Below are 396,174 nucleotides of genomic sequence, written 5' to 3' on the forward strand. Positions count from 1 at the left end.
AGCACAGGCATTGGTGGATGTGATGAAACAATTTTGATACTGCAATAATATGATGGTATAATATTATGATAGGCAGGTAAGCAGTACTCTTTCTTATTATTAAGGTGTGGGAAGGTCTGTGAACCAGTAGCGAGCAACAAAATTTTTAACCATGTCATTTGAAACAGGACTTTCTTTTGCCAAAGCAATGGACGACCGGGATGAATTAAAATCATTCCGGGATCGTTTTCATATTCCGCAACACAGCGGGAAGGATGTTATATATATGTGTGGGAATTCACTCGGGCTGCAGCCTAAAAGTGTGAAAGCTGCCCTGGAGTACGAGTTGGAGCATTGGGCAAAAGAAGGCGTGGAAGGACATTTTCGCGGGGAACTGCCGTGGATGTATTACCATAAGTTTTTGCAAAAGCAATCGGCTCATATCGTCGGGGCGCTGGAAGATGAGGTGGTGGTGATGAATACACTGACGACCAACCTGCATTTGATGATGGTCAGTTTTTACCGTCCGACAAGTGATCGGTTTAAGATCATTATGGCGGCGGGGGAGTTTCCTTCCGATCAGTATGCCATTGAGTCGCAGGTGCGTTTTCACGGATTGGTTCCTGATAAGGCTATTGTTGAGGTTGGGCCACGGCATGGGGAAGATACGGTGCGTACAGAAGATATTGTTGCGGCCATTGAAAAGGAGGGCGATAAAACGGCTCTCGTACTTTTCGGGGGAGTCAATTATTTTACCGGACAGTTTTTTGATATTGAGGCCATCACCCGGGCGGCACACAAAGCCGGGGCTTATGCCGGATTTGATATGGCTCATGCAGCGGGCAATGTGATCCTGAAGCTACATGACTGGGGCGTGGATTTTGCCGTGTGGTGTAGTTATAAATATTTAAATTCCGGTCCGGGAGGCCCTGGCGGGGTTTTCATTCATGAACGTCATGGAAAAAATGCTGACCTTCCGCGTTTTGCAGGATGGTGGGGACATGATGAATCCCAGCGGTTTTTGATGAGGAAAGGTTTCATTCCAATGCAGGGAGCGGCAGGCTGGCAGTTGAGCAATGCACAGATATTTAGTTTTGCGGCTCACAAAGCGAGCCTGGATATTTTTGAGGAAGCGGGGATGCCGGCTTTGCGCCAAAAAGGGGAGCAACTGAGCAGTTATCTTCAATTCCTGATAAGGGATCTCAATAAACAGGGGTATGATTATCATCTGCTCACGCCGGAAGACCCGGAAGCTCGTGGCTGTCAGGCCTCTATTTTTATGCATGAGAACGGTAAAGCCCTTTTTGACTACCTTTCGGAAAATGGTGTGGTAAGCGACTGGCGGGAGGATAATCTTTCCGGTAGTGGCGGCGGGGTGATTCGTGTGGCACCGGTACCTTTATATAATAGCTTCGGGGATGTTTATCGGTTTGTGGAGTTGCTTAAAAAATAGAAGTGTTCCAGTTGAGCGCAGCGAAATCCCGTACCGTTAGGTCGGGGGGGGCCAAAAGTTCAAAGAGTTCAAATTGAGGGTAGCGGAATCCTGTACCGTTAGGTCGGGAGGGTTTGACTGAAGTAATTTCCAAGTCATAATTTTCTTATGGGGCTTAAAGCATATCTCAATGAAGGAGTGATCGAAGCCGGTTGTGATGAGGCAGGGCGGGGGTGCCTGGCCGGACCGGTATTTGCGGCGGCGGTGATCCTGCCACCGGATTTTGAGCATCCTTTGATCATGGATTCCAAGAAACTTTCTGAAAAGCGACGAGAAGAGGCCCGGGAGATTATTAAAAAGGAAGCCATCAGTTGGGCCGTTGGAATAGTGGAGCCCAAAGAAATTGATAAAATAAATATCCTCAATGCCTCCTTCCTGGCTATGCATCGGGCCGTGGAGTCTTTGAGTATAAGGCCGGAAGCCCTATTGATTGACGGCAACCGGTTTAAACCTTTCGAAAATATTCCTTTTGATTGTATTGTAAAAGGCGACGGAAAATTCCTTTCCATTGCGGCCGCTTCTATCCTCGCCAAAACCTACCGGGATGATTTTATGAAAACGGCTGCGGAAACCTATCCTCAATACGGCTGGAAAAAAAATAAAGGATACCCGACAGTCGAGCACCGAAAGGCTATTTTGCAATTCGGTGCCTGCATACACCACCGGAGATCTTTCAGGCTCCTGCCCGAGACGGTACAGGGTAAATTATTCTCATAAAAAAACGAAGGGCATCACTCCTGCCAGACAAATGGCAAAAACATCCTATACGGTTTCATTAAAAGGAAGGGTTGATTTGTCGAGATCAACAACCAAAGTGTGCGACAACCTGTCGTGCCAGCCGTTATTCCTTTCCCCCAGGAATGAAAGCGCATCAAATGGAATGATTCGTGCAAACGTACGTCCGATGAGTGCTTCAACGGCAGGGGTTTCACCTGTTTCAGTTACTACCTTGGTGCGGGTAACCATTTTGCCTATGGTACGCCCGTCATTAAGGTGTTCAAACATGATATAATAAAGAAGATAAAAACCAATGCCGGACAAATTGGCGATCAAATTAAACCCTGAGTCAGCCTGCATTCCCATAACCAGACTCAATGCCGACCCGATGAACTGGGCGATGATTCCATCGATCAGGTAATTGGCAAACCTTTTTCCTTTGCTCGCTTCGACAAGTTTAAAATTGGAATCTTCTATAAATCCTTCATCTAAAATCATGGTAAATTTCTTTTGATAATGATTAGTCCACTAAGATTCTGAACAGACCATTGTGTGCTTCCTGCTGTATTTTTAAAAGGTAAATACCTCGTGGTAAAGTGCTTACTTCTACCCTGAATTCCTGGCGCGCAGTTTCTTTCTCCACGGAAAAGGAAAGTTGTGTTGTTTTCGACAGGATATCCAGTACTTCTATATTAAGCCTTCCCGAAAGATTATTGTCGATAACTAGGGATAACGTTTCCTGTACCGGGTTAGGGAAAAAGGTAATGGTTTGTCCATTGATGAATGGATCATAAGTACTGACATTGTCCGAAACCACTACTTCATTGCTGTAAGCGGAAGTATCAGTTTCAGTAAAGGCACGCAGGCGATAGGTGTAAACCGTACTTGTTTCAACGGTATTGTCAATAAATTCGGTAACATCAGGATCAGTAGTGGCGTATAGTTCGAAATCGGGGACATCGCCTCCTTTTCTTTCCAGCAGGTAACCCAGTTCTCCGATCGTATTGTCTGTCCAGGTAAGGGTGGCTTCGGTGGCTCCGGTGAGCGTTCCTTCGAGGCTTGTGGGTCCTGCAAGGCCTGAGCAGCCGGCAACGATGCGGTCAAACATTTGCTGACGAATTTCCGGTAGCAACGGATAGAAGCTATCGCCAGGACAGGCTGTCGAACAAACCCCGTCCCGGTGTCCGGAGACCCTGTTTAAAGTTAGACCGGAAGAAGCATGGTAGGCCGTTCCTACTGGAGAGAATCCCTTGTCGCAGGCTTTCCAGGTGTAGAGTTCTACCAAAGCGTTTATAGCGTCGGATGTTGGTTGTATATCTGTAAAATTCCCCATCACACAGGTGCCTGCAGTTCCTCCATTGGTACCGCAAAAGTGTGCGCCGAGGATATCGTTGCCACGACCTTCATAAATTACCCCGTTAGGATCGATGAGCCAGTTGTAACCAATGTCGGACCAGCCGTTGCCGTTTACATGAAAATCCCAGATGGAACGCACCACTGCTGCCCAGTCGGAAGCCGAATTCGTCCCTGCGGAATGATGTACGATCAGATGGGTTACATTGGTATAAGAAGGGTCGGGGTGTGGATAACACGTGCCGCTGGGACACCATTGTTCCCGGGTTTGGGCGGTGGGCATGGGACATGGACAGGAACGATCCGTGATATCCAGTTGAGGAGGATCAGTACGGGGCACTTCACCGGTGTGTCCCGGGTTAAAAAAATGACAGTCCACGGCAGGGTAATTCACGGGAGCGGCCACCTGGAACCATCGTGCACCGGTTTCTTCAAAGCCCAGTTCGCTGATCCAGCTGTCGTCTTCAAATTTCATGTGGGATTCCGGATTTAACGGTAGCCATGCTCCCCATTCAGACCCATTCACAGAAAACCGAATGCCAAGCCCGGACAATTGCTGAACTGATTTTACATAATAAGATAAAAAAGGACCGTCCTGCTCCAGCGGAATGGTCAAAATGCCGGTTTCGAAATGGTTGCCGGCAGGACTAAATTGCAGTGATATTTCTTCCCTGACAGAGTGGATTTGTGCAAAAATGGACGTGATCAGGAAGGTAGAGATGAGAACGAGAGCGACTTTTTTCATGATTTTTTTTTGTTCAGTGTATTCAAATTGTTTCAAGGGTTCCAGTTGAGCGCAGCGAAATACCGACATTTCATGTGCGGCACAGGTTCCCGTACCGTTATGTCGGGAGGGTTCCGGGAAGGTGTTTTATAATAACAGGGAGCAAAGATAAAAATTGTTTCATTAAATAGAAAGGAGGATAATTTTGATCACCTGCTTACTCGCTACTGAGTCGGTTATTCTACTGTGGGAAAGAAAAAAAAATCCCGGATTCTGCCAACAGGCAAAATCCGGGATGGTTATATTTGATCTTAATCGAAAATTATTTCAAAAGCGTGATGCTTCCTTTTTGAATGAGTTCTTCTCCTCCAGGACAATTTACTTTCAGATAGAATCCGTAAACGTCAGGAGGAAGTTCTTCCCCTTTCCAGGTACCATCCCACGTAAAGAAAGGATCGGTGCTTCGGAGTATTTCTTCTCCCCAGCGGTTGTAGATCATGATTTCAACCTGGAGTTCATCTTTGTAAAAACATCTCAGTTCCAGCACGTCATTTACCCCGTCATTATTAGGAGTGAATGCCGTTGGCAGGAATACATAACTGTCATCACAAATCTTGTCGATCACGTAAACCGAAGTGGAAAGGTTTTCCTCACAACCCAGCAAACTGGCATATACATTGTAAAGGTTATCTCCCGGCTCGTCCGGGGTGGCGGTAATGATGGCTGCATCATCAGGATTGATGGTTCCTGATTGCCAATCCCAGGTGTATTCACAGAAGGCACATCCTGTTACGGTAATAACGGATGAATCATCCAGGAGTATAGTGTCCGGAACGGCCACAATGCTGAGCGAATCAAGCAGGTTGATCATGGTAATGGTCGTACATTCCGTTTCCACACAGCCGTATTCATTGGTGATCTCTACGCAGAATTGGTTCAAGGTTCCGGTCAATAAACCGGTAACTTCCGGCCCCGTACCGTTAATGTTTCCGGAAGGAGACCAAACGTAGTTCACAAATGCTTCGGGTCCGTTATTGACCACGGTGAGCGTTTCTGATTCCAGGGTTTCACAAATGATCAATTCCTGTGGTAATAAGGTCGCTTGAATTGGATAAGCATTAATGGTCACCTCATCTTTTTCGGAACAACCAAATTCATCGGTGGCCATGACGTAATACATTTCCGTACCAGACGGGTTGACCACAACGGATTCTCCCTGGCCGATGATCTGCGTCATTTCAATATCATTGAACCATATATAGGTTGTGCCCGGAACATCACTCGACACCGTGAGGGTCAGTGGTTCAAAGGAACATACGGTTGTATCCTGGGAGATGACCGGGTTGATCTCAGGATAAGCAATGATGGTTACCGGAACCTCAATGTAACACATGCCTACCGGATCCTGAATCGTCACCATGCAGGTGATGGTTCCATTGGTATTGACGACCGGATTCCACGGTTCCGTCAAATCCAGTTCACCATCGCAGGACCAGGTATAAAGCAGGTTCGGATCACCTTCTGGATTGATCGGAGTATCGACATTCGGACAAACGTAAATGACGGCATCAGGTATGCCGACCTCCAACAGATTCACTTGTATAATGACCTGGCTGGTATCACGACATCCGGTAATGCTATCCAATGCTATGGCAGTGTAAATGTTGGTTCCTTCCACCGGAACCACCTCAATGGGGGAACCGAAAGCAAATGGATCAACCGGAATTGGCGTCCCCTCAAACCATTCTATCGAGGTAGACTCAAGGTCAGTCATTGCTGTCAACGTAATCGTAGCGATTTCACAAAGTGTAGTATCCCCTGTGGTCACAAGATTGAGCGACGGGTTACGAATGACCAGAACGGAATCTTTTTCAAAACATCCGTTCTCATCTGTGACCATCACATAATAATATTGTGTTTCATCGGGGCTCACCGTTACCGTTGCCACGGTACTGATGGTATTTGTCATACCACTATCACTGAACCATTCAAAACTGGCATTAGCCACATCACTGCTTGCAGTCAATTCCACATTATCCAGTTCACAAAGCGCCACCTCAGGAGGCGTAATGACCGGATTGAGCTCAGGGTAGGCAATGATCATGACGCTGGCTTCCAGGTAACACATCCCTATCGGGTCTTCGATCGTTACGATGCAAGTGATGGTGTCATTGGTCGTAACGACAGGATTCCAGGCTTCCGTGAGGTCAAGGGCTTCACTGCACGACCAGGTATAAATAAGGTTTTGATTGCCTCCCGGATTGATCTGTGATGGAATATTAGGACATACATACACCACGGGATCAGGAATTCCTATTTCGAGCGGATTCACCTGTACGGTTACCTGGCTGGTATCCATACATCCAGTAAGGGTGTCGGTGGCAACCGCCGTATAAATATTGGTTCCTTCCACCGGCGTGGCCATAACCGGCGTACCGATAGCGAAAGGTGTATTACTGCCTTGTTCGTACCATTCGATCAGGCTGGCCACATCTGTGGTTGCCCAAATCGGGATGGTTGCCACCTCACAAAGGGTGGTATCTCCATCAGCAACCAGGTTGATTGACGGGTATCGAAGCACGTAAGCTGAGTCTATTTCCACGCAGCCAAATTCGTCGGTGGCTGTTACATAGTAATATTGAGAAACATCAGGATCGACCGTGATGGCATCGCCCATTCCAATGGAATCCAGTAAGGTGGCATCGCTGTACCAGACGTAATCGGCCGGAATCTCACTGGTGACGGTTAACTGTGCCATGTCCAGTTCACAGACAAACGCTGTGTCGGGAGAGGCTACAGGTAATACAAGGGGGTACGGAATGACCGTCACAGTCGTTTCCAGGTAACACATGCCCACCGGATCCTCAATGGTTACAAAGTAAGTGATCGTATCGGTAGTGGTTACCGTTGGGTTCCATGGCGGATCGACAACGATGTTCGCATTCGGAATCCATTCGTAAATGACCCCAATGTAACCGGCGGGGTTGATCTGCGTCGGCACCCCTGAACATACGTAAACAATGGAATCGGGAATACCCTGCTCCAGTACATTTACCTGAACGGTAACAGAACTGGTGTCTGTACAACCCGTAACCAGATCAGTGGCGACAGCTGTGTAAATATTGGTGCCTTCGGATGGGGTAACCAAAATTGGTGAACCTGTATTAAAAGGTGTCGCCGAACCTCCGGTGTACCAGTTGATGGTCGTAGCCTCCGAAGTTACCGCAGTGATCGGGATGGTGGAAATTTGACACATGGTAGTGTCTCCTGCCGTTTCCAGGTTGATCAATGGGAAAACGACCACCACTACATCTTCCGTTGTTTCACAGGTGATGCCACCGCTATTGTCGAAAATGGTTACCGAATAATTATAGATGCCGGGCACCGAGCTGTCAAACAAAGGATTGGCCACATTGGTGGCGCTGAGGTGGTCAGCAGGCGTCCAGTGATAACTGTAACTTTCATCTCCACCCGGGTTCAGTCCTTCCGGAACACCGGGGCAAACAAAAGTGGTGTCCTGTACCGGGTAATCAAATGGGACCACGCATACGGTGACCGTTACGGTTTCCTCGCAATCGTTTTGGTTGGTAATGAGGCAACTAAAGGTCACACAACCTTCCAAAACGTTTACCGTTACCGTTTCTTCATCTGCCGGGCCAACGATATTGCTCAAAGGCGTCCACTGATAAGTCAGTACATCATCCGGATCGAGGTTCGTAATAGTGATCGTTGTGTCAATCCCTGAACAGGCGGTTATCTGAGTGGCAATATTCGCAATATCTACTCCATTATCTGTTATAACAATGGTATCTGAATCCATACAACCGTATTGGTCGGTGGCTATGGCAATAATAGTATCCGTTGCAAAAGGATTAACCGTTACCGATGGGTTCTCGCTGATAGGCCCGTCAATGACGCTGAACCAATGAATATCAACATCCACGTCAGTTTGTGCGGACAGGGTCACGTTTTCTCCACAGGTAATAATGTCATCTCCCAGGTCGATATTGATGTCTCCGGGAACAAAAACGGTAATTTGATCGGTATAAAAACAAGTGTCTGAACCTTCTGCATAAACGTCAACGGTGTAAATCGTCGTTTCGGTGGGGAAGGCCATTGGGTTGGCTGAAGTCGGGTCATCAAGTGTTCCCGCCGGGGTCCAGCTGTAGGTCTGGTTTGGATTGCCTCCCGGGTTGAGTTGAGTGGTATCGCCATTACACATGATAATGGTGTCAGCGAGGGACAGTTCGACCAGCTGAATATCAAAGGAATGGGTTACTGAACTCATGCAGCCGTTGGAAGTAGTGATGGTTAAGGTGACGGTCACCTCACCATTATCATAAAAGACTACGACCGGATTTTGCTCCGTTGAGCCAAAAGACTCCCATTGCCAGTGCTCAATATCAAAATCACTGTATGACAGGTCGTAAAAAGCAATCACGGCACTATCCGGACTACACTCCACAATATCGTAATCAAATTCTGCTGTGACTGTCGGATCCAGGGTGGTTATCGTGTCCAGTGCAGGCACTTCGCAATCAACGTCATACACCAGGGAAAGGGAAACGAAAAAGGTTCCGGAAGCCCCGTAGTTGTGTGTTGGGCTCACTTCGTAATTCGGACCACTGCCGTCGCCAAAATCCCAGACGTAGCCAAAGGCATCAGTACTTGTGTTGGTAAATATGACGGTTGAACCATCGCATTGCACTTCACTGGAGAAACTGAGGACGATGTCTGGGTCAATAACGGCCACGATGACGGAATCAGAATAAATACATCCGAATTGATTTTGGATGGTCACGTAAAGTGTTTGTTCCCCAATTTCTTCAATGACATCAGGACTTGCGCTGTTCGCTGTGCCGGGAACAAAGGCATCGACAGGAGTCCAGGAATAAGTCAGGATATTGCCGGGATCAAGATTGGTAATCGATACATCAAGTTCGTCTCCAAGACAAACGGCAGAGGTGTCGGGAATCGCCACATCAACCGGATCGAACCGAACGACAATGTCGGTGGTTTCAATACAATTGTATGGATCTTCCGCCTGTACGGTGATGTTGTGAACGCCGGTAATGGTGAAATCGTAGTTGTTGCCGGTAGCGAGAATATTGTTCATATCATCCAGCCAGGTAATGTCGGCCGGGGCATCCGTTGTGGCCGTAAGCATGGCCTGGTCGGTACAAAGAACGCCATCTCCGCTAACCTGCAGATTGAGCGCAGGCGTGACAAATGCCACCACTTCCTCCACCACATCACAGGTATCTATTCCAATATGACTGACAAGTACCGTATAGGTAGTGGTGACGTCAGGAGAGAAAACAGGGGAGGGCGAAGTCGGATCATCAATACCGGTGGTTGGAGACCATTGATAGAGATAGTTGGGATCACCTCCCGGTAAAATCTGGGTGCTGCCACCATTACAAACGATCACAGTATCCTGAAACTGGTCTGCATTTTCGACCAGGGTTATTGCTATGTCTTGTTGGGTACTTGAACTTGAACATCCGTCAGCCGTTGTTACTGTAAGGGTAACGGTTACGGTCTGGCTGCCAAAAAAAGTATAAGTCGGTTGAGGGCCTGTCATGAGAATTCCTCCCGGAGGGGAAATTTCCCACTCCCAGGTGTCTATTGGACTGGCCGTTGTGTTGACGGATAAATCCGAAAATGAAACAACCACACTGTCTTCCGAACAGGTTTCACTTAAATATTTTATGGCAAAATCGGCAGAAAGTTCCGTTTCCTGAATAACGACTTCCATCGTGATCATATCCGTGCACAATTCAGAATCCGGTACGCTCAGGGTAACCGTATAGGAACCCACACCCGGATAAGTGTGAGTTGGGTTTATTTGGCTTGAGGTATTATCGGCACCGGAGCCGGGGTCACCGAAATTCCAGGAATAAGCTGTCGCGTTGGCACTCAGGTTGGTAAAGGTGATCGTTCTGCCATCGCATTCCAGGAAAGTGCTGAAGTTGAGGACTGGCAGATCCACAGCCGTAAGTTGTACTTCCCGGATGATCTCACAGGCATTGCTGGTAGGCGTGATGGTTACCGAGAATGTCTGGTCAGCGGTTACGTTGAGCACTCTGGGGTTGGGAGACGTGGCATCATCGAGTAATCCTGCGGGAGCCCAGATATACTGGTAGCCTGGGTATGCAGGAGAATTGGGGTTCAGGAAGGGGGAATCTCCCATACAGGCGTCTAAATTGCCCAATATGGCATCCCCTGGGTTCGTGGTATCCGTTTGGAAATTTTGGGTGAGCGATTGCACGCAACCATTCTGGGAAGTAACCGTAAAATTGATCACCCCTGTCACGCCCAATGGCACCAGGAAGGAAGGGTTTTGCTCCGTGGAAGTTACGATCTGTACAGGATTGCCATAGGTGACTTCCCAGAACCATGCTACGGGAGGTGATATGGTATCCGTGGAGAGGTCTTGTAACTCCAGGCTGGCAATATTGTCACATTCAAATACATCGATTTGGTATTCGGCATCCAAAGAATTGTACTGCAGGTAAATTTCGTGGTAGAAAGTATCCGCGCAAATACTATTGGGTTCTGCGATAAGTTGAATAATATAGGTTCCTGTATCAGGATATACCCAGTCGAAAACCAAATCCGTCGTGTCAGAGGTCATGGTACAATTCGGCCAGTCGAAGCACCATTCATAAGCCGTTGAAAAGGTACTCTGGTTTTCAATGGTTACGGTCAGATTATCACACTGCGCTTCGGGAGCAGCGAGTGCTGCTGCCTTATCCCCGCAAATAACAACATTGTACTGGAAATCCCTTCGGGTGACGGAGAGCAGCTCACCGGTGACAGCATCGTATTCTTCCACGCAAACCCCGACGACAAACTGGCCAGTGATACCCGGAGTAGCCGTCAGCAATCCGGTCTGGGAGTCAATTTTCAGCGAGTCCCCCAGGCCGAGCATATTGTCGACAGAAAAACCCGGGCCCCAAAGTACTTCATCGTAAGGAGGAGGCGTTTCCGGTGGGATAGGTTGCGGATTGGAAAGCGATCCACCTGCCTTAGGTGCACATAATTTATAAACAAGGATATCGCCGTCGGCATCAGTTGCCGAATGGTCAAATTCCAGCGGTTTATCAGCACAGATATAGATGGCAGGATAATTATTAAAAGTGGGGCTGCTGTTGCATTTGAGCATAGCCGCTTCCGTTAACTGAATATCGAAGGTAGCGCCGGTCTCCACCGGGTTAATGATGTTTTCAATGGTAATATTCCTGCAACACCTTTGGTAAGAAAGAGTGTATCCTCCCGGGATAAACGGCAATGTTACCACCTTGCGATAGGTTGTCGTATGCACACAAACCCCCGCTACGATCACGAGGCAGGGATCTGTAATGATGGTCGTGAGGGTATCGTCATCCATCAATGCAATGGGAATGCTTTGCACCATAACATTGAATTGATTGTAAATACCGACATAGGCCGGGTTGTCAAAGGGGGCTTGCTGATCCCCGTTATAACAATCCCGGAAAACGCTTACTTCGATCTCGTATTGATCTCCACCAAGACAGTTGTATCCTATTCTCCCCCCGACAATGTGGGTGGCCTTCAGGTTTGTTGCTGGTATGATGAAAACAGCGAACAATAATAGCTGTAGAGTATACCTTGACATGTTTTTATTTTTGAATTTTTTCACCTTGTTCTAATTTTAAGTTTTGTTTCTGGGGCAGCATTTTGCACCAAAAACAATCAATAAACCTGATTCCATTACCTGTTTTCAACTTCAACGATCTCCACACGTCTTTCGATAGAAGCCACGACACTGTAAACGGATTCTTTCTTTTCATTTGCCTTGTCACTGATTATCTTTTTGTTGGCTGTTCTTTCGCCAAAAGCACTTTCACGGATGATCAGGCGGCCATTATTCAGATATTCGATCAGTTTCCCGTTATCGTACCCTTCGAAATAGTTTCGCACACAGTCGATCCTTCTTTTGCTGAGGATGTCGTTGTATTGCTCGCTGGCCAGCGGGCTGGCGTATCCTTTTAGGTTGATGGTATATGACCCGCCATTTTCCAATAATACCGTTAATTCCCGGGTAAAATCTTCCAGGTCGTAACGGGCATTCTTGACTTCCACGTCAAAGAATTGACGATATTGCCGGCCGATGACGAATCTTTCGTTCTGAGAAAGTCCTTCGGTGAATTTGGTGACAAATTCATCTTTTTTGGCATAATAAGCATCGTTGGTCTCAAGGTAGTCGCGGTTTGTTTTAGTCCTTCCTGACCTTGGGTCCGGGTAGTCGTTATCGAAGTACAGGGTAAGCGGAAGGAAATCTTCCAGAGAGTTTCTTTTCAGGTATAGTTCAATGGTGATCTTACCTTTAGCTTTTTTGACAATCTCCGGGTCAAATTCAATGGCCTGGGTGATGGACTCGTAACCAAGACGCTCCACATTGATCTGGTATTTCTTACTGAGATCCAGCGGCATCAGGAAGTCATTGCCATTAGGATTGGTCTTTTTGGTGACCCGTTTCATGCTGCCATTTGGACTGATTTCCAGCAATTCGATGGTGACACCATTGAGTTTTTCCTTGGTTCGGTCATCAAAAGTCAGAATCTCGAGCACCTGGCCGAGGAAGAGTTTTTTGTCAATTTTTGAAGCCGAAGCCAATTCAGGATCGCTTAAGTCCAGGGGTTCCACGATAGTAGGGAACCCGTCTTTAATACCTTTGATGACATATTTTTTGCCTCTTTTTAAAGCAAAATTAAAATCGTTGCCATCGGCATTGGTTTTGGTGTCCACCAGCACTTCTTCTCCCGCAGCATTGACTTCATAAAGCTCAATTCTAACCCCGTTGAGGGCAGTTGAGTCAATATTTTCAAAAGTCAGTACATTGAGCTCAATGCCCGGAGACATGTTCAGACGTTTTTCGATTTTTGTTTCATTTTGCAATGCAGGGTCAGTCAGGTCAATGGTTTCCATTGCCGTTGAAAATCCTTTTTTTGTGGATTTTACCTTGTATTTCAATCCGGGAAGCAAGGAAAAATTAAAATCGTTACCCCCCGTATTGGTAAGGGAGTCGATCAGGATTTCCTCTCCGGTTGAGGTTATTTCATAGAGTTCTACCCGGGTGCCTGTAAGTTCAGAGCCATCCAGTTCATTAAAGGTAAGCGCGAGCAGATCTATGGTCAGCTTTTGTTTGAAAGTATAAATGTCGTAACAGCAGGCTTCTTTGTTTTCGTCCCAAAAAATAGCTGCAGTATCCGGTCTGTTTGATGCCAGGTAGGCATTGCCTTCTTCATCGTTAATGACGTAATAAAGGTCGTCAAACCCTCCATTTGTAGGGGAGCCCAGATGATCGGGATCTCTCCATTCCCCGGCAGTCTTTTGAGCCCGGTAAATGTCGAGCCCTCCGAGACTTTGGTAACCTTTTGAACTGAAATACAAGGTTTGGGTGGCCGTGTGGAAAAAAGGAGTCACCTCATCTTCCTCTGTGTTGATATCCTGCAAATTCCGGGGTGCCCCAAGGTTGCCGTCTTCCATGATTCTGCTGCTCCAGATATCCAGTTTCCCTTTTCCTCCGGGTCTGTCTGTCACAAAATACAGCGTTTCGTTTTCACCGTTGCGGTCATAACCTATACTGGGTTGTGTGGTGGTAAAACCAGGAGCGTTGATCGGTAATTTCACCGCCGGACTCCAGTTGCCCGAGGCACTGATCGCACTGGTATAAATATCGCAATGGATTTCCGAGGTGTTAAAATAATCGCAAATGGTATAATACACCCGGTTTTGATCGTCCGTAAAGGCCGTATTGGCCACTATCTTATTTTTAAGATTTATACTTTCAGGCAAAGGAACACCTTCCATTTTGTTGACGGATTGGAGTATTTTGCCGTATGACCTGGGAGGGTTGATCGTATCTTTATAGTTAACAAACTTTAAGGAAGAATAGTACATGGTGTCTCCTTTAAAGGCCACCCCAAAGTCGGAATACTCTGAATTGATCAGGCCCTGCATATTGCGCACTTCAATATTGGCTGGATTTCCCACGATACTTTTGGCCCAGTTGCTGTCTTCCATGCTTTTTAATGCATCGTCCAGGTATTTTTGTTCAGAACTGGGTTGTTCCTGTAAGAATTTCTGGAACATCGCAATGGCTTCGTCATAACTTCCAAGTCTTTGTTTGACTTTCCCCAGCCAATAGGCCGTTAGCGGATACCCGATACTTATTTCACAACCCAATACTTTGGTATAGGCCATTTCAGCCTTGGTATATATATTGAATTGCCGGGCAGATTCTGCGTATTTGTACCAGATGTCGTATTGTTCGGCATCATATTCCAAAGCGATGCCGAAATATTTATAAGCAGAATAAAAATCCTGGCGATCATAGGCTTCATCCCCGGCTTCAACCCATGCATCAAGGGTTTGAGCCTGTGCCAGGGGAAGGATAGAAGCGATAAAAATTATAAAAAGTAGTATTTTCTTCATTGTATAAATCTTGGAAAATGATAAATTTAAAATGATAAATTTCAAAGTGTTGGTTTTTAAGATTTTGAAAAAGCAACAAGGTGAATTTATTTTATATCATCTCTTATCAGTGTTTTTTTATATCAGTCTGATGGATCGTTTCTCTCCGGACTGTTCCGGAAAGTGAGGAGATTGCATCAGATCAGCGGGCAAATTTTAAATATTGGCAATGGGCGTACCTTGCGGAAAATATAACTCACTGAAATCTCCGGCCCTCCGCGCTTGGAAGTAGCCACGTTGAAATCAGAAATATTAATATCATAGGTAAACCCGGCCTGCCAGCCGTTGTAGAAAAATTCAATGCCGGGAACCATGGCGTCGCCGAATTCATTGGCATACCGGTAACCGAAATCGACCTGAAGGGCGAATTGTTTGCCCAGATTCCTGTTCAGGTGAATTTTTAATCCGGCCAGTCCTACTAATTCCCGGTAGCTGCTCTGGAACTGAGCCGTGCCGTTGAGGATGAAATCGAAATTTTTGCCGAGCATTAAAGTCCCCATCAGGTATGGGCTTAAGCGCATGGGCAATGGAGATTTGGCCGTGCCGATAAAGCTCTGATCCGGGCGAAGGAGGTGGAACACACCCACCCCGAAGTCGAGTTTGGAACGTTTGTCCAGCCTGTTGACCAGGGCCGTGGATTCAATATCCTGAAGTCTGAAGTTGATGCCCGTAGCCAGGTCGGGAAAGAAAAGACTTCCATTGCCGAAGTCTTCCCCGTTATCCGCATAGGGATCATACTGCCCGGCAATCGGGTTGTACTGATGATCAAAACTCAGGTCCGTGTCATCAAAGGATCGCTGTCCGACTCTTCCCGTGGCGCCAAGCGTCATCAGGAAATGCTCGCTGAAGGTGGCCGTATAGGAGCCACTCAGGTTGACATCGATGAGCCTCATACGGGACAAACCTGCCTGGTCGTAGTTGAGTTCCAGCCCACCGGAGAAAAATCCTTTTCGGAAGGTTTTTTTGATAAATTTGGCGTCAACCGCTACCGTGAAGGTCTGGTAATTGACGGGGACACTGGCCCATTGGCTTCTGTAATTACCCATGTACCGTATATCCCCGTTATAAATACCGGTCAAACCGGGATTCAGGTGCAGGGGCGCGTTGAAGAACTGGGAGTAATGAAAATCCTGAGCGTAAATACTTTTTCCGGAGAAAAAGAGCATAGAGCATAAAAGAAGCACCTTCCCTATTTTTAAAAAATGGTGTCGGTGCAAATTACATTTGGGTCGAAGCCAAGCTTTCATAATTTAATCAATTAATGGTAAAATAGCTCGACAGAGACCGTTTGTTTTTCCTACAAATTGCATACATCTCCCCAATCTGGTTAAGAACCGGGGGGCTGGGGGAATTCGCTGATTTGCCAAACCTTTCAGCAAAAAATCAATTCCTCCTTTTTGCACTTCTTTTGTTAAAACAACCCCTCCCGGTAAATGAGCTGGGTGGGTTTCTGTTTTTACTATTTTTGTTTGCGAATTATTATTTTTACCGTTTCCTGTTTTCCTCTATACCCTTTTTAATATGGGAGCGGGTCGAAGCCAGTCATCCACCAAATTGAATTGGGCGAAAAATAAAACAATATAAAAAATTGTCTAAACTTCTACTATAGTAGTATATGGGAATAACAGGTATTTTGTTTCAAAAGAAACTAAGTGTTTTTAATGCTTTTTTATTTTATACTCAAGAATCACTGCACAAAAACATCCTTATAGCCAAACAAAGCGGATTAAAGCAAAAAATAAAACTTGGAGATAATGATCGTACCCACGCCATGTAAAGGGGATACAAGCGTATGGTGGGGGAAAGTTACTGCAAATCGGTAAAAAAAACAATCTTTCCGGTAAAAAGCCTCTTAATTTTAAATTGTACCGTTTCATAACCTAAAGATACCACATAAAAAAACACTCTTGGAGGGAACCTGTAAAAGGCCTATTCTTGCAGGGTGTTGTAAGGACAGTAAAAAAAAATAAAAAAAAAGATAAAAATTTGTAACCTTTTGTAACGATCCTCGTTTAATGCCTTATATCCCCGATTTATACTTCGGTTGAAAAGCATTAATCCCTAATTCCGATGCTTTCAAAAAGCAGTATAAATCCTTCCGTTCCGGACTAAAATCAGGAATGGCTGGTATTTTTTTGCATGAAATATTTGCATTAAAATAAAAATTAGTATAAATTGCCGGAGATTTGGCAAAATATGTAATATCCCTATACAATTTTAAGTAGATTTGACACCTACTGAATAGTACCTATCAAATTTTTGTTCCTTTTGATTTAGACACACTTGTTGGAGTGCAAAATGGTTTGCGGTATACTCTGCAAAATTATATTGCAAACAAAAATTCTTTGTGCTGTACAACAAGTTGGCGATTTAAATTTTTCCAACTTCAAAAGGTTTAACGACGTGAAAAGATTATTACTAACATTAACGGTTTTACTTTCGGTGCTGTCCTTCGGGTTACAGGCTAAAGTAATTTTCGTGCAGGCTGGCAGCGAAGGCCAGGGCTCTTCCTGGGAAGATGCACTGGGTAACCTTCAGGATGCTCTCCTGCTCGCACAGGCCGGCGACCAGGTTTGGGTAGCTTCCGGTGTTTACACACCTACCATGGAAGCTGATCGCACGGTCGCCTTTATCGTTCCTGACGGCATCGAACTCTACGGTGGCTTCGCAGGCAACGAAGGGGTCATTGAAGAACGCAATTTCATTGAAAATCCTACTATCCTCAGCGGTGAGATCGGTGATGCGACGACCAACGAAGACAATTCTTATACAGTTGTCCTCACGATTGGTGTTTCTGCAGCCACCCTCATCGACGGTTTTACCATCAGCGATGGAACAGCCAACGGGTTCAGTGAAGGAGGTGACCTCACTTCCAGTGGTGCCGGCTGGTTCAATGATGCTACGGCACAGCCTTCTTCCCCGGTGATCAAAAACTGCATCTTTACCAACAATTTTGCCCGCGAAGGCGCTGCCATTTACAATTATGCCCAGGGAGGTGAAAGTCGTGCAATGATCGCATCCTGCACTTTCACCACCAACCACGCCGACTTTGACGGAGGCGCCATTTACAATAATGGAAATTATGGAGTGTGCAGCCCGCGTATTACCAACTGCGTTTTCCTCGAAAACGATTCTTATTACGGTGCAGGCATTCTTTGTAAAGCCACCCGTGGCGAATCAAAACCAGTCATCGAAGATTGTGTTTTTGCCGCCAATGTTTCAGTGGTGAGAGGAAGCGCCATCTACTGCTACAGAGAGCCTAAAAGCATTTGTGAAGCCATCTTAAAATCATGCCGCTTCGAAGAAAATGCTTCAACGGTTGACGAAACATTGGGTGGAAACGCCAAAGAAGAAGTTTCCGATGCTTCAGCATCTCCGGCCATCATCATCCGACCCACTTCTTACGAAGATTAATTTAAATATCCCGAGTCTTAAACCTAAATTGAAAAAAGCCGGATGCTGCTGCAGCATCCGGCTTTTTTTTATTGATTTAAATACAAAGTAAGTATCGTGTAACAAAAATAATCGCTTTAAATAAAATTTCGATTGCCCAGTGCTTATTGAAATTAAATAATGAACCGCTGAATTAAAATTAGGTGCAGCGCACCGCAACCTAAACCTTCGAACATCGAAAGAATGTTGCGGTGCGCTGCACCTTAGATAGATTTTTTAATCTTTTTACAACAAATTTTTCGGTCTTGCCTGGCTGCCAGACAGGCGCGCTGCACCTATTATAATTTTCTGCGGCGTCAGGCAGGCTAAAGTCGAGCTGAGATCACTGGAGAAATAAATCCTACAGTTTGGTAGGGGAATGCAAATAGTGGTGATTATTCTAATATAGATAAACTAAGGAATTATCAATATACCCAAACGATAGCCCATGAAATCGCTCATTTATATTATAAAATTCAGAACAAGGAATCTGCACTAAGATGGAAACTACTTAGAGCAGCATATAAAGATACTAGAGAATTTAATGGATGCATTCCTGGAGGAAATAATTTAACAGATTATTGCAGCCATGGCCCTGGGCATGAACATGGTAATCAGGATGGTTTGGACGCTTGCGCTGAAGAAAGTAATTATGATGAACCTGTAATTTGGGTAGAATAAATTTTAATTGTTAGAATGGCTAACCCACTTTCTCCATTGAGTACTATAATGCCGAAATTGGTTAGGACTTTTACCTTCACAAAAACGAAGAATGAAAAATAAAAGAAAATTGAAATGGAACTTTCACTCGATCAAATTTATCATCACCATCGTTATGATAGCTATTTATTCAGGCACTTCTTTTGGACAAAGAGAAATTAATTTTGATTTAAATTCTCATATTAAAAAAAGTGTAATTAAAAATATTGCGCTTGGTCAAATCCTTGAAGCGAAAAGATCTTTCACCTCAGAAGCAAATCAGATTGATGGATATGTTATTTCTTCATTTGTTGACTGGAAGTATATTCAATTTCCTGGTTTCGGGTATTTACCAGATGAACTAGAATGTTTAATAAAGCCAGTAGAAATTCCTTATCCGGATACCTCCTGGAATTTATATCAGATTTCTTTTGTCGATAACCTTAAAAACGACAGCCTAGTAAGTTGGAGTAATTATAGTCAAAGGATTCCGGCTTTAGGAAAAAATATGTTGGTAGGAGTAAATAAGAGTATGGAGATAAAGTTTATTTCGGGAATTTTCCCTTTTAAAAATCGAATTGCCAAAGATTTTGATTTAAATAAAAATAATCCCACGTCTTTTCTTCCATTCCTACAGTTGAAACTATACTCAAATCAGTATAACCGTATTGAATTTACCAGACAGGAGAATGATACTTTGGTTTTTTCAGTTGGGTATAATGAAAAAGAAGAGTTTAAATATGTATTCGAAATTTATATTGATCCACAAAATCCTGATGGTTTTGGCGGGAAGCATATAAGAGGAATTACTTATGAAAGACTTACTAGACCAAAGCCAAAGGTCAAGTTTAAAGATTTTGAAGATAAAGAAAGGTATCTTCTAAATGCCTTAATGAAAAACGCTTACATGCATAGAGTGTTAAATCTACCCAATTTGGAAAATAGATTAAACTTAGATTCTTCAGTTTGGGTAGTTAAGGAAGGGGTTTCGGATTTTGATAAACTGCTACCAGATTTTGATGAATATTGGAATAGGATTGAACCAGTTACCTTTAATCTGAAATTTGCCAATGGAAATTGCTCCGAGGCTTGGGCAGGCTTTAGAAACGGTCTAATAACTGAAGGGAATCACACTATAGTTGGAAACACCATGTATGATGGTGTTGAGTTTTACAGGTTTTATAAAGATACATTAGAAACTTTATCAAGTTGTCAGAATAATGACGAATACTCTAAGTTAGGTTGTTGTTGTAGGATTCATTACTATTACTACCCGGAAGAAAAGAAAAAACATGATGAATGGATAGACCAAAAAGGGTATCCACCACCGCCACCGCCGCCTATGCCAGAAATTCTTAGATTTGGAGGTGATCCTAAATGTCTCCCTTATAATCTTCCTTTTTCTGAAAAGTGGAAACAACGGATGGATTATTATTTGTTGGCCCTGGATACAGAAACAAGGGAAGTGTATTTTATCAGCGGCAAAAATATCTACTTGACAAAGGCTGCTCACCTTTATCCTCCGGTAAACAAGGAATTGCCCGCCAGTATAAAAGACTGGGCTAAACCCTATAAACTTGAGTATATAAAGGACCGACTTTATGCTTATCAGGTGCCGATAGTGACTGAGGAAAATATTGTGACTCAAGACGAAGAAAAAATGGTCTTGGAGGTAACAGGAATGGAATATGGAAAAGAGATAAAACTAAGAGTAACTTTTAATAACGCGGCCCCTGAAGAACTGGAAATCGAAAACATTACAAAATAATATTAAGCTTGATCATCGGATGTATTTATCAATTGGATACTTTTTTAATTAACCAATCGAAAACATTGATATTAAAACCTTTTGATATGAAAACTGTAAAAATATTCCTCGCCATCCTACTATCTTGTATAATAACGCCCCTCTCCGCCACCATCCAAATCACCACCACCCCAATTTCGGAATTTTCTTTATCCAACATGGGCCTTATGTCTGGTAATGCAAGTAGTATGGGGGCCTCATTTATGTTAATTCCTCGACATGTTAATTTAATTCGATCAAGAGTGAATAGTCCAGGGCATTAATAACTTTATTCGGTTCACGGCATTACGGTAGAGAGCTTACGGCTTTATGTGCAAAAAAAATAGAATAAAGTTTAATGAAAAAAAGAATAAAATGAAAAAATTAGTAAATGTAATAATTCTGCTCGTTGTCTTTGCGCAAGCATCAAAATGTCAAAAATTAAGCAATTATCTTGAATTAACTTTCTCTGTTGATACAACCACTGTTGGTTTTTTAGATCCGATAGGATACAATTTTACGGTTAAAAACAAATCAAAAAAGGAGCTTAATATAGTTAAGCCTACGCCTTCTTTTTATAATCCAATCATAGAATTTAGGGAAATAAATGAGGAGAAATGGGAAAAAATATATAACAGAAGCTCTGATGCAAGTGGAATGATTACTATACCTCAGGTTGTATTGGCAGCAAAAGGTGAAACTGAAATAAGTTGGAGGTTCATTGGGTTTATTGAAGAAAAAGAGACTTTAGGAAAAAATAAAGGGTATTGTTTTGAAGAAGGGAAGACTTACGTTTTAAGAGGGATTTATTGCCCAGGTTTAACACTAAAAGAAGGGAAAGTTTACTCTAATGAAGTTATAATAAAAATTAGGGAATATACAGACACAGATAAAATGGCAGTTGATTGGTTAAAGGAACTACCAATTCCGCATTTTTTATTTAAATCAGGTTGGGTAAATGAAGAAAGAAGAAAGGAAGCAGAGCATATAATTGAAAATTTTCCAGATTCAAAATTCAAAGAATGGGCAGAATTGCTGTTGGCAATCCAAAGTTATTTTGATGAGATTCAAAGGAACCTTAATGTTCCAGAACTAAATGAAAACGATCTTCAAAAATACTTTGAAAAAATTATTTCAGAAAAGAAAGAAATCATTAAACAGTTTGAAGGTTTGTTTGATCAGTCAAATCAGATTCAAATTCAAAAATCATGTGAATATTATGTTACGATGTTAAAAAAAGATATTGAAATGATAGAAATCTATCTTTCTGCAGAGGAATAATTTGATATAATTATTGGGTGATTGATTTTGCCTGAAAATGAAAACAATAAAAAATACCAAAATGAAATCTAAACGACACAAACTGGATTTATCAATACAAAGTAATAAGTGTTTTTTTATCACTATTATAATGATGTTGTTTTATTCTCTTCCCCTCTCCGCCACCATCCAAATCACCTCCACCCCAATGCATATGCGGTGAAGGAGGAGAAGGAAGCATAGAAATAGAAGCCACCGGAGATGCAGGCCCATTTACTTTTGAATGGGTGGGGCCAAATGGCGTTATCCCGGAGGAAACCGAGCAAAATTTAACAGGATAACTGAAGCCGGTTTTTATTCCGTCATTGTCACCAATGCTTATGGCTGCCAAACGTCTCTTGGGCCGGTGGAGATTGTTATGTGTCCGGGCATAGATGAACTCAATATCGAAAGCACTCCAACCTGCGAAAATGAAATGGACGGAAGTATTCATCTTGCTGTAACAGGAGGCATTGCCCCATTCACTTACCAATGGAGCAACGGAGCGACCTCCGCAAACCTTTCTGGCATTCCCGGCGGTACTTATAGTGTCACCGTCACAGATGCGAATGGATGTACCGCCACGGGAGAAGAAACTGTTACAGAGTACCCCGTTCCACAAATAGATGCAGATATAATGCTGTCTTCCTGTGCAAATATTGCGAATGGAGAAATATCATTGAATATTAACAGTGCAATTCCCTATCAAATCGAATGGAGTAATGGTGCTACAACAGCTACATTGTCCAACCTGACGGGAGGAGATTACACTGTTACCGTCACGGACGATAATGGCTGCTTGGTTTCTGAAATTTTCTCCACCCTCCCTACCGAACCACAAGCCGAAATGCCCTATATCAAAAAAGTCCAGGTCTTCTCCGAAGCCGTCTCCAACGGCACCCAAACCCTCATCTATGATGGTGAATGGGTCCCCGCTTCCTCCGGTTGTATTGTTTTTACCGGCGGTATGGAGAGTATTAGTGATGAGTTGTTTGCGAGTATGGATAATGGAGATCAGATGTTTTATATTGAAGCAACAACAAGTAAAATCTTAGACGATTTGAATCTTGTTGTGGGAGGGATCCCAGCTTATGATCCTGGGGGGGGGGAGGAGAATTTTGGACTTTCACGATTATAGAAGGTTATGTTGATTTATTTGTTTCGGATGGAACCTTACAAGCGGGTTTACTATTCTTAGGGCAAGATGAAACAGGTAACGATCTAGTTGAATTACCCCCGATATCTGAAGCACCCCACAAAAAAAAATTCGAAGGACAAGGCCTGCCTGCTCCGCCGGAAGGCCTGGGCGATCTGAATTACTTTTATACTGAAACAAAAACATAAGGCCGACCACCTTGGGCGTTGGATTTTTGTGCTTTGGTAGAATGTGGAAATTTTGGATTTTGGGAATAATATTGGATATATTGATTTGTGAAAAGGAATGGGTTATTTTTGGTCGGGTGATATGATGAGCGTCATTGGGGGGTGTGCTTTGGACAATCGGAGGTAGCCGATTTAGAATTCGGGTGCTCCAGAACCATTGTCGTTTACTTACTATCGGGTGAGACCTCTTACTCGGGTGAAAAGGGTGCCGTGCCGCTGGCATTTGGTTTGTTTTTTGCTTTTTGGGAACGGCGGTGCCTCTCGTAAAGGGATATCGTGCCTCTGGCACTCCGTTTATTTGGTGGTAATAGTACTCAGGGCCGCAGCGTTCAGCGGAGGCTGGCGAGGGACGAGCAGTACCAGGGATGGGAGCGATAGCGGACAGCCCGGCGCCGAACACAGTGAAGGCGGGGACCCAAGAGGAACTGAAATTTTACCTGAGCCTCAAACTTGACTTTTATTTTAATTACCCTTACTTTTACCCCTTCAATACGAATAAAATTATGTGTTCTTCATTTTACATTATTAACAGCATTATTATTATCGGATTGCCCGACAATCTGTGAGTTGCTGTATGATGTAAAAACAAAAAAGCGCTGGCAGATTGAAATTTGCCGGCGCTTTTTTATTTGGGGCGAGAAGTTCCAGGAGTTCATTCCGTACCACCAGTAGGGAGAAGGCGTAGGGTGCGCAAAGGTTTCTCCGCGTCCTCTGCGCCTTCTCTGCGAACTCCGCGGTTAAATTCTGCCGTTTAAAATTTTATGAACACCCCTAATTCGTAATTAATACACTACTTAATTATCTTTGCGCAGTTTTTAAAAAAATGAGACAAAATGTACCAGGAGTTTAAGAATCTTGATCTGCCGAAAATCGATGCCGAAATGTTACGCTTTTGGGAGGAGAACGACATCTTCCATAAAAGTGTCAATCAACGCGACCCGGAAAACAGCTGGGTCTTTTATGAAGGCCCGCCATCCGCTAACGGAAAGCCGGGGATTCACCACGTTATGGCGCGAACCATCAAGGATCTTTTCTGCCGCTACCGCAGCATGAAAGGACAGCGTGTGCAACGTAAGGGCGGCTGGGATACCCACGGACTTCCGGTGGAACTGGGGGTAGAGAAAGACCTGGGCATTACCAAGGAAGATATTGGGAAAACCATCACCATTGCCGAATACAACCGACACTGCCGCGAGTCGGTGATGCGCTACAAGGATATGTGGGATGACATCACCCGCAAGATGGGGTATTGGGTGGACCTGGACGATCCCTATATCACCTATAAAAACGAATATATCGAATCGGTCTGGTGGCTGCTGAGACAACTTTACGACAAAGGACTCCTGTACAAAGGGTTCACCATTCAGCCGTATTCTCCTGCTGCAGGAACCGGATTGAGCTCTCACGAGCTTAATATGCCGGGAGCCTACCAGATGATCAAAGATACTTCGGCTATTGCTCAATTTAAGGTGAAAGGCTCGGAAAATGAATACTTCCTCGCCTGGACAACCACGCCATGGACGCTGCCTTCCAATACGGCCCTGGCTGTTGGAAAAAATATCACTTATGTAAAAGTAAGGACTTACAACCGGTACACCCAGGTACCGACGACCGTCATCCTGGCCAAAGATCGTTTGTCTTTTTATTTTTCCGAAGCCAATCCTGACCTCCAGCCTGAAGAGGTTAAGGCCAATAATAAACCTATTCCTTATATCGAAATAATCGGCGAGGTCAAAGGCGCCGAACTTGAAGGCATGGAATTTGAACAACTCATGCCTTACGTTCAACCCGACAAGCCGGCTTTTAGAGTTTTGATCGGCGATTTCGTTTCTACCACCGACGGTACGGGTATCGTACACATTGCCCCTACCTTTGGTGCCGATGACTTTATGGTGGCCAAGAAAAACGACATTCCGCCATTGATGGTCAAGGATGCCAATGGTAAGGCCATTCCTTTGGTGGACGACCAGGGAAGATTTGTGCCCGAGGTGACTGATTTCGCCGGTCGTTATGTCAAAGATTACGGACAGGTGGAAGAACGCCCGGTGGATGTGGATATCGTGATCAAATTGAAGGAGGAAAATAAACTCTTCCTTTCAGAAAAATACGAACACTCCTATCCGCACTGCTGGCGGACCGACAGACCCGTTTTATACTACCCGCTCGACAGCTGGTTTATCCGTGCTTCGGCGGCCAAGGAAAGGATGTTTGAACTCAATGATTCCATCAACTGGAAGCCCAAGTCAACCGGGGACGGTCGTTTCGGGAAATGGCTCGAAAACCTCCAGGACTGGAACCTTTCCCGTTCCCGCTACTGGGGCATCCCATTGCCTATCTGGAGAACGGAAGATGGCAAATATGAAAAATGTATCGGTTCGGTAGAAGAATTGAAGGAAGAAATCAAGCGGGCCAATGAAAAGCTGGGTAAAAACCAGGTATCCCCTGAAGATCTGCACCGTCCTTTCATTGACGATGTGGTCCTGGTGGCCGATAATGGTGAGCCGATGACCCGTGAGACAGACCTCATCGATGTATGGTTTGACAGTGGTGCCATGCCTTATGCCCAGTGGCATTATCCTTTTGAAAATAAAGAAGTTTTCGAACGCAGCTTTCCCGCTGATTTTATCGCTGAGGGAGTGGATCAGACAAGAGGATGGTTTTATACCTTACATGCCATCGCTACCATGGTTTTTGATAAAGTAGCATTCAAAACCGTAGTATCCAACGGATTGGTACAGGATAAAGAAGGCAAAAAAATGTCGAAACGACTCGGCAATGCGGTGGAGCCTTTTGAAACCATCGAAACTTACGGAGCCGATGCTACCCGCTGGTATATGCTCTCGAATGCACAAGCCTGGGACAACCTCAAATTTGACCTGGCCGGACTGGATGAGGTGCGCCGTAAATTTTTCGGAACGCTCTACAATACCTATGCTTTCTTTGTGCTTTACGCCAATGTGGATCAATTTAAATATACAGAAGCCGATATCCCGCTGGAAAAAAGGCCTGAAATCGACAGATGGATCATTTCGTTGCTGAATACCCTGGTGCAGGAAGTGGATGCAGAATACGGGAATTACGAAGCCACGAATGCTGCCCGAAAGATCATGACCTTTGTCGATGATCACCTCAGCAACTGGTACGTGCGCCTTTGTCGCCGCCGGTTCTGGAAAGGCGATTATTCCGAAGATAAGATCGCTGCCTACCAGACCCTTTATGAATGCCTGGTAACCATCATGAAACTGATGGCTCCGCTGGCTCCTTTTTTCAGCGACTGGATGTTCCGTAATCTGAATAGCGTCACGGGAAAAGAGAATCTTGAATCGATCCACCTGGCTGACTTTCCAAAGGCTGATGAATCCGTGATCGATAAAGCGCTGGAAGAGCGTATGGATTATGCCCAGCGTATTGCTTCCCTGGTCTTGTCCTTGCGCAAGAAAGATAAAATGCGGGTGCGTCAGCCATTGAAGCGGATTTTGCTGCCTGTTCTGAATGACAATTTCCGAGAACAGGTGGATGGGGTGAAAGACCTGATCCTCGCAGAGGTCAATGTCAAGGAACTCGAATACATTGTCGATACAAGCGGGGTGATCAGTAAAAAAGTGAAGCCCAATTTCAAAACCCTCGGCAAACGCCTGGGCAAGGATATGAAAGAGGCCATGGACGTGATCTCTGCCTTGGGGCAGGAGGAGATTGGGCTCATTGAAAAAACGGGAACTTTCGCTTTATCGGTCAATGGCGCCACTTACGATCTTACCCTGGAAGATTTTGAAATCCTCACTGAAGACATTCCCGGATGGCAGGTGGCTTCTGACGGCCCGCTGACGGTAGCTCTGGATGTCACCATCACCCCGGAACTCGAAGCGGAAGGCATGGCAAGGGATCTCGTCAACAGGATCCAGAACATCCGTAAGGAAAAAGATTTTGAGGTGACAGACAGGATAAAAGTGAAGGTCGAAAAACATATTGCCCTGGATAATGCGCTGGAACTTTTTGGGGATTATATCAATAATGAAACCCTGGCGAATGAGCTCACCCTCGTCGGGGAGGTACCTGGCGGACAGGAAGTTGAACTTCCCGGGGAAGTAAAGGTCATGATTTCGGTGGAGAAGGTTTAGTGGGTTACTGGTTTCTCGTTGCTGGTTTCTCGTTTCTCGTTGCTGGTTACTTGTTGCTGGTTCCCTCATTGCGTGCCGCGGATGTCGCATTGCTCCATTACTGGTTGACTTGTCACAATATTGCTTGAGCTGACTGTTTACTTGTTGCTGGCCGGGCTATTGGAATAATACCGGGGAAGGAAAACAATGGGCATTAACGTTGCGTTCTATGGTAAAGAAGTATTGATTGGCGTGACAGATAATTTTTCCTTTTGAGAAAAATGCTATAAGGAACATCAAAAAATAACTTTCTCATTTGCATCCCGCGCCCCCGGCCCGCTAAAGGGGAGTACCCGTCCCAAATGAGTAAGTTGTTTTTTGAACATTAACTGAGGGACAAAAATAAATTGAACTATTTTGCGGCAGACTCCTCTTTAGGGTTGGGGCGAGTGAGAGCAATTGTTCAATTTAATTTTGTCCACCTGCTTACTAATTCAGAAAAATGAATGTTACAAAATATTTTCCGGCCGTATTGTTGCTTTTCCTGCTCCCGTTTGGTTTTTCAGGGTGCAAATCCTCTGATCCTCTGGCGGGTACCGGCGACCATTATGCCTGCAACGGTACCAATCCTTTTTGGAAATTGGACATTTCTACTGAGAAAATCTCTTTTGAGTTACTGAGCGGGGAAAAAGAGATCTACCCTTACAAGGCTCCCGTAACATCTGACAATCGCAAGTTATTTGTCACCTCCAGGGAAGTTGACGACGGAAAAAGCTGGCTGAAAATATCGATTGAGGAATCTTCCTGTTTTAATTCAGTAGCCGGAAAGAAATTCCCGTTCAAAGTTGAAGTTGACAAGGATGGTGAACTCTTTTATGGCTGCGGGGAATAAATCTCCCTTTCCCAAAAAGGGGCTAAAAGTTAAGTATTTCCTATCTTAGAGGTTTAGTAATTCTCGATCATTGATGCACACAGCCAAATTTTGAAAAATCTATACCTTACCAACCGGTTTTTTATGATACTGGGGGCACTCGTTGCCTTTTTTGCAGTGGCTTTTTTTGTGCCTGCATTTTTCCTGCTGGCGCAATTGTGCCTTGCAGCCCTGGTCTCAGTGGTGGTTTATGATATTTTCAGGTTATTCAAAAGATCGGTTCGGGTGCGGGTGCGCCGGCGGGTGCCCAAAATATTGTCCTTAAGTGATGAAAACAAAATTCATCTCGATTTACACAATCAGTCTGGGATACCGTTGAATATTTCCATCATTGATGAATTGCCCTTCCAGTTGCAGAAAAGGGATTTTCTGGAAAAAATGTCGCTTGACCCGGATGAAAAAGGCAGACTCACCTACGAAATTCGTCCGGTGGAGCGGGGAGAGCATCATTTCGGGGCCATCAACCTTTTTCTTTCAACCTCCGTTGGGCTGGTGGAAAAAAGATACCGACATGATTATTCCATGATGGTTCCTGTTTACCCCTCCATTATCCAGATGAAAGAGCTCGAACTTCGGGCTTTCAGCAAGATCAGCTTTTTCGAAGGCATAAAAAAAATTCGGAGGATCGGTCACAGTTATGAATTTGAGCAAATAAAAAATTACGTACAAGGAGATGATTACCGGGCGATCAACTGGAAGGCCAGCAGTCGGAAAGCTACTTTGATGGTCAACCAGTATGAGGATGAACGCTCGCAGCAAGTGTACAGCATCATCGATAAGAGTCGTTCCATGCGAATGCCCTTTGAGGGCTTGAGTTTGATGGATTATGCCATCAATTCCACCCTTGCCCTGTCAAATATCATTCTGAAAAAACACGACATGACCGGCCTGATCACTTTTTCCGACAAGATAGGGGCTACCATTAAGGCGGATGGACGACCTTACCAGTTACAAAAAATTTTGCAGGCTCTCTATAATGAAAAGGAAAGGCATACCGAGGCCAATTATGAAATCCTTTACCAAATTGCCAGGAAGTTGATCACGGGCAGAAGCCTCATCATGCTTTACACCAATTTCGAGAGTATGCATGCCCTGGACCGGATGTTGCCTATCCTGAGAAAGATCGGAAAAATTCACCTGCTTGTGGTGGTCTTTTTTGAAAATACCGAAATACGCGATTTTGCTTCCAAGGAGGTAGATACCCTGGAAGACATTTATCACCAGACTGTTGCCCAAAAATTTATTGCCGAAAAGATTCAGATGGTGCAAAAGCTTCGCAATTACGGCATCCAGGCCGTGCTCACCAAACCGGAAGATCTTTCCCTGAATACGGTAAATAAATACCTCGAATTGAAGGCCCGCGGCTTGATTTGACCTTTATTAGCCATTTTTTTGAGTTTAGTTGCCCGTTTTCGGAACTTTTCCATGTAACTGATGTATTATTGCATATAAATGGATTTTTTCTTAGTTCCAGCCCAAATAATCGCATAAAACAGGTATAAATACCTGTTTCATTGTTTCCAATCCTGCTGTATTATTGCGATACCATCTTTGCTGGGAATAAAATTTAAAACTTTCTCCAAATTTTTCGTTGGAGAGGTTTATCATTTTCTCTGAAATACTAACATCAATTGATTCTGAACAAAACCTATATTATTATGAAGGAAAAATTACTAATGTTTGTGATGCTGTGCCTAAGCAGTTACACAATGTTTTCCCAGTCTTTCGATCGGTCAGTGCTTGCCAGCGATGGCGCTACCAGCTCTATCGGAAGTGTTACCCTGGACTGGACCCTTGGAGAACTGGCCACCACAACGCTGGTTACCGAAAACGGTATGCTGACTCAAGGGTTTCACCAACCGCAACTTTCTGTTTCCACCTTACTATCTTATGAAAATCTGGAAGCTTTTTACCACGTGCAGGTTATGCCTAACCCGGTGTCTTCCTTATTGTACGTAAACGTTACTTCTGATCGGGAAGAAGCCTTAAGCGTTTACCTGCTCGACCTCAACGGGAAGGTACTGAAAAAGGAAAAAATCGATTTTCCTTTTGATCCGCTGCAGTTTGATATGACCAGGTATCCTTCGGGTTTATATGTCATTCGTGTAATCACGGAAGACCAGCATCCGATCGGATTATTCAAAGTAAACAAATTAGATTAACACTTAATTCCATAACGATTTTTTGAAAACGGTGGATCACCCTTTGGGGTTGGCTTGTCCTGTTTTTGGGAAATTATTTAAACTTCTGAAAAATGAAAAAAGTTTTTATACTTTTCGCTCTTACCCTTTTTACTGTGGTATCGCTCATGGCGCAGACGGTACCGGCAGGAATGAAATACCAGGCCGTAGCCAGAGATGCTAACGGCGAAGTGCTGGCCCTCAAGAGTGTGGGGCTGGAGATAAAACTGTTGGCCGCGGGCCCGACCGGAAAAACAGCTTATTGGGAAGTCCATCAGGTGACGACCAATATTTTAGGGTTGTTTACCATTACCATAGGGGAAGGCAAAAATAAAGCCGGAATCCTCCAGGAAGTTCCCTGGAGTAGTTATGAAATATGGATGAACGTTGGGCTTGACCCTGAAGGTGGCGAAAATTTCACGACCATCAGCACCACAAAACTCCTGACGGTTCCTTATGCTTTTCACGCCGGTACTGCGGATAACCTGGTTACAGAAACCGGAAGCGGAACAGAAAAAACAGCCGCTTTCTGGAAGGTGGACGGCAACGTCCTGACCAATCCGCTTTACCATTATGTTGGAACAAGAGATCACCTTGATTTTATTTTCAGAACCAACAATATAGAGCGTATGCGTATCACCAAAGACGGTGATGTGTATATGAAAAACAGCCTTTTTATTGGAGCCAATCTTGATGTAGGTAATGATGCACACATAGGAAGAGACCTGGATGTGGATCGTAACGCCAATGTGGATTTTGATGTGCATATCGGACAGGATCTCGATGTGGATCGTAATGCCAATATTGATTTTGATGTACATATCGGACAGGATCTCGTAGTAGATCGTGATGCCGAAATCGGGGATGACCTGACGGTTAAGAAAAATGTTTACCTGAACACCGTAGGAGGCGAAACCTTAAATAATGGAAATTTCACGGTAACGAACCAGAAGAGCACCTTGCTTTCAGGGCTGCTTACCGTTGATCTGGCCACTGATTTGAATGCTTCCCTGAATGTGGACGGGCCGACGAATTTGCAAAGCAGCCTTAGTGTGAATAATATGTCTCCTTCCACCCTTTCCGGAACGCTGTTGGTGCAGCAGGATGCGACCTTTAATCAACATTTATTAGTGGACAATCCGGCGCTGAGTTCTACTTCAGTAACCACAGGAGGTTTGGTGGTTAACGGTGGAGTGGGTATTGGAGAAAATCTGAATGTGGGTGGGGCATCTGCTTTTGGCGGTCCTGTGAATTTTGCAGGAGCTGTATCAATTACCGATGCAACGGAATCCACCAATTCCACAACCGGAGCCTTGGTAGTGACCGGTGGGGTAGGCATTGGCAAGCGACTCAATGTTGCGGGAGCTACAGCTGTTGAAAATACGACAGAATCTGCCAATTCAACTTCAGGAGCCTTCAAAGTGGCCGGTGGAGCAGGGATTGTCAAGAACCTTAATGTAGGCGGAATTGCTAAGGTAGAAAATACAACAGAATCAACGAGTGCCTCCACAGGAGCTTTGAATGTAGTAGGTGGAGCAGGTATTGGCAAACGACTGAATGTAGGGGGAACGGATGAATCTACCAGTTCCACTACCGGTGCATTGGTCGTAGCAGGTGGCGTTGGTATCGGGAAAAAACTTAACGTGAATGGGGTTACCAAAATTGATGCAACAGCCTCTACGGCTACCAGCCTTATTGTGAAAGGAAATGTGGCTACTTCAGCGGGAGTTAACCCAACAACTACTGCCGCCCAGCACGTGGCCAACTTTGAAAATACTTCTAACGGCAACGGGATCTCCATTAAACTGGGAGCACCAATCCCGCATAATAAGAATAACTTCATCACTTTCTATAATTCCAATAATGGAACGGTAGGTAGAATTGAGGGAGAGGATTCTGACGAAAATTCAGGCGATTTTGGCAGAAACCAGGAATATACAGATTCTGAAGCTTTTCTGATTACAGATATCGCTTTTGCTACTTTGGATATTGTCATTGCCGGGCTTGAATCCGTTCAGGCAAGTGTTGACCTGGCGGCAGCGTCTTCATCCTCCACCGCTTGTGCAGGACTTGGCGCTTGTATTACCACCCCTATCCCATCATTGATTGTTGCCGCCATTGCGGAGGTCGCCTTGAAAATTGCGAATGTTGCATCACTGGGAGGGAACCTGGTAAAGGCAAGTGCAGCTTTGGTCGTATTTAGAAATACACATAAAGCACTGGAAGGCATCACTTTTGCTTCAGGTTCTGAAGACTACGCGGAGTATTTACCTAAATTGAACCCGGACGAACAGTTTGTGCCCGGAGATATTGTTGGTGTAAAAAATGGATTTATTACAAAAAACACCAATGATGCGGACATGATCATGGTTGTTTCCCTCAAGCCTGTTGTGCTGGGAGGATTGCCACCTGATGGAAATGTAACAGGTTTGGAGAAGGTAGCTTTTATGGGACAGGTGCCGACCAGAATTATGGGAAAAGTAAGTCCTGGAGATTATATCCTGGCCAGCGGATTCAACAATGGTGTTGGAATGGCAAAGAGTCCGGATAGAATGAAATCTTATGATTACAAGAAAATCTTAGGAGTAGCATGGGAAGGAAAAGAAGATTCAGGTTTAGATTATGTCAACACGGCTATCGGACTGAATTCAAATGATATGGTTGATCTTTATGAAGTACAAAATCAAGAAATTAAAGCCTTAAAGGATCAACTTAATAATACCAATGCCATCCTGGCGAAATTGGTTCCGGGATTTGCAGAAGCTGCGAATATTGAAACCAATGACGAAGTTGTTGGTCATGATCATGCTGACCATGAAACAGTTTCAGCACCAGCTGTTACAGGAGCAGATCAATTTGTCTCTCACTCTTCTTCCAGCGAAATTGTTTATTTCAATATTGACAGACAGCAGTTGGAGGAAGGTTTGAAATTAGCCGAGGACAATGCCAGAAGAGTATATGAAAAAAATGGCTTGGACATTATGGATCATCCTTTCTGGAATAGATTAAATACGGATCCAAACTATAAGGAAGAATTGTTTGAGGAGATCCAGGAGGAATTAAAGTATTCCTTCCATACGCATAAAGCAATTAATGAAAGAATTATTGAAAAGAAATAAGGAGAACATTTGTACTACATCGCATTTTTTCACTGCTCAGTGTAAATTCTGATTGATAAATTATCAGGAAGGATTTATAAAATTGGATTAAGGCGGTATTCAATTAATTAACGTGTAATTAATTCTATACCGCCTGCTCCTTTTCTGCAGGCACTGAGTGTTTCAATTTCAATAAATGAAAAATCATAAATTTATGAATTCGCTGATGAAGCGATTCATGCTCATGGCCATTTCCATTCTCTTTTTGAATTGGCCTTCCGAAATGATGGCACAGTTGTCACAACAAATCGTCCTTCCGACAGATGGTTCTTTTTCTTCTGAAAACAGTCCACAGGGAGGCCTTCGGTATCAAAGACAACTCTTCTTAATCACCCCTGATGAAATGGCGGCATCCGGTATCCCGGCTGCAACCGATCTCAATTCAATTGGATTTACCATCGCTGCCGCTCAGGATATTCCGACAGAAGCAGACTTCAAACTCTATCTTCAAAATACAACGGATACGGAAAGCCGCTGGGATATGGACTGGACAGAAGTAACTACTGCAACCAATTCATTGGAAATCATGGGGTTATTTCCGGGAGATTACCAATGGCAGGTTCAGGCGGTTTGTCCCGAGGAGCCTTCGTCCTTTACAGATGTGTTGGAATTTTCAACGGCTGATCTTTCCGGCTGTAATCAACCGATGAATTTATCTGTAACGGCCATTACGGCATCGAGTGCCACTTTGCAGTGGTATGCACCGAATTCTCCTGGTTTTAGCAATTATAAAGTAGAGTATAAGCCAATAGATGACAACACCTGGTTAGAAGCTGTTCCCGCACCGGCGACGGCGATGTCTGTTGACATCGCCGGGTTAATCTCTTCAAAGACATACCAATGGCGGATCAGAACATTTTGCGGGGCAGATTCATCTCAATTAAACCAGAACTCCTTTACGACGCTTAATGTGGATAATTGTAATGAGGCTGATCCATTAAGCCTGATGGTCAGCAGTCTTCCGGATACCACCGCTTCCTTTTCCTGGGATGCCGTAACGGGAGCTAACAGTTATAGCCTGAGGTTTCGTCGTGTAGGTTCTTCTGTTTGGTTTTCCACCTTTGCTTTTACAAATAGTTTATTGCTGAATTTCGGGCTTGAGCCCGGAACCAGGTATGAGTGGCAGGTCAGGGCAGACTGTGATGCAGGCCAGGGTGCCTATGTAGCCGGAATCAATTTTCTAACCGTAGGTGATGTTCAGTGTTATTCGCCAACTAATTTATTTGTTGACAATTTATCTGACAATACTGCAACCCTTCACTGGACTTCCACCGAAGGTGCTACATCCTACAACATCAGGTACCGCCTGAAAAATTCTATTTCCTGGACAAATGCGATCGCGCCGATGGCCGAAATAGGGATTGAAAATGGCAAGATCACTATTCCTGATACCATAGGTAATTTCGTTATTCCATTTTTCGCTCCGACGGCGACATTCACCTATTCTGGAAATGGATTGTACGTCGCCTTTGAATATTCCAATCCGACTGACCCGCTTTCGTCATTGAACAAGGCGCTGACTACCAAGGAACATTCGGTAATGACCGATCAGTATGGTATGGAAACACGGACGATCCTTTGCCTTGACGGAAAAAACGATACCACGGATGTCGAATTGCCTGAGATATTGACTGTTTCTGATTTTCGACCTCAGACAACATTTGGGTCTGCCGATTTTATTGATAGCGTAGCCGTTGAAGCGGTCTATGCCCTTGGACACCTCTCTACCCGGTTTTCCGGAGACAATACGGTTTCGGCCCTGGTGAGTAATTTTGATATAGAGGATCATACTTTTATGGTTCATTTTGAAGTTAGCGGCCCTGAGACATATACTGAAACCAAACCACTGATGGTTCCTGCAACCGATTCTTTAATCGTTAGTTTTACGGACTGGCATCCGACCATCGAAGGGGATTATACATTTTCTGTCAGCATTGACGCGCAACCCAACGAGAATGTATTGAGTAACAACCAGGCTTTTTACGCCCAAAAGGTGGGGCCTTCAACGATTGGATTCGATGATGGTTCGGCCAAAGTGACTCACGCAGGGTTTGGAAACGGAGAAGGTTTGATTTTGGTGAAACAAAGTATTACCGGTTGTGGGAAAGTTAATTCAGTAGAGGTCTTTTTGGATAAAACAGCTGCCGATGGTGATCGTGATTTATACGCTGTGGTGATGGATGATATGGGTACGATCCTGGCTACCTCATTCACCCTAAACCCAACCGACAAAGAAACCGGAAATTATCATAGTTTTTATTTTGCGGATCCTCCAACTGTGACCAACAGCACTTTTTATGTAGGATTGGCACAAATAGAAAATACAGACGAAGCTTACTATCCGGTAGGGGTGCAATATGAAACAACATTCATTCGGGAAGGCGCTTACTTTAGAGCTGAATTAGATGGTACGGTTTTGACGGACGTTCCTTATCCAGGCAGACTGATGATCAAAGCGGAGATCGTTCCTGAGGCACTGATTCCGGTGATTGATGGAGACCTGGTGTTGTGTAATGGCAGCAGTAACCTCTTATCCGTCAATTCATTCCGGACGGTCCGATATGCCAATGAAGTTGTGGATGTGAGTCCTGTTGCGGATGAACTACCCTTTAGCGGCCAGCAGGCACTTGGCTCACCCGAGGTGTTCCCCGGGGGAGGTATCAATGGTGAAGCCTGGATGACAGCCGCTTCCGTGGCTCCGGCCGGGTATATTGAGTTAGGTTTTGCAAATTCCGGACCTATTAACTATATCGACATCTACGAATCGTATAACCCTGGCGGTATTGAAGCGGTTTATGTTAAGGATCCCATAAATGGTTTTGTGCCGGTATCCTTAGCTACGACAGTTCAATTGGGAGATACTTCAAGGATCAACAGAATATTATTACCCCTAACGGCATTTGATGTGTCAGAAGTTCGAATAGAAATGGCTGTGGATACTATATTCCACGGTATTGATGCCGTTTCCATCGGAGAAATCAGTGCGGCTGATCCGATGACCACCTATTTGTGGTCAACAGGAGATATGACTTCATCCACCTCTGCGAATGCTGCGGGAACTTATACGGTAACAGCAACAGATGCAGGGGGGTGTGTGAGTACTACAAGCGTTGATGTCTTTGATGCAGAAGCGGTGATGATGCCTGCCATAACAGTGGACGGTGGTGCACCTACCACTTTTTGTACAGGAGGCAGTGTTACTTTGACAGCAGGTGAAGACTCAAATATTCTCTGGAGTACCGGAGCGACGACACAAAGCATTGTCGTTTCCACTTCAGATTCCTATACTTATGACCTGACAACGGGTTGTGGTACACTTACTTCTGATCCGGTAGTGGTGACGGTAAACCCTTTACCAAGTGTTAGTATCACAGGAGATCTCGGCATTTGCATAGCCGGTACGACTACGCTGGATGCCGGAGCGGGATTTGCCAGTTATACCTGGACGAACGGAGCGACAACGCAAACCACCACGGTGGGTTCGCCCGATGAATATTCTGTAATGGTCACAGACAATAATGGTTGTCAAAATTCAGCCACAGTCGTTACGAATATCGTTGCACCACCAACACCTGCCATCAGCGGAAATTTAGGTTTCTGTCCTGGAGAGACTACCGTCTTAACAGCAGAGGCTGGATTTGCCAGTTACAATTGGTCAAGCGGCGGCACCGGCGGTGATCCATCGACTCAGTCGATCACCGTAAATACGGCAGATGTTTTTACCGTGACGGTGACCAATGCGAATGGATGTGAAGGTTCAGGCAGTACGGCTACGTTTATCCATACCCCTCCAACACCATCCATATCGGGAGCCTCGGGCTTTTGTCCGGGTAATTCCATCGTCCTCGATGCTGGTGCAGGATATAATGCCTATAATTGGTCTGACGGCGGCACAGGTGGAGATCCATCAGGTCAAACCATTACCGTAGATGCCGGAAATACTTATTCTGTTGTCGTTACAGACGGCAACGGATGTACCGGAACGGACAGTCAGTCAGTGACGGAGTTTGTCCCGCCGACCCCTCCTATTATTTCGGGAGGATTGACCTTTTGTGGAGGCAATACTACCATTTTAGATGCCGGGGAGGGGTTGTCTTCCTACCTCTGGTCTACGGGAGAGACCACGAGTTCAATTGTGGTGAGTACGGTAGGAACCTTTTCCGTAATGGTTACTGATGCCAATGGTTGCACGGGTGCTGATGCGGTAACGACCAATATGGATGGAGCCTTACCGGAAACACCGGGCCCAATATCCGGTCCTTCTATGGGATTGTGTGGCGGATCAGGGTTGGTTTATTCCATTGACCCAGTACCGAATACGACCCACTACGAGTGGACCGTACCGAATGGTATGACGATTGTAAGCGGACAGGGAACTACAAGTATTGTGGTGGATGCCATACCTAATTTCACCTCAGGAATTATTGTAGCCAAAGCGAATAATGCCTGTGGTCAAAGTCCTACTTTTGGCCAGCAATATATATTGGCACAAGGATATCCTGACCTGCCGGGTACGCCTCAGGGGCTCTCCGTTATTTCATGTGAATCTGCGGGTTATTATACGATTGATCCGGTAGCCGGAGCGGACTCCTACAACTGGACCGTACCTGCGGGATCGGCTATTATCGGCGGGCAGGGGACCAATACTGTATTGGTCAAGTTTTACAACTTCTCTGGTGCCGGCGACATTTGTGTAGATGCAGTGAATAGTTGCGGAGTTAGCCTTTGTTGTATAGGAAACTGCCTGAGCATTACCTGTACCAATGAGGTGATCGATCTTGCAGGACCGGGAAGCGGAGATGAAGCTTCGGTAGATGGAGCAGAGATCGTCAAAGGAACGACCAAAGTGTTCGAAGCGTTAGGTGTATATCCTAACCCAAATAACGGTCAATTCCGTCTTGAAGGAATGATTCATGCTGAGGGGGCAATGGAAATCATGATCTATTCCCTTTTGGGCGATCTGGTACATTACGAGCAAAAAGGAATCGTTTCCAAAGGTATGTTGAAAGAAACCGTAGTTGCGCCGCATCTCGCTGCCGGGACTTACCTGCTGAGGGTAAAAATCGGATCGGACACCTGGAATTCGAGAGTTATCATAATGAATTAATATCATGAGACGGTAAAATTTGCCGTCTTTAGACAAGTTGAAAAAAGGAGCTGTTTGACCTTGGGGTTAAGCAGCTCTTTTTTTTATTTGATCCTCGTCAATAATTGGCTTCTCTGACTAAAAATTATCACTGGTAATTTTTTCATGAAAACATATAGCATTTTGTTCTTACTGTAAATGAAGAAACAAAATACTTTTCTTTTTTTCGTCTGAAGTAAAAAACAGGTATAAATACCCGTTTAATAGTTAAAAATACTATTCATTTTTGTTGTAATAGCTCTCTCCGTTGGTGAAAGGAATAATTATTGCAAAATCTCCTTGATTTTTACAGTTCAACGTATTCAATATTTTCTCTTATTATATAGCATTCGATTTTGAACAAAACTCCTTTTTGATTATGAAAAAAAAATTACTAATGTTTGTGATGCTGTGCCTCAGCAATTACACAATGTTTTCCCAGTCTTTCGATCGGTCAGTGCTTGCCAGCGATGGCGCCACCAGCTCTATCGGAAGTGTTACCCTGGACTGGACCCTCGGAGAATTGGCCACCACAATGCTGATTACCGAAAACGGGATGCTCACCCAGGGGTTTCACCAACCGGAGCTTTCAGTTTCCACCTTACTGTCTTACGAAAACCTGGAAGCCTTTTACCAGGTTCAGGTTATGCCTAATCCGGTATCTTCCTTATTGTACGTAAACGTTACTTCTGATCGGGAAGAAGCCTTAAGCGTTTACCTGCTCGACCTCAACGGGAAGGTACTGAAAAAGGAAAAAATCGATTTTCCTTTTGCTCCGCTGCAGTTTGATATGACCCGGTATCCTTCGGGTTTATATGTCATTCGTGTACTCACGGAAGATCAGCAGCCGATAGGTTTATTCAAGGTTAATAAGCCAGACTAAAAAAACACCTATATATTATGAATAAAATAATACCTAAATACCTTTTTCCCTTTTTTGAACTAAAAGGCCTGACGCTTTATTTTCTGTTGTTTTTGGCTGTAACGGCCAGCGCCCAGGAAACGACTGTATTGCCATGGAACGGTTCATTTTCCCCGGAAAGCGCTCCCCAGGGAGGCCTTCGTTTTCAAAGAAGCCTTTATTTGATCAGCCCGGCCGAAATGAGTGCAGCCGAGCTTTCTACAGGTTCGGTCATTCAGTCCATTGGTTTTACCATTGCTGCGGCACAAAACGATTCCACGAGAGGAGCCTTTAAGGTTTATCTTGAAAATACGGCTGACATGGAAAGCAGACTGGATCTGGGGTGGACGACCGCTACGACTTCTGCCAATGAGTTATTGCTCGATCAGCTTCTTGAAGGAGATTATGAATACCAAGTGAAGGCCATTTGTGGAACAGATTCCGGCTTTTCGGGTCTTTTGGATTTTCAAACCAGTGATACGCTTAATTGTAACCGCCCCGGAAATCTCAGGGCTTTAGATATTACTTCCACCGGGGCCACCTTGAGTTGGAGCGCACAATATTCCACCAATTTTATGGAATATAAAGTCGAATATGGGCTGGCCAATTCCAACTCCTATGTTTCCATGACAACCATGGATACTTTTCTGATGATTTCCGGATTAACAGAAAATACCTCCTATCAATGGAGGGTGACGACGAGTTGCGCCGGAGATGAGTCAGCGGGCATATCCAATGCTTTTAAAACAGAGGTTCCTGATAATTGTGAGGAACCTTCAGGGCTGTCTGTCAGCACAGTTACCGATACTTCTGCAGTGGTCAACTGGATCGCCGCGACCGGGGCTATTTATTATGAAATAGAATTTCGTAGGCTGGGCAGTGCTGCCTGGAGCAACGGTATCGCAGTGGCCACCCAAACCCAGCTCAATGGGCTAATTCCCGGAGCAGCCTACGAATGGCGCGTCAGAACAGTCTGCGGCGCAGGGAAAGGAGCTTTTGTCAATAGTATGGATAATGTTATTACAACGGGGACTACACCCTGCTTCACTCCCCAGGGATTAGCCGCTTATGTCCTGAATGACACCAGCGCTGTATTGAAATGGATCGCTGTACCCGGGGCCACGGCTTATGAAGTCCGTTACAGGCTCAAAAATTCCATTTCCTGGGCGAATGCCATTGCCCCAATGGTTCTTGTACATACCGATAGTATCAACCTCCCGGATAGCATTGGCGCTTTTTCTGTGCCATTTTCCGGAGCGGGCATAAGTCCTTTTACTTATACCGGGGGAGGCATTTATGTTGCCTTTGAATGGTCCCGGTCAGTCGGGGAGCTGCGCACCAATAGTTTCGTGCTGGCGACTACAGAAAATACGATCCTTCAAAATGCAGCGGGCATTGATTCCGCCCAGGTGGTATTGGCGTTGGTTACCAGGGCGGATACGAGTGATATCGCCCAGAGAGATATTCTGTTTTCCACCAACCTTCGACCGGAAACGCGTTTTGGTTCGTCAAGTGTAAAGGATAGTGTTGAAGTGGTAGCGGTTTATGCCAATGGATTTTCAGCGGACCCCTACGGGAGCCCAGTACCCATTTCTGCATTGATTAAAAATCACTCTGCCGGCGTTCAGGAGTATACGGCCACCCTGGAAGTCAGGGATCAGGCTACCGGTGCCCTGAGGCATACGGATAATCAAACGGTTTCTTTTGCAGGAGATACCGCTATGGTGGTAACCTTTGCGCCTTATTCCCTATCGGTCAATGAAACGGATTCGGTGATCGTTTCCGTTCCTGCATTGGGGGATGAAAATGTTGTGGCCAACAATTCAAACCACTATCTGACAAAGATCAATAGCTCCATTGTTGCTTATGCGGATCAATCTGATCAGGTGACTTCAACCGGTTTCGGCACCGGAACAGGGCTGATCCTCGCACGGTATAAAATGAATGGTTGCGGAGCCGTCAATGCTGCCCAGATTTATCTCGACTATTCAGCCATAGGAGATACCATGTATGCTGTAGTCATGAATGAAGCAGGAGCGATTATCGATTCTTCAGCAGTTTTCATTGCAGGGGAGGAGGATGTTAATACCTATCATTCTTTTTACTTCCCCGATGTGCCTTTATTGGTAAACGAAACGTATTATATAGGATTGGCCCAGGTAGCCCATCCCGGGGAAACCTATGATCCGGTTGGCGTCCAATGGGAAACCGCCTTTGTCAGGGATAGCGCCTATTACCGTGCCGATATTGACGGAACGAATCTGACCCACATGCCTGACCCCGGCCGATTGATGATTCGTTCGGAAGTTGTACCAGGAGGGGAAACGCCCGTGATCAATGGTGACCTGACGTTATGTTCTGGAGACTTGAATACCCTTTCTGTGGCCAGTGCCAATACCCGTTATGCAACGAGTATAAAAGCCGTGAGCACTCAATTTGCAGATGCCGATTATGCTTCGCTTCAGGTATTGGGAGCCCCGGATATTTACCCGGCTTATGGCTCTAATACGGGCCAATGGCTGAGCAGTTCACCGGATGAACCAAGAGAATATATTGAATTAGGGTTTTCAAATCCTTCACCGATCAATTTTATTGATATTTACGAAACACTGAATCCGGGGTCCGTGGATACCGTTTACGTTAAAAACCCGGGAACGGGCATTTTTGAAATGGTTTACACCGCTACGGCAACAGAGGGCCCGGAAGTGGCTGCCCGAAATCACATCACCTTCCCGCTGACCACCTTCGATGTTTCCGTCGTGAGAATTGCGATGGCATCTGATTCTGTATCCGGGTATAATGGCATTGATGCGGTGGGGATCGGGGAGGAAATTCCGGCAACTTTTGCTTCTTACTCCTGGTCGACAGGAAGTTCGGCCGCTACCATTGACATAAGTGTGGCGGGTACCTATGCCGTAACGGTGACGGATGGCAGCGGATGCATAAGCTCTTCAAGTGTAGTAGCGACGAGTGCCGATCAGGTGACTCCTGTGATTACAGTGCTTGAGGGTGCTTCGACGACTTTCTGTGCAGGAGAGAGCATCGTCCTCATGGCCAGTGAGGCCAGCGATATTGTCTGGAGTACGGGAGCGACTACCCCAAATATTGTAGTTACTGGCTCAGGTTCCTACACCGTTGATTTTGATGACGGTACAGGCTGTGGCATAAACACTTCAGCACCTTTGGTGGTAACGGTGAATCCCCTACCTGTGGTTGATATAACGGGTTCCCTGGGAATATGTCCTTCAGGCTCTACCAACTTAAACGCCGGAAGTGGATTTGCAGCTTACAGTTGGTCAACAGGAGCTATGACACAATCCATCCCCGTAATCAGCCCGGGGGGATATTCCGTGACAGTGGTCGGAGTGAATGGTTGTGAGGGATCGGGCAGTGTGACCACTTACCAGGCGACACCGCCCAATCCGAACATTTCAGGCGACACCGGATTCTGTCCGGGAGGCAGTGCGACCTTAAATGCCGGCGCCGGATATGCTTCCTACAGCTGGTCAGCCGGCGGAACAACGGGACAAACGCTAACGGTAAATACCGCAAATACGTATTCCGTAACAGTTTCTGACAACAATGGATGTACGGGATCGGACAGCCAGGTGATAACCGCTTTCGTCCCGCCCACGCCACCGATCATTTCAGGAGGATTGACCTTTTGTGACGGCAATACTACGGTATTGGATGCAGGGGCAAATCTTGCTTCTTATTTGTGGTCAACCGGAGCCACCACCAATGCTATTGTGGTGAATTCAGAAGGTACTTTTTCGGTCACCGTAACTGATGTCAACGGTTGTACAGGATCTGATCAGGTGATGACTTCATTGGAAGGAGCATTACCCGAAACCCCGGGACCTATTACTGGCCCCAGCATGGGATTGTGTGGCGCAACCGGGTTGGTTTATTCCATCGATATCGTACCCAATACCACGCACTACGTATGGACCGTACCGAATGGCATGACTATCGTAAGCGGACAAGGCAGTACAAGTATTACCGTTGACGCCATCCCGAACTTTACTTCCGGGATTATCGTAGCCAAAGCATCGAATACCTGCGGACAAAGTCCTACCTATAACCAGCAATATTTATTGGTGCAGGGTTATCCTGATGTGCCGGGCACGCCTCAAGGGCCGGCATCTATATCCTGCCTTTCAGTCAATTTTTACTCGGTAGCTCCTGTGTCGGGAGCCGATTCGTATAACTGGTCCGTTCCTGCGGGAGCAACTATTCTTTCCGGACAGGGAACCAATACCATTTTAGTCAAGTTCTTCAATTTTTCCGGTTCCGGAGAGGTTTGTGTGGATGCGCTCAATGGTTGTGGCGTCAGTATTTGCTGTATGGACAATTGCCTGACAGTCACCTGTACCAATGAAGTCATCGACTTTGCAGAAACGGGAGGGCTCAGTGATGAAGCCACGGTAGATGCATCGAAGATCATAAAGGGAACGCCGAACCTTTTTGAAACATTAGGCGTATATCCGAATCCGAATAACGGCCAGTTCCGACTGGAAGGTATGGTCGATGCCGAAGGAGACATGGAAGTCATGGTGTATTCCCTGTTGGGAGAATTGGTGCATTGGGAACGAAAAGGTTTTGTTTCAAAAGGAATGATCAAAGAAACCGTAATGTCTCCGAATCTTCCTGCCGGCACCTATTTGCTGAAAGTAAAGATCGGATCCGAAACGTGGAATTCGAAAATTATCATCATGGATTAATCATTTAATAATCTAATCACCTAATACTATATTTTATTATGAAAAAATCATTATTAATACTATCATTTTTAATAACTACAGTGATTTCATTGATCGCTCAGGGAGTGCCCGCGGGCATGAAATATCAGGCAGTAGCGAGAGATGCCGATGGAGAAATACTCGCCCTCAAAAAGGTTGGCCTGGAAATTCGGTTGCTTGCCGAAGGCCCGAAAGGGAGAACCGTTTTTGCTGAAGTCCATCAGGTTACCACCAATGTTTTAGGGATGGTAAATATTACCATTGGAGAAGGAAAGCGTAAAATCGGTTCGCTCGAAGAGGTGGAATGGAGTAATGATGAAATATGGATGGAGGTAGGCTTTGACCAGGAAGGCGGGGAGCATTTTACGACAATTAGCACGACAAAACTGCTGACGGTGCCTTATGCCTTTCATGCCGCCACTGCGGATAATATCTTAACCAGCCCTGAAAAGCAGCTCGTTTTTCCTGATCCGATTTGTGCGACGGATGTATGCGATTGTAATGGTAGTTATACAGAAGTTAAGGTTTATTACTTTGGCCCTAATGGCGTTGATATTGAAGTTTACGGGAACAGTTCGCTGACGACCCTGATTACCTCCTTTACCGGGGTAAATAAAGGCGACCTGTTGGTGATTGATGGTACTTCCACGGCCATTGGTTCCCTTTATAGTAAAACTTTCTTCAAGATCACCAACCTTGCAGGCGAAACCTGTGTGAATTATTTCAATACCCGTTGTCCCACAAATTCCTATCCCGGTGCATTGGAAGACTATAAAATCGTGGGCAAATCCTTTGGTAGTTTTACCGTTTTTTCACGTACCGATCAGGAATCTGGTACAGAGTGCACCGTTTCCGATACCGGACAGGACTGGCACGTGGGCGGTAATATTATCGAAGCTTCCAACAACACCATGGGTACCCGTAATAATGAAGATTTTAATTTCATCTCAAACGATATTCCGAGAGGTATCTTCACCAAAGACGGCGACTTAAGTATCTTTAATTCGGTGAATCTCAATACCCTTGGAGGGCAAACTTTCAACAACGGTGATTTTACCGTGGCTAATTTAAAATCAACCCTTTTGTCGGGAGAACTTACGGTGGATCTGGCCACAGATTTGAATGCTTCGCTGAATGTGGACGGGCCCAGTAATCTGCAAAGTAGCCTCAACGTAAATAATAACAGTGCCACCCAGTTATCCGGTACTCTTTTGACCCAGGGCAACGCCACTTTTAACCAGCATGTTTTATTGGATAATGCGGCCCTGAGTTCAACGACGGTAACCAGTGGTGCTTTGGTGGTCAACGGAGGGGTTGGCATCGGAGAAAACCTGAATGTTGGCGGTACCGCTAAGTTTGGCGGGCCTGTTGAATTCGGTGGCGCTGTGGCCATTACGGATATTACAGAATCTACCAGTGCCACCACGGGAGCGTTGGTCGTGTCAGGAGGAGTAGGGATAGGCAAAAGACTCAATGTGGACGGAGCCGCCCAGGTAAATAATACCTTTAAAGTAGAAACAAGTAGTGTAATTGCTATCCCGGGCGGGTACGATCCGGATTTGACGGATGTCGCTAAAGTGGGAACAGGACACATTGCTGAGTTTCGGAATACGGGAGATGGCAGCGGGGTTTTGGTACAGTTGGGGGCAGGTACCCCGCACAATAAGAACAATTTTATGACCTTTATCAACAGTACGGGCCAGATCGTTGGACGTATTGAAGGGGAGAATGGGGCGGCTGATCTCAGCAATAACAGGGGATACCAGGACGATATCGATTTTGCCAATGACGATATCACCCTGGAGAGCGTGGCTCTGGCGATTGTCGTGGCAGAAGGAGTAATGCAAACCATTGAACTCGCCGGAGCCATTGGTTCCTCAACAGCCTGTGTAGGGTTTGGAGCTTGTGTTACCACGCCATCGCCGGGAGAAATTGCTGCCGCTGTGGCTATGGAGGTCATTGCCGTGGCGAATATCGCCCTGCAGACTGCCAACCTTGCCGTAGTGGTGGATAATAAAAACCAATTCATCAATACTTACATGGCTGAAATAGGGGTGACGTTTGCCTCAGGAGCGGAAGATTACGCAGAGTATTTACCCAAACTCAACGAGGAGGATAAATTTTCTCCCGGACAGGTGGTGGGAATGAAAAACGGGTACATCTCAAAAAATACCTGGGATGCCGATAGAATTATGGTTATTTCTCACAACCCTGCGGTACTGGGTGGTTTGCCTGGCGGCGGCGAGGAACATAAATATGAAATGGTAGCCTTCCTCGGCCAGATTCCAACCATGGTCATAGGCAAAGTGACCCCCGGTGATTATATTCTGCCAACGGGAAATGGCGATGGTTTTGGTATAGCCAAACATCCTGATCTTATGAGAATGGATGATTACAACCAAATCCTCGGCGTCGCATGGGAGGCGTCAAAAAATGCAGGATTCAATATGATCAATGTTGCGATCGGGTTGAATACCAATGACCTGACCGATGTGGTGGACCGCCAGAATGAGCAGATTAAAGCTCAAAAAGCAGAAATCGAATCGCTGAAAGATAAGATGGATATTTTAGCGGACCTCGTTCCCGGGTTCAGGGAAGCTGCCGGTATGGAAGCGGCTCATGAAACGCACGACCCTGTAGGAGAGATTATGACTTCTTTCCCCGCAGGAAGTATCGAACAACAGGCCATCGATGCCGCAGACAGAGGGGAAATGATCATGATAGAAATTACGCGTGAGTATTTTGAGGAAGGCCTTGAACTTGCCAGGAAAAAAATGATGAGCGCCGGAGTGAAAATCGAAGATCATCCATTCTGGAATAAAATCGATTCCGATCCTTCTTACAAAGAGTCCGTATTCAGGAGAACAAAAGCGAAAATGGACGAAACGCTTCATTATCACAATGATATCAATAAGCGTTTGGGACAGCATTAATAAGAAATAAAAAAAATCCGTCCGATCCGTCCGATCCGTGTTCCATTTTACCTAAAACAATGGAACACGGATTGAACGGGTTAAACGGATAAAAACGGATTTTTTTATTTCAGCCTTTATTTCAGTTAACTTTTCTATCAACCTGTTTCAAGTCGAATCTTCAGGCTCCCGGCTTCTATTTAACCACCGTAAATAACGATGTCTTCGTCCCGTTTTTTGTCACGAGGCGAATGATGTATTGCCCGGCCGGGTAACGGCTTACGTCCAGTTGAACTTGTTTTTGGCCAACCTCCTCCATCGACCGGTACGTCATGACCCTTCCGCTGGTATCGGCCAGGATCAGTAAGGCTTTTTCCGGTGTTTCAAACGATAAGTCGATATTCAGTTGATCCCTTACAGGGTTGGGGAAAAGTCTCATCGCGTCATCCGCAAGCTGCGGCTCATCCGTTTTGAGTACGATGTCAACGTTCATTCGCAATACGGCGGCATTATTGGCCCCGAAGCCTTCCAGCGACCATTGATTCACATACACCAGACTGGAACCCTGTGGATAGGTAATATCCGGATCAATGCCATGGAGAATGGTGTTGGCGGTACCTTCATAGGCGATGGCCAGCAGGTAGCGTGTTCCGGCTTCCAGTATAGGCTGATCTTCTCCGCTCAGGTTGTGCAGTTCCACCTCGGCCAGGGCGTAATTCTGATAATCGGAAGGAAACACAAAGGTATCCCTAGCGATAAGCTCGAGGTCGTCCCCTTGTCCGATGGAAGTCAGGTTGAAGTTGGACCAGTCAGCCAGGACTTCCTCACTGACTTTGTATAACAATAATTTGACCTGTTCCCCGGCGATCGGCCCGTCCAATAAAGTTTTTGCTGCGGAAAAAGAAGCCGTTGCGGCCTTGAACTGCCCGTCGATAAGTTCGTTGGTGCTCATTTCGTAAACATTGCCAAACATCCAGTCTACATCAGTCCTCACGCCTTCAATCCCCAGGCCGTCATCTTTGGCAAATTCGGATTCGGTCACGACAAAGGGAGCAGAATAGGTATTGTTTGCCGGAGCGAAATCTCCCTCCGGGTCATCGAGGCTGTACACCAGATAACGGATGAAATAGGTATTTTCGGGGTTCAGGTCTTCCGGTACAAAAAACTTGTTGATGGAAACGGGAAGGTCTGTCTCCCCTGCGATGAGGGTTTCCACGAGGGTGCTGTCTTGATATAAAACGGTGCCTTCCAGGTCTTCCACCCAGGCTTTTAGGACCACATTGGTCTGATCGACACTGCCGAGGTTGGAAATGTCGGCCCCGAAATGCATGGTATCCGTGGTGATCTGGCTTTCCGGCTGGGCATAACTCGATGGGGGGTATAAAACCAGGCTTCCCAGTGCAAGGTTGTTGCCCGGTGTTTCGATGAATTGCACATCATCGATGAGCCAGAAATAAAAACGGCCGTTCCAGGTAAATCGCACCTGTACGCTATCCTGTCCACCGGCTATACCGGAAACGTCGATAAGTTGCACATCGCCGGGATCGGTAGCGTGGTTGAGCACGACCTCCGGATTGATGGGGATATTCGTCCAGGTGAGGCCTCCGTCGTGGCTGATATCCAGTAGCGTAGAGACAGCGGCCCCGTTGGCATGGGCGTATTGGTTGAACTTCAGGTTGACTACCGGGTGTTCACTCAGATCCACCATGGGAGAGGTCAGGCTGCCGGATTGCTGTCCCGGGTAAGGTCCCGCGCCCAAAGCGATGCCTCCCGTGTCGTACACATCGGAATTGTACATGGCGGCGCCATTGTCCACAGAAGGAGAGGCTATTGGGTCTTTATCGCCCCAGAGCAAAGCCTGGGTGGGGTTAGCCAACGTAGCGCTGTCAGCTTTGCCGGAAGCACTCCATTGCCAGACCGCTCCGGCCGGGTTGCCGGGCCCAATGGTCCAGGTGCCGGGAATCCCGCCGTCAAATTGTTCTTCCCAGATAATGGTTTCCTGGGCATAGGTTGAAAAAAGGAAAAGAGCAAAAAAAGAAAAGAGCAGCAACTTTTTCATAAACAAGGCATGGTTAAATTTAAAGGTGATGGTTGATCTGATAAAGGTACTGTTTTTCAGGGAATAGGGAGGAACGGCTTAAATTTGAAAAATCAATAAATCTCTTTTTCTATTTAGAAACGCTTTGAAAATAAATTGACCTGTTTTTGGGAAGAGTTTTTATTAGGGGGGGCGGAGGTGTGGCAAAAGTGTCAATTTATTTTTACTGCCTTACGAAGGTATTGATATGAACTAATTAAATGTTTATTAACCATTAATTTAACTCTGATTTTATTATGAAGAAAAATTATTTACGAATTCGATTTTTGGCTATGAAGCATTTGGCCTTTATTACCTGAACCTCATGGCAGATGGAGTAAGTGTGAGCAAGCAAATCGTATTGAGTAAATAAGTAATTAGAGTTAATCTTTGAGGCCTTTGGTTAGGGCCGACATGCCCCCCGGTTCACTTTTGTGGATCGGGGGTTTTTTTTTGCGAAAACCTGCCGCCGCCGAATGAATTCGGCGGTACAGCTTCAACTCCAGGGGTTGGTTTGCCGAATGAATTCGGCGCTACAGCTTCAATGGCCTCAGGATTTACGTTTTACATTTTACATTTCACATTTATCCTCCTACCTTCGCATAATCAAATAAAAATACCATCATGAGTAAACAAATAATTGAATGCGTGCCTAATTTCAGTGAAGGGCGCGATATGAATGTGATCCAACAGATTACGGATGTGATCGAAAGCGTGGAAGGCGTTAAACTTTTGGATGTCGATCCGGGAGCGGCTACGAACCGGACCGTTGTTACTTTTGTCGGGGCACCAGAACCGGTGGTAGAGGCGGCCTTCCTGGCGATAAAAAAAGCGGCTGAAGTTATTGACATGAGCAAGCATAAGGGCGAGCATCCCCGGATGGGCGCCACCGATGTTTGTCCTTTGATTCCGATATCCAATATTTCCATGGAAGAAGTGGCGGAATGGGCGCACAGGTTGGGTGAAAAAGCAGGCAAGGAGCTTGACATTCCTTTTTACATGTATGAATCTGCCGCGACTAAACCGGCCTGGAAAAACCTCGCCACGGTACGTTCCGGAGAATACGAGGCTCTGCCCAAAAAAATGGCAGACCCGGCCTGGAAACCGGATTACGGTCCTGCTGTGTTTAATGCAAAAGCCGGGGCGACGGCCATCGGAGCCCGTGATTTTCTGGTAGCCTACAACGTCAACCTCAATACCACTTCGGTACGACGTGCGAATAGCGTCGCTTTTGATGTGAGGGAAAAAGGGCGGGTAAAAACTGAAGGGGATTCCGTGACCGGAAAGGTGCTTCGTGATGAAAATGGAGAACCTTTGCGGGTGCCTGGCGCCTGTAAAGCGGTAAAAGGCATCGGCTGGTACATCGAGGAATACGGGGTGGCCCAGATTTCGATGAACCTCACCAACATAAACGTCACACCCTTGCATATAGCTTTTGAGGAATGTTGTAAAAGTGCCGAAAGAAGAGGGATGAGAGTGACCGGGTCTGAGTTGGTAGGCCTTGTGCCCTTAAAAGTGCTGCTCGATGCCGGGAAATATTTCCTAAAGAAACAGGAACGCTCCACCGGAGTTTCAGAAGCTGAACTGATCAAAATTGCGGTAAAAACCCTGGGACTTGATGAATTGGGCCCGTTTGATCCGCAGCAAAAAATAGTCGAATACCAGTTGCGCGAAAAAGGAAGTGCCCCCCTGATTGAAATGGACCTACGGGGATTTGCTGATGAAACGGCTTCCGAAAGTATGGCACCGGGAGGAGGATCCATTGCGGCTTATGTCGGGGCTTTGGGAGCCTCTTTGGGGACGATGGTCGCCAACCTTTCTTCACACAAACGTGGATGGGATGATCGTTGGGAGGAATTTTCAAACTGGGCAGAAAAAGGGCAAAAAATCAAAGATACCCTCCTGCAGATGGTCGATGAGGATACAGCTTCTTTCAATGGGATCATCAACGCGATGCGGATGCCTAAAAGTAATGAAGAGGAAAAAGCGGCACGCCAGGAAGCCATACAGGCGGCTACAAAATATGCAATTGAGGTGCCTTTTAAAGTGATGGAGCTGGCATTTGGTTCTTTTGAGTTGATCAAGGCCATGGCTTCTATTGGCAATCCCAACTCTGTCACGGATGCAGCAGTAGGGGGATTATGCGCACGGGCAGCCATCCGGGGAGCTTACCTCAATGTTCGGATCAATTCCGGCGATTTGAAAGACAAAGTTTTTGTAAAAGAAATCCTGGAAAAAGGGCAAAAAATAATGGAGTCAGCAGAGATATCCGAAAAAGAATTGATGGAAATGGTAGAACAGAAAATGCCATAATTGAGGTTTTAGGCGTATTTTCTATTGAATGCTTAAAGGAAAATAGTTAAAAAATCCTGATTAAAATTATATTTGCATCTTATTGAATTCATCATATAAACTACGAAAAGATGTCTGACGAAATAAAGAATCTTGGAAAGAAAGGCAATTGTATGCTTTATTTCTTTGTTGGTCTTATCCTATTTGTTGCCCTGGTTGTATGGATTTACAACTACAACTTTAAATTTTTAGGGTAAAATAACAGGACAATAACAAAACGAAAAACCGACAAAAGGGGGCCGGTCGAAATTCCGTCCCTTCGTGTGCGGCACCACTTTTGCTGAAAGGGTGCTCAATGGCTCGGAACAAAAAAAAACCGGCACTGTTTCGGTCTCTTTATTTTGGAGATCACCAGTGCCGGTTCATTTCTTTTTACAGCAGTATTTATTACTTAATTCGCCTTGGCGACAAGTGTTATATCAATCGCTACCAAATCATTGATGATCAAGTCCTGGGCGGTGCCGATCGTTCCTGATCGGTGCTTAATATCCCATTTTGTACGGTCAATAACAAAACTTCCGGTGCTTGCAAAAACAGCGTTTTCGGAAGAAGATACTTTTGCAAAAAAAGTGACGCTTTGGGTAATACCTTTGATCGTTAAATTTCCAGTAATGGATTGGCGCCCGTTTTTATTTTCTGAAGCAGGAACAGTCTCCGTAATTTCAAATGTTGCCGTCGGGAAAGCCCCAACATTGAAAAAATCGGCCCCTTTGAGGTATTCTTCAAGCTCTGCCTTATCCGCAAGATCAACGAGATCAAGGTCGAGGATGGAGTTCATATCTATGGAGAACTTACCTCCTACAATTACGCCCTCCCTGGCATAAATAGTACCTGAAGACAAATCTATGGAGCCATTGTGCCCTCCTCCTATGAGTTTGGTGCCGTTCCAGCCTATTTTACTTGCTTCAGTATCTAATTGAAAGGCTTTGGCCCCTTCGATATTTGCAGTTTTCGCCCCAGTCTGTGCTTCACCGGTTTGTGCATCTTCACCTTGAGGAGCATTGTTACAGGAGAAAATCAAAAAAAGAACGCTCAAAAAAGATAAATTGATAAGTGATTTCATGGAATAATTATTGATTTTTTTAAAAATAATGCAAATATAATCTGATTGGATGAATAAAAGTCTCATTGTTTAAAAATTTGGAGTGCTTCCTCTTTTTTCCTTGTTTTTTATGTATCGCTCTTGACAATAGGGGATAAATCAGGGATTTTGGTTCAAATTTTATTTCAGGAAAGGGGGGAAATGCGTCTGGTATCAAATTTTTATTTAATTTTAGCATTTAATCTAATTTTTCGACAAAGTTTATTTAATAAGCAACTAACTATGAAGTGGACTAATACAATTTTTTCTGTATTGCTCTTTTTATCAGGATTGAGCGTCTCAAATGCCCAGGTAACCTGTGAGTTTACGCTTGAAATGAGTGATTCTTTTGGGGATGGATGGAATGGAGCTAGCCTTGATATTGAGTTGGATGGAGTGACGACCAATTACACTTTTGATTTCACTGCACCGAATCCCAGTTTTATAACTTTCCCGATTATTGTTAATGGAACTCAAAGTATAAATATTACCTATAATTCAGGATCTTGGGATTCAGAGGCCTCTTACCGGTTACTGGATCCGGTAGGTCAGGTAATTTTTGAAGATGGCAATCCGCCTTTGGTAGGATTGGCTTTTTCGGGTGAAGTATCCTGCCCGACATGCCCGCCGCCGCCGCCGTCATCGGTTGTTATTTCCGATGTCCGTGCATTTTCAGCAGATGTTTCCTGGTCGGGTTCTGTGCCCGGGGCAACCTACCTGCTCGAATACGGTGATCCTGGATTTGCCCCCGGGTCAGGAGAAGTCATCTCCACCACCGCAACGGATATTACGTTGACCAACCTCGAACAATCCACTGAATATGAACTTTACCTCTCTGTGGTATGTGAAGGAAATGATACCACTACACTGATACAATCTTATTTCTTTGAAACGCTCGTCGCCATTGATCTTGGTATCTCAGGATTGATCAGTCCTGTTTCGGGCTGCGCCCTGGGATCGGCTGAAATGATGACCATTCAGTTGCATAATTTCGGGGGAGCTCCCCAAACGCTGGTGCCTTTTAATTACAGTATCAACGGAATCATAAGCGCGATCAACCATCCTATTGACGGGGTGTACACCGGAGTCCTTGGCATCGATAGTTCCGATGTGATGGACTTTGATATGAATTTTAATTTTTCGACTCCCGGAGAATATGAAATCCTGGTTTGGACGGAAATGGTCGGCGATACGGTGTTTACCAATGATACTTTCCATATTACCATCGTCAACACCCCTGTAATTTCTGAATTGCCGGTTTATGAAACTTTCGAAACGGAAGTTTACAGCGGGTGGTCAGTGGGCAAGGAAGGCATGAACCAAAGCTGGCAACTTGGGCAACCGGCTAATGCCATCATCTCAAGTGCGGCAGGAGGACAGAATGCCTGGGTGACCAACCTGACCGGTTTTTACAATAATGACGAGACTTCCTACCTGGAGTCTCCCTGTTTTGATTTTTCGGCCATGACAGAAGACCCGATCCTGGATTTTGCGCTCTTTGTGGAGTCGGAATCCAATTTTGACGGATTGTGGGTAGAGACTACCGTTGACGGAGGCCAAAACTGGACCAAATTAGGTTTGATGGGAGATGCAGGCAGTGTTTCCTGGTACAACCAGATAGATAATGTTTATCTGGATTGGTGGAGCGGACAGGGAACATTCCCGGGATGGGTCATTGCCTCTCACGTACTGGATGGTACCGCCGGTTATGAAGACGTGCGCATCCGCTTTGCTTTTGATTCAGATACTTCTGTGCCCAGGGAAGGTTTTGGTATCGATAATATCTACATCCACGAACCTTTGACCAATGACATTTCCCTGTTTGCGGGCAGTAATGAAAGCACTGAGGAATGTGGTTCAGCTGTTGATCATGTGACCATTGCATTATTCAACCACGGTTCTGATACACTGTCCAACATTCCACTGTATTTTCAGGTAAATGATGGAAATGTGGTTTCAGAACCAGCCATAGGAGTAACCTTATTGCCGGGCGAGCAGACTACTTATACCTTCAATACGCCATTTAATTCCCTCGACCTTATTGATTATACCATCACCATCTGGACGGACCTGGTCGATCAGAATCCGGACAACAACCAGACGGTGTTTGTCTCAACCGCTTTGATCGGCGAATTGCCTTTGGCGGAAGATTTTGAATCCGGCGTAGAACCGAATGGCTGGGTCTTTGACCAGACTTTCAGTATCATTCAATTCCCGAATGCGCACAATAATCCTTCCTACAATGTAGGAGATAATTTGTATAGTGGCGACCAGATTTTCCAGGTTACCACTCCATGGCTTGGTGTGGTGGAGGAAGGACAATCCCTTTCTTTTGATTACCGGTATGCAGATTATTTTGCAGGAACGGTAGGCACAATTTTAGGTTCTAACGACCGGCTGGAGGTTCAGATAGCGACTTTCTGCTCTGATATTTATACGACTATTTATTCCATTGATTACGAAAACCATACTCCTACGGCCGATTTTACCACGGTGAATGTTGACTTGAGTGAGTATGCCGGGGAGAGCATCAAAGTTAGGCTTCAGGCTACCTGGGGACAGGGAGATTACTGGATAGATATTGATAACATCAATATTTTCAGTTGTCCTCAAACACTGGACCTGGCTTATGAGGTCGTTAACGAGTCTGATGCGGGGATGGAAGACGGAAGCGTGGTGATCACGCCCCAGGGGGGTGTAGGACCTTACACTTATCTTTGGAATAATGGAGAAACCACCGAAAGTCTTGACAGCCTGGCTGCGGGTAATTATGCCGTTACGGTTACCGATCATTTCGGCTGCAGTGATGCCATTGGCGTTTTGGTCGAAGTGGGAGTGATCGGTTTAAATGATCCTGAATTGATCGAGGAAGTGCTGTTGATGCCAAATCCGACAACAGGATTGGCTGCGCTTAAAGTCCGATTTGCCGAATCAAGTGATGCCAGCATCAGCGTGATGAATTTATTAGGCCAACAGGTGTTTTCCATCCAGGATAAAAACGTGGTTAATGGCGAGTACTTGCTCGATATTGCCGGACAGCCGGATGGCGTTTATCTCGTTAGCATACGTAGCGGACAAGAGTTTAAAACCATGAAATTGATCAAATCATAAGATTTTTTTTGAAGGATAAAAAAACATGAAAGATCCCGAATTTCGACGCTTTGCCGGAATTCGGGATTTTTTCTTTTTCCGTTGGAGGAAATAGGCTCAAAAAACATGAGTCATCCCTAATTTTGCCTGGCGGCAAAATTCAAAATATTTTTTGAGGCCTGGCAGTATCAATCCTTCTGGCACAATAGCGGAACAATTGATTTTCTGATTTTTTCGCGCATTGTTTAGCATTTGTGAGTAATTCGACAGAAAAAAAGCGCACTTCCGGCTTTTCACCTCAGGCTCCATCTACAATTTTACCTCATTTGATAGACTCAAGCCACACAAAAATCCCAAATTTTGGTGTTAACCAAAAATTGGGATGTCTCATGTTTTTTAAGACAATACCGTTACACAAACCAGATTTATGACACTTATCTGAACAATTTTTCCTTTTTTGCATTTTATGTAAGTCGGGTTTGGATTTTGGTCATGAAATTCATTTTTTCAATGGCCGTTCGATAGTACTGAACCCCTCCTATAAGCAGCAGAAAAAATTGATAAATGAAAATTGGAATCGTTTGTTATCCGACTTTTGGAGGAAGTGGTGTTGTCGCTACTGAATTGGGGCTTGGCCTGGCACAGAAAGGGCACGAAATTCATTTCATTACTTATAAGCGTCCGGTGCGTTTATCTGCTTTTCATGAAAATATCTTTTTTCATGATGTGGTGACCCGTGAATACCCGTTGTTTGAATATACGCCTTACGAAACCTCCCTGGCCAGTAAGTTGGTGGATGTAGTCAATTTTGAAGGACTCGATCTTTTGCATGTTCATTATGCTATTCCACATGCTGCCGTAGCTTATATGGCCAAAAAAATACTTATCTCCCAGGGGAAATACATTCCCGTGGTAACGACCCTTCACGGTACCGACATCTCCCTTGTAGGGACCGATCGTTCCTTTGCTTCAGTGGTCAAATTTTCCATCGAAAAATCAGACGGGGTCACGGCGGTTTCTGAAAGTCTCAAGCAACAAACTTATGACCACTTTGGTATCACAAACGATATTCGTGTCATTTACAATTTTATTGATTTTGAACGATTCAGCAAAACCAATAAAGATCACTTCAAAAAGGCGATCGCCCCGAACGGAGAACGTATTCTTTCCCATACCTCTAATTTTAGAAAACTTAAAAGGGTGGATGATGTGATCCATGTTTTCCATAAGGTCAATAAGGTCATTCCAAGTAAACTGTTGCTGATCGGTGATGGACCGGAACGACAGAATATGGAGGACCTCTGCCGGAAATTAGATCTTTGTGATGATATCCGATTCCTGGGAAGACAAGATGCCGTGGAGGAATTACTGGCGGTATCGGACCTTTTTATTATGCCTTCAGAGTCTGAAAGTTTTGGCCTGGCAGCCCTGGAGGCCATGGCCTGTGAAGTGCCGGTGATCTCTTCAAATGCCGGAGGTTTGCCGGAAGTAAACATCCATGGAAAAACAGGTTATTTGAGTGAAATAGGAGATGTTTCAAGTATGGCCAACAATGCCATTTCCATCCTGAGCAATGAAGAGGTGCTGGCTGAATTCAGGGCCAATGCCCTGGCGCAGGCACAAAGGTTTGATATCAAAAATATTCTGCCTCAGTATGAAGCCTATTATGAAGAGGTGCTGGCGGCTTCGAAAATTTCAGTTTGAGGAGTGGCGTTTTTTGAAGGTTGAAATCGTTAAGTAGGCGTATTTAATCAAAGAATGGATAAATATTTGTAAATTTATCAACTAATTCCAATCCTGATTACGAAGAAATTGCCTGCCTTGAAATTGAATCATAGGGTTTCTTTCTGAAGTTCAAACAAACGCCTCATATCTTCACCAATAATGCTGCCGCCCTTTCCAGCGTCTCTTTTTCTTTTGCAAAACAAAAACGAAGGACACTGCTTCTGGGACTCCGCGCGTAAAACGGGGAAACCGGAATCGTCGCTACGCCGTGTTCTTTGGTGATTCTCGTCGCAAAATCAGTATCCTGCTCATCGCTGATGGCGCTGAAATCGTAAAGATGGAAATAAGTTCCTTCACACTTTAAGGGCTTGAACCGACTGCCCGTCATCAACTCAAGAAAATAGTCGCGTTTTTCCTGGAAAAAATTTCCCAGCCCAAGATAGGTCTGGGGATCTGCCATGTAGTATGCTAACGCGTACTGGATAGGCGTGTTGACCGAAAATACGTTAAACTGGTGTACCTTCCGGAATTCCTCCATCAAAGGCTCAGGCGCTACGGCATACCCCAATTTCCATCCGGTATTGTGAAAGGTTTTTCCAAAAGAAAAAACAGCAAAACTCCGCTCGCGTAATCCCGGGTACTGGAGGACGCTCAGCGGTTTTTTTTCATCATAAACCAGGTGTTCGTACACTTCATCGCTCAGGACGATAATGTTGGTATTTTTGACCAGGGCTTCCAGTTGGGCATAATCTTCCGCTTTAAGGGTTAGGCCTGTCGGATTGTGTGGACTATTGATGAAAATCATCCGGGTACGGGGGGTAATTAAGTTGCCGAAAGCCAGCCAGTCGATTTGGTAATCCGGACTTTGCATAGGGTAGGGAATGGGAATCCCTCCATTGATCTCTATACTCGGCTGGTAGGAATCATAGGCAGGTTCCAGCAGGATAACTTCATCACCCGGATGCACGAAAGCAGCGATAATGGTAAAAATGGCCTGGGTGGCCCCTGCAGTAAGGGTTATTTCCCGGTCCATATCGACCTTTGCATTATGGGTGATGGCAATTTTTTCGGCAATACGTTCCCTCAAGGCAGGTACGCCTGCCATAGGAGCATATTGGTTAAAGCCTTTAAGCATGTATTGATGCACCCGCTCGATCAGTTCAGGAGAGGATTTGAAATCGGGAAAACCTTGTGCCAGGTTGATGGCATTTTCCTGTTTGGCCAGGGCCGTCATGACCGTAAAAATGGAGGTTTCCGTATGAGGAAGTTTTGATTTTATATGCATACTTGTTGCTGGTTACAGGTTACTGGTTGCTGATTATTTTTAACAAGAAACGAGTAACCAGTAACTCGTAACCCGTTAAAATTCCCGGTTAAATTCCCCCAAATCAGAAACGGCAGCTTTTAAGAGTTCAACACAATTGGTGATATCTTCCTTGTGGACCATTTCAATGGTTTGGTGCATGTTGCGCAAAGGGATGGAAATAGCCCCCGCAATAGCTCCTTTTTTACCGTAGCGTTGAACACCGGCGGTATCCGTTCCTCCTGCGGGCAATATCTCAGGCTGCCATTTGATGGAATGTTTGGCCGCCGTTTGTTTGAGATACTCCACCATACGGTAGTCGCTGATACTGGTGCCGTCCATGATTTTGATGGCAGCGCCCTTTCCCAGGCAGGTTATTTTGTCATGTCCGTTAGAACCGGGCACATCAAAAGCGATGGTCACATCGAGTCCGAAACCAAAATCAGGATCAATGTGGTGAGCGGCGGAGATGGCTCCGCGCAGGCCTACTTCTTCCTGGACGGTGAATACGCCGTAAATATCGTAAGGTACTTCTTTTCCGTGGAGGGCCCGAAGGACTTCAATCAGAATATAAACGGAAACGCGGTTGTCGAGCGATTTGCCGTTGACGCAATTACCCATCTCTATTAACTCACGTTCCCGGGTGATCGGTGCTCCGATAAAGACGATTTCCTCTACTTCTTCCTTTGACATGCCGAGGTCGATGTAATATTCGCTGATCGGCATTTGTTTCATTCGTTCTTCCGGTTTCATCAGGTGAACGGGTTTTGAGCCCATAACACCGACGAGGTCCTTTTTTCCGTGAACAATGACTCTTTGCGAAGTGAGGGTTTTAGGATCAAATCCTCCCAGGGTATGAAATCTGACAAAACCTTCATCATCAATGTAAGTGACGATGAAGCCAATCTCATCCATGTGTGCCGCGATCATTACTCTTTTGGGATTCAATCCTTTTTTGATCGCAATAACACTACCCAGATTATCGACGTAAAGTTCATCGACAAAAGGGCGAACCTCTTCCATAATGGTTTCCCTTATCTTATTTTCAAAACCGGATGCTCCCGGTACTTTGCATACCTTTTTTAACAGTTCGATGTCTACCATTTAATTCTATTTGCCAATAAAATTTGACCTTCAATTTGCGTTTATCAAGCGAAATTATCATTAATTTGCTTTGCAAAGAAATTTTTCCCAGCTTTGTTCCCTCATTATGTCAAAACAAGTCAAGCGCTTAGCTAAAGAAACGGTTATTTACGGGTTGAGCAATATCCTCAGCAGGGTACTCAATTTCATCATCGTAACCCCCTATCTCACCTGGAAATTCAATAATGAAATGGGAGAGTACGGGAAGCATGGCATCATGTATGCTTATGCCGCTTTGCTTATGGTGGTGATGACTTACGGGCTGGAAACAGCTTTTTTTCGTTTCGGAAATAAACCTGAGGAAAGAGATAAGGCTTTTTCCACGGCAGCCATAAGTTTGCTGGTGAGCACCGTACTTTTTGTAGGCATTTTAATGTTATGCTCTCGTCCGATCGCAGGAATACTGCTGCAGCCCCAGGATTATAATTTCGTTTTGTTGTTTGCGCTTATCATAGGGTTTGATGTGTTGACCGCCATTCCTTTTGCACGACTGCGCCTGGAGAATCGCCCCATTCGTTTTGCATTTTATAAATTGATGAATGTGTTGGTCAACGTAGTGTTTCTCATGTTTTTCCTAGAGTTGCTGCCCTACCTTGCCTCGCGGGGCCATGAATGGGCAGGGGGGATTTATAGCGAAGATAAAAAGCTGACCTTTGTTTTTATCTCCAATGTGATTGCGAGCATTGTTACCTTTTTGTTGTTGACTCCCATGTACTTTAGAAGAACCGCTCCTTTAAGAAAAGGCGGCGAGACGGAACCTGGGTTTACGTTCCAGTTTGATAAGGAACTTTGGAAAAAGATGATGTGGTATTCCATGCCCCTGGTGATCGTTGGGATAGCGGGGATGGCCAATCAAATGGCAGACCGCTACCTTCCAAAGCTTCTGCTGCCGGGTTCCTATGAAGAAAATATGATCCAGGTAGGGATTTATAATGCCTGCGTAAAAATAGCTATCCTGATGAGCCTGTTCACCCAGGCGTTCAAATTTGCGGCAGAGCCTTTCTTTTTCCGCCATGCGGGAGAAGGCGGTTCGAGAGAAGTCTATGCCCAGGTAGCCCAGGCGTTTACTTTTGTGGCGAGTATTTTTTTTCTCGGGGTTATGCTCTATCTGGACCTGGTGCAATTCCTCATCGCCAGCAATTTCCGTGAAGGGTTGAATATTGTGCCGGTATTGCTGTTGGCCTACCTTGTTTTGGGCGTGTACTACAACTTTTCTATCTGGTATAAACTGACGGACCAGACTAAAATCGGTGCCTACATTGCGCTGGCCGGCCTGGTCATTACGATATCGCTGAATTTTTTCCTCGTTCCAAAAATCGGTATCATCGGTGCCGCCTGGGCTGCTTTTGCCTGTTTCACTTTTATGGCGGTAGTCGGTTTTCTTACCGGGCAGCATTTCTTCCCTGTTCCGTACCGCATTGGAAAAATGCTGTTTTATGTTTTTTTCGCGGTGGGCATTTATTATCTAAGTACCCTGGTCAGGCCCCTTATAGGGGAAAACCTGATCAATATTCTGTTGATCAATACACTTTTGTTTGGAGCGTATTTGATTGGCGTGGCGATGGTGGAAAGGAAGATTGTGGTTGATGCATGGAAGGGTTTTTGGAAATGATGCTTTTATTGCGATAATTCGGGAGTGTTCAATGTTTAAAGTTCAAATGGAGTTCGGATTTGAGTTTTTTCTTAAGTCAATGCTTGCCAGGAAAAGTAAATTAAAATATTTTTTTTGCAAATTAGATATTAAATGTCTAATTTGCAAAAATGATTGATCGAGTAATTGAAAATAAAATAAAAGAGGCGGCAGTAAAAATGCCAGTTATTGCGGTTACAGGGCCGCGTCAAAGTGGAAAATCAACTTTGGTCCAAAAGGTATTTCCAAATTACAGTTATGTTAATTTAGAGGATATTGAGCAGCGGGATTTCGCAAAGGAAGACCCGAAAGGTTTTTTGCTAAACCTTGGGGAATATGCCATTATTGATGAAGTGCAAAATGTTCCAGATTTACTTTCCTATATTCAAGTTGCTGTTGATAAGGAAAAACGAGCAGGTCAATTCGTAATTTCTGGTTCTCAAAACCTGCAATTAATGGAAAGTGTTTCCCAGAGTTTAGCAGGTAGAGTTGCTATTTTTAACCTTTTACCATTTTCTTTAGAGGAGTTAAGTCAAACCAAATTTTCGCTGGATGAGTATGAAAAGTATATATTCAAAGGATTTTATCCACCGATATATGATCGTGATCTTAATCCATCAATTTGGTTGTTGGATTACATTCAGACTTACGTTGAGCGAGATCTCCGCCAGGTAATCACCATTGCTGATTTGTGGACATTCCGTCAATTTCTTGAAATATGTGCCGGGAGAACGGGGCAATTAATCAATTTATCTGAAGTGGGCAATGTGATAGGAGTTTCTTATAAAACTGTGCAAAGGTGGCTTAGTGTATTGCAAACAAGTTTCATTGTTTACACTTTGCGTCCATACCACAAGAATTATAACAAACGAATAATTAAAGCACCTAAATTGTATTTTTACGATACCGGTTTGGCTTGTGCCCTATTAAATGTCCGAAATATAGACGATCTCAACAGGCATTTCGCCAAAGGTGCGTTGTTTGAAAACTTTGTTATCAATGAAATATTAAAAAATCAACTCAATCGCAACTTGCAACCAAGACCATATTTCTGGAATGCAGCGGGCAATCACGAAGTTGATCTAATGTTTGATAAAGCAGGAGAATTGATTCCAATTGAAATAAAATCAGGAAGGACCATTAACTCTAATTTTTTTAAAAGTTTGAAATATTTTCAATCCCTTTCAGGAGCTCTGCCGGAGAATAGTTTTCTTGTGTATGGTGGTGATGAGGTACAACAACGCAGTATTGCCACGGTATTAAGCTGGCAACAATTGGGGAAAATTCCTTTTTGAAATTGGATGTTTGGATACTATGATGTTGAGGTGGTTTGATGAGAAACAGGAGTCCACAGCTTTTACTGTTGACGACTATTTTAGCACCACAACCTTCTTTGTAAATGACCGATCATCCATTTCTACCTTTAAAAAATAAAGACCCATCGGCAAATTTTTTATATCCAAAATATCTCTATTCGAAAAACCAGTCTGACTAAGCCATTGAACACCTGAAACATCAGTAATAGTAATCAGGTGTTCGCAAGGTGCTGTATCCAGCATTTGTAATGTCAGCCTGTTTGTCGAAACCGGGTTGGGAAATAATTGAATATTGGAGGGGTTCACAGGCATTTCAAATTCCGCTGCCCTGATTATTGAATATTGAAATTTTCCGTTGTTGTCCACCTGTCGAAGACGGTAGTAATTGAAGCCGTTGTCGGGGTTTTTATCCAAAAATTCATAATAATGTTCTTGTACTGAAGTATTCTGACCGTTTACAAAGCCTAAAATTTTCCAATGAGAACCATCTCCGGAGCGTTGAATTTCAAACCCCTTATTGTTGGATTCAGCAGCGGTTTCCCATTCCAGCATTACGGAACGGTCGCTTTTTTTCACCTCGAAAGATAACAGGTCGATCGGTAAGAATAATCCATAAAGCCCCAGGCCCTCGTTGATGCTTTGATCCCAATTAGCGATGAACTCCCACCAGTTGGTTATTCTATAAGAGCCGTAAGGAATCTCATTGTTCAGCCCCGGGATACTCTGCATCCAGTACAAATACCATTGCGACTCTGTTTTTTGGGAGAAGGTGGCGGCTCCCGGCCAGGAATAATTGAGGTTTTCCCAGGTGCTTACGCTGACGGGCGTGGTTTGCCCTCCGCCATCCGGTTGCCAGTCTTCAATATCACTATTGACCACAGCAGGGTTCAGGTAGTCGTAATCCGCGGTAGTATTGGGCGGCATATGCGTCCAGCCGCACCGACCGGTGATGAATTGTCCGACTGCATTTTGGCCCACGAATTTTTTCCAGAACAAATCAGTATTCCCATCCTGCAATTGATTGACATGGCTCAACATGGATTCAAACTGGTGGCCCCGGTTGTGAACTGCTTCGGCCTGAGACCGTCGAAAATTCTGACCGTAAACAATGTAAGTGTGGTTATACACCGGCAAGTCACTATTGTCCCGGTTGCTGTTTGAAATATCTCCTGTGACAGGGCTGGACATGTTGGATTCCCAACCTGTTCTAAAATCTTCCGGATTATGAATCATAGGATCGTAGGAAGGCCAGTCAGAGGTCATGCCACCATTATCCCAAATCCATACCTCCCTTACGCCCAAATCGTTAATGAAATGTTCTAAATTAAACCGCTCGAAGATGGATTGATGGTCAATGTGATAAAGCGGAAAACCGTTGCCGTCATAATTGCCAATTTCCCACGGGGGAGTAGTCTCATAAACGGTAATGTATTCCACCACCCGGTAACCGATATAAGGAATAGCCGTGTTGTTATTGTATCCACGGAATTTTGAACCCTCTTCCAGTCCGAATTTTACCCGTTTATCAAAGGCATCAATTGTGGCTTTTAAATCAGCCAGGGGTATAGGATTGAGATTCCAGTAATCGGGTGCTTTACTGGCATCCAGCATAACACCATCCACCGTTGGCAGGTATCTCAGGATCACCACCGGAATTTCCACTACCGCTCCACTTGCCGGCGTGGACAAATAGGGATCAATGGTCTCATATACAGGCGGTGCGAAAGGTGCGGTAACCGTCACCATCACATCGTCACTGAACCCTCCAATGGAACCTGTAATGGTGGCCGTTCCGGCCGAAAGGGCGATGATAAAGCCTTCGTTATTTACGCTTGCCACTAAAGGGTTCGAGGATGTCCAGCTCAAGGTTTCTGATGGGATAGTATTTGCTCCCTGGGGAGTGGTAACATTTACAACAGGCTTTTTTCGCCAGGTAGGGTACAGGTTTGTTGACGAAGGTTCTATACTCAGGCCGGTAATGGTTAAGCCCGAAGTGTAGGATGTTGCAATTTCGGAGGCACTTCTCACCACATTGCTGATCCTCAATTCATCCACAACAGCTTCTGCAAAATGGGTATTGCCATTGCCTCCGATTTGAAAAATAGTTTCGCTGATGGCAGGAAGCGGATAAGCAGGAGAGGTATGAGCGAGAAGCTCGCCATCCAGGTAAAACTTCAAATCATCCATATCCCAGGAGACCGCAATGTGATGCCATTCACCGGCAGTCCAAAAGTTCCCGGCATAAGCATTTGCACTCATCTCCGGATCGCCACTGCCGCCATATAAATTGAAAATGTTTGTCCACCAATTACCCGCATCCTTGCCAAACAACATGCCACCCGAGTTTCCGTATTTTAAAAACCGGTGGTCCTGGCTGTCATTGGCATTCCAATTGGGTTTCATCCAAAATTCGAGGGTTCCTGTTTGTTCATCTATGTTCGCTGCACTTGAATATTCCAATAAGTTGTTTAGTCCAAGGTAAGCTCCCTGACCGAAAATGCCGGGTTGGTAGGTGATATTATTGGAGGTGAAAGGCGTTTCTCCCTGCGCGCCTGTCAGGTTACCGTTGAAGTGGAGGAGGAGTAGGGTGTTGGCGTCGGGGGTTAATTCCTGGGCTGCTGAAAAAAACAATCCTGAGAACAAAAATAGAATGGCGAGAGTAGCTCTTTTTAAGCATTTCATACGGCATTGATTTTAAGACCTGTTCAAGCGTTTTTGAAAGGCCAATCATATTAAGGGATTTGGAGGATTTGGGCAATGATTTTTGTCAATTCTTCCCTTCCCTTCTGAACTTTAAGGAAATTAGATTTAAAGAAAAGTAAAACATCACCACGAAAAGAGTTATTATTTTAACCTTTAACCTTTTCCCTTTCTCACAGCCCTTCTTCCCAAAATTCCAAAATCTCATCCACATACTTCCGGTCATTGGCCAGGCGGGGCACTTTGTTCTGGCCGCCGAATTTACCACGGGCGCGCATCCAGTTGACGAAGGTACCCTGCGGCAGGACCCTCATGCGCAGGGATTCGAGGGCCATGTCTTTGTAACGTTTGGCTTCGTAGTCGGAGTTGACCTTTTGCAGGTTGGCGTCCAGGAGTTGGTTAAACCGTTCCAGGTCTTCCGGTTTTTTTTCAAATTCAATCAACCATTCGTGCCCTCCTTTTCCGGAATCATCGAGGTAGATCGGGGCGACCGTATATTCAGCCACTATAGCGTCGGTGGCTTTGCAGGTCATGGCGATGGCTTTGTCTGTATTGGAGACCATGACTTCTTCGCCGAAGGCATTGACGAATTGTTTGGTCCGGCCGGTGACCCTTATCTTTGGAGGGTTGACAGAGGTGAAGGTAATGGTATCTCCCACCTGGTAACGCCACAGGCCGGCATTGGTGCTGATGACCATGGCGTAATTCTTGCCCACTTCCACTTTCGACAGGGGGATGGCTTTCTGGTCCGTTTTGCCCCACTCTTCCAACGGGATGAATTCGTAATAAATGCCGTTGTTGAGCAGGAGCAACATGCCGGGATCTTCCAGATCATTTTGAATGGCAAAATACCCTTCCGAAGCGTTATATATTTCCAGGTAACTAACTTTTTCAGAGGGAAAAAATGCTTCAAATTGCTTCCGGTAAGGTTCGAAATTTACCCCGCCATGGATATATACCTGGAAATTGGGCCAGACCTCAAGCATATTGTTTTTGCCTGTAATTTCAAGTATCCTTCGCAGGAGCAAAATCGTCCAGGTCGGGACCCCTCCAATGGAAACCATACGATGATCCAGGCCACAGATCCGAGCCATTTTTTCGAGTTTCTCCTCCCAGTCGGGCAGGATAGCCGTTCTCAGATCCGGGCTGTAAAACATCCTGCCAATGGTGGGCATATTATGAATCATAATGGCTGAAACATCGCCGACCAGCGTCTTGGGATAGGGTTTGAAGGGCTCAAGGCTGCCGCCCATAATGAGGGTCTTCATCTCAAATTGACGGGCATCCGGACGATTGTGGTAAAACCACATCATGGTGTGCCAGCTTCCTTTGATATGGCATTTGTTCAGGTTCGTCCTGCTGACCGGGATAAATTTACTTTTGTCATTAGTCGTGCCGGATGATTTTGAATACCACTGCACCTGCCCGTTCCACAAAACATCTTTTTCCCCGTGCATCATACGTTGAATGAAGGGTTTCAGACTTTCATAATCCTGGATGGGAACCTGAGCTGCAAAATCGGCCGAATTCCTGATGTGTTTGTAACCATGCCTTTTTCCCCAGTCAGTATCCCTGGAGGCCTGGATCAACTGATGTAAAACATCTTCCTGTGTTTTGACGGGATCACGGAGGTATAACATTTCCCGATGATGAAGGAAAGATGCATAATACTTGAATCCTCTATTGATCCATTTCCTCATGTAAGTTGGCGTTAAATGGTTCGCTGCAAAATTGTTTTATGTTTTCCTCTTTATACAAGGGGAGCATCAATTAAAACAACTTCTATTACCAAATATAAGGATTTTCCGGGAGGTGGGCTCAAAATTTTTATGCTCACATCCGAAGAAAGGATTGAAGTCTATTGTTTCTCAGCCAGTTTCAAACCATTTAAGCGGTAACCAATGAGCCTTTTTGGTTAAAAAAATGGAATGAAGAGCAAGAAAGGAATATGAAAATTTCCATAGCAGACAAAAAAAAGCCCGAAACCGAAGCTTCAGGCTTTTTATTATTGTAAATCCATTCGGTCAAAGTAATGACCCTCATGTGAATTGTATATGATAAGTATCTTTAACCGTCACTGAATCATTGCTTCAGCAAATCATTTTCGCATTGCCTCAGGTTTTACTCTTCAGTCGCTGAAACTAAAAGCTCATTGTCGATAACCTGCTTCAGCTGAGGCTTCATGAGGGCACCCACCTGCATCATCGGCTGTTTGTTTTGATCCATGGTAGGCACAAACAACATGGTCGGAATACTTCTGATTCCAAAAATGCCGGCCAGTTCCTGTTCCACTTCCGTATCACATTTGTAAATGTCGATTTTATCACCGTACTCTTCAGATAATTCTTCCAGTACAGGAGCTACCATTTTGCACGGTCCACACCAGTCAGCGTAGAAGTCTATGATAGCAGGAACTTCAGATTTGTAGTTCCAGTCTTTTTCTGTTGTATAATCAAAGAAGACTTCCTTGAAGACCTCTTTAGTCATTTTTTTTGTAGGCATAAACTATATTTTTTTTCAATTCGAGTACAAAATTAAATGAGTTATGGTACCAATGATGTGATAAGGGTCACAATTTTATTTTTTTTCTAAATGTCTTTTTCAAATATATTTACAAAAGCAGTTTAAAATAGTTTTGTAAAACGAATATTAACAATACGATCTCTTTTTTGCCTGTGTCGTATAAATTCGTTTGAAAATTTGTATTTTTATACCTTATGCCTGTTATCAGTATTGGAGTAGCTTATGCACTTAAAGCTGATTGCCAAACAAATTGCTAAATTACAATACCAAAAATTATGACAGAACAACGTCCCTGGCTTAAAAATTACCCCGGAGGTGTTCCGGCTAATATCGATTCGGATGCTTATTGTTCCGTGGTGGAAATGATGGAAGCCACCTTTAATAAGTACAGAAAAAAAGTGGCTTTTATCTGTATGGACAAAGGGATCACTTTTGATCAGGTTGATAAGATGTCCCGCGATTTTGGGGCCTATCTTTTATCCAGAGGCCTTGAGCCCGGCGATAAAATAGCCCTCATGATGCCAAATTTACTCCAGTATCCCATCGCCTTATTCGGGGCTTTGCGGGCAGGGTTGGTCATCGTGAATACCAATCCGCTCTATACACCCCGCGAAATGAAACACCAGTTTACGGATTCAGGGGCCAAAGCCATCGTTATAGCTGAAAATTTCGCTTTTAATCTGGAGCAGATATTGGCAGATACCAACATCAAAACGGTGATCGTGACCAGCATTGGAGAGATGTTGGGAACCATTAAGGGGGCACTGGTGAATTTTGCGGTGCGCTCGATCAAAAAAATGGTGCCTTCTTATAATATAGCAAATACGGTCAGTTTTATGGAGGCCATAAAACAGGGTAAAAAATTTACTTTGCCGGCTTATGATGGAGGGCAGGACGATGTCATCCTTTTGCAGTATACAGGAGGAACGACAGGCGTTTCAAAAGGCGCCATGCTCACTAATCGGAATATGGTGGCCAATATGTTGCAGGTGCGTGCGTGGATGATGCCCTACCTGGTGGATGGCGAGGAGATCGCTTTATGCCCGCTCCCCTTGTATCATATTTTTGCTTTTACCGTCAATTGCCTTGCGCTGTTGAGCATTGGCACAAAAACTATTCTGGTGACCAATGCACGGGATTTGCCTTCAGTGATCAAAACATGGAAATCCCATCCGGTTACCTTACTTACCGGAGTGAATACGCTTTTTAATGCCCTGGTCCATCATAAAAATTTCACAGAAATAGATTTTAGCACCCTAAAAGTCACGGTAGGTGGCGGGATGGCTGTTCAGCGTCCTGTGGCCGAGAAATGGCAGCAAGTGACCGGTTGTACGCTTTCTGAAGGGTATGGAATGACAGAAAGTGCCCCCGTGGCGACCATCAACCCGCTGGACAAAACGGCTCATGTGGGCACGATCGGGTTGCCAATATCTTCTACACAATTGCGTATTGTGGATGATGAGCGTAATCCGCTCGAGACAGGTAAAGTAGGGGAACTCCAGATCAAGGGGCCCCAGGTGATGAAAGGTTATTACAATCGTCCTGAAGATACGGCAAGCACGATCATCGACGGGTGGTTATGTACCGGAGATATTGGACTGATGACGGAAGAAGGTTATTTTAAGATCGTGGACCGCAAAAAGGATATGATCCTCGTTTCCGGATTTAATGTGTTCCCCAATGAAATTGAGGAAGTGGTGGCCGCTCACCCCAAAGTACTCGAAGTAGCTGCGATCGGAGTGCCGGATGATAAGTCCGGAGAGGTTGTGAAAATATTTGTGGTCAAAAAAGAAAAATCTTTGACCGAAAAGGAACTCATCGATTACTGCCGCCAAAATCTGACGGCCTATAAAGTGCCGAAAAAAGTAGAATTCAGAAAAGATCTGCCCAAGACCAATGTCGGGAAAATCCTGCGCCGGGAGTTGAGGGAGGAATGAGCTAAAAAAACCTTATAAATCAGCGAACCACCTACCCCGCTTGCGGGGTCAAATTTGACGAGTAATCAAAGCGCCTAATATGTGGGGCACACCTGTCAAATTTGGGGGTGACAACGCCGTGACCAGGTTCTGGTTTCTTGATTTTAAAAAATAAGGCCAATCGATTAGGATGGCAAAGAAACCGGACGTAGTTGAATAGATGAAAACTAATACACTTCAAAATATTAAAACAAAATGAAACGATTATTCACGCTTGTACTCATGTTTGGTATCGGGTTGGCTTGCCATGCCCAGGAGCTACAGATCACGAATGGAAAAAAGGTTAAGGAATTTGACTTCAATGATAAATTCAGGTTTAAGCTGGAAGACAGCCTTCGCACCGATGAAGGCACAGGGTATTATGAATTTTTCGGTTCAGTTGCCGAAGCGTCTGATGACAGTATCCGGGTAAACCTGGTCGAATATCATAGCCACTTTGATAAAGATTTAAAATTGCAGTGGAATAATTTCCGCACCCTTCCGTATCCTACACAATTTAAATTTGCAGTCAAGGATATATCTGCCATGCAACATTATAAATCCACTAAATCCTCAAAAGGGAAAATAATGATTTGGGGTTTTGGAACTGCGCTGATTTTTACTGGATTGATGACTTCCGCGAATACCCTGATTGTTTCGGACAAACAGAGTAAAAAGACCTTGTTGTGGTCCGGCGTCGTACAACTTGGCGCGGGTATTACCTTGACTTCTTTTGGGAAACCCCGCTGGTACCGGTTTTCGAAAGGCTCCGGCCCGGATCCATGGCGGTTTAAATGATGCTGGACCTGGTTTTTGCCAAAAAACCAAAGTATCTGGGCGAGCAGGTTGTAATTGAATGAAGTATCCTACAACTTTTCGAGTCAAAAACAGACGACAAGCCCGTCCACCATCCACCGTCTTTTCGTATCACCTTCCCGACCGCTTCACCAGCCTTTTCAGCAAGGCATTAAAAGCCTTTGCTTCTTTGAGCTCCTCGACGGGTTGAAACATTCTGAACCGCCATTTATGCCTGACATTACTGGGGTCGTTGATTTGCTCCAGGTGTGTTTCGTTCCACCGGAAATCTCCGTCCATGGCCAAAAGATCCTGGATGGGGAAGGTGGTCCACATGGCAGGAGAGTATAAATGCTGAACGATGATCTGCTCACAAATCCACGGCTCAGCAAAGAAAGGAGCGGTGCCGAAATTGCCCAGTTCGTCATTGAAAAATTCCTGTATGGAGGCGCGATTTTCCTCCCACCACCCTCTGATGGTAGGCATGTCATGCGTGGAGGTTGTGCAGACCGACAAGTAGGGGGCATCAGCCGGATGGGCAAATTTAACTTTAGGATTTTTGGACATACGCTGGATCTCCAGACTCAAAATGCCCAGTTGATCCATTACCGGCGGCACAGAATCCGGCACCATACCCAGGTCTTCTCCGCAAACGAGCATATTGCTGGCAGAAATGATGGCAGGTAATTTTTCCAACCCTTTTTGCTTCCAGAATTCATCGTGGCGTTTGTAGAAATAATGCAGGTATAACCGGTCGAGTTGTTGTCGGGTATGGTCGTCCAGTGCTGCAAAAGAAGTCGTGTTTTGCAGGCTGATCCTTGGATGCCATTCGTCCTCTCCCGTTTGGATAAACAGCACATTACCGATGAGCTCGAACAAACCATCCCTGATCCTGCGGTTTTTTTCGCTCAGGGCTTCCTCTTCAATATCTTTGAGGAAATGCTGGTTCACTTTCATCTGGGTATCATACTTTTCTTTCATCCTGTACATACCGTACCCGGAGTTATCAAGGAATGTTGCAATGACGGTTTCCGTTTCCGCTCCGAAAATACCATGCAGGAGATGGTGGCGGATGTAGGGTTTTACCATGCGTTCATAGTCGAAGCGCACGCCTCGTTCTTCGATTTCCTTTGCTTTCATAGGCAGGGCCGGATTGAAATACCCCAGGGTGCCCTCTACGGCGTGAAGGGGTATTTCCCAGATTCTGAAAAAACCGAGAATATGATCAATGCGGTAGGCATCAAAATAATCCGCCATTTTTTGCAGCCGGTTTTTCCACCAGGTATAATCTTCTTTGGCCATTTCCTGCCAGTTGTAGGTGGGGAATCCCCAGTTTTGGCCCTTTACGGCAAAATCATCCGGCGGGGCGCCTGCCTGGGCATTGAGATTGAAGAGATGCGGTTCCGTCCAGGCTTCCACGCTGTTGGGACTGATACCAATAGGAATGTCTCCCTTCAATACGACCCCGATCTCCCGGGCATAGGCAGCCACTTCATGCATTTGCTTATCAAGATGATATTGAATGAAATAGTGAATGGCAATATCGTCCCATGTTTTGGAGGAAGGGCTGCATAATTTTGCGACAGCACTCTTGTCGTAGGTGCTGTATTTCCCCCATTGCCTGAAATCGGGACTTTTCATTTTATCCCTCAGGTAAACAAAGGCTGCATAAGGGACAAGCCATTCCTTATTGGTGTCAAAGAATTTTTTGTAATCCTCCTGTTCAAAAAAAGTATCTTTTTCCTGGTCAAACAGCAGTTTGTAGTATTTGGACTTCCAAGCCATGACCTCAGGATAATTGACATAAGGTTCGCCATTGAGTGTTTCCCGAAGCTTTCTAAAGGTTTCTCGCTGTTTTTTATCTTTCAGGATGCCCATGCCCTCAAGATTGAGGTACATTGGGTGTAGCGCCATCACCGAAATCGATTTGTATGGATAAGAATCGAGCCAGTTGTGGGAAGCGATGGTTTCATTTATGGGTAGTATTTGAACCATTTTCATACCTGCCTGCCTGGCCCAGTCGATGAAATCTTTCAGGTCGCGGAACTCACCAACACCAAAGCTTTGATTGGTTTTTAGCGAAAATACAGGCACGGCGACACCGGCTCCTCTCCAATGATTGCTCATATGCCTGAAGCCTTCATCGGATCGGATGTATAAATAATCGTTTTCCTGCAATGGAGGAGCCGCAAGGAACCGGTTGGGGCCACCTTCGATTTTTACGACTTCCTTTTTTGCCAGGTCATAAAGGCCGTATTTGTATTCAAGAGGGAATTTCAGTGCCGAGGCATTGATGCTGCCTTTCCACAAAGGAAAGTGATCCCCACAATCCAGCAACAGGGGGGCTGTCTTGTCCCAGTTGCCCAGCTTGGCATGGTTACCCAATACACAAACCTGGAATCCTGTTTCTATGCGTGGGACATGGATGCGGAACTCCAGGCTTTTTTTAGCATTGGCCGGGAGAGGTTTGATGATGCCTTCCGGGCGCATGATGACGCGGGTGAACGCTGAAGTATAAAGGGCTTTTTCTTCTTTGGAAGGACTCCTCCATGTTTCAACAGCATAGACTACTGCCGGATTTTTACCCGAAAACTGGATGATCCTGTTATCACCCCATTCCCAAACGGCATGGCCATAATCGTCCATCATCACATATTTGTATTCCAGCCGGTCGGTTTTTTCAGTGATGTCCATGGATACCGACCATTGTCCGCCGAACCCATAATCCATTTTGACGGCTTTGGAAAGATCCCATTTTCCCAGGGATTTGGATGACCCCGATAGGTAAAGCTGTTGTCCGGGGATGGTATTGTAGTGAATGCTCAGGCTTACTTTCATGAAAATATCTTTATTTCAAAGGTCCATTCAGACCAGTTTTGTCCTACTTATTGTATAAAGTACAAATATCTAAATAATGAAGTATTCACGGATCATTTTTTTAGAAAAAATGGCTTTTAGGTTTTTTTAAATGATGAAGGGCACAAACCATTACTTGTCCGCGTTAAAAAAATCCAATGAAATTAACCTGGTAGAGATTAGTGCAGGGTAAGGAAAAAAAATGGTGCCGAAAGTTAACCTTTCGACACCACCGGATGCAAAACAAAAACTATTGATTTTATTTGTTTGTCAATAAAAAGCGACACTTCTGGATTGCTTGTCAATCATGCCGGTCTTCTTTACAAAGCATGCTCCAGTTTCTGCTCCGGCTTTTTGTTCCCGATTATTGGAGCTGCTTTTGGAGCTGCCTGGATGATGTTGGTTTCGGACACCTTTACTTTGGTTTTCGGTGCTTTGGTGAAAGCCATGATGATAGCGGCTACCACGCAGGAAACACCGGCAATGATAAAGGGCGTCATCCACACTGAAGGCTGAAAGGCATCCTGTGCAGCATCTTTAAAAAAGCCTGCCAGTTGAGGTCCCAGGATACCGGCCACCCCATAGGCCATGAATACGAATCCGTAATTATTGCCCACACTTTTATTGCCGAAAAAGTCGGCGGTGACAGCAGGAAAGAGGGCAAAGTTTCCTCCAAAGTTAAACCCTACGAGGGAAGAGGCCAGAATGAACCCTGTAGCCAGTCCGAAGTGAATAAATCCATGGTAAATAGCCAGCATTACCAACCCCTGCAAAAGGGTCATGGTGATGATGGCCGCTTTTCTTCCGATTTTATCTGAAAAAGCGCCCCAGGCAATGCGGCCCAGGCCATTAAATATGGCATACCAGGCCATGGCGGTACCGGTGATGACGCCAGCCCCCTGGATGCCGTTGAACTCTAGGGCGTCGATGCCGAATAATTTGATGCTGTAAATGACCATGAGTCCGGCCAGAGCTGAAAACATGAATACACTCCAAAGCATGTAAAACTGTGGCGTTCTCAGCATGGCCCGGGACTGAAACTCGGTACCTCCGGTAGCTTTGGTGGTTTCTACTGCCGGCGGAGTCCATCCCTCAGGCACGTAACCTTCCGGGGGATTGACCATTACCAGGCTTCCCAGGACGACGAGAGCGGCAAAGACGATGCCGTAGATAAAAAAGACACTTTGAACATTAGGCAAACCCAAAACATGGGAAGTATTGAGTAAGCCACCAAACCATGAGCCTGCGAGTTTTACCCAAATGGTGGCGCCGAAACCGAATCCGGCCACAGCAAGTCCGGTGATCATGCCCTTCCTGTCGGGAAACCATTTTACGCCCACCGCTATGGGCACCACATACGCCAGCCCGATACCGGCTCCACCCACAATTCCGATGAAAATTAATTGTCCTGCAAAGCTTCCGCCAAATAAACCGCCCAGCACATATCCCAATCCCAGCGTGATTCCACCTAAAAAGGCGACCAGGGTGGGGCCCACTTTTGCCTGCCATTTGCCTGCCATGACCATTACCACCGCAAAGGTGGCCAGACCTGCCGAGAATACCCATGCGGTCTGGGTGGCTGAAAATTGATAAATACCTTCGGGATCAGTAAGAATTTTTGTAAATACAGACCAGGCGTAAATTGCTCCCAATGCGAGTTGGATCATTACGGCTCCAACCACGACCATCCATCTGTTTTTTACTTTTAAACCTTTCATGTCTTGTTATGATACTTTGTGGCAAAGACAAAGCAACCCGCCTGCCTTTGCAGCGCGTTAAAAAATTGTTTTATCAGAAAATTTAACCGTACAGAAATGCCGGTCCTGGATTCCGGAAAGAAAACCGGAATGAGCGGTAAAAAGACAGAATTGGTTAGGATCGGAAATTTCCATAAATAAAAATTCCGGTGAATTAAAAACAGGCAACATCCTGCTTTGATTTCGGCATCTAATTTAACCTGATTTTTAAGCTAAAACGATGATTTATATCATAACAATCAGATGATTATAATCTTATTTTTTATTTCGAAAGGCAGGGGTGTTTTTTATCTGTTTGAAATTATATTCTTAAATTATTTTGCGATTTGTTTGTTTGTTGTTTAAATTTAATTTTTTCGAATACGGTAAATTGCTTTTTAAAATTCTTAATTAGAATGTTTGTTTTACCTGTTTTTTCGCTAGGGGCCGGTATTTAATTTTATCCAATTAGCTTTATTTTTTTTCATCGGTTTTTGTTTCAGCAATCCTTTTTCAACCGAATGAAAATTCCATTGCCTTTCATTTTTTATTTTTTGGGCGATCCATAAAACATAAAAAGACCGGCGACTTGTCAAACTTTAGCCTTTAGTCTTTAAACTTTATCCTTTTTAGGATTACTTTTGCAAAAATTTTTTCTGATGCAACACGATAAAGTAATTTTTGATCTCATCCAGAAGGAGTTGGATCGTCAAAGGGAAGGCATTGAGTTGATCGCCTCCGAGAATTTTACCAGTAAGGCCGTGCTGGAAGCGATGGGTAGTTGCCTGACCAATAAATATGCGGAAGGGTATCCTCGTCGTCGTTATTACGGAGGGTGTGAGGTAGTGGACCAGATCGAGCAATTGGCCATCGATCGTTTAATGGAACTCTTTGGCGCAGAATATGCAAATGTTCAGCCTCATTCCGGTGCTCAGGCCAATGCTGCGGTATTTATGGCGGTATTGACTCCTGGAGATTCCATTTTGGGATTCGACCTTTCTCATGGGGGGCATTTGTCTCATGGTTCTCATGTGAATTTTTCCGGCAAGGTGTACAAACCCCATTTTTATGGTGTGGAGAAAGAAACCGGGGTGATCGATATGGATAAGGTAGAAGCCAAGGCTAAGGAAGTGATGCCTAAATTGATCATTTGCGGAGCCTCGGCGTATTCCCGGGACTGGGATTATGTTCGTTTCAGAGCCATTGCTGATGAGGTAGGGGCTTTGTTGTTGGCCGATATTGCCCATCCGGCGGGATTGATCGCCGCAGGTTTGTTGAATGATCCTATGGAACATTGTCATATTGTGACATCAACCACGCACAAGACACTTCGTGGCCCAAGGGGCGGGATCATTATGATGGGAAAGAATTTTGATAATCCATGGGGACGCATGACCCAAAAAGGCAGCCCCATCAAAATGTCAGCCGTGTTAAATAGCGGGGTATTCCCCGGTATGCAGGGCGGACCTCTTGAGCATGTGATCGCCGCAAAAGCCGTTGCTTTTCATGAGGCCTTACAGCCCGAATTCAAGTCCTATGCCCGGCAGGTGATAAAAAATGCCAGGGTGATGGCTGAAGCCTTTATGGATAAAGGATATAAGATTATCTCAGGAGGAACCGATAATCACATGATGCTGATCGACCTGCGTTCCAAAGGCGTTACCGGCAAAGAAGCCGAAAATGCGCTGGTCAGGGCGGGGATAACGGTCAATAAGAATATGGTTCCATTTGATACCGAGGCTCCTATGGTTACTTCCGGCATCAGGGTTGGCGTGGCTGCCGCCACTACAAGAGGCTTCATGGAAGCCGATTGCGTGAAAACGGTTGAATGGATCGATGCTTTGATGAAAAACATAAAAGACGAATCTCTGATCCTTCGTACGGAAAAGGAAGTGTGTGCTTATATGGAAAAGTTTCCTTTATATAATGGTGTGAAGATTGGGTAGAAAGGAGCAAAGGATTCCGGGGAAATAGTTGGTTTAGGGATGGTTCAAAAATAAACAAATCGAGCAGAACCGCAGAACCTGCCTTACTGCGACAGCAGCCAAGGTATAGAATATCCAATCCGGCTGCTGACCGCAGGAAGGCAGGTGTAAAAGTCAGAAGTGTTCTTAATAATTCTAATTTTTATTGGTTCTTTAATACTGTAAGGCACTTACTTAGAAAGTTAGGAGGAGCGAGGTAATATTTATTGGCAAAAAAATAATCAAATGCGTCAATACAGGAATACGGACATTGAAGAGTTGGCCCCGCAGCTGCGTATGGATTACGCGGCAAAAGATGATTGGGGGCTGATCCATTTGTTGACGGATTTTCGTCTTTTTCGCAGAGGTTACGGCAAACGGATTACCAATGTGTTGTCGATGAAGGATTCAATGCTCGATTTTCATCTCCGTATCTTTGATTATAAATTTGTGGTAGGAGCAGGCAATTCGACACGGCGGATCAGCCAGACTGTTTTTTTTGTGGATTCCAAAAAACTGGGATTGCCTCATTTTTCCATGCAGCCAGAAATTTTTTTCCATAAGATAGGCCAGCATTTTGGTTTGCAGGATCTTGATTTTGAAGCATACCCGGCATTTTCCGATCAATATTTATTGAGAGGAGAGGATGAAAGTCTTATACGCAGTACCATGAGTAAGGATATGCTTCAATTTTTTACTTTGGAGAAATATTGGAGCCTGGAAGGGATGAATTACTATTTTATTTTTTATAAATGGAACAAAATTTTGCCCGTAGATCAGGTGTACCAACTGCATAAAAAGGGGCTTCAGCTATTCGAAATGCTGAAAGACGCCTCTTTTTTTCCATAAAATCCTGATTGATAGAAAAATAAAAGCCTATTTGTTTCTAATTAATAAAAAAATTGCGAAATTTGCACCCGCCTTAGCAGAAATGGGGTATAATTTCATAACTATCTAAAAACCAACCAATAAGAATGAGAAAAGCAGATTTGGTTGCTATTATTGCAGATAAGACAGGAGTACCGAAGGTAGACGTACTAGTGACTTTAGAGTCCTTTTTCAGAGAAGTGAAAGGCACCCTATCGAGTGGCGAGAACGTTTATGTGAGGGGATTCGGCTCTTTTGTGATTAAAAAAAGAGCTGAAAAAGTCGGCCGTAATATTAAAAGGAACGAGGCTATCGTTATTCCTGAACATTATATACCTTCGTTTAAACCTGCAAAGGTTTTTGTGGATCAGGTAAAGGGAAATGTTAATTCATTGCCCAAAGAAGAAGAAAATAATTAAATTAACATAAAAAAATAATATTCTATGCCTTGTGGAAAGAAGCGTAAGAGACATAAGATATCGACGCACAAAAGAAAGAAAAGACTACGTAAGAACCGTCATAAGAAGAAGAAATAATTCATAACGGGTTATCATGGATTTATCGCACATGAATTCACATTAGAGTACTGTGTGATAAATCCTCTCAGAATTCCTATAGGTCATTGCATTACAGCATTAGAGTTAAGGAAGTTCATTTTTGTTACAACGTTGAAAACGGATTGGAATAAGTATTATTGATGACACTTTATTACTCCAATCCGTTTTGCCGTTTATAAAGCAGGTTGCTGAAAGGCTTAAAACAGCCTAAAACCTGCTCATATCACGTGATTTGATTTGTGGCCCAACCCTCATAAAACCCGCTGTGTTTAGCAAAAATCCAAAAAACCGGAATGTTCAGCGCCATTCCAAACAATCAATGAGCCATAACATCGAAGAATACAGGATCAACGTCTGGAAATAGTTTCCCCAATTGGCCTGGCGATTCTGTGTTTGTAATAAGGAGCTTGTTATAAATTGGAATTTGTTATTCCATTTAGCTCTTGTCACGTTTAATTGTCGAATCATTTCAGTTCAACAGGTACGAGAGGGTACTTATTCTTTTCTTAAAATGATCCGACCGAAAATGTATTTCCACTAATTTAAACGATTCAGCGTCAATGCTGTTGTTTTGGTATTAGGCGAGTTGCCGTTTTATCGGGGTATGAAATGCCGGTATAACGGTTGTTCCGTTTTGACGAGTTTGTGCTCGTACCCGTAAAAATATAATACATGTGGAAAAGGAACTGATTATCAATGCGACCCAATCAGAGGTTGAAATTGCCTTAATGGAAAATTCAAAACTGGTTGAGGTCCATTACCAAAAAACAAACAATAATTTTTCCGTAGGGGATATTTTCCTGGGAAAGATAAAAAGATTAATGCCAGGCCTCAATGCCGCTTTTGTGGATATAGGCCATAAGAAAGATGCTTTTTTGCATTACACAGATCTCGGCCCTCAACTGAAATCTTTGCTTTCTTACACTGATAAAGTCGTCAGCGGGAAAATCTCCAATTACAAACTGGATAATTTTAAATTTGAACCTGAAATTGTCAAAACAGGGAAAATTGACCAGGTGCTGAGTAAAAAACAGGATGTTTTCGTCCAGATACTTAAAGAACCTATCTCTACCAAAGGTCCCCGTCTGAGTTGTGAAATTACGATCCCCGGAAGATACCTGGTACTGACTCCTTTCTCGAATGTTATTGCCGTTTCTAAAAAAATAGCCAGCGCTGCCGAAAGAAAACGTTTGCAGCTACTCATCGAAAGTATCAAACCTAAAAATTTCGGGGTCATTATTCGTACTGCAGCCGAGGGTAAAAAAGTGGGAGACCTGCTGGAGGAGCTAAATATGATGATGTCCAAATGGGAGCATATTTTTAAACAGTTGCACAAAGCCAATGCGCCTGCCAAATTGTTGAATGAGCTGGATAAGACGTCAAGTATTCTCAGAGATATCCTGACGGATTCCTTCAACAGGATCACCGTCAACGACAAAGAACTTTACGACAATATTAAAACTTACCTGGGAGCCATTGCCCCGGACCAGGTTAAAATCGTTAAGCATTATAAAGGCCCTAAACCCATTTTTGATGCTTTTAGCGTCAATAAACAAATAAAAATGTCCTTTGGCAAAACGGCGACCATGCCAAGCGGGGCATATCTGGTGATCGAGCATACGGAAGCGATGCACGTGATTGACGTCAACAGTGGGCACAAATTGTCGAGCAACAACCAGGAACAGGCGGTATTGAATGTCAACCTGGAATCGGCGGAAGAGATTGCCCGCCAGTTGAGACTCCGTGATATCGGGGGGATCATCATCATCGATTTTATCGACATGCGTAATCCGGAGCATAAACGCGAGTTGGTAAAGGCTTTACGCCAGTTCATGAAAAAAGACAGGGCACAGCACACGATTTTGCCACTCAGCAAGTTTGGACTGATGCAGATCACCCGGCAACGGGTTCGCCCTGAAGTAAACATCAATACGGCCGAAAACTGCCCGACTTGTGGCGGCACGGGCAAAATAAACGCCTCTATCCTGCTGGAAGACGATATAGAGCGCGACATGACCATTATTCTCCAATCAAGGCCTGATGCCAAAAAAATCCAGTTACACGTTCATCCATTTGTGGCGGCCTATCTGAAAAAAGGTTTCCCAAGTATCCGGATGAAATGGTGGGCTAAATACCGCAACTTGATCAAAATCGTACCCCAGGATAATTACACCATGGTGGAATACCGGTTTTTTGATTCCAACGACGATGAAATCCGTTTGAATTATCCGGTGAGTAATGTGCTTGAAAATGACTAAAACGTTGTTCTGAACAGGAGAACGTTAATAATAGGAAAAGACAATTTATCCCGGTATTTCATGCAGGGACGGTTCCCGAATGTTATCAGAAATGACAACATTCGGGATTTTTATTTTTAGGCCACTATGATCAAAATCACCGGCTCATGATAATATAGGTCAGTATGAAAGATATTATTAGGATGTATTTTCGCTTTTGAATGTACAGATTTCAGGTGAATTTTTAAACAAACAAAAACGGGCTTGTCATTCTAAAACAATAGCCAAAAACTACTTTAAACTTTACGCAGAAGCGGCTCTCAAAAGGAGTCGCTTTTGCCGTTTTAGAATCAAAATTCAATTTAAAATCAAGATTTAACAATTTAAAATCATTTTAAATAGTCAACCAATTCATCCTTTTTATGTTTTGTTTGACTGTTTAATTTTTGGCCTTTATGGAATTAAATTCTGAAAGTAGCAATCATAAAACATCATTATTCTTTGAAATTTCATTTTTATATTTTCTTGTTTTAGTTAAAATGGCTGGGTGGAAATTAATTTTTCATGAAAAAAACGGGAATATTCTTCTTTTTTATTCCTCATTGCCTGCTTTTTTAACCGATTGACAAAAATCACCTTCCTGGTGACTTTTGTCATATTTTTCGAGAAGATTAATGCCCAATTTTGTGACGTTAAGGGGGAGGATTCTTCTTGACGTGGTTATAAAAGGATATTTTTTTTGTCATAATATATGAATAAAGTATCATAAATTAATTTATTCAATTTAAAAAATTAAGGCATGGGTAGCAGACGGGATTTTATTAAAATTTCAGGCCTTGGGCTCGGTGCAATCAGTCTGGCGGGTTGTTCAATGGATTTTGGATCCAGGAACGATTTGTTCGGTGCCCTCTCGGAGGATACTTTGACCAGGGTGCCTACTTATTGTGAGGTATGTTTTTGGATGTGTGCCGGTTGGGGGTATAAAGACAATAACGGGAAGCTGATCAAAGTCATAGGCAATCAGGACGATCCGCATTGTAACGGGCGGCTTTGTCCACGGGGTACAGGAGGTATCGGGATGTATTATGACAAAGACAGGTTGACCAAACCGCTTATCCGTACCAAAGAAGGAGGTAAGGCCACGTTCCGGGAAGCTTCCTGGGATGAAGCACTGGATCTCGTGGCAGAAAAACTGGGAAAGATCGCTGAAAAATACGGACCGGAAACGGTCGCTTTATTCAAACACGGATCATCAGGTCACCAATTCGACCATCTGTTTAGTGCCTACGGAACCAAAAACCAAACCGCTCCTTCTTATGCTCAATGCCGCGGTCCCCGTGAAGTTGGATTCGGGGCTACTTTTGGTGCGCCCATGGGTTCTCCTGAACCTACGGACATTCGCGACACCAAATGCCTCGTACTCATAGGTTCTCATATAGGGGAAAACATGCACAACGGGCAGGTACAGGAGATGTCGGAAGCCATAGACAAGGATGCGACCATCATTACGGTTGACCCACGGTATTCTACGGCCGCCAGCAAATCCAAATACTGGTTACCGATAAAACCGGCAACAGATATGGCCTTATTGCTGGCATGGATCAACGTCATCATTTACGAAGAATTATACGATAAGGATTTTGTAGAGAACCATACTATAGGTTTCCAGGAGTTGAAAGCCCATGTGCGCAAGATGACTCCCGAATGGGCTTATGGCATTACCACGCTAAAGCCAGAGCTCATCCGCAAAACGGCCAAGGAAATGGCCAATGCTGCTCCAGCGGTGATCATCCACCCGGGCCGTCACGTGACCTGGTATGGGGATGATTCTCAGCGAGCCCGGGCGATGGCCATCTTAAATGCCCTGCTTGGTTCATACGGCAGAAGAGGGGGATTTTATTTCCCGGAAAGCATCAAGGTGCCCGAGCATCCTTCTCCTGAATATCCAAAACCAAGATGGGCCTGGAAAGATCTCCTCAATGGAAAATATCCTTTTGCGGGTCTTTCTGTTTCCAACGCTTTGGTCGATGCTTCTATTGAAGGGAATGTGGACGAGGAACACCGGATCAGGGCCTGGTTCATTACCGGTACTAATCTGCCGTTGACCCTGCCACAGAAAGAAACTTTCCAGAAGGCTATTGATTCCCTCGAATTTGTGGTCGTTTGTGACACCATGCCGATGGAGGTGACAGGGTATGCAGATGTTGTTTTGCCGGAATGTACTTACCTGGAAAGGTATGACGAGTTACGTACCTCTCCTCACCGTGAACCTTACCTGGCACTCAGAAGTCCGGTGATGGAGCCTGTCGGAGATTCCAAACCTTCATGGTGGATTGCCAAAGAATTAGGTAAGAAAATGGGCCTGGGGGCTTATTATGATTTTGAAGACTACAAAGAGGTGTTGGACTGGCAGCTGAAGCAGGTCGGGTCTTCTTTGGAGGAAATGGAAAAGATCGGGGTCAAAAAATTCCCCCGTAAGACGAATTTGTACCATGTGGAAGGACAACCATGGGATTTTAGAACCCCTTCCGGAAAGGTCGAATTGTATTCCCAGAAATTTGAGGATAAAGGTTTTGACCCTTTACCAAAATATACGGCACATCCGGAGCCTGAAAACGGATTTTACCGGCTGATCTATGGCCGTGCCCCAATGCACACTTTCAGCCGGACGGCGAACAATCCTAATCTTCATGATCTCATGGAAGAGAACAACGTTTGGATCAATCCGAAGGTAGCGAAGATGTGGGGCTTAAAAACCGGAATGGAAATATGGCTGGAAAATCAGGATGGGGTCAGATCTGCTTTTCCTGTTAAAATCAGGGTGACCGAGAGAATACGATGGGACAGCGTTTATATGGTCCACGGTTTCGGCCATGATAATAAGAAACTGACCAACGCTTACGCGAAAGGGGCCAGTGACAGTGAGTTGATCACCAATGTAATGATCGATCCGCTCATGGGAGGTACCGGGATGCGCGGGAATTTCGTCACCTTTCATATTAAGAACCCAAACAAAACAGCTGACATATGAGATACGCGATGGCAATAGACACTAAAAAATGTGTCGGGTGTAGTGACTGCGTTGTCGCTTGCCAAACTGAAAATAATGTGCCGATAGGATATTGCAGAGATTGGATCAGTGAGACGGTCGACGGAACCTATCCGCTGCTGGAGCTTGAACTTCGCTCAGAACGATGCAACCATTGTGCCGATGCTCCTTGTGTGCGTTGTTGCCCTACCGGGGCCAGCCACATCGTGGAAGGGGGAGTCGTACTGGTGACCCACGACGAATGTATCGGTTGTGGAGCATGCATCGAGTCTTGTCCTTATGATGCCCGTTATTCTCACCCGGACGGATATGTGGATAAATGTACTTTCTGTATCCACAGGGTACGAGACGGGCTGAAGCCCGCTTGTGTTTCGGTATGTCCTACCAACTGTATGTATTTTGGTGATTTGGACGATCCCAACAGTGAGATTTCTCATATGTTGAAGAAAAGAAAACACAAAGTTCTGGCTCCCGAAGCAGGTACGGATCCTAAAGTATTTTATTTGATCTAAAAGGTAAACAACATGAATGAAGAACTTATCATCAGTGGTAGAAATATTCCAGGGGTAGATCCGAGTTTACACATTTGGCACTGGCCGATTTCGTTATACTTGTTCCTGGGAGGGCTTTCGGCCGGAATTTTGTTTTTCGCGGCTTATTATGCCATTCGCGGAAAACAGGATGAGATGCCGACGGCGGTTAAGTGGGCAACATTTATCGTTCCCTTTGCCTTAGTGGTTGGACTGGCGGCCCTGATCTACGATTTGAAACATCCTTTGTACTCCTGGCGCCTGTACACGACCATACGGTTCGAATCCCCGATGTCATGGGGGGCATGGACATTGATGGCCATCACACCGTTGTCCATTTTGTGGTCAGCCAGTTTTTTAAGTGAATTATTTCCAAAATGGGACTGGAAGTTTGATATTTTAAAAAAAGCAGAAGCGCTTGTCATAAAGTACAGAGTCACCCTGGCCTGGGTCATGATCGTCTTTTCGGTCATCCTGGGTATTTATACGGGGATATTGCTCTCTGCCTTCAACGCCAGGCCGTTGTGGAATAACGCTATCCTGGGGCCTTTGTTCCTGACTTCGGGGTTGTCGACCGGTGCGGCTACCATCATGTGGATGGCCAAAACGCACCTGGAGCGCGATGCATTCCGTAAAATAGACTTACTACTTATTACGATAGAATTATTTTTCATCGTTCACCTGTTCATGGGATTCCTTGCCGGCCCCGAGGTGCAGCAGGAGGCTGCTCAGCTGTTCCTGGGCGGAGAGTACACGGTTCCCTTCTGGATCTTCGTTGTTTTCCTCGGACTGGTATTCCCGGGAGTGTTGGAAATTATGGAGATAAGAGGGTATAAAATTCCTGTTGCGCTGCCAGCGATCCTGATCCTCATCGGCGGATTGGTCTTTAGGTTTATTATGGTGGATGCGGGACAATTGACTAGATATTTATATTAACCTAGTTTCTTTTTTCTGGTTACCAGCTAAAAAAACGAGTAACCAGAAACGAGTAACCAGTAACCAGTAAAATTATGAGTACAAAAGATAAAACTCCGGCTCCTTTTTTGAATCCCTATTTTGGGGGTATTCTCCTGGGAGTAATATTATTGATGACCTTTTACATCACCGGTCGCGGACTGGGCGCAACGGGAGCCATTAAGAGTTCCGTTATAGCCACGGTACAGGAGATATCTCCTCAACACGCGAATGAATCGGATTATTATAATTTGTTTATCCGGGAAGACCGTAATACGTTGAACACCTGGCTCGTTTTCGAAGCCATCGGGTTAATCGCGGGAGCCTTTTTATCAGGCGCCTTGTCGAGGAGACTGACCTGGAAGGTGGAGCATTCTCCAAAGATTACTTCCCGTACCCGGTTGATATTTGCCTTTCTGGGGGGCGCGCTTTTTGGCATAGGCTCCCAGTTTGCGAGGGGTTGTACGAGCGGGGCGGCCCTGAGTGGTTCTGCGGTGCTGGCCACTTCCGGTTTTCTGGCGATGATCTCCATATTTGGGTCGGCATACCTTTTTGCCTATTTTGCCCGAAAACTATGGATTTGACCGGTTATAACCCGAAGGCGAACAAACAAATTTGAACAATCAAAAAAAACAATCAATTATGGGACCTTTAATTCCTAATGGGTTTATAGACGAAGGATGGGCATACGCCATTGCGGTGGTGTTGGGATTTTTCTTTGGAATGGTACTGGAAGCTTCGGGGTTTTCGACTTCCAGGAAGCTGGTGGGCTCCTTTTACGGGTATGACTTTACAGTGGTACGGGTATTTTTTACCGCTACAGTTACTGCACTGGTAGGGCTTTTATATTTTAACTATATGGGATGGCTGGACATGAGCAAATTGTATGTCATGCCTACCTTTTTATACCCGATCCTGGTAGGGGGTGTCATCATGGGACTGGGCTTTGTCCTCGGAGGTTTTTGTCCGGGAACGAGTATTTGCGCGGCCGCCATTGGTAAAATCGATGCCATGCTTTTTGTGGTGGGTGCTTTTTTTGGGATTATGGTTTTTTCAGAAGCCTTCCCGCTCATCGAAGACTTTTACTATAGTTCCAATCTCGGCAGGCTAAGAATAAATGAAACACTGGGCATTTCCAGCGGATTATTTGCCTTTTTGTTTACCATGGTGGCGCTGATTGCCTTTGGGGTAGGTACTTTGGTTAAGCGCAGGGTGAAAAAAGTAGAATATTAAATTTAAAAAGTAGAATCGATGAAAAATCCATTTCTTATCAGAAAAAGGTATTTGTTCCTAATGGCAGTGGCTATTGTCCTTTCCGGAGGGTTGATTTTTTTGCCGGAGCAATCCAATACCAAAGAATTGCCCGCAGATAAATTGATGATGGAGCTGGAAGATAATACAAGGTTTCTCACTACAGATGAAGTGGCCGAACTGATCATCAACCAGGATCCTACTTTATTGATCATTGATCTGAGAAGCCCTGAAGCTTATGAAAAGTTTTCCCTCGAAGGAGCCCTTAATATTCCTTTTGAAAAGTTGTTCGAGAAGGAAAATAAGGATTATTACAACAAAGGAGAGATGAAAAAAGTCTTTTACGGGGATACGGATGAGATCAGTGAGCAGGCGTGGGTCATGCTGCGTCGAGCTGAATATAGGAATATTTTTGTCATGAAGGGGGGATTGACAGCCTGGGTCGAGACGATCATGAAACCGGTCAAACCAGACGATCAGGTATCTGATACTGAACTCGATCTTTACAACACTAGAATGGCAGCACGCAGGTATTTTGCCGGGGGAAGCGTTGAAATCGTTCCTGATATTCTTTCAGACAACCAGGCGCCGGCGGAAAATCCTGAAGTGAAGAAAAAAGTAAAGGTTCTTCCCAAAAAAGTGGTAAAAGAAGCCGTCCAGGAAGAGGGCTGCTGACCAGTATCCCCGTAAACATTAACCTGTATCAAAAACAAAAAGTTATGCCAGACAGATCGCTTTCCAACATACGCAGACTGACAATAGCCTTAACCCTTTTTACTCTCGTTATTGTCGTCGGTTTACTGACCATCGGTAAACAGAAATTCAGATATAAAATCAGCAATGAAGAAATGCTCACGCAAATCCTCAAGGCTGACTATATGGTGAGCCCCGAAGCCGCTAAACAAATTCTCAGCCAAAATGACGGCAAGGTCAAGTTTGTGGACCTCCGCAATAAATACGATTTTAATATCGGCCACCTCGAAAATGCATTAAACATTCCGACCCACAAATTGCTGGAGGATGAAAACCTCGACCTTTTTAAGGATCCATCGATCACCTATGTTCTCTATGGGGCAGACCACCTGGCGGCTAATGGCCCCTGGATGGTTATGCGTAAATTAGGGTTCAACAATTTTAAAGTACTCGAGGGCGGTTATAAAGGACAAATGGCCGATGCGGTCATGGCCACCGGCGATAAAGCCATTTACGATTATAACAATATCTTAGTTGAAGCTCAAAAGGAAATATCGGAACTTCAGAAAGCCGGAGAAGCAGCACCTGATGCCCCTAAACCGGTGAAGAAAAAAGTGACGATTCTTCCGAAGAAGGTGGCAAAGCCGGTAGAGGAAGAAGGGTGCTAGGCCATGTGCTTGCTGCCATAAAAGTTGTTCCATGGGGTTAGCTCATCTATAGCTTTGTGCTCAATGATCCTTTTGGATTTGCTCGTTGGTCTTTCCTCAAATTGAAGAAAATTGTTTGAATCATAACGTTAACATGAGTCATCCCGAATTTCATCTAATCAGATAAAATTCGGGATTTTTCTTTTACAAAAGAAATAAACCGCAAAACCTGCCTTCCGTCACGGCAGCAGGCAAGGTTTAAAACAAGTAACCGCAAAATTTAGAAGTGTTTGGGTCGTGGGTTAGGTGTTTTGCGACAAAAAATGACTTTTTCCAAAACCCAAACCTTTTGCCCACTCACTTTTACACCTGCCTTCCTGCGTCAGCAGGCAGGTTTTAAATTCCTTGTTTTACACCTGCCTTCCTGCGTCAGCAGGCAGGTTTTACATTTAAAAAATATTTCAAATAATCAAAAAATTTCCAGTTCAGACAGTTTTTGAAAATTTGGGATGAACTCATGTTTTTTTTTGTCAGGATCAGGGTTTGTGGATTGGCGGATTTGGGGATGGTTTGGTAAGCAAGGAACTAAAAATACCAGGGAAGAGTTCTTTTAGCGAATGACTTTTTGTTTCCTACAAAATTAATTATGAAATACAGTAACGAATGGCTGGATCACCAGATTCAAAATGGTCTCAGGCCGGAGTATATTTTCTTCTGGGGAGATAAGCCACAAAAAGATGGCAGTATTGGCAAATCGTGCTTCAGCCAGTGGTTTGACCGGGGTTTCACCTGGGAAGACATTACTTACCCTACCGCTGAACACTGGATGATGGCAGAAAAAGCCAGGCTCTTTGAGGATGAGGAAACCCTGGATAAAATACTCAGGTGCAAGTCTCCGGGGGAAGCCAAAAAACTGGGACGGGAGGTGCTGGGTTTTGAGGTGGAAAGCTGGAAAGGCAAGTGCGGCGATATCGTAATCAACGGGAATTACCTGAAATTCAAACAAAATAAGGATTTGAAGGCTTTTCTGATGGCAACCAAAGGAAAAATCCTCGTGGAGGCCAGTCCTTACGACAACATCTGGGGGATTGGCATGAAAAGCGGGGATGAGGGGATTGAGGATCCTAAAAACTGGAAGGGACTCAACCTGTTGGGATATGCGCTGATGGAGGTGCGGGATCAGTTACTTACTTAACCGGATGTCCAGCAGCATTCATTAGAAAAAAATACCCCGAAAGTTACCGCCATTGTGGGTTGCTAAAAAATTGTAGCGCAACATGGAGGTAACTTTCAGGGCAATCCTGAATTATCTAAAAGTAGTGATTGAGATTATTGGAAAAGGTTAGAAACCTTTCTTATTTTATTTGTTTAGATGAAAACGATCTGAGAACCTTCTTCCTGGGCTCTGGTATAAAAATCTCCGATTGTCAACACATCATCAATTTCATCCACCAGGTCAGATTTTTCCAAATGGAACATATCCATAGCCAGTTTACATGCCCAAAGTTTAGTACCTGAATCAGAAAGAATTTCAATAAACTCAGCTACGTCAGGCAGGTCAAGCTTTTCCATTTCTTTTTTCATCATTGAAGTGGCGAAGGCTTCCATGCCGGGCAGTCCACCGAGCATTGTAGGGATATGCATGGCCGGATTCCCGACGGTAGCCACGTGTAGTTTATTCATTCTTTCCTTGTTTACGGCTTCCAGTCCGAAGAAAGTGAAAAATATTTCCGCTTCAATACCTTCCATGCGGGCACCATTGGCCATAACGAAACAAGCATAAGCAGAGTCGATGGTGGCTTTTGAGAGAATGAAACACATTCTTTTGATGTTCGGTTTCTTTTCTACTTTTTCAGTGACGGATTTTGAAATTGTTCCTGCTTCCATGATATTACTTTTGAATATTTTTTTTAATTAATTAGAAAACACCTGATCATAATAATGTTGCTAACATTTTATCGTGGGTTCAAAACTGAACTTAGACACAACTGGCAGGCTTAGGGATTCCGGCTATTTTGGTGGATAGTTTCAGAGGGCCCTTTGGAAATAATTCGTAAAGCTCCTTGATATCTACCACACCGCTTTGTTTGATCCTGCGGATAGACAGGGCCACCTCATTTTTGTACTGGTCCTGGAGGTAATTGATGACCGCCCAGTGCCTGTCTGTCATTTCTATGCCTTCTTCTGCAGCGATACTTTCTGCAACTGTTTTATCCCATTGACTCAGATCAGTGAGGTATCCTTCTTCGTTAACATCGACGGATTTTCCATTATAAGTTTTAACTGCCATGATGATAATTATTTAATTGAATAATAGAGGCTTGATATTGCCCGATTTTTAATTGTTTACTTCTTGTTTTGATAAACTCTTGAGGAAGGTGATCATAAAACCAATTCCTTTTTTCAATTCCGGGGATCTCATTTCTTTCATCGCTTTCCACAAAGAGTATTCCGGAATATTTTCCATATCCATATGCTGGTAGATGGTGATCGCATTATTCATGGCCTTGAGCATGTTGGGTTGGGTTAAATTTTTAACCGTATCCAGAATGGTAATCACATTATCCGCCAGTAAATTAATGTCTTCTTTAGAGTAGGTTGTAACAACTTTGTCCACGATCTTTCCGCTTTCTCTCATGAATTCGAAATATCCTTTTCGTTCTAATTCATGGAGATAACCAATGCTTGTCAGGCCCACGTCCTGAATGATAGGGCCTACGTCTTTTATGAAATCATTCGCACTTTCAATAGCTTCAAAAAGCTCATAAAAAGTTTTGATGTTTCTCAGCACTTTAAACCCTAACCCGGCAAGAGCTTCAGTATCCAGTTCGACGCCTGCTTTGTCCAGTTCCACTACGGCAGTCTTAAACATATCATTGCCGATGATGGATAAGTCTTTGACCAAATCCTCCGTCTCTTCCCTTTTTTGCTGCTGGAGTTTCATGCCCTCCAGCAACAGGTCGAGCTTTTGATTGATCGCGTCTATCTGCCCCTGAATTTGCTGATCGTCTTTTTTATTGATAATTTCCATTTACCGTCGATTTAGATTAAAATAAAAGTGACTTTACATGGTTTTGCCGGCCATGGTCATCTTGGAATCAATAGGCATTTCTTTACCTTTCAGCAGAATGTGCCAGTAAATCCAGCGGAACATCAACTTTCCATAGTGATTCATCCTGGATTCTTTCAACAAGGCGAAAGGCCCGATACCGGGAAATGGAAAATGGCCAGGGAGAGGTTCTGTATCGTAGTTGAAATCGATCAATGCCCCTTTACCATGACCTGTCTCTATATAACAATTGGAGTGTCCGTCAAAAGAAGCCGTATAAGGTCTGCCCTCGATGGCGCACAAAAGATTTTCATAAAGCACTTCTGCTGCGAAGTGGACTACTGACCCTGCCTTGGAGGTTGGAATGTTTGCCGCATCACCCAATACGAAAATATTTTCGTATTCCTTGGACTGGAGGGAGTTTTTGTCGGTAGGCACGAAACGCATTTCATCTCCTAAACCGCTTCGCTCAATCATATCGTCCCCCATATTCGTAGGCACCGATACCAAACAGTCAAAAGGCACTTCCTGGTCAGCGTAATCGCGGATGAGCATGTTTTCGTTATCTACTTCTGCGATATTAAAATCGGCAACGATATTGATGTTTTTCTCCGTCATCAGACTTCCCAGCATCTTTGAAGCTTTGGGTTTGGTGAATGCACCGCCCAAAGGCGTGACATAGGTGATATCCACCTTGTCTCTCATGCCCCTTTCGGTAAAAAATGCATCGGCGAAGAATAAAAATTCAAGGGGAGCGACAGGACATTTGATGGGCATTTCTACCACATTGACCACCAGTTTACCGCCTTGCCATGTTTTGAAAAAATTGGCCAAAGCAAGAGCGCCTTCGATGGTGTAGAAGTCAAATACTTTTTTATACCAAAGTTCTCCTTTCAGGCCAGGTGTTTCTTCCGGATTAGTTTTGGTTCCTGTGGCAATAATCAAATAGTCATAGTTGATCACCTTTCCGTCTTCAAGCGCCACTTTGCTTTCTTTAGGTAAGATTTTATCAATGCCGGAAAAAATGATATCCACCCCTGGAGGGATGAAATTGCTTTTTGGTTTGATCACATCTTCTTTGGTGTACATACCGAAGGGGATAAAAAGAAATCCCGGCTGGTAGTAATGTGTTCTGTATTGATCGACAATAGTGATTTTCCAATCGGCCCTGTCGAGTGCTTTTCTCATTTTATTGGCCATGATCGTGCCGCCGGTTCCCGCTCCTAATATCAGTAGATGCTTCATAATCTGTTTAGCTGTCTTGTTAATGAATGGTTGGAAATCACTACAAATGTACACATGATAAAATTTTCATCTATTGACATATATCAGAGGTGTTAAGTGATATTGATCACTAAAGACATTGATTTAGGCAGTAAAAAGAGCCGATTAGGCTTTTTGGATCGGTTTTGACCGATCCGGAAAGGCAATACAACATTAATGAACAAAAGAAGCTTTTGTCTGGTATCTGAAAAACAGCATGAAAAGGGTAGGTCAGGAGTGTCCCTTCACTACAATCTTGAGTATTTTTAAGTTCAACACAAAAAAACGCCAAATTTGAAAGGGCACGAAATTCCTCCAGAACAAAGTTCTTTTGGTAGGCATCGGAGGATAGTATTGATCGGTATATCTTTTTTTCTTTGTTTTGCTCATGATGCTTTGATGCTGTACTATTTTGATACTAAGATGTTATGAAAAATCACTACCAATTTTACACTCTCCCCTATGTCCCTGTTCCCCTTACTTATTCCGGCAATAACCACCAAAACGGTCTTCCTTTTGCCTTGTACAAAAACATATAATGCATAAACCATTTCATCCAGTGCCCGGCAAGTCCCGGTTCTCCAACCGTATTCTTTATGTCTCTTCCCCATTCAGGGTATTTGTCCCAATCCGGCACCACCGGGTTGACGGTCATGGTGGCCGCAGTACCTTTGGTCATGCCGAATCCGGCAGAGACGATACAGGCGGCGCCCATTCGGCCCATTGACGCTTTGTGTTTGATCAGCGGTTTGTCCGATTTGATCCATTCGGCAATGTTATCGGCAATCACTTTTCCAATCACCCCGGAAGGCATTCCTGTTCGTGGAGGTGCCGGGAAAATGGGATTGCCGTTCTCACTTTTCATCGGTTTTGAAATGGAGTGTGGGGGTGCGAATGCGATACCTGCAGCAAAAATATTCGGGTAGTCCTGGTTCTGATAGGTTTCCGGCCAGTCCTGTATGGTCCATTCGTCATACGGTTTTCCGGAATAATCAGCATCCACTTTCATGAAACCGTTTGCTGCGAAGAGTTTGTCAGTGATGTCAGCTCCGGCATTATCGTAAGCTTTAAAACCGTGGCCACTAAAGGCAGGGATGAGCATGGCAAAATCAAAATGCTGGGTGTGGAATTTTCCGTCGAGCGTTTCATAATGGATTTTCCCTTCCTCCACTTTGGTGACCGCTGCCCTTTTGATCCAGCTTATGTTACGCTCATTAAAATAGGATTCTGTAAATATTTTGGTTGAGGTGACGTACCCTCCTTTTTTAATAAAAGCGCCGCCCATTCCAAAATCGCCGAGTTCGTATTCGTTGGAAATCCAGATGACTTCCGCCAAATCCTCGAGGCCACGACGCTTAATCTCAAAATCAACATTCAGGATGTATTCAAAAGCTGCTCCCTGACAGGTGGAAGTCCCGTGTCCCGTCCCGATCAGGAAGGTCTGTTTTTCGCCCTTTTCCATTTTGGCCAGCACCTGCTGCAACCGTTGCCAGGCTTCGGCCGCATGGGTATAGGAACAAACAGAAACGCAGTGTTTACCAGGTTCCAGCCCTTCCGTAGCTTCGAAATTTAATTTGGGGCCGGTAGCGTTGATGAGAAAATCATATTCAACCTTCTCTACCTCTCCTTTTCTATCCCCGGCAACGTATTCTACCGTAACGAATCCGGTCTTTTGGTCCCCTTTCCCTTCCGGGTAAAAGTCCATGACCTTGGCCTGTTTATAACTCACGCCCCACTTTTTATATAACGGCGCGAGTTCAAACCTAACCTGATCAATGTTCATCCGGCCTACCCCCACCCAAATATTGGAAGGAATCCAGTGGTAATAAGAATTTGGGGAGACCATCACCAATTCATGTTCCTTTCCTAACTGCCGCCGGAGATAAGCGATGGCAGTATGACCTGAAATTCCCGCTCCGAGGACAACCACTTTTGACATATTCCTGTTGTTTTTGTTGCCTGTCAAAGATATGGAAAATAATTAAATAAACATATATATGAACATATTTTCATGTTATTTAAAAACCTTCTTCTCTTATGATGGTGATTATGGGTAAATCGCCTTATTTTTACAAAAAAAAGCACCATGCCGATTTTTGTTTATTCCTTTCTGAAAAAAAAATCTGCCCCCATCTTCCTGCTGACCATCGTTACTCTTTTAGCATGGCAATGCACGAGGAAAGACCAACAGCCGAAAGTGGTGAAAGATTATGTCATCATAAAAAATGAAGGAAAGGAAACCTGTCTGAATTGCCATGCCGAAATGACCGGTTTTTCTCCTGCTCACGATCCCCAAAAAATAGGCTGTGCCTCCTGTCATCTGGGCAATCCCAATGCGGAAGAGGAGGAGGCCTCCCATGAAGGGATGATCCTTATCCCCGGAAACGTGGCTACTGCGAATTTATCCTGTGGCACCACAGATTGCCACCCGGGCATTCCTCAGCGTATCGAACTGTCGCTCATGAATACGATGAGCGGGATCATCACCATTGATAAATATGCCTTTGGAGAATCTGAAACTTTTGATGCCCATCATCATGTTAAAGACCTGGGCAATTCCGCAGCGGATACGCATTTGCGAAGTTTATGCGTATCCTGTCATTTAGGTCGCGAAAAATTAGCTTCCGAACCGGTAAGCGAAAGTTCCCGCGGCGGAGGGTGTAATGCCTGCCACCTTAATTACAGTAAACAGGCGGAAGCATCCCTTGCCGAATATCGTGACGGAAAAGGGTTGAAGGTGCATGCGGCGCTGAATATGCAGATATCCAACGATCATTGCTTTGGGTGCCACAGCCGGTCGGGCCGGATTTCTACCAGTTACGAGGGCTGGCATGAAACCCGTTATACAGATGCCGAAGTGAAGGGCAAGCCAGGTTTTCGCAAACTGGAAGACGGGCGTAATTTTCAATACATAACCGAAGATGTACATCATACCTTCGGCCTGGAGTGTATTGATTGTCATAATGCAGGAGAAGTGATGGGGGATGGCATCGAATATATGCACAGCGAGGAAGCGGTGCGGGTGCGTTGTCAGGATTGTCATTTCAACCAGGCGCCCGAAGTGATCCCTTTTAAATCTCTTGATGCGGAATCCAAAAAGATCATCGCCCTGCGATCCACCTTGTCCGAATTGGAAAGGTTTGTCAAAGGCGAAAAGGCAGAGGAAGCCATGATCAATGTATCGGTTGATGGTGCGGGCAAGGCCTTTTTTATCAGTAAGAATTCCGGAAAGCGGCTGCAATTAACCCCTCCCGCTGAAATATGCACCCGGGGCACGGCTCATGACGCACTCACGTGCAGCGCCTGTCATACTTCCTGGACGCCCCAATGCATCGGTTGCCATAATAGCTACGAACCCCAAACCCAAAGTTATGATCTACTGGATCGGAAAATGGTGGACGGCAAATGGATCGAACACCTTGGCGAATTTTTTGCAGAATCTCCTACGCTCGGCATTGTGGAAAATGAAGAAGGTCGCCGCGTAAAAACATTCGTCCCCGGTATGATCATGACCATTGATGAGGCTGAATTTCCGCAAGAGAAAGAGGATGGAGGATTTTCCTTCTATCGGCTTTTTGCTCCCCTGGAAGCCCACACTACAGTGAAAGCAGGTCGGGATTGCAAAAGTTGCCACAACAATCCGCTGGCCATAGGGTACGGGCGGGGAGCCTTAAATTATTTGGTCAATGGACAAAAAGGAACCTGGCAGTTCGTAGCCGATTATGCGGATGAGGATCACGACAACCTGCCCCAGGATGCGTGGGTGGGATTTCTTGAATTGCCCAAAAGCACCCCGGCTACAAGGGGTAATGCCCGGCCATTTACCCCGGAAGAGCAAAAACGCATCCTGACTGTCGGAGCCTGCCTGACCTGTCACAAAGATAATGCTCCGGTCATGCAGCAGGGACTTGATGATTTTGATGCGCTGCTGAAGCGGGTGAGTAAACAGTGTGTATTGCCGGAATTTTGAGGGTTGATTTTTTGTGCCTCCATTCTCTATCATATCCCGAGGAAGTATTCCAACTCGGCGCTGACCCGGGTGATGCTCAGTTTTACTGTCTGGAATGAACTCGGGAACATTTTATCCAGGATATTGGCGATCCTTTCATTGTCGGGTACCAGTTTCGGATCCTCCTGGGTTTGCAGTTGTCCCGTGTAGATGATCTCCACCAGGGCATTGGCAATGCTGCATTTGGTGAAATTGCCCAATACTGGTTCAGCCACGGATTCAAAAAAATCGATGCCGCTGATTTCAGGCAATCTTTTATACCGGTTGGCAATGCCGGCAATAATGCCTTCCGACCTTGTACCGGCATAGGATTTGATCAGATCCGGATAATTGATGAATATTTCCCCCAACTCACGGGCGATATCATTTTTTTCCCTCAGGCGGGTTTGATTGGACAGGATGGTATTGGCATTTTTTCGGGCCTGGTTAAAACGCTTTTCCAGTTCCAGTATGGAAGAAAAGACCTCATTACTGTCCTTTTTTATTTTGAAATTCTCTTCATTGAGGCTGTCGATAGATTCGATGATTTCCAGCAGGCTGTAGGTGATGGAATTCATTTCGATCTGGTAATCGCTGTGTTCCAGCAATCCCTTGTTCTTTTCACTGGTGACTCTGCTGTACCTGTTGGCGATGAGGTACACCTCCGTCGCAAACCGGGTGTAATGCTTGCTTACAAAGTCCACGAGCAGGTTGATGGTTTCTTCTAACTCCCCTTTTTTGATGAATCCCAGCAATTGTTCATGTATCATGGTAAAGGTGTATTGGTGAATGCGTTTTAAACCGGTACCGGACGGTTTGTTTTTATAAAAATAACGGCCTACCCCCAGATTTGCAAACGCAAATGGCTGATTTCCTCAAAAAAAAAAGCCTGTCAAAAATTTGACAGGCTTTTATGGGTAAAAAAATTAAAGCGATTTGGTTATGCCGCTTTAACGTTTACAGCGTTTAATCCTTTTGGACTTTCCTCAACATCATAGCTCACTTTATCGCCTTCGGCGATTTCATCGATTAATCCATTGACATGTACAAAAACATCTTTACCTCCTTCATCAGGAGTGATAAATCCAAATCCTTTCGAATTGTTGAAAAATTTTACAGTTCCGTTACTCATTATTATATATTATAAAGTGAGCCGCAAAGGTAGTACAATATCATTGTAATAACTAAAATTTTGCTAACTATTTGATTTTCAATAAAAAATGATTGGTTTTAATGGATGTTTGCCGCGCTGTGATTAAGGCCTTTATTTAGTCCCAAACCGTTACATGATCAGACGCATTGGTCATATCTGTTGCCGAACCCCCAAAAGGGGCGTCCGGTCCATAACCCTCACAATCTGGAGCACCTGGAGATATGGTATGAGCAGAATTGCTGGAAGTAAACCTAGAGGAAAGTATTGAAGGCGACAACTAATTTCTATCCTGCGGTACTTTGACTTCTCCAACGGTAGTTTTAAAAGACAATTACCATTGGATAAACCGTTGGGGCAACCGTTGGATCTTTCTTTTCCGGTATTATTTTTTATCCCTTGACGAAAATCATTGTTTATTTCATGTATTATCCAATAAATTAAAGGTGAACCATTCATCTAAGTGTTATTATGGATACCGTTAAATTCATCAGGAGAAATAGTTATGAACAAGAGTTTGCGCATGAAGTAAGAAAAAGGGTACGCGCTTATTTCAAAGATAACCACATTCCCATCTATGGCAACTTCAGCCTGTACCTTAAGACGATTGTTATGTTGGGCATCTACCTGGTGCCTTTTATCATGGTGCTCATTATTCCAATGTCACCATGGGGAGCATTAGTGCTCGCCGTTATCATGGGCATCGGAGAAGCTGGCGTGGGCATGTCGGTAATGCATGATGGTGTTCATGGGGCGTATGCTTCAAAAACCTGGGCCAACAAATTTGCTTCGGCCACTATGCTGCTTCTGGGGAGCAGTGTTTTCAACTGGAAAATCCAGCACAACGTCAATCATCACACTTATACCAATATATTCGAGTATGATCCGGATATTTCCAACGTTAAGATCATTCGTTTATGCGAACACAGTCCCCTGAAAAAGTATCATCGTTATCAGCAATTTTACGCCTTTCCGCTTTACGGACTCATGACCTTTGCCAAATTGTTCGGAGAAATTGGTCAATTGCTGGAATACAACAGGCAGGGCATTACGCGTAAACACCATTTGAATCCGACCTGGCAACTGATCAAACTTATTTTGATTAAAATCATTTACGCAGGGATCATCATTGGGCTGCCTTTAATCTTTACCCCCTTCTCTTTTTGGCAAATACTGATTGGCTTCGTCGCCCTCCATTTTACGGCGGGTATGATCATGAGTACGGTATTTCAAATGGCCCATGTCGTGGAAGGTACCGATCAGCCCCTTCCTAATGAAGATCATAAGATCAAAAATGATTGGGTGGTCCACCAGCTGCATACCACCTCGGATTTTGGTAGAAAAAACGGACTCCTCAGTTGGTATATCGGTGGGCTGGATTTCCAGATTGAGCATCATTTATTTCAAAATATTTCTCATGTCCATTATCCTGAAATCGCCCCTATCATCAAAAATACAGCTGAAGAATATGGATTCCCTTACAACCTGAAGCCTACTGTTTTTCACGCCCTGGCCTCTCACTTTCGGAGACTCAAGGAGCTGGGAAGAGCCAGGGTAATACAATAGCACATTTGACCTTATTCGTGATAAGAGGATGAGATTGCCCGACAAATTTCAAGCCCATTCAAAAAAAGGATCAGGCACCCCGGGATCACCTGGTGGTAATGGATTCGGTTTGTATAGGCAGCAACCTGGAATCTTCCAGCGCCGCTGTCCGGTGTCCGGCCCCCTTTAAATATGCCTCATGGGTAGCAAAGGTCAGGAAATCGGAAGCACTTTTATGCCGGACCAATAATACCATGTCCCATTTTTCATGTTCCGGGCCTATCAGAAACCCCTCGGATTTCCCCTGAAAAATAATTTCGCTCCCGGCCTCTTCTAAAAACGGCAAGGTGTGATCCATATACAATCGATAGGCCTCCTTTCCGGAAATTTCTCCCGCAGGAGCCAATGTTTCGACGGTCGAATAGTCCGCCGTTTTCCGAAACTTCAAAAGATTCAACATCACAATGGGGCCTTTGATATTGCTCGTAAAAAACGCTTTACCCGCTTCCTGGGTGACTTCGAGGTAAGTCTTTTCTGTCATGGTCTGTTTTGGATCAAAGTTAAAGCAACACAGGCATCCGTCCAAAATAAAACTGACATAGGAACTAAAAAAATGGCCATCATTTGAAAATCTTCTCAAAGCCTGGACCGCGCTATTTTAACCTTTAACCGGAGCCACCTTTTTCTAAAGAGTGCATTTAAGGATTTATCAACGGTTATTTGCCCGATCCGTAGGATGGCTGTGGAAATGGATTTTACCGGGTTGAGGTTCCATTTTCGGAAAGCCACCGACATACTGGCATCCGTGTATTTTAGCTGATGCCAGTACCCCGAGGGGATATACAAGGTGTCGCCGTGTTCCAGGGTTACCCTGTATCCTTTCACTTTTTTTAGCTGTGGGTTTTCCTCATAATTCACCTCGAATAAATTGATCAGGGATATGCTGTTCAACGGCAGACGGCACAAGAGTTTCGACTGGCTATTTTCAATCAAAATAACCTCCTTTCTTCCGAAAAACTGCGTCAAAAGCCCATCGTCAAAAAGGAAATCAAAATGCAAAGGAACAATGGTGCCCTTCCCCCCAAGGAATAACAATTTTGGCAGCTGGAGTTTGCAGGTAAAAAAAGCAGGTGTCGAAAAATGAGTCTGGAGATCCTTATCCTTGTTCAACACTTTGCTGACAAACATCCTGAGGTTTGAGGATTCATTGCCATGAATCAGGTTAAGCATTTCCTTCATCAAAACCGTCCTGTTTCCACGAAGAAAAGAGGTTCCGTTTTCTTTTGTTTTGTCAAATACCCGAACGGGATATCGGCCTAATTTTTCCGTTAAATATTCAAGGCTCCATAATTTTTCGGCTTCCGTACAGTGTAAAAGCCCTTTAATGATCACTGGTTTATTTTGCCTGATATAATTTTCTTCAAAATAGACTTTATTCAGGCTTTCGGCTTCAATAGTCTGGATTGGAGTGGTCAGGTCCATTTTTTTGTGTTTTTAGGCTACATATCATTCCAAAACTGAAATTGCAGGCGAAGGATTTAACCCTGTCGGCTGGTTTTAAAGAAACGAAAAAATGGGTCTGGTCAATATATTGAGCCTGAAAATCCCTCCAAAAAAAAAACTTCATACGCATAAAAAAGGTTGAATGTCTTTGTTTTTTTTGCTGTGAACCACCGACAAGCATCATGTATTCATCGAAGTCTCAGGTGAATGATTCTTCACAAAACCTAAACTGCCTTTCAATAATTATTCATTTTGATTGATGATTTTTTCGATCCTTTTATCGGGAATGAGCCACATCAATGCCACCAAAATATATATGGCCCCGGAAATCCAGGCATTGACCCAACAGGAGGCAATGGCCAAAAGGTACAAAATGGGAGACGCCTTGCCTTTGAGGTCTTTCCCGACGGCTTTCGCCAAAATGCCGTTCTCTCCCTCGTTCTTAATGATCCGAAGTTGTAAAATGAAATAGGCAAAGGCCGCCATCAGAAGGATGATCCCGTAAAAAGCCATGGGCATGGGACTGAAATTGTTTTCTCCTATCCAGCCTGTAGCAAAAGGAACCAGGGAAAGCCAGAAAAGTAGATGCAGGTTCGCCCATAGAATATCACCGGTCACCCGCTTCACCGTATGCATCATGTGGTGATGGTTGTTCCAGTAAATCCCCAGGTAAACGAAACTTAACACATAACTTAAAAAAATGGGGATTAATTTTTTCAGGTCTGAAAATTCATGTCCATGGGGCACTTTTATTTCCAGTACCATAATGGTGATCACAATGGCGAGTACGCCGTCGCTGAATGCTTCAAGTCGTCCTTTGTTCATATTTTAAAATTTGGAACATAAGTACCGTGTAATGAAAGTTTATTTATATCGTTTGAATGTTCTATTTCGATACTTTTTTGTCACGCTGATTATCGCTGAAATATGTGGGAAAAATCCTTTTATTCTGCGCTTTGCCCCGACCATTGGTACGGGGTGTTCCATCTACGGAATACCGACCATAGGTACGGTATGTCACTTTGTTCCATCTGCGCGATAAAATTTATTTTTTCAGGCGTAATGCTCATTCCCGGTAATAAGCGAATATACCGCTAAATCCGAAAATTTTTCGTCAAAATAGATTCGTTCCACAAAATGCGCTTCCTTTTTGAAACCAATTTTTTCCATCAAAAAAATGGCTCCCCTGTTGTCCGGAGAAACTTTGGCCTCAATGGAATGGAGGTTCATTTATGCCAAAAGGTAAAAATGAGAAAAACAATAACACCAAATATTCCGACCAGCGAAATAAGAAACAAATAATCGGCAATTTGCTCAAGCCGGTCTTCTTTATTTTTATCCTCTGTACGAATAGAGGAAAATGATAAAAAAGAAGAAACCGTTAAGAGTAATGCCACTATTGAAGTGAATTCATCCATTAACGTATTCTCTGTCTTGTCTGCCAAATGAAGCGAAGTAATGATAAAGAGGCAAAAACCTAGCAGGTTCGCAGAAGTGCTTAAAATGTGCTGGGATGTTTTATTGGCCATTGGATTTTTCCAAAATTAGTGATTTATATGCCTGCAATACTTGATTCTTTTGTGTTTGTTTCCTGGAGATTTAATAAAAATAAATTGACCTGTTTGCCTCCGCTCCACCCCCTTTCTCTAAAGAGGAGTCATCCCCCCCAGTAGGCCAATTTATTTTTAAAGTGTTTCTCCAATGGAAAATCCGGTAGATTCATCTATCCTAAAGCCCTAATCAATCCTTGGAGCTTCAAAATCTCCTCCCTGGTGCAGGGTAAGACTGACCACTTTGCCGCTTTCGTCTTTATTGAAAGTGATCTGGGCGTCGACGATCTTGCTGTAAAACCTTACGGTTGATGCCGGGAAAAGCTCACTTTTTGACTGTCCTGTAGGTAAAATAAACAATCGCTCTCCCTCCCTGGAAATGTCCAGGATGAAACCCGGTTGCAATTCATATTTCCCGACATAACTTTCCAAAAGGTCAGCAGGCAGTTTGATCTGAGGCCTGAGTTCATTTTCGTCCAGACCCAGTTTTACCAGCATTTCAATGGCGTTGTTATTGTTGGGATTCAATTCAATGGATTTCTTATAATTTTGGATGGCCTTATCGTTTTCGTCATTATTCATATAACCTTCCGCCAGGCTGTCATAAACATTGGCAGAGGAAGGAAACAATTCTGTGTTTAGCTTAAAAACAGCCATGGCGGTTTCAGTATCTTTTGCATTAAGAAATTGATACCCAAGACTGTTGATCCCCGATTCGTCGGCTTCGTATTCATCTTGATTTTCTTTCAAAAACTGTTTTGACAGCGCAATAGCCGTTTCCGTATCATTTTCCTTCAGCCATGTGGCCAGTTTTCGGGAAAAAGGGATTTTGGGCAACTCATAAGATTTGCCGGCAAGGATATTCACGATAGCATTATTGATATCCTGACTCGCCACGGCATCGCCGTTATTAGTCAGCCAGATGTAACCATTATTGCGTGCAAGGTCTCTTCTGATATAAGTCCTGTATCCGTTCATCCCTCCGGAATGGGAAACCACTTTACCGGTTTCATGTTCACTGATGCCCCACCCGAATCCATAATCGGATTTCTCTCCGCTGTTCAAAACGGTCGGAGTGAACGCCTCTTCCAACGTGGCTTTGGAGACCAGTTTTTTGGTATAAAGGGCCTGGTCCCAAAGGTGCAGATCATCCAGGGTGGAATACATTCCCCCCGCCCCTGTGGTCAGTATTTCATAATCATCGAGGCCCCCGTTACTGCTATACCCTTTGGCCCTGTTTTTGACCGCTGGCTTTGATTCATCAAAAACGAGGGTGTTTTTCATGCCCAGCGGGTCGAATATATTTTTTTTCATAAAAAGGTGGAAAGGTTGTCCTGAGGCCTTCTCTACAATCATGGACAATAACACATACCCTCCGTTGCTGTAGGAATACTTTTCTCCCGGGGTAAAATCCAGGGCTTCCTGTTTGACGAGCAGTTCCAGTACATCAGAGTTCTTCAGATCTTTTTTATAGGCATTTAATCTATAATGATCCGGCACTCCGGAAGTGTGGGTCAGCAAATGCCGTATAGTCACCTCATCGGCATAGTCCGGGAATTCCGGAAAAAATTTAGACAATTTATCGTCATAGGAAAGTTTGTTCCTTTCCTTAAGGATCATCACGGCCATGGCCGTAAATTGCTTGGAAACTGAAGCCAGGTAAAAGGACGATTCCGGGATAAGCGGTTCCTTCGTTTCAAGATCTGCATAACCCAATGCCTTTCTGTAGATGACTTTTCCGTTTTCGGTAACGAGGATGGTGCCATTGAACATGCCATTATCGTTGCAATAGGTCATCAGTCGGTCCAACTGGTCCGGCTTTGAAATTTTTTCGGAGCTTGTCTTAGTCTGTGAAAAAACAGGAGCAATGAACAGTACCATTGCCATAGTCAAGGTGAGTAAGGACTTCATTTTATTGAATTTTATTGGATGTTGGTTAGATTATTTTTTTTTTGGAGGTAAACAATTGCAAGCCAAAATACGATAAAAAGGTAAAAAGTCATAATATCGCCCGATTGCGAATCGGAGATCAGGGGATTCACGAAAATATTATTATTTCATTTTGCGAATGTGTCTTTGAACTTCTCTTTCTACTTGATCAAAACCGGGCATCAGTACTGTATCCTTTCAAAACGCGATGGCTAGTTCAGTTTAGTGGTTGGCTTTGGAATGGTCAGGAAGTAAACCAATACCAATAAGGTGGCACTTGCCGTAGTGATAAAGGCAATTTTTGCCCCCAGCCAAAACCAAATAAATCCTGTTAGCGAACTGGCGATCATAGCACAAATGCTTTGCAATCCGGAAAATGTACCTATACCCGTGGCAATGTCTTTAGGGTCAGTGATATTTGAAATCCACGCTTTTGAAATTCCTTCTGTCGCCGAAGCATAAACCCCATAAACAAAAAACAACCCCAAAAATACATAAAGGTGGGTGTTAAACGACATACCAAAATATACCGTAGCAAATAAAGCGAGCCCGAAGATAAAAATGGCCTTCAGCCCGACTTTATCGGCCAGAATACCGATAGGAAAGGCAAACAAAGCATAAATAAGATTATAGAAAATATAAAGGCCTACCACCATAGTGTCGTCGAGTCCGGACTGCTTCGCCTGAAGTAAAAGAAAAACATCCGAACTATTGAACAGCGTAAAAATCAAAAGTCCGAATACCAGTTTCCTGTATGCTGGCGGGCTTTTTTTCCAATATTTTAAGAAGGAAAAAAAAGGCGTTTTTACTTTTGGTTTATGGCTGTTTATCTTTTTATCCTTGAGGAAAAAAGTGGATAACACGGCCAGTAATCCAGGGATAAATGCTATAAAAAAAAGCGACTTATAGTCTTCCGGAAAATAATATAAATAAATTAATGCCAGGGAGGGTCCGATAACGGCTCCTAAAGTGTCCATGGATCGGTGAAATCCAAAAACTTTTCCCTTGGTCTTTGGGGTGGCTTCGTCTGAAAGGATGGCATCTCTCGCGCCGGTCCGGATCCCTTTGCCGAACCGGTCAATGGTTCGTGCGAAAAATATCCAAAGCGGATAGATAAACAGGGCCATCATTGGTTTGGAAATAGCGCTGAAAGCATAACCAATGCGGACAAAAGGAACCCGTTTGCCGGAAACATCAGAAAGTTTGCCAAAATACCCTTTGCTTAGTCCTGCTGTGGCTTCGGCGAGCCCTTCAAGAATGCCAATCAGCAGAACGGAAAAACCTATTTGCTTTAAATAAATGGGCATTATTGGATACAGCATTTCGCTCGCTGTATCGGTAAACAAACTTACGAATGACAAAACCCAAACGGCTCTGGTAATATGTTTCATATTTCTCTTTGTTTTTAGGTTATCATAGAGTATCGTTCAGTTTGCCGCCCAAAAAGACACGAGGCTTATTTGAATCCAATATTATACTCATAATAACTACCCACCCGTCAAAACCCTCTCGGCTTCCTTGTATTTTTGATAGTCTTCGGTCATTTCGAGATAAATGGTAACTTGTTTGAGTGCCCTGATAATGGTCAGATCACTGGGACTGATCCGGTAGGCCTTTTCAAGGTAGGGAAGAGCATTCTTAAAATGTTGATTTACTTCTGCTTCGTATTTTTTCGCTTTTTCAAAATCATCCGTTTCCATCGCCTTTTTGGAAACCTCTGCTGCCCGGTTCACATATAATGCTCCCAGGTTAAAAAACGCAACGACATTCCTGTCATCAATGGTTATGGCCTTTTTATAAACGGAGATTGCTTTTTCCTGGTCCACCTTTTCCAGCAACCGGGCATAAGCCACCTGTTTGATATAGTTCTGCGGATCCTCTTTCACCGCCTTGTCGAATTTTTCCAGTGCCTGCTTCAGTTTATCCGGAGAGTTTAACAATATATCCAGTTCAAATGCCGAGAGGTCGGCTTTGGCGGTTTCGTATTGCTCGCTCAGTGCCGCCCAGTATTCCGCAGTATAATCCGCCTGCCTTAATCTGCTGTGCTCTTTTTCCAGCACCTCCATCCCCTCGCGAAGGATCTCCAGTACCTGGTCAGCAGCATTATCCTGGTAACTCGCCAGTAATGCCAGCCGGTAATAAACATACGCGATCAACTGATCCGGTTGATCGGGAGGAAAATTAGAAAAGATCTCCTTTGCTTTGATAAAATCGGCCCTGGCACCCAATGTATCGGATTGAGCAAGGCGGGCTTGTGCACGAAGATCATAAACAAGATAATTCTCCTCATCAAGCATATTTTGGCTGATGGTTGCAGCAGCATCAAAATAGGGCATTGCATCATTATACAGACCTGAATTCATGTACTGTAATCCCAATTGTAATAAGGAATTGAAAAGTGATTTTAACTGGTCAACCGCCTGTGGCCCATACGTCCCGCTCCCCATATCTTTCTCTATGGCCAAAACAAAACAGTTGTAGGCCTCCAGAAATGCACCTGCGTACTTTTGTAAGGTTTGGGTATCCTTTTCCCGATTAGCTGTCTGGACTATCCCCATTAAGGAAAGGCCAAGGTGATACCAGCCTTTTGCAATATTCTTCTCCTTCAGCATGCTTTCGTACTCCAGGCCGGCACGAAGAGATTGTTCGGCCTGGAAAAAATCACCTTGCTGGTAGGCCACTACCCCGGTAGTAATTTTGGAATCATTCTGGGCAATAGCGGTTCCCGACAGGAAAAACAGGGCCAATGTCATGGTTAAAGCTCTCATAGTCATTTAATTTTGTGCAAATTAAATATTTTTCCCGGAGAACATAACTTTAATTTAATGAGGAAAACGAACTGATGGAGTGTAGTATCTAATGCCGGGTTTATTTTTTAGGAAAATCAAAGAAACTGTCTTCCATATTTACGTTGACTTCTATTTTTTTAATGGTGATCTTCTGCACGGATTGCCCCCCGACCTTAGTTTCCAGGAAAAAAGGCATCATCAATCCTTCCACTTCCTGGTAGTCACTGAAGTAGATCTCCGTCATCTGACCCTGTGCTTGTCCGGAGGTGATCAGCGACTGAATCATGACCGGAATGAAATACTCCTTGTCGAAGAAATAGGTTTCCTCACTGCCGTCCTTTTTAGTCAACCTGACCTTGAAGGTCTCTGTACCCTCCACCAATTCTTCACCGAGCAACTCCACCTTGCTTTCCTTTTCTCTGTAATTGATAAACGGGTTCTCAAACTCCTGCTTTTTCATATCCTCTGCCATCTCATCCGGCATGGGTTGGGCCTCCGGGCCGGAGGCAAAAGGGTTGATCCACCAGGCGGTTTCCCCATCATAGGACTGTATGATCTTCTGTCCCTGCACATCTACCTCCACGCGCTGTTTGTTCGGGAATTTCGCAAAGATGATCCCTTGAAATTCCATGCCGCCCATAGACATTGTTGCCTCCGTACGGGTCGATTTCAGGTTGTGCCAGTTTTCGAGTCCGCCTGTATTTTCAAAATAGTTGTTCAGGATGTCATCTACACTCTGGGCCGAAAGGGAAAAGGCAGCCACCAAGGCTACCATAACGATATAAAGTTTATTGAGCATTATCAAATTTTTGTTTGTTTGTTTTTGAAAAAATATAATTAACGAAAGTTTATTTATATAGTTAGAATGGTGCTATTCCGATACTTTTTTGTCACGCTGATTTCGCAGATTATCGCTGAAATATTTAGGAAAAATCCTTTTATTCTGCGTTTTGCCCCGACCATTGGTACGGGGTGTTCCATCTACGGAATACCGACCAGAGGTACGGTATATCAAGTTGTTCCATCTGAGTGAAAAATTTGTGTTTGGGGACTTATTGAAAAATAAAAAAACATTTGTTACACGGTAGTAAAACCTGCCTCTTTTCAGTGAGTCCCTTTTGATTTTTTTCTCATATTCTATTTGTCATTTAAAGAATTAATCCCTTGAGCATTAAGTTTTGCTAACCCGTCTTTCATTGCCTTAACTTGCTCCAGCGGATGCCCTTGCCAAATGGTAACTTCTCCGACTACTTTAAATGGATGTGTTGAACGATAAGATTTTGTTGGATTACCCGGGAATTTTCTATCTGTTAAATCAGGGTCGTCTTCAATGGCACCTGTTGGTTCAACTAAATAGATTCTTTCTCGTTCTGCTCCAAAGGCAAGTTCAGCACCCCAGATTGCAGCATCTAATGTTGCTGTCAGGAAAATGTATTTGGCATTTTTTCTTTGTCCAAAGTTTGAGTTAAAACCCACTTCGATTAAGTCTCCAACCTTTAAGTCTGCCTTTGTTCCGTGGAAGTAGGTTTGAGCAAAAGGGCTTTGACCAGATTTATTCGATTTGTCTCCGATTTTGTTTTTCTCCATGGCGATTATTTTGATGTAAATCTCTTTTCCTGCTGATTTGGGGCTTGCCTGACCCCCAAACTACCCTACGAACTGCGTAATATCTTTTCCAATTTCCTGCCCCTGGCTAACTCATCCACCAACTTATCCAAATACCGAACCTGCCGTGTCAAAGGATTCTCAATTTCCTCTATACGATACCCACAGATCACTCCGGTGATAAGTGGCGCATTGGGATTAAGAGAAGCCTGTTCGAAGAATGTTTCAAAAGTCACTTTTTCATTTATGAGTTCCTGCATTTTTTTATGGTTAAAACCTGTTAACCACTCTATGACCTGATGTAATTCTTCTTTTGTTCTGCCCTTCTTTTCCACTTTTGCGAGATACAGTGGATAGACTGAAGCAAATGTCATTTTTGCAATACGCTGATGGTGTGTATCAGAATTATTCATTGTGTATGATGTTTTTTGTCTTACAATAAGGGAACCATTATCATTAGGGGAAGGAAAATAAAAAATCCACTTTATACATACTACACGGGTACGCCGGCCCCAAATACAAAACGGCTATTAGGGTCAGGACCGCTTTTTTTTAAATTCAGATTTCAACCTTTAGTCCAAACGCAATTTTGATCATGCTGATTGTGTTGTTCGTTTAGCAGTGTGCCTGGTCATAAAATAACTCACAATAATAACTGACTTCCATTAATACTTTCATTTTTTATGTTTTACAAATGAGTTTTTATAATGGCTCTGTAAGCTTCCCAAAAATGCAAAAAATTGACTTAAGGCAAAATTCGGGAACCTGTACCGCACACGAAGTGGCATTATGTCTCCTATTTTCTTGCTGACCGCTATATTGGTTAGAACCTAATCTCGTGAACTACTTAAATAGCTTTGCACTTTTTCTCGAGCCATGCTCTTTCCTGGTCATCAAGCTCGGGACTTATGCTTTTAAAAACCTTTTGGTGGTAGTGGTTGAGCCACTTTTTTTCCTGCTGATCTAACAGCTCTATTTTTATCAATGTTGTATCGATAGGAAACAAAGTCACTGTTTCAAAGCCGAGGAATTTGCCGTATTCGTTTTCTTCGGCCTCAATACATACCACGAGGTTCTCAATACGGATTCCATATTCCCCTGTTTTATAAAAACCCGGTTCGTTGGAAGTCAGCATGCCCGGTTGTATCGGGTTTTGGCCCCTGCTCGTTTTCGGATTAGGGGTAATGCCCTGGGGAGGTTCATGCACATTCAAAAAGAATCCTACACCATGTCCGGTTCCGTGACCATAATTCAGCCCGGCTTGCCACAGGAACATCCTGGCCAGCGTATCGAGTTGCACGCCGGTGGTGCCCGCCGGGAATTTGGTATTGGCCAGGGCGATATGTCCTTTTAATACAAGGGTGTAATTGATCTTTTGTTCTTCACTGGCCTCGCCCATAACCGTGGTTCTGGTGATATCCGTAGTCCCATCCAAGTACTGCCCACCTGAATCCAGCAATAACATGCCCTGCTGTCCTATCTGTGCACATTTATCCTCTTCCGGGCTGTAATGTATGATGGCTCCATTAGCCTTGTAGCCTACAATGGCGCCGAAGCTTTCGCCAAAATAACCCTCTTGCAGGGACCTGAAACCAGCGAGTTTTTTTGCTGCGGCCGCTTCTCCTACGGTATCGCCTGCTGCCAGGGTCGCTTCCAGCCACCGGTAAAAACGGAGGAGTGCGACGCCATCCTTTTTCATTGCATTGCGAATGTGGCCAATTTCCGTTTCATTTTTTATGGCTTTAAGATTACAAACAATGTTCGAGCCTTGAACGGGCACTCCAGCAGGAATTGCCTCAAACAAACGGGCATTAAGCGTAGAGGAATCCACGAGCAGTTTTGTCCCGGAAGGGAGTGCTTTTAAATAATCTTCGACCGCATCGTATGCTTTCAAATAAATGCCTTGCTTTTCCATTTTCTGTTCGAGGGCGGACGGAATTTTTGAGGCATCCACAAACCAGCAGGTCCGGTCTTTTTCAATCACCAGGTAGGAGATGCATACGGGATTATAAGCTATATCTGAAGAACGGATATTCAGTATCCATGCTATGTCGTCCAGGGTGCTCACCAGGTAGGAATTGGCCCCTGTTGGGTTCATTTTTTTTCTGACGACCGACAGTTTTTCCTCCCGGCTTTTACCGGCAAAACGGGTGTCGTGCTCAAAAACTTCTTTTTGGGGCAAGGGAGGCCGGTTTGCCCAGATCTGTGCAACGATATCTACCCTGTAGTGGAGTCCTATATTCTTTTGGCCCAGTTCTTTTTCAATACCTCTCAATTCATCATGGGAAAAGAGATAGCCATCGCAACCCACCGTGCTTCCTTCAGGGAGCTGGTCTATCAACCATGGGATGTGTTCCGGGGCATAAGGAACCGTTTGTTTATGCAGCACCACCTCACTTGGGCGAAGCTCTTCTTCTGCCTGTAAAAAGTAGCGGGAATCGGTCCAAAGTCCCGCATGGTCCCGAGTGACGACCAAGATACCGGAAGAGCCGGTAAAGCCGGAAAGCCAGACCCTTGCTTTCCAGTGGTCTGCCACGTATTCACTTTGATGAGGATCGCTGGTGGGAATCAGGTAGGCATCAAGATTCAGGTCGCGCATGTTTGTGCGCAGTAGAGCAATGCGGTCATTAACGGTTTGCATATTATTCCTTTTTTGCATTTTATTACTGAAAGTCTTTGGTTTACCAAGGTACAAAAAGCTGCAGAAGAGGAATGGACTTATGCCAATATTTTTACAGGGAGCACACCTGGGCCTACGGTTAGTATAAGCGCAGTATCGAATTAAATGCACTTACTTTTCGGATAACAAGATACTTAATTAAATACAAAAACGATTTGAGTACGTACCCAAACCGCTATTGCTTTTATACCTTCTTAGCTGCTGACTTACTTTCACAAAGTTTCGCAAATCATTAAATCTACTTCTTGTTTGTAGGCTTTTATACGTAATTCGTTCAGGGAATTAAATTCTTCGCTTGCCATCATTTCTTTTATGGATTGTGCTGAAGGAAATTCAAACACAGCAATTGCTTTTATACCACCTTTTCCCATCACTTGCTCGCTTGTTTTCCAACGTTGCATTCCAGTTCCACCAAACTGTGTAAAGATACCAATGATTTGAGAAATATAGGATTGAAAACTTACCATATCCTCTGTATTAGGTATAGCGTTAACGATTAGAAAAGTTTTATTTTTTTCCATCTTTATTTATTTAAGTTTTTCTTCACTTCCAATAATTTAACTTCTTCTATTGGCAAAACTGTATTTTCTGTAACTCTGATCCCTGTTTCTGAATGATATTTATACCCTCCAAGAATTGAAGCCCAAGTTTTTGTGAATTTCTTACGACCCATCATTCCGTTCATCATTCCAAACATCCTACTTTTCATAGAGTAGTCTAACGTAGAGGTGAGAATAGTTTTATTGCCTTTCGCAGTTAGTCTAAAATCACCACCCATTGTCTGAATACCTTGTACTTTATAAATTGAATTTACTGTGTAAAATCCAATTAAAACCATCACTATTTTATTCATTTTTCTAGTTTATTATTTTTACAATTGATGTGTCTAATTTTGTTTTTTCATTCACAATAGTTCCAGTTTCGATATACAGTTTGTGTCCGGCCATAATTCCGTCTAATAATTTGGCATTCATATTTTTCATCATTAGACTGTTCATGACATCGAAAAAGCCGTTTTTCATTGAATAAGCCATAGTGCTGGATAATGTGGTTTTATCTCCATTTTGTCTGATAGCCAAGTCTAAAGCCATTGTGTCAATTCCCGGCATTTTTTTAAGTTCAGCGACTTCAATTTTGATGTTTTTACCTTCATTCCATTCGGTTACTTTTTCTTCGGCAGTTGCTCCCATCATTGTAAAATCACAATGTCGCGTTGCACCAACTCCTTCTTTTTGCGTAGAAGTAATGAATGATTTACTTACCGCGGGATGTCCGTGACAAATATTGCCAAAGTCTGCTAATGCTTTCCAAACTTTGTCCTTTGATTGATTGATTTCAATCTCTCGTTTGATTGTTGTTAATTTTCCCATTTTTATTTAGTTGTTTTTAAATTGTTGAATAATAGTTTCATTGTGTTGATGCCTTGTTCATTGTCTTTTGAACTTTTAGCTCTTGTAAGAGAACCGTAAAACGTAGAATGTAAGAGCTCTGTAATTTGTCTAGCGTTCCATTCTGAATTCAATTCATTATTTTGTTGCGCTTCCATTACAGTAGGTTCTATTGCATCTATAAATTCATCAAATGCTTGAGTAGAAGCTAATCCAACCTTTTCATTGGCAGCCCCTAATTCAGACATAATGTTGTTAATGAAACAACCCATAAAATTCACTTTTGGCTGTACATCAAGCATATTGACATAAAATTGAAGAAGGCGTTCGTAAGCAGTTTGTGTATTATTTGATTGAAGTTGTGCCTTAATTCGGTTCACATTGTTTTTTGCATATAACAAAATGGCTTCAATTAAAAACTGTTCTTTGCTTTTAAATGCATTATAAAATGCTCCTTTAGTCATTCCTGTAACTTTGCATATTTCGTCAACACCAAGACTGTTATATCCTTTGTTACAAAACATTCCAAGTCCTGTTTTCAATACCTTTTCTTTGTCGTGCTTTACATTCATTTAGTCACTTTGATTATTTGATGTCGTAAAGGTAATCAAACAGAACGGTCTGTACAAATAAAATTGCAATTATTTCATTTTGGTTGGTTTTGCTTTAAATTTCTGAAGGTTTAGGGGCTATTGAGGTCTGCTATGCTTGCAGCTAACGGTTCGATCGGATGCGGCGTATTCTGTGTTGCGCCTGCGGCAGAGTATTATCGTTATCCACGTTAACCTTTCTGAATGAATGGATTGAATTGGGAGTAATTTCTACGTTACGGATAGTTTTCCAGTAGAATTATAGCCCTTTATTAAAGAAAGAGATAGCTTCAACTGGTGTAAAGAGCGGTTGTTGAGATGGTTAACGAACCGCCACGTACGAGACCCGTACGTACGGTGGTGTGAGACCTGTCTGCCGAAAGGTAGAGGCGCACCGTGGGCTTTATGGCTCACGGCCGTCTACTCGATTAGCGTTTCGTTATTTTTCGTTTCTCAAGAGTCAAATTTTGAACCGTCCCATTCAATACCTTCGGGAAATAGTTCAGATTGTCTTATTCGCATTTCTGAGGCAATCAATGCACTTTGTCCACCTTGTTCTTCAAGTTTGGAAATAATATTCAGATAACTTTTTTCATCTCTGTTTTGGCTGAGCTTGAAAACATTTTCAATATTGTCTGCCTTAATTTCGAAACCTACAATGGCGGGCATCATTTTATTCAAGAAATTATCGGGAAGGTTATCATAGAATGTCAATGATTTTGTATTGCCTTTTTCAAACTTTAAAGTTAGTTTTCTCATAAAGTCTACGAGTTCTTCATCAGACATAAATTTGACTTCCCCTGCTACGTGAACACTCATATAATTCCATGTAGAACCAATTTGGGGATTACTATACCAAGAGGCACTTACATAACAACTTGGACCAGTAAATAAGAGCAGTCCATTTGGATTTTCAACAAAAGCCTTATGATGCTCGGTTTTCCTCATAATGTGTCCTTGCAAAAATACTTCTCCATTCCTCTCTTCGAGTAAAACGGGTATCTGGGTTGCCACCTGTTTACCTGACAAAAAACTACCAGTCATAAAAGCAAATGGATTTTGCTCTATGAATTCCAAAATTATTTGTTTGTTCTTTTCTTTGAAATATGAAAAATTATACATAATTCTATTGGTCTATCCTTTGGTTTTGGTCTTCATTACTAATGACCGATAACGTATTGAGGCTAAAAGCTGTCGGGCATTTCGAAGCACCTCACTGTCAACCTGCGACAAAGTTTATTTGGTGCAATACCCTTCAAATTAGTATTTGCCGCCCGCTTGATTTTTGCCTGTGTTAGCGGTTTTTTTCTTTCACGATTTCAATGATGGTTTGATTAAATCTTTCAGCCTCTTCATCCGGTACTTCATGTCCTGATTTTTCAAACCAAATGAATTTCTTTTCAGGAGCTGTCATTTTGTTCATATGGTTTTCTGCCACTACACTGGGTAAGTTCCAGTCATGACGCCCACCAATGAAATAAACAGGTAACTTTAATTCTGTGATATGTGAAATATCCGTTGTGAAAGCAACGCCATCCATTCGAGCCGAGGTGTAGTTAAAAGCTTCAAACCAGTCATAGTCTTTGTAGTCCTCATACATAGTTTCCGCTTTCTCAATCTCTTTCGCAATAGCTGAATCGTAAACGGTTCCTCCATATTTTACAACAAGTTCGTACTTGCTCATAAAACAATCCAAAATGGTAGCACAAACAGTGCTGTCCTTTTTTTCAATTAAATCCAACTGCCTTAATGCTGTTGTATCATTCTTTTGTTGGGCTTGCTCTTTCAACCATTGCATGGAAACGTCCCAGCTTTCTGGTACACTTATCACCTGAGAGACACCAATATAGGCGTAATAATCATCAGGGTATTTTTCGGCTAATTTCATTCCAATAACACTACCATAAGAAAAACCCACAAGAAATATTTTTTCTTTATTGAATTTCTTTTTTAGATACTGCGTCAACTCATGTGCATCATTGACCAAACTTTCAGGACTTAGGTTTTTCGGATTGGGATTATGCATATAAGATTGACCACATCCTGCCTGATCCCAGGAAACTAAAATCATTTCGTCAGTCAAATCAGCGTTAAAATACCTCAGATGCGGTGTCTGAGGCCAGCCTGGTCCGCCATGCAGAAATAGCAGAACAGGTAAATCGTCAGACGCACCCGTCATTTCCACAAATTGTTTTTCGCCACCTAATTCAATGAATACTTTTTCTTGGACACTTTCTTTCACCTGGTTTTGGCAACCAATTATTAGAATACCTAAAATTATGATTATTGCTTTATTCATATGTTAATCTTCTTTTTTTAAATTGCCGCTAACTCAGCTATCCCCACCTACTCTCCAAATATACAGGAAAAAACCATAAATCAAAAATCATCAAAATCAATCCCAGACTGATTTCTTCAAACGACTGTAAAACAGCTTGTTAAAGTAGTTTCACCCACTCATGGAATCTCCCCTCGGAAAGGCCCCAAAAGCGAACCACTTACAACCGCCTCATCGTTTCATTTTCTATTTTCTTGCGGCTAATTTTTTTTGAATAGCAATCTAACAGATTAACAACAACCTTTTCTGCCCGTTTTTTTCCTTTGGTGCACGATGAATACAAGGAGGGACTTTACTTTCAGGATGCTCAATAGCCAATCTCCATAATTGGCCCAGCCCTAAGCTTATCGGCTGTGCCTTGGGTTTGGCAAGATAGTGTAGGTCAAAAAACTGTTCACTTAAAAATGACTCAAAATCTTCGGCTGCTCCACGATATATTTTTTTAAGTTCATCACGTATTTCGGGAACAAGCACTTTTTGTATGGCTTGTGAATTGGGCAATATTTCACTTGACTCGCCATAATAAGTGCATAAAAAGGTATCGACGGGTATAGTAGAGCGATCTGCATGAAAAGAATAAACATCGGTTGGGAAAAACGGGTAGCTATCATCTCTTTCATAGGACTCAATCAGATTAAGTATTGGAGAGGCGCCAAGAGCTTTCAGGATCTTTAAATCCTTTAAAAGAATTTCACGGGCAAGCTGCCCCTGTTCACTCAAATGAAGTTCAAGAAGTTCTTCTGGATGAAGTTCGGCTATATTTTCGTTTAGCTCTATCTGATTAACCATCTCGGAAAAATCACCTGTGAGCTTGCGAGTCCAGCAAATCGCATTCATTTTTCCATGAAAAGGCGTGGAAACAAGGTCCTGAAAATTAGTGACGTATTTAATTTGATGCTCAGCATGGGATAAATTTATCATAAGGGGCAGTATAAGGCTTAATCTAAATTATTTGAAAAAGTAGTAAGAGAAATTGACTTCCAAGTGCTCAAAAAAAGCGTGTATGAACTTATAAATCGTATATTTTATCGGCTTGTTAATCCTATTATCAAGGTTGATATAATTTTATTTATTATTCTTTGCCATCTGTATTGCCTGATAACTTTGTCAGCCCAACGCCCAACAGCATTGAGGCTATAATGAATATGTATGCATAATCTTTAATAAAAGTCATTTCAGTAAATTCATTTATTGCTACTAAGATGATTGAGACAATAATGATGCCAATGGCAGGTATAAAATAATTTTTCATGATTGTACTATTTATTCTTTTGTGAAATTACTGCCAACAGCGGTCTGGGCAAAAAACCACCTCCTTCTTTAAATGCCCTTAAAAATACCCTACAAAGTCCACACATACAACCTCCTGGAATTTATTCTAAAAATATAATTACTCCACTTTACGGATTTGTCGTTAGTATTTTTGATTGATATAAATACCAATTCCAGCACCAACAGCGATTCCCAGACTAATTACCGTGTAACAAAAGTTTAATTATATTTTTTGAATAAAGAAATTTTACAGATTTCTCCTGGAAATTTAATTTTTGTAAAGCTATCCATCGCCCTGTGCTTTATCCTGCCTGACGCCGCAGAAAATTATAATAGGTGCAGCGCACCGAAAAAATTGTTGTAAAAAGATTCTAAAATCTATCTAAGGTGCAGCGCACCGCAACATTCTTTCGATGTTCGAAGATTTAGGTTGCGGTGCGCTGCACCTAATTTTAATTCGGCGGTTCATTATTTAATTTCAGTAAGCACTGGGCAATCGAAATTTTATTTAAAGCGATTATTTTTGTTACACGATATTCAGCCTTACTTTTAATCAAATTGGCCTTCACGGCTTCGATGATATTGGTGCGATCGTAATAGCTAAAGACATAGGTGATAGGCCTGCCGTAAAACCTTAGACAACTGCATTATTAATTTCCAGACTTTTGCTGCCTATTGGATTTTTGAAATACCGTATATCCGGAATGGTTCGTTATTAAAGTCACCATATAACACGGATTTAGTTACTAAATCCAGGTTGATTTTCACACCTAGCCGGTTATTGTCAGACAAGTAAATCATCCCGGCATCTCTGGCTGTTTCCGTGTATCTAAATTTGACATCGCCATTGGGTTCTGTTTCTACCCAGCCGTTGCCATCCATTTTCCTGAAATAGCCTGCCACATTGCCGGAGTTATCACTAAACGTTACCGCTGAAACAGATGATCCTTTCGGGGTAGTAACGGGAGAGGTATTATTCGTATTTGAATTATCTACCTCGCCAGGTAATTCGTTTTTGGTAGTGGAAGGTCTTTTGTAATTGTTTACAAATTCCTGGGCTTGTTCATTAGTCAATTTACCATCTGCAAGGTCCTTTAATTCTTGAGGGACTTCCTCCAAACTGGAAAAACTATATGAATAGTAACTAGGTTCCACAAAATCTTTGGCTTTTTGATAATCAAATTGTTGATTTAGCATTTCCACTTTTCCGGTCTCGTAGAGGACAACATATCTTAAAACAACATAAGTGATTTTTCCTGGAGTAAAGTCCTTCGTTTTTGAGAAGGTCCTACTAATTGTATTGTCCCCGCTGGTATTATTTGATATGGATTGAGATTGAGTACTTGAGTTACTTTTGTTAAACGAAAGGGTGGTTGTAGAACTTATTCCAGCCAACGGATTATCGTAGCCAATTGATTGCGATATCCCAAAATCCCAGGCGGAGGTGGAAGAACGATCCGTCGTATTTGTCAGAGAATATCCCTTTGTTTCGGATACGGTAAAATCATCTGTTTCTGAGGTAGCAGCACTATCATTTATCAAGTCAAATGCTGTCGCTGTAAATTTATACTTTCTTTCGGTAGTTGATTTGACCTCAGCTATCCGAGGCGCAACTTCTCTAATATTATCTGCTGTTCTCGAGACCCATTTGCCTGCGATTGGTTCTTGACTAATGGTGTTAAATGTAGATACAAAAGGAACATTATCCATTTGGACCCCTGGTGCAATAGTGCGCTCTACACTTAACTTTTCAAGCCCCAAAGAGCGACCCGATTCACCTTGTAATTGAACCTCTGTAACTATTCCGATATCTTCACTTCCACTAAAGAAGAGCTCATATGTATCCTCCTGCCCATATTCAAAATCATTATACCCGTCGGTATCTAATAATCTCTTCTTTGTCCACTTATCCTCCTGCGTGCGGGTACCTTTGAATTGAATGTATATCGAAGCATCAGAACCGTTATCGCCCGTTAGGGTAGTGACTTTGTAGATAATCTGACCATTTAAACTACAGGGCGTAAAACATAGTGCTACTATTCCCAGGATCAAAAGTTTTGACAATGTAGGTGCCAAACCGGATTGGTTAATCATCGAATTAATTTGGTGATAAAACACCTTTACAGTCGTTTTCATAATAATTGAGTTTTATTGAAATGAATTATATTGAATGCTAAATAGATTTGAATACTCGAAGGATACCTCATTATTCAGCAGCAGCCTTACTTTTAATCAAATTGGCTTTCACTGTTTCAATGATACCCGTTCGGTCGTAATAGCTAAAGACCCGGGTGATTTTCTTATCATCGTCAAAGGTGAAGACCCAATGCATCCTGACGCTGGTCGGCTGACCTTTATATACCATGAGGTTGTCAAAATAAGCCAGTACCGCGGTGCCCACGACATTGTAATATTTCAGCGGTTTATTGACCTGGAGTGGGATAAGGTTGATATTGGTTATTTCCATTTTTTCAACGCCTGAGGTTGATTGCCATTTTTTCCACCATGCTACAGTTTCCGCTTTGCCGGTGATCTTGGTACGGCTTTCTATTGTACCGTCTGGCCAGTATTGCACAGCGTCATCTGTAAAATTTTCATACATGACGTCAAAATCGAATCTGCAGGCCGCTTCGAAGAATTTGTTAACGATGTCTGCATATTCAGGGGAGGCGGAGACCACATCAGGTATTTCGGCAGGAGCTGTCGGATTGGTTGATGTATTCGTTTCTCCGCAGCTTTGAAGTAAAAAGAGAACTCCCAGGAAAAAGGGCGTAAGGATAAGTTTGTTGATTAGAATTTTCATAATTAATTGTTTTTTTGAATTAATAAATACTTTTCTGTTTTTATTTGAAAAGCTGTAATTTTCTGATAACACAAAGGTGAGGGAATGGAGAACAAGTAGATAAGACAGATTCATCAAAGGCTTGTACATACTGCCCAAGCTATAGGACATTTTGCCCAAGGATAGGACAAACTATGCAATTGCGCCTTTTAAACCTTAAATCAGGCGGGAGATGTGGAGTTATATTAGCCTATTTTTTTATCTTTAAAAAAATAAAACAATCAAATAATGTGGAAAAACATACTTAAGCCTGTTATTTGCGCATTTGTTTTTTTTATTGCACTTATCGGGAAATATGCGGATGCCCAGGCCATAAAATATCTTGATGCCGACCACTTCACCCGGTATGAACAACTCGAAGGCATTGGTATTACTAACGTGTATGGAGACAAAACAGGGAGTGTATGGTTATCTTCCTTTGATGGCTTGATTAAGTTTGATGGCTATGATTTTGAGTTTTTATATCATAATCCAAATGACTCCACGAGTGTTGGCTCGAATAATCTGACCGCTACTTTTCTTGAAGATCAGGCTGGAGATTTATGGATAGGTGCCACCAATATGCTTTTCAAATACATGCCAAGCACAAATGCCTTCATTACCTACGACCTGAAGGAGGTTTACCAGCATGAAAACATTGGTTCTATACTGCCTTTTGGTATTGTGCAAGATACCTTTGGAAATATTTTTTTCGCCTCGTATGATATTTCCGGGTCCTCAGCAGTAGCAGTGGCTATAGTTTATTTTGATGCCAAAGTGAATCAATTAAAAAAAATCGAACCCCAGAATGGTTACGAACTCCAAAATGTTTTTCAACTGACGGTGGGGCCTGACAATAACCTTTGGGCATTAAATCATGATGGACTTTTCAGGATTGATGAAAACAAGGTATTCCATAAAATAACCAGCTTACCCAATTATTTTATCAATAATCATGAAAATGGTGGAAAGGGGGTATTAGCCAATCGTCTATATACCGGTATGCAAAGCGGCCCCAATGGCCATATCTGGCTTACCACCAACCAAGCGGAGCTTTATTCCTTTGACCCAAAAACACAAGAACTAAACTTACACCCATTGCCGCCGGCTTTTGCATATGACCTTCCTCGAGCGATCAGGAATGCCTATGCTCTCTATTGGCCTATGTATTTTGACAAAAAGGGGAATCTATATATCGGTTCTCATAAAGGCATATTACGCTACAATCCTACCACCGACACCTCCTGGATTTTAGCCGAAGATGAGGCACCAAATCAAAGAATATATTCCGTAAATGAGGATATTTTTGGCAATATATGGATGCGCGGCAGAGATGGTATATTCTTTAAATATAATCCCAGAAGTCTGTTTAAAACATTCTCCTTAGGCCGGACATCCATTGATGGTCCGACCGACTGGGATAAGTATGATTTCTTTGCGCATAAAGACAGTACCCTTTTGATGTACAGTATGCACTCCTCCTATCACGTCATCAATCAGTTGGATTTTAACAATGAAGAAATGCAGGAATATTCTCTGGATAGCCTTTTTTCTGGATTATCCAATGTACACATCCTGGGCGCTTTAGGAAAAGAGAAATATCTTATTCATTCCGATCAAGGTCTTCGTGTTTTTGAAAATGGCATGATCCGTCCCAGTCCGAGCTTATTTGATTCGCTACCTCCCGTAAACCGAAGGTGGAAAATGGCAAAAGATAGCCGGCGAAACCTGTGGTGGTGCACGGACCAGGGGCTTTATTTACAATTGAAGGACGAGACTAGGATGAGGCATTTCGAGCTGACCGCTTTTCCCAAAACTACTGCTGGCAGTAATTCTGTCAAGTCGATATATGAGGGTAAAAATGGCCGCATCTGGATCATCACCTCGAATGGATTATTCGCTTACGATTATGAAAAAGATAAGTTGGCAAGGTACTTATACGATAAGGAAAATGGGGAAGTGTTGTTATCTCAGAGCATCAATACGCTCTACGAAGATGATGAGCATATTTTATGGGTCGGTACCAGGCAAGGGGGGCTATCCAAATACAATTTGACAACCAAGGAGTTGAAAACCTACACACAGGATGATGGCTTGCCTTCCATGCAGATTCAGGGCATTCTACCCGATGAAGACCGGGGCGATTTATGGCTCAGTACCCAGAAAGGAATTGCCAGGTTCAATATTAAAACGGAAGCGTTTGTCAATTTTTCAAAAAAGGATGGTCTTAAAGATATGTCCTTTGGGCAAGGCTCTTCTTTTAAAACGGCTGACGGATATTTTGTATTCGGGGCTTTTGCTAATATCACTTATTTCCGCCCGGAAGAGATTTCAGCACAATCCGTTGCCCCCAAAGTGTATCTGACGGATTTAAAGATCAGTGATCGATCCATTCGCGACATTCCCGCATTGGCGCCTGGTTTCGTTGCGTCTACGGTACAGAACCTTGAATTAAATTACCGGCAAAATTCCCTTTCATTCGAATACAAAGCCATTCATTTCAACAATCCACAGGCGAATCAATATGCCTACCAGCTCGAAAACTATGACCAGGAATGGCGTATAGTAGGTAATACCCGAAAAGCATTTTATAATAATCTACCAGCTGGTGAATATGCGTTTTTCCTGAAAGCGGCGAATAATCACGGTGTGTGGAGTGAGCCGCAGGTCTTTGCCAATTTCGTTATCCATCCTCCATGGTGGGCGACCTGGTGGGCTTATGGCCTGTATTTTCTAGCTGGAATGGCTTTGATCTATAGCGTCTACCGTTTTCAGTTGAAGCGCAACTTAGACCAGGCAGAGGCCAGCCGCCTGAAAGAAATGGATGCGGTTAAAAATCGCCTGTTCACCAATATCACCCACGAGTTCCGGACACCACTCACCGTCATTTCTGGTATGACCGACCAGATTGAAGAAAACCCAAAGGAATGGTTCAAAGAAGGATTATCGATGATCAGACGCAATACCAACAGACTATTAGAATTAGTCAACCAAATGTTGGATCTTACAAAACTGGAAAGCGGAAAAACAACGCTCCACAACCAACAGGGAGACATCATTAATTACCTGAAATACATTGTAGAAAGCATCCACTCCTTTGCAGAAAGTAAAAAAATACAAGTGCATTTCCATGAAGAAGGAGAGGAATTGATGATGGATTTTGATCCGGAAAAAATACACCAGATCCTGATCAACCTCTTGTCCAATGCCTTAAAGTTTACGCCAACAGGAGGACATGTTTATGTCCTCGTCAGAGCTGTTTCAGAAAAAGATAGCCCTCAAAAAGGATCAAAGCTTCAAGTCAAAGTAAAGAATACCGGAGCGGGCATTCCGGAAGATCTATTGCCCTATATCTTCGATCGTTTTTATCAGGCGGATGATTCGACTACCCGGGGGGGAGAAGGTTCCGGTATTGGATTGGCGCTGGTAAAAGAATTGGTCAAATTAATGAAAGGAGACATTTCTGTAAAAAGCAAAGTGGGTAAAGACACGGAATTTACGCTTTTACTCCCGATCAGTAATGTGGCACCGGTAGATCAGACACCCGCACCTATAGTCAAATACAAAACAACTAGCTTAGCCGGAGCAAACGATGGTAACATTTCTGCAACTTCTATAAAGGAAGAACCCGAAACTATGCTTGCGGCCACGAAACCCTGCGTCCTGCTGGTAGAAGACAACCCCGACGTAGTCGCTTATATTGCGTCTTGCCTACAAGACCAATATGAAATCCAGGTTGGTAAAGATGGGCAGGAGGGCATAGACATCGCCATTGAAAACATTCCAGATTTAATTATCACGGATGTCATGATGCCCGTCAAAGATGGTTTCGAAGTTTGTCAAAGCTTAAAAACAGATGCACGGACCAGTCACATCCCTATTATCATGCTTACTGCCAGGGCGGATATGGAAAGTAAAATGGAAGGATTGGAAAAAGGTGCGGATGCTTATTTGGCGAAACCTTTTCATAAGCAAGAACTACGGATTCGTATTAAAAAGCTACTTGAATTGCGAGCCAATCTGCAAAAGCATTATCTGGCTATTGCTGGTTCTGGAATACAGGATACTTTTGTTGAAAACACGCCCGAGGCTCCTGCCATAGAAGATCAATTTGTACAGAAGATGAGAGAAGCCGTGGAAGCACATTTGGAGGATTTTGATTTTACAGTAGAGCAGTTTTGCAAGGAAATGGCAATGAGTCATTCTCAATTGCATCGGAAGATAACAGCTTTGACCGGACTTTCGCCTAATAAATTTATTCGTCATGTGAGATTGGGTAAAGCAAAATTATTGTTACAAAATGCGGAATTGACCATCAATGCGGTGGCTTATGAAACGGGGTTTAATGATCCCGGCTATTTTGGGCGGGTGTTTAAGAAGGCATTTGGGATGACACCTATGGAATGGAAGGAAAGCACGAAAATCTGATATGGATTTATATAGTTTTGAATAAAATTTTATTTTGGGCTATTTGTTTCTTCGTTGTCCTGTTTTCATTTTGACGGTCCAGGCTATGCGTAGTGCGACCGTTTAGGGAGCATTATCGCCTATACATTGTGTGTGCCTCGAATGATTACATAAATATTCCTACCGTAATTATTCGCCTTACCGAGGGAGATCTCCGTGAAGTTTCAGACTTGTAACGGAGAAATCAGCAGAAGCCATAGCAGGCAGCACAAGCCTCGACGAGTTTCGAGAAACTTACGCTTGCTGAAGGGCTGAACGTTAACCTTTCTGAAATTGAATTGGGAGTAATTTCTACGACGGGTAGTTTTCCAGTAGAATTATAGCCCTTTATTAAAGTAAGAGATAGCTTCAACTGGGGTAAAGAGCGGTTGTTGAGATGATTAACGAACCGCCACGTACGAGCCCCGTACGTACACCTGTCTGCCGAAAGGTAGAGGCGCACCGTGGGCTTTATGGCTCACGGCCGTCTACTCGATTCGCTTTCGTGTTCTTTTCTATTTCAAATTATTTCTTTATAATTCATTATTAAGCGGTACTTCAATTTTGATTTGGCAAAATCTCGAAATTCTAAAAAATTCTCTTTGCCAATTTCATCTTTCCTTATTTCAAAAATACCAGCCTTCTTTTTTTTCGGAGGAATCAGAAACAGATATTTCCCCCATTCCACAATAAATTCAAACCTGTTCCATACAAATGTATCTTTCCATGAACCAAGTTTGCCTTCTTCATGAAATTCGATTCCAAAATCTCCGTATTTTAAGATTCGTTTTGTGACAAATGCTCGTCTTGGTATTTGTTCTTTTTCCCACTTTTTTCGAACTCTCCAAATGTCAAAATATCCAAATGTTGCAATCAATAACAATACAGCAAAAGGAATCATAATTATAAAAACAACAATTTTCTTCGTTGCCAACCAAACCAAAATCGTAACAATTACAATCAGTATCAGCCCCTTAAACCCTCGAATTGATTTTTTATTTTCGATTATGAATATTTTAAAAAGGTCAGCTTTGGATCTTTTTTGGTAGCCAAAAGGGAATCGTATTTCTTTTCTTTTGGATAATTGACTTTCATTTTCTGATTCGTTCATTTTGGCTTTTTTTCTTCATTCTGACTAACGTTCGCTAATTCATTGATTATCAATAGTCATTTTTCTTTTAGATTTCACCATTTTCTCCAGATTGATACCTGATCCAAACGAACGTTAGCTCAGAAAATCAATTAGTATGGTAAATTTACTATATTTTTTCATTGTGATTTTGGAGTTGCTAATCTGGGGAATGACCGCTAACGGTTGGTGCATGCGGCGGGCGGGCGCTTAGCCCGACTGATCGTTATGCACGGTGCCGAACGAAAAGTACTGGCTAAACTTCGACTCTTTAGTCAAAAAGTGGATCGTTGTCCTTGTTGTCAAAAAGGAAAAATGATCCTTGTTAATGCTCTTATTGCATACAAAGATCCGCCGGTTTACCATACAGCCATTACTCATTCAAAGTAACAACCCTCTTTCACTTTGGCAGCTTAACCTGTCCTGGCATCTTTATGTTTACCTGGCAGAAATCACAGGCAAAAGGCTTAAAAAAGTGCTGTATTTTGTAAATAACTTTCTCTAATATTTAATGATAAACCACTCTTTTTAACCCCAACAGGGCAAGTAGTCACAATAAATCTCTATAAACCTTCCTCTATAAAATTCCTGCCTTGAATCGAAAACCCAAAAAGAATTTTCCTTTCACTTCCGGCTACGCTTCGTTCAACAAAGTCCGAATAGTCGGTTGCACCAGACTATTCAGCCTTTAATATTATAGCACGTTTTCTCTTTCTTTTTTAATTTGTTTTAATGCCTCAATTGCTTCAGAAACAAGGTTTTGATTTAATTTTGATTCTATTTCATTATCCGACAATTTTTCGAATCTTCGTTTAAAACCATTTATTTTTGAATTGCTTTCGAGTTTAATTTGTTCATTGCTATTACCTAATAAGTTTTGAATCTTTGGTTTGATTTCTTCTTTATTTACCCAAGTGTAAACCGCAATTAAGGGTATCATTAAAATTTGAATTGGCAACCCGAAAAAGTTCATAGTAAGGATTGAAGTAGTAAAGCCAATTAAATTTACTAACCCAAGAAGAAGAGTTATTCCGAAAATGTATTTATAGATTCTTTTATTTGCAAAAAATAGAATTATTGAAATTCCCAATAAGGTCAATCCGACATGTTGTTGAATTCCGAAAATGTATTCACTCGTTATTACTTCAATTATTGAATAAATTCCAATTATTGTTAGAATTATCAAGGGAATTGCTTCGATAAATTCTTCTTTCTTCATTTTTTATTTTGTCTTAATGTGCTATAACGGCGAGTACACCTGCCGTAGGACCGATAGGGAGTATGGACATGGTGTACATTGTTATCACATGTTTTAATTGAAATGCCACCATATTTTTGTATCCCTTTTCACTATCTTGTATGGAACATAGTACCCTTTATAGTTTGGGGATGACCAATTAAGGTCTTCAGCCAGTCTGATTAATTTGGGTTCGTATATATTGTTATCTAAGAATTTGGCAATTTCAAGTGGTTCGGTATTGTTTGGAACCAAAACTTGCAGTTCTTTGATACTTAAGTCTGTTAAGAATTTACCCCGTTCGTTTATATGATCTTTTATTGTTCCATTCATCATTCCATAACTTTCACTATTAGTAAGTGAGTATTCAACCTCCACCTCAATAGTTAAATTTACAATACTTCCAAATTTCAATTTTGGAACCGTGAAGTGAAGAGAATTTGAAAAGGCACCAATCCTATCTTCCTTCCCACCTTCAATCACAAGATTTTCAAGTTCAAAAACCGAATTAATCTCTAGTTGTGCCATATAATCCCATAATTCAATCGTCATCTTAAAAGGAGAAGTAGATTTCTGTTCACCGTAAAATGGATCTAAATACGAGAAATCATTCATATTAAATTCAAGCCAAAAATTCTCAATAGATCTCCTAGACTTAAAAGATTGATCAATTTGACTATTTAGGGTACCTCCAATTGGTTTTATTTTGGAGTAAAGATCTGATGTTATGTCTTTCCAACTATGTTCCATTTTCTTCTAATATGTGAGAACTCGGTTATATCACCCTACTCTCCAAAAATACAGGAAAAAACCATAAATCAAAAATCATCAAAATTCATTCCACTTTTATTTATTCAAACGACTGTAAAACAGCCTGTTAAAGTAGTTTCACCCACTCATGGAATCTCCCCTCGGAAAGGCCCAAAAAGCGAACCACTTACAACCGCCTCATCGTTTCATTTTCTATTTTCTTGCGGCTAATTTTTTTTGAATAGCAATCTAACAGATTAACAACAACCTTTTCTGCCCGTTTTTTTCCTTTGGTGCACGATGAATACAAGGAGGGACTTTACTTTCAGGATGCTCAATAGCCAATCTCCATAATTGGCCCAGCCCTAAGCTTATTGGCTGTGCCTTGGATTTGGCAAGATAGTGTAGGTCAAAAAACTGTTCACTTAAAAATGACTCAAAATCTTCGGCTGCTCCACGATATATTTTTTTAAGTTCATCACGTATTTCGGGAACAAGCACTTTTTGTATGGCTTGTGAATTGGGCAATATTTCACTTGACTCGCCATAATAAGTGCATAAAAAGGTATCGACGGGTATAGTAGATCGATCTACATGAAAAGAATAAACATCGGTTGGGAAAAACGGTTAACTATCATCTCTTTCATAGTACTCAATCAGATTAAGTATTGGAGAGGCGCCAAGAGCTTTCAGGATCTTTAATTATGTCCATTTTATTTATTTCTTACCCAATCTAAATAATTTTCATGGCTAATTACTTCAAATTCCGATTCAGGATAGGCTTCAGTCCAAACTTTAGGAGCGGAAGGTCTTTTCTTTGGACTCCATTTGAATTCATAACCAAATAATTTCCCTTCTCTCTCTTCGAGCCAATCAATTTCTTGCATATCATAAGTTCTCCAAAAATAATTATTGACGATCATTTTAGAATACTTCTGATATTTTAATCTTTCACTGATTATATAATTCTCCCAAAGCATGCCAATATCATTTCTTAATTCTAAAGGATTCATATTGGCAATTAATATGTTGCGAAGACCATTGTCATAGAAATACCACTTATTTCTTTTGGCAACTTCTTTTCTGAGGTTTCTGCTGAATCCTCCAACCTTATGAAGGACAAAAACTTTTGAAAGCAAGTCGAGATATTTCTCAACAGTATTTTTACTCATTGATAAAGAACTGGCTAATTCTGATAAAGAGATTTCTCCTCCAATTTGAAAGGCAACAAGTCTTAAGAGGTTCAAGATCTTATCTGAATTTCTAATATTCTCAAAAGCCAAAATATCTTTTAAAAGGTAAGAATTTACGATCTCATTTAAATATTCCGCTTTATCTTCTAAATTATTTATTTGAACCAATTCGGGATAATTCCCATAAATCAACCTTTGCCTTAAATTATCTCTTTTCTCTATTTGGTTTTCGATTTGATCTAATTCCTGTTCTGAGAGAGAAAACAAGTTAAAGGTTTTCTTTCTTCCTGTAAGAGGTTCTCCAGTATATTTGCCAATATCAAAAGCAGATAAAATTCTAATACCTTCGATTTCATCGACCATTAGCTTCAAAATCTTACCGATGTCAGGTATTTTTTGAGCTTCATCAATCAATAAAACTCTTTTATCACCCAGAAGATTTTTGTAATTCTGTACGCTTCTCCTTGATAGGATTTCAAGTACTGAAAAGTCTTTACCGTTTAGGAGTAAATAAGGTTCATTGAGCTTTTGTATAACTTGTTTGATAAGGACAGTTTTTCCAACTCTTCTTGGCCCTAGTAAGATTAAAACCTTATTTGGAACAAGGCTTTTAATCACTTGATCTTCGATTATTCGACGTATTAACTTCATTTAAGTGTTTTTATTGACTAAATTTACGTTAAAAGAGTCAATTCGTCAAACATTCTACCATTTTTGTTTAACGGTTAGGCTAAATGGCGTAGCGGCGCATAGCCGCTATGAACATTTTAGCCTTTAATATTGGCAGCAGTCTTGTTTTATTCAAATTCTGTTATTTTCTTTTCAATTAATTGGATTACATCAGCCTCTTTTAGTTGCAAAATACTTCCAGTAAGGCTAATTATTTCACTATAAGTTTTGGTATTACCTCTAACTAATTGGTTAATCCCTTTATCCCCACCCGTTTCATGGATAACTTCACAAATCAACGCCCCTCCTGGATAAGCACTTGGATACCCATTCCATTGAGTCATATTATTGAGAATATTTTCTAATGAATAGGATTCTCCACTTTTATAATCGTTCGCTAATTTTCGCATCATAGTCAAATATTCATTTGAATCTTCTTTTGTTCCCAGAAAAGTTGCTAATCCTTCTTCTATTACGTGCCCTCTATTTTCATTGACTGGTAGTAATTTGTGAATAAATTCATGCGGGTAAAATTCATCGCCTTTACTTGACAAAATCATACCCTCCCTTGCCTTTCCTGTTGTTACACCTGAAAAAATGTAGTCGAAATTTTCGAGTTCGCCCATATCATCAATACCATTAGCCAAATAGAACCTGAATGATTCATTAAATTCGGGATTAAACCGTCTAACCATCTCGTTGCAAAATACTAATGCTTTATTTGCTCTTTCAGTATTGAATTGATATTCACGGGGAAATATATATTCAACAAAGCCTACTTGCTTTTTCATCCAGTTCCTTGTTTTATCAGCTAAAAGATTTTCAAGTCTCCAAGTCCCTTTCTCTCTTATGGCATTAAGTTTATGAATACACCATACTTTTGAACCCACATAAGGTGGTTCTGTGGCTGAATTTGAGTACAGTACCCTTATTTGATATTTTTCATTTATTGGTTCAATTGAAAGAACAAACGGTGTATAAATTCTAAAAAGTTGACTGCTATTTATTCCGTTGTAGATACTAATTCGGGAAAAGTCAAAATCTTTAAAACGTGCTTTTTCTTCGCTGTTCCAATATGGATTATCATAAATTGAATCTGGTTGGGAATTGATATAATTTTCATATAAACCCAGCACTTCTTTTACATTGCTATTTGTCGTGTCAACCCTTGAACTTATTTGAAAGTTGACATTATGTTTTATTCCATGGAATATTTCATTATCCACATTTCCTTCCTTGTAGCTCTCTCTTTTGCAACTGAATAGGACAAGGAATAACAGTAGTCTTATCATTTTATCTTTTTTGATTACTGCCAACGGTTAGTGGATGAAGCGTAGCATCCCGCAGGGTGCTATGATTTCATATACAGTGTTAGCACCTTTTTTTTATTCATAATCAGGTATTATCCCTGCTTCAAATTCTTCAATGTAATCTTTAGAAAAACCTCTTTTCAGAGGCATTAACCATATTGACTCAAGCCTATCTTTATTCATATACATGAATCCATATCCATTGACTTTTTTTCCGTTCAGCTCAAATGAGAACATAGATGAAACTTCTTCTTCATCTGCACCAAAAACCTCTAATTCAACATTGTCCATATTCACATCCAATTTACTCAGCATTCCCTCTAATGCACCTGAATAGGCATTTTCAATTGTTAGAGTGTCAATAAGAATTTTGCTTTCCATGAATGAGGTTATTCTATCAGCCCCTTCATCAGAATACAGGTTCATTTCGCTATAAAACCATTTTACTGATTCAGGAATTTCACTTGTCTGTAATTCAAGTTTGGTCGGTGAATCAAATTCAATCATCCCTATCTTTTGAGTTGTCCATTCTTTATCTAAAATCTCAGCATCAGTTGGTTTGGACGAGAGAAAAAACAAGGTTAAACCGCAGCTTAAGACGATTAAGATAGAGGTCAGTATTTTTACAAATCTATTTTTGTCTTTTGTCAGGTAATTTGCTACAAAACCTATTAACCCGCCAATGCCTCCAAAAGCACCTGCATATAAAACACGCATTCCATTATCATCAGTCAATTCATTACCTGCATTCATCAAAATCACAACAGGCAATACTGTCATTACCGTTGTCCAAATTTGATTCTCGTCTAATTTTTTCTTCTCGGTCATTTGTTAATTGGTGCTAACTAAGTTATATCGGAACATCCCCAAATTTAAAGAAACTCAAAATGTGATGTTCAAAAACTTTGATTTCCAACCTTTAATGGTTGATTATCAAATAATTAAAATCGATAACAAACATGAGTCATCTTACCTTAGGGGCAGGAAATTAAATTTGGTAAATTTGAAATGAAAAAATAAGGAAGCGGCATAAGACTATAATGAGTCATTTGTCATTAAGACAGTTCGGGATAGCCAGTCCCGCTTCCTTTTCTCTGTTTCACCTCGGACAGTTTGTTAGGCAAAAAGCCTGAGTAAGATAGATGAGGCATAACAGAAGTTATTTTATCAACACAAATTTACCGATTTAGTATGAAACAATCTGATCGTTTTGTAGGAATTGACATATCAAAAGATAGTTTTGATGTCTGCGTTTTATCACAAGGGGCTCTATTAGAAGAAAGCCGTTTTAATAATGATGCTCAAGGTTGGCAAAAGTTTGCTAAAAACCTTAGTGATCAGGACTTATGCATAATAGAAGCAACGGGATCTTATCATGTAGGGTTGGCATTATATTTAGTTGAGCATGATAAACGTGTTAGTGTAGTCAACCCTTTGCGTGTAAAGTATTTTTCTCGATTGAATCTCAAGAGGGCAAAAACAGATAGGGTAGATGCTTATGTTATTGCCCAGTATGGCCAAGTATTTAAGCCTGAAAGTTGGACAGCTCCACCGACACATTTAAGACAACTTCAACAGTTAATGACAGTTTCTGCACAATTAACAAAACAAAAGACGGCATTAATCAATCAACAAAAAAACTTTGAACTTGTACCAGACCCCAGTAAAGAAGCCCTTGAAATAATAAAGTGCCAAATAGTAAAATTAGAGAAACATTTACAAGAAATACAATGCCTTATCAATAATAGCATTAAAGAACATTACAAAGAATTAGAGGCTTCTTTACGATCAATTCCCGGTTTAGGTCCCAAAACGGTAGCCACCTTAATCCTAATAACTGGAGGCTTTACCAAGTTTGGATCATATAAAGCTTTGATAGCCTATGTGGGGTTAGCTCCTCGGACATACGAGTCAGGAGTAAGTGTTAAGGGAGCTTCACACATCTGCAAGTTAGGGTCATCCTATCTTCGAAAGTTACTTTATGAATGTGCTTTAAGTGCCAAAAGGTTTAACCCTGTATGTAAGGAACTATTTGAAAGACTCTATATTGCAAAGAAAAAACCATTTAAAGTAGCCATGATTGCGGTGGCCAATAAGTTGCTGAAAATCGCTTTCACTATAGCTATAACTGGACAAAAATTTGATCCGGAATACAGACTAAAACATTATTTTGCCAAATAAAATTTTCTGATTTTCCGAAAAAAATTTGGAGATGAACACAGTTCATCCCGAATTTCATCTAATCAGATTAAATTCGGGATTTTTCTTTTACAAAAGAAATAAACCGCAAAACCTGCCTTCCGTCGCGGCAGCAGGCAAAGTTTAAAACAAGTAACCGCAAAATTTAGAAGTGTTTGGGTCGTGGGTTAGGTGTTTTGCGACAAAAAATGACTTTTTTCCAAAACCCAAACCTTTTGCCCACTCACTTTTACACCTGCCTTCCTGCGTCTGCAGGCAGGTTTTACATTTAAAAAATACTTCAAATAATCAAAGAATTTCTATTTCAGACAGTTTTTGAAAATTCGGGATGAACTCATGTTTAATAAACGGCTTCTATCGCTTCATCCGCATATAATCCAGCGTCAGGTTACAAAGGGTCTCCACCCCGAGTTTCATACCGCTTTCATCGATGTAGAAGTCGGGCGTATGGTGCGGACCGGCCTCGGAAGGGTTCTTTCCTATGGGCATACCGCCGAGGAAAAGGAACAGGCCGGGTACTTCATTGGCAAAAAAGGAAAAGTCTTCGGCCCCGGTTTTGGCGTGCTCCAAAATGACGTTTTCCGCTCCGGCGGTACGCTGGATGGTGGGCAGCATTTTTTCGGTGAGGGCAGGGTCGTTGTAGGTCACGGGGTAGCCTTTTTCTATGGTCACCTCGGCTTCGGCGCCCCAGCTTTCGGCGATCTTGGTGGCCGTGAGGCGGATCTTGTCGTGGATGATCTTTTGCATGTCTGTGTCGAGGGTGCGAATGGTGCCGATCATCTCCACTTCTTCGGGAATGATGTTGCTTCTTACGCCGCCCTCGATCTTGCCGATGCTGATGACGGCCGCTTCTTTGGTCAGTTCCGTCTGGCGGCTGACGATAAGCTGCAAGCCCAGGATGATCTCTGCGGAAATGGTGACGGGATCGACCCCGGTCCAGGGAGTGGAACCGTGGGTTTGTTTGCCTTTTACTTTTATGGTGAGCCGGTTGACGGCCGCCATGGCTCCGCCGGGTTTGTATTTTATTTTGCCCACTTCCGTCAGGCTGTTGATGTGCAGCCCGAAGATCACATCCACCTTATTGTCTTTCAAGACGCCTTCCTTCACCATGAGTTCGGCGCCACCTTCTTCTCCCGGAGGCGCCCCTTCTTCGGCAGGCTGAAAAATGAAAACCACCGTACCCTGGAGGTCTTTTTGCATGGAGGTCAGGATCTCTGCCGCGCCCATCAGCATGGCCACATGGGTGTCGTGTCCGCAGGCATGCATCACCCCGACTTCCTTACCCAGGAAGGTGGATTTCTCCTTTGAGGCAAAGGCGATCGGCGCCCGTTCCGTCACCGGCAAGGCATCCATATCCGCTCTCAAAGCCACCACAGGACCGGGCAGCGCGCCCCTCAAAATGCCCACGACGCCTGTATGCGCCACGCCTGTTTTTACCTCCAGACCCAACGACCGTAAATGGGTCGCGATCTTTTCTGCCGTTTTGAATTCCCGGTTACTCAGTTCAGGATTTTGATGAAAATCACGCCGCCACTCGATCACCCTGGATTCGATGGCAGAAGCTTTGGCCGATATGGTGTTGTAGGATTCCTGGGCCATGGCAAGCGTACCCAGCAGGAGGCACAGACAAATGGGTGCTAATTTTTTCATACTATATTTTAGTTGATGGTTGACGGGTTGCGGGGGCCTGACACGGACTACGCTAAAAAGACAGGCCCGGTCGCCTCAAAATCCATTGCTCATTTGTAACCTAACCGTTCTTCTCCTTTTTGTCCTCTTCTTTCAATCGGGTCATTTTTACCACTTCAATTTTTGTATTGGATACCGATTCAAAGGTATAAAGGAAGTCTCCCAACTCTTTTGACTTGCCTTCGTCAGGGATATTGCCCGTTGTCATTACGATATAGCCGGACAAGGTATGGTAGTCGCCTTCCGGCAAATTGAGATCATACTTCTCATTGAGGTAGTCGATTTCCAGGCGTCCGGAAAACCGGAATTCATCCTCGGAAATGGCTACTTCCACATATTCCTCAATGTCGTGCTCGTCTTCGATCTCACCGAAGATCTCTTCCTGGATATCCTCCAGGGTGATGAGGCCTGAAATGCCCCCGAACTCATCCACAACACAAGCGATGCTGACGTGTTTTTTGATAAAAATGTTCATCAGTTCAATGACTGGGGTAACTTCGGGCGTAAAGGGTATTTCAAGCACGATCTCCCTGATGGACTTTGGATTTATAAACAACTGCTGGTGGTGAACATACCCAAGTACTTCATCAATATCCTCTTCAATCACCAACAGGCGTGAATGTTTGGTTTCGGCAAATCGTTTCTCCAGGGCCGTCACCGATTCCTCCACATCAATGGTGTTGATTTCCGTACGCGGGATCATACAGGAACGTACTTTTTTGTCTTTTAAATGGAGCGCTTTATTAAAAAGGCTTTTATCGATATCTTCTTTATCACTCTCGGCAGTGGTATCCTGTATGAAACTGATCAGGTCATGCCGGGTAAAAACTTCCTCTCCTTTTTTCAACTCTGTTTTAAATACATTATTGAGAATGAAATTGGTCAGCTGCGTCATCATGCGGGTAGGAATGATGAGTAAAACCTGCAGCCCCCTCAGCGGTAGGGCAAGCAAATAAAGCAGGTCCGCCCCGTAAAGCTGAAAAAGCGCTTTGGGCAAAAATTCTCCGAAAATCAATACGACCACCGTAATAATCACAGTGCTCAAAAAGAGCATGGAAGCGCTGTCGTGAACAAATCCAAACTTTGAGATAAAAAACTGTTCGATGGGAATCGTCATGAGGGCCGTAAAAACGACCAATGCAATATTATTGCCAATAAGCATGGCGCCCATAAACCGGGACGGTTTGTCATAAAAATGGGTAATGACCCGCCCCCTTCGTCCTCCACGTTTTTTTTTCAGCTCAATATTTAATTTATTGGCTGAAACGAAGGCTATTTCCGAACCCGAAAACAACGCAGACAAAAACAGAAAAAAAATGATCCAGACTGCTGACATGAATATTTTATATTATTTTTTTTTGCGCCAAGGTTATACTATGAGTTCAATCCATGCAATTTACTAAAAAAATGAATAGGATAATCAATCACCGATTTTCAATTGGTAAATATCCCTCAAATTCCGACCCAGCCCGTCATAATCGAGTCCGTAACCCACCACAAAAGCAGGGGGAATCTCGAATCCTTTGTAATGGACATCCACTTCGTATTCCATGGCTTCGGGTTTGACCAACAGTGCGGCCACTTCAATGGAAGCAGGTCCAAGAGCCATCAATTCGGGGATGAATTTATGGAGAGTGTGCCCGGAATCGATAATGTCTTCCACAATGATCAAATGCCTTCCTTCTATCGGTTCGGCCAACCCGATCAGGGTCGCCAGGTTGTCGGTGGATTTTGTTCCCCGGTAGGAAGAAAGTTTGATAAAGGAAATTTCACAGTTGCCCCCAAAGGCCCGTACAAGATCGGCAGCGAAGATATAAGCTCCGTTGAGTACCCCGAGAAAAAGCGGGTTCTTGTCGGCATATTTATGGGAAAGTTGTTGAGCCATTTCATCCACTTTTCCCAGGATTTGAGCTTCCCGGATAAAAGGGATGAAAGTCAGATCGTGCAATTTCACTGTTTTTTCCATGGTATCTGTTGAGATTGTGTGGTTCACTGTGGGGGCTGTTCAAAGTTCCAGGTTCCAGTTGAGCGCAGGGAATTCCCGTACCTCATTGAATTTGATTTAATAACCGCCGAAAATTATAACAGGTTCAGAGCACCGATAAATTTGTTATAAAAAGATTCTAAAATCTATCTAAGGTGCATCGCACCGTAACCTAAAGAGAATGTTGTGGTAGCCTGTCCTCGATATACGATGCCGGGACGCTATACCTGGTTATAGTCGGCGGTTAAATGTTCTAAACCAATTAGGTCGGGGTTGTTCTAAGTGCCCTTTAACCTTTAGTCTTTAACCTTTTATCAGTCCAGTCCGTGTTGATCCAAAAGATACACCAGACTTGTCATTGCGGCGGCGCCCAGTTCCAGTTCACGTTTGTTGACCTTTTCAAAAAGATCATCATTCGTATGGTGCAGGTCGAAATATCGTTGAGAATCCGGCCTCAACCCGAAGAGTGCCCCTTTCTGGCTTTTTCCGCCCCCGACGTCGGCACCCGATCCTCCTTTTTCGATAGTCACGCCATAGGGCTTAAACAGTTCGCCCCAGCTCATGGCTCTTTCAAAATGATTGTCAAAAACAGACTCTTCCGCATCACAGGTAAATCCCCGTGGGCTGAAACCTCCCGAATCGGATTCGATGGCTCCCAGGTGAAATTCTCCTTTTTCGTTGGAAACGGCCCAATACTTATCGCCCCCGCGGCCTCCGTTTTCTTCATTCATGAACATCACTGCCCGGAGAGTTCTTTTGGGCTTATACCCCAATTGGCGCAGCATGGCCAGTACATCCATCGATTGCACGCAGCCGGCACCGTCATCATGAGCGCCCTGGCCGACATCCCATGAATCGAGATGGCCGCCCACTAAAATGATCTCATCCGGGAATTCGCTTCCGCGAATTTCACCAATCACGTTGTAGGAAAGTTTTTCTTCCAGCATCCGGCAATTGGAGCGGATATATACTTTTACTTTTTCTTTTTTGAGCAACCGGCTGAGCAATTCTGCGTCGTTGGTGCTGATGGCCGTGGCCGGGATTTGCGGAACGCCATCCTTATAAATTTGCACCCCGGTATGCGGCACATCATCCAGGCTGGTGGTCATGGACCGTACCAGGGTGGCCACGGCACCGTATTGGGCTGCAGCGGCTGCACCGCGCGTCCGTTGATCCACTGCCCCGCCATAAGCTCTGAAGGTATGAATATGCTTGGGGTCCATCGGGCGATTGTAAAAAACGATCTTGCCCTCGATGCCCGCTCTGCCCAGTGCTTCGAGTTCATCCAGTCCATGCACTTCGACAACTTCAGCCACAAGTCCGTCCGGGCCGGTTCCTACCGTGTTGCCCAGGGCCAGTGCATGAAGATCCACATCTCCCATTCCGGAATGAACGATCCGGACAATTTCCTTATCACCGCGTACCCAATGGGGGACCATCACTTCCTGGAGCCGGACGTCATCCAACCCAAGGCTGTCCATCATTTGCCGGGTAAATTCCACTGCTGCCGCGGCTTCTGCCGAACCGGACAATCGGGCGCCAATTTCCACCGACAAATACTTCAACCATTCGTAGCTATTGCTGTGGGTCAAAGCCTCGTCGTATATTTTTCGAATAAATTCTGAGTCCTCATCCTGCGTATTCTGTGCCGTTAAAGCACCCAAAGACATACAGGAGAGAAAAAGAACAGAAAGGAATATTTTTTTCATACCATATTATTATCCGCCAAATTTAGAATTTTTTGTGGATTCTCAGGTATGATCAACCGTAATTACTAATTTCTTTGAGTCCTGCAATATCCAGCAGCTTGAACTGGGTACCCCGGATACTCACCAGTCCATTGTCTTTAAACTCCTTGAAAACACGCACCACACTCTCCACGGAGAGGCCCAGTAATTCAGAAAAATCCTTCCTGGAGATCGGTACATTAAATTGCTCGTCCAGGAAAATATTCTCACTCATACAGATCAGGAGGTCGGCCACCTTGCCATGCATTTGTTTGGTGGTAAGGCTGTAAACGCGGCGATAGCTCACAGCGGTAGCCTCATTGATGATACTGATGACACTGAGGGCGAATTTGGGATTGTTCTCGATAAGTTTAATGAAAAATTCTTTATCGATGAGATCCACACGGCTATCGATGTACACAGAGGAGGAATAAATGTACAGGTCATCCTTACATCGCAGGGAAGAAAGCCCGATAAAATGTTGGGGGGGAACAATCTTCAGGATCAGATCCTTACTGGATCCTTCGAGATATATTTTAGCCAGCCCCGATTTTAAAAAAAGAATGTGATTGACAGAAGTTCCCTGTTTAATGATATTTTCTCCTTTGCGGTAATTGATCGATATCTTGTTTTTTTCAAGCCTATTGCGTTCGTCTGCCGTCAAAAAATTAAAACAATCCTGATGACGACAAGCTATGGTACAATTTCCGAAATCTTCCATTATGTAATTTATCATTGATTAAACAGCATAAAATTACATTAAATCTGACTTATTAACAACCCGGAATTGATATATGTCAATTATGAAAAAAAGTTCATTTTTTAGTCATTTCGTAACCCCCTTATAAAATCAGGCCTCCAGCCCGAAGCAGGCGCAAAACTGACTTCCGTCACCAAAAACATTGACAGAAGTCATGGAACAAAATTTCAATCGACAGGAATTTTGCATACGAATGATGGCAAATAAAATTGTTTATTCCATTCTTTCGAAATAAAATTTGTTGATTGAAAAAATAATTTAACATGAAAAACGCAGTAAAATTTTTGTTCGTATTAGCAATTATTCCTCTCCTCACCATGATGAGTTGCAAAGAGGAAGCCACCGAAACTGAATATCAAAAACTGACCACTTACATGGCTCAGAACAATCTCGACCTGGCTGATGTGCTGAACGGTTGGGTGGTAGGTGCAAGTGGCCTCAGTGTAGATCCTGTTGACTTTTCAGTTCCGAATTACACTATTTTTGACATCAGATCTGCAGATGCTTTTGCCGCAGGGCATATAAAAAATGCTCAGAATGTTGCTTTGGCTGACCTATTGACCGCAGCAGAGACCGCAGGAAAAGACAAGACCTTTCTTCTCGTATGTTATACCGGACAGACTGCAGCAAGAGCAACAGGTTTACTGAGATTGATGGGATACAATGCGAAAACTTTAAAATGGGGAATGAGCTGCTGGCACGAAGACTTTGCAGGATCATGGAACTCCAATGCCACCGATTTTGCTTCTCCCAACTGGGTGACTACAGGCACCCCTCCGGCACTGAGCACATTTGACGATCCTTCCGTGGTTACAGGCGAGGTAAATGGAGAAGACATTTTAAGAGCCCGCGTGGAGGCAGCTTTGGCCAAATCAGATTGGGGTATTGCAAAAACTGATGTTCTGGACAATCCTGGAAATTACTTCATCATCAATAAATGGGCGCTGACTGCATGGGATGCCTACGGACACATCAACGGCGCTTACCGCATCGACGAAGACATGAGTCTCAACACATTGTCCAATATTGATCCTGCTAAAACGGTAGTAACCTACTGCTACACCGGCCAGACTTCTTCCATCACCACTGCATGGCTGAACGTTTTGGGATACAACGCACAGAGCCTTAAGTTTGGAGCCAATGCCATTGTTCACACTAATTTGGCAGCTGGTTCAGGTTCAGTCGCCTGGAAAGGTAACGGTTCTTCAAGTGAAATGAACTTCGGATACTACGACGGTACCGGATTAATGCACGATCCTAAATAGACACAAAAGCAGTCGGATCAACCGACAGATCGGTTAATCAACAAATTGCGCCTTCCGGCTTTCAGGCTGGGTTATCCCTTGAGCAGATCGAAACAGAAAGGTTGAAGGGTAAGGCGCAATTTTATTACTAACTAAACGAATATTCAATAAAATGAAAAGGTTAATATTTATTGCTGTGCTGGCTTTCCTTGCTTTTTCCAATCTGTCTTTTGCTCAGGGTTGTATGGAACCTTCAGGAGATGACGGAGTCCAGTTGTTCGGATACATCCAGCCCCAGGCAGATTTCCAGTTCTTAGGAGAAACGGCTTCCGGCAAATCTTTAAATACCAATAATTTCTACTTCAACCGCGCCCGTATCGGCGTCATGGGATCCGTTCCTTACGATTTCAGTTATTATGTGCTGACCGAATTTAGTCCGACCATTAACGCAGATACCAGAGGTGCTGCTATACTGGATGCTTTTATTACCTACAACCGTTTTGGCCCTTATGCAAAAATTTCCTTCGGCCAATTCAAAACGCCTTTCGGCCTGGAACAGATCACCGCATGCCACAAGTTGAATACCATCAACCGTTCTGAAGTGGTCAACAATCTCTCCGGTCCGATCAGGGACTTTGGGGTAATGATCTCAGGAGGTACGGATACGCTCAGTTTGTTTGGCTCCAAAACCAAAAACCTGTTTGGATACTCTTTCGCCGTAGTGAACGGCACCGGCCGCAACTTCAAAGATAACAACGCTAAAAAAGATATGATCGGCCGTTTGACTTTCCATCCATTTGAATTCATTACCGTTGGAGCCAGCTACCGTTTTGGTGCTCATCCATCCGGTGCCGGACTGGAAGAAGATGATACCCGTGAAAGACTCGGATTTGATGTTGAATTGAAATACAAAAACTTCCTCGTGCAGGGGGAATATACGAAAGGTTCCGACGTAGGTTCCTATACTACCGGTGGTGGTTGTGGAGGCGATGTTGAATTGCACCAGGGTTCTGTGGATCGTAACGGCTACTTCGTTCAGGGTATGTATATGACCCCCTGGAGAGTTCAGCCCGTTATTAAATATGAATTTTACGAACCCAACGCAGCTGCTGAAACCTTAGGCGATCAGCAAACCATTATTACTTACGGTATCAATTATTTCTTTAATGAATGGACTCGTTTGCAGGTAAATTATCTTTACAAAGCAGAAGAAAACGGTAACGTGGAAGTTCCAAATGATGCGCTCCTCTTTCAATTGCAGGTAGTCTTTTAACAAAAAAATCTAAACAAATAAACATGAAAACGATAAATAAAATAATATTATCCCTGCTGGTGATCCTCTCCGGATGGATCAGCGCCAATGCCCAGGTGGATATCATCACCATAGATCAGTTTAAGGATCTTGCCAAAGCGAATAAAGAATTGGTCATTCTCGATGGCAGCAAAGGCAAAACTTACGACAGGGCTCACGTACAGAATGCGATCAACGTCAACCACAACGACCTTTACAAAGACGGAGACGTAAGCGGTGTGGTAAAACCGGTGGAAGACCTGGCAGCTTTCTTTGGAAAACTAGGCATCAGTGAAAAAAGCGAGATCGTATTGTACGATGAAGGTTCTCAGAAATACTCTTCCCGTCTGTACTGGATACTCAAGTACATCGGTGCGGAAAACGTAAAGATCTTACACAACGATGAAAATGAATGGAAAAAAGCGAGGGTTATGTTAACTGCCCAGCCCCCCAAAGCACGCAAACCGGTCACTTTCACCCCGACGGTTAATGAAGCGATATACGCTTCCACCGATTACGTGAGTGAAAATATCAAAAACCCGGAAGTTATTGTTGTGGACGTTCGTACCCCTGAGGAATACTCCGGTGAAACCGCCGTTTCAGGAGATAAAAAAGGTCATATTCCCGGCTCTGTCAACATGGATTACGTAGAGGTGGAAACAGAAACAGGTGCTTTCAAATCTAAAGAAGATTTGATGGCCCTCGCCGAAAAATACGGCCTCAGCCCTGACAAAGAAGTCATCTTCCTCTGTAAAACAAGTGTTCGTGGTGCGGTGGCTTATGTCGCTTTTAAAAATATCCTCGGATATGAAAATGTGAAATTATACGATGGAGCCTGTGCCGAATGGTGTACAGTGCATCCTTTGGAATAGTTTAGTTAGTTAATAATAGTTGGTAATCTAAACTTGGAGGCTGTCCGGTAGTTCAACGGGCAGCCTCCGTTTTTTTGATATGGAATGGATTGAAAAATCGGGTTCAAATTATAAAAAGTAGTTTCAGGTTGAACGCCGTTCATTCCATGTTTGTCAGGCTGCCAGGCCAGACCGATAGTTCAGGATGGTTTCAACGGATTGGTTTTAACTCCATTTAACCCTTTTTAAATCACCAACATTCAACACGAAAAAAAACAAACACATTCGGACGTGCTTCCCTTGGAATGGTCGTTTCATGGGATGCCCTGAAACGAGACTTTTGAATTTCTATTTAGGGGAAATCAAATCTAATTTGAAAGAATGGTTTTAGTCAGGTATATTGGGACGAATTTTATCAAATTAATGGCATGCCCAATCCGCAGGCCCGAAAAGTTTTCAATTACCTGTAAAATAGTTTAATACCAATGATGATAGATCCGACTAACCCATGGCACAAAGTCAATATAGGCGAAAATGCTCCGGAAGTAGTAAATGCCATTATCGAAATACCGAAAAACTCAAGAGCCAAATATGAAATAGACAAAGAATCCGGGCTCCTGATATTGGACCGTGTTTTGTATTCCTCCATGTATTATCCTGCCAACTATGGTTTTATTCCACAGACCTATTGTGATGACAAAGACCCTTTGGACATCCTGGTGTTGTCTCAGATTACCCTGGTGCCCCGGTGCATCGTATCGGCAAAAGTGATTGGCGTAATGAGAATGCTGGATGGGGGAGAGCTGGATGATAAAATCATCTCCGTAGCCCTTCACGATATGAGTGTCAATCATATGAATGATATTTCAGAGTTGCCAGAACATTTCTTTAAAGAGTTGAGGAATTTCTTTGAGAATTATAAAAAACTGGAAAACAAAACCGTGGAAGTCGAAGATTTTCAAAACGCTGACGTAGCCCGGCAGATCATCCGCAAAAGCATCGACGATTATGCGGAATTGACCAGCCAGGTCTGAGGGAATTCCCGGTATTTGAAAGACGGATCATACAGGGTGCAACTCTGTCGATGACAAGGAATTGTGAAAACAATTAACTTGTGGGGTATATCCTTAGGGAAATGTAAAATTTAGAATGATAAATTAAAAATGTAAAAGTTTTGATTTTCAGTGATTTACATGATTAAAATTGTCAATTTATTTTTGAACTGTTCCTTATTTGGAAATTGGCGGTTATTTTTAGAGGGGTAAAATTTAATACAATGTAACCTAATAAGACAAATAAAAAAATGACTGCACTAAAAAAATATTCCCTTTTAATCATATGGACTTCCTTAATTATTTCCTGTACCGGACAAAGCAATACCGAAACGACACCAGCACCTTTTAAACAGGAATCCATTGGAAAAACGGTTTCCGAACTTGATCCGAAGGCTACTTTGGTTTATCAGGACAGGAAAAATAACTATTGGTTTGCCAGTAAGGAAAAAGGATTATACAGGTATGATGGAAAAAGTCTTGTTCTTTTCACAACAAAAGACGGATTCATCGGTTCCTGGATCCTGGGCGTGCAGGAAGACAAATCCGGAAACATTTTCTTTGATACTCAGGAGGGTATCAGCAAGTTTGACGGACAAAAATTTGCCCCTCTGGAAGTAATGGAAGACAATTCTTCGGGGAATGAATGGAAATTGGAACCCGGTGATTTGTGGTTCCGAATGGGATGGGATAGCAATGGACCTTATCGGTATGACGGAAAAAACTTATACCATTTAAAGTTCCCTAAAAGCCCGCTCGAAGACGAATTTTACGCCAAATATCCCAATGTTTCCTATAGCCCTTATGGCATTTACTCCATATATGAAGACCATAAAGGAAGTATTTGGTTTGGCACTTCCAGCCTGGGTGTTTACCGTTATGATGGAAAAAAATTAAGCTGGATGTATGAACAGCAATTGACGGAAACACCTGAAGGGGGAGCTTTTGGAATACGTTCGATAACAGAAGATGCGAACGGGTATTTTTGGATTTGCAATACAAATTATAAGTTCAGGATCTTACCCGATAGTATGGAAAGTAATGGACTCCAGCCAATAAATTATAAAAGGGAAACAGGAATAGAAAGACCGGGGAAAGAAGCCCCCTATTTTATGTCGATGGCTGCCGACGATAATGGAGACATCTGGATGGTAAGCTACCTGGAAGGGGTTTGGCGAAGCAACGGAAAAGAACTCATACATTACCCGGTTAAAGATGGAGAAAAGGACATTCCGCTTTTCTCCATTTATAAGGACAATCTGGGGGAGTTATGGATCGCAACTCACGATGATGGACCGTATAAATTCAATGGTAAAACTTTTGAGAAATTTAAGCTAGATTAACAATGAAAGTTGTCTGCAATATTTAGATTTGTAAAGTATAAAGTACAGAAGCATGAGTGAAATGTATCCACCGGTTAGTTTTTATTTTGCATTGTCCCTGCTTGAAGGCATGGGCGGACAGGCAGTTTTTTTTAAAGAAGTTTCCGGAATAACCATGAATATGGAGACGGAAGAAATTTCAGAAGGGGGGAACAACCCCTTTATTCACAGGGTGCCCGCCTCATCAAAATATTCGAATTTGGTGTTGAAAAGAGGTATCATTCCAAAAGATTCAGCCATTGCGAAATGGTGTTTTGATACCCTGGATGAAATGAGTGCCGCCATAAAGACCCATTCCATTGTGGTAAGTTTATTAGATAAAAAAGGGAATTCATTAAAGTCATGGAATTTTGTAAATGCCTTTCCGGTAAAATGGACCACATCAGGTTTTGACGCAGGGAAAAACGAAATTTTAGTTGAAACATTAGAGTTAGAGTTTGCCTATTTTTCTGTTTTAAAGTAACAGATTAGCCCATTAGCCTGGCAGGGCACAAAAAACAAAGGCAACTATGAAATTTTTCCAAAAATACGACCCTTCAAATTCCCGGCAAGCAATCATACGGGAATATCAAATTTTTCATATGAAATGGGATGATTAGGATGGACTTCCTCCTCTCTGGAAAAACAAACGAGCGGGTGCGGAGACTTTTCCGCGGGTTAAAAGTTGTCGTTTTTCCTAAGCTGTTGTTACAGATCAGGCATAGTTTTGTGGATTGATAAATAATCATCCGCTGACCTGGTGTTTTTAACCACAGCACCTGCTCTGCATTCGAACAGCAGGTGCTGCGGTTAATTTTTCCTAATCCTTAATCTCCACTGTATTCAATCCTGCCCGGTCCAGGATAAACGCATATTCCAGGGCTCTGTCCTTATACCTCTTGAATCGTCCGGAGGCGCCGCCGTGGCCGGCTTCCATATTACAATGCAGGAATAATGGGTTGTTATCGGTTTTCATCTCCCGCATTTTGGCTACCCATTTGGCGGGTTCAAAATACTGTACCTGGGAGTCATGCAATCCCGTGGTGACGAGCATGGCCGGGTAATCCTTGGCCTCCACATTGTCGTATGGCGAATAAGATTTCATGTATTCGTAATATTCTTTTTCCTTGGGATTGCCCCATTCGTCGAATTCACCTGTGGTCAGAGGAATGCTCTCGTCGAGCATGGTGGTGACCACATCCACAAAAGGGACTCCCGCCACAACGCCGTTCCACAGGTCGGGGCGCATATTGACCACCGCTCCCATAAGTAAGCCTCCGGCACTGCCGCCACTGGCATAAACATTGCCCTTTGAAGTGTAATCATTGGCAATCAAATATTCAGCGCAGTCGATGAAGTCGGTAAAGGTGTTTTTCTTTTTCAATTTTTTGCCATCTTCATACCATTGTCTTCCCATTTCCTGTCCGCCGCGAATATGGGCAATGGCGTAGATGAATCCCCGGTCCAGCAGGCTCAATCGCATGGAACTAAAGCCCGGCTCCATGCTGTACCCGTAGGAACCATAACCGTAGAGCATCAAAGGGGCAGAACCGTCTTTTTTAACGCCCTTTTTATAAACGATGGAAATCGGTACTTCCACACCATCGCGTGCTTTGGCAAAAACGCGCTCGGTCTGGTAATTGGCGGGATCGAAGTCACCGACCACCTCTTCCTGTTTCAGAAGCTTCATTGTCCGGGTATTCATGTCATAATCATAAATGGAGTTCGGGGTGGACATGGATTGGTACTCGATGCGTAAAATTTCGGTATCAAAATCGGGATTAGTGGAAACATAAGCCGTATGAGCCTCTTCCGGAAAATCGATATAGTGTCCGGCCGCTTTCCATGGTTTTACAAAAAGCTGCCTGATTCCCTTTACCCTTTCTGACAAAACCAGGTGATCCTTGAATACTTCCATGCCTTCCAGCAGGACATCCTCCCGGTGGGGGATCACTTCTTTCCAGTTTTCTTTACCCGTTTTGCCCTCCGGAGTTTCCATCAGGCGGAAATTTTTGGCATCCAGGTTGGTTCTGATATAGAACTTGTCGCCAAAATGCGCGATGGAATATTCCAGGTTGTTTTTGGTATCTCTGGGTTCAAAAACCCGAAATTCTCCGTCGGGGTTATCGGCCTCCAGAATTTTGTATTCCGCCGTTAACGTATGATATGACCCCATGATGAGGTATTTTTCGGATTTGGATTTATAGATAAAAACGCTGAACGTTTCATCTGCTTCGTGGTAAACTTCAACATCCTGACTGGTCGGTGTACCCAGTTTGTGTTTGAAGATTTTATAGGCACGAAGCGCGTCGTCTTTTTGTGTGTAGAAAACGGTTTTATTGTCATTAGCCCACGTCAGCCCTCCGGTCGTATTCGGAATCTGGTCGGGCAGCATTGCTCCCGTTTCCAGGTTTTTAAACCGTAAAGTGTATTTCCTGCGGCTCAGGGTGTCTTCGCCATACCCGAGTATTTTATTGTCAGGGCTGACCTCCATTCCGGCCACTGCATAATAATCATAGCCTTTGGCCAGCTCATTGACATTGAGCATGATCTCTTCGGTGGCCTCCAGTGTGCCTTTTTTACGACTGTGAATAGGATATTCGTTGCCTTCCTCAAAACGGGTGATGTAATAATAGCCGTTGTATTTGTAGGGCACCGACATATCCGTTTGTTTGATCCGTGCGATCATTTCGTCGTACAATTCCTGCTGGAACGCTTCGGTTCCTTTGAGGCCTTTGGCGGTGTAATCGTTTTCGGCATTCAGGTAGTCCAGCACTTCCTGGTCTTCCCGCTGGTTGAGCCAATAGTAGTTGTCTATTCTGGTATTTCCAAAAATGGTCATTTCTTTCGGCACTTTTTTGGCGGCCGGTGCCTGGAGTCCTTCGATATTGATCCCGCTGACTTTTGGGGGCTCTACTGCGTTTTTTTCCGAATTACAGGAAGAAAAAGTAAAGGCGGTCAGCAAAACCATTACTGCAAAAAAGAAAGGTTTTATTTGATTGGTTAACATCGTTTTATGTTTAACAGGTGATTAAAATATGGATTTGGTAAAATAAAGTGGAAGGTAAAGAATTTCTTTACTATTTTTTGAAATTTGAGTGTCAAATAACCATTTGGAACTCTTTGAGGAGATGCTGAAAACGATGAAATTTAGCTGATGGTTATGCTTTATTAATGAGCCGAATGAATTCGGCTTTACGGTTGTCAATGAAGTGTAACAGGCCCCGATAAAACCTAATGTTCAATTTTTATAAGAAAGCCCTATATTCCTCTGAGAAGGGTAGGGCATGACGTTTTTTTTGTCTACATTTGGGGAATTGCCATATCGGCATTTTATGTCATATTAAACAACAAAAACAATCCCTTAAGATGATAGAGCAACCGCAGGATTCAGATAATTATTTAGACAATCATTTTATCCACAGAAGCAATTGGTTGAGGGCAGCAGTGCTGGGGGCCAATGACGGAATTCTTTCTACGGCAAGTCTCGCCATAGGGGTTGCTGCGGCGAGTGATTTAAGAGATCCTATTATTTTGGCAACATTGGCCGGATTGGTTGCCGGGGCTTTATCCATGGCAGCTGGAGAATACGTTTCTGTCAGTTCACAAACAGATATAGAAAAAGCAGATATTGAACGGGAAAGACAGGAGTTATTAGAAATGCCTGAAATCGAATTACAGCGGTTGGCCGAAATTTATGAGAAAAGAGGATTAAAAAAGGAAACCGCATTGACTGTTGCTAAAGAACTAACGGAGAAAGATGCATTAGGGGCACATATCAGAGATGAGCTGGGGCTGAATGAAATAAGTCAGGCTAAACCCATACAAGCTGCTTTTGCGTCAGGGTCCGCCTTTACTGTTGGCGGGATACTTCCCCTTTTGGTAACGCTGTTTTTGCCATTAAAAGATATGGAATACTATTTGTACGGCTTTGCTATTTTTTTTCTCATAATATTAGGGTCATTGGCGGCTAAAACGGGCGGTTCAAGTATCGGCAAAGCCGTTATAAGAATTACCTTTTGGGGAACCATTGCGATGGGACTGACGGCTTTAGTGGGCTATTTATTTGGCGTAAGTGTATAAAAAATTGAATCAAGGCACAGATAGTTGAATTGAGCGGGTTGCTGTTTTGTTTCGGGGCTTCTACACTGATGAGAATAATGTAGAAGCCCCGAATTTATTTATAAAATGAAACTATTCTGACTGATAGGATCAATTGTCAAGCCCGCGCTTGGCCAGGAGGAATTTAAAATCAGGATCTTTGCCACGGAATTGCCGATACAAATTCATCGCATCATCGGTACCGCCACTGGAAAGAATGTATTTCCTGTATTTCTCAGCTACTTCCTGGTTATACACATCTCCTGTTTCCACAAAAGCCTGGAAAGCATCAGCATCCAACACTTCTGACCATACATAACTGTAATACCCCGCTGAGTAATCTCCTGAAAAGATATGGCTGAAATAAGTACTCCTGTATCTCGGGACTATCTCAGGAATCAAACCAAGTTTATCCAGTACTTCTTTCTCAAATTTTGTGGCATCTTTTTCAACAGGTTCTGTCAGCGTATGCCAGTACATATCGAGATAGGAAGCTGCCAAATATTCTACAGTCGCAAAACCCTGGTTGAATTTACTGGCATTGGATATCTTCTGGATCAATTCATTCGGAATAGGTTCTTTTGTTTCGTAATGGAAGGCATATTCTTTTAATACATCGGGATGCATACACCAGTTTTCCATCACCTGTGAAGGGAATTCCACAAAATCCCTGGGAGTGGAAGTGCCGGAGGTGGAGAGATAGGTGCAATCAGACAACATACCGTGCAAGGCATGTCCGAATTCATGGAATAAGGTGTTCACATCGTCCACACTTAAGAGCGCCGGTTTATCGCCCGTTGGTTTGGCAAAGTTGCCCACATTGTAAACGACCGGGTGAATGAATTTTCCGTCTTTTTTATGTTGTTTGGTAAATACGTCCATCCAGGCTCCACCCTGCTTGCTGTCGCGGGGAAAATAATCCGTATAAAGAATAGCCATGTGGTTGCCGTCTTTATCAAGCACTTTAAAAGTCTTCACGTCTTCGTGATATTTTGGGACATCATGTATTTCTTCAAAAGTAACTCCCCATAATTTGGTCGCCAGCCCAAATACTCCATTGATGACATTGGTCACCTCAAAGTACGGCCGTAACTCTTCCTCGTCGAGGTCGAATTTTTGTTTTTTGACCTTTTCGGCATAATACCACCAATCCCAGGAAGCCAGTTGAAAATTACCGCCTTCGGCATCAATCATGGCCTGCATATCGGCTCTTTCCTTTTTGGCGACTTCCAGGGCCGGTTGCCATAGTTTATCCAGCAGGTTAAAAACATTGTCCGGATTTTTAGCCATTTGTTCTTCCAGGACATAATGGGCATGGGTCGGGTAGCCTAAAAGGTTGGCCCGCTCCACCCGAAGGGCTGCCATTTTGGACAGGATCTTTTTGTTGTCCAGTTCATCGTTATTATCGCCCCGGTGGGTATAGGCCATGTATATTTTCTCCCGAAGGTCCCGGCGGGTAGAATAGGTCAGGAAGGGATACATGCTCGGCCGCTGGATGGTAAAAACGTATTTTCCTGCATACCCCTTTGCCTTGGCTTCGGCAGCTCCCATTTCCCGGACACTTTCCGGCAGCCCTGCCAATTCATCTTCCTCCGACAAAACCATTTCAAATTTATTGGTTTCATTCAGTACGTTCTCCCCAAACTGGACAGAAAGCACCGACAATTCTTCATTGATTTTTTTGAATTTTTCCTTTTGTGTGGCATCCAGGTTGGCACCGCCACGGATAAATTCTTTGTAATATTTATCCAGCAATTGCCCCTGTTCCTTATTTAGCCCCAGGCCATCTTTTTGTTGATAAACGGCCTTTATGCGCTCAAAAAGGGCAACATTCAACGTCGTCTCATCACTGTGTTTCGTTAATAAGGGGCCTACTTTTTTCGCAATCGCCTGCATTTCATCGTTGGTCATGGCGCTGTTCATGCCATTGAATACATTTTCTACTTTGCTTAAAGTAGCTCCGCTGTAATCAAGGGCTTCAATGGTGTTGGCAAAAGTAGGGGACTCAGTATTGTTGGCAATAGCTACAATCTCATCATTGTGCATTTTTATGGCCGCTTCAAAAGCAGGCTGGTAATGTTCTTGTTTGATCTTGTCAAACGGCGGGGTGCCATAAGGCGTATCCCATTCCGCAAGCAGGGGATTATCAGGTTGAGTTTCCTCCATATTTGTATTTTCAGTGTTGCAACCCAGTAAAAATACCACACCAAAAATGAAAAACATATATTTTATCATCGTAAAAGGATTTATTTGAAAAAAGGATTAATTTACAATTAGCTTACGGCTTATGGACTGTGCCCCATTGCTGGCTTTTAGCAGGTATGTCCCTGCCTCCAGGGCTGTCAGATCCAGGTCAACGGTCTTCGTAAGTATCGGCTGTGTCAGGGTTTCCAGTGCCAGTTTTCCCGTCAGGTCGAAGATCTGCACGGTTACCGCTTCAAAATCACAGCGACCAAAACTCAGCACGAGATGCTCATCCACCGGGACAGGTGACAGTTGGAATTTACAATCCAGGGTATTGTCTAAACCGGTGGTAACGGAAAAATCAGCCGATGCCGTAGTGCTATGCTCAATTCCTGCTTCTTCTGCTACTGCACCAACAATTGCCTTGACCACATGGCTCATAAATGTAAAGTTCAGGGTTTCCAACTCGTCATTCACAGTGTGATAGTTGGAATTTCTGAAATTAGACCCGTCGGTGAGCATCAATGCCGGGATGCCCGCTATCCAGAATGGGGCATGATCACTTCTGCCAAAATCGGGGGTGATCAAAAGCCAATTTGAGGGTGCCGTAAGGGAAATTACTTTTAACTCAGGGACATAAAGTGCTGCAGCATTGGCATAGGCCGTTTGCAGTGGAACAGTGTTTTGATCGCCGATGTTGTTTATGAAGTTGCCTCTGAACTGATCAGCCTGAATGGTAGCATATTGATCTGGATATAAAATGTTAAACCCCGTTGGAAAGGTTTGTGAATTGGGTTCGTCGGAGTAATAACCGATCATTTCCATATTAAAAACGCCCTCGATAGTTTCTTCGGCAGAGATGTTGTTGGTCGCATAATGCTCTGATCCTACCAAACCTTCTTCTTCCAGGTCAAAACCAATAAATCGCAAAGTTTTACTAAAACGATAAGGCGCTAAAACCCGTAAAATTTCCAGCACTCCGGCTATTCCACTACCGTTGTCATCAGCACCGGGAGAGTTGCTTACAGTGTCAAAATGGGCATCAATGATATAAGTCTTTTCTGTTTGAGTGGTCCCCGCCAGGCGTCCGATGATATTTTGACCGGTATAGTTTCCGTAAGGAACATCTTCTCGCCAGGTCTCCAGATCGGCTGCTAAAAAGGCCTGTTCGATACTGTCTTTGACGGCTCCCAAATGACCGGGGCTGGTGAACCTATGCCGTGGTGAGGCAATAAATTCGAGGTTACTGTGTAATCTGTTGCTATCTACCTGGTCAACGATGGCCTGTATATCCAGTTGAAATAAATCATCGGCGACCAGTTTGATCTGGTAATCCATAGCGCCCGTTAATCGTCCGGTGGCATCCCAGGTGATGTTTTTATCTATACCCGGCTGGATCGGGAAACCGACATCTCCCGTTGCATTTTCTGTAGGGATCGTAAAGCTTTGGCCATTGTTGTCCGAAACCCAAAAGGTGATTTTCAGGTCATTATCATCCGCGTCGGCCAGATCATAGGTGATCGTGACTATTTCATCGTTTGGGTCTATTTGCACCGATAGATTGCTCACCTCAGGGTAGGCATTTTGTCCGTATAATAGTGTCATGGCAAAAAAGAAAAGGAAAGAAAATAAGGGTCTCATCAGGTGGTGTTTTTTTGAAAAAATAATAATAGGATTGCGATAGTTGAATAAATTTGAATAGCCTAAAACTAAAATTTATGTTTACGCTCGCAATAGATTTCTGCATACAAATATCGGAATTTGCTCCGTTATTTCACAAAAAGGGCTTTAAATTGCTGAAACTTACCAATAAACTACATCCATCATGAAAAAACATTTTACCCTTTTCTTTGCATGCCTGATTTTAGGCTCCAGCACCTTTGCCCAGCAGCAGGAAACCTATGATTATGCCCGACCTTCCCGCGAAATGGTCCAAAACGGCGTCCAGGCGATTTTGATGTGCAATGGGCTGTTTACCTCCAATCGCAGCATGGACCTGGTTTTTGAACAGGAACTGGCCTATATCAAACAGCCGATAGGAACCGCCAAAGGAGGTGACTACCGGGTTGACTGGGATCGAAAAACGGTAGCCATTGGTGTACCCGGCGGTACGCCCGTCATGCGGGCGGTATTCCGGGAAGGACTGGGGTGCATCATCCTCGCCCCGGACCAGACTTTTGAAGACATCAACGATTTGCCGCAGCTCAAGACTCCTCCGCTGAAAGGAGATCCAGCCCACATTGCCTGGCCCAACGGAGACCTGATCGACAAAAAACCCTTGCCGGCTGAGGTAGATGCATTGGCCCTTCAGGCAGCGTCAGACTGGTCATTCGACCGGGAATCGCCGGAGCAGGTGACGCTGAGCCTGCTCATTGTTTACAAAGGACAAATCATTCATGAACGATATGCCCCTGGAGTAGATTTTACCACCAAAACACGCACCTGGTCCACCGCGAAAAGCATCGCCGTTACCCTGATCGGTATGTTGGCTGATGAGGGCAGGATGTCTTTGGATCAACCCCTTGGATTGGAATGGTTGCCCAAAGAGCGTTCCCCGGAAACAGATCCACGCTCCGAAATAACGTTGCGCCATGTCCTGAACATGTCCAGCGGTTTATACACCGTTGATAACCGCGGGATGGAATATGCCACCGGCTCGGGATTAGCCTATTGGGCAGGCGCCAGCTCCGTGAACGGCGCCCTGAACAGGGGACTGATCAGGAAACCGGGCACGCTTTGGGATTATGAAAATTACGAAACCCTTTTAGCTGTGTTGGCGATGAAAAAGGCTTTGGGAGATGAAAAGACTTACCTGGAATTTCCGCGCAAAGCTTTATTGGATCGCATTGGCATGCGGAATACGATGTTGAGCACCGACCGTTTCGGGGATTTCATTTTGAGCAGCCAGGTGTATACCAACGCCCGCGACCTGGCTCGTTTTGGCCTCTTGTATCTGCAAAACGGAAAATGGGATGGCGAGCAGCTTTTATCGGAAGAATGGATCAAATTCGTCCGGACACCGGCCCCTTCCACCGCCGATATCGGCCATTTTTACGGCGGTCAGTGGTGGCTGGTGCCCGACAATCGAACGGATGTTCCCAAGGACGCCTACTCTACGGCCGGCAACCGCGGGCAATACGTCATCGTGGTCCCGTCTCACGATCTGGTCATCGTGCGCAGGGGGCTGGACTACGGCAGACAAGGCTTTGACCGGTGGGATCTGACGAGAGAGGTGTTGAAGGCTTTGGAGTAAAATGGTGTTGTGTGGATAAAAATCAATGGTTTTCCACTGCTTTGGCTCAATGATCCAGGGCTGATGAGCATATCTGGCCATTTTACTTGATTTGTTTTGTTTCGGTGTATTCAGTCTAATGGATAAATAAGCGGATTAATGCGATGCTTTTTTCGGCCGGGTGCTTGTTTTTCTGTAAATTTGGGGTGAGCATATAACGGTGTTGGGGCAATTTCTTGAACTAATAATAGAACAACCAAAAAAATTATGATTGAAACAAAATATTACCACAATCTTGTTAAAACTTTCCCGAGTTTAAAAGGCAAAAACATAGTCATTACCGGATGTACATCAGGAACAGGTTTGGTTTTAGCAAGAACATGTGCACAACTTGGCGCAAAAGTATATATGATCAATCGACAATCAGAAAGAGCTACCAACGCCCTAAACATCCTCCTAAATGAGGATAAATCTGATGCTAGGTTAATTGAATGTGACTTACAAAATTTTGAAAGTGTCAAAAAAGCAGGGGAAGAGCTAAATGTTATGCTTCAAAATGAAGGATGTGATGTACTGGTCAATAATGCAGGAGTTATGGGGCTGCCAGATCAGGCAACCATTGATAAGTATGATATACAAATTCAAACCAATCATTTATCACACTTTCTTTTAACAGGTATACTTTGGCCTTCATTAAAAAAAGCAACTCAATTAAGAGGAGAATCCAGAGTGATTAATCATAGTTCCGGAGCCAGGAAAATGGGGAATAAACCAATACTTCCCAGGTATTTTGAAGCCAATGGAGGTCACCTGGGAGGAGATCGTTTCCCGGGACTTCAAAAATGGGTTAGATACCAACAGTCTAAATTGGCTAATCTGCTTTTTACCTACGCGCTACAGGATAGAGTGCCGGATGAATTTCGCGAAGGAGTTAAATTCTTAACAGCTCACCCAGGCCCGACCGACAGTGGCCTTCAGGCTAAAACAGCTAAGGCTGGCGGTACTGGATTATTGGATCGGTATATTATCCGTAGAACGATGAAGCAAGCGCATTCGGTTGAAGATGGTACTTGTGGTCTTGCTATTTGTGCTTGTAGTCCAAATGTAAAAAGTGGGGAATTCTATGGCCCGGAAGGTAGTGGCAAATCAGGTCCGGCAGTATTATTAGAACCAGAAAGAGACAAAGAAAGCGAAAAGTTATTATGGGATTTAAGTTTAAAAGCCACCGGAATAAATGACTTTTTTCATGAAAACATCCTTTGATTTTTTGCCTATAGCGAAGAAAAATATTTTGTATAAATAAGCGGATTAATGCGATGCTTTTTTCGGACGGGGGCTTCTTTTTTTTGTAAATTTGGGGTGACCATATAACTAATCTCACTTCCCCCCGCGAAAGTCCCAATAGCTTTCCGAATGACTAAAAATCAACCAAAACAAATAATCATGAAAATACTACTCCTATTCATCTTCTCCCTAACGACGGTATCCTGTAACCAACAAATGGCCCCGCCGGCTTCAAAAAAATTTGAAGTCCACAAAGGGACCAATATCGCCCATTGGTTGTCTCAAAGCCAGCGCAGGGGCGTGGAGCGTGAGCAATTTTTTACCCAAAAAGATGTCGAAGCCATTGCCAAAATGGGGGTTGATCACATCCGTCTGCCTATTGATGAAGAACAGATGTGGGACGATCATGGAAACCGGCATGACGATGCCTTCCGGCTCATGGAAAACTGCATTAACTGGTGTGCCGAATATGATTTGAGGGTCATTGTCGATTTGCATATTTTACGCTCACATTATTTTAATGCGGAAGAAAAACCGTTGTGGACGGACCCGGTCGAACAGGAGAAATTCATTGGTTTATGGCGGGATCTTTCCAAAACCCTGAAAAAATTCCCCAATCACCAGGTGGCTTACGAACTGATGAATGAAGCGGTAGCCGATGACCATGAATCGTGGAATTCATTGCTGGCCAGGGCTTTTGCGGCCATTCGCCAACACGAACCGGCGCGCACCATCGTTATTGGTTCCAACCGGTGGCAATCAGCAGATACTTTTGATGCGTTAAAAGTGCCTGAAAATGATCCGAATATTCTGTTGAGTTTTCATTTTTATGAACCTTTTTTACTGACCCATTACCAGGCGAGCTGGACGGATTTGAAAGATTACAAAGGGCCCGTACATTACCCGGGAATCATTCTTACGGAAGCAGAATTTGAACAACAGCCGGAAGCCATAAAACCTGCCATAAAAAGATTCGCAGGGGCTGAATTCAATAAAGATATTATGCTCTCCATGTGGCAAAAGCCCATTCAAAAAGCAAAAATTTTGGGTTTGCCGCTCTACTGCGGGGAATTCGGCACCATCAACTGGGCTCCGGAAGAGGAGTCATTGAACTGGCACAGGGACCTGATCGCCCTTTTTGAAGAAAATGGTATCGCTTATGCCAATTGGAACTATAATAGTAGCAGTTTTGGGTTGGTGGATCAGGAAAAACGAAATGAGGCATTGATACGGATCGTTTCGGGAGTGAAGTGATGTAGCAAGGTTGAAATCTATACCAGGTAAAGCATAAAATCAAATGTTTTTGATAAACCTGGGCTATTTAATCAAAAGTTATTTTAAATTTAAGGTGAAATAGATATGGGAGGATAAATTTTCTTATACTAACCTTGTTACATTAAAACTAAACCCAACTCCCCAAATACATGAAATTAAGGATTTTAATCGTGGAAGACGAGGTACTTATCGCCGAAACGATTAAACTATTTCTGGAAGAACAAGGCCACCAGGTGCAGGAAATTTGTATTTCTTACGAAGAAGCCCTGGAAGCCTACGAACGCGACCGCCCGGACCTGGTGATCCTCGATATTCGGCTATACGGACAAAAATCAGGCATTGATGTTGCCAATTTCCTGCAGGAACAGCCTGAAAAAACACCTTTCATTTATCTCACCTCACAACACGATCGGCGCATTTTTGACCTGGCGCTGGAAACCACTCCTTATGGTTACCTGGGCAAACCCATGCAAAAAGAAACCCTCTGGACGACCGTAGAGACGGCCTACCGCCTATATCAGGAAGGAACGCCTCCTACGATAACTTTAACCCTCTTCGACGGACAAAAAAATCACCGCGTTGATGAACGGGAGATTGTGTGTGTAAAATCCGATCACGTGTATTCCAATGTCCACCTCGTAGATGGCAGCAAGATCGTTACGCGCAAACCGATAAGCCAGTTTTTGGAAAACATCAAAAGCAGGCTTCTTTTCCAGTGTCACAGGAGTTTCATCATCAATACCCAGCATGTGAGTGGCTGGGACAATGATACCGTTACTTTGGTGAGTGGGGAGGTGGTGCCGGTGAGTCGGTCGAGGCGGGAGATGTTGGTGCATTTGATGGAAAGTTCTGATTAGGGAGGGCAAGGTGTTTAATCAGGCTCTTGTTCAATGTATGGTTTACTTTAGGGGTAAAAAATGAAGGATATTACCAAAAGGCAAAATCTTTTTTATGATAAATTTGACAAACCGGATTATCAAGGGATGAATGCCTTAACGGGATGGAAACCACTGTTCTTTTTTTTAATATAGTCTTTTGAAAAAAGAGAGAGCTTAAACTGTGGAAACCGGTTTTTTCTGAAAAGATAAAGTGAAAACAGCCCCTTCCTGGTTATAGGTACTGCAATCGGCCTTTAATTGCCTGACCATGCTGCTGATGAGCATGCCCCCCATGCTGTCGGGTTTGTGTTTTAGCGTTTTTTCGGGATATCCGGGGCCATTGTCCTGGTAAAGAAATTCATATTTGTCCTCAGCTTTTCGAACGGCGAGGCTCAGGATAAGTCCACGGTCAGATCGCCGGGCATATTTCAGGGAATTGCTGATGAGCTCGGAACAGATGATGCCAATAGGCAAAACGGTCTCCAGGTTTAGGAATATTTCGGCCGTTTTCAGCTGGAACTGAAAAGGTTCATCTACGTTTTGCAGGCTTTGAAAATGATTGGTGAGGTCTCTCAGGTAATTTTTGAGATTGACTTCATCAAATTGATCAGCCTTGTAAAGCTGCTCATGGATCAGGGCGATGCTGTGGACTTTATTGGCGAGGTCATCAAAGTGCGCCTGGACATCGGGATCAGGAAGCTTCCTTCCTTTGAGGGTCAGCAGGCTCATGACCAGCTGAAGGTTATTTTTTACCCGGTGATGCACCTCGGAGAGCAGCATGGATTGTTTGTGTAGGGATGCGTTCAATTCCTCATTTTTTTTGGAGATGAGGTCTGTTTGTTTAGCGATGAATCGTTTTTTTCGCTCATTATTGAAATGCCCCGCGGCCATCGCGATCAATAGCAGGCCCATTAATAAGAGTCCCCATCGCATATAAAACGACCTTTGTTTTTCAAAACGCAACTTGTCCTGTTCTTTTTCTATGGCGAAGGCAGTTTCCTGTTGGCTTATTGCGTCCTGGTTAATAAGTGGACTGGATAGCTTTCCTGCTTCAATACTTTTTCTGAAGTAAAAATAGGCCGAATCGATCATGCCTAGTTGCTCAAATAAGATCCGTTTGGAATTGTGCAGACGACTATAGGCAGTGTAATAGCCCGGGTAATTTTCAGGTATGTTTTTTGCAAAAGCATAACTCAGGTTAAGTGAGGAGTCTGCTTTTTCAAGATTACCGGTTTTTAAATAACGATCAGTAATATTTAACTGCTGAAGCGCAGCGCTAAAATAAGATTTCCTGTCCAGGGAGATTTTTACCGCTTCCTCAAAATGATAAATGGATTCATCTATATTATCTGTCACAATCCCCATCAGTAGGTGACCATCCAGCTCAGACCTTTGTACGCCATATTGCTTCCCGGAAACAACCGCTTTGGTGGCATAAATACGTGCACTATCCCGGTTATCATAGATCCTGTGATAGGAAGCATAACGAATTGCATATCGCGAGGATACGGCATTTAGTTGGTGTTTTTGGATAATTTGTCTGGCAATCGTTAAATTTCGCAGACAATCCTCCTGCCTGCCGATGGCCTCGTGAATTCTGGCAATAGAGATATAAGTCTCGGCAACGAGTTCCCATTTCCTTGCTTGTTCTGCATTCCTCACCACCTCATAATACAAGCTGAGGGCTTCTTCATTTTTGTTGCAGATTTCCAGTATCTCCCCTTTTTCATATTTGATCCACCAGTAAAGAAGACAATCTGATTGGCCCATCTCCTCCATTTCCTGTATCAAAGAATCTGCCAGGGGCAGTGCGGTACTGGTTTCGAAGGCATCTACCAACTGCCATAGTTGCTTATAGCTGGCTTCCAGTTCCGGCAGGTTGCAGTCACTTCCTGCAAGGGTACTCCAACTGAATAAAAGCAGGAGCCCATAAACATATTTTTTAAAATTTAACACGGGTAATAATAAATCTTAATCGGATTATTCAACTGTAATATGCGTTCAAGTTACATTTATTTAAAACAGAAGCCAAGTCTGCCTGTTTTGCAACGATCGTGAAGATAAAGTAAAATTCGCAAAACTGCTCTTCGGAAGGCATCCGTGTTCTGAATGGTTCTTCTGGTGTGCTGAATGGGAAATTTGCGGATTTTTTACCATTCAGAACATGAGAAGAACCATTCAGAACATTGGAGTCGGAAAATTTTACCATTCTATCATCCTTTTTTAACTTTAAATCAACCAGGGATTGGTCTCATTTGTCATGGATGAAATTTGCCAAGGAAATAGAAGCAAAGATGCTTCCTGCGGCTTTTAGAGCTGAACCCTAAAAAAATCAACTAAACCCTATAAGTATGAAAAGGCACCTTAAAAGACAATTGGCCATATTGCTTTTTTTGGCAATCCCCTTTTGGGGATTCTCCCAATTAGAATCTCTGGAGAATCTGGAAGAAGTCACCAAAAAAGGATTTTTCAAAACTTATTTTAAAGATATGTTCAAGGATTTTGCCGATTTCGGTGATCCGCTGACGATATCAGGTGGAACTGGATTGAACCTCCGGTCCTATAATGCTTATGGTGGCCCGCTTCGACAGGATCCCTTTTTCTATGCCTTGAATGCCAATGTGAATTTTCGGATTTACAGGCTCAACGTTCCGTTTTCTCTTGTGGTAACAGCCCGTAACAGTGAATCTTCCCTGCCCAATTGGAAAGAACTGACCAATGCACTGAAAAATGATATTCGGAACAATATCCAGGCTCAACGCGACCGGTTCATTCGTTTTGGCATGAGTCCGCATTATAAATGGATAAAACTTCACCTCGGAAACCGTGCGATGAATTTCTCCAAATTCACCCTGGCCAATCTGAATTTTTACGGAGCAGGAACCGAACTCACTCCTGGCAACTGGCGGTTTTCAGCCATGTACGGTCGCCTGGCCAAAGCTGAACCCATTGATCTGTCATTGGTAACGCCAAATCTGCCCATCTACCAAAGAATTGGTTGGGGAGCGAAACTGGGTTACGGAACCGAACAACAATCCATTGACCTGATGATCTTCAAAGCCCACGATGATCCTAATTCCATCTTTATTCCGCTTGACAATCCCTCACAACCTAGCCCAAAAGATAATCTTACGCTGGGGTTAAATGTACAAAAACTGTTTTTCGACAGATTCCGGTTCAGGGCAGAAACTGCCCTCAGCGCCTTGTCGCCCAATGCGTTGGAGCCTGAATCCGAGGAAGGGAAATTCCCCTCATTTTTATTCACAGAGCGACAAACTACGGAGCACAATTCCGCGTTAGATGCCAGCTTGGATTATGAAGGAGAAAAATTTGTCGCCGGGGTTCAGTTCAAACGAATTGACCCTAATTTCAATTCATTGGGAGCCTATTTTTTCAACAATGATATGGTGGAATACCTGGGGAATCTCGATTTTGGATTGTTTGAAAGCCAACTTAATGTCGGACTATCCGCCGGGGTACAATCAAACAATATCGGCCTGTTGAAACCCACGACGACCAGTCGTTTTGTCTATTCTGCTGACCTTTCCTATTCCAAAGACGCTTTTAGCGGTAATGTCAATTATTCCAATAATACCACGGATGTGGGGTATGTGCTCAGCCAGGAACTGGATTCCCTGAATGCGGTGATCATTACTCAGAATGCCGGGGTGAATCTGAATTATACCCTCTCAGGTGAGAACGAAAATCAGCATGTATTTACGCTGGGAGGCAATGTTCAGCAGGTGGGAGATGATATTGAAAACCCGCTGGAAAGTGCTACCTCCCAAATGATGGTAGCCCACTTTGTGTATAGCCTGATGTTGAGTGAAAGCAAGTGGCGGTTATCCACCAGGCTTAATTACAACCAGAATGAACTGGCTCAAATGCAAACCAAAAGATATGGTGCTGGTATTGGCATCTCCAAATCCTTTTTCGAAGATAAGTTGAACCTTGGCCTGGATGTGAACTATTATGCCAATGCGAATGAAATAGGTGGCAATAGTACCAACGTTACCGGACAACTCCGACTGGGGTACAGCATCACCAAAGGGTTCTCCGCCAATACGAACTGGGGAGTACTGAACACGAAATCTGATAATGCGGACCCTTTTACGGAAGTGACCGGTAACCTGGGGCTGCAATACAGTTTCAGTGTGCAACCTTTCAAGAAAAAAGATAAAGAAGATACTGGCGGTGACGAAGAATCAGGTGATTCAACAGACCAGAATTAAAATCATTTGACGATCATTCATCGTCGAATGTTATTAAAAAAAATACTTATCAATTAATCATAATTAACCTGTAATGATTACAAGTAAACGAATCCTAACCCTTCTTTTTGTATTGTTTGTAATAAGTGATGTTGTGGCCCAATCGGTCTGGCCTGTGCAGCTCACCGGAGCCATGATCCCACCCAGGTCGCTGGACCTCGGTGTTTATGGAGCAGACCGGCCTCAGGACCTGTTTTTTAACGCTATGCTCAACGACCCTGTGGAACCTTCCCTTCAGGTGAGGCTCGAACTCAGTATTGAGCGCAATGGAGAAGTACTTTACATCACCGATCCCAATTACATAGCACCGCCGATCACCTTATCGCAGTTCCAGATGATGCAGATCGACGGGAGTATGTTGCAGGACTACCTAAACAATGTCAATCTTACAGGCCCCCAAAATACAGGTACGGGTTCTATCGAAATCCCCGAAGGATTCAACCAGATATGCTTACAGGTTTACGGTGTGGAGAGAAATGTACCCGTTTCCAATAAATTTTGTGTGCAGGGAAGTTTCGTGCTCAACCAGCCGCCACAGCCCATCCTGCCTTCCTGCGGAGAATTGCTGGAATTCCCCGAAACGCAGAATCAGCTTTTTACCTGGCAGCCCATGCACCTGGGAAGCTCCAATGCTCCCGGTGCCGTAGAATATAAATTTGAAATGGTACAGTTGCCCGACGGCACCTACAATGCCAATGATGCTTTTGAAAGCGCGCTGGAGGTGTACCAGACCACCACCATGACGCCGTCTTTGATTTACACCCAGGCTGAGCCGCAGCTCATCTCCGGCAAATTGTACGCCTGGCGGGTAAAGGCCTATTCCATGATGCACCCTACAAGTAAGTTGTTCCAAAATAGCGGCTACAGCGAAATATGCACCTTCATGTATTACGAAGGGGAAAAACCAGGGCTGGATATTTCCTCATTTAATAATCCTTCTCCGACGGGTTGTGAAGTATTCAATACCGATTACGGTCCGATTTCCAATACGGAGCCCATTTCCACGCCTTTGGTGGAAACAGACCTGGTCGCTTTGGGGTATTTTACGATGGAAATTATGGAGGCAACCGGTGGAGCGCAAGGATTTAATGGAAAAGGGAAAGTACGCATTCCGATGTTCAATGCTTATGTGAATGTGGCGTTTTCGGGATTGAAGGTGAATAGTGATATGCGTGTTTTTGAGGTGGAGGAAGTGAAAGCTGTGGTGGACCAGCCATTTGCGTTGGATAAGGTGCAATTGCAGGCCGAATTGGTTCCCACTACCATCAACGAAAATTATGTCAATGATCTCGACGATTTTTTCGCTTCAGGCAATGGAGTCACCCGTTTGACATCCAGCATGAACCTTGCTGATCCGACCGGGTATAACCTGCCGATTGCCATGGATCAATTGGATATGCCGCTGGTATCTGTCATTGGCATATATTTTACACCGAGAAATGCCTTTATCAACCTCGTTTCCTGGAAAGGGGAGCAAGGGAATAATCAGATGCGTTTTGCCGCTACGGCCGTGCAGGCGACACCTTATGGTGTGAAGAATGGATCATATTTGGTGGCACTCAATGAAGGGGCTGCCGAGTCTTTTGAAAAAGTGATGGAGTCCATTGAGTTATCCCGAAGAATTACGACGGATGTAAAGATGGACTGTGATTGTGAAGGAGCAGGGCCATTGGAGACCCAGGCCAGTTTGAATATAGCTCAGAAGGTAGCTGTTCGTGAAGCTGACCAGGGAATTATCCTGCTTGAGCCTGCCAAAAAGGGTGAAATAACCGAGCGGTTTAAAGGCGAAGTAAAGGCGCTTCCGGATTTCCTGATCAAGGGAATTGATGATATCGTTTTTTCTGCTGATAAAGGTTATTTGAACCTATCTGTAATCAGAAGGGGAGAGCAATGGGAGACTGCCCGAGGTGATGCAAGTAATGCTCAAAGAGGGCTGGCATTGACGGAGGCAAAGGCTCGGATACCGGAAAAATTCAATTTTCTGAAAAGCGAACCTATCGTTTTGGAAAATGGAAACCTTTTCATCGATAACGATGATGTATCCGAAGGTCATTTTTTTCAGACCGGCTTATTGTCACTGGATGAAGGAGTTGTTGACAAATGGTCTTATAGCGTGGACACTTTGGCTCTTAATATTGAGCACAGCAGCACGGCCGGGACAGAAGTGAAAGGCCGGTTAAGAGCGCCATTATTTTCAGAGACATTTGATTATTCCGGTTTTTTATACGCTAGTGGTAACAGCAACCCAACATTGGAACTGAATGTCAAACCCGGAACCTATAACATGTATCTTTGGTACAGCCAGTTCAAACTGGATGAAAGCAGTCAAGTACAACTGGAGATCAAAGATCTGGGAGGAGAAAAATTACTTTATCCCCGAGGGAGGTTCAGTGGCGAATTATCTCTTGAATTATCTGCTGATGAGGTGGCAGAGGCCCTAAAAGCCGTTGTAGGGGATGATCCGGAACTGTTGACCAAATTGCGACAGGCACTCGATGTGGAGAACCTGGATCTAAAAATCAATAACCTCAAATTGACGAATCTGGAAGTGGATCCTTATGCGGAACTATCCGAAAGATATACTTTGGGTTATGGCGGCCAGGGGAAAGCTCAGATTGGCGAACTCAGTTTTGACATTTCCTATGCAGAACTGGTACATAATCCCCTGAATAATAATCAGGAAGAACTCGGTTTGAAAATACACCTAGTGCACAATTTTAAAGATATTGCTATTACGGCCTGGGCGGATACTTACTCTGGAAATAGTGGTTTGCCAGGTCTTAATGGCGGCGGCGGCGGAGAAGCTTTTAGGGGGTCGACCCCATTTGCTCTTATGAAGCTTTTTTATGACGATCCGGGGGATAAATTGAGAGCAAAGGGGTTGGATATAGAAGTCACGGAGACGAGTTGTTCTTGTGTGGCGGAGAGTGAATTTTCCGGTAGCGGTAATATGCAAATTGAAAATAATAAGCTGGTGCTTCCTTTTTTGAAAACTTCGGGTGGTCAGGCAGAGACTATTGCAGTAACTCAGTCTTCCGGTCGGTATAAAGCTACCAGTGAAGTTACCAGCCAAAATGCAAAGAACATCTATAGCGGTTCGGGGGATTGGCCCATTAATATTACGAACCGTTTATCGCAATTAGGAATCAGAGGAACCCTTCCGGATAAGTCAAAATTATTCATTTCAGGTGTGGATATACCTTCTGCAGGTGTAAAAGGTCTTATGGAATTGACTATGTTGTACGAATTGGATGCTTCGACCTATCTGATCTTTAAGGAGGATTCCATTACGTTTTCCACCAACCATATCGATATGTCGGATATGTATTTCCATTTGGAGGATGATGTTCGGTTTGAAACGGGGGATGATACCTTTTTATACAATAAGAGTAATGGTTTGGATGATGATGCAGAAGGAAGTTTTGTGCGAATTGATTGTGGAGGGTTCAAGTATTTTAATGTAAAAGCTGAATTCTGGCCATTCTTCTCGGATACCAAAATGGAAAAGGTCAAAATCTATTACAAATTATCAAGTGCCCAGTTTAAAAAAGGGGCAGATGTTATCAGGGAAAGTGGTGTTGATCAAGTAAAATTTCCTTTTACCATCAATACAAAAGACGCTGACTCAGGGCACTCATTAAGCAAGTTTATTGCTCCCCTTGATAGTAAGGCTGATTGGAATTTTTCCTCAAAAAATGCGCCTCAGGTTGTTTTTTATCCTGGTGACGAGTCTTCCTTTTCAGCTTTTATCGATTATGACGATACCCGTGCTAAAAAAGATGATATGGTGTCCATAGGTGGGGCAAAACGTCCTCCATCATTCAGAGGGATTGTTTTTAAACAAATGGAATTCGAATTGGATGGTTTTAAAATGTCTGAATTCAACGCTGAAAAAGGTAAAAATGAAACAGTTGGTCTAAAACTTCCCATAAAGGATGTAGTATATGATCTGGAAAAAGGATTGAATAAATTATACGCTAAAAAAGATCCGCTCCTCAGAACTAAAGGGGCTCTTTTAGGAGGCTGGAAATATGACCTGACTCAGGTTGATTTTAATTTTGTAAATAATAAACTGGAACTATTACCGGGAAGTGGAGATGGATCAGACCAGGTGCAAGGCGTTTATCTAAAAGGTAATACTTTAGTACCCATTTTTGATGGTGACCCACCTAAGGGTAAACATGACATCAAAAAGCTGGTTATGCCAGATTTCACATCTGGGTGGGTAGGTTTTAGCGGAACACTGGAATATGCACAAAGCAGGAAAAAATTTCACCCGCGTGCCAATCTTTACTTCGACCCAATAGAAGAAGCCATTTATCATTCCGCAGTAATACCAACGCTGGGTATGAAACTGAAAGCCGGTTCAGAATTGGTACTGGATTACAATGATGGAAATGGCGAAATGGAAGTACAAGCAACCATGAGTGGAACAGCCGGCATCTATTGGACTAAAGGAACGCCGGAACGATTTAATTTGCCAGACCAGATAGTGAAAGTGGCTAACGAAATTGAGTTTTTCTATGACCTGTTTGAGTATGAAAACCTTAAAATAAACAGCCCGGATGATGCTACCAACTGTACCGGGGCAGGCAGTCAGGATCAAATTGTATTCAGTGGGATAAAATCCATCAACTTTGGTACGTGGGGCGTCATTGGATCGCTTAATAATAAAGCAGAATCGGAATTTGAAGGAAGTTTGCAAGGATTTCCACTAACGATTGGAGAGGGAATGAAGTTTTCTTGTTTTCAGGCATTCAAAGATGAGCTCAATGATGATGGTACTGTTAAATTGACGGATTCAGGTGGAAAAAAACAAGTAGCAGAAACCAAATACCGTTTCGTCTTACCTGTAGCCATCAACCTGATGCCAGATGACGACACAAAAGAATCGGGTGAAACAGCAGGTGTGAAAGCGGAAACGAACCTCCACATTATCGTCAATTTCAATAAAGGCGGATTCTCCATCGACGGATTTGATATAGGATGTTTTTTGATAGATGGGGAGCTGGGCCCTGTTAAATTTAAAGGCGGTCTGAATATATTAACAGATGATGCAAATCCAAGTGCAGGGGACTTTCAGACTGCAAAGGATGGTTCCGTAAATTCTAAATGGGGTTCCGGATTCAAGGCAGGGCTGGATGTCACGGTTGCCGGTGTCAATGTAAAAGCAATAGGTCAGTACGGTAACACCAGGTGGGACATAGTTGATGCTAAAGTTGAAAAACTTATAAATCCTGAAACCGGGATTCTGGAGGAAACAGGGAATCAGGAGAAGTACAGGTATTTCTTTATTGATCTGGAAGCTACTTTCCCCTCAGGTATTCCCATACCCCCTTCCTCTCCTGCATTTTACGTGGTAGGAGGAGGTGGAGGTTTTCTCTATAACATGGATATCGAACCTACAGAATATCTGTTCAAAACAAGCGGGCAAGCCAGCGGTGGCGGTCCCAATGACGAAATCGATGGTTCCGTAAAAGAAGCCAATGACTACCCGGATAATGATCTGTGTACCATTGATGATGACATGTTAAAACCTGGTAAGAGTTTTACGGGCATTTCCTACCGGCCTAACCAAGGTGCCGTTGGGGGTAATATATCCCTGATCGGAAGCATACAACCAAACACACCCAATGTCCAACAATCATTTGCCGCGGATCTGACCCTTCGGCTGGGCCTGGAAAAAAACAACGCTAGAACTTATGGGCTATCCTACGTGCAATTGGATGGAAATGGATATATGATGCCTGAGTCCATTGCAGAACGGCGCGACGATTTTGTAGCTAAATTAGCGGCCTCTATAAAGTATGACCACAAAAATAGTGAAGTTAATGGATCCATGTTAGTAGAAGCTTCCTATCCACACGTAAAGATTGTAAAAGAAAAAAAAGGAAAAGATTTTGAGAAGGGAAGAAGAGCGATACTCACTCAACCCCATGATGCAGGTGACCCGCAGGAAAGAAAGAGAATTTTTAAGGATGTTGCTGAGCTGAATAAGGAAGAGAGAGAGCAAATGGCTGCTTTAAGTAAAGGTCACAAACCACTTTTCAAGCTTGAAAATATGGAAGCCATTTTTGGGGTTACCTGGAAAGACAAAGCCAGATGGGCCTTTAAGTTAGGAAGCTGGACTGGAAATACGGGTTCCACGTTAGACTATGCCGCAGTGAAATTCCCTAAAATAAGCGATGATCTTGCACTGAAGTTTTATCTGCAAGCTGGGTATGATGTAGATGGTATTCCCCCAATAGACAAGTTGTTGCCAACCTGGAATAAAAGTGTAGACTTTAAAGATACACCAAAGCGGGTTCCTGATTTCTCCAAATCCGGTAATGGCTTTGTGATGGGAGCAGTTGTAGAGATGAAAGCCGAAGGCAATTTAGGTCCGTTGAGCGGATATGTGGCTGGTAAAGCTGGATTCGACATAGCCATGATGGATTTCAGCTCCCAAAATATAAAATGTGGCGAGTCACAAGACGGAATTGGTCTGAATGGATGGTATGCTAAAGGCCAGGCGTATGCATTTGGCAAAGCGCGGGTTAACCTCGAGTATGATTTGAAATTTAAAAGTGGGACAATAAACATATTCGATGCTCAATTGGCCGCAGTCGTCCAGGCGATGTTGCCCAATCCTTCTTACATACATGGTTTTATCAAGGGACATTACAGCGTACTCAATGGTATGTTGGACGGCAGTTTCAATTATAAATTTGAGGCAGGATCGCAATGTGAGTCATTGGCATCAGCACCCGTAGTTATTGGTATCCCACTCATTCAAAGTGTTACGCCATCGGGAGTTGACAAAAATCAACTCGAAGAGGTTTTTGTTATCCCACAACTCAAAACCAATTGGAGGCTGAATAGCACCATTTCGTTCCCTAATTACAATGATAAGGGGGAGGTTACAGATTATGATAATTATAAAGCAAGACTGAAAGAGTTTAGGATTACCAATACCAAGACAGGCAAAGTAGTCCAAACTACACAAATTCTTGACAATGACAACTTTGGGGCAAGCCTAAAACTTAGTGGTTCTTATCTGGATCTGAATACTACATACGAATTATATGTCAAAGGGGTATGGACAGTTGACAAAGAAGAGGATGGTACTTATGTGCCTTTGGTTTATAATGGGGAAACTATAATAGAAGAAAAGAGAATTACTTTTACCACTACAGCTAAGTTTCCTGATGAGATACGGTTAGAAATGGTGGAGAGCCTCACTCCAGGAAATAAACAGAGATACTGGCATGCAGGCTATGCTGATCCCCATTTAAAATTCAATACGAATGATCCTAATATTACAGCCTTATTCCCGCCTACTTTTTCTAAAGACGGGCAAGAATTTAGATACGAATACGTAGCAAAATTTACCCCGGAAGTAAGTGAACCTGGCTTGGAAGAATTTGAAGTGCCTGTGGTGAGCTATCCGGCAAGAACTCCTTTCAAGGTCCCGGTATATGGTGAGATCTCTTATGGAAAGAACAAAGAATTTACTATTCCATCTATAACAGATTATAGAAATGGTTCTACCCAGGAAGTTACTTTTCCAGAGTTGGATAATAGGAGCCATATGGTCAAAAATGGAATCGTATACAGATTGGACCTGGTGCGAAGACCGGAAAGACCCTCTGCTATTGCAGCCTCTTCCGAATTAGAGGATACACAGTCTGGTACGTTTGAAACGACCGGTGGACCAACGAAAAATGAGGTTAAAATAAACCTTAAAAAACTGGACAACACCATCAATGAAATATTGGCAGACAGCACGAAGGTGTTGTTTTCCTATAATTTCGCAAAGAGCAAATACAACAGCCTCGCGGAAAAACTTGAAAACTCCACTTACCAATTCGTAGAGTCCATCCTACCCCGGGTGGATATGAGCCACCCTAAGGAGGCTGTACTTTCTTACCATTATAGTGTGTGGGACTCTGAACTAGCTTCAGCGTTTCAAACTAAAGATGACTACTTTGCCATCAATGCCGACGAAGGCTTTGACCGGTATGATCTAATTCGGATAACCAAAAATGCCCATATCAACAACGCTCCTGATGATACTGATTTCGCCAATAAACTCAATCTATATAAAGTAGGAGAACTCCATAGGCATTATCTGGATAGATATCTGAACAACCCTAAATTTAAAGACGTAACCTCGGCAAGATTTAACCAGTCAACCTCTAGAAAAGAGTACCTCAGAGAAGTATTGAAACCTTACAATGAGGTCAAAGATAATGTCGGCAATCCATGGCATTACGCCTTTCATATACCCCCTCAAATGGATTTGTTGAGTGGAACGGAAATAAAGGCAGGAAAAATACTTGAATCTAGCATGGAAATTAATGAGGACAGAGACCCCAGATCTCCCGACCAGCAGACCTTTAAACCCCGTTCCTATGGCTTACTTTATCAAAATATAACCGGAAGGATCCAGGCGAACCAATGGAGGGTGTTACATGATATTGCTTCAACTGAAATGGTCACTTATAAAACAAAGGAAGAAGAAACCACACTTGGCGTTAATGCTCCGTGGGATGATGATGCAGAATACTCAGAGGGCACAATCAACGCAGATGAAAATTACAGAGAACACTGGGGGGTGGAATATTCTCGATCAAAAATAGGCTATAATGATGAAATTTTCGCTTACAAACTTGGTCAATATATTATTGATATCAATATTAATGATGGAAGCGAAAATGCTCTTATTAGGCAAGGAATTATTGAAAACAATAAGTATAAATTAGGTTATCGAAAAAACAACCACAAAGGAAGCACGCTGTCGTTCCCGGTTGTCGATCGCTGGAGTACTATGGATGAAGAGACTCAAAGCGGCAGGAACGTGTCTTTTAATTTAGTCCCGGTTCATGAAATTGGTGGTTCTGCCCCCGTCAAATCTGATGTTGTGGTTAGTGGAAAAAATGAAGTTGACATAGACCTTGTTATTCTGAAAAGTAGAAGTGGAGGACAAACTGGAATTATAACTAACAAAAAAAGTGGTTATCTCCCAAAGCTTACCCGAGCTATTGTAATGGGAGAGGACAGGTCCGGGATGATGCAAATGGCCATGTATTATGGGCCTGCAAGAGCCATCTTTCATTATTTTCAGAATAAAAATGGAATTCGAATAGAGGATCAACAGGCTCATCTTACTCCTGAAATTGGAAGAAATAAGGAAAAACTTTCTTTGGAAAAGCTACTATCAAAAATAAGTACTCGCACTTGGACAAGTTCATTTGAGAAAGCGGATATCTATCTTTCTTTTGAGGGCATGGATAAGATGATTCGATATTCTTTTTATGATAGGGATAGCCCCAAACCTGGGTCCTACGGAATAAAATCTGAAGTGTCTGATCTGAAAACAGCGGTGGAAAGATACGATTTGTTAAAGAACCAACCGGATTTGCTAGCCATAGCTTATGAGGGTTTTTTACATCCGATACCTGGTACTATAGAGGTGGGTAAATATTGCTGGGGGGGCCAAGAGGTAGCATATCATACTAGCAATATGCAACCAGGAGACTATAGAACCAATGAGGGCGTACAAGTAAAGCAAGATCAAGACACGAAAAATATTGTCCTAAGGAAAGATGAATGGGTGAAATACAAGGTTAGAAGTACAGCAAGGGGAAAACAAATAAATGCCAAGGTTGACTTCAAATATGATTGTATATACTCTAACAATCAAGTAATATTGAAGCTTGATGATGAAGTCATATTGGATACCATGTTGTCTCCAAGTAGTAATGACTTGGTAACACATGCGTTTACTTACAGTAATGAATGGTCAAATGAAAACCCATGGGGGGATAAAGTTTTGACCATTGAAGTAAAACAAGGAGAACTAACCATTTCAGATCTCTTGATAACTGTTATAAAGCGAAAAGTTACGCACGAAGAGATTTTTTCTGATGATTCTCCTGTCGAGCATATTTATGCCAAAGCAGATCTTGATTCAGAGGTACATATAGACGAATCAAAAGTCTATAGAATTAAGATAAAACATGCGGAAGATAAAACGGTAAGTACTCCTTTCAGCTTTATTAAAGATGTTGCGGGGAATGGAAGAGTAAGTTCTTTACGGCCTGTAAACAATCCATCCTACACCTTTGATGAAGAGTGGGTTTTTGAAAAGGTGGAAAAACAAAACAGTTCAGGCAGCCGTATCAAAAACGCATACGATATCAATAATGTATCTACAGGTTTGTTGCTTAACCCTTTCCATATCAGTGCTACGGGGCATTGGCAAATATTTAAGTCAGGGAAAGCTTATGTGCTGGCTGCCCGAAATGACTATAGCCCTGTCGGAAATGGATACCCATTAGGCCAGTGTATCAATCAATTGGAAGAATCCTTCAATATGAATGGATTACCCAATTGGGTAGTAGAATTTGAAGAAATGCGGCCAAAGCTGGAGTTGGTTGAAAATAGTACCGAAAGAATGAATTCTGATTATGTGTACAGAATAATAGTAAATGACCCTGAAGGTAAAGGGGCAAATAAATATTTGTCGCTTTCAGAGAATAATACAATCGGAACCTCAAGTGTATATGCAAAACAAAATGAATTTTTATGGGGATTCAAGAAAGCTAGTGGTGATAATGTTTACCTCACAGACGCCTTTCATAATACCGTCTCTTTAGGTATCCAATCAGCCATTAGAATACAACAGGTTAAAGACAGGCCTGATAGCTATGTGATCTTGAATTATGTGGAGAATACCTACTTAAGTATCAATAATACGGGCAGTATAGAGTGGACAAAGTATCCGGTTACTGCTTTGAAATTCGAAAAGATGGGAGATGTAAAGCAATGCTTGACTTCAGCATCACCACCAGATGATTATAAAAACTATACATTTTTGATCAAAGCAGTGTCAAACCTGCCAGTTGATAATAGGCATCTCGGATATCTCGAATGGGAATCAAGCAGCACCAATGTATCTATAAATCAAGGAGAGGTTCAGAAAAAAATAGCCGAATGGGTCTTAGTGCCATCCGGAGATGCATTCAGAATATTCAATAAGCATACGCTACAATATTTATTTGATGGAACGAATTTTAAGCTAAGTCAATGTATGGATGGATACCAACTAAGTAGGAAATTTGGGGAGCCTTCTGAAATAATGAGAGTAGAGGATGGTAATTTATTATTGAAAGAAGCCGAAAATCACCATACGTCATTTGTTTTTGAAAAATACAGGAAAAAACCAAAGCCGGCATTAGAATTCGATGAAATCTATAGCATCCAATTGGAAAACAGCTCGGATACGAAGTACATAGGTAATGTTGAAGTCAGTGGTGGTGATCTTTCCAAAGAAATTGAGGTTGGAAGTAATAGGCCAGGATTCGCCTGGAAGCTGACTAAGGGTGATGGTCGGATGGTGCCTATATTTGAAGGTACTATAGGATTCCTGAAGAATATGGATTTACAGGCTTATGAATTAAATCCAGGTACAGGATCAGATGTTTTAGATAAAGATGAAGTTGAGCTTATTGAAGTAGAGCCTAAAACATTTGTAATTCATGGTTTCGATGGATTTGCCTATATAAAAGAGGATGGCAGGCTTGGTTGGAAGAGTTCTGAAGTGATCCCAACGGAAAGCAACTACAGGTTTAAGTTCAAATTGCATAAAGCAAAAGAGGTTTCTAATATTAATAGTAAAAACCCTGAGAGTGGTGATTTCTATTTCTTATCCTCAAAATACAGAGAGAATTCCAACAAGGTATACCTTGACCTGATAGAAGGGGGAGTCAATGATTACGGTCAGAGAGATTATGATGCAGTAGTTAAAACCGGAGAGAATCCCAATACAGCATGGACTTACCTTAACGATGAAGATTACGATATATCAGGAGAGGAAAAGGTGCTACAGAGTAATAGAAATTCTGCTATGCTTGGAGGTGTTCAACAAAAGGTAGTTGCCACAAGCACTTATTCAAAAATAACCTTGTCTGATGCTCCTGGTGGAGGATATTATATCCAGAATTTCGGTCATTACTTGTACTACAATTCCAAAGAGAAGGCTTTCTTATGGTTCAGTACTTCTTCAGTTTCAAAGCATGCACTGTTTGATGATCGGTTTATTTTCATTTTCGAAAAATTACCTGAATCTATTTTTGATGTAGAGCTCAAACGGGATGTTCTTTATACTATCAGGACCAAAAAAGATTACGATGAAGAAAGGATTGTAATGATATCTTCAGGAAACAGCCCTCGTGCAACGGCTAAGTTTAAACAATCCGATGGAAATGAACCGGCCATATGGAAGCTTTCCGGATTGTCTGGTTCTGGTTCATTCGATCTCTATTCTCCTGAAAAGGACATTTATCTGTATTCCGAAAGTTCTCAATTTGCAGACTTGAGACTTGGTATTGTTCCAAATTCTGAATTAATACTGGAAAGGCATTTGTCTGGAGCTTATTTTATCAGACAGCAAAAGAATGATAAGCTCTTCCTGACCTATGACCCCAATCAGGAATATTTGGTTTGGAGTGAAAAGTCAGCGGATACAGATATGGATAACTATCTGTTCATTTTTGAGGAGCCAGGGTCATATGATGATATCGAAACAGTTGAAACTATCGAATTGGTGCGAGGAACTACCTTTAACATGAGGTCAATGTACGAGTACGATCAAGGTCTGTATGTCGGTCGGAAGGGGGATGCCTACGGCGTGGAAAAATCTAAAAAAGTCGATGCATTTAGATGGAGGATGGAGAAACACTACCGCGGGAATACCTTAATATTTGAGGGTGGTACTGGGATATTCCTTAGCAAAGATCAATTTTCTTCAAATTCGCTTCGATCTACGGAAAGTGATTATATCCCAAATGTAGAGTTTAGGGAGCATGCTTCTGGGGCCTATTATATTGTATTAAAAGAATTTGTTGGTCACTATAATGATCTGTTCCTGTTTTACAATGACAAGACTGAAAACCTTATCTGGAAAGAGAAGGCTAGTGATATTGAGGATAGCAGGTATCTGTTTGCCTTGGAAAAAGTTGAGAAAAAAGATTCAGGTTTACTCGTAGATGCTACCTATGAATTTTACAACGGTTATCAGTATGAAGAAGGACAGCTTGATCAGTTAGGCCATACTGAAAATTGGCAAATTCACACTTACAGTCAAAGCAATAGTAATGTTGTTGCAACTAATACTTCGGAACCTGGTTACAGGAAGTTCATTCTCCGGGATGCAGGCTATAATACCTTCTATATGGAGCTGGATATGGATGCAAAGTTTGAATATTTGCAGGGTTTTTTATCTTATTTCTATACTGCTGGTGGCGAAAAAAAAGTAAGAATATCCAAAACGCCAGCAAGAATAAAGCTTTTGCCAACGGGTCAGGGATACAGTATTTACAATGGAGATGGTGAGTATTTAAACCTGGATCCGACCAAAAAAACTTTTGAGTGGAGAAGCAACGATGAATTTCATTATCTAGATGGTCGGGATATATTTTATTTCAAAAATCCGGAAGGTGGGAAGAAATATGAACCTTCCAGTGCTGTGCCGCAGCTTGACTTTGAGGATGGTAAGACGTACGGAATATACCTGGCCAAAGATTTTGTTTCGCAAAGTGATAGCAGGGGGGTTATTTATACAGGGAACTCTTATATGTTTTATCATATGAAATATCATAAGGATAAAACAGAACCATTCATTGTAAGGAAATATTCAGACGGGCAGGTCAGTCTGGAAAGTTCAGATAATAATAGGGGCTACCTGGGTATTGAAAATTCAGGCATGCAGCCATCTGATAAACCACTATACTTATGGCTCATAAAAAGCGGTGAAGGTTATTATATCACTAACTCAGCCGGTAAATATTTGAAGGAAGACGGCAGTAACCTCCATTGGAAGGACAAGGAAAATTTTGAAAAAGAGGATAAAAGTAATTATCTGATGCTATTGAAAGAAATCCAAAAATAGTGAACCGCCCGGGAAGAATTTGGACAAGTCAAAGAAATTTTATTGCAAGCAGAAAAATAAAAAAATCTATGAATATGATTCCTAAGCAAATTATGAAGAGCTTTTTTGGTGCTCTCTTTATGATAGGAGCTTTGAGTGGAAACTCACAGGGGCAGAGCCTTTTCCTGGAAGCAAAAACTGTTGATAAGGGTATTGAAATAATTTGGATTCCGACCGCAAGTGGAATTTGGATGGATAACTTTGAGGATGGTTATACGCTTGTGAGAACTGAATTGTCGGCAGATGGAACTGCTGGGAATGAGCTTTCTTTACTGAGCAATTCGAATCCAAAAGATAGCCTTTGGTTTTCCCAATTAGACCAAAGTGCTCACCCTATCCTGGAGCCAATAGGCGGCCTCCTCTACGACACGCTTTTTCAGTTCCCGCCCAATGATCTGTTGGATGAAAAAGAAATGAAGTACAACTATATTATGGAAGAAGTGTCGAACTACTTTGAAATTGCTTCCGCTTTAGGTTTAGGGTACCTGGATACACTTGTAGAAGAAGGAAAGCGGTATCGCTACGAGGTGAATAGTGTAAGAGAAGGTGCCTATCAAAGTATAGAAATCAGCAATGTGTATTTTGAATATAAAACCGCTCCTGAAGATTTAGTTCTGGAATTTGAACACCCTAATGACCTCTCCCTTTCTCAGATGTATGCCAAAGCAAATCCGAGTCCCCGGTCATTTATCAAGGCTATCGGTAAATCTTATGGAGATAGCATAGTACTTCGCTGGGGACTCAATGACGCAAAACTTTGGGAGACTGCCAAAGAAGAAGGTTTTTCAATCCTCCGATCTACTGATGGCAGGACTTATGAAACGGTGGAGGTAATTAAGCCATGGCCAGAGGAAGCAATAACCGAAGCCATAAGTCATGATAGCATGGCCATGCTTGCTGCTGGTTTGTTGTACGGTATGAACGAGCATAAAACGAATGATAAGTCACTTTATGAACAAAATTCAATATTTGAGAACAACTTAGGTTTTGCCCTTTTTGCAGCAGAAAGATCTCCACTGGCTGCGGATATTCTGGGTTTCAGATATGTAGATAAGAACATAGAAAAAGATAGTACTTATATCTACCTGATAGGTACGGAAGGGATTGAAGATTTATGGGATGCTGGTAAGGTTACTATTTATCCAGGGGCTGAGGCACTTAAAGCTCCTGAGCGATTACAAAGTGAGTCATTGGAAAATAGTGTGAAATTGACATGGTCCATAAATGAAAACAGGGAACGATATTCTTCTTATATGATCGAAAAGTCCATGGACGGTAAGAGCTATCAAAATATTACTTCTGCTCCGCTGGTATTTATGGAAACGAATGGGATGAGGCTGTTGGAATACTCTTTTGTCGATAGCGTAGAGAATTATCAAAAGGCATATTACAGACTTTATGGATACGACAGTTTCGGTGATAAAAGCCCCCCGGCAGAAGTTACTGGAATAGCGGTGGACAAAACGCCTCCGCTTCCAGTAGATATAGCCTATACCGATTATATACGGAATGAAGAACGTATTATTTTAGAATGGGATATTTCCGAGGAGCAGTACTCGGATATCAGTCATTATCAAGTGTTGTTAAGTGATGAAAAAGATGGGATGTTTTCTGCTATTAGTGAACCACTAGCCACCACAACGGTCAATTACAGCTTCCCCATAAAAGGAATTGATACCAATAGAGCATTTTATTTCAAAATAGCTAGCCATGATGCCAATGGAAATGTAAGTGAAAGTCTGCCAACACTAGTCGTTGTTCCTGACCTAACGGCTCCCGAACCTCCGAAAGTTATTGCCGCAAGTCTGGACTCTAACAGTTATGTGACTATTGCATGGGAGCATAGCACTTCCTCCGATGTTATGGGATACTGGCTTTATTGGAGTAATGATCCCGAAGATGAAATGACTCCGGTAAATGTTGATATATTGACTGACAATTCCTACACCTATTATTTGGACACAGAAACATTGACTAAGAAAATATACTATTGTGTGCGTGCGCAGGATCGTTCTTATAATAAAGGTAGAATCACCGATATAGTAGAAGTCCAAAGGCTGGATTACAATCCTCCAATTCCGCCTTACGAGTTTTATGGAAATAATTCATCAACTAATTTATCGCTTAATTGGAAAAAAAGTCCTAGTTCAGATGTTGCATTTCAAACCCTTTGGAGGAGTGTGGATGAAATCGAATGGATTCAAATTGATAGCTTACTGCCTTTTGTGGAGAGTTATTTGGATGTTGATTCTTTGGAAATTGGCCAAACATACTCCTATTATTTGCAGGCAATAGATAATAGTGGTAATATTTCAGATAATTCAAAAATCCTGACACTGGACTGGCCATTTAATAATGAAATGGCGCTGATCGAAATTTTAAGTGTAAAAACAATTAATCAAGAAGCTCATTTAACATGGAACGTTCAGATAAATGAAGCATTAGATTCCTATGAATACAAAATAGAAATTCAAAGATCATCGGGGGGAGGTCCATTGAGATATTTCAAAACACTATCCTCTGAGATAACTGATTTCAGTGATTCAGATATTCAAGCCAACGTTCTCTACAACTACGCCGTCCGCATCCGCTTCGACAACGGCTGGGTAGGCGACCTAAGCGAGATAAAATCAATACTGGTGAAATAAAGAATAAAATCAATAGAACTAAACCATAAACCCACGGCAGGCCATGGCCATTGCCTATTGAAAAAAAATCTGTTATGACTAAAGTTTATACTTTTTATAAAACCTTTGCACTGGCATTGGCTGGGTCGATGTTTTGTTTATTGGGTTCCGTGTCCGCGCAGAACTGGAATTATCTGGGTATGCCCAATATTTCCTCAGGATCGGCTTATTGGCAGGATGTTCAGGTCAACAGTGTTGGAGAACCTTACGTGGTTTACAGTGATGTTACTAACGTTGGTATAACCGTTAAAAAATTTGATGGAACTTCATGGAATACGTTAGGCGTAGAAGCCTTTAATGGTGCCTATGCCGAAAGACCAAAGATTGTATTCAATGATAACGATGTGCCTTTTGTTGCCTTTTTTGAAGGGCCTGTTGTCAAAGTGATGCAGTTTGATGGTACCAACTGGGTACTGACAGGGAATGGGGGGCTTTTTCCCTCGACCAATTCAACCCTTGAACTGGATATAGCCATTGATAACAATTTCCTCTATTTGGTGTATCCGGATGATGACCAGGTAGAAAAGGCTACCCTAAAAGGTTTTGATGGTGCCAACTGGATTACTTTAGGAACAGCCGGTTTCTCCTCCGGCCCGGCCGGAGACCTTCGGTTGGAGTTCCATAATGGTGCACCCTATGTCGCATTTGTAGATAACAATACCAATGGCGTCAATATAATGACTTACGACGGCGTTAGCTGGATAAATGTTGGGGCTCCGGATTTCCAAATTTTACCCGGTAATAGTATAAATGCCGATTTGAGTCTGGCCATTGGAGACAATGGGTCGCTTTATGTGGCCGTAGGGTATTTTTCAAACGCTGTAGAAACCCTGATATTGACGTTTAACGGGGCGGACTGGGTTTCTGTCGGAAATGTCATGTTTCCTGGCCAATCAGTGGGTTGGCATGGTTTAGATGTAGCTGGCGGACAACTATATTTTGCCTACAGTGATGGGGATAATGATGGTAAGCTTACCGTGCAAAAGTACAACGGAAGTTCCTGGGAGACTATTGGCCAACCTGGATTTTCGGACGGAAATGCGAGCTTTGCCAGTATTGATGTATACAATGGATTAATTAACGTGGCTTTTGAAGATTTTGGAAATGGATTTGGTACCTCTGTTGTGCAATACAATGATTGTGATCAGAATAGGTTCAATTTGAAATTAACCGTTGATGCTTACCCGGAGGAAACATCCTGGGTGATCAAAAATATTGCAGGAGAAACAGTAGCTTCTGGCGGGCCATATCCCAATGTTCCGGATCAATCTACCCTGGACATCCCTTTATGTCTTGACGATGATTGTTATGAGTTCACCATTATTGATGCCTGGGGTGATGGCATATGTTGTGATTTTGGTGCTGGTGAATACCTGCTAACAAATGCAGCGGGTGATACTTTGGCCCAGGGAGCTTCATTCACTACCTCTGAGACGATTTCTTTTTGTGAAATAAATGCATTGCCAACGGCCATCATTGCCTCCCCGCAAGGTAATGGTTTGAATTGTTATGGCAGTGCGCTTTTATTGGACGGATCTGCTTCAGTAGGAGAAAATGCCTTACAATATCAATGGGAAGATGAAGTAGGAACAATCATTAGCACGGGTGCGACAGCTACCGTTTCAAGTGAGGGAACTTATTTCCTCCAGGTGACGGATGAGGTAACTATGGCAACGGACATAGATAGCGTGGAAGTTGTGGTGGCGGGGGATATCTTTATCAATATTGAATTTGATACACAACCACAGGAAACTTCCTGGCAGTTGATCGGTGATAATGGGTTTTTCATGCAGGGTGGGCCCTACATAGGAGAAACTTATGGTTCTACTCTGGTTATTCCACTTTGTTTGGAGAATGATTGTTATGAGTTTACCATTTTTGATGCCGGGGACAATGGTATTTGTTGTTCCAATATAGGTCAAGGGGCTTATACCGTCACCAACATAGCTGGAGATACTTTGGCTCAAGGAGCTCAATTTGACAGCTTGGAGATCTCTAATTTCTGTTTTAATAACTCTCCTACAGCAATAATCAACCCACTGCAAGGCACTGAAATTAATTGTTTTTTCCCGGAAATCACCCTGGATGCTTCTGGTTCAAACGGAGAAAATGCTTTGACTTATGAATGGACAGATGGCATTTCTACATTAGGAACAGATCCATCGCTGATGGTCTCGGATTCCGGAACATATTTTTTGATTGTGGCGGACACAGGAAACCTGGCCACAGATACTTCCTCCATTCAAATTACAGAGAACAATACTACTTCTACACTTTGGATTGTACCGGGGGTAGAGCCTGCGGAAATTACTTGCACTTTAGGATTTGCAGGTTTATGGGTAATCGGTGGTGGAGGCACTGATCAGGGAGTGTCCTTTGTTTGGAGTGACGGGATTGAAGGTGGGGGGCATTCTGTTACCTCACCAGGGGTGTATTCAGTTACCATGACAGATCTCGGCAATGGCTGTACCATAGAAAGCTCCGTAACGGTTACCGAAAATACTACCCCTCCCACAGTGGATCTCAGTGTATCATCACCTGTGCTGGATTGTTTTAGTGCTTTTTCAACCCTGGATGCTGGTGGATCAACAGGACAGGGAACATTAACTTTTGAATGGACAGGAGGCAGTACAAATAGCTCAATTTTTGTTTCGGAGCCGGGAGATTATTATGTTACCGTTACCGATGGAGTGAACGGATGTAGTGCCGTTGACAGTGTGACCATATTAGAGAATTCAACACTTCCGACTGCCGTCATCGATGCACCATCCACCCAGTTGGATTGTAATGTATCCTCAATTACCCTGGACGCTTCCGGATCAACGGGCCAAGGAACCTTGTTTTATGACTGGACAGGTGGCAGCAGTGGCCCAACCCTTGAAGTCACATCTCCCGGAGACTATTTTGTTACGGTGACTGATGGGGAGAACCAGTGTACGGACGTAACCTCAATTACCATAACCGAAAGCGGCACTACGGATAATCAGGTGATGGTTTCCATAACGTTTGATGATTTCCCCGAAGATATCAGTTGGGAGATCAGAGATACTTTTGATGTATTAATAGCTTCTGGTGGTATCTACCCCGATGAACCGGATGGTAGTACTTTGGAAATACCGCTTTGTATTCCGGACGGTTGTTATGATTTCACCATTATTGATGCTTATGGTGATGGGCTTCTGGGAGATGCAACCTATAGTGTAACCGATGGAGATGGAGATGTCATCGCGGCAGAGGTTAACTTTATAACAGAAGAATCCACCAGCTTCTGCCTGCCCTTTATACCCATGGATCCCGATATCGTCATCCTGACTCCCCAGGGAACTGTTCTGGATTGTAATACAACAGAAGTGACGCTCGACGCTTCAACAAGTACGGGTGATCATCCGCTGGAATATATATGGTCCGATGAATCTTTTGCTACAGTAGGCACCGATCCTGTTTTGGTGGTCAATACCCCCGGAACTTACCAGCTGCAGTTGAGCGATCTCGTCACAGGAGCTACGGATCTTGATTTTATTACCATCACAGAAAATACCACAGCACCCGTTGCTGACATCAGTCCTTCTTCAACGGTGCTCGATTGTAATGTGGCCAATATTACCCTTGATGCTTCTGGCTCTACCGGACAGGGAGCACTGAGTTATGAATGGACAGGAGGCAGCACCGGCACGACTTTAGAAGTTACTGGTGTCGGAGAATATTTTGTGACAGTGACAGATGCAGCGAATGGTTGTTCTTCCGTTGAATCCATCACCATCACCGAAAATTATACCGATCCTGTCGCAAACATCAGTGCTACGACAACGGTCCTTGATTGTTTCAATGGCCTGGTCACCCTGGATGCTATCGGCTCCACCGGACAGGGCGCATTGACTTATGAATGGTCGGATGGAAGTACCGAAAGTTTTCTGACCGTTTCCGCAGCGGGCGTTTATTCGGTAACCGTTACGGATTCCGCCAATGGCTGTAGTTCCACGGCAAGTGAAACCGTTACCGAGAACTTTACCGAACCAACGGCCGTAATCAATTCACCCACAACACAACTGGATTGCAACCAGGGCAGCATTACCCTGGATGCCTCTGCTTCTGCCGGACAGGGAACATTGTTCTACGATTGGACAGGTGGAAGTACCGACCCGACCCTTGAAGTAACGGCAGCGGGGGATTATTCGGTAACCGTTACGGATGCCGTAAATCAGTGTTCTTCTTCAACAACGATCACGATCACTCAAAATATGCTGTCACCGGCAATAGTGTTCTTTACGCCAACGGATCATCTGGATTGTAATACACCAAGTACCATTCTCGATGCTTCTTTATCATCCGGTCAGGGCACGTTATCTTTTGAATGGACAGGTGGAAGTACTGCTTCAACCCTTGAGGTAACTACAGCCGGTGATTATGTCGTTACGGTGACGGATGATTTCAATGGTTGCAGCTCAGTCACCAGCATCACCATAACAGAAAATTATACGGAACCAACGGCCTCAATTGATGCACCAACGTTGACCTTGAATTGTAATGTTGGTAGTATCCTGCTTGATGCATCCGGTTCTAGCGGCCAGGGTGCTTTGACTTATTTTTGGCAGGATGGCAGTACGAATCCTACCTTTACGGCGATATCACAAGGCACCTATGCTGTGACTGTTACCGATTTGGCTAACGGTTGTAGTTCGAGCAACAGTATTGATATTTTTGAAGATTTTGCTTCTCCAACGGCTTCTATAAGTAACCCGGGAACTGTACTCGATTGTAATGTGGGAAGTATAACGCTCGATGCCACAGGTTCTACCGGACAAAGTGGTCTGTCGTTTGAATGGACGGGAGGAGGGACCACTCCTTTCCTGGAAGTTACTTCACCAGGAACCTATACGGTTACTGTTTCTACCGGTAACGGTTGTGATGCAACAGCATCCGTTACGATAACGGAAAATATTACGGAACCTACTGCGGTAATTGATACTCCGGTGACCCAACTGGATTGTATTACGGGGGGCATAACACTGGATGCCTCAGGTTCTTCAGGACAAGGAACACTCAGTTATGCCTGGACAGGCGGCAGTGCGGGCCCTTCGCTTGAAGTTACTGCTGCCGGAGATTATTCGGTAACGATTACGGATTCGGCCAATGGTTGTACTGCCGTGGAGACCATTACGATCACGGAAAATACCTCTGCTCCGGCGATACTTTTCGCCTTGCCAACCGATCACCTAGACTGTGAAACGCCAAGTGTCATCCTAAGCGCTTCCGGGTCCATCGGGCAGGGAACACTGTCTTTTGAGTGGACAGGCGGGAGCATGAGTTCAACGCTGGAAGTAACAGCCGCTGGGGATTATTCCGTTACCGTGACGGATTCAGCCAATGGCTGTAGTTCCGTTGAATCCGTCACGATCACAGAGAATTTTACCGAACCGGTTCCAATGATAGACGCACCGACGACTCAACTGGATTGCGCCAATGGTAGTATCACCCTCGATGCTGCTGGTTCTACGGGCCAAGGTACTTTGACTTACCAATGGACAGGTGGGAGCACCGGTTCAACCCTTGAAGTCACCTCAGAAGGTGATTATTCAGTGACCATTACGGATTCGGCCAATGGCTGCACAGCAATAGAAAACATTACGATTACGGAGAGCATATCTTCTCCGGATCCTTTGATCACTGCTTCGGATACTCAAATAGATTGTGATACGCCGGATATTTTGCTGGAAGCAGTTGGTTGGCTCCAAACGCCCCCGGGGTTGGGTGAATATGTATGGTCGACAGGAGATACGACCTTGACCCTTACGGTTACCATGGCTGGCACATACAGTGTAACGCTCACAGACTTGTTCAATGGTTGTTCCGCAGAAGCTTCCATTACCATTTCAGAGAACTTTACCCAGCCAACTCCGAATATTACCTCAGCAACTACCCAGTTGGATTGTAATAATGGAACCATTACTTTAGACGCTTCAGGCTCCACAGGCCCGGGGGCACTGAGTTTCCTTTGGAACACTGGCGGCGGCGGTCCAACGCCTGATGCCCACTATGAATTCGAAAACAATACAGACGATAGTGCCGGAGCAAACAACGGAACCCCGCAGAACGGACCCACCTATACGGCTGGTCCGGTTGGGCAGGCCATTGATCTGGATGGTAATAACCAGCATGTGACCTTGCCTTCAGGCATGTTCGATACTTACAACGACTTCACCTTTGCTGCCTGGGTTAACTGGGATGGCCCAGCATCAACTATCTGGGAGCGTATTTTTGACTTTGGCAATAATACCACTCAATACATGGTCCTTACCCCCAATGGGTTTCCTAACAACTTCCGTTTTGCTATCACCACATCCGGGCCAGGTGGAGAACAGCGCCTGGAAACGGCCGCACTTCCTGTCAATGAATGGACCCATGTTGCTGTTGTTTTGGATGGTGATACAGGTACCTTATATGTCAATGGTTCTGTTGTCGATTCTGAGACTATAACCGTTGATCCTTCTGACATTGCCCCCATGTTGAACTACTTCGGCCGCAGTCAATTTGTAGGAGACTCCTACTTTGATGGTCAGATCGATGATGTTCGGATTTTCAATACGGCTCTTTCTGGTTCTGAAATAAACGAGGTGATGAGTGGCGGTAGCACATCAGATATGTTGGTAGTGTCAACAGCAGGCACCTATTCGGTAACTGTGACGGATGCCAGTAATGGTTGTACAGCCGAACAAAACATAACGATCACCCAAAATTTCACAGCTCCGACGGCAGCTATTGATGCACCCAGTACCCAATTGGATTGCTCCACGGGTAGTTTGACTTTAGATGCATCTGTTTCCACCGGTCAGGGAACGTTGAGTTATGAATGGACCGGCGGTAGTACAGGTGCTACACTTGCCGTATCGGCTGCAGGGAATTACTCTGTCACGGTGACCGATGCAGCCAACGGCTGTACGTCTGTAGCCATGATAACAATCACCCAGGATGAAAATGTACCCACAGCATCAATTGATGCCCCAACGACCCAGTTGGATTGTAATGTGGCAAGCATTATCCTCGATGCTTCCGGATCCACCGGTCAAAATACTTTGACTTATGAATGGACAGGGGGAAGCTCCAATGCAACATTGGAAGTAACCATGGCGGGAGATTATACAGTAACCGTTACAGATACTCAGAATGGCTGTACATCTTCGGCAACCATAACGATTACCGAAAACTATACTTCTCCATCGATAATATGGTTTGCGCCAACGACCCAATTGGACTGTGTAACAGGAAGTATAACGCTTGACGCTTCCGGTTCTACCGGTCAGGGTACCTTGAGTTATGAATGGACGGGTGGCAGTACAGGGGCTACATTGGATGTACCCGCCGCGGGCGAATATTTTGTAACTATTACAGATGCAGCCAATGGCTGTACTTCATCCAGTTCTATTACGATTACCGAAAACTATACTGCACCCGTGGCAGACCTGAGTACCTCAGCTACTGTATTGGACTGTTTTAATGGCATAATTACGCTTGATGCGATAGGCTCTGCCGGACAGGGAAGCTTAAGTTATGAATGGACCGATGGTAGTACCAATAATTTTATCGTAATATCAGAGGTTGGAGAATATGCTGTTACAATTACCGACGCTGCCAATGGTTGTACTGCTGTGGAAAGTGTTACGATTACAGAGAACTTCACTGAACCAACCGCAGTCATTGATGCGCCAACGACTCAGTTGGATTGTAATGTTTCAAGTATTACGCTTGATGCCACTGGCTCAACGGGGCAGGGAACCTTGTATTATGATTGGACTGGCGGTAGCACCGATCCTACCCTCGAAGTAACTTCAGCGGGGGATTATTCCGTCACGATCACAGATGCTGCAAATCAGTGTACTTCGGTGGCGACTATCACCATCACCGAGAATTTTACCAATCCAACGGCTTTGATTGATGCTCCGGCAACAGAATTGAATTGTGAAATAACGAGTATTGAATTGAATGCTGCTGTTTCTTTTGGACAGGGAGACCTGGGCTATGAATGGACAGGTGGAAGCACGGATTCCACGCTTGTTGTGACAACTGCAGGGAATTATTCAGTAACGGTTACGGATTTGGTCAACGGCTGTAGTGCTTTTGCAACCCAAACCATTACTCAGGATGAGAATGTGCCTACAGCAGCTATAGATGCACCGGAAACTCAATTGGATTGCAATACCGGCAGTATTACTCTGGATGCTTCCGGCTCAACCGGACAAGGCACTTTGACTTATGAATGGACAGGTGGCAGCACCGGTTCGACCCTTGAAGTGACGGCAGGTGGCAATTATGGCGTGACGATTACCGATGATGCCAACGGCTGTACGGCTCAAGCAAATATTACGATCACTGAAAATTATATAGAACCAACCGCAGCGATTGATGCACCAATGACACAATTGGATTGTACCACGGGCAGTATAACACTGGATGCTTCCGGTTCTACCGGACAAGGCACATTGACGTATGAATGGACGGGTGGCAGCACAGGTTCAACCCTTCAAGTGGCTGTGGCCGGAGATTACTCCGTAACGGTAACTGATTCGGAGAACGGCTGTTCTGCGGTGGCTACGATAACGATCACCCAGGATGAGAATGTACCCACAGCATCAATTGATGCCCCAACGACCCAGTTGGATTGTAATGTGGCAAGCATTATCCTCGATGCTTCCGGATCCACCGGTCAAAATGCTTTGACTTATGAATGGACAGGGGGAAGCTCCAATGCAACATTGGAAGTAACCATGGCGGGAGATTATACAGTAACCGTTACAGATACTCAGAATGGCTGTACATCTTCGGCAACCATAACGATTACCGAAAACTATACTTCTCCATCGATAATATGGTTTGCGCCAACGACCCAATTGGACTGTGTAACAGGAAGTATAACGCTTGACGCTTCCGGTTCGACGGGTCAGGGAGTCTTAGGTTATGAATGGACGGGTGGCAGTACAGGGGCTACATTGGATGTAACCGCCGCGGGCGAATATTTTGTAACTATTACAGATGCAGCCAATGGGTGTACTTCATCGAGTTCTATTACGATTACCGAAAACTATACGGCACCCGTGGCAGACCTGAGTACCTCAGCTACTGTATTGGACTGTTTTAATGGCATAATTACACTTGATGCGATAGGCTCTGCCGGACAGGGAACCTTAAGTTATGGATGGACCGATGGTAGTACCAATAATTTTATCGTAATATCAGAGGTTGGAGAATATGCTGTTACAATTACCGACGCTGCCAATGGCTGTACTGCTGTGGAAAGTGTTACGATTACAGAGAACTTCACTGAACCAACCGCAGTCATAGATGCGCCAACGACTCAGTTGGATTGTAATGTTTCAAGTATTACGCTTGATGCCACTGGCTCAACGGGGCAGGGAATCTTGTTTTATGATTGGACAGGCGGCAGCACCGATCCTACCCTCGAGGTAACTTCAGCGGGGGATTATTCAATCACGATCACAGATGCTGCAAATCAGTGTACTTCGGTGGCGACTATCACCATCACCGATAATTTTACCAATCCAACGGCTTTGATTGATGCCCCGGCTACCGAATTGACTTGTGAGGTAACCAGTATAGAGTTGAATGCGGCTATTTCCTTTGGACAAGGAGACCTGAGTTATGAATGGACCGGCGGCAGCACGGATTCAACGCTTGTAGTGACGACGGCTGGTGATTATTCAGTAACAGTGACAGATCCAGTCAACGGCTGTAGTGCTGTAGCATCAGTGACAATTACACAAGATGGAAATGTTCCAACTGCTGTAATTGATGCACCTGAAACCCAATTGGATTGTGATACGGGCAGCATCATTTTAGATGCTTCGGGATCAACAGGACAAGGTACTTTAACCTACGAATGGACAGGCGGCAGCACTGGTTCCACCCTTGAAGTGACTGTAGCCGGCGATTATGGCGTAACGATCACAGACAGCACCAACGGTTGTACGGCTGAAGCGAGCATAACGATCACAGAAAATTATATTGCCCCTACAGCAGTAATTGATGCGCCTGCAACCCAGCTTGATTGTACGACAGGCAGTATTATCCTCGATGCATCCGGATCAATGGGACAGGGCACTTTGAGTTATGAATGGACGGGCGGTAGCACAGGGGCAACACTTGTAGTGGCATTAGCCGGTGATTACTCCGTGACCGTGACAGATAGTGCAAACGGCTGTACGGCTGTAAACATGATTACCATTACTCAGGACAGTGATGTACCAGTGGCGATGATAGATACACCTATTATGGAGCTGGACTGTAACGTTTTAGCCATAATCCTTGATGCTTCCGGTTCTACTGGCGTAAATCCGCTGACTTATGAATGGACGGGCGGCAGCACCAATGCGGCTTTGGAAGTGACTATGGGAGGCGTTTATTCGGTTACCGTGACGGATTCACAAAACGGATGTACTTCGGCCACATCGATTAATATTACCGAAAATTATACTTCACCATCAATAATATGGTTCACGCCAACAACACAACTGGATTGTGATACAGGCAGTATTGTCGTGGACGCTTCCGGTTCGACAGGACAAGGTATGCTGACTTATGAGTGGACGGGCGGCAGTACCGGGTCAACGCTGGAGGTGACGGCAGCGGGAGAATATTTTGTAACCCTTACAGACGCAGCGAATGGATGTTCTTCATCCAGTTCTATTACCATCACAGAAAATTATACAACACCCTCAGCGTCAATTGATGTACCAACGACTCAGTTGGATTGTAATGTAGCCAGTATTGCTCTGGATGCATCCGGATCGATGGGCCAGGGTGCTTTGACATATGAGTGGACCGGCGGCAGCACCAATGCTACTCTTGACGTAACCATGGTCGGTGATTACTTTGTAACTGTGTCAGATGGAGCCAATGGTTGTCAGTCTGTGACTTTCGTTAGTATTACCCAGGACCTATTGGCTCCCAATGCGGTAATTACGCCACCAGCTATCACATTATTGGATTGTAATAATCCAACGATTACGCTAGATGCAGGCCCTTCAAGCGGCCAGGGAGTTTTATCCTATGAGTGGACAGGAGGAGGTACGAATGCTACCCTTGAAGTTACTTCTGCCGGGGATTATTTCGTCACGGTGACAGATGCCCAAAATGGATGTACAGCAGTAGACATGGTCACCTTAACGGAAGATTTTATGGCTCCCGTGGTGGTAATTGAAACACCTTTGGGTACCCAGCTGGATTGTGATACGGAAATGTTGACCATAAATGCAGGCAACTCTACGGGGCAAGGTGTTTTGTCTTATGAGTGGACAGGTGGCAGTACAAATCCATCCCTGGAAGTGACAGCACCCGGTAATTACTCCGTAACCATTTCCGATAGCCAAAATGGCTGTACGGCTATTGAAACGATTGTGATTACCCAGGATATGGGCAATGTAATGGTAAGTTACAATGACCCTGTTTGCGTAGGAGATGAATTAGAATTATTCAATACAAACACGGCCACACAATGGCAATGGGAAGGACCAGATGACTTTACCTCAACGATTCAGAATCCAACGATCTCTCAGGTAACCACAGCCGCGAGCGGAATTTATTTCGTCACTATTACGGAAACATCCGGTTGTACTTATGTTGGTTCCGTAGATGTTGTAGTTAATACAATACCTGAGATCAATATTACGGGATCTGAGGAAGTTTGTGAACAAGGGACGATAGACTTGACAGAGGATGCCGGTGATGCGGTTTCCTGGAGTTGGTCCGGGCCCGATAGTTTCTCTGCCAGTAGCGGGAATATTAATATATCGATGGTTTCTGAACTTCAGCAAGGTGTATATCAGGTAAATATTACGGATATTAATGGGTGTGTAAATTCAGATCAGATTGACATTGCCATAAATGATCTTCCTTTAGTTGAGATCATTTCTTCTTCCCCTGTTTGTACCGACGAAGACCTGGAACTTCATGAAGTGGGTGGAAATGCCATCGAATGGTCATGGACCGGACCGGATGGATTTACAGCGTCAACTTCAGACGTTTTTGTTTCTAGTAACCAGGTACTGGGCGGTACCTATTTGGTTACCATAACAGGGGAGAATGGATGTACGGCTACTGCTGAAACTATTGTTTCTACTGTCCAGGGACAGTTAATTGAAAGTAATTTTTTGGTTGGAAATATGGCCTGTCTTGGAGATAGCCTAAGGTTTATTGATTATACCAATATTGATATCGATACTACCGCTACTTTCTTCTGGGATTTTGGTAATGGTGACACCAGTACCGAACGAGATCCTGTTTATGTTTACCATACTTCCGGTCTTTTTGATATTCAACTGGAGATTTTGAGCGGTAGTTGCCCTAATTTTTCGATGGTTAAATCTGTTGGGATAGTTGACTGTTTAAAGCAACCATTTGGACTGATTAATGCTTCTTTGCGCCCAACAATAAACGATGGTCAATTTGACATCTATGTAGAATTGATTGATAAAGGAGACGTTTTATTGGAAATCTATGATGTTAATGGGAAGAAAATCCAATCAGATTTTTATCAGAATATTGACAGTTTAGAAAAATCCATTACGATCCGGGAGGTTGGAATTTATTTTGTTCAAATAGGACATAAGAATGGGGTGGAAATATTAAGAGCCATAGTTATTGAATAAGGAAATTTATTCATGGCAGATGTGAATTTATTACCACCACAAACATTGAAAGAAAAACGCTAAAATATCAGGGGAGTTTGGATTTTGTCGAGTAACCGGGAAGGATTTAATGGTTAAAAAGTCTTCCTGGTTATTCACTCTCCAATCCCTTCATATCTATGAGGTATTACGTTACCCGCACTCTTCAAATCGACAACACCGGCAGCACATACATGTACATCAGCATGGTCAAAAGCATGATGCATAAAAAATTGAGACCCAAACCACACTTTGCCATTTCCGGAATCGTAACGCGATTGCTTCCAAATATAACCGCATTGGTGCCTGTGCCCGAAGGCAGCATAAAGGAAAATGAACAGGCAAATGTTGCGGGGATCATGAGCAATAAGGGGTTCATCTGACCGGCGATGGCCATGGCGGCCAGCACGGGCAGGAAAATATTTGCTGTAGCGGTATTGCTGTTGATTTCGGTGATGAAAATCATGATGAAGATCACGATCACCAAAACCAGGAACATGGGATAGGTGCTGATAAAGCTCATTTTGGAACCCAAAAAGACGGCCAGTCCGGTCTGCTTAAAAGAATCGGCGATGGCATAACCTCCCCCGACGATCATGACAACGCCCCAGGGCACCTGTGAAGCATGTTCCCAGTTAAGCAGTTTATTCGGGGCCGATTTGGGCTTGCTCTTGCCGGAAGGGATGGAAAACAATAATAAGGCGGACAGGATGGCGACCGTAGAATCGTGCACATAATCTTTAAGGCCCAAAAGGGAGGACCAGCCGGGGAACACAAAATTTTCCAATACTATATCTCTTCGGAAGATCCATCCCAATGCGGTAAACATAAAAATGGCGAATACCCTTTTTTCCATGGTCGTTAGCTTGCCGATGGCCATGATCTCCTGACGGATGATCTCCTGGCTGCCGGCAAAATGGCCGCTTATTTTAAAATATTTGGTAAGATATACCCAGGTTATCGGCAGTATAATGAGCACAATGGGCGTACCCAGTTTCATCCATTCCAAAAAGTCTATCTCCGGCAATTCAGGGAAGGATTTGGCAAATACGCCGGCAAATACCATGTTGGGCGGCGTCCCAATCAGACTTCCCGTCCCCCCGATACTCGCAGCATAGGCAATAGCCAGCATTAAAGCCAGGCCAAATTTGGGGTTTCGCTCCTCGTTTTCTTCTTCTTTATCAACGATGGCCAGGGCAATGGGCAGCATCAGCAATACCACGGCCACATTGGCAATCCAAAAGGAAAGAAAAGCCGTTGCGATCATAAAACTCAGCATAATTCTTTTCCGGCTCGTCCCCAGTTTGCTGATGATGTAAAGGGCTACTCTTTTGTGAAGGCCGCTGAGTTCAATGGATTTTGCCAAAAAGAAGCCGCCCAGCAGCATTAAAACATAGTTGTGACCATAATTTTCGGTGGTGGTGCCGGCGTCGAGAATGCCCAATAACGGAAATAAGGCAATGGGGACAAAAGCGGTGGCATAGATGGGAATACATTCGGTCACCCACCAAATGGCCATCAACAAGGCTACGCCCAAAGCTTTTAGGGCTTCCGGTTTCATCCCGTCCGGTGGCGGGACTAAAACGCAAAATAATAGAATAAGGATGCCGGTCCAAAATCCGATCTGTTTAGATTTAGTCATGAAAATTTCCGTTTAATTCGAAGCTATAAACCACTTCAATATTGTCTGTCAATGGATTCAATGGTAAAATAGGATAAATTCATTATTTGCTGTTATAGTTTTTAAGGGAATCTGACCGTAGAGGTCCCAGAAGTTCGTATTGTCATTAAGGGTTTTGTTTTTGATAAAAAAGCCCTGTATTGTCATTTGTTTTAGCGTAACCATTCCCTACAATGTGTACCTTTGCCCGCTCAAACAAAAAATAAAACACAAACATGTCATTGATCAGTTTTGGAGAATATATCGAAGGAAGGGCATACAAGGTGCTTGATGAACGAATCGTCCGCGGAAGTGCTGGCATATTGCTGTTCCTGGCCGTCATAGCCTCTATCAATGGGTTTATCCTTAAAAACTATATTGTAGTACCCTACATTTCCGGGTTTCTGGCACTAAATTTTCTTATCGGAATTTTTATTAACCCTAAATTTTCCCCGACCATGTTTATTTCATGGGTAATGGTAAAAAATCAAAGTCCTCTCCCCATCGGAGCTATCCAAAAAAAGTTTGCCTGGAGCCTTGGGTTGGTCTTATCCACCACCATTTTTATTTTGTCCCTGTTTTTGCTGTCGGATGAATCCTATTTTGATCCGGTGTGTCTGTTGTGCTTAACCTGTATTGGTCTGCTATTCCTTGAGACCGCCTTTGGAATATGTATGGGGTGCAAGCTTTACCATCTGTCCGTTTATTTAAAGCTGATAAAACCACCCAAAGAAAAACCAAACTGTATGGGCGATGCATGTGATACAGATGTTTAGAGCAGTGCTAAGCATAAAAGAATAGCAAAGCTGATGGCCTTAAGTCGCCCGGCCCAAAAATAAAAGACCTGTAGAGGCGGTCTTAGAAGGCTGTATAGAGACGGTTGATTGAAACGTAAATTACACAATCCGTTTTTATCGGTAAAATCAGTTGGATCTGTGTTCTGTTTTGAGCCAGATGTATTTGGAAATGTACCAGCAAAAGCAAAAGAATAAAAACAGCTACCGCATTCCTGGTCCCACCCGGGCGAGGCTGGATTATGTGATGGCAAACCCGTCAAAAGGAACGCTCTACCTTGATTACGGGGATGCTCAAACGCTGGAACGCTGGTCGTGGTGTGACGCCCTGTTTATGGCCCCGCCCGTTTATGTGAAAATGGCAAACATCACGGGCAATGAAAAGTATGTGGCCTTTATGGATAAAGAATTCAAGGCTACGCATGATTTTTTATACGATAAGGAGGAACATTTATTCTACCGGGACCGCCGCTATTTTCCTGAAAAAATACGGGAAGCCAACGGCCAAAAAGTATTCTGGGGTCGCGGCAATGGCTGGGTGATGGGAGGCCTGGTTTCCATCCTGAAAGATTTGCCCCAAGACAGCAAGTACCGGCCTTTTTTACGAACAGCTTTTTAGAGAAATGGCCGAAAAAATAGCTGCCCGCCAGGATGAAACAGGCTTCTGGCACGCCAGTATGCTCGACCACGAAAGTTATCCAAATCCGGAGACCAGTTCAAGTTCATTTTTTTGTTATGCACTCACCTATGGAGTAAATGCCGGCTTACTTGACAAAGTCAAATATACTACCATCGTAACCAAAGCATGGCAGGCCCTGGTCAGTTGTGTTTTTGCGGATGGAAAATTAGGCTGGGTGCAACCCATTGGCCAGGATCCTAAGTTGGTTACGGCGGATATGACGGAAGTGTATGGCGTAGGAGCCTTTTTGCTGGCGGGGACGGAGATGTTGAAATGGCTAAAGTAGGCGCTTAGACCTCAAAGGTAATTGCGGATAGCTGAAATCAGTTAATGAATCGGTTTCGGGATGGTAATAGGGATTTTACAATTCCCATTCGGATGCAGCAACATGTTTAATCCATGTTTTTCTGGGTTCCTTCATAGCAGTTGAATAAAAAAAACAAGGTTCGAGACTAATTAACCCAGATTGCGAGGCAACTTGTGAAAAGTTCAAATTACAAATTACAATCTTCAAATTTGTGATTTACAGTGATTATCTTTTTTAGAATAGGTATTTTAAAATTAAAAATTGCCAGGTTTGCCGATTTATCGCAACTCGGGTTAATGAGGATAAATTTCGATATGTTGTGTTTTCGTTGGGTTGATCACTAATGATAGAGATTATTACCCATTTATCCACTTTATATTCGTATCTTTAAGAGAAAATTTTTTAATCTAAAAAAAATATATGGCGAAATCGCAGCAGTCCTTCGGTAAAAAAGAAAAAGAAAAAAAACGTATAAAAAAGAAAAAAGAGAAATTAGAGCGCCGGGAGCAGCGCAAAATTGAAAAAAATGAAAATGGGCCCGTGGCATTTGAAGATATGCTCTCCTATGTAGATGAAAACGGTAATCTTACGGCCACCCCGCCAGATCCTTCCAAAAAGAAAAAAATCAAAGCTGAAGACATCATCCTTGGGGTTCCACCAGTGGATAAGTCCAGCAGATCGGTTATCCGCAAAGGACAGGTGAAATTCTTCAACGACGAAAAAGGCTATGGCTTTATCATAGATGAGGAAACAAAAGATAGTCTTTTTGTACACATGAACAACACCGCTGAATCCATTCGGGAAAATGACAAAGTGACTTTCGAAATTGAAATGGGCCCCAAGGGGGCCAATGCGGTGAATGTGAAATTAGTAGAATAGCAAATTATCCTGGCTTGGTTCAAGTTGTGTATTCCCACAAGGTTTTAATGGAGAAATTCACCCGCAAGGAGCCTCCTGATTTTTCCTGCGCTTAACTACCTGAAATATGAAAAGCATAATTTTTTTCCTCGCAATTTTCATGGCCCTTACTGCACACGGCCAATGGACCACTGAAACGGCGGTAAATACGCTTGTTGCGACCTCCGAAGGTGGCGACATGAAATCCATCGGAACCTCCGACGGACAGACCTACGTGGTTTTTTGGAAAACTGTGGCGGCTCCCGTCAATTATGAATTGAGGTTACAGGTATTGGATGCTTCAGGGAATAGACAACTGGGGGATGACGGCATGCTCGTCAGTGGTAATATTTCCATGAGCACCTATACGGTGATATGGTCCGTGACGGTGGATAAGGATGATAATCTGTATATCGGAGCGACCGGCACCGGCGACGGTTCAGGCCATGTCTTTAAACTGGACATCAACGGCAATCCATTATGGGGAGCCGATGGGGTGACTTTTAGTGATGGTTACCTGGTGACCGTTTTGCCATTGGCAAACGGCGAGGCGATTGTGTCGTGGTTTGCTTCCGGACAGGGCCTGATGCAAAGGTATGATGCCGCGGGCAATACCCTGTGGAACGATCCGCAACCCATTGAGAGCGGGACAAGCCATACGGCTCCGGCCAATTTGTTTGAATTGCCCGAAGCAGGTTATGTGGTGGTGTTCCATGTGTTGAGTTTTGGCATCAGCTCCACCCTTTACGCCCAGCGTTATGATGAAAACGGGGTGGCTCAATGGGCTGTCCCCACCAAGTTATCCAACAAAACTACTGCTTATAACGCTTTTTACAGCGGCACACAAGATGGGGAGGTCGTCTATTTCGGGTACTTTGCCAGCAGCGGCAGCCGTTTTGATTCGTTTGTGCAACGGATCAACCCGGATGGTACATTGCCCTGGGGCATCAACGGAATGGACTTCGATACCAATGAGACGGATTATGAAATGGATACCCAAATTGCGATAGCGCCTGGTTCCCAATACATCTGGGCGGTTTGCACTTATACCAATACTTCCCAGGGGCAACGTGGTGAATACGTTCAAAAGTTTGATAAAAACACAGGCGCCAGACAATTCACCGATAATGCCAAAATCGTTTATCCCATCAGCGAAGATTTCAGGCAACATGCAGGGCCTATGTTTTTGATGAACGACCAGCCTTTGTTTTTGTTGAAAAAAGGGTATGATAACAGCGTGACACCTACCACTTTGGACGGGGTGTTGCTGGATGAGAACGGAGATTTTGCGTGGGAAGAAGTCTCCAGGCCCATGGCAACCTATCAGGCCGCCAAAAGCAGGATACAATTCAACCGGCCGGCCAACGGCCAGGCGGTTGCCGTATTTATAGAAGACAAATCTGGGGGCGCCAGAATCTATGCTCAGAATGTAGTGGTGGATGTGGTTCCGGCTCCGCTGGATCAGCCGACCCTGGTTTACCCGCCGGACGAATCGGTTGAAATTCCAATGATGGTGACCTTCATCTGGAATGCCGTACAGAACGCCGAAACTTATCAAATTCAGATCTCCACAGATGATGCCTTTGAAAATTTGATCGCCGACGAGGGAAATCTGGTGAACACCACTTATGACTTTTCTCTACCTGATGATCAAACCACCTACCACTGGCGGGTAAAGGCAGTGGATGCCACCCAGGAAAGTGACTGGTCCGCGGGATGGCGTTTTACCACAGAAATCATGCTCGGGGTAGATCTGCTATCCTCTGCTGCTGAATTAAAGGTATATCCCAACCCCACACGGGGGCAAACGTTTCTTGAGTTCAATAGCCCATCGGCCTGTGAGGTTCAATTGACGATTTATGATTCAAAGGGAAGCCTGGTCTTTTCTTCTGTGGAAAGGGTGGTCCCGGGCAAGAATTCCTTTGAGGCGGACCTGGCAAAACTTCCTGCGGACGCGTATCATTTTTGGGTAAAAGGAAAAGCATTAAACTTGTTTGGAAAATTTTCTTTGGTGAGATAAAAATGAAACCATTTGAAATATTCAAGTATCAAATTGCCCTTCTGTACTGCCTTTTCCAATGAGCTTAGTACAGGCTCAAATTCAAAAAATGGATTAAAGAGCTGTACATTTAGGGCATAGTCACAAAAGCTATGAACCTATGAAATTTAAATCTGTTTTTTCGCGAAAAACAATAAGCTTTTTCGCCTTATTGTGTATTTCCGTATTATCCTTTTCCCAAAAAAATGAGGGCAACATCGTCCAGTATTTTGGAAAAGAAAAGGTCGAAGAGGTCAACGAAGGCTCCATTATCCATCTGTTTAAAACCGGGCTTATTTTGCGAAAGCCAGGGTTTGATTTCAACTCCCCGTCTGTGTTGAGCGATCCATTGCTGGCCAGGATTCTGACCGATGGAAAATATGACATTTCGGAAGGTAAAACGGAACAATGGCCGGGCGGTGTTTTGACGTGGGAGCAGATTGAGGTTGGCGACAAAAATGACTTTAACGACCCCGGGCTCCGGTCAGGATACCTTTACCTGGAATATGAATCACCGGAGGCCATCACGGTATTATTTGAAGCTTCGGGCCATACGAGTGCATTGATCAATGGGTTGCCCCATGAGGGCGATCATTATGATTTTGGCTGGCAGCTGATCCCGCTTCGATTGAAAAAAGGAAAAAATGAATTCGTGCTGACGGGAGGCCGGTTTCCCACCATGCGTGCCCGATTGTTAAAAGCCAACGCCCCTGTACAATTTACCCAGAGAGACATGACCCTGCCCGATTTGTTACAGGAAAACCGGGAACCCCTATGGGGGGCCATCAGAGTGATGAATACCCAAGAAAATGAGTACAAAGGAGGAAGCATTGTTTGCAAAGTGGGCAAGGAAGAACTTACGACTACATTGCCTGATGTTGCGCCGATGTATATTCGCAAATTACCTTTTTTAATCCCCAATCCGGCGGGTTTGTCTGACCAGGATACGGTCATAACAGTGTTGCTCCTAAAAGATAATAAAGGCAAAACCCTGGCCATTGATACTATCGAGTTGGCCGTAAAATCTACCTTCAAACATCACAAAAGAACTTTTATCAGTGATATAGACGGGAGTGTTCAATATTACAGTATAGCTCCTTCTTCAAATAAAAATATCGAAAATCCCGCTTTATTCTTTTCTGTACACGGCGCCTCGGTAGAAGCCGTCAACCAGGCCAATGCCTATCAACAAAAAGACTGGGGGCATCTCGTCGCACCTACCAACCGTCGTCCGTTTGGTTTTGCCTGGGAAGACTGGGGGCGGCTGGATGCCCTGGAAGTTTTGACCCATTCAGAAAAATTGTTAAAAACAGATCCTCAACATACCTATTTAACCGGACATTCCATGGGCGGTCACGGCACCTGGTATTTAGGAGCCACTTATCCCGATCGTTTTGCCGCCATTGCTCCCTGTGCCGGTTATCCGGATTTGTTAGGCTATCGACAAAGTTTTGTAGAAAGAATGAAGGATCGGCCGGAAGCCGAATTTGCCAGATTCGGGATGACCAAGGCTGAATTTTTGGCGATGGCGATGGATCATAGATTTGACAATGAGAAAGATATTTTGCTCGATTCCATCATCCGACGGGCAGGTACTCCCAGCAGAACCCTTAAGCTGGAACGCAACTATCTCCATTTTGGTGTTTTTGTTTTACACGGAGAAATCGATAACGTGGTGCCCACTTTCATCGCCCGGATGATGCGCGAACGTTTGGGGAAATTTCATAATGATTTTACTTATTATGAATATCCCGGTGGCACGCATTGGTATGGAGATCACAGCGTGGACTGGCCTCCCATTTTTGATTTCTTCAAAGCCAGAAGCATAAAGGCACCAAAGGATATTAACAAAATCGAATTTTATACGGGGTCACCAGGAGTTTCTTCCAGTTCCCACTTTATACATATCCTACAGCAAATGAAACCTTTTGACATCAGCACTTTTGACTTTCGCAGGGAGGAGGCAGCTATAATTCTTTCTACAACGAATGTCCAGACAGTGGCTATTGATATTGAAAAAATGGCAACACAAGCGGATACTTTATCCATAGATGGACAGGAAATGCCCATTGCTTCCACAGATAAAATGATCTATCTGACCAACCAAAATGGATCGTGGAAAAAAACACCTAAACCATCCCTCAAAGAAAAAGGACCTCACCGAAATGGAGGTTTTAAAGATGCTTTTAGAAATAATATGGTGTTTGTTTATGCGTCCAAAGGATCAAAAGAAGAGAACGAATGGTATTACAACCGGGCTAAAGTCGATGCAGAAAAATTCTGGTACCGGGCGAATGGGAATGTAGAACTCATCAGGGATACGGAATTCACGCTGGCAGATTATCCCGATAGAAATGTGATCCTTTACGGAAACAAAGACAATAATGTAGCCTGGGATCAATTATTATCCCATTGTCCGGTTCAGGTTTCCAGGAATGAAGTCAAAATCGGTACAAAAACCTTAACAGGCGATCAATGGGGCAGCTACTTCATTTATCCGCGGCAGGACAGCGACCAGGCTAGTATAGGGGTGGTGACGGCCACGGGAATAAAAGGTATGAAAGGCGCCTATGCCAACGATTACCTGGTGAATGGGACGACTTTTCCCGACTTAATGTTATTCGATCATACCATGATGAAAGCTGGCATTTCAGGCGTAAAGTGCAGCGGTTTTTTGGGCAATGACTGGTCGGTAGAAAAAGGGGATTTCGTCTGGCGATGATAGGATACAGTATAAACCTCTGAGGTTTGGTCTTTTCTGAGAAAATTAATTTTCAAGGTATTGATTTTATTGGTTTTGTATAGATAATCGCTAAATTTTCATGAGGTGTAGCGCACCGCAGCCTGAATTTAATAAGCGGGAAGCATGTTGCCGTCTTGCCGGGCTAACAGATAGTTATTCCGTTAAATTGTATTCCCTAAAAAGTGCTCATGTCTTTTTGGGAAAGTGAAAGTCTGGCGTTTCCATAAATCAGGAATTTCATCCTTTTGCCTTCCTATGTTGGAGTTATGGTGCTAACCCGTTATTTTTATGAGCGTTTAATTTCATGGGGTGGAAGCTCAAAAATTCAAAGGTGCATTTATATTTATTGAAAACACTATTCACATACGGCTTACTCTTCTTTACCCTTACTGCTGCGACCCAGTCCTTTCAGGGTAACCTCAAACTGGAGAATATCACTTTTCCTGAAGGCAACCAGCTGGCCTATGTGTATGATATTGCCCAGGACAGCACCGGTTTGATCTGGATGCGGGCCAATTGGGATATTTACACCTACAACGGGCATGAACTTGCCAAATTAGGCCAGGAAGTACTGGGCTTTCCTGCGAACAATACGCGATGGGTATTTGCAGACCCGTCGACTCCTGATTTTTATTTTATCCGGGATACCCTTGTCATTTTTGATCCTGTTACACGAAAGATCAAAGAACGTCACATCTCTGAAGACATAATCAACAGCGTTGAAATTAACCTGCTGGCCTATATTGGTGTTGCGCAAGACGGGGCGTTGTGGTCATTAGGGAATAAAGCCAATCATCCTAGTGAAAAATTTGTTTTAAGAGCCGAAAAAGGCGAAAAATTTAAAGTGATTTGTCCGTTGGAGGTTTCCTGGTATTATGATCAGACATTAACCATTGGGGATAATTATTATGTAAAGCTTCGGGACAGGATTGAAGTATTTGGTCCAATGGGAAGGGTACAAACCTACTCGTTCCCGCCAGGACCAGACCCGGTAATGCCCAGTATGGTAAAGGATGCTGAAAATACTTTATGGGTGGTACACAGTCCGGATAAATCCAAAGACCAATATGCGGTTTATTATTTAAAAGAAGGACAGGACGAATTTGTCCGGCTTCCCCGGGATAAGCGTTTTGTACAGGAAGCAAAACACGGACAATTGTTCGCAGATGGAGAATTTATCTGGCATCGGGGTTACCCCTTCCGGTTGTCGAGAATGTGCATAAAAGACGGTAGTATTGTAGATTTTACGGATAAAATTATCGTACAAAGTCACGCCTTCCCTTTTTACAACAGCACTTTGTTGAATATGTTCCGGGATCGATCCGGACAGTTGTGGCTGACTACCCGGGCCGGCATGGTCAAAATGACGATAGAAAAGGATATTTTTAAAAAATACACTCTGGAAGATGCTGGCCTTAAATGTCAGGGAGAAAATTGCCAGATCAGGGCGGTAGCCGAGGACGATGACGGATTTATTTATTCCTCTTACCAAAACGGCATTCTTAAACTGAATCCCCAAACCGGAGAATTATCCGAATTACCCTTGAATATTCCGCCGCAGAACCAAAAAGAGCATGCCCTCACCTATGCCTGGGGAACGCTGTTCTGGAATGATTATGCCATTGATCTGACGACCAATGAAAGTCGCAGGCTTTTTCCAGCCACTACTTTCGAATACATCGCCCACGGAATGGATCCGGAAGCCCGACAACTTTGGATCGGGGTCAATGATCTTCCTTTTAAATTTTATCGGTATGACATACTGACCAGGGAAACGACCAGGCTGGAAATTCCAAATGACTTTTTACTCAGTACCAATTCAGAGGTAAGGCAAATCCATTTTAGCAAATATACGGGTACCTTGTTTTTGTCTTTATGGGCTGACGGCATCATGGAAATCGGACTGGATGGAGCAATCATTAACCGGTATAAGGCGGACCCTTTTTCTGATGGTTGGCAGTACAGCTCCAATTATGGTATTTATGAAGATGAACATGCTCAGCTTTGGTTCGGGCATGGTAACGAGGTGGGATTGAGTAAACTGGACCTTAAGACCAGGGAAATCACCCATATTCCTTATCAAATCAAGTCCAGGTCTGATCCTTTGAAAAGGGTATTCGTGATCTTACCCGGACCAGGAGATGATCTTTGGCTGGTGACGGAAAAAGGAACGTTAAAACTGAACAAAAAAACCGGGAAGCAGACGCGTTTTCCCATGTTTCCCACTTTGTCGGAAATGGCCTATCACCGGCTTCCTGCTTTTGTAGCAGCGGATGGCACTTTTTATATTGGGACTCCTGACGGCAGCCTTAATGCCTTTCGTCCTGATGAACTGGAAGCAGCGGCTGGTTTTGACGATGCCTATCCGGTGGCGATCAATCGTTTGGAGCGATTTGATGAAAACGAGGATTCCTTGTTCGTTCAGATGAACGAACTCAACGACCTGTCAACTATCCGGCTTCATCATTTTGATCGATTTTTCAACCTGGAGTTCTTTGTTCCCGATTATCGGAATACCGGCCAGATCCTATATACCTGGTGGCTGGAAGGCTATGATAAGGAATGGAGTACCCCTACCCGGATCAATCAATTACAATACGAGAACCTGCCCCCGGGAAAATACACCTTACACATTCGCGGAGGCATTACACCTGAATTTTTCAAATCTTCGGAACGGACATTATCCGTCGAGGTGGTTCGAGCCTGGTATAAAAGATGGTGGGCTTTTGCACTTTATATCCTTGGCTTTTTAGGCTTGGTTTATCTATACTACCAATACCAGGTCAACCAGCAACTGGAAAAAGCCGAAGCCAAACGACTCAAGGAACTGAACACCCTCAAATCCCGGCTCTACACCAATATCACCCACGAATTCCGGACGCCGCTGACGGTCATTATGGGTATGACCAATAACATTAAAGGCCACTCCCAGGAACGCAAGCTCATCCAGCGAAACAGCAAAAACCTGCTCCGGCTGATCAACCAGTTGCTGGACCTGTCCAAACTGGATTCCGGCACACTGAAAATGGACAAAATACAGGGGGATATCGTGAACTACCTGCAATACCTTACGGAGTCCTTCTACTCCATGGCGGAGGAAAAGAAAATACGACTGACCTTTTATCCGGAGGTTCGGGAATTAATTATGGATTTTGATGAGGCCAAGATGCAGCATATCGTTTACAATCTTCTGACCAATGCGATTAAGTTTACCGCCGAAGGAGGCAAGATCATACTGCATTTACAAAAAGCAGAAATCCAGGGAAAGGAATGGCTCCAGATGAAAGTCAGCGATACCGGTTTAGGTATTTCCGAAGAGAATCTGCCGAAAATTTTCGACCGCTTTTACCAGGGAGATGCATCGTTTACCCGCCGCGAAGCTGGAACCGGCATTGGTCTGACACTGACCAAAGAACTGGTGGGAATGATGGGAGGCTCCATCGTGGTGGAAAGCGAATTGGGTAAAGGAACGGACTTTCTTCTTTTGTTTCCCATTCAACTGGATCCGGATACGGTAAAAAAGGGTGAGGATGAATTCGGGGATCCTGTCCTGCAGACCGGGTATTCAGCTCCTGAAGATAAAAACCTGGTTCCGTTACTGGAGCTGGCCACTTTAAACGAAGATTCTGAAACGCCTTCTCTATTGATCATTGAAGACAATCGTGATGTGGTCACCTATATTGAAAGTCTGCTCAAAAAGGATTACCACATCGAGATCGCCCGCGACGGCCAGCAAGGGATCGATAAAGCCCTGGCGATGGTTCCCGACATCATCATCAGTGATGTGATGATGCCGGAGAAGGATGGTTACGAAGTTTGTGAAACCCTTAAAAATGACGATCGAACAAGCCATATTCCGATCATTTTGCTAACGGCAAAAGCTACCCTCGACGACAGGATCGAAGGACTCCGTGGCGGTGCCGATGCCTATTTGGTGAAACCTTTCCATAAAGAAGAGTTGTTTGTCAGGCTTGAAAAGCTCATTGAACTCCGCAAGTCATTGCAGCAAAAAAATACAGGAGCAGCATTCTTTTCCAGGAATATGGCCGATAAAAAGGCTCCTTCCCTGGATGACCTTTTTCTGCAAAAGCTCATCCAGTTGGTGCAGGAACGACTGGACGATACGGAACTTAGTGTCAACGATCTGTGCCGGGCTGTTCGCCGGAGCAATACCCAGGTGAATCGCAAACTCAAGGCCCTGACGGGAAAAACGCCCAGTCAATTCATTCGTTCCATCCGCCTGCAAAAGGCTGCCGAATTGCTTAAAACCACCGACCTGAACGTCTCGGAAATTGCCTATGAGGTAGGTTTTAATGATCCTAACTACTTTTCCCGCTCTTTTTCAGAGGAATTTGGGGTTTCCCCCAATGCTATTCGTAAGTAATTGATTTTTAGTTTTTTGTATTGATTTTTGTTTTGCTGTTGCAAAATGAATGCTACTTTTTTTTGCCTGATGTGGAATAGGTGAAGGTTTTGGGGAATGTGTGAAGGGCTCCCCTAAGATATTCCTGCACTTTTGCGGTGTTAGAAAGATCTCAGCTGAATTGTTTATTTAAAAATTATCACAATGAGAAGCATTAAACTCTACATGAGTATGCTGTTTGTCTTATCCATATTAGGAGGATTACAAGCACAACAATCTCTGCATCATGCCACCGGAGGCGATGCCTCAGGTAGCGGCGGGACGGTAAGCTATACGGTTGGCCATCCTGTTTACACCACAGTAATCGGAGCCAATGGAACGGTTGCTCAGGGTGTTCAACACGCTTTTGAAATTCTGGTCACAACAGGGCTTGAAGAAACCAACATCAGCCTGGAGCTGGATGTTTTTCCCAATCCAACAAACGGTTTACTTAATCTTCGGATAATGGATAATCAAATTCAAGGGTTGGTCTATCAACTGTTTGATGTCAGTGGCCGCTTGATTGAAACAAAACAATTGACGGATTCTGTTACGAAAATAAGCATGGAAATGCTACCGCCAGCAACCTACTATTTGCATGTAACCGACCACAAACAAACTATGAAATCTTTTAAAATTATCAAACACTAAAACTTTCAAATCATGAAAAAAATAATTTTTATCATATGCTCTTTGGTATTTGCCATCACTTTATTCGCTCAGTCTCCTGAAAAAATGAGCTATCAGGCTGTTGTAAGAGATGCTACTGGACAATTAATCACCAATAGTGAGGTGGGCGTTAGGATCAGTATTTTGCAAGGCAGCTCATCTGGTTCGGCAGTTTATATTGAAACACAAAACCCAACGGCCAATGCTAATGGTCTGGTTAGCTTGGAAATAGGTGAAGGGACAATTGTCTCCGGAGATTTTGCGACTATTGATTGGGGAAGTAACAGTTATTACCTGAAAACGGAAACAGACCCCAATGGCGGTTTCAACTATACCATCGCAGGCACAAGTCAGTTGCTTAGCGTGCCCTATGCGTTGTATGCGAAGTCAAGTGGAAGTGGCGATTGGACCCAAACCGGCAATAACATTTATTCGGCTAATTCGGGCAATGTTGGCATTGGTACTTCAGTTCCTATCTCGAAACTTCAGATTTCAGGAACAAATAATTCTATAAGAATTGTTGGAACGCTAGGAAACTATAATCATGGAGGAACCTTGAAATTCGGTGATGCAGAAAATGCGACAATTCAGGAAGATGTGGATGACAAGCTCAAAGTGACAGCTAACAGAGTTTGGTTAAAAGCCGATGTGGGGATTGGTCTGGAAGTGCCGGAACAGATAGCCAAACTTGATGTGAGAGGGAATGCCAAAGCCATCAGAGGACAGGTCGATGCAACCGGAGTGAATGTGAATGAGGGTGTTTTTGGGTTTGTCCAGGGAGGAGAAGGAACGAACTGGGGTGTTTTCGGGGATGCAGGAGCAGGTGTTGTAAATGTGGGGGTATTAGGCACTGGTAGTGGTAATCTTGGTGCTATCGGCGTACGTGGATTTGGCCAGGGTACTGGTAGCTATGGCGTATTTGGGGAGTCTAATGGAGCCTTAAGCTGGGCCGGTTACTTCGATGGTAATTTAGGTTATACGGGGGATCTTTTGGGACCTTCGGATGCCAAACTGAAAAAGGAGGTGCAGGTATTAACCGGTGCTTTGGAGAAAGTTCTTCAGCTGCAGCCCAAAACCTATTTTTTCAAAACCGATGAATATGACCATATGAACCTGGCAACAGGCCCACAGATGGGATTTATTGCACAGGAAGTCCAGGAGATATTCCCGGAAGTAGTCAAGGAAAATGTTGTTTATTTCCCAGGGGAAGATGCCGAGAAACATGAAATGATAAAAACGGAATACATTGGTATCAACTACCTGAGCTTTGTTCCAATCCTTACAAAAGCTATTCAGGAGCAACAGGAAGAGATCGAGTCATTGCGAAATGAAAACGAAGCATTGAAAGCGCGAATGGATAGAATGGAAACAATGTTGGAGGGCATGAATAAATAAATGCATTAATCTAAAATGTTTGAGTTATTCTAGGCTGATAATTTTTTAACGACCAAATTTCTAAAAATGAAGTTTAAAAATATTAATTCCAAAAGGTTATTATTTATAGTCATTTGTGCTCTTTTTTTTATAAACCTTTCGGCACAACAAAAAACTATCTACCAGCATCACAGAACTGTTTATGACCAAGTACGACAAGCGAATGTCATCCAGTTTTGGTATGACTCTTCCCCTGAAAAAAATGGCTGGGATAGTGATGGATTAAAGTTTGTTGCTTTTTCCAAAAAAGAAGATAGTCCAGGGCTCATTCCGGTGTATCAATATATAACGGATGACGGCCGTCAATTGTGGGATACACAAAAACCCGCGTCCGGGGATAAAGGATGGAAAATAATCTTCTATGCACATAGTTTGCCTGCCAGTCTCTCATCAAATGTTATTACCAAGCCAATTTATCAGTATGGTGGAAGCGGTAGTGTAATTTATACTACAAATGAATCTGTAGAACAGCTTGCTGTACCGAGTGGTTTCAGAAAAGCGCCAAAAGCATTATTTCATGCTATAGTTCCGTTGAGAGGTGCTCCCGGCCTGAGTATTTTAAGTGAAATTCCCTTGATCGGGCAGGAAACAAATTTATGGTGTTGGGCAGCGTGTACTCAAATGGTTATGGAATACTACTATACTTTTGTTCCACAGTGCGAAATAGTGAATAAAACAAAAAAACGAGGGGATTGCTGTACGGATTCAGAGGCAAAACAGGATGGATTAAAATGTAGACAAACGGGATGGTTCAGGTACGATAATTATGGCTTTGACTATGATTCGACGACATTTGGAACTGCAGTTAGTTGGATCAAGTTAAAGGAAGAAATTGATGCCAACAGACCTGTTTCCTTTGCCTGGAGTTGGTCTTCCGGAGGAGGCCACCTTATGGTTGCAACCGGATATTTGGAGAGTGGCGACAACAAATTGGTTTATGTAACTGATCCATGGCCCGCTGGCAAAGGTGATCACAGGTGGGTAACTTACAAGCAATTTGTAAGCCAGCCAAAGAATCATACTCATCAATCTGATTTATATAATCTTCGCTATAAAACTAAATAATATTATGAAAAGGATAACAATTTTTAATCCGCTTCATTTTTTATTCCTCATTGCAGGAATTACGAGTATTTTTTCCTGCAATGAAATTTTCTACCCCCATAACCCAAATCCTAACTCAATGGACCCCGCTCAAGAAGCTTTAAAATTGCTTGAATCCTTGGCCAATGAATACACCTATAAACAAATGGGGTTTGCTTCTTTAGAGGAAGTTTCTTCTGCGGAGCTAGGTACTCCTGTTTCCGTATTTACGGTAGGATATGATGTAATTAGAAATTACGAGGAAAATATGCACCCCAATTTACTGTTGACCGATCTACATGAAATAATTTATCCTGTAGTATCAGGTGGTCAAATTCGGAGTTCTATCGGAGTGATGTATGACGGTAAGGAGTGGGAATATACAGACATTGGTCGTCCGAATTTCACCAATGCCCTTTTTGAGGCTCGCGAGTTGCATGTGTCTTCCACAGGGAGAAACCATGAGGATTTTTTCATGGTGAATTTTCCGGCCTTGTATATAACACTCATTGCCTATCGGCTAGAGGATGGCTCAACTGAAATGGCAGTTGTACATGGAAGTGATTTGACTGGTTTGAAAACCAACGAATTGTTGCCTGGTAATAAGGTTTTTGCAGCTATTGCGGCTTATGCGAAAGAACATCCTGCAGAAGGCATGTCTCCCGATTAGATATTAATTATCCACCTCCTATTCTAATTGCCGAAGAGATTATTCAGTTTAGTTTAAACTCTAATTGAATTATCTTATTTATCACCTTAATTTTTCACTTAAAAATATTTTTATGGTAAACCTGAAATTCAACATGGTTGCCTTTTTCATCCTATGCTTCTTTGGAGGTTTGCAGTCACAACAATCCTTACATCATGCCACCGGAGGGGATGCCTCAGGAAGTGGTGGTTCGGTAAGCTATACGGTTGGCCATCCTGTGTACACTACACATGATGGCGCGGGGGGATCGGTCGCGCAGGGGGTTCAACATGCTCAGTTGGAATGATTATTGCAGCAATCGAATAAATAACTTATGCTAAAATAATATTAACCATGAAGTCAATCAAATTAATTTTTACCCTGGCAATCTTTTGCCTCTTTTTTGCCACCAGCCTTCAGGCACAGGTTGCTGAACAGTCCTACGTCATCGTAGAATATATGAAAGTAAAACCCGGCATGGAGGACCAATACCGCGATTGTGAGCGGGTCTGGAAACTCATGCACCAGGAACGCAAAAAAATGGGCCTGATCACCGGGTGGGAACTTGAACGGGTGATGTACCCAAGCGGAATCAATGCGGAGTATGATTATCTCACCATCACCCACCTGAAGAACTGGAAGGGGATCGATGAGCTGAACAACAGCTGGAACCAGAAAACCTGGGATGCCATGACCAAAAACCTGACCGCCGAACAAAAGGACCTGGCCGACAGGGCTGAGGAATTCAGGGATATCGTCAAAAGAGAAATATGGACGGCAGCAGATATGGCTTTTGGGCCGGCAGGAGGGATGGCACCATACAGGGTAGAGAACTTCATGAAAGTGCCCGCGAATGGCTGGGACGACTGGATGGAGATGGAGGCCCGATTTGTCAAACCCGTTCATGAAAAAAGCATCGCCATGGGCAACCGTGCCGGATGGATCATGGGGTTTATGGTTTTCCCACAGGGAGCGGAACAGCCTTATGATGTTTCAACGATCGATTTTTACAATACCTGGGAAGATATGGATAAGAGTGATCAAAAAGCCTGGGACGCTGTTTACCCGGATATGAGCAAGGGCCATATCGGCCGCCGTATAGAGTCCACCCGCACCCTGGTAAGGAAGGAGGTGCGCCGGCTGGTGGATTCAGTAGAATAAATAATTAATGTGAATTAAGGGTTGAACCCGCTTGGGGTTCCTTCGTAATCTTTTAAAAAACCACGGGTTTAACCCGTGGTTTTTTATATTTTAATCCTTTCAGGATAAAATGTCCGAAGGACATGAATATAAATAACCCTGTGTAAAACTCGGGGTATCCAACAGGATCTAGGAAACAACCCAGAAGTGAGTTGAATTTAAATTAAAAAAAATTATTCAATCTCGATATCAAAACTCCCCAACAACCCGGGCAGCCCTGAAACGGAGAATTTCGCCTTTCGGATCCGGTTGTTTTCCGGGTGAATGGTATAGTGAGTTGCCGTCCGTAAATCAGCTTTTTCAAGATTGGTATGGTCAAAAATGGCGCCGGAAAGATCGCATTCATCCAGAAAAGCGCCAGACAAATCAGTCTCTGTAAAATCCACCTCCTGGAGGCTGCATTTTTTAAAGCGGGTTCCTTTTAAATTGATTTTGCAGAAATTGGAAATGTTCAACAGGCAGTGGTCAAACCCCACGGCAAACAAAAAGTCATTGCATTCCTCAAATTGGAGGCCGAGCATTTTGCAGTCCTTGAAGGTTACGGATTTGAAAGAGGTTTCCATAATGTTAGCCATGCTGAGATCGCAGTCGCGGAAGGTACATTCCGTGAAATGGATACCGGAAAGATCGGAGTGGGCAAAATTACAGCTGAGGAAAGAACATACCTCGTAATGGCCCATGGCCAATGGGGTGCCGGAAAAATCTACCCCTTCAAAATCTTGCTCTTCAATGTATTTATCGTTCATGGTTTTTAGATTGATGAAATAGTCGGAATTTCAAAAAACGATTCAAAGCAATTTCAAATGAATAACATCATTCTTTCAAAGGCTAAGTTAGAAAAAACCATAAACAAATAACAAAGACTTTTGCTGACAGCCTGATTCGTTTTTTACTCGAATGAATTTATGTTATTAAAGGCCATAGGTGCCTAAAATGGTTCTTGGTGACAAAAGTCATTGCTATTTTTCTGAGAGTAGCTTAATATGCAGGTTATTGATTTTCTTTTCCATTTCTTCCAGCCGGAAACATCCAGGCTCCCATTTGATTTTTTTCTGATATCGATACAATACTATTCACTCCTCCCCACGGATCAATACACCTATCTGACATTGTATCGTTTACCTAAGATTTTTTCCTGTTAACGTTCTTTTTGAGGGCAGGCGATAGCCGTACAAAGATTACAGAATTTTATCTTATTCACTCATAAAACACTTACCATATGAAACAGCTCCTTTTTTTTAGCTTTTGTTTTTTCATTGCGATCACCATCCGGGGGCAATCTTTTGAGCCTCAACTAATAGGTGTTGTCAATGGAGCCGGATATGATGCTGACATTCAACTGGATTGGTCGGTCGGGGAATCATTCATTACATTTCAGCCAACGGATTTTGGAGCCTTGTCGGAGGGATTTATCCAGCCTATGTGGCTGAGGAGACCTTTGGATACTCCGACGGAAATAACCGAACCAACCGTAAGGATGGATGATTATCAATGGATCGTTTCACCGAATCCTGTTTCCAACAATTTAAGATTGCAATTGGATCGTCGGAATGAATGGCTATGTTATGTCACGATATTGGATTACTCAGGAAAAATGAAACTGTTGAAAATTTTTCCTGTCGGTGACCGTCAAATAGACCTGGATATGTCCGGATTTCCATCAGGAATTTATCTTGTTCGGCTTTTTTCTCCTGAAAAGAAAACGAGCCTGACGGTCAAGGTTTTGAAAGCGGATAAGATACAATAAAGACGAAACGGGTGGCACTTATTAGGTATTCGCCACTAAGAATTATTGCCTGAAATTTTATCTCATATTATGTTTAAATTTTTATTAAAAGAACCAAAAGATTATGAAAAAAATAATTTCAATACTTGTTAGTTCACTCTGTTTTATTTCCTTTTTAACAGCTCAGACGGTTCCATTGGGTATTAATTTTCAAGCTGTTGCGAGAGATGTTGAAGGCGAAATTTTGGCTGATCAAACGATCAGCCTTCGCTTGAGCTTGAAAACGCAGCAACCCTCTGAGCAGGTTTATTATGTGGAGACCCATGAGGTAACGACTAATGCCCTGGGCCTTTTTAATCTGGTTATCGGAAAAGGAAATACACTCAAGGGCGATTTTGAAAGCGTTCCCTGGGGAAGCCAGCAAATCATGATGGAAACCGCCATGGATGCCAATGGAGGCTCCAAGTACAAGGTGCTGAACACGTCCAACCTGTTAGCTGTACCTTACGCCTTTTATGCTCAATCTGCCGGAGCATTTACCGGCGTGGCAGCAGAAGAAGAAAGCCTTGAAAAAAGCAATCGCCCAGTGCCATGCCTGACCGAGACTTGTTATTGCGAAGGAGGCTATACAGCGATGAAACTGTTTTATTTTGGAGAGGACAATGTCACGGTGGAAGTGTTTAGTGATTATGCGATGAACAATCTGTTTCTTACGTTCAACAATGTTATGAGTGGAGATCTACTGATCATTGATGGCAGTGGTTTGGCCAATGGTACATTGATGTCTAAAACCTACCTGAAAGTAACCAACCTGGCCAATGAGGATTGTGTGACGAAGATTGATTCCAAATGTCCGCTACCTTCCTGGCCCGTCGCGAAGGAAGAGCAGGAAATTTTAGGAAAAACTTTTGGCAATTTTACCGTTTATTCCCATACCAGTGCCGAGAATAATTTCGAATGTACTTTAGATAATATTCAAACGGATTGGCATGTAGGAGGTAATGTGGTGGGGGCTTTGAAGAAAAAACTGGGAACCAAAAACGATGAAGATGTTATTTTTATTACCAATAATATTCCACGTGGCATTATCAACAAAGCAGGTCAATTCGGCATCAAAACACTGGATCCCAGGCCAGGCGTTGATATGGATGTGCGGGGCATTTTCATTGCAGACAGTATTATGGTGCGTGGAGGCCTGGACGTTGGCGGCAACTTGAAAGTTCATGGGGATTCTGTTATCATCGATCACAACCTTTTTGTGGGAGATACCACTTTTACAAGGGGGTTAGTGGTTCGTGATAATGTGCCAGACGGAGGATTTTTGGCCACTTTTGAAAATACCAATATTGATAATGGAGATGGTATAAAGATCAAGATCAATACAAACCAGGCCAATAATGGAAATGATTTTATTTCTTTCTGGGATAAATTTGCCATGCGGGGGCGTATAGAAGGGCAAACATCCGGTGAACTTTCTTCTGATCCTGAATGGATCATGAATACCACTATTTTGTCTGCTGAAGTAGCTATTGCAACGGCCGAATTTGGCATGGCCACCGCGGATGTTGCTGCCGCTGCTGCTTCTACCACGCCTTGTTTTGGGTTGGGAGCCTGTGAAACAGTACCTATTGCCTCTCTGATTACAGCTTCGCTTGCCAATGAAGGCGTTGCCATTGCCAACGAGGCTATTGCCGTTGCCAATCTGGCAGTATACGAAGCATTTGCTTTTGACAACCTGGGCGTTACCTACGAATCCGGCGCCGGGGACTACGCAGAATGGCTGGAAAGAAAAAACCCGTCAGAGAAAATGATCGCCGGGGATATTGTTGGTGTGTATGGCGGAAAGATATCCAAAAATACCGAAGGTGCCGACAACTTTATGGTCGTATCCTTTAACCCGATTGTTTTGGGAAATATGCCCAAACAAACGAAAGAGGAATTGTTTGAAAAAGTAGGTTTCATGGGGCAGGTGCCTGTCAAGGTTAAAGGCAAAGTAAGTATAGGAGATTACATTCTTCCATCGGGTCAAAATGATGGTTTTGGAAAAGGCGTCAGCCCGGAAAGGATGAAAATGGACGATTATGGAAAGATTGTTGGTATAGCCTGGACTGCTTCTGAAAACCGGGTAGCCGGAGTGGTCAATATGGCCATCGGTATCAATAAAAACGACATGGTTGGTAAGGTGGTTCAGCAGCAAAAAGAAATTCAAATGTTAAAAGAACAGTTGAATGCGACTCAAAGCAGCATGGAGGGACTTTTATCAAGAATGGATGCCATGAATGACCGCCTGAATTCAATCGAAATGAATGGCCTGAAAACCGAGGAAACCATTAGATTGGCAACAGCGGAAGAACTTCATGCTTACCAGCTTACAAGAGAGCAAGTTGAAGCCTCTTTTGAAATGATGAGGACCCATTTGATGAACAAAGGAATAGATGTTGACAATCATCCTGTCTATGGTAGGGTTTTTAATGATGAAGCTTATCGCGAACAGGTGATCGATCGTATGATGAATGGGTTTGAAAATGCCAGGAAATTAATGATCGAGACAGATAAAAAAATGGGATTTTAAAACGAAACTGGTTTAAGTAGTTCGCGAACTACTTAACTAAGATAATATTTAAAACAACTTCAAAATAAAAAAGGAGTTCCAATGTATCCATCGGAACTCCTTTTTTTGTCTTCTAAGTAGTCAAACGCATGGCGTGTTAACGCCCCTTTCGGGAATTTGTCTGAAAACGTTTTCCTTGTGTATTATTTCCGCTTTTACGAGGATTTACGGTGCGTGTTTGCGGACTTCTTGGTGGTCTTGAAGACCTCGGAGGTCTTTGTGGCTGTGGTTTTGAAGGTTCTTCCGTTCCGTCATCCGGGAAAGGATGTTCGTCCACCACGGGTAAGGTCTGTTTGATCAATCGCTGTATATCACGCAGGCAGATTTTCTCTTCTCCGCTGCAAAACGAGATGGCCACCCCACTGGCTTTGGCGCGTCCGGTCCGACCGATACGGTGAACGTAGGTTTCAGGGACATTCGGCAGGTCATAGTTGATGACCAGCGACAGTTCGTCCACATCGATCCCACGGGCAGCAATGTCGGTGGCGACCAAAACCGGGGTATGCCCGTTTTTGAAGTTGCCCAAAGCTTTTTGCCTTGCCCCCTGGGATTTATTGCCGTGGATGGCCACGGCTTCGATCTGCTGGGCTTTAAGCAATTTTACAATTTTATCGGCCCCGTGTTTGGTCCGTGAAAAGATCAGTGTCGAATCTACCGATTTTGTTTCCAGTAAATGGACGAGCAGCTTTGGTTTGTCTTTTTTGGCGACAAAATAGACGGCCTGTTCCACCAATTCGGCAGTAGGTTGTTCTGGTTTGACGCTCACCTTTTCGGGGTTGCCCAATATCTTGTGAGACAATTCCACAATCTCCGGCGGCATGGTGGCCGAGAAGAAAAGAGACTGTCGTTTTGGGGGCAAAAGCGCTATGAGCTTGCGAATGTCGTGGATGAAACCCATGTCAAGCATGTGGTCGGCCTCGTCAAGCACGGAATATTCAACGTCTTTTAACGAGATAAATCCCTGGTGGATCAAATCGAGCAAACGGCCGGGGGTAGCCACCAAAATATCAACGCCCTGGCGCAGGGTAGTGGTCTGTCCTCCTTGTTTCACACCGCCGAAAACAACGGCATTTTTGAGGCCTGTAAATCTTCCGTAAGCGGTAAAACTATCGGCAATCTGAATGGCCAGTTCCCTGGTAGGCGTGACAATAAGGGCCTTGATTTTTCGAGGTCCGTTATGATTTTCCTTGTTGAGGTAAATATGCTGGAGGATCGGTACGGCAAAAGCTGCTGTTTTTCCTGTCCCTGTTTGTGCACAACCGAGTAAATCTCTTCCTTTAAGCAGGATTGGAATCGCTTGTTCCTGGATTGGTGTTGGTTGTGTGTAGCCTTCGGCTTTCAGGGCTTTTAGTATGGGATCTATTATCCCTAATTCTTTGAATGTCATTTAATTAAAATAAGTAAAAGAAGGCAAAGGTAGTCTATTTATCGGCAAATGCATCTTTGTGGCTCCATTTCCTTCCTTTTAAATTTTTAGATCAGCGCTGGCCTGGCTCAAAGTCATACCGTCGCGGATGCCTCCCGTGGCCGGTTAATAAAAGCCTTAAAACAATAGAATAGGGCATTTTAAGGGTTGTTGTTTTCTCAATAGGTATTCTCATCACGGCATATGCTCTCCCCTCGACGCAATAAAAATCCTGAACCATTGCTCCAGGCTCAGCTCAATATCAAGGGCCGCCACCGCAGAACGGATATGGTTGATTTTCCCCGTACCGGTGATGGGCAGCATGGTGACCGGATGCTTGTAAAGCCAGGCGTAGATGATCTTATCCACCGAATCGACGTTTAATTCTTCCTGAATCTCCCTGAGTTCTCTAAGTGTCCTCCTTCCTTTGTCGTCGGACGGGTGTAACAATAATTCGCCTCCGGCCAATGGCGACCAGGCCATGGGTTTGATGCCTTTCCTCAAAAAGAACTCGATGTTGTCGTTCTCGAAATGCTCCAGGCAATAGGGAGAAATCTCCACCTGGTTGGTGACAAGCGGTTCATCGGTAAAGGCATTGAGCGTCTCGAACTGCTGGATATTGAAATTGGACACCCCAAAATGCAATACTTTTCCACGCTCTTTTAAATGCCTGAAGGCCCTGGCCGCTTCTTCCGGGTTGAAAAACGGTGACGGGCGATGCAGCAGCAGCAGGTCAATGTAGTCCGTTCCCAGGTTTTTCAGGGATTGCTCCACCGATGCGACAATGTATTCGTAACTGTAATCGTAGTGGCCTACCGTACGTTCCGGATATTTGTCTGACATCATTTTGATGCCGCATTTGGTGATGATTTCGATCTCCTTGCGCAGCGATTTTTTCAATCGTAGGGCCTGGCCGAACAAATGCTCACATTGGTAGTTGCCGTAAATGTCAGCCGTGTCGTAAGAGGTGATGCCCAGCTCAAAGGTTTGTTCCGTCAGCTCCAATAATTCGAGGGCGGTGAAATTCCATTCAACGATCCTCCAGTGGCCATGGACCAGACGGGAAAGCCCGAAATCTTTTGTAAGGCTAATTTTTTCCATTGCTTTCATTTTTACTTGCCATTAATACTAAACCAAAAAGATCGCAGCATTCAGGAGCTTGATATTTCCTCTGAAAATCTTTAAAAACCCAACCGTTTTTTTGCTTCATCATGGTCAAAAGTACTCCTTCTAAATGGATGCGCTTCTGTATTAAAGAGGTGATCATTGAAATTAAATCCACCCTGATGGTGTGAAAAGGTAAGATATAAATACTTCAAGGTCTCGGCAAAGAAGAAAGTCGGCATGTAGTCTTTTTGCTCCATGGTCTCAACGTTTTCGATGGAAGTGAAGGCTATTTCTGTCCGGCAATGTTCCTTGATATCTGACCAAAATTGTTTGTTCATTTGCAGATAGGTGCCGTCGTCCGTGAAGTGATACAGGTAGTAAGCCGATTCCACAATCTCCGGGTTGAGGTCGTAAGCCGGGTAGTTGGTAGTATCTTTTTTATAATCGTAAACCATAGGTTCCAATCCGTATTTATTCCACAGCCAGTACCAGGTGGCCTGGAAACTTTTGGCGCGTTCCATATCCCCGGACAGCGCCATCAGTGCCGGAAAAAAGGCATCGTATAGGGTTACCACTGAACTTATCTGTTCCCCGGTGTGCATATCCACACGACCGTACCATAACCTGTTTTCATACATTTCGCTGTTGTAATGATGGACGACATCTATGCTTTCATCCCATACCTGCTTCAATTCCGGGTCGCCAAACATCAGATAACTCTTGTAAAGGTACTCGTAGTAGGAATCAACCCCGGCACAGATATGGCTGCTGATGGAAACCCATTCGCCCGTATTGACATCAATGACATCCCCGATCAGACCAATATCGGAACGTCTTTCAAAAATGGCGAGGGTAGCTTTTTTCCCGGCCTGGTAATATTTTGGATCTTTGGTATAATAACTCAGAATGCCCATTTCAAAAGTGTAGGTTCCCGCTTCCGCAACATTGACGGTATCCCCTCGGGCCACACCTGTTTTTAGGTTGACCCAATATTTGGGAATACCCGTTTGGGTGTCAAAAGCAGGAAGCATCCTGTCGGCGAAATCGACAGCCTTTTCCAGTACTTTTGGATTGCCGGATAATTCATACATGGACAATAATCCTCCGAGGATTCTGATGTTTACCTCAAATATCTTGGCATCGATATTTTTATCAAAATTCAGGGAGTCGACCACGTATTGTTCGATCTCCTGGGCTTGCTGTTTAAGCCCCATCAAAAATAAGGTGCTATAGGCATCGATGGGAGAGATGTATAAGGGTTCTTCGTACCAGTCGGTATGAGATTTGGAAAGAGGGGCCAGGGCATCGTGCCCCCAGGCATATTTTTTATAGGCTTGCCAGGACCTGAGGGTTTCGTCCACTACTTCCCGGGCGAGCGCGTCAGCCTCTGTGGAATCAATGGCTGCCCGATGATCAATGTCCGAAGGTGCTTTTTTTTGATTGTTTTGGCAGGAAAATAAAAGGCTGCCACAAAGCAGGATGAATATTGTTTTTTTCATAATAATCTTTATACCGGGTACCAATCAAGATAACGGTTGTTTGGGTATAAAGATAAGAAATATTTTCCGCCAAAGAAAATTTTATGGGACAGCATAACGGGGCATCAATCCATAAGATTGAAACGGAGTCACGTAAAATCAACGGCTGAAATTTTCGCTACTATTTTTCCTTATCCGCTGCTTTGGTCAAGGCTTCGATCTCATCCTGAACAGCTTCCGCCTCCGCATATTTTTTATAGCTTTCTGCCCGACTGGAAGACGCTAAGGCCCGAGCCTCGTCCAACAGTTTTCTATATTTCTCCTGGAGTTTTTCGACTTCTGTTTTCTTTTTAAATAATCCGAACATAGGTTTTGATTTTGTGATAATTAAAGCTGCATGAACATTCGGAAATAAGAACAGCCGGGTGCCTTTTTTGTTTTTGGGAAATAGAGAAATGTAAAAGCAGGATGATTTTTTTCACTTCTTGATCCTTTTCGCGCCCTTTTATTCCTTTATACTACTTTGTCACTTTAAAAACGCAGCAACACATTCCGTACCTCACTTGCAGCAGGCAGGTACGAAATATAATGATCAATTTGAGGGCTGATTTTCTTTAAACAATTGACATGCAAAAAGTGAAAAAGTAGTCCTAAGTACCTGGACAAAATATTCTATAAAATTTTCGCGAGTGATTTCCTTTAAGGCCAGGGCGTGGTTTTGCCATGTTCCCGCACCACCTGTGGTGGCCATTTGGAGTAACATAACTGTAGGTAAATGGCAGTAAAAAAAAGAGCGGAGACCTGTTTAGCCTCCGCTCCATCATCAGATCCTACGAGTAACAAAACAAAAATCTATTCGTCTGATCCTTTATTAATGAAAGATGTCTATTGCTCAATGACAATTTTTCTCACTCCATTCCGGGCTCCGTTCTGAAGGTGTACCAGGTAAATGCCTGGCATCAGATCGATAGCTCTTTTGAACTGGTGATGTCCTGATGCGAGGTACTCGTCGGCAAGCATCATGACTTCTTTTCCGGCGAGGTCAATGATGTTGCAACGGACATTGCCACCCTGTTCATTGTAAAAATCGATCAGCAGGTGATCCCTGGCAGGAACGGGCGTTACCCTGAAATCAGGCCAATCTCCTGCAAGTTCATCTATATCGGTTACAATGGTGACTTCTGCATCGGCGCTTGCGGGAGCTTCCTCTTTATTGCCTACACTGTCGATGGCCACGCTGTAGAATTTATAACTGCCGCCATAACTACCGGTGAAGAAGAATTCCTCTGCTTCTTCTATACTGTAGAGCAGGTACTCTCCGTCGTTTTCGGAAACATAGACCTCGTAATACCGAATGCCTGCACCGTCATCGGTGCCTTGCATGGTAATCAGCAAAGTGGTATCGGTGGACACCGGAGTATCGATGACCAGGGCACTCGATGGAGCTTCCAGATCGAAAGTATTCAGGAAGTTATTGGTGACGATAGGTGCATTGGCATCGAAGAAAATAGAGGCCTGGTTTTCCACCACATCCTCGTGCTGTATGTTGTCGAGCAACCCGACAGTGAACGTCACAAAACCTTCCCCTTCCGGTGACGTGATGTTAGGAGGCAGGAATCCTCCAAAAGCATCTTCCACCAGGTCCATTGTTTCAGGATCGAGGGTGATGAAATGGAAAGTGAGCAGTCTTGTTGCTTTGTCCAGTTGGCCTTCAATCCGTACGATGGCTTCTTTTTCCGGCCGCAGATCCACCTCCAGACCGAATTCATGAATGCCCGGGTTGATGAAATATACGGAATCACCAAATCCTACGGAACCAAAAGCAAAGTTGTACAGGTCGTACCATTCGCTGGCCAGCGTATCTGCTACCCACACTTCCTGGGCAGGAGCAGAGGCGGTGGCCATGTTTTCAAAACTGATCTGGTAACTCATCTGCCGGGTTTCGGCAATATAATTGGCTTCGCCAAATCCCTGCGGACCATATTTTTCGTTGGGGTCGAATGAGTTGACCGCTTCGATCCTTTTGCTTTTGACATTCGGATCGCCAAAGGCTTTTTTACAATCGTTCAGCTGATTGGCATACAGTGGCATATTGGCGAAAAGCGTCCACATGGCCTTCGTAATCGCTCCAACTCCCGATAAATTGATCCCGCAATCCAGCAAAATGGTGGACCAGGTAAAGGTCTGGCTCCAGAAAGTCGGTTTTGTTTTAGGACGATAATCATCATGTACTCCAAACATCTGGGAACCGATGGCAGTAATACAACCTACCACAGGAATCACGCCCGCAGTCACCTGGATAAACCCTTCGGTGAAAACAGAGATCATACAATCACTTAAAGGAGTGCTGAAAGGAGATTGAAAATAAGGCGTTCCGTTCCAAACGTACAATTCGTATTTTACCGGACTTTTGATTCTCAACCGGACGCTATTGGAATAATTCGCAGGAATGTGGGGAATGATCAGCGGATAAACCCGCATGGATTTGTTCTCGCCCAAAAATTCATCCATAGGCACTTCCAGGCCAATAGAATCGATCCCCGCATACCCGTTTTCAATGATGTATTCCGGCATGCCAATATCAAAATCCAGAAAGACCATTTCTATATCCTGGACATCGGAAATAGCGATCCATATAGGCACGGCGTAAGCATCCACGTTGGAGGAATTGCCGTAACTGATGGTAAAATTGGTCCATTTGTTAATCAAAACCCTTCCCGGACCGGCTAATTCTACCCAGGGCTGACTTTTCTCACCCACCACAATTTCAAAAGCATTTGCAAGTTCAAAAGTAGTCGAGCCATTATCGACCACCAGTGTGTACACCCCAAGGGGTTGATCAAGTAAATCAAATTCAACCGAAATGACATTGGCTCCTGCCTCTGAATTTCTTATAGAAACGATATCGGGTACGCCGGATTTGCGTAGGATAAAGTCATACTCAGGAGATAAATTGCCCCCATAAACCAGGGTCGTCACACCAGCGGTATTTCCTCCTATTACCGGCCATATCTTTTCAATACCCTCGATAGACACTTCTTCGCAGGTCAGTCCGATATTTTCATTAGCGGAAACGGTCATGCAAACCTGGTAATTGCCGGGTGTTGTATAGACGTGAGTAGGGTTTACCTGGTCGGAGGTATTACCGTCGCCAAAATCCCATTCGAACGCTTCCCCTCCTTCGGCAAGCTGGCTGAAGAAAAATTCAGATACGTTTTGCACATAGGAGAATTTAGCATTAGGGTCGGCTATATTACTTGGAGACAGAAGCTCCTTATACATTAAAAATCCATTGTTTCTGTGGCCGGAGATATCACATACCTGGCCCTCTGCGGAAATAGCGTTGAAATTATAATAAGCAGCCAGCCCTTCTTCGTCGCCGGTAAGCGTCATATACTTCATCGTTTTTATTTCCTCTGCACTACGGGCGGTATTCCAAAAACGCAGTTCATCTACACTGCCATTGAATCCCTCGCTGATATAAGTATCATTATAGGCTCCGAGGTGCCATTGCGCTTCCGACAGGCTGATGTTGCCGGAGGTTGTTTCGGCAGCGACAATTTCTCCGTTGAGGTATAGTTTGAAATTGTCAACGGAACCGTCATTGATGTAGGTAATGGCCAGGTGGTTCCAGTAGCCGTCTTTCATGTTTTTATCACCCCATAAGGAATATTGCCCGGTTTCGGTATTTATCACGCAAACGGGTTGTCGGCCATAATGATCCCATGTCCTCAATTGAAAGCTACCGTAATCCCCAAAAGCGTATTGGTTGTCATATTTTAGGAGTATATGCTTCTTCAAACCGGAACCGACTTCGGGTTTTACCCATAATTCGATGGTCATCGCTGAAGTGAAATGGAGAGATGAACTGCTGGCAATACCCATATTGTCAAACTGCGAGGTGCCGGATCCGTCTCCGGGGTTGGTAATGACTTCGAGGTTGAGCACATTGTTGGAGGTGCCGGTTTCAAAATAATCAGGATTTATCCTTCGGTACATGATGTCCTTATCCGTAAATACTCCGGTGGAGAGCCAGAAGCCCCCTCCTTTATAAACTATATGAACAAGACCGTTGCCGTCAAATGCCAGGCGCGGAGTCTCACTGTTCTTGTAACCCCAGTTTCCGGTAAACAGTAACCCGTTATCTTCGTTCCCGGAAGTAAACACACCGTAAACACCTCCATTGGCGATTAAGTGAACCCTTTCACCATCGGGATCCATGACCAGTTGAGACCACCAGGAACCATCAATATCGTAAGCCCCGGCGGGCGTAATACGCTTGGGTTCCGAGAAGGATTGCCCTCCGTTTGAAGATTTACACAGGTAGGTTGCTGATTGGGGCGTGGTGAACGTAACATACACATAATTCCCTTTTCCGGCGATGGTTTCCTGTCCGCTTTGCATGGATGTGATGGTGCCGGAGATCTGCATGGCGTCCCCGAAAGTGTTACCGCCATCCAGGGAGGTGCGAACAAATACGGTTTGCACATCCGCTTCGTTCAATCCATTCCAGGTGACCCAGACTTTGTTGCCATCTACCGCTATTTTTGGCGCATAATTGTAATCCTGAAGAGCGTAGGTATGATGATTGATTCCGTCTGCACGGGGAGTGGAGATGATGGCGTCCTGAAAAGTCACACCACCATCATTGGAATACAATACATGGGTAATGTAATTGTAGGATTGCCACGGCGCTGTTGATTCATTGTATAAAATGTAGCAATTATTTCCGGTGGATTGAAAATCTGAAATGTTGGTAATATTACCGTTTGGATCTGTTAAGGGTACACTTTGTGAGAATGCAGCACCATTATTTGTTGACCTCAATACAATTAGCTTTTCCTCATTGGCGTAGTTGATACTTTGCATAAAAGCGATCTGGAAATTGGATCCCGTTCCGCTGATCATTACGTTTTTTATAATGTAATAAGAAGCAGAAGTATACAGTTCCCGCACGGGTTCAAAAGTAGCCCCGCCGTCTGTTGATCGAAAATAGTTAACCACTCCGTGCCATCCGCCTTCGTCGAGTTTGTTGCTGATGGCAATGTGGACAAAGTTTCCGGAGGCCAGTAACATTTGATGACTTATCTGATAGGAAGTATAGTCTATGTCATCATCTTCGTATAATAATCGTTTGGGTTCCCAGGTGAGGCCGTTGTCAATGGATCGGCGGTAATAAAGTTGTTCCATGCCGCCTGCAACGGTAGTGATCCAGGTGACGTGGATGGTATTACCGGTAACGGCAATTTCCGGGTCAATATCATTAAAGCCGGTCTGAAATTCAGGGGTATCTTCTGATAAATTGTGAATCCAGCTGGACACTTCCGGATTGGTGGCCACCAGGGTAAACTGGAAAAGGAAAAAGATACAAAATGCACACAGTGATCTGTTGAACTTGTTACTCATAGTTATTCATTTTAATGCGAAAAAAAACCTGAGTATAGAACTGTAGATCAATGGTGCTCAAATGAATAAAGCCCTCCCGGAAAATAACTCAATTCATGCAGAAAGGCAGGTGTAGGATTGATGTAAAATACGGTATTATTGTCCTTTACCCAGGAAGCAATATAGGGCCAATGTAAATCCGGGCGGGATCACATAGAATGATTTTTATCATATAAAAGAAGTGATTTATGACAGGGTTTCTTTAAATCAAAAAAATGTGGAACCGGCTCGTTCCTCGCAAACTGTCAGGATCAGGATTTGGAGGATTTTGGGATGTTCAGGATTGGCTTGTTTTGTGCCAAGTCAGGATAAAACAAGTACAGGCTCGTTCCTCGCAACTTTCAAAAATCAAAAAACAAGCCACAAAATTTCAAAATAAAAACCCCACTGCTCATTATAACCAGCTAACCGCTCGTTCCTCGCAAAGCACAAAAGTCAAAAATCAATTCTCAAAACAAGTCAAAAAAAACAAATATTGCTCGTTACAACCTCCAGGTTGTACACGGATAAAAGTATAGGGCTCCTGCCCGGTTTTTTCTCTGTCAGGATCAGGATTTGGAGGATTTTGGGATGTTCAGGATTGGCTTGTTTTGTGCCAAGTCAGGATAAAACAAGTACAGGCTCGTTCCTCGCAACTTTCAAAAATCAAAAAACAAGCCACAAAATTTCAAAATAAAAAAACCACTGCTCATTATAACCAGCTAACCGCTCGTTCCTCGCAAAGCACAAAAGTCAAAAATCAATTCTCAAAACAAGTCAAAAAAAAAACAAATATTGCTCGTTACAACCTCCAGGTTGTACACGGATAAAAGTATAGGGCTCCTGCCCGGTTTTTTCTCTGTCAGGATCAGGATTTGGAGGATTTTGGGACGTTCAGGATTGGCTTGTTTTGTGCCAAGTCAAGATAAAACAAGTACAGGCTCGTTCCTCGCAACTTTCAAAAATCAAAAAACAAGCCACAAAATTTCAAAATAAAAAACCCACTGCTCATTATAACCAGCTCACCGCAGAGGGATGGGTTTAGAAGTTTTATCTCTTCATTACTTTTTGAAATTGGCCTCATAAACAGAGATCCAGTCCGCGACAGTCATTTTGCCAGCCAGCTCCCCGATCAGTTCAAAAGGCATTTGGTCGGGTTTTTTAAAGCGGATACAACTTTTGCCCATGTCGAGTTTCGTTTTCGAATGTTTTGGGTACTCGGTGGCAAACCAATCCAACAGTTCCGGGTTAGCGTAGATGCCCATGTGGTAGAGCGCCACAAAATTTTTCTGGGAAGCAATATTCATGAACGGAAGGGGCAGTTTAGTGTCGCAATGATACCCGCTTGGATAGATGGAATGCGGGACTACATATCCGATCATACCATAATTCATTTCTTCCTTAAATCCGGAGGGTAAATTAGCGAGAATGGTTTGTCTCAGTTTGTTGAAGGCTTCCTTGCGCTCTTCCGGTATTTGTTCCACGTAGGAATCGGGTGTTTCAGCTTTATATTGCATAATGGTTTATGTTTTAATGAACGGCCAGAAAGACCACTTTAGTCATGATATTTTTATGTTTTGAAGTCAAAAGATGAAGAAAATATAATCCTTTCAATCGGTTCTCCAGGCAAAGAGAATAACTGCCGGAGGAAGGGTCAAATTGGCCTGAATGGGTCAACTTTCCGGTAATATCATACAACTCCCAGGCAGACAGGGGGGCTTTGCTCTCTATTTGAAATACCCCATTTGATGGGTTGGGGAAAACAAGGACTCTTTCCGCTTCAGGCGGTTCATTCATGGCTGTTGGAGAACAAAAGTCAAAGAAGTCAAATCCAGGCAAGGCAGAATTGTTATTGTTGAATTTAAAAAGGCTTGCATTTTCATAGGAAGACCCATGTCCCCAAAGATCATACATGCCAGAGGAAATCCAGGCGGGCTCCCAGTAAAAAACAGCGGTTCCCCCGTTTTCATAAACGGTGGCGGCCAGGTCCAGTAAAAAGGACCTTTGTCCGTCGGGGCTGACCGGGTAGTTCAGAACGTTGCCGTTGTTGCCCATAAAATTGCCGTAACTGTCTCCGTTGCTTGTGGTCCAGATGAAACCTGTTTCAAAGATCATGACTTCCTTGCCCGTTGAGTTGACCAGGTTGGAGATCAACTGCCCCAGTTCCTGGAGATCGGTGTTGGGCGAAAAATTAGGATAATAGGAAACGCCTATGACATCGAAATTGGTCACGCCCTTATCTTCAAATAAACCGGCAAGCCAGGAGGCTGTTGATTCTGTGAAATGCACGGCCTTTTTGACATTTTGGCTGTATTGCTGGTTGAAATCATCCACGGCACTGAGCCCGGCATTGTATTTTTCCGCATCGGCGGGCCAGGAAAATCCGTTGGTGGGACTGGAGGCGTCAATAAATCCGTAGGTGGTTTCATTGCCGATGCTCACTATGGCAGGAACGGTATTTTGTTCATACAGTTTTTCCAAAACGTGATAGGTGTACCGGTAGATCGAATCCAGTAAGGTGGTTTGGGTAAGCCCTTGCCAGGCTGCCGGCCTGAGTTGTTTGCCCGGGTCATTAAAATAATCACCGTAATGGATGGAAATGTTGAGGTCCATGCCATTTTGCACAGCCCGTTGGGAAGCATACAACACGTCGCTAAGGTTGGAAGAAGTGATCGGGTTGCCTCCTGCACTGGTGAAATTTTCCGGGGTGTGCCAAAGGCGGAGCCTGATCATCCCGGTTCCTTTTTGAGCGAAAAATTCATAAGGATCCACATTCACCCCGCTTTCATCTTTGTAAATACCGCCGTTCTGTTCGATGGTGTTGACATAGGACAGATCGGCTCCGGTGATCAGGCACTGAGCCTGCGAGAGGTTCGTAAAAAGTAAAAGCACCAGCAACAGTATAAATCGGTTCACGTTCTTTTTTATTATAGTATTATTTTATGTCAATCCATTTTTCATAAATTCCTTCTCTGACCTTTACCCGGTTGTCGGCTCCGATCTCTACAATATCATCAAATTTAGGTTCCACAACGATTTTTCCTTTTTTATCAATCAATCCCCACTTTCCGCCGACCCACCGGTTGTAGTCGCCATCCTTCTGAATGATACAATCCGGGCAAACCGGGGCATATTTATTGTGAAAAGGCATAGCGGCCGTAAAAGTTGGCGGAATTTTTACCTGGCCCGTTGCGACATCCACGTATCCGATTTTCAGGTTTTCAATAATACGAAAATAACCATCTTCTGCGTAATCAGGGCCGTTGTCATAAGTTAATACCTTGTACAAAATTTCTTCCTTTTTATTGATTCCAATATATCCTATACCTGGGCGCAACACGATGGCATAGGTTTTAAAGGTATCGGTAAAACACAAAGGATATTTTCCGTAATTGATTTTGATGTTGCCGGCGGCATCTACGTAACCGCACTGATCAAAATCTCCTTTGTCACAATCAATGAACCAGAGATTTTTTTCAGCGGCTGATTGACAACCCCAAATGAATAATAATAAAATAAAAAATGGGACATACTTAAGCGAAAGCGGCCACCCTCCGGATATTTTTTGTGTGTTCTGCATGAAATTGCTTTTTTATTGGTCTAATCGATCATACTTTTTTTTGTTCCTAAAACCTGGTTCGACTGCAACCTTAATGAAAAAAATGGATTAATTTCGGTCAAATAATAATTTGGATCTAAAGAACCAAATTATTAGTGGCATTTTCAAGTCCAAATTGAATTATTACACGTAATGCGCGTAAAGTATTCCAGCGACTCGGTTTTCCGGCCTGTTCCATTTCAAAATGCACTTCACCCGGGTATTAGTCCAAAACGCAGTGTTCCCGCTGCTTCACAAAGGAGGCAGCGGGAACACCAAATTTAATGAATATCTAAACCATTTCCGATTACTCCACTCTGAAAGTTGCTTCCTTAAATGTAGTAGCCCCTAAATTCAGACTTCTCTGGGAAGGAATGGACCCTCCGATAGAAATTCTGAATTGCCCGGATTCAATTTTATGTTCCCCTGTTTCAGTAATCATCTGCATCATCTCCGGGGTGACTTCAAAAGATACGGTCTGGGAGGCTCCAGGTTGTAAGGAAACCCGCTTAAATCCTTTAAGGGCATATTTAGGTAAACTGACGGAGGCTTCGACATCCGTGATATACAACTGGGCAACCTCATCTGCTTTATATTTACCTGTATTGGAAAGCGTCACCTGTACCTGAACGCTTTCTCCGTTTTTCACCTGTTTCTTATCTAGTTTGAGATCACTGTATTCAAAAGTGGTATAACTCAACCCGAAACCAAACGGGAACAAAGGTTCTTTTTCCATATACCGGTAGGTGCGACCGGCCAGGGCATAATCTTCAAAAGGAGGAAGATCGTCAACAGAATAAGGTACAGTTACCGGCAAGCGCCCCGAGGGAACGGCATCCCCGAATAATAAATCTCCCACAGCATTGCCTCCCTGTTCACCGGGATACCAGACGTAAAGCAGGGCATCTGCCATGTCATATACTTCCTTGCAGGCGATAGCACTTCCTCCCGTCATAACCACGACCAGTTTTTCGGCTTTGGAACGGATTTTTTTGAGAAAATCGATCTGGTTTTGAGGCAGGCCGATGTCCTCGCGGTCTCCGTTGTGCCGGGAGGCGATGGATTCTCCTTCTTCACCTTCAATCAACTGAGAAATGCCCACGCAGGCAATTGTCACATCGCATTCAGCAGCTTCGCCGGAAAACCAGTCCATCGGATTTCTGTTCGGTTCATCCAATAGTGCTCCCTGGCTATACTGGACAGATGTGGCCGGGTTTACCTTGCCTACAATCCCTTCAAGGAAGGTGGATATATTTTCACTGACACCATAATAATTGCCCAACAGCGCCTGCATGTGTGTGGCCATTGGTCCTGTGACAAACACACGTCTGATGTTTTTGTCAAGTGGTAAGGTGTTGTCTTTGTTTTTAAGCAACACCATTGATTTAACAGCGGCTTCCCTGGATAACCTGACGTGCTCCTCACTGTGGATCATTTCAGGTCCGATGAAATCAAGATAACTGGAACCTTTAGGGTCGAATAAGCCCAGGCGGAACCTGGTGGGCAGCAATTCCCTGAGGTTGTCATCCACCGCTGCCTCGGTGGTCAGTCCCTGTTTTATAGACTCCAGCAGTTCGCGGTAGGTGCTGCCGCAGTTGAGGTTGCAACCGGTGTTGAGCGCCAGTGCTCCTGCTTCCCGGGAGTCTTTTGAAATATGATGCCCTTCAAAAAAATCAGTCAGGGCCCAGCAGTCGGAAACGAAATAGCCTTTAAACCCCCATTGCTTACGCAACACTTCCTGCATGAGGTATGGATGGGCGCAACAGGGATCACCATTGGTTCGGTTGTATGCCCCCATGACACCTTCAACATGGGCTTCTTTGACGAGAGCTTCAAAAGCGGGCAGGTAAGTTTCCCACAGGTCTTTTTGGCTTACTTTGGCATCGAATTCATGGCGTAGTTTTTCCGGGCCGTTGTGTACGGCATAATGTTTGGCCATGGCCGCAACTTTGAGATGATCAGGATTGTCTCCCTGGAGTCCTCTGACGAAAGCAACCCCGATGCGGGAAGTGAGGTAGGGATCCTCGCCATAGGTTTCCTGTCCACGCCCCCAGCGCGGGTCGCGGAAAATGTTGACGTTGGGCGACCAGAAGGTGAGTCCCTGATAGCGTTCCCGGCGATCCATCGCAACACTTGCATTGTATTTGGCTCTTGCTTCAATGGCGATAGCATCGCCAATGTTTACCATGAGATCGGTATCCCAGGTGGCTGCCATGCCTATCGCCTGTGGGAACACTGTAGCGCGACCGTTACGGGCCACACCATGAAGACATTCGTTCCACCAGTTGTATTGGGGAATGCCCAGCCGCTCGATTGCCGATGCGTCATATCGTAGCTGACCGACTTTTTCTTCAAGTGTCATTCGCGAGATAAGATCCTCAACCCTTTCGTTCAAAGAAAGTTCAGGATTCTGGAAAGGATATTTGATTGCCTGTGCTTTTGCGAATTGGACAGACAAAAGGGAAATCACTAATACGAAGCAGGTTTTGGTCAGATTTTTCATTTTTGATACGAGTATTTAGTGGTATTGAATTGTTTTTTTGTTTCAAAAGGTTCAAATGGTTTCAGAAAATAAGTTTATAGCTCTATTCCTGAAAAGAGTAGTCCCGTTTCAAGGCCACGGAGTTCGGCCAGTCCTTTGAGCCTTCCGAGAGCAGGGTATCCGGCATAGGTCTTTTTGTTATGATCATCGAGTATTCTGTGACCGTGGTCGGGGCGCATGGGGATGGACCGGCCGGTGCGCTTCATAAGTTTGAGAACCTCCATCACCACTCTTACCATATCCGTATCACCTTCCAGGTGGTTGGCTTCAAAGAAATTGCCTTCCTCGTCCCTTTTGGTATTTCTCAGGTGTAAAAAGTGAATATGATCGCCGAATTTTCTCATCATACCGATGATGTCGTTATCCTTCCTGGCGCCATAAGAACCCGTACAAAAACAAAGTCCATTGGCAGGTGAGGGTACAGCCGCCAGCAGTTCTTCAGTATCCTGTTCGGTGCTGAGAATCCTCGGCAGGCCCAAAACAGGATACGGAGGGTCATCCGGATGGATGGCCATTTTTAACCCTTCGGCTTCCGCAACGGGAACTACCTCTCGAAGGAAGTGGAAAAGGTGTTGTTTTAACTTTGCCCGATCAATATCGTGGTAATCTGCCAGCATGGCTAGCAACTGGGGCATGGTAAACGCTTCGTCGCTTCCCGGGAGTCCCAGTAATACATTTTTGCTGAGTTTTGCTTTGCCTTCCTCTCCGTGGCGTTCAATCCATTCTTCGGCCTGGCGGATCGCCGCTTCAGAATAATCTTTTTCTGCTCCGGGGCGTCGAAGGATAAACAGGTCAAAGGCAGCGAATGCGACCCGCTCAAACCGGAGGGCGATGGCTCCGCTTTGGAGCCTGTAGGCCACATCCGTTCTTACCCAGTCTAAAACAGGCATAAAATTATAGGTGACCACTTTCAATCCACATGCGGCGACATTGCGCAGACTTGTTTTGTAGTTTTCTATATACTGTTGCCAGTCGCCTCCTTGTTGTTTGATGTCTTCGTGAACGGGAAGGCTTTCAATCACGGTCCAGGTAAGCCCTTCCGATTCGATCATCTGCTTCCGTTTTTCAATTTCCTCTACGGTCCAGACGGTGCCGTAGGGAAGGTGGTGCAGGGCCGTAACCACACCGGTGCAACCGGCCTGTCTAATGTCCGCAAGGGTAACCGGATCACTTGGGCCGAACCATCGCATCATTTGTTCCAGTCGAATCATTTTGTTATTTTTTAGAAACCAATAGAAACGCCGCCGTCCACTTTTAGTACCTCGCCGGTAACAATTGCTATTTTTCGTTTTGTCATGATAATCTACCATCTGGGGCGTATTCCCGGCGCGTAGGGAAACGACAGATTTTTATAATATTCAAGTTCTTTTTCGGGCGCTATTAAATCCTCGGGAAGTTCCAGCCCTGAGAATTGCCCGAAGTATAACAGGCAGGAATTACACCACCAAGTTGCTTCTTTTTCTTGTATTTTCAAAAGCATATCTACCTGCTTGTATCGCTCTTCATCTACAATTTTTTTTTGTTTTGCCCATGTATCACGCATTTTCTTCACGCCATTGACCCCATCGTCATACCGGTAGCAGAGTTCTTCCCAAAGGGTCCTTCCTGATGCCATTTTTTCAGTCCATTGAACATGGTGAAACCATAACAAGTATTTTTCAGGACAAGATTCAAGGGAAGAAAATATTTTGGCGACTTCAGCCGCGTACTGTGCTGTTGCTCCGCTACCATCGGGGGTGCGATCAAAACCGAGGCCCTTTTCATCTGCTTTGTGATAATAAACGGAGGTCCAGTCGGCTCTCGGCATGTCACTGACCCAGGGCCCGGGGCCATAGTGGTGACCCGCCCCCATGATATGGTGAAGGCCAAGGGGAGTCATATAATTCACGCAGGTTTCATGGGAATCAAGCATGAGCTTCTTTATGTCGGCAACAAAGCTTTTTTCGTTGGAAAAGGTCATGCGCAGCCATTCTTCGGCGATGGCCTCTGAAGACAGGTCGTGGTCCCAGGCAAGCCTGCCAAAGGCATACCAGTTGGCCTGCCCGAATGGATGCCCGGTCCAGTTGATGTCATTTCCGATATTGGACACTCCGGCAATCCCTGTCTTTTTGTGCGGTTCAACGGAGCCGTCGATTATTTTGCCAACGGTTGATCCTTTTCCTTTGGTGAACATGTCGAAATCCAGGACCTCTTTGTACATGGGGGCCAGGTAAACCAGGTGGGTGCCCTGGCCAAGATATTCCTGGGTGATCTGGAATTCCATCATCAGGGACGTTTGGGGCATGGCTCCAAAGAGGGGATGAGCGGGTTCACGGGGTTGGAAATCTATGGCCCCGTTTTTGACCTGGATGAAAACATTTTCTCTGAAAGTACCGTCCAGGGGGTTGAATTCATCGTAGGCCTGCATCGCCCGGTCGTCGGGTTTGTGTTCACTGTAAACGAAAGCCCGCCACATGATTACTCCACCGAAAGGAAGCACGGCATCTGCGAGCATATTGGCTCCATCGGCATGAGACCGGTTGTAGGATTGAGGCCCGGGTTGTCCTTCCGAGTTGGCTTTGACGAGAAACCCTCCGAAATCAGGAATGAGGGCATAAATCTCAGCGACCTTGTCCACCCACCATTGTCGGACTTTGGGGTCTTGGGGATCAGCGGTTTTCAGTCCTCCCAACTCCACCGGAGCACTAAAGCGGGCGGTCAGATAGACTTTCAGGCCATAGGGGCGGAAGACATCTGCCAGGGCTTTTACTTTTTCCAGGTAATCGTCCCTTAAGACGAGTGCGTTGGCATTTACGTTGGTGAGTACGGTGCCGTTGATGCCGATAGAAGCATTGGCTCTAGCATAATCAATGTATCTTGGATGGATGTAGTCAGGTAATTTATGCCAGTCCCAAATGGAAAAGCCCGCATAACCTCTTTCTACGGTCCGGTCGAGGTTGTCCCAGTGATTCAGCAGTCGCAGGTCCAGCTTTGGGGTATTGGAAATATTCAGGTGGGAGATATCTTTTTCGGTTTGCAGCAATTTCAGGAGATAAAAAACGCCGTAGAGTACACCGATATCCTCATTGGCGGTGATGATTATGTTTTTGTTTTCAAGGTTGTAGATGAGAAAACCTTCTTTGCCCAACTGTTTCAGTCCGGCTTTCATGTCGGCGGGAAGGAATTGTAAGTCGCTTGCCTTTCCCACGCTGAGCCCCTTTTTCGCAGAAAGGACAGGATATTCCATGACGGGGACACCTAAAATGCCTGACAAACCGTTTTTTAGCTCTTTTCGTACTGCCTCCAGGGTAAGAGATTGGCCTAAAACGGTAAAGCCGGGGATTTGATTCCTGTACTGTCTGAGCAGGGCCGCATCGGAAACAGGGGTGTACCGAAGCCATAGATTATACCCACTTTCTGCCCTTATAAACTGCCCGAGAAAAAGGATCAGACAAATGGAAATAAGCGTTTTGTTTATGGAGATATTCATAGAAACATTGTCTGAGAGGTGTTATTTTCTATAATAATATAACAGATCCGAAAATTTGTGTCCAATCTGCAAGATAAGAAAAATAATTTCGCAGAAACAATCGATTGTGTTAATTTTAGCATATTTTAAAAGCCTTGATATCCAGGAAAATGTTGGAGTAACTTACTTTAGAAGCAGGGTATAAAAAATATTGTAACCTGGCTTAAGTAAAGTAAGCCTTTAAGGTCTATTCCTTCGGGTTTTTAAATATTTTTGCAATCTGGTTGCGGGCTACCAGTACATCCTGGTCGCACCTGAACACTTCCGATATGAAAAAAAACAAAACCATCACCATTCACGACCTTGCCGAGGAGTTGAAAGTATCTGCATCAACCGTTTCGAGAGCCTTGAAGGAACATCCCAGTATAGGTAAAAAGACGATAAAGACCGTTAAAGAGCTAGCGGAAAAAAGGGGGTATCGTCCTAACAGATTAGCGGCAAGCCTCCGCAACCAGCAGACCCATACCATCGGAGTGTTGGTACCGTGGATCAACAGACCTTTTATTTCTTCCTTGATCCATGGGGTAGAAGAAGCAGCGCGGGCAGCAGGTTACCAGGTAATCATCACTCAGTCTCATGACAATTTCGAAGACGAAGTAGATGATTTAAAAGCTATGTTTGACAGCAGGATAAGCGGCATGGTAGTGTCTCTTGCGATGGAAACTCAAAGCTATGACCATTTCACTCCGTTTTTCAAAAATAATATTCCGGTAGTTTTTGTGGACAGGGTTCCTGAAACCCTGGAATGCCATAAAGTGGCTATTGATAATTATACTGCCGGTTTTAAAGCAACGGAACACTTGATCGAACAGGGTTGCCGGCGTATTGCCCATTTGAGTGGGGCTTCTCACCAGGCTATTTACAAAGAAAGGTTAAGAGGATATTTGGATGCTTTGAAGCAGCATCAATTGCCTGTGGATGAATCCCTGATTTTGAAAGGCATATTATTGAGTGCAGACGAAGCCATTAGTTTGACTAAATATTTACTTGAATTACCCAATCCCTCTGATGGTATTTTTTCGGCTAACGACACTGCCGCGGTAAGTGCCATTCAATATGCAAAATCAGTCGGAGTGAAAATTCCGGAAGAATTGGCCATCATTGGATTCAACAATGATCCTATTTCCCTGATTATTGAACCCCAGTTGTCCACCGTTAGTCATCCTGCGGCGGAAATGGGAAAAATTGCCGTCCGCAAAGCCCTTGAGTTAATTGAATCAGGCATGGTAAATGATTTTCCAAAAAATCAGGGGATTGAATTGGAAACTCCGGTTATTGCCCGGGCCTCCTCCCTAAAAAAAGGATTGAAATAATCCATTTTATCTTCCTGTCCTGCCCATATTCAGGGGCGCAACACAGAACTAATTTTGTTTCCCCACCAATTTTAAAGCAATCTAATGTATCAAAATTAAAAAACGGATAACAGGCAACTGTTATCCGCTATGTGGTTGTTCTTAAAGACGCTGTATCAGCAAGTTAATTATGCTTCTCGGATTAATTGAGCATCGATGACGAGTTGTATCTTGTCAGAAACAACGATACTTCCGGCTTCGGTAATGGCGTCCCATTTCAGGCCAAATTCTTTTCGGTTGATCTCCCCGGTGATCTCAAAACCGGCTTTTGTCTGCCCGTAAGGGTCCAACGCTATGCCGTTGAAATCCACGTCGAGGGTCACCTCTTTGGTGATGTTCCGGATGGTAAGGTCGCCGGTCAGCTTTGATCCGTTGAAACCTTTGGAAACAAAGGTGATCTGAGGGTAGGCTTCGGCATTGAAGAAATCGTCTGATTTCAGGTGCGCATCGCGGTCCGCATTTTTGGTGCGGATGGAATCCACATCGATGGATACCTCTATGAATGCGTTATTGAAATCATCTCCTTCAGTTTCCACATTCACGTCAAAAGACTCAAAATGTCCTTTAACGGTGGAGATCATCATGTGCTTTACTTTAAAACCTACTTCAGAGTGCGTTGGGTCGATAGCCCATTTTGTCATGGTTAATGAGTTCATTATTTGTTTGTTTGTTTGTTTTATTAATAAAAAAGTCAATTATTGCTGGTTTAACCTCCAATTTCCATGGGAACTTCCATCAGAAGAATCCTGGATTTTTCATTGGCGGTGATTTCAATTTTATCGGTATTCCATACCCCAAAGCCGTCTCTTTTTTGCAATGGCTGTCCCTCGATGGTCGCTGCGCCATCAAGTAAAAAAGCATAAACGCCATTGGAAGGATCTTTGAATGGGTAAGTCTGGCTTTCTCCCTTGTCAAATATTCCCATGTGAAACCAGGCGTTCTGGTGTATCCAGACGCCCTCATCCTCCGGATTCGGAGAAAGGATCTGGTGCAAATTGTTTTTCAGTTTTGCCGGATCCAGGGTGATCTGGTCGTAACGTGGCGTCACCTGTTTTTTATTGGGAAACACCCATATCTGGAGGAACTTTACTTCCTTGTCTTGATTTTTGTTGTATTCGCTATGAAATACTCCTGTGCCGGCACTCATGACCTGGATGTCACCTTGTTTGATGGTAGCTACATTCCCCATGCTGTCTTTGTGCTCCAGGTCTCCTTCCAGGGGAATGGAGATGATTTCCATATTGTCGTGGGGATGGGTAGAAAATCCTCTGCCGTTGGCTACGGAATCGTCATTCAACACACGGAGTACCCCAAAGTGCATTCTTTGCGGATTATAATAGTTGGCAAAACTAAAAGTATGTCTGGAATCGAGCCAGCCGTGGTTAGCGTGGCCACGGGTTTCGGCTTTATGCAATATTGTATTCATGGTTTTCTCCTCTTTGTTTGGTAAATGATTAAAACCCACTTGTTTCATCAGCTGGTCGTAATCGGAATTTTTAAGTACCACGTTCCTGGCTTTAAACACTGCCGGCGCGATTGTACCTAGGGCGCCTGTCAGGAATGTCTTGCGGATAAATGATTTTCGATCCATGTCATTGTCATTTTGTTCACTGCAAAGGTGCGGCAATAAACAGTACCGGGAAATACGATAAAACGGGGAAGAATTATAAAAATCCGATATCAGCGGTTTTTTTTGAACTGTGAAGGGGACATGCCGCTGCAATTCTTAAAAAAAGCACTGAAATGAGCCGGTTCGGAGAATCCGAGTTCGTAGGCGATTTCCTTGGTGGAAAGCCCGGAGAAATAAAGCATACGTTTGGCAGCGGTGGTGATTCTCGACTGGATGTATTCCTTGGCGGTTTTTCCGATCAGGGATTTGACGGTCCGGTTGAGGTGATCCGGACTGATATTCAGCACTTCCGCGTATTGGGAAGTGGCATGCCACTCGGTAAAGTGGTCTTCGACCAGGGTCTTAAATTGCCTGAGGATGGAGTTACCCGACTCTATCTGCTGAGGGTGATTGCGTGGTACGGTACAAACATTATTGCATCCGATCAGGAATAGTTTTAATATAGAACCGATGGCTGCATCCCTGAACTTGTCGTCGGAATGATAAAAACGGATGATCTGTTCACAATAACCCGAAAGGCTTTTTAACATTTCATCATCGAGCTGGAGGGGCGGACTGTCGCCGTAATCATTGAAAAGGTTGAGGTCTTCAATAAAGCTGAGTGGAATGTGGTTTTCCACCAAAAACTGGGTGGAAAAAACCATAGAATAACCAAATGATTTTTCGGCTTCCAGAATCTGGTGCACTTGTCCCGGCGCGATGAAATAGACCTGTCCGTCTTTCAGTTCAAATCCCTTGAAGTCAATAAAATGCTGACCTTTTGCTTTTTGGACCAGGAGCACCGTATAATAATTGTGGCGATGGGGCGCATCAGGTTTCCCACCGTGTTTGTCGTGGATGTCCTCCATACGGGAAATGCCGAAACTTTTCATGGGGTCGTTCCGGTTGACGTCGCTGTATGTTTTTATATCCTTGATCAAAATACGCTGTTTTTGAGATCCCCAAAAATGTGATGGTCCATTTTTAACAAAAATGCTTTGCTTTTGGTTGTTGATTGCCCTGGTTATTAATGGCGGAATTGCACTGGATTAGTCCGGTTTTTATTTTCTAAGCACGGCAGTCATCTTTATGGCTCCTATACAAAACGTAATGAGAAAGATGAACAGCATATTGAGGAAAAAGTCGTGGCCGTCCTTATTGGTTTCGTAAAAGTAATAAAACAGGAAGCCGAGAATTGCCAGGGTGTAAAACAAAATAAAACTCGTTTTTATCCAACTGGAACCGCTCCTCAATTTTTTGATTTGTGCGGCTTCCATTTCAGCGCGGCCTGCATTTTCCAACAGCTCATTCATGAAAATAACCGGGCCGAAAAAATTTAACACAGGAATCCACCATAAAACAGGTGGGAGGGTCATTGGTTTTTGATTGTATTTGCTTTCAGATTCAAAGGTTTTGAAATGGGCGAAAACCTGGTTGATCCAGAAGGCAAAAACTATAATGGTTGCAGGGATCAGGAATTTTGGAATGGCATTGTTGAGGAAACGATTTCTGCCAAATCCTCCGATATCCAGATCCATAGAGTCATTGAAAAGCCTTAGAAAGGCGTAGGAAGTGACGGCCAGGAGGAGCCCGAAGAAAAAGTAGGAAATGTTGGACAGGTTTTTCATATACAATTAAGTTATTTTTTGGGTATGCGATCAATGGTATTTTTGGCAAACTTCATCACCAGCGACAAAAGCAAAACGGCAGGTATCCCACAAATCCCGAAGATAAAGATAAGCTTGTTTACCTGGGAAAGAAAGCCTGCCTGGTTTTGTTCGGTTTTGAAGTCTCCGAATTGGCCAATGATGAAATAAATAATCGTGTAGAGGGCCAGCGGAATTAGCCATAGAATTAATCCTTTTTGGATGAATATTTTTGTGGGGGTGTTGTTCGTTTCGGATTGCATAGTGGATTATTTTTTTCTCTACAGTACACTTTTTATTTCACGCAGAATCCGCAGAATTCCGCTGATTTTTTTTAGATATTCCTTTTTTTCTTCGCTTTTTCCGACCAGAGGTGCGGTAACCTGTCCTCGGCATAAATTGCCGGGATGTCACTTTATTCCATCTGAGGGTTCTGCGAGAGCAAATCATGCTCTTTTCGATTAATTACCCAAATGTGTACGGCAGTAAATTATTTTTTAAAGACAAATTTACCATTCTTCAACTTATATACACCTTGCTTTAGCAATGGAACACAAGTATTTTTAGTAAGGTTGGTGGAAATAGCCTCTTGAGTTCCTTTTTGTTCGGACGTTTCAAGCGTATTGGTTAGTTGAGTGATTTTGAGTTGTCCCCTTTTGAAATTGAAGGCGTATTCATACCAAAGATTGGCGGCCCGGGTTTTCCGGTGGCGAATGTCATCGACCTTTTGTTTGGTCACATATTGATAGTCATAACCCATATAAACATTGCGTAAAGGCATGTTAAATGTGTTTAGGTTAACGAGGGAAACTACCTGGGTTCGCTTCCAGTTTGATTCTACCGTTGGGCCTGATTGGCTGAACACATTGCCATTCCTGTTGACGATGACCAGGAGGAAGGGAGCTTGGTGTTTTTTGAATTTGACGATGGAAAAATTCACTTCGTCGAGGCTTAAATATTTGAAGGAGGTCATTTTGATGATCACCCAATTAACATCTCTTTTTACCGCTAATAGGTAAGGGGAGGCCGGATGGTCGTTCCTAACAAAACCAAAGATTTGAGTGGAATCCGTTTTTTCAAAGATGTGTTTTCTGTGAATGGTGACCGTGTCAATCCTGTCGGTGATAAAACTCAACGGGTCGGACAGTATTCCATTGGGAAGTATGTTTGACGGTTGTTGCGCCACCAATGCTTCCGGGAACCAGGGCAGATATTCATAATCATCCATAGGTTGAGGAGGTAAGTCTTCAACCTGTGCAACCATAGGTACTTGAAAAAGAAAGGTTATAATAACCAATGGTATTTGAATATGCTTAAAAATCATCATCCGTTTTTGGTGAACGTTTTGGTGCCTTCGGTCTCTTCCAATTTGTCGTAAATGATACGTGGTAATTCAAAGGGTTGTTTTTGGGCATTCAATAAGGTTGAGTAAAGCAGCGTCACCAGAAAAATCGCTTTTTGCATTGTATGGTTTGAGTACAAAATAAACTAATTAATTACCAACGGCCATGAGGATAGGCTGTTGGTAAAAATATCAGCCGCAAAAATAACCAAGAAAACGGATTGTACCAAAATGTAAATTTATCCTCCCGGGTTTACAGACCTTGTTATGGATGGTTTTAGAATCAGCCGATGGGGTTCATTTCAGGAGCCACATCAGGATTTTGGTAAGCTTTCACATCAAATTTATGTAATTGATTGAAAGGAATGCTGGGCCACGCATGATGGGTGGCATGGTGAATGCAGCCTTCCGTTACCCGCCTTCCGTGCATGATGGCGAACATCCATTTAAACCAGGTTGGAACCTGTTTTGAAAATCCGAATTTATAGATCAGCGGCTGGTGAATGGCCCAGGAAAAAACAAACCAGGCCGTGAAGCCGACGATTCTCATGGCCAGAAATATCACCCCGAATTTTGCCCAGCCAAAGGTAAAAATGTATATGGCCAAAATCGGCATGTAGATCAAAAACCGGTAAAGTCTGCTTCGGGTGACCTGCTTATCCCGAAGGTCAAAATAAAACTGGATCTCCTCGTAAAACAAACAGGAAAAGAATACCCGTACGATACCGCCCAGTTCATAAACGGAATGCGGGTCGTGATGGGAATCGAGGGAGGAGGAATTCCCTGGGTTATGGGTGGTGTGATGTTTCAGGTGTTTCCTGCGGATAGAATCGTAAGGCTCGTCCCAGGGCGTTACCACAACGGCAAGCCCTTCGGAAAAGGCCTCCAGGAAACGGGGGAGCCTCGCCTTATGGCTGGCATGGTACCGGTCGTGATTGCCAATGAAAATTCTCATCGCGATCACATAAAAAAGCAAAAGGAAAACCGGCCATCCGATATAATCGAGGCTAAAGGCCGCAATGGTGGCCAATAAGGGAATGTGCAGCAGCATCAACTCGATGTCAATGGCTTTTTTTGTTTCGGGAACAAAAGAAATTTTTTCATTTCCCAATGAAATGGTCAAGGGAGAAACTTCCTTTGCCAGGTTTGTGTTGCTCATGTCCGGTATGGTTTGGTAAAATATTCCTGTATGGTTATTGAAACCACGATGCCAAAGTGTCGGCATTTATATAGCTTAAAATCACGGAGCGCAATGGGTTTAATCAGATCGACGGATTCTGTTTTTCAAACCCTGGATTAGTCAAGGTAATAACTTTTTCCGAAAAATAAGAATTTATGATGGCCAAACCGGGGATAATATAGATTTTTTGATGAATTTATGACAAAGGCATACATAAATTTCAAAACTATAGTATTCGTCAATGGATAGGGTGTTGCGATGAAAGGTCTGCCAGGCTCAAACACTTTTCAGCCAACCCGCAATGCTAATCCTGCTTCGATTAAAGGAGGGATGAACCTCATGTTCCATTTCATCGCTTTTAAAAAAAACCACCCTTCCGTTGACCGGGTAAATATTTACCGGGTCGTTCCCTTCCGGGTAAAGGGAAATATTGCCGCCGTCTTCCTCCTGCCAGTACTCATTTAAATACATGACAAGTGAGAATTTTCTTCCTTTATCACTTTTAAACTGATCCAGGTGTCGTTTGTAGAAACTGAAGGGTTCGTAATTGGCGTAATGAAATTCGAAATCATTGATACTGGTGTAACAGGTACGGTTCAGATAACTGACAAAATCAGTCACCTTGCGCATGAAAAAATTTTCAAACGGATCGGTTGAATCTTTTTCGATCCAGCGGATCAGATCCCCCCGGACCACGGCATTTTTCTGATAATCAAATTTTTTGCCGACTCCTGCGGGATGCATATGACCTTCTGTTTTTAGCCTTTGGAGATTTCCCCGAAGCCCGGCCAGAATATATTCCTCCAGAAATTCGTCACAAACGCCGTATTGCTGATCCACCAGCCCCTGGATGAGGGCTTCGAATTGGGCTTCTTCCCTGATTTTTAGTAACTCCTCCAATAATGGTAAAATTGAGCATCATGAAAAATGATTTGGGTTCAGAACGAACAGTCCGTTTTCGGCGAGCTGGTAATGCTGTTACCAATTGACGGGGTAAAGTGAATCAAAATTCCGGAAATAACCTACATTATGGTGATAGTTTATTATTTTATCCTACTTCAACCCTATACAACAAAAGCTCCGCGTCATCATCCGGTAGTTTTATCTTTTCCACAAACTGCAGTCCCAGTTTTTCGATCAGCCTTCGGGAAGCCATATTTTCCGGGATCGTGATGGCACTGATCTGTCTGATGCCAAAGTGATTGATGCCTGTATCTTTGACCTTTTGGGCACTTTCCAGGGCATATCCCTGTCCTTCGTATTGAGGCAGAAAAGCGAAGCCTATATCAACTCCTTCCAGCCCTTCCCGGTCATACAGCCCGCAGGATCCCAGTTTGGCCCCGTCCGATTTCCTGATGACGGTGTAATTGGAAAACCCTAATCTTTCCAACTGAGGGGTGATCCTGTTTTGGATATAAGCTTTGGCATCCTCGATGGACCGGACATTGCGATCGCCAATGTTTTCGAGCCACTTGGGGGTGTTCATCAGTTCCAGGATAAAAGCGGCATCTTCTTCAGCTGTAGGCCGGAGGAACAAGCGTTCTGTTTCGAAGGTGAGGTATTCGGGCATGTTGATATCGGTATTTATTTGTTTCAAAATGGTTTCAGTTTGTTTCAAAATTGGTTCCGGCACTGCGTGCACGAGGATCTTCCTTCGGTCGATTTCAGGATGCGTGCTTTGCGCCCTCCGCGTCTTCTCTGCGTGCTTTGCGGTTAAACATACCCAGCAACTCCCCATTGGTAAACCGTTCATCCTGCACCGACAGGCCGGGAGGTTTTTTTAATCGTGCCAGGCATAAACGATCATGGATACTCCGTCGGAGAGGAAAACCAGGTGACAGTAAATCCTTCCGTTTTTTTTCAGCGCATAGTCTTTTACGGGCTCCAGCCCATCGTAATCTTTAAGCATATAAAGAACTTCGTGAAATTCCAATAAATCCTGGGAAAAGTCGGAGTGAGTTTCGGAAAGTCCATGTTTTTCAAGTGCCGATGGCAGGTTGTCGTAAAATGTGGTGTCTGTTTTTACAAGAGAAAGAGTGACAGCTTCCCTCGAATAAGGACCCCATGACCAACTTTTAGTGTCCACGAACTCTGCATTTTCCGGAAATTCAAGCCCGGTCACTTCCTTGAAATGTTTTTTATATAAAACATTGGGATTAAAAATGCCGCCATAGATGCCAAAGCCCATGTACAATAAAGGGAGGAGGGCCAAAAACATCCATCGTTTATCGATTTTCTGTTTTTTAATCACCCGGTAGATCAAAAGGGAGATCCCCACAGGAATGCCCAAAAACAGGATGGCCATGCCGGCCAATTGCAGTATTAAAGAAAGTTTTTCCATTTCAGCAAATGTTTCGGATCAATGGTTCAACCTGTTAAACCGCTCAATAGTAGATGGTTTCTTCTGATTCCGGTGTCATGACCCCGGTTTCTCCAGGGCGGAATCCGTCCATGACCGGCAGTTTTTTCAACTTAAAGGTAAAGGATTCTTCCGCCGTTACGGTTGTTTTCATCTCATTGGTTACCTCATCGCAAATTTCGGTTTCCTTTTTGTAATTGATTTTGCCGGTCGACAGGTTGTAGTCAAAATATTCCCAATAATCACATCGGGAACCAAATTCAACCGAAGCACCGATCAGTTCCCACTTGCTGTTTTGAAACCGGAAACGGTGGGTGTATGACCACTTTTGACGACTGCCGCCAAGGTGTTTGATTACGATTGCTCCGTTTTCTATGGAAATGTCCTCGAAAGGATCTCCCATCGTGCCACCCTGTTCGCTGGGAAGTACAGCCGTTGAGGAGCGTTGCCAGAGTTTCCAGGCACCTTCCTCCTTTTTGAATACATGGATTTCTCTTTCATACCCAAAGTCTGTCATACGGTCGGTATTGAAAACCATCACCTTTTCTTCCTGACCGTCCTTGTCCAGGTCACCGGTTGCCTCTCCGATTTTTTGGAATCCCGCCGGGGTGGCAATGGTGTCCGGCTGAATGGTTTCAGTAATAGGATCCGTTTCGGCAGTATCGTTGGTTGAAGTAACCTCTTTTCTTTTGCAGGAAAAAAGAGCCAGTCCGATCAATAGTAACAGCTTGTTGGTCATGGTGTTTTTTTATCGTGGGTTTTTCAAACCTGATGGTTTGCAGATACAAGATAAGCAGTCAAAGTAAAAATCAATAAATCTTAATCATAAACTTTGAGCATTGGTTTTTTTACATGCGCCTGGATATTTTGTTTTTTAGACTAATCCGGGGGATCATCACAAAAATCAACCCTGTTTTTCCAGCAACCGTATCGCAACCCAGATAATTCCTGCAAGGAAAATAGTGGTAAAAATCACCTTATTATGGCGGGCCAGCCAGACTGGTAGAAAAATGTCAAAATTTTCCTTTTCGGAAGTTGAATATTTACGTGCCACCAGCGTTAGGGGACAAAACATTTTAAAAGCCACCAGGACCAGTCCTTCCAGTAGCACAAAACCGATGGCGAACCATGTGTAGGCATTAATGCAATCGGCCCATCCGGAATAAAGGATGTAAAAAATGAGGGTCACGAAAAAGATCCAGATCAGGGTATGCGCCAGCTTGACGAGCAATAGTTTGGTTTGATCTCTCATCTTGTCTATGAAGTTTACTTATGGTTTTTTCTCACCGTTGGTTTTGTCTTCATCATATAAACGATCCAGCCAGTGAATTATGTTGAGCAAAAGCTGGAAATTTTCATCAGCTTCCGCGGCATTCATTCCCACGCGAGTTTGGGTAGCACCAGCAAGCTGAGCCGTAAACATGGCGGCCTCTCCAAAAACGGCGACCCTTCCTTTGCCGTAATTCAACACAGCCCCCTGTGATAATCCTTCGGCAGACATCCTTTTGGTATTTTCATCAAAAACCCACATGGTATCCGGCAACAATATTTGATATCCGGAGGTCAATTCCAGGATGGAGACTGCCCCATCAGGCAGGCTAAACCCCTGACCGGTAAACGTCCTGATCGTATCCACTGATTCTGCTTTGTTTCTGCCATTGGTGATGAAATTTGAGGCCAGCATTTTATTGTTTCGCGAAAAGTCAAAAATGCCCCGGTTGTGTTCATCCAATAAGAAACCGTCGTAAAAACCAAAACCAAAGGCTTTGCCCAACGTGGCCGAAGCTCCCGCAAAGGGCATATGGTCGGCGATGAGGAAAAGAGAGCCGCCTTTTCTGACCCAATCCTCAATAGCGGATATTTCCTCTTCCGAAAAGGCGCTATCGGTGGGAACAGTGAAGGGAGGCCGGGCATTTTCAGACAAAGCATTGGAGATCACCAGTACTTTTATGCCCCGGAGTTTTTTGGGGTCAAATTTACCTTCAAACCCCTCAACCTTATATCCATCCTGCTTAAGCAGCTTTGCAAAAGGTGAAAACCTGCCATCCTTGGTATGAAAGTTTTGATGCCCCTGGTCAATGTAGATCAGAGATCCGTTATTTTCGGGATAAGCTTTTGAAACGATGTCGGGTTGGTAAAGCGTGTCGGCATTTTGCTGGGCAGGTAATTTACCAACGGACAATAGGGCTGCCAGAACCAGGAAACATTTATAAGGGAAGCATATTTTTTTCATGGCTTCGGTTTTAGTTAATGGATCAGATAGGAAAGATGCACCCAACCGTGGACTTTGGTGTTTGAGATAGGCTCATTTTTTTCGATGTTCACAACGCTTTTATTGATGGTTTAAGATGAACGCTTAAAAAATCGATTGGAAATAGGGTTATGATTTGATGTATGATAAATAGAAAACATGAATCATCCCGAATTTTTTAATTCAAATGGATGCTGAAAATATATTAACAATATTTATCTGCAATATATTCAACTCCTTCAGAGTTGAGATTGTTTTTGTTTGATTTTCAATGGATTACATTCATTGCCATTAATACCTTCCGGCAGGCAGGCAGGTTAATTCCCTTCGGGAAATGGATTAAGAATAGAGTTAATTTTTAAAAAGAAGATTAAATTTATCCCCGAATGGGGATAAATATCAATAACGCAGTATGAAATACTGCCAAAAAAGGGACAAAAGCCAACTCTGAAAGAGTTGAATGTAACCTGTTTCAAACTGACAATCAATTTATTGAAAAAAATCCCAAACTTTGCCGGTCGGCAAAATTCGGGATGACTCATATTTTATGATAAAAACTGCTTTTTTTTAACCTGTTCAGACCTTTTAAAATTAAGCAATTGCCATTTTTTCTGCATTTTTCAGGAATATCCATCCGGTAATAATGATGATGAGATGGATAATAATAAAAGGAATATACCCCGAGGCATCATACCCGTTTTTGATCCAGATGGCATCACACAATACCCCGCGCAGCAATTCGGCCAAAATGATCAGCCACACCATGCTTTTGTTGGCCAGGGGATCCTTTGAAGCATAAACCAGCACTGCACCAATGGCACCCAGTTCGAATACAAAAACCATCCAGGCATCCATAAAGCTTCTCACGGCCAGCGGATCTGAGTTGAATGTTCCCGGCAGTCCCGAACGGACGAAATCAGGATTGATGAAAAGACCATAAAGGTTCATCACGGTCAATAAAAGGTAAAAAACACCTACAATACGCATCCACCATTGCAATTTTTTCATGATTAATTGTTTTTAGTTTGTTTGAAAAAACAGGTTCGAAGTAAATCAAAATCTCTTTCGAACCAGGACAATGCAAAGATGGGGGCGGAAATGCCCGGGATGGTATCAAAATGGTCGCATGGTATGTCAAAATGGTCGCATTTGCGTTCCGAAATTAAAAATTCACCTTTTTCGGTGCTCCGCTATTGCACTTTAGGGCTCATTTTATTAAACATATACCGGGCGATTTTCCATTCATTGTTTTCTCTTTCAAAAACAAATAATTCTCTGTTTTCTTCAGGAATAATCATGATTTAGGTTTAGGTTCCGGTTTAGTTACTATTTTGATCATTTTGTTGAGGATCAATGAATTGGGAATTGTAATTTTTTCATCCTCTTCCGTTTTTAAAATAATAAAAAACAACCCGATGTCGCTTATTCTGCCTTTCAGCGGGTAATCCTTATCCAGGATTAGCAGGTGATCCCCGATTTTTGCGGGATGGTTGACAAACAGGATAATACTTGCGGTAATATTGGACAAAACCGACCATTGGGCAAAAAGGGCTACGCCTAATATGGTCAGGAAAGAGGAAATGAATACAAAAATATCCTTTTGATCAACGGCCCAAATGATCGAAATAGAAACAAAAGCGATCAGGTAAATGATGAGGTTTTTGGCTTTGTTCACCATTTTTATTCTTTGCTTTTGCAGACCAAAATTTTTCCTGATCTTTTCCAGTAATTTGGTGAATACCCATTTCAATGATAATACCAGTGCGATTACGGCAATGGTTTCCAAAATATGAATATTGTATTGGTTCATTCTGTCTGTTTTTATTTTAATTTTTCAAAAAGCACTTGCCCTGCCTTAATTTTAAAGTCCCAAATTAATAAATTTTTGATGGCTTACAAGAAGGAATTCTCGTTTTGAGAAAGGAACGAATTAATAAGGGGTGAAAATTTTGTCCTGTTTCTTTACGCCTTTTTTTTACTTTTGCAGGCTAAAATAAAAAAACATGATTTCGGTAGATGGCATAACGGTCGAATTTAGTGGTCAAACGCTCTTTAAAGACGTTTCTTTTGTGATCAATGAAAACGACAAGATCGCCCTTATGGGAAAAAACGGGGCCGGTAAGTCCACGATGATGAAGATTATTGCGGGCTTACGGAGTGCGAGCAGGGGACACGTTAGGTTTCCCAAGGATGCGGTCATCGCTTATCTTCCTCAGCATTTGCTTACCGAAGACAATTGTACGGTATTTGAGGAAACGGCCAAAGCTTTTCGCAAAGTATTCGAAATGCGGGATGAAATGGAGCAGCTCAACAAAGCCCTGGAAACCCGTACCGATTTCGACTCTCCGGAGTATATGGCCATCATCGACAAGGTGACTGACCTGGGGGAGATTTTCTATTCCATCGAAGAGGTCAATTATGATGCTGAAGTGGAAAAGACCCTGATGGGACTGGGCTTTAAAAGGGAGGATTTTACCCGGCAAACCAGCGAGTTCAGTGGTGGATGGAGAATGCGTATTGAGCTGGCCAAGATCCTGCTGCAAAAACCCGACCTGATCCTGCTGGATGAGCCGACCAATCACATCGACATCGAATCCGTTATCTGGCTGGAAGATTTTTTGATCAACAAGGCAAAGGCGGTGGTGGTCATCTCTCACGACAGGGCGTTCATCGACAACGTGACAAATCGTACCATAGAGGTCACCATGGGGAGGATTTATGATTACAAAGCCAATTATTCCCATTACCTCCAATTGCGGGAAGAACGCCGGGCCGGCCAGTTGAAAGCTTTTAAGGATCAGCAAAAATTCATCGAAGAAAGCCAGCGGTTTATTGAACGATTCAGGGGGACTTACTCCAAAGCCAACCAGGTGAATTCCAGGGAACGCATGCTGGAAAAGCTCGAAATTATTGAAATAGACGAGGTGGACAATTCTTCTCTCAAACTCAGGTTTCCTCCTTGTAGCCGTTCCGGCGATTACCCGGTGATCGCGAAACATTTGTCCAAAAGTTATGATGACCAGATTATTTTTAACGATGCCAATCTCACCATTGAACGGGGTGAAAAAGTATCTTTCGTGGGCCGTAACGGGGAGGGGAAATCAACGATGATCAAAGCCATCATGGGCGAAATAGATTTTAAAGGAGAATGTGCGCTCGGACACAATGTGGCGGTGGGGTATTTTGCCCAGAACCAGGCCTCGCTATTGGATCCGGAGCTCACCGTTTTCCAGACGGTTGATGAGGTGGCCAAAGGGGAGATCCGTACCCAGGTAAAAAATATTCTGGGCCGATTTATGTTCAGCGGGGATGATATCGACAAAAAAGTATCGGTATTGTCAGGGGGGGAGCGTACCCGCCTGGCCATGGTGAAATTGCTGTTGGAGCCCGTCAATCTACTGATCCTTGATGAGCCTACCAATCACCTGGATCTCAAGTCAAAAGATGTTTTAAAAGAAGCCTTGCTGGCCTTTGACGGCACCCTGATCCTGGTGTCTCACGACAGGGACTTTTTACAGGGATTATCGGAAAAGGTTTTTGAATTCAAAGACAAACGGGTCATTGAACACTTTGAAACCATCGACGATTTCCTGGAAAGGAACCGCATCGAAAACCTGAAACAGATCAATTTATAGGCAGTCTTCTGGTCGGGCATCGTGAAGCACTTGTTGATGGCCTGGAAACCATTCGACCATTCTTCCAGGTTTTCCCCGGCCAGACGGGAAAGAATTTCAGCAAAAAAAACGGTATCGAAATTCAGGAGCATTCTCGACCGATGTCCATAATCCTTCCGATGGTTTTACAGGTGCCGCAATAGTGCATTCGATGGAATCGGTAATCCTGACTGGTTTTATGGGCACAGCTCTTTTCCGGGCGCATGAGTCCAAACATAAGGATTCAATTTTAGGGTTTAGATAATATTTGTTACGGCTTTTTGTAAATCAGGAACCCATTGATGAAAATTTTTGGGCAGCCATCCACGATGTCTGGCCAGGTGAATCATGGGGCGAAAGCCCTTTAGAAAATATTGGTCTTTATACGGAATATTAAGGTATGCTGAGTCAAAGGTTCTGAATGTAGATCCCTGTTTTCCGCTTTCCAGGTCTTTTTTTAAAGATAATTCCCCCTTCAATGCCTTATCAGTCCCCGACATATTGACTTTGCTTTTATCCCTTATCCCTGTTTTATTGAACCCTGCATGAGGCACTACGTTGTCCTTTGGGCAATAAATATGGTAGTGATGGATGCCGGGGTCTTCCAATTTGGCCCCTCCGACCACATTGGGTGTATTGAGGGTTACAATGTTTATTTCTACATCGTCTCCTAAAATTGCGTGCAGTTTTTTACTCGCCAATAAGATAACGTTCCCTCCATGGCTGTGCCCGACGAGGGTTACGGTCTTTTCGGTAATGTGATATTTCACCCGGACGCTTACAATATGTGCCAAAAGTTCTTCCGCTGCAATTTTTCTGGCAAAAGTATTATTGGCTCCACTCCAATCAAACAATTCCACTTCATTTCCATAGGCTTGACAGCCAAAAATAATCCTGGTTTCCGCCCTGATTTCATCATCCCAGGATTTACTTGATCCCTTGGTGCCGTGAACAAAATAAGCCTCGGAATGGGCGTGAAAAAACCCCAGGCAGAGGACGGTGAATAGAATTGTTTTTTTTAGCATTTCCGGGTATATAAATGTTCAATTTACGATTTTTTTCTGCAAAGGGCTTGGGAATTATTTTTCCAACGGTCGTCTTTTGACCCCGGTGGAAGTCATCTTTACCGGATTGATATAGCCGGATTTGTCAAAAGTCAGTCGGTCGATACAGGTTTCCCGATGGTGGGGGTCGCTTGTGCCGACGGGTCTGCGGTGGTATACAATATAATGTTCGTCCGTACCCGGAATGGAGATCACCGAATGATGGCCCGCGCCGGTGGCGATCGTTGGATCCTGGCTCAAAATTTTCCCTATCCGGCGAAAAGGACCAAGCGGGCTGTCGCCAATGGCATAGGCCACGCTGTAATCGGGTCCCATCCAGCCGCCTTCCGACCACATGAAATAGTATTTCCCCTTTCTTTTAAAAACAAAAGGACCTTCCACATATTGATCGGGGGTGATCTCTTTAAACACGGTCCCGTCCTCAAATGATCCCAGGCTTATCAGATCCTTGTTTAATCTGACCACGTTGCAATGCCGCCAGCCACCGTAATAAAGGTAAATCTTCCCGTCATCGTCCCGGAAAACAAATTGATCAATGGGCTGGGCCCCGTGATGAAATTGATCAATGAGCGGTTTGCCCAACGCATCTTTAAAGGGCCCTTCCGGGTCATCGGCGACGGCCACCCCGATCCCTCCCGTCTCCTCATCGCTCTGGATATCATTGGCCGAGAAAAACAGGTAATATTTTCCGTTGGCGCCGATGATGGAGGGTGCCCAAATGGAGTAGGAGGCCCATTTTACCTCCCTGATGTCCAGAACGTGGGAGTGTTTGGTCCAGTGTGTGAGGTCCGTCGAGGAGAAGGCATTGATAAAGGTCTGTTTGAGGTATTGTGGGTTGATGGCCTTTTCCTGGGCGGCCTGTTGCTCCGGTGAAAATACGGTGGAACGGTCAGGTTGCCCGTAGTCATCGGAATAGGTTGGATAGATCCAGTACTCGTTACCGAAAATGATGCCTTCGGGGTCTGCATACCAGCCTGGGAACACCGGGTTTCCGGCGTACAAAGAAGTTCTGGATTGATCCTTTCGGGAAAGGCATGAACCGGAAAAAATCAATAACATGGTCAGGAAAAATGAATGCTTCATCATCATTGGAATATAATTGGATAATGGATAACGGGGAAATATTTAATTGAAAGGAATGCCGCAAACTCAGGTAATATGCCCTTTAGCCTTCTCCCTTTAATCTTTAGCCTTTAATTTCAGCCTTCCCCCAATCTCATTCCGATCCAAATATACCACACCATCCGGTTTGACCATCACCCCTTCTGGAATATCTTATTGATGGTTTCAAATTCGGGGTTTTCCGACCTTTGGTGCCGGGCAGGATTGGTATTGCAGTATGTTGAGTATGAGCTTTTATCCGACTTTTGGATTTATTTATTAGGTTCAAGATAGATTTTTCCGAAATTGAATCTGAATTTTCTGGGGTTGCTCGCAAATTTTGAATTCCATTGATCTTGTTCTGAAATTAGAATTTTCTCATTAAATCCCTCTTTATTTAGAATGATTTTTAAACTATCAAAAGTCATCGTAAGTGTACTAAATTTTATTTCAAATTCACCGGCCTTATTCGTGTATTTGATTAACTCTTTTCCCAATCCATTTGACCGCCAATGAAATAAATTTTCGATGGGAAAAAGCGTATATTCCATTTTTACTTCTTCCAAGGGTTTATTATTCGCCTTATTAATAATTTTGCCTTTAAATTCGAATTCGAATTCAGGGTCACAACCTAAAATTATTATGGTCGATAATAGAATCAGAATTATTGTTATTCTTTTCAATCCTTGAAATTCTGGGTTGGTATAAATTGTCTTATTTTTTGATTCCCCTTTTTCTAATTTTATCCCATTCAGTTATATGCCTTTTAACCTTTTTCCTTTAATCTTTAGCCTTTAATTTCAGCCTCCCCCCAATCCCGTTCCGATCCGGATATACCACACCATCTGGTTTGACGATCACGCCTTCCGCAATATCTTCTTTCAGCAACAGGGCACCATCCATATCCACAAAATCGAGCAACGGCAGCAGGTGGGCGATGGCGGAGATGCCGATCGAGGATTCCGTCATGCAACCTACCATGACCTTCATGCCCAGTTCGTGTCCGCGTTGGATCATTCTTCTTGCGGGGGTGAGTCCGCCGCATTTGACCAGTTTGATGTTGATGCCATGAAAATGTCCGTGACATTTCTCCACGTCCGATTCCACCTGGCAGCTTTCATCGGCCATGATGGGCAGGACGCTGTTTTGGTACACTTTTTTTAACCCTTCCCAGTCGTTGGCTTTGAGGGGCTGTTCGATAAATTCAACGCCCAGGGCTTTCAGGTGCGGGGCGTTTTCTATGGCTTCCTCAGCAGTCCAGGCGGTGTTGGCATCTACCCTGAAAATGGCATCTGTATGTTTACGCAGCTCCCGGATGATATCCAGGTCGTGGTCGGTACCGAGTTTTATCTTGTAGAGGGGCCAGGGTTTTTCTTCCATTTTTTCGACCATCTTTTCAATGGTGTCGCGGCCGATGGTAAAATTGCTGTTGGGTAAATGGTCGGTGGTGAGCCCCCAGATTTTATAGGTGGGCTGCCCTTTCATTTGTCCGTACAGGTCATGTGCCGCCATATCCAGGGCGCATTGTTCAAAAGGGTGCCCCACGAGGTGTTTGGACATTTCTTCCCAAAAACTTTCCGGCGTATCAAGGGTGGCGGATTCAATGACCGGTCGCAGGGATTCCAGTTTGTCGATCATCCCTGCCAGCGTCTGGCCGTAATAGGTGGTTGCTGATGCTTCACCGAAACCGGAAAAGCCATTGTGCTGTAATTCCACCACCAGTCCTTCCTGGAATTTCCGGGATTCATGTGTGATGGTAAAAGTATGGGCCAGTTCGAGGTTGTAAGGATGGATGATGAGTTTCATAAAGAATCAATTAGGACGGTTAAGGAATATATTTTTTACCCCATTATGGTTTTTTCGCTGAATAGGATTTAACCGCAAGGTTCGCAAAGGAGGCGCAAAGTTCGCGAAGTATTCCTTTGATTTATGGTCAAAGGCATTCCCCCTTGCATCCTTTTCGATTAAATAACGCGGTAAAAATAAATTTACACTTTTACCACTCCTCCGCCCCGGCCCTAAAGCGGAGCCAGCGCAGAAAAATGTAAATTTATTTTTGAACCATCCCTAAATTCTATATGCTACAAACCAGCAACGAGTAACCAGCAACCAGCAACGAGTAACCAGCCTCTACTCCTCTCTCATCATTGCCGGAACCCGCATGGCCCTTATTGCCGGGGCAATGGATACCAACAGGCCTATAATTCCCACGATAAAAGAGACGATGACGAAATCGAATACGTGCATACTCATGGGGTAGGCCTCAATGACGAAGTCCCCCGGAACACTAATGATGCCTATGGTTTTCTGCAGGTAGTAAATTGCCCAGGCGAGGATAAATCCTGACAGTATTCCCAGGCCTGTAAAAAGGATGCCTTCGAAGAGGAAGATATTGCGTACCAGGGTGTTGGTTGCTCCCATTGATTTGAGGATGGAAATATCTTTTCGTTTTTCCAGCACGATCATCCATAAAGCACCGATCATGTTAAAAGAGATCAGGAGCATCATCAGTCCGACGATGGCAAAACTCAGCCATTTTTCGACTTGCATGAGTTTCAGGAAGGATTCCTGTTGCTGGTATTTATTTTTTACGGTATAATCGGGGCCCATTATTTTTTCAATGGATTCCAGGGTTTCCGGAATGTCGAACCCCGGGGCCAGTTTGAGTTGCAGCGAGCTCACTTTATGACCAATGCCGAGTAGCTCCCGGGTAAAATCGAGGGAAGTAAAAATGTATTGGTTATCGAATTCCTGCTGGATCATAAAAGTCCCTGAAGGATAGATAAAACGTTTGACAAACATAGGCTCAAAAGGGCCAACTTTTTTACGCTTGGGCATATATACGTTGATGGCGCTGAATTCATCGTTGATGTTCACTCCGAGTTTGTTGCGCATTCCTAACCCCAACACGGCATGATGATGGCCGTCATAAACCTTAAAACTGCCTTCCCGTACGGTGGAGTCTATGCTCAGTACATGGGTGTAGTTTTCATCCACCCCAAACAAAACCCCGATGGCCGTATTGTCCTTATATTCAAAAACGGCCACTTCTTCCATGGTCTCTGAAACATGCTCGACTCCTGGCACCGCCCTGATGCTTGTTAAAAGGCTGTCGGAGGTCTCGAAAAATTTCCCCTTGACCAGGGCAATTTTCACATCAGGATTGAAATGACTATACATTCCGGTGATGAGATCCTCAAAACCGTTGAAAACGGAAAGCACAAGAATGAGGGCAGCGGTGCCCACGGAAATGCCGAAAACAGCAATACCGGTGATGATATTGATGACGTTGGTGGACTTCTTGGCAAAAAGATAACGTCGCGCGATATGTAGTGGCAGATTCATTGCGGGTAAAGTTAAGCAAACCCGTTAAAATGATAAATTTAAAATGATAAATTAAAAAATTGAATTAGCGTTGTGGTATTGCGGAGCCACCTGAGGTATGAAGCAGGCTACAAAAATTAAAAAAATAATATTCACAGATTTGAAGGTTCATTGCGTTTTTAATTTTTCACGAATTTCCATTACCAATTTGCCTAAATTATTTTCTCCCTCTCTTTTTTTCAAGTCCACTCCCCAAAAAGTGTCGCCCCAATAATTTCCTTCTTGAATGTACATGCCGACAGTTTCTAAAAGTAGCGTCCTAAATGGCTCTTGACTGTATTTTTGAATTAAACACTCTTTCTTTCCAGTCTTTACTTTTTGAATATATATTCATTTTGCATCAATTTTGGTTCCCTAACCGAAAACCCACGAATCCATAAACCCTGACTTGCCGTGATTAGTTCCCGCCTCTTACTGAAAAAAATTATCTGTTCTCCTGGTTAGTGCTTCATAAACGATTGCAATCGTTTACAACCGGCTACAAACGACATTAACCGGCTATTCTACGACTATTTTCTTGGACGACCCATATTTTTGTGGCATTAGATTTTTACCCATTTTTTAATCCAAAAAACAATATGATGGAAAAAGAAAAAGCAATTTTTATCCTGGATGCCCTGGCTTCCGGTAGTGTGCCTCAAACCGGCGAAGTATTAAAAGGACATCAAATTTTAAAAGAAGAGGAGGTCGTTCGGGCATTGCAGGAAGCGGTATTGACCCTAAAACTTGCCAATCGCCAAAAAACATATGGCCCGGTCCACCTGGAAGAGGAAAAGATCGTCGAGGTCATGGCGTTTTTCTTCGGGATCGAAAGAAACCCCAATCCGCACCGGCTGGCTCAGTTTTTTACAGGCAGCCAGGCAGTTAAACAAGAAGAACTCCGAAAGCATCCTCTTTTCGGAAACCAAAGCCAATACTGCCGATACGCTCAACTCAAGGATCATTTTTTGATCTATTTTGAGGAAAACCCGGAAATCGTCCGTCGGTATTTTGTAGATGAAGCAGCCTGGAAGCAGGTGTTGTATTTTCAAAAGAAGTCTTTTAATCATTTGACCGAGCAAGAGGCGGCAGAGATAAAGTCGTCAATCGGGAAAATCCCTATGGCCAAAAGAGGAAAACTCTCCCCTGAACTGAGGGAAATAAGAGCGCGCTTCCCCCGGTCGCACGAACCCTGGTCGTTGGAAGAAAAGGCATTGCTGGGGGGAGCTATTGCTAAGACCAATGACCTGTATTTTTTGTCGGAATGTTTTCAACGGGGTAAAAATGCTATTGAAATTTGCGGACAAAAACTGATTTATAGCGACGAGGTTAAAGTCAGTCGTGTTAATGTCACGGCCGCCTGACGGTAGGGGGCTGAAGCAACTATTTTCAAAAATTCGTATATTGCATGACTTCACCAGCGATAAAAAATATGCCAGAAACAGAAGTCATCAATAATCCGATCACCGTGTGGATGAATTACGGTCCGATAACATTGCACAAGCCAATGTCACGGGAGGAGTTCATTGCCTTGTCCGACCGCTTCCCGGAGTGGCAAATGGAAAGGGATCAAAGCGGGAAAACCATTATTATGACCCCTGTAAAAAAAGGTTCCGGAAAAAATGAAATTACCGTTTCCGGGTATTTGTTTATTTGGTATTTAAAACATAAATCCGGAGAAATCTTCAGCCCTTCCACCGGTATTGAATTGCCAGACGGTTCTATCCGATGCCCTGATTGTGCATGGGTTTCCGGGGAGCGACTGGCTACCGTACCGGAATCATCTGACGAAGATTTTTTGAAAGTCGTGCCTGATTTTATTGTGGAAGTCCGCTCACAATCGTACGACCCGAAAAGGCTCCAGGATAAGATGACCCAAACATGGATGGCCAATGGCGTTCGACTGGGATGGCTCATCGATCCATACGAGGAAACGGTAAATATCTACCGTTCAGGAAAGTTTGTTGAAGTAGTAAACGGTTTCCAGGGACGGGTGCTCAGCGGGGAAGACGTGATGCCGGGGATGGAATTGCCTCTTGATGATTTGAGGCGGGAAAAATAGACTTATCTTTGAACCAATATCAATCATAAAATTTTAAAAAATGGAGCCACAAATCCTGCCCACCCGGGAGGCTGATGAATACTATTCCGAAGAACGTTGTTTTATTCTTGAATTGTTCAATCAACCGGGAGGAGTGGCATCCATCGCCAGGGCCAGGGTTGAACCTGGGGTGACGACTGCTTTGCACGCTCTTGATGGTTTGGAATGTTATTACCTGCTTTCCGGCGAAGGCAAAATGGAGATCCATGGAAAAACCGCAGGTAAGGTTAAAGCGGGGGATACGGTGGTGATTCCGGCCAATGCGCCCCAGCGCATAACGAATACCGGACAGGAAGATCTCGTTTTTCTGTGTTTTTGCGCTCCAGGGTTCATGCCTGAAAATTACCGTTCTTTGGAATGAAAAAAGGTAGCGGGGATCGGGTGATTTCACCCGAACCCCGCTACCTGTAACAAAACCACTGATTTCAGGCCATGAAAGTTAATCCATTGGATGGATTTTGAGTTCAATGTATTTTTCAAGGCTCAATCCTTTTTTACCTTCTGTTTGCTTCTGCTTGATATATTCAGCCGTGATATCGTGTATTTTGGCTTGAACGAACTCTTCCATTGTGGCCTCTTTAAACCCTAAAGCCTTTATGGAACTGATATATTCAGGCGTGACATCGTGAATGGTGGCCATGATGATGTCCTCGGCGGATAAATTTTTAAATCCCAGCGATTTGAATTTTTTGATATCCGAGGGTTTGACATCGTGGATGGAAAATTGCGTGATCTCCTCCATCGACATTTTGCCCATGCCTTCTTTTTCAAAGGATGCCAGGTATTCCGGGGTAATGTCAAATATGGTTGCGGCGACAATGTCCTCAGGAGTCATATCCCTGAATCCCATATTCTGAAAAGCCTTGATATTTTCGGGTTTCACATCGTGAATGGCAAACTGGGTGATTTCTTCCATCGACAATTTACCAAGGCCTTCTTTTTCAAAGGATGCCAGGTATTCAGGCGTGACGTCATGGATACTGGCGGCGACGATATCCTCAGGAGTCATATCCCTGAATCCCATATTCTGAAAAGCCTTGATATTTTCGGGTTTCACATCGTGAATGGCAAACTGGGTGATTTCTTCCATCGACAATTTACCGAGACCTTCTTTTTCAAAGGATGCGAGGTATTCAGGCGTGACGTCATGGATACTGGCGGCGACGATATCCTCGGGAGTCATATCCCTGAATCCCATATTCTTAAAAGCTTTGATATCCTCGGGCTTTACATCGTGAATGGCAAACTGGGTGATTTCTTCCATCGACAATTTACCGAGACCTTCTTTTTCAAAGGATGCGAGGTATTCAGGCGTGACGTCATGGATACTGGCGGCGACGATATCCTCGGGAGTCATATCCCTGAATCCCATATTCTTAAAAGCTTTGATATCCTCGGGCTTTACATCGTGAATGGCAAACTGGGTGATTTCTTCCATCGACAATTTACCGAGACCTTCTTTTTCAAAGGATGCGAGGTATTCAGGCGTGACGTCATGGATACTGGCGGCGACGATATCCTCAGGAGTCATATCCCTGAATCCCATATTCTTAAAAGCTTTGATATCCTCGGGCTTTACATCGTGAATGGCGAAGGCAACGACCTCTTCAGTCGAAAGGTTAGTGAAACCCTCATCCTGCAGACTTTTCACATAAGCAGGGGTTACATCATGAATGGAAAGGGCGGCCACCTCTTCCCAATCCAGGTCAGTGAGCCCGAGTTTTTGCAACGATTTGACGTATTCCGGTTTTATCTCGTGGATTTGGATGGTCATCAGATCCTCAAGGGTAGGTTTTTTGAAACCAAATCCGGAAAATGTTTCATAGTTTTTCTCCAGCACCTCCTGTTTCATTTCAAAATGACCCAGCGCCAGGAGGTCGTCGCCATCAAAGTCAAATTTCTCTTTTTTAAGATAGGCCAGGTAGGCTTTGTTGATGTTGCCAAAAAAACAATGGAACAGGAAATCTTCATCGTCACCGAGGTACCCTTCCTCTTTCAGGTAGGCCTTAAAGGTTTCGTTTTCGGTAAAAGCATAAGTGCCTTCTCCTTCTTTTCCGGTAAATATTCCTTTGAAACTGATGGATCCAGCCTCGCGTTCCAGTTTGAAGGAATTCAATGTATTGGTCAGGCTCGGTGTAAATTCACTGGCCTTGAAGCAAGTTGATTTTTTCCAGTTTCCATTGAAATCCTCGGAGGGCGCTTTAAATGTAAAACAAACTTCAGTGTTTTTGATCTTAGCTGTCCAGTGACCAGTGGAAAAGCGGTCCAGGCTCAGGTTGTATTGCTCTGCAATGGATCTTGCCGTTACAGGTTTCGGGTTGTTTTCTGGTGTTGTGTGCAATCCGGGGATCTGGTCTACGGATTGGAAGGCATCGGCTTGTGGAATTTTTGCTGAAAGTTGATTGGATGTTTCAGCTGTTTTTATGGCGTTTAAGGTAGCTACTGAAAATCCGAATAATGGGATTAAAAATAAGTATTTCCAACTCGACCGATAGGATGATTTCTTTGAGTTCATCATAAAAATTCGTTTTTTTAAAATGGATTGATTGTAATTATTAGTCAGGTGAAGCGCATGTTGCGGTACGGCTACCCGAAGCAGGTTCATCTGGTAGGATTCCCTGTTGGTGCCTTTATGCAACATTTGCTTATCGGTGATGTATTCGAGATTGTCTGCCAGAGCTTTCCTGTGAAACCATGCAAAGGGGTTGAACCATTGCACCACGACCATTATTTCGGCAAGGATTATATCAATGCTGTGTCCCTGCCGTACATGAATTTTTTCATGTTCAAGGATCTGCTCGTAGGTTTCCCAATCGTATTTTTCGGGATTAATAAAAATACTACCCATGAAGGAATAAGGGGCTTCGTCTCCCCTGAGTTCAACAATGCGGATTTTTCCATCGAGGATATAGGGCAGGCGGTACTTCTTGTAAAGAAGTATGCCTAACTGGATCAGGAAATTCATCAAAAAGACGACAAGTCCCGTAAGATAGAGGTATTGAACCAGGGTGATCCAGGAAATTTTCCATTTTTTCGGAACCGATGTGTATGGTGCCGGACTACTGGCTTTGACCAGGGAATCACCTCGTTCCACCACCGCTGTTTTTTTCATTGAAATATTCTTTTGGGGAACCTTTTCCATGGCGTTGGAAGGTGTTTTTGATTTTTCTTTGACATTCAGCTGAGGCAACTTGAGGTCCGGTTTCGGACTGGTTGCCTTGTTTTTGCCTTCAAATGCAAAAACGGTTTCCTTCCCCGATCTCAAAGACCATTCCTGAGGGATCTGTAAAAATGGCAGCGAAAAGGCTAAAACAATGCTCCCGGTAAGCACCCATCGGTTCAGTTGAAAAAAAGTTTCCCTTTGAAGAAAGACTTTATAAAAAAAATAGGAAGCGGAAACCAGAATGGTCACATGGAATAAGTAAAACATCATGATTTTTTGTTTTTGATCATTTTGAGAATTTCATCCAGTTCGTCTTCACTGATCTTCTCCTCTTTGGCAAAATAGGCTATCATCTTTTTATAGGAATTATCAAAATAGTCCCTGATCATGTCTCCCATGGCACTGTTCTGATAAGTCTCTTTTTCGATCAAGGGGTAGTACTGGTAGGTTTTGCCGAAACTCTTGTGTCCAATGAATTTTTTGTCCTCCAGGATTCTGATGACGGTCGAAACCGTATTGTAATGTGGCTTGGGCTCCGGAAGCAGATCAACGACCTCTTTGACAAAAGCCTTTTCAAGTTGCCACAAAACCTGCATGATCTCCTCTTCTCGTTTCGATAATTTTTGCATTGTTCCAATTTTGAATCAAATGTAAACTATATTTTTAGTTAAATCAACTAAAAATATAGTTTTAACTAAAAATATAGTTGATAGTAGATGGAAACTATGTGCCCTATGCCACTATGTGTTAAAAAAACCTATGTGTTTTAAAAACAAATACCCAACTTTACACCCATGAACCGAAACTACATCACCCCTTTATCTCCAGAGTGGTATAGCGCGCGCTCCGGGAAATTCACTGCCTCTGGATTTGGTAATTTAATGACCGCTGCCAAAGGGGAAGGTTTTTCCAATGCTGCAATGCAATACATTTATGAAAAAGCCAGGGAGAAGATTTCAGGAGGAAATGTAAAATCGTTGATCACCAAACCGATGAAATGGGGCACTCGTATGGAAGCCCCCGCCCTTACCGTCCTGGAGCGTTATCTGGGAATGAAGATCCAGGAATGTGGACTGCTCATTCACCCCCGGGTGCCTGAAGCCGGCGCAACGCCTGATGCCCTGGTTTTGGATGATTCCGGAAACGAATATGCCCTCGTGGAAGTAAAATGTCCTTACAATCAAAAGGTACACCTCAAATATTACAACACGATAAAATCGGGAGAAACCTTAAAAAGAATAGTGCCGGGCTATTATTGGCAGATTCAGGGTTCGCTTTGGGTTTTTGATTTGGAACGGTGTTATTTTGTGTCCTTTGATCCCCGACGGCTGGATGAAAAACGCTTGTTGATAGCGGAAATAAAGCGGGATGAAAAGGATATTGCCCGGTTGGAAAAAATGGTTTTGACGGCCATTGAAACCAGGGATGAACGAATAAAGGCTATCCGAAAAGGTTGACAAAGGCCTTTCTTTTTATACCTGGGCTCGGAGCCGGTCTATTTCGGCGTTCATTCCTTTCACAAGGTTGGAAGGCATTAGTCTGGCCACTTCTGTATATTTTTCTTCCACTGCTGAATCAGCCTTGCCGTGTATTTCTAAGTGGTAACAAATTAGGTTAAACAACCCGAAGAAACGTACAAAAGGCATATCATCCATGACCATGATTTCAATGTCTTTTGGGGATACATTTTTGTAAGAATTGTCCAGGGCATATTGTCCCATTACCCGTAACATGGCGACCTCAACTTCCTGATCTTTCCCGGGAGTGGTCAGCCGTTGGTATCTTTTGCGGTCAGAAAAGAACATCCCTGTTTTGGAGGGTATGGTGGTGGCAAAACTATTCCCAAAGACATTAGCCCGCCAGCATAGAAAATAATGTCAGAAGGAGAACCTGACAGCAGGGATAAACCCATAAATAAAATGGCGAAAAGCAAGGAAGATAGCGGGCCGGCTAATATCAACCGGGCAAATTTTAAAGGGTTGTCAGGATCGTCTTTCACAGGAGAAGTGGCTGCTACCCCTCCATATAACCCCAAATTTTTATTAAAATAAACCTTGATTCCGTCTGTTTCCCTTTTGATTCCCAACGGGCCCACAACGAACAACTGAAATTGAAATCCCTGAACCAATCCCGTTATTAAATGGCCCAATTCATGAACACCCAGGCTCACGAAAAACATGACAAATATCCCCAACAACATGATGGTCCTGCCTTGAATCGTTTTGGGTTTTTCATTGACAAAGTACCCGATGTTTTGCAGCAGGTAGAAAGTGAGGAACAATAATCCCAGGAATACGATTACCTCAATGACAGTTTTTGTTTTATCCTTTTTCGTGGTCATTTTAAGTTGGTGTACCATCGTTTTGTTCCAGGTTCCTGTCCCATTGTAATAACGGCGCCAATTTCCGGGGTAAAAACAGGAAGCTGCTTTTGATCGGCTGCCGTTACAAACCTTTCCACGGGTTCTTTCCAGGCATGCATGGCCAGCGCAAATCCACCCCAATGGACAGGTATGGCCATTTTGGCTTGTGCATCGATAGCCGCCTGTACACTTTCTTCAGGAAATAAATGCAATTGATGCCAAAGATCATAATACTGACCACATTCCATAAAAGCCCAGTCGAAAGGCCCCAATTTTTCCGTTACCGTTTTAAAATGATCCCCATAACCTCCATCGCCACTCCAGTAAATCCTGTGTTTTTCCTCTTGGAAGACCCAGCCACCCCAAAGGGATTTGAAACGGTCTGATAATCCCCTGCCGGAAAAATGCTGTGAGGGGGTAAAGGTGATTTTGATGCCTTTGAAATCCAAATCCTGCCACCAATCGAATTCAGTGATCTGACCGGCGGCCACCCCCCATCGTTCCAGGTGCCTGGAAACACCCAGGGCAACAAAGTAAGTATCTACCTTGCCTTTTAGTTTTTTAATGCTTTTATAGTCCAGGTGATCATAATGATCGTGGGAGATCAGCACGGCATCAATAGGAGGCAAATCATCAATGAGGTCGAGGGTGTTTTCACTAAAACGTTTGATGCCTGACAGGGCAATAGGCGAAGCATTGGGGCCAAACATGGGGTCGATCAGGAGGTTTTTGCCATTGATCTGAAGCATTAAAGTCGCATGGCCATACCATACGAACTTGGGTTTGTCGCTGTTGGCTGAAAATGCCTCGGCATCAAAAGGCGTAACGGGAATGGGAACCTCCGGTTCTCTAGCATTCTTTTTAAAAAAACGTTCCCGAAACAGCCCGGGAAGGGTTTTGAGATTGACATCCATCTGAATGGGGTGGAGGTTGTCAAAAATTTTACCGTTCCACTGTTTTGATTGTTCCAGGGCACGCTTTCGACTGCGGGTCAGGGGCCCTCCAAACTGTGGATTGAGCCTGATATACAATCCTGGCGTTATTGAAATAGCCACGAGGCCGATGAGCCACCACATTAGCATAACGTTTCTTTTTTAAAGGTATTTAATGCCCGTCAATTCCTGTGAGACATCCCACAGTCTTTTTGCGATATCTTTGTCAGACGAATAGGTGCTTGAGCTCACCTTTCCGGGAGCCCCCTTCATCTCTCTGAACCCTGTTGGACCGAAATAATCGCCTCCTTTTACATCTTCTCCAAGGGCAGCATACAGAGAAGGGAGTGCCGCTTTTTCGGGAGCATGCATAAAAAACGGAAGCAATAAACTACCGATCACTTTAAACCATGCGGGGGCATATTGGCTGAGGTTGGTATTTGAAACTCCAGGGTGTGACGCCACGGAGATCACCTTGCTTCCTTTTGCTTCCAGCCTTCTTTGCATTTCATAAGCAAACATAAGACATGCTACCTTACTTTGGCCGTAGGCGGTCATTTTAGAATAGCTTTTTTCACTGTTCAGGTCATCAAAATTGATGACACCATTCCTGTGGGCAATGCTGCTGAGGGTGACGATTCTTGAGGACGCTGTTTTTTCAAGCAAAGGCATTAATAGCCCTGTCAATAAAAAATGGCCTAAATAGTTAACCCCTATCTGGCTTTCAAACCCATCCGTTGTTTTTGAAAATGGCGGAATCATGATTCCGGCATTGTTGATTAATAAGTCTAGCCGATTGTATTTTTCCTGAAAGGAGGAGGCGAAATTTCTGACTGATTCCAGGTTACCCAAATCGAGTAAAATGATTCCAAGGTCGGCACCGGGCACTTTTTGCAAAATTTCTTTACGGGCGTTTTCGGCTTTTTCCTTATTTCGGCAAGCCATGATTACCTTGATTTGCTTTTTCGCCAGTCCAATGGTTGTTTCATATCCCAAACCAATATTAGCACCGGTAACGATGGCGATACTGTCTTTTTTAGAGGGGACTTTATTAAGATCAAATGAACTCATAATAGTATATTTTATGCTTAACGTTTTAAAAGGTATGGTTTTATATGTTTTTAAGAACATTATAATCTGCTTCAAGTTCAATTCCAAAACGTTTCGCCAATATTCTCAGGGATTTATTTTTTCTAGCGGGGAAAGCGATTGTAGTTTAGTATGTCCAACCTCACAGAAAACCATATTTTAGCTCACTACCGAAAAATGGAATTAATGAATATAATTGAACAACTTGCACATGAATTAATTCCGTGTTGCAAAAAATGTGAGTGATACGGATCGTGCGTTTTGATTATGTTTTTTAAATCAATAGTCATGAGATACAAAGAATTCTTTATCAGAACTGGTTTTTTCCTGCCGGCCGTTGCCTTTTGTGTTTTCGTTTTTATGATGATTTTCGGCATTATTTCCAGCATTTTTGGAGCAGGATCCGTTTTTTATTGTAGTGTGTTCTGTAAGATTGGAGTGTCTACCCTCATTACTGCTTTGATTGCAGTAGTGGCTTGTCAGGCCTGGTTTTGCAGAAAAAGTTAATGAATTTAAGCCAAAAGGTCTATGGACGATTTGATGCATAAAAGTAATGAGGAGAGTAGAATAATTTTGGCAGAAGAAAAATGGCTGCCTTATCCGGTTTCCGAAATCCGCTCAAGTTGTTCTTTGTTGAGAATAGAAATGTGCTTTTTATCGATTTTAATAATTTGGTGTAGGTCAAAATCTGAGAGTATCCGCGATACCGTCTCCCTGGAAGTTCCCGTGAGGTCACCCAATTCAGTCCTGGTTAGAGGGATTTCATAATGGTCACTTTCAAAGATGTTTTCGGAGAAGAATAGTAAAGCTTCGGCAATTTTGCCGTTTCCTTGTTTTTGAGCCTGGTTGATGCACTTATTGAAATTGAATAATTCATCCCTGCAGAGCTCTAAAATAATCTCGTAGGCAAATGCCCCGTTCTGATGGATGAATTCCTTGAAGATGTCAGCCCCGATAAAACAAACGCTGGTTTCTGAAATGCAGGTCACTGAGTAGGGGGTGACTTTCCCTCCTACCGTGGCCGGTATGCCCAGGTAACAGGGCCCCTTGGCAATTTTAAGGATTTGCTCCCGCTCCGGGCCCACCATATGGACTTTAACCAGGCCTTCCCTGATGTAAACAATGTTAAATGAAAGCGAATTCTGGACCAAAATCCTTTCCCTTTTCCGAAAAACAACCTGGTTGCAACTGCCGCCGAGCATTTTAAGTTCATCTCGTTCAAGTTTGCCTGCTGCCGGTGATTTATGTTTGCAATGATAACAAATATCTATATCCCTCATAATAAAATTTAATTGAGGATACGAATGGTTTTTTCCATTCGTATGACTAAAAATGGCAATAGTCAGCGCGTAGATTCTGAAAGGCCCCCAGATGGGTTAAAGCAGTGTCTTTAATGGTGTTCTAAAATGATAAAGATACGAAATATTTGACAAAAATGCTGAGAAAAAGGAACGGTTTTGAAGGGTTTTTTCCTCCATGTATTTAGGCGTAAAAATAAACGGTGGACTGCCCTGTATTCGATCCTGGGAGCAGGTTTTTTGAATGGTGGGAAATGAAAATAATAGAACATTTACTGATCCGGTTTTTAAATTTCGGATGTTATAATTCCGCGAAAATAAAAAAATCCCGAACCTTATCTGTTCTGATAAAGTTCGGGATGCTCATGTTTCCTGGAGTAAATAACTATTTAATCCAATTGGCAATAAATCCTCAACCTGGCAATTTTCAAACTACAAATACCAATTCTCAAAGGGCTTCTAACCGAAAATCACAAATTTGAGGATTGTAATTTGTAGTTTGAACTTTTCACAAATTGCATAGAAATCTGTGTTATTTGGGTGCCTTTTCCGGGTTCAACAGGTCGTAAAACTGGTTGAGTTTAGGCATAATGATGATCCTGGTCCGGCGGTTAGTGGCACGGCCTTCGGCAGTATCGTTGGAAGCGAGCACATTGTATTGTCCGCGTCCCGCGGCGATCAGCCTGTTTGGATCGATATTGAATTTACCCTGTAAAACTCTAACCACTGAAGTGGCTCGTTTAACACTGAGGTCCCAGTTGTCCTGAAGGCAGTCGTTTTTAATCGGCACATTATCGGTATATCCTTCCACCATGACTTCAAGATCGGGGCGGGAATCGATGATTTGTGCAATTTTCCCTAGTACTTCATTGGCTCGTGGTGTGATATCGGCACTGCCGCTTTGGTAGAGCATCTTATCGGAAAGGTTGATGAATACGACCGTCTTATCCACTTTGACTTCCACATCTTCGTCTTCGATGCCTTTCTGAAGCACTCCTTTCAGGTTGATGGCCAGGGCAAGGTTGATGGAGTCAGCCCGTGTTTTGGCCGCCTGGATGAATCGGATGTATTTGTCCTTTCCTTCCAACTGGGCTAGGGTTTCCTTAATGTTGTCACTGGCTGATTGTGACAGAGTGGTCAATCCTTCTACATGCCCTGCCTGCATGTCACGTTGTTTTTTCAGGTCTTCGATCAGGAATTTTAAATCGTTGACTTGTTCTTCCCTAATTTTGAGGGTACTTTTCAGTGTAGCCCTATCCTGATCACATGCAGCCAAACGATTCATATAATCACTCAAGCTTTCTCCACATTTCCCCAGGTCTTTATTGGCCACCTCAAATTGATTTTCCAAATCGAGGTACTTTTTTTTGGTCACACAGGATGACAGTGCGAGAGGTATGAAAAGAAGAATAAAAAATTTTAATGTTAATTTCATAATCGGTGTTTTTATTTTTAATTAAATATTTTGACCTAAATGATAGATTAATTCAACGATTCATAAAAAATCGTTTGAATCTTCGGCCGGATATCCATCTTATTTATTTTATAATTCCGCATACTTGGAAAAGTGCGGTTCGATAAAAATACGTAGATAATATTCGTTTCTGGGTCTGCCCAAACAGCCGTTCCGGTAAAACCGAGGTGACCGAAAGTTTGTGCAGAAGCCATATCTGATAAGGGCGATCTGGCGTCCGGATCAAGCTGGGGCATATCGAAGCCGATACCTCGTCGGGTATCCAGATTATGGCGTGTCGTGAATTCTGCTACTGTTTTTTCAGCGATAAAAGATTGTCCGGCATATTCTCCCTTCCACAGCAGCATTTGCATGATTATGGCCAGGTCTTCGGCACTGGCGAATAAACCAGCATGGCCACTTACTCCTCCCATCATAGCAGCTCCCATATCATGAACATATGCATGGACCTCTTGGTTGCGCCAGTACTTATCTTTTTCAGTAGGAACGACCCTATCGAGTGGAAATTTTGCTTTTGGATTGAAACAGGTTGATTGTAAGGATAACGGACCGTAAAATTCTTCCTGCACATATTTATCCAGGGTTTTACCGGTTCTGGCTTCCGTGAGCATGGAAATGAAATAAAAACCCAGGTCGCTGTATTTGTAATCTCGTGTTTTGTTAAGATCCGAGTCGATGATTCGCTGGAAGATAGTATCCGGGTAGTCGTTCCTCAGGAATACATTGTCGGCTACCTCAATGCTGAATCCTTCACTTTTTTCCGTACGGTAGAATTTTTCCGACAACCGGGGATGTTTTCTCCCCTCGAGGGTTTCCTTGTAAAAAGGGATCCAGCTTTTTAGCCCTGCATGATGTGCCATCACATCACTGATAATGAGGCCCGCTTTGTTCGTACCTTTCAATCGGGGCAAATATTGCCCGAGACTGTCATTCACATTTATCAGCTTTTCATCTTCCATTTTCATCACAGCAATGGTTGAAGCGGCTATTTTGGTAATGGAGGCCAGGTCAAACAGATCGGTCGTATGCATCTTCACCCGTTTTTCATAAGTGTGATACCCAAAAGCTTCCTGGTAGATGATCCTGCCGTCTTTGGCGGCAAGCACAACACAGCCGGGAAAGGCTTTTGATTTAATGCCTGCTTCTGCCAGTTTACGAATTTTATTCAAACTGTCGGATGACATGCCAACACCCTCAGGAAGCGAAAATCCCATCCTGAACAGGTTCACGGTTTCCAGGCCGGTATTGAAGGCACTCTTTTTAGAAGCCGTTACCGGCAAGCGTCCTCTCAAAGGTACTCCTCCGAACAATGCCTGGGCGGCGGCATCCTGAACCATAAGTTCATCTTCATAGGCTTCCAGTACCCAGTCGGCATCATCGAAAAATTTTAAACTGTAGGGCGTTCCGAATACCACCACCACCACTTTGGTAAACCGGCGCAACTCGTCAATAAAGTTTCTTTCGTCTTTTGTGATGCCATAATCCTTTCCGGCACTGCTGCTCATTTCATGTAATCCAACGATTACGGCATCTTTGTCTTTCAGTTGCTCAATCAGGAAATCGCGACGATCCTCGGGAATACTGGATTTGTTCTGAAAGTGATCCATTTGGGTGTAATTGTCCATACGTGCCTGGAAGGGCGTTTTTTTAGTCGATCCCAGGCTTATTGAAGCCAGGTTCAGGTTCTCCAGTTCCTTAAAAGGGATCATACCGTCTTTGTTACGCACCAGCGTCAAAGCATTTTCGATCAGTTTCTGTTTGAGCGCCAGCGCTTTTGGTGTGTTGAGATCAGCCCGGACGTTTGCTGTATCCAATGGGGCAAAGGAAGTCAGTCCGAGGCGGTATTTGGCGCGAAGCACTCTTTTGACGCTATCATCCACCTGTTTTTGATCCAGTTTGCCGGTTTTGATATAATTTTTGATCTCGCGTATGGCTGCGCCCATATCTTCAGGAAGGAGCAGGACATCATTGCCGGCGAGCAGGGCTTCGGCTTCAACTTGTCCGGGACCAAAGTATTTGGTGACCCCTTTCATTTCAAGGGCGTCGGTGAACAGGAGACCATCGTAACCGATTTCATTTCTCAGCAGGTTGGTAACCGTATTTCTTGATAATGTGGTCGGCCTGTTGGGGCGTTTTTCCAGGGCAGGTACCTCCAGGTGGGCGATCATCATGCTCCCGATGCCTTGTTGGGCGAGTATCCTAAAAGGGTAAAGCTCCACGCTGTCCAGTCTGCTCCGGGAATGGGTGATTTTAGGCAAATCAAGGTGAGAATCAACATCTGTATCACCGTGGCCGGGAAAATGTTTGGCACAGGCCATGACTCCATTCTCCTGCATGCCTTTCATATACATATAACCCTTCACGGCAACGTTATCGCGATCTTCTCCGAAGGAGCGGGTATGAATGACGGGGTTGGCCGGGTTGTTGTTGACATCCACCACGGGGGCAAAATTGACGTGAACGCCTACCCGCTTCAACTGCCGGGCGACCTCGGCTCCAAAGTCATAAATCAGATCATTGTCACGAATGGCGCCGAGCATCAATTGTTTGGGGAAACTTATAGTAGAGGCTTTCATACGCATGCCCAGTCCCCATTCCCCGTCGATCGAGATCATTAAGGGTAAGGGGCTCGAAAGAGCCTGGTAGCGGTTGATCAGCTCGACCTGCTTCTCCGGGGTGCCCTGGAAAAAACACAATCCACCGACTTTATATTTTTTAATAATGGCTTCAACCTCAGCAATGTGTTTGGAACCCAGGTCTGAATGTGCACGGATACCGAATAATTGTCCCAGCCTTTCATCAAGGGTCAGGCTATTAAACACCGAATCTACCCACATCTTTTCCTTTGGATCCGGTTTGGGAGGAAACAATCGGGGTTCGGGGCTTTTGTTAAAAGAATCTACTGTCGTGGTCAGGCATATGCCAATGATTAAAATGAATAAGCGTTTCATGGAATCTGGTTGCTTGTTACTGGTTACTGGTTACTGGTTACTGGTTTGTTTTTTTGGTTGTTTCGTTTTGAATGGTAATGGTGCAGCAGGAGACTGAAAACGAGTTTCGGAGTCACCCTGCAATTTAAAATATTTTTAGGCTTCTCAAAATCCCTGTCAGAGGTTTGATAAAAATAAATTGATCTATTTGCCGCCGCTTCCCCCGTTCCTAAAGAGGAGTCATCCCCAAAATATCTCAATTTATTTTTAAAGTGTTCCCTTGAGACGTTTTATGCCTCATCATCTTACTTTAACCTTTAGTCTTTTACCTTTAGTCTTTTACCTTTAGCCTTTTCATCACCTGTTCTCACCCCTTTTTTGGTCAATTTCAGGATCGAGGGTTCTGGCTTTAGTTATATACGTATTTCCCAGCTCATTGTTGCCTGCGTTAAGATAAGCAATGCCCAGATCAAACCAGGCGAATGCGTTTTCAGGCTCAAGTTGAGTGCATTTGGTAAAATACTCAATGGCTTTTTCCTTATTGCCTCCCATACCGTAAGCGACGCCCATCAGGCGAACGGTGGCATATTCATTGGGATCCATTTCGTAGGCCTTTGATAAATAGGTCAGCGCCTGATTAAGATCTCCTTTTTCCTTGCCAAAGTACTCACCAGCTTCACGGTAGGTGATGGCCAGGTTTTTGGTGGCATCTTCGTATCCAGGGTCCAGCTTAAGTGCATAGGTGTAGTCCGCAATGGCTTTATCGTATTGTTTCAGCCAGTTGTAGCAGTTGCCCCTGATGAGGAAGGCATTTTTATAAGTAGGATGTATTCTGATAGCTTCGTTCAAATGCCCCACGGCTTCGTTCAGCATGGCATTTTTCTTTTGTTCATTCGGTTCAGTGCTTGCGCGATTGGATAAGGCTCCTCCCGCGGCGTTCTGCAATTTAGCACTATTTTTGGAAACTTGCACGTCTGTGGTAAAAAGGGTGAAATTATCTTTCCAGACTTGATTTCTATCGTATGTTTTCAACGCAAATAGAAGCGTAATGGCTCCGATAATGATCAAATATGGGTTGGAGGCGGCTTTTTTTGTCAAGGTAAAAAGCAGGTAGCTGATGCTTATCGCAAACCCGACGGAGGGCATAAACATAAACCTTTCCGACATATTCGTTCCTACCGGGAAAACGATATTGGAAACGATGGAAAGGGTGATAAGGAAAAAGGCCACTCCAAAGGCGACCGGGCTTTTTTTGCGCCAGCCCAGGATAACGACGGCAATGAGCCCGAGGTATAAAATCAAAGATCCTAACACCATTGGATCACCCCAGTTGCGAATGCCTACCTGGTAGGGGTAATAATCGTGGGTCAACGGATGAGGAAAAATGAGCAGTTGTACATATTTTCCCAGGGTGAACATGATGGTGGCGAGTTTTTCGGCTGCGGAGAAGGCCACCCATTTTCCACCGACCAATTTGAGAAAGGGGTTGTTCATAAGCTCCCCTGGAGGATCCCCCAAAGTCCACCCAAGGATGCTGCCTCTCAAGGCAAGAAACACCACCGTCGCGGCCAGGAAGGGCAGTATGTTCAGAACGATCTTATTTCCTTTTTCTTTAGTAAAAAAATAATAGGTCATAGGAATGACAGCCAGGAAGGTGATGGTGTTCTCTTTGGAAAGCAATCCCAGGAAAAAGATCACACCTGCTACAATATGCAGGACTTTCTTTTTTTCAAAATAAGCGCGGAACGACAAATGCAATGCCAACAGGGAAGCAAAAAGTGCGATGATCTCATCCCGGCCTTTGATGTTGGCCACCGCTTCGGTATGCAAAGGATGAGCTGCGAAAAGCAAACTGGCTCCCAGGGCGATCATGAGCGCGGCCTCGCGTTCTTCCCGCCGACTGAATAATTTCAATAGCAGTAAAAATAAAGTGACCACCGTAAGTCCGTAATAAAAGGCATTCATCACGTGGCCGATCCATGGTTTCTCGCCGAAGATTTGGTATTCAAGGGCAAACATCACAGGAGTCAGAGGCCTGTAACGACCACCGGCCACTAGTTTGTCTTTGCCTTCTTTTTTGAAAAATCCGTAGAAAGTATCGTATTTCAGGAGTCCGGGAATGCCATCGATGCCTTCTTTGGTAAACATGTTGTCCGTAATGACAATGGCGTCATCCTGGGCAAAATCATGGTTAAAAGTATTGGCGTACAAAAGAAATCCAAAGGCAAATAAAATGGCTATGTATTTCCAGGGCATCACTCCGGAAACAGGAATATTGGTTTTCGGTGCCGGTTTGCTTTTGGGTTGCTGTTTATTTTTTTGCTTCGACATTATAGTAGTTGGATTTAAAATTCCTGTAAAGCTACAAAAAAGCACTTTTTTTGAGCTTCAGCCAATCCAGAATATTATTGCAGAAAATATCTTCGACGGTTGATTCCGGCAATCCCATGGTTTCAATGAAGGCCCCTATTTCGAGATCGCCAAGAGGGAAAGGGTAATCGGATCCCAGGGTTACCTTTTTCGGGCCGGCAGTTTTGAGGATGTATTCGAGCATGGCTTCATCATGGGTAATGCAGTCGACCCAGAATTTACCTAGATACTCCCTTGGGTTCACGGGGTTGTCAATGGCCACCAGGTCGGGGCGGCAGTTGAAACCATGTTCTACCCGGCCAATGGTAGGCAGGAAAGAACCTCCTGCATGGGCAAAACAAACCCGAAGTTCCGGCAACCGTTCCAAAACTCCCCCGAAAATCATGGAGCAAATGGCCCGTGAAGTTTCGGCGGGCATGCCGACCAGCCACGGCAGCCAGTATTTTTCCATGGAGTGGAATCCCATCATATTCCAAGGATGCACAAAAAGCGCCATGTCGAGGTCCTGCATGGCTTTGAGAATGGGGAAGAAATCTTCTTCGTTCAGGTTTTTATCATTGATATTGGAGCCAATCTGTATGCCCACCAGCCCAATCTCCTTACATCGTTCGAGTTCCCGGATGGCCAGCGCTGCATCCTGCATAGGGAGTGTGCCCAACCCGATATAATTTTTGGGGTGGTCCTGTACGGTTTGGGCAATGTCGTCATTCAAAAACATGGAAAGCTCAAGACCGTCTTTAGGTTTCGCCCAATAGGAAAACATCACGGGGATGGTACATACCACCTGGACCCGGGTGTTATGGGTGGCGTATTCGTCGATTCGCTCTTCTGCATCCCAGCAGTTTGATTCGATCTCCCGGAAAAACTTGTCTCCTTTCATCATATTGGCAAACCCGGGTTTGTGGTGCACGAGGTGAATGAAGTCACCGTAACCGAATTTTTCACTGAAACGGGGTAACTTTTCAGGAATGATGTGGGTGTGCATGTCAATTTTAAGCATGTCGGCAGTGGTTTTATCCCGTAAACATACTTCAAAAAAAACAGCCTTCAAAACTCAATTGCCCAAAGCGTCCATTTTAAAAGCCGGGCTTGCCGGGCGGACGGGAGTCCGCCACCTTTGACGTTGCCGACAGGATGTCGTGACGAGCAGAGCGGAGCGCAGTGGTGATCCATTTCAATTCATTTGCGATATTGAAAAGACCTTTTAAAATGTAATTCGTCGAAAAAAACTACATTTTTGTCAATAATACCTGCTCATTTAGGTACTTGGTGTTGCATAGTACCTACAGAGGATTTATATTTGTGGTATGAAATCGAAAGAATTAGATAAAACACGGACGCAGATGAAGCGGGGAGTACTTGAAATGTGCATCCTGTCCATGATAAGCGAAAAGGAAACTTATGGCCGTGAGATCAACGAGCGGTTGAAGGATTCTGACCTTGTGGTGGTAGAGGGCACGCTGTATCCTCTGCTGAGTCGATTGAAGAAAGCAGATTTGCTTGAATATAAGTGGGAGGAGTCCACTTCGGGGCCTCCGCGCAAGTATTACAAGATCACGCCCAAGGGGGAGGAATTCCTGGGGGATTTGCTGAATACATGGGGGAGCCTGGTGGATGCGGTGAGCAGGATGACGCAACAAAATTATTAGAAAAAAAATTAAACTCAACACAAAATGAATAAGGTTTTCACGGTCAATCTTGGAGGATATCCATTTACTATTGATGAAGATGCTTTTGAATATTTGGATAAGTACCTAAAAGCCATCCACAAACATTTTAGAGGCGGGGATGGATACGAGGAAATTACCGGTGACATAGAATCCAGGCTTGCTGAACTGTTTCAGGAAAGCTTGGGAAATCGCCCGATTGTTACTATTAAAGACGTCACCAATGCCATTTCCACGATGGGTAGCCCGGAAGATTTCGGAGCGGATACGCTGGAGGATGAAACCATGTCATCCGGTAAAAGTGACTTTGTCTTCAAAACAGGTAAGCGATTGTTTCGTGACCCTGAAGAGGAAGTTGTTGCCGGTGTTTGTTCGGGGATAGCTGCTTATTTTGGCATAGCTGACCCGCTTTGGATCCGTATCGCTTTTATCGTTTTCACCCTTTTCGGAGGCTCCGGAATTTTACTGTATGCCGTACTTTGGGCTATTTTGCCTAAAGCCGAGACCGCAGGGGATTACCTCGCCATGCGTGGTGAGCCTATCAATGTGGACAATATCAGCAAGATCATCAAAGACGAATTTGAGAATTTGTCAGAAAAAGTTTCTGAATTCGGAGAGGAGTTTGGATCAAAAAAAAAAGTCGCGGAGAAAAGGAAAAAGGTGATGGAACAACTCCCCTTAAGAAATGGGTTTCTATTCTAGGCAGTGTATTGCTCACTATTGTTTTAGTGCTCCGAAAGGTGCTTCCGGCTGTTATTAAAACGATTGGGATTGTAATTATCGTCGGTCTTGCTGTTTCGTGGTTCGCGCTGCTTGCAGCCATGTTCTACGGGTCTCCTTTCCTCGATTTTGTTTTGCCCGGAAGAGCTTTTTTCTCCTACCTCGGTGCTTTTAATTTATTCATGATTATCGGAATCCCACTTTTTTCTATTGTTTTGGGGATTTTGCGAATGTTTTTTCAGACCCGGCTGAGTAAGGGATGGAGAACGGCTCTGGGCATTTTCTGGGGGATCAATATTGCGGGATTCTTTTTGTCTGCCGCTTTGGTGGGGAAGGAATTTGAGTTTGATGGAGCGGTTACCAAAGTGAATACCCCACTTGATATTACATCGGACACCCTTGAGGTGAGTATGTTTTCAAAGGATTATGATACGCTGTTTGGTATTGATGACGATCATGTGAAACTTACTGAAAACGAATTCGTCTTTGATAATATAGCTGTTTCCATTAAACGTGCGGAAGGATCGGAATTTGAATTCATACAGGTCAATGAAGCTCGTGGGATCAGTACCCAACTTGCCCAGGAGCTTGCAGAAAATATCGAATTTGACTATCGCATTGAAGGCAGCCATTTGTTCCTGCCCGCATTTCTTGAGGTGACCAAAGCCGAAAAATTCAGAGTGCAGGAGGTTAATGTAACCTTACTCATTCCTGAAGGTAAATTCATCAGGATTCACAGAGACGTAGCGCGTCACCAGGGAGAAATTCAAAAGAAGGATACTGAAAACTCTGTTTGGGCCAGTGACGGGAATGTTTGGGTCATGGAGGACGAAGGGCTGGTTTGTGTGGATTGTGATTAGGGGCTTGCTGGTTGCTGGTTGCTGGTTGCTTGAGGTGACATCTTCGCCGGGCTGGCTACCTGTGGAGGAAAAGGTGTCATCTTTGCTGGTTACTTGTTACTGGTTTCTGGTTGAAGACTAATTTGTATGGAATAAAAATTTGAAATCACCTGACCTTTTTTGGCTGGAAATTACACGATCATAAGAATGTAATTTTCTGAATTTTATAAATTGATTATGTGTTTGCTTACCGGGATCTGTTGATTTCGGTAAGCATTTTTTTTGGGGGGAATAGAACGCGGATGAGACGGATTGAACGGGTGAGGACGGATTTTTTTGTAAGATATCTTGCATGGTGTTTTGATGTTGTTTTTCTTTTGGATAGTATTCCTTATTTTTATTCGGGACTGTTTAAAGTTTCAGGTTCAAAGTTCAAATGGAGCATCGCGACATCCTCGATAAAATTATCGGGATTGTTATTGATTGTCAATGATTTATAGACTCACAAAGACAGTTAATTGAATACTTTCTTTTATTCGATTGAAAACAAATACCAATGAAAAATATTTTACTTACATGTTTACTGTTCCTTTCATCTTTCCCAATTGTTGGTCAGGAATTTTCTTTTCCTCAGGATTCCGCTTCCTGGACGTATGTGCATAGTTTTGATCCCTGGACGATTCCCAATTTTCATACATTTGAAATGTTTGGGGATACAATAATCAATGAACAACATTATAAAAAGATTACCCATTCGGATTGTTGGGGATGGACCACTTCTCAAATTGTCTATGATTTTATCAGGTCAGAGGAAGATCAGGTATTTTTTTTACAAAAAGATTCAACAGAAGAGTTTTTATTATATGACTTCAGTCTTGAAGCGGGGGATAGTTTTTCAATAGAAAAAGAATGTTTGAGTGATTCGGGAGACAGTATTTTTGTTCAATGGGTTGATTCAGTTTTGGTACTACCAGATGAATACAGAAAACAGATTAACTTTAACAATGCTCAATGGGTTGAGGGAATCGGAGTTATTAACCATTTTTTGACCGTAAGTACTGGTTTAGAGTCATTGGACTATTCTGTAGATTTGATGTGTTTTTCAATTAACGGAGAATATCTTATTAATGGAGCCTTTTACTTTAATCCTGATCCGGAGTTTGGTTCAGGGATTCATTTCGGATGTGATGGTGTTATTGATGATGTAAGTAATTTAGATATAAAGAAATCTTTTGTCATTTCTCCCAATCCCTTTTTTGCTGATTTTGAAATACAGTGTGCTGATTTTCACGAAATTCAGGAAATAGATTTGCTTAGTCTTTCAGGTCAATATATCGAAAGTCTGCCCCTACGGCCTTCCCAAAGCCTTACCGGTCTTGTTCCCGGCATGTATATTTTGAAGGTTAAATTGAAAGGGACGTTTTATTTCCTGCGGATGATTAAGTTGTCATGAAAGCCTGGCTTTTAAAATAAAAAAACCGTTAAAACCAGTTGAATCCGTTTGATCCGTGTTCCAAGGATAGTATAGAACGCTGATTGGACGGATATAACGGATAAGAACAGATGAAAAAATCCGTCAAAACCAGTTAAATCCGTTTGATCTGTGTTCCATTGGATAGAACGCTGATTAGACGGATATAGCGGATAAGAACGGATGAAAAAAAATCAGTGTTAACCAGTTAAATCCGTTTGATCTGTGTTCCAAGGATAGTATAGAACGCTGATTGGACGGATATAGCGGATAAGAACGGACGAAAAAAAATCCGTCAAAACCAGTTGAATCCGTTTGATCCGTGTTCCAAGGATAGTATAGAACGCTGATTGGACGGATATAGCGGATAAGAACGGATGAAAAAATCCGTCAAAACCAGTTGAATCCGTTCGATCCGTGTTCCAAGGATAGTATAGAACGCTGATTAGACGGATATAGCGGATAAGAACGGATGAATAAAAAATCAGTGTTGACCAGTTAAATTCGTTTGATCTGTGTTCCATTGGATAGAACGCTGATTAGACGGATATAGCGGATAAGAACGGATGAAAAAAATCAGTGTTAACCAGTTAAATCCGTTTGATCCGTGTTCCATGGATAGTATAGAACGCTGATTAGACGGATATAGCGGATAAGAACGGATGAAAAAAAATCAGTGTTGACCAGTTAAATTCGTTTGATCTGTGTTCCATTGGATAGAACGCTGATTAGACGGATATAGCGGATAAGAACGGATGAAAAAAAATCCGTCAAAACCAGTTGAATCCGTTTGATCCGTGTTCCAAGGATAGTATAGAACGCTGATTGGACGGATATAACGGATAAGAACGGATGAAAAAATCCGTCAAAACCAGTTGAAACCGTTTGATCCGTGTTCCAAGGATAGTATAGAACGCTGATTAGACGGATATAGCGGATAAGAACGGATGAATAAAAAATCAGTGTTGACCAGTTAAATTCGTTTGATCTGTGTTCCATTAAGGGAGATTTTATGATTTAATCCTGATATTTCTAAATCGCAATTCCGACCCGTGTCCAAGGAAGCCGATATGACCCTTGTGTCGGTTTAATCCAGGGTGGTCACGTCCGTCCATGGGGCCATTTTTGGAAGCCTCCTTAACATTGCCGTCGACAATGACTGTTCCATTGAGAATGATTTTTATATCATCCCCCTTAACGATAACTTCTTCATAATTCCATTCGCCGACAGGTTTTAGGAACCCTCTTTTTGCGGGAATGACGCCATATACAGAACCGTGGTACTGGTAAGGTTCCAGGTTAGCATAAATAGCAGCCGTATTGTCCAATATTTGCAATTCCTTACCAACAAAGGCCGCATCCCCATCAAGGGGAGCATGGATTCCCAATCCGTTATTGGCGCCGGGCGTCAGTTTAAATTCGAATCTGAAAATGAAGTCTGAGTATTCTTCAGCGGTATAAAGATTTCCATGACCTCCTTGTTTTGGCTGGACTGAAATTTCATTATTTTCCACCACATAATCGTCTTTGTTGCCGATCCAATGATCCAAATCCCTTCCGTTGAAAAGCGATTTGAATCCGGCGGCTCTTTCTTCTTCACTCAAGAGATCATCGCCTGACATAATTTCCCGAACGAAGATATTTTTGAATTGAACATTTTCACCATGAGCCTGTAGTTCAATGGCTTCTTTGGGGAAGATTGGCAGCGTTTTGTCCCAGTAATTTTCCAGGATAACGTTATTCACCACCAGTTCTCCATTAAGGTAAACAGTCACCCGTTCTCCAACCATTTTGATATGGAAAGTATTCCAGTCGTCAATTGGGTTATCGGCTACTTTTAGCGGAATGCTTTGGTTTATTTGATTGTTGTACAATCCTCCGGAACCGACTTGCGCGCCCACCTCTACGCGTGCAGTATCCCAAATTTGTACCTGGGGCGTTCCTCTCAAATAAATGCCGCTGTCGCCGCCTTTGCCTATTTTCCAGTCGACGAACATTTCAAAATCTGCATATTTTTTTATGGAGCAAAGGTTTTTGTATCCTTCTCCGACAAACCGGATGGTGCCGTTTTCCACCCTCCAGTCTTTGCGCAATTGCTCATTGGCTGCTGCCTGTTTTTGGGCTAATTCCTCTGGGGTCATTTTTGCCCGGGCTATCGGGTTTTCAACGAGCCCCTGCCAGCCGGATAAGTCGGTGCCATTGAATATGGAAACAAAACCTTTGTCTTCAGGTAACTTGTCTAAAAAAGCCTGCACATCAATTTTATCGTATTCACTGCCGGGACCAGAAAGATTACCCATACTAGTGGTGATAATATTTCTGACCAGGTCACCGCTAAACGCTATTTTTTGCCCCGGGTCAGGAAGCGCGATTTTTATGGCGGCCCTGGAGGCTGTTTCTGCCAGCGATTTATTGTCAAAATATTCCGATACAAAAATCATGGATAAGAATGTTTTGACGTTTCCGGCGCTTTGGAGTATTTGCTTTTGTTCTTCAATATTTTTACAAAAAGGCATTAACTTTTTGATCAATAATAACTTCTGATCCTCCGGAGTGTCAGCATGAGCAATTTGGGTTAAATAATACCCGAAAGCTTTTGACCTTAACTCCCCTTCAGGGGCGGCACTTGCCTTTTCAAATAAATACGGCAGGGCATCATTATTTTTCCATTTGGCCAATCCGTCGAGCGCCAGCAATTGCTCTCTTTCATTGCCCGAGTTTAACATGGCTGTGATCAGTCTAAGAGATTCAGTACTGTTAATGGTTGATAAAACCGGCAGCATTTTTTCTTTTGCCGGACTGTTTTGGTAGGTTTCAAAAACGAGTGTAGAGTGATCTCCTTCGGCATTCTCTAAGACATGGATGATTGCCTTTTGTACGTCACTGATGTAAGGATCATTCTGGACTATATGAAGCAAATCGAAAAGCTTAACCAGGTTGTCAGCCGTTGAGATGGATGGTAAAGCAGCATAAACCGCTGTTTTTAATGCTTTGTTATCGGTGTTTATCAATGAAGCGATTGTATTAAAATGTGTTATCGCTCTTCGGGCAGCCAGCAATTCTACCAGTACCGCTTTGCCATCATCATTCATTTCCTTTAAACTTCCGGCCAGTGTTTCAATATCCTGTGCATCACAGATTATTAGTAATGTCTCTTTTATCGCCAGATATTCTTTAGCAGAAACGGCATTTCTGAGAGACTCGATCAACACCGGTAATGCTTTTGATTTTTCCTGGAAAGCCAGGGCCTTGATCCCGGCTATTTTAATTTCTTCATCAGTATTACGGGTGGCTGGTTTGATGCAGTTTTCGAAAACACCCGGTTCATTTCTGGGCGCCAACATCCTGAGCCATTGCGGTTTTGCTTGAACCGAAACATTTGGATATGCTTTTACCCATTTCGAGACTTCATCGCTTGTCAGGTTTTGAGCGGCAAGTGCTAAAACGGCTCCCCGGTAAGTGTTATCTTTATGTTGGGCTTCTTTGATTAATATTTCGGTAAAAGCAGAGCCTTCATTTGCCCGAAGCATCTGAATGGCCGCCGTTCGAAAGTGCAGTTGGTTTTTGGCGGTACAATTTTTCAATAAAGTATTGCCTACTGCAGTACTCAGATCTGTTTTTCCGTTTTCGGCGAGTCTTTTTCCATAGTGGATATAGGCAAGAATGGACTGTGATTCGTCAAGGATAAATCCGGATTTTTTGGCAGCAGCCAGTAGAAGATTGCCGGATTCCTGAGCGGCAATTTCGGCCAGGGCTTTCAGAGATTCCCGTTGTACATCCGGTGTTTTATCTTTTGCCAATTGGTTTAATAAACTGATGGCCGGGAAGTACCGCAATTGCCCCAAGGCACTGATGAAGGCAGGTTGCCTTTTTACGTCCGCGTTCCTGGTTGCCATCATTATGGCATGGGCAGCTTTTGGCGTCCCGATAGCGGTTAAGGCAGCTAATGCGGGATTGTACAAACGCTCGTGGGAAAGGTATTGCTCTAACAGTGGAACACTGGCATTGCTTCCGCAATGAATCAGTCGTTCCATCAAAAATGTCTTCACCTCGGGGTCAGCAGCCTTTTCAATGGCCGCCAGGAAGGTGTTTTCTACTATATTTTCATCAATTTTTGCCTGCCGGCCTCCAATGTAAATGGCCAGACTTTCAAGGGCGTACCTTACCCGGGTATCATCTCCTGTTCCGGCCGGAACCAGCATATTGCAAAACTGAAGAATCCCTTCGGTTTTCATTGCCATGATTTCTTCCATTAATTTATCAGCATGGTCAAGGTCGTTGGTGGGCATCTGAGCCAGGATATCTGCTACCCGGGTTTCAAGTGTTCTGTTTGTTTGAGCTGTTACTTTCTGGCCTATGCTAAAGATCAAAAGGAAACTTATGAAAGTTATAATTGATTTGTTCATTTTATGATGGTTTGTTTTTTTAACAAAAACAGGCTGGATGCCTGTTGTTAATGGCCAACGGATTATATTCCTTATCGGCCGTTCCTTCTTAAAGGAATCAATACGCCCATGAATGTCTCATGGGTTGATTGATCAACCTGTTCGCTTCCTCATCGTTGATGAATTCCTGTTTTACAGGATCGAATTCCAAAGTCCTGCCCAGGCGAAGGGCTATCACTCCCATGTTGACTATAGTGGCCGAGCGGTGGCCGTTTTCTTCATTGAGAGCAAATTTCTGACGTGTTCTGACCGATTCTGAAAAATTGGTGATCTGTTCGGCCGGGTCAGGCAAACTATCGATCAATCCTTTTACATCAGGAAGGGTAGATTTAAAACCATTATAAATTTTCCCGTCAGGCCCTTCGATATAGGCAGCCCCTTTATCTTTATTCTCCCCGTCCAGGATGATCTGGCAACCGTCCGCATAGGTGAAAACAATTTTTCTCCAGGTCCCTATGGCATCATAATGTTGCTGAGGCGCATCGATTTCAACTTTTATTGGACTCGTATGGTCTTTTCCGAGGAAGTATTGTACAGGGTCGATATAGTGCTGCCCCATATCTCCGAGCCCGCCGCCATCATAATCCCAGTACCCTCTGAATGTTGAATGAGTACGATGAACGTGGTAGGGTTTTTCAGGGGCCGGTCCTAACCACATATTATAATCCAAATTTTCTGGCACGGGCTGAGGCGGTAAATTTGTCTTTCCTACCCAATAGAATTTCCAGTTGAAGCCGGTGATGCCACTTATGGTAACTTTTAACGGCCATCCCAGTGCCCCGCTATCGACCACCTTTTTGAGGTTAATTACCGGAGTCCCCATTCCATAGAAGTTGTCCGTAAACCTGAACCAGGTATTCAGTCTAAACATTTTTCCATGGACCTTCATGGCTTCCACCACCTTTTTTCCTTCGCCGATGGTTCTTGTCATCGGCTTTTCACACCATACATCCTTTCCGGCTTCTGCAGCCATTACCGACATGATTCCGTGCCAGTGGGGTGGGGTGGCAATATGGATGATGTCTATATCCGGCCTTTGCAGCACCTCACGAAAGTCACGATATCCTTTAACGTCTTTATCCACTTTTTTAAGCGTATCCGCCAGGTGATTGGCATCGGCATCACAAACGGCAAGCAACTTCGCTCCTTCGTATCCCAGGTGAACCTGGCCCATGCCTCCAACGCCTATCACTGCTTTGGTGAGTTGATCACTGGGGGCTATAAAGTTGGGGCCACCCAATACATGTCGGGGGATTATGGATATCCCGGCCGCAAAGGCTATGCTTTTTTTTACGAATTCCCGACGATTGTTTGATTGTTTTTTCATGATATTTTGTGCTTGACGGTTCGATTAACAGAGTTAAAAAAAAGGAGTCCCGATGAAAAGAAGAGTCAGGGATTAAGATTTTTAGCGTCTGACAAATTTAGAAAAATAGTTAGGAATTTGAAGATTGGTGAGGCTTTATTTTAGTTAAGTGGCCAAGAGATTTTTGAACATCCGAAGGCCATATCTGGTAGGAGCTTACCACACTTCTTATTTGGATTACCTGGAGGATTGGGAAAGATACGGTTGCCGGTGGAATAAAAAAAAACTGCCCGGATAAATATCCAGGCAGTTCGTTTTTGAAAGGAGACATATTACCCCTGATAAATTTCAGGACAGTTCATGCTCGTAGTGGTTTTTATATTATTGTTTGTGTATTTTTTTTACGGCTATTCCTTCATTGGTCTGGAGGGTCAAAATCAACAGGCCGGCGGGCATATTGGCCATATCGATCCGGATCAGGTTTCCAAAATCAGATTTTTCCAGGGTTTTAAGTATTTTCCCTGAAGGGTCTATGATCTGAATTTTTTCTGTTCTAATGGAAGTTCCGTCGTATTGGATCGTCAGCTGTTGGCCGGCAGGATTGGGATAAACAACAAACTGTTGTGATAAAGCGGTTTCGTTAACGCCAACCATCAGGTCCATGCCGTCGCAATCTTCATCTATTTCATTATTTGGAATCTCCTCAGCATCAGGATTTATATACGCATTGGTATCATCACAGTCGTCTGCCAAAATGAATCCGTCTCCATCCAGGTCATCGTCAGGAGTGCTGCTATCGCAGTCGTCATCAAGGCCATTGTAGGGGATTTCTTCAGCTCCCGGGTTTACAGCTGCATTCATATCATCGCAATCCTTATCAGAATCGTACCCGTCCATATCTAAATCAATAATTTGGGCGATGCCGTCGCAATCTTCATCAATGTCATTATTGGGAATTTCTTCTGCCCCGGGGTTTATGGCAAATTCGAGGTCATTACAATCTACATCAAGACCGTACCCGTCTTCATCCTGGTCAATAAAGTTGCCGTACCTGGCAACTACCATATTATCACCTTCACCAGCTCCATCAGCTCCCTGTTGCCCGGCAAGCACAACTTTGCCATCAGATTGAATGACGATATCATTGGCTAATGCTCCAAGTGTTTCAGGTATTGGTGTGAGTACGTAGCCTTCTTCTCCCCAGGAAGTATCGATCACCCCATTTTCGTCCAATCTTACTGATAAGAGTGCAGCAGGAATGCCGTTTGTAAAAATTGATCCCCCGCTACTTCCGGCAGCTATTATCTTTCCATCTACCTGCTCAATTAGGCAAGTCGCCCTGGTGTAATCATACACATTAAGGTAATAGACGCCCTCTATTCCAAAATCAGCTACAGCAGCGCCGTCCTGATCATAGGCCAATACAACAAGATTTGATCCATTGGAAACAAAAGCTCTTCCTGCAAGTAAAATGGTTCCGTTGGAGTGAACAATCATGCCGTCAGCAGCACCAGCCAGCGGAGCCAGCATTTCACCATTTGTGGCGAAAGTTGAGTCGAATGCACTGCCGTCTTCCAGTATTTTGTATAAGGATATACGGTCTGCTCCGAAAGGTACACTTTTTCCACAAGCAAGAATTCCTCCATCTTCCGCAAAAGCGATGTCATGTATTTCATCAGAGGATTCATTATCATTCCAGAGAAAAATGCCGTTTTCTGCAAAAGTAGAATCCAGTGATCCATTGGAGTTGAATCTGGCAACTAAATTTCGGCTATTAAACCATGGGAAGGAACTGTGCCCCCCTGCCAAAATCTGACCTTGCTCATTGATGACAAAACTGCGAATATAGTCCTCACCAGTATTCACCGCGTAAATGGAGATACCATCTGTACCAAATGAGGTATCAGGTGAACCATCCGGATTGAGTTTTATCAATAATAAATCTGTATCAGAACCACCGTTACCATGCCCTCCAGCTCCTAATATTTTCCCGTCATCCAATACCTCAATGTGATAAGCCAGATCATAGCCTGCCGGATTTGAATAATGGTACGTCCCATTATCTGCGAAGGTACTATCAATAGTTCCATCAGTATTGAGCCGTACGATAGCAATGTCTAAGTTGGGCACATCAGGATAATCTTCTGATAAAATGACCACCATTTTCCCATCTACCTGAAGGGCAATTCCCGTGGGGATATCATGTTGTCCATTGAGATCTACGTTGAAAATACCGCCATCAGCAAAGGAAGGGTCGAGGATTCCTGCCTGAGCTATAAGTAGTCGGGTAGCAAGAAAGAATAAAATAACAAGTGTAAATGATTTTTTCAAAATTGCTTAATTACTGCTCTGCCAAAAGCAGCAGAGCACGGTGCTGTGAAAACAATGTGCTTTAAAGTTGAAAATAATTTTTTACGGTATACCAGCAGTTAACAAGTACTGTTTTTGATTATTTTTTCAAAATCCGTTTGGCAGCCACGCCTTCATTAGTATGTATTATAATTATTAACATCCCGGAAGGAAAAAGTTCGAGATTAATACTGTTTTGAATTTCAGTGGTCGTCATGAGTATTTTACCTGAGTAATCTGTAATTTGGATTAACTCCGGCTGAATTGAATTAACATCGTATTCAATGAAAACTTTACCGGATGTTGGATTTGGATAAACCATAAATTGTCGGGCCAATTCCGTTTCATTGATCCCCACCATCAGGTCCATGCCGTCACAATTTTCATCAATTTCATTATTAGGAATCTCCTCAGCATCAGGATTTATATACGCATTGGTATCATCACAATCGTCTGCCAAAATGAATCCGTCTCCATCGAGGTCATCGTCTGGAGTGCTGCTATCGCAGTCGTCATCAAGGCCATTGTAGGGGATTTCTTCAGCTCCCGGGTTTACAGCTGCATTCATATCATCGCAATCCTTATCAGAATCGTAACCATCCATATCTAAATCAATAATTTGGGCTATGCCGTCACAGTCCTCATCAATGTCATTATTGGGAATTTCTTCTGCCCCGGGGTTTATGGCAAATTCAAGATCATTGCAATCCACATCAATGCCATAACCATCTTCATCCTGGTCGATAAAATTGCCATACCTGACGACTAACATATCATTGCCTCCATTGGCAGCATGTTGCCCGATTAGCACCACTTTGCCATCAGACTGAATGACGATGTCATTGGCCACGGCTCCATATGTTTCGGGTATGGGTGTTAATACATAACCCTCTTCTCCCCAGGAAGTATCGATTACGCCATTTTCATCCAATCTTGTCGATAAGAGTGCACCGGGAGTGCCGCCGGTAAAAATCGAATTGCCACTACTTCCGGCAACCATTATCTTACCATCTACCTGCTCTATTAAGGATTTAGCACTGTTGAAATCATTGATGTGAAGATAAAAGACGCCATCTATTCCAAAATCGGAAACGGGAACACCGTCCTGGTCAAAAGCCAATACAACAAGATTGGTACCATTGGTTGTTGATGCACTTCCGGTAATGAGGATGTTTCCGTTGGAGTGAACAATCATGCCGTCAGCAGACCCTGCCAGCGGGGCCAGCATTTCACCATTCGTGGCGAAAGTTGAGTCGAATGCACTGCCGTCTTCCAGTATTTTGTATAAAGAAATACGGTCTGCACCAGCGGGTGCACTCCTTCCACAAGCCAGAATGCCACCATCTTCAGCGAAGGCGATGTCATGAATGTGATTAGAAGTTTGATTATCATTCCAAAGGAAAATTCCGTTTTCTGCAAAAGTAGAATCCAATGATCCGTTGGCGTTAAACCGGCAAACTATGTTTCGGGTATAAACAAACCCCGGGAAATAGCTGTAACCGCCTGCTATAATCTTGCCTTCTTCATTGATCACAAAACTTCGAATATAATCCTCGCTGGTATCAACAGGAGTAATGGAAATGCCATTTGTGCCAAATGACGTGTCCGGAGAGCCATCTGCATTAAGTTTTATCAATAATAAATCCGGATTGGCCGCACTGGTTCCATGAGCCCCCGCGCCTAATATTTTTCCGTCATCCAGTACCTGTATATGATAAGCCAGGTCAGTGGCTACCGGATTTGAATAATGGTATGTCCCATTGTCTGCGAAGGTACTATCAATGGTTCCATCAATGTTGAGCCGCACGATGGCAATGTCAAAATTGGGCACATCAGGATAATCTTCTGATAAAATGACCAGCATTTTGCCATCTTCCTGGAGGGCAATTCCCTGGGGCACATCATGGCCTCCATTAAGGTCTACGTTAAAAATTCCGCCATCTGCAAAGGACGGATCAAGCATTCCTGCCTGACCTGTAACCAACCTGGCAGCAAACAGGAGTAAAATGATAAGTGTAAATGATTTTTGCATAATTTTTTAATTACTGCGCGGCCAAAAATAGCAGCGCTTGGTGCTGTGAAAATAATGTGCTTTTTCGTTTTGTTTTGATCCAGACACAAAATTGAAGCGTATATTGACCATTTAGAAGTACTATTTTTGATTATTTTTTGGCTTTAAAAAATATATATAATGTGTTTAATATTGATTATTAATAGATTAGTTGCAATTTTAATGTCGAATTATTAGATCAAAATTGTGTGTTTATGGAAAATAGCAAATTGATTACCCATCTCAGTGCCCTTACCACCAATGAAATGCGGCGTTTTGGTGAATTTGTTGATTCACCGTTTTTCAATAAACATGAAGATACGAAGAAGCTTTTTGAAATATTAAGAGAAAATAAGGATCGATGGGCCAGGATTACCAAACAAGAAGTTTACGCGCTAATATTTTCCGATAAATATCAGGAGTTTAAAATAAATAACCTGATGTTCAATTTGATGGAATTGTTAAAAGAATTTCTGGGGCAATTAGAATATTCTCAAAGTAATGGGAAAAGTGATTTCGTTTTAAAAGGGACTTTAAACAGGTGGATGTGGAAGTTATTTGAGGATAATTCCAAAAAAGAAAGGGACGAACTGGAAAGCATTCGGATAAAAGATCAGGATTACTTTGAACGGGTATTTCAGTTGGAGCGGTTTATAGACCAGAGTATTATAATGCGCGGAAGAAAACACACGCCTGTTTATTTTGAAAAGATGGAAGAAGCTTTGGAAATCGGGTTTATTCTAAATAAATTGAAAAACGGGTGTGATATGCTAAATCGCATGATGATATTTAATTACAAGTACGATTTAGGTATTTTAAATCTATTATTGCCCTATATCAAAGAAAGGTGGTCTTTTTTTGGAGAAATTCCGACTATCAATATCTACTATCGGGTATTATACACTTTTTTGGAGCCGGATCAACATAATCGTTTTTTTGAATTGGTAGAATTTATAGAAAAAAATCGTTCGCAAATCAATACTGAGGATTTGACATTGATCTATCGGTATGCTATCAATAATGGAATACAGTTATTAAATGTTGACGAGAAAAATTTTTCAAGGGGAACTTTCAGGTTATATCAGGCCATGATAAAAGACGGATTACACCTTGAAAATAATGAAATCCGGGATATGGACTTCAAAAACATTGTCACCTTGGCCTGTAGGTTGAAAGAATTTGATTGGACAAAGTGGTTTATGGATGCTCACCGGGGCAATTTGAATGTAGAATTCAGGAAAAATACATACAATTTTTGCATGGCCTTTTATTATTATAATCAACAAAATTACCAGGAAGCATTAGTGCTGCTAAGTAAGTTGAATTATAAAAATGCATTTTACCTGATCAATGCAAAATCTATGCAGATTAAAATTTTTTACGAGTTAAAAGAATACGATTTACTCTTGTCTTTTTTAGAAAGCTACAGGCTTTTTCTCATTAGGAATAAAAAGATTTCACCTTCCCGAATCAATATTAATCAGAATTTTGTAAAATATACCCGAAAGTTTATCCAACTGCTAAATTCAAAAGAGGCCTATTCAAAAAAGAATTTTCACGAACATTTATTAAAATTGAAGGTAGAATTACTGGAGACGAAAGCACCCATGTTGAATAAAGACTGGTTGCTGGAAAATTTAGAGGAAGTAATACAACGTAAATCGCTTCCATAAACCATAAAAAAAAGGGAAAGTCTGCATGGTGAATCAACATAGTTGAATCACTCGGGAAGAAGAACCTGGGCGGTAAAACCCGGGTCCTTCGAATCCCTTATGAGACTTTCTCCTTATTATTTATAAATCCTTTTTCTAATCAGTTATTCATTCATCCGCTGAACGCTTTGTTCAGCACCGCCGGCAATCGGCAATTTTCAAAATAAATACCTGATTTACATCATTTACATTTTTATAATGGAAGTTTTTAAACTTTCTCCCTTAACGGTTAAGTCAAGCATATAAGTTCCGGGAATTAGTGTTGACATATCCAGTCTAATCAACTCCGTTTCCGGAAAATCTTGTGTAAACATCAGCTGTCCATTAATGTTAAATACACGTACCTTAACATCGCTTACCGTTTTCTCGAAATCGATTGTTAACTCATCCTGAACCGGATTTGGATAAAAGGATAAATCGACAGCATTTAAAGAAGTTGTTCCATTAACCATTACGGTAATGCATTCAGAAGTAGAAGAACAATTACCATCCGTAACGACTACTGCATAATCTCCGGTTACTGTTGGAGTAAAAGAGGCATTGGTCTCTCCGGAGATTTCTGTTCCATCACACAAAGTCCATTGGTAGGTCAACCCGGTTGCATTTGCCGTTAAGGTTCCATCCACTTGTGTAACTGAATTGTCAATGGCAATAGGCACCATATCTCCTAAGGCAACGATATTACCCAATTGGTTACCTTCGCCATCATTAGGCTGGCAATCGACAACCACCTGACCGGTTTGGCTAACGAAACAATCTTTGCTCACGGTATAATTATACGTACCATAAGGCAAGTTCTCAACAACATAACTACCGAGGATATCTAGTCCTGTGATAGAAGTTTGCTCGAAAGTTTCTGTATTGGTAACGGTAATGGTACAATCAGGTTCATTGAAGAAATTACCGACAAAGAAGAAAACATTGTTGGTTGTATTAGGTACCATATCTCCGAGGGCAACGACATTGCCTTGTGGATTTCCCTGATTGTCATTAGGCTGGCAATCGACGACGACCTGTCCGGTTTGACTTACAAAACAATCTTTACTTACGGTATAATTATACGTACCATACGGCAAGTTTTCAACAACATAACTACCGAGGATATCTAGTCCTGTGATAGAAGTCTGCTCGAAAGTTTCTGTATTGGTAACGGTAATGGTACAATCCGGTTCATTGAAGAAATTACCGACAAAGAAGAAAACATTGTTGGTTGTATTAGGTACCATATCTCCGAGGGCAACGACATTGCCTTGTGGATTTCCCTGATTGTCATTAGGCTGGCAATCGACGACGACCTGTCCGGTTTGACTTACAAAACAATCTTTACTTACGGTATAATTATACGTACCATACGGCAAGTTTTCAACAACATAACTACCGAGGATATCTAGTCCTGTGATAGAAGTTTGTTCGAAAGTTTCGGTATTGGTAACGGTAATGGTACAATCCGGTTCATTGAAGAAATTACCGACAAAAAAGAAAACATTGTTGGTAGTATTAGGCACCATATCACCCAAGAAAACGGCATTTCCCAGTTGGTTGCCTTCTCCATCATTAGGCTGGCAATCGACGACGACCTGTCCGGTTTGGCTAACGAAACAATCTTTGCTCACCGTATAGTTATAAGTACCATAAGGCAGGTTCTCCACAATGTAATCACCGAGGATATTTTGTCCTGTGATAGAAGTTTGCTCGAAAGTTTCTGTATTGGTAACGGTAATGGTACAATCAGGTTCCTGGAAGAAATTACCGACAAAGAAGAAAACATTGTTGGTTGTATTCGGCACCATATCCCCTAAGAAAACGGCATTACCCAGTTGGTTACCTTCGCCATCATTAGGCTGGCAATCGACCACGACCTGACCGGTTTGGCTAACGAAACAATCTTTGCTCACCGTATAGTTATAAGTACCATAAGGCAGGTTCTCCACAATGTAATCACCGAGGATATTTTGTTCTGTGATAGAAGTTTGCTCGAAAGTTTCTGTATTGGTAACGGTAATGGTACAATCAGGTTCCTGGAAGAAATTACCGACAAAGAAGAAAACATTGTTGGTTGTATTAGGCACCATATCCCCTAAGGCAACGATATTACCCAATTGGTTACCTTCGCCATCATTAGGCTGGCAATCGACCACGACCTGGCCGGTTTGGCTAACGAAACAATCTTTGCTCACCGTATAATTGTAGGTACCATAAGGCAAGTTCTCTACAACATAACTCCCCAGGATATCTAGTCCTGTGATAGATGTCTGCTCGAAAGTTTCTGTATTGGTAACGGTAATGGTACAATCAGGTTCCTGGAAGAAATTACCGACAAAGAAGAAAACATTGTTGGTTGTATTCGGTACCATATCCCCTAAGGCAACGATATTACCCAATTGGTTACCTTCGCCATCATTAGGCTGGCAATCGACCACGACCTGACCGGTTTGGCTTACAAAACAATCTTTGCTTACGGTATAATTATACGTGCCATAAGGCAAGTTTTCTACAACATAACTACCCAGGATGTCTAGTCCAGTGATAGATGTCTGCTCGAAAGTTTCTGTATTGGTAACGGTAATGGTACAATCAGGTTCCTGGAAGAAATTACCGACAAAGAAGAATACATTGTTGGTTGTATTAGGAGCCAATTCTACGACTTGACTGACGAAATCAGGGTTTCCATCAACATCTTCAGCACATTCTACAATCGTAATACCTGTAACTATTGCGTAACAGTCTTTAGAAACGGAATAGTTGTAAATACCATAAGGAAGGTCAGCAAACAGGTTATAACCACTTGAGGTAATTGTTTGATCAACCGTTAAATCATCATTCCATACACGGATAGTTGCACCATTAATAGGAATACCAAAACCACCCGGAGGCAATACGTAAAATACTAAACTATTGATAGTCATTGGAGTAGTAATAAGAGTCATTTCTACCACCTGACTGTTATATTCAGGGTTGCCATCAACATCTATTGCACAATCAACCGTAGTCGTTCCGGTAACCGTTTCGTAACAGTCTTTGGTAACGGAATAGTTATAAGTACCAAAAGGAAGGTCTGGGAACAAGTTGTAATCACTTGAAGTAATCGTTTGGTCAACCGTTAAATCATCATTCCATACACGAATAGATGCATTGTTAATAGCAATATCAAAACCACCTATAGGCAATACCTGGAATACTAAGCCATTGGTCGTTTGATTCACGCCAAACTCAGCAACCAGGGCGTCAATGTCACCCGGCGTACACTCAACAGTAGTCGTACCTTCAACAGTTTCTTTACAATCCTGAGAAAGCGTGTAGTTATAGGTGCCGTAAGGGACATTTGAAAAAACAGTAAACCCACCGGTAACCAGTGTTTCGTCATAAGACAGATCATCATTGTAGAGACGCACGGTTACGCCTGATGGAGGGAAACCAAACCCACCCGGAGGAACTAAATTGATGAACAAATCATTGGTTGTTTGATTCACGCCAAATTCAGCAACCAGGGCGTCAATATCACCCGGCGTACACTCAACAGTAGTCGTACCTTCAACAGTTTCTTTACAATCCTGAGAAAGCGTGTAGTTATAGGTGCCGTAAGGCACATTTGAAAAAACAGTAAACCCACCGGTAACCAGTGTTTCGTCATAAGACAGATCATCATTGTATAGACGCACGGTTACGCCTGATGGAGGGAAACCAAACCCACCCGGAGGAACTAAATTGATGAACAAATCATTGGTTGTTTGATTCACGCCAAATTCAGCAACCAGGGCGTCAATATCACCCGGCGTACACTCAACAGTAGTCGTACCTTCAACAGTTTCTTTACAATCCTGAGAAAGCGTGTAGTTATAGGTGCCGTAAGGCACATTTGAAAAAACAGTAAACCCACCGGTAACCAGTGTTTCGTCATAAGACAGATCATCATTGTATAGACGCACGGTTACGCCTGATGGAGGGAAACCAAACCCACCCGGAGGAACTAAATTGATGAACAAATCATTGGTTGTTTGATTCACGCCAAATTCAGCAACCAGGGCGTCAATATCACCCGGCGTACACTCAACAGTAGTCGTACCTTCAACAGTTTCTTTACAATCCTGAGAAAGCGTGTAGTTATAGGTGCCGTAAGGGACATTTGAAAAAACAGTAAACCCACCGGTAACCAGTGTTTCGTCATAAGACAGATCATCATTGTAGAGACGCACGGTTACGCCTGATGGAGGGAAACCAAACCCACCCGGAGGAACTAAATTGATGAACAAATCATTGGTTGTTTGATTCACGCCAAACTCAGCAACCAGGGCGTCAATATCACCCGGGGCACACTCAACAGTAGTTGTACCTTCAACAGTTTCTTTACAATCCTGAGAAAGCGTGTAGTTATAGGTGCCGTAAGGGACATTTGAAAAAACAGTAAACCCACCGGTAACCAGTGTTTCGTCATAAGACAGATCATCATTGTAGAGACGCACGGTTACGCCTGATGGAGGGAAACCAAACCCACCTGGAGGAACTAAATTGATGAACAAATCATTGGTTGTTTGATTCACGCCAAATTCAGCAACCAGGGCGTCAATATCACCCGGCGTACACTCAACAGTAGTCGTACCTTCAACAGTTTCTTTACAATCCTGGGAAAGCGTGTAGTTATAGGTGCCGTAAGGCACATTTGAAAAAACAGTAAACCCACCGGTAACCAGTGTTTCGTCATAAGACAGATCATCATTGTATAGACGCACGGTTACGCCTGATGGAGGGAAACCAAACCCACCTGGAGGAACTAAATTGATGAACAAATCATTGGTTGTTTGATTCACGCCAAATTCAGCAACCAGGGCGTCAATATCACCCGGGGTACACTCAACAGTAGTTGTACCTTCAACAGTTTCTTTACAATCCTGAGAAAGCGTGTAGTTATAGGTGCCGTAAGGCACATTTGAAAAAACAGTAAACCCACCGGTAACCAGTGTTTCGTCATAAGACAGATCATCATTGTAGAGACGCACGGTTACGCCCGTTGGAGGGAAACCAAACCCACCTGGAGGAACTAAATTGATGAACAAATCATTGGTTGTTTGATTCACGCCAAACTCAGCAACCAGGGCGTCAATATCACCCGGGGTACACTCAACAGTAGTTGTACCTTCAACAGTTTCTTTACAATCCTGAGAAAGCGTGTAGTTATAGGTGCCGTAAGGGACATTTGAAAAAACAGTAAACCCACCGGTAACCAGTGTTTCGTCATAAGACAGATCATCATTGTAGAGACGCACGGTTACGCCCGTTGGAGGGAAACCAAACCCACCTGGAGGAACTAAATTGATGAACAAATCATTGGTTGTTTGATTCACGCCAAACTCAGCAACCAGGGCGTCAATATCACCCGGGGTACATTCGACAGTAGTCGTACCTTCAACAGTTTCTTTACAATCCTGAGAAAGGGTATAGTTGTAAGTACCGTAAGGCACATTTGAAAAAACAGTAAACCCACCGGTAACCAGTGTTTCATCATAAGACAGATCATCATTGTAGAGACGCACGGTTACGCCTGATGGAGGGAAACCAAACCCACCCGGAGGAACTAAATTGATGAACAAATCATTGGTTGTTTGATTCACGCCAAACTCAGCAACCAGGGCGTCAATATCACCCGGCGTACACTCAACAGTAGTCGTACCTTCAACAGTTTCTTTACAATCCTGAGAAAGCGTGTAGTTATAGGTGCCGTAAGGGACATTTGAAAAAACAGTAAACCCACCGGTAACCAGTGTTTCGTCATAAGACAGATCATCATTGTAGAGACGCACGGTTACGCCTGATGGAGGGAAACCAAACCCACCTGGAGGAACTAAATTGATGAACAAATCATTGGTTGTTTGATTCACGCCAAACTCAGCAACCAGGGCGTCAATATCACCCGGGGTACACTCAACAGTAGTTGTACCTTCAACAGTTTCTTTACAATCCTGAGAAAGCGTGTAGTTATAGGTGCCGTAAGGGACATTTGAAAAAACAGTAAACCCACCGGTAACCAGTGTTTCGTCATAAGACAGATCATCATTGTAGAGACGCACGGTTACGCCTGATGGAGGGAAACCAAACCCACCTGGAGGAACTAAATTGATGAACAAATCATTGGTTGTTTGATTCACGCCAAATTCAGCAACCAGGGCGTCAATATCACCCGGCGTACACTCAACAGTAGTCGTACCTTCAACAGTTTCTTTACAATCCTGGGAAAGCGTGTAGTTATAGGTGCCGTAAGGCACATTTGAAAAAACAGTAAACCCACCGGTAACCAGTGTTTCGTCATAAGACAGATCATCATTGTATAGACGCACGGTTACGCCTGATGGAGGGAAACCAAACCCACCTGGAGGAACTAAATTGATGAACAAATCATTGGTTGTTTGATTCACGCCAAATTCAGCAACCAGGGCGTCAATATCACCCGGGGTACACTCAACAGTAGTTGTACCTTCAACAGTTTCTTTACAATCCTGAGAAAGCGTGTAGTTATAGGTGCCGTAAGGCACATTTGAAAAAACAGTAAACCCACCGGTAACCAGTGTTTCGTCATAAGACAGATCATCATTGTAGAGACGCACGGTTACGCCCGTTGGAGGGAAACCAAACCCACCTGGAGGAACTAAATTGATGAACAAATCATTGGTTGTTTGATTCACGCCAAACTCAGCAACCAGGGCGTCAATATCACCCGGCGTACACTCAACAGTAGTCGTACCTTCAACAGTTTCTTTACAATCCTGAGAAAGCGTGTAGTTATAGGTGCCGTAAGGGACATTTGAAAAAACAGTAAACCCACCGGTAACCAGTGTTTCGTCATAAGACAGATCATCATTGTAGAGACGCACGGTCACGCCTGATGGAGGGAAACCAAACCCACCCGGAGGAACTAAATTGATGAACAAATCATTGGAGGTACTTAATGACAATATTACGGTATCTGAATTATCAGCACCAGCAATAGTTATAACACCAGCACCAGCCACATAACAATCTGCAGTAACAGTATACGCGTAATCTCCGTCGGCTAATCCGGCAAAAATGGCATCTCCGCTATCGTCAGTAAGAACGATTGTTGTGTTTAGCGTTACAGAAGCACCTACTATAGCGGTAGCTGCATCATCTTGTACGTGCACAGTTGCCGTTTGCCCGATCAACGCGGCCGACGAAAACATGCCCAGAAGCATTAGTGAAAAAAGTAGAAATAGTCTCATAATTTTAAAAAATTTGTTGATTGATAATAATTTTTGTTTTAGGTAGTGTTTAAGAATGATGGCGTTTTTGTGCAAGTGTTAAAACACCCCTGGCTATCTGATTACCATTACATCTCCCCGCTGAACGCCGGAAAAAGAGGCTTCTGGTGTTAGTCCAAGGTATTCATATTCAATGGAATAGGTGTAAACCCCGGTTTCAGCTTTTTCACCGTTTGGCAGATCACCATCCCATGAGGTATTTTTATCATTGCTTTGAAAAACCATACCACCCCACCGGTTGAATATGGTCATTTTGTAATCTTTTAAAGGGCCCACCGTGAATACTTCAAATAAATCGTGGATGCCATCGTCGTTAGGAGAAAAAACATTGGGCACATAAAAATTGACAATGCTGTTAACCGTTACATTGCGTGAAATGGAATCCCTGCAGCCGTTCGAAGAAGTAACCAGCAACTGGACCTCATAAATTCCCGGCATAACAAATGCAGTATTGGCATTATTTTTATCGCTGGTGGTTCCATTGCCAAAATCCCATAACCATTCCGACAGAAGGCCTGTTGAAGCATCAAAAAAGTGAACTTCAGGGCTCAGGTTAGAAGGATGCGCAGGGGAATAGGTAAAATCGGCTACGGGGGGGGCCGAAACCTCAATGAGGCCCGGTATGGTTTGGCTGCTTTTACAGTTTTCAGAATATACGACCTCCAGGCTTACGTCAAAATTTCCTGACTCAGGGTAAACGGTCGATGTTGCCAATAATTCATTACTCATGGCACCGTTTCCAAAATCCCAGGTATAAGCAATACCCGAAACAGCACTTAAATCATTAAACTGAACTTCGAGGGGCGGGCAACCTTCCAGGACATCTGCCTCAAAATCGATCACAGGAGGAGGAGAAACTTCAACATGCATGGTAAAGTTTTCGCTACAGTCATCGGCTGAATCATAGATGATGTAATGATCGCCAATCCCTGCCAAAACAGGATCAAAAAGCCCCTGGTTTTCATCAATTATGCCTGTGCCGCTCCAGGAGCCGCTGGTTATGGTTGGGTCGAGGATAACCGGATCCGCGCCATCGCAAATAGAAACACCCATGAAATTGACCACCTGGTCTCCAACAACGGTTACTACAATAGAATCTCTTACCGAGCATAAAGTGCTATCCTGTGTCTGCACATAAAAAGTCGTCGTATGTTCCGGGTTTACTGTTCGGGAAACGGCATTACTCTGATTGTCTTCCCAGAGGACCGGAAAATTAGAAAGTGCTTCAAGGGTCACACTCTCCCCCTTGCAAATTGAAATATCATCTGTGAGGGCAAGCTGTGGATCTATTCTTTCGACGATGACCTCGTCAATCCAGACGTAAGGTCCCAGAAGATAATCATCATTGTAGATGTTATAAGATGAATTTGAAAAATCACCCATATAACCAATATAGGCATATTCAAAAGCCTCGCTGGCCTGGTAATCAAATTCGACTTTTGTCCATTCGCTGCCTTCAATGATTTGCTCACAGGCCACCCAATGGTCGGACATAGCGGCAAAGTTGGCGAGGTTAGGGTTGAAAAAAGGAATTTGAGTATGATTGAAAAACATCCCCCAATGGTTGGTGACCAGGGGTTTGTCAGGATGATCTTTTTTGTTTTGAATCCAAAAGGAGATTTTGTAACAGCCACCAGCAACGAGGGGTTCGATTAATTGCGTTCCGGCCCATTCTCTTGAGCCATCCGGTCCATTGCCTTTCCAACATCCTAAAACCCCCTGGCCTTCATAGGGGAAACCACAATTGGTAGTCCCTTCTCCCAGCGGACAATCCTCCAGGCCTGTAAGGTTTGATCCGTTGAACATAGGATCCTGGTTATGATAATCAGCTGTTCCATTGGCTTCGTACCAATCGTAAAGACCGGAAAGGGAGCCCGGATTCCATCCGTACGAGCCGTCCCAATTTTCAAAACCGGGGTCAGAAATAAGATTTTGACCCTGTGTTGTTCCGAACAGGGAAAACAAAATTATAATAAAAATGATCGATTTTATTGCCTTCATAATAATAGCATTTTAGGCTTCAATACTGTTAAAAATACCGGACTGCAACATACCTTTACAGGATGTAAGCAGCCCGGATAAAGCACCTTAAGTAATTAAATCTTAATCACACGTTTGATAAAACTTCCTTCACTGGTATGGAAAATTAACAACCATGTGCCAGAGGCAAGATTGCCAAGGTCAATGGACAGTTTTTTACCAACGGGCACTTCAATAATTTTTTTCACTTGTTCTCCAAGGTTGTTCCTGACTTCGATGAAATCAATGGAAACCGCAGAATGATCAAAATCAATAGTAACAGCATTATTTGTCGGGTTGGGATAGACTTTAAATTGTTGCGCCAGTGCTGTCTCCTGGACGCCGACCATTAAATCCATGCCATCACAATCCTCATCGATTTCGTTGTTGGGAATTTCAGTTGCATTCGGATTGATGTAAGCATTGGTGTCATCACAGTCATCTGCTAAATTGAATCCGTCACCGTCAAGATCATCATCCGGAGTGGTTGCATCGCAATCATCATCTAAACCGTTGTATGGTATTTCAACGGCTCCTGGGTTGACGGCAGCATTATTATCATCACAATCTTTGTCAGAGTCATATCCATCCATATCCAGGTCAATGATCAGCGCAATGCCGTCACAATCCTCGTCTATGTCATTATTAGGTATCTCTGTGGCACCCGGATTTATGGCAAAATCATTGTCGTTGCAATCTTCACCCATTCCATAGGTATCCATATCCACATCAATAAAATTGCCGTAACGCACCACCTGTAATTCGTTGTTGTCATGAGCAGAAACTCCTGTCATTAAGATTTTACCGTCCGCTTGTATTGCCATGTCTTGTGCCCATCCCATCCATCCGTTTATGGTTGTTACATGTCCTGTCCCTCCCCAGGAAGTATCGAGTATGCCGTTTTCGTCCAATCTAACGGAGAAGAAGCCCGGAGCAGGAGTTCCGAACAAAACACCAGATTGGCCGCAGGCAATTATTTTTCCGTCGGGTTGTTCAATTAAATTATACCCGACATCACCTAACTCGACATCAATTAGAAAAATGCCGTCCTGGCCAAAGTTTGTGTTGGGTGTTCCATCCTGATTATAGGCCAAAACAATAAGGTCGTTTCCCGAAGGGCCTGAGTTCTGACCTGTAATGAGAATATTGCCATTGCTGTGAATGATCATGCCATAGGCAGTGCCATTGAATGGAGCAAGTATTTCACCATTGACCGCAAAGGTGGAGTCTATCGCGCTTCCGTCGGCCAAAATTTTATAAACAGCTAACCTGTCAGTCCCAAATGGAGCACTCTTTCCGGAGGTGATAATATTGCCATCGTCCGTTATGGCAATATTCCAGGTGTCATTATAAATGTCGCCATAATTCCAGATGAAATTGCCATGGTCACCAAAAGTGGTATCAATGACTCCATTGGCTTCAAAGCGGCTGACCACATGTCGGATTTCCGAACCAATGGAGTCGTAACTTATTCCTGCGGCCAGAATCTTGCCTTCTGCTGTGAAAGTGAAATCACGGATATAATCTTCTTTGATTTGAACAGGGTGAATAGCCAGGCCGTTGTCGCCGAAAGAAGTGTCGAGCGCGCCGTCAGGCTTTAATTTTACCAAAATAAAATCCTGATTATAGGCTGTGACAGCATAACCTCCTCCGATCATAATGGCGTCATCCTCCAGGATATCGAGGTGGTAAATTATTTCCACACCAATGGGATTAGCAAGCTGGAAGATGCCATTATTCGCAAAGGTGGAGTCAACAGTTCCATCTGTGTTTAACCTGGTTACGGCAAGATCCAGATCACCAGGGGCTGTAAAAGCTCCTGTAAAGGTGACGACAATTTTGCCATCAGACTGGATGCCTATGCCTTGGGGATTGTTATTGTTTCCGCTGGCAGACCAGGACAGAATGCCTCCATCTGCAAAAGATGGATCCAATTCGCCAACTTGTGAATAGAGCATTGGATTGCATAACAACAGCAGGATTGCTGTGTAAAAAAACTTTTTCATATTAATTACTTTTAAGGTGCGAGAAAGCAAAATCCTTCAAGATCTGCTTTATTATTAAGACAAAATTGGAGTGGAAAATAACAGGAAATTAGTACTGTATTTGTCGATATTTTGGATCGATAAATAAATTATAAATTGTAATTTATTGATTATGAATGTTTTACGACTAAATATTTGTAATCAATATTTGACAATAAATTAAAATTTTATAAAATTCGCATAAGCCTTAATTATATTTATGCGCTTAATTTCAGGAAATTTCGGCTTTTAAATGCAAATCTTGACCGACTATGAGGTGAAAAGGAAGCTTTAATACAAAAAAAACTTCCCGGATAAATATCCAGGCAGTTCGTTTTTGAAAGGGGATAAACTGCTCCTGATAAATTTCAGGACAGTTCATGTTCGGGATACCTGTTGGATTGGGATTGATGTCCGCATTGGCATCGAATCTGTGAATTTCGACTTAGCTGGGTTTGCGAGATCAACCTCCAAAGATTCCCGCATGTTGATCGATTCCGGGTTGCACATTAAAAAAGGAGAATCCCGAAATATGCTTTTCAAAAACATTGTAACTCTTGCCTGTAAACGGGAGGAATCCCTCCATAATGTCAAGGAATATTTAGCCAATTGAAACATCAGTCCTGTCAATTCAAAATAGTTGAAAATGGGTTTCCTCCTTTTAAGCCCCGGCTTTTAAAGTTCAATATATTCAAAAAAGTGAATGTTCATTTCATTCCCTTTGTCAAATTAAATATTATAACTAAATTAGGCCTCTTTCTTTCGAAAACCAACAAGGAGGACTTTGGAGAAATGAATAATTTGATCTTACATACTTTTCATTTTCCTTTCTTTGGTTGTTCTTGTTACAAACGATTTAAACATGAAAAATAGCTTTCCTAAATGGACACTCCTGCTCTTTTTGAGCCTGGCAGTATGTCTTCCTAATCAATCCTTCGCCCAGAAAAAAGGCAAAACCAAAGACAAAGAAGAAAAGGCTCAAACCCCTAAGGACACCATTATCAATGGTGCACTTGTCGGGGGGCTTAAATGGCGCGGTATCGGGCCGGCCTGGGCATCGGGCCGTATTGCAGACTTTGCTGTCAATCCCAAAAATTCTACCGAATATTTCGTCGGTGTTGCCAGCGGCAATGTCTGGAAAACGGAAAACAACGGAACCACCTGGAAACCCGTTTTTGACAATTACGGCTCTTACTCCATTGGAGTGGTTGAGTACGACCCGGGAAATCCCAATACCGTTTGGGTGGGAACGGGAGAAAATAACCACCAGCGAGCCACCGGGTATGGAGATGGCGTTTACAAATCAGTAGATGGCGGGAGTTCTTTCAAGAATATGGGACTTAAAGATTCCCGGCAGATTGGGGGCATTGTGATCCATCCTGAAAACGGGGACATCGTCTTCGTGGCCTGTGAGGGATCCATGTGGGGCCCCGGCGGCGACCGCGGGTTGTACAAAACCACAGATGGTGGAAAAACCTGGAAAAAGGTGATCGAGATCAGTGAAAATACCGGCGTAAACAATGTGATCATGGATCCATCAAATCCGAACATCATGTACGCCACTTCCGAACAGCGCCGCCGTCACCATTACGGTAAAATAGGGGGCGGACCCGAATCCGCTGTTTATAAAAGTACCGACGGAGGGGAAACCTGGAATAAGATCATGAAGGGCCTTCCCAAAGTTGACCTGGGAGGAATGGGTATTGATGTTTCTCCGGTGGATCCCAACGTGGTTTACCTGACGGTGGAAGCAGCGGAAGACAAGGGAGGTACCTATCGCTCTACCGATAAAGGAGAAAGCTGGAAGAGAATGAGCAGTTATTACAGCAGCGGACAATATTACAACGAGATTTATTGCGATCCTGTTGATGTGGATAAAGTTTACTGTACAGAGACCCGGTCAAAGGTTACCCTGGATGGTGGTAAAACGTGGAATAATATTGGCAACAATAACCGCCACGTCGATGATCACGCTCTTTGGATTGATCCGGCCAATACCAACCACCTGCTTATCGGTGGGGACGGTGGAATTTATGAAACTTATGATATGGGTGATAACTGGGACTTCAAGGAAAATCTTCCCATTACCCAGTTCTACCGTGTAGCTGTTGATGATGACGAACCCTTTTACAATGTTTATGGCGGTACACAGGATAATAATTCCATGGGAGGGCCTTCCCGCACATTGTACAGACAGGGAGCAACCAATGACGACTGGATCCGTACGGTGGGCGGCGATGGATTCTGGCAGGCTACAGAGCCGGGAAATCCCGATATTGTTTATTCGGAATACCAGTATGGAAATATGTTCCGCTATGATAGAAAAAGCGGAACGACCGAAGATATAAAACCCCGGGAAAGAAAAGACGAATTGGCTTATAAGTGGAACTGGGATACGCCTTTATTCGTAAGCCCGCATTCTCCCACGCGGTTATATTGCTCGGCCAATAAGGTATTTCGCAGTGATGACCGAGGAAACTCATGGCAGGTCATCAGTGAAGATCTCACGGCTATGGTCGATCGGGACAGTTTGAAATTTATGGATAAATACTGGAGCCCGGATGCCCTGGTGAAACACGTTTCCACCTCACAATGGGGTACCATCGTTTCGCTCAATGAATCCCCTGTTCAGGAAGGGTTATTGTATGCCGGTACCGATGACGGGGTCATTTCCGTAACGGAAAACAATGGTGCCACCTGGCACCAGGTGAAGTCATTCCCCGGAGTGCCTCAATATACTTATGTTTCTGACATCCAGGCCTCCAAACACGATGCCAATGTAGTATTCGCTTCTTTTACGAATATCAAAATGGATGATTTCAAACCCTACCTGTTCAAAAGTACAGACAAAGGTCATACGTGGACTTCTATTAACGGTGATTTACCTGTCAGCCATAGTATACATTCCATCCAACAGGATCACAAAAATCCAAACCTCCTGTTCGTTGGAACGGAATTCGGTATTTTCTTTACCGTCAACGGCGGAGCACACTGGGTGCAAATGAAATCGGGTATCCCTACTATTCCTGTAAAGGATATTGCCATCCAGGAACGCGAAAATGATCTCGTGATCGCCACTTTCGGCCGTGGATTTTATATCCTGGACGACTATAGCCCGTTGAGAGAAATTTCTCACAAATGGGCCGAACAGGATGCCTGCATTTTCCCGGTCAAGGATGCTTTGATGTATGACCAGATGAGCAAATTCGGGAACCAGGGATCCACTTATTTCAAGGCGGAAAATCCTGATTACGGGGCTACTTTTACCTATTACCTGAAAGAGGTGCCCAAAACGAAAAAAGAGTTGCGCAAGGAAGAAGAGAAAAAATTGTTTAAAGACGGCAAGTATATTCCTCAGCCTTCATGGAGGGAACTCCAGCTGGAAGAAAATGAGGAGAAATCACATTTGATCTTTACCATTTACGACAGTAGTGATAAAGTAATTCGCAGGATGACAAAAGCGCCTTCAAAAGGCATCCAGCGCTTGACGTGGAATCTTTCCTACGATGCTCCGTTCCCGGTTTCAACAAAGAAATTCGACCCCCTGAAATCCGGCGGCGGCCGTGGGGGAAGAGATGTGGTTCCGGGAACTTATAAGGTTGGGCTCCAGCTGTGGCACGAAGGGGAATTGTCAACGCTGGTGGATCCCGTTGAATTTAAAGTTAAAGAACTCAACAACAGTACATTGCCTAAAGGTAATGTGGCGGTGGCTACCGCTTTTGATGATGAATTGATCCGGTTGAATGCCGCGATTCAGGGAGCAGACCGTTTGACGGAGGAAATGATCGAAAAGGTCGAAACCATCAAACAAACGCTTTATGCGACCCCGGCAGCTTCAGAGGCACTGAAGGATGAAGCACGGGCTTTAGGTACGGAACTCGAAGCCATCAAGTTTGCTTTTGACGGTGTTCCGGCCAGGGCAAGCTGGGAAGAAATACCACCGGCAAAAATACCGCTCACCAAGAAATTTAGCGAGCTGCTTTACGGTCGTTCAGGGGCCACAACGGAACCAACCGGTACTCAAAAGCAGAGTCTGGAGATCGTAAAAGCGGAGTTTCCGCCAATTCTGGAAAAGATCAGGGATATTGCAGAAAATAAATTGCCTGCTTTGGAGAAAAAACTCGATGAAGTAAATGCCCCATGGACACCGGGAAGAGTGCCGGATTGGAAAAATTGATAAGGAAGTAAATAGAATGGAAATTTAACCGCAAGGGGGCGCAGGGAAGGCGCAAGGATCGCAAAGGTTTTTATGCGAACTTGCGCCTTCCTGCTGCTTGTTGGTTCGTTATTTCACAGCACGGGGTCTCCCTCCTTTAGCAAAAGTGCCAGCTTGCTCAGCATAACCAGTTCGGATTTATTTCTTTTTGAAAAGGCCGACGCGATTTCATAGGCTGTTTTCCAGATCAGCTGTTTGACGTCTTCGGTAAACAGGTATTCGTGAGTATCTTTAAATTCCTTAAATTCCTCAAAACAGTCGTAAGGTTCAACACAGGCATCTTCGAGCCAGTCGAAGATGAACTCGATCTGGAAGGCCGCATCGGTGTCGAACGGATCTACGGTATCCTCTAAGGGTAACCAGTCTGACTTTATGATTTCTGCCAGTTTTTCATATTCTTCCGGTCGAACCTTTTTATCAGCTGCTGCAACCGCGTAGAACAGTTTGCCTGTGTTTTGATAAAATCTGTTCATCACATCTTCTGAAGGTTTCATGATTCTGAATTTTGATGTTAATGTTTAATGTTTTGGAAAACAGGATTTTATTGTGGGCTTTACCCAATTGCGGCCACCTCCTTTGAGGCGGATAGAATAGTATTAATATTTTTACTTACTTGATGGTTCGTTTATGGACGGGCGATTTTTTATACTCAAAGTGGTTTAGCTCGGAAATTCGGTTGGGATCGAAATTAGGATCGTCGGAATAAATGACAAAATCGCTGTTGCTCGACCAGCGGTGATCCCAAAGGTTGGTTCCCAACTCAATCTCATTGGTATATGGGTTGACGTATTCTTCCTGCCCGGTGAGGTTGAGGTACATATCGTTTTGGATGATTTCGTTCGTTTTTTGGCGGTGGTTGGTGATCTCCTGTCCTATCCGGTTGATCTCTTCCAGGGTGGCGTTCATGATGCCTGCCCGGGTCATCTGCCCCCTGACCTCGCCGATCACCCATTGCCGGTTGAGGGTGACGGAGTTGCCGATGGCGGCGAATAAAGGTTCGAATTCTTTCAGTTCCCCTTTCGGTGCGCGAATGGAATAGGTGTACCGGTTTTTCCACATGCCTGCCCCGGCCTGCCCGAGGTTCATAATAGCCACCACGAATTTTTCCTCATAAGTCGTTCCCTTTTCAACGTATTCCACGGTGGTGACCGATGCGGCATAGGAAAACCCCATTTCGATGACCATGTTGTCTTCCTGTCTGACGGCCCTGGCGAGTTCAGGCAGATCCTTTTGACTGGTAATCTTTGCCTGTGTAGCACCGGGATGGGCATAAGGCAGTACCACCTGTACGGCAAATTGCGAAGGCGACATAAAAGGCAACACCGTCATGCCGTTGTAGTTGCTTCCCACGGGAAACATACCCATTTGACCGGCGGGGGAGTACCTGGAATCGAAATAGAACATATCCGGGAACCAGTGGGTCATGACGCTTCCCGTGGCATCCTTTTTGATGATGAAATCGAGTTTGGCCTCGATCGCATTGGCGGCTCCGCCTCCTGTATTGGGATCGATACGGAAGATGCCTCCTTCGATTTTCCAGTCCTGTGGAATAAGTACTTTAAAGGCTTTTTCACGGGGTTCCCATTGCCAGTTGAATACGTAATAAGTGAAGTTTGCAGGAACAGATTCCCGTCCTGTTTCGGAAGGACTTATGGATGCCTCCGCTTTGTTCTGCCTAGAGGCATTGCAGGACAGGAAGAGCAGCAGAAAAATGGTATTAAGACAAAATAATTTCATGACAAAGAGATTGGTTCTCTAATCCGGGCACGAACAAATTATGTCATAAAATCAACAGAGGCGACTCTCTCAAAATTACAATTATTTGGCCAAACAGGCAATGTTTTGGGAGGATCAATATTCAAATTTGATGTCTTTAAATATAGGGGTAAATAATTCCCGGAGCCAACCGTTAAATCCTTACAATTTGATGACTTTACAGCCAGTTTGAAAAATTACCTTTGCGCCCGAACCAGACCAGACATATTATGAAACGAATATCGGCTATTACGGGCTTTTGTTTTTTATTCCTCCATTTCTCCTTTGCCCAGGGAACCATCATTGAGGGAAAGGTACTTAATTTCATCAACCACGAATCGTTGCCCTTTGCCACTATTCGGGTAACTGAAACAGGACAAGGGACCGTTGCCGACAGCACGGGGTATTACAAATTGGAGTTGCCGGCCGGATTATACAACATAGAAGCTTCGTACACAGGTTACGGGGCTGTGGTAAAGCATGAAATCCAAACTCAATCGTCCAAGCCTGTCGTCGTAGATTTTGAATTGCAGATGATCGGTAATGATCTGGAAGAGGCCGTGGTTAAAGCGGAAGCTTTCCGCAACACTTCGGAGAGCCCTTTGGCACTCCAGCGCATCAATGTCCATGAATTGATGCTCATGCCCGGGGCGACGCTGGATGTTTCCAAATTTATCAAAACCTTACCGGGGGTTTCGCCAAAAGTATCTTTTGGGTATAACCTTATCGTTCGCGGTGGAGCCTCCAATGAGAATAAATTTTATCTAGATGGAATTGAGATTCCGTCTATCACCCATTTTACGGTCCAGGGAACCAGTGGAGGACCCAATGCATTGCTTAATGTGCTCATGCTCGAAAGTGCAAGCCTGCACAGCAGTGCCTTCCCAGCTTATGCCGGTAATGCGTTGAGCAGCGTTATGGCGTTCAACCAGCGGGCAGGGAGAAAAGATCGTTTTGGCGGTTCTTTTAGTTTGGGGGCCACCGACTGGGGATTTCTACTGGAAGGCCCCATGGGAAAAAAATCGTCTTTTCTTTTTTCTGCCAGGGAGTCTTATTCCCAGCATGTGCTCAAGGCCATTGGGGTTCCTGTCATCCCTTTTTATTCTGATGTGCAGTACAAGCAGGTGATCCAGTTCGATTCTAAGAATGAACTCATTTTGACCGGGGTGGCCGGTTACGACAAATACACCCTTAACCTGGGGGCTGAACCAACAGCGTCCCTGCTCTACAATACCGGTTATATTCCCGAAGGGAAGCAGGTTGTATATGCGGCCGGGGCGGTTTACAAACACTACCTCGACAAAAGCTACTACACGGTGGTTTTGAGCCGCAACTATTTTTACAATTTTGCAGAGAAGTTTGTCAACAACAGCGGAGAGGAAACGGATCGGTTGTTTGATTATACTTCAAAAGAAGCCGAGAATAAATTGCGGATCGAGCACAAGCTCTTTCGCGACAAAAAGGAATGGAACTACGGCCTGGCCCTCGAATCCGACCAGGTGGATATCCGGGAATATTCCCTCATTTCCCGAAAGGCCAATGAAGTGGATGAAGTAAATTTCCATAGCCTGATGAATTTTGTGCGCTACGGTGCTTTTGGTTCCTTCAGTCAAAAATTTGCAGGAGATGACTTCTCGCTTTATGCCGGTTTGCGGATGGATGGTAATACTTATTCGGATTTGATGAAAAATCCTCTAAAACAGTTGTCGCCAAGGCTTGCACTTTCCTGGCAATTCAGGAAAGCCTGGCAGTTGAGCGCTAATGCGGGACGTTATTTCCAGGTACCTCCTTATATATTAATGGCTTATGCCGAGGCAGGAGAATTCACGAACCGGAAGGCCCTGAAATACATGCAGAGCGACCATCTTGGGCTCGGGCTGGAGCACACCACGCCTAACGGGTATCGGTTGAAGCTCGAAGGTTTTTATAAAAAATACAGGGATTACCCATTCCTTTTAAAAGATTCCATTTCCTATGCCAATGCCAATGCAAATTTTGTGCTGGTGGGCGACCAGCCGGCGGATGCGCGTTCCGAAGGAAGGGCGTATGGAGTGGAGTTCCAGATCAAACAAAAGTATCACAATTCCTGGTCCTGGTCACTCGCCTACAGCTTTGTGGTAAGCCAGTTTGAAGATACGAAGGGCACTTTGGTTTCTTCTTCCTGGGACAATCGTCATTTCGGGACGGTCACCATCGGCAAGACTTTTGGGAAGAACTGGCAGGCAGGGCTCCGCTGGAGTTTTGCGGGGGGGAATCCTTACACACCTTATGACCAGGCGACTTCAGGATTGCGGTCTGTTTGGGATATTAATCACCGAGGTATTCCGGATTATTCAAAATTGAACCAGGAAAAATTGCCTGTTTTCCATCAGCTTGATTTGCGTATTGACAAGCAATTCAACTTTAAGCGCTGGTCGCTGGCCCTGTTCATGGATATCCAAAACGTCTATGCTTCTTCTGTGCCGGTGATTTCGTACCTGACGGTTGAGCGAAATGCAGATCTGACTCCGCTGGTCGATCCCGGCAATCCGGAGCGGTATAAAACGACCCTGCTGCAAAGCGATACGGGGCGGGTTCTGCCGAGTATCGGGTTTGTGGCGGATTTTTGATGCTGCGATGCTTTGATGCTGCGATGCTACAATGCTACAATGCTACAATGCTACAATGCTACAATGCTGAAATGCTACAATTCTTTGGTGCTTCAATGTTGGAATACTTAGAAACAGTCCAGGGAAAAGATGAGGAGACACTTCGGGGAGGGGGATGCCTTTGCCCGAAGTGTCTTTTAAGTGAGTATCAGATCATTAATTGGCGGGTTTTGCCCCCAGCATGGTAAATTCGTTGACCACGATCTCTGTGGTATAACGCACCTGCCCGTTTTTGTCCTCATAATTGGAGTACGTAATTTTACCTCTCGCCGCGATTTCCTTCCCCTTTTTCAGCCAGGTATTGGCCAGTTCCGCGGTTTTGCCCCACAGTACACAGTTGTGCCATTGGGTGGTGGTGACCTTTTCTCCTTTGTTGTTTTTAAAGGTCTCATTGGTGGCCAGGGAGAATCTTGCGACGCTGTTTCCGCCTTCCAGTTTTTTCAATTCGGGGTCTTTCCCCAGGTTTCCGATTAATAATACACTATTTTTCATAATGGTTGTTTTGTGGGCAACTGCCCGGTTAATACTTGTTGCTCGTTGAGGAGTGAGGTGACATCTTCGCCGGGACTGCAATGCGAGTATGCAAAAGGTGTCGTCTCACACACTGTGCGTTGGAGAGATAACACCTTTTCGCCATCGCTCCATTGCTTTTCGCGAAGATGTCGCCTCCGCAACCAACTCAATTCATCAACATAAATTCATTGACGATTACTTCGCTGCGGAAGTGTTTGATGCCGTCCTTGTCGTCGAAGGAGCGGTGGGTGAGTTTGCCTTTTACGGCCACTTCCTTTCCTTTTTTGAGCAGGACGTTCATGATCTCGGCCACTTTTCCCCAGCCGACGAGTTGGTGCCATTGTGTTTCTACGTGATGATTACCATCCTGTTTTTTGTAGATTTCTTTGGTGGCAATGGTCACTCGTGCGATGGCGTTGCCGTTGTCCAATTGTTTGAATTCGACATCTTTGCCCAGGTTGCCGATGAGTTGAACGTTGTTTCTAAGATTGTTCATTTTACGTAATTTAAAAGGTTAACTAATGAAGGTTCCTGTCGTGCCGGCCAGACAAAAACCGTTTGATCAACTGTCGATGCAAAGATGTGGGACGAGTCAAGTTTTATCCGTTGAATAGCCGTTTAATGTCGTTTGTAGCCGTTTGTAGCCGTTTGTAAACGGGTGTTTTGATTTGATAATATGCTTAATTTGTTGATATTCAATTATTTGTGAAGTTTTTAAGCTGGGCGGTGAGACGGTAAAAAATTGCGAAGATTTTTCTTTGTTTTTGGTGGGACGGGGTTGCCGTTTGAAAATAAAATTGCAAGTCTCAATAAAAATCATTATAATACGCTCTAAGGGTTCATTAATTTAATTCAAAAATCTATTGATTTGGCGGAAATGTTTAAAAAAAACTCAATTTCAAAGCGAATATTCATCACGAAGCAAAAACAGGGATGAATCCTTTGTTTTTAAATGCTGAGGATTTTAATACGGCTATTTCCACAACCCACCATTAAAACGGCCCTCCTCCCAATTGGATATTCGTCTGCTTACAACCGCTTACTAAGTGAAATTAGACATGCACTTATTTCAGGATAAAGATGCAATGTGGTAGGTGTTGTAAATATGAATATGATTATAGCTGATATTTCGAGTTTACCTGATGCAAAGCTGGTGATGAGACAATCATTATAAGAATACAAGGCGACTTGGAAATAAAACTAAGTGCGTTTAGCGATATAAGCGATCGACTTAATTATGAAGTTTTGGCTCGCTTGCCGGAATCCATTAAACTAAAAGTCACATAAATAATCCTGGCTTTAATAAGCTATTAAAACGAATAATGATAGGAAACATAATATTATTTAAGTATGGCGGAAATGCCATGACGAATCAAAATCTTAAATTGAAGATATTGGAAAACATCTGTTCCTTGAAAGATAAAGGATACCAGGTGGTGATTATTCATGGTGGTGGCCCCTTTATTAAACAAACACTAAAAGTGGCCAATATCGAATCAGATTTCGTTGATGGACTACGAAAAACTACCCCTGAAGCCATGGAATATGTCGAAATGGCATTGAAAGGAAAGGTTAATGGAAGCCTGGTTTCAATAATAAATCGAATGGGTTATAAAGCTGTGGGTTTATCCGGGAAAGATGGACAAACCGTTCTGGCTAAAAAACATATGCATGTACACATGAAAGACGGAAAAGTCGAACTGGTTGATTTAGGACAGGTGGGCGATGTAGAAAGCGTTGACACTTCCTTAATCGAATTATTATTGGAAAATGACTTTATTCCGGTAATCACTTGTATTGCTTCTGATAAAAAGGGGCTTGATTATAATATTAACGGCGATCTGTTTGCAGGCCATATAGCTGGCGCACTTTCAGCAGCACAATATATTATTTTAACAGATGTTGACGGATTAATGCTAGACAAACATAATCCGGCTTCCATTATCCATGAACTAAAAGTAGCTGAAATACATCGGCTTAAAGAAATAAAATGTATACAAGGCGGGATGATCCCAAAAATAGATTCTTGTAAAATTGCCTTGGAAAAAGGAGCTAAACTCGCAAGAATCATCAACGGAACAGTTCCAGAGCAGATTGCTACCCTTTTTGAAAATAAGGAAATTGGAACAGCCATCAGCGCATAATTTTAAAACAGATATAATGACACAAAAATTAAACAACACATACACCGATCAAGACAAAAAGTATTATTTACAAACGTTTAAACGTTACCCTTTGACTTTCGATCACGGGAAAGGGGCACGCATTTGGGATGTGGAAGGCAACGAATACCTGGATATGTTGGGAGGTATCGCCGTAAATAGCGTTGGACACTGTCATCCAAAAGTAGTAAAAGCAATTCAGGATCAGGCGGCCAAGCTCATCCATATTTCAAATTTTTATCTAAGCGAGCCACAGGTGATGCTTTCTAAAAAACTGGTGGAATTATCAGGTTTAGATCGGGTATTTTTTGCGAATAGCGGAGCCGAGTCTGTTGAGGGCGCGATTAAAATAGCCCGTAAATATGCACACAGTGTTGGACGGGGAGGAAATATCATTTCTTTTGAAAACTCCTTTCACGGACGCACCCTGGCCACTATTGCAACGGGTAAAAAAGCCTATCAAAAAGGATTTGAACCTATTCCGGAAGGATTTTCTCAAGTACCTTTTAATAATATTGACGCCATAAAAAAAGCTGCCGACAACAATACTGCAGCCATCATTATAGAACCTATCCAGGGTGAAGGAGGGGTAAATGTAGGGGGTAAAACTTTCTTAAATGAATTGAGAACCTTTTGCGACGAACAAAAAATTGTGTTGATTTTCGATGAAATTCAGTGTGGTATTGGTCGGACAGGAAAAATGTTTGCCAAAGAACATTTTGGGGTAGAACCCGATATAATGACTTTAGCCAAAGCATTGGGCGGAGGTGTTCCAATCGGTGCCATTCTTTCGAATGAAAAAGTAAGTGCTGCCATTGATTTTGGTGATCATGGCACTACTTTCGGAGGCAACCCATTGGTGTGCGCGGCTTCATTGGCAACATTAGAAGTTATTGAAACAGAAAATCTATTGCAACAGGCTGAGGAAAAAGGCAATTGGTTAAAAGCTGAAATTGCAGCTATGAAAAATCCGGACATCAAAGAAATCCGGGGAAAAGGATTGATGCTTGGCATAGAATTTAATTTTGAGACAAAACCTTTAGTGCAGAAAATGCTTGAAAATGGCGTATTGGCCAATGCTACTGCCGACAGGGTATTGCGCCTGGTGCCGCCTTTAAATATAAGTTATGAAGATTTGGAGCAGGCAATGGAAGTACTAAAAAAATCATTAAAGGAAATACAAGGCAATGACTAAAAAGAAAATAGGAATTATCGGTGCAACGGGTTATACCGGCTCTGAACTGGTACGTATTCTTACCAATCACCCCGATGTTGAGATTACCATGATTACTTCTGAAAGCCGGGCCGGGGAATTATTTTCTGATGTGCATCCTTTTTTACAGGGAATTGCGGATCAAAAACTGGTGACCATAAATCAAATCGATCAATATGAACTTGATCTTGTTTTTCTGGCGTTACCTCACGGCGTTTCCATGGATTTTGTGAAACGGTTTAAAGGCAAATCTTTTAAAATCATCGATCTTTCAGGAGATTTCCGGTTGAGTTCGAAGCAAGTTTACGAGGAGTGGTATAAAATAGATCACATTTATCCCGAAGGTATTGAAAAAGCAGTTTTTGGAAGTCCTGAATTATATTTTGATAAAATTAAAGGCGCGAATTTAATTGCGAATCCGGGCTGTTTTCCTACCACTGCAATTTTAGGTCTGGCCCCTTTACTAAAAGCTAACCTGATTGAAACAGATCGAATTATTGTCGATTCAAAAACGGGGGTTACCGGTGCGGGAATAAAAGCAAAAACAGTAAACCTTTATTCGAATGTAAACGATAATTTCAAGGCGTACGGATTAAAAAATCATCGGCATACTATTGAAATCCAAGGGATATTGGATCAGATTTCAGGAAAAGAAACATTGATTCAATTTACGCCGCATTTATTGCCTGTGGACCGGGGCATTTTAACGACTATTTATGCACGCCCTACCCAGCAAATGGATGAAATCAAACTAAAAGAACTTTACGCCGCCTTTTATGCCAAGGCGCCTTTTGTCAGATTAAGAAAACAAGTGCCCGCCATAAAAGATGTCAGGGGTACCAATTACTGTGATTTATATGTAACCTATGATATGCGAACCAATATGGTGATTATTGTTAGCGTTATTGACAACCTTATAAAAGGAGCAGCCGGACAGGCAGTTCAAAACATGAATATCATGTTTGGCTTAGGAGAAACCAACGGATTAAATCTAATTCCGCTAAACCCATAACATTTTAAATTATTACAAAAAAATGATTAAAAATATAACAAACGTAAGAGGAATAACCTGTTGGGGAGCTCATTCAGGGGTCAAGTCTATGAAAAGGGATTTAGCCATCATTTATTCAAAAGTGCCGGCAAGTGCGGCTGCGGTGTTTACACAAAACCAGGTGGTTGCAGCGCCGGTTACCTTATCAAAAAAAAATATAGCAGACGGCAAAGCCCAGGCCATTGTAATTAATGCAGGAAATGCCAATGCGGCAACCGGAGAGCAAGGAAAGGAAGGGGCCGAAGCCATGGCAGAAACATTAGCAGACGAATTGCAGATTAAAAAGGATCTGGTTTTGGTCGCTTCAACGGGTATTATAGGGGTTAAATTTCCTACTACCGAAATTGTTGCGGGCATTCGTGACAATGTAAAGAATCTTACCAACAGATCCAATGCAGGATCCTTTGTTGCCAATGCAATTTTAACCACCGATACATTTGCTAAAGAAGGTTTTGTGGAGTTTGAAGTTGATGGCCGTGAAATTAACATGGGAGGAATTGCTAAAGGATCAGGAATGATTCACCCCAATATGGCCACGATGCTGGCCTTTATTGTCACGGATATTGCCATTGAACCTGCGATTTTAAAAACAGTAGTAAAAGAGACGGTTGATAGAACATTTAATATGATTACTGTAGATGGTGACACCTCTACTAATGATATGGTTATCATATTGGCTAATGGATTGGCTCAGAATGATATAATTAAATCTAAAAAAGATAAGGGCTATCCTATTTTCAAGAAAAATCTGGAAGAAATGATGGTCCATCTGGCTCAGCTTATTGTTTCAGACGGAGAAGGAGCTTCAAAATTTATCGAATATGAAATAGTAAATGCACCCACTGAGGAATATGCAAGAACTATGATTCGAAAAATTTCAGATTCCTCCCTGGTTAAAACAGCCATGTTTGGCCGTGATCCCAATTGGGGAAGGATTATCAGTGCAGCAGGTAATGCCGGTCTTCCTTTTGATTATGAAAAAATTGATCTTTATATTGGTTCTGAAAACAAAACGATAAAGGTGTTGGAACAAGGAGTCCCATTGGAATTTGATCCCAACTACATCAAAAAACTGTTGAGGGAATCACATCTTAATATTGTACTGGATCTTCATAATGGGAAAGCAAAAGCAAAAGGCTGGGGAACAGATTTAACAACCGATTACGTGCTATTTAATTCGGTATATTCGACTTAAGTGAAGGAACAAAAATAAATTGAACCATTTTGGGGTAGACTCCTCTTTACGAGGGTTGGGGCGAGCGAGGGCAATTGTTCAATTTGTTTTTGATCACCTCCTTAATACATTTCAATATTTAATTCAATTCATTGTTTATCTTAACCAATTACAATGGCTTTTGGAACATTAGATATAAAAATGCGTATTCCGATCTCACTCGGAATACGCATTTTTATATATTTAACCTCATTTTATTAGGAAGCCCTGGGAATTGATTCATTGAATTTAATAAAAAATGCAGAAACGTAATTATATACTTTATCCATTATTGCATCAATACTTCTATTGCTATTGGCAATTTTGATTTATCCAAAATCTTTTAGAAATTTTACCTGTTTTGCAAAAAATAACCCTCATTATAACAATTATTTGGATGCTGTTTTTACATTATACTACGAAGCATGATGACTTTGTAATGGTGCAAACTGAAAAACAGTGAATAGAAACTGAAAAAAAGTAAATGAAATCTGAAGCATTAAAAAAATATGTAGCTTTTTTGCGCGGGATAAATGTAGGGGGGCATCATAAGGTTCCCATGGCGGACCTGGTGAAAGAGATGAAGCATTTGCATTTTGATAACGTGGTAACGCTACTGAATTCAGGCAATATAATATTTGACTCCTCCAACGCTAATATAGAAGAACTCGAAAAAATGATTTCGGATCATCTTGAGCAAAAATTTGGCTTCCCCATTCCCACCATCATCAGGACCGCTCAAGCGATTGAGATATTGTTCAAATGGAATCCTTTTCAAAACATCACCGTTACAAAAGACATCAGGTTGTACGTGTCCTTTTTGAAGCATGAAACTGAATCTAACCTGTTGTTACCCTGGACAGGCGAAGACCTGTCCTATACGATCATGGACATCAGGGAAGGGGCCATTCTGAGTGTCCTGGACCTTTCCGTATCCCACACCCCGAAAGCCATGGAAGCCCTGGAGAAATTTTTCGGAAAGGATATCACCACCAGAAACTGGAATACAATAGAAAGGATTGTTAAAAAAATATAACTTGAGTCCGTTTTTGGACAGGCCCTAAATGTTTCTGTTTTCAACGAACCATATTATCTTAGGGCTTCTTTTATTCAAAAATGCATGCTAAAAAGATAAATGATGTGGAAAACCGTCCTTTTCCTGATTTTTACCCTGATCGTTGTGCCCGTATTGACTTTCAGGTTCGACGTGCCCTTGACCGGGCTTCAGCAAGAGACTTTGCACACCCTGCTTTATGTTTATGGCGGGGCCGCCCTCCTATGTTTTATCCTGAGCAGTTTAACCGGCAATTACAGTCAGGTCGATAAGTTGTGGAGTATCATTCCCGTGCCTTATGCCTGGATCATTGCGTTTTATTCGGACTTTGAGCCCAGGATAGTATTGATGGCCGTTTTGGTAACAATCTGGGGCATTCGCCTAACCTATAATTTTGCAAGAAGAGGCGGATACTCCTGGAAATTCTGGACCGGGGAGGAAGATTACCGCTGGGCCATCTTGAGGGCCAAACCTGAATTTCAGGCCAAGTGGAAATGGACGGCTTTTAATTTCTTCTTTATTTCAGCCTATCAAATGGGGTTGATCCTGTTGTTTACTCTTCCAGCGTTGAAAGCCATGGATAGCGAGGTCGCTTTAGGCCTGCCTGATTACATTCTGGGATTATTGTTTGTGGGTTTTGTAGTCATGGAATTTGTGGCAGACCAGCAGCAATACAATTACCAGGAGGAAAAATATCGCCGGAAAAAGAACGGTAATACAGATGCTTTTCACGAGATCGGGTTTACCCATACCGGCTTGTGGTCTTACATGCGTCACCCGAATTATACCGCAGAGCAAAGCGTCTGGATCGTCTTCTACTTTTTTTCGGTGGTCGCTACCGGCATTTGGCTGAATTGGTCCGTCGCAGGGGCCCTGCTTTTGGTGCTTTTGTTTAAGGGAAGCTCGGATTTCAGTGAGGAGGAGTCTGCAAAAAAGTACCCGCTTTACAAAAGGTATATGAAAGAAGTAGGACGCTTTGTACCGGTGGGGAAGAAGTTTAAAGTTTAAAAATATATTGAACCATTTTTGGGCAGACTCCTTTTTTAGGGATTGGGCGAGCGAGGGCAATTGTTCAATTTATTATTGGTCACTTGCTTAAATCTGTGAAGTCTTAGTTATTCTGTTTAGAGGGCCTAAACAATGAAAGGATGGGGATCGATAACCTGAACGGATACTTTAGTATAGATTAAAAAAGTCCGGAGGCAGCTGCCATATCTGGGGCGTTAAAACAATTTTTCGACAAATGAATCTGGACATGGATAAACACCGGCACTTTATTGTTCATAAGCCTTTTGGCTATCTTTCTCAGTTTGTTTACAATGAAAACAGGCGCCGAAACAGAAAATTATTGGGAGATTTGGGGGAGTTTCCGGAGGGGATTATGGCTATTGGACGATTGGATCAGGATTCAGAAGGCTTGTTATTGCTGACGACAAATGGCAAAGTAAGTGAGGAGGTGAGAAGTAAAAAGATTGAAAAAGAATATTATGTTCAGTTAGATGGACGTATTACAAATGAAGCCATACAATTATTAAAGGAAGGAATAGAATTAATGTATGGGAAAATAAATTACAAGACCTTGCCATGTAAATCTCACCTTTTAGACCCAGCCCCGAATTTTGAGCCCAGAACAAAAAAAATAAGAGATGAAGCGCATGGACCTACAAGCTGGTTGTCTATTACGATAGGAGAAGGAAAGTTCAGGCAAGTGCGTAAAATGACGGCTGCTGTTGGATTTCCAACATTACGATTAATACGTGTCAGGGTTGGAAATATTCACCTCAATGAATTGCCTGCGGGTAAATTTAGGGAAGTCGATACCTTCGAAATGACGAATTCAGATTAATTTGAATCATTAATGAAAAATGTAAAAAGGTTCTATAGAATTTTAAAAAAATAGCAAATGTTTAGCAGCGAAACCTACACCAAAAGACAACAAAAATTATTAAACCAGGTAGATTCCGGTATCATCCTGTTGCCCGGAAATGAAGAAAGCCCGATGAACTATACCGATAACCAATATCGGTTCAGGCAGGACAGTACCTTTTTATATTTTTTTGGAATAAACAGGCCCGGGTTAGTCGCCTTGCTGGATACCCATACGGGGAGTGTTACTCTTTACGGTGACGATTTTACTGTGGAAGATATCGTGTGGATGGGAAAACAGCCCACCATCCGGGATCAGGCTGTGTTGTGCGGGGTTGAAAAAACTGCCGGTATTAAGGATTTAGCAGATAGGGTAAAACAGGCTTTGAAAAGTAAAGAGGCCATTCACTTTCTGCCACAATACAGGCACCATAACATCCTGAAACTGATGGATCTTACCGGGTATTCCGCCCAGGAAATTGAAAATGGGGCTTCAACGGAGCTGATCAAAGCGGTGGTGTCACAACGCAACTACAAAACGGCAGAAGAACTGGTAGAAATTGAAAAAGGGGTGGACACCACCATTGACATGCATGTAGCCGCGATGAAAATGCTGAGGCCTGGCATGAGTGAATTGGATATAGTAGTGGAAATTGAAAAAATCGCGCGTGCCACCGGTGGTGATATTTCGTTCCCAACCATTGCCACCATCAACGGGCAAACCCTGCACAATCATTATCATGGCAATATCGTCAAAGCAGGGCAACTGTTTTTACTCGACTGCGGGGCGGAAACCGCCATGGGTTATGCCGGCGACCTTTCCAGCACCATGCCTGTCGGGAAGACTTTCAGCCCTTTGCAAAAAGATATTTACAACCTGACACTCCAATCGCATTATGCCTGTGTGGATGCCCTCAAACCGGGAGTTACTTTTAAAGAAGTCCATCGTGCCGCCTGCCTCGCCATAACCGAGGGCCTGAAAAGCATGGGCCTGATGAAAGGCGATCCCGAAAGCGCAGTGGACGCAGGGGCGCACGCCTTGTTTTTTCCCTGCGGGACGGGCCATATGATGGGACTTGACATCCACGATATGGAAAACCTGGGCGAGGTGATTGTCGGTTACGGCGGACAACCGAAAAGCACCCAATTTGGCCTGAAATCATTACGTTTGGGCCGGACCCTGGAGCCTGGATTTGTGTTGACCATTGAGCCGGGCATATATTTCATCCCTGAACTCACCGATCTGTGGAGAGCGCAGAAAAAATTCATGGAGTTCCTGGATTACGATGAAATTGACAAGTTTAGAAACTTCGGAGGCATAAGAAACGAAGAAAACTACCTGATTACCACGGAAGGGAAACGACTGCTCGGCAACAAAAAGAAACCTATGTCTATTGAGGAGGTTGAGGCGTTGAGGGGATAAACATGAGTTCATCCCGGAATTTCAAAAACTGTCTGAACTGGAAATTATATGATTATTTGAAGTATTTTTTAAATGTAAAACCTGCCTGCAGACGCAGGAAGGCAGGTGCAAAACAAGGAATTTAAAACCTGCCTGCTGACGCAGGAAGGCAGGTGTAAAAGTGAGTGGGCAAAACGTGTGGGTTTTGGAGAAAAAGTCAATTTTTGTCTCAAAACACCTAACCCATGACCCAAACACTTCTAAATTTTGCGGTTACTTGTTTTACACCTTGCCTGCTGCCACGACGGAAGGCAGGTTTTGCGGTTTATCTCTTTTTGTAAAAGAAAAATCCCGAATTTCATCTAATCAGATAAAATTCGGGATGTCTCATGTAGGTTACGGAGCGATAGGTCGGTGGTTTCCCAGGTCAACCTTCGGTGGGCGATGAGTTGAAGGAAGTTTTTGGCTATTTTTAAAGCGTTCCTAAACTCAATTTTTAATATAAAAACAAACAGAATGGAACATAAAGCAAAATCGATCCGCCCCTTCATCGGGGCCAAAGACTTTGCAGTGTCGAGAAATTTTTACCGTGACCTGGGCTTCCGCGAAAGTGTCCTGGCGCATAATATGTCTTATTTCGAAACGGAGGGCATCGGTTTTTATTTACAGGATGCCTACGTCCGGGGCTGGATCGACAATTCGATGATCTTTATGGAAGTCGGGGATGTCGGCCGTTTTTGGAACGAACTGCTCGCCCTTGATCTGCCCGCAAAATACAAAGAGGTGAGGCTGGTCCCGATAAAGGATTACGACTGGGGCCGTGAATGTTTTTTACACGACCCGTCCGGGATATTGTGGCATTTTGGAGAATTTTATAAGTGATATAAATTAAGCCAGGAATTCTTTATCTTGACAGCCTTTAATACCAAAAAAAAACAGGGCTGCCATGGATAAATATTTGCTTTGGATAGTGGCTTCGGTTTTCATCGGGATTTCTTGTTCGCCGGGAAAGCCATCCGTCATTTTGGAAATGACCACCGATGATTTCAAAATCGCGGTAAACGACAAAGGTGCGTTGACGGAACTCACCGATCTCAAAACGGGTACTGACTACCTTTCCAAAGACACCGTCACCTGTCTGATGTCCGTCAGAATCAACAATGAAATTAAAACGCCTCAGTACGCCAAAGCAAAAGACGGCCTGATCACCTTATACTTTGAGGGCGATCTGGAAACCCTTTTAAAACCGGAGGCCAAAGCATCTCATCTCACCTTTGAACTGTTGTCAGTTACCCCCAATGATGCTGTGGACCTGGTCATTTGGGGTCCTTATTTTACGACCATAAACAAGATCATCGGGGAAACAGTCGGCGTGGTCAGGGGCGAAACTTATGCCGTGGGTATCCAGTCCCTGAACATCAAAACCCTGGGCGGTTACCCATGGAACGAAAGCGACCGCATGCCCGGGTTTGACATCTTCGAACAGCCAGACCCCAACAATCTATTTCCTGAAAATGCGCCCCAGGTTTTATACCGCGTGGAAGCGGCCAAACCGACGGATTCGGGCAGCAGCCTCCAGGCCTATTGCCGCAACCGGAACCACGACAGGATCGTCTCTGATTTCGATCATGAAAGGCTGGTCGCACCGGCCTATGATGACGGGGGCGTCATCGGCTCCAAAATAGTCCTTTTCGGCTGTCCGGTGGACAAAGCCCTGGAAACCCTCGGGGTCATTGAACTGGCGGAAGGATTGCCCCACCCGCAAATCGACGGGCAATGGGGTAAAACCGCTCCCGGCGCTTCGGCGGCCTACCTGATCACCGCATTCACGGAGGGTAATGTGGATGAGGCGATAGCATTGACCCAAAAAGCCGGCCTGAGATACCTTTACCATTACGGAAAGACTTTTGAAAACTGGGGGCATTTTGATTTGTACCAAGGCGAATTTCCCAACGGCATCCCCGGATTCAAAAAGTGTGTCGAAAAAGCCGAAGCCCAAGGCATTATGATGGGAACGCATGTGCTGTCCAATTTCATCACCACCAACGACCCGTACGTCACACCCGTTCCGGATCAGCGGCTGGCGAAAGTGGGGAGCTCCGTTATTACCGAAGCCGTCGATGCCACCCAAACGGAAATCCCAATCCAGTCCGCCGATTTTTTCAACCAGTATAAAAACAATAACCTTAAAACGGTGATGATTGGGACCGAACTCATCCGTTATCAAAAAGTATCCGAAAATCCGCCGTGGAGGTTGTTGGATTGCCAGCGTGGAGCTTTTGAAACGGTCGCGGCTAACCACCCGTCGGGGGAAGCCATTTCCAAGTTGCTCGACCATGGTTACAAAGTATTTTTGACCAATGCCGACCTGACGGTTGAACTCTCGGAGACCCTGGCGGAATTGTACAATCAAACAGGGCTGCGCCAGATCTCCTTTGACGGACTGGAAGGCAACCGCTCCACCGGCCTGGGTGCCTACGGGGAGTCGTTGATGCCGTATGTCTGGTACAATAACCTGTCGGACTCGCTGAAGAACCATCTGATCATCGATGCTAGTCGCACCACCCACTTTTTCTGGCACATTTATACCCGCATGAACTGGGGCGAGCCCTGGTACGGCGGGTTTCGCGAAAGCCAGACGGAATACCGTATGAAAAACCAGAAGTATTTCAAACGGAACTTCATGCCCGGCATGCTGGGCTGGTTCAAAATGACCCCGGAAACTACCGTGGAAGACATCGAATGGTTGCTGGCCCGTTCGGCAGGTTACGATGCCGGTTACGCCTTCGTCGCCGACCAGGAAGCCATCGCAAAAAACGGCCGTTCCGACCAGATCCTGTCCCTCATCGGCGACTGGGAAAAGCTGCGGATGGGCGGGGCCTTCACGGAAGCGCAAAAGACATTGATGCAGGAGGTGAATAATGAATTTACCCTTGAGAAAATAAACGATCGCGAATGGTTATGGCATCCTGTATCTTCCGGAAAATTCAGGCACGAACAAAAGGTCCGGCAACCCGGCGAGCCGCTGCACTCCACCTTTGAGTTTGAAAACATCGGCCGCACACAACCCATGCAATTCATCCTCACCGCGGAAGACGCTGAGGTGCGGGAGGTGTCCATGGAGATCGATGATTACAAGGTGATAAGCCTTCCTTTCGTATTGAAAAACGGACAAATTCTCCAGTATGCCGGAGGGGATAAAGCCCATGTCTATAATAAAAACGGGCAGCGGTTAAGGGAAATAGACATAAAAGAATCAGATTTTGAAATAGGCGAGGGGACGCATACCCTTACTTTTGATTGTCGTTTTGACCGTGCGGGCAAAGCGGCGGCAGTTAAGGTGGAGGTACGGACTTTGGGAGCGGGAGAGCGGGTGGTTTTGGGTGAGTAGTAGGGTTTTTTGTTGGTAAATGGGTTAGAATGGTGTGGATTTTTGTTTATGGTTTTTTTTTGTATATTTGGAGTGATGCGGATATACCTTAGTTATTTTAAAAAAACTCCCCCAAGAAATGAGAATAATCAATTATTTAGCTGATTTACTGTATCGACACCAGAAGAAATTGGAAATTATCGCAATATTTCTTCTCTTTTTGACAATCAGTTTTCGTTTTACAAATTTCAAAACAGTATGGTTGTGGAGCGACAAAACATACATTGCCGTAATTTTAGTTTTATTGCTAATATCAACAGCATTGATTTGGATAAAAATAGAAAAGAAAAAGACCAATGATTTAATAACACTTATAAAAAATGAAACATTTGCAACTAAACCGAAAACAGAAAATCAGTTAGAAAAACTATCAGCAAGACAAAAACAAGTTTTTGATTTGATAGTAGTTGGGAAATCAAATAAGGAGATAATGGATGAATTATGTATTGAATTAAGCACACTTAAAACACACATAAATAAAATTTATAAAATTCTTGAAATAAAATCACGACAACAGATTAAAAAATTAAAAAATATGGACAATTAGATTATATGACAACAAATACTCGTGATATCAACCTTTTTTCAACCCTATATCAACCTTTCTCAACCTTGCAGACAGCATTGAACAGATTAATTTTGCAGTTCACAATTTAAATAAAGTAAAAATGAAAAAAAGAAATCTGTTTATGTCCGTAACTATAATGTGTGGACTTTTCGTTGTTGCATTTACATTCAAAAATGACCAAATCACCTGGCTTTGGACAGACAATAAACCTATTGCAGTTATTTTGGGTATAATTACAATTGCATTTGGAACACTTTGGATCAAGCATCAAAAACTGTTAAATAGGGAAAAAAAATAAAAAGACAGAAATAAAACAGCTTATAATATTAAAGGCTGAATAGTCTGGTGCAACCGACTATTCGGACTTTGTTGAACGAAGCGTAGCCGGAAGTGAAAGAAAAATTCTTTATGGGTTTTCGATTCAGTATGAAGTGTGAGGTGACATCTTCGCCGGGAAGGCTATGCGGGAAGGCTATGCGGGGATGCTAAAGGTGTCATCTCACGCCGTCAAGAATTTTAATAGTAAGAATTTCACAGCAGATACTTCCGATTGCTTTTTTTCTTATCTTGTTTTACCTAAGGAAATAAATACCGTGTAACACAAATTACCCGAAAAAAGCCAAAATCGAAAATCGTTAATCCTTATTCATTATTCAAAAAAAAGGTTGGAACATCGAACCCGCGTGCTGAGGCTGCGGAGGGTAGGCAACGAACCTGTCTGTGCCGTCAGGCAGGCGCCGATTTTAGAAAGTGCTCTGTAACTTTATGGATTGGCATTCCACACTTAAATACTCAAAATAGATGAAAATCGCCCTTTTGCTCACCGCCCTCATTCTCTGTGCTGCTTATTTTTATTCGGCAGCCAAAGACAAGCGCGCGGCATCAAACAATGTTTCAAAAGAGATCCAATATGGTCCATTCACCATAAAGGTGTCGGCAACGACAGGAAAGCGTATCAACATGAATTATGGAATGGCCAATTATACCAACGTGGCCTATGCCATTTTTTACGATGACCATCCCATAGTTTTTCCCAACTCCCTGCAAAACAATACGGGGTTACCGTTTTTATGGGCCGTTTATGCCCTGCCAGGTGCCCCCGACCCAACACTTGTGGCAGGCAGTCAAAGTATGTATTTGGTCTACCTGAAAGATGGTGTGCCTGTAGTGGAGCCTATCTTTAAACAAGGTTCTGACTTTGCCTCGGTTCAGTTTTTGGACAGTCAAAATGGTCAGCCCGGCTTGTATTCGGAGGTTTTTATGAAAAATGAGGCAACCGACCTGGAAAAATTGGACAGCCTGGATGGTGGGCGTTACCTGTTGGTCAGCAAACATGCCGTACTTGACGTGCAGACTCGCAAAATATGGGAAATGAACAAGAACAACAACGCTGTAGAAAATTACTCCTTTCCCTCACCGAACGGTGCCCTGGCTTTTTCACCTGACCAGAAAAGTATTGTTTTTCATGCCGAATTTCAAAGCTGGAACACTCAGGCAGAAGATTTGCCGGACTCGGAACATGCCCTCGTAGTGTATGATTTTGAAAAAGACAGCGGTTACGCGGTCAGGTATGATGACACGGATACACGAATGACTAACCCGCAAAATATTGATCACCGATGGTTTGAAACCTATTTTGAATGGAAAGCATTCCCAACGGGCGACAGTCTGCAACTGAGACAATTGGAAAAGCTGCCCAATTGGATTGGCCAGTACGACCCCCGGGACAACTATTACACGATTTACCCCGTCAAAGCGGGGATGTTGCCTGTTTTTTTGGACTTTGTGCTTGGGCAAATGGGCTGGTCGAAGGACAATATAATAGAGGATAAAACGGCGGTTTACTCGGGACGCACCCTCACCCTCGGTTCCGGAGAAGTGAAATTGGACATTAATTTCCAGGAAGATGAGCAAAAAATGACGTTAAGCAAATTCGCTTACGTTGATAAAACCCCTGAATATGAAGCCCTGGTGAAAAAAATGGCCGAGGCCTTTAATGCTGAACTCAGTGCAGGAAAGCATCAGGAGCACTTTGGGCGGATCATCAGTGAGACCAAGCGAATCCGGGGCGGATATTGACCGGCCAGACCTGTTTTTCCTTTCACCCACTAATATCAGCCCATATGAAACGGAATCACTTAATCTTACTAGCTATGTCAATCTTCTCTTTCCTGTTCGGTTGCAATGACCCAAAACCAACCCAAAAGCAGAACAATGGCCCCGGTTCCCGACCACCGACAGCCCCGGGATATCGGTGACTGCCGTTCCCCTGGCCGATAGTTTTACGATAAGTTCTTTTTCTACCACGGATCTGGATCAGCACAACCTGCACCTGAATTTTTCGGACAACCTGATGTTGTCTTTGGCAGATGGATCGGTCTGGGTGAGGTATGAAGGCTTATTGTATAGGATGTTTGTTCCTTAGTACTTTAAAAATAAATTGACATATTTTGGGTTAGAATCCTCTTTAGGGACGGGGTGGAGCCATGGTAAGTATGTCATTTTATTTTTATCAAATCATTTAGAGATATCAATTGTTAGCGAGAATTATCATTTATTATTCACCTTAAATCAAAAATTCCAATGGCAGGTAATTTTCTTTTCATCCTCATCACCCTTTCGCTTTTTGGCTTAATTCTCATCACTGCTTCACCTATACCGAGCGGCGATAGGGGTATGGAGGCTGGCATTCTTCTTTTTCTCTGTGCGGTAGGGTTCCTCCTCCTGACGGGGCTGCTCGCCTGGAACCTCGGCTCGAGGAATTGTTTTGACTGGGTCAAAATGCCTGGCATTTCGCGAAATGGGATTGTTTTCATCGGATGGCTTGCCTTTGCTGCTGCGACGGTTGCCAGTGCGGTGTTCAAAATTGAATGGCATGATGGGGAGTTTCCACAATATCTCCGTTGGCTTTCGCAGGCACAGGCTGCTATTTGGTTGCCGCTGTTGGTCCTGGTTCCGGCTTTCATTCTCCTTAACTTTGAACGGGAGGCCGGTTATGTGTCCGATTTTGTCAAAATACCGATGATGACGGGTTTTATGTTGAGTGTTTTGATGGGTTTGGGTTTATTGTTTGGTTTGTTCCGGACGAATATGCAGCATCAGGCAGCCAAAATCGAATATACAAAAAAACAAAACGATGAACAACACGACAAGCATTTGGAATGGATCGCAGAGCAAAAGCCGACGGATCCAATCGTGAACATACTTTCCCTGACCGGACGCTTTCACGACAGTGACGTGCGCGACTCAGCCGTTGCCAAGGTCAAATCACACCCCGATTGGGAGGCAGACCTCATTCGACTGTTAAGTGAAACGGAATTTGACTACCAGGTCTATTCATTTATTGACGGCAACCAGGTGGAGCACCCGGAACAATTTGTCGAACCTATAAACCGAAGCATTCGCCGTATCGCAGGAGAAATCAAGTCCGGTATCAAGGATTCCAACAACTTGCAGGACTGGCATTTCGAGCATTTTAGCCTCGAAAGACTTTTTCGGGCGATTGACGAGCAATTTTCCCTCCCCGGTGCGGATTACCGTCCTGCAGTCCTCGAATTGCGCGAGGCTTTGGATACGCCTAAGCCGGAGCGGTTTAAAAATGTAAAATTCACGGTGACCCCGCTTGTGGATGATTGGCTAAAAAAACACCCGTAGGATGCTGAGACACCCCCTTTTTCGCCTTCACTCTGTTGCTTTACGCGAAGATGTCAGTATGAAGTGTGAGGTGGCCTCTTCGCGGGCATGCATGCGGGTTTGCATAAGGTGTCATCTCACCCCGGACAACGAATATTGCCTGAAAAAAAGTTCAGCAAGTAATTTTTTCAAACGTTTAAGGACAAAGATCCGGAAAGCTATCATTACATTGCAGATGCATAATGCATCATTTAACCATTAACGATCATGAACAAACTCATTAAATACGTCCTGATAGCAGCCATCCCGGCCGCCCTGTTGTTCCTGGGTTGTGACGGATTTCAGAAAAAGCAACCGGAACAGAATGAAGGACAAACCGGTGTTTTAAAGGAAACTAATCATATTAAAGCGGAGGGGGCCATCGAAATAGCATTGGCAGACCTGAAAATAATTCCGGAACGCACCCTTGAAAATGAGGTGTATCTGCTCACCGCCTTTGATGTGCCGGATAAAAAAACGCTGGTGTTTGTCGGCAACTTTGACCGTAAAAACAGGGTGAGGTTCTTTGACCTGAAAACGAATGAAATTACGGCAGAGTTGATTCTGCCGGAAACGCCCCTGGATGTTTATACCCTAAACGGCAGCTGTTACATCCTGGGCGAGAAAAGTATATTTGTCTTAGCTGACAAGCAGATCGTCCGAACGATCCGGCATGATATTCCCGGGGTGTTCAATTTTGATCGTTTGCTGGCCCTGGACGGACAGCTCTTTGTCTCCATGTCGGACGGCAGTGCCTGGGAGGTTGGGGAAACGGGTGTCCGGAGGCTTAAAAAATTGCCCATGAACGGCCATCCGTTATGGATACAGAAACGGTCCCCCAAAACTTTTTCCATCGATTTGGGGGAAAGCAAGACCGTCAGCTACAAATCGGACCTGATGCTGGGATCCATGACGATCCTGGGAGCCTTGAATGACAATCTCATTTGTGTGATCGAAAAGATCACGGGACAGCAGCCATTGGTCGTGGAGCGGGCCATTGCCTCCTCCTCAGATGATTTTGCATCGGACCTGCAAACGGTGGACAGCCAGCCTTATGCTTTTTTAAAAAATGACCTAAGGTTACACGGCAACCGCCTTTGCCATCTTATTTTACATCCTGATAAGGCTTTGCTGGTTACCGAAAGGATAAAATAATGAGGTGAGCATAAACTTTATTAAGCTTGTCTGATACCAGGCAACACCATTTTCCTATGATTAAAAAAGTTTAAGCGAATCTCGCCTTGTGGCCAGACAGGTTCAAATGTTTAATAATTTTTAAAACAAATGAAAAAAATAATATATCTGTCGTGTTTATTGTTTTGGGGAACTTCCGGATTTTTAGCGGCCCAGATCACCTCTTCCGAGGTCATGAGCAATGCAAAAGCTTACCTGAATTTTGACTGGACAGCCACCTCTGCCAATATATGGGAAGGGGTGAATTGCGGTGGCAAAACCGTGGATACTCCAGGTTGGGTAACCGCAGGCGACCATACCGCCATGGCTTATTGCTGGGGCGGCAATTCTACTTTGTCGCAATACAATGCCTACCTGCTGGAAGGCAAATCGGCAGGAGACAACAACACCTCAGCGGGTTATGGGGCCGAACCCGGCTGTTCCATCGGTGTGGATTGCTCGGGTTTTGTCAGCCGTTGTTTTGGGCTTAATACACATTACAGCACTTCGATGCTCAATGTCAATGAGCTGTTCGGGCACCATTCCAGTTATGCAGAGCTTCATGAATCGGATTTTATCAACAATCCCGGCAGCCATACCCGGCTGGTGACCAAGATCAATGCCAATGGCACCATTTCGGTGACCGAATCAGGCTCGGGTGTCGGCAATGTGGGGTCGGAGGGATTATGGCGGGTTTTTACCTGGACTTACAACCTGTCGCAGTTGACCCAATACAATCCGCAATATTACACCGGTATGACAAGCGGGAGCGCTGCCCTGGATTGCTCCAATGCAGTGCCGGTTTTCTGTGGGGTCACGTACGAAGGCAGCCCTTCGGCCGAGCCATCTGCCATTTCTTTTTACGGCTGCAATTCCTGGACCGAGACCGGGCCGGAAAGGGTGCATACCATCACCCCGGCGATGGACGGAACCCTCAGGGCGACGATCTCGGATTTTTCCGGTGACCTGGATGTATATATCCTGGGGAGTTGCGATCCTTCCGATTGTTTGGGTATCCTGACGTCCAATGATGCCATCTATGCCAATGTGTTGGGCGGCCATACCTACTACATTGTGGTGGATTCGGATGATGGCAGCGAGAGCGGATATAAACTGCTGGCGGAATGTTTGACCTCGGAAGACATAAGCATCACCAATGTTTCGGCCTCGCCTACTGTACTGGAGGCTGGCGGACAAATCGAGGTGTCTGCCGATCAAAACTATGCAGGCCCGCAGTCCGGTGCCGATCTTCCGGGGTTCACCCTGGCGTATTATTTATCGGCAGACTGTGACCTGAGCCCGGAGGATGTCTTGCTGGGTACGGACGATTCCGACCTGGGCTATGACCAGCCACTGGTTTCAGAAACCGAGGTGCTGACCGTCCCGGAAGAAACGTTGCCCGGCAGTTACTATCTGATCTTTGCCGGTGATGCCGGGGCTGCTCTGAACGAGGTGAACGAAGACAATAACACTGCCTGTGTGGCCATTGAGATCACCAGCCCCAATACGGTGGCTGATCCGACATTCCAACACCAGATCTCCGTTTTTCCAAATCCGACAAGGGATGTCATTCAGATCGTTTCTCTCCCCGGTCAGGAAATTGAAAAGCTCCTCATTTACGACCTAAATGGCCGGTTGGTGAAAACCATTGAAGGCAGCCATCTGAATAAACTGGAAATCCGGGAGTTACCCGCGGGACCGTACCTTTTGGAGGTCGTCGGGGCAGAAGATAAGCTTGCGGTGTTCCGGATCGTGAAGGATTGAGGGGGCATCGTTTCAAGATTATGTCAATCTGATTATTTATAAAGGTTAAAATCAAAAACAGCTACTTCAAATCCCCAAAAACGCCCAATACAAAGCAAATTTGGCCAAAACACTTTGAACAGAATGATAATAACTTTAAATTGATTACTTGCGTAACTCCAGCACTCTAAAACACAAAATTCATGATCATAGACGTTCACACGCACATTAACAATTACCACGAAGACAGGGTCATCTCCCTTGAAGATAACCTGAATAAACTTACCGATACAATGTTGGCCAATAAGGTTGATTATTCATTGGTACTATCATCCTATAAAGTCAACGAACACAGACCCAGCACCAGTAAAGTGGTGGAGGCGATTAAAGGGAGGGAAAACCTGGGAGTGGTTTCAGGAATAAGTTACCTGCATTATAACCACAGGGATATAAGGGAAATCGGGGAATACCTGGAGCACGGTCACATAAAAGGCTTGAAATTTTATCCCGGATATGAGCCTTTTTACCCCAACGACACCAGGCTTAAAGTTTTGTATGAAATGGCGGTGGAGTATGATGTGCCTGTAATGTTTCATTCCGGAGACACCTATGCGCCTTCCGGAAAAGTAAAATATTCACATCCACTTCATATCGATGATTTGGCAGTTGATTATCCCGAATTGAAAATAGTGATTTGTCATGTCGGCAATCCCTGGATCAGAGACTGTATGGAAGTGGTGTATAAGAATGAAAACGTGTATGCGGATATTTCAGGCCTGGTGCTTGGTGATTTTTCGGAAAAGTTCGAACGGTTCATGAAAAAGGAAATTGAAGAAATGATCACCTACGCAGGGGACCCCAATTATTTATTGTATGGTACCGATTGGCCCATCTCTAACATGAAATCATATTTAAAGTTTATGGACCAACTGGACCTGGCAGAGGATAAGAAGGAACTCATTCTTTGGAAAAATGCAGCTCAGCTGTTTAAAATTGATGTGGAGAAGCTTGGCTGAGACAACACCTTTTCGCCTTCGCTCTGTTGCTTTACGCGAAGATGTCGCCTCAGGAACCAGCATGAAATGTGAGGTGACCTCTTTGCCGGACAGGGATGCGGGAATGCAAAAGGTGTCGTCTTACGTCGTTAAAAAAAAATACTTATGAAAAATGTTTTTCCATACTGGATTATTCTGGCGATGGGGATGTTTTCGGGAACCCTTTTCGCCCAGGAAGTCAATCCTGAAATGATCGATTTTATCAAAAAAGAGGCTTTAAGTCCCGGGGATTATATTGTAAAAACCTTTGAGCGATACGACGTTGTTTTTTTAGGAGAACAGCATGTCATAAAAGAAAACCTGCTATTCGTTCAACAGCTCATTCCCCAATTATATGAAAACGGCATATTAACCCTTGGAATGGAATTTGGGGCCAATGAGGTTCAGGATAAGCTGGACGAGCTGGTGACCTCGGAAGTTTATGATGAAAACCTGGCAAAGGAGATCATGTTCACTTACAATGTTGCCTGGGGTTTTCAGGAGTATGTAGATGTTTATAAAGCAGCCTGGAAACTCAATCAGTCCCTTCCCGAAGGCGCCCCCCCTTTCAGGATCCTGAATTTGAGTTACATCTATAATTGGGAAAAATTTACAGGGAAAAGAGACCGCGAAACCACGGAATTGGTTTTTGATAAAGGGCCGGTAGATAAGTTCAGGGCCGAATTGATTGAAAAGGAGGTCATCCTGAAAAACAAAAAGATGCTCGCGCTGGTGGGAACGCCCCATGCCTATACCCGGTATGCTTCTTCGTCCCTTAATTTCAACAGTGATCATTTCTGCGATTTTGATGATAACTGGCTGGGCAACCGGCTTTACAAAAAGTATCCGGAAAAAGTATTCAGCATCCTGTTGCACCAGGCTTTTACCCAAAAGGAAAAGGACACCTATTTTCTTGTCTCGCCTGCCGGCGGGGCCATCGAAACTCTCATGGCCCTGAATGACAACCAACCTGCGGGCTTTGACCTGATCCATACCCCCGTCGGGGCATTACCGGACCGGAGCATGAATGCAATTTGTTATGAGAATTTCACTATGGAGCAATTCTTTGACGGATACATTTTTTTGGAACCGCTGCGTGACCTGGAAGGATGTACCGTGATAGAAGATTTTGTAAACGAAAAGAATATTGACCACGCCATAAAGAATTTCCCGGACCCGGATTGGCATCAACCCATAAAGTCTTTGGAAGACATGAAACATTTTATTCATGGTTTATCCAAAGATATTTCAATACGATTCCATAATTTGTAGCCCGGCTATTGGCAAATACTTAATAATTTTTCAAACAAATGAAAAACACAGCAGTCAATGATCCAAATGATGTTCAGGTCAATCTCACATTAACCATTGAGGAAACCTACCTGGGCACCCTTAAAAAGATAGATTATCAACGGAGGGAGCCGTGTGGTTCTTGTGGTGAAAAAAAGGGCCAGGTTTTGTGCTTTCAATGTGGCGGAAAAGGTTACGTCATGAACGATCTTTCCGCGGAGCTGGACATTCCTGCCGGAGTCGATGAAGGGATGGTAATGAGTTTTAAAGAGAAAGGGCATCAGGTCATTGAAAAGGGGAAGTTCAAGGGGTTATTCAAACCATTTTCAAATACAGGAAAGCGTACCTATGGTAACCTCAACCTCCATCTTGAAGTAATGGCGCATCCCCATTTTACAAGGGATGGTTATGATTTGATTGTCGAATGCCCTTTGCGAAAAGCTGAATTAAGTTTAGGGATAAATAAGGAAATTCAATTACCGGATAAAAGCACGATAAGGATCAAAATCCCGGAGGATACGCAGGATGGCCGTACTTTTAGAATCATGGGCAAAGGGTTTCCCCTGCTCAATGAAAACAAATCAGGAAACTTGTTGATTATGGTCAAAATAAGCGATCCATAAATCAACACCATTCTTTTATTTTAAATTAAGTCAACACGTAACATCAGTTAATAAAAACAACAAAAATGCAAACAATATTAGGAGCCGGCGGCGGTATCGGCATACCATTAGCCAAAGCATTAAAACAATACACCCATCAGATTCGGCTGGTCAGCAGAAATCCGAAAAAGGTGAATGATACCGATGAACTTTTTTCGCTTGATTTTAATGACCTAAGCCAGATTGACAAGGCCATTGCCGGAAGCGAAGTCGTTTATGTGGTGGTGGGATTTGAATACAAGTTAAGTGTATGGCAGGCAACCTGGCCTCCATTTATGAAAGCGGTCATTGAGGCCTGTAAAAAGCATGAAGCCAAACTTGTATTTTTTGATAATGTTTACATGTACGCTAAATCCGCCATTCCACACATGACCGAGGATGCGCCCTTACAGCCTCCCAGCAAAAAAGGAGCCGTCAGGAAGCAATTGCACGAGATGATTATGGAAGAAGTAGCGCAAAAAAATCTGACGGCCCTGATTGCCAGGGCAGCTGATTTTTATGGACCAGATAATAAAAATAGTGTGTTGTCCATAATGGTGGCGGATAACCTGATCAAAGGAAAAAAAGCTCAGTCATTTGGCAACTTGGACAAAATTCATACCTACACTTATACGCCTGATGCCGCTAAGGCAACCGCTATACTGGGCAACACCGAAGATGCCTTTAACCAGGTGTGGCATGTTCCAACGACAAAAGAAAAATTAACCAACCGGCAATGGATTGAGCTGATTGCGGAGGAACTGAAGGTTCAGCCTAAGATTCAGTCCGTCCCCGTCTGGATGCTCCGTATCCTTGGCTTGTTTATTCCCGTGATGAAAGAATTCCCGGAGATGCTTTATCAAAACGAGCAGGATTATATTTTTGACAGCAGCAAATTTGAGAAACGCTTTGGGATTGAGGCCACAGCTCCTAAAGAAGGTATTAAAAATCTGATTGAAGAATTAAAAGCAAAAAACACAGGCAGATAATTGTCCATTTAAACTTGTCCAGGAACGGTAAGCAAATCCGGGGACGACTCACCGGTTTTTTGGGGAATTCAGTAAAATTACTAGGGTAAGGGGTTGTTTTACAAAAAAAATAGAAATCCATTCGAATACTAGGCCGGTATTAACGAATAATAAAACCAGGGCGGAAAAGAGAAAATACGGGGATAACTTTAAAACAAAAAATGAAAAAGTTATACGGCCTCGTCTCGATCCTCTTCCTGGTCTCCTGCAAAGAAAACTTGCCGAAAAAGGGAATCGCAGGACATCAAATCCTTCAAAAGACAGAAAACACGGAAAATGCCCTGAAAGTGGATACCCGATCAATTTCGGAAATATTGCCCATGAAAACGGGCATGAGTGAAAAGGATATAGCCACCTGCTTTTTTGTTGCCGATACATTGAATAATGATTTTAATGAATTGATCGGAACCACTAAAGTATGGAACGACAGATGGCCGATGATGATCCCGGCGGTGAATAACGGGTATTTGACCGGTGTTTTTGACCTGGATGATTCTACCTGGGTCATTCCCTTTTTTACCGACAGGAAAAAAGAAGTCCAGATCTTTACAAAATGGAGGATCGTAGCGAATAAGGGCCTGACTTATGCCGGGCGGTTTAAGCCTTCCCTGAGTTCGAAATATGCTTTTCATCGCCTGCTGGAAAAGGTTGATGTCAGAGGCCAGGAATATCTTATCGGGAAAACCGAAGGAGGGAGGGAAGGGAATAGCTGGCAAATTATTTGGACAGCTAAGTATAACGGAACGGACGATTTTCATAAAACAGACCTGTATGGAGTCGATAATGCAGCAGGAAAAAGCAAACGATCACTCTACTACAAACTGGAGGGAAGCGATCTTTCCATTATTATGGAAGTGGATTCCGTAGCGTCCCCTCCGGAGGGTATGCTTGACATTCCGACAGGCAGTATGTTGGTTAAAAAAGTTGATTTAAACCCGGAGCCACGGTTGAAGGAAACGGAAGCGTTGTTTGAAAATATTTTTAAAGCACCCGGGGATTTTTCCCTTTTACGGGCCGTTCCTGACCGCGGGTGAAATTATTTTCACTAAAGACTTGTTATCCATTATATTGATCAGCCCGGTGTAAGCCAGGCTCCATCATTAAAAATGAAATACAATCAACCGACCGGGGAAAATTTTATGGAAAGGATAGACCAATTTACAGGAGAATACCGCTGGCTCAGCAATTTTTATCCTTGCGAACTGAGGTTCAGGGGCAAGGCATACTCCTCTGTCGAATACGCCTATATGAGTGCTAAAAGCGAGGATAAGGAATGGAAAAAGATGTGCTCGGAAGGCCGCGAGAAGCAAAGCAAAATAAAGAAGCTAAGCCAGCATATCGATCTGGTGCCTCATTGGGAGACCATAAAAATAGACGTTATGCGCGAATGCCTGGAGCTGAAATTTGCGCAGGAACCTTTCATGACCTGGCTGCTTGCCACAGGCGATAGTCATTTACAGGAAGGCAATACCTGGGGTGACAAGTTTTGGGGCGTAGACATAGAGACCGGGGAAGGAGAAAACCACCTCGGCAAACTGCTTATGGAACTCAGGCATAAATTCAGGGCAGACGGCTCCAAATTTTGAACCTTTACGGCTGATGATATCCGGAATCATTCGGATATCGTTCCAATTTACTCCCTCGCGCATAACCGCTAAAAAAATTAAATCCACAAGCCATGCCAAAATTTATTGTTCTTTGGGTAATCTGTTTATCTCTAAATCTTCAGGCGCAGCATTCCTTGGGTTTTCGTGCCGGATCCAATTTTGCGAATGTTTCCACCACAGAAGAAGGAACCATTACAAAGGAAAAAATATTCGGAGCTAATGTTGGCCTGTTTTTAGCGCTGGGGGTCGGAAAGAAAATGGCGATTCAGCCTGAATTGAGCTTCATCCAAAAAGGATATCGAACCAAAATTCAGCTTTTTGAGGAAAAGAATTATTCCACGAAATTGAATTATTTTGATCTCTCCCTTCTTTTTAAAATTCCTTTTAAGCTTACTTTTGTAAGATTAGCCGTTATCACTAAACAACCATTACTCATGAATCCATTACCCTATCACACGATACCTTCCATCCCCGATGCAATTGCTTCGACGACTATCATAGCCCGTTTTGTGGATGGATTGGGCTTTCGTTATCATTGGGCAACAGAAGGCCTGACCGACCTAGAGTTGGCTTACAGACCCACGGAGGACAGTATGAATATGTTGGAATTACTGAATCATATTTACGATATGGCCAAATCGACCGATCGAATATTGGGGGGTGTCATGAATGAAGATAAACGACCTGAATCTTTTGCCGGTATCAGGGAAAGTACCTTAAGGATTTACGCAGGCCTAAGCACACGGTTGAAGGAAATGGATGAAGCCTGGTTTATCGATTTTCATGAAAATGGAGGGTCAGGCCTTTCGAAATATCCATTTTGGAATTTCCTCAACGGCCCTATTGCCGATTCCCTAACCCATGTCGGTCAGATCAGTTCCTGGCGAAGAATCGCGGGGAATCCACAGCCCAAAGGAGTGAATGTGTTCTTAGGAACGTATGCCGGGGAATAAATTTGTATTGATTTTTACTAAATTTTTTATAAAAAAATATGGCAAAACCGATAGGCAACAGAAATGAGACGGTAATTGATTTTTTGACAAATCTGGACCACCCTTTGAAACCCGAGATCGAAATGCTCCGTGATTTTATTTTGGCCTCCAATCCGGAAATGACCGAAAACATCAAATGGAATGGCCCGAATTTTTGTCATAAGGGGAATGACAGAATAACGATGAGGATTCATCCACCCAAACAAATTCAACTCATTTTTCATCGGGGAGCCAAAGTTCTGGAACAACCCCCGATGAGGTTGATCGTTGATGAGTCCGGACTTTTGAAATGGAAAGCAAATGACAGGGCGGTCATTACCTTTAAAAACAGGGCCGAAATTTTAAACGGACAACCTGATTTGCTGAGAATCATTGATCAATGGCTGAAAGCCACTTCCTGATCAAAGGAAAGGTGAGACATCCCTTATCCTGCTTAATACAAATAAAACAATTTACGCTATTCTTTCCCCACAACCGTTTCGCCTGGCCATCCCATCATTTTAATCGTCCGAAAAAATACCCGACTTGTCGAAAATCAACCATTTTTTCAGGGAAAATCATGCAATTTGCTGAGCGTATTGTAAAAAATGCTCTACCGTAAATTTTTTGTGTCAACCTGATTTTATTGATTTTCGCTGATTTTATTTCGGTTACTTTGCTTTGTTTTGCCGACTATAGTGCCGAATGTCATTTCATTCCATCAGCGCTTATCAGCGTTATCAGCGAACAATTATCCTGAGTTTTCGGCGCTTATCTGTAAAATTTACGGTAAAGAATAAAATATCCCGATCCTCAATTCGGGGAAGACGTTTTTCTAAACATCATCGCAGCACACCATGGAAAATTCAAAAAACGGATCACCTGTATCCCTTAAAGCCAACCAATCACAAATCCGTACCACCGGAAACAGGAAAACAGAAGGCGCCTATTCGGCCCTGGAAAAAGGGGTGTTTACTGCTCTGGAAACCTATTCCAATGTCCACCGTGGTAGCGGGCATCACTCCATGGTGTCCACTCAGTTATTTGAACAGGCCCGTGAAATTATCCTGGAGTACCTGAATCCGGAAAGAGGCCCTTATGTGGTCATCTTTTGTACACCGGTAAGTGCGGATTCCCTCCTCAAACAGCTCAAAACGGATCGTTACTACATGGTTTCCAGCCAGGACTTTGGGTTGTCGATAGGCGTGCGGGCCATTGTGGTCAAAAAGAAAGACTTACCCAAATTCATTCCTTCCCTGACGGGCGGAGGAACCACCAAACTGGTGGGACAGGATTGGGTGATCTGGGCCGATGCGCCGGACAGATTCGAGGCCGGTACGCCTGCCATCATCAACATCATCGCTTTCGCCCGGGCCCTGCGCCTGGTGAGGGAATTTGGGAAAAATGGTTTTTTAAATACTGAGGATGTGAGCCATTCAGTGGACGACATCTTGTACCACGACAAATTCGAAAATTTCGCCGGCAAGGAACTATTGAATCAACTCTGCCAATCCATGGTCGGCCATGATAAAAAAGTACCCACAGGGGAAGGGGATGTTTTTTATATCAACCTGGACAACAGTGCCAGCACCCCGGCCCTGAAACCGGTTTGGGAAGCCTTTCGGCAAACCTGGCGACAACCCCTGCCCATTCAACAGGAAATCGTTCAGAAGGTCAAAGTCATCTGCGCCGATGTGCTGGGCGCACCGCTGTCGGAATACGAAGTGCTCTTTACCTCCAATACCACTGAAGCCATCAATCTGGCGGCCGACAGTTTGGGCCGATCATTCGATCAAAACACCGAGCCTGTCATTCTCAATACAATGCTCGAGCATTCCTCCAATGATCTGCCGTGGCGCACGGTTCCCGGGCATACGTTGATCCGTTTGTCGGTGGATGAAGAAGGTTTTATTGATTTGGGGAAAATGGAAACGCTTTTAAAAGCCTACAACCAGGAAAGCCAATACGGTAAAAAACGGATCAGGCTCGTCGCCCTGAGTGGAGCTTCCAACGTGCTTGGCGTATGTAACGATCTGGAAGCTATAAGCCGGATCGTACACCGCTACGGCGCAAAATTGCTGGTGGACGGGGCCCAGCTGGTAGCCCACCGAAAGGTCGATATGGAAGCCACCGGTATTGATTATCTAGCCTTTTCCGCACATAAGGTTTACGCACCTTTTGGCTGTGGGGTGCTGGTAGCCAGGAAAGGAGGGCTACAGTTTTCCGACGTTGAAATGGAGCAACGACGGACCTCGGGAGAAGAAAATGCTGCAGGCATCGCCGCACTGGGCAAGGCCCTGGTATTGTTGCAGCGCGTTGGGCTTGACCTGATCTCGGCAGAGGAACATGCACTGACGGCAAAAGCCCTGGAAGGTTTGTCCAGTATTGAAGGATTAAAGCTTTTCGGGGTACAGGATCCCGATGATCCCCGGTTCGCCCAAAAGATTGGGGTCATCGTATTTGGAGTGAAGGGGGTGGCACCTTCCCGGGTGGCCAAAACACTGGCCGCCCAATGCGGGATCGGGGTGCGATCCGGTTGCCACTGCGCCCATATCATTGTCAAGCGCATACTCCATATCAGCCCTTCGTTAGAGAAATTCCAGCGGGTGATCCAGACCCTTTTCCCGAAGTTGAGGTTGCCGGGCCTCGTTCGGGTGAGTTTTGGGATACAAAATACTCCGGAAGAAATTGATGCCCTGATCCATGCGCTGGAGCATATTGTCGGGAAGAAGAAACCCACCGTCGTGAAACCGGCAGAGGCAGAAAAACAAATGAACAATTTTGCCGGGGCTGTCGCCAAACGGGTTTATGGGTTAACCTGACTTCCAGGGAAAAATGCCAAATAGAACTTTTCAAAAAAGGCCACAAAATGTATGGATAGTGAAAAACAATCAGAAATGGAATCAAACAAGATGAAGGTTATAATACACCCAAAATACGGACCACCGGAGGTGCTTCAGTTGAGTACTTTAGAGAAACCTGTCCCTAAGGAGCATGAAGTTTTGATTAAGGTAAAAGCAACTACCGTGAACCGTACGGACTGTGCCATCCTTCGGGCAAAACCATTTATCATGCGATGGGTAACCGGGTTTTTGAAGCCTGTGAAAATCATTCCTGGAACGGATTTTGCAGGGGTAATTGAGGCGGTAGGCAAAGATGTGGTATCTTTTAAGGCCGGGGAAAAAGTTTTTGGCTTTGATGACAGCGGGTTGAGTTCCAGCGCCGAATACCTGACCCTGTCTGCCGATAAAGCGCTGACGACCATCCCCAAAAATGTATCTTATGAGCAAGCGGCCGCCAGTAGTGAAGGAGCGCATTATGCTTATAATATGTTAAACAAGGTAAATCTCACAAGCGGCCAGAAGGCTCTCGTTAACGGGGCTTCGGGAGCTATAGGTTCAGCGGCACTGCAATTCCTGAAATATTTCGGTTTGGATGTTGTGGCTGTGTGTGGCACCAAAAATGTGGAGTTGATCAAATCATTGGGCGCAAACCAGGTGATGGATTACACCCGGGAGGATTTTACCCAGACGGATCAAAAATTTGATTTCATTTTTGACACGGTTGGAAAAAGTTCATTTGCAAAATGCAAATCCTTGCTAAATCCCGGCGGCGTTTACCTCTCCTCGGAATTAGGCTGGATGGCTCAAAATATATTTTTTGCTCTTTTTACACCGATCTTTGGCAAGAAAAAAGTAATTTTCCCCATTCCTTCGGATATTAAAGGTAGTTTGCTTTTTATCAAAAAACTAATGGAGGAAGGAAAATTTAAGCCCGTTATAGACAGGCAATATCCATTAGAACAAATAGCCGAAGCTTACAGGTATGTGGAAAAAGGTCAGAAAACAGGAAATGTTATTATCACGATGGATGCTGGGAGCTAAGGCAAACATCCTGTTGAGCATTTCAAAAATAGGTCAAAATGAAAATATTGATCGTTGAAGATGTTGTCTTTCGTCAGGAACTCATTCGCACTATGGTGGGCACCACCAGTTTGATTGCTCTCAATATGCGGAGGAAGGGTTAAAGTTGCTGGAAGAAGAAAGTTATGACATCATTTTCCTGGATCATGATCTGATCGGCATGAAATCAGGGAGTTACATAACGGAATTGAAAGAAAAATGAGAGAAAAAACCATTGCGGTGCTTCCTTTTGTAAATATGAGTGCCAGCGAGGAAAACGAGTACTTTAGTGATGGTATGACCGAAGAGATCATCAACGCTTTGGCCAGGATCAGAAGCCTGCGGGTCACGTCCAGGACTTCTTCTTTTTTTTTCAAAAATAAAAATATCCCGGTCAGACAGATCGGACAGGAACTGAAAGTGAATACCATTCTGGAAGGCAGCGTTCGCCTTGCAGGAGATACGCTTCGGATTACTGCCCAGTTGATACAGGCGGAAGAAGACTTCCACTTCTGGTCGGAAACCTGGGACCGCAAGCTTGAGAACATCTTCGAGATCCAGGATGAGATCAGTCTCCTGATCGCGGATAAACTCCGCGAGCATATGGGACATTTTGAGATCCAGGAGCACCTCGTCAACAAACAGACGGACAATATTACCGCTTATGAACTCTTTCTGAAAGCCAGGTTTTATTTCAGAAAATGGAATCCAACGGATGTCAAAACGGCGATGGAATTATATGAAAAAGCCCTGGAACTCGATCCCCGACACGCAGAATCCGTCCTGGGACTGGCAGACTGTTACGGGTTTATGGCGACAGCCGGTTTTATGCCCGTAGAAGCGGCCTGGGGCAAGGCGGCTGAACTGACCTATAAAGGGCTTGAGCTCAATGACCAACTGGCCGATGGCCATTACCAGCTGGCCAACCTGCATTTTTTTACGGCCTGCGATTATGAGGGCGCTCTGAAAGAAGGCCTTTTGGCCATAGCGCTTAATCCCAATTTTATAGAAGCGCAGCAATATCTCGCCTTTCTTTACACCCTCGCTGGTGAAAAAGGCCAGGCCCGGCAGCATCTTGACATGGCGCTGGAGATCGATCCAATTTCTCAGGAAACCCTGTTTTTTAGTGCCTATTTTGATTATATGACGGAAAATTATCCGGAAGCGCTCAGGAAACTTGACAAATGTCTGGATCATAATCCCAGGAACATTCCGGCTCATTCTGTCAAATGTTATTGCCTGATCAAGATGGGGCGCTACGAGGAAGCCCTCCACTATTTCGATCATTTGCCACAGGATATCGTCGTACCCGGGGATAAGCTGGGGATAACAGCCCTCGCTTATGCCCATAAAAATGACCTGGAGCATGCTAACCAATTCCTGGACGAACTCATCCGTCATGCCGCTACCCCCGAGGGATTCCGGTCAAGTTCTTTCCTTTATTTCATGTATGCGGTTTTGGGCGAAAAAGATAAAGCCTTCGAATGGGTTCGGGAGGCCAGGGATCATAAATTTTCCCTGTTGCTCCTTCATTTTGCCGATCCTATGGTGAATGCGTTGAAAAAGGATCCCCGTTTTCTTCAATACCAGAAAGAGATCTTCCACCTCCCGGAACCTCAAAAAATAAAAAAAACCTCGAAAGACCTGTTGGATGCAGCCACCACCAAAGCTTACGTTGGGCGGTTGATCCGTTTTGTCGAAAAAGAAAAGCCCTACCTCGATCCCGGTCTTTCCCTGCGTTCCCTGGCATCGGCCATAGACATTCATCCCAACCAGCTTTCCTGGCTGCTCAATGAAAGCATAGGGAAAAATTTCAACGAATTCGTCAATTATTACCGGGTGGAGGCATTTAAACAACTCGCCACAGACTCGACTAATGCACATCTAAGCCTCCTCGGGCTTGCTTATGAAAGCGGTTTCAATTCGAAGACCGTTTTTAATACCTATTTCAAAAAAGAAACGGGCCTTACGCCTAAACAATTCCTCAAGGAACAGGAATAACGCCTCTTCTGAACTCTTTTCAGTGTTTTAGTATCCGCCTTTTTGCGTTCGGATTTATAATTCCGAACGTGTCTGTGTAATCGGGAACGACCAGGAGCCGCCATCACCCCATCTTTGTGGAAGAAAAGAGGAATAGCGTAGTTTGTTACCCTTGTTTCAAAATATTTTCAATTAAAAAATAAGACAATGAAAGCAATAGTTTGCACCCGCTACGGATCACCTGAAGTGCTGGAGCTCCATGAAGTGAAAAATCCAAACCTGAAAGCTGACGAGCTCCTGATAAAGGTTTATGCGGCATCTGCCACCACGGCCGACTGCATGATGAGGACCGGCAAACCATACGTCGGAAGGTTATTTACCGGCCTGAAAAAGCCTAAAAACCCGATCACCGGCACGGGGTTCGCCGGCGTGGTTGAGGCCATTGGCAAAAAAGTAAAGGATTTTCAAACCGGTGATGAGGTTTTTGGCGAAACGACCCTCTCTTTCGGGACCAATGCCGAATATATCTGCATTGCCGAAGATGATCTGGTTACCCACAAGCCCGTGAAACTTTCTTTCGAGGAAGCCGCGCCGCTGTGCGACGGCCCTCTGACCTCGATGAATTTCCTGAAGGATCTGGCCAATGTACAACCCGGACAAAAAGTACTCGTCAACGGAGCTTCCGGAAGCCTGGGAACAGCGGCGATCCAACTGGCAAAATATTTTGGGACTGAAGTCACCGGCGTTTGCAGTACCAAAAATATCGACCTGGTGAAGTCACTGGGGGCCGATTTTGTTATTGATTACACCCGTCAGGATTTCACTGCATCAAATGAGCGTTACGACATTGTATATGACACCATCGGGAAAAGTTCTTTTTCAAGATGCAAAAGAGTGCTTTCCTCCAAAGGGATCTACATGTCACCTGTATTGGGGTTTCGTTTGCTGCTCCAAATGATGTGGACCTCGGCATTCAGCAGCAAAAAGGCGAAGTTCTCCGCCACGGGTATTCGTCTGGTGCCTGAATTAAAGGCACTGCTTCTGGAGATCAAAAAGATCATTCATGAAGGAAAACTCATTTCCGTTCTGGATAGAAGCTTCTCTCTTGAAGAGACTGCCGCCGCGCACCGCTACATAGAAAACGGCCACAAAAGAGGCAATGTGGTCATCAAAATCAATCATTAATCTATTTCAGTAAAAATTAAATCCAATGACAACATCGATTAAAAATCTGTCCCCCGTAAAGTATGCAAAAATCGCAGGGTTACTTTATTTACTTATCGCCATACTGGGCATGTTTTCTATCGGATACGTACCCGGGGTTATCATAAAAACCGGGGAGGCTTCCGCAACAGTGGAAAACCTTCTCGGCCATGTGACCCTCTTTCGCACAGGCGTTGCTGCCGACACTTTTGTTTTTATGATAGAGATGATTCTGACGGTAATGCTTTATCAAATGTTTAAAACCGTGAACAAAACCCTGGCACTTATTGCCACCTTTGCCCGGTTTGCCATGATTTTTACCATGGGGATCAATCTGGTCATTTACGTAACGCCATTATTCTTTTTGACGGATCCGGACTTCATTAATGCTTACGGTCAGGAACAACTAAATGCCCTCACGATGCTCTTTTTTAATATCCATCAGGACGGAATCCTGTTATGGGGGCTGTTCTTTGGGCTCCATTTGATCATTCTGGGTTATTTGGTATATCGTTCCGGAAATCATCCCCGATGGATTGCAGTGTTCATGATGGTGGGAAGTTTGGGGTATTTGCTCGAAAGTTTTTCCCATTTCGCCTTGGCGCCCAATAAAGTCATTTCTGTATTAGTGATTATTTTTCTCTCTATCGTAGTAGTCGGTGAATTTTCCTTTGCTTTTTGGTTGCTCATCAAAGGTCTTAAAACACCCCAATTAAGGGTTTGAAAAATGTCAGGAAGGGAAAAATGTTTTCTTTAGAGGGACGGGCATAGAGTTAATAATAAACATAAAGGCTTAATACTACTTTGTCACTTTTAGCACGTCAATTGTTTAAAGGAAATTCAGCCCTCAAATTGATCATTATATTTCGTACCTCACCTGCAGCAGGCAGGTACGGAATGTGTTGCTACGTTTTTTAAGTGACAAAGTAGTATTAAAAAGGTAAGCGAAAATCAATGGATAAACGGTGTTCAAATGGCTTTTTTTCGTACTTTTAGTTCAAAATTAATGAAAAGCCTGATCCATCTTACCAGCTCCTTTTTTATTATTTTATTCCTCGCCGGTTGCCAGTCTTCTGTATCGACTGATTTCATAAATGAAAGTCCTGAAGCCTTTAACCAACGTATGCAATGGTGGCGCGATGCCGGCTTTGGCATGTTCATTCACTGGGGCCCTTCTTCGGTGCCTGCCGGCATTTACAAGGGAGAGGAGGTGGACGGGGCAGCGGAGTGGATCATGTTCAGCGCCAAAATTCCCGTGGAGGAATACGAAAAATTTCCGCCTCAGTTCAACCCGGTCCAATTCGATGCAAAAGAATGGGTGCGTATCGCCAAAGACGCAGGCATGAAATATATAGTGATCACCTCCAAACATCACGACGGTTTTGCCATGTGGGATTCGAAAGTCAGCCATTATGATATCATCGATGCCACGCCCTATGGCAAAGATGTTTTGAAAGAACTGGCGCGGGAATGTGAAGCGGCCGGGATAAAATTTTGCTTTTATCATTCCATTATGGACTGGCACCACCCTTTGGCCAGCGGCAACACTTTCCCGGAGTACCGGGAAAAATACCTCAAACCTCAACTGAAGGAATTGCTGACAGAATACGGGGACATTGGCGTTTTGTGGTTTGACGGAGAGTGGATACCGGAATGGTCCGAAGAACAGGGCCGTGACCTTTATCAATACGTTAGAAATTTACAGCCTGACATCATCATCAATAACCGGGTGGGGAAAGGCCGTCAGGGGATGCAGGGCATGACCAAAGAAGGTGAATTTGTCGGCGATTTTGGCACCCCCGAGCAGGAAATTCTGGAGGGTACGTCTGACCTGGACTGGGAATCCTGTATGACCATGAATACCAGCTGGGGGTATAAAAAGAACGACGACAACTGGAAATCTGCCGGGATGCTGATCCATAACCTGGTCGATATTGCCGCCAAAGGGGGTAATTACCTCCTTAATGTGGGCCCTACGGCCGAAGGACTGATTCCTGGCCCCAGTGTGGAACGCCTGGCCGAAATGGGACAATGGATGAAGGTGAATGGAGAAGCGATTTACAATACCTCAAAATTCGCCACTTATGCCGAACAGGATATCGTGCGGTACACCCAAAAAGGGGCCGCTTTATATGCCACTTTCCTGGAGTGGCCGGGCAGGACTTTTACCCTGAAATACGCAAAACCCGAGCCCGACAGGGACATAATTCTATTGGGATATGATCGTCCTCTGCCCTGGTCATGGGATAAGGAAAAAGGGTTGACAGTAACCTTTCCTGAAGCCTGGCAGCAATCGAAAAACCGCCCCGTGAAATATGCCTGGACCCTCAAAATGAAGGCCGCTGCCGCCGAGGTGGCGGAAACACCGGCAATCAGCAGTCCCCGGGTAAAAAATGTGCAAAAAGAATTGTTCGGGGAAGAAGTAATGGTAACGCTTTCCAGTGCCAGCCCCGAAGCCAGCATACACTACACCCTGGACGGCCGCGAACCGGACCTTTCTGCTCCTGTTTATAAAGAACCTCTCCTGCTCAGGCAATCTGCCGTGGTCAAGGCTTTTGCCTCCCAACCGGGCATCATTGCCAGCCCGGTGAGTATTGCAGAATTCATCAGGACCACCAAATTCAAGAGCCTCGATCTTAAGTCCGAGATTAGCCCCAATTACCCGGCATTGGGCAAACTCACCCTGAGCGATAACGTTCGCGCCACTACCGACTTTCACGATGGCAACTGGCTCGGTTTTGAGGGCAATGACTTTGAAGTCGTCATTGATCTGGGGACCGTTAAACCTGTCAAAAAAATAAGAGTGGGGTTCCTCCAGAATATAGGTTCCTGGATTTTCTATCCCCAGCAACTGGAGTATGCGGTTTCTGAGGATGGCAAAATTTTTTCATCCGTTTTTAAATATAACCACTCAACCCGGGAAACGGACAAAAACGGTATAAATGATTTTAATTGTGCTCCCCAAAATACCAGGGCCCGTTACCTGAAAATCAGGGCAAAAAATATAGGCATCTGCCCTGAATGGCATGGAGGTTCGGGAGGAAAGGCCTGGCTGTTCGTGGATGAAGTGATGGTCGAGTGACTTTTCTTTGGGTTATTAGGTGGGGGATTTTTTATTCGTTTAAATAATCCTCATTTTGCAGCAACAAAAGCTTTTTAGCTTGAGAAAATAAAAATACAAATCCGAATACTCATGAAATTGATAAAATTCTTTGCCCTCCTCTTCTTCGTCTCTCTTATCCATTTTTCCTGCAAAAAAGAGGACCCGACCCCTCCGGGGGATGACGGCACAACCTATACCCAGTACGGAACGCCTTTTGCCGATGTTCCCGCTACGGCGGATATCGTGATGTATGAGGTTAACCTCAGGGCTTTTAGCCAGGGTGGGAATCTACAGGGCGTTATTGATCGGTTGGATGAGTTGAAGGCACTCGGGACCAATGTGATCTGGCTGATGCCCATTTATCCTATCGGGCAGGTCAATTCTGTCAACTCTCCTTATTCTGTTAAAGATTATAAGGCCGTGAGCCCGGAATATGGGACATTGGAAAGTCTGCAAACTCTGACGGATGAGGCCCACGCCAGGGGAATGGCCATCGTGCTCGATTGGGTCGCCAACCATACCTCCTGGGACAATGCATGGATCGAAAACAAAACATGGTACACCCAGGATGCCTCCGGCAATATCATCCATCCTGCGGGCACCAACTGGATGGATGTGGCCGACCTTAATTTTGCCAACACCAATATGCGGGAAGCCATGATCGATGCCATGGAATACTGGGTATTCGAAGCCAATGTGGATGGTTTTCGTTGTGATTATGCCGATGGGGTGCCCTTTGATTTTTGGAAACAGGCCATCGATGAATTGAGATCGGCCCCTGACCGCCAGCTCATTTTCCTGGCGGAAGGCGATCGCAGTGATCATTATGCTGCCGGTTTTGATATGACTTACGGGTGGAGTTTTTATGGAGCCGTAAAGAGTGTATTCGGCGGATCCTCGGCCGGCAACCTCTACCTGACCCATAACAGTGAATATAGCGGCATTCCTTCCGGTAAGCAAAAATTGCGTTTTACGACCAACCACGATGAGTCGGCCTGGGACAAAACGCCTATGGTCTTGTTCAACGGAAAAAAGGGCGCTCTGGCCGCTTCCGTGATGACGATCTTCATGGGTGGGGTGCCTTTGTTCTATACTGGCCAGGAAGTGGGCCGTACCAGCAATGTGCCCTTTTTCTCCAATTCGCCTATCAACTGGAATGATAATCCCGATATGCTGCAGGCTTACCAGGAGATCATGGCTTTTTACACCCAGTCGGAAGCGGCCAAAACGGGAACGAATACCCATTATTCCGATCCCAAGGTGGTTTGCTTCAAAAAGGTATCGGGCAATGAATCCTTATTGGTAATGGTCAATGCGCGGAACAGCCAGTCGAGTTTTTCCCTGCCCGCCGCACTCCAAAATACCAGTTGGACCAATGCCCTTACCGGGGAAATCACCGAACTGGGTTCATCATTGACCCTTGAAAATTACCAGTATTTGCTTTTGACCCAATAGAATTATTGTAAAATGGAGTAACTTGTGGGCATTGAGTTAACAATCAATGAATGAGAAAACACAAACAGTTATTTTGGAAATTCTACCTTTTTCTGAGCCTGTTTTCGGGCCTGGTCTTGTTCTTTGCCTGCGACCGGGAGGATGTGGACGGTTCTTTTCCTTCAAATTTTAAACAGCCCGTGGTAATGGACGTCAAGGGCTACCAGATTCCAACAGACAGCCTGCCGGTGATCTCCGCGTTTCAATTCAAACCTAAAAGGGTGGCCCTAAAAGCCCCCAGGGTGATGAGGGCTCATAAAAATGTCACTTTGTTGCCTGAGCATATTCCCAGCGTTCCTGTAGATACTTCCACCTTACAAGTCATCACTCCCGGGAGTGGTTCCGTTCCTCTTCCGGAGGTATTTTCGGCAAAAGGCAAAAAAGTGGCCGCTGGCTTACCCAATGTCAAAAAAGCCAAAGATATGGCTTTCAGAGATCCTAATCCTGCCAGCTTCAGCAGTTTTGGAAAATTGCAGGGGTTGAAAACCACTGTTATCCAGGATATGCTTACCGACAGGATGGGCAACCTTTGGGTGGCTATGTGGAGTGGAGGAGTCCTGAGGTACGATGGCCGTCAATTTACGGAATATACGACTGAGGAAGGACTCATCGATAACCTGGTCACTTCTGTCAACGAAATGCGGAATGGCGATCTTTGGTTTGGTACCTGGAACCAGGGAATTTGCCGGTTCGACGGGCATACCTTTACCCAATTTGGTCCTACGACAGGATTTTTTGGCACTCATGTTGATGCGTTTTATGAAGATGAAGCCAGGGGGATCTGGTTTGGTTCCTCCGAAGGGCTGTTTTTATACGACGGAAACACTTTTACCCTTTATGGAGAACGGCAGGGCATAAAACATGTCGAAAGCATATCCGGAGACCGAAAAGGGAACATGTGGCTGGCTACCAGAGGGGGGATAATAAAGTTTGATGGCAGATCATTTTTGGTGTTGGATACGCTTAGCGGCCTCAATGATAACCTGTCCAATATTGTTTACGAAGACCATTCAGGGAACTTGTGGATCGGCACGATTTCTGGGGCCAATAGATTTGATGGGAAAACCATGCAAAGCTACACGTCAAAGGAAGGGTTTACCGATGCCCATGTTCAATCGATCGTTGAAGACAACCGGGGAAATTTGTGGTTTGGCACGGCCAATGGATTGTTCATGTATGACGGGGGATCTTTTCAGAAATTCACCAAGGATGAAGGCCTGCCCTCGAATGTGGCATGGACCCTTGAAAAGGACCATTCGGGGAATATCTGGATCGGAACTGAAAACGGTTTGGCGGTCTATAAGGGCAGCAGTTTTACCCATTTTACAGAACATGACGGGTTGGGCAACAACAAAGTCAGCCATATTTTTGAAGCCCGGGACAGTTCCTTATGGCTGGGGCAATACGGCGGAGGGCTCACCCGGTACGATGGAAAACAATTCACCAATTATACGACGGAACAGGGCTTGCCGGATAACCTCATCTTTGCCGCTGATCAGGAAGACAACGGAGACCTGTGGCTTGCAACGAATATTGGCATCGCGAAATTCGACGGCAAGTTTTTTACCTGGTACAATGATACACTGAAGACTTCATGTCTTGAAATGATGAAAGATGACAATGGAAATTTGTGGTTCCTTCAGGGAGGACTGGGGCTGGTCATTTATGAACCTTCTTCCTCTGGCAGGGAGGGGGCTTTTAAAATCATGGCTACTGAATATCCAGGTATTATTGCCAATGGAAAAGACCTATTGATCGATCACCATGGAAATTTATGGGTGGCAGGGGATCTGGGTATTATGGAAATACGACTAAGAAAAGACGGTACGGTTCTCTCTGCCAGCAGCTACACTGCGGAACAGGGTTTGCCGGATGCCTGGATCTATTCCATGATTGAGGATAAAGATGGAATCATCTGGATGGCCACACGGGATGGGGGATTGCTCAGATGTGAACCGACCGACGATCCGGATAGAAAGACTTTCTTTTATTTTACCGAAGACCAGGGGCTGGTCAGCAATAACCTCACTGGGTTGGAAATAGACAGATCGGGCAATATCTGGATAGGGACGAGGTACGGATTGAGCATGTTGTCTGGGGAAAAGGCACAGTCGATTACGGAAAAAGCGAAAACCGCCAGCATTCGTTCCACGGACATTTTTTTCAGGAACTTCACCTATGGAGACGGATTCCTCGGCGTCGGGGCCGGGCCGATCCATGAAGATCGCAAAGGCACCATTTGGGTGGGAGCCAATGATCGGCTGTCCGTGGTGCACCCGGGGGCATTCGAGGTAGATTCTCTGCCCCCCCATATGCAGTTGACCGATGTGGCTTTGTTCAACGAAAAGATCTCCTGGCAGGAGGTGCTTTATAAAAAAGACAGTACCATGATCCTCGGGAACGGCATTCGTGTAGGGCCTTTTTCATTCGACAGCATTTCACGATTTTATAATGTACCACAAAATCTGGGGCTTAAATACAATAACAATTCTCTGACTTTCAATTATATAGGCGTTACTACCAACAGCAGCCAGGGTGTCAAATACCAATATATGCTCGATGGACTGGAAAAAAACTGGAACATTCCCACCACGGAGACCGAGGCTAATTATGGGAATCTTCCCTATGGTTCTTATACCTTTATGGTGAAAGCGATGAACAGTTCCGGTTATTGGAGCGAGCCTTTTGAATACGGTTTCGAGATTTGGCCTGCATGGTGGCAAACAAGATGGTTCCGCTTTTCGTTGGTTGCGATGGTCATCATTTCGTTTATCTTGTTTTACCGGTGGAGAACTGCCGCCATTAGACACAGGGCCAAAAAACTGGAAGAAGAAGTCTATAAGGCCACCCGTGTGATCATGAACCAAAAGAAGACAGTAGAGGAAGAAAAGAAAAAAAGTGACGATCTGTTGCTAAATATCCTTCCCGCAGAAATAGCGGAAGAATTAAAAACCAAAGGGTCAGCTGATGCGAAACTGATCGAGGAGGTAACCGTTCTTTTTACCGACTTCAAGGATTTTACGAGGATATCGGAAAAGATGACCCCGGAATCACTGGTAGCAGAGATCGACGAATGTTACTCCGAATTTGATCGAATCATGCAAAGACACGGCGTTGAAAAAATTAAGACCATCGGCGATTCCTATATGGCCGCGGGTGGTTTGCCCACCCCCAACAGGACACATCCCAAGGACGTGTTAAGGGCAGCCCTGGAAATACAAAAATATGTCAGTGCCCGCATGGAAGAACGGAAAAAAGCGGGAAAGGTCTTTTTTGAGAACCGCATAGGGATCCACACAGGACCAGTGGTGGCAGGTATCGTTGGTGTAAAAAAATATTCCTACGATATTTGGGGAGATACGGTGAATACCGCGAACCGAATGGAAAGCGCCTGCGAGGTGGGAAAGGTAAATATTTCCGGGGCTACTTACGAATTGGTGAAAGACGAGTTTAAATGCGAGTACCGTGGCAAAATATCGGTCAAAGGCAAAGGCGAAATCGATATGTATTTTGTTAAACAGCTCTAATCCTCATTATTTCAACGGTATAATAAATACTTTACCGTGCACTTTTTGTGTTACGTTGATTTTCACTGATCATTTTGGTTGTTTTGCCTTATTTTTTCGACAAAAGCAAGGAATGTCATTGTATTCCATCTGCGAGAACCAACCATGAATTTTCAGGGCTTTCCCCCAAAGTGTATGGTAATAATAAACTGAATAAATCCATGGATCAACTGACCATAAGAAAGGCGAGAAATTCCGATTTCGAACCGGTTTATCAATTCGTTTGTGCCCTGGAAGAGCAGGTATTTGATAAAGTGAAACAGGAAAAAATATTTAAGGAAAATATTGAAAACCCGAACAATATTTACCTCATTGCCACCCTGGGACAGGAATCGGTTGGCTTTTTAAGCTGCCATGCGCAAAACCTGATGCACCATGGCGGCCTGGTAGGGGAGATACAAGAGATGTATGTCGTGCCTGAACACCGCAGCCTCGGATTAGGACAAAAACTGCTCGACTTCCTCAAGGAACTGGCCCGGTCAAAAAAGATCATTCAACTCGAAGTGACTTCCAATGTGAAGCGAAAAAAAGCCCATGAATTTTACCGGAATACAGGTTTTGTGGCTACGCACAGAAAATTTGTGTGTCCCCTGCCTCCTCCGTTTTTTGTGCCAGCACCCTAGTAGCCTGCTTGCTGACTTCCTGCTGATGCGTCCCGGCACCGGGATAGGTGTCAGCATCGACCAAAAGGAGCCAATCGCCTTTTGCCAGGGAATCCCCGTATTCCTGACCCGCGAAATGTGACGGACGGGTTCAAATGCAATTTTCCCTCCCATGGAAGCTGTGATGCTCACCGTATAATCATTGTTGTCACAAACGAAAATTTCCCAGTTGATGGCCTCCTGTGGCTGGGCGACAAGGGGAATCCGGATGTTTTCAAGCGTATTTTTATCCATTTTTATTCATTGCGGGCCGGGATAATTAAAGATAATACTATGATGATCGATTCATCGGTGTAATTGATCATTTTCTACGGGAAGTCGGTAATTTTTATTGCCATCATTAAAACCGGTCTAAATAATCATGAAGTACCTTAATCCTTTTGGATTTGTGGGGTTAAAAAAGTATTTTTAAGAAAAATTGAGAAGCGTTTTTCCCCGGTTAAAAAAATGTATTCCGATTTTGAGAACACCAATTTTATATCGATTTTTTTTTTGTTAGAGCAATATTGATAATCTAAATTCAAGAAAAATGTTTAAAAAATGTTCGGTTAGCCTCCTTGGTTTTGGGCTTTTGCTGGTGTTGGCCACTTCATGCCGCCCCCCCGGGGAAAAAGGGAATTTGTCGGTCAATGCCCTTTTTACGGATCACATGGTTCTTCAGCAACAGACAGAAGTGTCTTTTTGGGGAAGTTATGCACCAAAAGGGGAAGTTCGGGTTTCCGGCAGTTGGGGGAAAGAAACCACTGCCATTGCTGACGATAAAGGAAGTTGGAAACTTAACCTTACCACCCCGGAAGCAGGAGGGCCTTTTACGGTTGATATTGTTACCCGTGACACGACTATTGCAATAAAGGATGTTATGATCGGGGAAGTATGGCTGGCTTCGGGGCAATCCAATATGGAAATGCCGTTATCCGGATGGCCTCCAAATGATACCATTCTGAATTCGGCAGCTGAAATTCAGCAGGCTGATTTTCCCGGTATAAGGATGTTTACCGTAACCCGAAACTGTTTGCCCGAACCGACCTTGGATATTGTCGGGACATGGGAAGTAGCTTCGCCAGAAACCGTAGGGGCCTTTAGCGCCTCCGCTTACTTTTTTGCCAAACGGCTCCATCGGGAACTCAATGTGCCTGTAGGCATCATCCACTCCAGTTGGGGCGGCACTCCTGCGGAGGCCTGGACGAGTCAGGAAAAATTGAAAACCCTGGGGGATTTTGATGAAGCCATGGCTGAAATGAATGATCCTGCGCCCAGGAATATTACCAAAGCATGGTTTGATCGCTGGGAGACGCTTGAGATTCCCCAGACCGAGGAGGAGTGGAATTCTGCCAATTTCAGGGATAGCGGGGTGGAAGCCTCTGGTTTTGATGATGCCGGCTGGCCGGTTGTTGAATTGCCGGGAGCCTTTGATAACCTTAAAACCGGCACATTTGACGGCATTGCCTGGTTCAGGAAAAAGATAAACGTAACAGATGTAAGTTCGGACTATACCTTACGTATCGGGGCCATTGATGACATGGATGTGACTTATGTCAACGGGCAGCAAATTGGGGAAATGATGGGCAGCGGTAAGTGGAATGTGGCAAGAACTTATACCATCCCCAAATCGGTACTGACGGAAGGCGAAAATACCATTGCCATCCGGGTGGTGGATACCGGCGGCGGCGGATCATTCACCGGGCCGTTTGAGATGACCAATGCCTCAGGAAAAACCGTAAGCCTTGAAGGCAGCTGGAAGTTTTTACCACGGGCAGAAATATTCGAAAACCTTTTTTACCTGTATGACTACCCTACCTTTGACCTTGCGCAGCGCCCTGAAATTCATACATTTAATGCAAGCCTTCCCACGGTTTTATATAATGGGATGATCAGCCCGTTGATTCCTTATACCATCAAAGGAGCGATCTGGTACCAGGGCGAAGCCAATGTAGGCCGTGCGGAACAATACAAAAAGCTCTTCCCGGCGATGATCACCGACTGGCGTGAACGTTGGGGCAGCGAATTTCCATTTTACTTTGTTCAGATTGCGCCATATCGGTATAATGGTTCGCCGGATGCCAGCCAGGATGTCAGTCAACTGCTCAGAGATGCTCAAAGGGATGCTTTGAAAACGCCCAGAACGGGCATGGTAGTAACCATGGACATCGGGAATTTTGCCAATATACATCCGGCCAACAAACCTGATGTGGGTGCCCGATTGGCCGGGTTGGCCCTCGCCAATGACTATGGAAAGGATCTGGTGGCTTCCGGGCCTTTATTTAAGTCCCTGGAAATTTCAGGTAACAGCCTGATCCTGGATTTTGATCATAAAGGCAGTGGCCTGATGACTCACAGTGACCTGACAGGCTTTGAGATTGCAGGTGCGGATAAAAATTTTGTTCCGGCGGAAGCCAAAATTTTTGGCGACAAGATACAGGTTGCTGCTTCGACAGTTTCCGAACCTCTTTATGCCCGCTATGCCTGGCGTGATAACGGGGTGGCGACCCTTTTTAATAAGGAAGGATTACCAGCCTCTTCGTTTACCACGGAGGAGTAAATAATCCCTGAGGTTATCTTTTGATATTTGGGTTATTCATGCAAACATTGCTTTTGGTGCCTGATTTTTTGAGAACCGCATGGGGGTACAAAATCTTTGGAGAATAATATGATTCGTATTTAAATTTACCAAAACGGGCATTCCGGTGCAGGAAAAACGGCATGGGAGTGTCCTGAAAACACAAGGATTTCAATGGAATTAATTAACTATTTGAAAGGCTTCGCCGGTTTGTTTTTCCTGCTCATTATTTTCGGAAGTTGTACACAACAATCGCAGACCGTGACTGAAACAAATAAACAGGACCGAATTTGGTGGAAAGAAGCGGTTATTTATCAGATTTATCCCCGCAGTTTTAAGGATACAAATGGAGATGGAGTGGGAGATCTGGGGGGAATCATCGAAAAACTGGATTACATCAAAAGCCTTGGGGTGGATATAGTTTGGCTCAATCCTATTTATAGCTCACCTAATGATGACAATGGTTACGACATCAGTAATTACAGGGCCATTATGGATGAATTTGGAACCATGGAGGATTTTGATGCGATGCTTCAGGGCATGCACGACCGGGGCCTTAAATTCGTCATGGATGTGGTGGTCAATCACAGTAGTGATGAACATGAATGGTTCAAGCAATCGAGAAGCTCAAGGGATAATCCTTACCGCGATTATTACCACTGGTGGCCCGCTGAAAAAGGAAAGCCCAACTACCGTTGGAGTTATTTTGATGAAAATGGAGATGCCTGGCGGTACGATTCCCTGACCGATGCTTATTACCTGCACTATTTTTCAAGGAAACAGCCGGATCTCAACTGGGAGAATCCAAAGGTAAGGCAGGAAGTTTACGACATAATGAAATTCTGGGCCGAAAAAGGGGTGGACGGGTTCCGTCTCGATGCTTTCCAGTTTGTGGCTAAAGACACTACATTCCCTGCATTGCCGCAAGGATATGAAAAGGATGTAAGGAATGTCATCAAATATTACGGCATGGGGCCGAATTTGCATGATTACCTTAAGGAAATGAATCGTGAGGTTTTGAGCAAATATGACGTATTCGCTGTATCGGAAGGTGCGGGCAGTACTTTTGAAGATGCGCATGACCTCGTTGATTCCGACAGGAATGAGTTGCAAATGGCTTATCATTTTGAGGGCGTTGATCTGGCCAACAGGATGGAAGGTTTTACCTTGATGGAATTTAAAGACCTGTTTTCCCGGTGGGATAGTGCCTTTGCCCGGAACGGCTGGCAATCCATTTTTCTGGCCAATCACGATAATGCGAGAATGGTAAACAGGTACGTCAGCAACAAGCCTGAATTCAGGGCTGCTGCTTCCAAAATGCTCAATACGTTCATTCTGAGCATGAGAGGGACACCCTATTGTTATTATGGCGATGAACTTGGGATGACCAATATCGGGTTCGATAAAATTGAAGATTATAAGGATATCGCGGCCCTGAATGGATACAAAAAGGTGGTTCATGAAGGTGGCGATATCGATCTCTTTATGAAAAAACTGAAATATTTTTCCCGCGATAACGGCCGCACTCCCATGCAATGGGACGCTTCCGAAAATGCAGGTTTTTCAACGGCTGCCCCCTGGCTGACCGTTAACCCGAACTACGTTAAATTAAACGTCGTTTATCAGGAACAGGATCCCAATAGCTGCCTGAATTATTTTAGGAAAATGGTTAAACTCAGAAAGGAAAACCCTATACTGATCTATGGTACTTATCAATTGTTGCAACGCGAACATCCTCAGATTTATGCCTATACGAGGACCTTGGACAACCAAAAAGTATTGATCCTGCTGAATTTTTCACAGGAAAATGCAAGTATTGAACTCGAAGAAGCCGGTTTGGCCGGGGACCTGCTGATCAATAATTATGAATCTCTGGAGCGCAACGGAAAAACCATTTCATTGCAACCCTGCCAGGCGGTTATTTTTTCAATGCAATAAACTCATAAAAATGGAGGATGCCAGCGTTTTATGGAAAAATCGGTGCTCCCAACAGAGGAATTATTATTTTTGCCAACATTAATAATTTTAAGCATCTGTTTATGTACCTTAAAATGCGTTTTTTCTTACTTTTCTGCTTGTCCGTTTTTCTCTTTTCCTGCAGCCACGATTCCCAGCAAAACAGTCTGAAATCATTGGCTAAAATGGTGGAGCCCAATTTCACCGGAAAACAGGAAGCGACTGATCAGATCAATCAACTGACCACAGATTACCTGGCTACATTCAATTCAGACTCCACGAGTTTTGAGGATCGCTACAAACTGTTTTCCAATCGTTATTTAAGCAAATATCAGGGATTGATCAATCATGCCCTGGTGACAAAAAAGTCAACCCTTGAGACCCTGACCCTTGGTGATCAAATCCAGGTTTTCAGCCTTAGAAATACTTTTAGTGCGGATACCCTTGTCGGGCTTTCCGTGAAAGAAGTTCTGGCCAAAATAAACGAAGGGTTAATGTATCTGGGTATGAGCGAAGCCAGACTTGAGAACCTGATGTTTTATAGCGGGCAGGAAGCTGTCGGAGGTATAAAGTCAACCTTTTCCATTGCCCCTGTCGCTTTCCTGAAAGAAGACGGTATTTGGAAAATTGATCCCATGGGAGACCCGTTACACCAAAAGATGAAAGAAGAAAAACTGGCCAGCCTGCAACAAAAGACCTATGCGGAGTATAAGACTTTTATGCACGAGGCGCTTCAGCTGACAGACGAGAGTTGGGTGCCGTTGAAGGATAGGTAAAAGATACAATTGAGTTGGCGGTGATATTAACAAGGTTTAACATAAAACCAGCAATCAATGCAAAAACTTCCTTTTGATCCTTTTCCAGCCCTTTCCGGTGAAAACCTGCTTTTAAGGGAAGTCCTTTATGCTGATATGCATGCCCTGTGGGAGATTTCATTTTACGACGGGCAACCGGCCCGATCCGCAGAAGAAGCCTGGGAAATGCAAAAAAGGATCATTGTCGATTATGCCGCCGGAAATTCCGTGCATTGGGCCATTGTCGATCCCGTAACCCAATCGGTGGTCGGGACATGCGGATATTACCGTGGTTTTGAAGCCGAATCGGGAGAGTTGGGATGTGTCTTGTTGCCTCAGCACCGGCAAAAGGGTTTTATGACCACGGCGCTGGGGATGACCATTCAATTCGGTTTTGATACGCTTGGGTTGAAAAGGATAACAGCCCTGACCCATGAGGAAAACGCCAGGGCCATCCGTCTGCTCGAAAGGCTTGGGTTTGTGAAAGAAGTGGACAGAAAGGATGACTTGATAATATTTTCGAAGGAAAAAGGACCGCATGAGGCTATAAAAGGAAGCTCAGGAAAGACGAAGAAAAAACGCTGCAACACAGAAACATTAGCCCGACGGCCATGAGGCTTTTAGTCCTTCAGTATTTATCGGAACAAAAGGCTGCCGTTTCGCTTAAGGACCTGGAAGCCGGGCTGGAACGAGCCGACCGGTCCACTTTGTTCAGAACACTGAAAACTTTTGAAGAAAACAAACTCATCCACCGCATCGACGACGGTTCGGGTTCCGTGAAATATGCTTTATGTTATGAAGATTGTGAATGTGCCCCGGAGGATATGCACTACCATTTCCACTGTACCCGGTGCGATGCCACTTATTGTCTGAATTCCGTCAGTATTCCATCAATTGAACTGCCCCTTAATTTCCGTCTCCAGCAGGCAAACCTCGTGATCAAAGGCATTTGCGCCAATTGTAACCATTAATAATAAAGCCCACTCGTTACGACACCCCGCCGTACACGGACAAAAAACACGAACTGCTCGGGTTTCTTACTTCGGCTTTTTTCTCCTCATGCCCAATGCCGTCACCTTCGGGCTGGGGTTGGTCAGTTATGTGAGTATTTCCGTACAGATCCGGTTGGAAGAGCAGTACCTGGCGCAAAAACAGGGAGAGCCCTATCTTGTCTACAAAGGCGTGGTCAACAGGTGGATGGGAAGACACCGGTCAAAAGAAGGGGGCATTTGACAACCTGTATTGTTTGGTATGGAGGTTTCATATGGTTCAAATGGTTCCCTAACAAAAGTGCCATCGCCACTCCATGTATTGAGGGTGACGGCGTCACCCTCAATACATGGAGTGAAAGTGAGTGCTGTAAGCACGGCACATTTTTCGAGTCTTTTCAACCGGATATTTTTTTTGAATAATAGGTCTAATTTTTATTTGGTAATGAACTAAATCTCCTTAAAAGTGTCATTATCCTGTAACTCTTTGTTACCGAAAAACAAAGCTTTAAACGCGCATTTCCGGATGCGGAAAAATCACATAAACTTGAAGAGCGAAACGTATATAGAACTCGACAGCGTCAGCAAAAACTACAAAAAATTTAAGGCGGTCGATGAGCTGTCGCTAAAGGTCTACAAGGGAGATATTTATGGTTTTCTGGGGCCTAATGGCGCAGGAAAAAGCACCAGCATCCGCATGATGCTCTCCCTGATTAAACCTACTGGTGGAGCCATTAAACTCTTTGGGCAGGATCTTGCCCATAATCGCTACAAGACGCTTAGCCGAATCGGGGCATTGATTGAAAAACCCGATTTTTACAAATACCTTACAGCAAGGGAAAATCTGGAGATCCTTGGAAAAATTTCCGAGGTAAAAAACCTGACTCGCAAGATCGATGAGACCCTCGACCTGGTGGGATTACTCGCCCGTTCCGAGAGCAAGGTGAAAACCTTTTCACAAGGGATGCGGCAGCGGCTGGGCATTGCCCAGACCCTCCTGCACGACCCGGATCTAATTATCCTGGATGAACCGGCCAACGGGCTCGATCCGCAGGGGCAAAAAGAAATGCGCCACCTCATCCAGCGTATCAATGTGGAACGTGGGCTTACCATTCTCATTTCAAGTCATATTCTCAATGAGATCGAGCAATTGTGCAACCGGATGGTCATCATCAATAAAGGAAAAAGCGTGGTGGAAGGTAATGTACAGGAATTACTCAACCAGGGAGAGATGAAAGTCTCCTTTTTTGTAAATGAAGCCGAAAAAGCCGAAAAACTGATCCGGGAATCAATCCTGGCCAATCACCTCAACGAATCGGCGGAAGGCAAAATTACCCTTTCCATTGAACAGGAACGCATTTCCGAAGTGAACCGTTTCCTGGTGGAACATGACATCGCCGTCTCAGCCATAAAACCATTACGCTCCCTCGAAGAGTACTTCATCAACATCACCACCGCATGAAATCATTGAATACACTCATAAAGATCGAACTGTTTAAGATTTTCAAAAAGGGAAGGACTTATATCGGTTTCGGGGCCATTTTCCTGATCATCGTTGCCATCCAGGCGGGCATTTATTTCGAAGGGCAAAACCTGTTCGATTTCATCATGCAGCAGCTCGACCAAAATTTCCAGTTTGAAGGAAACCTGATCAATGGCTACCTCATCACCTACCTGGTCCTGAATACGCTGTGGATTCATGTGCCCATCCTGGTGGCCCTCGTGGCAGGCGACCTCATTGCAGGAGAAGCCAACAGCGGAACCTTCCGGCTCATCCTGACCCGGCCGATCAGCAGGACCAAATTGCTCATCGCCAAATTCCTGGCAGGCTGGACTTATACCCTTTTGCTCATCTTGTTTATGATCCTGATCGGAATGGGAGGGGGCATTCTCATTTTCGGAAAAGGAGACCTGATGGTGTTTAAAGAATCCATCAACTTTTTCTCCGCCAATGAACTGCCGTGGCGCTTTTTTGCCGCTTTTGCTCACGGCACCCTGAGCATGACGGTAGTGGCGGCGCTGGCCTTTATGTTGTCTTCTTTTTCCGACAATTCCATTGGACCCATCATCGGATCGGTGGCCATCATCATCGGGATCACCATCATCAGTACCATAGGTTTTAGCTTGATGAAACCGGTGAACCCGTGGCTGTTTACCACCTATCTGCCCGGCTGGCAGGCGTTTTTTGAATTTGAACTGGATAAAGCCAAAATATTGCGGTCGATTTCCGTGCAAATGGCCTACCTGGTGATTTTCCTGGGCATTGCCTTATATCATTTCAGAAGGAAGGATATTTTGAGTTAAAAATGGGTTCATTGGCATCGGTTCCTGTCAAATTAATCGCGCGTTCAGTAAACCCATTTGATGTAAAATGATGTTATTCATAAAAACAAAAAATTATGTACAAATCCCTATTCATACTTTCAGCATTATTGCTTTTAGGAATCACTCTGAACGCCCAGGACGCTTCCCGGGATATATTGATGGCTTTCAAACAAAAGATGGAGAAGGTTGAAAAATATACCGTAGATGCCCGTATCAAGGTGGAAGTGGATTTTATCAACATCAAGGAAAGAAAGGCGAAAGTAACTTATACCGCCCCCGATAAATTCGATTTTAAAGCCGAAGGATTTACCCTTTTGCCCAAAAAAGGCATGGAGATGGAATACCTCAATATGATGAACGAAGGCTTTACCTCCATATTGGTCAAGGAGGAAAAGGTAAGGGGCATCAATACCAGTCTCATCAAGGTCATTCCGGACAATTCGGACGGTGATATCGTCCTGGCGGAAATGTGGATAGATCCCAAAACATCGGTCATGCACCAGATGCGTACTTTTTCCAAAGATTCAGGAACCTATACGATCAATTTCTTTTTTAGGGATAATCCCTACGATCTTCCCGACAAGATAGAGGTAACCTTTGATGTAAAGAACAAGAAACTGCCGGTATCCATTACGGGAGATTTTGAATCTTTGGGAAAGGAGACAGATAAGGGGCCCACAGAAGGCAAGGTGACTATTCAGTATGCTAATTATTTGGTGACTGGAAAGTAAGTCCAGTGTAGAAAAGGGTTTGGTCGTTTGTAATTTTCAGTGTAATTTTATCAAATCGCTTAACATTGGATGCTCCATCAAAAAACAACCTATGCACTGGATCTTTCCCGCTATCATGACGGCCGTCTTTTTCGGCGCTTATAATGTTTTCATAAAACTTGCTTCAGGTCACATCAACCAGATCGTCGGGGCGGTAATCCTACAGGTGGTGGCGGCTCTTTTGGGAGGCCTCATTTTATTGATCCTGAAAACAACCGATCAGCCTTTGGAGATTTCGCAAAAAGGCATCAATTATGCGTTGCTGGCGGGTGTATTTGTCGGACTGGCAGAAATTACCTCCTTTTATGTGTTCTCTAAAGGTATTTCTGCTTCGGTGGGCATTCCAATTATTATTGGCGGGTCGGTATTGGTCGGCGCGATATTGGGGCTTACTTTCCTGAAAGAGTCCCTGGGGCCGGTACAATATTTTGCCATCGCCCTGATCGTTACGGGGGTGGTGCTGCTTTCAGTAAGATGATTAGAAATACAAAAGAAAATATTACTTTTACAATTCTTGAACACACAAAATACAAATATCGACCAATTGGTTACCCGGATAAAAGCGGGTGATAAATCTGCCTTTGCGGAATTGTACGATAAGTATGCCCCGGCATTGTATGGTGTCGTGTCAAAAATTGTGAGGTCAGAAGAAATTGGCCGGGATGTGATGCAGGACGCCTTTGTCAAAATATGGAAACATATCCATTCGTTCAACCCTGAAAAGGGATCCATTTTTACCTGGATGCTGAATATTTCCCGCAATACGGCCATTGATAAATTAAGGAAATTAAAAAAAGAAGGTATAGTCGAAATCCCAAACCCGGATTCTGACGTAGGTATTGGGAAAGCCCAACAAACATCGATAAAAATCAACAATATAGGACTCAGGGAATTGGTTGAAAAATTACCGCCGGAGCAAAAGCTCATGGTAGATTATATCTATTTCAACGGGTACACCCAGCAGGAGGTAGCCGAAGCATTGGGTATTCCCCTGGGCACTGTGAAAACAAGAATTAGAACCGCCGTTTTGGCATTGAGAAAGGTATTTACCGTTATTTTATTTTGGATATAAAAGCATACATATCGTCAGGTATTTTAGAGGAATACGTCCTCGGCGCGGCTTCTGAGCAGGAACGCCGGGAAGTGGAATGTATGTCCCATATCTATCCTGAAATCAAGGAAGAGCTTTCGCGCCTTCAGCAAACGATAGAATCTTTTGCCATGATCAATGCAGTGGATCCGCCCACGTCACTCAAGGCCGGTATTCTGGAAGCTATTGACGATGAAGCGCAAATAAAACCGGGAGATGCCGCCGCCGTTATTCCTATGGAAAGAGCAGATGCCACTCCCGAAACCGCCAGGATTATTCCAATGTACATGAAGCTGGCCCTTGCCGCTTCAGTAGCCCTGCTCCTTGTTTTCGGGGGGCTTTGGCTGACCAACAATAATAAATACCAGCAACAGATCGCGGCCGCTGAGGACCAAAATCAAAACCTCCGGGATCAGATGGCCACCCTGCAGACTGAAACGGAAGCCAGGGCATACACCAACAGTCTTTTGGCCAGTTCCGATACCCGGATCGTCGAAATGCCCGGGACCGATAACAGTCCCGATTCCAAAGTTCGTGTTTATTGGAATACGGTTACCCGTGAGGTGCTGCTCAAGGTGGACCAGTTGCCTCCCCCTGAAGCCGACAAACAATACCAGCTTTGGGCCATTGTCAATGGTGAACCCCAGGATATGGGAGTCTTTGAGATCGATGCGGCGTCCGATCAGGTTCAGTTGATGTCTGCCCAGGTTGAAAATGCGCAGGCTTTCGCCATCACCCTGGAAAAGAAGGGCGGTAGTCCGACTCCAACGCTTTCCGCTATGTACGTATTGGGGAATGTCTGATCCTGAGGAGCCCTTTCCGGATACCCTTTTATCATTTTAACAAGTTTTTTTCTTCCGGAGATGAGGTGTCACCGGGAAAGAGCTGCCATGCCAATGGCATTTCCAAGGGAAGAAAAATTTGCCATGCCAATGGCATTTTCCAGCAAAGATTTTCCAATTTAGAACGTTTCATTTTCATCCTTATGGCCATCCATTTGATGTTCTGAAAAACAGGGATTCTATTTTTTAAAAAATAAGTAAATTTCATAAAAAATTGATTATCAATTTTTTATAGGGTAATTGTAATGATTTTTTTATTTTTTTTGAAAAAAATATCCTTTCTGAAATCCAAAACCCTTTCTCTTTCGTAGGTATGTCGAAATCGATTTCAAATCAATAGCATGCTGTTCTATTACATAAATCACAAAATATTAAACAATGAAAAAATTTAACCTTGCTTTCTTAAAGCGACCAGTTTGGACAGCCCTGGGTTTGTCCCTGGTACTTTTAGCTGTGAGCATTACCGATTCGTTTGGATCCAGCCACCGGGAAGCACCCCATATTTCTAATGACCCATTGGCAGATAATACCGACTTATATGCTTTTCGTAGCCCGGATGATCCCAATACGATTACCATCATAGCCAATTATATTCCTGCTGAATTGCCTTATGGTGGACCTAATTATCATTCCTTTGGTGAAAATATCAGGTACGAAATTCACATTGACAATGACGCTTCCGTTGCCGGAGATGAGGTTACTTACCGGTTTACATTTCATAAAACCAACCAGGACCCCACTACCTTTTTTAATATCAGGCTGGGACAGCAAAACCTGAAAACTACCTATACTTTGGAAAAAAGTACGGACGGAGGAAATTCCTGGACCACCATCGTTTCCAATGGCATCGTGCCACCCCCGAATATCGGTGCCCGTTCGATTGAAGACCCTGTCGTGGGGTTAGGAACGACCTACACCGACCTTATCAACAATTCGATCATGACAGCTTCTACAGGAGAAAAGATTTATTGCGGTCCTGCCGATGATCCGTTTTTTGTAGACCTGGGTGGTATTTTCGATCTTGGCGATGCGCCGCGTCAGAACAATGGCAACAAAGTGCGCGACGGGCTTTCTCGTTACAACGTTCACACCATAGCCATACAGGTCAATATTGCCGATCTGCAGAAGGCCGGAAAAGATGTCAGCCAGGCGGTTAACATTCTCGATGGAGATTTCGTGATTGGCATCTGGGCTTCGGCCAGCCGGCGAGCAACCAGAACTTTATCAGCAAACGGATCGGGAGCGGTTGAGTCAGGTGATTGGGTTCAGGTTTCCCGCCTGGGCATGCCACTGACCAACGAGGCCGTCATTCCTGTCGGTATGAAAGATTACTGGAATTCGATTACCCCATACGATGAGATTACAGATACTATTTTGGACCAGTATTTCTACAATCCCGAGCTGGCCCTGTACATGGACGATGACCTGTTCGGAGCTGCCGTTCCCGCTTTTGCAGGTTTGAGGATCCAGCGGAGTTCACTTCAGTCATTTGACTTTGGAAATGGTCAGGACGGATTGTATGGATTAAAAGGAAGTGCAGCAGTAGCGGGTACTGCATTGGATGATGCTGTGTTTGGGACACTCTTACTCCCCGGACCGGGAATGCCCCGTTCGGTGGACTTATGGCCAATCTTCCACACAGGAGTACCCAACGTTAGCCCTTACCAGTTGGCGACCGGGAAAAACGGAAACCCTCTCGCTGCTGGTAAGCCTTTTATCAACAACTTTCTCCCGAATGGAGGAGACATGCTGAGACTCAACATGGCCACACCAATCACCGACAGGGACGATCCTGCGTTTAGCTCCCTGGGAATTGTACAAGCTGCCGTACTCGGGTTAACCGATCCGACTTATGCTTCCAATGCTGATATGGAATTCATTCCCAATATGGATGGTTTTCCAAATGGTAGAAGACTGGAAGATGATGTCACCCGGATAGAATTGCAAGCTGTTTCAGGAGTAGCCCTGGCGGCCATAGGCCTTTGGTATGATGATTACCAGGTTGCGGATACGACCCAGTCTCCGGTGACCAACCTCCTGCTCAATGTATTGAAGTATTCCACCGGAGTGGAAACCAACGACCTTGAATTCAAATCAACCTTCCCTTACGTGGCAGAACCATGGAGAGGTACTGAAGTTGAAGAACAAGGCACTTATTAATTCAACCTAAAAAAGAAAAGAGATGATTTCATTATATAAAATGTTCCAAAAAGTGCTCTCCGCGGCCTTCCTGCTTTTATTGATCGCAGGGACCTATTTCCCGGCAGCAGCCTCCAGTCACCGTGAAGCCCCCATGATCGCTGATGATCCCCTGGCGGACAACACAGACCTTTACGTATTCAGGAGCCCCGACAATCCGAATATGATTACCATCATTGCAAATTATATCCCAATGCAACTGCCTCATGGCGGCCCCAATTACAATACTTTTGGAGAGAATATCCGCTATGAGATCCACATCGACAACGATGTGAGTACCCCCGGAGATGATATCGTTTACCGGTTCACCTTCACCAAAACACATGAAGACCCCACCACCTTTTTTAATATTCGTCTCGGTGCTCAAAATCATAAGGTAACTTATACTTTGGAGAAAAGTACTGACGGTGGAGCATCCTTTACAGCCATATTAACTAACGGAATAGTGCCCCCCAACTACGTAGGCATGCGTTCCATTGAAGGTGCTGCCGGGTTGAATACCACTTATGACGCCTTGTTTGCCAGTGCCATCATGACGGCTTTTGACGGAGAAAAAGTCTTCTGTGGACCTGTCGATGATCCGTTCTTTGTGGATCTCGGAGGTATTTTTGACCTCGGTGATGCTCCACGACAGGGTAGCGGTACTGCAAGGGATGGTCTTGCCGGATTTAACACCAGTACCATTGCGATTCAAATCCCCATTGCTGAATTGCAGAAAGATGGTAAAAACGTTGGTCAGGCGATTAACATCCTCGACGGTGATTTTGTGATCGGCGTTTGGGCTTCGGCCAGCCGCCGGATGATCAGAACCCTGAACGGCGATGGTACGGAAGCTTATTCCGGAAATTGGGTTCAGGTGTCACGTCTCGGTATGCCCCTTACCAATGAAGCGGTGATCCCGCTGGGTATGAAAGACAAATGGAATTCGATGACCCCTTACATGGATTTGGACAGCCTGGCTGTTTTTGGCAACTACTTCTATAATCCAGAGTTGGGTCTTTACATGGATGATGCCCTTTTTGGCGGCGCTGTGCCCGCCCTGGCTTCCTTGAGGATTCAGCGTAATGCCCTGCAGGCTTTTGATTTTGGTAACGGGCAGGATGGGTTGTATGCCTTGAAAGGCAGTCCCGCAGTAGCCGGAACCGCACTGGATGATGCCGTTTTTGGTACTTTGTTGCTCCCCGGCCCGGGCATGCCCCGCTCGGTGGATCTGTGGCCTATCTTCCACACAGGAGTACCTAATGTGAGCCCATACCAGCTCGCCACCGGTAAAGGAGGAAACCCGCTTGCTCCCGGAAAACCATTCATCAACAACTTCCTGCCAAACGGAGGCGATATGCTTCGGCTCAATATGGCCACCCCGGTAACCGATAGAAACGACCCCAATTTCAGCTCGTTGGGTATCATCCAGGCTGCCGTATTGGGCCTGACGGACCCGATGTACGCCAATACGGACATCCAGTTTATTCCCAACATGGATGGTTTTCCTAACGGAAGGCGTTTGGAGGATGACGTGACGAGAATCGAATTACAGGCCGTTTCAGGTGTGGCTCTTGCCGCCATTGGCTTGTGGTATGACGATTACGATGCGTCTGATATGAATGCTTCTCCCGTTACTTCTGACTTACTGAATGTACTCGGATTCTCAACAGGAGTAGAATCCAACGACACTACTTTCCTTGCTACTTTTCCTTTTGTGCAAATGCCATGGATCGGTACCGGAAAATCCAGTGGAGCGACCATTTCTTATACGCAGCCTGACATTCTGGATCCCACAGACTGGAATACGGTCAGCGTGATGAACCTGGGAGCCCCTGAATTGTACGCGACAAGTTATCCCAATCCTTTTAGTTTGACAACTACCATCAAGTATCGCTTGCGCAGCAACAGCAATGTGACGATCCGCATTTTTGACAGAACCGGAAAATTGGTGCGCAATTTATTGAGTACCCGTCAGCCAGCCGGTGAATATACTGTGGACTGGAACAGCAGCGATCTTGCCGAAGGTACTTACATGGCACAAATTGCTACCGGGAACAAAGTGGTACAGAGCCTGAAATTAGTGAAAACCAAATAGTTTAATCCCCGACTGTGGCGGGCGGTGTTCCGCCACAGTTTTTTTATCACCTCTAAATGATAGTCATGAAATTCAAATTATATACCCTTTTTGCAGCCTTGTTAATGGCGGCTTCAGTAATGATGTTCCAGGCTTGCCATAGAAACCAAGCCCCCCTGAGCATCCAAATGGAAAAAATTCCTGCCTTACTGACCAGGAGTTCAGACCTCGGCCCGGAAAAAGAAGGGCAACTATATACAAAAACCTATGAGAAACTATACAATAGATTAATGGCCAATCCTGAAGATACGGAGGCTCGGCTGCAAATGGCCGAATTGTTTATCATGGAGGCCCGGATTACGGGAGAGCACCCTTATTATTACCCGGCAGCCCTTAAAATGGTCAATACCGTTTTGGAAAGTAAGCCTGAAAAACAGGAGGTGCTTTTCAGTGCTCTGAATCTGAAATCATCGGTGTTGCTTTCCCTCCACCAGTTTGAAGAAGGACTGGAAGTTGCTCAAAAGGCTGCGGTGCTTAATCCGTACAACGCGGGAATTTACGGCTCGTTAGTGGATGGAAATGTTGAGTTGGGCCATTACGATGAGGCGGTAAAAATGGCCGACAAAATGGTTTCCATTCGTCCGGATCTGCGCTCATATTCTCGTATTTCATACCTGCGTGAGATCTATGGTGATATTGATGGGGCCATCGAAGCCATGGATATGGCCGTCAAGGCAGGATACCCTGGTTACGAATCCACCGCCTGGACAAGGGTGACCCTTGGTAATATTTATGCCAGCTACGGCGACCTGACGAATGCTGAGATCCAATACAAAATCACTTTGCAGGAACGTCCCGGTTTCCCCTTTGCCATCCAGGGACTGGCTTCTGTTGAAATGAAAAAAGGCAATCTCGAAAATGCGGAAAAACTATATAATGAGGCTATCGGCATCATTCCGGAAGTATCTTTTTATGAAGGTTTGGCAGAAGTATATTTAAAAACAGGCAGGGAGAATGATGCCCAAAAGACTGCCCAAACCATTATTCAGATGATGGCGGAAGATGAAGCCAGCGGTCATAGAGTGGATATGGATAAAGCCAAGGTTTATCTGCATTTTTTAAAGGATGACAATACTGCTCTGAAGCTTGCCATGAATGAATACCATGCCCGCCCGAAAAATATCGATGTAAATCTTTTTTTGGCAAAGGTTCTGATCGCCAGGGGTGATCTTATTTCTGCCAGGGTTCATCTCGAAACGGCCTCGGTGACCAACAGCAAAAACCCTGAATTATGGCTTTGTAAAGGCGTATTGGAAGCTAAGTCAGGAAATTCCGAAGCAGCCGGAAAGATGATCAAGGCGGCCCTGAATGCCAACCCTTATCTGGAGGGAGAAATGGCCGACTTTGCCCGCCAGACCATTGCTCAGAGCTAGGTCGAGTGACTAAATTTTTCACCTTTTTTATTAAAAAAACAGTAATTTTGTTGTTCTCTGATTCAGTAAAAAAGTAAAGAAATGAAATCAAAAATCAACTTGTTTTTATGGCTTTTACCCGTTTTTTTTGGCTTTTCTACTGCCTTTGCGGGAAACGTGAATTGCAGGGTTTACAATGCAGAAAATAAAGAGACGCTGTTTGGTGCCACTGTTTTTGTTATCGAAACACACAAGGGAACGACGACACAGCTTTCAGGCGATTGCCAGTTGACAGGTCTGATCCCCGGCGATTATAGTGTACAGGTTTCCTATATCGGGTTTATTACCCAAACGCGTAAGATTACCGTTTTAGAAAAAGACACGATACTGCTTGAAGTATTCCTCCAACCGGGGGTTGATCTGAAGGCTGTGACCATTACTGGCAAAAGACGCCCCCAGTATGAAACCATCCAGGCCACGGATGCCCAGCTTCGACCCGTAGAATCTTCCCAGGAGATGTTGCGCAACGTGCCCGGGATGTTTGTCGCACAACATGCCGGAGGAGGTAAGGCCGAACAGCTGTTTCTCAGAGGATTTGATATCGACCACGGAACTGATGTGAACATCAAAGTGGATGGAATGCCGGTAAATATGGTTTCCCATGCGCACGGACAGGGTTATGCCGACCTTCATTTTGTGATCCCGGAACTGGTGGAATACATCGATTTTACCAAAGGGCCCTACTATGCCGAACAAGGTAATTTCGCTACGGCAGGTGCCGTGGAGTTGAAGACTAAAAATCAGCTTGATCACAGTCTAGTAAAAGTGGAAGCAGGCCAGTTCAATACATACCGGGTTCTGGGAGCGATAAAGCTTCCCGTCAAAAATTCCCAGAGTGCCTTTCTGGCGGCAGATTATGCCTATTCGGATGGTTATTTTGAAAGTTCCCAACAGTTTAACAGGATCAATCTTTTCGGAAAATACGTTACCCCATTGAATAAAAAAACGACCCTGTCGCTGACGGCTTCCACCTTTTACAGCCAGTGGAACGCCTCCGGCCAGATCCCCGAAAGAGCCGTAAACGAGGGCCTTATCACCCGGTTTGGCGCCATCGATGACACCGAGGGAGGGACGACAGGGAGAACCAACTTTAACCTGCAGGTGTCCCACATTCTTCGGGACAACCTGCTTTTTAAGCAACAAATTTTTTATTCACGTTATCATTTTAACCTGTTCTCCAATTTTACTTTTTTTCTTAACGACCCTGTCAGGGGCGATCAAATCCGGCAGCATGAAAACCGCGATCTGGCCGGGTATAATGGTTTTTTGAGACATGAAAGTCACCTCTTAGGGCAACTGCTGACTTCAGAAGCCGGAGTCAACTTTCGTGCGGATCAAACCTATGACAGCTTTTTAGCCGGCACCTATTTGCGCGAAAACCCCGTATACCGGCAACGGGGCAACATCACCGAAATGAATGCCGGGTATTATCTGAATGAGACCCTTTTGCTTACCTCGAAGCTTGAAATGACGGCAGGCCTGCGTCTTGACCAGTTTTGGTTCAGGTACGATAACCAGCTTGATTATATGAAACAAAAAGCCTTTGAACAAACGCTGAATCCCAAATTCAGTATGCGTTATAACCTGAGCCATGCCATTTCCTTTTTCGGGATGGCCGGGACGGGCTTTCATTCCAACGACGCCCGTGTCATACTGGATGATAAAACAGGAGAAAGCCTGCCAAAGGGGCTGGGTTATGAAGGTGGCATGGTGCTCAAGCCGGGAGAGAAACTATTGTTGAGCTGCTCCCTGTGGCAGTTGACCTTGCAAAATGAATTTGTATATGTCGGGGATGAAGGCATCGTGGAGGTCAGCGGGAAAACCCGAAGAAAGGGCATCGATGCTTCCCTGCGCTACCAACCGGTATTCTGGCTTGCAGCGGATATGGATATCAACTATTGCCTTCCACGTTATGCGGGGGTTCCGGAAACCGAGCAGTATATTCCTCTGGCTCCGGCTCTGACATCCATAGGGGGGCTAACGGTAAAAACGAACCATTGGCAGGGAAGTCTTCGATACCGCTACATGGGCGACCGGCCGGCCAATGAAGAAAACAGCATTGTAGCAACCGGATATTTTATCAATGACTTTGTAGTCAGGTACGTACGTAACCAATTTGAAATTGGGCTGACCGTTCAAAATATTTTTAACAGGGAATGGAAGGAAACCCAGTTTGCAACGACCACCAGGCTGAAGGATGAACCCGAACCCGTCACCGAAATTCACTTCATCCCGGGAACCCCTCGTTTTGCCAAATTGAGTGTGGGGTATCGGTTTTAAGATTCAAGGACCTTCTGTTCATCTTATATCTGCGTCATCTTTGGGATTTGCTCCTGTTGATTTCGCAGATTTTTTCTTAAGGCAATATTTTGTTGTACCCAAAATATCAGGTCGTCGCCGAAGTGAATGCCATAAAGAGCTGGTGGCAGGTTTTCATTGTATTTGGTAAAGGGGATACTGTACATTACGGAATGCTTTAAACAAAAGATGGGTTCTTGCCGTTAGTACATTGTAAATTAAAATTCCACTTTGACCAAAAATACATTTTACCAACGGACAAGACCTAAACCCATTTGATTTCATGTTCCCACAATTCAACCTCCTGAGCACTCCTCTTTTGATCTTCGTCTCGCAGGGGATGATCTTTGCCCTATTGTTGTTGTGGCGATATTACCACAAACGAAAAGTAACGGATTTACTGATTGCTTTGATTTTATTGTTAATGGTTTATCATCGCACCGCCTACACCATTGGGTTTATGGGGTGGTATGATACTTTTGAACATACCAAGATCAATTATTACATTTTTTCACTGGGACTTGCCGCGGGGCCATTGATCTATCTGTATATACGAACTGTTCTGGAGGCTCCTTTCAAATTTATGAAAAAGGATTGGTGGCACTTTCTGCCGGTGGGGCTGTTTATTTTATATCGTCTGGTGATATTGGCGCATGATGCCAGTCAACCCGACTGGAACCAGGGTTATGAAGGGGAGTGGCAAAGTAATTTTCATTCCGTTTACGTGGATCCCATTATGTATCAGCTGCAGTTTAGTTCAATGCTTTTATACCTGGCTTTTACCATCCAGTTGTTTGTAGGGTACCGGAAAAAGGTCCAACAGTTTTTTTCAAATACCTATAAACTGGAACTCAGATGGATACAAATTTTTCTGACCGTTTATTGTTTCCTTTTTGTTTACGGAGCCATGACGGATCTGATTGATGCCTTGATCACCGATTTGAGTTATGTGCATCGGTGGTGGGTTCATTTTTTCTCTGCCATTGCCGTAGTGCTCTTTGGGATCAAAGCTTATTTTACCGATCTGACCACACTGCATGAGTTGACTTTTGAAGTAGGTGAAGTCGTTTTGGGCAAGGAGGATCATCTTGCCAAAGACTATTCCAAAGAGAAGCAAAAACTAAGTATTTTTTTGGAAAAGGAAAGATCTTATCTCCGGCCGGATTTTACCTTGAAGGACCTGTCCAGGGGGATTGGTAAAAGCATTCATGATACTTCAGAGATCATCAATTCGGGGTTTGGCTGCAATTTTAATGAATTTGTCAATCGTTATCGGGTGGAGGAAGTCAAGCGTCGACTGGCTCATCCCGACTTTGATCACCTGTCCATTCTTGCCATCGCTTTGGACAGCGGGTTCAACAGTAAAGCCAGTTTCAATCGTATTTTCAAACAAATGACCGGCCTGTCTCCTTCTGCATTTAAAGCGGGTCAGCAACATTGAGCCGCCTTAAATTATGATTTGAGACCTGTTACCCATTATTGAGACGCCTGGCCTTTCCAATCCTCCTAGTTTTGTGGTCGAATTAAAAAATTGTCAAACATTTAAAAAATTGATCATGAAATCACTTACTGTTTTATTGTTCACATTGGTTTCCTTTTCAGCATGGGCGCAGGTAAAAGGCAACAAGGAAATTATTACTAGAACTTTCTCCATTGAAAAGGTCACCAACATTGTGGTCGATCTTTATGCCGATGTGACAGTTGATTGCAGCGCCAAAGAAATGCTTACGATAACAGCCGATGAGAACCTGATGAACCTTATTGAAAGATCCGTTGAAGGAGGACGGCTGGTGTTGAAGCAAAAAGAATGGATACAGTCAAGCCAGCCCATCAAAATTTCCATCGGCGCACCCAACCTCGAATTCATCCGGCAGTCCACCCACGAAACCACTTATGTCAACAACATAGATCGGGAGACATTTAGTGCACAGGCTATTATTGGGAAACTGGTGCTCCAGGGGAAAGCCGGTTTATTGAAGGCCAGCGGAGAGATCGGTCAGGTGGATGCTATTGATCTGGAGGCCCCGGTAGTGGATGTAAATCTGTGGAGCCGCGGCAAAATCTCCCTTGGCTCACCGGAAACGATTACCGGTATTGTTAAAGATGATGGAAGTGTCGTTTATGCGGGAGGTACTCCCAAAGTCAGCGTAAAAAGTAGGGACGGCGGGTCCGTTCAGGAGCCGGATCAGTCCAATCGCAATGAAGAAGCTCGTTTTATCAAGTTTAAATTGAAAAACAATTCCGTCAACCGCATTCAGTGTTATGTCAAGGGACCCAAACCCGACGGCAGTACTTTCAGTTACGGTTTCCCGATGAACCCCGGCCAGGTGCGTGATAAAGACTGGAGCATCGGTTCCAAAGTGTATCGCGTCACCAATATCGGAACCCGGCAATTTTTAACGGAGATCGCCCCCGCCGATGAGGGTGAACTGGTCAAACTTTTCAGGGATTAAGATTGCCGATCCCGAAATGCACTTGATAATAACTTGTCGCAACCTGTATATTTTTCCCTGGAAGAAGGGCTGATGGTTAAATGCGGGTGATCCGGATATTTTGGGTTGCAAGGCTAATTATCGTGTAACAAAAATAATCGCTTTAAATAAAATTTCGATTGCCCAGTGCTTATTGAAATTAAATAATGAACCGCCGAATTAAAATTAGGTGCAGAGCACCTTAATCTGTGTTGGCCAACACAGATTAAGGTGATTCAAGGTGCAGCGCACCGCAACCTAAACCTTCGAACATCGAAAGAATGTTGTGGTGCGCTGCACCTTAGATAGATTTTTTAATCTTTTTACAACAAATTTTTCGGTGCGCTGCACCTATTATAATTTTCGGCGGCGTCAGGCAGGCTAAAGCACAGAGCGATGGATGGCTTTACAAAAATTAAATTTCCAGGAGAAATCTGTAAAATTTCTTTATTCAAAAAATATAATTAATCTTTTGTTACACAGTACTAATTCCCTGAAATCCGAAACGTGTATCCATGACATTGGCCCTTCTCCATGGGATTAAAATGCTCAGCAATTTCCCAAAGTTATCCTGCCTCATTACCCTGCATCAGTTATATTTTCGTATCTTGGTAAGACAAAAATCCAATGATCAATTATGAACAGACTAGCAGTCGGGCTTGGTTTTTGGGCTTCTCTTATCGCTGCCCTTTCCTTAATTGTTTTTACGGCTTGTTTTACCATCATCGTCCTGACTCAGGATGCCGTTGCATGGACCAATACGACAACTTACCTCGAGGAGATCAGTAACCATAATCCAATCTTCAAATACCTTGCCCAGGCAGCCATGCTGGTATTTGGACTATCCTACCTCATGATTTTACACAGTATTAATGCCATGGTTTTCACCGGAAGGAAAATTTACTCCAGGCTCGGGATTTCCTTTGGTATTTTGTTCGTTTTGCTCATCAGCATCAATTATTTTTTGCAGCTCACCTATGTCAGGTTCGGGATTCAATCGGGTAGGGAAGAAGGGCTTGCTCAATGGATCATGTTTAATCCAAATTCCGTAAGTTTGTCCCTCGCCATGTTGGGGTGGACCTTTATGTTTGGACTGTCTTCTTTTTTTACGGCCTTTGTTTTTCAGGCCCGGGGAATAGACAGAACGATCCGAAACCTTTTTTTGTTAAACGGCATTTTTTGCTTTATAGGAGGGATTGGATTTTTGGCTCAAAACATATTCCTCATTAATCTGGGCGTGAATGTTGGTATGGGGGGCATCATGACCCTCCTCACCATCGTATTGACGTTTTATTACTACCAGGAAAGAAAATATTTATAACCAAAAGTAATGAAGAAAAAAGGGTTCTATTTTATTTGGATGTTGGCCAGCATACTTTATCTGAATCAATGCGCCAAAGAGTCACAAATTATTTCGGGTCACTGGCACCTCATTCCATCGGATGAAAACGGCGTGATTATAAATAACAGCCCATTGATGACCCTTGACGTTTTTGAAAATAAAATAGCTTTCATCAATAAAGACCAGTTAGGTTTACCCGATCGGGCTCGATTCGAGTTATTTATGGATGAACCGGAAAATGCAGTCATCAATGTTGACTCGACAGAGAAGCGTATAATGCCTTATGACGGTAGTGCCCTGTCGGGTGAAGGGGCGCTCCTATATAAATTTCAACCTGATGGCAACCTGCTGCTCTCCGCTGAGAACAGCCAGGGAGAAGGGGGATTTTATTTGGCTCAAAGGTCTGAAGGTTGTGAAAAACAGGATTATTGCCTGTTGAACCCTAAGGTTCAGAACTGGTGTAAAATGGCTGATAATCTGCCAAAATTAACTATTGATCCTTTGGCAATGACCCCGGATACCTTTCCCCAGTTCGATTTTTACCTGGGATTTTCTTCAGATCAAAATCGTGCCATTTTGATGAATTTCAATAAGGAGCAGGACATTACTTTTCGGGACATTCCGCGGCTGGGCAAGGAAATGATGGAAAGATCGCACGCCAAAACAAAACTCGGAGTGTTGGTCAATTTGAAGGTGGATGCCCAAATGCCGTGGTATGTTTTGGATTATCTGCAGGTTTGGTTGAGAAAGGAAGCGTTTGCAAAAATTGCTTACGTAACGGAAAATGGTGAAAAAATGATGATCCGCCTTCCGCCCTACCAGGAGAATGGTTGTGACCCTTATTTTGGCCGGCCCTGTCTGAGCAAGCCCGTTATCACCAAAGAAGAACAGGCCCAACTGGCTGGTTTTCAGCTCCATCCTGATTGGGCACCTGTCATCCATTATGAAGATATCTTTTTAAAACCGGAGAACCTCTTCATCGTTGATGTTTTACCGGGCGATAAGATCACTCTCAACGGAAAACCGGTTGAGAAACAAGCTATCCCGGAACTCGCGCGGGATTTCTATGAAGGAGCAGACACCCCGGCTACCAAAATCTTCCGCGTTGTTGTGGATGGTCAGGCAGAATTCTCTACCTACCTGGAAATTCATGTTATGTTAAGTGCCTTGTATGGAAAAGTTTGGGAGGAACAGGCAATGGAAGGGTATTCAACGCCTTACAAGGATCTTTCGCCTTCACAAAAAAGCCAGATCAGGAATAAGTATCCTATGGTGATTTCTGTTGAAAAGCAATAAGATAAAGTAAAAAAATATGCGGTTCAATGACCTTCAAATATCGTCAGCAGACTTGCCAAAAGTGACGGAGTTGTTCCTCTATTGGGGCAGGCTCGACGAGATCCCTGATATGATTTTCCGTATGCCCAACCTGGTGCACCTGAACCTGGAAGGAAACCGAATTACCGAATTGCCTTGTGCTTTAAAAGATTGTGTCAAGCTAAAAAAACTGGAACTCGGCACCAATAAAATTGAATCTGCCGAAAGCCTTCAGTTTCTTCCGCCAAATTTAAAAAAGCTGGATTTGAATAATAATAAAATCGGTGAAATTCCTCCTGCCATAACCCAGCTCAAACACCTCGAAGAATTATGTCTCATTGGTTCTGGCATTTCAAAAATCCCAGGCCACATTAAAAAACTCAAGGCATTAAAAAAACTTGAATTATTTGATAACGATATAAAAATCATCCCTGTAGCCATTGGCAAGCTGACGAACCTGAGGGAATTATCAGTTGGGAAGAACAAACTCACCAAAATCCCGGATGCCCTGGGCTATTGCCAAAAATTGAGCAGTCTTAAAGCGAATGAAAATCGGATCAACGAAGTCAGCAATGCCCTGGAGGGTTGTGTTGAACTCAATTATCTCGATTTATCTTCCAATAAACTGACCACCCTGCCGGCCGGCCTCAACAGCTGCCTGACCCTACAGACCTTGAAGCTGAGCCACAATAAATTTACCGCTATACCCGCCTGTATATTGGATATGCAATGGCTTTCAAAATTATTATTAAATAAAAATGGCCTGACGGAGATCGATTTCAGGCGCCAATGCCGGCGTTTGTCGTTTTTGGATTTGTCGGACAATAAGATCGACACGATAAAAAACCTGCCGGCTTCCCTGGAGTGGCTTCATTTGATCCACAACAAACTCGATCATTTTCCACATGCAATACTTGAATGTTCCGGGTTGAAAAATTTATTCATGAGGAATAACCGCATAAAGGAGTTGCCGGAAGGATTAGGTGTGCTTCAAAATAGTTTGAAAGTGATTGACCTTGCCTTTAATCCTGTAAAGGCAGCACCTGAACAACTCCTCCATTTTAAAGGGTTGGAAGGTGTCTCAGGATTGACTAAAAAAACGGAAGCACTGGCACTTATTTCTGTTTTAGAGGCTTCCAGGTATCATTTAATAACGGCAAATGAGCATTTTTTTTTCCTGAACTTACTTTTGAATCGGAAAAATGAAAGGGGAAGCCCCGGATTAAGCAGCCTGGTCTCCTTTTTAAATGTGAGAAATCCGATTGCCATTCAAAAAGTCCGAAAATATCTTTATGGTAAGGCAGGCATACCTTTATCAAGAAAAAGACTAAAAAAGGGCGATCAACTGGCTGTTTTGGGCAGCACCAAATTCAACGACGCTGAATTACAGGATCGGCTGGGAGCACATGGCATCACCTTTTTAGAAGAAGTAAATGAAAATACCACCCACGTTTTGTTGGGATGGAAAGCGTACGGGTTTTTCAAGCCTTTATCACCCGAGAGTGTTTTTAGCGGGAAGAAACAGTTCGCCTGGCCGGAAGGAATTTCACAACCCATTGTTTTTTTGAGTGAGCAGCGGCTATGGCAGGAGATTTGGCGACTGGAGCAGGCTCATTTACTGGAAAATCCGGATGCCAAAATATTTCAATCCATAAAAGATCTGTTGCTCAGCCGGGAAGAGGTGAATGTCCGGCTGGGCATTGAACTCCTCAAAGGCGGCGGTATCCCTCAGGAATTTTTGACTTATCTTATGATAACATGGTTAAGGACGGGGTTGAGTGACCCCGAACTCAAAAAGGAAGCTTTTCGCCTTTTGTTTCTGAATGTTGAAGATGATTGGAAATTCGTTTTGGAGACCTTCCATAAGGCTTTTCTGGCCATATGCATTAGAGATTTGGCAAGGGCCAATGAAGGAGAAGTAGTCCCAACACTGTCCCGTGTGGTAGAAGAAATTAAAAAGTTTCTGCAGGTGAACCACCTGGATGTCGGGTTGATAAAAAAAGCTCTATTCAAGAAATGAATAGAGCTAACCATAAAAATATAAAGCTATGAAAACTAAAACTTAAGTTCTTTCCCTGTATGCAATTTTCCTCCTTTGCAAGATAATACATTCAATATCGTAATAATTCCTCAATATTTCAATTTTTTAACGCTTTAATCAAAAAAAAGCCACACCCGGGAGAGTGTGGCCGATGAAAAATTGCTATTACACTATTTTTAATTCCAGTTTGGATTCTAGCTTTATATCCTTACGGACGTGAAAACAGGAATTCGCCGGTGGCTGTATCGAATACCAGAATCAGGGGTCCATTTTCGGTGCGGAAGAAGACCAATGTTTTTTCGGGACGCTCGCAAGCTACCTTGAATTCTGCATCGGGATAATTTTCAGTAATGTAACCAGCGATGACTTCGGAGAGATCCTGCTGTTCAATGCGCATGCAGTGGCGCAGGCAATGGAACAAAGGTGTTCTTTCTTCAATAAAAGTACCGTCGGCATCAAAAACGATAATTACCGGGCCTTCTACCAGAACAATATAGTTATCATCTCTCAGTTTGGCACGTCTGATCTCGCTGTCGGGATAGTTTTCAGTGATGTAGTCGGTAATGGCTGTAGGAAGGTCAGCTACGTCCACCAGTTCACCCCAGTTCAGGCCATGATGACAAGGGCCGTGTGGGCCATTGGGGCCGAAAGGACCGTTGGGACCGAATGGGCCACGAAACATGAGCGGCCTTCCGTTGCGGTTGAAGAAAGCCACATCTCCGTCGCCAAAACGGCATTCGTATCCTCTGTTGGGCACTTCAAAGGCTTCTTCCACAAAAGTGTCAAAAAAGTAATCATCGATATACTCTTTAACGGTCAGGGGCAATTCGGCGGGTTCAATACTTTGGGCGTTTTCAGCGAAAGCGATCTCCTGGATCATCACATCGTCGGCAAGCTCTTCATTGTCTTTCTGGCAGGCTACGAATGTCAAACTCAGGGCAGCGGTGGTAATCAGGAAAAAAAATAACCTTTTCATAATTTTGTAGATTGTTTTGTTTAAAAATTGAATAGGAAGATTCAGGTACCTTTCCCTCTTATGGTGTTCAAGGGGATAAAAAGGTTGCCTGACTATTTAATTTTTTAATTTCCGAGACAAAATCTTTTAAGCAACGCCCAACGAATAAACCAGCGACCAGCAAAAAGCCACCAGCAACGAGTAACCAGTAACGAGCCACCAGTAACCAGCAACGAGTAACCAGTACCGAGCCACCAGCAACCAGCAACCAGTAACGAGCAACTGTCATTGCCTAAAATAGCTTGACCAAAAAAGTCAACTAAACATGGCAAACAAAAATAACAAAAAGTTTCAAAAACAACCAAATAGCAATAGGACTTTCAGTGAATCCTTTAAAAGGAGCAAAGTTAAAGACCTGGTTTCAAGACGAATAAAGGTACGAGATATATGTGAGCTATATGAAGTATCACGAACAAGTGTATATAAATGGATATATTTGTATTCTGACAGTACAAAAGAAGTAAAGACAGTAGTACAAATGGAAAGTGAAGCACAAAAGACGAAAATATTAATGCAACGATTGTCCGAATATGAACGCATAATCGGACAAAAACAGATGACAATAGATCTCTTGGAGAAGGGGTACGAGTTTGCGAGTGAAGATCTGGGTTATGATGTAAAAAAAAAGTACGTACTCCAACCCTGGAATGGTTCCGAAAACACCCTGACGAACACGGATATAAAATGAAGACATTATACAGTTTATCGGGGATCAGCAAACAAGGGCATATGGATGCCCTGAAACGGGAACGAGAGCAATTATTAAAAGCTCCCCTTTACATAGGTTTTATTGAGGAGATTAGGGAGATGCATCCGGGGATGGGCCTGCGCAAGATATATGAACAGTTCGAACCAGAAGGCATTGGACGGGATGCTTTTATAATATTAGGTTTACGCGAAGGCTATCGTTTACGGGCCTTAGAAAGTCCCTATAAGACTACTTACAGCGATAAGGGAAGTCAATATGGTAATGTACTGATAGGAAAGAGGTTTACAAATGTCAACCAATTATGGGTTAGTGACCTTTTTTATTTTCCATTAGGGGGACAGCATTATTACGTTGTATTAATAATGGATGTTTATTCTCGACGGATCATAGGATATTCGGTTTCTGACAATATGCGGTCAGAGAATAATATTGCTGCATTAACAATGGCACTCAACCTCAGAGGCATTGATGATTATAATAATGAGTTGATTCATCATTCTGACAGAGGTTCGCAATATACGAGTACTGATTATACGAACTTACTTAAATCCTATGGCATAAGGATCAGTATGTGTACTAACGTACTTGAAAATGCACATTGCGAGCGGGCAAATGGAACCATAAAAAATGAATACCTCAAAAGGTGGAGTATCCAAAATTTTGGACAGTTAAAGAAACGAGTAGCCATGGCTGTTGAAAACTACAACAACCGTTTACACAATTCTTTAAAGATGACACCAATGGTTTATGAAACATATATCAAAGACCTAAAGGAAAAAGAAAGACCCGAAATGGAAGTCTTTACAATAAACAAAATGTTAGATAATCCAATGCAACTTGAATTACAATTTGATTTATAATTAACTAAAATTGGTCAAGCTATTTTAGGCATTGACAAACCAGCAACGAGTAACCAGTAACAAGCACCCAGCAACCAGCTTACCGCTGAATGGGAATTTTTCTGCGCAAACGCTCCTCTTCGGCCCTGCGCTCTGAAAGAATGGAATCGATGCTCTCCTGTACGGATTTTTCAAAACGGGCATCGCACAGGCTATCCAGGATGGGACTGAGTTCCAGCACTTTTACTTTATATAAGGTATCAATGGCCCTGCGTTCCTGGTAGCTCAGTTTGATTTGGGTTCGGTTCTTACTGTCGTCACAGGCTGAAAACAGCAGTGTTCCCGAAATACAAAAGACAAGGCAATAAATAGCAGGAAATTTTTTATCTAAACGCATGGTTCACTATAATCTTTGAATCCAAAATTTACAACCAGCAACGAGTAACCAGCAACCAGCAACGAGTAACCAGCAACCAGCAACCAGCTACCTCTCCTCATCCACATCAATCACCTTTTTTCTCAGCTCAAAATGTTTGCCCAGGTAAACCTTTCGAACCATTTCATCTGCTGCAAGCTCCTCGGCTGTTCCCGATTTCAGGATACTTCCTTCAAACATGAGATACGCCCGGTCGGTGATGGAAAGCGTCTCCTGTACGTTGTGGTCGGTGATGAGAATACCGATATTTTTGGTTTTTAATTTCGCAACGATATACTGGATATCTTCCACAGCGATGGGGTCGATCCCGGCGAAGGGTTCATCCAGTAAAATGAAATTGGGATTGGTGGCCAGGGATCTTGCTATTTCGGTTCTGCGACGTTCGCCTCCCGATAACATGTCACCATGGCTTTTGCGTACTTTTTCCAGTCCGAATTCATCGATCAGGGACTCGAGTTTTTCCTTTTGTTCGCTTTTGGACAAATCCGTCATTTCCAGGATGGCCATGATGTTGTCTTCCACACTTAATTTTCGAAATACGGACGGCTCTTGCGGCAGGTAACCGATGCCTTTTCGCGCCCGCTTGTACATCGGCAGATCGGTGATCTCCTCATCATCGATAAAAACTTCTCCTTCATTGGGTTTGATGAATCCAACTACCATATAAAAGGAAGTGGTTTTGCCTGCCCCGTTAGGTCCCAGCAAACCGACGATCTCCCCACGGTTGACTTCAATGGAAACCCCGCGAACGACTTCGCGTTTGCCATATACTTTCACTAAATTTTCAGCCCTTAATTTCATTCATTCCTGTTTGTCCTGAAATATTTGTTTCCGAAACGCCCCAAATCCTGCTCTCTGCATCAATCTACATAAACAATCTTTCTCAAAAACCTGAATCCCAGCGTCACTTCAAACGTTTGGTTTCTGATCTTACGTTCGGCAATCGTTCTTTGTTGCCCGGTATATGGATCAGTAACGTTTGGAATGGCCGGTTGCATATATTGGTTGGAAAAATCAGGATTGTAGGTAAATTCCAGCATCATCCCGAAAAATTCGGAAATTTCAAATTCAAGACCGCCCCCTGCGATAAGCCCGTAATTGATGTCACGGATGAAGGTCGGATCATCAAAAGGATAAATGGCGTAGCCCGGGTTGAGGGCATTGAAATCAGAATACTCTGACAGGTTGGTGTTTATGGTATAATCCAGCCGTATACCCAGCAGGTAAAAGAATTTGCTACTCAGACCGAATTCGAATTTTTGCTTCATCCCGGCAGAAAGCACAGCATTGTTGAATAAAAATTCCCTCGCCGGTGGACGGGTATAATTGCCACTGAAAGGGTTGATGTAAAGCCTGTTGCGCAAAGCACTTCCTTTTACATGATATCCTACTTGCGCAAATACAGCAAACTGGTTATCTTCCGATAAACTTTCGATAAACAGATCTCCGTGGTATTTAAACAAAGGATCCTGTTCAAATCCGTTCCAGTTCTGAAACCCGACGCACAGGCCTCCTTTTACTCCAAAAAAGTAACCTCCCTGTCCCAGGGCCATTCCCCCCAGGGCAATGAATAACGTTAGCGTAATAATTTTTTTCATTCGTCTAAAATAGATTTTAGCTTAAAATATATAATCACACTTAGCAAACCAACAACCAGCTCTTAATGCTTCTTCATCCATTCCAATATGGCCTGCGTATTTTTTGCCGCGATATCCTCCGGTAAATTTACCTTTTTGTATTCTTCCAGATCAAATGCCAGCGGGGTCTTATTTTCATCTTTCATTCTAATGACAAGGTAGCGGTTATTTCGGGCACTTTTAGGAATATTGGTGTCTAGTTCCGCCGGCTCGGACAGCAGAGGATTGATCGAAAATTCGCTCTTATCAAAATCATATCGGGGAATCAGACACTGGGTGCCGCCGTTGGTCGTCGGAAAAAGGAAAAGCGAGGCAAAAGAGGTTTCACTCAGGGCGTATTCCGAAAAAGGCAAAACACTTTTGGGTGCACTGGGGTCACGCAGGTCAAAGGCAAAGGTGCCCTCATCAAAAGCATACCCGATCAGGAATTGTTCCCATACCTCTACCCGCTGAATCATCCCTGATTGTGCATCTTCTCCATATCGTTCGGAAAGGTATTTTGGTTTCAGGGCAGGCAACAATTTTTTGGCCTCCAGGTCATAGCAATACACACGATCAAAACCGCGAATGCCCAATAAGTTGCTGGCATTATTGTAATTGATCCGCGCCAGGTAATAAGGGTAATCAGGAGAGTTGTTGACGGGAAGGGTGATCCTGTCTGCCTGTTCGCAGGTTTCGCTGTTGAAAAGTACCAATATGCGGTGACTGTCTCCATATTCGTTATCGTAAGTCGTTGAATCAGCCATGATGTAGGCGATCAGGTTTTTTTCGGGCAGTACGAGTTTGTTGCCTTCTAAAACATTGCCCCTGATGGGACAGTCCCGGTTGGTATAGGCATCCGGATTGGAGGAATCATCCATAACGGAAGTGGAGTCCGCCTGTGAATTTTCAGTGTCTGTGTTTCCTGTTGAAGGAGTGTCTCCGCCACAGCCCATTAGAAAGATCAGACCAATTTGAAACAGAGTCAGAAATATTTTTCTCATAATAATTAATGTTTATGCATTTTTCTTTGGTTGACGCTTGTCCTTGTACAATACAAAGGTAAACTTAAAACTTTGAATAGGATAAAAAGCCGGATTTTACTTTAACGGTTAACGGTTCTGAAATTGTTATAAATATGTTAAAAAATGTTCAAATACGAAACTTCTCGTATGTAAATTTGCATTTACGAAGAGTTTCGTATAAGTTTGTCCTACGAAAAAATTCGTAATTCATCAATTGCAATGCATCATTCAATGAATATATTACCCAAACCTACAGAGTCCGAACTTGAGATCTTACAATTGTTGTGGGAGCACGGGCCTTCTACGGTGCGGTTTATCAACGATAAGCTCAATATTTCACGTGAAGTTGGATATACCACGAGTTTGAAACTTATGCAGATCATGCACGAAAAAGGGCTCGTTGAACGCAATACCGATTCGCGCACCCATATTTATACCGCATTGGTAACCAAGCGGGAGACCCGGGGCCGACTGTTGAACCAGTTTCTGGACAAAGCATTCAGCGGTTCCGCTATGGAACTCGTGATGCAGGCTCTTGGCAACCACAAGGCTTCCCAGGATGAGCTGGATGAGATCAAAGCACTCATTGCCAGGATCGAAGAAGAGCAGGAAGGGGAGATTAAGTAAAAAACAAAAAGACAGATCATGCATCAATTCATATCAGAAGATCTAATCAATGCGTTGGGATGGACCGTTTTACACTCCCTGTGGCAGGCCATGTTGGTGGCACTTTTAATGGCAGGTGCCATGATATTATTGCAAAAACGTCAGGCGAAATTAAGGTATCATTTAGCCAATACCGGGCTGCTAATGGTGGTGCTTTTAGCCATTTATACTTTTTTTAGTCTCTACGGAAGCGTACCGGTTACGGAATTATCCGGCTACTACACGGGAGATGGCCTGTTAGAAACTTCCCCGGTGATCATGGAAACAAGCTTCCGGAACATTTTTGAATCCTATTTCAATCAGCATATGCCCCTTATCGTGGTAATCTGGTTTATGGGGATGGTTCTCTTTTTGTTGAGAATGCTTGGAGGGCTCGCCTACATCGAATATCTAAAAAACCGGTTCACAAGGGATATGCCGGTACTTTGGCAGGATCGCATGGAAAGGCTGTCAAAAAAACTATCTTTAAAAAGAAAGGTACGGTTACTGGAATCTGCTCTGGTAACGGTGCCTATGGTGATCGGCTGGATAAAGCCCGTGATCCTCATTCCTGTGGGGGCTGTCAACGGCCTCACCATGGAACAGGCGGAAGCCGTTTTAGCTCATGAACTGGCCCACATTTCAAGGCATGATTTTCTTATAAACCTGTTGCAATCCCTTGTAGAGGTGATCTTTTACTTCAACCCTGCCGTTTGGTGGATATCCGCCGTGATCAGGGCCGAAAGGGAAAATTGTTGCGACGATATTGCCCTGGGATTATGTGAGAACCGGCTTGCTTATGCCAAGGCTTTGGTAGTCATCCAGGAGCAAAATAAAACCCGGGTTCCGGGCATGGCACTGGCCTTTTCCAATCGCCGGAAACAAATGCTCAACCGAATTGGCAGAATTTTAAATCACCCGCAAAATAAATCTAAAATTATGGAAAAGTTTGTAATCACTTCTCTGCTCATCCTGGCCCTCCTGGGGATTTCAATGAGCGAGTATCGTACACCGGATGATCTTACCGGGAAGAAAGATCTTGTTACCGCTACCGAAAGTTCAGAGGTTATCGTGGAAAAATCCCTGGCGGCTTCGCCCGTTACTTTGCCGGACACCCTGCCTCAGGGAAAGAATCGCCTGATTGTGGAACGTGAAGATCAAAAAATGGAAGTGGAGATCGAAGACGGAGAGATCAGGACGATGAAAATTGACGGAAAGGAAATTCCTGCCAATGAGTTTAAAAACCATGCGATGGAAGTGGAGGAACTTTGGAATGTTCAGCCGGAAGCATCCGACCATGTGTTCAGGGTAGAACCATTAGATAGACACGGGATGCGTTTTCGTTCCGGCGACGGACAGGATTTTCAATATTTCCTCGACGATAAGGAAAATTTTCATTTTGAAATGCCCGATGTCCATTTTGACAATAAGATGTTTTTCCTGGATGAAGATGGCAATAATGTGTTTGTCGTTCCCGATGTTGATTTTAATCTCCCGGATGATTTTGCACAACAATATAAGCAGCAAATGGAGAAACTTCAACTCCAGTTACAGGAAAATCAGTATCTTTCAAAGGATAAATTAAAGGAACTGCTGGAGCGTCAAAAACTTATCGAGGAGAAATATCTGCGTCAGCTGGATGAACAAACCCGGCAACTGGACAGGCACAAGATCATCATCGAAAGCGATCGGGACAAACTACAGGATCGCCAAAGAGCCCTGGAAAAAGCTCAAAGAGAAAAGAATTGGGTCATTCAAAAAGATGCTTTAATTTTACAGGACGGATTGAGCAGGGGAGACGGAGATGTATTTATTCTGGGCCGTCATGGAAATCGCCAGAGTGATATGTTGGTACGCCGGTTGAAAGCAGACGGTTTGATTGGCAATACAGAGGAGTATAAGGTGGAACTGTCCGGAAAAAGCCTGAAGATCAATGGCAAAAAACAATCAAGTGAAGTTCATGGCAAATATCTGAAATTGTACGAATCATTGTCCGGTTTTGAAATGGGCAAAAAAAGTAAAATAGTCATTGAAAATAAAGAATAAAAACTGAGTTGCTGAGTAAGCAATAATTAGAAATCACCCGACATTAATTAACAAAAAACAACAACATGCGAAATTTAAAAATGATCCTCCTCACTTTTTTGGCCTTGTTTATGACTGCGGGCAGCCTCATGGCACAAGAGAAGGTAAAAACAGAAAAGAAGAAAGTAGTCATTGTTAAAGAAACGGTGGATGAAGACGGCAAGGTCGTCAGAGAAAAAATTGTCAAAGAAGGAGATGCGGCGGACGACGTTGAATGGCACCAAAAGGATGGGGACGAAAAAGTGGTGATTATCAAAAAAGGTAAAGGCGGTAAAAAGATGACTGTGATCGTCGATGGAGAAAGTGATGAAATAGATATGGATGAGTTTGAACATGAAATGGGGAAATCCATGAATGTGAATGTAAATGTCGATGAAAATGACGGACATAAAAATATGGTCATTAAGATTACCGGCGATGATGGAGAAGTGGAGACGATTAACTGGCAGGGAGATGGCGATATGTCGGAGGAATTAAAAAAGGAACTTGAGGAAAAAGGGGTGCATATTGAAATGATCGATGAAGACCAGGATAAAGGTAAGATGATGTTTATCCAGTCCGACAGACCCTTTCTTGGTGTCGTGGGTGCCCAAACCGTTGAAATAACAAAAGAATCGGATAATGATGAGGGAGAGGTGGTTGAAGAGGTAATGGAAGAGAGTGAAGATGGTGGGGCCCTGATCGGTGAGGTAGTTGAAGGCAGTGCCGCTGAAGAAGCCGGCCTGCAAAAAGGAGATGTCATCACTAAAATTAATGAGGAGCGTATCCGGAATTTCTCTGATTTGGCTAACGCACTCGGAAAATTCAAAGTAGAGGATAAAATCAAGATCTCTTACCTGAGAGATAATAAGAATGGAACCACCTCGGCAACGCTTAAAAAACAATCAGGGGGGCTTTCGGGAAATCATTTTCAATGGACGGATGATGAAGGAGAGAACTACATTTTTGAGGGCGACGGAGCAAAAGGCGAGACCATAATCATAGAAGTGGAAGACAAGGACGGGGTAAAAGAAAAAAAGGTCATCATCAAGGAAAAGAAAAATAAAAAATCAAAGTCTTCCCAGGAAAGGTAGTAAATTATATTTCGAAATAATGTATATAAAAAGGGCGGGATTTCATTCCGCCCTTTTTATATATCCTAAAAAAATGTAATTCAAATGTAAATTATTAAAAAAATATTTGTCACAAATTTAATTTTATGGAATATGATTAATACTTAAAAATGCCGATTTTGTTAGCAAAAAACTTTCTCTATCATCAATATATATAATGCAATTAAGATTTTATAAATAATTGAATAATAATTATTTAATTCGCATTTCGTGTTGAAAATATGTCTGCGAAACAGGCATTCAATCAAATAGAAATGAATTAAAAAAATAATATATATCAATTTTTTGTTGCGTCACAATTTTTTATATTAAATTAAATTATTGTTGTTTTTTACTTACTTCTGCTTTTTATTTGCGTTTGAAATAACAATTTCCCTTTCAAATTATTAGAACAAACACCAACTCAATTAAGGTTATATCCTTTCTTGCAAGTGGGTGCTCCCCCTACAATTTTATCCTCTTTCAAATTTAAATTTAAGACAGTAATTTAACATTACAGTTTCAGGGCATTCCTGTCTGTAATATCCACAAAATGGCTTGGCTCCATTTGGCTTCTTGTAATGTATTGTTCATTACAAGTCCTCAAATTTTATTGCCCGGCTATAAAATAAATACTTTCCATTATGGAGGGGACGAAGCAATCAAATTTACAGATTCTGGATTCGGGCAGAGCAAATACGCTTATGCCCTTTAACTATTTTAACAAATTGAATCAGGCACCACTTTTCACAAAAAAGCAAATTATGAAAAAGCTTTACTCACCAGTTGTCCATTTTACACAAAACCTTTTTTCAGCTAAATCCATTACTCACCTGAAGGGTTTGAGTATGGCGGCATTGCTTTTACCTATAATGACGTTATTGCCCTTAGCGGGACAAGGACAGGTGGAAGGTTCGATTTCAGCGGCAGGCAAGCCTATTGTTGAAATGACAAACGTCGATTGTACCGCTCCGGTTATCAATGTGGTTTACACCACTCAGGAAACGGATTGTGGGGCCAGAGACGGTTCTATTAATATCCAGATCATGGATCTTAATGCCTCGCCTTCGACTTATGCCATCAACCTTGAGCATGGGAATAAAGGTTTGACCACCTATTCCGGCCTGATGGCTGTAGGAGGGGTGCTTACCCTTTCGGATATGGCAACAGGTGCCTATTCTTCCATCTCGGTGACCCGAGAAACGGATGATTGCACCTCGCAAATATACAGCGAGGCCATGATGATCCGCCACGGATGCGACGAGGTGTACGAAGAGCGTACAGGTTGTGGAACAGGTACTATTTCTTATCTAAACTGTAACTATGAAACGGTGAGCATAAACAAGGCCTACCTGACCACCAATACCTACATTTACGTAGATAATGATTATCTGGGTTGTATCGCATATGTGGATGCAAACTGCCAGGTTCAACCATCGGAAACAGTTTATTGTGCCGATTTTTATAAAACAGAACCTACTCCTACCCATGGGTATCAGTATGGCCAGGTTCATTTTAATAAAGTAACAGGTGCCTCCAATGCCGGCATTTCTGAATTAAATGCAGAGCGGATTAATTGGATCATGTGTAACGGGAGCCTTTATGGTTACGATAAGGTTACCATCAACAGGGCCATTTGGAATTTCACTTCCGGCTCGACCTATGGATGCAATGCTTTGTGTTCAGCTGCCATTTCTGCTGTACCTTCCGTCCAGGGGGGCATTGCTGAGCAAATGGTATTTTATTTGCCTATTGGAAATTCATCTGTTCAGCCCTTTGTGAAATTCGCCTGTTATGAGGCACCTCCGAGTTTACCTGTTCCTCCTGATACCTATGTGTATGATTGCACCGATGGCAAAACCATTGACGTTTATACAAGCGGAGCCAATTGCGCCAATTCCCCTGATTCTGAAGTACAGGATTTAAACAGTGACGGAAACGTGTTCCAGGCAGTTATTGAAGTGGTATATAAAAACACTTACCCGGGAACATCAGTATCCGTTAACGTGGATGGGACTGATTATGACCTGGCGGAAGTGTCATTGGTAGGAACGAGTTCAAGTGTCTGGGCTTATAGAGGGTTGGTTACTGGTGCAGTCAATCATGTTTATCATAATTCAGCTACCGGGTATTGCGGTAATGGAACAGGTTTGCAATCATTAGCGGTCTATGCTTTTAAAAATGTACCTACAGGAAGGTCTGTTTCAGCAACTTTTACAACCCAATCGGGTTATTGTGATGAACAATCCTTTTCATTTCCAATAAATACAGATATCGCTCCGCGTGATATTGAAGTGATAATGCCCATTTCAGAATTAACCACTGATGGTCGTCACCTCGTAATAATCGCTACAGCGGGAGGTCAGTCTGCGAGCACCACTATTTTGGGGCCTACAGGGACTTGTTGTATTGCGGCTCCAAGTGTTATCGTTCCGAATGTGCCGGGTTGGGCCAATTCCATTACCGTTCATGTGAACACAGAGTCGAATACAGATCCGTCGTCTCCGCAAAATTGTGGTCAGTCATGGGTCATGGCAGGTTATGCCATTATTGATGTGGATTGTGTTGAATGCACGGATCCAGTGGTGGTTAATGATAATTTCTCTACTTGTGAGAATACACAATTGTCAGGTAATGTTTTAACCAATGACTCAAACTTGTCCAATCAAACGGTTTCCGTAACATCAAATCCATCCCATGGTAGTGTGAGCATCAATAATAATGGTTCATTCACTTATACTCCGACCAATAATTATGCGGGTTCTGATCAGTTCCATTATACAGTTTGTAATCAAGGATTGGCCTGTTGTGTGGAAGGAGTGGTGAATATTACCGTTATAGGAGCACCGGATGTTCAGGTTTCTGTTGATAACCCATCCTGTGGAAATGATAACGGATCCATTACCTTTACTTTCCCGAATGATCCAGGTCAGACCTCCATAGAATTTAGTAAAAATGGCGGCAGTACCTATCCTTTAAATGTAAACGATAATGTGGGTACGGCCAGTTTTAATAACCTGGCATCCGGCGTGTATTATTTATGGGTAAGGTGGGGAAATGATCAATGCCCGGTCAGTTTGGGGTCTGTTACTTTGACGGATGAACTGGGTCCAGACGCCTATATTACCTGCGATTCAGATCCTTTTGAAAGCAGGGTAATATCCAATAGCGATCAAACCTGTGGCCCGGAAAACTATGGATTCTGGTCGGGTAATTTGCTCAATAACTGGACCTCGGATAAATACTTTTCCGTTCAGAATGCCACCTTTAAGGAATATAATAACGGAACTGCTGTTCTTCATATGCAGGCTGTAAATAACTCCAACCCTGGTTTGGTATTTGAGATTGAAACCGTATTTAGCGGAAGATCCTTTTCTCCCCCGGCAGGTAGTCCAAAAGAAAATACCCAATGTGTAGGCAATCTAAATAATGGTGATTGGTATTATTATCAAACATTGCATGGTTACCTGATCGGTTCGAATAACCTGGCGGGTGGTTTGGTGGAATTTATAGGCTATGGAGCTGCATTCCAGGTAGGTACTGGAGCAAATCTCAATGATGCTGCTGTTTTTGGCGCTTCAGGGTGGCTTGATTTTACCATTCTTAACCAACCTAATATTGGGGCTGCCTTCATCGGACCTTCGACAGGAGATTTAAATATTAATCTTACCGGAACTACCCTTGTTGGAAGACCCGGACTTGGAGATTGCCTGACGGTTTGTGCTGGAGGATCAACTAAGCTTACGGCTAATAATTCTTTTGGAACGGAGCCATTTTCGTATTCCTGGAGTACCGGCGCAACAGATCAAACCATCACCGTAACACCGGACCAAACCACAACCTATCATGTCACTATTACCGATGCCAATGGCTGTACCGCTGAAACAGAGGTGACGGTAACGGTTAATCCAAGCCCAACGGTGACTATCGATAAAACAGATTCCGCTTGTGGCGCGAATGACGGTACCGCCACTGCAACAGGTGCTAACGGCACCGCTCCTTATACCTATGCCTGGAGCAATGGCTTGGGGTCAGGACCCAACAAAACCGGACTTGCACCGGGAACCTATACGGTAACGGTGACCGATTCCAAAGGTTGCATCGCAACCGGAACCGTAACTATAATCAATCTATCCGGGCCTTCCCTGACAGCCAATGCGGTACCATCCACCATATGTCAGGGCGAAAGTTCCCAACTGACTGCTTCGGCTTCAGGAGGTGCAGCCCCTTATACATATTCCTGGGATCACAGCCTCGGAAACGGAGCTGTAAAAACAGTAACTCCAGGCAATACGACTACCTATGGTGTCACGGTAACCGATGTCAATGGCTGTACTGCTACAGCAACGGTTACAGTAACCGTTCATCCGGCTCCGACAGTTTCTGTTTCCAAAACTAATGCTACCTGTGGCAATAATAACGGAACAGCATCGGCCAGTGCCACCGGAGGCACAGGACCATACACCTATGCCTGGAGCAATGGTCTGGGATCAGGACCCAACAAAACAGGATTGGCTCCGGGTACTTATACAGTTACAGTAACTGATGCCAATGGCTGTACAGACCATAAAAATGTTACCATTATCAATATTTCAGGTCCGTCATTGACTGCGAATGCGGTTCCTTCTACCATTTGCCAGGGGGCAAATTCCCAACTGTCAGCTTCTGCTTCAGGAGGTACCGGACCCTATACTTATACCTGGGATCATAGCCTTGGAAACGGTTCCAATAAAACCGTATCTCCTTCAATGACCACAACCTACGGAGTAACGGTAACCGATGCCAACAGTTGTACCGCTACAGCTACCGTAACGGTAAATGTAATTGAATTACCGGATGTCACGGTCACCTCTACGAATCCGTCCTGCGGAGCAGATAATGGCGTCATCACCTTTACCTTCCCGAATGACCCTGACCAGACTTCCATAGAATTTAGTAAAAACGGCGGTAGTACTTATCCTTTAAATGTGAACGACAATGTGGGTACGGCAAGTTTTAGTAACCTTGCTGCTGGAACCTACAGTTTATATGTACGTTGGGGCAATAACGATTGTCCGGTAAACCTGGGAATAGTAACCCTGGTCAATGAACTGGGACCTGATGTTTATATTACCTGTGATTCCGATCCTGTTGAAAACCGGACAGCATCCAATAGTGATCAAACCTGCGGTTCCCAAAATTACGGATTCTATTCAGGCAATTTGTTGGACAACTGGACGACTCAAAAACACTGGTCCATTCAGAATGCTACTTTCAGGGAATACAATAACGGCAGTGCAGTACTCCAAATGGAGGCTGTAAATAATTCCAACCCCAATTTGGTATTTCAGATTGAAACCGTATTCAGTGGCAGAGTTTTCTCTGCTCCGGCGGGCAGTCCTAAAGAAAATACCCAATGTGTGGGCAACCTCGATAACAGTGATTGGTATTATTACCCAACCATGCATGGTTACCTTATCGGAGCCAGTGATTTGGCGGGCAGCATGGTAGAATTTGTAGGGTACGGCGCTTCTTTCCAGGTTGGTACTGGTGCCAACCTCAATAATGCTGCGGTCTTTGGCGCTTCCGGATGGCTCGATTTTACCATCCTGAGCCAACCTAATTCGGGGTCGACGCTGCTAAGCAGTACTACCGGAGATTTTAATATCGATCTTTCAGGAAATACCCTCGTTGGAAGACCTGGTCTTGGAGATTGTCTGACGGTTTGTGCAGGAGGATCGGCTATTCTTACAGCCAGCAATTCTTTTGGAACAGAACCGTTCTCCTATTTATGGAGCACCGGCGCAACCTCACAGACGATAAATGTCACCCCTGGCCAAACAACAACTTATTATGTTACGGTCACAGATGCCAATAGTTGTACTGGAGAGGCTGAGGTTACCGTAACGGTAAATCCAAATCCAACAGTGACTATCGACAAAACGGATGCGAGCTGTGGAGATGAAAACGGTACGGCCACCGCAACAGGTAATGGCGGCATGGCACCATATACCTATGCATGGAGCAATGGTCTGGGTTCCGGACCAAGCAAAACAGGACTGGCGCCTGGTACTTATTCCGTAACGGTGACCGATTCCAAGGGTTGTACGGCAACCGGAAGTGTAACGATCATTAGTTTAGATGGCCCGTCCCTCTCTGCAAATGCAGTGCCTGCTGTAATTTGTCTGGGTGAAAATTCGGTATTGACCGCTTCTGCGACAGGAGGCACTGAACCTTATACTTATACCTGGGATCATGGTCTTGGTAACGGCGCTGTCAAAAACGTATCTCCTGGCACCAGCACCACTTATGAAGTCATGGTGACGGACGCCAACGGATGTACCGCTACAGCTACAGCCACGGTAACGGTCAACCAGCCACCCGTTGCAGGCAACATCCCTCCTGAAACCATCTGCCTTGGAGAATGTGCGGATCTTACCGCAACCGCTACCGGAGGTGCTCCTGATTATGTATTCTCATGGAGTGATGGTTTAGGAACCGGAGCCACTAAACATGTGTGCCCGACAGCGACAAAAACCTATACCGTAACCATTACAGATGTCAATGGTTGTTTTACAACTACTACAGTTACGGTAACTGTAAATGATCTTCCTGACCTGAATATAAATGGGCCTGCAGAAATCTGCGCAAACGAACTAACCTCATATTCTGTAACACCGATCATCCCGGGAGCGACTTATACATGGACTTTCAATGGACCTGCTACCCCGGGTACTGCCAGCGGGCCAAATGCGTCAGTAACCTATACTGACCAGGGCTCTTATCTTATCGAACTCTCGGTAACGGATGCCAATGGTTGTTACAATACAACAAATACAACCATTCTGGTTAGAGAACCTATCACTGCGGATGCAGGAGATGATCAAACCGTTTGCCAGGGGGGTAATGCAGTGCTCGATGGCTCGAACTCCATTGGTAGCAGTTTTACCTGGACCATTGTATCAGGTGATCCTACATCCATTGACGGTAGTACCAACTCTGAAACACTCAATGTAAGTCCTCTTTTCAATACAACTTATCGTCTGACCGTAAGAGATGCAACCGGATTGTGTGAACGTTCTGACATGGTAACGGTGATTGTGGATGTAAACCTCAATCCTGTCGCGGATGCGTCTGCGCCTTCTGAACCTGTTTGTGCAGGGTATTCTGTTACCCTGGATGCCGGTGGAAGTACACCTCCTCCAAGTGATCCTTTGGCTAACCTGAACTACCTTTGGTATAATGGAGCACCTTCAAATGGTAATTTCATCGGTCTCGGTGAAACCATTAGTGTTACTCCGTCACAGACGACAGAATACTATGTAATTGTATCGGCGGATGGCGATGGTACAACCTGTGCCGATACGGCTTCTGTAGTGGTCACCATTCAAAATTGTGATTTTGACCTTGCTTTGCGCAAAACGATTGTAGGCAATGGTCCATTCCAGCAGGGAGGTTCAGTAACCTTCCAGATAGAGGTATTCAACCAGGGAGACCTTGAAGCGACTAATGTTCAGGTTACCGATTATATCCCCACAGGATTAACATTAAGTGACGGGGCCTGGTCTCAAAGTGGAAACCTGGCAACACGAACCATTGCGGGGCCAATTGCGGCGAATGGCGGTTCTGCCACTATTACCATTTCATTTAATATTGACGCTGATTACGAAGGATCCAGTATTGTAAATTATGCTGAGATCAGTCATGCAGAAAACCCGCTGAATCAGCCTGATATTGATAGTACCCCTGATCAGGATAATACGAACGATGCAGGTGGTCAACCTAATTCTCCGGCAGATAATGCCGTGAATGGCAATGGCTCTGGAACCCCAGGTGACGGTAATCCGACCACCGATGAGGATGATCATGATCCTGCTTTGATCCAGCTGCCGGTTATCACCCTTGACAAGACGTTCGTATCCGCGGTAGTACAGCCTGATGGCAGCTACTACGTAACCTACACCGTTGAAGTAACAAATAATGGAGCCGTTTCAGGAGATTACACCCTGACAGATTCTCCATTGTTTGAAGACGACGTGACCATCACGGCATGGGATTATACCTTCGTCGATGTGAATGGCGGTTTCGGTAACGGTCCGGCCTTCCAGGACGCACCCCCTGTTCCAATCAACTTTGGAACAAAAACCCTCACAGCTGGAAACACACACATTTATACACTTGGCTTTAATGTGACCCTTGATC

261 protein-coding genes and 2 pseudogenes (1 of these 263 running past the window's edge) are annotated in these 396,174 nt (G+C 43.9%); 141 read left to right on the forward strand and 122 right to left on the reverse strand.

All coding sequences use genetic code 11. The features are described from left to right. From serC to H6571_16185, 3 genes are all read left to right on the forward strand, one after another. Positions 1 to 37, forward strand: partial view of a 3-phosphoserine/phosphohydroxythreonine transaminase gene (gene serC, locus H6571_16175; GenBank protein MCB9325276.1) — the final stretch only. It extends 1,019 nt beyond the left edge of the window; the window shows 37 of its 1,056 coding nt (coding positions 1,020-1,056); its start codon lies beyond the left edge, outside the window; its stop codon occupies positions 35 to 37. Positions 38 to 151: 114 nt separating this feature from the next. Next, positions 152 to 1,432, forward strand: a complete 1,281-nt coding sequence (kynU, locus tag H6571_16180) for a kynureninase (protein ID MCB9325277.1) — start codon at positions 152 to 154, stop codon at positions 1,430 to 1,432. A 147-nt stretch (positions 1,433 to 1,579) separates the two neighbouring features. Continuing rightward, positions 1,580 to 2,188, forward strand: coding sequence for a ribonuclease HII (locus H6571_16185; protein MCB9325278.1), 609 nt, complete (start codon positions 1,580 to 1,582; stop codon positions 2,186 to 2,188). 45 nt (positions 2,189 to 2,233) lie between these two features. Here the strand turns inward: H6571_16185 and H6571_16190 are convergent, their stop codons facing one another. The 5 genes from H6571_16190 to H6571_16210 form a co-directional block, all read right to left on the reverse strand. Further along, positions 2,234 to 2,686 carry an RDD family protein gene (locus H6571_16190; GenBank protein MCB9325279.1) on the reverse strand — a complete coding sequence of 151 codons (453 nt, stop codon included), beginning with the start codon at positions 2,684 to 2,686 and terminating at the stop codon, positions 2,234 to 2,236. A gap of 22 nt (positions 2,687 to 2,708) precedes the next feature. Continuing rightward, on the reverse strand, positions 2,709 to 4,286 hold the full coding sequence (locus H6571_16195; GenBank protein MCB9325280.1) for an N-acetylmuramoyl-L-alanine amidase: 1,578 nt from the start codon (positions 4,284 to 4,286) through the stop codon (positions 2,709 to 2,711). Positions 4,287 to 4,587: 301 nt separating this feature from the next. Beyond that, positions 4,588 to 11,907, reverse strand: a complete 7,320-nt coding sequence (locus H6571_16200; GenBank protein MCB9325281.1) for a gliding motility-associated C-terminal domain-containing protein — start codon at positions 11,905 to 11,907, stop codon at positions 4,588 to 4,590. Between the two features lie 95 nt (positions 11,908 to 12,002). After that, positions 12,003 to 14,729 (reverse strand): hypothetical protein, encoded by a 2,727-nt coding sequence (locus tag H6571_16205; protein MCB9325282.1) that lies wholly within the window; start codon positions 14,727 to 14,729, stop codon positions 12,003 to 12,005. A 176-nt stretch (positions 14,730 to 14,905) separates the two neighbouring features. Continuing rightward, the gene (locus H6571_16210) at positions 14,906 to 15,952 is read right to left on the reverse strand and encodes a PorP/SprF family type IX secretion system membrane protein (protein ID MCB9325283.1); all 1,047 of its coding nucleotides are present in this window, start codon (positions 15,950 to 15,952) and stop codon (positions 14,906 to 14,908) included. Between the two features lie 1,219 nt (positions 15,953 to 17,171). Here H6571_16210 and H6571_16215 point away from each other — a divergent pair. From H6571_16215 to H6571_16275, 13 genes are all read left to right on the forward strand, one after another. After that, positions 17,172 to 18,182: a DUF1565 domain-containing protein gene (locus H6571_16215; protein ID MCB9325284.1), complete on the forward strand. Its 1,011-nt coding sequence runs from the start codon at positions 17,172 to 17,174 to the stop codon at positions 18,180 to 18,182. 790 nt (positions 18,183 to 18,972) lie between these two features. After that, the gene (locus H6571_16220) at positions 18,973 to 20,667 is read left to right on the forward strand and encodes a hypothetical protein (protein ID MCB9325285.1); all 1,695 of its coding nucleotides are present in this window, start codon (positions 18,973 to 18,975) and stop codon (positions 20,665 to 20,667) included. 393 nt (positions 20,668 to 21,060) lie between these two features. Beyond that, positions 21,061 to 21,966, forward strand: coding sequence for a hypothetical protein (locus H6571_16225; protein ID MCB9325286.1), 906 nt, complete (start codon positions 21,061 to 21,063; stop codon positions 21,964 to 21,966). 262 nt (positions 21,967 to 22,228) lie between these two features. Further along, positions 22,229 to 23,122 (forward strand): SprB repeat-containing protein, encoded by an 894-nt coding sequence (locus tag H6571_16230; GenBank protein MCB9325287.1) that lies wholly within the window; start codon positions 22,229 to 22,231, stop codon positions 23,120 to 23,122. Positions 23,123 to 24,200: 1,078 nt separating this feature from the next. Further along, positions 24,201 to 27,485: an isoleucine--tRNA ligase gene (locus tag H6571_16235; GenBank protein MCB9325288.1), complete on the forward strand. Its 3,285-nt coding sequence runs from the start codon at positions 24,201 to 24,203 to the stop codon at positions 27,483 to 27,485. A 481-nt stretch (positions 27,486 to 27,966) separates the two neighbouring features. Next, the gene (locus tag H6571_16240; GenBank protein MCB9325289.1) at positions 27,967 to 28,356 is read left to right on the forward strand and encodes a hypothetical protein; all 390 of its coding nucleotides are present in this window, start codon (positions 27,967 to 27,969) and stop codon (positions 28,354 to 28,356) included. A gap of 123 nt (positions 28,357 to 28,479) precedes the next feature. Further along, complete coding sequence (locus H6571_16245; protein ID MCB9325290.1) at positions 28,480 to 29,769, forward strand: DUF58 domain-containing protein; 1,290 nt, start codon at positions 28,480 to 28,482, stop codon at positions 29,767 to 29,769. Positions 29,770 to 30,053: 284 nt separating this feature from the next. Further along, the gene (locus H6571_16250; protein ID MCB9325291.1) at positions 30,054 to 30,557 is read left to right on the forward strand and encodes a T9SS type A sorting domain-containing protein; all 504 of its coding nucleotides are present in this window, start codon (positions 30,054 to 30,056) and stop codon (positions 30,555 to 30,557) included. A 92-nt stretch (positions 30,558 to 30,649) separates the two neighbouring features. Then, on the forward strand, positions 30,650 to 33,694 hold the full coding sequence (locus H6571_16255; GenBank protein ID MCB9325292.1) for a hypothetical protein: 3,045 nt from the start codon (positions 30,650 to 30,652) through the stop codon (positions 33,692 to 33,694). A gap of 175 nt (positions 33,695 to 33,869) precedes the next feature. Further along, positions 33,870 to 38,840, forward strand: a complete 4,971-nt coding sequence (locus tag H6571_16260) for a fibronectin type III domain-containing protein (protein ID MCB9325293.1) — start codon at positions 33,870 to 33,872, stop codon at positions 38,838 to 38,840. Positions 38,841 to 39,237: 397 nt separating this feature from the next. Continuing rightward, complete coding sequence (locus tag H6571_16265) at positions 39,238 to 39,741, forward strand: T9SS type A sorting domain-containing protein (protein MCB9325294.1); 504 nt, start codon at positions 39,238 to 39,240, stop codon at positions 39,739 to 39,741. A gap of 17 nt (positions 39,742 to 39,758) precedes the next feature. Then, positions 39,759 to 44,483: a fibronectin type III domain-containing protein gene (locus H6571_16270; GenBank protein ID MCB9325295.1), complete on the forward strand. Its 4,725-nt coding sequence runs from the start codon at positions 39,759 to 39,761 to the stop codon at positions 44,481 to 44,483. Positions 44,484 to 44,521: 38 nt separating this feature from the next. Then, on the forward strand, positions 44,522 to 47,434 hold the full coding sequence (locus H6571_16275) for a hypothetical protein (GenBank protein MCB9325296.1): 2,913 nt from the start codon (positions 44,522 to 44,524) through the stop codon (positions 47,432 to 47,434). A 175-nt stretch (positions 47,435 to 47,609) separates the two neighbouring features. On the opposite strand, the gene H6571_16280 is transcribed toward H6571_16275, so the two are convergent. After that, on the reverse strand, positions 47,610 to 49,472 hold the full coding sequence (locus H6571_16280) for a T9SS type A sorting domain-containing protein (GenBank protein MCB9325297.1): 1,863 nt from the start codon (positions 49,470 to 49,472) through the stop codon (positions 47,610 to 47,612). 642 nt (positions 49,473 to 50,114) lie between these two features. Between H6571_16280 and ftcD the strand changes: the two genes are divergently transcribed. After that, positions 50,115 to 51,803 carry a glutamate formimidoyltransferase gene (ftcD, locus tag H6571_16285; protein MCB9325298.1) on the forward strand — a complete coding sequence of 563 codons (1,689 nt, stop codon included), beginning with the start codon at positions 50,115 to 50,117 and terminating at the stop codon, positions 51,801 to 51,803. Between the two features lie 430 nt (positions 51,804 to 52,233). Here ftcD and H6571_16290 read toward each other — a convergent pair whose 3' ends face one another. Beyond that, positions 52,234 to 52,905, reverse strand: coding sequence for a YceI family protein (locus tag H6571_16290; GenBank protein MCB9325299.1), 672 nt, complete (start codon positions 52,903 to 52,905; stop codon positions 52,234 to 52,236). A 261-nt stretch (positions 52,906 to 53,166) separates the two neighbouring features. On the opposite strand from H6571_16290, the gene H6571_16295 reads away from it, so the two are divergent. Both H6571_16295 and bshA read left to right on the forward strand, forming a co-directional pair. Beyond that, positions 53,167 to 56,034 (forward strand): T9SS type A sorting domain-containing protein, encoded by a 2,868-nt coding sequence (locus H6571_16295; protein ID MCB9325300.1) that lies wholly within the window; start codon positions 53,167 to 53,169, stop codon positions 56,032 to 56,034. 543 nt (positions 56,035 to 56,577) lie between these two features. Continuing rightward, entirely contained in the window at positions 56,578 to 57,717 is a 1,140-nt protein-coding gene (gene bshA / locus H6571_16300) for an N-acetyl-alpha-D-glucosaminyl L-malate synthase BshA (GenBank protein MCB9325301.1), read from the forward strand. A gap of 163 nt (positions 57,718 to 57,880) precedes the next feature. Here the strand turns inward: bshA and H6571_16305 are convergent, their stop codons facing one another. Continuing rightward, positions 57,881 to 59,023, reverse strand: a complete 1,143-nt coding sequence (locus H6571_16305) for an aminotransferase class I/II-fold pyridoxal phosphate-dependent enzyme (protein MCB9325302.1) — start codon at positions 59,021 to 59,023, stop codon at positions 57,881 to 57,883. Positions 59,024 to 59,098: 75 nt separating this feature from the next. After that, the gene (locus H6571_16310; GenBank protein MCB9325303.1) at positions 59,099 to 60,145 is read right to left on the reverse strand and encodes a M42 family metallopeptidase; all 1,047 of its coding nucleotides are present in this window, start codon (positions 60,143 to 60,145) and stop codon (positions 59,099 to 59,101) included. 106 nt (positions 60,146 to 60,251) lie between these two features. Here H6571_16310 and H6571_16315 point away from each other — a divergent pair, with 106 nt between their 5' ends. Both H6571_16315 and H6571_16320 read left to right on the forward strand, forming a co-directional pair. Then, on the forward strand, positions 60,252 to 61,796 hold the full coding sequence (locus H6571_16315; protein MCB9325304.1) for an oligosaccharide flippase family protein: 1,545 nt from the start codon (positions 60,252 to 60,254) through the stop codon (positions 61,794 to 61,796). 149 nt (positions 61,797 to 61,945) lie between these two features. Further along, complete coding sequence (locus H6571_16320) at positions 61,946 to 63,109, forward strand: ATP-binding protein (GenBank protein ID MCB9325305.1); 1,164 nt, start codon at positions 61,946 to 61,948, stop codon at positions 63,107 to 63,109. 75 nt (positions 63,110 to 63,184) lie between these two features. Here H6571_16320 and H6571_16325 read toward each other — a convergent pair whose 3' ends face one another. The 3 genes from H6571_16325 to trxA form a co-directional block, all read right to left on the reverse strand. Beyond that, positions 63,185 to 65,812 carry a T9SS type A sorting domain-containing protein gene (locus tag H6571_16325; GenBank protein ID MCB9325306.1) on the reverse strand — a complete coding sequence of 876 codons (2,628 nt, stop codon included), beginning with the start codon at positions 65,810 to 65,812 and terminating at the stop codon, positions 63,185 to 63,187. Between the two features lie 191 nt (positions 65,813 to 66,003). Further along, a complete protein-coding gene (locus H6571_16330; GenBank protein MCB9325307.1) occupies positions 66,004 to 67,530 on the reverse strand; it encodes a GH3 auxin-responsive promoter family protein in 1,527 nt (508 codons plus the stop codon). Between the two features lie 421 nt (positions 67,531 to 67,951). Further along, positions 67,952 to 68,332, reverse strand: coding sequence for a thioredoxin (gene trxA / locus H6571_16335; protein MCB9325308.1), 381 nt, complete (start codon positions 68,330 to 68,332; stop codon positions 67,952 to 67,954). Positions 68,333 to 68,628: 296 nt separating this feature from the next. On the opposite strand from trxA, the gene H6571_16340 reads away from it, so the two are divergent. Beyond that, entirely contained in the window at positions 68,629 to 70,290 is a 1,662-nt protein-coding gene (locus tag H6571_16340) for an AMP-binding protein (GenBank protein MCB9325309.1), read from the forward strand. Between the two features lie 234 nt (positions 70,291 to 70,524). Then, positions 70,525 to 71,106, forward strand: a complete 582-nt coding sequence (locus tag H6571_16345; protein ID MCB9325310.1) for a hypothetical protein — start codon at positions 70,525 to 70,527, stop codon at positions 71,104 to 71,106. A gap of 129 nt (positions 71,107 to 71,235) precedes the next feature. Here the strand turns inward: H6571_16345 and H6571_16350 are convergent, their stop codons facing one another. Together H6571_16350 and H6571_16355 are read right to left on the reverse strand one after the other, a co-directional pair. After that, positions 71,236 to 73,941, reverse strand: a complete 2,706-nt coding sequence (locus H6571_16350) for a 4-alpha-glucanotransferase (protein ID MCB9325311.1) — start codon at positions 73,939 to 73,941, stop codon at positions 71,236 to 71,238. Positions 73,942 to 74,279: 338 nt separating this feature from the next. Continuing rightward, the gene (locus H6571_16355) at positions 74,280 to 75,677 is read right to left on the reverse strand and encodes an OFA family MFS transporter (protein MCB9325312.1); all 1,398 of its coding nucleotides are present in this window, start codon (positions 75,675 to 75,677) and stop codon (positions 74,280 to 74,282) included. A gap of 677 nt (positions 75,678 to 76,354) precedes the next feature. On the opposite strand from H6571_16355, the gene H6571_16360 reads away from it, so the two are divergent. The 12 genes from H6571_16360 to H6571_16415 all read left to right on the forward strand — a co-directional run bounded on the left by H6571_16360 (position 76,355) and on the right by H6571_16415 (position 89,639). After that, positions 76,355 to 77,641, forward strand: a complete 1,287-nt coding sequence (locus H6571_16360; protein ID MCB9325313.1) for a serine hydroxymethyltransferase — start codon at positions 76,355 to 76,357, stop codon at positions 77,639 to 77,641. A gap of 264 nt (positions 77,642 to 77,905) precedes the next feature. After that, complete coding sequence (locus H6571_16365; protein ID MCB9325314.1) at positions 77,906 to 78,508, forward strand: hypothetical protein; 603 nt, start codon at positions 77,906 to 77,908, stop codon at positions 78,506 to 78,508. Between the two features lie 125 nt (positions 78,509 to 78,633). Then, a complete protein-coding gene (locus H6571_16370; GenBank protein ID MCB9325315.1) occupies positions 78,634 to 78,945 on the forward strand; it encodes an integration host factor subunit beta in 312 nt (103 codons plus the stop codon). An 812-nt stretch (positions 78,946 to 79,757) separates the two neighbouring features. Further along, the gene (locus H6571_16375; GenBank protein ID MCB9325316.1) at positions 79,758 to 81,341 is read left to right on the forward strand and encodes an Rne/Rng family ribonuclease; all 1,584 of its coding nucleotides are present in this window, start codon (positions 79,758 to 79,760) and stop codon (positions 81,339 to 81,341) included. A gap of 778 nt (positions 81,342 to 82,119) precedes the next feature. Then, positions 82,120 to 84,351, forward strand: a complete 2,232-nt coding sequence (locus H6571_16380) for a molybdopterin-dependent oxidoreductase (protein MCB9325317.1) — start codon at positions 82,120 to 82,122, stop codon at positions 84,349 to 84,351. Then, positions 84,348 to 84,881 (forward strand): 4Fe-4S dicluster domain-containing protein, encoded by a 534-nt coding sequence (locus H6571_16385; protein ID MCB9325318.1) that lies wholly within the window; start codon positions 84,348 to 84,350, stop codon positions 84,879 to 84,881. Before H6571_16380 ends, H6571_16385 begins: the two co-directional genes overlap by 4 nt. 12 nt (positions 84,882 to 84,893) lie before the next feature. Then, entirely contained in the window at positions 84,894 to 85,835 is a 942-nt protein-coding gene (gene nrfD, locus H6571_16390) for a polysulfide reductase NrfD (protein ID MCB9325319.1), read from the forward strand. Between the two features lie 74 nt (positions 85,836 to 85,909). Next, complete coding sequence (locus H6571_16395) at positions 85,910 to 86,437, forward strand: YeeE/YedE family protein (protein MCB9325320.1); 528 nt, start codon at positions 85,910 to 85,912, stop codon at positions 86,435 to 86,437. 58 nt (positions 86,438 to 86,495) lie between these two features. After that, complete coding sequence (locus tag H6571_16400) at positions 86,496 to 87,086, forward strand: YeeE/YedE family protein (protein MCB9325321.1); 591 nt, start codon at positions 86,496 to 86,498, stop codon at positions 87,084 to 87,086. 18 nt (positions 87,087 to 87,104) lie between these two features. Then, positions 87,105 to 87,779, forward strand: coding sequence for a rhodanese-like domain-containing protein (locus H6571_16405; protein ID MCB9325322.1), 675 nt, complete (start codon positions 87,105 to 87,107; stop codon positions 87,777 to 87,779). 44 nt (positions 87,780 to 87,823) lie between these two features. Beyond that, positions 87,824 to 88,465: a rhodanese-like domain-containing protein gene (locus H6571_16410; protein ID MCB9325323.1), complete on the forward strand. Its 642-nt coding sequence runs from the start codon at positions 87,824 to 87,826 to the stop codon at positions 88,463 to 88,465. A 625-nt stretch (positions 88,466 to 89,090) separates the two neighbouring features. Beyond that, positions 89,091 to 89,639 carry an NADAR family protein gene (locus tag H6571_16415; GenBank protein MCB9325324.1) on the forward strand — a complete coding sequence of 183 codons (549 nt, stop codon included), beginning with the start codon at positions 89,091 to 89,093 and terminating at the stop codon, positions 89,637 to 89,639. A 173-nt stretch (positions 89,640 to 89,812) separates the two neighbouring features. Here H6571_16415 and H6571_16420 read toward each other — a convergent pair whose 3' ends face one another. The 5 genes from H6571_16420 to H6571_16440 form a co-directional block, all read right to left on the reverse strand. Then, on the reverse strand, positions 89,813 to 90,331 hold the full coding sequence (locus tag H6571_16420) for a DsrE/DsrF/DrsH-like family protein (protein MCB9325325.1): 519 nt from the start codon (positions 90,329 to 90,331) through the stop codon (positions 89,813 to 89,815). 91 nt (positions 90,332 to 90,422) lie between these two features. Continuing rightward, positions 90,423 to 90,734, reverse strand: a complete 312-nt coding sequence (locus H6571_16425) for a TusE/DsrC/DsvC family sulfur relay protein (protein MCB9325326.1) — start codon at positions 90,732 to 90,734, stop codon at positions 90,423 to 90,425. A gap of 48 nt (positions 90,735 to 90,782) precedes the next feature. After that, positions 90,783 to 91,475, reverse strand: coding sequence for a DUF1641 domain-containing protein (locus tag H6571_16430; protein MCB9325327.1), 693 nt, complete (start codon positions 91,473 to 91,475; stop codon positions 90,783 to 90,785). A gap of 33 nt (positions 91,476 to 91,508) precedes the next feature. Beyond that, positions 91,509 to 92,738 carry an NAD(P)/FAD-dependent oxidoreductase gene (locus tag H6571_16435; GenBank protein ID MCB9325328.1) on the reverse strand — a complete coding sequence of 410 codons (1,230 nt, stop codon included), beginning with the start codon at positions 92,736 to 92,738 and terminating at the stop codon, positions 91,509 to 91,511. A gap of 499 nt (positions 92,739 to 93,237) precedes the next feature. Continuing rightward, positions 93,238 to 94,695: an FAD-dependent oxidoreductase gene (locus tag H6571_16440; protein MCB9325329.1), complete on the reverse strand. Its 1,458-nt coding sequence runs from the start codon at positions 94,693 to 94,695 to the stop codon at positions 93,238 to 93,240. Positions 94,696 to 94,842: 147 nt separating this feature from the next. On the opposite strand from H6571_16440, the gene H6571_16445 reads away from it, so the two are divergent. Then, positions 94,843 to 96,726, forward strand: a complete 1,884-nt coding sequence (locus H6571_16445; protein ID MCB9325330.1) for a hypothetical protein — start codon at positions 94,843 to 94,845, stop codon at positions 96,724 to 96,726. 29 nt (positions 96,727 to 96,755) lie between these two features. Here the strand turns inward: H6571_16445 and H6571_16450 are convergent, their stop codons facing one another. Together H6571_16450 and H6571_16455 are read right to left on the reverse strand one after the other, a co-directional pair. Continuing rightward, the gene (locus tag H6571_16450; GenBank protein ID MCB9325331.1) at positions 96,756 to 97,514 is read right to left on the reverse strand and encodes a hypothetical protein; all 759 of its coding nucleotides are present in this window, start codon (positions 97,512 to 97,514) and stop codon (positions 96,756 to 96,758) included. Between the two features lie 170 nt (positions 97,515 to 97,684). Beyond that, positions 97,685 to 97,876 (reverse strand): cold-shock protein, encoded by a 192-nt coding sequence (locus tag H6571_16455; protein ID MCB9325332.1) that lies wholly within the window; start codon positions 97,874 to 97,876, stop codon positions 97,685 to 97,687. Positions 97,877 to 98,365: 489 nt separating this feature from the next. On the opposite strand from H6571_16455, the gene H6571_16460 reads away from it, so the two are divergent. Further along, entirely contained in the window at positions 98,366 to 99,460 is a 1,095-nt protein-coding gene (locus H6571_16460) for an acyl-CoA desaturase (protein ID MCB9325333.1), read from the forward strand. Positions 99,461 to 99,545: 85 nt separating this feature from the next. Here the strand turns inward: H6571_16460 and H6571_16465 are convergent, their stop codons facing one another. The 22 genes from H6571_16465 to H6571_16570 form a co-directional block, all read right to left on the reverse strand. After that, entirely contained in the window at positions 99,546 to 99,980 is a 435-nt protein-coding gene (locus H6571_16465) for a DUF1330 domain-containing protein (GenBank protein MCB9325334.1), read from the reverse strand. Positions 99,981 to 100,075: 95 nt separating this feature from the next. Continuing rightward, positions 100,076 to 100,921 carry a cupin-like domain-containing protein gene (locus tag H6571_16470; GenBank protein ID MCB9325335.1) on the reverse strand — a complete coding sequence of 282 codons (846 nt, stop codon included), beginning with the start codon at positions 100,919 to 100,921 and terminating at the stop codon, positions 100,076 to 100,078. 264 nt (positions 100,922 to 101,185) lie between these two features. Continuing rightward, positions 101,186 to 101,767 (reverse strand): DUF1211 domain-containing protein, encoded by a 582-nt coding sequence (locus H6571_16475; GenBank protein ID MCB9325336.1) that lies wholly within the window; start codon positions 101,765 to 101,767, stop codon positions 101,186 to 101,188. Between the two features lie 228 nt (positions 101,768 to 101,995). Continuing rightward, positions 101,996 to 102,172, reverse strand: coding sequence for a GNAT family N-acetyltransferase (locus tag H6571_16480; GenBank protein ID MCB9325337.1), 177 nt, complete (start codon positions 102,170 to 102,172; stop codon positions 101,996 to 101,998). Further along, a complete protein-coding gene (locus tag H6571_16485; protein ID MCB9325338.1) occupies positions 102,169 to 102,471 on the reverse strand; it encodes a hypothetical protein in 303 nt (100 codons plus the stop codon). Before H6571_16485 ends, H6571_16480 begins: the two co-directional genes overlap by 4 nt. Before the next feature lie 207 nt (positions 102,472 to 102,678). Then, positions 102,679 to 104,403, reverse strand: a complete 1,725-nt coding sequence (locus tag H6571_16490; GenBank protein ID MCB9325339.1) for a serine hydrolase — start codon at positions 104,401 to 104,403, stop codon at positions 102,679 to 102,681. Between the two features lie 230 nt (positions 104,404 to 104,633). Beyond that, positions 104,634 to 105,812 (reverse strand): MFS transporter, encoded by a 1,179-nt coding sequence (locus tag H6571_16495; GenBank protein MCB9325340.1) that lies wholly within the window; start codon positions 105,810 to 105,812, stop codon positions 104,634 to 104,636. A 96-nt stretch (positions 105,813 to 105,908) separates the two neighbouring features. Further along, entirely contained in the window at positions 105,909 to 107,189 is a 1,281-nt protein-coding gene (locus tag H6571_16500; GenBank protein MCB9325341.1) for a hypothetical protein, read from the reverse strand. Positions 107,190 to 107,289: 100 nt separating this feature from the next. Beyond that, positions 107,290 to 108,009 carry an outer membrane lipoprotein-sorting protein gene (locus tag H6571_16505; protein ID MCB9325342.1) on the reverse strand — a complete coding sequence of 240 codons (720 nt, stop codon included), beginning with the start codon at positions 108,007 to 108,009 and terminating at the stop codon, positions 107,290 to 107,292. A 338-nt stretch (positions 108,010 to 108,347) separates the two neighbouring features. Next, positions 108,348 to 108,797, reverse strand: coding sequence for an NAD(+)--rifampin ADP-ribosyltransferase (gene arr, locus H6571_16510; GenBank protein MCB9325343.1), 450 nt, complete (start codon positions 108,795 to 108,797; stop codon positions 108,348 to 108,350). Positions 108,798 to 108,862: 65 nt separating this feature from the next. Beyond that, positions 108,863 to 109,228: a DUF2200 domain-containing protein gene (locus H6571_16515; GenBank protein ID MCB9325344.1), complete on the reverse strand. Its 366-nt coding sequence runs from the start codon at positions 109,226 to 109,228 to the stop codon at positions 108,863 to 108,865. 434 nt (positions 109,229 to 109,662) lie between these two features. Continuing rightward, positions 109,663 to 111,456, reverse strand: a complete 1,794-nt coding sequence (locus H6571_16520; GenBank protein ID MCB9325345.1) for an aminopeptidase P family protein — start codon at positions 111,454 to 111,456, stop codon at positions 109,663 to 109,665. A gap of 251 nt (positions 111,457 to 111,707) precedes the next feature. Further along, entirely contained in the window at positions 111,708 to 112,016 is a 309-nt protein-coding gene (locus tag H6571_16525; GenBank protein ID MCB9325346.1) for a DUF1330 domain-containing protein, read from the reverse strand. Between the two features lie 2 nt (positions 112,017 to 112,018). Then, entirely contained in the window at positions 112,019 to 112,348 is a 330-nt protein-coding gene (locus H6571_16530) for a hypothetical protein (protein MCB9325347.1), read from the reverse strand. A 4-nt stretch (positions 112,349 to 112,352) separates the two neighbouring features. Continuing rightward, a complete protein-coding gene (locus tag H6571_16535) occupies positions 112,353 to 112,865 on the reverse strand; it encodes an SRPBCC family protein (protein MCB9325348.1) in 513 nt (170 codons plus the stop codon). A gap of 2 nt (positions 112,866 to 112,867) precedes the next feature. After that, positions 112,868 to 113,455, reverse strand: a complete 588-nt coding sequence (locus tag H6571_16540) for a TetR/AcrR family transcriptional regulator (protein MCB9325349.1) — start codon at positions 113,453 to 113,455, stop codon at positions 112,868 to 112,870. Positions 113,456 to 113,926: 471 nt separating this feature from the next. Beyond that, on the reverse strand, positions 113,927 to 114,595 hold the full coding sequence (locus tag H6571_16545; protein ID MCB9325350.1) for an FMN-binding negative transcriptional regulator: 669 nt from the start codon (positions 114,593 to 114,595) through the stop codon (positions 113,927 to 113,929). Between the two features lie 172 nt (positions 114,596 to 114,767). Continuing rightward, the gene (locus tag H6571_16550) at positions 114,768 to 115,772 is read right to left on the reverse strand and encodes an alpha/beta hydrolase (GenBank protein ID MCB9325351.1); all 1,005 of its coding nucleotides are present in this window, start codon (positions 115,770 to 115,772) and stop codon (positions 114,768 to 114,770) included. Between the two features lie 261 nt (positions 115,773 to 116,033). Next, entirely contained in the window at positions 116,034 to 116,732 is a 699-nt protein-coding gene (locus tag H6571_16555) for a hypothetical protein (protein ID MCB9325352.1), read from the reverse strand. Positions 116,733 to 116,883: 151 nt separating this feature from the next. Continuing rightward, positions 116,884 to 117,063 carry a hypothetical protein gene (locus H6571_16560; GenBank protein MCB9325353.1) on the reverse strand — a complete coding sequence of 60 codons (180 nt, stop codon included), beginning with the start codon at positions 117,061 to 117,063 and terminating at the stop codon, positions 116,884 to 116,886. 692 nt (positions 117,064 to 117,755) lie between these two features. Further along, positions 117,756 to 119,219, reverse strand: a complete 1,464-nt coding sequence (locus H6571_16565; GenBank protein ID MCB9325354.1) for a hypothetical protein — start codon at positions 119,217 to 119,219, stop codon at positions 117,756 to 117,758. A gap of 70 nt (positions 119,220 to 119,289) precedes the next feature. Then, positions 119,290 to 119,886: a nuclear transport factor 2 family protein gene (locus H6571_16570; GenBank protein MCB9325355.1), complete on the reverse strand. Its 597-nt coding sequence runs from the start codon at positions 119,884 to 119,886 to the stop codon at positions 119,290 to 119,292. Between the two features lie 267 nt (positions 119,887 to 120,153). Between H6571_16570 and H6571_16575 the strand changes: the two genes are divergently transcribed. Beyond that, positions 120,154 to 124,332 carry a response regulator gene (locus H6571_16575; GenBank protein ID MCB9325356.1) on the forward strand — a complete coding sequence of 1,393 codons (4,179 nt, stop codon included), beginning with the start codon at positions 120,154 to 120,156 and terminating at the stop codon, positions 124,330 to 124,332. Between the two features lie 538 nt (positions 124,333 to 124,870). On the opposite strand, the gene H6571_16580 is transcribed toward H6571_16575, so the two are convergent. The 7 genes and pseudogenes from H6571_16580 to H6571_16610 form a co-directional block, all read right to left on the reverse strand. Further along, on the reverse strand, positions 124,871 to 125,461 hold the full coding sequence (locus H6571_16580) for a hypothetical protein (protein MCB9325357.1): 591 nt from the start codon (positions 125,459 to 125,461) through the stop codon (positions 124,871 to 124,873). 712 nt (positions 125,462 to 126,173) lie between these two features. Next, a complete protein-coding gene (locus tag H6571_16585) occupies positions 126,174 to 126,698 on the reverse strand; it encodes a hypothetical protein (GenBank protein ID MCB9325358.1) in 525 nt (174 codons plus the stop codon). Positions 126,699 to 126,791: 93 nt separating this feature from the next. Continuing rightward, positions 126,792 to 127,466 (reverse strand): hypothetical protein, encoded by a 675-nt coding sequence (locus tag H6571_16590; protein MCB9325359.1) that lies wholly within the window; start codon positions 127,464 to 127,466, stop codon positions 126,792 to 126,794. A gap of 249 nt (positions 127,467 to 127,715) precedes the next feature. Next, positions 127,716 to 128,168, reverse strand: a pseudogene (locus H6571_16595) (DUF1826 domain-containing protein). A gap of 11 nt (positions 128,169 to 128,179) precedes the next feature. Next, entirely contained in the window at positions 128,180 to 129,310 is a 1,131-nt protein-coding gene (locus H6571_16600) for an ATP-binding protein (GenBank protein MCB9325360.1), read from the reverse strand. A 146-nt stretch (positions 129,311 to 129,456) separates the two neighbouring features. Continuing rightward, the gene (locus H6571_16605) at positions 129,457 to 130,620 is read right to left on the reverse strand and encodes a hypothetical protein (GenBank protein ID MCB9325361.1); all 1,164 of its coding nucleotides are present in this window, start codon (positions 130,618 to 130,620) and stop codon (positions 129,457 to 129,459) included. 93 nt (positions 130,621 to 130,713) lie between these two features. Beyond that, positions 130,714 to 131,466, reverse strand: a complete 753-nt coding sequence (locus H6571_16610; protein MCB9325362.1) for a hypothetical protein — start codon at positions 131,464 to 131,466, stop codon at positions 130,714 to 130,716. Between the two features lie 363 nt (positions 131,467 to 131,829). On the opposite strand from H6571_16610, the gene H6571_16615 reads away from it, so the two are divergent. Next, positions 131,830 to 132,819, forward strand: coding sequence for an IS110 family transposase (locus H6571_16615; GenBank protein ID MCB9325363.1), 990 nt, complete (start codon positions 131,830 to 131,832; stop codon positions 132,817 to 132,819). 372 nt (positions 132,820 to 133,191) lie between these two features. On the opposite strand, the gene H6571_16620 is transcribed toward H6571_16615, so the two are convergent. From H6571_16620 to H6571_16640, 5 genes are all read right to left on the reverse strand, one after another. Next, positions 133,192 to 134,487: an amidohydrolase gene (locus H6571_16620; protein MCB9325364.1), complete on the reverse strand. Its 1,296-nt coding sequence runs from the start codon at positions 134,485 to 134,487 to the stop codon at positions 133,192 to 133,194. Positions 134,488 to 134,587: 100 nt separating this feature from the next. Continuing rightward, entirely contained in the window at positions 134,588 to 135,862 is a 1,275-nt protein-coding gene (locus tag H6571_16625; protein MCB9325365.1) for an HlyC/CorC family transporter, read from the reverse strand. Positions 135,863 to 135,946: 84 nt separating this feature from the next. Then, positions 135,947 to 136,492: a hypoxanthine phosphoribosyltransferase gene (hpt, locus tag H6571_16630; protein ID MCB9325366.1), complete on the reverse strand. Its 546-nt coding sequence runs from the start codon at positions 136,490 to 136,492 to the stop codon at positions 135,947 to 135,949. A 332-nt stretch (positions 136,493 to 136,824) separates the two neighbouring features. Continuing rightward, the gene (locus tag H6571_16635; protein MCB9325367.1) at positions 136,825 to 138,219 is read right to left on the reverse strand and encodes a M20/M25/M40 family metallo-hydrolase; all 1,395 of its coding nucleotides are present in this window, start codon (positions 138,217 to 138,219) and stop codon (positions 136,825 to 136,827) included. Positions 138,220 to 138,271: 52 nt separating this feature from the next. Continuing rightward, entirely contained in the window at positions 138,272 to 138,973 is a 702-nt protein-coding gene (locus H6571_16640; protein ID MCB9325368.1) for a Crp/Fnr family transcriptional regulator, read from the reverse strand. Positions 138,974 to 139,260: 287 nt separating this feature from the next. On the opposite strand from H6571_16640, the gene H6571_16645 reads away from it, so the two are divergent. The 6 genes from H6571_16645 (at position 139,261) to H6571_16670 (ending at position 145,280) form a co-directional block, all read left to right on the forward strand. Continuing rightward, positions 139,261 to 140,262 (forward strand): rhodanese-like domain-containing protein, encoded by a 1,002-nt coding sequence (locus H6571_16645; protein ID MCB9325369.1) that lies wholly within the window; start codon positions 139,261 to 139,263, stop codon positions 140,260 to 140,262. Positions 140,263 to 140,413: 151 nt separating this feature from the next. Continuing rightward, positions 140,414 to 141,514 carry a hypothetical protein gene (locus tag H6571_16650; GenBank protein MCB9325370.1) on the forward strand — a complete coding sequence of 367 codons (1,101 nt, stop codon included), beginning with the start codon at positions 140,414 to 140,416 and terminating at the stop codon, positions 141,512 to 141,514. Between the two features lie 23 nt (positions 141,515 to 141,537). Next, on the forward strand, positions 141,538 to 142,404 hold the full coding sequence (locus tag H6571_16655) for a sulfurtransferase (GenBank protein MCB9325371.1): 867 nt from the start codon (positions 141,538 to 141,540) through the stop codon (positions 142,402 to 142,404). A 467-nt stretch (positions 142,405 to 142,871) separates the two neighbouring features. Next, entirely contained in the window at positions 142,872 to 143,417 is a 546-nt protein-coding gene (locus H6571_16660) for an inorganic diphosphatase (GenBank protein MCB9325372.1), read from the forward strand. Positions 143,418 to 143,686: 269 nt separating this feature from the next. Beyond that, on the forward strand, positions 143,687 to 144,778 hold the full coding sequence (locus tag H6571_16665; GenBank protein ID MCB9325373.1) for a hypothetical protein: 1,092 nt from the start codon (positions 143,687 to 143,689) through the stop codon (positions 144,776 to 144,778). A gap of 52 nt (positions 144,779 to 144,830) precedes the next feature. Next, positions 144,831 to 145,280 (forward strand): phage tail protein, encoded by a 450-nt coding sequence (locus H6571_16670; protein ID MCB9325374.1) that lies wholly within the window; start codon positions 144,831 to 144,833, stop codon positions 145,278 to 145,280. A gap of 336 nt (positions 145,281 to 145,616) precedes the next feature. Here H6571_16670 and H6571_16675 read toward each other — a convergent pair whose 3' ends face one another. Further along, entirely contained in the window at positions 145,617 to 147,767 is a 2,151-nt protein-coding gene (locus H6571_16675) for a S9 family peptidase (protein ID MCB9325375.1), read from the reverse strand. 398 nt (positions 147,768 to 148,165) lie between these two features. Between H6571_16675 and H6571_16680 the strand changes: the two genes are divergently transcribed. Continuing rightward, on the forward strand, positions 148,166 to 148,879 hold the full coding sequence (locus tag H6571_16680; GenBank protein ID MCB9325376.1) for a VIT family protein: 714 nt from the start codon (positions 148,166 to 148,168) through the stop codon (positions 148,877 to 148,879). Positions 148,880 to 149,008: 129 nt separating this feature from the next. Here H6571_16680 and H6571_16685 read toward each other — a convergent pair whose 3' ends face one another. Beyond that, positions 149,009 to 151,120 (reverse strand): M3 family metallopeptidase, encoded by a 2,112-nt coding sequence (locus tag H6571_16685; GenBank protein MCB9325377.1) that lies wholly within the window; start codon positions 151,118 to 151,120, stop codon positions 149,009 to 149,011. Positions 151,121 to 151,159: 39 nt separating this feature from the next. Continuing rightward, complete coding sequence (locus H6571_16690) at positions 151,160 to 152,722, reverse strand: M28 family peptidase (GenBank protein ID MCB9325378.1); 1,563 nt, start codon at positions 152,720 to 152,722, stop codon at positions 151,160 to 151,162. Positions 152,723 to 152,906: 184 nt separating this feature from the next. On the opposite strand from H6571_16690, the gene H6571_16695 reads away from it, so the two are divergent. The 4 genes from H6571_16695 to H6571_16710 all read left to right on the forward strand — a co-directional run bounded on the left by H6571_16695 (position 152,907) and on the right by H6571_16710 (position 157,729). Beyond that, positions 152,907 to 154,334, forward strand: coding sequence for a serine hydrolase (locus H6571_16695; protein MCB9325379.1), 1,428 nt, complete (start codon positions 152,907 to 152,909; stop codon positions 154,332 to 154,334). A gap of 246 nt (positions 154,335 to 154,580) precedes the next feature. Next, positions 154,581 to 155,576 (forward strand): SDR family NAD(P)-dependent oxidoreductase, encoded by a 996-nt coding sequence (locus H6571_16700; GenBank protein MCB9325380.1) that lies wholly within the window; start codon positions 154,581 to 154,583, stop codon positions 155,574 to 155,576. Positions 155,577 to 155,726: 150 nt separating this feature from the next. After that, on the forward strand, positions 155,727 to 156,851 hold the full coding sequence (locus H6571_16705) for a glycoside hydrolase family 5 protein (protein MCB9325381.1): 1,125 nt from the start codon (positions 155,727 to 155,729) through the stop codon (positions 156,849 to 156,851). Positions 156,852 to 157,021: 170 nt separating this feature from the next. Beyond that, entirely contained in the window at positions 157,022 to 157,729 is a 708-nt protein-coding gene (locus H6571_16710) for a response regulator (protein ID MCB9325382.1), read from the forward strand. A gap of 195 nt (positions 157,730 to 157,924) precedes the next feature. Here H6571_16710 and H6571_16715 read toward each other — a convergent pair whose 3' ends face one another. Next, a complete protein-coding gene (locus H6571_16715; GenBank protein MCB9325383.1) occupies positions 157,925 to 159,706 on the reverse strand; it encodes a sensor histidine kinase in 1,782 nt (593 codons plus the stop codon). A 395-nt stretch (positions 159,707 to 160,101) separates the two neighbouring features. On the opposite strand from H6571_16715, the gene H6571_16720 reads away from it, so the two are divergent. The 4 genes from H6571_16720 to H6571_16735 all read left to right on the forward strand — a co-directional run bounded on the left by H6571_16720 (position 160,102) and on the right by H6571_16735 (position 191,336). After that, the gene (locus tag H6571_16720) at positions 160,102 to 161,982 is read left to right on the forward strand and encodes a hypothetical protein (GenBank protein ID MCB9325384.1); all 1,881 of its coding nucleotides are present in this window, start codon (positions 160,102 to 160,104) and stop codon (positions 161,980 to 161,982) included. Positions 161,983 to 162,055: 73 nt separating this feature from the next. After that, positions 162,056 to 175,954, forward strand: a complete 13,899-nt coding sequence (locus H6571_16725) for a hypothetical protein (GenBank protein ID MCB9325385.1) — start codon at positions 162,056 to 162,058, stop codon at positions 175,952 to 175,954. A gap of 74 nt (positions 175,955 to 176,028) precedes the next feature. Beyond that, on the forward strand, positions 176,029 to 178,641 hold the full coding sequence (locus tag H6571_16730; protein MCB9325386.1) for a fibronectin type III domain-containing protein: 2,613 nt from the start codon (positions 176,029 to 176,031) through the stop codon (positions 178,639 to 178,641). A 74-nt stretch (positions 178,642 to 178,715) separates the two neighbouring features. Continuing rightward, positions 178,716 to 191,336 (forward strand): hypothetical protein, encoded by a 12,621-nt coding sequence (locus H6571_16735; GenBank protein ID MCB9325387.1) that lies wholly within the window; start codon positions 178,716 to 178,718, stop codon positions 191,334 to 191,336. Positions 191,337 to 191,520: 184 nt separating this feature from the next. On the opposite strand, the gene H6571_16740 is transcribed toward H6571_16735, so the two are convergent. After that, a complete protein-coding gene (locus tag H6571_16740; GenBank protein MCB9325388.1) occupies positions 191,521 to 192,996 on the reverse strand; it encodes a DASS family sodium-coupled anion symporter in 1,476 nt (491 codons plus the stop codon). Positions 192,997 to 193,250: 254 nt separating this feature from the next. Between H6571_16740 and H6571_16745 the strand changes: the two genes are divergently transcribed. The 12 genes and pseudogenes from H6571_16745 (at position 193,251) to H6571_16800 (ending at position 209,909) form a co-directional block, all read left to right on the forward strand. Further along, positions 193,251 to 193,790, forward strand: coding sequence for a DUF4395 domain-containing protein (locus tag H6571_16745; protein ID MCB9325389.1), 540 nt, complete (start codon positions 193,251 to 193,253; stop codon positions 193,788 to 193,790). Positions 193,791 to 193,968: 178 nt separating this feature from the next. Continuing rightward, positions 193,969 to 194,773 (forward strand): annotated as a pseudogene (locus H6571_16750) (glycoside hydrolase family 88 protein). 441 nt (positions 194,774 to 195,214) lie between these two features. Continuing rightward, positions 195,215 to 195,673 carry a cold shock domain-containing protein gene (locus H6571_16755; protein MCB9325390.1) on the forward strand — a complete coding sequence of 153 codons (459 nt, stop codon included), beginning with the start codon at positions 195,215 to 195,217 and terminating at the stop codon, positions 195,671 to 195,673. Between the two features lie 106 nt (positions 195,674 to 195,779). Further along, positions 195,780 to 197,711, forward strand: a complete 1,932-nt coding sequence (locus H6571_16760; protein MCB9325391.1) for a T9SS type A sorting domain-containing protein — start codon at positions 195,780 to 195,782, stop codon at positions 197,709 to 197,711. A gap of 139 nt (positions 197,712 to 197,850) precedes the next feature. Further along, positions 197,851 to 200,451, forward strand: a complete 2,601-nt coding sequence (locus H6571_16765) for an alpha/beta hydrolase (GenBank protein ID MCB9325392.1) — start codon at positions 197,851 to 197,853, stop codon at positions 200,449 to 200,451. 352 nt (positions 200,452 to 200,803) lie between these two features. Further along, on the forward strand, positions 200,804 to 204,856 hold the full coding sequence (locus H6571_16770) for a response regulator (protein MCB9325393.1): 4,053 nt from the start codon (positions 200,804 to 200,806) through the stop codon (positions 204,854 to 204,856). 183 nt (positions 204,857 to 205,039) lie between these two features. Continuing rightward, positions 205,040 to 205,525, forward strand: a complete 486-nt coding sequence (locus H6571_16775) for a T9SS type A sorting domain-containing protein (GenBank protein MCB9325394.1) — start codon at positions 205,040 to 205,042, stop codon at positions 205,523 to 205,525. Positions 205,526 to 205,537: 12 nt separating this feature from the next. Continuing rightward, positions 205,538 to 206,938, forward strand: coding sequence for a tail fiber domain-containing protein (locus tag H6571_16780; protein ID MCB9325395.1), 1,401 nt, complete (start codon positions 205,538 to 205,540; stop codon positions 206,936 to 206,938). A gap of 66 nt (positions 206,939 to 207,004) precedes the next feature. Continuing rightward, positions 207,005 to 208,042, forward strand: coding sequence for a C39 family peptidase (locus tag H6571_16785; protein MCB9325396.1), 1,038 nt, complete (start codon positions 207,005 to 207,007; stop codon positions 208,040 to 208,042). Between the two features lie 118 nt (positions 208,043 to 208,160). Next, positions 208,161 to 208,730, forward strand: coding sequence for a hypothetical protein (locus H6571_16790; GenBank protein ID MCB9325397.1), 570 nt, complete (start codon positions 208,161 to 208,163; stop codon positions 208,728 to 208,730). A gap of 112 nt (positions 208,731 to 208,842) precedes the next feature. Continuing rightward, entirely contained in the window at positions 208,843 to 209,055 is a 213-nt protein-coding gene (locus H6571_16795; protein ID MCB9325398.1) for a hypothetical protein, read from the forward strand. 47 nt (positions 209,056 to 209,102) lie between these two features. Then, positions 209,103 to 209,909, forward strand: a complete 807-nt coding sequence (locus H6571_16800; GenBank protein ID MCB9325399.1) for a hypothetical protein — start codon at positions 209,103 to 209,105, stop codon at positions 209,907 to 209,909. A 212-nt stretch (positions 209,910 to 210,121) separates the two neighbouring features. Here H6571_16800 and H6571_16805 read toward each other — a convergent pair whose 3' ends face one another. Next, positions 210,122 to 210,694 carry a pentapeptide repeat-containing protein gene (locus tag H6571_16805; GenBank protein ID MCB9325400.1) on the reverse strand — a complete coding sequence of 191 codons (573 nt, stop codon included), beginning with the start codon at positions 210,692 to 210,694 and terminating at the stop codon, positions 210,122 to 210,124. Positions 210,695 to 211,167: 473 nt separating this feature from the next. Between H6571_16805 and H6571_16810 the strand changes: the two genes are divergently transcribed. Both H6571_16810 and H6571_16815 read left to right on the forward strand, forming a co-directional pair. Further along, positions 211,168 to 211,695: a T9SS type A sorting domain-containing protein gene (locus H6571_16810; protein MCB9325401.1), complete on the forward strand. Its 528-nt coding sequence runs from the start codon at positions 211,168 to 211,170 to the stop codon at positions 211,693 to 211,695. A 103-nt stretch (positions 211,696 to 211,798) separates the two neighbouring features. After that, positions 211,799 to 214,246, forward strand: a complete 2,448-nt coding sequence (locus H6571_16815) for a hypothetical protein (GenBank protein MCB9325402.1) — start codon at positions 211,799 to 211,801, stop codon at positions 214,244 to 214,246. Between the two features lie 136 nt (positions 214,247 to 214,382). On the opposite strand, the gene H6571_16820 is transcribed toward H6571_16815, so the two are convergent. From H6571_16820 to H6571_16870, 11 genes are all read right to left on the reverse strand, one after another. Then, positions 214,383 to 215,672 (reverse strand): DEAD/DEAH box helicase, encoded by a 1,290-nt coding sequence (locus H6571_16820; protein ID MCB9325403.1) that lies wholly within the window; start codon positions 215,670 to 215,672, stop codon positions 214,383 to 214,385. A gap of 213 nt (positions 215,673 to 215,885) precedes the next feature. After that, positions 215,886 to 216,791 carry an aldo/keto reductase gene (locus tag H6571_16825; protein ID MCB9325404.1) on the reverse strand — a complete coding sequence of 302 codons (906 nt, stop codon included), beginning with the start codon at positions 216,789 to 216,791 and terminating at the stop codon, positions 215,886 to 215,888. Positions 216,792 to 216,871: 80 nt separating this feature from the next. Further along, positions 216,872 to 218,296, reverse strand: a complete 1,425-nt coding sequence (locus H6571_16830) for a glycoside hydrolase family 47 protein (GenBank protein MCB9325405.1) — start codon at positions 218,294 to 218,296, stop codon at positions 216,872 to 216,874. Positions 218,297 to 218,456: 160 nt separating this feature from the next. Further along, on the reverse strand, positions 218,457 to 218,642 hold the full coding sequence (locus H6571_16835; GenBank protein MCB9325406.1) for a Lacal_2735 family protein: 186 nt from the start codon (positions 218,640 to 218,642) through the stop codon (positions 218,457 to 218,459). 518 nt (positions 218,643 to 219,160) lie between these two features. Continuing rightward, entirely contained in the window at positions 219,161 to 223,681 is a 4,521-nt protein-coding gene (locus H6571_16840; protein ID MCB9325407.1) for a PKD domain-containing protein, read from the reverse strand. A 1,079-nt stretch (positions 223,682 to 224,760) separates the two neighbouring features. Next, complete coding sequence (locus H6571_16845; GenBank protein MCB9325408.1) at positions 224,761 to 225,216, reverse strand: DUF1801 domain-containing protein; 456 nt, start codon at positions 225,214 to 225,216, stop codon at positions 224,761 to 224,763. Between the two features lie 13 nt (positions 225,217 to 225,229). Next, positions 225,230 to 226,615, reverse strand: a complete 1,386-nt coding sequence (locus H6571_16850; GenBank protein MCB9325409.1) for a glycosyl hydrolase 53 family protein — start codon at positions 226,613 to 226,615, stop codon at positions 225,230 to 225,232. A gap of 19 nt (positions 226,616 to 226,634) precedes the next feature. Then, entirely contained in the window at positions 226,635 to 227,279 is a 645-nt protein-coding gene (locus tag H6571_16855; GenBank protein MCB9325410.1) for a WG repeat-containing protein, read from the reverse strand. 325 nt (positions 227,280 to 227,604) lie between these two features. Beyond that, positions 227,605 to 229,800: a glycoside hydrolase family 3 C-terminal domain-containing protein gene (locus H6571_16860; protein ID MCB9325411.1), complete on the reverse strand. Its 2,196-nt coding sequence runs from the start codon at positions 229,798 to 229,800 to the stop codon at positions 227,605 to 227,607. Positions 229,801 to 229,874: 74 nt separating this feature from the next. Further along, positions 229,875 to 231,050 (reverse strand): mannonate dehydratase, encoded by a 1,176-nt coding sequence (gene uxuA / locus H6571_16865; protein ID MCB9325412.1) that lies wholly within the window; start codon positions 231,048 to 231,050, stop codon positions 229,875 to 229,877. Between the two features lie 92 nt (positions 231,051 to 231,142). Next, positions 231,143 to 233,308 (reverse strand): alpha-glucuronidase, encoded by a 2,166-nt coding sequence (locus tag H6571_16870; GenBank protein MCB9325413.1) that lies wholly within the window; start codon positions 233,306 to 233,308, stop codon positions 231,143 to 231,145. 308 nt (positions 233,309 to 233,616) lie between these two features. On the opposite strand from H6571_16870, the gene H6571_16875 reads away from it, so the two are divergent. After that, on the forward strand, positions 233,617 to 234,660 hold the full coding sequence (locus H6571_16875; GenBank protein MCB9325414.1) for a LacI family DNA-binding transcriptional regulator: 1,044 nt from the start codon (positions 233,617 to 233,619) through the stop codon (positions 234,658 to 234,660). A 167-nt stretch (positions 234,661 to 234,827) separates the two neighbouring features. On the opposite strand, the gene H6571_16880 is transcribed toward H6571_16875, so the two are convergent. The 16 genes from H6571_16880 to H6571_16955 all read right to left on the reverse strand — a co-directional run bounded on the left by H6571_16880 (position 234,828) and on the right by H6571_16955 (position 246,896). Beyond that, a complete protein-coding gene (locus H6571_16880) occupies positions 234,828 to 235,355 on the reverse strand; it encodes a YceI family protein (protein ID MCB9325415.1) in 528 nt (175 codons plus the stop codon). A gap of 50 nt (positions 235,356 to 235,405) precedes the next feature. Beyond that, entirely contained in the window at positions 235,406 to 236,290 is an 885-nt protein-coding gene (locus tag H6571_16885) for a pirin family protein (GenBank protein MCB9325416.1), read from the reverse strand. 89 nt (positions 236,291 to 236,379) lie between these two features. Beyond that, positions 236,380 to 237,201 carry an AraC family transcriptional regulator gene (locus H6571_16890; GenBank protein MCB9325417.1) on the reverse strand — a complete coding sequence of 274 codons (822 nt, stop codon included), beginning with the start codon at positions 237,199 to 237,201 and terminating at the stop codon, positions 236,380 to 236,382. Between the two features lie 168 nt (positions 237,202 to 237,369). Further along, positions 237,370 to 237,936 carry a hypothetical protein gene (locus H6571_16895; GenBank protein MCB9325418.1) on the reverse strand — a complete coding sequence of 189 codons (567 nt, stop codon included), beginning with the start codon at positions 237,934 to 237,936 and terminating at the stop codon, positions 237,370 to 237,372. Positions 237,937 to 237,947: 11 nt separating this feature from the next. Next, on the reverse strand, positions 237,948 to 238,217 hold the full coding sequence (locus H6571_16900; protein MCB9325419.1) for a hypothetical protein: 270 nt from the start codon (positions 238,215 to 238,217) through the stop codon (positions 237,948 to 237,950). Positions 238,218 to 238,444: 227 nt separating this feature from the next. After that, positions 238,445 to 239,281: a hypothetical protein gene (locus H6571_16905; protein ID MCB9325420.1), complete on the reverse strand. Its 837-nt coding sequence runs from the start codon at positions 239,279 to 239,281 to the stop codon at positions 238,445 to 238,447. Continuing rightward, positions 239,278 to 239,418 (reverse strand): hypothetical protein, encoded by a 141-nt coding sequence (locus H6571_16910; GenBank protein MCB9325421.1) that lies wholly within the window; start codon positions 239,416 to 239,418, stop codon positions 239,278 to 239,280. The genes H6571_16905 and H6571_16910 overlap by 4 nt, the downstream gene beginning before the upstream one ends. A gap of 161 nt (positions 239,419 to 239,579) precedes the next feature. Next, complete coding sequence (locus H6571_16915) at positions 239,580 to 240,455, reverse strand: fatty acid desaturase (GenBank protein MCB9325422.1); 876 nt, start codon at positions 240,453 to 240,455, stop codon at positions 239,580 to 239,582. A 297-nt stretch (positions 240,456 to 240,752) separates the two neighbouring features. Beyond that, positions 240,753 to 241,388, reverse strand: coding sequence for a 2OG-Fe(II) oxygenase (locus tag H6571_16920; GenBank protein ID MCB9325423.1), 636 nt, complete (start codon positions 241,386 to 241,388; stop codon positions 240,753 to 240,755). Positions 241,389 to 241,524: 136 nt separating this feature from the next. Next, positions 241,525 to 242,046 carry a GNAT family N-acetyltransferase gene (locus tag H6571_16925; protein MCB9325424.1) on the reverse strand — a complete coding sequence of 174 codons (522 nt, stop codon included), beginning with the start codon at positions 242,044 to 242,046 and terminating at the stop codon, positions 241,525 to 241,527. Positions 242,047 to 242,256: 210 nt separating this feature from the next. Continuing rightward, positions 242,257 to 242,817: a hypothetical protein gene (locus tag H6571_16930; protein MCB9325425.1), complete on the reverse strand. Its 561-nt coding sequence runs from the start codon at positions 242,815 to 242,817 to the stop codon at positions 242,257 to 242,259. A gap of 43 nt (positions 242,818 to 242,860) precedes the next feature. Then, positions 242,861 to 243,574, reverse strand: coding sequence for a hypothetical protein (locus tag H6571_16935; protein MCB9325426.1), 714 nt, complete (start codon positions 243,572 to 243,574; stop codon positions 242,861 to 242,863). 165 nt (positions 243,575 to 243,739) lie between these two features. Then, positions 243,740 to 244,087: a hypothetical protein gene (locus H6571_16940; protein MCB9325427.1), complete on the reverse strand. Its 348-nt coding sequence runs from the start codon at positions 244,085 to 244,087 to the stop codon at positions 243,740 to 243,742. An 18-nt stretch (positions 244,088 to 244,105) separates the two neighbouring features. Continuing rightward, positions 244,106 to 245,068 carry a DUF4350 domain-containing protein gene (locus H6571_16945; GenBank protein MCB9325428.1) on the reverse strand — a complete coding sequence of 321 codons (963 nt, stop codon included), beginning with the start codon at positions 245,066 to 245,068 and terminating at the stop codon, positions 244,106 to 244,108. 609 nt (positions 245,069 to 245,677) lie between these two features. After that, entirely contained in the window at positions 245,678 to 246,094 is a 417-nt protein-coding gene (gene bphX / locus H6571_16950; protein MCB9325429.1) for a BphX family protein, read from the reverse strand. A gap of 286 nt (positions 246,095 to 246,380) precedes the next feature. Next, positions 246,381 to 246,896 carry a mechanosensitive ion channel gene (locus H6571_16955; protein MCB9325430.1) on the reverse strand — a complete coding sequence of 172 codons (516 nt, stop codon included), beginning with the start codon at positions 246,894 to 246,896 and terminating at the stop codon, positions 246,381 to 246,383. Between the two features lie 193 nt (positions 246,897 to 247,089). Between H6571_16955 and H6571_16960 the strand changes: the two genes are divergently transcribed. Then, positions 247,090 to 248,721 carry an ABC-F family ATP-binding cassette domain-containing protein gene (locus tag H6571_16960; protein ID MCB9325431.1) on the forward strand — a complete coding sequence of 544 codons (1,632 nt, stop codon included), beginning with the start codon at positions 247,090 to 247,092 and terminating at the stop codon, positions 248,719 to 248,721. Positions 248,722 to 248,996: 275 nt separating this feature from the next. Here H6571_16960 and H6571_16965 read toward each other — a convergent pair whose 3' ends face one another. The 5 genes from H6571_16965 to H6571_16985 all read right to left on the reverse strand — a co-directional run bounded on the left by H6571_16965 (position 248,997) and on the right by H6571_16985 (position 254,249). Continuing rightward, positions 248,997 to 249,764: a hypothetical protein gene (locus tag H6571_16965; GenBank protein ID MCB9325432.1), complete on the reverse strand. Its 768-nt coding sequence runs from the start codon at positions 249,762 to 249,764 to the stop codon at positions 248,997 to 248,999. A gap of 54 nt (positions 249,765 to 249,818) precedes the next feature. Next, positions 249,819 to 250,892, reverse strand: a complete 1,074-nt coding sequence (locus tag H6571_16970) for a family 43 glycosylhydrolase (protein MCB9325433.1) — start codon at positions 250,890 to 250,892, stop codon at positions 249,819 to 249,821. Between the two features lie 284 nt (positions 250,893 to 251,176). Beyond that, complete coding sequence (locus H6571_16975) at positions 251,177 to 251,587, reverse strand: hypothetical protein (protein MCB9325434.1); 411 nt, start codon at positions 251,585 to 251,587, stop codon at positions 251,177 to 251,179. A 97-nt stretch (positions 251,588 to 251,684) separates the two neighbouring features. Further along, positions 251,685 to 252,710, reverse strand: a complete 1,026-nt coding sequence (locus H6571_16980) for a dipeptide epimerase (protein ID MCB9325435.1) — start codon at positions 252,708 to 252,710, stop codon at positions 251,685 to 251,687. Between the two features lie 324 nt (positions 252,711 to 253,034). Next, a complete protein-coding gene (locus H6571_16985) occupies positions 253,035 to 254,249 on the reverse strand; it encodes an ABC transporter permease (protein MCB9325436.1) in 1,215 nt (404 codons plus the stop codon). Between the two features lie 617 nt (positions 254,250 to 254,866). On the opposite strand from H6571_16985, the gene H6571_16990 reads away from it, so the two are divergent. From H6571_16990 to H6571_17000, 3 genes are all read left to right on the forward strand, one after another. Next, on the forward strand, positions 254,867 to 255,631 hold the full coding sequence (locus H6571_16990; GenBank protein MCB9325437.1) for a hypothetical protein: 765 nt from the start codon (positions 254,867 to 254,869) through the stop codon (positions 255,629 to 255,631). A gap of 68 nt (positions 255,632 to 255,699) precedes the next feature. After that, positions 255,700 to 256,329 (forward strand): Uma2 family endonuclease, encoded by a 630-nt coding sequence (locus tag H6571_16995; GenBank protein MCB9325438.1) that lies wholly within the window; start codon positions 255,700 to 255,702, stop codon positions 256,327 to 256,329. 40 nt (positions 256,330 to 256,369) lie between these two features. Next, positions 256,370 to 256,729, forward strand: a complete 360-nt coding sequence (locus H6571_17000) for a cupin domain-containing protein (protein MCB9325439.1) — start codon at positions 256,370 to 256,372, stop codon at positions 256,727 to 256,729. A 78-nt stretch (positions 256,730 to 256,807) separates the two neighbouring features. Here the strand turns inward: H6571_17000 and H6571_17005 are convergent, their stop codons facing one another. Continuing rightward, a complete protein-coding gene (locus H6571_17005; protein MCB9325440.1) occupies positions 256,808 to 259,801 on the reverse strand; it encodes a M56 family metallopeptidase in 2,994 nt (997 codons plus the stop codon). Further along, on the reverse strand, positions 259,798 to 260,160 hold the full coding sequence (locus tag H6571_17010; GenBank protein MCB9325441.1) for a BlaI/MecI/CopY family transcriptional regulator: 363 nt from the start codon (positions 260,158 to 260,160) through the stop codon (positions 259,798 to 259,800). The genes H6571_17005 and H6571_17010 overlap by 4 nt, the downstream gene beginning before the upstream one ends. A gap of 165 nt (positions 260,161 to 260,325) precedes the next feature. Between H6571_17010 and H6571_17015 the strand changes: the two genes are divergently transcribed. After that, entirely contained in the window at positions 260,326 to 260,988 is a 663-nt protein-coding gene (locus H6571_17015; GenBank protein ID MCB9325442.1) for a YqaJ viral recombinase family protein, read from the forward strand. A 15-nt stretch (positions 260,989 to 261,003) separates the two neighbouring features. Here H6571_17015 and H6571_17020 read toward each other — a convergent pair whose 3' ends face one another. The 4 genes from H6571_17020 to H6571_17035 are packed head-to-tail and all read right to left on the reverse strand — an operon-like array spanning position 261,004 to position 263,896. Further along, positions 261,004 to 261,336, reverse strand: coding sequence for a hypothetical protein (locus H6571_17020; GenBank protein ID MCB9325443.1), 333 nt, complete (start codon positions 261,334 to 261,336; stop codon positions 261,004 to 261,006). After that, positions 261,300 to 261,872, reverse strand: a complete 573-nt coding sequence (locus H6571_17025; GenBank protein ID MCB9325444.1) for a site-2 protease family protein — start codon at positions 261,870 to 261,872, stop codon at positions 261,300 to 261,302. The genes H6571_17020 and H6571_17025 overlap by 37 nt, the downstream gene beginning before the upstream one ends. After that, positions 261,869 to 262,969, reverse strand: coding sequence for an MBL fold metallo-hydrolase (locus H6571_17030; protein MCB9325445.1), 1,101 nt, complete (start codon positions 262,967 to 262,969; stop codon positions 261,869 to 261,871). Before H6571_17030 ends, H6571_17025 begins: the two co-directional genes overlap by 4 nt. 18 nt (positions 262,970 to 262,987) lie before the next feature. Beyond that, positions 262,988 to 263,896, reverse strand: a complete 909-nt coding sequence (locus H6571_17035) for an SDR family NAD(P)-dependent oxidoreductase (protein MCB9325446.1) — start codon at positions 263,894 to 263,896, stop codon at positions 262,988 to 262,990. 306 nt (positions 263,897 to 264,202) lie between these two features. Here H6571_17035 and H6571_17040 point away from each other — a divergent pair, with 306 nt between their 5' ends. Then, a complete protein-coding gene (locus H6571_17040; protein ID MCB9325447.1) occupies positions 264,203 to 264,421 on the forward strand; it encodes a hypothetical protein in 219 nt (72 codons plus the stop codon). Positions 264,422 to 264,510: 89 nt separating this feature from the next. Here the strand turns inward: H6571_17040 and H6571_17045 are convergent, their stop codons facing one another. From H6571_17045 to H6571_17065, 5 genes are all read right to left on the reverse strand, one after another. After that, the gene (locus tag H6571_17045; protein ID MCB9325448.1) at positions 264,511 to 265,194 is read right to left on the reverse strand and encodes a Crp/Fnr family transcriptional regulator; all 684 of its coding nucleotides are present in this window, start codon (positions 265,192 to 265,194) and stop codon (positions 264,511 to 264,513) included. Between the two features lie 550 nt (positions 265,195 to 265,744). Beyond that, a complete protein-coding gene (locus H6571_17050; protein MCB9325449.1) occupies positions 265,745 to 266,647 on the reverse strand; it encodes an OmpA family protein in 903 nt (300 codons plus the stop codon). A 47-nt stretch (positions 266,648 to 266,694) separates the two neighbouring features. Continuing rightward, complete coding sequence (locus H6571_17055) at positions 266,695 to 269,637, reverse strand: serine hydrolase (protein MCB9325450.1); 2,943 nt, start codon at positions 269,635 to 269,637, stop codon at positions 266,695 to 266,697. 336 nt (positions 269,638 to 269,973) lie between these two features. Next, a complete protein-coding gene (locus H6571_17060) occupies positions 269,974 to 271,947 on the reverse strand; it encodes a glycosyltransferase family 39 protein (protein ID MCB9325451.1) in 1,974 nt (657 codons plus the stop codon). Positions 271,948 to 271,978: 31 nt separating this feature from the next. Beyond that, positions 271,979 to 272,986 (reverse strand): amidohydrolase, encoded by a 1,008-nt coding sequence (locus tag H6571_17065; GenBank protein ID MCB9325452.1) that lies wholly within the window; start codon positions 272,984 to 272,986, stop codon positions 271,979 to 271,981. A gap of 307 nt (positions 272,987 to 273,293) precedes the next feature. Here H6571_17065 and H6571_17070 point away from each other — a divergent pair, with 307 nt between their 5' ends. The 4 genes from H6571_17070 to H6571_17085 all read left to right on the forward strand — a co-directional run bounded on the left by H6571_17070 (position 273,294) and on the right by H6571_17085 (position 276,665). Then, positions 273,294 to 273,635 (forward strand): PadR family transcriptional regulator, encoded by a 342-nt coding sequence (locus H6571_17070; GenBank protein MCB9325453.1) that lies wholly within the window; start codon positions 273,294 to 273,296, stop codon positions 273,633 to 273,635. A 24-nt stretch (positions 273,636 to 273,659) separates the two neighbouring features. Continuing rightward, on the forward strand, positions 273,660 to 274,355 hold the full coding sequence (locus tag H6571_17075; GenBank protein MCB9325454.1) for a PspC domain-containing protein: 696 nt from the start codon (positions 273,660 to 273,662) through the stop codon (positions 274,353 to 274,355). A gap of 26 nt (positions 274,356 to 274,381) precedes the next feature. Continuing rightward, on the forward strand, positions 274,382 to 275,233 hold the full coding sequence (locus H6571_17080; GenBank protein ID MCB9325455.1) for a hypothetical protein: 852 nt from the start codon (positions 274,382 to 274,384) through the stop codon (positions 275,231 to 275,233). Between the two features lie 535 nt (positions 275,234 to 275,768). Beyond that, entirely contained in the window at positions 275,769 to 276,665 is an 897-nt protein-coding gene (locus tag H6571_17085; protein ID MCB9325456.1) for a T9SS type A sorting domain-containing protein, read from the forward strand. A gap of 1,028 nt (positions 276,666 to 277,693) precedes the next feature. Here the strand turns inward: H6571_17085 and H6571_17090 are convergent. From H6571_17090 to H6571_17105, 4 genes are all read right to left on the reverse strand, one after another. After that, a complete protein-coding gene (locus tag H6571_17090; GenBank protein ID MCB9325457.1) occupies positions 277,694 to 281,089 on the reverse strand; it encodes a DUF1080 domain-containing protein in 3,396 nt (1,131 codons plus the stop codon). Between the two features lie 97 nt (positions 281,090 to 281,186). Continuing rightward, the gene (locus H6571_17095) at positions 281,187 to 282,455 is read right to left on the reverse strand and encodes a Gfo/Idh/MocA family oxidoreductase (protein ID MCB9325458.1); all 1,269 of its coding nucleotides are present in this window, start codon (positions 282,453 to 282,455) and stop codon (positions 281,187 to 281,189) included. Between the two features lie 360 nt (positions 282,456 to 282,815). Continuing rightward, positions 282,816 to 284,765: a T9SS type A sorting domain-containing protein gene (locus H6571_17100; protein ID MCB9325459.1), complete on the reverse strand. Its 1,950-nt coding sequence runs from the start codon at positions 284,763 to 284,765 to the stop codon at positions 282,816 to 282,818. Between the two features lie 118 nt (positions 284,766 to 284,883). Further along, the gene (locus H6571_17105) at positions 284,884 to 286,815 is read right to left on the reverse strand and encodes a T9SS type A sorting domain-containing protein (GenBank protein MCB9325460.1); all 1,932 of its coding nucleotides are present in this window, start codon (positions 286,813 to 286,815) and stop codon (positions 284,884 to 284,886) included. 233 nt (positions 286,816 to 287,048) lie between these two features. Here H6571_17105 and H6571_17110 point away from each other — a divergent pair, with 233 nt between their 5' ends. Continuing rightward, a complete protein-coding gene (locus H6571_17110; protein MCB9325461.1) occupies positions 287,049 to 288,506 on the forward strand; it encodes a hypothetical protein in 1,458 nt (485 codons plus the stop codon). A 224-nt stretch (positions 288,507 to 288,730) separates the two neighbouring features. On the opposite strand, the gene H6571_17115 is transcribed toward H6571_17110, so the two are convergent. The 3 genes from H6571_17115 to H6571_17125 form a co-directional block, all read right to left on the reverse strand. Continuing rightward, complete coding sequence (locus tag H6571_17115) at positions 288,731 to 295,774, reverse strand: T9SS type A sorting domain-containing protein (protein ID MCB9325462.1); 7,044 nt, start codon at positions 295,772 to 295,774, stop codon at positions 288,731 to 288,733. A gap of 93 nt (positions 295,775 to 295,867) precedes the next feature. Beyond that, positions 295,868 to 297,814 (reverse strand): gliding motility-associated C-terminal domain-containing protein, encoded by a 1,947-nt coding sequence (locus H6571_17120; GenBank protein MCB9325463.1) that lies wholly within the window; start codon positions 297,812 to 297,814, stop codon positions 295,868 to 295,870. Between the two features lie 95 nt (positions 297,815 to 297,909). Continuing rightward, positions 297,910 to 299,838 (reverse strand): T9SS type A sorting domain-containing protein, encoded by a 1,929-nt coding sequence (locus tag H6571_17125; GenBank protein ID MCB9325464.1) that lies wholly within the window; start codon positions 299,836 to 299,838, stop codon positions 297,910 to 297,912. Between the two features lie 880 nt (positions 299,839 to 300,718). On the opposite strand from H6571_17125, the gene H6571_17130 reads away from it, so the two are divergent. After that, entirely contained in the window at positions 300,719 to 304,033 is a 3,315-nt protein-coding gene (locus tag H6571_17130) for a glycosyl hydrolase (protein ID MCB9325465.1), read from the forward strand. Positions 304,034 to 304,146: 113 nt separating this feature from the next. On the opposite strand, the gene H6571_17135 is transcribed toward H6571_17130, so the two are convergent. Both H6571_17135 and H6571_17140 read right to left on the reverse strand, forming a co-directional pair. Further along, on the reverse strand, positions 304,147 to 304,566 hold the full coding sequence (locus H6571_17135) for a TerB family tellurite resistance protein (GenBank protein ID MCB9325466.1): 420 nt from the start codon (positions 304,564 to 304,566) through the stop codon (positions 304,147 to 304,149). A gap of 115 nt (positions 304,567 to 304,681) precedes the next feature. Further along, positions 304,682 to 305,809 (reverse strand): hypothetical protein, encoded by a 1,128-nt coding sequence (locus H6571_17140; protein ID MCB9325467.1) that lies wholly within the window; start codon positions 305,807 to 305,809, stop codon positions 304,682 to 304,684. 248 nt (positions 305,810 to 306,057) lie between these two features. Here H6571_17140 and H6571_17145 point away from each other — a divergent pair, with 248 nt between their 5' ends. Continuing rightward, entirely contained in the window at positions 306,058 to 308,436 is a 2,379-nt protein-coding gene (locus H6571_17145; protein ID MCB9325468.1) for a TonB-dependent receptor, read from the forward strand. 195 nt (positions 308,437 to 308,631) lie between these two features. Here the strand turns inward: H6571_17145 and ssb (H6571_17150) are convergent, their stop codons facing one another. Beyond that, complete coding sequence (ssb, locus tag H6571_17150; GenBank protein ID MCB9325469.1) at positions 308,632 to 308,967, reverse strand: single-stranded DNA-binding protein; 336 nt, start codon at positions 308,965 to 308,967, stop codon at positions 308,632 to 308,634. 187 nt (positions 308,968 to 309,154) lie between these two features. Next, entirely contained in the window at positions 309,155 to 309,484 is a 330-nt protein-coding gene (ssb, locus tag H6571_17155; protein ID MCB9325470.1) for a single-stranded DNA-binding protein, read from the reverse strand. Between the two features lie 826 nt (positions 309,485 to 310,310). Between ssb (H6571_17155) and argB the strand changes: the two genes are divergently transcribed. The 38 genes from argB (at position 310,311) to H6571_17345 (ending at position 358,294) form a co-directional block, all read left to right on the forward strand. Then, positions 310,311 to 311,132 carry an acetylglutamate kinase gene (gene argB, locus H6571_17160; GenBank protein ID MCB9325471.1) on the forward strand — a complete coding sequence of 274 codons (822 nt, stop codon included), beginning with the start codon at positions 310,311 to 310,313 and terminating at the stop codon, positions 311,130 to 311,132. Positions 311,133 to 311,148: 16 nt separating this feature from the next. Next, the gene (locus H6571_17165) at positions 311,149 to 312,345 is read left to right on the forward strand and encodes an acetylornithine transaminase (GenBank protein ID MCB9325472.1); all 1,197 of its coding nucleotides are present in this window, start codon (positions 311,149 to 311,151) and stop codon (positions 312,343 to 312,345) included. Then, the gene (locus H6571_17170) at positions 312,338 to 313,375 is read left to right on the forward strand and encodes an N-acetyl-gamma-glutamyl-phosphate reductase (GenBank protein MCB9325473.1); all 1,038 of its coding nucleotides are present in this window, start codon (positions 312,338 to 312,340) and stop codon (positions 313,373 to 313,375) included. The genes H6571_17165 and H6571_17170 overlap by 8 nt, the downstream gene beginning before the upstream one ends. 22 nt (positions 313,376 to 313,397) lie before the next feature. Next, on the forward strand, positions 313,398 to 314,609 hold the full coding sequence (gene argJ / locus H6571_17175) for a bifunctional glutamate N-acetyltransferase/amino-acid acetyltransferase ArgJ (GenBank protein ID MCB9325474.1): 1,212 nt from the start codon (positions 313,398 to 313,400) through the stop codon (positions 314,607 to 314,609). Positions 314,610 to 315,111: 502 nt separating this feature from the next. Beyond that, positions 315,112 to 315,663: a DUF1697 domain-containing protein gene (locus H6571_17180; protein ID MCB9325475.1), complete on the forward strand. Its 552-nt coding sequence runs from the start codon at positions 315,112 to 315,114 to the stop codon at positions 315,661 to 315,663. A gap of 102 nt (positions 315,664 to 315,765) precedes the next feature. Further along, positions 315,766 to 316,689, forward strand: a complete 924-nt coding sequence (locus H6571_17185; GenBank protein MCB9325476.1) for a DUF1295 domain-containing protein — start codon at positions 315,766 to 315,768, stop codon at positions 316,687 to 316,689. Positions 316,690 to 316,936: 247 nt separating this feature from the next. Next, on the forward strand, positions 316,937 to 317,527 hold the full coding sequence (locus H6571_17190; GenBank protein MCB9325477.1) for a pseudouridine synthase: 591 nt from the start codon (positions 316,937 to 316,939) through the stop codon (positions 317,525 to 317,527). Between the two features lie 57 nt (positions 317,528 to 317,584). Next, positions 317,585 to 318,970: an aminopeptidase P family protein gene (locus tag H6571_17195; protein ID MCB9325478.1), complete on the forward strand. Its 1,386-nt coding sequence runs from the start codon at positions 317,585 to 317,587 to the stop codon at positions 318,968 to 318,970. Positions 318,971 to 319,465: 495 nt separating this feature from the next. Continuing rightward, complete coding sequence (locus H6571_17200; protein ID MCB9325479.1) at positions 319,466 to 319,831, forward strand: glyoxalase; 366 nt, start codon at positions 319,466 to 319,468, stop codon at positions 319,829 to 319,831. Positions 319,832 to 319,979: 148 nt separating this feature from the next. Then, positions 319,980 to 322,340: a hypothetical protein gene (locus tag H6571_17205; protein MCB9325480.1), complete on the forward strand. Its 2,361-nt coding sequence runs from the start codon at positions 319,980 to 319,982 to the stop codon at positions 322,338 to 322,340. A gap of 118 nt (positions 322,341 to 322,458) precedes the next feature. Continuing rightward, the gene (locus tag H6571_17210; GenBank protein ID MCB9325481.1) at positions 322,459 to 322,926 is read left to right on the forward strand and encodes a helix-turn-helix transcriptional regulator; all 468 of its coding nucleotides are present in this window, start codon (positions 322,459 to 322,461) and stop codon (positions 322,924 to 322,926) included. Between the two features lie 121 nt (positions 322,927 to 323,047). Continuing rightward, positions 323,048 to 323,245 (forward strand): hypothetical protein, encoded by a 198-nt coding sequence (locus H6571_17215; GenBank protein MCB9325482.1) that lies wholly within the window; start codon positions 323,048 to 323,050, stop codon positions 323,243 to 323,245. A 503-nt stretch (positions 323,246 to 323,748) separates the two neighbouring features. Then, the gene (locus tag H6571_17220; GenBank protein MCB9325483.1) at positions 323,749 to 325,026 is read left to right on the forward strand and encodes a hypothetical protein; all 1,278 of its coding nucleotides are present in this window, start codon (positions 323,749 to 323,751) and stop codon (positions 325,024 to 325,026) included. 504 nt (positions 325,027 to 325,530) lie between these two features. Beyond that, the gene (locus H6571_17225) at positions 325,531 to 326,601 is read left to right on the forward strand and encodes a hypothetical protein (GenBank protein ID MCB9325484.1); all 1,071 of its coding nucleotides are present in this window, start codon (positions 325,531 to 325,533) and stop codon (positions 326,599 to 326,601) included. Between the two features lie 246 nt (positions 326,602 to 326,847). Further along, positions 326,848 to 327,774: a hypothetical protein gene (locus tag H6571_17230; protein ID MCB9325485.1), complete on the forward strand. Its 927-nt coding sequence runs from the start codon at positions 326,848 to 326,850 to the stop codon at positions 327,772 to 327,774. Positions 327,775 to 327,903: 129 nt separating this feature from the next. Beyond that, positions 327,904 to 329,556 carry a T9SS type A sorting domain-containing protein gene (locus H6571_17235; GenBank protein ID MCB9325486.1) on the forward strand — a complete coding sequence of 551 codons (1,653 nt, stop codon included), beginning with the start codon at positions 327,904 to 327,906 and terminating at the stop codon, positions 329,554 to 329,556. Positions 329,557 to 329,738: 182 nt separating this feature from the next. Further along, the gene (locus tag H6571_17240; GenBank protein ID MCB9325487.1) at positions 329,739 to 330,551 is read left to right on the forward strand and encodes an amidohydrolase; all 813 of its coding nucleotides are present in this window, start codon (positions 329,739 to 329,741) and stop codon (positions 330,549 to 330,551) included. 144 nt (positions 330,552 to 330,695) lie between these two features. Continuing rightward, positions 330,696 to 331,841, forward strand: coding sequence for a ChaN family lipoprotein (locus H6571_17245; protein ID MCB9325488.1), 1,146 nt, complete (start codon positions 330,696 to 330,698; stop codon positions 331,839 to 331,841). A gap of 38 nt (positions 331,842 to 331,879) precedes the next feature. Next, positions 331,880 to 332,482, forward strand: a complete 603-nt coding sequence (locus tag H6571_17250; GenBank protein ID MCB9325489.1) for a hypothetical protein — start codon at positions 331,880 to 331,882, stop codon at positions 332,480 to 332,482. Between the two features lie 65 nt (positions 332,483 to 332,547). After that, complete coding sequence (locus H6571_17255) at positions 332,548 to 333,489, forward strand: NAD-dependent epimerase/dehydratase family protein (protein ID MCB9325490.1); 942 nt, start codon at positions 332,548 to 332,550, stop codon at positions 333,487 to 333,489. Positions 333,490 to 333,689: 200 nt separating this feature from the next. Then, entirely contained in the window at positions 333,690 to 334,562 is an 873-nt protein-coding gene (locus H6571_17260) for a hypothetical protein (protein MCB9325491.1), read from the forward strand. A 72-nt stretch (positions 334,563 to 334,634) separates the two neighbouring features. Then, complete coding sequence (locus H6571_17265; protein ID MCB9325492.1) at positions 334,635 to 335,114, forward strand: NADAR family protein; 480 nt, start codon at positions 334,635 to 334,637, stop codon at positions 335,112 to 335,114. 92 nt (positions 335,115 to 335,206) lie between these two features. Further along, positions 335,207 to 336,088, forward strand: a complete 882-nt coding sequence (locus tag H6571_17270; protein MCB9325493.1) for an outer membrane beta-barrel protein — start codon at positions 335,207 to 335,209, stop codon at positions 336,086 to 336,088. A gap of 38 nt (positions 336,089 to 336,126) precedes the next feature. Beyond that, positions 336,127 to 336,528 carry a DUF1801 domain-containing protein gene (locus tag H6571_17275; GenBank protein ID MCB9325494.1) on the forward strand — a complete coding sequence of 134 codons (402 nt, stop codon included), beginning with the start codon at positions 336,127 to 336,129 and terminating at the stop codon, positions 336,526 to 336,528. 435 nt (positions 336,529 to 336,963) lie between these two features. Continuing rightward, positions 336,964 to 338,928 carry an aminotransferase class V-fold PLP-dependent enzyme gene (locus H6571_17280; protein ID MCB9325495.1) on the forward strand — a complete coding sequence of 655 codons (1,965 nt, stop codon included), beginning with the start codon at positions 336,964 to 336,966 and terminating at the stop codon, positions 338,926 to 338,928. Positions 338,929 to 339,018: 90 nt separating this feature from the next. After that, positions 339,019 to 339,990 carry an NAD(P)-dependent alcohol dehydrogenase gene (locus H6571_17285; GenBank protein ID MCB9325496.1) on the forward strand — a complete coding sequence of 324 codons (972 nt, stop codon included), beginning with the start codon at positions 339,019 to 339,021 and terminating at the stop codon, positions 339,988 to 339,990. A gap of 237 nt (positions 339,991 to 340,227) precedes the next feature. Continuing rightward, on the forward strand, positions 340,228 to 342,009 hold the full coding sequence (locus H6571_17290) for a helix-turn-helix domain-containing protein (protein ID MCB9325497.1): 1,782 nt from the start codon (positions 340,228 to 340,230) through the stop codon (positions 342,007 to 342,009). 186 nt (positions 342,010 to 342,195) lie between these two features. Next, on the forward strand, positions 342,196 to 343,173 hold the full coding sequence (locus H6571_17295) for an NAD(P)-dependent alcohol dehydrogenase (protein MCB9325498.1): 978 nt from the start codon (positions 342,196 to 342,198) through the stop codon (positions 343,171 to 343,173). Between the two features lie 25 nt (positions 343,174 to 343,198). Beyond that, positions 343,199 to 343,915 carry a DUF4386 domain-containing protein gene (locus H6571_17300; protein ID MCB9325499.1) on the forward strand — a complete coding sequence of 239 codons (717 nt, stop codon included), beginning with the start codon at positions 343,199 to 343,201 and terminating at the stop codon, positions 343,913 to 343,915. A 282-nt stretch (positions 343,916 to 344,197) separates the two neighbouring features. Continuing rightward, positions 344,198 to 346,273, forward strand: a complete 2,076-nt coding sequence (locus H6571_17305) for an alpha-L-fucosidase (protein MCB9325500.1) — start codon at positions 344,198 to 344,200, stop codon at positions 346,271 to 346,273. 111 nt (positions 346,274 to 346,384) lie between these two features. Then, on the forward strand, positions 346,385 to 347,749 hold the full coding sequence (locus H6571_17310; protein MCB9325501.1) for an alpha-amylase: 1,365 nt from the start codon (positions 346,385 to 346,387) through the stop codon (positions 347,747 to 347,749). A gap of 50 nt (positions 347,750 to 347,799) precedes the next feature. Continuing rightward, complete coding sequence (locus H6571_17315; GenBank protein ID MCB9325502.1) at positions 347,800 to 351,315, forward strand: hypothetical protein; 3,516 nt, start codon at positions 347,800 to 347,802, stop codon at positions 351,313 to 351,315. 200 nt (positions 351,316 to 351,515) lie between these two features. Then, on the forward strand, positions 351,516 to 351,977 hold the full coding sequence (locus tag H6571_17320) for a GNAT family N-acetyltransferase (protein ID MCB9325503.1): 462 nt from the start codon (positions 351,516 to 351,518) through the stop codon (positions 351,975 to 351,977). A 568-nt stretch (positions 351,978 to 352,545) separates the two neighbouring features. Then, positions 352,546 to 354,555, forward strand: coding sequence for a beta galactosidase jelly roll domain-containing protein (locus H6571_17325; GenBank protein MCB9325504.1), 2,010 nt, complete (start codon positions 352,546 to 352,548; stop codon positions 354,553 to 354,555). A gap of 192 nt (positions 354,556 to 354,747) precedes the next feature. After that, positions 354,748 to 356,511 (forward strand): alpha-glucosidase, encoded by a 1,764-nt coding sequence (locus H6571_17330; protein MCB9325505.1) that lies wholly within the window; start codon positions 354,748 to 354,750, stop codon positions 356,509 to 356,511. A 101-nt stretch (positions 356,512 to 356,612) separates the two neighbouring features. After that, the gene (locus H6571_17335) at positions 356,613 to 357,305 is read left to right on the forward strand and encodes a hypothetical protein (GenBank protein ID MCB9325506.1); all 693 of its coding nucleotides are present in this window, start codon (positions 356,613 to 356,615) and stop codon (positions 357,303 to 357,305) included. Positions 357,306 to 357,362: 57 nt separating this feature from the next. Then, entirely contained in the window at positions 357,363 to 357,938 is a 576-nt protein-coding gene (locus H6571_17340; protein MCB9325507.1) for a GNAT family N-acetyltransferase, read from the forward strand. Continuing rightward, the gene (locus H6571_17345) at positions 357,935 to 358,294 is read left to right on the forward strand and encodes a transcriptional repressor (protein MCB9325508.1); all 360 of its coding nucleotides are present in this window, start codon (positions 357,935 to 357,937) and stop codon (positions 358,292 to 358,294) included. The genes H6571_17340 and H6571_17345 overlap by 4 nt, the downstream gene beginning before the upstream one ends. A 201-nt stretch (positions 358,295 to 358,495) precedes the next feature. Here H6571_17345 and H6571_17350 read toward each other — a convergent pair whose 3' ends face one another. Beyond that, positions 358,496 to 358,714 (reverse strand): hypothetical protein, encoded by a 219-nt coding sequence (locus H6571_17350; protein MCB9325509.1) that lies wholly within the window; start codon positions 358,712 to 358,714, stop codon positions 358,496 to 358,498. Between the two features lie 124 nt (positions 358,715 to 358,838). Between H6571_17350 and H6571_17355 the strand changes: the two genes are divergently transcribed. From H6571_17355 to H6571_17425, 15 genes are all read left to right on the forward strand, one after another. Continuing rightward, the gene (locus tag H6571_17355) at positions 358,839 to 359,774 is read left to right on the forward strand and encodes an ATP-binding cassette domain-containing protein (protein ID MCB9325510.1); all 936 of its coding nucleotides are present in this window, start codon (positions 358,839 to 358,841) and stop codon (positions 359,772 to 359,774) included. Beyond that, positions 359,771 to 360,616 (forward strand): ABC transporter permease subunit, encoded by an 846-nt coding sequence (locus H6571_17360; GenBank protein MCB9325511.1) that lies wholly within the window; start codon positions 359,771 to 359,773, stop codon positions 360,614 to 360,616. The genes H6571_17355 and H6571_17360 overlap by 4 nt, the downstream gene beginning before the upstream one ends. A gap of 95 nt (positions 360,617 to 360,711) precedes the next feature. Next, on the forward strand, positions 360,712 to 361,368 hold the full coding sequence (locus H6571_17365) for a hypothetical protein (GenBank protein MCB9325512.1): 657 nt from the start codon (positions 360,712 to 360,714) through the stop codon (positions 361,366 to 361,368). Positions 361,369 to 361,459: 91 nt separating this feature from the next. Then, entirely contained in the window at positions 361,460 to 361,885 is a 426-nt protein-coding gene (locus H6571_17370; GenBank protein ID MCB9325513.1) for an EamA family transporter, read from the forward strand. Positions 361,886 to 361,942: 57 nt separating this feature from the next. Next, a complete protein-coding gene (locus H6571_17375) occupies positions 361,943 to 362,479 on the forward strand; it encodes an RNA polymerase sigma factor (GenBank protein MCB9325514.1) in 537 nt (178 codons plus the stop codon). Next, the gene (locus H6571_17380) at positions 362,470 to 363,300 is read left to right on the forward strand and encodes an anti-sigma factor (protein ID MCB9325515.1); all 831 of its coding nucleotides are present in this window, start codon (positions 362,470 to 362,472) and stop codon (positions 363,298 to 363,300) included. Before H6571_17375 ends, H6571_17380 begins: the two co-directional genes overlap by 10 nt. Before the next feature lie 417 nt (positions 363,301 to 363,717). Continuing rightward, positions 363,718 to 365,499, forward strand: coding sequence for a DUF4331 domain-containing protein (locus H6571_17385; GenBank protein ID MCB9325516.1), 1,782 nt, complete (start codon positions 363,718 to 363,720; stop codon positions 365,497 to 365,499). Between the two features lie 40 nt (positions 365,500 to 365,539). Next, complete coding sequence (locus H6571_17390; GenBank protein MCB9325517.1) at positions 365,540 to 367,615, forward strand: DUF4331 family protein; 2,076 nt, start codon at positions 365,540 to 365,542, stop codon at positions 367,613 to 367,615. A gap of 65 nt (positions 367,616 to 367,680) precedes the next feature. Next, positions 367,681 to 369,027: a hypothetical protein gene (locus tag H6571_17395; protein MCB9325518.1), complete on the forward strand. Its 1,347-nt coding sequence runs from the start codon at positions 367,681 to 367,683 to the stop codon at positions 369,025 to 369,027. Positions 369,028 to 369,108: 81 nt separating this feature from the next. Next, positions 369,109 to 371,346 (forward strand): TonB-dependent receptor, encoded by a 2,238-nt coding sequence (locus tag H6571_17400; protein MCB9325519.1) that lies wholly within the window; start codon positions 369,109 to 369,111, stop codon positions 371,344 to 371,346. A 301-nt stretch (positions 371,347 to 371,647) separates the two neighbouring features. Next, a complete protein-coding gene (locus tag H6571_17405) occupies positions 371,648 to 372,805 on the forward strand; it encodes an AraC family transcriptional regulator (GenBank protein MCB9325520.1) in 1,158 nt (385 codons plus the stop codon). A gap of 115 nt (positions 372,806 to 372,920) precedes the next feature. Continuing rightward, a complete protein-coding gene (locus H6571_17410) occupies positions 372,921 to 373,817 on the forward strand; it encodes a DUF2807 domain-containing protein (GenBank protein ID MCB9325521.1) in 897 nt (298 codons plus the stop codon). A 655-nt stretch (positions 373,818 to 374,472) separates the two neighbouring features. Then, positions 374,473 to 375,156 carry a hypothetical protein gene (locus tag H6571_17415; protein MCB9325522.1) on the forward strand — a complete coding sequence of 228 codons (684 nt, stop codon included), beginning with the start codon at positions 374,473 to 374,475 and terminating at the stop codon, positions 375,154 to 375,156. Between the two features lie 9 nt (positions 375,157 to 375,165). After that, positions 375,166 to 376,473, forward strand: a complete 1,308-nt coding sequence (locus H6571_17420) for a hypothetical protein (GenBank protein MCB9325523.1) — start codon at positions 375,166 to 375,168, stop codon at positions 376,471 to 376,473. Between the two features lie 16 nt (positions 376,474 to 376,489). Continuing rightward, positions 376,490 to 378,511, forward strand: a complete 2,022-nt coding sequence (locus H6571_17425; protein MCB9325524.1) for a leucine-rich repeat domain-containing protein — start codon at positions 376,490 to 376,492, stop codon at positions 378,509 to 378,511. A gap of 229 nt (positions 378,512 to 378,740) precedes the next feature. Here H6571_17425 and H6571_17430 read toward each other — a convergent pair whose 3' ends face one another. Together H6571_17430 and H6571_17435 are read right to left on the reverse strand one after the other, a co-directional pair. Further along, positions 378,741 to 379,508, reverse strand: a complete 768-nt coding sequence (locus H6571_17430; GenBank protein MCB9325525.1) for a PepSY-like domain-containing protein — start codon at positions 379,506 to 379,508, stop codon at positions 378,741 to 378,743. A 67-nt stretch (positions 379,509 to 379,575) separates the two neighbouring features. Beyond that, positions 379,576 to 379,776: a hypothetical protein gene (locus H6571_17435; protein ID MCB9325526.1), complete on the reverse strand. Its 201-nt coding sequence runs from the start codon at positions 379,774 to 379,776 to the stop codon at positions 379,576 to 379,578. A gap of 36 nt (positions 379,777 to 379,812) precedes the next feature. Between H6571_17435 and H6571_17440 the strand changes: the two genes are divergently transcribed. Together H6571_17440 and H6571_17445 are read left to right on the forward strand one after the other, a co-directional pair. Further along, entirely contained in the window at positions 379,813 to 380,235 is a 423-nt protein-coding gene (locus H6571_17440) for a transposase (protein MCB9325527.1), read from the forward strand. Continuing rightward, positions 380,232 to 381,116, forward strand: coding sequence for a DDE-type integrase/transposase/recombinase (locus H6571_17445; protein MCB9325528.1), 885 nt, complete (start codon positions 380,232 to 380,234; stop codon positions 381,114 to 381,116). The genes H6571_17440 and H6571_17445 overlap by 4 nt, the downstream gene beginning before the upstream one ends. A 79-nt stretch (positions 381,117 to 381,195) precedes the next feature. On the opposite strand, the gene H6571_17450 is transcribed toward H6571_17445, so the two are convergent. The 4 genes from H6571_17450 to H6571_17465 all read right to left on the reverse strand — a co-directional run bounded on the left by H6571_17450 (position 381,196) and on the right by H6571_17465 (position 384,151). After that, positions 381,196 to 381,492 carry a hypothetical protein gene (locus H6571_17450; GenBank protein MCB9325529.1) on the reverse strand — a complete coding sequence of 99 codons (297 nt, stop codon included), beginning with the start codon at positions 381,490 to 381,492 and terminating at the stop codon, positions 381,196 to 381,198. A gap of 87 nt (positions 381,493 to 381,579) precedes the next feature. After that, positions 381,580 to 382,332: an LPS export ABC transporter ATP-binding protein gene (lptB, locus tag H6571_17455; protein ID MCB9325530.1), complete on the reverse strand. Its 753-nt coding sequence runs from the start codon at positions 382,330 to 382,332 to the stop codon at positions 381,580 to 381,582. 59 nt (positions 382,333 to 382,391) lie between these two features. Continuing rightward, on the reverse strand, positions 382,392 to 383,129 hold the full coding sequence (locus tag H6571_17460) for a hypothetical protein (GenBank protein ID MCB9325531.1): 738 nt from the start codon (positions 383,127 to 383,129) through the stop codon (positions 382,392 to 382,394). A gap of 62 nt (positions 383,130 to 383,191) precedes the next feature. Beyond that, on the reverse strand, positions 383,192 to 384,151 hold the full coding sequence (locus tag H6571_17465) for a hypothetical protein (protein ID MCB9325532.1): 960 nt from the start codon (positions 384,149 to 384,151) through the stop codon (positions 383,192 to 383,194). Between the two features lie 252 nt (positions 384,152 to 384,403). Between H6571_17465 and H6571_17470 the strand changes: the two genes are divergently transcribed. The 4 genes from H6571_17470 to H6571_17485 all read left to right on the forward strand — a co-directional run. Next, positions 384,404 to 384,799 (forward strand): BlaI/MecI/CopY family transcriptional regulator, encoded by a 396-nt coding sequence (locus H6571_17470; protein ID MCB9325533.1) that lies wholly within the window; start codon positions 384,404 to 384,406, stop codon positions 384,797 to 384,799. 18 nt (positions 384,800 to 384,817) lie between these two features. Further along, entirely contained in the window at positions 384,818 to 386,863 is a 2,046-nt protein-coding gene (locus H6571_17475) for a M48 family metalloprotease (protein MCB9325534.1), read from the forward strand. Between the two features lie 65 nt (positions 386,864 to 386,928). Continuing rightward, complete coding sequence (locus tag H6571_17480; GenBank protein MCB9325535.1) at positions 386,929 to 387,975, forward strand: PDZ domain-containing protein; 1,047 nt, start codon at positions 386,929 to 386,931, stop codon at positions 387,973 to 387,975. Between the two features lie 782 nt (positions 387,976 to 388,757). Next, positions 388,758 to 396,174: PKD domain-containing protein (locus tag H6571_17485; GenBank protein MCB9325536.1), on the forward strand; the 7,417-nt coding region annotated here is incomplete at its 3' end.

This window comes from Lewinellaceae bacterium (assembly GCA_020636105.1).
Classification (GTDB): Bacteria; Bacteroidota; Bacteroidia; order Chitinophagales; family Saprospiraceae; genus BCD1.

What these genes read in the sequence shown, in the direction of transcription:
- H6571_17415 (MCB9325522.1), top strand. Translation starts at nt 374,473, where the DNA reads ATGAACAGACTAGCAGTCGGGCTTGGTTTTTGGGCTTCTCTTATCGCT.
- H6571_16605 (MCB9325361.1), bottom strand. Translation starts at nt 130,620, where the DNA reads ATGATAAGACTACTGTTATTCCTTGTCCTATTCAGTTGCAAAAGAGAG.
- H6571_17165 (MCB9325472.1), top strand. Translation starts at nt 311,149, where the DNA reads ATGACACAAAAATTAAACAACACATACACCGATCAAGACAAAAAGTAT.
- H6571_16235 (MCB9325288.1), top strand. Translation starts at nt 24,201, where the DNA reads ATGTACCAGGAGTTTAAGAATCTTGATCTGCCGAAAATCGATGCCGAA.
- H6571_17285 (MCB9325496.1), top strand. Translation starts at nt 339,019, where the DNA reads ATGAAGGTTATAATACACCCAAAATACGGACCACCGGAGGTGCTTCAG.
- H6571_17240 (MCB9325487.1), top strand. Translation starts at nt 329,739, where the DNA reads ATGATCATAGACGTTCACACGCACATTAACAATTACCACGAAGACAGG.
- H6571_16810 (MCB9325401.1), top strand. Translation starts at nt 211,168, where the DNA reads ATGAAACAGCTCCTTTTTTTTAGCTTTTGTTTTTTCATTGCGATCACC.
- H6571_17385 (MCB9325516.1), top strand. Translation starts at nt 363,718, where the DNA reads ATGAAAAAATTTAACCTTGCTTTCTTAAAGCGACCAGTTTGGACAGCC.
- H6571_16620 (MCB9325364.1), bottom strand. Translation starts at nt 134,487, where the DNA reads ATGAAAAAATTAGCACCCATTTGTCTGTGCCTCCTGCTGGGTACGCTT.
- H6571_16225 (MCB9325286.1), top strand. Translation starts at nt 21,061, where the DNA reads ATGAAAAAATTAGTAAATGTAATAATTCTGCTCGTTGTCTTTGCGCAA.
- H6571_17250 (MCB9325489.1), top strand. Translation starts at nt 331,880, where the DNA reads ATGAAAAACACAGCAGTCAATGATCCAAATGATGTTCAGGTCAATCTC.
- H6571_16885 (MCB9325416.1), bottom strand. Translation starts at nt 236,290, where the DNA reads ATGGATCGAAAATCATTTATCCGCAAGACATTCCTGACAGGCGCCCTA.
- H6571_17310 (MCB9325501.1), top strand. Translation starts at nt 346,385, where the DNA reads ATGAAATTGATAAAATTCTTTGCCCTCCTCTTCTTCGTCTCTCTTATC.
- H6571_16600 (MCB9325360.1), bottom strand. Translation starts at nt 129,310, where the DNA reads ATGAAGTTAATACGTCGAATAATCGAAGATCAAGTGATTAAAAGCCTT.
- H6571_16780 (MCB9325395.1), top strand. Translation starts at nt 205,538, where the DNA reads ATGAAAAAAATAATTTTTATCATATGCTCTTTGGTATTTGCCATCACT.
- H6571_16565 (MCB9325354.1), bottom strand. Translation starts at nt 119,219, where the DNA reads ATGAAAACGACTGTAAAGGTGTTTTATCACCAAATTAATTCGATGATT.
- H6571_16790 (MCB9325397.1), top strand. Translation starts at nt 208,161, where the DNA reads ATGGACCCCGCTCAAGAAGCTTTAAAATTGCTTGAATCCTTGGCCAAT.
- H6571_17120 (MCB9325463.1), bottom strand. Translation starts at nt 297,814, where the DNA reads ATGAAGGCAATAAAATCGATCATTTTTATTATAATTTTGTTTTCCCTG.
- H6571_16805 (MCB9325400.1), bottom strand. Translation starts at nt 210,694, where the DNA reads ATGAACGATAAATACATTGAAGAGCAAGATTTTGAAGGGGTAGATTTT.
- H6571_16425 (MCB9325326.1), bottom strand. Translation starts at nt 90,734, where the DNA reads ATGGCAGTTAAAACTTATAATGGAAAATCCGTCGATGTTAACGAAGAA.
- H6571_16695 (MCB9325379.1), top strand. Translation starts at nt 152,907, where the DNA reads ATGAAAAAACATTTTACCCTTTTCTTTGCATGCCTGATTTTAGGCTCC.
- H6571_16475 (MCB9325336.1), bottom strand. Translation starts at nt 101,767, where the DNA reads ATGAACAAAGGACGACTTGAAGCATTCAGCGACGGCGTACTCGCCATT.
- H6571_16380 (MCB9325317.1), top strand. Translation starts at nt 82,120, where the DNA reads ATGGGTAGCAGACGGGATTTTATTAAAATTTCAGGCCTTGGGCTCGGT.
- H6571_16745 (MCB9325389.1), top strand. Translation starts at nt 193,251, where the DNA reads ATGTCATTGATCAGTTTTGGAGAATATATCGAAGGAAGGGCATACAAG.
- uxuA (MCB9325412.1), bottom strand. Translation starts at nt 231,050, where the DNA reads ATGATTCGACTGGAACAAATGATGCGATGGTTCGGCCCAAGTGATCCG.
- H6571_17440 (MCB9325527.1), top strand. Translation starts at nt 379,813, where the DNA reads ATGGCAAACAAAAATAACAAAAAGTTTCAAAAACAACCAAATAGCAAT.
- H6571_17355 (MCB9325510.1), top strand. Translation starts at nt 358,839, where the DNA reads ATGCGGAAAAATCACATAAACTTGAAGAGCGAAACGTATATAGAACTC.
- H6571_17430 (MCB9325525.1), bottom strand. Translation starts at nt 379,508, where the DNA reads ATGAAAAGGTTATTTTTTTTCCTGATTACCACCGCTGCCCTGAGTTTG.
- H6571_17340 (MCB9325507.1), top strand. Translation starts at nt 357,363, where the DNA reads ATGCAAAAACTTCCTTTTGATCCTTTTCCAGCCCTTTCCGGTGAAAAC.
- H6571_16320 (MCB9325305.1), top strand. Translation starts at nt 61,946, where the DNA reads ATGATTGATCGAGTAATTGAAAATAAAATAAAAGAGGCGGCAGTAAAA.
- argJ (MCB9325474.1), top strand. Translation starts at nt 313,398, where the DNA reads ATGATTAAAAATATAACAAACGTAAGAGGAATAACCTGTTGGGGAGCT.
- H6571_16795 (MCB9325398.1), top strand. Translation starts at nt 208,843, where the DNA reads ATGGTAAACCTGAAATTCAACATGGTTGCCTTTTTCATCCTATGCTTC.
- H6571_17070 (MCB9325453.1), top strand. Translation starts at nt 273,294, where the DNA reads ATGAAATCGAAAGAATTAGATAAAACACGGACGCAGATGAAGCGGGGA.
- H6571_16905 (MCB9325420.1), bottom strand. Translation starts at nt 239,281, where the DNA reads ATGATGATTTTTAAGCATATTCAAATACCATTGGTTATTATAACCTTT.
- H6571_16190 (MCB9325279.1), bottom strand. Translation starts at nt 2,686, where the DNA reads ATGATTTTAGATGAAGGATTTATAGAAGATTCCAATTTTAAACTTGTC.
- H6571_16260 (MCB9325293.1), top strand. Translation starts at nt 33,870, where the DNA reads ATGAAAAATCATAAATTTATGAATTCGCTGATGAAGCGATTCATGCTC.
- H6571_16205 (MCB9325282.1), bottom strand. Translation starts at nt 14,729, where the DNA reads ATGAAGAAAATACTACTTTTTATAATTTTTATCGCTTCTATCCTTCCC.
- H6571_17090 (MCB9325457.1), bottom strand. Translation starts at nt 281,089, where the DNA reads ATGAACAAATCAATTATAACTTTCATAAGTTTCCTTTTGATCTTTAGC.
- H6571_17425 (MCB9325524.1), top strand. Translation starts at nt 376,490, where the DNA reads ATGCGGTTCAATGACCTTCAAATATCGTCAGCAGACTTGCCAAAAGTG.
- H6571_17420 (MCB9325523.1), top strand. Translation starts at nt 375,166, where the DNA reads ATGAAGAAAAAAGGGTTCTATTTTATTTGGATGTTGGCCAGCATACTT.
- H6571_16640 (MCB9325368.1), bottom strand. Translation starts at nt 138,973, where the DNA reads ATGATAAATTACATAATGGAAGATTTCGGAAATTGTACCATAGCTTGT.
- H6571_16910 (MCB9325421.1), bottom strand. Translation starts at nt 239,418, where the DNA reads ATGCAAAAAGCGATTTTTCTGGTGACGCTGCTTTACTCAACCTTATTG.
- H6571_16730 (MCB9325386.1), top strand. Translation starts at nt 176,029, where the DNA reads ATGATTCCTAAGCAAATTATGAAGAGCTTTTTTGGTGCTCTCTTTATG.
- H6571_16635 (MCB9325367.1), bottom strand. Translation starts at nt 138,219, where the DNA reads ATGAAAAAAATATTCCTTTCTGTTCTTTTTCTCTCCTGTATGTCTTTG.
- H6571_16775 (MCB9325394.1), top strand. Translation starts at nt 205,040, where the DNA reads ATGAGAAGCATTAAACTCTACATGAGTATGCTGTTTGTCTTATCCATA.
- H6571_16480 (MCB9325337.1), bottom strand. Translation starts at nt 102,172, where the DNA reads ATGAACCTCCATTCCATTGAGGCCAAAGTTTCTCCGGACAACAGGGGA.
- ftcD (MCB9325298.1), top strand. Translation starts at nt 50,115, where the DNA reads ATGAGTAAACAAATAATTGAATGCGTGCCTAATTTCAGTGAAGGGCGC.
- H6571_17325 (MCB9325504.1), top strand. Translation starts at nt 352,546, where the DNA reads ATGTTTAAAAAATGTTCGGTTAGCCTCCTTGGTTTTGGGCTTTTGCTG.
- H6571_16555 (MCB9325352.1), bottom strand. Translation starts at nt 116,732, where the DNA reads ATGATAAATTTATCCCATGCTGAGCATCAAATTAAATACGTCACTAAT.
- argB (MCB9325471.1), top strand. Translation starts at nt 310,311, where the DNA reads ATGATAGGAAACATAATATTATTTAAGTATGGCGGAAATGCCATGACG.
- H6571_16440 (MCB9325329.1), bottom strand. Translation starts at nt 94,695, where the DNA reads ATGTCAAAAGTGGTTGTCCTCGGAGCGGGAATTTCAGGTCATACTGCC.
- H6571_16530 (MCB9325347.1), bottom strand. Translation starts at nt 112,348, where the DNA reads ATGAATAAAATAGTGATGGTTTTAATTGGATTTTACACAGTAAATTCA.
- H6571_17475 (MCB9325534.1), top strand. Translation starts at nt 384,818, where the DNA reads ATGCATCAATTCATATCAGAAGATCTAATCAATGCGTTGGGATGGACC.
- H6571_16280 (MCB9325297.1), bottom strand. Translation starts at nt 49,472, where the DNA reads ATGAAAAAGTTGCTGCTCTTTTCTTTTTTTGCTCTTTTCCTTTTTTCA.
- H6571_16310 (MCB9325303.1), bottom strand. Translation starts at nt 60,145, where the DNA reads ATGGTAGACATCGAACTGTTAAAAAAGGTATGCAAAGTACCGGGAGCA.
- H6571_16220 (MCB9325285.1), top strand. Translation starts at nt 18,973, where the DNA reads ATGAAAAATAAAAGAAAATTGAAATGGAACTTTCACTCGATCAAATTT.
- H6571_16890 (MCB9325417.1), bottom strand. Translation starts at nt 237,201, where the DNA reads ATGAAAAGTTTCGGCATTTCCCGTATGGAGGACATCCACGACAAACAC.
- H6571_17195 (MCB9325478.1), top strand. Translation starts at nt 317,585, where the DNA reads ATGTTTAGCAGCGAAACCTACACCAAAAGACAACAAAAATTATTAAAC.
- H6571_16650 (MCB9325370.1), top strand. Translation starts at nt 140,414, where the DNA reads ATGAAAAGGTTAATATTTATTGCTGTGCTGGCTTTCCTTGCTTTTTCC.
- H6571_16815 (MCB9325402.1), top strand. Translation starts at nt 211,799, where the DNA reads ATGAAAAAAATAATTTCAATACTTGTTAGTTCACTCTGTTTTATTTCC.
- H6571_16470 (MCB9325335.1), bottom strand. Translation starts at nt 100,921, where the DNA reads ATGGACCTGACCACTCCAATCCAGACTATTGAAGCCGAAAGCCTGAAT.
- H6571_16670 (MCB9325374.1), top strand. Translation starts at nt 144,831, where the DNA reads ATGAGTGAAATGTATCCACCGGTTAGTTTTTATTTTGCATTGTCCCTG.
- H6571_17230 (MCB9325485.1), top strand. Translation starts at nt 326,848, where the DNA reads ATGAACAAACTCATTAAATACGTCCTGATAGCAGCCATCCCGGCCGCC.
- H6571_17235 (MCB9325486.1), top strand. Translation starts at nt 327,904, where the DNA reads ATGAAAAAAATAATATATCTGTCGTGTTTATTGTTTTGGGGAACTTCC.
- trxA (MCB9325308.1), bottom strand. Translation starts at nt 68,332, where the DNA reads ATGCCTACAAAAAAAATGACTAAAGAGGTCTTCAAGGAAGTCTTCTTT.
- H6571_17260 (MCB9325491.1), top strand. Translation starts at nt 333,690, where the DNA reads ATGAAAAAGTTATACGGCCTCGTCTCGATCCTCTTCCTGGTCTCCTGC.
- H6571_17170 (MCB9325473.1), top strand. Translation starts at nt 312,338, where the DNA reads ATGACTAAAAAGAAAATAGGAATTATCGGTGCAACGGGTTATACCGGC.
- H6571_16400 (MCB9325321.1), top strand. Translation starts at nt 86,496, where the DNA reads ATGGGACCTTTAATTCCTAATGGGTTTATAGACGAAGGATGGGCATAC.
- H6571_16460 (MCB9325333.1), top strand. Translation starts at nt 98,366, where the DNA reads ATGGATACCGTTAAATTCATCAGGAGAAATAGTTATGAACAAGAGTTT.
- H6571_17020 (MCB9325443.1), bottom strand. Translation starts at nt 261,336, where the DNA reads ATGTTCTTTTCTGACCGCAAAAGATACCAACGGCTGACCACTCCCGGG.
- H6571_16610 (MCB9325362.1), bottom strand. Translation starts at nt 131,466, where the DNA reads ATGACCGAGAAGAAAAAATTAGACGAGAATCAAATTTGGACAACGGTA.
- H6571_16880 (MCB9325415.1), bottom strand. Translation starts at nt 235,355, where the DNA reads ATGAACTCATTAACCATGACAAAATGGGCTATCGACCCAACGCACTCT.
- H6571_17140 (MCB9325467.1), bottom strand. Translation starts at nt 305,809, where the DNA reads ATGAAATTATTTTGTCTTAATACCATTTTTCTGCTGCTCTTCCTGTCC.
- H6571_16485 (MCB9325338.1), bottom strand. Translation starts at nt 102,471, where the DNA reads ATGGCCAATAAAACATCCCAGCACATTTTAAGCACTTCTGCGAACCTG.
- H6571_16675 (MCB9325375.1), bottom strand. Translation starts at nt 147,767, where the DNA reads ATGGTTTTGCTGACCGCCTTTACTTTTTCTTCCTGTAATTCGGAAAAA.
- H6571_17040 (MCB9325447.1), top strand. Translation starts at nt 264,203, where the DNA reads ATGAGATACAAAGAATTCTTTATCAGAACTGGTTTTTTCCTGCCGGCC.
- H6571_16540 (MCB9325349.1), bottom strand. Translation starts at nt 113,455, where the DNA reads ATGAATGTAAAGCACGACAAAGAAAAGGTATTGAAAACAGGACTTGGA.
- H6571_17180 (MCB9325475.1), top strand. Translation starts at nt 315,112, where the DNA reads ATGAAATCTGAAGCATTAAAAAAATATGTAGCTTTTTTGCGCGGGATA.
- H6571_17200 (MCB9325479.1), top strand. Translation starts at nt 319,466, where the DNA reads ATGGAACATAAAGCAAAATCGATCCGCCCCTTCATCGGGGCCAAAGAC.
- H6571_17010 (MCB9325441.1), bottom strand. Translation starts at nt 260,160, where the DNA reads ATGCAAAAATTATCGAAACGAGAAGAGGAGATCATGCAGGTTTTGTGG.
- H6571_16315 (MCB9325304.1), top strand. Translation starts at nt 60,252, where the DNA reads ATGTCAAAACAAGTCAAGCGCTTAGCTAAAGAAACGGTTATTTACGGG.
- H6571_16250 (MCB9325291.1), top strand. Translation starts at nt 30,054, where the DNA reads ATGAAGGAAAAATTACTAATGTTTGTGATGCTGTGCCTAAGCAGTTAC.
- H6571_17370 (MCB9325513.1), top strand. Translation starts at nt 361,460, where the DNA reads ATGCACTGGATCTTTCCCGCTATCATGACGGCCGTCTTTTTCGGCGCT.
- H6571_17075 (MCB9325454.1), top strand. Translation starts at nt 273,660, where the DNA reads ATGAATAAGGTTTTCACGGTCAATCTTGGAGGATATCCATTTACTATT.
- H6571_16700 (MCB9325380.1), top strand. Translation starts at nt 154,581, where the DNA reads ATGATTGAAACAAAATATTACCACAATCTTGTTAAAACTTTCCCGAGT.
- ssb (MCB9325469.1), bottom strand. Translation starts at nt 308,967, where the DNA reads ATGAAAAATAGTGTATTATTAATCGGAAACCTGGGGAAAGACCCCGAA.
- H6571_17460 (MCB9325531.1), bottom strand. Translation starts at nt 383,129, where the DNA reads ATGAAAAAAATTATTACGCTAACGTTATTCATTGCCCTGGGGGGAATG.
- H6571_17435 (MCB9325526.1), bottom strand. Translation starts at nt 379,776, where the DNA reads ATGACAGTTGCTCGTTACTGGTTGCTGGTTGCTGGTGGCTCGGTACTG.
- H6571_16570 (MCB9325355.1), bottom strand. Translation starts at nt 119,886, where the DNA reads ATGAAAATTCTAATCAACAAACTTATCCTTACGCCCTTTTTCCTGGGA.
- H6571_17290 (MCB9325497.1), top strand. Translation starts at nt 340,228, where the DNA reads ATGAGAGAAAAAACCATTGCGGTGCTTCCTTTTGTAAATATGAGTGCC.
- H6571_17320 (MCB9325503.1), top strand. Translation starts at nt 351,516, where the DNA reads ATGGATCAACTGACCATAAGAAAGGCGAGAAATTCCGATTTCGAACCG.
- H6571_16665 (MCB9325373.1), top strand. Translation starts at nt 143,687, where the DNA reads ATGACTGCACTAAAAAAATATTCCCTTTTAATCATATGGACTTCCTTA.
- H6571_17215 (MCB9325482.1), top strand. Translation starts at nt 323,048, where the DNA reads ATGAAAAAAAGAAATCTGTTTATGTCCGTAACTATAATGTGTGGACTT.
- H6571_17130 (MCB9325465.1), top strand. Translation starts at nt 300,719, where the DNA reads ATGAAAAATAGCTTTCCTAAATGGACACTCCTGCTCTTTTTGAGCCTG.
- H6571_16455 (MCB9325332.1), bottom strand. Translation starts at nt 97,876, where the DNA reads ATGAGTAACGGAACTGTAAAATTTTTCAACAATTCGAAAGGATTTGGA.
- H6571_17105 (MCB9325460.1), bottom strand. Translation starts at nt 286,815, where the DNA reads ATGCAAAAATCATTTACACTTATCATTTTACTCCTGTTTGCTGCCAGG.
- H6571_17330 (MCB9325505.1), top strand. Translation starts at nt 354,748, where the DNA reads ATGGAATTAATTAACTATTTGAAAGGCTTCGCCGGTTTGTTTTTCCTG.
- H6571_17360 (MCB9325511.1), top strand. Translation starts at nt 359,771, where the DNA reads ATGAAATCATTGAATACACTCATAAAGATCGAACTGTTTAAGATTTTC.
- H6571_17450 (MCB9325529.1), bottom strand. Translation starts at nt 381,492, where the DNA reads ATGCGTTTAGATAAAAAATTTCCTGCTATTTATTGCCTTGTCTTTTGT.
- H6571_17095 (MCB9325458.1), bottom strand. Translation starts at nt 282,455, where the DNA reads ATGAAAAAACAATCAAACAATCGTCGGGAATTCGTAAAAAAAAGCATA.
- H6571_17470 (MCB9325533.1), top strand. Translation starts at nt 384,404, where the DNA reads ATGAATATATTACCCAAACCTACAGAGTCCGAACTTGAGATCTTACAA.
- H6571_17000 (MCB9325439.1), top strand. Translation starts at nt 256,370, where the DNA reads ATGGAGCCACAAATCCTGCCCACCCGGGAGGCTGATGAATACTATTCC.
- H6571_16450 (MCB9325331.1), bottom strand. Translation starts at nt 97,514, where the DNA reads ATGATACATGAACAATTGCTGGGATTCATCAAAAAAGGGGAGTTAGAA.
- H6571_17390 (MCB9325517.1), top strand. Translation starts at nt 365,540, where the DNA reads ATGTTCCAAAAAGTGCTCTCCGCGGCCTTCCTGCTTTTATTGATCGCA.
- lptB (MCB9325530.1), bottom strand. Translation starts at nt 382,332, where the DNA reads ATGAAATTAAGGGCTGAAAATTTAGTGAAAGTATATGGCAAACGCGAA.
- H6571_16575 (MCB9325356.1), top strand. Translation starts at nt 120,154, where the DNA reads ATGTGGAAAAACATACTTAAGCCTGTTATTTGCGCATTTGTTTTTTTT.
- H6571_16415 (MCB9325324.1), top strand. Translation starts at nt 89,091, where the DNA reads ATGAAATACAGTAACGAATGGCTGGATCACCAGATTCAAAATGGTCTC.
- H6571_16515 (MCB9325344.1), bottom strand. Translation starts at nt 109,228, where the DNA reads ATGAATAATTCTGATACACACCATCAGCGTATTGCAAAAATGACATTT.
- H6571_17300 (MCB9325499.1), top strand. Translation starts at nt 343,199, where the DNA reads ATGACAACATCGATTAAAAATCTGTCCCCCGTAAAGTATGCAAAAATC.
- H6571_16445 (MCB9325330.1), top strand. Translation starts at nt 94,843, where the DNA reads ATGCCGATTTTTGTTTATTCCTTTCTGAAAAAAAAATCTGCCCCCATC.
- H6571_16305 (MCB9325302.1), bottom strand. Translation starts at nt 59,023, where the DNA reads ATGCATATAAAATCAAAACTTCCTCATACGGAAACCTCCATTTTTACG.
- H6571_16340 (MCB9325309.1), top strand. Translation starts at nt 68,629, where the DNA reads ATGACAGAACAACGTCCCTGGCTTAAAAATTACCCCGGAGGTGTTCCG.
- H6571_16295 (MCB9325300.1), top strand. Translation starts at nt 53,167, where the DNA reads ATGAAGTGGACTAATACAATTTTTTCTGTATTGCTCTTTTTATCAGGA.
- H6571_17445 (MCB9325528.1), top strand. Translation starts at nt 380,232, where the DNA reads ATGAAGACATTATACAGTTTATCGGGGATCAGCAAACAAGGGCATATG.
- H6571_17255 (MCB9325490.1), top strand. Translation starts at nt 332,548, where the DNA reads ATGCAAACAATATTAGGAGCCGGCGGCGGTATCGGCATACCATTAGCC.
- H6571_16185 (MCB9325278.1), top strand. Translation starts at nt 1,580, where the DNA reads ATGGGGCTTAAAGCATATCTCAATGAAGGAGTGATCGAAGCCGGTTGT.
- nrfD (MCB9325319.1), top strand. Translation starts at nt 84,894, where the DNA reads ATGAATGAAGAACTTATCATCAGTGGTAGAAATATTCCAGGGGTAGAT.
- bphX (MCB9325429.1), bottom strand. Translation starts at nt 246,094, where the DNA reads ATGAAAAAATTGCAATGGTGGATGCGTATTGTAGGTGTTTTTTACCTT.
- H6571_16490 (MCB9325339.1), bottom strand. Translation starts at nt 104,403, where the DNA reads ATGAAGTCCTTACTCACCTTGACTATGGCAATGGTACTGTTCATTGCT.
- H6571_17275 (MCB9325494.1), top strand. Translation starts at nt 336,127, where the DNA reads ATGGCAAAACCGATAGGCAACAGAAATGAGACGGTAATTGATTTTTTG.
- H6571_16720 (MCB9325384.1), top strand. Translation starts at nt 160,102, where the DNA reads ATGAAAAGGCACCTTAAAAGACAATTGGCCATATTGCTTTTTTTGGCA.
- H6571_16940 (MCB9325427.1), bottom strand. Translation starts at nt 244,087, where the DNA reads ATGAGAGATCAAACCAAACTATTGCTCGTCAAGCTGGCGCATACCCTG.
- H6571_16900 (MCB9325419.1), bottom strand. Translation starts at nt 238,217, where the DNA reads ATGCAATCCGAAACGAACAACACCCCCACAAAAATATTCATCCAAAAA.
- H6571_16360 (MCB9325313.1), top strand. Translation starts at nt 76,355, where the DNA reads ATGCAACACGATAAAGTAATTTTTGATCTCATCCAGAAGGAGTTGGAT.
- H6571_17005 (MCB9325440.1), bottom strand. Translation starts at nt 259,801, where the DNA reads ATGATGTTTTACTTATTCCATGTGACCATTCTGGTTTCCGCTTCCTAT.
- H6571_16985 (MCB9325436.1), bottom strand. Translation starts at nt 254,249, where the DNA reads ATGAATCTGCCACTACATATCGCGCGACGTTATCTTTTTGCCAAGAAG.
- H6571_16255 (MCB9325292.1), top strand. Translation starts at nt 30,650, where the DNA reads ATGAAAAAAGTTTTTATACTTTTCGCTCTTACCCTTTTTACTGTGGTA.
- H6571_17295 (MCB9325498.1), top strand. Translation starts at nt 342,196, where the DNA reads ATGAAAGCAATAGTTTGCACCCGCTACGGATCACCTGAAGTGCTGGAG.
- H6571_16965 (MCB9325432.1), bottom strand. Translation starts at nt 249,764, where the DNA reads ATGCTAAAAAAAACAATTCTATTCACCGTCCTCTGCCTGGGGTTTTTT.
- H6571_17365 (MCB9325512.1), top strand. Translation starts at nt 360,712, where the DNA reads ATGTACAAATCCCTATTCATACTTTCAGCATTATTGCTTTTAGGAATC.
- H6571_17315 (MCB9325502.1), top strand. Translation starts at nt 347,800, where the DNA reads ATGAGAAAACACAAACAGTTATTTTGGAAATTCTACCTTTTTCTGAGC.
- H6571_17220 (MCB9325483.1), top strand. Translation starts at nt 323,749, where the DNA reads ATGAAAATCGCCCTTTTGCTCACCGCCCTCATTCTCTGTGCTGCTTAT.
- H6571_17125 (MCB9325464.1), bottom strand. Translation starts at nt 299,838, where the DNA reads ATGAAAAAGTTTTTTTACACAGCAATCCTGCTGTTGTTATGCAATCCA.
- H6571_16945 (MCB9325428.1), bottom strand. Translation starts at nt 245,068, where the DNA reads ATGAAAAAAATATGCTTCCCTTATAAATGTTTCCTGGTTCTGGCAGCC.
- H6571_17405 (MCB9325520.1), top strand. Translation starts at nt 371,648, where the DNA reads ATGTTCCCACAATTCAACCTCCTGAGCACTCCTCTTTTGATCTTCGTC.
- H6571_17400 (MCB9325519.1), top strand. Translation starts at nt 369,109, where the DNA reads ATGAAATCAAAAATCAACTTGTTTTTATGGCTTTTACCCGTTTTTTTT.
- H6571_16350 (MCB9325311.1), bottom strand. Translation starts at nt 73,941, where the DNA reads ATGAAAGTAAGCCTGAGCATTCACTACAATACCATCCCCGGACAACAG.
- H6571_17305 (MCB9325500.1), top strand. Translation starts at nt 344,198, where the DNA reads ATGAAAAGCCTGATCCATCTTACCAGCTCCTTTTTTATTATTTTATTC.
- H6571_16590 (MCB9325359.1), bottom strand. Translation starts at nt 127,466, where the DNA reads ATGGAACATAGTTGGAAAGACATAACATCAGATCTTTACTCCAAAATA.
- H6571_17190 (MCB9325477.1), top strand. Translation starts at nt 316,937, where the DNA reads ATGGATAAACACCGGCACTTTATTGTTCATAAGCCTTTTGGCTATCTT.
- H6571_17335 (MCB9325506.1), top strand. Translation starts at nt 356,613, where the DNA reads ATGTACCTTAAAATGCGTTTTTTCTTACTTTTCTGCTTGTCCGTTTTT.
- H6571_16925 (MCB9325424.1), bottom strand. Translation starts at nt 242,046, where the DNA reads ATGCCCGAATACCTCACCTTCGAAACAGAACGCTTGTTCCTCCGGCCT.
- H6571_16245 (MCB9325290.1), top strand. Translation starts at nt 28,480, where the DNA reads ATGATACTGGGGGCACTCGTTGCCTTTTTTGCAGTGGCTTTTTTTGTG.
- H6571_16935 (MCB9325426.1), bottom strand. Translation starts at nt 243,574, where the DNA reads ATGACCAACAAGCTGTTACTATTGATCGGACTGGCTCTTTTTTCCTGC.
- H6571_16615 (MCB9325363.1), top strand. Translation starts at nt 131,830, where the DNA reads ATGAAACAATCTGATCGTTTTGTAGGAATTGACATATCAAAAGATAGT.
- ssb (MCB9325470.1), bottom strand. Translation starts at nt 309,484, where the DNA reads ATGAACAATCTTAGAAACAACGTTCAACTCATCGGCAACCTGGGCAAA.
- H6571_16680 (MCB9325376.1), top strand. Translation starts at nt 148,166, where the DNA reads ATGATAGAGCAACCGCAGGATTCAGATAATTATTTAGACAATCATTTT.
- H6571_16290 (MCB9325299.1), bottom strand. Translation starts at nt 52,905, where the DNA reads ATGAAATCACTTATCAATTTATCTTTTTTGAGCGTTCTTTTTTTGATT.
- H6571_16435 (MCB9325328.1), bottom strand. Translation starts at nt 92,738, where the DNA reads ATGAAGCATCTACTGATATTAGGAGCGGGAACCGGCGGCACGATCATG.
- bshA (MCB9325301.1), top strand. Translation starts at nt 56,578, where the DNA reads ATGAAAATTGGAATCGTTTGTTATCCGACTTTTGGAGGAAGTGGTGTT.
- H6571_16550 (MCB9325351.1), bottom strand. Translation starts at nt 115,772, where the DNA reads ATGAATAAAGCAATAATCATAATTTTAGGTATTCTAATAATTGGTTGC.
- H6571_17185 (MCB9325476.1), top strand. Translation starts at nt 315,766, where the DNA reads ATGTGGAAAACCGTCCTTTTCCTGATTTTTACCCTGATCGTTGTGCCC.
- H6571_16345 (MCB9325310.1), top strand. Translation starts at nt 70,525, where the DNA reads ATGAAACGATTATTCACGCTTGTACTCATGTTTGGTATCGGGTTGGCT.
- H6571_17265 (MCB9325492.1), top strand. Translation starts at nt 334,635, where the DNA reads ATGAAATACAATCAACCGACCGGGGAAAATTTTATGGAAAGGATAGAC.
- H6571_16685 (MCB9325377.1), bottom strand. Translation starts at nt 151,120, where the DNA reads ATGTTTTTCATTTTTGGTGTGGTATTTTTACTGGGTTGCAACACTGAA.
- H6571_16990 (MCB9325437.1), top strand. Translation starts at nt 254,867, where the DNA reads ATGATGGAAAAAGAAAAAGCAATTTTTATCCTGGATGCCCTGGCTTCC.
- H6571_16755 (MCB9325390.1), top strand. Translation starts at nt 195,215, where the DNA reads ATGGCGAAATCGCAGCAGTCCTTCGGTAAAAAAGAAAAAGAAAAAAAA.
- H6571_16560 (MCB9325353.1), bottom strand. Translation starts at nt 117,063, where the DNA reads ATGAAAAATTATTTTATACCTGCCATTGGCATCATTATTGTCTCAATC.
- H6571_17210 (MCB9325481.1), top strand. Translation starts at nt 322,459, where the DNA reads ATGAGAATAATCAATTATTTAGCTGATTTACTGTATCGACACCAGAAG.
- H6571_16585 (MCB9325358.1), bottom strand. Translation starts at nt 126,698, where the DNA reads ATGAAGAAAGAAGAATTTATCGAAGCAATTCCCTTGATAATTCTAACA.
- H6571_16465 (MCB9325334.1), bottom strand. Translation starts at nt 99,980, where the DNA reads ATGACAGAAAAGACTTACCTCGAAGTCACCCAGGAAGCGGGTAAAGCG.
- H6571_16740 (MCB9325388.1), bottom strand. Translation starts at nt 192,996, where the DNA reads ATGACTAAATCTAAACAGATCGGATTTTGGACCGGCATCCTTATTCTA.
- H6571_16835 (MCB9325406.1), bottom strand. Translation starts at nt 218,642, where the DNA reads ATGTTCGGATTATTTAAAAAGAAAACAGAAGTCGAAAAACTCCAGGAG.
- hpt (MCB9325366.1), bottom strand. Translation starts at nt 136,492, where the DNA reads ATGGAAAAAACAGTGAAATTGCACGATCTGACTTTCATCCCTTTTATC.
- H6571_16785 (MCB9325396.1), top strand. Translation starts at nt 207,005, where the DNA reads ATGAAGTTTAAAAATATTAATTCCAAAAGGTTATTATTTATAGTCATT.
- H6571_17115 (MCB9325462.1), bottom strand. Translation starts at nt 295,774, where the DNA reads ATGAGACTATTTCTACTTTTTTCACTAATGCTTCTGGGCATGTTTTCG.
- H6571_17110 (MCB9325461.1), top strand. Translation starts at nt 287,049, where the DNA reads ATGGAAAATAGCAAATTGATTACCCATCTCAGTGCCCTTACCACCAAT.
- H6571_17045 (MCB9325448.1), bottom strand. Translation starts at nt 265,194, where the DNA reads ATGAGGGATATAGATATTTGTTATCATTGCAAACATAAATCACCGGCA.
- H6571_17205 (MCB9325480.1), top strand. Translation starts at nt 319,980, where the DNA reads ATGACCACCGATGATTTCAAAATCGCGGTAAACGACAAAGGTGCGTTG.
- H6571_16500 (MCB9325341.1), bottom strand. Translation starts at nt 107,189, where the DNA reads ATGAGAGCTTTAACCATGACATTGGCCCTGTTTTTCCTGTCGGGAACC.
- H6571_17050 (MCB9325449.1), bottom strand. Translation starts at nt 266,647, where the DNA reads ATGAAATTAACATTAAAATTTTTTATTCTTCTTTTCATACCTCTCGCA.
- H6571_16855 (MCB9325410.1), bottom strand. Translation starts at nt 227,279, where the DNA reads ATGCAGAACACACAAAAAATATCCGGAGGGTGGCCGCTTTCGCTTAAG.
- H6571_17015 (MCB9325442.1), top strand. Translation starts at nt 260,326, where the DNA reads ATGAACCGAAACTACATCACCCCTTTATCTCCAGAGTGGTATAGCGCG.
- H6571_16660 (MCB9325372.1), top strand. Translation starts at nt 142,872, where the DNA reads ATGATAGATCCGACTAACCCATGGCACAAAGTCAATATAGGCGAAAAT.
- H6571_16645 (MCB9325369.1), top strand. Translation starts at nt 139,261, where the DNA reads ATGAAAAACGCAGTAAAATTTTTGTTCGTATTAGCAATTATTCCTCTC.
- H6571_16825 (MCB9325404.1), bottom strand. Translation starts at nt 216,791, where the DNA reads ATGGAAAAAATTAGCCTTACAAAAGATTTCGGGCTTTCCCGTCTGGTC.
- H6571_16895 (MCB9325418.1), bottom strand. Translation starts at nt 237,936, where the DNA reads ATGAAAAACCTGTCCAACATTTCCTACTTTTTCTTCGGGCTCCTCCTG.
- H6571_17245 (MCB9325488.1), top strand. Translation starts at nt 330,696, where the DNA reads ATGAAAAATGTTTTTCCATACTGGATTATTCTGGCGATGGGGATGTTT.
- H6571_16430 (MCB9325327.1), bottom strand. Translation starts at nt 91,475, where the DNA reads ATGGAAATTATCAATAAAAAAGACGATCAGCAAATTCAGGGGCAGATA.
- H6571_16955 (MCB9325430.1), bottom strand. Translation starts at nt 246,896, where the DNA reads ATGAACCAATACAATATTCATATTTTGGAAACCATTGCCGTAATCGCA.
- H6571_17345 (MCB9325508.1), top strand. Translation starts at nt 357,935, where the DNA reads ATGAGGCTTTTAGTCCTTCAGTATTTATCGGAACAAAAGGCTGCCGTT.
- H6571_16735 (MCB9325387.1), top strand. Translation starts at nt 178,716, where the DNA reads ATGACTAAAGTTTATACTTTTTATAAAACCTTTGCACTGGCATTGGCT.
- H6571_16765 (MCB9325392.1), top strand. Translation starts at nt 197,851, where the DNA reads ATGAAATTTAAATCTGTTTTTTCGCGAAAAACAATAAGCTTTTTCGCC.
- H6571_16980 (MCB9325435.1), bottom strand. Translation starts at nt 252,710, where the DNA reads ATGAAACTCATCATCCATCCTTACAACCTCGAACTGGCCCATACTTTT.
- H6571_16545 (MCB9325350.1), bottom strand. Translation starts at nt 114,595, where the DNA reads ATGTATAATTTTTCATATTTCAAAGAAAAGAACAAACAAATAATTTTG.
- H6571_16520 (MCB9325345.1), bottom strand. Translation starts at nt 111,456, where the DNA reads ATGCAAACCGTTAATGACCGCATTGCTCTACTGCGCACAAACATGCGC.
- H6571_17085 (MCB9325456.1), top strand. Translation starts at nt 275,769, where the DNA reads ATGAAAAATATTTTACTTACATGTTTACTGTTCCTTTCATCTTTCCCA.
- H6571_16200 (MCB9325281.1), bottom strand. Translation starts at nt 11,907, where the DNA reads ATGTCAAGGTATACTCTACAGCTATTATTGTTCGCTGTTTTCATCATA.
- H6571_16240 (MCB9325289.1), top strand. Translation starts at nt 27,967, where the DNA reads ATGAATGTTACAAAATATTTTCCGGCCGTATTGTTGCTTTTCCTGCTC.
- H6571_16970 (MCB9325433.1), bottom strand. Translation starts at nt 250,892, where the DNA reads ATGATGATGAAGCATTCATTTTTCCTGACCATGTTATTGATTTTTTCC.
- H6571_17480 (MCB9325535.1), top strand. Translation starts at nt 386,929, where the DNA reads ATGCGAAATTTAAAAATGATCCTCCTCACTTTTTTGGCCTTGTTTATG.
- H6571_16410 (MCB9325323.1), top strand. Translation starts at nt 87,824, where the DNA reads ATGCCAGACAGATCGCTTTCCAACATACGCAGACTGACAATAGCCTTA.
- H6571_16420 (MCB9325325.1), bottom strand. Translation starts at nt 90,331, where the DNA reads ATGGAAGCAGGAACAATTTCAAAATCCGTCACTGAAAAAGTAGAAAAG.
- H6571_17055 (MCB9325450.1), bottom strand. Translation starts at nt 269,637, where the DNA reads ATGAAACGCTTATTCATTTTAATCATTGGCATATGCCTGACCACGACA.
- H6571_16875 (MCB9325414.1), top strand. Translation starts at nt 233,617, where the DNA reads ATGAAAAAAAACAAAACCATCACCATTCACGACCTTGCCGAGGAGTTG.
- H6571_16495 (MCB9325340.1), bottom strand. Translation starts at nt 105,812, where the DNA reads ATGAAACATATTACCAGAGCCGTTTGGGTTTTGTCATTCGTAAGTTTG.
- H6571_17465 (MCB9325532.1), bottom strand. Translation starts at nt 384,151, where the DNA reads ATGAGAAAAATATTTCTGACTCTGTTTCAAATTGGTCTGATCTTTCTA.
- H6571_16830 (MCB9325405.1), bottom strand. Translation starts at nt 218,296, where the DNA reads ATGAAAAAAACAATATTCATCCTGCTTTGTGGCAGCCTTTTATTTTCC.
- H6571_16505 (MCB9325342.1), bottom strand. Translation starts at nt 108,009, where the DNA reads ATGCTCAATAAACTTTATATCGTTATGGTAGCCTTGGTGGCTGCCTTT.
- H6571_16270 (MCB9325295.1), top strand. Translation starts at nt 39,759, where the DNA reads ATGAATAAAATAATACCTAAATACCTTTTTCCCTTTTTTGAACTAAAA.
- H6571_17225 (MCB9325484.1), top strand. Translation starts at nt 325,531, where the DNA reads ATGGCAGGTAATTTTCTTTTCATCCTCATCACCCTTTCGCTTTTTGGC.
- H6571_17025 (MCB9325444.1), bottom strand. Translation starts at nt 261,872, where the DNA reads ATGACCACGAAAAAGGATAAAACAAAAACTGTCATTGAGGTAATCGTA.
- H6571_16580 (MCB9325357.1), bottom strand. Translation starts at nt 125,461, where the DNA reads ATGAACGAATCAGAAAATGAAAGTCAATTATCCAAAAGAAAAGAAATA.
- H6571_16870 (MCB9325413.1), bottom strand. Translation starts at nt 233,308, where the DNA reads ATGAATATCTCCATAAACAAAACGCTTATTTCCATTTGTCTGATCCTT.
- H6571_16230 (MCB9325287.1), top strand. Translation starts at nt 22,229, where the DNA reads ATGGGTGGGGCCAAATGGCGTTATCCCGGAGGAAACCGAGCAAAATTT.
- arr (MCB9325343.1), bottom strand. Translation starts at nt 108,797, where the DNA reads ATGGAGAAAAACAAAATCGGAGACAAATCGAATAAATCTGGTCAAAGC.
- H6571_17145 (MCB9325468.1), top strand. Translation starts at nt 306,058, where the DNA reads ATGAAACGAATATCGGCTATTACGGGCTTTTGTTTTTTATTCCTCCAT.
- H6571_16725 (MCB9325385.1), top strand. Translation starts at nt 162,056, where the DNA reads ATGATTACAAGTAAACGAATCCTAACCCTTCTTTTTGTATTGTTTGTA.
- H6571_16840 (MCB9325407.1), bottom strand. Translation starts at nt 223,681, where the DNA reads ATGAGTAACAAGTTCAACAGATCACTGTGTGCATTTTGTATCTTTTTC.
- H6571_16820 (MCB9325403.1), bottom strand. Translation starts at nt 215,672, where the DNA reads ATGACATTCAAAGAATTAGGGATAATAGATCCCATACTAAAAGCCCTG.
- H6571_16960 (MCB9325431.1), top strand. Translation starts at nt 247,090, where the DNA reads ATGATTTCGGTAGATGGCATAACGGTCGAATTTAGTGGTCAAACGCTC.
- H6571_16275 (MCB9325296.1), top strand. Translation starts at nt 44,522, where the DNA reads ATGAAAAAATCATTATTAATACTATCATTTTTAATAACTACAGTGATT.
- H6571_17065 (MCB9325452.1), bottom strand. Translation starts at nt 272,986, where the DNA reads ATGCTTAAAATTGACATGCACACCCACATCATTCCTGAAAAGTTACCC.
- H6571_17395 (MCB9325518.1), top strand. Translation starts at nt 367,681, where the DNA reads ATGAAATTCAAATTATATACCCTTTTTGCAGCCTTGTTAATGGCGGCT.
- H6571_17030 (MCB9325445.1), bottom strand. Translation starts at nt 262,969, where the DNA reads ATGTGGTGGCTCATCGGCCTCGTGGCTATTTCAATAACGCCAGGATTG.
- H6571_17280 (MCB9325495.1), top strand. Translation starts at nt 336,964, where the DNA reads ATGGAAAATTCAAAAAACGGATCACCTGTATCCCTTAAAGCCAACCAA.
- H6571_17410 (MCB9325521.1), top strand. Translation starts at nt 372,921, where the DNA reads ATGAAATCACTTACTGTTTTATTGTTCACATTGGTTTCCTTTTCAGCA.
- H6571_16385 (MCB9325318.1), top strand. Translation starts at nt 84,348, where the DNA reads ATGAGATACGCGATGGCAATAGACACTAAAAAATGTGTCGGGTGTAGT.
- H6571_16535 (MCB9325348.1), bottom strand. Translation starts at nt 112,865, where the DNA reads ATGGGAAAATTAACAACAATCAAACGAGAGATTGAAATCAATCAATCA.
- H6571_16370 (MCB9325315.1), top strand. Translation starts at nt 78,634, where the DNA reads ATGAGAAAAGCAGATTTGGTTGCTATTATTGCAGATAAGACAGGAGTA.
- H6571_17135 (MCB9325466.1), bottom strand. Translation starts at nt 304,566, where the DNA reads ATGAAACCTTCAGAAGATGTGATGAACAGATTTTATCAAAACACAGGC.
- H6571_16860 (MCB9325411.1), bottom strand. Translation starts at nt 229,800, where the DNA reads ATGAAAAATCTGACCAAAACCTGCTTCGTATTAGTGATTTCCCTTTTG.
- H6571_16710 (MCB9325382.1), top strand. Translation starts at nt 157,022, where the DNA reads ATGAAATTAAGGATTTTAATCGTGGAAGACGAGGTACTTATCGCCGAA.
- H6571_16395 (MCB9325320.1), top strand. Translation starts at nt 85,910, where the DNA reads ATGAGTACAAAAGATAAAACTCCGGCTCCTTTTTTGAATCCCTATTTT.
- H6571_16405 (MCB9325322.1), top strand. Translation starts at nt 87,105, where the DNA reads ATGAAAAATCCATTTCTTATCAGAAAAAGGTATTTGTTCCTAATGGCA.
- H6571_16625 (MCB9325365.1), bottom strand. Translation starts at nt 135,862, where the DNA reads ATGTCAGCAGTCTGGATCATTTTTTTTCTGTTTTTGTCTGCGTTGTTT.
- H6571_16365 (MCB9325314.1), top strand. Translation starts at nt 77,906, where the DNA reads ATGCGTCAATACAGGAATACGGACATTGAAGAGTTGGCCCCGCAGCTG.
- H6571_16705 (MCB9325381.1), top strand. Translation starts at nt 155,727, where the DNA reads ATGACTAAAAATCAACCAAAACAAATAATCATGAAAATACTACTCCTA.
- H6571_17270 (MCB9325493.1), top strand. Translation starts at nt 335,207, where the DNA reads ATGCCAAAATTTATTGTTCTTTGGGTAATCTGTTTATCTCTAAATCTT.
- H6571_16800 (MCB9325399.1), top strand. Translation starts at nt 209,103, where the DNA reads ATGAAGTCAATCAAATTAATTTTTACCCTGGCAATCTTTTGCCTCTTT.
- H6571_16995 (MCB9325438.1), top strand. Translation starts at nt 255,700, where the DNA reads ATGCCAGAAACAGAAGTCATCAATAATCCGATCACCGTGTGGATGAAT.
- H6571_17060 (MCB9325451.1), bottom strand. Translation starts at nt 271,947, where the DNA reads ATGTCGAAGCAAAAAAATAAACAGCAACCCAAAAGCAAACCGGCACCG.
- H6571_16930 (MCB9325425.1), bottom strand. Translation starts at nt 242,817, where the DNA reads ATGGAAAAACTTTCTTTAATACTGCAATTGGCCGGCATGGCCATCCTG.
- H6571_17035 (MCB9325446.1), bottom strand. Translation starts at nt 263,896, where the DNA reads ATGAGTTCATTTGATCTTAATAAAGTCCCCTCTAAAAAAGACAGTATC.
- H6571_16655 (MCB9325371.1), top strand. Translation starts at nt 141,538, where the DNA reads ATGAAAACGATAAATAAAATAATATTATCCCTGCTGGTGATCCTCTCC.
- H6571_16355 (MCB9325312.1), bottom strand. Translation starts at nt 75,677, where the DNA reads ATGAAAGGTTTAAAAGTAAAAAACAGATGGATGGTCGTGGTTGGAGCC.
- H6571_16915 (MCB9325422.1), bottom strand. Translation starts at nt 240,455, where the DNA reads ATGAGCAACACAAACCTGGCAAAGGAAGTTTCTCCCTTGACCATTTCA.
- H6571_16330 (MCB9325307.1), bottom strand. Translation starts at nt 67,530, where the DNA reads ATGAGGAAATGGATCAATAGAGGATTCAAGTATTATGCATCTTTCCTT.
- H6571_16195 (MCB9325280.1), bottom strand. Translation starts at nt 4,286, where the DNA reads ATGAAAAAAGTCGCTCTCGTTCTCATCTCTACCTTCCTGATCACGTCC.
- H6571_16265 (MCB9325294.1), top strand. Translation starts at nt 39,238, where the DNA reads ATGAAAAAAAAATTACTAATGTTTGTGATGCTGTGCCTCAGCAATTAC.
- H6571_16690 (MCB9325378.1), bottom strand. Translation starts at nt 152,722, where the DNA reads ATGAGACCCTTATTTTCTTTCCTTTTCTTTTTTGCCATGACACTATTA.
- H6571_16525 (MCB9325346.1), bottom strand. Translation starts at nt 112,016, where the DNA reads ATGGAAAAAAATAAAACTTTTCTAATCGTTAACGCTATACCTAATACA.
- H6571_16760 (MCB9325391.1), top strand. Translation starts at nt 195,780, where the DNA reads ATGAAAAGCATAATTTTTTTCCTCGCAATTTTCATGGCCCTTACTGCA.
- H6571_16325 (MCB9325306.1), bottom strand. Translation starts at nt 65,812, where the DNA reads ATGAAATGCTTAAAAAGAGCTACTCTCGCCATTCTATTTTTGTTCTCA.
- kynU (MCB9325277.1), top strand. Translation starts at nt 152, where the DNA reads ATGTCATTTGAAACAGGACTTTCTTTTGCCAAAGCAATGGACGACCGG.
- H6571_16845 (MCB9325408.1), bottom strand. Translation starts at nt 225,216, where the DNA reads ATGCAATATAAAGCTGAAACACCCGATTCCTACGTGGAACAAATACCG.